The following is a 461373-nucleotide window of genomic DNA, read 5'->3' as shown; positions in this document are numbered from 1 at the left end:
ACAAGTTCAGCAAGACATAAATTAAAGTATGAAAATCGTCACCCTGAACTTGATTCAGGGTCTCTAAGAGATTATGAAAATTATCCATGAAACTATTCCTTCCGAAATATCCTTCGCTGTTAAAAGCTCTATATCCAGAAAGGATTTCAAAAGTCGGGAATAAGAGTGCCATTTATCTCACTTTTGATGACGGTCCTGTACCTGAAGTCACTCCATGGGTACTGGATACATTAAAAAAATATAATGCGAAAGCCAGCTTTTTCTGCATTGGTGATAATGTTCGAAAATATCCGGATATTTTCAACAGACTACTTTCTGATGGTCATGCTATAGGAAATCACACTTACAATCACCTCAACGGCTGGAACACTTCAACTTCGGAGTATATAGAGAATGCTTTGAAGGCAGAGGAGATAATGAACAATACAGGAAAACAACCTCTAAACAATAAACCTGAAACATTAAACCCCGAACTCCAAACTCCAAACTTCAAACTTTTTCGTCCTCCTTACGGCAGAATTAAAAACTCACAGGCCAGGCAGATTAAAAAAGCAGGATTAAAAATTGTAATGTGGGATGTGATAAGCGGGGATTATGACAGGGAGTTTTCCGCAGAAAAATGTTTTCAAAATATTATTAAAAACGCCACCACCGGTAGCACCATAGTTTTACACGACAGCACAAAGGCATGGGACAACCTGAAGATCATCCTTCCGAAAATTTTAGAATATTATAAAGAAAAAGGCCTGGAATTCAGAAGTCTTAAAGATGTTCTTTAAGCAACCCGATCAAAGTATTGGCATCCTGCTCGCCACTATGCCTCCACTTCATCTCACCAGACTTATAGATCATTAACGTAGGAAGACCTTTAACGCGAAGGGCCTCGGCCAGTTGGGAATTCTTATCCACATCAATTTTAATAACTTTCGCCTTGTCTCCCAATGCCGCAGCTACATCTCTTAGAACCGGATGCATAGCCACAGAAGCGTCATTCCACTCTGTGTAAAAGTCCAGAAGAACGGGAATATTTAAGTCTACTAATTCACCAAATTTTGACATAACTCAGGATTTATTTTTAGCTCATGGTTAACACCACTTATGCCAGCTTTATCAAATATAGGAAATTCTTGTAATTATGCGGGTTTCGAACCTTTTTTCAGTTCTATAACACTAATTTCTGGCCAGATTCCCACTCGCCCGGGATAGGCCAAAAAGCCAAATCCACGGTTTACATTAATATACCTTCCGGCTTCCTCATAAATACCAGCCCAGTGTTTATAACGATATTGAACAGGACTCCATTTAAACCAACCCGGGATCTCGATCCCGAATTGCATTCCGTGGGTATGCCCGCTCATAGTTAAATGATATTTTTTAGGATGCTTTTTCACCTCCTGCTCCCAATGCGAAGGGTCATGGCTTAGCAGGATCTTAAAATCATTTTCATCTACGCCTTCCCCTGCTTTTTCGAGGTCACCGGCTTTTTTGAATCCGCCGGCACCCCAGTTCTCTACTCCAACCAACGCTATACGCTGACCACCTTTTTCAATAAATCGATTTTCATTTAGCATAAGGTCCCATCCCATTTCAGCATGGGTTTGTTTCAGCTTGTCAAGATTCTCTGTTTTGGCAGTTGCGCTTTCCCAGTTGTGGTAATCACCATAATCGTGGTTTCCCAGAATAGAAAATACTCCATCTCGTGCCTTAACTTCAGAAAAAAGATCTTTCCAGTCTTCCATTTCTGAAGCCTTATTATTAACAAGATCTCCGGTAAAAACAACCATATCGCTATCCTGTTCTTTCAGTAAATCCACTCCATACTGGATCTTGTTCTTATTATCAAAACTACCGCTATGTACATCACTTATCTGGCTAATTCTATAACCATCAAAAGCATCGGGCAGATCTTCAAAATAAAGCGTGTATTTTAATACACGGAAATTATAACGTCCTTTATACATTCCATATAGCAGACCGGCAAAGGGAATTGCCGCCAATCCTAGAGCGATCGTGCTAATAAATTTTCTTCGGGAAGGCATATCAAAACTTTCAGAAGAACCAAATATTTTCTCAATACCTGCGATAGGGACTCTTACTATATCTTCTCCCAGCATAACTATAGACAAGACGATTTTTCCGACGAAAAAAGCCAGGAAAATACCAATAGCATAACCACGTCCCCCGCCAAAACCATCATTTGGTGAAGGCTGGTTAAACTGATAAAATAAATTACCTATTACTATAGCTGAGATGATGAAGTAGATCACAGCAACCCAGATATTCTTAGTGAATACTCTTAAAGCCTGATAAGCATATAGATCAACGACTAGATAGATCGCTGCGAGAATTAACCAACGCATTATTACAATTTTTTGCGAAGATATTGGGAATCCCGATGTTGCAACAGCTTTTTACTTCATTTTAACTAATAATGAAATAGGCAGGATAAATCATTTACCCTGCCTATTACCCTACAAACTATAAAATTTACTGTGCACTCCAGCCACCATCCAGCACATAAGCCGAACCAGTGATCGCTGAAGAATCTTCCTTAGCTAGAAAAAGAGCTAATTCGGCTATCTTTTTTTCCGGTATAAATTCTTTTACGGCCTGCTTTTTAAGCATGACCTGTTTTATTACTTCTTCTTCGGAAAGACCATGAGCTTTAGCCTGGTCCTTTATTTGCCCTTCTACTAACGGGGTCTTCACATAACCGGGACAAATAGCGTTACAGGTAATATTATCTGCAGCACCCTCAAGCCCAAGTACCTTTGTTAGTCCAATAACTCCATGCTTCGCGGAAACATAAGCCGATTTATATTCGGAAGCCCTAATTCCATGGACAGAAGAAATGTTAATGATCCTGCCAAAACCATTCTTTTTCATAGAAGGCCAGACCGCTCTTGAAGCAACGAAGGCTGAAGTAAGGTTTATAGCAATGATATCATTCCACTTATCCAGAGGAAATTCTTCCACCTTTGATACATATTGAATCCCGGCATTATTGATAAGAATATCAATTTTCCCGAATTCTTTTATAGTCTCAGCGATTAGAATATTAATCGCCTCCTGATCTTTTAAATTAGCGTTTGAAAAATCAGTTTTTACCGAATACTCTTCCCCGATCTTTGCTGCAATCTCGGGTCCATTTTTTTCCAGCCCATGAAACATAATATCATAACCGGATTCAGCAAAAGCGATGGCGATAGATTTTCCTATCCCGCTAGTACTCCCCGTTATCAGTGCAACTTTTTTCATGATCTAAAGAATTTTAAAACTGCTTTATTAAATTGCTCTGGCTGATCCATGGTCACACCATGCCTGGAATTATTAATGATCTCCAGTTTAGCATTTTTCATTTTTGAAGTATAAGATTCTTTTAAGGAGATTGGAGTATAATCCAGGTCTGAAGCAACTACAAGAGTGGGAATTTCAATAGATCTTATCTTGTCCCCAATTCCCCAGTTCATCAATGTGATAAATGAATTATAATAAGCTTCCAGGTCATTACCGCTGCCCCTTTGGTAAAAGGCTTTCCTTAGCTCCGCCTGATCTTCCTCCGGGAACATGCCTTCGGCTACTTTTCTAGCCATGGCTTCCATACCTTGAGATCTCAGCATTTCTGTGCGCTCTTTGATCATCTGGTTTCCCATTTTCCCCAGTGCATTAAAGTCTGGTGCTGTATTTACAATGACCATTCTGGAGATCAGGTCACTATAAGCTGTAGCCATTTCAAAAGCTACCGCTCCACCCATAGAAAACCCTACTACTATACATTTTGAAATGCTTAGTTTATCTAAAAGCAGCTTCATGTCTTCTGCACATAATGAAACTCCATAAGCTTCTTTTGCTTCAGGCTTGGAAGAATTCCCATGCCCACGAAGGTCTGGGGCTATGATCCTGAAATCTTTTGAAAATGCTTCTTTTTGAAGATCCCAATCTGCTTTTGTAGATCCCAATCCATGGAGAAGAAGAACTACTTCTCCTTCTCCCTGATCAAGATACTCCAGGCTAATCCCGTTGTCTAATTCTGCTTTACAGGTCATCTGTCTTACAGGATTTAATTCTTATTTATTTCCTATTGGCAGGTGATATTTTAGCTCTACCATGAATAGTCTTCCTATTTCTGGGGAGGCTACGAACTGTCTAACTTCAGAATCCAGCAAATTAGTTACAGAAACTCCCACAGTCCAGTTATCATTAAAGTGGTAGCCGACATTCAAGTCAAGGTTGAAGAATCCTCCTAGCGGACCATAGTTCCAGGTTCTACCATTCCTGGCATTTTCTATTACATCATCCACTCCATCTCCATTTAGATCCTGAGTTTCAGCGGCGATATTTATCCCGGAAAAGAAATCATATTCCTGCACGTACCTTCCGTAAAGAGACCCGAAGAATTTTGATCCGGTGTAATAATACCCAATCCCAAATTTATTCTTAGGAGTATTTATAGGAAGTTCGCTTTCTAATACTACCCCATCTCTATTTCCATCATTCGCAAGGTCATTTTCATCCAGACTATAATTGAAATATGAGTAGTTGAAAGAAAGTCTGTTCTTATCGTTAAGGAAGTAGTTAATACCAAGATCTGCACCATAAGTATCCACCTGCCCGAAGTTAAGATAGGTAAGTACAAAAGACCCATCTGAACCTGGTACAAGATCTCCAATTGGAGTATTTCCTCTTCTGGCAACAGGAGACGTTGCTGAAATATTGATCAACGGACTCAAGAAATCTTCAGATTGATTATAGTAAGCGTTTGCTTCGAAGAAAGTCTTGTCTCCAAACAGCTTACCTTTATATCCCACTTCCCAGGATTTAATTGTTTCAACTTTTAGTTCAGGAATTTCTGTACCATCTTCCAGGGTAAATCCTTCTCCATTTCCTAACACAAGACCGCCAAAAAGATTTCCGCTAAGGTTAAGAATTGAAGGTGCGGCGATCCCTTTTCCATAAGTAAGTCTGAAACTACCGAAATCAAAGTTCTTTACGATCGCGGCTTTCGGAATAAAGTTTCCTCCATACAGCTCGTGATCATCATATCTACCTACAAAAAGAAGGTCAAGCCCGGCATTCTCGAAAGTATATTCAAGTTGTCCATATACCCCAACCTGGTCTATCTCGATACCACCATCCTGGTCAAGGAGGTAAGTTCCTTTGGAATCTGCATTATCCTTTTGATATTGCGCTCCAAGCACATAAGTGAGGTTCCCGAAATTATTATTGTACTGTGCTTCAGCATTCAGTCTTTTAGACGCATCTTTAAATACCGATCCTCTTGGAAGACTAATTCCACCATCAGGAATTCCATCAATTGGAAACCACTGCTCGGTGAATGATCTTGCTCTGGCTTCTTCTTCGGCAAACCCATTATTAATAAATGAAACATAGTTTTGTGTACGCTGATTGATCGCGTAAGTATCCTCTGTTTTACTCCAGGTATGGTAAAGGTTTCCATAGAAATGTGGAGAAACATATTTTAACTGCAGGTAATCTATAGACCAGTCCTTGATCTGGTTTCTACCGGCATTGGTAACACCAAGGTTCGAGTTGTTACTGTGACCATAAGAAGCGATAAGATCACTGGTCTCATTAAAACTGAAATAAGTAGCTGCACCATATTTTGTAGTTGAAAAGTCTCTATCAAGATCTAATTCGTTATATGCGGTTTCACCAACATATACAGAATCTACATATTCAAATTCTTCTCCCTGCGTTCTTTCACCCCATACTTTGAAAGCGAATTTATCATTTACCTCCATCGCATAACGACCACGAGCAGTGAATTGCTTCTGGTTACCAGCTCCAACAACAAGATCTAAACCCTCTGAAGTTCGTGGATCTTTGGTAAGCGTATTCACCAGTCCGTTATGAGCATTTGGCCCATACAGAGCTGCATTTGGACCAAGAATGATCTCGACTCTTTCAATATCTTCTTTTGTTATAGTTGTAAAAGATCCTAATGGCAAACCTGTAGCTACTAACGACGAAATTCTACCATCTTCCACCTGCAGGTTCTTAGAATTAAAGGCGGAATTAAAACCCCGAATATTGATCCCGGTTCCCTGTACACCTGTTCTTACAAAATCCACCCCTTTTTGCCTGGCTGCTAATTCACCTGGATTAGGGCCAGGGAAATCGGCAATCTGTTGAGCCGAAATCACATTCACTGTTGCAGGTGCTTTGGTTATTTTTTGTGGTCTTCTGTTTGCTGAAACAACTACTTCATCCATTACAGAAGAAGAAGCATTCAAACTAAAATCCATAGTCATGTCCTGTCCAGATTCTATGGTAATATCTCTGGTAAGCGTCTCATACCCCATAAAGAAAACCTCAATGGTATAATCGTCTGGCTCCAGATCTAATTTATAATATCCACTTTCGTTAGTAGAAGCTCCGGTATTGGTTCCTCTTACTACAATATTGGTTCCCAGTAAAGGTTCCCCGGTAGCAGCATCTGTAATGGTACCGCTAATACTTCCCGTCTGAGCATATGCAAATACCCCAAACAGTAAGCTCATAATGGTGAAAAGTCTGATCTTCATAAAAGATAGTTTTTGATTATTTTAAGACGAAATTAACAAGAGAACTCGCCAATAAATGAAATGAAGAAAGATTGTGAAGTATGACCGTGATTTTAATTAAATGAATAATCGATCAAATTTTTCCGAAACTTTAGGAATAAAGGGCGTTCTCATTAAAGTGCGACTTTAGTTTTGAAAAGAACCCTGGAAGAGTGAAAGACAGTCGGTCTATAAACTCACTTAAAGCCCGTACCCCCTCTGAATTCAGGTTAGAAGCCTCAATACTTTGAATCATTTTTTCGAAAAATTTATCTTCAGAATACTGCCCATTTAGATAATTAGCAAGATGGTAATACCAGTGAATTTTCGGGATCAGGTTTTCTTTACCCAATTCCTCTGTTTCTCGCTCTAAGAGGTTATACTTTTTGGTGAGTTTTATTACCTCTACAGGTTTTTCAGCTGTAGTTAAAAGCATGAGATAATTTGAAAAGAACCGGCTCCAGCGATGTTCAAAAACATTCTTACGGTTCTCGTAAAGGAAGTTCTTCGCAAAAGTTTCAGCAATATTGATACGCTTATTTCTTACCAACGTGCGCAGATAATGTGTGGCAAATCCAAGCTTTTGGTGATGATTAAAAGAGCTTTTAAAAAGTTTATAATTTTCTGCCAGCAAATCCAGTGCTTCCTTATTCTTATCTTTTTTCAGAAGAATTGCCACAAGATTGTTCAGATAAAAAAGTTTATCACTGTTATCCTGTTTTACCGATAAATGGGCATAATATTCGGCCTGGTCCAGGTCTTTTAGATTAGAATGCAGGATTACCCGATTCGCGTAATAATTAAAAAGTACACGCCGGGAATACATCAATCCATCCTTAAAACATTCATCTATATAATCGAATACCTCCCGCGCCTTCTCATATTCCTTATAGTTAAAATAAAGAAAGACCAGCCTTATAAATGCGTGATATTTATTGCGTCCGTCTAGCTTATTGTCATATAAATATTCCAGAAGCCTGGACTCCCAATGCTTGGTATTGATCTTTTGAGAGGTATATTGGCGGGTAAGATCTTTGGTAGCATGAAAGATCTCGTCTTTTACCTCCAAAGACCTTTGGTAATATTTCTGGTTTTGCTTCAAAAATGCTTCCGTAATCTCACAATCCTGATACCGGAATCGCACTAATAGGTAATCCTGATATTCCCGAACCAGCTCATAGAATTTCTGAAAGTAAAAGGAAGTATGATCATACACATGGATATATTCCAGCAATTCCTTTTCTTCAGCCGATGTTATGGTATCTGTCAATACCTGTTTTTCTATAAAGCTGAGATATTCCAGATGAGCATCAACATCTGCTCTTTCAAGCTTTTGCGAGATCCATTTTTTGATATAGGTATATTTACGCTTATCAATTTCTTCGTCAAATTCTTCTGAAGTAAAAAAGCGCTCGGCATTTCTACAGACTTTATTCAGGATCTCCTCTTTTTCATCATCCCTAATCCTGTTCTCCTTCTGAAGAAAGGAAGCCTCATGGGGTAAAACCCCTTCAGAAAAATCGGTGAATATTTTAAGTTTAGATTTCATTAGTTCAGAAAATCCCTGATCTCCCCGTTTACTTTTTCAGCCTTTTCAAAATTTACAAAATGTCCGGCTTCATCTATAATTTTGACTTCCAGATCCTGAAATTTCTCTTCAGAAGTTTCGATCAAACTTTCAATACTTTCTGAAGGATGAAAATATTTATTCGGAATCAGCATATCATTCTTTCCGAAGATCATTAGAACAGGAATTTCAATATTCTTGATCTCATGGATCACCGGTTCTTCCAGCATCGCATGAATATTATTCACAACGGTTTCTGCATAAGCGGGAAAATCCTCAGCAGATTTCATTTTGATCCTGTCATCTACCATAGCCTGGGCATCCTCAGGAAAAGAATGAAAATTCATCTTGTAATTCGCTAACACCTGCTCATCTGAGGCATTCACCACCATTGCAGGAGTATAAGCAGTTTTCATGACCGTAGCTTCCTGCTCTGTAAAGGTTTCAATTCCGGCAGGAGCGATAAGGATAAGTTTTTCGTAAGCTTCAGGATATTTTAAAACTGAATGCATAGCTATTTGCCCACCCAAGGAATGACCAATGAGAATAACATTTTCCAGCTCCATTTTTTCCGCCAGAGCATTTAAAATATCGGCATATTCAGCTAAACTATAATTGGTCTTACTGCGGGAAGATTGTCCGTAACCCGGCAGGTCTATAGCTATACAACGATAATCTGTAGCTAGATCTTCAAAATTCTTCTTCCAGGAATCCAGGTTACTAGATAAACCATGCACGAATAATAATGTTTTCTCACCCCTGCCATTATCGGTATAAGCGATAGATTCTGATTTTATATTTATGGTTTTCACAGGCAGATCGTAGGTTACTATTTCACTGATATTATGCTGAGCTGTTAAGCCGGTTATTACTATACTGAACAGACTAAATAATATTCCTTTTTTCATTTTGAATAAGCTTATACATTTTCTTTAATTTTTTCCGGTCAATTTTTCCAATGCCAGATTTGGGAAGGGAATCCAGAAAAACGATATGTCTCGGGATCTTATAAGATGCCAGATAATGTTTAAGCTGCTCCCGAAGTTGCTCGTTATTTAGATCCTTAATATTCCCGACCAGAAAAGCGACCCCAACTTCTCCCCAATTTTCATCATTTATACCTACGATCGCGGCTTCCTTCACAAAATTCTTTTTCAAAAGCACATTTTCTATTTCTAAAGGATAAATATTCTCTCCACCAGAAATGAACATCTGATTCTTTCTGCCAACCATATAAATGAAGCCTTCTGAATCCATTTTTACTATATCGCCAGTATGGAACCAACCATCCTTGAGCTTTTCAAGAGTGTAAGCCGAATTATTCCAATATCCGGGAGTTACAATATTTCCTCTCAGGCATAATTCTCCATGCTCATGAGCCTCTACTTCTGTTCCTTCTTCGTTTATGATCTTATAATCGACATAAAAATTAGGTTTCCCTATAGATCCCTTTTTCCATAAGGCATCATGATGGTGTAGTGAAGTAATGCATGGTCCTGCTTCGGTAAGGCCATAGCCCTGTCTTAAAAGAATACCTTTCTCTGCCCATTTATCGATCAGCGGAATGGAAAGATCCTCCCCTCCAACCACAATATATTTGAGATCTGGAGCTTTGAAGTTTTCAAAAGCCTGATGTTTTGCCATCATTCTAAGCATCGTTGGAATTGCCAGAAACAGGCTTATGGAATTATTTTGAATGTAATTCAGCACCTTTTTAGGCTTAAAGGCTTTTAAGAAATCAACTCTAGCCCCTCGATGCAACATAGGTAACAACAAAACATTCCATCCGGAAGTGTGATACGATGGCAATGCATTTAAAGTGAAATCTGCAGAAGTGATCTCCAGTTGAACCGAAGTATTCAAACTATTCCAGAATAACATTCGGTTAGTATATAAAACCCCTTTTGGTTTTCCGGTAGTTCCGGAAGTATAGAAAATAAAAACAGGTTGTTCTGGCTCGATTTCAACCGGTATAGCTTCTACTTTTAGTTTTAAAGATTCCATTATAATATCTTCAATTTCTACTTCATTGAAGAATATATTATCTTTTGTCGCCTGAACTTTCTTCTGAAAATCTTTTTCAAATATCACTAAAGCAGGTTCCGTATCCTTGATGCAATATTCAAGTTCTGAAACTGAAGCTCGATAGTTCAGCGGAACCAGGATAGCTCCCATTCTTTGAGCTGCAATAAACAATATTAAATACTCCGGGGAGTGTGCTGCCAATACTGCTATACGATCATCCTTTTCGATCGAGTACTCGTTCTTTAAGTGGCTCTCTACCTGAATTGAAAGATCATTCAGCTCTTTATAAGTATAAGCTAAACCTGAATCTACAGACGCCACCGCTTTTTTATCGGGGGTGTATACAGACCATTTTCCAATCCAATCGAAATAATTCATGCTTTCTTTCTACTGATTAAATATAGAGAATTACCAATAATAAAGGATGCCACTACCGCGATCGCGGCAGAGACTCCCGGGTTATTTACTGGCTCTTGCATATACGGAGTTATTCTTCCGTAGTAAATTATAAAATGAAGCGCTACCGCCGAAAAACTTGCGATGAACACGGCATTCTTACTGACCTTTTTAAAATATATTCCGAACAAAACCGGCACAAAAGCAGCCGCAAAATAGGCGTAAACTCCATTCTGAGCGAATATAGCAACGCTAACGTTAGGATCTATGATCTGGTCATAGCTCAAAAAGAAACTTACAATGGCCAGCAAAATGATCACGATCTTATTAAGCCCTACCTGATTGAAGTTTTCTTGCTTACTTAAAGGAGCAATGAGATCTGTAGTGATCGTAGTGGATAATGACTGGATCAAGGCTTCTAAAGTAGAAAGACCCGCAGAAATCAATCCAGCAACGATGATCACTCCTACTCCAGCAGTAAATGTCTTTACTACATAGGCTGAAACCAATTCGTCCATTTTCAGAGCAGTTCCGTCAAAGCTAAGATCAGGAAATGTAATCCTTGCGTATAACCCCACAACTACCACAAGGAAGAAAACGCTCATGCAAACTATTGCGACGGTGAGATATTGATTGATCGCCTTTTCGCTTCTAAGGAAAAGGGTTTTAGTAATAATATGAGGCTGACAAACTATAGCGATACCAATAATGATCTGGCAAACGATTATTTCAAAATAATCTCTAAATAAAAAACTATCTGGATTGGTGGTTTGGGTAAGATTTGGGTCAATTTCATTTAGAAGGTTAACAAAACCATCAAATCCATTAGAAAAATATTCTGAACCTGAAGCTAATAGTATCACGGCAACCACAAACATGATGATCGCCTGTACCGTGTTAGTATAGACCATAGAATTGGCTCCCCCAAACATGGTATATCCAAAAACAAAAGTGATTAATCCCATTAAAACGTAAAATGGTTCTAGATTCAAAGACTTGGAAATTATCTGGGTAAGACCAACACAAATCAGAACTATAAAAGTGATGAGCAATAAAGATAATATTGCAAAGAATATAGTTAGGCCTTTTGAGTCATACCTTTTCCCGATCCATTGCGCCATGGTTAAGGCCTTTACTGTGGAACCATGTTTCTGAAAGGCTTTGGTAAAAAATATGAGAGAGGCGAAAATAGCTATAGGCATCACGATCCCGAAGGAAATTATCCCTGCGAAACCATATAATGCTATAAACCCGGGATTGATTATAAAAGTTGCTGCACTTGTCATAGAAGCAGCCAGACTTAATCCAACCGTCCATGCAGGAAAGCCATTACTCCCTAAAGCAAAATCATCAATATTCTTCGTTTTTAGATTCCCCCTGATCACAAAAAAAAGAATGACCAGAGCATAAACAACTAATAAAATGGTGACGTAAAGACTCCAGGTTTCTGAGGCGAACATATATGATTAATTACAAAACGTGAATTTAGGATTCTGTATTTACGAATTAACATCATTTTAGGAAATATAAAGTACGACTTAAGAGATTTATATATTTTTATAAATATCTCCTCTTTGATAATAAGACTTTCAATAAGTGTGACTTATTAATTTACTAGGATTCAAAAGTCTTTTAATACATTTATGGCAAGGCTAAGATAGTCGGTTATGAAACGTAGAAACTTTATAAAAAATACCGGGATTGCCGGAGTTGCTTTAAGCGCTACTCCATCAATTTTCTCAAAACCCTTATTAATCGAATTGAATATGATCAACAAATATCCGGTTGCCGTCGCAACCTGGAATTTCCAGAATGCAACTAAAATGGCTGGTGCCGAACTTGCCAGAGGCGCTACTGCACTTGATGCGGTAGAAAAAGGTGTAATGGTTGAAGAAGCAAACCTTAAAAATACAACAGTTGGAAATGGCGGTGCACCAGACAGGGATGGGAATGTAACCCTGGACGCCTGTATCATGTCACCAGATGGAAATGCCGGATCTGTAGTTTACCTAAAAGAAATTGAACATCCGGTTTCGGTTGCCCGGAAAGTAATGGAAGAAACTCCACATGTTATGCTTGCTGGAGAAGGTGCGCTACAATTTGCGATTCAGCAGGGATTTAAAAGAAAAAATTTACTCACTGAAGAATCGGAAAAGGCCTGGAAAAAATGGCTGGAACATAAAGAATACAAACCTATCATAAATATTGAAAATCACGATACCATCGGGATGCTTTGTTTAGATTCAAAAGGCGATATTGCTGGAGCCTGTACCACTTCCGGACTTTCTTATAAGATCAATGGCCGGGTTGGAGATTCCCCCATTATTGGTGCCGGATTGTTTCTGGATAATGAAGTAGGCGGTGCTGTAGGTACAGGAATGGGTGAAGCTATCATGAAAAGTGTAGGAAGTTTTCTTATCGTGGAATTAATGAGACAGGGAAAATCTCCCCAGGAAGCTTGTGAAGAAGCAGTTATGAGAACTGTTAGAACAGCTGCAAACTATAAAGATTTCCAGGTAGCATATATCGCTTTGAATAAAAAAGGAGAGATAGGTTTATATTGTATCCATAAGGGATTTAGTTACGCTAAATTTTATGAGGGAGAAAGTACTGATAACCCAAGCAAATCCTATTTAGATTCATAATTATCCAGTGCTACTTTAAGCAAGAGTAATTTTATCTTCGTAGTTTTGAAATAATCTCATTTTTATATTTAAACATTTCCAATGGCCGATCAAAAACGCCTTTTTTTATTAGACGCATACGCTTTAATTTTTCGTGGTTATTACGCTTTTATCAAGAACCCAAGGATCAATTCCAAAGGTTTTAATACTTCCGCGATCATGGGTTTCACCAATTCCCTATTTGATGTAATTCGAAGAGAAAAACCGGATCATTTAGCAGTATGCTTCGATAAAGATGGTAGTAAAGAGCGTACTGAAATGTTTTCAGATTATAAGGCGAATAGAGATGAAACACCAGAACCAATCAGGGAGGCAATTCCTATTATCCAGGATATTCTGAAAGCGATGCATATTCCGGTTGTGGAATGTGCGGGTATGGAAGCCGATGACATCATTGGAACCTTAGCAAAGCAGGCTGAAAAGGAGAATTACAAAGTTTATATGGTTACTCCAGATAAAGATTTTGCCCAGCTGGTTTCTGAAAATATTTTCATGTATCGCCCGGCGAGAATGGGCAACGGAATCGAAATCTGGGGAATTCCTGAAGTTCAGAAAAAATTCGAAGTAGAAAGACCCGAACAGGTGATCGACTTTCTGGGAATGATGGGAGATTCTGTAGATAATATACCTGGACTCCCGGGAGTAGGAGAAAAAACAGCTAAAAAATTCATTAAAAAATATGGCAGCATGGAAGGTCTTCTGGCTAATACAGAGGACCTAAAAGGCAAAATGAAAGAGAAGGTGATCGAGAATGCAGAGTTAGGAAGGCTTTCTAAAAAACTCGCCACTATTTTTATAGACTGTGATGTAAAGTTTCATGCGGAAGATTATGAACTTTCAAGGCCTGACGGAGATAAGGTTCAGGCGATTTTTGAAGATCTCGAATTTAGAAGACTAAAAGATCAATTTATAAAATTATTTAGTGGAGAAGAGGAAGCTCAACCAACACAGGTTTCAAATTCTCCTTCTGCCAGGAGTAATGCCCAGGCAACTGCCGGAGCCGGTCAATTCTCATTATTTGGAGGTGACAGCGAAGAGATCGAAAGGACCTCTTCCCGAACGAATCTTACAGACACACCTCACTTCTATCAGTCATTAAGCACTGAAATGGCCAGGAACCTTTTTGCAGAAAAGCTTCTTAAACAAAAAAGTGTATGTTTTGATACTGAAACGACAAGCCTGAATACACTGGAGGCGGAATTGGTTGGAATTGCTTTTTCCTGGGAAGCTGGCAAAGGTTTTTATATACCATTCCCGGAAGACAGGGAGGAAGCTCAAAAAATCATAGAAGAATTAAGAGAATTCTTCGAAAATGATACGATTGAAAAAATAGGTCAGAACCTTAAATATGATATTGAAGTTCTGGATAAATATAGGATAAAGGTAAAAGGACCGTTATTCGATACTATGATCGCGCATTACCTTATTAACCCCGATATGCGCCATAATATGGATGTACTATCTGAAACTTACCTGAACTATACCCCTCAGCCAATTTCAGAATTGATCGGTAAAAAAGGTAAAAATCAGGGGAGCATGAGAGATGTCCCTCTTGAAAAGCTAACCGAATATGCTGCAGAAGATGCGGATATCACTTTTCAGCTTAAGAATTTATTTGAAAAGGAACTGGACGAGGCTGAAACGAGGAAACTATTCAATGAAATTGAAATTCCACTGGTTAGAGTCCTTGCAGATATGGAACTGGAAGGGATCAATCTCGATGAAGAATACTTAAAGTCTTTATCTGCTGCTTTAGCTTCAGACATAAAAGACCTGGAAGCGAAAATATATGAAGCTGCGGGGGAAGAATTTCTAATAAGTTCTCCAAAGCAATTAGGGATCATTTTGTTTGAAAAAATGGAATTATCCAAGAAACCTAAGAAAACCAAAACAGGACAATATTCAACCAGCGAAGATGTACTTTCAGTCCTGGCAGATGAGCACGATATAGTTCGTCACGTGCTTGATTATCGCGGATTGGTAAAACTTCAGAATACTTATGTTGATGCATTGCCTAACCAGGTAGAAAAAACTACGGGTAGAGTTCATACAGATTACGTACAAACCACCGCTGCGACGGGAAGACTAAGCTCGAATAATCCTAATCTTCAGAATATTCCTATTAGAACAGAACGAGGACGACAGGTTAGAAAAGCTTTTGTTCCAAGAGATGAGAATTACGTCTTACTCGCTGCCGATTATTCGCAGATAGAACTTAGGATCATTGCGGCACTAAGTAATGAGGAAAATATGATCAAGGCTTTCCAGAATGGTGAAGATATCCATGCTTCTACCGCGGCGAAAGTTTTCAATGTGCCTTTAGAAGAAGTGACCCGTGAGCAGAGAAGCAACGCGAAAACGGTAAATTTCGGGATCATATATGGAGTTTCTGCTTTCGGATTAAGCAACCAGACTTCACTTTCCAGAAGTGAATCAAAAGAACTGATCGATACTTATTACAAGACTTATCCCAAACTGAGCAATTTCATTGCAGACCAGGTGGAATTCGCCAGGGAACATGGTTATGTTTCAACAGTTTTAGGCAGAAGAAGATATTTAAAAGATATCAATTCCCGAAATCAGGTAGTTCGCGGTGCCGCAGAACGTAATGCTGTAAATGCACCTATCCAGGGAAGTGCTGCAGACATCATTAAGCTTGCAATGATCAACATTCATAAAAAATTGAAGGACGAAAATTACAAGACCAAAATGTTGCTTCAGGTACATGATGAATTGGTTTTCGACGCCCATAAAGATGAATTGGAAAAGGTCCAGGAAATGATAAAATCTGAAATGGAAAGTGCATATAAACTGGAAGTTCCTCTAGATGTAGATCTTGGAATTGGTGAAAACTGGCTGGAAGCCCATTAATTTGACACTATGAAAAAGGGAATTTTCGTCACACTTATAATTGGTCTACTCGCGGCTTGTGAAGATCAAAAATCCATCAGTTCCTATGACCCGATTGACTGGGAAACCAGGGGTGTAGAAAGTTCTGTGACAGATTCCCTGGAGAAGGGCAGATCCTATCTTTCTGTCTATTCAGCAATCTACAGCCAGACCGAGCATAGAACGCACAATCTTACTACTACCGTGAGCATGAGGAATATCAATGCAGATGATACTATCTATATTGACAAGGCTGAATATTTCAATACTAAAGGAAAGGCGATACGCACCTATTTTGATCACCCAATTTATATCGCTCCTATGGAAACTGTAGAAATCGTGGTTGATGAAACCGATGTTGAAGGAGGAACCGGAGCCAATTTTATTTTTGAATGGTCGGTTAAAGACTCTATTGCTGAACCATTATTTGAGGGCGTGATGATCTCCACTTCGGGACAACAAGGTTTGTCTTTTACCAGTAAAGGAGTCCGCATTGAGTAAGACGAACTCCCTTATATCACTACAATATAAATCTATAAGTCGCCTTTATTAAAAAGGTGTTCTGAGGTTTCTGCCTGAATAACTGGGTATCTACAATTCCGCTAAAGCTATCGCTCACATCCCCAGCTCCATTAACCCCCTGAGACCACACAAAGAAAATTTCAGATCCGGGAATGTATTCCCAACGGGCTACCAGATTCGAACGAAATTGCACATGGACAAAATCTGGATTTCCTAAAGAATAATCCATTATACCATTTTGATTTTCATCTATTAAATAAGAATCGTTTTCGAAGCTAATCTGCTCATCATCATAATAGGTTATTCGCGTATTCAGATCTTTTGCCACAGGATCGTTCACATAATTCAGATTTGAATAATCGGCTTTAAAAATAAATGGTTGGCCGTAATATTGAATAGATAAATTCGGGTTTATACTATAGTTCACTCTTAGTGTGGCACTCAAACTTTCTGCATCGATCTCTCCAAGAATATATCGTGTATTATCACTGAAAGTTCGTTCAGTTATATATTGAGTTTTACTAGGATTTTGCTCATATTCTAAGTCTAAAGAAAGATTTAAGGAATTTAAGGGTTGATATTTTGCTCCAACTACATATCTCCTTAGACCAAAAGCATCCTGTTTTGCCTGGGAATGTACATAACCTGCCTTGAAGCTCAATTTTTTACGTTGATCTGTTCCGGAAAACAAATACCAGAAATTTTCTTCATTATATCTCCATCTTGGCCCACCCCGTAAAAATGAATTTACAAAAATCCTCGGTTTATGTGCGGCTCCTGCTTCACTCCACCAGTTATTCTTATAATTTATAAACCCACCAATTTCATATTGTATCCTGTTATAATTCCCTTCAAAATCAAATGCACTTGTTTGTTCAACACCAATATTTGCTCTTCTAAACCAACTAGTTGATTCATTAAAAAGTCTTCTAATTCCTATATATTGTCGAATATCATCTGCCTGACGTAAAAATCCGATATCATTTGTTTCCAGTTCTGGCGAGATCCATTTTCCGCCGGCGTTATATCGCCATTTACCACCTCCTCCTTTTCCTATCTCAAATCTACCTCCGGTACCGGTAAGCGAAGTTCTGTTTGGATCTACTTCTACATGCTTTGCGCCTTCCCTTTGGAATAAATGAACTATAGATTGCTGGGTATTTAGAATAGCCTCCTTACTACCACGCACATGACTCAATACTGCATTTCCTTCTATATAATAATTTCTGTCTTTCCAATTATGCTTAAAGTCGAGCCCTCCCGAAAATGCTTGAGTATGAAGAAATGAAAGCTCATCTTCAATATTCCTATGCGTTGCTGTAAACATCGTTCCTACATAGCTATTCCTCTCATTGAAATCCTTTTGAACTCTTCCCACAAAATAATTCGTTAGTGGCTCTACTATCGCTTCAGATTCTCCTCCTTCTTCTGAAATGACCTGAGCATACTCCTTACCGGTAACAGATTCCAGCACCCCGATGGTCCAGCCATCTTCGGTTTTACCGCTGAACTTTGCTGCGCCCAGAATTGTCGTATTGTTCGGTTGATCAACATAAGCCACACCAGAACCTGCATAAATCTGTCTTTGCGGAGCCCTTCCAATCCTTCTGGAAAAGAAGAGATTATCCTGAGAATTTGTAAAACTGTAATCGAAGACATTCTTATTTTCTACAAAAAAGGGTCTTCTTTCCTGAAAAAATATCTCAAATCCATCCAGCGCCACTGCTCCAGGATCGGCATCCACCTGGCCGAAATCAGGATTTATAGTTAGGTCTAAAGTAAGATCGTTTGTAATGCCAATTTTCGCATCCAGTCCAGCAGTTAACTCTGCTTCTTTCCCATCTCGAAAAGGATTTCCCGCCTCTCCCTCATAAGTTTTGTATTTAGAGACAGAATACGGCTGGATTTCTAATTGCTTTTGAGGTTTCAGGTCTTTTAGTCCATGAAGCTCCCCAAAAGAGCTTACCCAACCTGCAGGATTTGCCGGAATAGGTTGCCAGGTAGATCGTTCCTCTTTACTGAAGTATCTCCTGGTAGACTGAATACCCCAAACCTGGTCTTTCCCACTACTAAAACGCAGCTGGCTTAATGGAATTCGAAGCTCAGCCGTCCAGCCTTCTTCGTCAATATTCGTTTTCACGTACCAGATGGGATTCCAGCTACTATCCCAATTATTCCCATTGTTAGATACAAATTCATCCCCTTTAACACCACTTACCGATGTTGTAAATGAAAATGCAGTACGATCGTCATTATAACTATCAATATTAAGTTCGATCCAGTCCCCAGGAAAATCATCTCTCCTGCCCATTCTCTGAACAATATTTTCAGGATCGGGTTCATAGCAACGAAACGCTACATAAAGATTCTTATCGTCGTAAACAATCTTCATTTTAGTCTGTTGGCTTGGAGGAGTGCTATTATCCGGTTCCCATTCGATGAAATCTGAAGTCCACTCTACCGTATTCCAGGCAGCATCTTCAATATTTCCGTCAATTTTAATAGGCTTCTGGTCTTTAACCGAAATAGTATTATAGGTTCTCTTGGCAAAACTGACATCTAATTCTGGTTTTGCCTTTGCTGAAGATTGAGAATGTAGCTGGTTTATGGAAATCGAAATAAAACATAATAGCACAATTGATTTGATGAATTTCATTATAATTGACTGATGGTTCTATTAAAAGACGAGAAAGTTTTTACAGTGTTACGCTTTATTGATAAAAAAACCTCACAAACTAACGCTTGTGAGGTTTTCTAACTAACACTAAAACTACAATTAGAAAAGGTACACTATACTTTAGTATACTCTACTTCTAAAATTCTTATTGGTGAAGCCTGTGTATTCCCAGGATCATTCACATATTGACTAGATTCAATTTTCGTTACATCTAATGAAAACTTATTAGTTTCCAGATTAATGAGCTTTTTGTGGGTAAAAGTTGTATTGTTTATTTCTACGTTTAGAATTAAACTATCATTGCTCACTTCCCAATCACCAGCATCCACTCTATCTGTCAAACAGGAAAATTCATCATTGGTAGAACCAGACTCAAAAGTCATTTGGGCATTATTAGATATAAACGTGCCATCTTCATCAAATGTTATACTCATTGTGTTAAAACAGCTGGTTTCATCCAAAAGATTTCTGCTATACACTTCATCATCATTTAAATTGATAGCAGTATCTGCCATCATACCAGAAAGTTCCCAGTAACCAATCATATCATTCTTACTAACTGCAGTTGCATTACTTACTTTAAGGTGAGTGTCCACAGACACTTCTTCTTTACTACAGCTGGCCATTAGAAGAATCAGCAGGCTCAAACTAACGAAAGTATTCCATTTAAACAAGTTAATCGTTTTCATAGGGCATATATATTTAGGGTACAAAATTAAAATACGAGCTTCTGTTTTTAGGACTTTATTAACATTTATATTGTCGTTAATCGGTTTTTAACGTTTCTTACCGAATTGTAAAACGCAGAAAAACTTTCATTATTACTCTTACCTCCTATTAGATTATTTATATAGTTATAATATTTTCATCAAAAATTTTTACAGTTTAGATTTGACTGAAAATCAAGCCCTTCAAAGCAAATAAAATAATCTTTTCGGTATTTGCTATATAGATTTATAATTGTACATTTGCACCCCTGTTTTCCCGATTGAGATTCGGGTAGATGGGATTGGAATGTTTAATAATTAGTAAAATCAATTGGTGTGGACACATTAAGTTACAAAACAGTATCGGCTAACAAAGCCACCAGAACCAAAGAATGGGTTGTGGTAGATGCTGACGGACAAAATTTAGGTCGTCTTGCTTCAAGAGTAGCATACCTACTTAGAGGAAAGCACAAGCCTAATTTCACCCCACATGTTGATTGCGGAGACAATGTTATTGTATTGAATGCGCAGGGAATCAACTTAACTGGAAAAAAATGGGACTCTAAAGAGTACATCCGTCACACGGGTTATCCAGGTGGTCAAAGAAGTCTGACAGCTTCAGAACTTTTCGAGAAAAATCCAGAGAGACTAGTCGAAAAGTCAATTAAAGGGATGCTTCCTAAGAACAAACTTGGAGCAGAACTATTCAGAAATTTAAAGGTTTATGTAGGATCTGAACATGATCACGAAGCTCAAAAACCTAAAACTATTAACTTAAACGACGTTAAGTAATGGAGGTAATTCACAAAATTGGCCGTAGAAAAACAGCTGTGGCCCGTGTATATGTTTCAGAAGGAAAAGGAAACATTACCGTAAACAAGAAAGACCTTAAAGATTACTTCACAACTGGAACACTTTTATATAAAGTAAACCAGCCGTTGATGCTAACCGAAAACGAAGGAAACTTCGACGTTAAAATTAACGTATACGGTGGTGGTATCACTGGACAAGCTGAAGCGATCCGTCTTGCATTATCAAGAGCTATGATGGCGCTAGACGAAGAAAACCATGGCGTACTTAAGCCAGAAGGTCTTCTTACAAGAGATCCACGTATGGTAGAACGTAAGAAATTCGGTCAGAAGAAAGCCCGTAAGAAATTCCAGTTCTCTAAACGTTAATATTATTACCGGAATATTTTCCGGGGAGTTCATAAAAAAATTAATTTTTTGTTGTTATTCTGTTCATGCCGGGCAGAAGTTAGTTTAGCATCTAAACGGTCAGGGCCGTACTTATTAAGTAGCCACCTGGTTGTTGCTATCTCAACAGAACGTAAACTATTACAAAAATGGCAAACAAAGTAGAAGTAAAAGAATTACTTGATGCTGGTGTTCATTTTGGACACTTAACAAGACGCTGGAACCCGAACATGGCCCCATATATCTATATGGAGCGTAACGGAATCCACATCATCAACTTATATAAAAGTGCTGCTAAAATGCAGGAAGCAGGTGATGCTCTTGCAAAGATCGCAGCAAGCGGAAGAAAGATCCTTTTCGTAGCTACAAAGAAACAAGCGAAAGAGATCGTTGCTGAACAAGCTGAAAAGGCTAACATGCCTTATATCACAGAGCGTTGGCCTGGTGGTATGCTTACAAACTTCGTTACTATTCGTAAAGCTGTTAAGAAAATGGCTTCTATTGATAGAATGAAGAAAGACGGAACTTTTAACTCTCTTTCTAAGAAAGAACGTTTACAGGTAGATCGTCTTAGAGCTAAGCTAGAAAAGAACTTAGGTTCTATCTCAGACATGTCAAGACTTCCAGCTGCGCTTTTCGTTGTAGATACTACACGTGAGCACATTGCGATCAAAGAAGCACAAAAACTAAACATTCCAATTTTTGCGATGGTAGATACAAACTCCGATCCACGTGAGGTTGATTATCTAATTCCATCTAACGACGATGCTTCTAAATCTATTAGCAAAGTTGTTTCTTACGTTGCAGATTCTATCGTAGAAGGTCTTTCAGAAAGAAAATCTGATAAACCTGCTAAGAAGAAAGAAGAAAAAGCTTCGAAAGAAGAGAAGTCAGATAAAGCTCCAAAAGCAACAAAGGAGAAAGCTGAAGTTCCTTCTAAAGATGCCGAAGACAAAAAGGCAATGAAAGAAGCTAAGAAAGATGTAAAGCTAGAATCTAAAAGTGAAACTTTAGACAAAGCAAAATCATCTAACGAAGAAGAATAAAAATAACGTTTTCATAAAATCTAAAAGTCGTTTAGTTTCTTTCTTTACAGTGAGTTTCTAAACGACTTTTTTCAATAAAAAACAATATTATGGCTAAGATAACCGCCGCTGAAGTAAATAAATTAAGAAAAGCTACTGGTGCAGGAATGATGGACTGCAAGAAAGCATTAGTTGAAGCTGAAGGTGATTTTGACGCTGCAATCGAATTGCTTCGTAAGAAAGGTCAGAAAGTTGCTGCAAAGAGAGCCGACAGAGATTCTTCTGAAGGTGCTGCAATTGCACAGGTAAATAAAGATAACTCTAGAGGAGTTATTATTTCTCTTAACTGTGAGACTGACTTTGTTGCGAAAAATGATGATTTCATCAAAATGGCTAATGATTTCGCTGAAATCGCACTTAACTATTCTTCTAAAGAAGATTTCTTAAAAGCAGATTACAAAGGGATCACTGTTGAAGACAAACTTACTGAGCAAACAGGTGTTATCGGTGAAAAGATCGAGATAGGTGCTTTCAAAACTCTGGAAGCTCCATTCGTAGGATCTTACATCCACGCTGGAAACAAGATCGCTGTTCTTACAGGCCTTTCTAAGAATGTTGACGGAGCTGACGAAGCTGCGAAAAACGTTTCTATGCAGGCTGCTGCAATGAACCCGGTTGCACTTAATGAAGATGGTGTTGACCAGGCTACGATAGACAAAGAGATCGAGATCGCTAAAGATACTTTGAGAGAAGAAGGAAAGCCAGAAAACATGTTAGACAAGATCGCTCAGGGAAAACTTCAGCGTTTCTTCAAAGACAACACTTTGGTACACCAGGCATACATTAAAGACAACAAGCAAAGCGTTGCACAGTACGTTAAGTCTGTAGACAACGATCTTGAAGTTGTTGCCTTTGAAAGAGTAGCTTTAGGATAATCACTATTGAATATATTTAAAAGAGGTTTTATTCACTTAAAACCTCTTTTTTTATACTCACATTTTTGTATCGTCAAGCTGAACTAGATTCAGCTTCTCATGAGATCCTGAAGCAAGTTCAGGATGACGAGCTAAGTCATTTCGATGAAGCAAAGCGACTGAGAAACCTCATTTTTAATATTCAGCTAATAAGAGATCTCTCCCTCTGGTCGAGATGACCTCACCCAGTTATTATTTATCTTTACAAAATGTCAAACCAACCTTTCAAATTCAAACACTTCAGCATAGACCAGGATAGATGTGCCATGAAAATTGGTACTGACGGAGTTCTTCTTGGAGCATGGTCTTCACTTGATCATAATCCCGATAGTATTCTGGATATAGGTACAGGAACCGGTCTGATATCTTTAATGCTTGCTCAGAGATCTGACGCCCAACTTATAGATGCGCTAGAAATCGAAGAAAATGCCTATGAGCAATCTGTAGAGAATTTTGAGAAGAGTGATTGGGGCGACCGACTTTTCTGTTATCATGCAGCCTTTGATGAATTTGTAGAGGAAATGCAGGATGAAGAAAAATATGATCTTATTATTTCCAATCCGCCTTTCTTTTCTGAAGACTATAAAACAGGAAACGAGAACCGGGACCAGGCAAGATTTGCCGAAGCACTACCATTGACAGAATTAATCGAAGGTGCTTCCCTCCTACTTTCTGAAACTGGTCGCTTAGATATGATCATTCCATTTTCAGAGGAACGCAATGCCCTTAATATTGGAAAAAACCATGGATTATTTCCTTATAAGATCACCAGAGTTAAAGGAACTGACTCTGCGCCTATCAAAAGAAGTCTTATCAGCTTTAGTTTTAGTGAAACTGAACCAGAAATCGATGAATTAGTTTTAGAGATCTCAAGACACAATTATACTGAAGAATTCAAAGCTCTAGTTAAAGATTTTTACCTAAAGTTATAGTTCTTTTTACCAATCTACGTCATGTTGAACTTGATTCAGCATCTCACATTTATCAATATATCTTAAGACCCTGGATCAAGTTCAAAGTGACGTTTTGATTTAAACTTTCAATTCCTGAACCACATCAGGATTAAAAATCAGCCATTTAAAGCCTCCGTAAAAAAGATTGCTTCTCATAAAAGACTTGGTTACATTTGTTGGAAACACTACACAAATGAAACCAGATCAATTTCAGGCTCCTGATTATTATAATATTGACGAGCTTTTATCAGAAGAACATAAAATGGTTCGCGACGCCACCAGAGAATGGGTAAAACGTGAGGTTTCACCTATTATCGAAGATGCGGCGCAAAATGCAAAATTCCCTAAACAACTTATAAACGGTCTTGCCGAAATAGGTGCTTTTGGACCTTATATCCCAGAAGAATATGGTGGGGCTGGATTAGATCAAGTATCATATGGTTTGATCATGCAGGAAATTGAACGTGGCGATAGTGGAATTAGATCTACCGCATCGGTTCAATCTTCCCTGGTGATGTATCCCATCTTTAAATACGGAACTGAAGAACAGAAGAAGAAATTCCTCCCTAAACTAGCTTCAGGTGAATTTATTGGTTGCTTTGGTTTAACCGAACCAGATCATGGCTCTAATCCGGGTGGGATGACCACAAATTTTAAAGACAAAGGAGATCATTATCTATTGAATGGAGCGAAAATGTGGATCTCAAACTCTCCATTTGCAGATATCGCTATCGTATGGGCAAAAAATGAAGAAGGAAGAATCCACGGGTTGATCGTTGAAAGAGGAATGGAAGGTTTCACAACTCCGGAAACGCATAACAAATGGTCACTAAGGGCCAGTGCCACTGGAGAATTGATCTTTGATAATGTAAAAGTACCAAAGGAGAACCTGATGCCGAACAAATCTGGTTTAGGAGCGCCACTTGGCTGTCTTGACTCTGCTCGCTACGGAATCGCATGGGGAGCAATTGGAGCTGCTATGGACTGTTATGATACGGCATTGAGATATGCCAAGGAAAGAGAACAGTTTGGAGTACCAATTGCCTCGAAGCAGCTTCAGCAAAAAAAACTTGCAGAGATGATCACCGAGATCACAAAGGCTCAGTTAATGGCTTGGAGACTGGGAACTTTAAGAGACCAGGGAAAAGCCACTTCGGCACAAATTTCTATGGCTAAAAGAAATAATGTGGAAATGGCTATCAATATCGCCAGAGAAGCGAGACAGATCCTTGGAGGAATGGGAATCACAGGGGAATATAGCATCATGAGACATATGATGAACCTCGAGAGTGTTATTACTTATGAAGGTACGCACGATATTCATCTTCTAATTACCGGAATGGATATTACCGGACACGCAGCTTTTTAATTTCAGTAATTATGAAAAGACTTCACTATCAAATTGAGATTAAATGCCCCCAGGAAAATGTTTTCTCAACTATGCTGAACGAGAAACATTACAGAGAATGGACGGCTATTTTTTCACCAGGTTCACATTACGAAGGTAACTGGGAAGAAGGCAGTGAAATTAAATTTCTTACCATTACTGATAGTGGAGAAAAGGAAGGTATGTTAAGCAAGATCAAAAAAGTTGAAGCAAATAAATATATTAGTATTCAACATTTGGCTATGCTTCAAAAAGGTAAAGAAATACCATTTAAAGGTGGTAGTTTTTACGAGAACTATTATTTTGTAGCTAAAGGAAATTCTACGGTTCTAAAAGTAGAAATGGATACCGAAGACGACTGGTTCGATTATTTCGATAAGACCTGGCCAAAGGCACTACAGAAATTAAAAGAAGTTTGCGAAGAAAATTGTTAGTATTTACAAGAGATCAAAACAAGGGCAACGTTTACAACGCTTGCCCTTTTTAAATTTTTCACAGCACTCTTTCTTCAATGGTTTTGGCTTTTTAGCAGATACGCCGTCTACTCGCAAATAATCTTTAGATTTATTTGAATAGAACACTATAACATTTATGTAATTCATAATATGATGAGCCATATTTTTAATTTAACTCAAAAGGCTGATTTTCTGAGTTAAACAAGCCATAAAAAGCTTCTAAGATTTTCTAAATACTCCTTCACATTTTACCTTTGCAGAAAATTTGAAAAGATTATGATCAAAGAGATAAACGAAAGTTTAGAACCTCTAACCAGCCAGCTAATAAATCATTCTTTATATAAAAAGATCAATACTCCGGAACAGCTTCAAATCTTTATGGAGCATCATGTTTTTGCGGTATGGGATTTTATGTCACTTTTAACTGCACTACAGGAAATTCTAACAAAAACAACCAATCCATGGTTACCTGTTGGAGATCCTGAAACACGATATCTTATAAATGAGATCGTGCTTGCAGAAGAAACAGATATCAACATGCAGGGAAAACGTCAAAGTCATTTTGAAATGTATCTTGACGCCATGGAAACTTCAGGCGCTAGCAAAAAGAAAATAGAGGAATTTTTAATGCAGGTTTCTCATGGTACAGATATCTTTCTGATAATCGCTACGAGCAAATTACCTATCAGCATCAAGCAGTTTCTAAAACATACTTTCGAAGTGGTCTACAGTAGAGAACCTCATAAGATCGCTTCAGCCTTTACTTTTGGGCGTGAGGGGCTAATACCGGATATGTTTTCTTCTATCATTGAAAAAGTGCAACAGAACTTTCCAGAAGATGATCTTAGCCTGTTTAAATACTACTTTGACCGTCATATTGAATTAGACGGTGATGAACATGGACCAATGGCTTTTAAAATGGTAGAAGATCTTTGCGGAAATGATGAAAGAAAATGGGAGGACGTAAAGTTAACTGCTGAAAAGTCTTTGAAAAGCAGACTTGAACTCTGGACTGGAATTGAGAAAGAAATTGAAGCAAAGACTGGAATAGAATATGCTTAGTGGAGAAGATTACTTCGCTTCGCTCTTTAAGACTATATAAAATTAAAAAACCTGAACTCACGTTCAGGTTTTTTAATTTTATTCAGATGCGGCAGCGATTCGAACTTCGAGGCCATCAAGACCATCTGTAATGGGGATCTGACAACTAAGTCTACTATTGTCTTCTACAAAAAAGGCCTGATCTAACATATCTTCTTCTTCATAGCTCTTCTCGGGTAACATATGTTCAAAATTCAGAATATAACACTGGCAGGAAGCGCACATGGCCATTCCCCCACAAATTCCAATAGTACCTTCAGGAGCCAGTTCGTAAGAACGGATCACTTCCATAAGGTTCATGTTCATATCTGTTGGAGCGTCTACAGTGTGAGCCTCTCCTTCACGATCTATAATTGTTATTTTAACGTCAGACATCTTATCAATAATATCAATTCGTCAAGCTGAACTCGATTCGGCTTCTCATAAGATCCTGACCCTTCGCTCAAGGTCCTACAGGATGACGACTTTTTAATTAATACTCTTTACTACTTCTTTTTTAGCCTCTTTCTTACTTCCGTCAAATCCGCTAACACCACTCACGGTAGTATATTTCATCACGTATTTCTTATCTGGATTAATGCGTTGGTAGGCGCTTTGACACATGATCGCAGCTTCATGGAAACCACAAAGGATCAGTTTCAACTTACCTTTGTACGTATTAACATCTCCAATAGCATAGATTCCTGGAATATTGGTTTGATAATCATAAGCATTATCAACCTTAATTGCGTTCTTTTCGATCTCAAGCCCCCAGTTCCCTATAGGTCCAAGCTTAGGTGAAAGTCCGAATAAAGGAATAAAGTGATCTGTTTCCTTCAGCTCTTCTCCTCTAGCTTCGTCTTTATGTCTAATCAAAACAGAATCAAGCTCATCCTCACCTTTCAGATCAACAACTTCAGCATCTGTTATAAGATTGATCTTCCCTATTTTTGACAGCTCTTCAACTTTTTCTACGGAATCTAAAGCTCCTCGGAAATCTTTTCTTCTATGCACCAATGAAACTTCTGAAGCAACATCGGCCAGGAAAATACTCCAGTCTAATGCAGAATCTCCTCCACCGGCAATTACCACTTTCTTATCTCTATAAACTTCAGGATCTCGAATGATATAAGCAACACCTTTATCTTCGTAATTCCTGATAGAAGGGATTGGCGGTTTTCTTGGTTCAAAACTACCCAGACCGCCGGCAATTACTACTACCGGAGCATGATGCTTTGTTCCTTTACTTGTGGTAACTATAAAACTCCCATCTTCCTGCTTATCTATTGTTTCAGCTCTTTCTCCTAAAGTAAAACCAGGCTCAAAAGGCTTGATCTGCTCCATCAGGTTATCTACCAGTTCCCCTGCCAATACCTCCGGAAATCCGGGAATATCGTAAATAGGTTTCTTAGGGTAAATTTCGGAACACTGCCCCCCGGGTTGCGGAAGAGCGTCTATTAGGTGACATTTTAATTTTAGTAATCCGGCTTCAAACACGGCAAATAAGCCTGTAGGACCGGCACCAATGATAAGTATATCGGTTTTAATCATGTTTGAATTCAATTAAAAGGCAGTTACTATCTTTCAATATTTACTACCTGTTCTATTTGAGGCACATATTTCTTAATGGTCATTTCAACACCGCTTTTTAAGGTCATTTGGTTAACCGTGCATCCAACGCACGCACCTTCCAACTGAACTTTAACCAGGCGATCATCCTCTATTGAAACCAAAGAGATATTCCCTCCATCACTTTCCAGAAACGGACGTATCTCTGCCAATGCCTTTTCAACATTAATTTTAACTTCTTCGCTTGTCATCTATTTTTTATTAACAGCGCTACAACCTGCCATGGTCGTAATCTTGATCGCTTCGGTTGGAGGTAAATCTTTATTTCTATTTACGGTTTCCTGTACCATATTTCTGGTGATCTCTTCAAAAGCAGATTCCAGCGGAGTGGCAGTTTGCAATGCTGCAGGTCTACCAATATCTCCAGACTCTCTCAAACTTTGTACCAATGGAATTTCCCCCAGGAATGGAACCTTAAGATCTTCGGAAAGATTTTTTGCTCCTTCCTGCCCAAATATATAATACTTGTTATCTGGCAATTCCTCTGGTGTAAAGTAGGCCATATTCTCAACGATACCAAGCACTGGAACATTAATACTTTCCTGCTGGAACATCGCTACTCCTTTTTTGGCATCTGCTAAAGCAACATTTTGAGGCGTACTTACAATTACAGAACCGGTAATAGGAAGTGACTGCATAATGGAAAGATGAATATCTCCAGTTCCCGGTGGAAGATCTATTAGCATAAAATCTAATTCTCCCCAATCTGCATCAAAGATCATTTGATTCAAGGCTTTAGCGGCCATTGGTCCTCTCCATACTACAGCCTGACTAGGTTTAGTGAAAAATCCGATAGATAGAATTTTAACACCGTAATTCTCAACCGGCTTCATTTTAGATTTCCCGTTTACGGTTACTGAAAGTGGTCTTTCAGCTTCTACATCAAACATCATTGGTGTAGATGGCCCATAAATATCGGCATCAAGAATACCAACTTTAAAGCCCATTTTCGCTAGGGTAACTGCAATATTAGAGGTTACGGTTGATTTCCCTACTCCTCCTTTTCCAGAAGCAACGGCTATAATATTCTTAATTCCGGGTATGGCTTTTCCCTTGATCTCAGGCTGTTTTTTCTCTGGAGCCTGAACTTTAATATTTACTTTGACCTTAGCTTTTTCATAAACCTTTTCATGGATCACTTTCATTACATCCACTTCAGCTCTTTTTTTAATATGAAGTGCGGGTGTACTTAACACAAGATCCACCACTACCTCATCGCTAAAAGTCATTACATTCTGAACAACACCGCTTTCAACCATATTACTTCCATCTCCTGCTACAGATATGGTTTCCAGGGCTTTTAAAATCTCTTTTCTGTCTAATTTCATATATGAATTTTAATCAGATTCTTAAGCTTATATAGACTGATTCTAAATGCAAATATAGTTGGAAAAGCTAAGAATACGAAGAATTTAGCCAATTTAGATCTATGTAATAATAGTCTGAAATTATAGGCTGGAAAGTACTAGATTTCCTGGGGAAGTTCTTTCATGGGATCCCAGAAATGCTTTTTAAAATCAAGGATCTGGAGCTCTTTAATCTGCACACCCTCTTCTTCAAGCAGTTGTTGCATGGCATTTGTGCCTCCAAAATGGTGCTTCCCGGTAAGCACACCATTTCTATTTACAACTCTATGCGCAGGTACATCTTCCAGGTTATGAGAAGAATTCATCGCCCAACCTACCATTCTGGCACTTCTTGCTGCACCCAGGTATTTTGCAATAGCTCCATATGAAGTAACTTTACCTTCAGGAATCTTCCGGCATACTTCATACACTCTCTCAAAAAATCCGGAATTATCGCTCAATTTTAGGTATTTAAAATTCTAACTACAGCCACAACAATTAAAACCAGCATTAATCCAGCCATGAAGTAATTGGAGTATTTTGCAAAGGATTCTGCTTTCTTTTCGATCTTATCAAATAACTCTACATAAAGATAAAGAGAAGTAAAACTACCTATACTGGCTGCTAGAGCAAAAGAAATATTAAGTGACCAGTCATAATCCATTCCGCCACTTAGATCCATAGCTCCTGCGATGGCAACAAAATAAGGTATTGGGAATACGTTTAGAGCTGCAATAAGCATCCCTTTGAATAAACTTTGAGCTTTCGCCTTTTGTTTGTTATGCTTCACCCCTTTTTTATGTCTTGCTTTAATAAAAAAGTAAATGGCCAGAATACAAAAAACTACCAGACCACCACGAAGAATCATCTTTCGCACAAAAGGATGATCAAAAATATATTTAGCTAATAATACTGCAATAAATGCCTGGATTAAGATTACGATTCCCGCGCCTATAGCTACGTAAAGACCGCTTTTTTTTCCTTTTTCCACACAGGTTTTAGCCACGGTCATATTCACCAAACCAGGTGGAACCACTCCAATAAATGCTGCTAAATATGTGATCAGGAAAAGCTTTGTTTCTTCCAATACCCCCTTATTTTATCTTGAATTGAATATATGTAATTGGTTTTCCTTTTTCAAGATACTGTTTTTCATAGAAAGTTTGTATACCTGTTACTTCCTTTGGAGAATATTCATTTTTATAAATATCGTGATGCGCATATAGAACCTCATGTCCTTCCCCATGCAAAAGGCCCAGCGTATAACCATGCATGAATTCAGAATCTGTTTTCAAGTGCATGAAACCATCTTCCTTTAGAATACTTTTGTATCGCTGAAGAAATTCTGTATTCGTCAACCTATGCTTGGTTCTTTTGTATTTTATCTGCGGGTCTGGAAAAGTGATCCAGATCTCACTAACCTCGTTCACTGCAAAAACGTATTCAATAAGCTCAATTTGAGTTCGAATAAAAGCTACATTTTCAAGATCTTCTTCAATCGCCGTTTTAGCTCCACGCCAGAATCTCGCTCCTTTTATATCTATCCCTATAAAGTTCTTACCCGGATTTTGCCTGGCGAGCTCTACAGTATATTCACCTTTTCCGCAGCCTAATTCCAGAACAATAGGATTATCGTTCTTAAAAAATTCCTGACTCCACTTTCCTTTTAATTCGAATAAATTATCTGTAAGCTCCTCTCTTGAAGGCTGAATTACATTTTCAAATTTCTCGTTTTCTTTAAAGCGCCTGAGTTTGTTCTTACTTCCCACTAAATTTTAATATTTTGGCAAAATTAAAGAAATTCAACCACCTGCCGATATAATATATTTGTAATATGCGAAATAAGAGGATTTTGGTGGCTGTTCTTAACTGGGGACTTGGTCATGCCACCAGGTGTATCCCAATTATCAATGAATTAAAAGCTGTTGGTTTCGAGGTGATTATAGCATCAGACGGGCAGGCACTTCAACTTCTTAAAAGAGAATTTCCAGGTTCTACCTTCGAGGAACTCCCCTCCTATAATATAGAATACACCAAAAATGGTTCTCTACTCAAATGGAAACTACTTCTGGAAACACCAAAGTTCATTAAAACTATCAAAGCTGAAAATGATCTAACCAGTGACCTGGTTAAGAAGTATGATCTAAGCGGAATAATTTCAGATAACCGCTGGGGAGTTAGAAGCGACCTTATTAAAAAGAATGTTTTTATAACACACCAGATAAATGTTCTAAGCGGAAGCACTACCGTTTTAAGTAGTTATATTCAGCAGAACTACATCGAAAAATTCGATGAATGCTGGATACCCGATACTCAGGGAGAAACCAATCTAAGCGGAATCCTGGGGCATAAAAAAAACTTTCCACGCAATGTGAAATACATTGGAGTTTTAAGCCGATTTAAAAAAAAGAAGGTTGCATTAATTTATGATTTCCTGGTACTTTTAAGTGGCCCTGAACCTCAACGCACAATATTAGAATCTATTCTTCTTAAGGAATTTAAAAACACTGAATTCAGGATTCTTTTTATTCGAGGCGTTATTTCGCAGGAGAATTTGGAAAATTCAAATTCCAATATTAAGGTCCAGAACTATTCCTTTGGTGAATCATTAGAAGAATCTATAAACTGCAGCAGGTATATTATTTCCAGATCTGGCTACACTACTTTGATGGATCTATCTAAACTGGAAAAGAAAGCTTTTTTTATTCCTACTCCAGGTCAGGAAGAACAGAAATATCTAGCAAAAAGGATGGAGAAACTAGGTTTAGCACCTTATTGCAGGCAGGAGGATTTCACTATTTCGAAATTAGGCAGGATCGCAAATTATGCCGGTTTAAGTGATTTCGGGGATCACCCGCTCCTCAGGGATCGCCTTGCTTTTTTCCATAGTAAATGAGAATTCACTCCCTACGCCAAAAACACTTTCTACATAGATCTTTTCATCGTGCGCCTCTAAGATATGCTTCACAATAGAAAGTCCTAATCCAGAACCTCCTTCTTTACGCGAACCACTTTTATCTACCCTATAGAAACGTTCAAATAATCGCGGAATATTCTCGTGCTCAATTCCCTCACCATTATCTGTCACCCTTACGATCACTTTATTTTTGATGAGATTTTCAATACTTATTTCTGTAGTACCACCTTTTTTACCATACTTTATAGAGTTTACAATAAGATTGGTAAGCACCTGTTGAATCCTTTCCTTATCTGCCCTTACGTAAACCGGATCATCATAATCAATATCAAAAGTCAGGGTGATCTCCTTCTTTGCCGCTTTCATTTCTAAAAGATCGAACGAAGCCTGGATAAGTTCAACAATATCAAATGTTTCATACCTTAAATGAAGATCACCGGTTTCAAGCTTGGTGATCATATCAAGGTCTTTTACTATATAAATCAGTCTTTCTACCCCCTTATTTGCGCGAGCAAGATATTTTTTCCGAATTGCCTTATCCTTATGCGCGCCATCAAGTAGCGTAAGAATATACCCCTGAACAGTGAACAAAGGAGTTTTTAATTCATGAGATACATTTCCCATAAACTCCTTTCTATATACCTCCCTAACTTTTAAGGTTTCGATCTCCAGCTTTTTGTCCTCAGCAAATTTCTTGACCTCCCGGGTAAGACTGGACATATCTGTAGTGATTTGAGTAGGACTTAAGGTTTTTGAATCAAGTAAGGATACATTATCATACACCTTTTTAATCCTTCGGTATATAAACCGTTCCACTCTGTATTGAATAATCAAAAAGGTAAAAAGGTAACATAGGGTCGCAAAAATTAATAAGGCGATCCAGATAGACCTTAGACCAAAATACATAAAACCGCCCAGAAGGATAGTGAGAAAAACACTTATATAAAGCGCTGTTCTTAATGCAAACCTATATGAACGTTTAAATTTTTGAGACATTAAACTACAAACTTATAGCCCACACCTTTGATGGTTTTGATCTTATCGTCACCAATTTTCTCACGGAGTTTTCTAATATGCACATCTATGGTTCTACCTCCTACCACTATATCATTTCCCCATACATTATCAAGAATATCTTCTCTCTTAAATACTTTTCCAGGTTTAGAAGCCAAAAGAGAAAGCAACTCAAATTCTTTTCGTGGCAGGGCCATTTCATTGCCCTTCTGGGTGATCTTATATTCCTCGCGATTAATAATAATATCACCAAGCTTAACAACATGAGAAGAATTATCCTCTTCACGGTAACGTCTTAATAATGCCTTCACCTTACTAACCAAAACTTTTGGTTTAATTGGCTTGGTAATATAGTCGTCTGCTCCTGCATCAAAGCCAGCCATTTGAGAGTAATCTTCCCCTCTGGCAGTTAAGAAAGTAATGATAGCCCCTTCCAGGTCTGGTAACTTTCTTATTTGCTCACAGGCTTCAATCCCATCCATTTCTGGCATCATAACATCCAGGATTATTAGATGCGGTTTATTCTTTTTTGCAAGCTTCACTCCATCAGCTCCATTATCTGCAGTTATCACATTATAGCCTTCAGAAGTGAGATTGTAGCCCACAATTTCCAGGATATCCGGCTCGTCGTCTACCAGTAATATTGTAATGTCTTTTTTCTTCATAATTAGTTTTAGCTGTGGTTAAGAGCCCATAAAATTAACCAATAATTTGAACTATTAAGGCCTTAACACATTAGTAACGTTAAACTAACCCTTTAATGACGAACGATTAATTCTGAGGTAACATACTTCAAGGGTTCTTGCTGTTAATTTGCAGCGAGATTTATTAGCAAAAAACAACATGAAACGATTTCTATTATTATCATTAATTTTTATTGCAACTTCCATTCAGGCTCAGGATACAACCACCGGAGCAATTGGCGGAAAACTATCAGATAAAGAAATGAATGGCGAACCCCTACCTTTCGCCAATGTTTTATTAAAAAATTCTTCTAAGGGAACTACTTCAGATTATGACGGAATATACTTATTAGACAAATTAGAACCAGGAACCTATACTGTAGTGTTCAGCTTTGTTGGATATGAAACTTTAGAAGTTCCAGATATTGTAGTTGAAGCTGGAAAAGTGACTGAGATAAATACAGATCTTGGATCCAGCGCAGCAGCGCTAGACGAAGTAGTGATCACCACTGTATCCAGAAGAGATTCTGAGGTTGCCCTCCTTATAGAACAGAAAAATTCAGTAGATATAAAAGAGAGCATCGGAGCTCAGGAATTAGCCAAATTAGGAGTATCCGATGCTGCCACAGCAACGACAAAAATTTCTGGTGTAACCAGTAGTGAGGCTTCCGGAGATATTTTCGTAAGAGGATTAGGAGATCGTTATTTATACACTACCATGAACGGGCTTCCAATCCCTTCAGACGATGTAGAAAGAAAGAATATAGATCTTGGTTTATTTCCAACCAGGGTTATCCAGAACATCTCAATTAGTAAGAACTATTCTCCAGAGAACTCTGCAGATCAGGCTTCTGGTAATATCGATATAACTTCCAGAGAACTAAGAGGGAACAGTGAATTGGATCTAGGAGTTAGATTTGGAACTAATACTAATGCAGCTGGTGAATTCAGCAATTTTAAAGTTTCTCCAAACCAGGAGGATGTTTATTTCGGATTTTACGATCAGGCCATCCCAACAGAATATTCCCTTAACAACCAGGGGTGGGACCCAGGCAAAGCCGTACTACCAGTAAACCGAAGATACGCTCTTACTGCCGGGAAAGAATTTGGAGATTTTAGAGTTTTATTTACCGCATCAAACTCTGTGAAATTTGAATTTAATCAGGGAACTTTTGCCAATTATCGTAATAACGACTTTGAGGACGGCTTCACAGATGCAACAAATTATAAAAAGACAGATAATAATACCGCCCTTTTAGATCTTGGTTATGAAATAAACGATAGAAACAGGATCAAGGCAACAAGTTTATTCATCAATAAGGTTTCTGATGAAGTTTTTGAAGCCGGTAGAAATGGTGAAGGTGTTGTATTTGAAGAAAGTGACCGTGGAGATGGATTCAACCAGTTTATTCGTGACCAGAATACTAAGCAAACCAGACTTTGGGTAAATCAATTACACGGTTTTCATGAAATGTGGGACAACAAGAATGAAATTGAATGGGCTTTAGGCTACAATACGGTAAATGCAGATGAACCCAATCGTATAAGAAACGAAGTAAATCTCAATCCAAGTGAACCAATTTTACTGGGTGAGACAGGTGACTACCAACAGCGAAAATCTAATCAGCAGATAGATGATCAAGAATTAAATGGATTGATCCAGAATAAATATTATTTCATTAATGACGAAGAAACTGAAAAGAAAGCTTTCCTCGAGATTGGTGGAAATTACAGATATAAAGAAAGAGACTTTTATTCCAGATTTTATGGTGTGGTAGAAAGAAATTTCAATACTGTAAACCCTACCTCTATAGATAACTTCGATGGAATTTTCACTACAGAGAATTTCAATAATCGCTCTCTACAGGTTAAAAATCTTGATCCAGACCTCTATAATGCAACTCTAGAATCTCTAGGAGGTTTTGCATTCTTTAATTATGGAAATGCAAAATGGAATTTGAACATAGGCGCACGATATCAAAATGATGATATAGATGTGATCTTTGATGTAAACAACTATCCTCAAAACCTACCAAATTTTGTTTTTAAATCTTACGATAACATCTACCCTAGTGTAAACTTTAGGTACTCTCCAACTGAGAATTCTAATATCAGGTTAGCAGCAAGTAGAACTATTACGTTACCAGAATTCAAAGAGATCGCTCCTTTTGAATATGTATCTCAAACCGGTCTTGTCACCAGAGGTAATCCAGACCTTGAGGCATCTACCAACACCAATTTTGACCTTAAATACGAGATCTTCCCAAGTTCAGGAGAATTGATCTCGCTAACAGGATTCTACAAAAAAATCAATGATCCTATAAACAAAGCTAGAGAAAGAGGTTCTGCACCAGTGTTCTCATACTTTAATGCAGGTGACGAAGCCAACATCTACGGACTGGAACTTGAAGCCAGAATGGATGTTATAGATAATGAAAACGAAGCAGGTCTGGACCTGGCAGTTTCAGGAAATGTTACCAGAATGTGGCATTCTCAGGATCTAAAAGATGTATTTGATGAAAATGGTGATTTCGTTAGAACATTCAGATACAATGGTAAAGAAGAGATTGGATTACAGGGGGCATCAGACTGGATCTTCAACGCTTCTCTAAATGTTTCAACAGAAACCGAAAATCCATTCACAGCGACTCTTGTTGGTGCTTATGCTTCAGATAAGATCTACGCCCTTGGAAACCCGGAAACACAGGTATTAGAGCAGATAGATATTCAATACAATGATGAGATCATAGAGAAAGGATTTGTTACGCTAGACCTTATTATGTCTAAAGAACTTAATGACCATTGGTCGCTTGAATTTAGAGGGCAGAATTTACTTAACCCAGAAATTGAAAGAGTTCAGGCTGTAAGGCCAATTTCCGGAACCGCAGGAGAATCTAATCAAACTGTTAGATCATACGATCGTGGAGCCGTACTAAGCCTGGGAGTAAACTATAGTTTTTAACCATCAATTTTATTTAACCATAAACCATTATTAAACCTTAGTATTTTAAAATTTAGATTATGAAAAACTTAAAAAAAATTACGCTATTGTCTGCGATTGCATTAGGAATGCTTGCATCATCATGTAGTAGCGACAACTCGATTGAGGTCATCAATCCTACAGATGATTCCGGGCAGGTACCATCTGAAGATCTTGAGCTGAATGGATCTGTAGAAGAAGATAGAACACTAGACCCTTCAGAAACTTATAGCTTAACAGGCATATTAACTGTAGAGGCCGGAGCAACTTTAACCATTCCTGCGGGCACAGAAATTATCGCTGATACAGATACCGATGAAAGTTCAGCTACTAACGTATATATTGTGGTACAAAGAGGCGGACAAATAGATATCCAGGGAACTTCATCTGCCCCGGTAATTATGCGTTCTGCCAGTGGTGAAGCCGGAACCTGGGGTGGATTGATCATCGCCGGTAACGCTCCATCAACTGCAGGTTCTAATATTACTGCTGAGGTTGGAGGTATAGTATACGGAGGTACAGATGCGAATGATGATTCTGGTTCTATCAACTACCTTGTATTATCTGACGCAGGTGCTTCTATCAACCCGGATTCTCAATTCAACGGACTTTCCCTATACGGAGTTGGTTCTGAAACATCTATTCAAAATGTTGCCCTTGTAAATGGTGCCGACGACGGAGTTGAATTTTTTGGAGGTACTGTTTCAGTAACTAACCTTTACCTTGAAAACAACGAAGATGATGCCGTAGACTGGACTGAGGGATGGAGTGGTTCTTTAGATAACGTATATGTATTACATACTATCGAGAACTTCTCAACTGCTATTGAAGCAGATAAGGATAATGGAAACCCGATGATCACCAACTTTACTGCCGTATCTACAACCGGCGGAACTGCATTACAATTCAAATCGGTTTCTGGGGCTACTATTACTGGTCTTTCCCTATCAGGCTATAATACTTCTGTAGATATTACAGATGATTCCAGAACAGACCTATCAGATATCATTTTAAATGGTGCTACAGCAGATCCTGCAATGAATTATTCTGGTGATCCTACCGTAAACGTTTCTATGTTCGACTGGATCTCAAATAGAGAACAAGTATCTGTATTACCTACGACTGTTGGAGGTAATTTGACTCTAGATGCAAATAACCAATACGTAATTAGCGGTACTGTTTCAGTAGAAGATGGTGGTAAACTTACAATCCCTGCCGGAACTCAAATTACTGCCAGAAGTGATAGCGAAACTAATGCGACAAGTATCTATATCGTAGTTCAAAGAGGTGGAATGATCGATATACAGGGAACAGAAAGCAACCCGGTGGTAATGTCTTCTAATTCTGGTGAAGCCGGAAGCTGGGGTGGTCTTGTGATCGCTGGTAATGCGTCTACAGATGCTGGTACGAATGTAACTGCAGAAGTTGGAGGTATTCTTTATGGTGGAACGGCAGATGATGACAATTCAGGATCCATCAGTTACCTTATCCTTAAAGATGCAGGAGCATCAATAAACCCAGATTCTCAGTATAACGGTCTATCTCTTTATGCAGTTGGATCTGGAACTACCATTGAAAATATAGCTATTCTTAATGGTAAAGATGATGGCGTAGAATTCTTTGGAGGTACTGTTTCCGCTTCAAACATATACCTTGAAAATAATCAGGATGATGCAGTAGACTGGACTGAAGGATGGAATGGAACCATTGAAAACACATACGTGAGTCATACCATCGAAAACTTCTCTACTGCTATTGAAGCAGATAAATTGAACGGAATGCCTAAGATCATCAACTTCACCGCGGTTTCTACAACCGGTGGAACTGCTTTACAGTTTAAAGCACAGTCGGGTGCTGAAATAACCGGGCTATCATTGAGTGGATATGAAACAATTATTGATATCACTGATGAGAACAGGACAGATCTTACAGGAATTACAGTTGATGGAAATATAGTAGACCTTAATGCTGTATATAATGCAGATACAACTGTAGATGTAGCTATGTTCAACTGGGTAAACTAAAAACTAAATTCTTTCGTAATAATTTGAATATCAATTATTAGCCAAAATCAAAGGGTTGCAACGTGCAACCCTTTTTTTTATTTTATATTTTTTTATTTAGATAAATTTAATGGCAGGATTTTTGAATTTTTATTTGTAAGTTTGTTTAAACCTCGATCATAAAGAATGAAGCAAAAGTACCTATTTACCCTTTTTCTTTTTAGTTTCCTGATGATTGCCGCTCCGGCAAATGCTCAGGAATCTGATCGTGTTCCAGAACGAACAGAAATTCCTATCGATGGTTTATCAATTTATCCTAACCCCGTTACCGGTGGCAAAGTTTATATTTCTACAACTAAAAATCAGGATAAAGTAATTGAGATTTACAACGTTTTAGGCAAACCAGTTCATAAAACCCGATTAAGAGGCAGAGAAATGGATGTATCTACTTTAACTCCAGGGATTTATATTCTTAAGATTCAAGAAGGAAAAGCCAAGGCTACTAGAAAGTTAGTGGTTAAGTAACTTTCTACCACTCTATTTTTGTTAAGCTTCTATTTCAGAGGCTTTTTTTATTGCTTAATTTTGAGGAAAACTTCTTAAGCTCCCTATGCTAGAAAATAAAATCTTTGAAATCTCAAATGAGCAGGAGTTCAAAACTCTGGCTTTAGAAGTATTTAAATACCAGTTTGATAATAACAGTATTTATAGCAAATTCTGCAGTCTTCTTAATCGAAACCCTGAAAACGTAAACAGCTTAGACGAAATTCCTTATCTCCCGATAGAATTCTTTAAAAGCGAAAAACTAATAACTGGTACAGACGAGTCTCAAATAACCTTTTCCAGTAGCGGAACTACAGGCTCTATTACCAGTAAACATCATGTTACCGATCTTAGGCTATATGAAAAGAGCTTTTTAAAAGCTTTCGAATTATTTTATGATTTACCTGAAGAATATACTTTCCTGGCATTATTACCTTCTTATCTCGAACGAACAGGATCTTCCCTTATCTATATGGTAGATTCCCTGATAAATCATTCTAAGGATAAGAATAGTGGCTTTTATCTAGATAACCTGGATGAACTTTCTAATATGCTAGAAAACCTTGATAAAAACGGTAAAAAAGTATTTCTAATTGGAGTTTCTTTCGCGTTGCTGGACCTGGTTGAAAAAAAGCAGTTCAAGCTAAAAAATACGATCGTTATGGAAACCGGCGGAATGAAAGGTCGACGCAAGGAAATGATTCGGGAAGAACTACATGCCAACTTAAGAGAAGGATTTGGAATTAAGCAAATTCATAGTGAATATGGTATGACAGAGCTTTTATCACAGGCTTACTCTAAAGGCTGCGGAGTTTTCGACTGTCCGCCATGGATGAAGATCCTAATTCGTGATCCTGAAGACGCCTTATCTTTTTTACCCAATGGTAGGACAGGAGGCATAAATGTGATTGATCTGGCTAATATAAATTCTTGCTCCTTTATTGCTACACAGGACCTTGGGAAACAAAAAAATGATCAAGTTGAAATACTGGGAAGATTTGATAATAGTGACGTAAGAGGATGTAATCTTTTATTATTGTAAAAAAAATGATCCTTGTTGTAAAGTATTTGAAAAATTTACGACACAACTAGAGCAGAATGAGAAATGACATATAAGCATTTGCATTCTGCGGCTAAGTGAAAATTTTTCATATTAGATTGGTTAGTTAGTTGCAAAGCCTTCAGATTTACTCTGAAGGCTTTTGTATTCCTAGTACTCACCTATTCAATTAAAAAATTTTTAATTGTAAATGGCGATTAAAAATATTAACACCATAACTAATATGATAATGGTTTAACTAACAATATTTTCGGCTTTAGATTTATTCATGTCTCTATACACTAACTATTTACGTAAAAGTAATCGACATGGTTTGGAACTTATCCTAATTATTCTAAACCTATTTCGCCTGGATAATATAAGTGTTCTTTTTTCCTTTATTAAGAATAACGTATTTCCCGTTAATTAGATCTGATGCCGTAATGGTGTAATCCTCTTTCACTTTTGCCTTATTCACAGATACCGAATTCTCTTTTAAAGCTCTTCTAGCCTCCCCATTAGAATTAAGAAATCCGGTCTTTGCCGCAAGAGCAGCTATCATATCCAATCCAGCATCAATATCACTCATGGCTACCTCGGCTTGCGGAACTCCTTCAAAAATATCTAGAAAAGTTGCTTCATTCAACTTCCTGAAATCATCGGCGGTACTTTTCCCGAACAAAACTTCAGAAGCGGCAACAGCATTTTCATATTCCTCTTCGCTATGCACAGTAGTAGTAACTTCTTTCGCAAGACTTTTCTGTAATACTCTTAAATGCGGTGCTTCTTTATGATCTTCTATTATAGAATCTATTTCAGCCTTATCTAAAAAGGTAAAGATCTTAATATACTTTTCAGCATCTTCATCACTAGTATTCAACCAATACTGGTAAAATTTATATGGTGAGGTTCTTTTTGCATCAAGCCAGATGTTCCCTCCCTCACTTTTTCCAAATTTGCTACCGTCACTTTTTGTAATAAGAGGGCAGGTTATAGCATAAGCTTTACCTCCGCCTTTTCTTCTTACCAGTTCTGTTCCTGTAGTTATATTCCCCCACTGGTCGCTTCCTCCCATTTGTAGGGTACACTCCATAGTATCAAAAAGATGGTAGAAATCATAGCCCTGCACAAGTTGATAGGTGAATTCTGTAAAAGACATCCCCTCCGTTCCTTCTCCAGAGATCCTGTTCTTAACAGAATCTTTAGCCATCATATAATTAACGGTAATATGCTTACCTACATCTCTAATAAATTCCAGAAAACTTATTTCCTTCATCCAATCGTAGTTATTCACCAACACAGCATCATTTTCTTTCCCACTTTTAAAATCCAGGAACTGAGATAACTGGTTTTTCACACATTCCTGATTATGACGTAGCGTTTCCTCATCTAGTAAATTTCTTTCACTAGACTTACCACTAGGATCACCAATCATTCCTGTTGCTCCTCCTACCAAAGCAACCGGCCTATGACCGCTTCTTTGTAAATGCGCCAGGAGCATGATAGGCACTAAATTTCCTATATGAAGAGAATCGGCCGTTGGATCAAAACCAACATATGCAGATCTCATTTTCTCATTTAAATGTTCTTCAGTTCCCGGCATGGTGTCATGCAACATGCCACGCCAACGGAGTTCTTCTACCAGATTTTTTATCATCTTAATTATATTTTGAATTACACCTTAGATGTGATTCCCTATCTAAAATCCAGTCTTATTACAGAATTTTCAATAGTAATTTCTTTAAAATTTAAATGCTCTTTTAAAGCAGCCGTAAAGATACCATAAAGCTTTATTTTTCCTAAGTGGTTTGGTTATATTTACCGCATGATTCTGGTAACCGGAGGAACAGGTTTAGTTGGCGCCCATCTTTTATATGAACTGGCGCAAAATAACGTAAAGCTTAAGGCAGCTGTGCGCCCAACGAGCGATATTAGCTTTGTCAGGAAGGTATTTGGCTACTATGCCACTAGTACCGATGCAGATAATTTATTTAATAAGATCGACTGGATAAGAGCCGATATTAATAATGTACCCGCTCTGGAAGAAGCCTTCACCGGAGTTGAATACGTTTATCATTGTGCCGCACTCATCTCGTTTGATCCTTCAGACGAAAAAGAACTTAGAAAAGTCAATATTGAAGGAACTGCCAATATTGTAAATCAATGCATTAATCATAAAATAAAGAAACTCTGTTATGTAAGCAGTGTAGCGGCCATTGGTTCTTCTATCAAGAATAATGGAATTGATGAAACAGCCAAATGGAATCCTGAAGATGATCATAACGACTATGCAATCTCAAAATATGGGGCAGAAATAGAGGTTTGGAGAGGAACTCAGGAAGGTGTTAATGCGGTTATTGTTAATCCGGGAGTCATAATTGGCCCAGGATTCTGGGATTCTGGCAGTGGTAAGATCTTCAAAAAAATTGATAATGGGTTAAATTATCATTTCCCTAAGGTCACTGGTTTTGTTGGAGTAAAAGATGTTGTAAAAAGCATGATCCAACTGGTAAATTCACCAGTGAAAAATGAAAATTTCATTGTTATTTCTGAAAACTTAAGTTTTGAGAAGGTTCTTAATAGTACTGCAAAGTTTCTAGATAAGCCCAAACCTTCCAGGAAGCTAAAAAAGTGGATGATCGCACTGGGCTGGTTTTTTCAAAAAACAGGTAGTTTATTCGGCTTAAAAAGGGAGATTACGTATGACTCCATAAATGGCTTATTTAAAGAAACTAACTTCAGCAACTCTAAAATTAGAGAATACCTGGATTTTCATTTCACACCGATGGAAACCGTTATCGAGGAAACTGCCTTGATCTACAGGAAAGAAAATTAATCTTTTGACTTAGGATCTCGATTAAGTTTTACCGGCGGAGCGATTAAGCTATCCCTTCGATTCCTTACTTTATCTAACCTCTTTAGTTTTAGTGAATCTATTTTTAAAGAATCAACCTTAAGAGAATCAACCTCTAAAGAATCTTTTATCTTTAACGAATCTTTCCTGGAAAGTTTAATACTGTCTTCGATCTTAATTTCAATATCCCTCAAAGAATCCAGCCTTGTTTTCATTATTTGCAATCTAACTTTTACACTATCGTAGATGCGCTCATAATCGCTATACTGCTCAGCATAATAATTATTACTTTTTTCAAACTGAAGACTGTCAATATTATATTTCTCGTAGATATATTCGTCTGGCTTTATGCCGGTTTCCTCTAATTTCTGTTTATTATAATTTCTGGCGGCATGGAGAAGCGCCATCTCGGTAAGCACGTCTACCATTTTTTCTTCCGAAATTAGATCTTCCGGTTTTTCTGTTGTTTTAAGATCCTGACAGGAAAATGAAACAAATATCAGAAGTAAAAAAACGAGCCTATTTCTCAAATTAACGGTCAAAACTTAATCTTTCAGCGTTTTGGGTAAATGGAGTATGTTTAAAGTTCTTATAAACCAGTCTTCCATTCACAAAAGTGTGTGTGATTCTTGATTTGAAGGTAGTTCCCTCAAATGGCGACCATTGACATTTTGAATAGATATTATCTGGTTGTACAGCCCAAGGTGAATTTAGATCCACTAAAACCAAGTCGGCCTTATACCCTTCACGTATAAATCCTCTCTTTTCTACCTGAAATAAAATAGCAGGATTATGACAGGCTTTTTCTACAATCTTCTCCAGAGTGATTTTTCCCTGGTGATGCATTTGTAGCAATGCAGGTAATGCATGCTGAACTAAAGGCCCTCCACTTGGTGCCTTTGTGTAAACATTTTTCTTCTCTTCTTTAGTGTGCGGCGCATGGTCTGTAGCCAGCACGTCAAGTCTATTATCATTTAGAGCTTCCAACAAAGCCTCCTGATCTTTTTTGGTCTTAACTGCAGGATTCCACTTGATCATGGTTCCTTTTTTCGCATAATCTGAATCATTGAACCAAAGGTGATGAATGCAAACTTCTGCGGTTATCTTTTTATCTTTTAAAGCTTTTTTATTGCTAAACAGGCTTAATTCTTTTGCTGTTGAAACATGAAAAACGTGTAATCTGGCGCCTGTTTTTTTCGCTAAGGCTACAGCCTTAGAAGACGATTTATAACAAGCTTCAGCACTTCTTATTTTTGGATGAAGTTCAATTGGAATATCATCTCCATACCTTTCTATACACTCTTCAAGGTTCTTTTTAATAGTTGCTTCATCTTCACAATGAGCCGCGATCAAAACAGGAGATTTTTTAAAGATCTGCTCAAGTACTTTTTCATCATCAACCAGCATGTTACCAGTAGACGATCCAAGAAACAATTTTAATGCAGCAACGTTCTTAGGATCTATCTTTTCAATCTCACTTAAGTTATCGTTAGTTCCCCCGAACATAAATGAATAATTGGCGTAAGAGGTTTCAGAAGCGATTTCGAACTTCTTCTCCAACTCCTCCACCGTTGTGGTTTGGGGAAGCGTATTTGGCATTTCTATAAAGGAAGTTATTCCTCCTGCCACAGCCGCCCTGGAACCGGTTTCTATAGATTCTTTGTGGGTTAGCCCCGGCTCTCTAAAATGCACCTGATCATCTATAAGACCTGGCAACAAATAAGTGCCCTCGGCATCAAAAATATTTACGTCTGGAGATTTGGCGCTGATGCTTTCTGCAATTTCAACTATAATACCATCCTCAACGAATACATCCCCATCTGTAATCTTACCTTCGTTAACAATTTTCGCGTTCTTTATTAAAACCTTTTTCATTAGACCTTTTTCCTGTTAAACAGACTTTTAAGCTTCATTTTTATTACCCCAAACACGGCTTCAGAAATAATAGAGCCGCTCATTTTAGAAGTTCCGCGGGTTCTATCTGTGAATATTACCGGAACCTCCATAATTTTATATTTTAAAAGATGAGCCTTGAATTTCATCTCTATCTGGAATGCATAACCTATAAACTGAATTCTATCCAGATCTATTGCTTCCAGCACTTCTCTTTTATAACAAACAAATCCTGCTGTTGTATCTTGAATGTCCATTCCTGTTATAAAACGAACATATCTGGATGCAAGCCAGGACATTAAAACCCTATTCATGGGCCAGTTAATCACATTTACTCCGGTAATATACCTGGAGCCTATCGCGACATCTGCTCCATCCCTTTTACAGGTATTATACAGCCTAATTAGATCGTTTGGATTATGGGAGAAATCAGCATCCATTTCAAAAATGTATTCATACTGTTTTATCAGAGCCCATTTAAAACCATGGATATAAGCTGTACCCAATCCTTGTTTACCAAGTCTTTCTTCAAGGAACAGGCGCTCCGGAAATTCTGCTTGCAAAGTTCTAACCCTTGTAGCAGTTCCATCTGGAGAATTATCATCTACAACCAGTATATGAAACTTACGCCTTTGCGAGAACACATTCCTAATAATGCGCTCTATATTTTCTATTTCATTAAAGGTGGGTATAATAATTATCCCATTCACCATTCCAAAATATTTTGCACAAATGTATGCAAATTAAAACTTCAAATCTTTATGTTCAGCCGCTGGAATAAGGGTCAAAATTTTACATTTGTAAAAATTATACTTCATGCAGGCAACTGAGAGAATTTATGAATATCAGGATTGGATCACGTTCCTTTTCCTGGCATGTTTTATTCTCCTGGTCCTGGCGAAAATATTGTTTCCCCAACGTTTTGAAGAATTTATCTCTCTACTGAACTCGGGCAAATTTATAGCCTTTAAAGGAAAAGAGAATAAGGCTTTTCATGCTTTTAACATTTTATTACTTGGGCTCCAGGCGATTTCGGTCTCCATCTTTTTATATATTATATATCGGTATTTTTGGGAAATTGAAACCTCTCCTCTAATTATTTTCATTAGAATATTTACAGCCTACTTTTGCCTAATACTAATAAAGGCAGGAATTGAAAAAATTATAGGTAACATCTTCGAAATCGACGATAAAATGGATTATTATATTTTCCAAAAATTCAGTTATAGAAATTTCATCTCGATATTTCTTTTATTTGCCTCATTATTTTTAATTTACGCTTTCCACCCTACAGCACTGATAATAGGATTAATAGGCGGTTCTGCAATAATTGCTAACGCTATTGGCCTGATTGTCATATACAGAAGAAATCAAAGTGTGCTTAGCGCCAATTGGTTTTATTTTATTTTGTACCTTTGCGCTCTTGAAATAGCCCCTTATTTAATTTTGTATAAGTTAATTACAAACTAAAGAAGAACTAATAAAGTTTAATATATGAAAGTGAAAACAATTTTGGTTTCTCAGCCTGAACCTAAGGTAGAAAATTCACCTTATTTTGAGTTAGAGGAAAAGCAAAAAGTTAAAATTGATTTCATCCCTTTTATTCATGTTGAAGGAGTTCCTTCTAAGGAAGTAAGGCAACAAAAAGTTGATCTTACTAATCATACAGCAATAATTCTTACTAGTCGTAATGCTGTTGATCATTTCTTTAGAATTGCCGAAGAAATGAGATTTAAGGTACCAGATACTTTAAAATATTTTTGTTTAAGTGAAGCCGTAGCCTATTATTTACAAAAATATGTAGTGTATCGTAAAAGGAAGATCTATGTTGGCAAAAGAACTTTTGCTGAACTGGCTCCTCTTATCAAAAAATATAAGAACGAGAAATTCCTTCTACCGTCTTCAGATATGCTGAAGCCAGATGTCCCTAAGACTTTGAACAAACTAGGTGTAGAATGGAAAAAGGCTGTTTTTTACAGAACCGTGGTTAGTGATCTTTCTCACCTGAAAGATGTTACTTATGATATTCTTGTTTTCTTTAGTCCTAGTGGTATTAAATCTCTATTCGAGAACTTCCCGGACTTCAAACAAAATGATACAAGGATTGCTGTATTTGGAAACACCACGATCAAAGCGGCTAAAGAGCATGGTCTGGTTTGCAATATCAAAGCACCAACGCCAGAAACTCCAAGTATGACCATGGCGATCAATAAATACATAACCGAAGTAAACAAAAAGTAATAATCTATTTACTTTTTCTATAAAATAAAAAATCCGGTCACTGACCGGATTTTTTTTCAACTAACAATTTAAAACTACTCGATTGGGGCACCTTTCATAATTTCTTCATTTGCATATTCCTCGAACTTACTGAAGTTCTTTCTGAAGAAATTAGATAATTCTTTTGCCTTACGATCATAAGCTGCAGTATCGTTCCAGGTATTTTTGGGATTTAAAACTTCAGAAGGAACTCCCTCACAAGTTTTCGGCATCTGTAAACCGAAGATCTCATGCTTCTCAAATTCCACATTTTCCAGTTTACCTTCTAATGCAGAGCTTATCATCTCACGTGTATACTTCAATTTCATCCGGCTACCTACACCAAAAGGCCCGCCTGTCCAACCTGTATTTACAAGCCATACATTTACATCTGCAGCCTTCATTTTCTTACTAAGCATTTCTGCATATTCTGTAGGATGAAGCGGCATAAATGGAGCTCCGAAACAAGCTGAAAAACTTGGTACCGGTTCATCTACTCCTGCCTCGGTTCCGGCAACTTTAGCCGTATAACCACTAATAAAGTGGTACGCGGCCTGCCCTGGAGTAAGCTTGCTTATTGGAGGCAATACTCCAAAGGCATCTGCGGTTAAGAAAAATATATTTTTAGGATTCTCCCCGGAAGATGGTTCCTGGATATTATTGATATGGTGTATTGGATAACTTACCCTTGTATTTTGAGTAATACTCGTGTTTTCAAAGTCTACCTCCCCTTTTTCGTTAAGAACTACATTTTCCAGAATAGCTCCAGGCTTGATCGCTCGATAGATATCCGGTTCGTTCTCTTCAGAAAGATTTATAACTTTTGCATAGCATCCACCTTCAAAATTAAAGATCGTATTCTCTGCGGTCCACCCATGCTCATCATCTCCTATAAGTCTCCTTTCAGGATCTGCAGACAAGGTAGTTTTACCTGTTCCAGATAAACCAAAGAATATCGCCGTATCTCCATCTTCACCAACGTTCGCCGAGCAGTGCATTGGTAAAGTGTTCTTATATACAGGTAAAACAAAATTCAAAGCAGAAAAGATTCCTTTCTTGATCTCGCCGGTATAACCGGTTCCACCTATTAAAGCGATCTTTTTACTGAAATTTAAAATGGCAAAATTTTCCTGACGTGTTCCGTCCACTTCTGGATCTGCTTTAAATCCAGGGGCATTTACAATTAACCAATCTTCTTTAAAACCATCAAGTTGATCGTCTTCAGCACGAAGAAACATATTAAAAGCAAAAAGGTTAGACCACGGATATTCATTGATCACGCGAATATTCAAACGATAACTATCGTCTGCACAGGCATAGGCATCCCTTGCGTAGATCTCTTTACCGCCAAGATAGTCTACTACCTTTGCGTATAATTTATCGAACTTTTCCGGATCAAATGGAATATTAATATCCCCCCACCATACTCTATCTTTTGTAACCTCATCTTTTACGATGAACCTATCTTTGGGAGACCTTCCTGTAAACTGACCAGTGTTAACCGCTAAAGCCCCGAACGAGCTTTCAACTCCCTGACCAAGTCTTAAAGTTTCTTCGTGAAGTTCCTGTGGAGATAGTTGATAGTGTACCGTGGCATTTTTGATCCCGTAATCCTCTAACGAAATCGTTTTCGTAATTTGGGTGTTATCGACCATAAAAAAATCAATTCTGTTGTTTGTTTAGGCGTACAAAAGTAAAAATCTTAAGTAGATAAAATGTAAAACAGAATCAATTTATTTCTTTTTTAACTTTATGAAATTCAGGAGTAATATGATCCAGCCAATTATTAAAAGACTTCCACCCAGAGGTGTTAATAATGCTATAGGTTTGAAATTTATACTGAAGATAGTTCCGGTAGACAATAAATAAATAGATCCTGAAAAGAGTAAAATCCCCGAACAAATTAAATAAAAGATCCAGTTGATGTTTTTATGAGAAAGAAAATCATATCCTCCCAGGATCAATAAAAGAAAGGCATGATACATTTGAAAACGAACACCAGTTTCAAAGGAATTCAAAGATTCAGCCGAAATAGCTCCTTTTAAACCGTGTGCTGCAAAGGCACCTAAAATAACTGCTGTTAATCCAAACATCGCACCGGCTATTAAAAATCTTCTGTTCATACTTTCAATTTTATTTAACTCAAAGTTTTAATACATTCGTCAACAACTACACAAAACTAACTTAATTTATGCGAGAAATTTTAATTATTGGAGCAGGAAAATCTACTTCTGTCCTTATTAATTACCTGCTAAAACAGGCCGATAGTGAAGACCTCTTTTTACGAATTGGAGATTTAGATATTGAGAATGCCAGGAAAGCATGCAATAATCACGAGAAATGTGAAGCATTTGAACTAGATGTTTTTAATGCGGAAAGTAGAGAGCCTGCCATCAAAAAAGCTGATATTATCATATCCATGCTCCCGGCGAGATTCCATATAGAAGTTGCAAAGGATTGCCTGAAGTTTGGAAAGAACATGGTTACCGCCTCTTATATAAGTGATGAAATGAAAGCACTTGATGAGGAGGTGAAATCGAAAGGCCTGGTCTTTATGAACGAGATCGGGGTTGATCCTGGGATTGACCACATGAGTGCCATGCAAGTGATAGACCGGATAAGAGATAAAGGCGGAAAAATGCTGCTTTTTGAATCCTTCACCGGTGGACTTGTTGCTCCTGAAAGTGATAATAATCTATGGAATTATAAATTCACCTGGAACCCTAGAAATGTGGTTGTAGCAGGTCAGGGTGGGGTAGCCGAATTCATCCAGGAAGGAAAATATAAATATATTCCCTATCACCGTTTGTTTAGAAGAACCGAATTTCTAGAGATCGAAGGTCACGGAAGATTTGAAGGTTATGCTAATAGGAACTCCCTGAAGTATCAAAGCATCTACGGACTGGAAAATGCTCTTACCTTATATAGAGGGACCATAAGAAAGGTTGGTTTTAGCCGAGCCTGGAACATGTTCGTGCAACTAGGAATGACCGACGATAGTTTTGAAATGAAGAATACAGAAGAAATGAGCTATCGGGATTTCATAAATTCATTCCTCCCTTATTCGCCAAGCGATTCGGTAGAATTAAAGGTAAGGCACAATCTTAAAATAGATCAGGATGATATCATGTGGGATAAACTCATTGAACTCGATTTATTTAACCCAAATAAGAAAATAGGAATTAAAAATGCGACTCCTGCGCAGGCATTGCAAAAGATCCTGATGGACAAATGGTCTCTTTCTCATGATGATAAAGATATGATCGTGATGTACCACAAGTTTGGATATGAATTAAATGGCGATAAATTTCAAATTGATTCTACGATGGTAAGCATTGGGGAAGATCAGTCTAAAACTGCCATGGCCAAAACTGTTGGCTTACCGGTTGCAATGGCAACCATAATGATCCTGAATGGTGAAATTAAAACTCCTGGCGTGCAATTACCTATTAGAAAAGAGGTTTATGAACCCATATTAAGTAAACTGGAAGAACAGGGTATTATATTTAAAGAGAAAGAGACAGAATATCTTGGATATAACCCATTTGGAGAGGTTGGCAATTAAGATTGACAAGCATTTTTGTATTTTAGCTTTACAACCAAAAAAATAATCTATGAAGGTAGTGAATGATAATGTAAAGCTGGACGGAATTGATAAAACCATTCTCAATTTCTTAATGAAAGATGCTAAAAAACCTATTCTTGAAATTGCTAAAAATATAGGTATAACTGGAGCTGCAGTACATCAACGGTTGAGGAAACTGGAGAAATCTGGCTTGATAGAAGGCTCTAAAATGATGCTGGACGCCAGGCTTCTTGGGTATAAAACAATGGCTTTTGTTGGGGTCTACCTAGACAAAGCGGTTAGCAACCCACAGGCTGTAAAGCAACTCAGTGAAATACCCGAAGTAATAGAATGTCATTATACCACAGGAAACTGGTCCATATTCCTGAAGATCCTGTGCCGGGATAATGAACATCTAATGCATGTATTGAATAAGAACATTCAGGCGATAGACGGAGTTTCCAGAACAGAAACTTTTATCTCACTGAATCAGCAAATAGATCGGCAGATCAAGATTTAAACAAAAAAAGCTGCCCTAAACAGGCAGCTTTTTTTTGTTTTTCTTTCTTCGAATTAATCTCTTCCCATATACAGGCTCACAAAATAAAGCAAGGTGGCAAGAGATCCAACGGCAGCTACAACATATGTTCTTGCAGCCCATTTTAATGAATCTTCAGCAGCATCATGCTCTGCATTCGTAAGCATATTTTCAGTTTCTAACCACACTAAAGCTCTTTTACTCGCATCATATTCTACCGGCAAGGTGATAAAGCTGAATAAGGTACCTGCAGCATACATAATTATACCAATAAGAAGAACGGTCTTTCCTACTCCTACTCCAACCATCGTCATAAGAATAAGCCCACCAAAGATCGCCCATTGCGAAAATTTAGACGCAACGCTAACCACCGGCACCAGCTTACTTCTCATTTGCAACCAGCTATAAGCCTTAGCATGTTGCACTGCGTGACCACATTCGTGAGCAGCAACAGCTGCGGCTGCGGCATTTCTCTGTGAGTAAACGCCCTCACTTAAATTCACGGTTTTCTTAGAAGGATTATAATGATCTGAAAGCATTCCCGGAGTCGAGATTACCTTTACATCATTAATCCCATTATCTCTAAGCATTTTTTCAGCGATCTCCTTACCGCTCATTCCATTCTGTAAATGAACTCTAGAGTATTTCTTAAATTTACTTTTAAGCCTGTTACTCACGAACATGCTTACCAGAAAAATTAATCCTGCTATTATATAATATCCCATCATAGGTTTAAAGTTTTATCTTGTTTTTTGAACATCAAATATATCAAAAATCTGGCCACAGAAACTTTTATACTACAACCAATAACAACCTGTCACACGTTAATTTCTATTAAAAGCATCCTAATCCTTTTCAAAATAATGGCTTTATATTTCACAAATTCAGATATTAGCTATATTTGCAACGATTAATAAAAATCAGCTATGCAATACGAAAGAATACTTTTAAAACTATCTGGAGAAGCTTTGATGGGAAACCGCCAATATGGCATTGATCCCGAGAGGTTGGCAGAATATGCGGCAGAAATAAAATCGGTAGTTGACAAAGGTGTTGAACTGGCAATAGTAATTGGTGGAGGAAACATTTTTAGAGGTGTTGCGGGAGCAAGCCGGGGGATGGACAGAGTGCAAGGTGACCATATGGGAATGCTTGCAACCGTGATAAACGGTCTTGCTTTACAGAGCGCCCTTGAAGATGCCGATATTCAAACCAGGCTACAGTCAGCAATTAAGATCAATGAAGTAGCAGAGCCTTTTATACGTCGTAAGGCTATAAGACATCTTGAAAAAGGAAGAGTCGTGATCTTTGGTGGAGGTACTGGTAATCCATATTTCACCACAGATTCTGCAGCAGTTCTTAGAGCGATAGAAATCAAGGCAGACGTGATCCTCAAAGGAACACGTGTTGATGGTATCTATACTTCAGATCCTGAAAAAGACAAAGAAGCAACTAAATTCGATTTCATTACATTTGAAGATGTAATTAAAAAAGGCCTGAAAGTTATGGATACTACAGCTTTCACATTAAGCCAGGAAAACGAATTACCTATAATTGTGTTCGACATGAACAAACCGGGAAACCTTTTAAAGGTAGCAACAGGAGAACGTGTTGGAACAAAAGTGAACTTATAAATCTGAAATTGTAAACTACTATTAAAATGGATGAAGTTGAATTTATTCTAGAAGGAGCAAAAGAAGGAATGGAAAATGCCATTTCGCATCTTAAAAAACAACTTTCAAATATACGTGCCGGAAAAGCCAGTCCAAACATGCTGGGGAGTGTAATGGTTGAATATTATGGAGCACAGACTCCTCTTCAGCAAGTTGCAAATGTGAATACCCCAGATGCTAGAACACTTTCTATCCAGCCATTCGAAAAAAGCCTTATCCACGAAATTGAAAAAGGTATCATGATGGCTAATCTAGGTTTCAACCCTATGAATAATGGTGAAAGCGTGATCATTAACGTACCGCCGCTTACAGAGGAAAGAAGAAAGCAACTTACAAAACAGGCAAAAGCCGAAGCTGAAGATGCTAAGGTTGGGGTAAGAAATGATAGAAAACAGGCGATGCAGGAATTAAAGAAACAGGATATTTCTGAAGATCTTTTAAAGAGTTCTGAAGATGATGTTCAGGAATTAACCAATACCTACATTGAAAGAATTGAAAAGATTCTTGCTGTTAAAGAAACAGAGATCATGACCGTATAATGGTCAACAAACAACATAAGTTTGCCGGCTTGGATCTGAACAAACCTCAGATTTGATCCGGCATTTTTTTTACTTTTTATAGATAAGTCAACCCCAGCTTTATGCGATATACCCTACTAACTTTTTTTTTAATATTAGGTTGTGGTCTATTCGCTCAAACAATTCCAGGTAGGGTTATTAACCGAAACACTAAAGAACCTTTGGCTTATGCCGAAATTCAAACTGAAAATGGTGCGCAGATCCTAACTAATATTGACGGCAGTTTTGAACTCAGGCTAAAAAATGAGGTTGATAGTATTAAGGTTTCTTATGTTGGTTTTAAGACTTTGAATATTCAGGTAAGTAAAGACACCAGGTATTTACAAGTAGGAATGACCCCTGTGTATGAACAATTGGAGACTGTTCTTATATCTGATGGCAGGGATCCTGCAGTAGTTTTAATAGAAAAAGCAATAAAAAATCGTGAGCAGAACGATCCCGAAAAAGTTCTGAATGGCTTTAAATATAGGTCCTATTCAAAATTCATCATAGATAATGAGTTCGGCAATATTGAAATGACTGCAGATTCAACCTCTGCCGCAATGCAAACCATTATCAATGAAGGCAGGGCCTACCTTTCAGAAAAAGTATCAGAACATTATTACACTAAGAGAAAAGGCAGAAAAGAACAGGTTCTGGGCCTACAAACTGCCGGCTTCAAAGAACCGGTATATAATGTCCTGGCAATGCAATTGCATCCATTATCTCTCTATAAACGCAATTACAAGCTTTACAAAACCGAATATGCCGGCCCATTAGCCAATAATGCCTTAAAAAATTACGAGTATAAGATCCTTGATACCACGGCAACTGAAAGACCAGCATTTATGGTTTATTTCAAACCAAAGCGCGAAAGGGTTGTAGCAGGCCTTGAGGGTATATTATACCTAGACACAACCAGCCTTGCGATCCAGAAGGCAAAGGCTCAATTGCTTGGAGCTATAAAATTAGAGGTAGATCATAATTATGAATACTATCCCGACAAAGGTCTTTGGTTTCCTTCCCAACAAACTACTAAAATAAGACCGGGTTCTGGAGGTAAAGAAATTGCCGTATTTGGCGGAACCATTAAGGTGGGCGCTGTTCAGCAAAAGAAAGGTGTCTTAAATACAATTTTTGGAACAGAAGAAATTTCCAGGAATCTTTACCTGAATTCGGTAACACAGATCTACGATACAGATCTTGATTATAATGGAAAAATTGAAAATCCAGGAGCCGAGATTGATGTTGATGAGAATGTCACTACCAAAGACTCTGAATTCTGGCAAAGTAATAGAAAGATAGATTACAGTCAAAGAGATGAAGCCACAAAAAGAAAGGTTGACAGCCTTATCCTGGCTGGTGATGTAGAACGCAAGATCCAAATAAAAAAAGCCATGGCTTCTGGCTCTTACCCTATTAAATTCTGGGATGTAGATCTAAGCAAGGTTTTCAAGTTCAATAATTATGAAGGAATTCGTCTTGGTTTCGGTGGAAGAACCAATGATCGGCTTTCAGATAATTTTAATTTGAATGGATATTCCACTTATGGATTTAAAGATGAAGTTCTTAAATACGGTATTGGCACCCAAATATATTTGAATAAGAAAAATGGGACAAACCTGAATTTTACATTTTCGAGAGATATTCAGGAAACAGCATCTTTCCATTACTTAAAAGGTCAGAATACGTTTTCTATACTCGAACCCAGGTTTGTGAACATCAATTTTTTCTATAATTATAAAAAATACGCTACCAGTCTTGAGCACAGGATCACTCCCAAACTGGAGACCGAATTACAACTCGCCCGGGAAGAGATCTGGCAAATTAAAGAATATAGTTTTCTTAATGCAGGGACCGAATACGAAGATTACGATCTTGCCTCGCTCACTATTTCATTTCTATGGAGACCATTTTCAAGATTTTTAAATACTCCCGAAAGTAATATTCTACTCGAAAAGAATTTCCCGCAATTCACAGGGCAAATTGAACAATCTTTTTCAACGCTGGGAGGTGATTTCAATTTTACCAGAATAGGATTAAAGGCCGAACATGAAATTAACCGATTAGACAGGTCCAGGACAGAATTTATTCTGGAAGGAAATATAGGAATAGGAGACCTTCCGCTTACCCACGCTTTTCATGCTAATCCTAATAACCCGACGAGAGAAGGTGTTTTAAGAAGATTCTCAGTTGCTGGGAGAAACAGTTTCGAGACTATGTTCTTCAACGAGTTTTTTAGTGAAAGGCAGGCCAGTCTGCATATAAGACATCAATTAAGACCCTTTTTGATCTCGGATAGCTTTCAACCGGAACTGGTTTTTATTTCCAGATATGCTATTGGTGATTTTGATAATCAGAGTAAACACCAAAACATATCGTTCAATACCTTAAATCATGGGTATTCTGAAGCTGGATTAGAATTAAATAAGATCTTTGCAGGTTTTGGACTAGGAACCGCCTATAGATATGGAGCATATCACCTGGCTGGATTCAAGGATAATTTTGCTTTTAAATTCACTTTACAACTTCAGCTTTAATAATCGGAAGATTAATCGGTTAATGCGAACTAATTAAACTTGCTTTTTCTAACTTTGCGCCGCTAAAGCAAAGCCATGCATAAGATATTCAGCTTTGGATTTTGGAATTCCATAGCCCGCCTTATACTTAGAAACAGGATCATAATCATTGTCTTGATCGCGATCGCTACTTTCCTGCTTTCCACGCAGTGGAAGAATATGCGTTTTTCGTATACCGAAGCGAACCTAATGCCCGATGATCATCCGGTGAATGTTAGCTATAATGATTTTCTGGATAAATTTGGGGAGGAAGGAAACCTTATATTATTAGGCGTACAGGACTCAGCACTTTTCACTCCGGAAAAGTTTAAGGCATGGAACGAGCTTACTAAAAAAATTACTTCCTATCCAGAAGTAGATCACATTATATCGCCTGCAAGCCTGAAGGAACTCAAAAAATTTGAGGATCCTCAAAGATTTGAAATGGTACCTGTTCTGGAAAGCAAAGATCCAGACAGCACTCAATTAAAAGAATTCGAAAACAAGCTTTTCACAGAATTGCCTTTCTACGAGAATCTTGTTTATAGTTCTCATTCCAACACTATCCAATCTGCAATATATCTCAATAAAGACCTGGTGAACACTAAGGCCAGAAAGATCTTTGTGCTGGAAGAACTAGATCCTTTAATAGAAGAATTTGAAGAAGATCACGGTATAGATGTTCGGGTTTCGGGCATGCCGTATATACGAACCCTGAACGCCCAAAATATCGTTGACGAAATAGGTTTATTCATATTAGCTGCCTTGATCGTTACCTCAATTATCTTCTTTTTCTTTTTTAGATCTATCAGAGCCACTCTAATTTCTATGTTCACGGTATGTATTGGAGTAATGTGGGCTTTTGGAGTTATAGGCTTGTTGCATTATGAGATCACGATCTTAACTGCTTTGATTCCCCCACTTATTATTGTAATTGGAATCCCGAACTGTATTTTCCTGATCAATAAATATCAACAAGAGATCCAGAAACATGGTAACCAGGCGAAATCTTTACAAAGGGTGATCACCAAGGTTGGTAATGCAACTTTAATGACCAACCTAACAACAGCTTCAGGTTTTGCCACTTTTATACTAACAGATAGTCAGCTACTAAGAGAATTTGGAGTTGTAGCTTCCATCAATATAATCGCCATTTTCATTCTAAGTCTATTGATTATCCCGGTGATCTATAGTTACCTAAGACCTCCAAAGGACAGGCATTTAAAACATCTTACAAAACGCTGGATAGGTGGTTTTACGAATTGGACAGAAAATATGGTTAGAAATCATAGGATCGCTATCTATATTTCCTCTATTGTCCTGTTAATAGCAAGTATAATTGGCATCTACACTATTAAAATTTCAGGAAGCATTCTGGAAGATATGCCTAAGAATACTACTTTCTTCAAGGATGTGAAATTCTTCGAAAGTGAGTTTGACGGGGTGATGCCGTTGGAGATACTTATTGATACTAAAAGGCCTCAAGGTGTGATGAAACTTTCCACCTTAAAAAGGATGGATGAACTCGAACAATTTATCCAGGATATTCCTGAATTATCCAAACCACTTTCGGTAAACCGGCTGGCAAAATATTCGAAACAGGCATATTATAACGGAAACCCCAAGTATTATCAACTTCCATCTTCACAGGAGCGAAACTTCATTATGCCATATGCAAAAAGTCTATCATCTAGTGATGGATTAATGCAGTCTTATGTAGATTCTACAGGTCAATTTGCCCGTATAACCACCTTTATGAAGGATGTTGGAACGGAGAAAATGGAAGAGATAGAAAATGATCTTCTTCCTCAGATAAAAAAGATCTTCCCGGAAGACAGATATAATGTATCACTTACCGGTAAAGCATTGCTATTTCAGAAGGGGACAAATTACCTGGTAAGAAACCTTATAATTTCACTTGGCCTGGCTATTTTTTTAATCGCAATATTAATGGCCTGGATGTTTAGAAGTTTTAGGATGATAATCATTTCTTTAGTTCCTAACCTTTTACCGTTACTGGTAACAGCAGGTGTCATGGGATTTATCGGGGTACCAATAAAACCTTCAACAATCCTTGTATTTAGTATAGCTTTTGGAATTTCGGTAGATGACACCATACATTTCCTTGCTAAATACCGTCAGGAATTAAAAGCCAATGACTGGAAAATAAAACGTTCGGTTTATGCGGCATTAAGAGAAACAGGTGTAAGTATGTTCTATACTTCTATTGTACTCTTTTTCGGATTTTCAGTATTTATGATCAGTAGTTTTGGAGGTACCGTAGCACTCGGCGGCTTAGTATCTGCAACCTTACTTTTTGCGATGCTGGCCAACCTGCTTTTATTACCATCATTACTTCTTTCCCTGGAAAGAAGTATTGCTAATAAGGAAGTTTTAAAAGAACCAGCAATGAAGATTATTGAAACCGATGAGGATGAAAATGACTTTAGAACTGAAGACGAAAAGAATTAAAATGTTAATAAAACAGCCTGCTTGCTAAGCTTCAGGCGAAAAACTATCTTTGTTTTTTCTAAATTTCAACTAAATGATACAAGCAAAAATCGCTGAAATACTGGAAAGCGATCAGTTTTTACAGGAACACCATGTCAAAGGATGGGTACGCTCTTTTAGAAGTAATAGATTTATCGCCCTTAATGATGGTTCAACCCTAAAAAACCTTCAGTGTGTTATCGATTTTGAAAATACCGATGAAGACCTAATTAAAAGGATAAATGTAGGCGCAGCCATCTCTGTAAAGGGAACTTTAAAAGAGAGCATGGGTAGCCAGCAACGGGTGGAAATTGAAGTTACCGAGCTGGAAATTCTTGGTGATGCAAATCCTGAAGAGGTAAAATTAACCATACTTTCTCCTAAGAAACACAGCATGGAGAAACTACGGGAACAAGCTCATTTACGTGTGCGCACCAATACTTTTGGCGCAGTTATGCGTGTAAGAAGCAGACTGTCTTTTGCTGTACATAAATATTTTCAGGACAGGAATTTCTTCTATGTGAACACGCCTATAATCACAGGCAGTGATGCTGAAGGCGCCGGAGAAATGTTCAAAGTTACTGCGATGGACCTTAAAAATCCTTCAAAAAATGAGGATGGCAGCATCAATTATAAGGAAGATTTCTTCGGAAAAGAAACTAATTTAACCGTATCAGGACAATTAGAGGCAGAAACTTTTGCTCTTGGTCTTGGACAGGTTTATACTTTTGGACCAACATTTAGAGCTGAAAATTCTAATACTTCACGTCACCTTGCTGAATTCTGGATGATTGAGCCAGAAGTTGCTTTTTGTGACCTTGATGGAAACATGGATCTGGCCGAAGATTTCATTAAATATGTTTTGAAGTATATTCTAAAGCATTGTAAAGAAGATCTGGAATTCCTTGCGGAAAGACAGGAAAATGAAGATAAGCTTAAGCCAAAAGCTGAAAGAAGCGAAATGAATCTTCTTGACAAACTAAATTTTGTTCTAGAGAATAACTTTAAACGAGTTAGCTATACTGAGGCAATTGAGATCCTTAAAAATTGCAAACCTAACAAAAAGAAAAAGTTCAATTATATCATTGAAGAATGGGGTGCAGATCTGCAAAGTGAGCACGAAAGATATCTTGTAGAAAAGCATTTTAAGTGTCCGGTTATATTATTTGATTACCCGGCAGACATCAAAGCTTTCTATATGAGATTGAATGAGGATGGAAAAACCGTAAGAGCTATGGATATTCTTTTCCCTGGAATCGGTGAAATTGTTGGAGGTAGCCAGCGTGAAGAACGTCTTGATGTTCTAAAAGAAAAAATGGCTGAACTCAATATTCCTGAAGAAGAGCTTTGGTGGTACCTGGACACTCGTAAATTCGGCACCTGTGTTCATAGTGGATTTGGATTAGGATTTGAAAGACTTGTACAGTTCACAACAGGTATGGGGAATATCAGAGATGTAATTCCTTTCCCAAGAACTCCGCAGAACGCAGAATTTTAATTCATTGAAAATACAAGAAACGCATATAGTTCCTGCAATCTCTGAAAATATAAGATTGCAGGAATATGCGGTTTCTATTTTCAGCACTATTCAATCCCGCAGCGGATTGAAAAAAGCTATCAAAAAAGGATTAATCCTGATCAATGGTCAAAAAGCACAAACCGGTGACTGGATTAAAGAAGGTCAGAAGATTGAGCTTTTACAACCTGATATTCCAAACAAAAAGATCTTTAAGTTAGACTTTGAAGTCTTATTTGAGGATCAACATATTGCCTTAATTCATAAACCTGCGGGTTTTTCTACAAGCGGGAATTTCTTTAAAACAATTGAAAACGCATTACCTCACAATTTAAATAGGTCTACACAACCTGATGCCCTACCCTTTCCCTTACCAGCGCATAGACTAGACAACCCAACAGCGGGAATATTAATTTGCGCCAAGACAACCTCTTCCTTATTGAGACTTCAGAAAAACCTAGCTGAAAGGAAAATCCAGAAAGTTTATTATGCCTTAGTTCACGGTAAATTATGGAAAGATCTGAGACTGGATTCTGAGATCGAAGAAAAGCCTTCAGCAACTTTAGTAAGTCCTTTAAAATTTTTCAAAATAAACGAGGAATTATATACGCTTGTCGAAGCAAAACCGTTAACAGGAAGAACACATCAAATAAGGATTCATCTAAGTGAATTTAAACATCCTATTGTTGGTGATGAAATTTATGGAATTGAAGAAACCGGATATTTTGCGCATAAGAATCTTTATTTATATTCAGGCGGAGTATCGTTTTCACACCCAGTTACAGAGGAAGCGATAGAAGTAAAATCCAGGTTGCCTAAAAGATTCAGAAACCTAAGTAACTACAGGGTGTATTAACAAAATTTTACCACAAACATAAGCTATGCCAAAGGTGGTATGGCCTGTATTTTCCTTATTTTTGTTAGAGACCCTGATATTTATGCTTAAGCAACAATTAAATTTCAAATTATCCCAGAAGCTATCTCCACAGCAGATTCAGCTTATGAAACTTATTCAATTACCTACCCAGGCATTTGAACAAAGGATCAAGCAGGAAATGGAGGAAAATCCTGCTTTGGAAGATGGGAAGGAAGAAAAAATTGATGAGTATGACGACCTGGGAAATGAAAATTCTGAGGACGATTACGATAACGAAACCATAGAAACTGAGATCGATGTAGATGAATATCTTAGTGATGATGAGATACCAAGTTACAGGCTTAACGCAAATAATTATAGTCCAGACGATGACGACAGGCAGGTTCCATATGCTGCCGGCACTTCCTTTACCCAGCATTTAAAAACTCAGTTGAGTACGATCAGGCTGGAAGAAACAGAGGAAGAGATAGCCGAGTTCCTTGTAGGTAGTGTAGATGAAAGCGGTTACATAAGAAGAAGCGTGCAGGATATTGTGGATGATCTTGCCTTCACTCAAAATATATATACAGACGAAGAAAGTGTTGAAAAAGTCCTTAAAAAGGTTCAGAAACTGGATCCTGCGGGAGTTGGAGCAAGAAGCCTGGAAGAATGCCTGATCATTCAGTTAAATCGAAGAGAGCAAACTAAACAGGTTGAACTCGCTAAGGACATCATGGAACGGTCTTTCGATCATTTCAGCAAGAAACATTATACAAAATTACTTTCCCGCCATGACATCTCTGAGGATGAATTAAGAGATGCCATTGAAGTTATAGAACATCTAAACCCAAAACCGGGTGGTGCGTATTCTGGTAATACCAGGATGGTAGAGCATGTAATTCCAGATTTTACGATTAAGATCGAAGACGGGGAACTGCAATTAGCTCTTAATGGCAGAAACGCTCCGGAAATGCATATTTCCAGGGATTACAACAATATGTTGAAAGGCTATAAAGAGTCGAAGGAAAAAACGAAGGCACAGAAAGATGCTGTAATGTTCATCAAGCAAAAGCTTGATGCCGCAAAATGGTTTATTGAAGCGATCAAACAGCGTCAGCAAACATTAATGGTGACAATGAGCTCTATTATGAACTATCAAAAAGAGTATTTTCTCACTGGAGATGAGCGTAATTTACGCCCAATGATCCTGAAGGATATTGCCGATGAGATTGAAATGGACGTCTCTACAGTGTCTAGAGTTGCCAATTCAAAATATGTAGATACACCCTACGGTACAAAATTGATAAAGGAATTCTTTTCAGAATCCATGACCAATGATCAGGGTGAAGAAGTTTCTACCAGAGAGATCAAGAAGATCCTGGAAATGTCTATAGAAGAAGAGGATAAAAGAAAACCACTCACAGATGAGAAACTGGCTAAGGTATTAAAGGATAAAGGATATCCTATCGCAAGGAGAACAGTGGCAAAGTACAGGGAACAGTTAGATATTCCGGTTGCGCGTTTACGTAAAGAAATTTAATGAAGATACTACTTAGACTTGCCTCTTACCTTCTACACCCATTATGGATGCCTTTTGCAGGAAGTCTTTTCTATTTTATATTTACACCCAGGTTTTTTCCCCGGGAGATCATAGAAGCTAAATTACTGGCGATTGCGATCATCACCATTTTTATACCAATAGTATTTTATTTCTTATTAAAAAACCTTGGAAAGGCCGGAACGATTTTTCTAGATGAGGTTGGGGAAAGAAAATGGCCACTTTTCTTTTTTATACTCTTAACTGCCATGGTTCTAAACCAGGTTCTTAATATTTACAATTATCCAGCTTTATTTTATTATTTCGCAGGAATATTAATTTCTTCAATTATTGCCTATATTCTTTCCTGGTTTAAAATAAAAGTAAGCCTCCATATGGTAGGAATATCAGGATTATTGATGTTTGTCATAGGCTTTTGCGTTTACTTTCATCTCTACTTCATATATAGCATTAGCTTCCTTATAATCGCCACCGGCTTAAGTGCTTCTTCCAGATTGTACTACAAAGCTCACACGAAATGGGAACTATTTCTAGGCCTTATAACCGGTTTAGCACCCCAGGCAATTATGTTTGGCTTATGGTTTACAGAATATAGAATGTCAAACCTATTTTCAGGGTAGAAAGATCTAGATTAGCATCATCTACTTTTGCATCTTTAAAAAATGGGTTCAAGGCATAGTAGAATTGAAAATTGAAGGTGTTATAACCAAAGGTGAAGGTAGCTCCAAGCCTGAAACGATCTAGTTCTTTTAGATCATTAACTATTATTTCCCGATCTGCATCTTTGTATCTACTTCTAAAATGATATATGTAACCTAAACGCACGCCACCGTAAACTCGCCAGAATTTGTAAGTTTCTGGAGAAGAAGTTCTCCATCTAAATTCGATAGGCGCTTCGACAAGTTGAGTTGTAAAGCGGTTAGTACTATAATTAACCTCATTATCAAGACTTTCAAAAATAGTGCTACCGTCTTCATTCTTTCCAATAAACAAATTCTGCCCGTAAGTATTTATAGACCACCCCAGACCGGCACCTAAAGCAATATTTCTTCTTTTATTCAACGGAAAATCCCGAATAAAACCTAGATTTAGACCTCCGGAAAAACTTTCCTGGGAAACATTAGAAGGCCTGTTCGTAATTAAATTGAAATGAAATCCGGCGTAAAACTGGTCCTCTCTGTACAGGCTATCTATAGTAAAAGGAACAGTATCAGGGATCTTATAACGGTCTTCTTCCTCCTGCGCAGGGGAAAGCAACGGCAGACATAAAAAGAGGGATAGAAATAGTTTTTTAAAGGCCATTATGATTTAAAATCTGAAACCTAAATATAAAAAAACATCCTGTCTGATTTAACACAGACAGGATGCTTTATATAATTAAATCGAAAAGATTATTCAATATTTTGCTCAGCATCACCAACCACAGTAGTGTAGTTGATCTTAAGTGCTTCAGCTTTTCTCAATTCTTGTTTAATATCTGAAACAAGACCCATATTTGTCTCTTCGTCCACTTTTAAAGCGGTGGTTAAGTAAGGAATTAATTCCTCTCTTTTAGACTCCCTTTCAGAATATATAAATTGCTGTACTTCTTCAATACTAGCGAATTTATCATTTAACTGAATACGGGCTTCTGTTCCATATTGAGCCTGGTACCTTTTGCTAGGTTTCCCTGCATAGATATACATGATCAAATCTTTCTTATCAAGTTTCTCAACCTGGTCTGCAAACGGTAATTTGTTTTCAATCATCAAAGTATTCTGACGCATTACAGTTGCAACCATAAAGAAAAATAAGAGCATGAAAACGATATCAGGTAAAGATGCCGTACTAATCGCAGGCAAATCTCCAGACTTTTTCTTTTTAAATTTAGACATAGTTAAAGTCGTTTTCGTTTGTTAAAAGCTCTAGCTTGTTGGTTCGGCTTCAGATAACTTCTGTGGGATCATTGCTGTAATCACATCGATCTTTTCCTTTAGTGCATCTTTATCACCATTGTAATTAGGATCGTTGTAATTCTTTTCCATCTGAGTAAAAGTTATCCCGTACATTCTCTGTGCTTCGCGATCTCTAAGCTGATTGTAAGCAGCCACAAGTTCGTTCTGTACAGCGATGTAAGTTCCATATTCTGTCCCACGGTTATTCACCAGGGAAATAATGGCTTTTTGAGGATTTACAGATGATGCTGGATCTTTAGCACCCTGACAAAAGCTACAAGCTTCGTCACCAGTACCTCCACCGTTATCTAGAAATTCTACAGCTGCATCCTGTAGCTCAGAAATATCCATATCTTCATCTTCAACAAGTAACTGGTTATTACTGTTAACCAGAACCGTAAAGATGTTACGTTGTTTAATAACCGGCGGTTCAACGTCCTCAGGTTGCCATGGCGGTAACTTCCTGCTTATCCCGCTATCTGTTTCAATGGTAGTTGTTACCAGGAAAAAGATAAGAAGTAAGAAGGCGATATCTGCCATAGACCCGGCGTTAACTTCCGGTGCTGATCTCTTTGCCATATTATTTAGCCAATTTTTTAATTCCAGAGAATACCATTGCTCCAATAGCTATTGCAGCAAGAATATAGAAGGTATACAAACCTGCACCTACCCAGTGATCACCAGATGCTGAAAGCATGCTACCATCCTTAAGTTCCTTTGCTGTACCGTCACTTAAAACATAAGCAACAACTACGATCACTAAAAATGATCCTATAGCAATAATCGTGTTCTTAATATTACCTCTGAATAAACCTACGATCACAAATATTGCAACTAGTACAACAACTGCAGCTAGCACCAAATAAGCAATCCACATGTAAGGGTCTAAATGACTCCCTTGCAGGTCTGCCGAGGCTTTAATGGCATCGTCTCCGGTGGCGATAATCCTTCCCAGAAGGATCATACCTATCACACCAAGAACAAGTGCCAGATATTTTAATATTTTATGTAAGGTCATAATTTACGTTGTCTTAGATTCGTTTTTTATTCTTGTAAGCTACTAACATATCGATAAGTAGGATAGACGCGTCTTCCATATCGTTAACGATACTGTCTATCTTAGCGATGATATAGTTGTAGAAAATCTGAAGAATAATCGCAACGATCAAACCGAATACTGTAGTAAGAAGTGCTACTTTAATACCTCCTGCCACAAGTGATGGCTGCATATCTCCTGCTGCTTCAATACGGTCAAAAGCCTGAATCATCCCGATTACAGTACCCATGAATCCAAGCATAGGAGCCAATGCGATAAATAAAGAAACCCAAGATACGTTCTTCTCAAGTTGTCCCATTTGAACACCTCCGTAAGCAACAACTGCTTTTTCTGCAGCTTCGATACTTTCGTCAGCTCCGTCTAGACCCTGATAGTAGATAGATGCAACAGGTCCTTTTGTATTTCTACAAACTTCCTTAGCTGCCTCGATACCTCCACTATTAAGAGCATCCTCAACGTTTTGAGCAAGCTTCTTAGTGTTCGTTGTTGAAAGGTTTAAAAAGATAATTCTCTCAATGGCAATAGCCAGTCCAAGAATTAAACACAATAGAACGATCCCCATAAAGGCAGGACCACCTTCGATGAAACGTTTTTTAAGTTCCTGGTGAAAACCAAGTTCTTCTTCTTCCAATTCATCACCGGCCATTGCTTCCTCGTCATCCTGTACAAAGGTCACAATCGTTCCTGGCAAAGTATTCGCGCTGTTAGCCGCCTGTAGATTGTAGGCCCCAAGAACCGTAATCGCGGCGATTACCAAAATAGAAAATAATCTTTTCATTACTGTTTGTCTTAATTTAATTAGTTAAAGGGTTAAAGATATAAATTATTTTTAATAAAACACTTAGCAGAGAGGAAGGGATTCGAACCCTCGATACGCTTGTGACGTATACACACTTTCCAGGCGTGCGCCTTCGACCACTCGGCCACCTCTCTGTTTATTGTTTAGGGGCGGCAAATAACAAAAAAAAAACTTCCCCGTCAAGTACCAATCGTTAATTTTAGGACATTTCACCTCTTAAAGAGGTTTCATAGATAGTCTTGAACACTTTAGGAGAAAGATCCTTACCCAAAAGATACATTAATTTAGAGACTGCAGCCTCTGTTGTTATATCTTTTCCAGAAACTACTCCTATTTTCTTAAGACCCACACTTGTTTCATATTGTCCCATAGTTACACTACCACCTATACACTGAGTAACATTAATTACCCGTAATCCTTTTTTGATCTTCTCTTTCAAAATATCCAGAAACCAATCTGCATTAGGTGCATTCCCACTGCCGTAAGTCTCAAGAATAACTCCCTTGAGGTTTTCTTTAGACAACATATATCTTACCGTGCCTTCTGTTATTCCAGGGAACATTTTTAACACGAGCACCTCATCATCAAATCCTGTATGTAATTTCGTTTTTTGTTTCCTGTTAGGCTTCCAAAGTGACCTGTAATTCACTGAAAGATAAACTCCAGACTCGGCTAATGCTGGATGGTTCATGGATGCAAATGCCTGAAAATGTTCTGCATTCACTTTAGTTGTCCTGTTGGCCCGATATAATTTGTATTCAAAATATAAACCTACTTCAGATATTACTGGTTTTCCATTTTTCTGAAGCCCTGCTATCTGAATACTGGTAATAAGATTTTCCTTGGCATCTGTTCGCAGATCACCAATAGGTAATTGCGAACCAGTAAAAATGATGGGTTTAGTAAGATTTTCGAACATAAAACTCAAGGCAGATGCCGTGTAAGACATGGTATCACTACCATGCAATACTACAAAACCATCGTACTCATCATAATGCTCATTTATAGTCTTCGCAATCTTCTCCCAGTATTCAGGATTCATATTCGAAGAATCTATGGGATCATTGAAACTCAAGGTTTCGATCTCGTGCTCCAGAATTTTTAATTCAGGGATATTCTGTAAAAGCTCATCAAAATTAAAAGCCTTCAGGGCTCCCGTATCATAATCTTTGATCATACCAATGGTACCACCGGTATAGATTAGTAATATCCTGGAATTATTCTTCATTTAAAGACATTTTATTAATCACTGGATTCGCATACATCAATAAATAACTATTTAATGCGAGTGGATTCTTTACATCTACCCTTCTGGTAATGCGTCGATCAAATTGTCTTTTCTCTTTTTCGGTATACTTATCTTCAAATCTGTTTTCATTCTTCAGAAGATCATAGGCGATATAATTTGCCGGCCATAATTTATAATTACGATATATAGCATTATCTATTAAAATGGAAACCTCCTTCAACTGGTCGTTTATAGAAAGTTCTTTTTCTCTAATAGGGTCGAAATCTTCTTTGGTAAGCATCTTGCCGGCACTTATCTGGATTCTCCCCTTCTGCCCCATCGCTCCCTGCATGATGCTATTAAAGTCCTCGTTTGCCGACTTCTTATACTCCTCCTTCATTCTTTTTGCCAGAACTTCAGGCATCTTCAACATGTCTGTAGGATCGAATTCATAAGACATAGCGACAGGTACGATCTTCAAATTGGTGAAATAATCAAGGATATCTATATTTCCTTTAGCCATTCCTACCATTTTGAGCACACCTTGCTGTGTGAAATCGTTCCCGTCTTTGGTTCTACCTTCTCGCTGAGCCATCCAAACTGAACGATCTTCATTAAAAAGTAAATGTTTTATATATTCTGAAAGTTTCATTGAACTTTTCAGCATTTCCCGGGGGCTTTGATTTCTCTGAACCAGGAAATTCCGGTTTAATTTAGACAAAGCCATTAAAAATGGCTTTTGCACAAGATTATCACCAATGGCCGATGCCGTCATGATTAAATCATGATCATGTAGCGTATAATTGATAAGGGAAGTATCAAGTATAATATCCCTGTGATTCGAAATATAAAAATAGGATTCTTTCGAATCTAATTCCTCAAAACCATTATCGCTTAATCCTTCACTGGTTTTTTCAAGCACCTTCTCTACACTTAAATAGATCACCTTACTCTGGAAATCTGCAATGGAATGGCATTCCCCTAAAATTGCCTGAATATCGCTGGATTTCATTTCTGGAAAGGTGAATTGAAGCAATGCTTTCACCATGGGATGTTTAACGTACTCACGCAAGGCATCATTCACCTCTTCATCCTTATAAAACCTTATATCATCAAAATTCTGCACCTATATTCAAATTATTTTGACAAATGAACAAAAATTCTCTTTAACAGCTTTAAATTCCGAAAACTTCCTTGGAGTTTTTTGTAGTGATCTCTGCCACTTCTTCAATCGGTAAATCATATAAAGTCGCAAGCTTTTCTGCAACTTTGAGTATATAAACAGGGTCATTCCTTTTTCCACGATATGGAGCAGGAGCGAGATATGGAGAATCTGTTTCCAGAACGATCTCATCGAGTGGAATTTGATTGATAAACTTATCTACTCCACCATTTTTAAAGGTAACCACACCACCAATTCCTAACTTCATATTATAAGACAAAGCTTGCCTGGCCTGCTCCAGATTCCCGGTGAAACAATGAAATATCCCAAATAACTTATCATCTTTCACCTCCTCCAGAACTTCAAAAATTTCCTCAAAAGCATCCCGGCAATGTATGACTATAGGCAACTCCCGATCTTTAGCAAACTCAATCTGCCTTTTAAATGCCTGTTTCTGTATCCCTAATGTAGATTTATCCCAGTATAGATCTATTCCTATCTCCCCAACGGCATAAAACTTTCTCTTATCAAGCTCCTCTTCTACATGCTTAAGCTCCTCTTCAAAATTTTCCTTGACATGAGTAGGATGTAGCCCCATCATTAAAAAGACATTATCAGGAAAAGCTTTTTCCAGGTCATACATGCTCTGAGTTGTTTCAGAATCTATAGCCGGAATAAAGAACCGTTGAATATTATTATCAATTGCAGTTTGTATTACGGTTTTCCTGTCTTCATCAAAAGCATCACTATATAAATGTGTGTGAGTATCTGTTATTATCATACTTAATCCTTCTTTTCTATATGATCTGATAAATATTTCGCGTCTTTTTTAATGCCCCCTAAAGTCGCAGACCCCCTGGTATGCAACCATGGCAACCCAATAAAATACAACCCTTCGATATTGCTAACCCCACGGTAATGCTCTGGATATCCTTCTTTGGTTAGTTCCAGTCCTTCTATCCAACCAAAATTTGGCCGGTAACCTGTAGCCCAGATAATATTTTTAAGATCTGTGATCTTTTTCTTTTCGGTAAGCACAAGTTCACCCTCAGCATTTTTGGTTTTCCCTACCGGTTCTACATTGTCTCTTTCCAGAATTTCTTTGACCGGAGTTCCAATCACAGGCTGTCTGGATTGTGATATTTTTTGCCCCAACCAGGTATCCCTGCTGAAACTTAAAAAGCCGGATTTCGTGAACCACCACCATAAAGTCTTCCCTAATATTTCCTGCGGAAGCACTTTCACCTCTGTTGTACCAGAAAAATAGACTTTCCGGCCATTCTCTTCTGAAACCTCATCAAGGATCTGGAATCCGCTGTCCCCGGCACCAACAACCATAGTCCCTCCATCCTGAAGCTGACCTGGATTTTTGTAGTAATTACTATGTATCTGGAATATATCCTTATCAATTTTCTTTGAAAATGGCGGAGTATATGGTATATGAAAAGGCCCTGTAGCGATGACAATATTTCTCGCTTTCATTTCTCCTTCAGAACTTTTTAAAATAAAATGATCATCATGATGTGAGATATTTTCCACCAGGGTATTTAACTGAACCGGAAAATCAAATTTTTCAGCGTATTCTTTAAAGTAATTAGCTACTTCAGTTTTGGTAGGATAATGGCCATTTTGCGCGGGAAATTCCATTCCGGGCATATTATTAAATTCAGAGGGCGTAAATAATGTAAGTGAATCCCATCGATTGAGCCAGGAAGCGCCAATCTCAGCCTCTTTATCTACCACAAGAAAATTCTTTCCCTGCTTCCGTAGATAATAAGCCATGGCCAATCCAGCCTGGGCAGCTCCAACTACAATAAAATCAAGCATTACTCCTTTTTTGTGCAAAAGTAAGCTTATTTAAAGGTTTCTGAAAATGAGCCTATTTAGAAGATAAATTCTTTATAATTCCAGAATTGGTATAGAAAAAGGATCAAAAAGGCAAAAGTCACGATAAACTCCATAAAACTCGAAGCCAGGAGCCCAACAAAAGATCCAAAGGCAGCCTTTCCAGCAGTTTTAGAGTCACTTTTATTTAAAATTTCTCCAACAAAGGCACCTACAAACGGAAAAATTAGAATCGCAAAAGGAATTGGAGCAAAGATTCCAACAATTAGTCCAATAGTAGCCCCAATCATACCCTTCCTGCTCCCACCAAACTTTTTTGTTCCCATGGCCGGAATTATAAGATTCAGCACATAGAACAAAATAGCCACGGCCAGGGTGATCCCTAGAAACAGGTAGTTTATTCCAACACCGGGAATAAGGTAAAAGATTAATAAACCTATCCAGCTTAAAGGCACTCCAGGCAATACGGGCAGGAAGCTTCCAAGTATTCCAAGGATCATGAATATACTTGCAACGATCAATAAAATTATCTCCATTTCTCTACTTTATAAAGCGAATATAATCAACTTAATTTCAATTTTAAACTAACTTATTAGTTTAAACTAAATATTTAGTTTATATTAGCAGAAACAAACTCCTTTAAAATGAAACAATTAACCAAAGCTGAAGAAGAGATAATGCAAATCTTATGGGAACTAAAGCAGGCTAATGTGGCCAGCATTATTGATTCTATGCCCAATCCAAAACCTGCCTACAATACTGTTTCTACGATTGTAAGGATACTGGAATCAAAAGGTTTTGTAGATCATAAGCAAAAAGGAAAGGGTTATAACTATTTCCCGGTTCTGGAAAAGGAGACTTACAGTAACCAGAGCATGAAACAATTGATGAATAATTACTTCAATGGTTCTTTTCAAAGTATGGTTTCATTTTTTATCAAAAAGAATGATATGAGCTCTGATGAACTCGAAAGCATTATGAAGGAGATTAATAAAAATGAGAAGTCATGATACATTATATTTTACAGGTATTATTCTTCCAGCTCTTATTCTTGCTGGTTTATGACCTTTTCCTGAAGAAAGAGACTTTTTTTAACTATAATCGGCTATATCTACTAGCCACACCAATCCTGGCGTTTTTGATTCCCTGGCTGAGGCTTGAATTTCTGGTTTCAGCAGTTCCAGAAAACGCAAGGATGATCATACCAGCAGCCTTAACTAAAGAACCAGACCTTTATGTACAAAATCTGCCCCTGGTAATTATTAATGCCGAAGGCGGATGGGAGCCCAATTGGTGGCTGATCACTTACTTGAGTGGAGCATTAATTTCATTGATTCTTTTTACCTATAAATATTTTCATCTTAAAAAACTTTCAAGTTCCGGAATTACTGAATTTGATAGAGAATTAAAGATCATCAGGGTGCCAAACTCCAAGATCGCTTATACTTTCTTTAATACTATATACCTGGGGAACGACCTGAGTGCGGATGAAAAGCAGCAGATCTTATCCCATGAAATAGTTCATGTAAAACAAAAGCATACTTATGATCTGGTATTTTTTGAATTCCTAAAGATCATATTCTGGTTCAATCCATTGATCTACATTTTCCAGTCAAGGATTGCCGGCGTACACGAATATATTGCCGACAATGAAGTAGTGAAAACCATTTCAAGGAAAACCTATTTTGAACAGCTGCTTAACACAGCTTTCAACACGAAAGATATTTCATTCACCAATCAATTTTTTAATCATTCATTAATCAAAAAACGAATCATCATGTTACAAAAAAACAAATCATCAAAACTTTCAAAATTCAAGTTTTTACTGGTAATTCCATTAATGCTGGCGATGTTGACTTATGTATCCTGTTCTGAAGAACTAAAAGAAGATGAAATAGATTCTTCAGTATCTCAATACAGCTACACGCTGGACAAGACTGAAGGTATGACTGCTGAAAAACAAAAAATCCACAATAAATACGAAGAATTCCTTTTCAATCATCCAGATTATGTAGCCTTAGCCACTATAGATTACAATGCTGATAAAATAAGATATTCGGTTCAATTAAGGTCAGAAAAAATTCCGGAAGGATATGAAAAAATGGAGGTATCAAAAAAAGATGGACGCGAATATACTATGTACATGAATCTTTATTCTCCGGAAAAAGATAAGGCTCAAAATATAGCAAAACCTGATAATAGTATGTATGATAATAAATCTAAAGTGCCTTTTGCTTTGATAGACCGAGTTCCAGCATTTCAGGGTTGCGAAGAATGGGAGCATGATGTTCGTAAAAATTGCACTTCTGGAAAGATATCAGAATTTGTATCTAAAAATTTTGATACCTCACTTGGAAAAAAACTCGGCCTTACTGGTTTAAATCGTGTAATAGTACAATTCAGGATTGATGAAACAGGTCATATTCAGGATATTAAAGCCAGAGCTGCAAAACCAGAACTGGAAGAGGAAGCAAAAAGGGTTGTCGCTAGTATTCCACAAATGCAACCAGGTGAACAGAATGGCAAACCGGTAAGCGTTATGTATTCTTTACCTATAGCCTTTAAAGTCGCAGATTAATCTATTGATAATTATATCATGAAAAAAAATTTAAAATTTTATAGCCTAACATTCTTATTTTCATTGCTCTCAATCACAGGATTTAGCCAGGAAAAGGCATATCCATTTGCCGTGGCAGACCAGGCTCCGGCTTATCCGGGTTGTGAAGATCTCGATAAGGATCAATTAAAGGATTGCACTGTCCAAAAGATCACCAATCATGTGAATACCAATTTCAATACTTCTGTAGGTAAAGACCTAAATATTCAGGGACAAACCAGGATAGAAGTTCAATTTAAAATAGCTGAAGATGGCGAGATCACAGAGGTACGATCTCGCTCTTTAGCCGATAATGCCGAAATACGGGAGGCTCTTCAAAATGAGGCAAATCGTGTAGTTTCCAGCCTTCCACAAATGCAACCCGGAAAGATGAAAGATAAAGATGTAGGAATCATGTATTCTTTACCAATCGTATTTGCCATGCCTGAAAAAGAGAAGAAGAAAGACAATTAAAATCAATATAATTAGTGCGATTTAAAATTACCATTATAACCGTTTTAGCCTTTTCCCTTTCTGTCATAGCCCAGGAAAAACCAATAAAAATAGCCGATAGTCTGGCTGCGGTGGGGAAACATAAGGATGCTATAGATCTTTTGAGAAAGGTGAGTCCGAAATCGGATAATATTTACCTGAAACTGGCTAAATTTCAGCAGGTGGAAGGAAAGACCGAGGAAGCTTTGGAGAATTACAGAACGGCTCTTGAAAAGGCTCCGGGACGAGTACTTACGGCTCAGGATTATGGAGAATTATTACTTGAGTCTGGCAAAATTGATCTGGCAGACAGTGTCTTTACCAGTCTTTCTGAAAGTTATCCAGATAATGCTGGTTTTGTCTTTAGGTTAGGACTTGTAAAAGAGAAGAAAAAAGACAGTACGGCAATCAAATATTTTTTCAAAACTCTCAGTAAAGATTTTACTCATCAGGGTGCTTCTTATAAAGCCGCCAAGTATTACCTTAAAAATGGCAAGTCCTATAACGCTATTTCCTTTTGTAATTCAGGCTTAAAAGAAAGGCCTAACAATGCTTCCTTATTGTCTATACTTGGCCAGTCTTACTCAAGATCTCTCCAGTTTGAAAAAGCTATTGAACCTTATGAGAAACTAATTGCACTTGGAGAAGGTTCAGAGTTTATACTTGAAAAATTAGCCAAAGCTTATCGTGTATCGGGCCAGAATGAAAAAGCTATAGAGACTTATAAGAAGATGCTTGAAATCAATGATATGAATGCCGCTGTTCATTCCAATCTGGGAGCAATTTATCTTAAAAAGGATGAAGTTGAAAAAGCCCAGGAGCATTTTATGAAGGCCTTGTTTATAAATAACCAACCGGTAGATTCTGAATATATCAACCTGGGGCTAACCTATAAACGGCAGGAAGATTACCGCAGTGCCTATATAAGTTTTCAGAAAGCGCTAAAAGAAAACCCAGATAATGAAAGAGCCCAAATTGAATTAGCTCTTGCCGCTGATGCACATTTCGATGATAAAAAGGCTGTTCTTAAGCTGTATGAAGAGTTTCTTCAAAAAAATAAGGATCAGGGACGAAAAGATATGATCTCAATTGCCGAATATCGCATAAGTGAAATTAAAAAAGAGATCCACCTTTCAGAATAGAAAAATATGCTAAAGAAACACATTATCCCTTTCCTGGTTTTTTTCGTAATTAATAGCATTAACGCTCAAAATTCAGAGGAAATCTTTACAGTAGACGTTTATATTAATAGCGATATGCAAATATATCTTGAAGATAAGCTTATCGAAAACGATAATATTGAAAAGGAGATGAGCGATCATGCTTTTAAGAACAATGCCTTTTACGATGATCAGGTTTTATACAGGATCTATGCAGACAGGAAACTGAATCTTGGGGTTATTATGAATGTGAACAACCAACTTATAAAGGCATTCCACCCTTCAACAACTAAAACTGAACGCTATTTACTGGACACCCAGGAGCTGGATGTTAATGAATCTACCTGGCAGAATAATATTCAAAAACTGGATCTAAAGGCTATTGATAACTGAAGTTCGATTTTTAATCGAATCAATTTTTCCTAACCTGCTATATTTCACTATTTTTGGAATCCGAAAGTGGATTGCCAATGAAAAAAGTTTTACTTTTTGTATTTACTTTAATGCTAACTTCCTGCAATTTTGAGACTAAAAAGATCTCTTCTGAAGAGGTTCTGGAGCAGGAATCCCGTTTTCTAAACTGGAAAGAAGTTGACGAGTATCCGGCATTTGAACACTGCCAGGATAAGACAGATCTTGCTGCGGCAAAGAATTGTTTTGAGCGACAGGTTGCAACCACTATTTATTCTTTTTTGGCTAGTCAGCAGCCGGTAGTTACAGAGAGTATTAACGACACTCTTTTTATTTATTTAGAGATCACCAAAGATGGTAGACCTCAAATAGATTCTGTGAAGGTAGATACCACCGTAACTAATCAATTACCTGAAATTGAGCAGTGGCTCAGACAAAGCATAGATTCGTTACCTAAGATCTATCCCGCCAGCAAACGCGGAATCCCGGTTTCTACCGTATTCAAAATGCCGGTAGTTGTGAAAGCCGAATAACTTGACTTTAGATTTCAAAAGTAAAAGGTTAGAATTTTTAGTCTTCGCTTTTCCAATTATCAAATCGAACTGAAATTTATCAGAAAAACGTTGTGCTGAACTCGATTCAACATCTCATGAAATAGCTCCTGGATCAAGTTCAGGGTGACAGCTTTCAGTTCACATCAAGTATGACGGAGAAATCTTATTAATCAGTTTTCAATTCTCAATTCTACTACCAATCACTGCATTCCATTTTCTTACTTCCCATTTTTTGATCAATCCGTTTTTTAAATAAGGATCATTTTCTGCAAAGGCTTTCGCTGTTTTATCATCATCCCCGCGAAAAATAAGGATGGCTTCATCTGCAGGGTCATCCATTGCTCCACCCAGGACAAGTTCTCCCTTTTCAGTAGCTTCCTTAGCCATTCCAAGATGTTCTGCACGATATTGACCGCGGTCCTTGAGATAATTATCTGCTAGTTTGTAACTAAGTATGTAATAATTCATATGTATAAAGTTTATCTTTTTATTCATAATTACTCGTCACCCTGAACTTGATTCAGGGTCTCCAATAGATGCTGAATCAAGTTCAGCATGACGTCTAATTAAAAATTTCTATATCTCAATTGTCAATCATCAATTATTTTTTAAACCTTCTCCCCTTCCATTCATAACCTCTAAAAAGAGATAAAATCGCCACATAAACTGTAAAAATAGGATACACTATACTACTCCATAAATAATGACGCATAAGTCTATCGCGATTCATAAACTTAGCCGACTTATAAATAAGGACAAAATCTGCGTTGAATTTAAGCAGGAAGATTAACATTAAAACCTGATAAGGTACTAGATTCAAAAGTGCCAATCCGGTAAAAACAATCAATGAAAAGTTCATCAAGAAGACGATTAACCCCGTAAATTTTGCAAAAACACTGGAATATGAAGAAGTTTTTGCCGCCCAGCGTACTCGCTGATTCAGCAAACTTCTTAAACTTTTTTGATAACCGGTTAAAACTACGGCAGAAGCCGATTTTATAAAATCAACCTTGTAACCTTTCTTCCTTAATTTCTGTAACAAGAAAACATCATCCCCACTGGCGATCTTTCCATAGTCATCAAAACCCGACTCCTTTAGAAATGTATCCTTTTCATAGCACATATTTGCGGCATTACACATAAAGGCTTTTCCAATTCCGAAGGAACCAATAGTAGATGCCTGCAGGCTCATAAAATCCATTTCCTCAAAATTCTGAAAATAAGGCTTTTTATCTCCAACTTCCTGAACAAAGCCAACTGGGGCGGCAATCATTTTTGAAGCCTTTTCCTGTATACTTTCATTAAACAATTGCAGCCATTTAGCAGGCACTATACAATCAGCATCGGTGGTAACGATATAGTCAAATTTTGAAATATCGATCGCGGCCTGTATGGCATCTTTTTTTGGGGAAATAGTTTTCCTGCTATTTTCCAGAAGGTGAATATTCAGTTCAGTGAAATCTAACTTGAATTTTTCAGCAATGGATCTTGAAGCGTCCTTAGATGCATCATTGACCAGGATAATTTCAAATTTATCTCTGGGATAATTCAGACTGGTAAGGGATCTAAAAAGTCGGGGCAGATTTTCAGCTTCATTTCTATAAGGTATGACAATAGAAAAAGTGTTTTTTCCAGCCAGAGCTTTCGATTGAAATTCAGGAACTCTGTTAAATCCAACTATAAAAGCAATGATAAGCCCCAGATAAGAAGCTGCGATCAACCCCAGGAAGATCAGCAAAAGCATAACCGATAAGTTTGATGCTGCCAAGACAGAATTGTTTAGCTTTGTGAAAGTCCCAAATTAGTTAATTTTTGTGAGCAAATCTTCGGAAAAATCGGTTTTGAAAGGTGAAAAGATCATTCTCGGCATAGACCCGGGAACTACTATTATGGGTTTTGGACTCATAAAAGTGGAGAATAAAAAAATGAGCTTTATCCAGATGAATGAACTTCAGCTGAGTAAATACAAGGATCATTATGTAAAGTTGAAACTCATCTTTGAAAGAACCATCGAACTTATAGATAATTATCATCCCGATGAGATCGCTATTGAGGCTCCCTTCTTCGGAAAAAATGTGCAGTCCATGCTAAAACTAGGACGTGCGCAGGGTGTAGCCATGGCTGCCGGACTTTCAAGGGAAGTTCCCATTACTGAATACCTTCCGAAAAAGATAAAAATGGCGATCACTGGAAACGGGAACGCCAGTAAGGAGCAGGTAGCGAAAATGTTGCAGAGTCAGTTAAATATAGGAGAGCTCCCAAAAAACCTGGATGCCACCGACGGACTTGCCGCAGCGGTTTGCCATTTCTATAATTCGGGGAAAACTGAAATTGGAAAAAGCTACACCGGTTGGGATGCTTTCGTGAAGCAAAATCCGAATAAGGTCAAATAACCGTAACAATAAACTGGTTATTGATCAATGCTAATTGATAATTGAATGAGCGGTATCTACATCCATATTCCTTTTTGCAAACAGGCCTGTCATTATTGTGATTTTCATTTTTCCACGTCTACGAAAAAAAAATCTCAACTGGTGGAAATGCTCTGCGAAGAATTAGAATTGAGGAAAGATGAAATTGGTAGAAACATCCAAACTATATATTTTGGGGGAGGAACCCCTTCCCTGCTTAATTCTGAAGAGTTAGACCTCATTTTTAAAACCATTTTCGAATATTTTAAGGTTTCTGAAACTGCAGAAATAACTCTGGAAGCAAATCCCGATGACCTTACTGAAGAAGTCATCAAAATGCTAAATGCTTCTCCCATAAATCGCTTAAGTATTGGTGTACAATCCTTTTTTGAAAAGGATCTGAAGTTAATGAACCGGGCCCATAATTCTGAAGAAGCATTGAGATCGCTTCAATTGGCGAAGCATTATTTTGACAATATTAGCATCGATCTCATTTACGGGATTCCGGGTCAATCGAACGAGCAATGGAAACAAAATCTCCAACAAGCTTTAGAACTCGATATTCCACACATTTCAAGTTATGCACTTACGGTGGAACCAAAAACGGCTCTGGAAAAATTTATCGAAAAAGGCAAAGTAAAGCCGGTGGAAGACGAACAATACCGGGAGCAATTCGATATTCTGATAGAAACACTTACTTCTAAAGGTTTTGAACATTATGAATTTTCCAATTATGGAAAACCAGGCTATCATTCACAAAACAATATAGCCTACTGGTTAGGAAAACCATACCTGGGAATTGGCCCTTCTGCCCATTCGTTTGATGGCAGATCCAGAAAATGGCACATTAGTAATAACTCTCTTTATATTAATTCCATCGAAGCAGGAAAACTACCTCAGCAAACCGAGGAACTTTCTACGACAGACTCTTATAATGAATATGTGATGACCAGGTTACGTACTAAATATGGAGTTAACCTTGAGGATATTCAGGAGAAATTCGGCGAAAAATATAAGCTTCATTTTTTAAAGGAAGCCGATAGGTTCTTACAGGACGGACTGATGGAAAATTCTGATGAAACCTTCCATATTACTCCAAATGGGAAATTCCTTAGTGATGGCATCGCGGCAGATCTATTCTATATAGACAAGTAGCAGCTCGTGTTGAACTCGTTTCAGAGTCTCTGTAGATGCTGAATCAAGTTCAGCATGACGCACGTAGATTTCTCCCTCTGGTCGATATGATTTTACCTTATAATCTTAATTTGTCATTTCGAAGAAGCATTGTGAATGAGAAATCTATTTTTAATGACTATTATCAATTATCAACTAACAATGCTACATTTGTTAAGACCAATCGATCGCACATGTTAGCTACTATCAGCCATAATGGTAAATCTTATTCAATAGATTTCTCGAAACCTCTGGATATTTCCATTAGTCTACGCGGAGACTATAAAAATCCAATGGCATGGTATCTAAAACATCCGGAAATTGAACCGGTAATCGACGGCGGTTTTATAGGAAAAGTGAGCAAAGGATCGTCTGTGAATTTCAATAATATCTGGTTTAATCCGCATGCTCATGCCACACATACTGAATGTGTTGGACATATTACCTCTGAGCTGAACACGATTCAGCAGCACTTGAAAACATTCCTTTTTAAGGCCAGACTTATTTCAATTGAACCTCAGAAAATAGATGAAGACCTGGTATTTACCAAAGAACAGATCTCTAAAAAATTACAGGGCATAGAATCGGAGGCCTTAGTGCTTCGTACCATTCCGAATTATATAGGTAAGATCTCTAAACATCATTCGCATACCAACTGGCCATATATTGAAGAAGATGCGATGATCCTCATTCGGGAAGCAGGAATTAAACATTTCCTAATAGATCAGCCTTCTGTAGATAAGGAAAAGGATGAGGGGAAATTACTGGCTCACAAAGCATTTTGGGACTATCCTAAAAACACCCGTTTTGATGCCACTATTACTGAATTGATCTACGTTCCCAATAAAATAGAGGATGGAGAATACTTTCTAAACCTTCAGCCTGCATCTTTTGAAAATGATGCCGCACCATGCAAACCGGTACTTTATAAAATTCAGTAAAATGAAACTCACATTAAAAATTGAAGATTTGATCATGCTTCTCCTGGGGATCTGGGCTTTTAACCTTCAGGACCTGAGTTGGTGGTGGTTTATCGGTCTGTTCTTTGTGCCCGATTTTGGCATGCTGGGTTACCTGGTTAACACGAAGGTGGGCGCTTTTTTCTATAATATTTTTCATCATAAAGGACTGGCGATTGTCATTGGCTTAATTGGATATTATCTTAAATTGCAGGAACTGGAAGTGGCAGGTATCATCCTGTTCGCTCATTCCAGTTTTGACCGCTTACTGGGATACGGACTGAAATACGAAAAAGGCTTTAAATTTACGCACCTGGGAGAAATAGGAATTTAATATGGAATTACTTTTTATAGGATTGGCCATTGGTGCTGTCGCTGCATATTTCATTTTTGCAGTTTTTAATAAGGAACGCTCAAAATCGAAAACCAATGAACAATCGGTGGTTTTAATGGATAAGATCAAAAGCGTTTGCAAGTTCATAAGCATCGAAGGCGATTTTTCTGAGATCTATCATTATGAGAATATGAAGGAAAAATACCTGAGTCTTGTCCTGGGAAAGAAAAAAGCCATTGTTCTGGTAAATGCCAAGGCTCATATAGGTTTCGACCTTAGTAAGATCCAGATGCAGAGTGATAATGAGCATAAAAAGATCATACTTACAAATTTTCCGCAGCCGGAATTGTTAACCATTGAAACTGATTTTAAATATTACGACAAACGTGAAGGATGGGCGAATCCCTTTACCACTTCAGATCTAACCGATATTAACCGGGATGCAAAAAAGGCGATCGTAGATAAGATCCCTCAAAGCGGACTCATGGATCAGGCGAGAAAGGAAGCTTTAGATACCATTGTTTTGATGGAAAAAATCGTGGAAACCATTGGCTGGAAACTGGATTATACCGCGCTAACTATTGAAGATTCTAAAAACAAGAAAATTGAAAAGTAACGGATGCTGAATCAAGTTCAGCATGACGGAGATTAAAAATTTATCAAAATAGTAGCGTCACCCTGAACTCGTTTCAGGGTCTAAAAATTAAAAAATGAACATCGACACTTTCAGAGATTATTGCCTGAAGAAGAAAGGCGTAACCGAAGGCCTTCCCTTTGGTCCCGATAATCTTGTACTGAAAGTAATGGGAAAAATGTTCTCTATTGTTTCGCTGGATGAAGTTCCCTTAAGAGCGAATCTAAAATGTGATCCTGAAAAAGCCTTAGAGCTTAGAGAAGAATACGAAGAGAATATTCTGCCGGGTTATCATATGAACAAGCAGCACTGGAACACGCTGGTAATGGACGGGCGATTGGATCCTGAATTGATCTTTGAATTGATAGATCATTCTTATGATCTGGTTGTTGATGGTCTTACCAAAAAATTGAAAAAGGAACTTGAAGATTTATAATGACAGAAGCTGAAGAATTTTATTCCTCGCGACAGGCGAAATACACCGATTTAAAAAACAAGATCTCCAAAAAGCTAGTTATCTCAAGTACATTGAGATTGAGTGTCTTTCTGGCTATATGTGCTAGCATATATTTTTTCTTCGGAAATATAAATATCATACTGCCGGTTGCGTTAGTATTGATCGCTGTCTTTCTATTCCTGATCTCCAGGCACAGCGACCTCAAAAAAGAAAAGGATAAGTTAGAAGCGCTGATTGGGATCAATAAACTTGAGTTAAGGATTCTAAAAACAAGAGATTTCTCAGATCTGGCTGATGGGGTAAAATTCGAACCGGAAGATCATGAATTCAGTAGAGATATTGACCTTTTTGGGCGTAAGTCCTTTTTCCAGTTTTTGAACAGGACTGCACTTAAGGAGGGGAAGGCCAGGCTGGCAAAGATCTTATTGGCTAATACCACCGTAGACATTCTTAAAAAACAAGAGGCGGTAAAAGAACTCGCTTCAAAAGCCGACTGGAGGCAAAATTATTCTGCAACCGCAACTTTGGTAAAGACCGAAACCAATTCAAGAAAAATCCTGAACTGGATACGGAATTATAAGAGCTTCGTGCCTAATTATATGAAATGGCTCCCGGCAGTTTTTTCTGTATTATCGGTCGCTGTTCTAATACTTTTCTATTTAGATATCATTGGCGGCTCACAGGTTCTTTTATGGTTCATAATTGGAGTTTTGATCACCGGAGTATTTCTGAAAAGGATCAGTGAGCTATCAAGTATGGTTAGCAAGGCTCAGGATACTTTTCAGCAATATCATCAGTTATTATCCTTTTTAGAAAATGAGGAATTTGAATCAGAATTGATGAAAGAGGTGAAGACTTCGATCACTTCTGGATCCAGAAAAGCTTCAAATATTCTGAAGGAGTTCTCCAAAGCTATCGATGCACTGGACCAGAGAAATAACTTTCTATTCGGAATCTTAGCTAACGGATTTCTACTTTGGGATCTAAGACAGTGTTACCGACTGGAGAAATGGATCGAGAAACACCAGACAGCTGTTGAAAACTGGTTTGAGGCAGTAGAGAGAACTGATGCTTATAACAGTCTCGGGAATTTCGCATTCAATCATTCTAACTATCATTTCCCGGAAATATTAGAAAAGGGCGCTGGAATTACTGCCAAAAATCTCGGGCATCCATTGCTGGATCCTAACAAAAGAATTAATAATGATTTCCGGATAGACGGGGAACAGTTCTTTATAATTACCGGAGCGAATATGGCTGGGAAAAGTACTTTTTTAAGGACGGTCGCTTTGCAAATTGTCATGGCTAATATCGGACTTCCGGTTTGTGCAGATTCCTGCAGTTATTCGCCAACTAAGCTTATCAGTAGTATGCGTACCAATGATTCTTTAGGTGATGATGAGTCTTACTTCTTTTCAGAATTGAAGAGATTGAAATTTATTGTTGATAAAATCCAGACCGAAGATTACTTTATCATTCTTGATGAAATATTGAAAGGAACTAATAGTACAGATAAAGCTATCGGCTCCCGAAAATTTGTGCAACGTTTAGTTGGCACCAATTCTACCGGAATTATCGCTACCCACGATCTTAGTTTATGTGAGATCAGTAAAGAATTACATCAGGTAAAAAACTTCTATTTTGACGCGGAGATCGTAAACGATGAACTTCATTTCGACTATCATTTAAAAGACGGAATTTGCCAGAATATGAATGCTTCTTTTTTACTCCGGAAAATGAACATTGTGGAGGAATGAAAGTGAGATGCTGAATCAAGTTCAGCATGACGAGCTCCGTAGGATTTCTGGTAACTATAACGTCACCCTGAACTTGATTCAGGGTCTATACTTTTTAAAAATGAAAAAAAGTTATACCTATATCCTTTCTAATAAGAATAGAACTGTAATATATATTGGTGTAACCGGGGATTTGAACAAAAGGATTACTGAACATAAAAATGGAAAAGGTTCAGATTTTACCAAAAAATACAACCTCACTGATTTGCTTTATTTTGAAGAATTTACTGATATCAACCAGGCTATCTCAAGAGAAAAACAATTAAAGAATTGGCGTAAAGAATGGAAATGGGATTTAATTAAAGATTTCAATCCGGAATTAAAGGATTTGTTTTTTGAAATATGAGATGCTGAATCAAGTTCAGCATGACGAGCTCCATTATAACTTATATCAAATAAAATGTCACCCTGAACTTGATTCAGGGTCTTTACTTTTTGAAAATGAAAAAAGGTTATACCTATATCCTCTCTAATAAGAATAAAACTGTAAAATATATTGGTGTAACCGGGGATTTGAACAAAAGAATTACTGAACATAAAAATGGAAAAGGTTCAGATTTTACCAAAAAATACAACCTCATTGATTTGCTTTATTTTGAAGAATTTACTGATATCAACCAGGCTATCTCAAGAGAAAAACAATTAAAGAATTGGCGTAAAGAATAGAAATGGAATTTAATCAAAGATTTCAATCCAGAATTAAAGGATTTATTTTTTGAAAGATGAGATGCTGAATCAAGTTCAGCATGACAGGTTCCGTATGATTTCTGGTAACTATAAAGTCACCCTGAACTTGATTCAGGGTCTCTAATTAAGCACCTATATTTGCAGCATGGATTCACTTACCCAGATCGTTTTAGGAGCCGCAGTTGGAGAAGCAGTACTCGGCAGGAAAATTGGTAATAAAGCTACGTTATATGGTGCCATTGCCGGGACAATTCCAGATCTGGATACTTTCGTTGGCAACTTTTTCGATACGATAACCGCGATCGAAATCCATCGTGGATTTTCACATTCCATTGTGTTTGCGATTCTCTTTGCTCCGGTATTTGGCTGGATCATTTCGAAGATCGAGTCAAAGTCGGAAGCCAAATGGAAAAACTGGTCCTGGCTAATGTTCTGGGGACTTTTCACCCATCCCCTGCTCGATGCACATACTACATGGGGAACCCAATTGTTCTGGCCATTTGAACTCAGGCTTGCTTATAAGAATATTTTTGTAATTGATCCTCTGTATACGCTACCATTCCTGGTATTTCTTATCATGGCCATGCGACTTAAACGTACAGATCCTAGAAGGAAGAAGTATAACCAGATAGGACTCATAGTTAGCAGTATCTATCTATTAGTAATAACCCCGGCTTTAAAATTCTATACTTTTCAGAAATTTGAAAATTCCCTGGAAGAACAGAATATCACCTATGAGCGAATGGACACCAGGCCCACTCCACTAAATTCCATATTATGGACGGCAAATATTGAAACAGAAAACGCCTTTTTAATTGGAAATTATTCAGTTTTTGATACGCAGCCAATTGAATTCTACAGCGTTCCTAAAAATTACGACCTGGCTGTAAATCTAAAAGACGATCCAAACCTAAAGCGGCTCCTGCAGATAAGCGAAGGCTGGTATACCTTTTCCTCGAAAAACGGCAGTTTACATTTCAACGATCTAAGATTTGGAAACCTGGATATCGAAGATCCAGATTCAGAATTTATCTTCAGTTATGAATTAGCAAAAGAACATGGTGAGCTAACCGCAACAGAGACCGAAAAGGAAATGACCGATGCGAAAAAACTTCTTCCCAGACTTTGGGCTCGCATTCTGGGTAATTAGTAAATCTGTTCTATAATATTAAACTGGAAACGCGTCTTCCTGAACTTGCTTCAGAATCTTTTTTATATGAGCTTAGATGACGAATTCACAATTTTCACGATTCAAGGTATTTACATTTCTTATATTTAGGAAAAATTCCATTTATGCGATCGTTCCCGGCACTTCTAGCCATCATTATACTTCTTTCCAGTCCGGTTATTGCCCAAAAAGATTCTATTGCTCTCGAAAAGATCATCACGAAATTTGAGGATTATGAGCCTTATAAACGTTCAGATTATCCACTCGGACTTTATTCTGAACAGCATTATAAGAACCAGGCAGATTTTGCTGAAAATCTACTGGGAGAACTGAATGAATTGGATTTAGAGGAACTTTCTGAAACTCAAAAGATCTCTGCTGAATTACTTAAGTATGATCTGAGAAATACGGTTAAAACTTACGAGTTCAAGGAGTATTTGAATCCGTTACTTTCTGATTCCGGATTTCATTTAAGCCTCAATTACCAGATTCGAGACTTGAATAATTATGCGCAAGTGAGAGCTTACCTCAACAAATTGAATGCGGTTCCAACCTATGTTGATCAGCATTTTAAACTATTAAGAAAAGGGCTCAAGGAAGGTATCACTCAGCCTTTGGTGATTTTTAAAGGTTATGAAAATACTTATAACAGCCAGATTGTAGATAATTACAGGGAAAGTTATTTCTACAAGCCTTTTGAAGATCTTCCTTCTACCTTATCTCAAAAACAAAAGGATTCAGTTTTAAATGCTGCGGAAAAAGCAATCACTCAGAATGTGATCCCGGAATTTAAAAGGATCAGAACCTTCTTTGAAACCGAATATTTTCCGAAGACCCGAAAGACCTTAGGAGTCTCAGAAACCCCTAATGGAAGAAAGCATTATGATTATTTACTGGAATATTACACCACTTTAGATCTTAGCGCAGATGAAGTTCATAATATTGGTCTTGATGAAGTACAAAGGATCAATACCGAAATGAAGAAGGTAATGGCCGAAACTGAGTTCGAAGGCACTTTTTCAGAATTCTTTGATTTCCTAAGAACCGATGAGCAGTTTTACGCTCAAACTTCTGAAGAATTGTTGATGTTCGCCAGGGATATTTCCAAAAGGATCGATGCTAAATTACCGGCATATTTCACCAAACTTCCGCGTAAACCATATGGAGTAGCAGAAGTTCCTGCGGCTATTGCACCTAAATATACCACTGGAAGATATATTGGCGCTTCCAATGATACTCAGCCGGGGTATTACTGGGTAAACACCTATAACCTGCCGAGCAGACCTAAATACGTTTTGCCATCTCTTACCGCGCACGAGGCGGTGCCAGGGCATCATCTACAGATCTCTTTGAATAATGAACTCGGAGAAGATTTTCCGAAGTTCAGAAGGAATTTTTACATTTCTGCTTTTGGGGAAGGCTGGGGATTATATTCAGAATTTTTAGCCGAGGAAATGGGCATTTATCGCAATCCTTATGAGATCTTCGGAAAGCTTACCTATGAGCAATGGCGTGCCTGCAGACTTGTAGTTGATACGGGGATCCATGCTAAAGGCTGGACAAGAGATGAAGCAGTGAATTTCATGAAAAAGAACACAGCTCTTTCTATTCATGAGATCAATACCGAGGTAGACCGATATATTTCATGGCCGGGACAGGCGGTTTCCTATAAGATCGGGGAATTAAAAATAAGAGAGCTAAGAAAGAAAGCGGAAGAAGCTTTAGGACCGGATTTCGATATCAGAAAATTTCATGAGGTGATCCTGGAGGAAGGTGTGGTTACTTTGCCAATTCTTGAAGAAAGGGTTATGAATTATATAAATTCAGAATCTTAGACAAAATATCTATAATCTCTGAATCAGCTTAGAGTTTCAACTATCTTTGCAGCCAAATTGAATAACCATGACCTTAGAACAAAGCTTAAGACAACGTAGTGATTCGACCTGTGAGTTATGCGGAAATAATGAAAACCTTAATGTCTTTGCAATTCCAGATTCACCAGAAGAGGTTTTGATAGATAGTATTCTTATTTGTGATATCTGTCATGGTCAGATCGAAGATCCGGAAAAAGTAGAACCTAATCACTGGCGATGCTTGAATGACAGTATGTGGAGTACAGTTCCGGCGGTACAGGTGATGTCATGGAGAATGCTGAACAGATTAAAATCTGAAGGCTGGCCACAGGACCTTCTGGACATGATGTATATGGAAGATGAAGTAAAGGAATGGGCTAAAGCAGGTATTCAGGAAGAATCAGCTGAGAATGTTATAATTCATAAAGACAGTAACGGTGCTGTTATTGAAGCCGGAGATACGGTAGTACTAACCAAAGATTTGAATGTAAAAGGTTCGAGCCTGACCGCAAAAAGAGGCACTGCAGTGAGAAGAGTCTCCCTTGTTCATGACAATGCAGAACAGATCGAAGGAAAAGTTGAAGGACAACAGATCGTGATACTTACCAAATTCGTAAAGAAAATTTAATTACAAAATTTGGTATCATCTTGAATTCATTTTAGGGTCTCAAAATGAAAAGCTGATTAAGTTTAGCTTTACGTTAAAGGATTTCAAGGTCATTTCAAAGAAGTGAAACGACTGAGAAATCTTTTCAATATTAAATTATCAAGCAGATTTCTCCCTTCGGTCGAAATTACTAGCAATAAATAATCCTGAAAGCGATTTTATAGATAAGATCGAAGCAAGTTCAAAATGACAAAAATGTTGAAATTATGAGCGAACAGAATAATTCTAACCCACAACCAAATAACCCATTACATGGTGTAAAGCTAGCTACAATTGTAGAAAAACTCCATGCATATTATGGTTGGGATGGCCTCGCCGACAGGATCAATATCAATTGTTTTAAAAGCAATCCTACCATAAAATCCAGCCTTAAATTTCTACGCAAAACTCCGTGGGCCAGGGAAAAGGTAGAAAGGCTTTATTTAAAGACAGATTTTAACTAGCTAGATTCTTCACTTCGTTCAGAATGACATAGTCCGTCAAGTTGAACTATTTTCAACCTCTACTGATGAGATTCTTTACTTCGTTCAGAATGACATTCGTGTTTAGAGTCATTTCGAAAGAAAAGACTGAAAAATCTCTTTTGAACAGATTTCTCCCTTTGGTCGAAATGACGTTAATCATTTATTCTAGGTACGTCGAGCTGAACTTGTTTCAGCTTCTATTGATAAAATTCTTCACTTCGTTCAGAATGACATATAAAAAAAGCCCGGCAATTGCCGGGCTTTATAATTTCAGAAAAAAGAAATATTACATTTCAGCTGCCTCAACAGTTTCTTCTTTTTTAGCTTTTTCCTTAGCTTCTTTCTTTTCAGTTAGAAAGCTGAAGTTTTCAGAATAATCCATCATTTGCTTTTCGAAAGATTCAGGTTGAGTCACTTTTATAGTAGTGATCTCTCCGTTATCATCCATTTCAGCAACTAGAACAGGATTGATGAATCCGCTGTAAGGGGCAGACTTGAACTGAGCATTTCTGTCCAGAACTTCCTTGTGCATCTTCTGGTCTACCTTTACTCCGTAGTTTTCCACAAGTTCTTTTACAGCTTCATAATCACCTTCAGATTTGATTCTCTGAGTTTCCTTCAAAAGCTCACCGAAAAGTTCTCTTAACTTCTTATAATCCTTGATATCATAGTAAGTTTTACCATCCTTCTCAACTTTTTCTATCACTCCATCTTCCTTACCTTTTTCAAAAACCCAGGCACTCACCCACTGACGGTTTCTCATGTGAGCCTCTTCAACATCATCTCCAAGCTCCAATCTCACCAACTGAGTTACCATACCATTCCTGATATAATCGTTGTAAGCAGCTTTCCCTAGCTCTTCAGCATTGTCTGTAAGTCCAAGCTCTTCAAGTTTTGGATCCATCAGGTAATACAAACCAACAAGATCTGCACGTCCTTCTTCCAAAGTAGAAGCGTAGCTTTTCAAAGTCTCCTTTGTAGTTCCAACACCCTGGTTTAACTGACCAGATGCGTGACCTACAACCTCGTGAAGTGCTGTATGTAATTTATCTGCCTGTTTTCCATATTTTTCTGAAAGAGCGATTTCCTCTTCATCATGAGCAAATTCCTTTAACCTGTCGGTTCCACCTGCATTTTCATATGCATTGATGATATTTCCTAGAGAAACAGATTTACTTCCGTGCTCTTTTCTAATCCAGCTTGAGTTAGGCAAATTCACCCCGATTGGTGTACTCGGAGACGCATCTCCAGATTCCCCAGCAACAATTACTGTTTTATAAGTAACTCCAACTACAGAATCTTTCTTGTGCTCGTCCATGATCGGAGAATTATCCTCGAACCACTGAACGTTCTTTTCAACAACGCTCATTTTCTCAGACATATCAAAATCCTTGATCTGGATAATGCTTTCGTAAGAACCGGTGTAACCTTTTGGATCGTTATATACTTCTATAAAAGAGTTGATATAATCGATGTTTCCTTCAGTAGCTTCAACCCATGCCACGTTATATTCGTCCCATGTTTGAAGATCGCCCGTATTATAATAGTCTATCAAAAGACCTAGGGCATTTGCCTGCTTTTCATTTTCAGCAACTGCTTTAGCTTTCTCCAGCCATTTTACGATCTCATCGATCGCCTCGCCGTAAAGTCCGCCGCTTTTGTATACTTTTTCAACCAGCTTTCCATTCTCCTTAACCAGCTTGGTATTTATTCCGTAAGCAAGAGGTCTTTCAGGATTTGGAGATTTTTTGTTCGCATAGAACGCATCAACCTCTGCAGCTGTAATCCCTTCGCCATACATATTCACCGCCGAACCTTCGATCAAACCATCAGCTTCGTTCAAATTTACTTTCTTGGCATCCTTATCATTAAAGATCACTTCATAAGCCTCTCCAGTAAGATCTGTATTGGTTTCTTTTAATAGCGTATCGAAATATTCTTTACTGAATTCAGGCTTCAACTTAGCGTTTGAATAATGGTGGTGAATTCCGTTTGAAAACCATACTCTTTTAAGGTAAGTTTCAAAAGCAGTCCAGTCTTCAGAAGATTTATCACCTTCATAATTCACATAAATATTCTCTAAAGCTTCACGAATGCTAAGGTTATGACGATAATTCTGATCCCAGATAATATCGCGTCCAGAAAGTCCTGCCTGAGTTAGGTAATAAACAAGTTTTTGCTCTTTAAGGCTAAGATTTTCCCATCCCGGGATCTGATAACGCAGGATCTTAAGATCTGCGAATTCATCAGCTTTAAAATTGAATTCTTCCTGTGAAGTTTCTGCCTGAGCTGAATCTGATCCTTTCTTATCCTGATCACAGGATACGAAAGTAAGAGCCGTAGCTAACAGACAAGTACTTAATATTTTATTCATGTTGTTAAAAAATTTTGAGGCGCTAAGATATAAAAACGGGGAATCAAATTTTAATAAATCTGACTCCCCATTAATAGGAATAACTGATTAAGGTTTTAAGTCAATTCGAAAAAGTGAAACGACTAAGAAATCTCAATACTCTATGAGATTCCTCCCTGTGATCGAAATGACTATTAATCGTATTATAGATAACGATTATTCTTATTATTTCTTCGTCAAGCTGAGCTGGAAACAGCTTCTCTGAAGATTCTGAATCAAGTTCAGGATGACAACAGAAGAAGCAAACTTATTTTTTACTCATTTCAGTAAAATGCTTATAGAACCATGGAATGGTTTCAATCCCTTTCAGATAATTCCAGATTCCGAAGTGCTCATTTGGAGAATGTATCGCATCAGTATCTAAACCGAATCCCATCAGGATGATCTTACTATCCAGCTCTTTTTCAAACAGGGAAACGATCGGGATACTTCCTCCGCTTCTTTGCGGAATCGGGGTTTTTCCGAATGTTTCTTCATAGGCTGCACTCGCCGCCTGATACCCAATAGTGTCTATTGGTGTTACGTAGGGATACCCACCGTGATGCGGCTTCACCTCAACTTTTACCGAATCTGGTGCTAAACTTTCAAAATGTTTTTTGAAAAGTTCAGTGATCTCTTTCCAATCCTGGTTTGGCACGAGACGCATGGAGATCTTAGCGTATGCTTTTGAAGGAAGAACCGTCTTGGCCCCTTCTCCAATATATCCACCCCACATTCCATTAACATCAAGAGTTGGTCTAATTGACCCTCTCTCTAAAGTAGAATATCCTTTTTCACCATGAACATCCCTGATATCGAGTTTCTCTTTATACTCCTCTAGGCTAAATGGAGCTTCAGCCATTTTAGATCTTTCCTCATCGCTAAGGTTTTCAACGTTATCATAAAAACCTGGAATGCTAATATGATTATTCTCGTCAGTCAGTTGAGCGATCATTTCACTCAATATATTCAAAGGATTAGCTACTGCACCACCATAAAGCCCGGAGTGTAAATCACGATTTGCCCCGGTTACCTCAACTTCCACATAAGAAAGTCCGCGAAGACCCGTAGTAATTGAAGGAGTGTCTTTAGAGATCATTCCGGTGTCTGAAATTAGAATAACATCATTCTGAAGCTTTTCCTTATTCTCTTTGATCCACCAATCCAGGTGCTCACTACCTACTTCTTCCTCACCTTCTATCATAAACTTCACATTGCAGGGAAGTTCATCATTCTGGGTCATGTATTCCATTGCTTTCACATGCATATACATCTGGCCTTTATCATCACAAGAACCACGAGCGAAGATTGCCCCTTCCGGGTGAATTTTAGTTTCCTTGATCACCGGTTCAAATGGTGGAGAATCCCAAAGATCTAACGGGTCTGGTGGCTGAACATCGTAATGACCGTAAACCAGAACGGTTGGCAAATTTTTATCAATGATCTTTTCAGCATAGACTACAGGATGACCTGGAGTAGGTGAAACTTCTGCAGTATCACAGCCAGCTTCCAGCAACCTTGCCTTAACTGCATCTGCAGCTTTTAGCATATCCCCTTTGTAAGCGGGATCTGCTGAAATAGAAGGAATCTTAAGAAGATCAACCAATTCATCCAGAAACCTGTCTTTATTCTTATCTAAGTATTCTTTTATTGAATCCATGAATTAATTTTCAAGTTTGCGTAAAGTTACTAAGTTCTATCTGGAAATCTATAATGCAATCATCATGTCTTTTCATAAGCTAAGCCTAAACTTTTTCAGTTTTTCCAAAAATTTTATGATTTGATTACGCACTGTATTTCAGACTATTAAAAACACGGAATTTGAAAGGCTGAATTATTCGGAAAAAAAATTCAATATTTTCTGCCAACACTATTTGAAATTTAAAAACTATAATTATATTTGCACCCGCTTAGGTAATTAAGCAGGGAATCACAACGAGTCCTAAGTGTTGTGAAACTTTAAAATGCGGGCGTGGTGGAATTGGTAGACACGCTAGACTTAGGATCTAGTGCCGCGAGGTGTGGAGGTTCGAGTCCTCTCGCCCGCACAGAGAAAAAGCTTCAGAGAAATCTGGAGCTTTTTTTATTTAAATCTATTCCTCTTGAACCGACTCAAAGTAAATCTGTAACGCTTTAGCCAAAGTTTCTTTTTCGACAGGTTTATTTATAAAGTCATTACTACCTGCTATTAGCGACAATTCTTTATACCCTCTTTTGAAAATGTAGATTAAGCTATTATCATGATTTTTTATAATGGCCAACGCTAACATTTTTCTGAAATATCGATCCCCAGAATGCTAAATTCAGAAGGTCTTTTCAGCATAAAATTTACGATTTTCCCCGGCCCGCAGCCTGTAGCAGCAATTCCTGATCCCGGATTTTTTAGAAAACTCAGAAATTTCTCCAAACCTTTTGCCTACCTCTCAAGTTCCATAAGCCTTGACTGATATTCGACCGCGTATTAATCAAATATCGCCTCAAGACTCTGCAAATTTCCTGAACTCCTTTCTTTCATTTCAACTTTATAAAAGTATAAAACCTGAAATTTTTAAAACCACTAAAATATTGATTTACAATTATTTAAATATATTTTCTATCTTTAAGATCGCTTGTATCAGGTGTTTAAAGATTGCATCGATAAAAAACGAGCATAAACCCTCACTTCTTTAGCTCATTTCTGGCTATAACTTCCCTACAATTTAAACCAACTAATATTAAAAAATATGAAATCTATTATCAGAAATTCAGGACTATTATTAATTATTATCCTTTTCTCAGCAAACATCAATGCGCAAAAGAAAATTGAATTAATGCTTATTGTTAAAACAGATTCGATCACCCAAAATAATATTGCTGAAACCTGCAGATTTGAAGGGCAACCCGCCGATACGAATATTGAGGACTTTGTAACCGAAGTTAGCTTAAACGATGAAGTTAAATGGAAAGCAGATCAGGCAGAAAACAATGATGCTAAAGTTAAACTGGTAAAATTTCAACATGACAGTGGAACGAAATTATTTAATAAAGATTCCATACAAATGAAAAATGGTAGAATAAAAGGTGATATCGTAAATGGAAATGCCAATGAAGAAGAAAAATATTCTCTGGTCATAAGGGTAAAAGATAGTAATAATGACTGGCAGGAATATACTATTGACCCTAAACTGAAACTAACACAATAAACTAGATAGGGTAGGAAATTAATCCTACTTGATCTATCCCTACATAATTATAATCAACAAAAAATTTTAATTATGAAACCACAAAATTTAATCCCAGCTTTCATATCAGGAATTGCTATTGGCTCAGCTCTGATCTATAAATTGTTTCAAAATGATAAAACTATTACGCTGACGGTAGATACCAGGAAAATAAATGATAATAATATAGAGGAGACTACTTTTTTCGGCACATGTAAGACTATTAGAAATAGTGAATATACGACCTGCGTTAAACCTGGTGAAAAAATCAAATGGGAAGTTAAAGCTTTAGACCCAAATGGACCTCGAGTCAAATTTGTAAAGTTTAAACATGATAGTGGCAATGATTTTTTTGGTAATAGCCGGCCGCACCCTAATTCGAATAAGAATGAAATAAATGGTACAATATCATCAAAACCTGGTAGAATAGGTGACATAGAGAAATACTCATTAGAGATTGAGGTCAGATATAATCCAGGTGGTAGCACTAAAACATTTCCAGTAGATCCAAAATTACTTTTAACTCAAAATTGATAACCCTACGACCCTATGAGTAGATGGAGATTGATCTATAGTATCAAATTGGGACTCAGTAAAATACTGATCCTTACATTCTTCTTATTTCTACCTAGCCACCTGTATTCACAGCAGGAGACTAGTATAGAAGATATGGAGAAGGAATATGAAAATTCAGGTGCTAAAAAGAATGACCTATCTATACTCTATGAATTGTCTAATGAAATAACAGAGCCGAACAAAAAGGTTAAGTACTCTCAAGAATTAGTGCGTATAGCTAAAGCAAAAGATTGTACGAAATATGTATTTGCAGGATACTTTCAATTGGGTAACGCTTATCAAGTTAAAGGTGATTATAGTAAGGCTTTAGAAAGTTACTTTAATGCCGCAGAGAATACAGATTCAGATCGAGAACTTGGACAGATAAAATTAGTGACCGGTGATGTGTATTCACTATCAAAAAATTTCGAAAGGTCTGTAAAATATTATGACGAGGCCATCCAGTATTTTAGAGGAGCCCAGGATGCACAGGATTCTACATATCTAGGATCAGGATTATTCAATGCAGGCGATGGATACCTGAAAAACAATCAGCTGGATAAAGCATTTTCTTATATACAGGAGGCTGGACTTATTTTCGATAAACTGGATTTTGTCAAAGGTGCTGCTTATTGTGTTGGAACCTTAGGTTTGATTTACGCAAAACAAGGCGAAAATGAAAAGGCTGAGGAAAATATCCAGGATGCCATTCAGAAATTAGAGAAAGAAGAAGATTATGCCCCGATTTGCGAGTTTTTAACAGCAATGGCAGATATCTATACTGAAAAGAATGATGAAGCCAAAGCCCTCGAGTTCGCATTACTTAGTCGAGAACTCGCCACAGCATATGGTTTTAAGAATGAGATCATAGAATCTAATCTGAAATTATCTGAGATCTACGAAAAAACCGGGGACATACCTGAATCTTATAGATATTACAAAGAATTCATTATTTATCGGGACAGCGTTATAAATGTTGAAACAGCACAAAGTATTGCCGGATTACGTGCAGATTATGAAGTTGATCAGAAACAGGCCGAATTCGACCTTTTAAATGAAAAGCAGAAAAATCAGCAATTAGTATTGATCTCTATTGCGGTTGCATTGTTCCTGCTTGGATTACTTGCTTTCGGATTATACAGGCGAAATAGATTTATAAACAAGACCAGTGCGATTATTGAAAAGGAACGAAATAGATCAGACAGATTACTACTAAATATTTTACCTGAAGAGACCGCAAAAGAATTAAAGAAAAACGGAAAAGTAAAAGCTCAAAAATTTGCTTCTGTAACCGTTCTTTTTGCAGATTTTAAAAGATTTACACTAGTAGCAGAAAAGTTAACTCCAGAAAGACTTATTAAAACTGTTGATTATTATTTTTCACAGTTTGATAGAATTATGGATAAACATGGAGTAGAAAAGATTAAGACCATAGGAGACAGCTATATGGCTGCAAGCGGATTACCCTTTCCTTCTCATGATCATGCCTCTCGCATTCTTAAAGCCGCCTTTGAAATGACCGAATTTGTCCAGGAGACTAAAGATAAAGCTCTGTTTGATGATGCCGATTTTGAAGTGCGTATAGGTCTTAACTCAGGCCCCGTAGTAGCTGGTGTGGTTGGTATTAAAAAGTTCGCTTACGACATCTGGGGCGATACCGTAAATATTGCTGCCCGTATGGAATCACATTCAGAAATAGGAAGGATCAATATTTCTGAAAACACATATGAGCTTATAAAGCACGAATTTCACTGCGAATATCGCGGTGAAGTTGAGGTTAAAAACCAGAGAATATTAAAAATGTATTATGTAAACGCTGTAAAAGAGAACATCGATAAAAAAGCGGTTTAAGTTTTTTTAGAAGCTCATTACAAAGTTGCAAATACAAATAATACTTCAGGATTTAGATCTAATCAATGACTTCCTGGCCTTGTAGCTACTCAGGAACCTTCCCGTAATGGTCCAGCCAGCACCAAGACCTATCAACATTCCTGATAGTAAATGAACTTCTGTTCTATTAAAAAAATAACCAATAAGAATTCCGGTTATGACCATCCCTAATCCTAAGATCCTTACTTTATTCATGATTTCTCATTTAAAAGGTCTTCGCATATTTAACGCGCTGTAGGGATTGCATCTGTGTAGGTTTAGACCCGATTTGGACGCTAAAATTAAGTATTAATTCGCAATTTATCCATGTTTTATTACAATTAATCTATTAAATATAAAGTTTTAACAACTGACCTTCAGTAATTCATGGACCGTTCCTGAATTGAAATACAGGAACAATAAAACGATCTAACGCCGTCACCTATAAATACTAACAGATGAATTTCAAGCGAAATTTTTATGATTGGTCATTATATTTCCAGCTGATCTTTATTGCCATTATTTTGGTTGTTTTCAGCATTTTATCTTTATGAATTAGAAACCCGTTCTTTTCATAAAAACCTAAGGGAGACCTATATGGTTCATCATTGCACTTAACATAATCATTGGTGGAAATCACCCATCCATTTAATTCAGTTCTGTATTTCTTTACCTCTTGGATCAATGTGGTTCCAATTCTTTTTCCTTGAAATTCAGATTTCAAAATTACTGCAAACCAGCGTTCATTTTCACGAATAAAATCAACATACCATCCAGTAATATCTTGATTTTCGTCAAGCACCAGTATGTGATTTTGATCTCGGAGGTTTTTCAGGTAATCTTCAAATTGCTCAAAATTTTCATATTTAAGATCTCGGGGATATTCCCCATTCCACAACTCTAAGATCTGCTGTTTTTCGTTTAGTGAAAGGCATGTTGTTTTCCTGAAATCCACATGAAATTATTTCTTTTTAAAATTCTCCATTTTAGATAGCCTGTACATCAAAATTGCCGCTCTCTTAGCCTGAACACCAACCATATTTATATTTCCGGTTTCATTTATGGTATGATCATCCGCTCCGCTTAAACCAAGTCCGTCAACCGCCATTTCTACATGACCGGCCGTAAAAGAAATATCTGCTGCTCCGGCATTTCTTGGGTTTACCGGGTATACTTCTCCAAAACCAAGATCCTGACTTATTTTATCATAATATTTTAAAAGTTGATTATTCCCTTCGGTACGAGCCAGAGGAGGATAACCACCCTCATCAAAACTTAATTTAGCTTCTGTTTCAGGATAATTTTCAGATACAATTTTCAGCATTGTTTGTTTGGCTCTTTCTAATTGCTCAGGGGAAACTGCCCGTATATCACCTTTTGATATAGCACTCTGAGCAACTACATTTGTTTTTCCCAGTGCAGACCCCCCAGTTCCATCTTCTTTTAAATCTACCGTAGTTCCTCCTAAAATAAAACCAGGATTAAAAGTGAGATTTTCCTCTTTAGAAAGTTCTGTATAGAACTCGTTTAGGATCCTGGAAGTTTCATAAATAGCTCCCACCCCTACTTTCTCACTAAATACTTGCGAAGAATGCGCTGCATTACCTGTCACTTCAAGTTTCCAACCAGCAGAACCTCTTCTGGCAACAACTATGGTTTCAGGATCACCATCTCCATTTTCAAAACCTAGAGCAACATCTGCCCGTTCAGCAGCATCTACAAGGTCTTTCTTGGAAAGCTCTATAGGAGCTCCACTTTTTTCTTCATCCCCGGTCATAACAATTTCAACAGAAATATTTTCTAATACTCCTGCGTCTTTCAGTGCCTGCATGGCAAGAATAATAATTACGTCCCCTCCCTTCATATCTGCCACTCCGGGAGCTTTCATTACCGAATCATTTTCCATCGAAGAATTCTGAAAAGGGCTATCCAACTCAAATACCGTATCCAGATGACCTATTAATAATAGTTTTAAGCCAGGTTTTCCTTTATGGGTAGCTACAAGGTGACCGGCTCTTCCATAAGCCTCTCCGGAAGTTAATCTGGTTTCAAAACCAAGTTTATCCAGTTCAGACTTGAATAACCTTCCCACTTCTTGTACACCTTCAAAATTCATGGTGCCGCTGTTTATATTTACAGCTTTCTCTAGCAGTTCCAGCGCTTCTTTCTCATGCTGGTCTACAGATTGCACGATCTTTTTCTCTTTCTTATCCAGCTGTCCAACAGACAAAAAAGGTATTATGAATGTCACTATTAAGACTATAAATTTTAAGAGATGCTTCATGTACAATCAATTTTAGGAAAAAGTTATATTACATAAATGTACAAAACTGAATAGATAAAATCCTCGAGGAAATATTTCGCTTATGACTTTACAAGATCACTTTCTATAAAAGTCTTTACATGGTGTGCGATATCTTCACCTTTTTCTTCCTGAAGAAAATGCCCGGCATCCTGAATAACAATTGGCCTGTCTCCTTTAGTTCCGGGTATCAGTTTATGGAAAAAATTTTCCAGCCCACTAAAAACAGGATCTTTATCTGAAAATATTACCAGGGCCGGTTTATACCATTCAGATAGAACTTTCCTGGCTTTTATCATCCTGTCTACACCTTCAGCATCAGGTTTTGAAGGAACTAATTGAGGGAAAGCTTTAGCCCCATCTTTGTATTTTTTCTCAGGAAACGGACTATCATAGGCTTTTCTAACCTCTTTAGATATCTTTCCAAAACTTGCAAATTTTACAATCCTCCCGGCAGATAATGCTGGATGATATTTAGCATATAATTGCCATAACCTGAAATACCATGGTAATTTTTTGCCTTTCGGCAGAAAAGTATTCAATACCACCACCCTTTTAAATCTTTCGGGATATTCACCCAGAAGACTTAATCCTAAAAGACCGCCCCAATCCTGGACTATGAGCGTGATATCATTCAACTCTAATTTATCAATGAAATTTTTGAGCGACCGAAAATGAAGATCAAATGTATAATTCTTCCAACCCACGATCTTATCAGACTTTCCAAAGCCAATCATATCTGGTGCAATGAACCGGTAATCTTTTAAAACAGGAATGAATTTTCGGTATAAATAAGACCAGGTTGGTTCTCCATGAAGAGCCAGGATCACTTCACCTTCGCCTTCATCTATATAATGCATTTGCATTTCTTCAAAATCTACATAATTCTCCTGGTATGGGAAATCTGGTATAGATTCAAATCTGGCCGGGTCTGTTTTAAGTATTTCCATCTGTTTCTATTTACATGCCATAAGATTATAGCCAGATAGTTTGGGATCGCTAATCCATGACTGAGAATTGCAATGATAATCAAGTTAGCCAATTTTAGTGAGAAATTGCCAGCCTTCAATTTTTATAGCCTTTCTATTTCCTCCTACTTATTGATCTTTTTACAGTTTTCGCTTTTTACATTCGATCTTCCAGGTAGGATATTTTACAGATCCATCCAAACTTACCCATTGCCCTAACCAATTAAATCCTTCTTCAGAAATTTCGCTAAAAGTGATCTTATATTTTCCTTCATTCCCATTGGGTGATTTCTGTGACCTATATAAAACAATATCTCCATCCTGCATCCCTCCCTGCCAGGATGGTAAATTCGCAGGCTGCTTCCCAGAGGTGAAATAATGAACATTCCAGGTAGAATTCTCAATATCAAATTGCCTGATACTGCCGGAATGAACACCATCTTCTTTCAGGGTTTGATCCTGAATTGCCATACCATTCAATATATATTTAAATTCCCAGGACATTTCTATAGGTTCTGTCCATTCGCCTTCAGCATTTCGCCTAATAGATTTACAATCACAGATACCTATTAGTGGCTGATAATCTTTAATTTCTTCTGGTGCTTCAGGGTTTGGCAGGCCAAAAGGATTTTGATTATTTGGTTCATATTCGGCTTGAGAAAATACAGATGAAGTAATGAATAAGCTCAGGAATAAAATCGTAATGGTTTTCATAATTGGGATGAATTTTAAAACAACAACTATAATAGGTCTGGAAATGAAGTTAGATATTTTATATAAATCAACTCAATTAATGATGTGAATGGCTAAAACAGGGTATTGAACTAATCAGAAGGATAAGCTCCAGGAGATCATAAATATCTCAGGAAGATCGATGTAAACTTAAGAATTTAGCAATTCCTGAAATTTCTCTACAAATAGCCCCACATGATAACCATCCATCAACGCATGATGCACATGAATAGAAACTGGCATCATTCTTTTCCCGTCTACCAGGCTTAATTTTCCGAAAGAGATCTTTGGGCAACTATCTTCTGCAGAAAAACTTCTGGAGTGAGATAATGAAGTGAACTTCACCCAGGGTAGTGCAGAATAATGAACTTCGTTCTGGCGAACTTCCTCTAACATGAGTCCGCTGCCAGATTGGATTCTTTTCATTTCCTTTCCAGCATTTTCAAGGAATACTTTAAAATCTTCATCGTGAATGATATGGGAAAAACCGAAAGTATTGTCGGGCCTGCTAATAGTTGCAGAGGCATTGATCTGGTCGTAGATAAAAACTTTCCCTTCTACTATTCTATATCTAAAATTCTCTATAGAATTCACGGCCTTAGAAGCCAGATGCAGGTAAAATAGAAAAAATGAAATTCCTTCTTTTTTACACTTATTGTAAGCCGTGGTGCAATCTAAGTCCACCGTTAGCCCGAAAAAAGGTTCTTCAAAATTTGAAAAAAATTCAAAATGTTCCTTTCTCTTCCAGGTGGATACGTCTAGCTCTGACTTCATATGATTTAAATATTACAATTAAAAAATAACTGCAAAACTAAAGGAATTTAGTCTTTTTAGGGAGAGCTAAAGCAAAGGCTTTAAACATAATATCTTACCATGTACTTATGTTACTGGAACTGAGATTTCTCAATGATGTTTTTATCATCCCGAAACATTTTCAAAACCCATTCTGAGGGAGTTTGGGCGATTGATGGACCTCCTGCTTCTTTTATAATATCGGCCAATACATGAGGTACATCTTTTTTCCAGATAAGTGCCCTGGTTACACCAATCGCTTTGGTATAATCTTCCTGAATAAAATAATGGAGGTGATACACCCATTTATCGTCCCACCCGGCAGTTACAAGTTTCACCTCAAATTTAGTCCATAATTTTAATGGTTTTCTATAAATGATCTTTTGAGAACCTAAGGTTGGCGCCATACCTCGACCAACAATCACCTTATACAGTTTTGATCGGGCAATAAGCTCCCATCTCATATAATCCATATAAGCAGGGTATTTAGAAGCCGTCATAACCCTTAGCCCATCACAATCAAATAATCTAACCCTGAAAGTCCTGGTAATACTTTCGTCTAAAGCGATAGAAGTTTGAAATTTTCTTAGAGCGAGAATTTTTATTATAGTATACCAATAATGTATCATACCTATAGAAATAGTGCTTCCATATTTTTGAATAAGGGCGAAACCTAATTTGAGTTCAGGATTCTAATTAAATTATATCCTTTCAAAATTTCTGACTTTTTCTACCCCATTTCCATAGGAAGTAGATTTAATGAGAGAAACCTCTCCGTCCTTTTTTAGATCAAAATGCAATTTTTCATACATTCCGTCTGGCAGCCCGGCATATTCAAAATCATTCTTTCCTACATAGGTAAATACTTCTCCGAAAACTTCATTTTTAATCCACAGATCACCATCTTTACTGAAAAACTCACTGATTTCGCCTGAATCAATTCCCCTGTAACTACCTATAATACGATCCAGGGCCTCGATACTTAGTTTTAATTGATCATTCATATTACAATCAAATACGATCTTTGAAACCCCGTCCTCTTTATCTAATTTTAAAATTCTATGTATCGCTCTGGAACCGATTGTAGAAGGATCTTTTGTTATAAAAGGATCTCCTTCAAAATAGATCTGGGTTATAAGACTCTGGTAACCGGGCGCAGAAAACATCATATGAAAATGAGCTGGTCGCACTTCTCCTCCGCCTACGTCATACGGAACAGGCATTTGAGTTGTAAACTTATAATGGCCGTTCTCATCACAATAAGTTGTTCCCCTGTATTTAAATTCTTCTGAATCATTATCGTAGACCTCATCATTAGAACAATGCCAGAGTTCTACTTTAGCATTGCTGTATCCAGTAGCGCAATCTTTGTGTCTAACAGTTCCAGATAATTCAACAATCTCACCTGGCTGCCCTTTAATCACCAGATTGTTGCGAACAGGGCTTTCGGGACGGTAAAATGGCCCCAGAATGTCTGAAGTTGTTTCACAGTCGCCCACATAATTTTCACCATTAAAACTTATAAAACCTGTAGTTGATATTGCAATTATTCCTAGACCGGTAAGTTTTGTAAAATCTCGACGCTTCATAATTTCCTTATTTTCAATTATTAAAAATATAAAATATAAGTAGGTGATTTACTGGCAGATACAAAGCGGAAGCAGCTCCTTAAATTTACAATAAATAATTCACCGGGGCCATCTAAAATAAAAGAAGGAATAATTCATCGTTTTAGTTTAGAGGATATTAAGTATTTTGCAATTAAAATTTATCATCATGAAATTTATAATCGCCATCTTCTTTTCTATGCTGTGCATCAATATCAACGCACAAAAAAATACACCCCAGGACTTTCTTTCTTCTGAATTTCATAAAAGCAGACGGGATGCTTTAAGATCTAAAATGTCTGAAAATTCGGTAGCGGTATTTTTTGCTAATCCGGTAAGGAACAGGGCTAATGATGTGGATTATATTTATCACCAGGATCCAGATTTCTATTACCTCACGGGTTATAAAGAGCCACATGCAGTATTGGTTATTTTTTCTGAAGACCAAACCGGGGAGGAAGGCGATAGCTATGATGAAATATTATATGTGCAGGAAAAGAATCCGCGAGCAGAAATGTGGACAGGATACAGATTAGGGGTTGAAGGCGCTAAAAATGATCTCGGTTTTACCAATGTTTTTAACGGCAAGGAATTTTTAAATAACAATATAGATTTTACCGAATTTGAGAATGTCATGCATAAGCCATTCACAAATGACTATAGAGACACCAGGAATAATGCAGATCTGGCGAATTTAGTGGAAGTTTTTAAAAATCAGGTTTATGCGGAAAAGGTTCCTCAAATAAGTAATGGAGCTTTAAATGTTGAGTTAAAGCAGGAAGTTAGTACTGCTCCAGAAGTGACTATAGACACAAGAAGCCTCAGACAGTATATGGGTGAACTTAGACAGATCAAGACTCCGGAAGAAATGAAATTGCTTAAAAAAGCGGTAAGGATCTCTGCAATGGGGCAGGTAGAAGTGATGAAGGCGATGCACCCGGGAATGTCTGAAACAGAGATCCAGGGTTTACATGAATATGTCTACAAAAAGTACGGCAGTGAATATGAAGGTTATCCTTCTATAGTTGGAGCGGGTAATAATGGATGTGTGCTTCATTATATTGAAAACTCGAAGACCAAGGTTGAAAATGATCTTGTTTTAATGGATCTTGGCGCCGAGTATCACGGCTATACTGCCGATGTTACCAGAACCATTCCGGCAAACGGAAAATTCAACACTGAACAACGAGCGATCTATGATCTGGTTTATGAGGCCCAGGAAGCAGGAATTGCCGCAGCGGTTATTGGAAATAATGGATCTGACACCCACAGGGCTGGACAGGAGATCATTAATGAAGGCCTTTACGAATTGGGAATTATTGCATCTCCTGAAACACGCCATATGTATTTTCCACACGGCACTTCACATCATATTGGTCTCGATGTACATGACCTGAATACCGGTGGGAATTTCGAAGAAAACATGGTTATCACGGTAGAGCCGGGAATCTATATTCCTGAAGGTAGTGATTGTGACGAAAAATGGTGGGGTATTGCCGTAAGGATAGAGGACGACATTCTCATCACTGAAAATGGTCCTGTGAATTTATCTTCCGAAGCACCTCGTAAGGCCGAAGAAATTGAGGAGATGATGAAACAACCTTCAGTTTTTGATGATTTCAGCCTACCGGAATTAGATTAGAATTCTGGCCATTAAAAAGGTTTGTTTATTGGATAGATTATTTTGTGGTTCGGGGCCGGGCATTTAGTCCAAAATCCTTCTCCACCTTTTCATACCACTCATCATCATTTACAGCATTCCAGTCAACCCAATCTTCATCGCTCATTGAAGCACGCCATTCCAGGAAAGGTTGAGCATCTGGACCTACCGGGTGACGTAATTTCCAGGAATCACTTTCGGCGATTTCCAGGATCTTTTCGGCAACCAGATTGGCATGAGTAGGATGCTTTAAAGACTCCTTGAATAAATTGGAAAATCTTTCAGTAATAGGCGACCGGGTGACTGTATAATTCTTCGAAGAAATATCCCTGGCCATATCTGTATCAATGATCCCGGGCTTCACAATAGCTACTCGTATATTATAAGGTTTGATCTCCTGAGCCAAAGCTTCACTTAAGGCTTCTACGGCAAATTTTGAAGCAGCATAACTGCTTAGAGGAGAATTTGAGATATTTCCTGCAACCGATGACACGTTGATGATACAACCAGAACCTTGCTTTCTCATAGAACCAAGAACAGCTTTTACACAACGAATAATTCCGAAGTAATTGGTTTCCATTACCTCTTTAAATTGAGAAATTTCCATTTCCTCAATAGTGCCGTGCCTCTCTATTCCAGCATTATTTACCAGGACATCTATAGTCCCACTTTCTTTTAAAATTTCACGAATACATTGATCAACCGATTCATCTGAATCTACATCCATTTGATGCATGGAAATGGAAAGGGATTCTTCGCTGATCTTTTTTTGAAGTTCATCTGCGGTATCTGGTTTACGCATAGTTGCATAAACTTTATAGCCTTTTCTGGCAAAGCTAAGACTGGTTTGTAATCCTATTCCCCTGTTGGCGCCTGTAATAATAACTGAATTCATAATATTATAATATTAGAAGCAGGAAGTACAGGAATTACGGGCAGGTAATTATTAGCAAGCTTTAATTTACGATATAAAGCTGAACAATAGGATTGGACATTGATATATTTTTGAATTCAATCAGTCCTAAAGTAAATGTCTGGAAGATCAATTATTACCGTTGGCATTGATAGTAAGCTCTTTGTAAATGGGCTGGCCATTTTCAAAAAGACCTTTTATAATCAATAAGATTTCCTCAGGACTCTATAATGGTATTTTCAGAGAATTACTTTTATTTGGTAAGAGATGAAAATTTGGGATCCAGTCTATGGTGCTAGAATATTCCCTGGAAAGTTTTCTAACAACAGAAGAATAACACTATACAAATTATGCTGATAAAGTATTATTTTGATCATTAGAAATTATATATGGTTGAAGATCTGTAAAAAAATTACGGGAAATTAATTTCAATAAGATCACTACTATGAAAATAGATCCAATGCCTTAAATTTTAGCTTGATAGCCTAGCATAGCCTGATTTAAAAAGAAGATCTAGATATTACTCCGGATTTATTTCAGTCAGAACAAATCCCTCTCCTTTATTTTCATTAGGAATGGAGGATGCTTTTAAAAATCCACCGTCGAAGTCTGAATCAAATTTTATGGTGGCAATAGATATCGTGAAATCTCCTGAAACCGAGGTCTCAATATTCAGTATTTCCATCTCTCCAGACTCAATACTCCAGGTTACATCCGTGTTTCTTGAATTATGTTTAAACGCATAATTTAGAATCTCACTCGGCAGAACTTCTGGAGCACCTCCAAGACAAAAATAATTTCTCTCTGGACTCACAAATGCTTCGCCACAATCTGCAACACTTTTAGAATTATCTGCAGGGTCTAAAATAATGGCTTCATCATTACTGGAACATGAGAGTAAAAACATTAGAGCGAATAGAAACGAGACCTTAATTAAATTTTTCATCTTAAAAAGTTGAGTTATATATATAGGTTCGATATTTAAATATAGAATAACGGTTTGAAATAAAAAAATTAAAAGCTGAATGCTTCCAATTACCTAATATTCCAGTTCCTATTTAGGTATTCTTTTTTGCACCAGTCTAATCTGTCCCATATGGTTTGCCTGATGCTCCATTACATGATACCAGGCCCAATGATTATTCATAGAACTATTATCTATTTTAGAGTTTAGCCATTTGTCATCCTTAGTCTTTAACTGGGAAATCGTCTCCTGTCTTACCTCTTCCCATATTGCCAGATAATGTTTTATAGACTGACCTTTAATCTTTTTTCTGGCTTTGTCTCCTAACTCCAGGGCCATCATCCATTCTTTCTCTTCTTCTTTATTGAAACCTCTATTCTCGAAGGTGAAAACCTGATAGTATTTTTCTGTAGCGGCAAGATGCAGGATCATAGCTCCAATACTATTGGCATTATCATCTAGAAGGTAATCTGTGCTCTCAGCATCCGTTTTTTCAACGCTACTGGTGATCCTGCTTCTAAGATCTTCCATCATGGAAACCAAAACCCCAATTTGCGGAGTATAACCTTCTTTTGGCTCTATAATATTCTGGGCATTTGTATTTGGCACATTTACTATGGAAAGTATAAATAAGACTGCAACGATCTTAAAATTTTTCATGATTTTTTACATTGAAGTAATCTGATTTCTAGTAATTTGGAAGATACACCTTATCTATCTCAATACTTTGACTGAAGAATTAGCAATGAAAGAAAAGAATGATTTATATCTAAGCTAAATAATCTCTCTATTCTCTAAGTATCTTCTCCATAGCTTTGCCCCTGGCTAATTCATCTACCAATTTATCCAGGTAACGGATCTTACGCATAAGTTCATCCTCGATTTCTTCAACCCTATAGCCACAGATCACTCCTTTTATCTTGCAAACATTAGGATTGAGCTCCGGTGCCTGCTCAAAAAATGTTTCAAAATCAACTCTAGCTTCAATTTGTTGCTGAAGTGCTTTATCGCTATATCCCGTCAACCAGCAAATAATCGTGTCCACTTCAGCTTTCGTTCTACCCTTTTTCTCAGCCTTAGTTATATAATGCGGATAGACACTCGCAAAAGAAGTAGTAAAGATTCTATGTTTTTTCATTTTATAAAATTAAAAAAATCAATTTAGGCTTATTGGGTTTTTCTTTCAACTTGATTTCCCAATTAATATTGTTGGGGCTCCTCCTGAAGAAATTCTATTAGCATCTGCGGCTACTTCCTGCATGGCAGGAGAAGAAAGTGCTTTTTCTAATTCTTCAGCAGAATTAAATGGCATTGTGAACATTTGGAAATATGGAGGTTTGCCGTTGGGGCCTGATAAGAACTTAGTAATGGTGTAAGGTTTTTGATCCATTGGGATATTCATTTTATCATGAAGCAATTTTTTATGAGTGGAATAATCTGACTCAAATTTTTCCACGTTTTCTGGCTGAGGATAAAGTACTATTAAATTCATATCTGTTAGATTTTACTTTTACATATGCTAGCCGTTTTTCGGTAGTTCCATATTTACCTAAAATTACGTTATATAATTGTAACCATTTTAAGGCTGGAAATTTCTTGCGGACTACCGCATTTAATTATTTTTACAATTGAATGAAGACTTAAGCTGAAAAGCTTTCAAATAAAGCAGAGGTAAATGAAAAGCACCATATTTAAAATCGCAATATTGAGTTTATTTTTTCTTCCTGAATTAAAGGCACAGGAAGCAATACCAGAAACTTATATCAATCCACTGGATTTAGATTATACCTATATGGTCTATAATTCAAGTAAAAATATTTCATATCGCTCTGGCGCCGATCCTGCCGTTGTAGAGTTTCGTGGGGAGTATTATATGTTCGTGACCCGATCTTTTGGTTACTGGCATTCTACAGACCTGGTGAACTGGGAATTCATAAAACCTAAACAATGGTTCTTTGAAGGTAGCAATGCCCCTACCGCATTTAATCATAAAGATTCACTACTATATTTTGCCGGGGATCCTGCAGGATATGGCAGTATACTTTATACAGATGATCCTAAAAGCGGTGAATGGACACCAACGGCATCTATTAGCAACAATATTCAGGATTCAGAATTATTTATCGATGATGACGGAAAAACCTACCTCTACTGGGGATCTTCCAATGTGCATCCTCTCAAAGTGAAAATGCTGAATAAAGATGACCGCATGCTAGAAACAGGTGTTCAAAAAGAACTTATCAATTTAGTAGAAGAAGAACATGGCTGGGAACGGTTCGGCGAAAACAATTTCCATCCAACTTTAAAGGAAGGTTATATGGAAGGTGCTTCCATGACTAAACATAATGGTAAATACTATCTACAATATGCAGCTCCGGGAACCCAATTCAATGTATATGCCGATGGCGCTTATGTTGGAGAATCTCCATTAGGGCCTTTTGAGTATATGCCAAATAATCCTATGAGTTTTAAACCAGGTGGATTTACTAATGGCGCTGGACATGGAATTACCATGAAGCAAACCAATGGACAATACTGGCATTTTGCCACTATGGCCCTGGCTTCTAATTCGCATTGGGAGCGTCGTCTTGCCATGTTCCCAACTTATTTTGATGAGGAAGGACTCATGTATACTAACACCCATTATGGTGATTATCCCCGGTATGCGCCAAGTCATCCCACAAAAGCTGGAGAACATAACGGCTGGATGTTACTGTCTTATAAAGGAAAAACTACGGTATCGTCTTCAAAAATGCAGATCAAAAAAAGCACTTCTACAGATGGTGAGTTTGATATAACCGAGATGCCAGAGAAAACGAATAATGAAGGTGAGATACTGTCGGAAGTTCTTACCGATGAAAGTCCTAAATCTTTCTGGGTAGCTGAAGCAAATGATGACAAGCAATGGGTTGAAATTGAAATGTTATCACCCGGAAATATCTTTGCCCTTCAAATCAATTATCACGATCATGAGTCTGGAATCTATACACGAACTGACGGTTTACGGCACAGGTTTACGGTAGAAGTTTCTCAAGATGGCACCAACTGGAATTCAGTAATAGACAGAAGTAAAAGTTATAAGGACAGTCCTAACGCTTACATAGTTTTAAGTCAGCCTGTGAAAGCTAAATATGTGCGCTATAATAATATAGAGGTACCCGGGAACAATTTCGCTTTATCAGAAATTAGAATCTTTGGTAAAGGTCTGGGGAAAAAGCCCGCTAAAGTTAAAAGCTTTAATGTTGAAAGAGAAGAGGACCGAAGAAATGCAAATTTTTCCTGGGATAAAGTGAAAGGTGCACAAGGCTACAATATTCGCTGGGGTATTGCTCCAGACAAGCTATATCATTCATGGCTGGTATATGATGTTACAGAGCATCTCATGAGAAACCTTGATCGTGATCAGAAGTATTATTTTACCATTGAAGCATTCAATGAAAATGGTATTTCCGAAAGAACCGAGATCATTCCTGTTGAGTAGAGGTATATTTTGTTTTATATCTAAATATTTTACAATTCTATCCGGCAGAAAAACAGGTTCTTTTACTATGCCTTTTAAAGCAGAATGTTCCTGGCCTCATGCCGGTTAGTAGGAGAAGTTAATTATTTTATATTATAAATTTTTCTGAAGTTCCTGTTCGTAAAGTATCATTGATGAAGGAAAAAGAGAAATCCAATAAAAGATCAAAGAAGCCGTGGCCTACAAAAGCAGCCATGGAACAGGTATACTCTATGAAACTCTGGGGAGAGAACCAGACTTCCTTCTATTCGGGCATAGGATCACATCACCCAGAAATTATAGAACCGTATATCGAGGCAGTGTCATACTTTTTAAATTCGTTTGAAGATCCTATCACTGTTTGCGATCTGGGTTGTGGTGATTTTAACGTAGGCAAGGAATTGGTGCAGTACACCAATAAATATATAGCGATAGATATTGTAGCTTCACTTATAGATCATAATACGAAAGAATTCGACCTGGAAAACCTGGAATTCCATTGTCTGGATATCGCAGTTGATGATCTACCAAATGGCGATATAGTTATTTTAAGACAGGTTTTGCAGCATCTATCCAATTCTGAGATTCATGCTGTTTTAAAGAACCTTAAAGATTTCAAATACCTTGTTTTAACCGAGCATTTACCCGCAGGAGAATTTAGGCCTAATAAAGATATTATTTCAGGTCAGGGAACCAGATTGAAAAAACAGAGTGGTTTGGACATTCTGGCTGCTCCATTTGATTTTGAAGTAAAGGAAGAAAGGCAATTATTATCGGTTAATTTAGATAATAATAAAGGAGTTATTGTAACGATGGCTTATAAGATCATGTAGATCTTATCAATTCCTAAATAACACTAACGCGCTCTTATACCATTAGTTAATTATTAATTTTAAATGATTCCAGCTCCTAAGGCGAGCGATACAATTATTAATAAAATGGCCACGGTAACCTGTAAAAACCTTAAAGTCACTTTTTTCAAAAGTATATTTCCAAAGTACGATCCGGCTATTCCTGAAAGGGTCGCAAAAAATACCAGACTTAAATTATCGATGAGTCCAGATCTTAAAAATCCTGTCGCGTACATACTTAACCTGGTAAAATCAACAAATGTTGATACTACAACCGCGGTTCCTATAAACGCTTCTTTTGAAAGTCCGGCCTTGATCAAAAAGGCACTCCGCAATGCGCCCTGATTACCGGAAAGCCCACCAAAAAATCCGCTTAAAGCTCCGCCAATGGGTAATTTGCTTTTTCCAAATTGTAGTTGGTTGAAATATGGAATAAGATCCATAGTTGCGAAAATAATTAGCAGAATTGAGATTAAGAATTTAACCGGAAATACCTCAAACTGGGACCCGAAGGCAGTATAAGAAAATAATGGTTGCGTATCTGTTATATTTATCAATATCCAGGAACCCAGTAAGGCTGCAATCACCGCAGGAATACCAAACCTAATAAGAACTTCTTTATTTGCGTTCTTACCTACGAGGCCCAACTTGTATATGTTATTGAAGAAATGCACTACTCCCGTTAAAGCGATAGCCAGTTCTACGGGAAAGAATAGCATAAAGACCGGGGTCAGGATAGTACCTAATCCAAAACCTGAAAAGAAGGTCAAAATCGCAACTAGAAAGGCTACAATTGAAATAATTACTATTTCCATCTAATCTTAATCCTTATTTTTGATAGCTCTGCTTATGTCTATATATACTTACGGACAATCTTTAATATCCTATTATACATGACTTCAGATAAATTCCAGTTATATCCTTCAAAATTTGTCGTGTTCGTAAACTGAATGATCACCGTATCTATGTCTTTATGATATCTGGCAATACTTTGATAACCCGGGATAAGCCCGGTATGGTTGTATTTGTAAAGAGAAGAATAGATCTCCTGCTCTTCTCCATAAAATAGAGAACCATCGTTCAATGCTCGCAAAAATATCCCTACATCTTCTGCCGTTGCAAGCATAGATCTATAATTGGTTGTTTTAATATCCTCTTTAACACCTACATAATAACCGCTCAATACTCTATCTATATCAACATCATTGAGAGAACCAAAGGTATTCTTCAATCCAAGCGGATCTAAAATTTCATCTTTGATATAATCGAATTTACTACTGCCTGTAACCTTCTCTATAAGGTTTGAAAGCAATAAATAATTGGTATTGGAATATTCATATTCCTCATCTGGATCAAATTCAGCTGGTAGATCCAGGATCCTTTCGAGTGCCTGCTGGCTATTTTCTGGAGGATTCATCCAGAAATTTTCGGTATTCGTAAAATTAGGGATCCCGCTTCTATGTTTAACTAACATCCTTATGGTTATTCTATCGGCATTTTCAATTCTATCCTCTAATTCAGGATAATAAGCAGCGAGTGTATTATCCAGAGACAACTGACCCGAATCTACCAGTTTCGTTACTGCAACCGCGGTATAAAGCTTATCTATACTTGCAATTTTAAATAATGAATTAGGATCAACAGGGCTTTTACTTTCCTTGTTCTGGTATCCAGAAGTATAATATTCAGGCATTTCCCCTTTTGTATCCACGTATACGATGATTCCATCAAAACCATAGTCGGCCGCCTTATTTACCTGCTCCTTAATTGAGTCTGGTAAAGGAGTAAGCCAGGCTTTTACGATTGGCCATGGAACAAAATACAGAGAGACTATAGTTCCAATTATTAATACTGTTCTAAGTATCCAGGTTCTATTTTTCTTAGTCATCGTTTTAAATAAAAGATCAATTATAACTTCATTGATGTGCATCTAAGTCTTACCAATACCGGGAACCTAGTTGAATAGCAGTATCATATGATGTTAACGAAGATAATTCTTTTTCAAGTTTAAGGGAAGACCAGAAAAACTGAAACCCTTCAGTTAGATGAGATCATGATTTGGCTTAATTTCAGCAGATAAGGTTATAATTTTAATCCTTATTGGCTTCTTCTTTCATTTTTTTTCGATGGTTTATACGAGCTACGAGCCCCATGGTGATCCCAAAGGCTAGAAAATGAAATATAAATTTCCAGACTAAGAATTGATCTTTAGCAAAATAGCCATACAATGCCATTGTCAAAGCAAAGATTAGACCAGCGGAAACAAATGTTTTTAGCAATATTTTGTTCTCCTCTTTCATATATTGTTAATGGTTAAAACTTCTGTAATCTGCCCTAATTATTTGAAATTATAGGAGTAAAATAATGATGATAAGGACTCTTCATATCTCACACAAATCTGAATTATTCTCCATTATGCTTCGAAATTTTTTAACAAGGATAGATCATCTTTATAAACCTCATTTAAATATTCGTTATAGGGATCATTCCTTTTATAACTAAAGTATTCCTCTGCTTTGTCTAAATGGAATTTACTTTTCTTCAACTCAGCGTTTTCTAAATAAATCCTGGCTAATCCAATATGAGCTTCTACTGTATACTTTGATTGATTTAAAGCTTTATCAAAATGGTTTTTTGCTTGTTCCCGGTTGCCTAATTCGAGCTCTGAGAGTCCCGTATAAACGAAGGCTTGAATATCTGCCCAGTCTTCTCCCTGATTTTCTATACTCCTTTTGAAATAGAATTTAGATTTCTCATAGTTTTCTAAACCAAAATAGGCTTCTCCTCTAAGAAAGTCAATATCTTCTCCCCAGGGTGTATCTACAACACCTGGAGTTAATGAATCTAACCGATCAAGATCTTCTAAAGCACCTTTAAAATCTCTTAAGAATCGAAGTTTCATATAACCCCTGTAGCCTAAATGCATTTTGGGATCTATTTCAACGGCTTTGTCCAGAAGTCGAAACCCTTTTTCGTAGTATCCTCTTTTATTATACGGAACGGATTGTTCGAAATAAATTCGATCATTTGATGGATCCTGAAATTTTAAAATTTCGAACATTGATTGAGAAAGACAAGCACCTTGAAGATGAGATGCAAAAGTATATCTATCTTCTTTGGACGAAAAAGCCAGCATATATATTATTACAACAGAATATACCGTTAGCAGGGAAGCTAAAATTAGTTTGAGTATTTTAAAAAATCTTTTCATTAGTTAGAAAATATCTACTACCCTATTATCCCTTATTTTAAAATTCAGGACGTAGTAACTATCGTAGGAATTAAATTCGTTTTTAGCTGGATTCCATTTTTTTAAACTAACCAAAGCATATTCTAAAGTTTTTAATTTTTCGGAATCAATTTCAATCTTTTCTAATTTTAGATCTGTTGATTGAATTCGGAATCTACCTATTTCCCCTTCACAGTTCACAATAAATCGAAAAGTTATTAAACCAGAATCTTCAAATTTTAAGTTTTGTAAGTTACTCAGTAATTCGTTTTTGATCGCTTTTTTGCCTCCTTCATAGTCGGTATCCATTGAATAATAATTTGGAATCTTATCTTCATCACAGACTTTAAAATCCCCATCAATCTCAGTGTTAGAGCTTAATTCTCCAATGCTATGTGACATTTGATAATAGACCCATCCCGTTATCACAACTGCTAGCACAGCACTTATTAACAGGAAGATATTTGTTTTACTTTTCAAATTAGTAGTTTTTCATCATCTGAAGTGATCGTACACAATAATTTAGATTATTGCTACCTCCAGAAGTAAGGACGCAGCTTAGCGACTTTAACCTGGAGTGTTGGTGAATTTAATTATTTTCTTACTAACGGTGCCGACTATTTGTGATGAATTGGTGTCGCGATTGGTTTTTTCCTATAATATATAGTGATGCTAATAATGCTAATCAATAAAATTATCAATGATAATATTGATCCTTCGAACCCGAAAGCTCCTCCATTTAATAGTGTTTCTTGAGGCATTTTAAACCTTACCAAAGAATATACATTTTGCCCACTTACATTAAAGCCTAAAAGGACCTGGAAAAAATTCCAGCTAAAGTGTAAAGCTATGGGAAACCATAAATTTTTGGTATGTATATAAGTTATCCCTAATAAGATACCCCCTAAAAATATATTTGTAAGCCCTATAATATCGATATTAGGATTCATCCCATGCGCAACAGCAAATATTAATGCAGAGATAAGCAACGCAACATATTTATTAAAGGAATACATAAGATTTCTCAAGATATAACCACGAAATAAAATTTCTTCAGTTAGAGAAACAAATATGAAAAGGAAAACTGAAAGTATGATCTCATCTAAATCAAATACGATCTTTTGAAATTGAATTTCATTTAAGAATTCCAAAATTCCGAAGGCGAAAATCATGATTATAGTTCCTATTGTAAACCCGATCCAAAGATCAGAACTTCTATTCTTAATCTTTAAGCCTATGCTTATAATTTGTTCCTTATCAATATACTTAACAAAGATCCCTACGATCAAACATGTTCCAAGAAACGTGAATAACTGAATTATAAATCTTTGTTGCGAGTTTCTATCAGTACCTATATTTCCATAATCGTAATCTACCAGAGCGGCACCAATCATTTGAAATACGCCAACTACAAACAAATATGGAATTAGCATTAATAGTATTCTCACCCACCCCCTAATCTTGTATTGTTCACTCATTTAAAAAATTTAATCACCCCAACCTCGAGGACATTGTTAGTTTAGACTTTACTGAATTTAATTGCTAATTTTTCCGGCTATTTCACGGTACCTGATGTTGTAGATCAAGCTAAGATTCCTCAAAAAAGAATTCGTGAATTTCAATAATACCACCTCTGCTAATTTGAACAAGATCATTCGTACTTTTTAAGAAAATCCCCAATGATCTTTCGTTATAGACTAATTTCATTTTTGGTGAGTAATCTGTTACTAGATACATATCACCTTCTAACTTGAAAAATGGAATTTCCATTCCCCTTTTCCCCTTAACTCCGCGATTAACGATTTTACCTTCTTTAAGAACTTCACGGATTTCCGAATCGTTTTTCTGGCCTGAAGAAACTTTAGAGTATGCTACCATCATATTCATCCATTCTTTACTATCAATGAGATGCCAATCAACTTTTTCAAAATTAATCCCATATTCGTTTATCCAACCATAACTTGTAAATCCAAGTAAAATTCTTTTATCTCCATTTAACTCAGGTTTATCCTCTGGGATAAATTCTTGGATCTTAAATGTTATAACTGAAGCAGACGAAATATCCTTCAATTTCTTTCCATCAAAATCTATAGTCTTTAAAGAGAAGCTCTCAAATTCTGGATGGTTAGATAATAGCCATTGTGTGGCTGTTAATTCAGCTTGTTCTTTCATTTGTTCTACAGCAGCAACGCCCGCACCAATTGCTAATAATCCGCCTGCAACTGCAGCAATTGCTTCACCTTCGTTTTGAGATTGAATATTTTTGGGAAGAATTAATGCAAGAAGCAATAGAAAAATTAAAGATTTTCTCATTGAAATTAAGTTTGGTTAGTAGTGGTTGATTTTTTTTAAATATAGGATAATAATCTCCAGGGTTACGGTTTCGAATAAAAATTAACTATGATAGTCTATTAAAGAACGTGGAGTTGTCCGTTTGATATTAGTATGTCAAGACAATCATTTTCTTTTTAACACTGTCATCCATTGTGAAGCATCGTTACTGTAGGACCTTGAGCTCTTGCATTACTTGATTTAACGAACTTACACTTATTAAGGTTTTTTAAAATTACTGTTTTAACTCCTCAGTAAATTTGTTTCTCAGCAATTTTGAACCACATACCAGTGGGCATGGCGGAGGGAGAAAATATTCAAGATGTTTCATTAAATAATATTTCATTTTTAAATCTTGTTCAAGGATTAATTTTTGTCTAAAAAAATCCTTTCTGTTGAGAAAAGAATTGATCATAATAGACAATCCACTTTTTAATTTTTCTCATTATTAATTATTAGGACCATCTCAATAATTGCTAATAAAATCTGTTCCTTTTTTTACTCAATACGACTTGGAGTTGATTATAGTCCTTTTTCAGATATAGTTGCTGCTAGTTTTTTCGAAGAGATGCATATCTATAAATTATTTTAAAATCACTGTTTTTGTAAATATTTTCCTACATTTATAACTAACTGATAAATTTAAATTATGAAAAAATCGTTAACTTATTTACTAATTCTTTGTTTATCCCTTATTATTTCCTGTGCACCGGAAAATCCGCATTTACCGAGTGAAAGTTCGTCATCTGAACAAGGAAATAAATCTTTGATAGATTATCTTTTAAAGATAGGCTATAAAAAAGATGAAATAAAGATTTATGGAAACAGATTTATCGTTCAGGGAGATATGGAATACAACTCTGAAAATGATTATTCTATTAATTCAATAAATAAACAAAATATTAATACTACTCTGGGAGTGAATGGATCATATTTTAACGTTTATATCGAACCTGGTATAGCTGATTTATGGATTAATGCAAGTAAGGAAGCTATAGAGAGATGGAATTCGATCAATTGTAACTTGTATTTAAATTTAGTAACTAGTTCTAGCCTAGCAGATATAATAATAACCGATAATGATATACGGAACATTAGTATCCAATCTAACTACCTTTCAATTGGTTCTAGACCATTTAATGGAGATCCAGGGGAATACGTCACTATAAATAATGATTTTTCGGGAAAAGAAGGATGTTCTAACGGAAGAATACATCAAGGAATTAGAATCGCTGACATTCAACATGAACTGGGACATACATTAGGTTTAGGTCATACAGAAGACGATCCTAATTTATGGAGTTATATCCAAGGGACTTCCTTGAATGACAAAGAAACCTCCCTTATGAGAGCGGGAGCGGCTTGTTTATTAGAAAATTTTTCCGAGGGTGATGTAGAAGCAATTCAAATATTGTTCGGCTGTGAGCCGGACCCTAATATTCCTAACTTGTCAGCATATATAATTGGACCAACAAAAGGAAATAATTCTGGCACATATACCTGGGAGGTAAATGTTTCTGGAGGTATGCCGCCATATACTTTTGAATGGAAAAAAAGTTATACAGGTAGCTCTACTAGTTATACAACTTTTGGAGTTTATACTTCATCGTATACCGCTCACTTACCACTTGATAAAAATTTATACTTAAAGTGCTACGTCACCGATGTACAAGGAACTGTGGTTTCTGATTATTTTGTCACCTTAAATGACGATGCTGGCACCGGGGTTTTTAAACCATAAAATCAAAAAATAGATTTACTAATATTAAAACGAAAGATTATCATGAATCTTTCGTTTTAATATTTTTAGTTTCAACTATTTATTATAGTTATTTAATACAAAAGTATCAAGTAATCTTAGGAAACAGTCTCGATAATTACAAATGGCGAGAGTAGGGATATGAAATTGCCCAATTACACACAGTTTGTAAGCTAATTCACTATCTTCTTAATAAAGGTGCCATCAATTTGCGATGAATCATTTTTGTACAGTTAAGATTTCAAAAAAAAATTAATTATACGATTCACTTTTTTTGGTTTTTCAACTATTAAAGTATGCCCCACATTTTCAATATCAATCCATTGCGATTGATTTATTTCTTCGTCGTATTGTTTTGCAATTTTTGTAATATCAATCGCATCCAGATTACCTGTAATAATTAAAGTTCTAGCTTCTATTGAATTCCATCTAGTTTTAGTAGATAATTTTGACCAATTTTCTTCCCAATGATTCTTTACTGTATTTAGTAATATTTCACCAATATGATTGCGTAACTTTACCTTTACTCTTCCCGTGGATTCGCCCGGACCATCAGTCCAATTTTTTTGAAAATATTCCACAAAAGAAATTTTATCATTATTAATCTTTGCTATTTGCCTCTGATTAAAGTTCTCTTCTGCTTTAGGATCTTGAAAATAGTTCCATCCATTTAGACCTGGAGAAATTAAAATCAATCTGTCTAAGTTTTTAGGATTATTTAAAGCATAATCCAAGGCTATCATAGAGCCCCAAGAGAGACCAATTATATTTATTTTTTCAAGGTTGAGTTGCCTTCTTATTTCGTCAACAATTTGGTATCCATAAACTTCTTCTTTTCCGTTTATGGTTTTGCCGTGACCTAGATCATCATACACTACTGTTTTAAATCCTTTTTTATTTAGAAAATTGATTTGTTTTTTCCAAATTTCATGATTTAGATATCCGCCGTGAATCAATATTACTGGTACTCCACTCCCAGAAACTTCATAATAGATTTGATTATCTTTTACTTGTAGAAAATCTTTTTTAATCAAATGAGAATCTCGTCCTTGACTATACCCAAGAGATATAGTAGTTATAAAAATTATAAATAAATGTAGAGTTTTACGCATAATTTTTCAACTTAATTGCATTCAATGGTTTCGGTTACCGCCAGTTGGCAAAGTAAGGGTAGCGAATTTGTTGGTAATTAATCTTTTTCGTAAGCCACCTTTTTCTTAACTTAAATAGTTTAATACGGTTATTCCACACTCATATGCTTTAGCCTTTTTCAATTTCAATTCATTTTTATAATCAGCTTTCTGAAATATGGGCATTCCGCTGCCCAATATCGAAGGGTTAATGAAAAAATAATATTCATCAATTAAATTTTCTTTTATCAGAGAGGAAACAAATTCGCCACCACCATAAGCTATGATGTCATTTCCAGCTGAGGATTTTAATTCCCGTATCTTATTGGCTAAATCTCCCTTTTCTAAAATCGTATTTTCCCATTCTGTGCTTTCAAGTGTTTTTGTAAAAACTATTTTCTTTGAATTATTAATTTTATCAGCACCTTCCAGGTCTTTGTTAGATTTCCAATGAGGAATGAAACCTTCCGCAAGCTTTCGTCCCAGGATAATGGTATCGGTTGACTCCGTTAATTTTGCAACGAAATCTTTTAGTTGGTCATCCCAATTCCAAATCATCCAGTCCATTTCTCCATTAGGCCCCGAAATGAATCCGTCAATGGATAGTTGAATTTGAAGCTTTAATTTTCTCATTTGCCTATTTTTATCTTTTGTACGATGCTTTTTTCAGCTTGCGTAAAACGGTCCCGGTTATCGCAAGTTTCAAATTTTTACGCGGACTTGTAGAATTAGATATTTGCGTTCCTGATTTTTAAAATTACGCTTTTCTGGCAACACCCGCTATTGACGATGAATAAGTGTAGGCAACTGCCTCTATTCCACTCTAATATTCCCGTTGGTTCTAACATATAATATAATATCATTTTCTGAATTGTTAGAAATGTTATGAACTGCTTTAGAGGTAGCTCCAAAATAACTGCCTGTATTTAAAACTTTTATCTTCTGATCTTGAGGAAGAGTATAATTCAGTTCACCCTGTATGACAACCGAATGTAAAACCGAGCCATCAGTTTTTATTGTTCCATTAAATGATTCTGGAAGTTTTAAAAAGAGCCCTCTTGAACCATTATCATCCCAAAGAAAACTTATTTCAGCTTCACTATTAGGATCTAGCCAATTTGATTCTTTACTATTTAACCAAACTACATTTGAAGTATGAATGTTGATTGGTCGCTCACCGTTGTCATATGCTTCCTCACTAGATTTAACTAAGTAAGGCCCTTTATCTATTTCTACTAACGCAATATTTTCTTCACCTTTAGCAGAAGTGATATGTGATTCTCCTTGCGGTTGTGTCCAGAAACCTACTGGTTTCATCCACATATTTTCTGCCTCTGGGTCGTCATTATGAATACTTCCTTTTATAACAACCGCTCTATAAGTTGCATTATGAATATGAGGTGGTGAAGAAAAGCCGTCAACAAACTTTGCCAGAAATCCAGTTGCAACTTCTCCATTCCTATCTCCCCAAATAGTACCAGCTTGTGGACTTTGGTCTCCTCTTGCAGGATTTAATTTTTCCCATTCAATTTCAGAACTTAAAAGCACCTTATTTGTTGGTTTTTCTATCTGTTCAATACTATTGCTTTCAGTTTCATTTTTTACAGGCCTATCATTTTTACAAGAGGCTAAAAACAGAAATGAAAATATAAGCGTTATGTGTTCTATTCTTAAATTCATAACCTGATTTTTAATTTACAACCACTACTTTTCCAATTGCATTTCTACTCTCTAGTCTTGCGTAAGCCTCTCCTACATTTTCTAATGAAAACTGTTTTTCATCTAATAAAGGATTCAAATCTCCTGCTTCGGCAATTTTTGCCAGGTTGCTTAAAATTTTTCCGTGTTGTTCTCTTCGGAAATTATGTAACATTGGTATAAGCATAAATACTACGTGGAGCGATAGTCCTTTAAAGTGCATTGTAGTTAAATCGAGTTCGCATAAAGAAACTGTAGTTGCAACCTGACCATTAAGAGCTGCTGCTTCAAAAGATTTAAGCATATTTTCTCCACCAACAGTATCAAAAACAACATCGAAGCCTATTCCGTTTGTATGTTCATTGACGTAATCTTCAACTTGTTCCGATTTATAATTTATGGCTTTTGCTCCAAAATTTTCAACAATTTTCATTTGTTTTTCTCCGCTAACTGTAGAAAACACATTGGCTCCAAAATGTTTAGCCAATTGCACTGCAACGTGTCCAACTCCACCAGTTCCTCCGTGCACCAAAACATTCTGTCCGCTTTGAATATTAGCTCGAATTAGACCTTCATAAGCAGTTATACCTACTAAAGGTAAAGAGGCTGCCTCTTTCATGGTAAGGTTTTTTGGTTTTCGGGCAATCAGTTTACTATCAGCAGCAATATATTCAGCTAATGTTCCCTGTAATTCTGCAAGACCACCAGCGCAACCATAAACCTCATCTCCAACCGAAAATCCGGTAACATCTGGACCTACCTCTACAATTGTTCCCGCGAAATCCATTCCTAATATTGCTGGCGTTGCTGGTGCAAATGGTAAATCCTCTCCCATATTTCTAATCATGGTATCTACTGTGTTGATACTTGATGCAGAAATTTTAACCAATACCTGTCCGCTATTAAGCGTTGGATTTTCTACTTCTCTTGATCTAAAGATTGCATTTTCTCCATATTCATTAATTGTCATTGCTTTCATTCTATATTATTTTTAGTTACTATAGTTTTTATAGTTGCAAAAATATGTATAGTGTTCTATCTTTGCAATAACGGTCAAAAAGGATAGTATAAATTATATGGAAAATAGTGAACCAAAAATGCTGAATTTCAGGGGTAAAGAGTACCCTTGCTGCGCAAGCTTAACAATGGGAATAATTGGTGGAAAATGGAAAACGGTGATCTTATATCATTTAATTGAGAAAAAATTACGATATAATGAACTGAGGAAAGAAATGCCAACAGTTACCGAAAGAACCCTGAGCCTACAGTTAAAAGCTTTAGAAGAAGATGGCTTGATTAAAAGAAAGGTCTATACTTCCAAGCCGCCTTTAAAAGTTGAATATTCATTAACTGATTTCGGTAAAACTTTAATTCCTTTAATTCAATCTATCGCCGATTGGGGCGATTCTGTGGTTGAAAAATATTCAAAATAAGCATTCCATTAGCTTACCGCCAACGGTTGCGGTAATTCCCGGTTACGAGAGCGGGGAGGTGGAATTGTTGACTTAGACCCGGTTAGTGGAGAAATTAATTATTTTCTTACTAAAGCTACCGTCTATTTGCGACGACCCTTGTTACACTCAGTGATTTCTTTCTACCAAATGAATATCTATTTTGGTCTAGAGGGCGGTATGTATAATTAAAATCAGCGTTATATAATTTCAATAGACACTTTTAACTTCCAGGTTCTTACTTCATTTTGTGGATTAACTTATATACAATATTGACTTTTGATCTTAATATAACCCCCCGATTAAACGGGAGGTTTAAGGCTTATTAACGTAGTAGACTTTTACTACTTATTTTGACCAGGCAAATTTCTGAAAAGGTTCATCAACAGGGGTATTTGCAATATGGTTTGTATAGTTGCTGATTGTTTTTTGAGCCAATCCTAAAATGATGTCTAAAACTTGCTGTTCTCCATAACCAACATCGTAAAAAGTGTTTAGGTCCTCCTGGGACACCTGTCCACGATTTTTAACTAGTTTTAAAGTCATGTCCTGAAGGGCTTGTAATTTTTCATTTGGCATTGCGGTTCCATTTCTTAAAGCTTCAGTTAAAGACGGATCAACTTTCATCATATGCGCAATCCCGGTATGGGCAGGAACACAGTAATGACATTCGTGTTCTACATTAATGGTTTGCCAGACAACCGTTAATTCTTCTTTGTTAAACGATGACTGCGAAAATAATTTATGTAGGTTTTGGTAGGCCTCTAATAGATTAGGTGAACCTGCTAAAACACCATGTAAACCGGGTATCATTCCGTTCGATTTTAAGGATTCCTCCAGCAGGGATTTACTGTTTTCTGGTGCAGATTCAATGCTGTGAATTTTTAACGTTGTCATAATTGTATTTTTTTATTGTTTAAATAATTATTAAATAACTAAACGAATGGTTAGTTATAGTTTAAAAAAAATGCTTACAAATTTTTGAAGGTCATTTCAATATAATCTTCTATTTCCTTTTCTGTATTAACTCGGGATGCTGCAGCCAAGCCATGTTTCGCCAACAATAAATAGTTCGCTTGTTTTAAAATGACTTCTTCATCTTTATTAGAATTGATACTTAATTTTTCAATAAATAGCTGTTTCAGATCGGTCATAAAAGACGTCATCTGTTCGTTTATAATTTCATCTTCTTTTTCTGAAAACTCATTGTAAGTGTTGGTTACTAAGCAGCCTTTTTCATTTCCATCCACCCTACAGATCTTTACTGAATTGTAGAAAAAGGTTTTAATATCTTCAATACCATTGTTTGAATTTTTGAACTCCTTGAAAATGCTACCTATTTTGCCTTTGTACGTTTTCAGGCTCTCTAAAAATAAACCTTGTTTGTTGCCAAAACTAGAATAGATAGAAAACTTATTAATGCCCATTTCTTTTTCAAGCATTTGCATTGAAGTGTTTGCATAGCCATTTCGCCAGAAAAGACGCATTGCTTTTTCTACAACTACAGTTTCACTATATTTTTTATTCCTGGCCATTCGATCTAATTACAATACAAAACTAAACAATCGGTTAGAATCAATAAAATGTTTTAACCTTTATTGATTAATTTTAATCTAATTTTTTGAATTTGCGTATGGAAGTTTTTGTTATAGATAATTGGCTACGGTCTAGATTATCGCCAGTTGGGAGTAGGAACGCAGATCTATCGGCTTAGTGGTTTATTAATTAGTCTCTAAAATAAATATTTTCAGTGAAGTACCTTTTATTGGCGATGAATTGTCGTTTTACACTGTTTTAGTTCTTCAAAACTGGTTGCTTGACTTCTATCGTTAAAAATGCCACTAAAGTAGAGTCTTTATTATATTTTAATTCTGCCAGAAAATGTTGGTCGCTATTTTCAATAAATCTTTTTCCCATAAAACCAGTGTATTGGAGGAAATGAATATCGTAGGTCTCTGGCTTAGCTCCTTTAACTATTGAATGAATATGTCTATTATCATCTGAGCTTCCATAATCTCCTGGTAGAATTGTCTCTATGTATATCCGTCCACGTTTACTTGTGACCGCGGTTCCTTTTAATCTTGCCGTCGATTCATCTTCTGGATCTGCCGGATCATATTCTCCCAGATCTGAAGTATGATAGAATTTCACTTCCTGATTTAAAAGTGGTTTTTTGTTTTCTTTATCTATATATTTCAAGCAAAGCAAAAGTTTCTCACCTGGCTCATCTTCTTTAGTTATAGTAGATCTACTAATACTTTCTATTTTTTTAAAATCATTTAAATCTAAAGTTTCCTGGTTCGAAACAGTCAAAAAACCAGGATCACTTTTGCATCCAAATGATAATAATATCAGGAAAAACATAAGAATTTTCATCTTCTAAAATTGTGTACAAAGGTCCCGTATATTCGTTAGTAGTGGTAGTGAAGATACAGATGTGTACGATTTAGTTATTGTTTTCTAAAATTACACTTTTTCGACAAAACCTGTTTTTGGCGATTAACCCTTGTTTTATGCAGTTATAAATTTCCGTATTTTCCCTTCAAACCTTTAAGTAATGAATCTGGATTGTAGCTAAAACCATTTTTATAAATCTTGTAGATTCTTCTAATCGCTTTTTCGTCAAACTCCAGATCTCCATCCAGGATTATAAAATCGGCTCTTTTACCAGTTTCTATTGTTCCAATATCTGTCCTTCCTAATTTTACAGCTCCATTTTTAGTCATTATATGTATTACTTCCTGCGTTGTAAAACCAGCTTCTTTTAATAGTATGAAATTTCTCTGGTCCCCGAAGCCTGGTAAAACATGCCGGCCTGCGTCTACACCTGCTGAAAGTATTCCTCCCTTCTTATAGAATCGATACTCAAATTCCATTATTCGCTTTAAACGCTTTTCCCTGGTTTTACTAACCTCTTTATTTGACCTATTACTTACATTTTTGAAGTTATTCCGAAATGATTCCGACATTATTTCTAAACTACGCTCATCGATGAATTTTCTTGAAGGGACACTTGCTTCATAAATGCTCAGAGTTGAAGTTAGAACAGTTCCATTTTCTACTAATAGATCGAGTAGATCTTCAACTTCTACCGAAGCCAGATCTAATTCATCTATATATTCTCTCGAACCAGAACATTTACCAGCTTTTTTTTTACCTCTAAAGTCTGAAACACTATTTAAACCATGTTCAATAGCATCTATACCCATTTCTGACGCTTCTTTAAACGTAATAGAACAAAGATGTCCCGTAACCTTTAATTTGTTCTTGTGAGCTTCGTCGATTACTATTTCAAGGAATTCAGGTTCTATATTTCTATATACTTTAAACCACCTGGCACCTTTATCTTTCCAGAACTTGATTAAATCTCTTAATTGATCTTCATTTTGAGGAATTATCATGTTCATATTTCCACCTATACCAGTAATATAAGGTCCGCTAGGAATAATTTCTGGTCCTGAAATTTCGCCTGTTTCTATCTTTCTTGCTATTTCTATTTCCTTTTCGGGTGAAGCTGCCCCACAGGTTTGAATTGTTGTAACACCAGAGGCTAAATATAATTTAGTTGCAATTTCTCCTAGTAAAGGATTTCCGGGAATATGAAGATGATTATGAACGCCAATTAAACCAGGGATCATGGTTTTTCCTTTGCCGTCTATAATCTTTACATTTTTCGGTATTTTGAATTCCGCAGAATTAAAAACCTTCTTAAATACCCCATCTTCAATTAAAACAGTAGTGTTATTTTGAATTGGTCCTCCAGTTCCATCAATCAGTTTTATATTTTTAATAAAAACTTTCTCTGAATTAGACCCTTGTGCGCATACCAGGACTACGTTTAATAGTAGGGTTAGGATGAAAAATAATTTTCTCAAATATCGATTTTTATAATTCCACACAATGGCCCCCGGCATTAGCAAGTTGACGGAGTTTGGACACGGACTTATCGTGTTAACCATTTTATCTTCTGGTTTCTAAAATTACATTTTTTCGATTAAACCCGTGCTTTGCGCTGAATCATTGTCACCCGCTGGTGCTTAGTCTTCGTAAGCACCAGATGAATATGTAAGTTCGTAACTATGTGTGTATATTTCGAATACGATTCCAAAAGGATCTTCTACATAGCACATTTTAAATGGTTTATCATTAGGGTAATATTCTCTTACTGGCATTCTTTGTTTCCCACCAGCTGAAACAATTCTTTCAATCAAATTTTCAATATTCGGGTCTTGCACACAAAAATGAAATAAACCGGTATTGAAAGGATTAAATTCTGGAGCTTCTTTTATTCCATGCGGAAAAGAAAATAATTCAATTCCAATGCCGTCTGATGTTGACATGTGAGCTATTTCAAATTGTTCCCAATCTTCTCCAAAGACATCTATACACATTTGTCCTATAGCTGTATCCCTTTCTTTTTTAACTACTGAAGGCTCCATAATTGTATACCATCCCATTACTTCTGAGTAAAATTTTACTGCCTCTTTAATATTAGGGACTGTAATTCCAATGTGTGAAAATGATCTTGGGTAAGTTTCTTCTTTTTTCATATCTAATTTATTTTCCAGGCTACAAAATAAAGATATATTTGTCTGTTTAACAATAAGTTACCTAAAAGTTATATAGGCAACTAAAAGGGTTATTTATTGTTAATCAGTTATTTATGTTTTTAAAATGAATAAAATTTATTGTCCTCTTAACTATACGATGAAATTAATTGGAACTAAATGGAAACCTCTTGTCTTGTTCCATTTATTAGAAGGACCTATTCGTTCCGGGAAATTACAGAATAAAATTCCGGATATTTCCAATAAAATGTTTACTCAAACGGTACGAGAATTAGAAAAGGATAATCTTATAAATAGAAAAGTTTTTCCGGTTGTTCCGCCCAAAGTTGAATATGAATTAACTGAAAAAGGTAAATCTTTAGAGTCAATTCTAAAAAGTTTAGACACCTGGGGAAAAGAAATGTCTGCTTTCTAATGCACCTTAATTTTTGCGGCACCTGTGGGTAATGATTCCGTTTATAGCCAGTTGTGGAAGTAGGGAACGCAATCTTGCCGGCTTAGTATTGGTTTACTGGTCAGATTAATTACTTTCTAATTAACACGACCGTCTATTGGGGATGAACAGTTGTTGCCAATAGTTTTATAACGGCATTCTGAATTTAAAACTAGTTTTATTTTTCTCGGATATAACATCTATTGTCCCACTATGTGCTTGTGCTATTTCTGAAGCTATATATAGACCTAATCCAAGTCCATTTTCATTGTTTTCAGTACTGGTTGTGGTGAATGGTTTGAAAATATCTTTTATGATATCTACGGGAATAACATCGGAAGAATTAATCACTTCAAGGATAAACTGCTTTTCAGATGTATGACTATTGACATAAATAGGTGTTGAATCATAACCGTGTTTAACAGCGTTACTAATCAAGTTTGAAAATAACTGACCAATTCTGTTGCTATCGCATTTAACAGGGTGTTTTAAATCTATTGTTGAAATAATTTTATGAGTTAAATCTGTAGTTTTAATCTCTTTTATTATTTGCTGTAGTTCTTTTCTTAACTTGTTATTGTCTGCTTTAATAACTAAAGAAATACCTTCCCCTAATTCCCCTTTAGCAAAGTCTAAAAGATTATCAATTAACTCTTGCATACGTAAAGAAGTAGACTTTATGGTGCTAACATATTTCTTAGCATTTTTATCCAATTCCATTTGCAGTAGAATATCTGCGCAAAGCCTTGTGGTTGTCAATGGATTTCGAAGATCATGACCAAGAATAGCTATAAAAGTTTCTCTTAGTTTTGCATTCTTTTTTTCTTCTAGGAGTATTTGATTTGTCGTATTTAATTCTTCAATTGATTCTAAATGAAAAGAAATTAGTTCCGTGTATAATTGGAATAATTCATGGGTTTGTTGGTTTTCAAGTTTCGCTGGTTCTGGATCTATTGCACATAAGGTACCGAAGAATCTTCCATCTTTACGAAAGATAGGAAATGAAATATAACTTTGAAATCCATATTTTTCGGGTGTATGATGATTACAATACTCTCGATTTTCCGATACATTATCAATCACTACTGGATTTGTATGTTGCCGTATTTCATTGCATATGGTTGTTTGTAACTCTAATTCATCTCCTGGTTTTAAACCAAAATCAATTTCATCCTGCGATATACATGTTACCCATTTTTTATCTGTAACTCTAGCAACGGCGGCAAACCTCATTCCTGTGGTTCGACAAATCACATTTAACATTGAAGGAATAGAAGATATTTGAGAAATAGTATTGATATCTTTCTGAAGATCAATGCTTAAATTGTTGTTCATGTAATAGTTGTTAGTTTTACTTAAAAGTACAAAACTATTTTATAAAATTATTTGCAACTGTCTCGTATATCGACAAGTGGCGCGGAGTTTTAATTTTCTGAATTCTCTTTCCTTATTCGATTTTGAGAGAGTAGAAAGTTTGAAAACACTATTATTATTACTAATAATACTTTTCTCATAATTTCTAATTGTCAATAAGACCAGTTATTTTATTCTTTGTTTTCTACCTATTAAAAAGTAAAGTATTACACCGAGAAAATTGAAAAAGAATATCACTAAAATCCATACAAGTTTATTGTTTCCGGTGAATTCATTACGAAGTATATCGATTAATGCGATCAAAGGAGTTAAGAAAAGGCATAGTATCAGGATTATTTGCGGAGCGCCAATGGCTAATAAGGTCATAATTATTTTCTATTTTTTGTTTACTGAATTCCTCTAAGCATTACTGCCAACGGTCTGCAGACTTAGACCTGGTTTGTTGGTGAATTTAATTATTTTCTTTCTAACGGTACCGTCTATTTGCGATGAATCGTTGTTGGCAAATGTTGGCATTAATTTAAAAACATAAATGGATATACTATCAAAATTAAAACCGCTTTATGCAAACTTGAAAAGATTACAAATTGGAAAATACCTATATACTAAAGAATTTGAACTTTTTACAATAGAGAATAATATTGATAAAATATGGAAAGATTGTAAAAAAGAAGTGATTAATAAAAAAAGAGTAATCATTTCAGGCCATCATAATACGGAAGATGAAGAGGAGGCATTTGGATATTTGATGACTTTATGGTACGAACAAGAATATAATTCATTCGGTGAATTTATTACTAGAATCCTTATTAATTTTTCAATTTGGCATTCTACTAAGTTAGATTTCAAATCAGTGCACCATAACCTAAAACTAATAGGATTAAATGAAAATGTTTTACTAGATTTCACCAAAGAAGTAAGAAAAATAAGAGACTCTAAACCTAATCTTATTGAAGAAAGCCATATCCAAACCAAAAAAACCCCAAAATTAAATTTAGATAATAAAAAAGTTTTTATAGTACATGGTCATGATGACGCTGCTCGAATGGAACTTGCAAAAATCATAAAAAATGATTTATGTCTTGAACCTATTATATTACAAGAAGAACCCAATGTTTCAATTGAAACTATAATATCGAAATTTGAACGTTTAGCGAAAGATTGCTCCTCTGCTTTAATTCTTTTCACTCCTGATGATGAAGCTAATGGTAAATTAAGAGCTAGGCAAAATGTAATTCTTGAATTAGGATATTTTTTAGGTAAATTTCACGATTCGGAAAACAGAAAGATTGCGATAATTAAACAAGGTGATATTGAAATACCTTCTGATATTTCTGGTGTATTATACTTAGAATATCATAAAAATATAAAAGAAATTTTTTACGACCTCAAAAAGCAATTCGAAACTTGGGGAATAAACTAATGCCAACAACGTGTATGATCAATGCTCACATTCTACTTCAAATTAAAAATAGTATATTTAAACAACTGATTTGCTTCAATTGAAAATCTACGGTTTCCAATCGCACAAATCATACACAAACTAGTTATTTGTGTAATAAAAATTCTAATGGAATGTGAATTCGTTTTGACCAGGCATTCTCACTATGATTTTCTCCTGGAAAATATTCTGTAATCCAGTTGTTGTGACAAAATCCATTTTTCTCCAATATAATGTCCACTTTTCTCTGAATATTTGGATATAAACTATCTAAAGATTGATCCCCAGTATCAAAATAGATTTTATGGTTATTACTGTTGGGCAAATTTTGGTCTAGGTAATCTAAAAATGATCGAGGTACAGGATTGTTATAAAGAGTAAAAGTTCCTGTCCAATGTGTAGATAGGCAGGCCGCACCACCAAAAATATTAGGATATTCACAAATCGCATACATAGATATTAACCCTCCCATACTACTACCGGCAATAAAAGTATTATTCAGATCGGATAAAACTGAATATTTCTGATCTATGAAAGGTTTTAATTCTTCAACTATAAATTTCAAATAATTATCAGATTGCGGTTTAAAAAGATCATTTACAGGTACATGTGAATTTTGAAGTTGTTTAGACACGGTATCTCGTTCGGTTTCTGACAAAGATTCATAAGGCTTTTGTGGGAAGTATTCAGAATGTCTAGTACTTCCTCCATTCCAAATTCCCACTATAATAAAATCCTTTATAGAACCTGAATCAATTAATTCAGAAGCTGCTGAATCGACGTCCCACGCTTGTTTGTTCCAGGTGCTCTTAGCATCATACAACATTTGCCCATCATGCATATATAGAACGGCGTATTTGAATTTAGGATTATACGTTTCCGGTAGCCAAACGTCAATATTCCTATTTGAGACGTATTTCGATTCAAAGTTTTGAATTCGTTCAATTTTTCCTTGACTAGCTTTCGGGATAGGGTCTTGTGCATTAATAGTTAAGCTACATATTAAAAGGAGAAAAAAGCTGAATTGTATTTTCATTTTGAATTTATTTCAGCTCTAAGTTAAATAATTTTTGCCAACGGTTCCGTTTATAGCCAGTTGTGGGAATAGGGAACGCAACCTTGCCGGCGTGGAACTGGTTTGTTGGAGAATTTAATTATTGTCTTACTAAGACTGCCGCCTATTGGCGATGAATCGTTGCTACGTGCGGTACTTTTTTCAATTCTCCATTTGAGAACGAATAAATGGAATTTTTGGAGCTAAGAAATAGCCAGTTAGACTTGCAAATAAAATTGGTATAAAGTAGGAAAAACCGGTAAGTGTCGCTAATAAGATTGTTGTACTCATAGGAGTTCTGGTAACACAAGCATTTATTCCTGCCATACAACTAATAATAGCCAAAGTGAGATTAGTACTTGGAAACAATTGATGTATAAGCAATCCCAATGTAGTACCAACAAAAAATAATGGGATTATAAAACCTCCTCTCCAACCTGAAGTTACGGTAATTGAAATGGCAATTATTTTAAATAAAAGGATTAATATTAAAAACGTAACCGAAAAATTTCTAGTTAATAACTCATTGATTTCATGATGCCCAAAATATCTTGTTATTGGTAGGTAATAAGATATTACTCCCAATAAAATTCCACCTATTAATGTTTTGATATAAATAGGAATTGGTTTCTTTTCAAATAGGAATTTAAAAACTTTTGTACAATAAATAAAACACCAACCAATAGCGGTAGCAGCTATGGCAAAGAAAACTGCAAGGGCAAAATCAAATGTTCCCGAATATTCATAATTTGGTAAATCCCAAACAGCACCAAGCCCCAGATGAATGATTAAGGCAAAAATAACATAACTGAAACTACTTGCTACCAACGCAGGAATAATTGCTTTATAATATTCAACTGCATGTTTGTGGTGTAAAATTTCGAGAGAAAATAAACTTCCTCCTAAAGGAGCACCAAATAAAGCAGTAAATCCGGAAGCCATACCAGCTATACTTAGTGATCTCAATTCTTCCCCTTTAAGTCTGAATATTTTTCCTAGCCAAGTTCCTGTAGAACCTGTGACTTGAACCAAAGGTGCTTCAGGACCGAGGCTTCCCCCAGAGCCAACACAAAGTAGAGATGACAAAATCATTGAAGGGTTGTTCTTAGGATCCAGCTTTCCTTTGTTGAATCTAATATTATCTACTATAAGATGTATTTCTCCAGGATCTCCAATAAAATGAATAATAATTCCAGCTAGAAACCCACAAATAGCCATAGTTGGGATAACTAACCATCCTTCAAAATATGCAAGCTGGTGTGTTAATAATTCTAAAATTATCCAATATAAACCTGCAATTAGACCTCCAATTAATCCTAAAATAGCCCATAACCAAAAATTTCTATTAAATACGAATGGATTAAATTTTATAGGCTGATCTAAAATATTTAAATAGGTTATTAACTTTCTTTTAGGCTTGAAACTCACTTTTTTTTTCAAAAATATAAAAACCGTATCATGTTTCTTAGTTTGATGTCACAAAACTAAGTAAGTCAAGGCTTTCTAATATATGGCGAACAACAGTCTCGGTTAAACTCAGTTGGCCGAGTAAGGGAGTAGATTTGCCGGCTTATTATTGGTTTATTGGTCAGATTAATTATTTTCTATTTAACACGACCGTCTATTGGTGATGAACAGTTGTTGTAAATAGTTTTTACTTCCTCAATCACGAATAGCACCTCTTAATTTACCATTCTTGAAAATTGTTTTTTCAATATCGTTTTCTGGATTACTCCACTCTTTCACGAGAGAAACTTCAAATTCTCCTTTTAAGATATTAAGTTCTGAATCGTAATTGGTAATTTTTAATTGTGAGGTTGAATTTGCATCAAATACGTAAATACTAGTGATTACATCTCCCCCTATTGTAGTGTAGTAATTAGTTCGAGAATTTTCCAAGTTGTAAGTTCCTTCTCCTTTAAATTTTAGTTTAATAAAAATATGCTGCTCATTACCGTATCCCAGTAAAGTTAAACTATCATTAGTATCAATATAAATTTCAGGAGTTCCTTCCCAATTCTTATTGTTTATAGAAGCAGTTATATAGTCAGTCTCTTCAATATCATCATCCTTTTCACATGATATAATTCCATAAGATGTGGCTACCAACAGTACTAAAACTTGAATAATTTTTTTCATAATTTGATTGCTTTATATAGAAGATGCGATGTAATCGAAATGGTTGCGTAAAAATTATTTACCACGGTTCTGTATTAGATTAGTTGGGTATTTTAATCACTAACCTTCGCAAATAAATCACAGATAGAAAGTCTGCGAGGACTTTCGGAAATTGGCTAAAACAGGCAATTAATTTTATACGGTATTATACTTTCGTTATTTATTTTCCAGGCTTTGAATTTCAATACTTAAAATGTTTAATTGTTTTTCAATACTGTTGGCAACCCTATTTGCGCGGGAAAGAACTTGTTTGTTTTCAGATTCTATTGCCTTTAAAACCTTAGCAAATGATTCATCGCCAAGCATTTTATCATAATCATCTAAAGATATATTCGCTACCCAGTAATATTTATTATTTAAGTCGAATTCAAAACTAAAATATTCCAGTAATCTGGGTTCGCTAATATTAATGTGAAACATAAACCTTTCGTCTTCATATCGTTTATAATAAGTGAGGAGGTTTTCATAATGCGTAGATATAGAATTTCTTAAATTATCATTGGAGACCATAGATATACCTTTAGATACTAAGAGGTCATATCCGCTGCGGTTAGGTTGATAGTGTGGCATCACTCTTAATAAACTTGCATTATCAGAAAAATCTGAAGTGAGAGTTGATTTATTTTCGATATCATTCTCTAATTTAACGCAAGCTCTATCCATTTCCTGCATCAGCGAAATATCTCCTTGAATTTGAATCAGGTCATCATTTAAGTTGCTCTCAATTTCCTTTAGGATAGTCAATTCAAGTTCCCTGTTTTCACTTTCCCGGGTCCATTGACCAATTTGCAGCGCAATTAAAATTCCAACAACAACAAGAATGATTTCTCCAACCGCATACAGTAAATATTTGCTGATCTTATTTTCAGATAGTAGCAATTGTCGAAATTTTCTGAAGAATTTCATCCTTAGAGATTGGTTTCTCTAATATATGATTTTTATCCAGGAAACTTGATGAAATGAAGCACAACGGCCTAGATCATAACCAGTTGGCGGTATAAGACACACAGCGTTCTCGGTTTAGACCTGGTTTGTTGAGGAATTTAATTATTTTCTTTCTAAGGCTGCCGGCTAGTGGGCGATTAACGGTTGTTTACTGTAGTTTTTTAGTTCAAAAATTCTTACAATACATTTATTTACTGGGGCTTTGTTCCATTTTAACTCAAATTCTATTTTATTGTATTTCAGTTCTCCGAAAAGCTGTTTTATCTCATATAAATTTTGTGAATTCATTTTATCAAAAAGTGAATCGTCAAAGCATTGTTCTACAAGTACAAAATATTTTTCAACCTCAATATTATTCAATAAATTAAATTTCTGAATATCTTTTTTCCAACTATTAAATTGCCCCTTTTCTCCATTATTCCAGCTGTTCTTTCCAAATTTATCTAATTTCCGTACATCATCTTTAGCTTTTGAATATCTAGCCGTTTTTATTTCCATCCAGGATTCGGATTCTGGTTTGGAATTTCTCCAAAAGACTAAATCACATTCAACCTCTGAATTCTTTTCATAATTCCTTTCTGCAGCAACTATATAACCTTGGTTTCTTAAAGAGCAATAAATACTTGATCTAATTTGCTCTTCTTTAAGTAGTCTTTCATTTGCTTTTATACTTATTGATTGCAGGTCAAATTTTAGGTCTTGGAAGATTTGTTCTATGTTCATGTTTGAAAATTACAGCCACCGGTCTAGGTTATCGCCAGTTGACGGAGTAGGGAACGCGGACTTTTCGGTTTAGAACTGGTTTGTTGAGGAATTAAATTATTTTCTTACTAACGGTACCGTCTATTTGCGGTGAATCGTTGTTGTGCTTGCGTTATTTTTACAGTTCATTTTTTAGTTTTTTCTCTATAAGATTTATTGTCTGATCACCTTGCGTTCTAACATTTTTGATATAATCTCTTACTTTAAAAGCGTAGGAAAGTTCAAGATCGACCAATTTTCTGAATTCTGGAGAATTGAATGATTGTAACATTTCAAATTGGTCAAATTTGGATATATAATTCGGATTTTCTGTATCAAATGGTCGTAATTCTGAAGTGTAGCTTGAAAAACGACCTGAATGTACTTGCGCTCGGTCCTTAACTGCATTTAAATAACCATAATAATTTGCAATAGAATTTTTTATAGAATCATTATTAATGAGCTGTATATTTCCTGTATTTATAAGTTCATCATAGGAATTTCTCTCTCCAAAAATATGACCACCTGAAAAAACGCCGCCGTAGGAAACGGTATTTAAAAATTCTAGGGTATCCTTCACTATCATTTCATTTTCACAGAATTTCTTTGCTAATTTTAGACTTTCTATTTTCTTGTCTAACCTATTAATCACCAATGATTCATTCAATTCGTTATTTCTTACTAATTCCTTTTTAAGATTTTTTAAAATTTTATTCTCGTGAATTGCATTAAGTCTGTTTTGGTTCCAATTATTTATTTGAAGTGCGATCAATATTCCCAATACTACAAGTACAATTTCTCCAAAGGCATAAATTATATATTTTTTAAACCTATTTTTTTCAAGTAATTGTTGACGGATCTTTCTAAAGAAATTTATCATGTTGATACTTTCTTTAAAGATATGATTTTTAACAAATAGCTTTATAAAATAATGAAGCACAACGGCCTAGATCATAACCAGTTGGCGGTATAAGACACACAGCGTTGTCGGTTTAGACCTGGTTTGTTAGTAAATTTAATTGTTTTCTTACTAAGGCTGCCGGCTATTTGCGATGAATCGTTGTTGTACGCAGGCTTTTATTTGTTTTCATTATATAGTAGGTTGAATTTGTGTCCGTCTGGGTCAGCAAAAACACAAACAAAAAAACCATTCTCATCATAAAACTCTTTTCGGTCATTATTAGAGTCAAAGTGGATTTTTCCACCTGCGTTTTTGATAAGTTCTACCCACTCGTCATATTCGTTTTTGGTTTCCGCTGACAATGAAAACATTATTTCGTTTCCTTTAGATAAGTCGGACAATTCTCCTTCTAAGCTTTCTTTTAATTTCTCTTTTTTAAAAAAATGAATAACAAAGTCGTTGTCACTAAAAAGAAAGCTTACTAATTCTTTACTGGGTTGTCCATTTAACTCAAACCCTAATTCCTGATAAAATTTCTGTGTTCTGTCAATATCGTCTACACCAAAATTTGCCCAAATCATTTTTGTTCTCATATAGTTCAATTTTTGTGATTTTTTAGCTTGCGTACAACTTTATATCCTCAAAAACCTTATCATTCGTTCATATTTGTTACAGGATGATATGAGGAAAACGCTAATTTATGAAAACTAACCCTTGCACCTAAAATTAACTCTTAAGACTTATCAACGCAGCTTGCTATAAACTTAATCTTTTGAGCAGCTCCCTGGAAGATAGCACCGCTCCTTCCATATAACCGGCATATTCGGTAACGGTTTCAGTATTGCTAAAAAAAAGTTTGCCATTCATATATTCCTTTTTTAACAGAGGATGCCCGTTGTTTTGATGCGGCCTTTGTATATCCTGGCCTCCAGTAGTAATAAATTCATCTGTCCAGATCTTATCATGATAAGAAACAGGCTGCGTAGCCTTCTCTCCCAGGAGCTTATGTAGTTGTTTCAGCACATTTTCCCTGCGTACTTCTTGTGAATACGCGGCGGTACCGGGATTAAGAAAGCCGGTAAATCCAAATTTCGACTTTTCGTAGTTGGTATGATCATACATTTCTGTAACGATACCGGCATGACTAAACAGCATCCCCGAGTAACCTTCATTTCTCCAGAAAGGCTCCTCAAATTCCAGGGCAAACTTGATAGATCCTGCCATCCAGGTTTGCACACCGGGCAATAAGGCTTGCAGATCGGCAGGAAGTCCCGGGCTAAATGCAATTCCCGAAGTTAGTTCCGGGGGCAGGCAAAGGATGACCTTATCTGCTTTAAAAATATCTTTATCAGTATGCAATTCCAGCTCCTCTTGGTTGAGCTTTATGGCCTTCACTTTGGTATCGAGGTGAATATCATTCCCGCTTAACTTTTCCGCCAGTGTATCGGTAAGCATTTGGGTTCCACCGGCAATTCTATAGGATGGAGCTTCAGATTCCGGCACAAAGAACTTTTGAGGTGGCTCAAAAGATTTAGTTTCAAAAAGCGAGATCCCTTCTGAATATTGCGGATATTTCTTTAATCCTAATTCCTTAATAAGATCTATAAGATTGGAATGCATCTCTCCAAACCAAGTGGCGCCCAACTCCAAAGGCGTTCCTTTTTCACCTTTTTCGGTTTGTATACGTCCGCCAAGGCGGGAAGAAGCTTCCAGGATAGTAGCTTTTATACCTTTTTTAGATAATTCGTAAGCCAGGGATAAACCACTTAAACCGCCACCAACTATTAAAAAATTTTCTTTTGCATTCATTCCCTCAACTAATTTTAAGTCTATCTTCAATTATTCAGAAAACAGGCTTTTTTTAATAAGGTTCAATAAATGCCTGGATAGTTTCCGGGGAGATCTCAGGATTAGCACCCTCCTGCCCGGCTACTAAAGCACCCACCGCACAGGCAGTTTCCAGGGCAGTTTGAGGTTCTTCACCCTGAAGTAACCTGGCCAGTAAAGTTCCCAGGAAAGAATCACCGGCACCTACCGTATCTTTTACCCTGATCTTATAACCGGAATTGTAATACAGTTTTTTATCGTGCATCAAAACTGCTCCATGCCTGCCTTTGGTCACACAAATAGTTTTTGCATTAGACTTTACCGCCATAAAAAGCAGGTTCTGCTCCAGCGAATTGTATTTGGAACCCATCATCGCCGCGATCTCAAAAAGCTCGTCATCATTAAATTTAATGAATTCGGCATGTTGTATTAATTCTTTCAGCAGGTCTTCAGAATAATGCGGCGGACGCAGATTAAAATCCAGCACACGGTATTTCGCTTTCGGGATCAATTCAAAAAGAGTCTTCCTGCTCACCTCATCCCGGGCCACCAGGCTCCCAAAGATAAAAGCATCAGCTTCCTTAACAGATTTCAGCATAGCTTCAGAAATAGTGATCTTATCCCAGGCAGAAGGATGGGTGATCTCGTAAGTAGCCGAGCCACTGGCAGAAAGCGTGACCTGCACCGCACCTGTGGGATGGTGACTGTCTTTATGGATACTGGCTATTTTAATATTCCGGGATTGCAGGTAATCCAGCAATTGCTGACCTTTTTCGTCGTCGCCTACCCTGCTTATCATTTCGGTTTCCACTCCCATACTGCTTAGCCTGCTGGCTACATTCAGCGGTGCACCGCCAATACGTTCCTTATCCGGGAACACATCGAACAAAACCTCTCCAAAACATACTGCCTTTATCTTTTTACTCATCTGCTTAATTTATTCATTTTCGTAGCGCCGCTAAATTATCATTTTTTCAGCCTCCACCTATTTTTCCATCATCTTGAACATTCCAGGTTTACGTCCTCCACGTTCAGAATAACCATACCTGGTATAGAAATCCTTGACCCCTTCCGAAGCCATTAGTCCGATAAAAGAATGTTTTTGCGCATTGTCCTTCAGCCAGCTTTCCAGCTCTTGCATGATCATATCCCCAAGCCCGGTCTTCTGGTATTCCGGGAGGACGATCACATCCTGGATATAGAAATATATCGCGCCATCTCCTATGATCCTGCCGGCGCCGGCCATCTCGCCGCCTACCATAAAACAGACCGAAAACAGCGAACCCTCTAATCCTTTCTCTACCGTGGCATCGCTAAGTTCCTCCCAGTTTGTGGAACCTCTTAATAATTGATATTCGGCAACACTGGGATTGCGGTGTTCTATCTTTATATTCATTTATATTCATCTTTTTCTAGCTTAAAATCCTATTCTTATTCCTGGTGCTGTCCCTACATTTTCTCCTTTTCAGCTTCCTGTTGTTGCTTCGCTTTCTTGCCCGGAAATTCCAGCTCATAAGCCTGAAGTTCACTAACGGTAAATTCTTCCAGCCCTGCAAAACTAAACTCATCCCATGGATAATTAGGGAAAAAGATCTCTGTGATCACTGTTTTCCCATTGTCAAAGAACATCTCTATAGACGTCTTATCCAGGATAATGATCGCATTTAAGCTATCTGAATTGGAGATACGCGGTGCGGTAGCATTCTCTGTAGCGAATTTATCTGAAAATCCTGTTTGCCCGGCATGAGACCTGTTCATACTAAATTGTTTCTGGGCATGGTTATAGGAAATGATGTACTCCTCCCCTTCTGAATTCGCCAGCCTGAAATTATAGGTGGCATCCTTGAGATCTGAGATCGTAAATCGTATCTCGGCTCTAGCCAGGTCCAGATCTTCAGAAGTAAGCGCGATAGAATTTCCGTTTACATTGAGCTCCTTTTTTATATGATCTGTACTGCGATATTTCTGAAGTTCTTCTACCGGCTCTGAAGTTACCAGATAGCGGTCCTCATCCTTAACAAGTTTCAGCTCCCTGGCCACGGTCATGGAACTTCTCCACGTGGTGGTAGGCACTTTCTCTCCATAAAGCCAGTTAGACATCCAGCCCAGGAACAATTTTCTACCATCCTCATCAGGGATATTAGACCAGGTAACCCCGGCATAATTATCCCGGCCAAAGTCTATCCAGAATGGATGTTTCTCTTCCAGCGCTTGCATATTCTTATCAGGCGTAAAAGTGGAGCCGTCAAAATCACCCACAAAATACTGGGTCCCCGATCCACCATTATAACCACCGGGATTAAGACTTTGTATCAATACCCATTTGGTCTCATCACTACCTTCCACCTGCATCGGGAATATATCTGGACATTCCCAAACTCCGTCATGCGCACCCGTATTCTCTCCAAATTCTGAAAGTTTCTTCCATTCCTTAAGATCCTGTGAAGTATAAAACAGGGTTTTCTCACGGGTAGCCAGTGCCATTAACCATTGATCGTTTATATCGTCCCATACCACCTTGGGATCTCTAAAATCTATAAGTCCGGGATTAGGGATCACGGGATTGCCTTCAAATTTGGTCCAGGTCATCCCCTCGTCCAGACTATAAGCGATCGCCTGGGTTTGATGATCTTCCTTTCTTTCGGCAGCTTCTGCATCATGATATGTATAGATCGCCACCACCGGAGTCTTTCCTTCCTCGCCAAAACCGGAAGTATAATTTTTTTTCTACCACGGCGCTACCCGAGAAAATATATCCTTTTTCATCTGGATACAACGCGATGTCCTGCTCCTCCCAGGTGACCATATCCTTACTGGTAGCATGCCCCCAGTGCATTGGCCCCCATACATTATCGTCTGGGTAATACTGAAAATACAGATGGTAAGTGCCGTTTAAATAGAACATACCATTAGGATCGTTCATCCAGTTCGCTTTTGGCGTGAAATGAAAATTAGGCCGAAAATCCTCGTTCTTTTGCACCTCAGCTTTGGTAATATCTTCTTCTTTCTTTTTATCCTTTTTACAGGAAAGGCTAGCTGACACACATACAGCTAAGCATATAACACCGATGATTTTTTTCATATTGATCATTTTAAAACTACTTGATAATAGACAATTCCGCACTTAGTTCCTCCAGTGATTTCCCCTTGGTTTCTGGCATCATAAATATTACGAAAATCAGCTGTAATACCATCATAAAGGCGAAAAAAGCAAATACATATCCCGGGCCTATGGTGGTGAATAGATACGGAATGGTTGAAGGGATGATCGCCGCCAGCACCCAGTGCGTGGAAGATCCGAAAGCCTGTCCCGAAGCGCGTAATCTATTCGGGAATATTTCTGAAATAAAGACCCAGATCACCGCTCCCTGTCCTATGGCATGCGAGGCGATAAACAGGAATAGAAAGATAGGCACAGACATTCCACCCCAATTAAAGAAGAAAGCCGCCGCTACAAGTGATAATGAAATTATATAACCAATGGAACCGTAAAGCAGGAGTTGCTTTCTTCCCAGTTTGTCTATAAGAAAAACACCTAATAAGGTGAAAAGCAGGTTTACCACACCAATCCCGATGCTACTTAGTAAAGCGGTGCTTTCCCCAAGGCCGGCCGATTCAAATATCCGTGGCGCATAGTAAAGAAAAGCGTTGATCCCAGAAAGCTGGTTAAAGAAGGCGATCAAAAATGCCAGCATCAAAGGGAATCGATATTTTTTCATAAAGATGCTCTCCCCGAGAATTTCCTGCTCATCAAGCGCTTTTATTTCCTGAACTTTAGCTTTTGTATCTATTCCTGGATTGATGATAGCGAGCACTTTTTCGGCTTCCGCCAACCTGCCTTTAGAAACCAGCCAACGCGGACTCCTCGGAATAAAGAATACAAAAACTATATATAAAAATGCCGGAATAGCTTCCACCCCAACCATCCATCTCCAGGGTTCTGCCCCTGTATTTCGTAATAAGTAATTAGATAAAAATGCGATTAGGATCCCCAGCACGATATTGAACTGGTATAAAGAAACCAGTTTCCCCCGCTGATTCGCCGGGGCGATCTCAGACACAAATGCGGGTGCGGCGATAGTAGAAGCCCCAACTCCCAGCCCGCCCAGGAATCTGAATACTGCAAAGGTGATTGGATCGTTGGCAAAGGCAGAACCAATTGCCGAAACAAAATATAGAACTCCAATAATAAGCAGGGTGTTCTTTCTCCCGAACTTATTGGTGGGAATTCCGCCAAAAATGGCTCCCACCACAGTTCCCCAGAGCGCCATGGCCATAACTATTGAACCATGATAAGCATCTGAAGTTTGCCATAATGCCTGCAGTTGTTTATCTGCACCGGAGATCACCACAGTATCAAACCCAAAAAGAAAACCGGCCAGGGCAGCACTTATAGACCAGATAAGAATTTTGTTCATATTCTTCAGTTTAAATAGCTGGTCGTACGTGAAGTTTAGACCAAAATAATCTGGGTATGATCCCGGATTATTTATTTTCGAGATAGAATTTAAGAATATTTCATTAAAAGAAACACAAAATTAAAAACTATCCGCTGATATGGTGATATTTAAACTGAAATGTGGATCTCACTAAGTCTTCTTCAATAGTATTTTTTCATTGGTAAATTGATTCGCCTGGTTAAGAAATTCGATCATTTTTGGCCAGTTTTCATTTGGTTCAAAATTGTGCTTATATTCTTTAAAGGTTTCAATAATAAGGTTGCTTCCTTCCAGAGTTGCGGTACTTGTAAAGCCGCCGGTCTCATTCTCCACACTGGCATTTAGATTTTCGTATCCGCTAACAGAATAGCCTTCAGGAATTTCAAATACGATCTTACTCCGGTAAACGCGAGGATAATTCATATATATATTCTCCTTACGATCTTTTTCCTTTTCCTTGATCTCTACCTGGCCACCGATGAATTTCCCTATCTCCAGTATATAATTTGGTCCTGCCTTTTTCACAAATGCATTTGGAGCATCAAACTCTTCTTTATACTCGAAATATTGATCCTTCCCAAATCTTCCGGTTTTTTCAATATTGAACTTATAATTTTCAATTTCAGGAAGGTCTAAAGTTGCTGCGGCAGTATTCTCGAATTTCTCGGCTCTCCTTTTTTCGATCTTTTGAGCAAGGGCTTCCATTTCCTTGGCATAACGTTCCCGGTGTTTCTTCTTTTTCACATGCCCCAGGAAATTCTCGGTATCATAGCGTTCATAATCTTCATTTACAAAATCGGCATAATACATTCTCTCGTCCTGTTCAGCCACTTTTTGATGTCCCTTGAACTTATGAATGTTACTAAGATGTACGCCGTTAAAATCTTCATTGATATTTAAAGTTACTTCTGAATAATCTTCGTTATCATGGCTTTTCGAAACCGGGAGCTTTCCTTTCTTTATCTCCTTTAGTCTGCCTTTTTTATCCGGTTGCAAAAGATATACTTCGGTTCCTTCCATCCCTACCGGAAACAGATCTATATCGCCGTGTGAACTAAAAAATGAAGCATAGAGTACCGGCTCTGTATTAACCTTTAAAAAGAACTTTATATTCTCTTTCAGCAATATTTCTGAAAGCGTACCATCATATCGATTAGTTCCCAGAACTACTTCAAAATCTATATCTTCTTTCTTCAAAGCAGCCGCATATGATCTCACAAAAGATTGATCATCATCCAAAATCATAGGTATTCCATAAGGTGAAAAAGGATAATCGGCAATATTAGCTTCATCAACATAAGCCGCTTCCACATATTTAGTGAAAGTCGCATGTCTAAGATAATAATACATAGCTGCTGCCTTTTCACGGTCGGTCATAAAACTATTTTCCTTTAAAAATTCCTTTAAACCTCCATAATACGTACCCGGTTCGAGTCTATCTGAAAAGTAATCGAAAGCCATATCCATATCTACTTTTTCAAGTATGATATCTTCCTGTTCCGGAAGAAAGGCTTTCGCATGTTTTTCATACTTCCTGTTCGTTGCAAAATAAACATGGAACTTATAGGCCGGTTTTTCTGCCATAGGATAGAACCAGCGCGGGAAATCATAGGTAGGCAGATCTTTGGCCACCAGCTGATACTTTCTGAAATTTTTCTTCCCGGTGTCTACTTTTTCCAGTTCCGGTGCACCATTCAAAGAATTGAACTTGACGAAAAAATCATTTTCAGTTTCCAGGTAGAACTTATAATCTACAACGGGATATTCATCTGCCAGCACAACTTCTACCGCATCGAAATTAATGGAAGAATACCAGGTATAAGGTTTCTCGTGATATGAATAGTAATCAAGGATGTCCCCGACTTCCAGGTTAGAAATTGCTAACTTCTGAACGCCGTCTGTCACCACCAGCTCACCTTCCACATCTACTTCTCTTTCAGTCCCATCAGGTTTGATAATCTTAAGACCTACAAAACCACCTTCATCAAGATTCCATAGAGACCAGCCCTGCCTGGATCTAAGTTCAGTATTAAAAGTAAATTCTGAATATTGCTCAACAGCCGCCTTGTCCAGTAACTTGATACGTTCCCGGGTAGACCTGCCATAAGTGACATTCTTTAGAAATTTATGGTAGTCATGATTTACATTTTTGTAAAGGATCACCGCCGATTCATTTTTCCATTTATCCGGAACTTCGGTGACATTTTTGTAAGCATCATTCGCTCCCCAGAAAAACTCCCTTACTTCTTCTGCATCCTTTTTTTGGGCAAAGATGGCATTAGACAATACCAGAACGAAAACGGTTAGTAGCCTTGTATTCATAGTTATTAGCCTTTGGTTAAGATTATTTGTTCGCTATATACATTGTTCAGTTTTTCAATGAATCCGTTCCATTCAGCAAAATCTTTGGTTTCTACCTTCGCATTTTCGATCCTGAAATCCTTTTTATAAACTATTGCTCCTTCTTCCTGTTCAAACTTTACCGATAATTGAAAATCATCATTCTTTAGTGAAATGCTCTCCGGAATATGACTCACTTTGTAGCCATCGGGTATTTTCAGTTTAAAAGTGGAATGCAGATCTTTTTTAAAATTGAAAATAAAATCGGTCTCCCTTTCTTTCATATGATAATTCGCCAGTTCCTTATCTATATCCAGATCTATATAGATCTCATTATCAAATTCTGAAACGGCATTTTGTACCGTGATCTCATAATTCACATTTAAATCCAGATCCCGGTCTTCCAGGTTAGAAGTTTCAATAGAAGTGACATTGATGTTTCCATTTCCGTTAGATAAATAGTATTCCAGAAATTCATCTTTACGGTCATTCTTCAAAGAATGGAAATAGGACAGAAGGCTAGACCTGCTCTCTCCCTGGAAATTTTTACTCACTTCGCCTTGCAGACTTCCGCCGATAAGTTCTAGGTCATACTGAATTTCTTCAGCATTAAAATCTGCCTGCGATACCGGAATGTTTTCAAGGATAAATTGGTCGCCATTCTCTATTAGAACCTGCTTTCCCTGAATTCTATCAGCAAACTCTCCCATAGAATTGAAGTGCTCTGTACCATCTAGAAAAAGCGGTTTATCATTAAGATAGACCGTACAGATCATGTGATTATCTACAGAAAGATTTGGGGTGGAATAATCATAAGCGATACGCTTTGTACCAATCCAGGTCAACCTGGCATCAAAACCTGCTATTTGCAGCATTTGCTTGGTTAGATTCGCCATCCCTTTACAGTCTCCATAGCGCTTATTGTATACGTTTGAAGCTTCATCTGGTTTAAAACCGGCAATCCCATCTTCAAACGCGATATACCGGATATTATCCTGGATCCAGTAATAAATACTCCTGATCTTATCTTCGTCTGTAGCCGCATCCCGGGTTAATTGCTGAACCTTATCTATGATATCTGAATTATCATTTTCCAGTTCATCTACCAGTGATTTGTACCAGTTATATAGATCCTGTGTCGTCTTGAAAATTTTTTTCTCTTCACCATTATCTGTATATGACTGCGGCAGGATCATTATATGCGGATAGATATGACTTGGCCCAGGAGCATTTTCATCCTCGTGGTGCGCCTTTGCCATTTTCATTACGTATGTATGAATTTTAGTCCCGTTCTTACCTTCAATTACGGTTTTACTAATATCGTAGTTCTCAAAGTTCAATTCCCGAAGTTCAAGGTAAAGCCAGGAAGGGATCTCGATCTCGATCTTTCTTTGGGCCGCCGGATACTCTTCGATAAAATACATATTGGTGAAATACTTAATATCCCTGATCTCCTTTTCGATCTCTATATCGTAGGTAAATGCATTTACCGGAAAATCAAGATAAACGTGCTTAACCCGTACATCATTATGAAAAAGCTCATCACTTGTATAAGCCTCGTCTTTTATACGGTAATCTGTTCTTTTCTGATTCTTGCTCTCCACTTCGAATTTGGTGATCTCTGATTCCCCATCATAAAAGCTGGCATGATGAATATCTGCACGACTATCAAGGTTCAAAAGATAAATAGTGGTCTCCTGATTAACCGTTACCTTATCATTTCCCCTATCCAGATCAAAACTGATCCTGTCATAATTTTCAACATATGCGACTGATTCATCGGGAAAAAGTTCACTCAATTCTTTGGCAAGCTGTACATCTTCGGCAGGAGGGGTCTTATGTTTTTGAGCATAAATATCCCTGCTCCAAATGAGAGAAAGAGCGAAGAAGCTCCAAAAAAAGTATTTCATAGAAATGCTGGTTAGACAGCTAAAATATTTTATTATTTTCTAAAAATGAACGATTTAGTTTAAAATTTTTAGTTTTTATTAAGAATTATTCAATGGATTAAGAGTCTGGGTTAAAATTTCTTTCATTCTTATTAGCACCCTTGGTTGGGGAATTTGTTGTAATGCTAGTAAAACGAATTATTATGATTAACAATCTTAAAAATAGCTCATTAGTATGGTAGGTTGGCTTTAAAGGCTTGAAGGATAAATTATTTTAAAATAGACTTATCTATGAATCCATAATCTATCGTAAATAATATGGTTGATAAATTTAGTATAGGGCATGAATGCTTTTATCGGAAAATAATAATTATTTCCAAATTCCTGATTACTAGAATAAATCCTGATAATAAATGAATTTTCAATTATTAAAATTTAAAATATAGTCCTTCAGGATAGTTCACTGTTACCCATAAAATTTTTGAAGTCCCTCAAATTTTCGCGATCCTTAAGTTCCTTCATAGAAACGCATATATTATAAAGGCCAGAAAATTGGCACTAATATCATTATGATCACCAAAAGAATGATCGTTAGAGGAACACCCGCTTTTATAAAATCCATGAATTTATACTTCCCAGGCCCGTAAACCAGAATACAGGAAGGTTCAAAAGGGGTAATAAGGGAAACTGAGGCACCCAGCATAATGGCGATGGCAAAACTGCGGGGGTCTGCCTGTAATATTTCCGCAGCATCCATAGCCACCGGTAAGATTACCAGTGCTGCTGCAGCGTTAGACATGGGTTGAGTTAGCAGGATCACCAGGATAACGAAACCTGTGAGCACCCAGGTAGTTCCCAAACCGCCAAGTATACCTATGATACTATTAGCCAGGAATTCTGAAGCGCCGGAGTTATGCATGGCCGTACCAAATGCACTCATCCCTCCAATAAGAATAAGCAGTTTCCAGTTCATGGTCTCATAAGCCCGCTCTACACTCAATGCTCCCACGATCACCGTAACCAGCGCAGCCGTAAGAAAAGCGATAGAAAGCGGAACCCATTCCAGAGAACCCGCGATGATCGCCAGCAGAAAAATACCTGCCGCAAAGATCCCTTTTCTCTCCTTGAACATATTCACCCTGAAATCTCCCATCACCGAAAATTCTGTAGAATTCCTTATCGCATTGGTTGCCTCCTCGGTTCCCTGTACCAACAGAACGTCCCCTATTTTTAGATTAAGACTTCCAATTTTTTGAGATACCATGCCATTAAATCTATGGATAGCCAGAACGACGAGATCATAATTCTGCCGGAAACGTGTATCCTGAAGGCTTCGATTTAAAAGAGGTGATCCCGGGGTAATAAGCACTTCCATCAACCTTATCTTGTCGCTTTGTATTTCTTTGTTGGTAATGGTATCTGCATGCACCTCCAACCCGGTATATTCCTTGACCTTAATAAGGTCGTCTACTTTACATTCTACCAATAAAAGATCCTTTGCCTGCAGCTTGGTTAGATTACCTGGAATTATCTCTTCCTTATTCCTGATGATCTTAATGATCTTTACGTTCCATTTTGCGAGTTGAGATTTAAAGGCATATTCCCCGATAAGATTCGATTTTTCTGAAATTATAACTTCAGAGAGGTATTGTTTGATCTTATACTCTTCAATAAAAGCACCTTCTGCACGATCTGGAAGCAATCTTTTCCAGAAGATGAGCATAAAAATGATCCCAATTACAGATAGGATCAAACCAATCCAGAAGATCTCAAAAAAATGCAGAGGTTCTAAACCCACACTGGCAATATATCCGCTTACCGCGACATTTGTAGAAGTCCCAATAAGCGTGCAGGTGCCTCCCAGGATAGATGAATAGGCCACCGGGATAAGAACCTTGGAAGGACTTATCTTTAACTTTCTACTCATCCCTACCACAGGACCCGTAACCAGGGCAGTAACCGTAGTGTTATTCATGAATGCTGAAAATGAACCCGTAATGAGCATAGTATAGGCGATAAAAAGTGATCTACTCTTTATACCTTTTATAAGTTTCGAACCCAGTTTATCCAGTAAACCTGTTTCAGATAAAGCGCCAGATATTACAAATATGGAGGCCAGTATGATCATAAAATCACTACTAAAACCCGCAAAAGCTTCAGACGGAGTAAGAATTCCGGAGATACTAAGCACCACTAATAAACCTATGGTGATGATATCTACAGAAATTTTTTCGCTAGCAAAAAGAACTATGGCTATTACCAGCAAGCCTAAAACAAGCGCTATTTCCATAATTCATATAATCTTAGAAGTAAAATAAATATATACAATATACATTAATGAGATTCTTTTTTTTAAAAGATAAATAGTATCTTCATAAGCAACCTTAGATCAAACACTTACATAGATTAATTTCAAATAAAGGCAGTTGGTATTCTTAATGAATACTCATTACGCTATATTGGATGAAAAGGTTAATTCTTATTGCGGTTCTGCTGCTTCCCATTCATATTTTCTCACAGTCCTGGCTAACCCGCGAGGACACATACTGGTTTGCCGGTACAGGTGTAGACCTGCGTAATGCTACCATTGGCGGTACCGTGAATGATGCTTCTTATGACGGGACTTTTAGTATTGGATATAGAAATGTTGGGTTTAGTATCCTTGCCTATTATGAAACCTTTCAGGCGATAGAATATGAGTCTATGGGGATAAATCCCGGATTTGTACTTAGACCGGGTAAAAGATTAATTCCCGCCGGGGATATTTCACTTTCCTTCATCAGGAGACCGTGGAAAACTTATCCTTCGCTGGCATTCAATGCAAGATTAGAATATCATTTCGACCGGTTCTTTGTTTATTTGCGCGGGGAAAACCGCTGGCGCACAGATTATGATTTTTACCAGATATCTGTCTATGGAGGCATCTGCATAAAATTCGGATTTGATTAAATTTTCTTCAATTTCTCAACCTTCTCTTTGTATTAAATTTAACTAGAAGCAAACAATTTTTCTATAATTTTGATCCTTTGCCAAGCTCTTTATTATGGAATTATTTTTACAGCCCGATACCTGGGTCGCCTTGTTGACTTTAACATTTCTGGAAATAGTCCTGGGAATAGACAACATTATTTTTATTTCCCTGGTGGCCGGGAGAGTTCCTGAAGAAAATCAGAAAAGAGCACGTCTGGGAGGATTGACCATTGCATTGGTCATGAGAGTTCTATTATTGCTTAGTATCGCCTGGATCATTGGCCTGAAAGAACCTATTATCACTTTGCTGGATTTTGAGCTTAGCTGGCGGGATATTATTCTTATCGCCGGTGGTGTCTTTCTCCTGGTAAAAAGTACTTTGGAAATTCATCATAAAGTTGAAGGTCAGGAAGGTGATGCTGAAAATGGCAAAAAGTCTAAAACTATTAGTTTTACAAAGGCAATTATTCAGATCGTTTTACTGGATCTGGTTTTCTCTTTTGATTCAATTTTAACAGCTGTAGGACTTACAGATGAGATCATTCTAATGATTATCGCTGTGGTAATTGCAATAATTGTCATGATGATCTTTGCTAAACCAGTAGGAGAATTCGTGAACAAGCATCCTACCATACAGATCCTGGCCCTTTCATTTTTGATACTTATAGGCGTTATGCTTATCGTTGAAGGCGCACATTATCATGTACCAAAAGGATATATCTATTTCGCGGTATTCTTCTCTTTAGCTATAGAAATGCTGAATATGAGGTACCGGAAGAAAAATTGATCAATCTAATATCTCATAGTGAATTGGTTTAAAACTTCCTCCGTTGCTATCTTCAGCGGAACAGGCCGTTAGACCAACGATAAGATCCATTTTCGCTTTAAAAATTACATGATCTCCTGCTTTGCTCATTGGTGGATCTACACTTAATTTTCCGTCTGGCTGGAATTGTACATTCATGAATATATTGAAGGCCGTTGGGATATCGTCTGGCTCTATATCGAATTTCGCCAGATTCGTATACAGGTTTTCAAAACAACTGGGATGGTAATCTGAATTCCCGTACATGATCTTAAAGGTTTCCGGACTACATGGTGCCAGCAGAAAATCATTCCTGCCATTGGTATCTTCCAGAATCTCCATCATTTTGTTACTGCGGTTGCTCCATAGATGATCACCCCTGGTAATAAGAATATTCTCTTCAAAATCCAGGGTCTTCCCGCTGGAGATCTTTTCCCGGGTATCTTCGGCATTGAAAAGTACCATATCACTCACCTGTTCGCCCTGAGGATCTATTACTTTTAACTTCTGCCCATTCTTTAATTTGAAGGCAGCTCCGCTCTGCTTTTCTATAACGTTCATCTACTATCTATTCTTAAATTTTATGTTCCTTTTTAATATCATGTGCCAGCTTCTGCTTTATACAATCCCCTGAATTTTCAAGTTTATCTGTAACTGTTTTCACATCCTGTTCCGGATGCTCCTGATGCAGCTTGGCCACACCTTCAACCTGAAAAGGTTCCAGCCAGAAGCCGGTAATTAATGGTAAATGCTCATCAACCATTTTTTTCGGGATTTCTTTGTAATAAAGTGGTTCCTGCTGATCCTTTTCAAAATATTTAACCAGTTTCTCTAGCGATATTTCCAGTTCTTCACGAGTTTGCACCCTTACCTTTGCGTTTACATGCACCGCCGAATAATCCCAGGTGCTAATATCTTTTTCCCTGTACCAGGAGGAGGAAACATAACTATGTGCCCCGTGAAAAATAATTAGAGCTTCTGCTCCATCTTTTATTAATTCAGCCTGTTCATTATGGTTCGCTAGATGTGTATAAAGGATCCATTCTTTCTCATCTCCCTTGATTAGAACAGGTAGATGCGTTGCCAGTAATCTTTCACCGTTCATCACTACGGTTGCAAAGGGATTTTCCTCAATAAATGATAAGATGAACTTCTTATCGTCTTTTATATATTTCCTGGGTCTGTACATTCAATTTAATTAGGGTTATGAAAAGGGCATTTCCACTCTTTTTCTACATTTCGCCCACTATATTGTCTTGCTTCACTGCTTGCTCCAAAATCTTGCAGTACAGGATTAATTGATCCCTGTAATTCTTTATCCCGATCTCGAATTCTATTTCGCACAGTTTCATAGCTTCCCATCTCACGCAGTTTTTCAAATTGCCAGTGTAAATTAAAAGCTATAGCAGTGTAGGGGCTTTGCCTGGCCTTTCTTGAAGCTCCGGCATGCATACCTACAATATAAAAAGCTTTCCCGGCGATACTAAAGCTAAAATGTTCACTTTCTGGATCTGGACTCACCTCGGGATCCCACGCTACCTCATCCACTTTATGCAAATTTTCCAGTTGCTTCCACAAAATTTTTTCAAAACCAATTTCGGAATATTCAGGGGAATCTGGAAATACAGCTAAAAAAGTTTTAAAATCATTAGATTCAAAATCGTAGGATGCAATATAATCCTGCAGATCACTGATGATCTTTTTTGCGGTTGCCTCAGAGCCTAGATCATTATATGACTTCAACTCTACCTGATCCATGCTAAATACCGTTTTAGCCATGATGCAGGGATGATCTTCATTTAAAATAAACTTTTCAAAATCTTTCCTGATTTTAGCATTCTTCGTAACGCCCTGCCTGCTTGCCTTTTTGGCGTCTTTAAATTTCACTTTCATAATAATTGATTTTTTCAGTACTTTAGACTTTACTTCTATACTTGTTAAATGGAACTACTTAAGGTTATTTTCGCCGCAATTCTGGGCACTATTCTTATGACGGCTTTCAGTTATATCGTTTCAAGAGTTAGATCCCAGCAGTTCAGAGAACCAAAGCTCTTGAATATGATCCTTCGCAGGTCTACCTACGAAATGAACCCTTCAAATAATTCGATTCTAGGCTGGGTTGTGCATTTCTCCATTGGCGTAATACTTATGACCTTATTTTATATTTTCCATATCACGTTCTCCTTTAATATTTCGCTTACTTCTATTCTTATATATGGAATTTCTGCAGGTATACTTTCTATTATTTGCTGGCACCTAATGTTCATGCTTACTCCTAATTCTCCAGATATCGCCCTTAAAGAATATTATATTCAACTACTCTTCGCACACATGCTATTCGCCCTTGGTGCATTCATTTTAATTTATTAGTTTTTTGTCCTGTATTTCAGCATTAAATACATCATGAATGAATTTAATCCCAGGGAAACCCCATTCGTAGCAATAATGGGCAAGTCATTTTGAGTAATGCCGTAAACCACCCATAAAAAGACACCTATTAATAAAATAGTGAACATAAAAGGTGATACATCTTTCACTTTTTTAGTTTTCCATGATTTAATGATTTGTGGAATTACCGCAATGGTAGTACAAATCCCAGCTATTAAACCTATTATTTGCTCCCATCCAAACTCCATATCACTTAACGATCTACATCTTCCATTAACCAGTTTTCCAGTTCTTCGTTTTCATCTTCGGTATGCATTACAGATATATCTCCCGTAGCTTCAAATATCACTGCCCTTACTTCCTTTAGCCTGATAACGTTCGCTTCCCGCAATTTAGAGCGTAAGTCTTCTTCGCTAACCCTGGCTTTTTTAAGGTTTTCATGAAGAATTTTTCTACCATCCATGAGTAATAATGGCGAGTTATCTACCACTTTCTTTACCACCTTATACCGGCGTAGTAAGGCAACACTAATTTGTAGAATATAAACTGCACCAAGACCAATAATTCCATTCCATAAACTCACGCTTTTAGACAGCACGGTTGTAGCTATCATAGAACCCACAGCTACCGTCATGGCAAAATCAAAACTAGACATCTTTGAGAAACTTCTTTTACCCGCGATTCGGGTGAAAATTATTACCGCTAAATAGATTCCTGTAGCAGTAATAATTATTGCCAATAGATCTAATTCTTTAAACTGAAACCATTTCTCCATTCCTAATGAATTTTAAGATGATTGATTTTAATAGAAATAAACCAATAATTATACTGTTTCATAGTTTTTAGGTTGATTAGAATTCTAATTTACGACTCTGTGTATTTAAATAAATGTTAAGCATTCATAATCCTTTGTCAATATTGCGTTTATAGATTGATTGCGTTAATAAAACAGATCAATTGAATTAATTATATAAATTTGAACATGAGCGATTTTTTAAAAATTGGGCATAGGGGAGCAAAAGGACATCTAGCCGAGAATACCCTGGAAAGTATTCAGAAAGCTTTAGAAATTGGTGTGGATGCTATAGAAGTTGATGTACATAAATGTGCCAGCGGCGAACTGTGGGTTATTCATGATTTCACGTTAGACAGGACTACCGATGGCAGTGGCGAAATAGCAAAAAGAACGGCTGAGGTATTAAGCAAACTTAAAGTGGAAGGTTACTTCAAAATCCCTTTACTCACAGAAGTTCTGGATCTTATTGAAGGTAAGTGCATGATCAATATAGAACTGAAAGGTTTAAATACGGCAGCGCCGGTTAGCAAGATCATCAAACAGAGAATAGAAAGTGGAAAATGGACCTATTCAGATTTCATCGTTTCCAGTTTTCAAAAAAATGAACTATTTGAGACCCGAAGTTTAGATTCCGAAGTCCCTATTGCTGTACTGAGCAAAGCCAGTATACCTGAAGCTATTGAAATTGGTAAAAGACTCAATGCTGTGGCAATCCACCCTTCATTGGGAATTATCACCCGGGACAATACCAAATTAAGCCAGGATAACGGATTTAAGGTAAATGTCTGGACAGTTAATGAACGTGAGGATATTAGGCGAATGATAGATTTTGGTGTAGACGGGATTATTTCTGACTACCCAAACAGACTGCATAATCCTATCCTGAACCTTAAGCCTTAAACTAATTTTCTTCAGCCCATAATATCTACCTATTTTTGCTTTTCAATAAATAAGCAGGATTTGGATTTTTATGATATTATAATAGTTGGTGGCGGCGCTGCAGGATTTTTTACAGCCATTAATGCTGCTGAAAATAATCCAGATCTAAAGATCCTTATTCTTGAACGCGGGAAAGAAGTGCTTACTAAAGTCCGTGTTTCTGGTGGTGGTCGCTGCAATGTCACTCACGCCGAGTTTATTCCTGCGGAACTGGTTAAAAAATATCCTCGAGGAGAGAAGGAACTACGTGGTCCATTTCATAAGTTCATGACCGGTGATACCATTGCCTGGTTCGGAGAGCGAGGCATAGAGTTGAAAACCGAAGAAGACGGGAGAATGTTCCCTGTAACCGATAGCTCCCATACCATCATCGATTGCTTTACCCGGGAATGTAAAAGACTGAATATTAAAGTTCAGACAGGTCATAGTTTAAAGAAATTCAAAAGGCCTGACGATTTATGGGTTTTAGAGACAAATTCAGGAAGCTTCCAGGCCAGGAATTTAATGCTGGCTACCGGCAGCAATACCAAAATATGGAACCTGCTGGAAAAAATGGGACACTCCATAGTGCCGGCAGTACCATCCCTTTTCACTTTCAACATTAAAGATGAAAGGATTAAAGACCTTGCTGGGATCGCTTCAGATGCCGAAGTAAAGATCTTAAATGAAAACCTGGAGAGTTCCGGCCCTTTATTGATCACTCATTGGGGAATGAGCGGCCCGGCAATATTAAAATTATCAGCCTGGGGAGCACGAGAGTTAAATGAACTCAATTATAATTTTAAGATAGGTGTTAACTGGCTACCCGGCTATTCAGAGATGGAGATCCTGGAAGTTTTAAAGGAGATGAAATTCTCAAATTCTAAACAGTTAGTTGCAAAAAGAGCACAATTAGACCTGCCAAAACGACTATGGCAAAGTAATGTTTCAGCGTCAAAAATAAAACCCGATTCTAAATGGGCCGATCTTAATAAAGAACAGTTAATACAATTATCACAACAATTAACTTCCGCAGTTTTTGAAATAAAAGGAAAAAGCACTTTTAAAGAAGAATTTGTAACAGCTGGCGGGATTGATCTCAAAGAAGTGGATTTTAAAACCTTTGAAAGCAAGCTTCATAAGAACCTTTATTTTGCCGGAGAGATCCTGGATATAGATGCGATCACCGGGGGATTTAATTTTCAGAATGCCTGGACGGGTGGCTTCTTAGCAGCAAAAGCTATGAGTTAAGCCTCCAGATCTCAAAATTTAGAGCGATGGCGAATAGAACCCAGACCGCATATGGAACCAGCAGATAAGCTGCAGTATTGCTCACGATCCTGAACCACCTGATTGTAAATAGAATCACGATAAATAAAACCAACAGGTCCAGCAAAGCGATCATAGGCTGTTCCAGGGCGAAAAAAAGCAGGAACCAGAATCCGTTTAGAAAAAGTTGAAATCCAAAATGATATAAAGCGGTTTTAACCCATTTATGGTAAAAACCTTTGCTCCAGACAATTCCTGCAGCAACCCCCATTAATACATACATCAGGATCCAGATAAAACTAAATAGATCTTCTTCAATATGAAACCAGGGCTTTTGGAGGTTTGGATACCAGTTGGCAATACCGGTTTGTGTAGCTACTGTTCCCATAAAACCGAAAATGAGACAGATGACCACTGCAAAAGAACTCCTTATGAATAATTTACTAGTCATAACTGGCCGGTTGAATTCACTAAAATAGGAATTTATTTAGATTGTTTGGGCAGGAATCCTTTCTATAAAAGTTTAACTTTGGCAAAAATTTTCGAGGATGACCCAAAAGGATTTAATCCCTAAACAAGAGCCTAAAAAAATAAAGTCAGGTGAAGTAACCTGGCAGTCACCCAGCAATATAGCTTTAGTTAAATACTGGGGTAAAAAGGAAAATCAAATTCCGGCAAATCCATCTATCAGTTTTACTCTGGGTAATTGCCGGAGTACCACTACCCTGAAATTTACTGAAAAAGAAACATCAGATAATACCTTTGAATTCGACTTCTTTTTTGAAGGACAACCTAAGGAGGATTTTAAGCCTAAGATCCAGAAATTCTTCCAGAGAATCGAGGAATACTGTCCATATTTAAAAGATTATAAATTTGAGATCCATAGCGAGAATTCATTTCCGCATAGTAGCGGGATTGCTTCTTCTGCCAGTGGAATGAGTGCCATTGCCGTTTGTCTTATGGACCTGGAAAGACAATTGTTCCCGGAGATCGAAGAAGAATATTTTATTCAGAAATCTTCATTTCTGGCCAGACTTGGTTCTGGTAGTGCTTCCAGAAGCCTGGAAGGCGGACTGGTAGTTTGGGGAGAACATAAAAATATCGAAGGCTCTTCAGATGAATATGGAGTGAAGTTCCCATACGATGTTCATGAAATATTCAAGACTTACAAGGATACCATTCTGCTGGTTGATAAGGGGGAAAAACAGGTAAGCAGTACTGTTGGGCATGACCTAATGCATGGACATCCATTTGCTGAAAACCGTTTTGCCCAGGCGCATGATAACCTTGATAAATTGATTTCAGTTCTAAAATCTGGCAACACTCAGGATTTCATTAAGATCGTGGAAAGCGAAGCTTTGACGCTACACGCGATGATGATGAGTAGCCTGCCTTATTTTATCCTGATGAAACCAAATACTCTGGAGATCATCAATAAAATATGGGAGTACAGAGAAAAAACTGAAATTCCGGTTTGTTTCACGCTAGATGCAGGTGCAAACGTGCATGTATTATACCCTGAGATTCACGAATCTAAAATTTTAGAATTCATTAATAATGAGTTAGTTGTATATTGTCAAAACGGGCATTATATTTGCGACCAGGTTGGCATTGGAGCTACAAAAATTGACAATTGAAAATGCATAATTGACAATATGAAGGAGAATATAATAAGAACTAAGAGATTCAACTTCTCCGTAAAAATTGTTAAGCTTTACAAATCGATTGTTGCCGAAAAGAAAGAGTTTGTACTTTCGCGCCAATTAATACGTTCCGGAACTTCTATAGGTGCCATGGTCAGGGAGTCTGAGCAGGCTGAGAGCAGAGCAGATTTTATTCATAAACTCTCAATAGCGCTTAAGGAAGCTAATGAAACTGACTATTGGTTAGACCTTTTAAAAGAATCTGACTATATTAGTGATCTGGAATACAATGAAGTGAAAGAAGACATAGGTGAAATTTTAAAATTGCTGACGAAGATTATTAAGACCTCAAAATCCCAATAATTGTCAATTTTCAATTATCCATTGTCAATTTGAAAATACTATGAAAGGACCTCTATTTTATTCGAAAATCCTTCTCTTTGGAGAGTACGGAATCATTAAGGATTCCAAGGGTTTATCTATTCCTTATAACTTCTACAATGGCGCTCTTAAACTGGATGAGGATCTGGGCGAGGTGTCTAAGAAGTCTAATGAAAATCTTAGAAAATTCGCATCATATTTAGAAGCTCTTCAGAAAAATAATCCTGACCTGGTTCAGTTCGATCTTGATGATCTCCGTGAGGACATTACTAAGGGAATGTATTTTGATTCCAGTATCCCGCAAGGTTACGGAGTTGGAAGTAGTGGTGCTTTAGTGGCGGCTATTTACGATAAATACGCAAAAGATAAGATCACTGTTCTAGAAAACTTAACCAGGGATAAACTACTGAAGCTCAAAAAGATCTTTGGCGAAATGGAATCTTTCTTCCATGGAAAATCTTCAGGACTGGATCCATTAAACTCATATTTAAGTATTCCTATCCTTATTAATTCTAAGGAGAATATAGAACCTGCTGGTATTCCTTCTCAAACTGAGAATGGAACCGGAGCAGTTTTTTTACTCGATAGTGGTATCACGGGAGATACAGCGCCTATGGTGAGTATCTTTATGGAAAACATGAAACAGGAACCTTTTAGAAAAATGCTGAAAGATCAGTTCGTAAAACAAACCGATGCCTGCGTTGATGATTTTTTGAAAGGTGATGTGAAATCTTTATTCTCTAACGTGAAGAAACTTTCGCATACCGTTCTGGATAATTTCAAACCAATGATCCCGGCTCAATTCCATAAACTCTGGAAGAAAGGCATCGAAACCAACGATTACTACCTGAAACTTTGTGGTTCTGGTGGCGGTGGTTATATCCTTGGATTTACAGAAGATATAGATAAAGCTCGAAAAGCCCTGAAAGATTATAATTTAGAGGTGGTTTATAACTTCTAAATCAATTTTATGGCGGCTTCAGCTAACAAGCGCTTATTACTGAAGATATTCAGTCTTTTCTCAGTAGTAAGAGGTTATAATATTCTGGTTGTTGTAATTGCCCAGTACCTTACCTCAGCCTTTATATTAGCCCGCACCAAATCCCTCCGGGAAGTTTTTTTTGATCCTAACCTGTTCTTCCTGATCCTTGCATCTTCAAGTGTCATCGCTTCAGGCTATATCATTAATAACTTTTACGACAGCGAAAAAGACCTTATAAACCGACCTAAGAAAACTATGCTGGACAGGATCGTGAGCCAGCGCACTAAATTATCTGTTTATTTTATACTGAATTTCGCATCTATCTTTTTTGCCAGTTACGTAAGCTTTAGGGCAGTAGTTTTCTTTTCAATTTATATATTCGTTATCTGGTTATACTCACACAGGCTTAAGAAGATCCTTTTCCTGGGAAACCTCGTCGCTTCCATTCTTACCATCACTCCGTTCTTCGTAGTCTTCGTGTATTATAAGAATTTTGAAACGGTGATCTTTATTCACGCTACCTTCCTGTATTTAATGATCGTTATGCGAGAATTAGTGAAAGATCTGGAAAACATGCAGGGAGACCTGGTTCAGAATTACCACACTATCCCATTGGTCTATGGTGAAAAATGGAGTAAATTCTTTCTGGCGGTTTGTGCCGTTATAGCCATTATCCCCATTTATCTGCTTATTACAAGATTTGAAACTGGACACATGAATTATTACTTCTATGTCTCCCTCATACTTCTTTTTATATTCATGCTGATGCTTTATTTCAGTAAAGCAAAATGGCAATACCTATTATTGCACAATATCCTGAAACTGATCATTGTGGTAGGTGTTTTTAGTATTCTTCTAATTGACCTTGATGAGGTTCTACAAAGAATTTTCTAGGTAAATCGCTCATTCTAAAACTTTTCTCAAATACTTGGCTTCCTCATTGCGGATAATGTATCTTTGCAAAAAATTTAGCAATGAGCAGGAACGACAGATCTTCAGGCAAAAACAATAGACCATCTGGTAGCAGAGGTAGTAAAACTTCAGGTGGAAAACAAAGCGGAAGACAAGGCGGTGGAACAATGAAAAAGTCACATGCTCGCGGAAATGCGCCAATAAAACCAAAAATGGAGAAAAGTCCATTGTCTAATACCGAAGGAATTCGACTTAATAAATACATCGCCAACTCGGGAGTTTGTTCCCGTCGTGATGCCGATATGTATATAGCTGCCGGTAATGTAACCGTAAACGGTAAATCTATTACCGAAATGGGATACCGCGTAAAGCTGGAGGATGATGTACGTTTTGATGGAAGAAGATTGAATCCGGAAAAACCAGAATATATCCTGTTGAATAAACCAGCTGGATTCTTTGTGACCGGAAATCCTGATAAAGGAGGTAGAACTGTGATGGAATTGATCTCCAAGGTTACTACTTCTAAAGTGAGCCCTGTGGGAAAACTGGATAACCAGGCCAAAGGTTTACTACTTTTTACTAATGACGGTACCCTGGCTAAGAAACTAGCCAAGCCTAAAAATGGTATCAGGCAGATCTACCACGTTACTCTTAACAAGAATTTGAGTAAAGAAGATCTTGAAAATATCTCTAACGGAGTATACCTTGAAGGATCTAAGGTAATTATTACCAATGTTAGCTTTATAGATGACAGGCCTCATAACGAAATAGGAATCGAACTTAAAAGTATCAAGGAACATATTGTAACCCGTATCTTCAAAAGTTTAGGTTACGAAGTAGAAAGCCTGGATAGAGTTGTTTTTGGTGGTCTTACCAAGAAAGATCTTTCTCGCGGAAGATCAAGAAATCTTACTGAGCAAGAGGTGATTAACCTGGGAATGCTCTAATAAAATTTTTATTTTTTCATACTATTTTTTTAATACATTTACCACGTCAAAAAAGCGAGGCGTATCAATCTGTCTCCCTTCGATTTTTATGTAATTGAACAGATTTTCTTTTTTTCAGTCTGAATTAATTTCAGCAATCTATCCAACGGGCCAGCAGAATTTATTCACGGCCCCGGAATCCCCGGAAAACATTCTTAACATTAATTTATTAGTCGATTCTTTTGACCCTATAAATTATTCTCTAATTTTTAGCCTTAAATCTTTTTCAAAAATTGAATACTAAGTACAGCGATCTAATTGACCAAACTTATTACTTCCCACAGGAAGAATTTTCTCTGGAAGGAGCAGAATTAAAATTTCACGATATAGACCTTATGGAATTGGTGAAAAAATATGGGGCTCCGCTCAAATTCACCTATTTACCAAAGATATCTCAGAATATAAATCGAGCCAAGGGCTGGTTTAAATCGGCGATTGATAACCATGATTATAAAGGAACTTATAATTATTGTTATTGTACTAAAAGCTCTCATTTTGAGCATGTACTAAACGAAGCTCTTAAGAATGATATCCATATTGAGACTTCATCTGCCTTCGATATCAATATTGTAGAAAAACTAAAGAAAGCAGGGAAAATTTCTGATGACCGCTGGGTGATCTGTAATGGTTTTAAAAGGGATCAATACATAGAAAACATAAGCCGGTTGTTGAATGGCGGACATAAGAACTGTCTTCCTATCATCGATAATTACGAGGAATTAGACCTTCTTTCAGAAAGAATAAATGACAAATTCCAGGTAGGGATACGTATAGCTTCTGAAGAAGAACCGAAATTTGAATTCTATACCTCCAGGCTGGGGATTGGCTATAAGAATATAGTTCCATTTTACAACAAGCAGATAAAGGAAAACGACCAGGTAGAATTGAAAATGCTTCACTTTTTCATTAATACCGGGATTCGTGACACGGCTTATTACTGGAACGAATTGAATAAATGTTTAAAAGTATATATCGCGCTTAAAAAAGTAGCGCCACACCTGGATAGTCTTAATATTGGCGGAGGTTTCCCTATCAAGAATTCACTGCACTTTGAATATGATTATGCTTACATGGTCGATGAGATCGTTAATCAGATCAAAATGACCTGCGAAGAAGCCGGGGTGGATGTGCCGAATATATTTACTGAATTTGGAAGTTTTACGGTTGGTGAAAGCGGTGGTGCTATCTATGAAGTACTTTACCAAAAACAACAGAATGACCGTGAGAAATGGAATATGATCAATTCATCTTTCATTACAACATTGCCAGACACCTGGGCTATAAGCAAGAAATTTGTGATGCTGGCGGTGAATCGCTGGAATGATGAATACGAAAGAGTATTATTAGGAGGGCTAACTTGCGATAGTGATGATTATTACAACTCTGAACAACATACGAATGCTATATATCTTCCCAAGTTCAAAAAGGAAAAACCTCTTTATATAGGTTTCTTTAATACGGGAGCATACCAGGATACTATTGGTGGATTTGGCGGATTACAACACTGCTTGATCCCGCAGCCAAAACATATCCTGATAGACAGAGACGAAAATGGAGAATTAACCACTCGTTTGTTCAGTGAGCAACAGAATCATGAAGATATGTTGAGTATTCTGGGCTACGACAAAAACAATTAATATCTTATAACTTTAATAATCAACTAACTAATCAATTCAATTAGCCATGAGCAAAAAGAATTATGCCGGGATACCCGAAAAATACGCTCGTATTGACGAAGCGAAAGTGGTATTGATTCCTGTGCCCTATGATGGTACCAGTACCTGGCAAAAAGGCGCTGACAAAGGCCCTGATGCATTTTTAAATGCCTCCGAGAATATGGAGCTTTACGACATTGAGACCCAAACCGAGGTTTACAGAAAAGGTATTTACCTTGCACCTCCGGTTACCGAAGATTCTTCTCCTGAAAAAATGGTCGAAGCGGTTTACAAGACCACCAAGAACTATATTAAACAGGATAAGTTTGTCACTTTATTTGGCGGCGAGCATTCGGTATCTATTGGAAGCATCAGAGCATTTAACGAGTCTTTTGAAGACCTTACTGTAGTGCAGTTAGATGCCCATGCCGATCTTAGACCGGAATATGAAGGCTCTAAATGTAACCACGCATGTGCATTGCATGAAGCTAGCAAAACCACTAACCTTCTACAGGTTGGAATTCGTTCTATGGATATTTCAGAGAAAGACCATATGGATGAAAACCAGGTATATTTTGCTCATGACCTATATGAAGACTGGCAGGAAGATGCTATTGGACAAATGACGCCTAACGTATTTATTACGATAGATCTGGATGCATTTGACCCAAGCATTATGCCTTCTACAGGAACTCCGGAACCAGGAGGATTATTCTGGTATGAAACCCTGGATTTCCTGAAAATGATGTTCAAAAAGAAAAATGTTGTAGGATTCGATATCGTAGAACTTTGCCCGAATAAAGATGAGAAATCTTCAGATTTTCTAGCGGCGAAGCTTTACTATAAGATGTTGAGCTACAAATTCAAATATCAAGATTATAACGAAGAAGACGACGATGAGTAAAGGACAGATATCTCAATTCATTGAGAAGTATTATTTACACTTTAATTCAGCTGCATTAGTAGATGCAGCTAAAGACTACGAAAAACAGCTTCAAGGCGGTTCTAAAATGCTTGTTTCCCTTGCAGGTGCGATGAGTACGGCAGAAATTGGTAAAATTTTCGCTGAAATGATCCGTCAGGATAAAGTTCATATTGTTTCATGTACCGGAGCAAATCTGGAAGAGGACGTGATGAACCTGGTAGCGCATTCACATTACAAAAGAGTTCCCAATTACCGGGATCTTACCGCTCAGGATGAGTGGGATCTCCTGGAAAAGGGCCTTAATCGTGTAACCGACACCTGTATTCCTGAAGAAGAAGCATTCCGTAGAATTCAGGATCATATATTCAAGATCTGGAAAGATGCTGAAGAAGCCGGAGAACGCTATTTCCCACATGAATTCCTTCACAAACTGCTTTTAAGCGGGGTGATGGAAGAGCATTACGAAATAGATCTTAAGGATTCATGGATGTATGCCGCTGCCGAAAAGAACCTACCTATGGTAGTTCCGGGATGGGAAGACAGTACCCTAGGAAACATTTTCGCATCTTACGTTTTAAAAGGCGAATTGAAGGCCAGCACAATGAAGTCTGGGATAGAATACATGACCTTCCTTGCCGACTGGTATACCGATAATTCTCAAAACGGAATCGGGTTTTTCCAGATAGGTGGAGGTATCGCGGGAGATTTCCCAATTTGTGTCGTACCAATGTTATACCAGGATATGGAAAGAACAGATACTCCTTTCTGGAGCTATTTCTGCCAGATATCAGATTCTACAACTAGCTACGGATCATATTCTGGAGCGGTTCCAAATGAAAAGATCACCTGGGGTAAATTGGATATAAATACTCCAAAACATATTATAGAAAGTGATGCAACTATAGTTGCTCCCCTGGTTTTTGCATATTTACTGGATATGTAATTAACAAATAATTACAGGAAATTAAGGCTGTTCAATGTATCATAATGATTAATATTGAACAGCTTTATTATTTATTGAATTTATGCAAGACTGGCCCATTTTCGCAATCGGTTTTTTAGCCCAACTTCTATTTTCGGCTAGATTGATCTCTCAATGGTTCCTATCTGAAAAATCAAAGAAAGTTGAAACTCCGGTTCTATTCTGGAAGCTGAGTTTATTAGCTTCTATCCTTCTTTTTACTTACGGATATTTACGTGAAGACCTCGCCATTATGCTGGGTCAATTTCTAATATACGGTATTTACTGGCGTAATCTCAATTTAATGGGAGAATGGCACAACAGGAATATACTTTTCAAGATCCTTATTATCGTTTTTCCAATTGGAATAACGGCCTATATATGGTTTCTTGGAAGTCTAAGCTGGAGTGATCTATTCAAGACCGAAAATATCTCGGGCTGGCTTATAGGTTTAGGAATACTAGCCCAGATCATTTATACCTCAAGATTCTTTTACCAGTGGTATCATTCTGAAAAAACTCAGGAATCATCATTACCCATGGGATTCTGGATTCTTAGTCTAATTGGTTCTGCCCTATTATTCACTTACGGAATATTCAGACAGGATCCGGTGCTTATAGCAGCACATTTCTTCGGTGCGATCATTTATATGCGAGATATGTACCTATTGAAAAAAACTGATGCTGAAGTAGGTGAAAAGTTTGAAGCTTAACCAATAGCAGTTTTCTTTTTTCTGAATATTCCCAATATTAGAAAATAAAGCACCACCAGATATTCTATCGCGATTAACCAAAAGCTCTCCTGGTACTCAGGATTGGAATAAGCGTAATAACTGAACATGATCACACCTGTCCATATCAACACATATTTAAAATCGGTAAAGACGCTTAGAAGTAACGGGATTGCCAAGTACCATGGATGTACAGTGGTTGAAAGCAGTAAATAAGCTGTCATCGCGAATAACATATTTGTAACTAATTGCTTTGTGTCTCGAAAGTTTCTGAAAAAAGTCAATCCAAGAATAATCAAAATTGTGATAAATGGTAGAACTTTCCCCGCAGTCTCGATGATATTATACCCCTTCACCTCGAAACCAATCCAGCGGACGAGATAGTATATACTTGCATTAAATTCGAATTTCCCAAACCATAAACCTATACTGGCCATAAAATTTGAGAAAACTTCAGCTGAATAAAACGGCAGAAAAGTTAATACCACAGTTAGAAGACAAACAAAGTAGAACAAAAATAATTTCCCGAAGCCGGAAAGCTTTTTGGAATTAGTAAAATACTTAAAAAGCAATGGCAATAACAGCAATGGCAGTAATTTGATGGAAATTGATAAACCAAGAATAATTGCGCTTAAGAACCACTTTCCTTTATGTAATAAATAGAGAGAAAGCACCAGGAAAAACACCATGACCGATTCAAAATGCAGGTTTCCGGTCATTTCAATAATGATAAAAGGATTCAGGATATACAAGAAGATCCTGTGCTCATCCATTCCCATTGACTTTAATAACTTTCTACCAAAAATAAAAGTCCCAATATCTGCCAGGATGATTATCAATCTAAAAACGATCACCGAACCTAAAATACTGGAAGAAGAAATCCATCCTGAAATTGCAAAGATCAGCTGATTTAATGGCGGATAATTTGAAAAATGGCCAGCACTTAAACTTCCCATTCCGTTGATCAATTCTTTAGCTTGAGCAATACTGAAATTTTGGCGCTCGATCAATTCATTCGGAATGTATAGATATGGATTCCAGCCTTCCGCAACAAGTCTCCCATCCCAGATAAATCTGAAATAATCCTGGGAGAGATTAGGTAAGGAAAACAAGAAAACGAGTCGGAATAATACTGCCAGACCTATCAAAAGCTTTAAGTCTGTCTTAAGCATATTTACCAGCTTAAAACTTAGAAAACATAAGGCTGCATAAAGCAATATCAACTTTGGAAAATCTGACCGGTCCAATCCATATCCGAATGAAAAATAGAAAGCGGCAGAGGAAAGTGCCATTAAAATAGGGATCTTGTAAAGCTGCAGAAATCTGACATCCATGGAAGAAAAGTAGGTTTCCAGCTAAAATATAAAAATTTAAGCTCTCAGACTTTTAAAGAATACAAAGCCGAATCCAGTGAATAACATCAAATGAAAAATAAGAAGTCCAAAATCATTTAGCTTAAACGCGCTCCAGATTGCAAAGCCAAAATAAAGGAAGAGCAGGCCTTCAATTATAACATTTTTCGAAAATCTATTGGTTAAATATGTATTTCCCTTCCAGGAATCCTTACCAGAATTGATATTGAACTTCGGCGTTCTGATAAATTCTGACCTTTTACCAAAATGTCCTTCTAAAACCGCCAGAGTATTGTGAACTGAAAATCCCATTGCGATAGAAAAGAATGTGATAAACATTCCTACGAATTTGAAAAAACTCTTGATCCCTTTACCGTGAATTTTAGAATAGGCCACATAATAACAGGCAAAGAAAATAAATGTGCTAATGGCAAATCCTGCCATCACATTGAAATAGCCAGAAAATGTGGGATTGTTATGTTTTATATAAAGAACCGGAACACTCAAAACCGCCAATAAAAGCACGATGAGAAACATACTGGAATTCAATAAATGAAAGAATCCATGGAATTTCGTAGCAATAGAAACCGATCTATCCCTTAATAATTTACCGTAGTTCTTCCTGAAATTCTCTGCCGCTCCTTTATTCCATCTAAATTGCTGACTCCTGGCCGCACTGATCACTACCGGTAATTCCGCCGGAGTTTCTACATTTTCGAGGTATTTAAATTCCCATTTTTTCATCTGGGCACGGTAACTCAGGTCGAGATCTTCAGTCAACGTATCTCCACTCCAGTTCCCGGCATCGAGAATACATTCCTTTCGCCAGATTCCAGCCGTACCATTAAAATTGATAAAGTTCCTACCGAAGTTTCTTCCGGTTTGTTCCAGTATAAAATGAAAATCAAGTGCAAATGCCTGAATTCGGGTTAGCAAAGAATAATCTCTATTCAAATGGCCCCAACGGGTTTGCACCACTCCAATCTTAGGGTTCTTGAAATAAGGCAAGGTCTCCATTAACCAATTCTCGCCCGGAACGAAATCTGAATCAAATACCGCAATGAATTCTCCTTTAGCGATCTTAAGTCCTTCTTTCAGGGCACCTGCTTTAAATCCTGTTCGGTTTTCTCGTTGGATGTGCTGTATATCAAGTCCCGTTTTCTGCAGTTCTTCAATAATTCCAGAGGTCTTTTCAATAGAATGGTCTGTAGAATCATCCAGAACCTGGATCTCCAACTTATCTTTCGGGTAGTTGATCCTGGCGATATTCTTTAGTAGTCTTTCAACTACATAATATTCATTATATAACGGAAGTTGGATAGTAACCTGCGGTAATCCTTCGGTAGAAAAATCGAATTTTTGAACCTCATCAGTGCTCTTAGTAGCCTTTAAATAGTTTATTAGTAAATGAAGCTGGGAAAGGCTGTAGATGAAAATAACGAGTAAGGCAAGGGTGTAGAGTATTATTACCGCGACATCTATCATTTAAAACTATATTTAAAAATCCAACCAAGAATCTTCACGCCCGCAAAGATAGCACCTTTGATCGTTCCAGAAACTTTTGACACGCCTATCCTGTTCTTGTAATGCACAGGAACCTCAGCGTAGCTAAAGTTTTGTCGTAAAGCCTTCAGTTGCATTTCAACCGTCCAGCCATAAGTTTTATCTTCCATCTTGAGCTGAAGCAGTTTTTCATACTTTATCGCTCGAAATGGTCCCAGATCTGTAAACCTGGAATTGAAAAACAGAGTCATTAAGGTTGTAGCCAGTTTATTTCCGAATATCTGCGGAAGGGTCATTGAGCCTTTTTCCCTCCATTTGCTCACCCTGCCGCCAACTACGAAATCTATATTTTCGTGAATTATTGGATTCACGATCTTCGACATTTCTTCAGGATAATCTGAATAATCTCCATCAAGAAAGACAATGATATCGGGTTTGTTCTCTTGCTTTGAAACATAGTCCATGCCTTTTAAACAGGCATAACCATATCCTTTTTGAGATTCTAATAGCACCGTAGCACCGGCGTTTTCGGCATTCAGCTCAGTGTTATCTGTAGAATTATTACTAACCACGATCACCTCATCAACAAATTCCGGAATATCGGCGATCACATGAAAAATGGAATCGGCTTCGTTAAATGCGGGAATAATTACCTTGATAACAGGTGGTACCGGGGTCTGCAAAATTCTTAGTTTAGTAGGAAGTGCAAAAGTACGCTATTTCCTTACAAATTATTTGCTCTTTTGGTTGATCAGGTCTAGAAGATCTATATTATCACCCATTACTGCCTCATCAGAATTTATACGATTATTTTGAGAGCCGTTCTCAAGTTTTAAAACTCCTCTTGGGCAAACTGCGGAACAGATTCCGCATCCCACACAGCTTGATCTAACAATATTCTGACCTTTTTGAGCATAAGCCCTAACATCTATTCCCATCTCGCAATAAGTAGAACAGTTTCCGCAGGAAATACACTGACCGCCATTAGTTGTAATTCTGAATTTTGAAAAAAGTCGTTGCTGCATTCCTAAGATCGCTGCCATAGGACAACCAAATCTACACCAAACCCGATTTCCGAAAATTGGATAGAATCCTGTACCAATAACCCCACTAAAAATAGCTCCAATTAGAAAACCATAGGCCTGTCTTAAGGTTTCAGCATTAAACAGAAATAAATTCTGCCCGCTCATATAATGAAAACCTATTAATGAAAGTACAATCGCTAAATATCCTATAGCACCGTAGCGTGCATCCTTTTCCAGCTCCTCTCTTTTAAAATACCAGATTGCGGCAAAAAGCAAGGTGAGAAAAACACCCACACCAATAAGGAATGTATCTCTGGTTAACCAGTATTTTGAAGCATCATCACCCAGATAAGAATATATAACCGCCGTAGTCATAACCACCACAAATACAACCACACTATGCACCACCCATCTTTCTACCTTCCAGGCAAAAAGACTTTTATCTGATAGATGTCTGTAGGGATCTCCGGCAGTTTCTGCCAGGCCACCGCAACCACAAACCCAGCTGCAATACCAGCGTTTTCCATACTTATAAGTCAGAATAGGAGTGATGATAAATATCGATGCAATTCCAAAAAGTAATAAAGCCAGTCCTATGTTTCCTGCAGAGATAAAATCATCTACCCGATATTGTTCAAAATTGTAATAATTAAGCGGCCAGATATTTTTAAGATCATAGTAAGGTAAACTAAAACCTTTACCATTGAGCCTCGCCATAAATTCAGGAATTAGAAAAGCGAAAGCAGTTTGAAAGAATATTACCGAAACCGTCCTTAATTTTTCGTAGCGATTATGGCGATATTTCCACATGAACTTTATCCCGAATGCAGCAATGGCAATAGTATAAAGTGTTCCGTATACGAACCACTGGCTCGCGGGATTACCACTAAGCAATTTACTAAAAGGATCAAATAGCGCTATTAATCCAACATTATCCCCTTCAGCTCGAAGGCCTATATATTCCGGATAGAAATAAAGTATAACGTAAAATCCGGTGAGTGAAATCCCGGCAAGCCATGCCAGGTAACCCCTGCTCGACATTAATTTAAACCAGACTCCGTCGTTCTTAATTCCGGGATGTTTCCCCGTATAAGCCGCCTTCGCAAACCACACAATTCCGGCAAAAATGGAAAGGAGAGAAATACTTAGCCATAGAATTTTATTCGGAAAATTGATATTTAGCGCTGCAAGTAAGAGAATGAAAAGTCCAGACATTCCCAGGAGCGTTGCCAACTTCTGCTGAACATTGATAGATGCAGGAGCATCTCCGGTTAGTGACATATTATGTTCTATTCTGCTCATAACTATACTTGCTGTAGGTTATTTTTAAAACTTTTAAAGATCTCTTTTTCGTGGCTTTTATAAAATTCAGGATCGAAATTGGCTAATTTCAGATTAGCCAGAATATGATCTATTTTCCGGTTCTCATTCAACCAAAGATCAAAGATCTCCTGCCTCATTCTAATTCCGAATGTATTAATGCCTAGAAACTCATTGGTTTCAGAATTAAAAGAGATTGTGATCGCTTTATCCTCTGTCTTGTGTTTCCAGTGAAAATGTTGCTCATTAGCCTTTGGCTTAGGCCAGACCCACCCATAGGTTTGATATTCTATATCAAAGAATTTGGCTGAATTAAACCAGTTTCCTGGTTCATAAGCAGTTTTGTTTCCAGTTAAGGTCTGAGCAATGGTTTCACCCATGATCCTCCCTGTATACCAAACCGCTTCGACTGGTTTTCTTAATCCGATCGGGTTTCTCTGCTGGGCACAATCTCCCATCGCGTAAACATCAGGGATATTCGTTTCCAGGTACTCATTCACGAGTATACCTCTTTCGGTTTCCAATTCTGAATCTTTCAGAAAATCTATATTCGGCCTTACTCCGGCGCAAAGTCCCACCAACTGGCAATCTATTTGTTCGCCATCTTTGGTAAGCACGGCCTTCACTCTTCCATTATCATCTGAGAGGATCTTATCTAATTCAGCATTATGCCTGAGATCAACCCCATGTGAGGCAATATGTTCAGAGATCATTTTCGCTTCAGGGAACGGTAAAACATTGTTCCAGAAAGCCTGTTCGCGCACCAGGAAAGTCACCTCGATTTTTCTTGTTCTTAGCATTTCTGCAAGCTCTACTCCTATCAAGCCACCACCAATAATGACAGCTTTTTTAGTGTAAGGAGTATTTTCTTCAAGTTCAATGAGATCTTGTTTGGAAACCAACCCCTGAACTCCTTTTAATTCTTCGCCTTCCCAACCAAATTTATTATATACAGAACCGGTTGCTATAACCAGTTTGTCATATTCCAAAGGTTCTCCTGAAGAGAAACGCAATTTTTTCTTATTAAAATCAATAGCTTCAACCCAAGCTTTTTTAAGATCGATTCTATTCTTTTCCCAGAACCAATCTTCATATGGTTCTAAATGATTCCACTTCATATGCCCCATGTAAACATACATCAAAGCGGTACGGGAAAAGAAATAATCAGATTCACCGGAGATAACAGTGATCTTATGGTCAGAATTTTTGCGGATATGCCTGGCGGCAGTGATCCCTGAAATTCCATTCCCAATAATTACAATATGCTCCATTAATTTTTTATAATTTGGCTGAAAGCCAGATGGCAGTTTAGTAAAGTACGCTGAAAATAGCCAGAATCCCAAGTACGTTAAGGATTATATACCATAAATAAATGCTCTATAAATCTTCCATTCTGAAACTCACGATGATCGTAATTCCGATCGTTGTCATACTATGGTCGTGCCAGGCAGAAATACCTATCAGAAAACTTAACGGAATTAGTTTAGTAGCTTCTAGAGACAGTCTAAGAAAGGAACATTTAGAACCGATCATTAAACTAAATGCAAATTCTATAGCGCTAATGCCTTATGCTTTTATAAGAGATAATGAAAATCCTGAGCTCATCTATAATATTGAAAGACAATGGTTCGGGGAACGGGTCAAAGGTATAGAGCATAGCATTCAACTACTGAAGGAGAAAGACCTTCAGATCATGATGAAACCGCATATCTGGCTGCGTAATGGCGATTTTACAGGTGATCTTGAATTCAAGAGAGAAGCTGACTGGAAAAAATTTGAGGATTCATACCGGCAGTATATTCTACTCTATGTGAAAATCGCCGAAAAATATAACCTGGATCTTTTCTGCATCGGGACAGAATTATACAATTTCGTAAAACTAAGGCCAGATTTCTGGAATGATCTAATTGCTGAAATTCGAAAGAAATATAATGGCAAGTTGGTATATGCTGAAAATTGGGATAAAGTAGACCAGACAGAGATCTGGCAGAAACTGGATTATATTGGTGCAGATGCCTATTTCCCTTTACATGATTCAGCTTCCCCAACTAAAGAGGAGATTAATAAGGGATGGATAGATCACAAAGCAATGCTGAAGGAGTTATCTAATAAATACCAGAAGCCAGTACTTTTTACAGAGTATGGCTATAGAAGTAAGGATCATGCATTAAAAGAGCCATGGAATTCAGGCAGGGAAATTTCTAATATTAATCATAATCTACAGGCGAAGGCACTGGAAAGTATCTATGAAGAATTCTGGACCGAGAATTGGTTTGGAGGAGGATTTCTATGGAAATGGCATCAGCCTATAGATTCCGGTGGACTTAAAAATGACCGATTTACTCCTCAAAATAAACCTGCAGAAAATACGGTTAGAGAATATTATAGAAAATTCAGGAATTAACTCTTTTGTAGTAGTGGTTGTAGAGTTCTTTAGCAGATGCTCCTCTTCTTTTTTTCCAATATATCTCCAGAAAAAGGCGCTGCGTATTCCAAACCCCCATTTTATCGTAGAGGCGGGCTGAAGTTGTGATCCAACTTTTAATAACTATAAAATTACCAGTATCATAAAGCCGTTTGATAAACTCATTATCTTCATAAACCCTGTAGTTTTCATCAAAACCTTTCAATTCATTAAAAAGTTCCCTGTTTACAAATAGGGACTGATCTCCTCCGCGACAGGAAATATGGTTAACCTTAGTAAAATACCCCATTAAATTAAGCCACCAGTGATCCTTATCAAATTTCATTTGAAAACATCCTGCTTTATTTCCATTTTGGACCTCTTCAACAATAAGTGAATCAAAATTTTCAGGAGGTATACTATCGGCATGCAGGAAATATAAGATCTCAGAACTGGCAATCTTGGCGCCGGTATTCATTTGTACCGCCCGACCTTTTTCCGAAGAGATATATAATACTTTTGGATGATCTTTAGCGATTACGGCAGTATTATCTGTACTCCCTCCATCCACAACAATTAATTCTGAGATTTTCCCGGAAGACGAAGCTTCCAGATGCATTAAAAGCTTTGGAAGCTGATCTTCTTCATTATATACCGGAATGATTATACTTATCATTGGTATCTTTATTTTGCTTCATTCAAGTTCCAATCATATTCTTTATAAGAAACAGAAGCTCCGGAATTAATTCTGGTTTCAGAATACTGGTTTACATAATCGATTAGCGTTCCATTCTCTTTGAAATCTTTTTTATACCAATCGAAGATCGAAGATAGCTTAACTGAATTTTCAGTGATCTCGTTCTTATCTGAATTGACAAATTCTCTGGTCACTCTTTCCAATTGTTCTTCAACTTTATCAGCCGTATACGCTTCATTCAATAATTTAGGACAAGAAATAGACGCGCAGTTGATCGCGAAATGAATTCTGGGCTCATTCATTTTTCTAAGTACACTATTTTCAATTCCACCTAGTGAGATTTCAGTATCTCCAACCTTTACGAACTCCTTCGTCCACGGACTATCGATATCCTTGATACTTTTAGTTGGATAATTATTCAAAATGAGATCAACTGTATAGGCGTTATAAAGGTTGATATAGTATGCTAACAATTCGTTATTACTCCATTGTTCCGTAGGTTCCTGAGAAGAAAGCATCTTTAAATATTCATCGAGTTTCGCACGATCATTTTTAAAACCTTTATAATCTACCATTCCGCTTTTCCTCACATGCTTTTTCAGCAAATTATCCCAGGTACCGTGATCCAGAATCTGTTCAGCATTTGCTGAACTTCCTTCAGAAACATCTGGAGTTGGCAAACCTTTACTATTAAGGCCTGCGCTGGAAATTAGATTACAGGAAGCGAACATACATACTCCTGATATTAATATGATAAAACTTAAAATCAACTTTTTCATAATCTCTCTTTTTGAATTCTACATCTTAAGATCGCGCTAAGACCGACACAACTAATATTAGCAACAACCCCCACCATCGTAATGGTAAGTTGACTCACTTATATAAATATCATCTCTACCCAGATCGGCCAGAGCTCCGGCGGTTTTATCACAGACCGCAATGGGCTGATTCTTTAATAAAATATGCCCCTTCCCATCATCAAAATGATCCAGATCTCCATAATAAATGGCAGCTTTCCCGGTAAAGATGCACGGTCCGTCTTCTGGCATTGGATCTTTTATCGCTGCAACCTCGATAGATTCTATATAAATAAGCTCATCTGTTGGGTAGTTCTTAGGATCAAGAATCCTATATGGTTTTCTAGCCCTTATTTCAATCGTTCCGAAACCAACATCTGTCAAAGCTTTTACGTAATCTTTAATTGTCAGACTTCCGCTTAGACATAATGCACGTAAACGCTCATCATTTCTCAGCTCATCGTTCATTTCCTGTTCGCAGGTTGGATCACTCATTACCAGACGGCCATGAGGTTTCAAAACACGATACATTTCCTTTAAAGCTTTTGTAAGCTCTTCTGTCTTGAAAATATTGAAGAGACAGTTTTGAGCTGCTACATCTATAGAATTATCTTCAACTGGAAGATCTGTGGCATCTCCTCTTTTAAGATCAACAAATTCAGATTTAAACCAGGGATTCATTTCTTCAGCAACCTTAAAATTCTTTCGGGATGCTTCCAACATTTCATCCACTACATCTACCCCTACAACTCCAGATTTTTGCCTTGAGAAATAAGCGAATTGCAATAATTCCATTCCACCTCCAACACCTACATAAAGTGTCCTGGGATTATTTGTAAGATCACGGGCATGAACGGTGCTTCCGCAACCATAATTCATTTCCTGCATGATCTTAGGGATCTTAAGACCCGGTAATTCCCAAATTGGGTTCGTAGTACAACACAGTCCAACATCTGGTGTTAGCGCTGCATCTCTGTAAACATCTTTTGTAGTTTCTAAATAACTCATCTTATATTTTCTGAAGTAATTCTTTAAATAATTTCACCATGTTAGGTTCTGCCTTTGCAGCATTAGCCAGGATGTCCTGAATATCGACTTTTTCAAGATTTTCAGGATCTCCCTGATCTGTAATTACTGAAATAGCCGCAGTAGGAATACCTAGATGATTAGCCACAATAACTTCCGGAACTGTACTCATTCCCACAGCATCTGCACCAATGATCTTTAAATAACGGTATTCTGCCCTGGTCTCGAGTTGAGGCCCCAGTACAGAAGCATACACTCCCTTATGCAGGGTAATATTAAATTTTTTAGCAGCCTCTTCGAAAATTGAATTCATTTTGGAGTCATATGGCTCACTCATATCAACAAATCGCTCGCCTAGTTGATCTACTCCATGGAAAGCCAAAGGTGATCCCCCCTGGAGATTTATATGATCATCAATAAGCATTAATTCTGCTTTCTTAAAATTAAGATTGATCGCTCCAGATGCATTTGAAACTAGAAGTTTCTTCATACCAAGGCGTTTCATAACCCTTACCGGAAAAGTCACATCAAACAAGCTATAGCCTTCATACAAATGGAATCTACCCTGCATGATAACCACTTTCTTACCCTGTAAGGTTCCATAGATAAGTTTACCTTTATGAAATTCTACAGTCGCTGTAGGGAAATACGGGATATGATTATAACTCGCTTCCTTTTCAATCTCAACCTCATCTAGTAATTTACCTAAACCGGTACCAAGAATGATCCCCACCTCTGGTTCACCAAAACCTTTAGATTGAAGATATTCTACAGCTTCATTAATTCTTTCAGTCATATTTTTATAAATTTCTGAAATGCAGGGTGATCTTTTATATCATCGAGCAGATCTACATCGTTTTTAGTTTCTAATAATTTCACGTCTTCACCTTTCAGATCGTTCAGAGTATCTTTACGAACACTGGAAGTTCCCCAATCTTTATTAACAAAGACATTCGAATTAAGGCTTTTCATTCCAAATAAATAATAACCCCCATCTAAAGCAGGGCCAATCACATATTCATGCTTTTCTAATTCTGAAAATGCCAGTTCTATATCTGAAGTTTCGATATCGTACATATCACTACCTATAATTATGATCTTTTGATATCCTTCTTTAAAACCATCCTGAAATGCATTAAACATTCTTTGTCCAAGATCTTCTCCTAATTGCTTCCTTTTTTGATAGATATCTGAACTCCAAATATCTTTTTCTTTAACAGAATCTGAATAATACACGATCTTTTCAGCATTTACACCTGAAGTAAATTCTACTGAATGGTCCAGCAAAAATTTATATATCCTGAGAGCTCTGTCGTCGCCCAGGTCTTTCGCTAACCTGGTTTTAACTCTTCCCGCGACTGGATTTTTAGTGAAGATGAGTAATAATCTATCTTTATATTCTTTATTCACTTAATATATTTTTTTGCCTTTTTTCAGCCATTTAGACCAGCTTTTTGAAAATGCATGCACTTTGTTTGTAGCCTCGCCTTTCTCATCAACTAAAGGATAATCTTTATTTTTCCATTCGAAAATTCCGCCATACAGATTTTCAACATTTTCAAAACCTGATTTCTCCAATTTTATTCCAATATTCTCAGACCTTATTCCTATAGAACAATAGACTACGATCTTCTTCTCCCTCGAAAAACTATCTAATATTGAAATATCAAAATCATTGAACCCCACTTCTAGCGCTCCTTCAATATGACTAACCTTGAATTCCTCGGGTTCCCGAGCATCTAATATCAACACTTCATTATTGAGTTGATCCATTCTTAGTTCTTCCACTGAGGTATAGGAAATCTTTCCCGAATTGTATTTTTTCAGAAGACTTTCCAGCGAATCCTGAGCATTCATCCCATTTAAAATGAATACTGAAAATAGGATTATTAGATATCGGGCTTTCATGATCAAGCTACACTTCCCTGGCAACTACTACCTGCACCTGCAGTACAACCATAGCAATGCTGAGAAATAATGATATCCCTATCATTAAGGAGATCTTCGTTATATTCACTAATGTGCTGCACTTTGCTATTTACTTTTAAATCGAGCATTTGATTGAAATCACAATCGTATAACCAACCATCCCAACTTATTGAAATTGTATTGGTACACATTACATTCTCAACTGCAGTGGGATTGTAGGCGTCTACCAGGGCATACATATAATCCTCATAATTCTCTGACGCAATAAGATATTCCAGAAAACGACTGATAGGCAGGTTAGTGATCGCAAACAAATTATTAAAATCTATATTGAAATCTTCTTTTAAAGCAACTTTGAAATCATTTTCCATCGCTTCCTGATCTGTAGGTAAAAATGCACCTGAAGGATTGTAAACCAGATCAAGTTTCAGACCTGTTCCTTCCTGGGCATAACCTACAGCATTCAGCATTTGCAAAGCTTTGATAGACTTATCAAAAACTCCGCTTCCACGTTGCTTATCTGTTTTTTCCCTTTTATAGAAAGGAAGGGATGATGCAACGTGCACATTGTGCTTTTTGAAAAATTCTGGCAGATCGTGATACTTCTTATTTGCCAGAATAATGGTGAGATTTGAACGAACTATAAAATCCTTGATCCCAGCTTTGGAAGCTTCTTCTACAAACCACCTGAAATTAGGATTCATTTCTGGAGCTCCACCGGTAAGATCCAGGGTATGAGCGCCTGTGTTTTTAATCACTTCCAGACACTGCTTCATAGTTTCAACCGTCATGATCTCCTTCCTGTCGGGACCGGCATCTACATGGCAATGAGAGCAAACCTGGTTACACATATAACCAAGATTCAACTGAAGAATTTCAAGTTTTTTAGGTTTAAGTGGAAAATTACCGGTTTCAGCAATTTTCTCTTTAAAGGTTGGTAAATCTCCTTTTCGAAAAATACCGTTACTCAGGAATTTTAATTGATTTTCAGGACTGGAAAGGTCATCCTTTCTAGCTTTCAGGGACTTTATTGGCATAAAATATATTCTTGCTTTGTATTAATTAGTACTCGTTAAACGAAAATACTTACATACTCAGCTTTTTGTACTTATTCATCATTTGCACACCATGCACTAATGTCGCACCACTTTCTATAGCAGCTCCGGCATGAACAGCTTCCATCATTTCTTCTTTGGTGATACCTCTTTGCAAACCATCTTTGGTGTACGCGTCTATACAATAAGGACATTTTACTACATGTGAAACAGCCAGGGCAATTAGAGATTTCTCCCGGGCAGATAGTGCACCTTCTTCGAATACCTTTCCGTAATAATCAAAGAATTTAGAACCAAGTTCCTCGCTCCATTCTGTTATTTCACCGAATTTTCGTAAGTCGGCCGGATCATAATAATTTTTAGACATAATTCAATTTTTATACTTATGGTATTTATAATATCTACGATAAATAGGCCGGTATAGTTTTTAAAGATTTACCACTCCGGTTACAGAAAGAATGATAAGCAAAAAAACGATAACGATAAGTATAACAATCCATAATTTGGATCCTGAATTATTGGTCCTTGTTTCGGTTGACTGATTTCTGCCTGTTTCAGATTCTTTGTGATCTGTGGGTACAGGTGAAGATCTATCTTTATCTGCGCTCATAATGAAGTTTTTCTTGAAATTAAGACCTTTAAAAGAGCTATAAAAGGTTTTAACATATAATTCAGAATCTCTAAAAAGTAACAATACTTCAGAGAAATCAGAGAAATCAGAGAAATAAAATTTTAAATAACGTTTTTCGCATTACAATTACCTCAAAGAAAGATATGTTTCCTGTGAATTCTTAATTTTTTCAGGCAAATGATAATTTTACGCCGGCATTATTTCTAAATTATTAGTTAAAAAACGCTTAACTTTATTAAGCGTGAAATGTAAGAAACTTACAAATGAGAATTGTTGTTAAAACCCTACCGGTAAATGAAATCCTGGAGGACATTGCTGAAACACTTGATACAGAATTACAGGACAGAAGCGGGGAGCTAACCGTAGAGATACCTGAATACCTTGGAGAAGGTTATATAAGAGGAGTAAGTTTTGATTCAGGGATGGGGTTTTTGACTTATAATTGTAAGTTTTACGAAGATGTGGAATTTCACTTCTCATTAAACACTGTTCATCCACTTAAATTTATTTTTTGTTCTGAAGGAAACGTTGGTCACTGTTTTCAAAAAAGTGATCAAATACATACGATAGATACTTACCAGAATATTGTTGTGAGTAGTAACGGATATGAGGGGCATATTCTATACTTCAAAAAAGATGTTGCCACACATGTCTCAAGTCTTGAAATTATTAGATCTGTTTTCGCCCATAGATCTAATTATGACTTTAAAGATCTTGATCCAACTTTAAAGGAGTTGTTCAAAGATGCGGTCTCCAAAAAGCAATTTTTCTACCAGGGAAATTATAGCATCAGGGCTGCAGATTTAATGGACGACATCAACACTAAAGAATACACCGGTTTTCTTCGGAACCTATTCCTGGAAGGCAAGGCTTTTGAAATGTTAGTAATTCAAATTGGACAATACGAAGATGATGAGAATGGTGAAAACCTCCCAAAGATCCTTAGAAAGTCTGATATTGAAAAGGTAGATTATGTAGCCAAGAGAATACAGGGAGACCTAAGTACAAACCTCACTGTAGAGTCTCTAGCAAAAGAAGCGGGCACCAATGTAAATAAGCTTCAGGAAGGATTTAAATATGTATACAATCTTACCGTTAACAAATATATGCAGCATGTAAAGCTGGAAGCTGCGAAAGAAATGCTCAAGCTTTCTGAAAAGAATATTTCAGAGATCGTTACTTCCATTGGGCTTAATAACCGAAGTTATTTTTCAAAAATATTCAAGGAAAAATACGGAGTTAGCCCGAAGTACTTCTTACGGACCAAAAAGAACCTTCAAAACGAAGAGGTAGAAGAAGAACAGAATTAAGACTTCTTTACTTTTTCTATATATTTTTCTGCTATTCATTTATGAGTTTTACTTCCTAGGTTCGTTCTGAAGAAATTCCGATATTTATTTTCTAAAGATCATAATAATATGAAGAACCTGGAAATAAACGCTAAACTTCAAATAGCGAAACCTAGAAATGAAGTTTTTGATGCTATCATAGATCCCGAAAAAATGTCTAATTATTTCATTTCTCCGGGAGCTGATAAAATGGAAGAAGGCAAGTCTGTTATCTGGGGTTTTCCAGAATTTCCTGATATGAAAATAGATGTAAAGATCTTAAAGCTAAAGATTCCAGAACTGATTATTTTTGAATGGGAAGGAAGTAAGGATCGCGATCTGGAGGTGAAAATTGAACTTGAGGAAAGACCGAACAATCAAACCCTGGTGAAACTAACCGAAGGTAAAATGGAACCAAATGAAGAAGGAATTACCTGGCTGGGAAGAAATACAGAAGGCTGGGCAAATTTTCTAGCCTGCATGAAAGCTTATCTGGAATTTGGAATCAATCTGCGTGAAGGGGGTTTTGACTTCATGAAAAAACCAGAATAACATCTCAATTACATTAAACTAGAAATAAAAAGAGCCCGACTTTTCAGTCGGGCTCTTTTTATTATCTGTGATGAGATATTACATCATTCCTGGCATTCCGCCTCCCATACCTTGAGGCATTCCACCACCACCAGCGTTATCTTCTGGAAGGTCGATCAATGCACACTCAGTAGTTAGGATCATTCCAGCAACAGAAGCAGCATTTTCAAGAGCTACTCTGGTTACTTTCTTAGGATCTATAATACCTGCTTTCATCATATCTACATAGGTATCGGTCTTAGCATCGTAACCAAAGTCCTTCTTACCTTCAAGAACTTTATTGATCACAACTGAACCTTCTCCTCCTGCATTTTCAACAATTGTTCTTAATGGAGACTCTATTGCTCTGGAAACGATCTGTACTCCAGTTGCTTCATCCGCATTTTCTGTCTTGATCTTGCTTAATACAGCCTGAGCTCGAACTAAAGCAACACCACCACCAGCAACAATACCTTCTTCTACAGCCGCTCTGGTTGCGTGAAGTGCATCATCTACACGGTCTTTCTTTTCTTTCATTTCCACTTCTGAAGCTGCACCAACATAAAGTACGGCTACACCACCTGCAAGTTTTGCAAGACGTTCCTGAAGTTTTTCTCTATCGTAATCTGAAGTTGTAGATTCGATCTGAGCTTTGATCTGGTTTACTCTTTCTTTGATAGCTTTATCTTCACCAGCTCCATTTACAATAGTTGTATTATCCTTGTCAATAGCTACTTTTTCTGCAGTACCTAACATATCTATAGTTGCATTTTCTAAAGAGAATCCTCTTTCTTCAGAAATTACAGTACCACCTGTAAGTATAGCGATATCTTCAAGCATTGCTTTTCTACGGTCACCAAATCCTGGAGCTTTTACAGCTGCAATCTTAAGTGATCCACGAAGTTTGTTTACAACAAGAGTTGCTAGTGCTTCTCCGTCTACATCTTCAGCAATAATTAATAATGGTTTTCCAGACTGAGCTACTGGCTCAAGTACAGGAAGAAGATCTTTCATTGAAGAGATCTTTTTATCGAAAAGAAGAATATACGGATCTTCAAGATCTGCAGTCATCTTTTCTGAATTTGTTACGAAGTAAGGAGAAAGATATCCTCGGTCAAATTGCATCCCTTCAACCACGTCTACGTGAGTTTCAGTTCCTTTTGCTTCTTCAACTGTAATTACTCCTTCTTTTCCTACTTTTCCAAAAGCCTGAGCGATAAGATCACCAATCATGTCATCATTATTCGCTGAAATAGAAGCAACCTGCTTAATTTTCTCTGAAGAATCTCCAACTTCTTTTGTTTGCTTAGCAAGATCTGCCGTTAAAGCTGTAACCGCTTTATCGATACCTCTTTTAAGATCCATTGGATTTGCACCGGCAGCAACATTCTTAAGACCTTCTTTTACGATAGCCTGAGCAAGAACAGTTGCAGTAGTAGTACCATCACCAGCAAGATCATTGGTTTTAGAAGCCACTTCTTTAACCATCTGAGCCCCCATATTTTCAAGAGGATCTTCTAGTTCGATCTCTTTTGCTACAGTAACACCATCTTTAGTTACTGTTGGCGCTCCAAATGATTTGCTAATAATAACATTACGCCCTTTTGGTCCTAAAGTTACTTTTACAGCATTGGCCAATGCATCTACTCCACGTTTAATCCCGTTACGGGCCTGGATGTCAAATTTTATATCTTTTGCCATTTTTATAAATTTTACTTTTCAAGAACTATAATAGCTCTGAAAAAATGTGGTTAATTAATTATTTTATGATGTATTCCCGGCAGGAAGCAGGGAATTTTTTGTTGATTCTAAGCTTATACTATTGCAAGTATATCATCTTCCCGCATGATCAAATAATCTGTACCTTCAAGCTTAAGCTCGGTACCAGCATATTTTCCATAAAGAACCATATCACCTTCCTTAACGGTCATCTTATGATCTTTGGTTCCTGCACCAACAGCCACTACTTTTCCTTTTTGAGGTTTTTCTTTAGCAGTTTCAGGAATAATAATACCAGATGCAGTCTTATTTTCTGCAGCAACAGGTTCAATAACTACCCTGTCTGAAAGCGGTTTAACGTTTAGTCCCATTTTTTATAAATTTTATTATAGGTTAATTAATTTATTAATTGAGTTAGGGATATTTCTAAAATTATGCCACTAGCTTAATCCTGCCAATACCAAATAAAAAATGCCAGCTTGTCATAAGCTGGCATTTTCAAATTATAATATTTTGTGAAATTTACTGCGTGCTGTCAGTTTCTGCCGGTTGTTGCGCCGGAGACTGAGTCGCAGGAGCTTCAGTATTTACAGGTTCATCACTTTCAAAAACTCCAGATGCTGCATCTGCAGGTGCATCCATAATAGTTACGTTAGAAAGTAAGATCAATACCAATAATAATGTAGCAAGTGTCCAGGTACTTTTATCAAGAAAATCTGTTGTTTTCTTAACACCTCCCATTTGCTGACCACCGCCTCCGAAAGATGAAGAAAGCCCTCCTCCTTTAGGATTCTGTACCATGATTACAACTACCAGCAAAAATGCTACGATAATTATTAAAGCTAAAAAAATAGTGAATGTACTCATTCTTATTCGTTATTAGTGTCTTGTAATTTCTCGATTGCCCGAATTTGGTCTGCAAAGAAACCACTTTTTTCGGGATTTTTCAAAATTAATATTTTATATGCCTGTATAGCTTTTTTATAATTTTTCTGCTCCAGATAAACCTTTGCTAAAGTCTCTGTCATCAGGGACTCAGGCGCCGTTGTGCTTTGCTCTGCAAGGTTCGCTTTATTGGCAATTTTCCCGGGCTTTATCTTAGGATTTTTTGAAATAAATTCCTCTATGAGTTCAAATTTACGCGATCGCGTTTCATCTGTCTGCTCTATTTTATTCTCTTCCCTTTCAATAGGCTGAGCTTTGGTAAGTTTCAACCATTCAGAGAAAGAGTGGGATTCTTTCCCGTCGAATTCCAGTGGCTTACCTATTCCAAGTTTATCTTCTTCTGACTCTTCCGGTTTATCAATTTCTGGATCTTCAGTAATTTCCGGTTTGTGCGGTCTTTCAAATAAGGCAGGATCCATTACCCTTTCAGATTCAGACTGCTTCATTTTTATCGCCTCATCGATATCTATACTACGCCTTCCATGAACTTCTTCAGGTTCATAAACCGTGATCTGCTTTAATCTTTCTTCCTGGTCACGAATTTGCTTCGCGATCTGGTTTTGATTGAATTCCTGCGAAGTAATAAATTCAAAAAGTATGCTCCGGTCTGCGGTATAAGCCGCTGTTTTCTTTAAAGCATCATTATAAGTAAACTCCTGGTGCTCTTTAAGACCTTTTAATCTAATTGCCCTCGCCGCCTGGAAATAAGGCGCTTTCGCAAGAATATTTTCGATCTCACGAGTTTGTTCTGAAGTGATCTCTCCCGGATTTTCTAATAGATATGTAAGTTCTTTTACATCCATTACCAGTCGGTTAGTGCCGCGTTGAAAATATCCTGAGTTAACCTTGTATAGATCTCATCCAGCGCCGTTTCCAAATCGGACCCAACAAGTTGAGTTTGCGCCGCATAGTCATAATAAAATGAAAATCTTCGTTCAAAATCTTTTTCTGGTTCCAAAGTATTATAATACCTCACATTCACCGAAATCGTCAATCTATTTTGTGCCGCAGTATTCTGAGCAGTTGCAGACATTGGTGAAATATAATATTCTGTGATCTCACCTTCGAAGATAAGATCTCCGTTAGTATTTGTGAGATTCAAACTGGTCTGGTTCAGAATAAGGTCCTGAAGTGAAAGAGTAAACGTCCTGTCTATACCAGGTTCTACAAGATCGGCATTATTCTGAAAAAAGTTTACCTGAAAAGTTTCTGCCTCCCCGGTATCTGCCCCGGTGAAGGAATAAATTCCGCAAGCCTGAAATAAGAATGTAAAACAAATTAGACTTGAGAATATTAGAAGTTTTTTCATAAAATAAAAACCTGAAATTATAGATTATATTGTTTGATCTTGCGATAAAGTGTTCGCTCACTGATCCCCAACTCCTCGGCCGCAGCCTTTCGTTTCCCGCTGTGCCTTTCTAAAGACTTTTTAATAAGCTCCAGTTCTTTATCCTGAAGAGAAAGTGTTTCTTCCTCTTCAATTTCCTCAGCAAAATAATATTTATCCTTTTCCTCCTGCTGTCTGGCAGAAGAAGAATTATTATCCTGCGGAATTTGAAGCACGTTCAGTTCATCATCATCGTCTATATCTGCCTCATCAATATCATCTCCGCTGTTCCCATAGATTTTCTGAATGAGACCTTCATTATCATCCTGCACCTGCTTACTATCGCCTTCCTGCATTAACTTCAAGGTTAGCTTTTTCAGGTCATTCAGATCGCCTTTCATATCGAAAAGCACTTTATAAAGGATTTCTCTTTCATTGCTGAAATCACCTTCCTGTTTTTTATCTGCGATAACAGCAGGAAGATTGCTACCAACATCTGGCAAATAATGCCTGAGTCCGGCAGCACTTATACTTCGGCTTTGCTCCAGGACCGAGATCTGCTCTGCGATATTTCTTAGCTGACGAATATTACCACCCCATCTATACTTTAACAACAGGTCTACAGCTTCATCCTCTAATTTAATAGTAGGCATTTTATACTTAAGTCCGAAATCTGAAGCGAATTTCCTAAACAACAAATGAATGTCTTCTTTCCGCTCACGAAGCGGTGGGAGGTGTATTTCAACCGTACTTAACCTGTAATAAAGATCTTCTCTGAATTTTTCCTTTTTTATAGATTCAAACATATTAATGTTAGTAGCCGCAACAATTCTAACATTGGTTTTTTGAACCTTGGAGGAACCTACTTTTATAAACTCTCCATTTTCAAGAACCCTTAGCAATCTAACCTGGGTAGTAAGTGGTAGTTCCCCAACTTCATCCAGAAATATGGTTCCACCATCGGCCACCTCAAAATAACCATTCCTGGTTTGAGTCGCACCGGTAAAAGCACCTTTTTCATGCCCAAAAAGCTCACTGTCAATTGTTCCTTCCGGAATCGCTCCACAGTTAACTGCTATATATTTACCATGTTTTCTATGGGAAAGCGCATGGATTATTTTGGGAATACTTTCTTTCCCTACCCCGCTCTCTCCCGTCACTAATACAGAAATATCTGTAGGAGCAACCTGGATCGCTTTTTCAACCGAACGGTTTAGTTTGGGGTCATCGCCTATGATCCCAAATCGTTGTTTTATTGCCTGAACTGATTCCATTTACAAATATTCGGTAATGATTAAACAGTAAGACCTATTTCCTTACCGTGACTTTTTTGATTAATTATTGTCGCTATATCCAATTGGTTCTCCAATTAATGTTGCACTGGTACAATCATTAATTTTCACATTCACAAAATCACCAATTTTATAATTTTCCTTCGGAAATACTGTTACCGTATTACGCTCATTTCTTCCGCTCCAATGCGCATCAGATTTCTTTGATTCTTTTTCTATAAGCACTTCAACTACCGTCCCTACGGCCTGCTTTGTATTTCGCCTGCTATGTTTTTGCTGAAGATCCACGATCTCCTGAAGTCTTCTTTTCTTAACTTTTTCCGGAACATCGTCTTCCAATTTGCGCTCCGCCATAGTTCCAGGCCTTTCAGAATAAGTGAACATATAACCGAAATCATATTTCACATATTCCATTAACGAAAGCGTATCCTGATGATCCTCTTCAGTTTCTGTTGGGAACCCAGCTATAAGATCATGTGAGATCCCACAATTAGGGATCATCTTTTTAATATTGTCTATTAAAGTAAAATATTCTTCCCGTGTATGTAAACGATTCATTTTTTTCAAAATACGATCACTCCCACTCTGCACGGGTAAATGAATATAATTACAGATATTACGATGTTTCGCCATAGCCTCAATCACATCGAGAGTCATATCCTGAGGATTGGAGGTAGAGAAACGAATTCTCATTTTCGGTTGCGCTTCGGCCACAAGTTTTAAAAGGGCCGCGAAATTAGTTGCTGTAGCTTTCTGGATCTCTGTAGCATTCTTGAAGTCTTTTTTGAGTCCGCCACCATACCACAGATAACTATCTACATTTTGCCCAAGAAGGGTAATCTCTTTATATCCTTTTGCGGCCAGATCGTTCACTTCTTCCACGATACTTTGCGGATCACGACTTCTCTCTCTTCCCCTTGTAAAAGGAACCACGCAAAAAGTACACATATTATCACAACCACGGGTAATAGACACGAAAGCTGAGACGCCGTTTGTTTGCAGCCTTACTGGTGAAATATCGCCATAAGTTTCTTCCTTACTAAGAATAACGTTAATAGCATCACGTCCTTCTTCAACTTCACTTATAAGATTTGGCAGATCTTTATATGCATCTGGACCTACAACCAGGTCTACTATTTTTTCTTCTTCGAGAAATTTATCTTTTAAACGCTCGGCCATACAGCCAAGAACTCCAACTTTCATCCCTGGATTTATCCTTTTTACGGCGTTATATTTCTCCAGACGCTTACGTACAGTTTGCTCTGCTTTATCCCTGATCGAACAGGTATTTACAAGCACAAGATCTGCTTCTTCAAGTTTTTGAGTAGTATTGAAACCTTCTTTAGATAAAATTGAAGCTACAATTTCGCTATCACTAAAGTTCATAGCGCAACCATAACTTTCAATAAAAAGCTTTCGGCTATTTGCAGCCTTAGGCTCCATTACTAAAGAATTCCCCTGTTTTTTTTCGTCTATTGTCTTCTCCATAAATCTTTAATAACCGGTAGGTTTTTAGATTGGCAAAGATAGGACTAAAGACAGTTCTGACAAAGTGACAGAAAAAAATTTAATAAATATAAACGCAACCATTATAACTTTTTTGCATCTACTGGGTAACTAACTGGTTTAAAAATGAAAAGGCTACTACTTTTACCTTTCCTAATTTTATTTATCACACTCACATCCTGTGAAGAAAATGATGATTCAAACCTGGTTAGTATTGCAGTTCCAGTTACCCAATCCAAAGCAGATTTTCGGGCTTCAGTAAAGATCGAGGAGCCAAGAAGCATCAAAGAATCCGGGAAAATTTATGCCTGGAAAGATTACATTTTCATCAACGACAAAAACGAAGGGGTTCATATTATAGACAATACAGATCCATTTAACCCTACTAAAATTAAGTTCCTTAAGGTCCCAAGAAATATGGATATCGCGATAAAGGACGAAAAACTATACGCAGATAACGGGATGGACCTGGTAGTATTTAATATAAGTGACATTAATAATATCAGTGAAATTGCCAGGGTAAAGGATGTCTTCCCATCCTACCATGAAATTGCCCCTGAGGGAACAGCATATGTAGATTTTGAGAATTTTGATTATGAAAATGAAGTGATCGTTGGTTATCTAATGGAAACCAGGAGTATTGAACAGGTACAGGTAAGATTCGATAATTTTGTAGCAGCTAATGCTGCCGAAGGAGGCGGAACAGGCACCGGAGGAAGCATGGCAAGATTTAGTATTAAGGATACTTATCTCTATGTGGCTGATGATTCCTCGCTTTCAGTTTTTGATATTTCCAACCCGGCCAGCACTAATAGATTAAGTTCTGATTATGCCGGCTGGCAAATTGAAACCATTTTTAATTATGAGGATCACTTGTACCTGGGAAGCGCCACAGGTATGTATATATACAGCATCGAGGATCCTGCTGCTCCACAACAAGTATCTTTCCTGCAACACGTTTTAGGATGTGACCCGGTTGTTGTGAAAGACAACTATGCTTATGTAACGATTCGGGGCGGAAACATGTGTGGGCAAAATTTCAATCAATTAGACATTGTAGATATCACCGATAAACAAAATCCAAAAATCGCTAGTTCTTATGAAATGAGCAATCCCTACGGATTAGGCATTAAAGATGACTGGCTCTTTCTATGCGACGGGAATGAAGGGCTAAAAGTCTTCGATATACAAAATACTCCCAACCTTAAGCAAATTGATCATTTCGCAAACATTAACACCTATGATGTAATCCCCCTGGATGAGAAATTGCTTATGGTTGGGGACAATACACTTTACCAGTATTCGTATAAGGGTAACGAGGTTAATTTAATAAGTAGTTTTACTTTAAATTGATTTTCCCTTTTTGTTTGGTTTTTTTGAAAATCCCTGCTTTATAGCGGGGATTTTTTTTAGTATTTCTTTTTGGAGATCCTATTCCCTGTGATCGCTCGTTGAGCGTCGCTTTTAAATCTTTTTACTGAATCACTCCTTAACTTTTCATGTTTTGTGTGCCTGCCCTGAACTCTGGCTCTCCACTTTCTCCAGTTTCGAGGATGTATTTGTTCTCTCATAAATTTGATCACCTGTTTTTCAGATAATCCAAACTGAAATTCTATAGCCTCAAAGGTTGTTCTATCTTCCCAGGCCATAGCTATGATCCTGTCTACCAGCCTTTCATTAAATTGAAATTCTTCAGCAATCTTCATTTTGTTTAATTTTTTTACAATATAATTAAACATTTTTGATTTCAGAGCATAAAAAAACCCTTTCCGAGGAAAGGGTTCTTCTCTATAAAAGATCTGTTCTAATTAAGCTTCAAAAGGCTCAATAGATACATAAGATTTATCATCTTTTTTCTTTGTGAATTTCACAAGACCGTCAACTTTAGCATGTAAAGTATGATCTTTTCCTGCATATACATTGTCACCTGGACGATGCGCAGTACCTCTTTGTCTTACGATAATATTTCCTGCAACGGCAGCCTGACCACCAAATATCTTCACACCTAGGCGTTTCGATTCTGACTCTCTACCGTTCTTGGAACTACCAACTCCTTTTTTATGTGCCATTTTATTTCGTTTTTAGTAGTTTAAATTTAGCTTAATGCAGCAATTAAATCTGCTTTCAACATAGAAGAGTAACCTTCAACACCTTTATCTTTAGCCATTTCCTTTAGTTCAACTACAGTGTACTGGCTTAGGTCTTCAGATTTACTATCTGTCTTAGTTCCTTCCTTTTTAGGTTCAGCCTTCTTCGTTGAAGTAGCTTTCTTACCACCTTTAAGGTCGATCCCTTCAATTAGAATTTCAGTTAAGGCTTGTCTATGACCGTTCTTAACACGGTAACCTTTACGTCTTTTCTTCTTGAAAACGATTACTTTATCACCTTTAAGGTGACGGTTGATTTTGGCTCCAACAAGAGCTCCTTCTATAGCCGGGGCGCCAACAGTTACGTTATCTCCATCTGCAGTTAGAAGAACTTTATCAAAAGAGATACTATCTCCTTCTTCTCCTGCTAAACGGTTCACGTAAACCTTCTGGTCTTTTGCAACTTTAAATTGCTGCCCTGCTATCTCTACAATTGCGTACATAGCGTATAATTAATTATTTAAATACATAAAATACAACTCACGTTTTCACGCAAGCGGGTGCAAATATAATCCTAATTAATTAATTGACAAAGTTTTTTGTCTTTACAAAAAGATTTTAGAGGGTATGCTTTTTCGCCTCTTTAGTGTTCCAGGAATCCTTGAATAACTGCATGTAAGCCAATGCAAGAACTATACTGGTAGAAAACCCCATAAGGGCAATTGTAAAAAGTACAATTCCAATATTCGTATTATAGAAAGTAGCCCACATACTAATAAGCTGATCCAGAAAATCTGGATTCAACTCCGTGGCGTACAATCCAAAGAAGATCACGAATATGATCGTAGCATTAATTCCTGTAATAAAAATGAGTGAAAAACCCTTTTGATACTTGAATTTGTTGCCTTTGCTCTTTTTATACTCTTTGAGTGCTAACCAGAGCCCTATAGCCATTATAACACCATTAAATATGCTATAAATGGGGTTTATATGTAATCCAAATATAGAAAGAATGAGAAAATAGGCGGCCAGGCAGGCAGCTATTATAATTCCGTATAGCATTGGTATTTTTAAATTCGCCATAAAACAGATAATATTTGAAGTAAATTTCTTAAAAATGTAGCGGTTTTTACCTTAATAGCATGTTAATTTTAACACATTACGTATTAATGGGAATTTTAACTATCGTTTATGTAACTTTTTAATCGAAGCCGTTACTAATTGCGATAACTGAAAAAACCTTTTAAAACATGATTAATAAATTAAAGCTAATGTCCTGCTTTCTATTCGTTGGAATAGCAGGAATTGCTCAGGAAGTTGAATTTACTGAGTACGAATTAGACAACGGATTGGATGTAATTCTACATCAGGATAACACGGCCCCGGTAGTAACCGTAGGAGTCATGTACCACGTAGGAGCAAAAGATGAAGAAGCAGGAAGATCTGGCTTTGCTCACTTTTTCGAACATCTATTATTTGAAGGTACCGAAAACATTGAAAGAGGTAAATGGTTCGACATAGTTGCTGCCAATGGAGGAAGCAACAATGCCAACACTACCCAGGACAGAACCTATTACTACGAGACTTTCCCATCTAACAACCTTGAATTAGGACTTTGGATGGAGTCTGAAAGAATGCTTCAACCAGTTATTAATAAGATTGGAGTTGACACACAAAATGAAGTTGTAAAAGAAGAAAAGCGCTCAAGAATAGATAACGCTCCTTACGGGAAGATCATTTACTCTACAGGAATCAACAAATATGTTTTTAATAAGCACCCGTACAAAAATTCGGTAATTGGGACCATGGAAGATCTTGATGCTGCAGAACTTGATGAGTTTAAAGCTTTTTTCAAAAAATACTACGGCGCAACTAATGCCACTTTGGTAGTTGCCGGAGATATCGAAGTTGACGAGACCAAAAAAATGATCTCTAAATATTTCGCTGAAATTCCAGCTGGTAATGAAGTAGAGCGCGTAGATATTAAAGAAGAGCCGATCACTGAAACTATTACTGCTACAGAATACGATAGTAATATCCAGATCCCGGCTAAATTATTCGTATACCGCACACCTTCTATGAAAGATAAGGATGCGTATGTATTAGAAATGATCTCTTCTATACTTACTGACGGAAGAAGTTCTAGAATGTACAGAAAAATGGTAGATGAAGATAAAGTTGCTTTACAAGTACTTGCTTTCCCAAGATCTCAGGAGGATTATGGAACCTACGTGATGGGAGCACTTGCTTTAGGAGAAACTCCACTTGATACCCTTGCAACTTCTATGGATGAAGAAATCGCTAAACTTAAGAATGAACTTATTTCTGAAAAAGAATATCAAAAACTTCAGAATAAATTTGAGAACCGTTTTGTAAATTCTAACAGCAGTATCCAGGGAATCGCTTCTTCACTTGCGACTTACAGTGTATTATATGGTGACACAGATCTTATTAACGAGGAGATCGAGATATACAGAGATATCACCAGAGAAGATATCAAGAGAGTAGCTAATGAGTATCTTAATAAAAACCAGAGACTGGAATTAGACTACTTACCTGAAAGTGCTAAGGAATAAACTAAAAAACATATAGAATGAAATTCAATATACTTACATTATTTATAGCCTGTTTTATGACCACTGCGTCATTTGCACAGGTAGATCGATCTAAACAACCTGAACCAGGTCCAGCACCAAAAATTAATTTGGGACAGCCAGATGAATTCGTGCTAGATAACGGTTTAAAGGTATTGGTTGTAGAGAACCATAAACTACCAAGAGTTTCAGCATCTCTTATTATAGACAACGTCCCTCACGCTGAGGCTAAGCCAGCAACCGCAGGATTAGTTTCCGCTCTTATGGGAACCGGTTCTGAGAATATGTCTAAAGATGAATTTAACGAAGAAGTAGACTTTTTAGGTGCAAATATCAATTTTGGAGCTGAAAGTGCTTATGCAAGTTCTTTATCTAAATTCTTCCCACGAGTAATGGAGCTTATGGCTGAAGGAGCTTTAAGACCAAAATTTACTCAGGAAGAATTCGAGTCTGAAAAAACGAAGCAGATCGAAGGGTTAAAATCTAATGAGAAAAATGTTGGAGCTATCGCCAGTCGCGTTAGTTCAGCTTTAGCTTATGGAAAAAATCACCCTTATGGTGAATTCGCGACGGTAGAGAATACTGAAAAGGTAACTCTTCAGGATGTAGAGAAATTCTATAATAATTACTTCAAACCTGCCAATGCATACCTGGTGGTAATTGGAGATGTAAAGACTTCAGAAGTAAAGAAACTAGCAGAAAAGAACTTTGGAAGCTGGGCAAAAGGAGCTCCTACTACAAAGGAACTTCCAGAAGTAACTAACGCATCAGGAACACAGATCAACCTGATCGATATGCCAAATGCGGTACAGAGTGAATTAAGACTTCAGAATACGATCGATCTGAAAATGTCTGACGATGATTATTTCCCTGTTTTGGTTGCTAATCAAATCTTAGGAGGAAGTTTCGGTAGTTACCTTAACATGAACCTTAGAGAAGATAAAGGATATACCTATGGAGCTAGAACCAGTACTGGCGCAGATAAATACGCTTCAAGATTCATTGCTTCTGCAAGTGTAAGAAATGAGGTTACAGATAGCGCTATTGTAGAATCACTTAAAGAGATCAACAGAATTAAAACTGAACTGGTTGAAGCTGAAACTATTGAAAATGCGAAGAGCAAATTCGCTGGTGATTTTGTACTTAGACTGGAAAGCCCTGCAACTCTTGCTAATTACGCTCTAAACATCAAGACAAATGATCTTTCTGATGATTTTTATGAGAATTACCTGAAGAGAATCAACGAGGTTACTGCTGAAGACATTAAACGTGTAGCAAACAAATATTATCAAATTGATAATATGAGAATTGTAGTTGCTGGTAAAGCTTCTGATATTGCTGAAAACCTTGAAAAGGTTAAATTCAACGGAAAAACTATCCCGGTAAAATATTACAATAAGCTTGGAGATGAAATCGAAAAACCAGTGGCTAAGGAAATAGATCCTTCTGTAACTGCAGAGACTGTATTTTCTAAATACATTGAGGCAATTGGTGGTAAAGATGCTGTAAATAATGTTGAAAGCATGGTTATGCTTGCGCAGGCTGAAATTCAGGGTATGAAATTAGACCTTGAAATGAAGAGAACTACAGATGGTAAAATGAACCAGTCTATCTCTATGGGTGGAAACGTGATGAACAAGCAGGTATTCAATGGTGAAACTGGGTATGTGATGGCTCAGGGGCAAAAAATGCCTTATAATGAAGAGCAGATCGCTATGGCTAAGACAGACGCCCAGCTTTTCCCTGAACTTAACGCTGCAGATGCTGAAGTTGCAGGTATAGAAAAAGTAAACGGTGAGGATGCTTACGTTGTTGAAATGGATGAGAATAATAAGAGCTTTTACTCTGTTGAGTCTGGATTAAAAATACAGTCAATTAAAACTGTTAGCCAGGCAGGTCAAACAATGACTATCCCAACAGGTTATAGTGATTACAGAGAAGTAGAAGGAATTAAAGTTCCTTACTTAATATCTCAAAGCATGGGACCTCAATCATTTGAGTTTAAAGTTTCTGAGATCCTTATTAACGAAGGTGTATCTGAAGAAGATTTTGCAACGGAGTAATTATTGCGGAAATAAAATATTAAAAGCCCCGGAAACGGGGCTTTTTTTATGTCGTAATTTTCTTTTTTCCAAGCGAAATATTCCGGGATCTATTTACGATAAACACCCCTACCAGAATTACAAAAGCAGAGATCAACTGCCAGAAACTAAAAATTTCGTCATCTAAAATACCCCAGCCAATTGCTACAATAGGTATCAAATAAGTTACTGAAGAAGTAAATACAGGATCTGAAATTTGCACCAGTCTGTTGAAAATTATCTTCGCCACACCAGTATTGATCACACCTAAAATGAAAACATAAAAGATAGACCACTTAAACTCTGAAGAGTAAACTGTCACTTCAAAGAATCCACTACTATAAAGGATTATTAAAGCAGGAATAATTAACACTAAAAAACTTCCAGCCGTTAAACCCAATGCCGACACATGATTTAAATGCGCCTTTAAAATATTTACATTAAAACCGTAACAAATAGTCGCTCCTATTACCAAAAGAGAAAACCAGTAATTCTGGTCGGGATTAATACTTGCACCGCTTAAAATGAGTCCTAGCGTCCCCAGCAGCCCCACAAAAACTCCTATTACCTTATTTCTACTAAGAACTGCTTTGAAAAACCAGAACCCAAATACCATGGTTAACAAGGGAACCGTTGCATTTAATATTGAAGCGATGGCACTATCTATCTCAGTTTCTGCAAAGGCAAAGAAATATACAGGAAAAAAGGAACCTAATAATCCGGAGATGGTGATCCATTTCCATTCCTTAAGATTTAATGCAGACAACTTATTAAAGCCAACTACCATTAAAAACAAAGCTGAAAATAGAATTCTCAACGACCCCACCTGTAAAGGAGTTAAACCAACAAGCCCCTTTTTAATCAATATAAAAGAACTTCCCCAAATTATGGATAGGGTGATCAAATAGATCCATTTTAAATTTTTCAATGCCGGCTTTTTTAATTCAAGCTGCGAAGATATATTTTAGGAATGGTTTTAAAATAAAAAATCCATTCCAATAGGATTGGAATGGATTTTCAAACATTATATACAAACTTCAATTACAATTGCTCAGTAAATGGAGTTGGAAATGCATCAATAACATTATCGCCAGAACGATCTAATGGCACATTTGCTTCATTTAGCATATCTAATCTTCTTAAGTCGATCCAACGATGCCCTTCAGCAAATAAGGAATATCGTCTCTGTTTTAAGACTTCCTGTAATAGACTGGTATCATCAGTGGCTCCCGAGTAATCAGGTAGACCTGCTGCGTTTCTTACAATATTAATTGCTTCAACCGTTTCATCATTATCAACACCTATATTAGCTTCAGCATAAATTAAGATCAACTCCTCATTCCTGATTAAATAAACCGGATCTACATTGCTTTCATAAACTGCCACCTGATAATCGGCAGATAATCCATCAAACGAAGTTCCATCAGGTAACTCAACTACTTTTTCATCTACCCTTGTATCTCCTGCCTCAGCATCATCAACCCAGGAATCATGAGCCATAAATTCCTGACCCGACTGTAAAGGCACATGAAATTGGGCATTCGATATGTCATTTCCACTCAAGCCAAAAACGTGTGCCGGCCCCTCATAAAGATCTCCATTAAGATCTAAAAAAGAATCTTCTAACAAACTAAGAACCAATTGGTCATTACCTTGATACAGGGCAACTCTGGCAGCGATAGCTCTGTTAAATTCACTAAAGGTAGAAGCAGTGTCAAAACCATCAAATCCTGAACTAAGACTAACAAAATCATCTGATGCATTAGCCAGATCTGAATCTGCCTCATTCAGTAAATTCATAATAGCAGTCAGTGCTTCCTCATAAGAAACATTTGGCCCTAAATTATCCGGATCTGCAACATCAATACGAATTCCATTATCGTATTGTCTATTGGCAACCATTAATAAAGCATATGCCTTTAAAGTTTTCGCATAACCGTAATAACTGTTTTTTTGTTGTTCATCAAATCCTGCAACAGAATTTTCAACAGCTTCAATTAATATATTGGCCGATTTCACAACCTTATACCATGCGGCATATGATCTTGTAGTTAAAAAGCCATTATTATCTAAAGGCCCCTTTAAGAGTTCTCCCGTAAAACGAGGATCAACTCCTGTAAGATCATAATAATCTCTACCTAAAATACTAACAGTATCATAGTGAAATTCTAAATCACTTCGCATAATAGCTTCCAGACCTGTAGCTAGCAGCATTATATCTGCCTCGCTTGAACCCTCTTCAAAACTACTTACCGTAGGTGCATTAGGATTTTCGATGTCTTCTAATTCGCAACCCGAAAAGAGTATTAATGCAAACATGAAGACGATTGATATTGATATTTTTTTCATGATTGTTTTTCTTTTAGAAGTTAACATTTAAATGAAAATTCACAAACTTTGATGTTGGGTATGGTGTCACCTCCACATTGTTTGCCAATACATTATTTCCGAAGTTGGAAACCTCAGGGTCATAACTATTATAATCAAAGATGTTAATTAAGTTTCTTCCAGAAACACCAACTTTAATATTATTAGCATATTTAATAAGTCCATCAGGAAGAGTATAAAATAAACCAATCTCCCTAAGTTTTAAATACCCTGCATCTTCAATTAGAGGTTCTGGGTTTAAAAATGCTTGGCTCGCTCTATAATCTCCATTAGAAAGCTGCCCATTTGGATCTAAACCTGTATCATTATAATCCCAGGTAGTTCCTGCTAGGTCATATAATAAGGTAGTTAGATTGATATTATCGCCACCTTTTTTCCAATGCCATAAGAACGTAAAATCAAAGTTTTTATAACTAATTTCATTATACCAGGACATCTGAAAGTCTGGTTCTGCATTTCCATATACAAAGAAACCATCTCCTTCAGGATCTCTTTGTGCTATTTCTTCTGCCGTATAGGCATCAGCATCGTAAGTCCCTACTATTTGGGTCGCACTTTTCCCTTCCTGAATTAAAAAGGTACCCAAGGCTGCAGCAAATCCGCCATTAGTGAAGGCAGGAACATCTAAACTAGTAACTTCAGATTCGTTTTTCCACCATTTAAGACTTGCATTCCATGAGAAATCATCCTTTTGCATTACTATGGCATTCAAACCTAATTCCACACCCCTATTTTCAAGTTCACCACCATTAACCACTTCGGTAGTAAATCCTGAAGAAGTTGGGAATTGCGATTGAATAAGCAGATCTTCAATAGTTTTATTATAAACAGAAACTGAAAAATCCAGTCTGTTATCAAACAATCCAAAATCTAATCCGTATTCCAGTTCTTTTTGTCTTTCAGGACCAATACTTGAGTTTCCTCTCAAATTAGCCGGACTTAATCCCGATCTACCATCAATAAACTGAGCATTCATCAACGAGAACCGATCGTTAAAATTAGGGAAGCGACCTGCCTCACCATACGCGATTCTTGGTTTTAGTGTGCTTATTGCCTCACTAGACCAAAAATCAAATTGATGCAGATTAATAGCTAAGTTCGCTTTTGGGTAGTAATACATCTCATTTGCATCACCATTATTGGTTGATTTATCACCTCTAATTCCAAAAGTACCAATAATTTGATCCTTGAAATTAATTTCTTCCTGGGCAAAAAATCCTTTATCCCTTTGAGGTCGAATAACTTGTTGAGTTGACACATTAGTTGATTGACCCAGATTGGTTTGAGAACCATTTAGCCCAGTAGCAATAGTTATAACAGTGTTTCTATTGAAATCCTGTAGAAAACTACCTGCTTGAGTTGTAAATGCCAAACCATTATCCATATCATAATTATGCACTAAGAAAGCTGATAAGTTGTAATTTGTATTTACCGTTGTCCCAGAAATAGACACACCTCCTAATGAAGTTGGATCTCTAAAATAGGTTAGTCCACTTGGAAAAATACTTGTAGTCCTCAAGGTATATTGATCAAAACCGCCTTCTAATACTAATTTCAGTCTTTGATTGTCGGTCGTTAATAATTTCACATTAGTCTTGGCACTACCTATGAAACGATTAACTTCCTCCCTGTTCGTAGTTAAAGCTACGGTCTCCAGCACGTTGGACCCAGCGCCTCCCTGAGGATAAATTCCGTCAACTGGTGATAAATCTTCCCATGGATACGTAAAGGCTAAAGCATAACCTACAGTTCTATTAGCATTACCGTTATTGAAAAAACCTCTGTCTGATTGTGAGTTTATATAATTGCTAGTTATGTATAAATCCAGCCAATCGTTGAATCTCTGACCAATATTTAATCTTACAGAACTTTTCTCATAACCAGTATTATCTACTAGTCCAGGCTCATTTCTATGAGTCGCTCCGAAAAAGTAATCTGTTTTATCGTTTGCTCCAGACGTTGAAAAACGAGTTGTGGAAGAAACAACTGTATTATCAAAAAGTTCCGCTTCATAATCCCTTAAGGTTGGATTATTAGGTCCCCCAAGAGCAGTTATTTGTTCCTGAGTATAATCTCTTAGACCAAGCAGTTGAGTTGGGCTTCTTAATCCTACAACCTGAGAGAACGAAACTTTAGGTTTTCCTAATTTTCCTCTTTTAGTAGTTATAAGCACTACCCCGCCGGCAGCTCGAGATCCATAAATTGCAGCAGCCGAAGCTCCTTTTAGAATCTCCACGCTTTCGATATCCTGTGGGTCGATATCTGCGATACGGTTAGAAGCATCATCTTGATTGGTTGAAGGGTTCCCTCCACCAGCTGCCTCACTAACTATATTGTTACCCAGACCAATAGAAGAGTTATCTACATAAACACCGTCAACGATAAATAATGGTTGCTGATCTCCAAAAATAGATGTCACACCTCTTAAACGCATAGATATACCACCTCCGGGAGCACCAGAATTGGCTTTAATTTCCGCACCGTTAAATTTACCCGAAAGTGCACCATCCAGTCCAGACTGAACCGTAACTCCGGTTAATTCTTCAGCGGAAACCGAGGCTACAGCATTGGCTGCATTCGCACGTTTTGTAGAAGATGCTAATCCTGTAACAACCACTTCATCTAATGCAGCGGCAGATTCAACAAATTGAACAGTCATTGGAGAATTTGTTGTAACATTTATCTCCTGAGTTTCGAATCCTAGATACGAGAATACCAAGGTTGTAGGGAGTGATTGTACGGTAATTGAAAAATTACCTTCGAAATCACTGGTAGTTCCATTACTAGTTCCTTTCTCAACTACATTAACAAATGGAACAACCTCTCCGGTTGCTTCATTTATTGTTTTTCCTTCCAGGACTTCTTGTGACAGGAGTAATGAAGGGCAAAGTAGAAAGAAAATCACTTTGAAGTAACTCAAAGAAAATTGCCTCATAATTGCTAAATTTTTAGTTTGTTTAACAATTATAAGGTTTTTTGTCAATTAAATAACATTGTACTTGAATATATTACAAACAGGAGGTTGTTAATAATTCCATTTTAAACTCTCCATTAAGTGACGAATATCCTTTTTAAGATATTCAGCTGCAGGAACAATGGAGTCAAAATTTGGAAGGCTTTGAAAATAGACCGATCCAGTGAGAAAATGGTCGGTACTATCGGTTAAATAGAACTGAGCTTGAGAAGCAGCATCTCCATCAACTTCATAAAACATTCCATACGTTTTATTAAAGTCATTGGTGTACACATCCCCTTCAATTACATCAGCCTTTATAGTGTGCTGTAATGGCAATTTTTGAGCATCTGTAAGCAACGAATCCAGATTGTTCTTCACCGGCTGATAGGTTATAAAAATAGATCCTTTCATTTGATCATAATCCAGCTGAATCCAGCAGGGAATACGGTTCCTAGATGGAGAAACCTGTGCAATAGAATTTTTTTCAAATGTATATGGACATCCTATATCTATTCTATTATATTCAGCTTCGGGATATTCTAAAGATAGAAATCCTTTAGGTTTTGGTTTAGGATCATCCTTACAGGAAATACATAAAAACGAAATTGCTAAAATGGCCAAAATCAATCTCATACAGCCTCTATACTCAGTTTAATTTGCTTGATTCGCTTATCGTCTATCACCTCGATCTTAAAGGAATAATTCAGAAAGGTTATTACATCATTCTTCTTAGGGAAACCTCCGGAAATTTCAAGTAAAAAACCTGCCATAGTATCTGCTTCTCCTTTTTGATCTTCAAAGACCGTATGATCTTCAATCTTAGCAATTTTATAAAAGTCTTTTAGAGGGGTTTTTCCTTCAAAAACAAAATTATTCTCATCTAGTTTAGAATAGATAAGGTCCTCATCATCAAACTCATCACTTATATCACCAACAATTTCTTCAATAATATCTTCCAGGGAAATAAGACCACTTGTACCACCATACTCATCAACAACGATCGCAAGGTGATTTTTCTTGTCCTTAAATTCATTTAAAAGATCATCCAGTTTTTTGTTTTCGGGCACAAAATATGGTTCACGTAAAAGACTGGTCCAATCAAAGTTTTTTGCATTCAAATATGGCAAAAGATCTTTTATGTAAAGTATACCTATTACATTATCCACATTTTCACGGAAAACCGGAATCCTAGAATAACCGTTTTCAATTATTTCAGGAAAAATATCTGTAAACGAACTTTCTTCGTTCAGGGCGAAAATATCCATACGTGGTCGCATCACCTGTTTGGTATCTGTATTCCCGAAACTAACGATTCCCTGCAATATTTTTTGCTCTTCCCTGGTTGTATCTTCTTCGCTGGTTAACTCCAAAGCCTGAGAAAGATGATCTATAGATATGAACGATCTTTGCTTACCGAATTTCTCATGGAAATATAGGGTAACCACACGCATGGGAGTGCTTAACGGTGAAAATAGAGTATCCAGAACATTGATAGGATAGGCCATAAAATTAGAGAACTGAACCTTATTTCTGCTTGCATAAACTTTCGGCAGTATCTCTCCGAACAAAAGAATAAGAAAGGTCACCAGACCAACTTCAAATAGAAAACGAAGATCCACACCATAGAATTCGGTATTAACCCCGGCGAACAGATCATCGGCGAGATTATCAAACAAGAGAACAATGGCAATATTAATGAAGTTGTTTGCTACAAGTATCGTAGCTAAAAGCTTCTTAGGCTTTTCAAGTAGATTGATAACAATATTCTGCGTCTTAGACCTTTTCCCGTCTTCGGTAATAAAATTAGCCGGGGTTAGGGAAAAGAATGCTACTTCTGCACCTGAGATCAAGGCAGAACATAACAAAAGCACAAATAAAAATATCAAGCTTATAAGATGGGTAAGTCCCATTGTGGTCCACAACAAAAGCAAACTGGGAGGCTCCGAATCCAAAGGCAAAAATTTTAATTAAACTTAGAATGGTAAATCGTCTTCCTCTTCTTCCTGAGAGTAAGACTCATTCTTATTTGCAAAGTTATCACTTTTAGGTTTAGCCGGCTGACTTCCTGACATTTGAGAATTGCTTCCTGAAGGTTCTGCTGAGGATTCATTCTTTGGAGTTAAGAAAGTGAATTCTGTACAATGAATTTCTGTTGAATATTTCTCAACGCCCTGGTCATCCTGCCATTTACGAGTTTTAATACGCCCTTCGATGTAAACCTTATCTCCTTTTTTCAGATATTTTTCGCAAATCTCGGCAGCTTTATTTCTAACTACAACGTTATGCCATTCGGTATTCGTAACACGTTCACCGGTAGTTCTATTGGTATAACTTTCGTTAGTAGCAAGTGGGAAGCGGCCTATAGAGCCACCACCTTCAAAATAATGCATTTTTACGTCATCTCCTGTATGCCCTATTAACATTACTTTGTTTAATGTACCTGTCATCACTTTACTTTTTTATAACCGAAAAACGGTTTTATTGGATTAAAATTTATTCTAAAATACTAAAAATTTTCAGCTGAATATTCAAAAACAGGCAAAGATATAAACAAGAACCTATTTATAATCATCAGGGAGATATTCATTCAAAAAATTTCCTATCAACACCGGGACCGGATAATCCAGCACCTTATCCAGGCTTACTGTATTTTTAGGAGCTTCATTAGAATTTACCAGCCAGAAACGAGTAAATAGATGTTGATGAGATAATTTATGAATCACAGGATCTTCATTATATAATTCCACAGAATAATTTTCACCCTCAATGAATTCAATAAAAGACTCATATTGTTTTAGTTCATTCTCGCCAATAAGTTTTTCAGATTCTATTAATGGAAATTGATACAGACCATTCCATATACCCTTGCCAGAACGTTGCTCTAGAATAGTTTCATTATTTTCAAGATCAAAGACCAGGTAATTAAAATATCGCTTTTTAACCTTGGTCTTTTTCAGCTTTACAGGCAATTCTTTAATAGAACTGTCTTTAAGGGCGAGACATTTGTCATTAAAAGGGCAGGTTTCACAATATGGATTTTGAGGTTTGCAATGCAAGGCTCCAAACTCCATAATAGCCTGATTAAAAGTAGCCGGGTCTTTCTTATCTAATAATTCTGTAGCCAGGCTTTTAAACTCCTTTATTCCTACCGTACTATTAATAGGAGTATCAATTCCATATATCCTGGACAGCACTCTATATACATTTCCATCTACAACTGCCACCGGCTCATTATAACAAATTGAAGCGATAGCGCTGGCCGTGTAATCGCCAACACCTTTCAGTTTTAAAAGACTCTTATAAGTATCTGGAAACTTCCCGTTAAGTTCATTGGCAACATATTTTGAGGTTTCATGAAGGTTCCTGGCCCGGGAATAATATCCTAATCCCTGCCAGAGCTTCATAACTTCGTCTGTTGATGCATTAGCCAGGTCAAAAACAGTTGGATAGGCTTCAATAAACTTATAATAATAAGGCAAACCCTGCTCTATTCGCGTTTGCTGAAGCATTATTTCGCTAAGCCAGATGTGGTACGGTTCGTGAGTCTTTCTCCATGGCAGATCACGTTTATTTTGCAAGTACCAATGTATCAGAATGTTGGAAAAAACCATAGTAAATAAAGAATGTTGACAATAATAGGAGTTTATTCCGTTATTATTAGTGAATTAGGTTTGAAATATTGCAGATTTAATTCTTATATTTGCCCCCTTGAAAAATTGAAACCCCATTAATAACTTTAAATAGCACGAAAATGACGAAAGCAGATATCGTAGCAAACATTTCAGAAAAACTAGGAATGGAAAAAGGAGACGTACAGGCTACAATCGAATCTTTTATGGATGAAGTGAAAACTTCTCTTGAGAGTGGAGATAACGTATACCTTAGAGGTTTTGGAAGTTTTGTTGTAAAGACTAGAGCTGAGAAAACCGGTAGAAACATTTCTAAGAATACTACAATTAAGATTCCTGCACACAACATTCCGGCATTTAAGCCTGCGAAAATTTTTGTTGAAGGTGTTAAAACGAATGTTGAGGTAAAATAATTGATTCCTTCCGCATTGCGGGGGCTCAAAAGAACTTTATATTAATTTTAAATGATATTGCACTATGCCAAGTGGTAAGAAAAGAAAAAGACATAAGGTGGCTACGCACAAGCGTAAGAAAAGAAGAAGAGCTAATCGCCACAAGAAAAAGTAGTGTGACAACTACTTTTTTTATTTAATCGTTCTTTGAAATCGAAACCCCCGACAGAATTCCTATGTCGTTGTGGTTTCTTCAGGATTCAAAACCTGTGAAAAAATAATGTTTAATCCATCTATGTTTGTTCTATAACAGATATGGATAAAAAATCTGGAAGTGTGGACAAAGAATTAATTATCCGGTCCGAACCTTCTGCTGTAGATTTTGCCTTATTAAAAGATGGAAAACTTGTTGAACTCAACAAGGAAGAAGACAGTAATAAATTTAATGTTGGGGATATTTATATTGCCAAGATTAGAAAAGCTGTACCTGGGTTAAATGCCGCATTTGTAAATGTTGGCTATGAGAAAGATGGTTTTTTACACTATCATGATCTGGGACCTCAGGTCTCTTCTTTATTGAAGTTCATAAAACGTGTAAGCACAGGTAAATTAAAAGATTATTCTTTAAAGAATTTTACTTTTGAAAAGGATATAGACAAAAACGGCTCTATTGCCGATGTCTTAAAATCAAATCAGTCGCTACTGGTTCAAATAGTCAAAGAACCAATCTCTACAAAAGGCCCAAGAATAAGCTCTGAGCTTTCATTACCCGGCCGTTATATTGTATTAGTACCTTTTTCAAACCGAATTTCAGTTTCTCAGAAAATTGAAAGCAAAGACGAAAAGGAACGCCTAAAGAGACTGGTAAAAAGCATTAAGCCCAAAGGTTTTGGGGTTATTGTTAGAACCGTAGCCGAAGGCAAAAAAGTAGCAGAACTGGACAGAGATCTCCAAAATTTAGTAGGTCGCTGGACAGCAATGTGTAAAAAATTGTATAAACCGCATCATCCTTCTAAAGTACTGGGAGAATTGAACAGGGCCTCGTCCCTGCTAAGAGACATTTTTAATGACTCCTTTACTTCTATTTGCGTAGATGATGAAACGCTTTATACACAAATTAAAGATTATGTGAGCGAAATTGCTCCAGAAAAAGAATCAATCGTAAAATTGCATCAATCCAACCAACCCATTTTCGAAAAGTTTGGTATCGAAAGACAAATTAAAACTTCCTTTGGGCGCACCGTATCCATGAGTAAAGGCGCCTACCTGGTCATAGAACATACAGAAGCTATGCACGTCGTAGATGTGAATAGTGGTAACCGTTCCAACAAATCCAAAAACCAGGAAGATACCGCATTAGAAGTGAACATGATTAGCGCTACCGAGATCGCCCGCCAGTTACGACTACGTGACATGGGAGGGATTATCGTAGTAGACTTCATAGACATGAATAAAGCCGAAAACAGAAAAACGCTTTATGATCACCTTCGTAATGAAATGAGTGATGACAGGGCAAAACACAAGATATTGCCCCCAAGTAAATTTGGATTAGTACAAATTACGAGACAGCGCGTAAGGCCCGAAATGAACATCAAAACCCGCGAGGAAAACCCGAACGGTGATGGTGAAATTGAAGCACCAATTAGTTTGGTGAACAAGATCAAAGTAGACCTTGAAAAACTGATCAAGAAAGAACATAAAAAGATCACGCTTAGCGCACATCCATTTATTGCAGCCTTTTTAACTAAAGGCTTTCCATCTCCCCGATCTAAGTGGTTTGTTGACCACAAACGTTGGGTGAAAATTTTACCTCGCGATGCTTACACGTATTTAGAGTACCACTTTCACGATAAAGACGGGAAAGTGATCAAATAACAAAAAACGCCTTTCAAGCAATTGGGAGGCGTTTTTTTTATGCCTTGTTTCAAGCTTGGTTCAATCAATTTACTCTTTTGAGATAAAAAAGTAACGCTATAAGCTTTAACTCCCAACTTTTAGTAATTAAGCAACAAAGCTTTAGTACAGCTTTAACTTAACCGACTGTTTTTCAGGATTAGATTTATACTTTATTAACCAATAAATATAAAATCATGAAAGATTTAAAAGATTTGTTCGAACATCAATTAAAGGATCTTTACAGCGCTGAAAGTCAGCTTATCAAAGCCCTGCCAAAAATGGCCAAAAATGCGCATGACAAGAAGCTCAAAGATGCTTTCGAATCTCATTTAGCAGAAACTAAAGAGCAAAAAGAACGTATAGCTGAAATATGTAAAGAACTCGGAATTAAACCAACCGGGGAAACCTGCAAGGCAATGAAAGGCCTTATTGAGGAAGCGGAGGACTTGTTAAAAGAAGATGCTTCAGAAGAAGTGAGAGACGCAGGGTTGATTGCAGATGCCCAAAGAGTGGAACATTATGAGATTGCTGGCTATGGTACGGTAGTTCGTTATGCAAAAGAACTGGGCCACAAGGATATTGCCGCAAAGCTACAGAAAACCCTTGATGAAGAATATGATGCAGACAATAAACTGGACAAACTTGCTGAAGGTCGCCTGAATAAGAAGGCCAAAAAATAGCAATTATTAAGTAGTGAACTAAAAAAGCCTTCCCTTCAGGAAGGCTTTTTTTATGAAATAAAACAACCTCAACCACTAAAAATAATCTGAATAAAACTCAATAATCTATATTTGAAGTATGAGAAAATATTCAATTTTCATAAGTATAATTACCCTAATTTTTGGTTTTACCTTTTATGGAGAACCGGTTTCAATTCAAATTTTCAATACAGAATATGTTATGGCCGCTGAAGTATTGTGTTTCGCGGTCTGGTTAATTCTAACTCTACTAATTCAGGCTATTAATTTAAAAAGATACTTCTCACGTAATGAAGCATGATCAAAAGTCCTATACCGTACAAGAAGCTTTGCAAAAACTTATGCATTATTGCGCCTATCGGGATAGATCACAAAAAGAAGTGGAAGATAAACTTGATGAACTAAGAATGATCCCTGAAGCAAAAGAAAAGATCATTATTTCCCTTATGCAGGAAAATTTTCTGAACGAAGAAAGATTTGCCAGAAGTTTTGTGAGAGGAAAATTCAGGATCAAAAAATGGGGTCGTATAAAGATCACCCAGGAACTTAAAAAGAAAGAGATTTCAGCGCCGATCATTAAACTGGGACTTTCTGAAATAAAAGAATCAGACTATAGAAAGACACTGTACGAACTTGCCGAAAAGAAGGTGGAGAAAATTACTGAACCCAATGCCTATAAAAAGAAAAAGAAACTGGCAGATCATCTTTTAAGAAGAGGATACGAGTCTACACTAGTTTTTGATTGCGTTAACGAAATTATAGACTAATATCATTCTTTTTATGTGTACGCTTAATAGCCTGTTCATTTTTATAATCTATCCACTTCTGCCCCCTAAGCTTACGCATATAATTATCGAAATATCTCATAAATATAAGATTATAAACAGCTTTAGAAAAGTTGGTTAAAGTACGTGGAGTCGCCCTAAGACTCATTGAAAATCCTGCCGTTAAATACGTCATATGATGCCAGTAACCTTCAGGCATATATAAGGTGTCACCGTGATTGAGTTCTGTGATATACCCCTCTGCTTTTATAAGAGCAGGAAACTTCTCATAATCTGGATCATTAAAGTTAATATCCTCCCTGGCTATTAAAGCATGAGGTACTTTATACAAGTGTTTACTTTCTGAAGGCGGGAAAAGGATACATTGTTTTTTGCCCTGGAAATGAAAATGCAGAATATTCGCATAATCTATGTCATAATGCATAAAGACGCTGGAGTTCTGGCCACCAAAAAATAACATTGGTAATTGTCTCAGAAACCTCAAGCCAATATCGGGAAACTTAAAATCTTTCTGAAGACGAGGCACTTCTTTCATTAGATGATATAAGAAGATGCGGTAATTTGTAGGACCAGATTTTAAATGATCTATATACTCAGACATTTTCATTTCAGCATGCGCCTCGTTGAATTTATACTTCGAAGAAATAGGACGATCATCATATAACGGTACCGTTTTGTCGCCTGCAAGTTGCTTAATATAATCGAAGTTCCATTTTTTATAAGCCGGCCAATCTTCTATTAATTCCTCTATTACCACTGGCTTTTGAGGCTGAACATAATCGCGCAGAAAATCTGATTTCGATATTCGTTGAATTCTAGGTATCTGCTTTAATTTCATTTGCTCGTGCTTCATTCCTTTATACCTGCGTTTTTATGAGTTCTCCTAATGGCAATTCGATTCTTATAATCTATCCAATCCTGACCTTTCATTTTACGCATAATATTGTCATAATTACGCATAAATAGAAGATTATTCAAAACCTCAGCGATCTGCTTTGGGGACTTAGGAAGCGATCTTAAAGTTAAAGACAGGCTTGGTGTCTCATATTTAATAAAGTGCCACCAGTGGCTTGGTATGTACAGGGCATCACCATGCTTTAACCTCGCCTCGTAACCTTTTGCCTTCGCCAGAGCAGGATATTTCTCAAAATCTGGATTATCCATATCTATAATCTCCATACTTACGATAGAGTAAGGAACCTTATAAAGGTAACCAGATTGATCTGGAGGATAAAGGATCACCTTTTTTTCACCAACAAAATTGAAATGAAAATTATTTGCAAGATCCATATCATAATGCATCACTACCTTAGAACCTTCACCACCAACAAAAAGAACTGGTAGCTTTTTAAAGAATTTTACTCCTAGGTCTGGATATTGAAAATCATCAACTAATTCGGGACAATTCTGAAGTAAATTAAAGAAGAACATCCGCAGATCTGAAGGTCCTTTTTCAAGAATATCAATGTATTCTTTGAACGGAATCTTCATTGCAGGTCCGTGAGAATTCTGCCTTCCTGTTGCAGGTTTACCATCATACACAGGAACTACAACGTCTCCGGTTTTGTCCCTGAAATATTCAAAATTCCATTTTTCCTTCGCCGGCCAGTCTTCAGTAAGGTCCTCAATAATAACCGGGCGTTTTGGAACAAAATATTCCCTAAGAAAATCTTCTTTAGAAAGATCTCTTCTTCTGGGAATATTTTGAAGATCGAGTTCCAATTATCGTAAGTTAAATGCTATGCCTTAGTTTTTGCTTTCTGCTGAGCCTCAAGATTTCTATCAATTTTATGTGCAGGGCGAGTCCATTTTGGTTTTTCTCCCTGTGCCTGATATTTAGAATTTTCAGCATCTACACTTTCCGGCTGAGATTTCTTCTCGAATGCTTTCTGAGGATTTAGCCCAAGCATTTTGAACATTTCCATATCCTCATTCACGTCTGGATTTGGAGTAGTCAACAATTTATCGCCCGCAAAGATAGAATTGGCACCGGCAAAGAAACACATTGCCTGTCCTTCTCTACTCATCTGAGTTCTTCCTGCCGAAAGTCTAACCTGGGTTTCTGGCATCACGATCCTGGTAGTTGCAACCATTCTTATCATATCCCAGATAGGCACCGGTTTTTGCTCTTCTAGTGGAGTTCCTTCAACAGGAACTAAAGCATTGATCGGCACAGATTCCGGCTGAGGATTTAAAGTAGAAAGAGCCACTAGCATTCCTGCACGATCGGCTTCACTTTCTCCCATTCCTATAATTCCACCGCTACAAACCGTAACGTTGGTTTTTCTAACATTCCCGATAGTGTCCAGTCTATCCTGGTAACCACGGGTAGAAATAACTTCTTTATAATATTCTTCTGAAGAATCCAGGTTATGATTATATGCATAAAGACCAGCCTCCGCCAATCTTTGTGCCTGATTTTCGGTGAGCATACCAAGCGTACAACAAACTTCCATATCCAGTTTATTGATGCTTCTTACCATTTCAAGGACATTATCAAATTCTTCCCCATCCTTCACATTTCTCCATGCAGCACCCATACATACTCGAGAACTACCAGAAGCTTTTGCTCTAAGTGCCTGTGCTTTCACCTGATTCACGCTCATAAGATCATTCCCTTCCAGATCTGTATGATAACGGGCTGCCTGGGGGCAGTATCCGCAATCTTCAGGGCAACCACCGGTCTTTATAGAGAGTAGGGTTGAAACCTGAACGGTATTAGGATCGTGATGTTGACGGTGAATTGTAGCCGCTTCGTAAAGCAACTCCATAAAAGGCTTATTATATATTTCGAGGATCTCTTCTTTAGTCCAGTCGTGTTTTAGTGCCATGTAATTAGATTTGTATTCAAAAATAAAGAAAACTGAGGTTTAATAAGGAATGCTTCCTTAAGTTTTATAAAGGGGAAGCTAACAATTTTTATTTTCTTCCTATCAGGATCGAAACAGCATTTCCCCCAAAGCCTACAGAGTTGACTAATATTTTTTCTAGTTTATCTGGTTTCTGTTGAAATTCTGAAAACGGCACTGGTAAGAATTGTTGATGCTGAAGCATTAGAACGGCCATTTGCAGACTCAGTATTCCGGAAGCTGCGAAGCTATGCCCGGTTTTCCATTTATTACTGGTCATCGCTGGTAATCTATCTGTAAATACTTTTTTTATCGCATTCACTTCGGCCAGATCACCTCCAATAGTTCCGGGAGCATGCATCACAACCGCATCGATCTCATTTACATTTAGATCTCCAATAGCCATTTTCATGGATTTTTGCAGACATTTTCCATTTTTTGAAAGGGAAGCGCCATGCTTCAATTTTTCATTTGCATAACCTACACCCTCTATGCTAGCCAATGAATTATTTTCTTCTGAAGAACTCAGAGTGACCATTCCGGCTCCTTCACTTAAGATCATCGAGTTTCTGGACTTCTCCATATCCAGCGCTCTACAGGGAAATTCGTTATCTTCTGTAGCATAGATCTTCATTGCTTTCATCTGGGCTAGTGTAAATCCTGTAAGTGGCGCTTCACTCCCACCGGCAAGAAAACTTTTAGCCATTCCGCTTTCCAGCCAGGCAATAGCATTCAATACTGAATGCATCCCGGTGGAACAGGTAACTGAATGAGAAAACTCCGGACCATTGAGCTGAAGATCCTGAGCAACCCAGGAAGAAATATTTCCTAAAGTGGTAGATGGTGAGGTATAAGTAGAAGACCTTCCGGTTTCAATATATTCTGAATGATATTTTTCGAATAGACCGGTCGCACCTCTACTGCTACCAATATTAATTCCCGCATCCAGATCTGAAATTTCGAGATCCTTAAAAGCAGATCTGGCCGCAAGAATTGCATATAATACCGAATTATCCAGATAACGGTATTTGGAATCACTCTCTCTTAAATCCTCTACATCCTTTTGTTGAACTTCAGACAGGCTTCCAACCCAGGAAGCATCTCCTCCAGCTCCTTTTAAATGAAAAAAATGTTGATTGTTTAGGTAGTTTTTCCAGATCTCATCAGAAGTTTTTCCCAGTGGAGAAAACGAACCTATAGAACTTATGGAAATCTGTTTTTTCAAAAGCTTAATTTTTGAGCAAAAATAAGGCTCAATTGCCTACTGGCTAAATTTCGAAGGCTAAATTCTGCTCTTCTCAGGCTTGAAATAAAGGTTTTTAGTCGAAGGCATCGTCTTCTTACCACTTGCGACTTTTTCAATATCATTTTGCACTTCAGGTGAAAGCAGCTCGAACAACGGCTGATCTAATTTTGATATTTCAGGAAAAAGCGGTTCCAGAACATTATCCCACTGCTGGTAATATTTTAAAATATCATCAGGAAAAACCACTTTTCGGCCTACGCCTTCATCTTCTGGCACAAAAGACTCAGTGAGATTTAAATATCCATAATCATCGGTAAGTTCTTCGCCAATCTGAATGTTCTTTATAGCAATTTCAAAATTATAAGCTGTAGAAAGGCAGTTAGCCTTAAAACTATGATTAATATATTTAGCCACATCCCAGCATAGAATATATTCCCCCGCACTATTTCGAAAACTATACTTTTCCAGAAGCTCTCTGGTCATAGGCTTAAAGTTCTCAGGTTCTTCTGGAGAAAAAACTATATCCAGTTCATCCTGAACCCAGGTGATAGTTCCTTTTGTTATCACTTTGGTAGCAACAACTCCAAAGCCTTTTTTATCATTTATCCACTCTAATTTAGTATCAGGATGTATCATAATATTTCAGATTAACCTATCTAAATTAGATAAAAATTGAATCCGAATTTTATAATTTTTGACCGATAATAAATTTTCTAAAACACTACAAGTGATTCCTCTATCACTGCATATACTTTCTTGAGCTCTTCATCTGAAATGACATACGGTGGCACTATATAAATAGTATTTCCAAGAGGTCGAAGAAAAACTCCCTTATCCATGAAGAACTGAAACAATTTATTTCTTAGATCCCCATAGCGATCGGTCTTTATATCCAGTTCAAAGGCCATGATCACTCCTTTAGATCGGGTGTTTTTAACCCGGGGATGATGGGTAAGTTTTTGTACAAAGTCGGCATTACACCCTGATATTCGCTGAATATTCTCCTGTATATCTTTAGAAGTCAATAATTCCACTGCCGCTAACGCAGCTGAACATGCTAATGGATTTGCCGTATAAGTATGCCCGTGAAATAGTCCTTTGGCGATATCTTCGGAATAGAAAGCATCATAAATTTTTTGCGTACAGGAAGTAAGCCCCATAGGAAGTAAGCCAGCGGTTAGCGCCTTAGACATACAAATCACATCTGGCTTTTCTTCAATATAATCTGAAGCAAAATATTTACCCGTTTTACCAAACCCGGTCATTACCTCATCTGCCACTCTTACAATATCATGTTCCCTACATACTTTTAGAATCTCGTTCAGACCTTCAGCATCATGGAACTTCATGGCTGCAGCTCCCTGGATCAAAGGTTCGTAAATAAATCCGGCGATATTATGACTGGCTATGATCTGCTTAAGCTTATCAATTACTTTCTGGTTATTATCTCCGGTGGGGACAGGAATTCTTTCTACTCTTATAAAATGATCTTCGAAAGCTCCATTGTAAACCGACAATCCGGAAACCGACATTGCTCCAAAAGTATCTCCGTGGAAACCTTCTTCAAATGCCAGCATTACCTTCCGGTCATTCCCAAGATTATGATGGTATTGTAAAGCCATTTTGATCCCGATCTCAGTTGATGTAGATCCATTATCATTAAAAAATAATTTCTGCTGACCTTCAGGAAGGATTTTAATTAATGCTTCAGATAACTCAATAGCAGGTTTGTGGGTAAATCCGCTAAAAACTACCTGGTCCAGGTTTTGCATCTGCTTTGCCACTTTTGATGTGATATAAGGATTACAATGCCCATATACCGCAGTATACCAGGAAGAGATAGCATCTATATAATCATTGCCTTTATCATCTGTAAGCACACTATCTTTTGCTTTGACTACAGGTAGCATTTCCCCGGAAACCTTGTGCTGGGTTAACGGATGCCATAAATGCTTTTTATCCCTATCGGCTAAATTCTCCTGCTCCAACTTTATATCTCGCATAATTTTTCTCTAAATTTTTCGGCATATTCCAATACTACATTTTCATCAAAATATGGTTCTTCGTCTACCCTTCCAATCACCTGAACCTTGCCTATTTTCTTTATAATATTTTCAGTAGTTGGGTGTTCTTCGCCGCTAAAAATAATCCCGATCCTTTCAATCCCACGACTTTTAAGAGCTTCAATACTTAACAGCGTATGATTAATGCTTCCAAGATAATGCCTGGAAACCAGCACAACGATATCTTCTTTTGAAATTAGATCTATGATTGTCTCCTTATCATTCAAGGGGACCAGTAAACCTCCTGCACCTTCTACCACCAGGTCCTTTTTTACATGGGGAGCTTTAATTTTCTTAACCTGCAATTTAATACCATCGATCTCTGCCGAAGCGTGCGGACTCATTGGAGTATTAAGGGCATAAGCATTCTCGTGAAAAATGGTTTTATCATTCCTTACCAGCTTCTGAACTTTATGAGTGTCAGAATTTTCAAGATCACCTGCCTGGATCGGTTTCCAGTAATCTGCTTCCAAAGCTTCGGTAACTATAGCTGAAATAATGGTTTTTCCAACTTCAGTCCCTATTCCGGTAATAAAATATCTTTTCGGCATTATTTATTATTTGCTACAAAATTACCCAAGACTTTTAAGACCTCCGAAATTTCGTGCTTTGAATTATAACTATGCAGGCAGAATCTTAATCTTTCGCTTCCAGAAGGAACCGTTGGAGCAAGAATCGCCTTTACTACAAAACCATTATCCGCTAAATCTGAGGCAGCCAGTTTAACCCGTGTATTCCCAGAAATAATACAGGCATGAATTGCCGAGTCACTTTCAATAAATATATCCTGAAGATTATATTTCTGAACCTCCAACTTAAAATACTTTATGTTCTCCTTTAAATTTTTCAGAGAATCTTTGTCACTATCTAGAAACCGATACGCTGCACTGATAGCAGCTACAGAATGAGGGCTGAGCGCTGTGGTATATATAAAGCTTCTGCAAAAATTGACCAGATATTCCTTCAATTTATTGCTACATAAAATTGCCGCTCCATGACAGCCCATAGCTTTCCCGAAGGTATGGATCCTGGCAAAAACTTTACTCTCGAGTATTAATTCCTGAACCAAACCCTGTCCTTTTTCTCCAATAACGCCAGTGGCATGTGCTTCGTCAATTATTAATCTGGCATCATATTCCTCAGCCAATTCAGCAATTTTAATAAGATCTGGCATATCACCATCCATAGAAAAAACAGATTCGGTAACTATATAAATTACAGAGCCGGGCTTTTTCGAAGAAAATCGTATTAATTTACTCTCAAGATCTTCCAGATCATTATGGCGAAATTTGAAATTATTAGCGAGGCTCATTTTCAGTCCGTCCCTAATAGAAGCATGAGAATATTCATCATATATAATAATATCGCCTTTTTGCGGCACTGCTGAAAAGAAACCAATATTGGCATCATAACCAGAATTGAAGATCAAGGCAGCCTGAGAGTTATGAAAACTGGAAAGTTGATTTTCTAAAATTTTGAAAAGCGAATGATTTCCCGATAAAAGCCTTGATCCTGTTGAGCCATTTAGCCCGCCAGATTGCTGACTTATTTTTAAGGCATTATCTGTGATCAATCTGGATCTTGAAAATCCGATGTAGTCATTAGAAAAAAAATCTACCCCATTAGCAGATGGTAATAATTTCCTAAAAGAATTATCTTCTATTCTCTTCTGAAGTCTTTTCTCTAATTTTAAGGGTAATTTTTGCATTGTACAAAAGTAATCATTCACTAAAATTAATTTATGGATTGGTCATTATTCGCATTAAGAGTTGGACTTGCTACAGTTGCTGGTTTAATAATTGGTATGGAAAGGGAAATTCAGGGTAAGGAGGCAGGACTTAAAACCAATGCCCTTGTTTCACTAGGTGCCGCAATGTTTATTTTAATGTCTATGGAATTTGAAGGTGATGAATATGTAGATATTACGCGTGTACTCGGTCAAATCGTAGTGGGAATTGGATTTATTGGAGCAGGGACCATTCTGCAAAAAGGCAGGAAGGTAAAAGGACTCACTACAGCAGCTACGGTCTGGTGCAGCGCGGCTACCGGATGTCTTGCAGGTTTCGGGATGTATATAGAATTAGCTATTGTGAGTGGGATTATCCTTACTATAAACCTCGTTTTTGGTTATATAGAACATAGAATGTTGAAAAAGAAAGAGAAAGAGGAGAATACAGACTAGACTATTTGTCTTTCATTTTCGTGTGATCTACATTATCTTCTGGAGTATCATCAACAACACTTTTAAGAACATGCGTGTTCTTTTGATATTTTCCCCGTAGATCGTCCATTACAGATTTATCCCAGAGTTTTACCCCTATAAAATAGGAAGCTCTACCAATTAAATGTGCACTAACCGGGGCGGTTAGGAAAAGGAACAGAATAATTATAAATGCCTGTGAAGTCACATCGGCATTACTAAAATAGACCGTGGAAGACATTAAAACGAGTCCCACTCCAAGCGTTGCCGCTTTTGTAGTTACCGATATTCGTAAGTAGGTGTCTGGCATACGAACCAGCCCTATCGCTGCGAAAAGAACGAAAAGCGCTCCAAATGTTGCTATTACTCCTATTACTATATCTATCATTTTCTTTTTCTTTTTTCAAGATAATAAGATAAAGCTACCGTACTTAAGAAGGCGATAAGCGCCAGGATCAATGCCGTATCCATTAAGGTGGACTGGTTGTAAATAATACTATAGACTGCGATGACTCCAATCCCTGTTGTGATCAAAAGATCCAGGGAAACGATCTTATCTGCAATACTAGGCCCTTTGATAAACCTCCAGAGAATAAGCACTGCAGAAATTACCAGTACAGGCAAAATGATATAATGTAAATATTCAAATAACGTCATGATAGCACCTCCAAAATTCTTCGTTCAAATCCATCCTTTATACCTCGGATAAATTTCTCTTTGTCCTTAATATACATTGCGTGTACAAAAAGCACTTTCTTATCATTAGATACATCCAGGCTTAAAGTTCCCGGGGTTAGAGAGATCATATTAGCCAGAACGGTAATACCAATATCAGATTTCACATCTAGTGGCACCATTACGATCCCTGGGGTCATATTCAATTTTGGAGTAATTACCTCATAGGCAACCTCCAAATTGGCTTTTATCAACTCATATAAAAAGAAAAGAAGTAAAATTATCACCTTCGGAACGATCAGGAAGTATTTACTTCGTTTACGCTTTACCGAGATAAGCCATAGAATATGAAAGTTCAGGAAAAATCCGAAAATATAATTCTCAATTGAAAAATCCCCCGTCAGGGCTACCCAGACGAAAGTCAGCAATATGTTTGAGAGAAATTGATTCTTCATCATCCCTTAATTCTTCGATTTTAATACAGCGTCTATATATCCCTGACTATTAACCAGCTCATCTGCTATTCTTGCAGATAGGAGTTGAATGTGTTCAGCTCCAAAACCTATATACAAAGATACAATACTCAACAGAGCTACCGGAACAATGAACTGCAGCCTTTTTGCATTGGTCATTTTAGAAAAATAGCCGAAATTGCTTCTTAATGGCAATTCTTTGCCTTCCTTCCAGAAAACTTCTGCCCATAATTTAGCTATAATAACCAGAGTTATAAAACTGGCAAAAATTATTGCGCCTACTGTAATGTAGGAACCACCCGCGAACCCGGCTTTTATAAGATTTATTTTGGGCCAGAATCCCGATAAAGGTGGAATACCAACTAATGAAAATAATGGTATAAATAGTAATAAACTGATCTTTGGCCAATTTGCATAAATACCTCCCAGATCACGCATGCTATTGGTTCCCTTTATCCTGTAAACTACCCCGCTTACCATAAACAGGTTAGTTTTCACTATAATATCATGGATAAGATAGAAAATAGCCCCGGCGATAGCTACTTCAGTAAACATTCCAATACCAGCGATCATGTATCCAATATGACAGATGATAAGGTAAGAGAAAACCTTTCTCATATTATTCTGAACCAATGCTCCTATCCCTCCACTTACGAGAGTTAGAATTGCAATGATCATTATTATATTATTCAGAAACGGATCATTCACAAAAATTAAGGTGAACACCCTTATCAAGGCATATACTCCAACCTTGGTTAATAAACCTCCAAATATTGCCGAAACTGCAAATGGCGGAGTATGATAAGATGCAGGCAACCAGAAATAAAGTGGAAATACTCCCGCTTTGATACCAAACCCAATAAGGAAAAGTAGTGCGGTAATTTGCACCAGTCCACGGTTCTCCACTAACGCGATCTGACCGGCAAGATCTGCCATATTCAGACTCCCTGTGATCCCGTATAGCACCGCAATAGCGGTGAGAAAGATCATGGAGGCAAGGATGTTCAGCGTAAAATATTTTACAGCTCCCTCCAATTGTGCCTTTTCACCACCAATGGTGATCAATACAAATGAACTTATAATGATAATTTCAAACCATACGTAAAGATTAAAAATATCTCCGGTTAAGAAAGCTCCATTAAGTCCTAATAACAGGAAATGAAAAATTGGAAAATACCCGAACCTTAAACGATCTTTCAACACAGAACCTGCGGAAAATATTGATACAGCCAGCCCTGAAATTGCCGTTAAAAGCACAAGTGTAGCTGAAAGCATATCTGCTACAAAAGTGATCCCAAAAGGGGCTTCCCAGTTTCCTGCCTGGACGGTTTGAGTTCCATTCTGCCAGACATAAGAAAACACCCAGATAGCAAGTAGTACACCAAGTACACTTCCTATAATGCTAAATACCTTCTGAAATCTAATTCTTGCCCATCCAAACATCAAAATGATGCTAATGGCCATTTGAAGAAAAAGAGGATATAATATTAGTTGTTGTGTCATGAATCTTCGTCGGTTGCGTTCATTTCATCCAGATCATCAGTTCTAACTACAGTATGTGCTCTTTTTACAAGAACAATAGCGAAAGACTGAAGACCGAAACTTATAACGATTGCTGTAAGTATCAAAGCCTGCGGAACCGGATCTGCAAAGGCTTCTGTAAAGACTTTGGCATCCCCCGGAATGATTGGCGGAGCTCCCTTAGTAATTCTTCCCAACAGGAAGATCAAAAGGTTAGCGCCATTTCCAAGCAAAATAATTCCAATGATAAGTTTCACCATACTTCGACGAAGCATCATATAAATGCCCGTTCCGTATAAAATTCCCACCATTACTGCTAAAAGGATCTCCATATCAGGCCGATTCTGAAATTGTGAAAATTATAGTTAAGGTCACTCCATTAACCACCAGGTAAACTCCTATATCAAAAAATAATGCCGAACCTACACTCCCTAAAATCGCAACAGGATCATGCGACCATAAACCCGTCATAAAGGGTAAGTCGAATAAGGCCACGGGAGCAAATCCACTTAAAAAAGCAATTGCCAATCCCATAGGGAGTAAAAATCCAGGGTGCATTATTAAAAGTTCCTTGGTTTTAGGAAGTCCGTTTGCGAAGGAATGCAGAATAAATGCTATAGAAGCAATTAGACCACCTACAAAACCACCGCCAGGCAAATAATGCCCTCGAAGCAAGATAAAAATAGAAAACACCAACAATACCGGTAAAAGGTAATTAGAAGCTGTTTTTAAAATTATGGTTGTTCGCATGCTCTAATTTTTATTATTCTCTGTATTCTGACCCGTATCTGCATATCTTCTCCTGTCTTTCATCTTCAATCGAAGCTTCATTAACCCAAAGACTCCAACCGCTGCAATAGACAAAACAGAAATTTCCATCAAGGTATCAACTCCCCTGAAATCTACCAGGATCACATTCACTACATTCTTACCATGAGCTTCAATATAAGAATTGGCGGCATAGAAATCTCCAACCTCTTTACTCACTGGTTCAGAAAGAACCTCCAGGGCAAGAGTAGTGATAATCAAACCAAAAATAGTAGACAGGATCCCGTCTCTAAGCCTGGTCTTATAATCTGATAATTTTAAATATTTTGGAAGTTTATACAATACGAGTACAAAAAGTATCACCGTAAGGGTATCGATAGAAAACTGGGTCATGGCCAGATCTGGCGCACTATAAAAGACAAAGATCAAACAAATTGACAGGCCAACAACTCCCATTGCTGCAACAGCTGCCAGTCTTGAATCTGTAAAAACGGTATAGAAAATCCCTGCTATTAGAATCAGGGTGGTTGTGATTTCGTAGACCGTAATTTTAGATAGGGAATTATAATCTATAGTAAATCTTGTACTACCAATCATTATGTATCCCACAAGTACCACCAGAAATAGAATGATGATAGATATATAATTTCTTAGATATCCATTCTGAAAGAAATTTGTCCAGAAGTTTGAAATTGACATAAATATCTTGTTGAACTTAGTCAGGATATTTTCTGGAGCTATAAAATCGAATCTTGCGATTCCATTTTCTAATCCTTTAGAAGGCTTAATTATAAAATAAAGCGCCGTACCAACGCCAATAGTAATCAAACTTAGAATGAACACAGTATTGAAACCATGCCATAGCGCTAAGTGTATATTAGAAGCGTCTGCACCCATGGCCTCAACTACAGGCTTAATTAAAGGTGCTTCAATAATAAATGGTGCAATACCAAATACGATCCCTAAAATAGCCAGCAATAAAGGAGGCGCCCATAACACGAACCCAGGCTTTTTGGTATTTGAAAGTTCTTCAGGTAATTTCCCCGTAAATGGCTTTATTCCTGCCACGAAACCTGCGTAAAGAAGTAAGATCTTGGTGACAACGATCGCTATCATTAAGAAGATGACCAGTGACTCATAATGCAAGGAAGCTTCATAGGTCAATTCCTTTCCAACGAAACCTATGGTTGGCGGAATCCCCGCACTGGAGATCGCAGCTAAAATTCCGGCTATTCCAACCGGAAGCATAATTTTATTAAGGCCCGATAGCCTGGTAACATCCCGGGTATGTGTTTGATGATCTATTATTCCTGTAACCAGGAATAAGGTTGCCTTATAAAATGCATGAACAATTATAAATACAGCTGCTGCCAGAAAGGCTTCCTGCGTACCAAGCCCGGTTAGGAACACCAGTATCCCTAATGCAGATATCGTGGAATAAGCAAGTATCCCTTTAAGATCTGTTCTGAAGATCGTATGGATTGCCGAATAAACCATAGTGATTCCTCCTACGACAATTAGGGTTGTATTCCATATATTTTCACCACCCAAAACAGGTGTAAAACGCATTAATAAATATATCCCGGCCTTTACCATGGTTGCAGAATGCAGGTAAGTAGATACCGGTGTAGGTGCTTTCATAGCGCCTGGTAACCAGAAATGAAATGGGAATTGTGCCGACTTGGTAAACGCTGCTCCAAAAATGAAAATCACGGCAAGAAAGTAGAATTCATTTTCTCTTATAGCCTCACTCATGCTTAACATTTCTGAGATACTATAAGTGCCAGTCATGTTATTAAGCAGAAGTGCTCCTGCTAAAAGAAACAAACCACCTATCCCGGTAATTCCTAATGCGGTAAGTGCCGATTTTCTAGAGGCTGGATTTGTATTATTAAATCCAATAAGAAAAAAGGAAGTTATACTGGTTAACTCCCAGAACACGAACAAAGTGATCATATTATCAGAGAGAACCAAACCAAGCATCGCTCCCATAAAGGATGCCAGATAACCATAGAATCTATCCAGGTACTCATGTCCTTTCAGGTAAGATGAAGTATATGCAAAGACCAGAAATCCAATTCCGGTGATCATTAATGAAAACAATAACGAGAGTCCGTCGAGTTTAAACCCAAGATCAACGTTAAAAGAAGGAATCCACTCGTAAGATCTCATGATAACTTCTCCTCCCGCAATAGCCGGAATAAACTGGAAGAAGTAAACAAATAACCCTAATGGAATTAAAGATGCAAGAATTGACAGCTTACCTTTAAAAAATTTCCCCGTGAAAACGAGAAAAATGGAGAATAAAAAACCTGTAAGAATTGCGGTAAGCATACTTAATGAAATCTGTTTCCCGCAAATATAATAGTTATTATTGAAGATTTCCTTTTAGAGAAACAGTTAGTGCAAATAGAAACCAGCTATTCCGTAGTTGCAAATAATTAATAGATTTAAGCAATATATTCGGAACAAATTTCTTAAAAAGAATAAATTTTCGTTTTTCAGAACCTGCTCACCAGAAAATTTTCAAAATATAAATTATCGTTTTTCAATAATTAATCTATATTTGTTATCGAAAAACAATAATTAAATGAAACCACCTATACTTTTAAAAACAATTTTAGACATATGTTTCTTTATCTTATTGATTAGCTTAATAGCCACGATATTTATTTTACTTTCACACCTATTTGTAAACTCAGAGGGTATACCCATTTATTTAAATGACCATATAATCGGCGATATAACAATGCCGAAAATAATTTTGCTAACACTGGCAATTTTTCAAGCAGGTGTTTTTTTATTTTCAGTATATACTTTAAGGAAAGTAGTAAGAAATTTTTTTAAGAAAGATTTATTTACTCCATTACAAATAACAGGATTAAATTTAGCGGGAAGATTAATTGTATTAGCTAGTATTCTTGATGCAATTGTAAGTTTTTCATCAACTCTTATCCTGGAATCAAATCTGAAACTTCATTTTGGGATCGAATCAACTTTTGGTTCATTTTGGTTACAATTAGCTATGGGACTTTTTCTAATTCTATTGTCGAAATCTTTTGAAAAAGCCAAAAACTATAAGGAAGAAAATGAATTAACAGTATAACCATGCCCATCCTTATAAACCTCGACAGGATCCTGGAAGAACGGAATATGAAAAGCAATGAACTGGCAGACATAGTAGGTATTACCACGGCTAATCTTTCCATTCTTAAAACGGGAAAAGCAAAAGCGGTACGTTTCTCCACATTGGAAGCTATTTGCGAAGCCCTGGATTGCCAGCCTGGTGATATTCTTGAATACAAACCTTAACAAATTCTGCACTTTACCAGTGTCATTAAATTTTTACTTTAGACCAAATATCAAAAATCAACTATGAGAACTCTTTTTTTAGCCTTCCTAATAATTGGATTTATTGGAAACGCTCAAACTAATATTTATAATATTTCATTTGAAAATGCCGTGCAACATGAAGCTAAGATTGAAATATCATTTCCGGAAGTAAAAACCAATACCCTTAATATCAGAATGAGCAGAACCTCTCCTGGTAGATATGCGTTGCATGAATTTGTGAAAAATGTCTACGGATTTAAAGCTACCAATAGCAAAGGGGAGGAATTGAAAATTAAACGAAAGGACCCTTACTCCTGGCAGGTAAGTGATCATGACGGAATCGTGAACATTGAATACATATTATTTGCGAATCGTGGCGACGGCACATATTCTCAGATCGATGAAACTCATGCGCATTTAAATATTCCGGCAACCTTCATGTATGCCGAAGAATTTAAGCACAGACCAATTGAAGTAAATTTTAAGGTTAGAGAAGACCTTAATTGGAAAATTGCAACTCAGCTAAAAAAAAAATCAGGAACCACCTATACTGCACCCGATCTATATTACTTTATGGACAGCCCTACCGAGATAAGTGATTTTCAAAAGAGATCATTTGAATTAGATGGCCAGACCATAGAATTTGTTTTGCACCATCAAGGTAGCGAAGATCAATTTGGTAAATATTTTGAGGACGTAAAAGAAATCGTAGAACAGGAAAAAGCCGTTTATGGAGAATTGCCAGATTTCGATTATGAAAAATATACTTTCCTGGCCTGTTATATGCCGAATGTTTCTGGTGACGGCATGGAACACAGGAACAGTACTATTTTAACCGATACAGATGCTCTGGCAGAAGGAGGTATGAAAGGAAATATAGGAACCGTAGCACATGAATTTTTTCACGCCTGGAATGTGGAACGTATTAGACCAGACGAACTGGAACCTTTTGATTTTTCAGAAGCTAATATGACCGGCTCTTTATGGTTTGCTGAAGGTTTCACAAGCTATTATACCGGATTGATCTTATGCAGAGCCGGGATTAAAACCCCTGAGGAATACATAAAGGGGCTTTCAGGAACTTTCAACTATGTATGGAACTCTCCAGCGCACAAGTATTTTAATCCTATTGAAATGAGCTACCAGGCGCCTTTTGTGGATGCTGCCACCTCTGTAGATCCAACAAATCGCGAAAACACATTTATCTCCTATTATTCATACGGAAGTATTCTAGGTCTTGCCCTGGATCTTTCACTTAGAAAGAAAGATCTTAACCTGGATGATTTCATGAAGTTGATGTGGGAGAAATATGGTAAATCTGAAGTTGCTTATAAAATTTCAGATATTGAAAACACATTAGAGAAATATGCCGGTGCTGAATTCACTTCAGAATTTTTCAATAAATACATTTATGATAGTCAGATGCCAGATTATGACGAATTATTTTCTGAATTTGGTGTGCAATTGAAAAGAGAGGGAGGGAATTATTTTGGAGCTGCCACTACTGAAACTGATAAAGGCTTGAGAATTTCTGGAAATACTCTTAAGGGAAGTCCTGCATATAAAGCTGGTTTAACTTCCGGAGATATTATTTTAAGTATTGAAGGAACCGAAATAAAAACAAATGAAGAACTCAAAAAACTAGTTCAGAATTCAGATTCAGAGATTGTAAAAGTAAATTTCGAAAGATTTAGCGAAATAAAAACTACTGAGGTGAAACTAGCAAAAGACCCAACTTACTTTATCAGTATTGATCAGGAAGCTTCTAAAAAAGCTCGCAAGAAACGTAAAGAGTGGTTAGAAGCGAAATAACATTGCAAAAAGATGGGAATCCTGAACATTGTTTAAATAATACATTCTACCGCTCTGTATTAGATAAGTAAATAATGATGAATATCTAATATTCATTTTATAATAAATTCGGTCCTTCTGTTTTTAGCTTTTTCTAAGTTACTATCGTTTGAAGCTATAGGCACGTTTTCTCCCTTACCTTCAGTAGACAGCCTATCAGGTTCAACTCCAAACTCATGAACTAAGGCATCTTTTACTGAAGCAGCCCGACGTGCTGAGAGATCTAGATTATGCTCTTTACTACCATCACTATCGGTATGTCCAACGATCATTAATTTTTTACCCGGTTCTGCTTTAATTGCTTCGGCAATTTTCTTAAGTATTCCAAATGCCTCAGGCTTTAATTGATCTGAATCTACATCAAAAGTTATTGCTGTGGTAGAATAGCTCCCTGTTTTAAAAAGTTTCTCTCTGGGTTCAGGTAAACCTTCTGCAACCCGCAAATTACTTATTAATATTGCTTGATTGTCTGCTAATCCATAAGTATAAAACAATATACTACCAAACCTCTCTGTATCACTGAGAGCGCGAGGGGAATCTACAAATTTCTCACCGTTAATATACACCCGATACCTTTGCCCCTTCACAGAAATACCGATGTGCATACCGTCTTGAAAAGCCTGCCTTATATCTTTATTTACATTTCCCCGTGCCACCTCACCGCCATTTTCATGATAGAAAGATTTATAGGTCTGCTCCTTAACCCACTTCGGAAATGGAGAGGCATAAAAAGATACGTATCCACTTCCATATTTAAGAGGTTTTTCCCCATCACCCAAATACACATAAAAACCTGCTGTTTGTGAAGTATTATCTTCTTTTATATTAAAAGTCCTGGTATCAAACTCTACCGTAAAATCCCTAGAAAGATCTTTAGGCAAATCGGGTTCATACCATGTATAATTGTACAGCTTTAACCATTTTTGTTTTGGGTTATCACTCAAGGTTACAAGCTCCCCAGAGCCGTTGGTATTCCACAATTGAGGAAAGTCGCCTATGGGATCATCTCCAAAATCATCGGAAAGGATAATCTCCTCACCCGGAACCCAGTCCGATTTCGTATACATCTTTATTTCCTCTTCCCTGGTTGCTGGCACACTAACTTCGGCAGGACCGCCTGTGGTCTTAATTTCATTAGGATTAGAATTTTGATCACCCTTATTACCTAAAAGCGTATCCATAGCTTTGCTTGTTTCTTCCTCTGTCTTTTTTTCTAGTTTTTTGTTTACGGTATTTTCTACTTTTTTACTCAATTTTTTTAAAATCTGAGCATCTGCATCTGGAACCATAAAACAGGATACTAAAAAAAATACAATTATTTGACTATACATTTTTGCCCCCATAATAATACCCTTTACTAAATACAATACAACTAACTGACTTTTAACCCTTTAAGATATTAAAATTTATTGAAACAAACTACTTTTTACTCTTTTACGCTTCAGAAGGCCTTTTGAAAAATTTTTAATAAAAAAAGGCCTTTCGATTGAAAGGCCTTTTTTAAAATATATGTTCTGAAAGTTAATCGGCTAAAACAATAGCTTTATTATCTTTCATTTCAAGAACTCCTCCTTTAATAGTGTAATAAAGAACATCTGGCTCTGAAGTTTCATTTCTAAAACCTGACTGATCTTTTCTCTTTATTTCATTTTCACTTCCGGCAGTAAGACTAATCTTAACTTCACCTTCAGTTAAAGTAGAAACAATAGGAGCGTGATTACTCAACATCTGGAATTCACCATCATGTCCCGGTACTTTTACCGCATCAACCTTTGCTCTAAACACTACAGCTTCTGGAGTTACAATTTCTAAATACATCTAACTTATTTTAGTTTTCAGCAAGCATTTTTTCTCCGGCCTCAATCGCTTCTTCAATACTACCCTTAAGGTTGAAGGCAGCTTCTGGCAGGTGATCTAATTCACCGTCCATAATCATGTTGAAACCTTTGATAGTCTCCTTAATATCTACAAGCACTCCTTTAAGACCAGTAAACTGCTCTGCTACGTGGAATGGCTGAGAAAGGAAACGCTGAACACGTCTTGCACGAGATACCGCAAGTTTATCTTCTTCAGAAAGTTCTTCCATACCTAGAATGGCAATAATATCCTGAAGTTCTTTATATCTCTGTAATAACTCTTTTACTCTCTGTGCACAATCGTAGTGCTCATTTCCTAGAACATCTGGAGTAAGAATCCTTGAACTTGACTCCAAAGGATCTACTGCAGGATAAATACCTAGCTCAGCAATCTTACGAGAAAGTACTGTTGTTGCATCCAGGTGGGCAAACGTTGTTGCCGGCGCCGGATCTGTAAGGTCATCTGCAGGGACGTAAACCGCCTGTACAGATGTAATAGATCCATTCTTAGTAGAAGTAATTCGCTCCTGCATTGCACCCATCTCTGTTGCTAGCGTTGGCTGATATCCTACCGCTGATGGCATACGTCCAAGAAGTGCTGACACCTCTGAACCTGCCTGTGTAAAACGGAAAATATTATCTACGAAGAAAAGAACATCTTTCCCCTGACCTTCTCCAGCTCCATCACGGAAGTATTCCGCAATAGTAAGACCAGAAAGAGCCACACGAGCACGAGCTCCAGGAGGTTCGTTCATCTGTCCGAATACGAAGGTAGCCTTAGACTCCTTCATAACTTCTTTATCTACTTTTTTAAGATCCCATCCGCCATTCTCCATAGAATGCATGAAATCATCACCGTATTTTATAATTCCAGATTCCAACATCTCTCTAAGAAGGTCATTCCCCTCACGAGTACGCTCACCAACTCCTGCAAAAACAGAAAGTCCTCCGTGACCTTTAGCAATGTTGTTAATCAACTCCTGGATAAGTACTGTTTTTCCAACACCAGCTCCTCCAAAAAGTCCAATTTTACCACCTTTAGAATAAGGTTCAATAAGGTCGATTACTTTAATTCCTGTGAACAGAACTTCAGTAGACACAGATAAGTCCTCAAATTTAGGAGCTTCACGGTGAATTGGAAGTCCATCTTTACCAGCTTTTGGAAGATCTCCTAAACCATCGATCGCATCTCCAATTACATTGAAAAGACGTCCGTAAACATCTTTACCAATTGGCATTTGAATAGGATTTCCGGTAGCAAGTACTTCAACTCCACGGCTAAGACCGTCTGTTGAGTCCATGGAAACAGTTCTTACGGTTTGCTCACCAATATGTGACTGCACCTCAAGAACTAAAAGAGAACCATCCTTTCTGGTAATTTCCAAAGAATCGTAGATCTTTGGCAGTTCAGCGTTTTCTGAGTCGAACACAACGTCAACTACAGGGCCAATAATCTGGGCAACTTTACCTGTGACTTTAGACATTTATCTAATTCTTTAATTTTTAATAGTAAAATTCAAAAACCTATTTCGCTGATTTAAAAAATCATAAAAATGAAACAGGTCATTTTCAGGCTGCAAAGATAAATTTTTCTAGCAAAAAACATATTGAAAATTTGAGAAGTTTTGAATGTTTAGCAAATCAGCTAAAAAGCTGATTTAAAAGCATCAATTACTTTTAAATAAAAAACCCTTCTGCATAAAATGAGAAGGGTTTTTAAATATTATGATTTCAAATTTTATTCTACCGTAACAGATTTCGCCAGGTTTCTTGGCTGATCTACATTCTTACCTAACATTACAGCAATATGATAGGAAAGTAATTGTAAAGGGATCGTAGTTAATAAAGGTGTCAGTGACTCCATAGTCTCCGGAACTTCGATCACATAATCTGCAAGTTCTCTTACCTCTTCATCTCCCTCTGTAACCACTCCAATGATCTTACCTTTTCTAGACTTGATCTCCTGGATGTTACTTACCACTTTCTCATAATGTCCCTTCTTAGTAGCGATCACTACGACTGGCATTTGCTCATCAATAAGTGCAATTGGCCCGTGCTTCATCTCTGCAGCAGGATAACCTTCAGCATGGATATAAGAGATCTCTTTAAGCTTTAAAGCTCCTTCAAGAGCAACCGGGAAATTATAACCTCTACCTAAATAAAGACAATTTGGTGCATCTTTATATTTGAAAGCAACTTCCTGAATAAGTTTATCAGATTCAAGCGCCTTTTTAATCTTCTCTGGAATTCTTTCCAGTTCCTGTAAATGGAATTGGAAATCACTGTGAGAAATAGTGCCTTTGAACTTACCAAGCTTAAGAGCCATTAATGTAAGAACAGTGATCTGGGTAGTAAAAGCTTTTGTAGACGCAACTCCAATTTCTGGTCCTGCATGAGTATAAGCTCCCGCGTCAGTTTCTCTAGAAATAGAAGAACCAACCACATTACAAACTCCAAAAGTAAAAGCTCCTTTTTCTTTTGCAAGTTTAATCGCCGCCATGGTATCTGCCGTTTCACCACTTTGAGAAATAGCAATTACCACATCATTTTCAGAGATCACCGGATTTCGATATCTAAATTCTGAAGCATATTCAACCTCCACCGGAATCCTGGCGATGTCTTCAAAAATATATTCAGCAACGAGACCAGCATGCCAGGAAGTTCCGCAAGCAACGATAATGATTCGCTTTGCATTCGCAATACGCTCCATATTATCATCGATTCCAGCCATCCTAATAATACCTTGATCTACAAGCATTCTACCTCTATAGGTATCACTTATAGCACTTGGCTGCTCATGAATTTCTTTTAACATGAAATGCTCGTAGCCACCTTTTTCGATCTGCTCAAGGTTCATTTGTAGCTCCTGTATATATGGATCTACTAAAGTATCATCCTTGATCTTTCTGATCTTAACATCTTTATGTCTTCTAATAACTGCCATTTCACCGTCTTCAAGGTAAATAGCGTTATTTGTAAATTCAATAAAAGGGGATGCATCTGAAGCCACAAAAAATTCGTCGTCACCAACTCCAATAGCCAGCGGACTACCTAAACGAGCAACAACTAATTCGTCTGGTTTCGTTTTATTAAAAACAGCAATAGCATATGCCCCAATAGTCTGGTTCAATGCGATCTGTACAGCTTTTCCAAGCTTTACATTCTCTTTTAGAATAACATCTTCTATAAGATTTACAAGTACCTCGGTATCTGTATCACTTTTAAAAGTATACCCTCTTTTTTTCAACTCTTTTTTAAGAGCATCATAGTTTTCAATGATCCCGTTATGAATAATAACCAGGTCCCCTGAATTTGAATAATGAGGATGCGAATTCACATCATTAGGTTCACCATGGGTTGCCCATCTTGTATGACCAATACCAACAGTTCCATCTGTAGAAATTTCACTTTCTAAACGAGCTTTTAAATCTGCGACCTTTCCTTTGGTCTTGCTCATTTTTAATTCCTTCCCGTCATAAAGCGCAATACCTGCACTATCATAACCTCTATATTCTAATCTTTGGAGCCCCTTAAGGACTATTGGGTAAGCTTCCCTGTGACCTATGTATCCAACAATTCCACACATAATTCTCTCTAATTAAAGTTGGTATAGTAAATTTTTAATTTTAATCTTTTATCATCATCGTTAGACAGGTTCCCGTGCAATACTGTTCCCGTAGGAGTTAAGCTATTTACAGAAGGGATCTGGTCTATCAATTCTGGCATTTCCCTGGTGGCAGACATTAAAGAACCACCAAGAGACCCTTGAGCCCCTCTGGAAACAGCAGAGTTAATATTTGGAACAATTACCAGTCCAAGTTTTACATTTTCAGCATCATTATTAATGATCCTACTCACATGGTTAGTGATTCTAATATTGTAATATTTACCGCTCTCATCTTCAGCTACCACTTCAGAAAAGTTAGTAATCGAAGCATCAGGATTAGCAACACTATAGGTAATATCTAATGCATAATCTGCCAGAAAAGTATTATTGGTAAGATCATATAGATACAAACGTCTTGGCTCATCTCCGCCATTCACCAGACTTTCATTTACATAGAAAGTAAGGTCTGCTTCATTAATTAATAACTCTTCACTTCTTAGAGCCTCCAATTCCTCTGCATCTGTAAATAACTCTATAACCGCCATACTACCTTCTTCAGCTCTAATATAAAGATTTTCGGCTCCGGTTTCTGAAGTTTGTGCGTTTATGGCCTGGGTAACATCCTCAGGAAATTCACCTTCAAATGTGTTAAATCTATTCCCGGTCATATTAAGAGCAAAACTACCTCTAACCTGTTCTGTTTCGTCCCCATCTTCTGAATCTTTTTTATAGTACAGACTAATCTGTGGGGTTCTACCCTGCTCTGCAAAATTCAATAGAATCTGGCTGCCACCCGAACCGTTAGATTCTGCCTTGATCAATAAACTTCTTAGATAATTTTTGAAATTATTATTATTTAAAAGTTCTGTTGATCCTTCTTTAGCAATAATTTTATTCTGAAAATAATCCACCGGTAGATGAACTCTTAATGCTGGAGCATTTACAATCGTATCATTTACACCGTCAACATTCACTTCATAAGAAGTAAAAGAAGCAGAAGAAGGCTTAAAGTCTTCTTTAACTATAAGAGCCTCACCAAGAATATTCTGCTCAACATTACTCTGTTGATCTGAATAGTATTTCTGGCTCTGTTCAAATCCAGCATCTGGATCCAGGTCATTTAAAAAATATGAGGTCTCGTAAACAGATAGCTTAAAAGACTCATTACCATAAATGGAATCTAATGCATATAGAATTTCCCCATCTACAGAATTCTGGATTTCGGTTGAAAAATATGGTATGGTCATGACCACACTATCCAACTGCACATTCTCACCAAATTCCGGGTCTTCAGAAGATAAAGTCAACTGAGTAATTATACTCGCAGCACTTTCTCCGTAAACCGGGTTATTATTAACTCCAAGGATAGAATTTGAAAGGTTATTTGTTTGAATAGAATTAACCACCTGAGAATAGGCATTAACCTCTATTTCTCTCAATTCTACATTTGATGGATTATTTATTATTTCTCCTCCAACTTCAGTGAATTCTTCATCACATCCTATAAAACCGAAAATAACAGCCGTGATAGCCGTTATCTGGAACAATCTGTTTAATTTCATTTAATACTTTTACTTACTATTCAGACAATACTTTTGTGTCATAAAACTCCTGATAGGCGTGAGAGAAATTTTCCTTTTCAGTAAACGGAAGGACTGGCTTATTTAATTTACCAACGTAAGTCTTCAATTCTTCAGGCACATTATCACCACCCATGACTATTGCATCAGAATTGTCTACGGCGGTTTTAATTAAGTTGACAAAATTTGGAGTTTTAAGATGCTTAACATTCGCATTCTCCAAACCGTCAAATAATATTTTCTCACGCAACTCTTCATCTAACGCTCCATCAAAACTTTGATTGTAAACAGAGGTTACAATTTTTGAATCTCTAAATAATGGTTCGTTTCCATAATAGTTTCTTAGGTATAGCGGCAATAAAGACGCCAACCAACCGTGAACATGGATGATATCTGGTGACCAGTTAAGTTTTTTAACTGTTTCTATCACTCCTTTCGCAAAGAAAATAGCGCGCTCATCGTTATCAGAAAAGAGATTTCCATCTTCATCTGTTAAAGTTGCCTTTCTTTTAAAATAATCTTCGTTATCTATAAAATAGACCTGCATTCTCTCTTTTGGAATAGAGGCCACCTTAATAATTAGCGGCATATCCAGGTCATTAATAACTAGATTCATCCCTGAAAGTCTAATGACTTCATGCAATTGATGCCTTCTTTCATTGATATTACCGAATCTGGGCATGAAAATTCTAATTTGGCCACCAAGGTTATTCACCATTTTTGCAGCTTCAAAAGAGGTTGATGAAATATCGGTTTCAGGTAAGTAGGGTATAACTTCAGACGAGACGTATAACACTCTCTTATCTTTCATAAATTCTTTGCTTTAGTTACGTTTCCGAATAAAAAACACGCAAAATTACAAAAATTTATGCAGATTGCCAGAGAAATATTAAGTTTGCACGCTGTTAATTTTATACCAAAATGCAGGTTTTTAGGGAGAAAGATCCACTTATACAGGCCATTCAGAAGATAAAATCTGAAGGAAAAAGCGTTGGACTCGTTCCAACCATGGGCGCATTACATGAGGGTCATCTTTCTCTTGTGAGTAATGCCCTGAAAGAATCTGATCAGGTTGTGGTTAGTATTTTCGTAAATCCCACGCAATTCAATAACCAGGAAGATCTGGATAAATATCCCCGCAACCTGGAAAAAGACCTTGAATTACTGAAAACCAAAATTGGAGACATCTGGATTTTTACTCCTACTGCAAATGAACTTTACGGAGAAACTATACTTTCTGAAAATTTTGATTTCGAAGGTTTAGAATCTGTAATGGAAGGAAAATTCAGAAACGGTCATTTTGACGGTGTTGGAACGGTTGTAAAACGTTTATTCCAAATTATTACTCCAGATAAAGCCTTCTTTGGGGAGAAAGATTTTCAGCAATTGCAAATCGTTAGAAAGCTTACCGAAAAGACAGGCTTACCTGTAGAGATCATTGGCTGTCCTATTTTAAGAGAAGATTCTGGTCTTGCAAGGTCTTCAAGAAACGAACGTCTAAGTAGCCAAAATCGGGAAAAGGCAGCTTTTATTTACGAGACTCTAAAAGATGTCAAACAGCTATTTGGCACAGAAAGTGCAGATTATGTAAACGAATGGGTAGAAAATAAGTTTAAAGACCACCCGACTTTGGATTTGGAATATTTTGAAATTGCCGATTCCAATACCTTAAAAAAGATTACAAAAAAAGAAAAAGGAAATAATTACAGAGCATTTATCGCAGTCTATGCAGATGAGATCAGGCTAATTGATAATATCGCTCTGGACAATTAAATTAAACAATGCAGATTCACGTAGTAAAGTCAAAAATCCACCGTGTAAAAGTAACCGGCGCAGATTTAAACTATATTGGAAGTATAACAATTGATGAAGACCTTATGGAGGCGGCCAATATCATTGAAGGAGAGAAGGTTCAGATAGTAAACAATAACAATGGTGAGCGTCTTGAAACATATGTTATTCCCGGCCCTAGAAACTCTGGTGAAATAACCCTAAACGGGGCTGCAGCCAGAAAAGTTGCAAAAGGAGACATCCTGATCATTATTTCCTACGGAATTATGGAACTGGAAGAAGCCAAAAACTTCAAACCATCACTAGTATTTCCAGATGAGGAAACCAACTTATTGAATTAATCTTCATTGAAGAAAAAACTCATTAAAATATTGAAAATTTTTATCCCCTTATTTCTGGGGATTTTTTTGATCTGGTATTCTTTAAAGAGTTCTACTCCACAGGAACGAGAACAGTTATGGCAAAGCATATTAGACGCCAATAAATTCTGGATACTGGTCTCATTCTTACTTGGAACCATTTCCCATTTTTCCCGTGCGTATAGATGGAAATATATGCTGGAGCCTATGGGCTACAAATCATCACAGGCCAACCGATTTATGGCAGTAATGGCCGCTTATCTGGCCAATTTTGGAATTCCCAGGTCTGGTGAAGTTCTAAGAGCAGTTACTTTATCTACCTACGAAGATGTACCATTCGAGAAAGGATTCGGCACAATTATATCTGAAAGAGTTGCAGATCTACTCATCCTGATGCTTATCATAGGAGTAGCCCTTATCTTTCAAACTAACGAACTTCTCGCCTATTTGCAAGACCAGAATATAAATCCGTTAAATACCTTTTTTATATTTCTGGGGCTTGTAGGAATAATCATACTAGGACTCAATATAGTACGAAGATCTACCTGGCTGCCATTTCAGAAATTAAAAAACCTGGCTAAGGGATTACTCGAGGGTATGAAAAGTATCCTGAAAATGAAGCAAAAATGGGCTTTTATATTTCATACCGTTTTTATCTGGACTCTCTATCTATTAATGTTTTTTGTGATCCAGCTCAGTATACCTGAAACCGCTAACACCCCTGTTGGTATCATCATGGCCGCTTTTGTTGTGGGATCCTTTGCAGTTTCAGCCACAAATGGAGGAATAGGTGTTTATCCACTTGCTGTTGGAGGAGTTTTGATGTTTTTCGGAATTCAGGAACATGCAGCCGAAGCTTTTGGATGGATCTCATGGGCCACACAAACAGCTGTAGTTCTTCTATTTGGAGGAATGTCCTTTATTTTTCTACCACTTTTAAACAATAGGAAATAATAATTATATTGTAGGTCCGAATCAATACTACACCTATGAAACGATTATTACTTTTGCTAATGGCAATTCTATTGCCGTTGGCCAATTTTGCGCAGATCAAATACGAAAGTATTACTTCTCAAAAGCTTGGGGAAACCAGGCAAATAAAGATCCAGTTACCCAGAAATTACGAAGAGAATCTAGATAAAAGATATCCTGTTGTTGTTGTCCTGGATGGAGATTATCTATTTGAACCCGTTGCCGGGATGGTAGATTATTACTCATACTGGGAAGATGCCCCAGAGATGATCGTGGTTGGAATTAACCAGGATGGGGTAAGAATGCAGGACACCTACTATTCTGAAAACAATTTCCTGCCTGAAGGAAAAGGAGCTAAATTCTTTGAATTTATAGGAATGGAACTACTGGCCAATCTGGATCAAAAATACAGAACAGCTAATTTTAAAATTATTGTTGGTCATGATTTCACCTCAAATTTCATCAATTATTATCTGTTGAAACAGAATCCAATATTTCAGGGTTATATTAATCTTAGCCCAGATCTAGCACCCGAAATGGCTAATCGAGTAACTAATGCCTTAAATACGGCAGAATCTAGAAAATGGTTTTATATGGCTACTGCCAGCGATGATGTACCAAATCTTAAAGAAGATATTCTTGGATTTGATAATAGTCTTAAGAACCTGGAAAATGAACTGGTTGAGTATAATTTTGACAATTTTGAAGGGGCTACGCATTATTCTTTAGTGGGAAAAGCTATCCCTTCTGCCCTTGAAAGTATGTTTGAAATTTACCGCCCAATTTCAACTAAAGATTATAATGAAAAATTGCTTCAAACTTCAGTTTCACCGTCAGAGTTTTTAGCTGAAAAATATAATTCTATCGAAGAGCTTTATAGCATTAAGAAAAAAATAAGCCTGAATGATTTTATGGCCGTTTATAAGGCGATAGAAAAGACCCGCAACTGGGAAGAATATAAAGACCTTTACAAAATGGCTTTCGAGCACTACCCGGGTACTATGCTGGGAACATTTTTTGAAGCGCGGTATGAGGAAGAAACCGGGAATCCTAAAAGAGCCATGAGGATCTATCAAAATGCATACGGGCAGGAGAAAATTGCATTCCTGGATGCAGATTTTATGCTCGAAAAAGCCGATGCGATTAAAAAAGATTTCGGTTATTAGCATAAAATCGATCAGTTAAATGGCCAAGGTTAAGACTACTTATTTTTGTCAGAAATGTGGAGCTCAATATTCCAAATGGCAGGGGAAATGTAACTCCTGTGGAGACTGGAATACAATTGTTGAAGAACTGGTTCAAAAGGCAGATCCAAAAGACTGGAAAACCTCAGCTAAAAAGGAAGCCAAGAAAGCCGCCAGGCCTTTACTTATCGCTGAAATAGAGAACACTCCTCAAAACCGGATGAATACCGGAAATAATGAATTAGACCGGGTACTTGGTGGTGGTATTGTCCCAGGCTCTTTGACTTTACTTGGAGGTGAACCCGGGATTGGGAAAAGCACACTACTACTACAAATTTCACTCGGATTAAAATACCGGGTACTTTACGTTTCCGGAGAGGAAAGTCAGCAGCAAATTAAAATGCGGGCTGAAAGGATAAATCCCAATCCGGCAAACTGTTTCATTTTAACTGAAACAAAAACTCAGAATATCTTTCGACAAGTAGAAGAAATTACTCCAGAAGTTGTAATCATAGATTCCATACAAACACTTCACAGCGATTATATTGAGAGTTCACCCGGCAGTATTTCCCAGATCAGGGAATGCACCGCTGAACTTATAAAATTCGCCAAGGAAAGTAATACACCCGTGATCCTCATTGGCCATATTACCAAAGAAGGAAGTATCGCCGGCCCTAAAGTTCTGGAGCATATGGTAGATACCGTGCTACAATTCGAGGGCGATAGAAATCATGTTTATAGAATTCTAAGAGCACATAAGAATCGCTTTGGTTCTACTCATGAACTTGGTATATATGAAATGCAGGGCAGCGGCCTGAGAGAAGTAACCAATCCCTCTGAGATCCTAATTTCAAAGAATGACGAAGATCTTAGCGGAACGGCAATTGCCTCCACCCTGGAAGGCATGCGACCTTTAATGATAGAAATCCAGGCATTGGTAAGCACTGCTGTTTACGGCACACCTCAACGCTCCACCACAGGTTACAATGCAAAAAGGCTGAATATGCTCTTAGCTGTACTTGAAAAAAGAGCAGGATTCAGACTTGGAGCAAAGGATGTTTTTCTGAACGTTACCGGCGGAATTAGCGTGGATGATCCAGCTATAGATCTGGCCGTAATTGCAGCTATATTATCATCGAATGAAGATATCGCGTTGCAAAAAGACACTTGTTTTGCCGCTGAAGTTGGTCTGGCTGGTGAGATTAGACCTGTAACCAGGATCGAGCAACGAATTCTGGAAGCTGAGAAACTTGGTTTTGCCTCTATCATGGTTTCAAAGCAAAGCAAGATCCCTAAAGGCAATTTCCAGATAAGAATCGTAAAAGTTGCCAAGATAGAAGATGTAGTATCGCATCTTTTTGGCTAGAACTGGCATAATTGCTGATACAAATAACTCAACTCGAGTAACATGCAATTATCTAAATTTTCCTTTGTACTTTTTCTCCTGATCCTTTCTTCCTGTACGCAAATGGAGAAGGCAGAGCAACTCATTACTGGACTTTCTGAAAAGGAAAAGTACCAGAAAAACAATGAAATTTCAGATGAGCTTTTTCAAATATGGGAGGACCGTGTTAAGGTAGCATTACGAGATAGCTTGGAAATTGAGTTGCCCTATACCGAATCTGGAGAATTAAAACCCAGGAACTTTGCGGTATATTCCTATCAAACCTATCTTATTCCAGGTGAAGTTATAGAAGCCGAATTTATTACTGACAGTTCCTTTACGCTGGTTTTTTCAGAATTATACAAAAAGGTAAAAGACCAGAATAAAAGTTTTGAAAGAGTAAAATCTGGAGAGGGAGAAACGAAAAAATTAAGATTTGAGGTTCAGGAAAAAGGGCTTTACAAATTGATCTTTCAGCCAGAAATCGAAGCAAATACTCCCTTTCATATTCAGATTAAAAAATCTCCTACCTATCTATTCCCGGTATCTAATGGAAAGAATGCTGATATTGGTAGTTACTGGGGAGATATTCGCGATGGTGGTCGCAGGGATCATAAGGGAATAGATATTTTTGCCGATCGAGGTACCCCGGTAGTCGCAGCGACTTCTGGACGAATTGGATTTACCGGAGAAAAAGGACTGGGAGGCAAACAGGTTTGGCTTAGGGATAGAAAACGTAGACAATCGCTGTATTACGCCCATCTGGATAGCATTATTCCTGGACTTAATAAAGTAGAACAAGGAGACACTTTAGGATTTGTTGGAAACTCCGGAAATGCCAGAACGACTCCTCCGCATTTACATTTTGGAATCTATAAAAGTAACCAGGGCGCTTTAGATCCCATTGGTTTTGTTTACTTAACTGAAGATGCTCAGGATATTTCAGCGAATAATAGTGAGTTTGCCACCAGATTAAAGGTGAATACAGCCAAAGCTAATTTTAGAAATAAACCCGCTTCCAGTAATTCTAGGGTCGTTAAAACAGGACAGGAAGGTGAACTCCTTTTTGTTCAGGGGAAAACAACCGACTGGTTCCACGTTCGCGATAGCCTGGACCGTTCCATGTACATTCACGAAAGCCTGGTTAGGTCTGCTTATTAAGGAGCTGGATTTGGAATAGAATTATGGATCTTATCGATCCCTTCTAATATCTCTTCAGAAAGAACAACATCTATACTACTAATATTTTCTTCTAACTGCTCGATACTTGTTGCTCCAATAATATTACTGGTCACAAATGGCTGCTGATTCACAAATGCCAGTGCTAAATGAGTTAAACTCAGCCCATGCTCATCGGCTAAATTCTTATACGCTCTGGTAGCTTTAATAGCTTCTTCATTAGAATATCTTTTATACTGCGGAAATAGACTTAACCTGGTATTCTCTTTTATTCCATCAAGGTGCTTTCCACTTAAAGTCCCCATTCCCAATGGAGAGTATGGATAAAGACCTACGTTTTCACGATGGTAAATTTCGGTAAGCCCGATTTCATCTTTCCTGTTCAATAAATTATATGGGTTCTGTACGGTAGAAACCCTTGGAAGATCATGCTTTCTGCTTTCTTCCAGAAAACGCATCAAACCATAAGGTGTTTCATTTGAAAGACCAATCTGTTTGATCTTACCCTGCTTTACATATTCATTTAAACTCTCCAGAACCTCTCTGAAATTCTCCTCCCATGCTTCATCTTCAGCATGATCATATCCTCTTTTCCCGAAGAAGTTAGTATTTCTCTCTGGCCAGTGTAATTGATAAAGATCTATATGATCTGTTTGTAGTCTTTTCAGGCTTTTATGTAACGCGTCTTCAATTGCTTCTTTATGAAACCCAAGTTCTGGCCTAATATGAGAAACCATCTCTGAAGGACCCGCTACTTTCGAGGCGATCACCACATCTTCTCTTCTCCCGGTTTTTTTGAGCCAGGTACCAATTATACTTTCAGTACTTCCCTGCGTCTTAGGATCTGCAGGAATAGAATACATCTCTGCCGTATCAATGAAATTTACTCCATTATCCAGAGCAAAATCAATTTGTTCGTGACCTTCGGCTTCAGTATTCTGCTGTCCCCAGGTCATAGAACCCAGGCAGATCTTACTAACTTTTATATCTGTATTCGGGAGAGTAGTATATTTCATAGTAAATTATGCATTGAGGCCGCAATTTAGGATAATTAGGTAAAGCATAAAACCCGAAGACCATCAATATTTCTTATAAAGAAGGTGGGTTACCTCAATATGAAAATATCATTTTTCGGTAAGTTTTATATAACTTACCTTTATGTTTATCAGCGAATTGCTGGAGGAATTTCAGAAGTTTTAATCATTACAGATGAAGAAAATAGCCATTTTAGGTCCCATTCCCCGGGACACCATTTTAACCCATAAGAATGAAACAATACAGAAATATGGCTGTGCAACCCATCCCGCGATCGCCCTGGCTAAGTTGATGCAGGGAAATGGTGAGGTAAAGGTTATTTCTCATGTACATAAAAAAGATCATGCTGAAATATCAGAACTATTCGCTCCTTACAAGAATGTAGATTTACGCGGACTAGATTGCAATAGTGATCGAGGAACCGTAATCGAATTAAAATTTCTGGACCAGAACAATCGACTGGAGAAGCAAACAGCATTTATGAATCCAATTTTACCGGAGGATGTAAAGCCATTTCTTGATTCAGATGCTTTTGTATTTGTACCTATTACAGACTTCGAGATATCCCTTAGCACTTTAAAATACATTAAAGAAAATAGTGCAGGAATTGTAATATTTGATGCTCACGGCCCTACAACTGCAATGAATATAAATGGTAGCAGAGAACGAAAATACTGGATAGATATCGATGAATGGCTACCCTATATCGACGTTCTTAAAATGAATCTTGAAGAGTCTATGTGCTGCTGGTTCAAAAATGAATATGACATAGATGAAATGGGGCATTATGATGAAGAAAATACAGAACACCTGGACGATTTTGGAGCTTATGTACTGGAAAAAGGAGTGGACGTATTATATGTGACCCTCGACTCTCGCGGATGTGTAGCATATTCAATGAAAGATGGTAAAATAAATAAAGAGTTCATCCCATCTGTTCCGGTAGATGAAGTGATAGACACAACAGGTTGTGGTGATTCTTTCGCGGGTGGCCTGGCCTATGGATTTGCCTATCATAATGACGAAATAATTGCCGCCAGATATGCTAACACTCTAGGTGCGATGAGAACACAGGGCAAGACCTACGAGGTTTTTAAAGACCTTGAACACACTAAAGCCATTATTAAAAAACACTATTCCTGATCTTTCTGAAACATTTAGTTTGTTTCATTCAGTAATTTAGTGATCTCATCAAGCTTTGGCGTAAGTATAACTTCGATCCTTCTGTTCTTAGCTTTACCTGCTTCTGAATCGTTTGAAGCCACAGGTGCGAATTCACCTTTTCCAGCCGCGGTTAGATTCTGAGGATCGATGTTCGAGTTTTCTCTTAAGATATGTACGATAGAAGTTGCTCTCTTAGTAGAAAGATCCCAGTTATCTTTTAACTGACCACTGCCACCATAAGGCACATTATCTGTATGTCCTTCAATTAGAACAGCTATATCTGGATTCTGAGCTAAAACAGATCCTAGTTGCTGTACTGCCTTTTTACCTTCAGAATTAACGGCCCAACTACCAGACTCAAAAAGCAATTTATTTTCCATGGAAACATACACTTTACCTCCTCTTTGTTCCACGGTAAGTCCTTTCCCTTCAAAATTGGTAAGGGCATTGGAAACTGCATTTTTGAGAGCATTCATTTTCGCATCTTTCGCCGCAATAACGCTTTCCAGCTCATCTATTCTTTGGGATCTTACTGCAAGGTCCTTTTCCAGTTTTTCCAACCTGTTCTTTTCCTGGATCAAAGCCGCTTCTTTTTCATCTAGTTGAGCTAATAGCTCGCGATTTTGTCTTGAATTTTCAGCAATTGCGGCAGAACTATTCTTTTCCAGGGCATCATAAGAATCCTCCAGACTCGAATAATTCTTCTGTAAAGCAGTTAGCTTTTGCATTAAATCATTCTTCTCTGTAGTAGCAGTTTCAAAATCAGATTTCAGCCTGTTCAGTTCGTCATCAAGATCTTTATTCGAGCTTCTTAAACTCTCAAGATCTTCATTCATAGAACGATTATCTCTAAGAAGATCTGCGTTCCTGCTTTCCAGTTCTCCGTATTTTTTGGAGGAAACGCAAGAGGTTAATGAAATCATTAATGCTAAAAAACCTAGGACTTTAATTTTCATAAGTAATATTATTCTATTTCTACAAGAACGGGACAATGATCACTATGGTATGCTTCGGGCAAAATAACTGCCCTTTTCATGCGATCTTTTAAAGGCTCAGACACCAGATTATAATCTATACGCCATCCTTTATTGTTATTTCGGGCATTTGCCCTGTAACTCCACCAGGAATAATTATCTGGCTCGTCGTTAAAATGTCTAAAGGAATCTATAAAACCACTTTTCATAAAACCATCTATCCAGGCTCTTTCCTCCGGAAGAAATCCTGAAGTATTCTTTAATCTCATTGGATCATGAATATCTATAGCCTCATGACAAATATTATAATCGCCGCAGATAATTAAATTCGGGAATTGCTGTTTCAATTGATCTATATACAACTGAAAATCGTCCATGAATTTGAACTTATGCTCCAATCTGGCAATATTGGTTCCTGAAGGCAGATAAAGACTCATCACAGAGAAATCCTCAAAATCGGCACGGATGCTTCTACCTTCAAAATCCATATAATCAACCCCGGTACCATAGGCTACATTCTTGGGCTCGGTCTTACTGAGAATAGCCACTCCGCTATATCCTTTTTTCGTCGCCGGATACCAGTAATGATAAGGGTACCCTGCTTTTTCAAAATCTGAAAGATCCAATTGCTCCGGTTGAGCTTTAATTTCCTGCAGGCATACTACATCTGGATTTGCCTGCTGGATCCAGTCTAAAAAACCTTTTCGAATGGCTGCTCTTATACCGTTTACATTATAGGATATTATAGTCATGAAAATTCAATTTTCCTCAAAAATAAAGGAATATGAAGTAAATACAAGCAGAGTTGAAAAATTGTCTTGAAATAGACCTTACTTAACTATAAACCTTTCAACCTTCCCGAAATCACGGGTTCCAACTCTTAAAAGATACACTCCGGGAGCTGCATAAGACATATCGATCTCATAGACATAAGCATCTCCACGTTCGTTCACGATCTGGTTTTCAATTAATTTCTGACCAAGAACATTATGCACCGTAATTCGTAAAGGTTCATCATAATTAGTTTCCATGATAGCCCTGTAAATATTATTTCCATAAGATACAACTACCAGGTCAGCTTCATTGAGGATTAGATCCTCAGGATCTAATGTATCATCAATGATATTTACTGAATAATCATGGGTTGTTCCATATTGCATTACAGAACAGGGATCATTCAGATCTCCCGAAAAACTTGTATCACCAGCTCTGATCCTTAACAAGTGCTGCCCTAACTTAGCGTTTGAAGGGATAGTGAAATCATATGAAAATGCCCTGTCTTCTTCGGGAATAACTTCAGAAGTTATAAGTCTCTCTTCATCCTCAAAAACTGCGTTATCATTAAAATCTATCCACAGTGAAAACTTTTCTACGTCATCCTCGGCAAAATTGGTCTTTACCGTTACCGTGTATTCTCCAACAGACCTGTCCAGATCTGTTGAACCTTTAGAAAAGTCTATATATCCTGTAGTACAGGGAATTCTTTCATTCAGAAAATCTCCTAATTCAAAGTAAAATATTCCATCCCCGGCAGAACAATCAGATCCATCAGGGATACAATTAAGGTTCACTATAGATTCGGTTATAGAATCATTGGTGGGATCAAAATCTTCGGAAAGGTTTGTAGTAGCTGTGATAGAGTACCTTCCGGAACCTTCGAAGTTTGCGGTTTGATTAAAGGTGTAAACAGCTATTTCTCCAACCGGAAGAACCTGGTTGTAGGTTTCGTTCACGAAGGTATTATTACCAATCTGATAACTTACCGGTATATCCTGTTGTGGTTCTCCCCCAAAATTTTCAATGGTTATAGTGATAGTTTCATTAGCCGTAAGATCTTCTGAAGTTTCAGGTGAATCTATGGAAACCACTCCCACATCACGAGGAGGTAAGTTTCTAACCTGGGTGTCTATACTATCATTGTTATTATTAGAATCGTTCACAAGATTCGTTGAAAAGGTAATAGTATAGGTCTCTCCAACATTAGAAAGATCGGCGGTTTCATCGAAAGTAAAGGTGGCAAAAGATTCCGGACCTATAGATTCTGTAAAAATCTCTGTAACCTGCGGACCTCCATTGATACTGTAACTAACTTCAAAATTAGACTGAGGATTCAATCCATAATTTCTAATCCTGACACTTATTTGTTCAGCAGAAGTCAAGGTTGCATCCTGAGGAGAAATAAGCGAAACAGCTCCAATATCATTTGGGTCTGTTGCAGAAAAACTAAAAACCCCTACTTTGTTTACCCGGTCTGTTCCCCTGAAATATTCCGCATTATGCCAGAATGTGATCCCATCAACCGGATCTATACTTAAATGTGCATAATCACCATATCTACCTTCGGGTCTTGGCTGTGGGCTATCGCCTTCTACAATAGATTGCTCTTCAACAGTCATAGTTCCTAAAGGATCGTTTGCAAATCTACCCGTATATCTAATAGAAGGAAAGACAGGTTTACTAGGATCGTCGTTAACGACAGTAAATCCCATTCCTATATTGCCTCTTTGATCAATCCCGATACTGCCGCTAAACCTGTCACTACCATCGGGAGCATAAGTACCTTCCTGATAAACGGTCCATGGTTGCCCATCAGCTTGCTGTCTAAGTTCATACCACCTGATTCCGGCATGTTTAGCCGGAGAAGGCTCTACATCAACTACAAAATTCATCACAACCGAATTATATCCTGAAAACCTTCTGTATTGCGTCATATACATCATAGCTCCCTGTAACGCATCAATATCTACAGCTTCTCCAGGTTGCGGTAGGTTTTGAAAACTACCCCCATCAAAAGTGGCGTCAAATGGAGATATACCGTTAGTGATCTCCTGACTTTCTGCTATTGTAGAATTTCCTAAACTGTTCCAGTCTACATTAATTAACCAGAGTTTTAAATGATCCTGATTAACGCCGGCCCATTCATCATCCTGTAAATATATGATCGGGGCATTTCCCGGCGGAGGCAGATTCCTGCCAACTACACTAAACCCTGCGGGACTATAAAATCCATTATTTCTTATTCCAGGGAGAGAAAAACCGAGAATACGAACATCATCTGATCCCTGAAGCATCCTATCTCGCTCCAGAACGAATACAACTTCTTCTCCCTGCGGCGCTCGTGCATTTTTATTCGTAGTTATATAATAACCATCGTTCCAGACAGAGATCTTCGGGTAATCTGGTAAATCTTCCAGATCAAAACGATAAGTATACCAGCCACTATTCACTGGGTCTGGTCCCTGGGCTACAGCAAATAATAATGCTGGAGGTGTAGATCCATTTTCCGTACTAAATTGCATTAAAACGAACCTGTCTGCAGATTCATCATAAAACACTATAGGATCCCCATCAGTTTCATTTGTAAAAGTCCCGCCAATACTGGCTAGAGAAGATTCTGGAACAACAACATTTCCGCTTTTATCCCAAATTGCAAATTCAGAATTCCAGGCATTTACGTAATAATCTCTTCCCACGGCCCCGGTAGGATCTGAAGGAGTAGATCGCGTTACTGCTCCGTCAAAGGTTAATACTGGAGCTTTAACAGGGATATCCCCCATTTTACTTTGTAAGGCAGCATCAGTAGTCTTAGGCAAACCTTTACCTGGCACTACTTTATTAATTCCTCTATTTCGTGGATTATATAGTTTTGGTTTTTTTGAAGAAGGGATCAAATTATCTTTCGTCAAAGCTCCAGATTTCACAACTTTTGCAGAATCTATAAAAGCTGGACCTACGATCTCATTAGTTTGAGCAACAGAATTAAGATGAAAAATCAACAATAATATCAGAAGGGTAGAAATCTTTTTCATCATTTGGGAGTATTCTTCAATAATTCTTTAAAAATAGGCATTAAGATAATAACTGAAATAAAAAAGGCAATCAATAAATTGATTGCCTCTCTTAAAATATTCATAAAAACCTGTAAATCAATTAGAAAAATCTCTCATCCAGGTTTTAAAATCTGTTTCTTTCCTTATCAATGCGTCCAATTCTGTAATCGGAATTCTCTTTTGTTCCATTGTATCTCTGAATCTTACCGTCACCGAATTATCATCCAAGGAATCATGATCTACTGTGATACATAATGGAGTTCCAGCAGCATCCTGCCTACGGTATCTTCTACCAATAGCATCTTTTTCATCATACTGTACCGTAAAGTCCCACTTAAGATCATCTACTATTTTTTGAGCCATCTCGGGAAGTCCATCTTTTTTAACTAGAGGCAGAATTGCCGCTTTTGTAGGAGCAAGTACTGCCGGTAATTTTAATACCGTTCTAGTATTACCATCTTCCAGTTGTTCTTCTTTTAATGAAGCTGAAAGTACAGCCAGGAACATTCTATCAAGACCAATTGAAGTTTCAATTACAAAAGGCACATAATTTTCCTTCAATTCCGGGTCGTAAAAACGAAGTTTTTTACCTGAATGCTCTTCATGAGCTTTAAGGTCGAAATCTGTTCTGGAATGGATTCCTTCCAGTTCTTTAAATCCGAATGGAAAATCAAATTCTATATCTGCGGCAGCATTTGCATAATGAGCAAGTTTCTCATGGTCGTGGAAACGATAATTTTCTTCACCAAGACCTAAGGATCTATGCCAGTTTAATCTTGTTTCTTTCCATTTTTCATACCACTCAAGCTCTTCACCAGGACGTACAAAAAATTGCATTTCCATTTGCTCAAATTCACGCATTCTAAATATGAACTGTCTTGCAACGATCTCATTCCTGAACGCTTTACCAATCTGGGCAATTCCAAATGGGATCTTCATTCTTCCCGTTTTTTGAACATTCAGAAAATTCACGAATATCCCCTGAGCAGTTTCAGGACGTAAATATAGATCTGTTGCAGTATCTGCAGAAGCACCTAATTTAGTACCAAACATAAGGTTGAATTGTCTAACCTCGGTCCAGTTCTTAGAACCCGTATCAGGATCTGCGATCTCTAATTCCTCGATTAATTTTTTTACATCGGCAAGATCTTCATTGGTGAGTGAACGAGCTAAACGCTCCAGGATCTCTTTTCTATCTCCAAGATATCTTTTTACACGTGGATTGGTCTCCTTATACATTTCAGCATCGAAATCCTCTCCAAACCTCTTTTTCGCTTTCGCGATTTCTTTTTCAGCTTTCTGAAGTAATTTTTCGGCATAATCTTCTACCAGAACATCTGCCCTGTAACGCTTTTTAGAATCTTTGTTATCTATCAAAGGATCGTTAAAAGCATCTACGTGCCCGGAAGCCTTCCAGGTTTTAGGATGCATTAAAATTGCAGCATCAATACCAACGATATTCTGATGCAGTTGCGTCATGCTTCTCCACCAGTATTCCTTGATGTTTTTCTTTAGTTCGGCTCCATTCTGCCCGTAATCATAAACAGCACTTAAACCATCATAGATTTCACTGGATGCGAAAATGTACCCATACTCCTTGGCATGGGATATTACGTTTTTAAAAAGATCTTCTTGTTTTGCCATGGCGCAAAAATAAAAAAACCGCCCTGAATAATATCCAAGGCGGTCTCTAATTTATTAATTAAGATTATTTAAGGGTAAAACTTCCGGTTCCTAAAAGCATCGCATCGTTGTAGACATACACTTTATAGTTCCCTTCCAGTAATCTATCCTCCATAGTTTTAGCCAGGATACATACGTCAAGCTCTTCATTTTCATAAAAAACTTTAGATGCAGCACTGTAAACCATCGTTCCTCCTTCATGTTGAACTACGATCTCATCTCCTACTAATTCATTTTCCGGATTGTAAACCTGAACATACATATTCTTTTCACCAGCTTCTGAAAGGTCATTAGCAGTAATAGTAAAACAGGTTCTTATCTGGTCTACTCTACGATTGTTATCGTTTTCAACTAGTTTCCCGCTATTTCTAACAATTACTCCTTCTCCTGAAAGACTCGTGATCTTCAGTTTTGAAGCCTTATCAACCTTGGTAGAAAGACTTTGATTCGTAGTTTTTAAAGAATCAGAAAATTTTGTTCTTTCCTGTAGCGCAACACTGGTACTATCTAAAGAAGTAGACAACATCTGATTTTCTGTACTCAAACTATCCACTACTCTAAAAAGACGATCCTTCTCGGCCTTTAGATTACCAATTTCTCTTCTATATCTAGAAATAAGGACAAGATTAGCTTCATTATCTTTAACTGAATCCAGTAGTCGAGAAATACGGTCCCTGGCGTTTACAAGGTCCTGATCCATAATTTCGTTTTCCTCAATAGCATCATCATACTTTACAATTAGCTCATTAAGTTCATCTTCTATTACAGACTTCTCTTTTTGAAGAATCTCTTTATTTTCCTTTTCCTCATTGTAGAATTTTATAGTATAAATGCTAAGCGCAACCAGGGCTACAGCAAGAATACCGGTTAAAATCTTTAATGCGGTATTGTTCTTTTTTTCTGTCATCATAAGTTTAATTTAGTTCGTAAATTTAGACGTTTAACCAAGTATGGTACAAGCCATTAACAAATGTTTCACGATTTCGTTAATCTTCTTTATCCCAACGTTTGTCACATTTGCGAGACAGAGTTGCTTAAGAATGAACAAATTCTTTGCACCTCCTGTCTCCATGACCTACCGGTTACACGTTACCACCTTGATAACGAGAACCCTGTTAAAAAAGTATTTTATGGCCGGGTAAAGATAGAAAAAGCTACGGCATTACTGCATTTTAGAAAGAAATCTGGAGTTCAGCATCTAATACATGACCTAAAATATAGAGGCCACCGTGAAATTGGTACTTACCTGGGTAATTGGCTGGGAGAAGAATTGGTAGAATCAAAAGAATATAGGGATATAGATATTGTGATCCCTGTGCCATTACATAAATCCAGGCTCAGGGAAAGAGGTTATAACCAGGTCGAAGATTTTGGGAAAGTGATCGCTACTTACCTGAATGCAGATTATAGAGATGATATTCTTTTAAAGATAAGCTCTTCAAAAACCCAGACTCTAAAAGACAGATTTTCGAGATGGGGAAAACTTGAGGAAAATCTTTCTATTCAAAATTTCAGTGAAATTGAAAATAAACACATTCTTATAGTAGACGACCTGGTTACTACAGGTTCCACCTTAGAAGCCTGCGCACATAAACTGTTGGAGATTCCAGGGATCAAACTAAGTATCGCCACAATGGCAATTACCGACTAAGCTTTGCGTTGTAATTCAAAATAATTGTTTCTTTGCTAAAAGATTTCAGTTTTCATTTATGAGAAAAAGGATACCCGGATTCGTTATAGTTTTGATCTTGCTTTTTACAATGGTGCAATGCGCCAAAAAAGGAATGCCTGAAGGGGGACCTATAGATGAAGAACCACCAAAGTTCATTAAGGCCAATCCTGAGAATTATTCTACGCAATTCGATGCTGATGAGATACGCATCTATTTTGATGAATACATCAAACTGGAAAAACCTCAGCAACAAATTATAATTTCTCCACCTATGGATCCAAAACCCAGTATTATGCCTTTGGGATCTGCCAGGAAGGATATCAAGATCGAGATCTTTGATACTTTAGAAGAGAATACTACCTACGCGATTAATTTTGGTAGAAGTATCGTAGACAACAATGAAGCTAATCCTTACGATTATTTTAAGTATGTATTCTCTACGGGTGATTATATAGATTCTCTTAAAGTTTCGGGAACCGTGAAAGACGCGAAGTTAAAGGCTCCTAAATCTCCAGTTTCTGTGATGCTTTATGAGATGGATTCTACCTATACAGATTCTATAGTTTTTAAAGAAACACCTAGATATGTTACTTATTCACAGGATAGCACCTTTACATTTTCTCTGGAAAATTTAAAAGCCGGAACCTATAAGATGGTTGGAATATTAGATAATAATGACAACTATCTCTACAACCCTAAAAGTGAAAAAATTGGATTTATTGCTGAAAATGTTAGTATCCCAACAGACAGTACTTATGAAATTATTGTTTTTAAAGAGGAGCTGGAATTTACACCAAAACGCCCTACCCATTTTAAAGGAAATCAAATTCTATTTGGATATGAAGGTTCTCCAAACCTGGATAGCTTAGAAATAAATTTACTTTCCCCGAAGCCTGAAGGTTTTGTTTCCAGGATAATTAAAGATGCTGAAAAAGATAGCCTCTATTATTGGTTTAATGTGAAGCCTGAACTAGATAGTCTTAATTTTGAGATCGTAACTCCAAAAACCAGAGATACACTATTGGCGAGACTAACTACTCTGGACAGGGATTCCTTAAAGATCTCTACTGAAACTGGTAGCATCAGCAAGGATTTTAAGTTTAAGGGGAACACTCCAATCGTGGATTTTCAAGAAGAATTCATCTCGATCATGGATAAGGATTCTGCTAATGTTGATTTTTCGACAGAATTCCATCCATTGAAAAATGAAATTGTTATAAAATTCGACAAAACTCCTGAAAACACATATAACGTTCGTGCCTTGCCGGGAGCGATCACAGATCTTTTTGAAGAGACCAACGACACCATTAGTCAAAATTTAAGAACCAAGTCATTATCTGAATATGGAACTGTAATACTCAATGTTCAGAATATAGAATCTTTCCCAGTGATACTTCAATTAACAAGTACGAAAGGAGAAGTGATAGATGAACAATATTCTGAAGGAACTAACAACTTCACCTTTAGATACCTTACACCCGGTAAGTTTTTAATCAGGGTGATCTCAGACAGAAATGGCAATGGGAAGTGGGATACCGGAAATTTCCTGAAAAAGCGTCAGCCGGAGCAAATAAGATATTTTTCAGATACTCTGGATATTCGTGCCAATTGGGACTGGAACGAAACTATTCGTCTGAAAGATTAAACGTATCGCGGTCCTGAAGAAATTTTAGCTTACTTCTAACTTCCTTAAGATAATTTTTATTAAGACTGATCTCTTCGGTAAAAACCTCTTCCCTATGTAAAGGAGTAATCTCCTTACCTAGTGGATCATAAATTGCCGAATGACCATTATAAATATACCCGTCGCCATCTTCTCCGGTCCGGTTAAGGCCAACGCAATAACTCATATTTTCAATAGCTCTTGCTTTTAACAGGGCATCCCATGCGTCCACCCTTTTCTTAGGCCAGTTAGCCACGTATATCAACAGATCATAGTCTACGGTATTTCTGGAAAAAACCGGGAATCTAAGATCATAGCATATTAAAGGACAAATTTTCCAGCCTTTATAATCTATAATAAGTCTGGCTTTTCCCGCAGTATAGGTTTCATCTTCTTTAGCCAGGGTAAACGTATGGCGTTTGTCGTATAATTTATAAGTGCCATCGGGAAAAACAAAGAAAAGGCGGTTGTAATAATTGCCATTTTCAGAGATTATGACGCTGCCGGTAATTGCAGCTGATTTTTTCCTGGCCATTTCTCTCATCCATGATAAAGTCTCAGCATCAGTATTTTCAGCAAGTTCAGCCGCATTCATACTAAATCCCGTAGTAAACATCTCTGGCAGAATAATTAATTCTACATCATTAGATATTTTCTCGATTGCTTCAGAAAAAAGTTTTCTGTTTGCATTTATATCTTCCCATTTAAGGTCTGCCTGAATAAAGGCAATATTTAAATTTTCACTCATATTCAAAAATATCAAATTTGAGGGAGCAATGCCAAATACGTGTTAAATGATTGGACATAAGCAGTCGAATAAATAGTTTTATTGAGTAAAAATGAAACAGATTATGAGCGTAACTAATTTTCTTCAGAAAGATTCCTATATGTCTAATACCAGTCGCAGCCTACTTTCCGGCTTTGTTGGTGGTTTAGCCGGTTCGGCAGTAAAGAGCCTTATAGAACAATTTTTACCAGTAAGAAAGATTGAACAACGATCCGCTCAGATCAAGATCGTAGATGAACTTTCAACTAAGATCACTGGTACTCCGGTTAGTATACAGAATGAAGCTCTGGCAGAGCAACTGGTGAATATCCCCATTGGGGGTTCCCTTGGCGCCGCATATGGTTATGGCAAAAAGGACCGCAACGGTTTAAGACCTATGGACGGGGTTATATTTGGTGCTACTACCTGGGCTTCGACTCACGAAACTTCTTTGCCTATTCTAGGATTGGAACCAAAACCAACCGATATCCCTATTAGAATGCAAATGAATGAATTATTTGCTCACGTAGCGTTTGGTATTACTACAGAGCTGGTAAGACATTATTTAGAGAAGCAGCTTAGAGAATAATTATTTTTCCAGTTGTTTCAACATTCTCTTAATTCTATCTTCTATTTTTTCTGAAGATAATTTTTCTCTCAACCTATCTGTAATGATCGGAAACGAGAAAGGAGTAGGTTTTTCACATTTTCGCCACATAATTTTTTGACTCGCTATCCTTTCCAGTGACATTCTTAACCTTCCTTCTTCTAGCTGATGCTCAAAAGTCTCTCTAAAGGCCTGTTGATAAAGCAAATTATCTTCTTCATAATCTCTAAAAACACTAAATAACAATTGGGAGTTAGATTGCAGATGTTTACTTTTTACAAGTTTATTGGGATATCCGGTAAAGACAAGGCCGGCGATCACAGCAATGTCCCGAAACTTTCTTCTGGCCATTTCTGTAGCATTTAGACTTTTATAAAGGTCGTCCATCAAATATTCAGCACTAAAAAGATCATTATCCAGTACCTGCTGCATATCTATTTCCTGATCTGAGAGCAATTCAAAGCCATAGTCATTAAAGGCAATAGAAAAACTGATAGGCGACAATAAACTAATGCGGTATGCCAGCAAACTACCCAGGGCCTCATGCACAAAACGACCTTCAAAAGGATAAAATATGGCATGATAACCTTCACGTGTTTTGAATGTCTCGATTAGAAATTCATCATTTTTTGGAATAATAGAGTCCTGCTTCTGTCTTTGAAAAACAGGCTGAAGTGCTTCAAATTCCCGGTTAGTTCTTTCTCCATCTTTCAGGTTAGACGCCAGATACATTTCTTCGCGAAGCAACTCACTCATCTGGGCAGAAAAAGTCATTCTCCCTCCCATCCAGCTTGGCACTTTAGAGGTTTTCCTGGAGGATTTCCTAACCAGAACCTGCATATTTTTGATCCTGACTAATTCAAGGTTTCGGCCGGCAAAAGTAAATATATCTCCGGGCTTCAATTTAGAAATAAACCATTCTTCTATTGTACCAATATAACCGCCCTTCATGTACTTAACGCTTAGCATTGCATCACTTACAATGGTTCCTATTTGCAAGCGATGACGCATTGCAACTCCTCGATTATTGATCTTGAATTTTCCATCTTCCTCGATCTCTACCTTTTTATACTCGTCATAAGCCTGCAGACTCTGGCTTCCTTTGGTAATGAAATTGAGTATCCATCGCCACTGGTCTTCTGTAATTCCCTGGAAACAGAATGTTGAGGCGATCTCTGGATATATTTCTTTTGGATAAAATCCGTTTGAAACCGCGAGGCTGTTTAAATACTGAACCAGTACATCAAAGCTCATTAAATACGGAATTCGGTCTTCTACAGCCTTTTTCTCGACTGCCTTCTGCAATGCAGATGCCTCTATAAGCTCAATAGCATGTGTAGGCAGAAAATAAATAAGGCTCACTTTTCCCGGTTGATGCCCACTTCGGCCTGCACGCTGAAGAAATCTTGCCACCCCCTTAGGTCCACCAATCTGTACAATAGTTTCAACCGGGGCAAAATCCACTCCAAGATCCAGACTGGAAGTACAGACGACTGCCTTAAGACTTTCATTTCTAATCGCCTGCTCTACCCAAAGGCGGGTTTCTTTATTTATACTCCCGTGATGCATAGCAACTTCACCGGCAAATTCGGGATATTTTGCCATTAATTTCTGAAACCAGAGTTCACATTGAGATCTGGTATTTGTGAAAAGTAGAGTAGTTCTGCTATTATTAATGATTGGCACCACCTCATCGATAAGATGCAACCCCAAATGTCCCCGCCAGGGAAACTTTTCCATTGTTCTGGGGATTATAGACATCACTTCAATCTTCTTTTTAAGATTGGCTTTGATCATCACCGAATTCTTGTGGGCTTCAGAATCTGGTCCCAGCAGGACTTCCCTGGCCTGTTCTAAATTCCCTATGGTAGCCGATATTCCCCAAATACGAAGATCTTTTGAGATGGTCTTTAATCTTGATAAACCAAGTTCCACCTGAACTCCTCTTTTAGAACCCAGTAGTTCATGCCATTCATCAATAACTATGGCCTGAAGATCTTTAAAGGTCTTATCGTAATTTTTTGAAGAAAGTAATAGATGTAAGCTTTCCGGAGTTGTGATTAAAAGATCTGGCATCGATTTTTTCTGGGCTGCTCGTTCTTTCTGGGAAGTATCTCCGGTTCTAATTCCTACCGTAAATTGGGTTCCCATTTCTTCAGCAAACCTGCTTGCGGCCTGTTCTATTTCAACTGAAAGTGCCCGCAAGGGAGTGATCCATATGGCTTTTAAACCTTTCTTATGTCTGGTCTTGTAATCAGGATTCTTCCTGATGTAGTCTAAAACAATTGGCACCCACAGCGCATAGGTTTTCCCACTGCCGGTAGGAGCATTTAAAAGACCATTCTTTTTCTGAAGATAAGCGGTCCAGGTATCTTTCTGAAATTTAAAAGGTTTCCACCCTATCCCAGAAAACCAGCCTTCAGCAAGCTTTAATAGTTCTGCCCTTTTCAATAGGAAAAAATTGAATTATGAGTGCTCATAAATAACTAACGCTCTAATTTAAAATTATCAAGATTGATATCGTCCATCCCAACATTATCAAAAGGATACTCCAACTGATTCTGGATATTATAAAGAGAAATAAGTATAAACTGAGTAACCAGTACAATTAAATATGCAATCCAGTCTGCCTCGCGCATACCTAGATTATAAATAATAGTAGGCGCATAGATCACCGGAAACAAATAGATAAATACTTCGCAATAGGCCATAAGGCTTATAGGCGTCCTGTGAGAATGTATACTGTGCAGGTTTTCTATAGATTCATGCATATCCCGGGCATATTTAAAAACACGATCCTTGATCTTATTTGGAACAAGATTATCTTTTTCAAGGACAAATTTGTAAACCTTATGTGAAATTTCATCCAGAGTCTGAATATCATTATTCTTTCTGGCGAGGTGATCTAAAGTCTTCTGATTGATCTCCAGCAGGATACCTCTGGCCTCATTCTTTTTGTCAGTAGTAAGTTCATTACTACTAAGCAAAAGGTATCTCACCGTTTTAATTGAACTTAAGAATTTACTTAAATGTTCTAATGCTTTTTCTCTTCTTCTGAAAGAACCTCGAATTGTAAATACCAGCGGAAAAATGATGGCAATACTCAGCAGAGTAAGATCTACATTAAAACTGATCCCGAATTTTAAAGCAAAGAATGTTGTAACTGCTGAAAGGATCAACGTTACAAAGGTTCTAAAATTAATAATGGAAAAATACTTTCTAATAGCTTGATTTTTAATATTTTAGATAAATATATCAATATTATGGATAAGCGCGCTATCCTTTTATTCCTAATCCCTACTTTATTTATTCACCTCATGTGCTCTCAGGATAATCATGAAAATTTCCCTGTGAGTCTTTCTGAATTATTCCTGGAGGAAGAAATAATGAATATATCGCTTAGCTACTCCAATAAAGATATTAAAAAAGAAACCAATGATTCTACCTATATACACACCTATCTAAAATTTGAAGTTGATGAGCTACAATGGGATTCCCTGGAGGTAAGGTTGAGAAAACGGGGGAATTTTCGACTTAAGAATTGTTCCTATGCTCCCTTAAAAGTTAAGATAAAAAAGAAAGAGGCTAATAAAACCCCATTTGAGGGTCATAAAAACCTGAAGTTAGTTCTCCCATGTTTGATACAGCGGGACATGAACGATAATGTACTAAAAGAATACCTCGCATATAAACTGTATGAGGTGATTTCTCCTTATCATTTCAAGACTAAACTGGTGGAATTGAATTATGAGGAACTCAGAGGTAATAAAACCAAAATCCATGAATTCAAAGCCTTCTTTATTGAAGACGACAAACATGTTGCAGAAAGGATCGGCGGCAAAGTTTTAAAATCAAACATCCATCCGCTAAACCATTTGGCCCGGGAATCGGTTCGAAATTCATTTTTCCAGTTCATGATAGGAAATACAGATTTTTCCAATGCCTACCAGCATAATTCCAAACTTATATTCCGGGAGGGTGAGATCATTCCTGTTCCATATGATTTTGATATGGCAGGAATAGTAAATACCAGCTATGCTACAGTTTCACAGATAAATAATGAAATGCTTAGTATAGATAAGGTAACCCAGAGAATGTATCGCGGATTCCAGAGGGAGCCAAAGCTTTTTCATGAGGTTAGATTAGAATTTCTGAATCATCGCCCAGCATTGCTCAAAGTTATTCAGGACTGTGAGTTGCTATTCGAAGATGATAAGGAATATTTTTCCATGTTACTTTTTATAGAAGGTTTCTTCGAAATCCTAATGAATGAGGAGAAGTTCGAAAACGAGATCCTGGCGATGGCCCGAAGAAAATAATTAAGGGATGAGGGCTTTCAGATCTTCCAGTGTATTTGCCTCTTCTATCTTCTTATCTGTACGCCATCTCAATATCCTGGGAAATCTTGTTGCCACACCACTTTTATGCCTTTTGGATTCAGCAATTCCTTCAAAAGCGATCTCAAACACGTGATGTGGCGTGACGCTGCGCACAGGGCCAAAACGTTCTAAAGTATTCTTCTTTATCCAGGCATCAAGGCTTCTAAATTCTTTATCTGTAAGTCCCGAATATGCCTTTGCAAAAGTTACCAGCTCTCCTTTTTCTTCATCCCATAATCCAAAAGTATAATCGGTAAACAGGTTACTTCTCCTTCCGTGACCACGCATGGCATAAGTAAGCACGGCGTCGATAGTAAGTGGATCGACCTTCCATTTCCACCAGTCACCTTTTTTTCTACCTACTAGGTAAGGTGAATCCAGTCTCTTTAGCATAAGGCCTTCAGATTTCACTTCCCGTGAATTCTCCCGTTCCTTTGCTGCTTCATCCCAGCTCTTAAAACGAATGTTTTCTGAAAGGTGAAGCGGTAATTCTTCTGATCTCACATCATTATAGAGTTTTTCAAGGATCTTGCGTCTTTCCCCAAATGCGGTATCCCGAATATCCTCATTTTCCCATTCCAGGATATCATAAGCTTTTAAGATCACCGGAGTTTTTTCCAGAAGTTTTTTTGAAACATTCTTTCGGCCTATTCGGGTTAGGAGATCCTTAAAAGTTCCTATTTCTCCTTCTGGAAATGGTAAGATTTCACCATCTATCACGGTGCCATTTGGTATAGCTTCAACAAACGCTTCAAATTCCGGGTATTTATCGGTTACCAGTTCTTCACCTCGACTCCACACAAATAATTCATCATTTCTAATAATCACCTGTGAGCGTATCCCATCCCACTTATGCTCGGCACTCCAATTTGAAACATCTCCAAGGTCATGGGGTTCATTCTCTATAGCATAAGCCAGGTAAAAAGGATAAGGTTTAGAAAGAAAATCTTCCTCATTTTCTTCCAGAATAAGTTTATTGAAAGTGATCTTAGAAGGCTCCCAGTTTCCCATTAATTTGTAGGCCAGAATATCTTCATCTATATCTGTGGCCCTGGAAAGTGCCCTGGTCATGAGTTTCTGACTTACGCCAATTCTAAAACTTCCGGTGATCAATTTCGTGAAAACGAAGCGTTCGTAATAATTCAGGTTTAACCAGTTATCAAAAAGATATTCTTTCTTTTCTTCCTCAGGCTTCTTTTTGAGATCGATGATCTCCTGTAAAAATTGATTAAGACTTTTTTCACTAGAAGAATCAGCAGGTGGAATTACTAAAGCAATAGTTTCCGCCAGATCCCCTACTATGTGATAGGATTCCTCAAAAAGCCAAAGCGGAATTTTGGCCAATTCAGACGCCCATTCCCTCATGAGAGTTGTATTAACCGGTCTTGGCGGTCTTCGGTGACTTAAGATGGCAATAGTCCAAACCTTATCTTTTGGAGGGGCGTTTCGAAAATAGCTTGTTAATGCCTCTACTTTTAAAGTGGTCTTGTTGGTGCTATCCAGAGTTTTTATGAGATCGGCAAATGCTTTCATTCTGAATCCTTTTCTTTATCAGCTTCCATCTGGCCTGTTTCTCCTTCGTACTGGGTCTCTTCAGTTCTGGCATCATAACCCTGTTCCCTTAAGAATCTGGAAAAAATATCTGTGTATCCGTGGGTGCATATTACTTTCTCGCATCCTGTTTCTTTAATCGAAGTAAGTAGTCCCTGCCAGTCACAGTGATCGCTTAACACAAAACCTTTATCTATCGCCCTTCTTCTTCGTGCACCTCTAAAGGTCATCCAACCGCTTGCCGAAGCAGTTACATATGGCACCATTTTCCTTATCCATGTGGTCCCATGGGAGCTTCCAGGAGCTAGTACTATATTTCCCCTGATCTCCTCTTTTTTTGTTTCCCTGGTAATCCTGGTAGTTTCAGGAAACTCGATCTGATCCCTTAAAACTTCGGTCATATTCTCTATTGCGCCATGTGTATAAATTTTACCAATAGATGGATCTAAATGTTTCAGTAAACGCTGAGCTTTCCCCAGGGAATAACCAAAAAGGACAGACGTTCTTCCGTCATCCTGATTCTGTTGCCACCAGTTATTGATATCTTCAAAAACCTGTTTTTGGGGCGTCCATTTAAAAGCAGGTAAACCAAAGGTACATTCAGTAATAAAAGTGTCACATCTTACCGGTTCATATGGAACCGCCACGCCATCATCTTCAGTTTTATAATCCCCGGTGAAGACCCAAACTTCACCCTTATATTCAACTCTTATTTGAGAGGAACCTATGATATGACCGGCTGGATGCAAAGAAAACTGAACTCCGTTAATGGTGAAATTTTCATTCCATTCCACCCCGGAAACTACGATATCCCCAAGTCTGTGCTTTATTATAGGCACATTACTGTGGTGAGTGATATATTTCTTATGCCCCCAACGGGAATGATCTGCATGACCATGAGAAATTATGGCTTTATCTACCGGTTTCCATGGATCCAGATATACATCTGCCGCAGCACAATAGATCCCGTTTTCATTAAAGGCCAGTAATGGTGTTCTCATAATATGATTGAAGAACATGAAATTTAAATAATAGAAACTTCAGCAGAAAGAGATTAAGAAAAGATTAGCGATTGACTAAAATTAATTTACGCTTGCTTTGGTATTAAAAACTGCGTGTTTAACTATATTTGTAGTATAAAATCAATACAATAATGTCCTTTTCAGATTTATTTGGCTCGGGAGAGCACCTACGAAATCTTAGTCATTTCGCTTCTATTGTAAACCTTGCAGCAGTTGATGGAGACATCAACAAAGATGAAGAGCTTCTGCTAAAACGTTTCGCAAGAAAATTAGATATTAGTGAAGATGAATATGCTAAGGTTCTGGAAAACCCTAAGTCTTTTCCGCTATCATCATATAATAGTATCGAAAGGAGACTGGAACGACTTCATGACCTGTTTAGAATCATCTTTGCAGATCACATCATTGATGAAGAAGAGACAGAACTTATTAAAAAATATGCTATTGGTCTTGGGTTTTCAAGCCAGGCTTCTGAAGGTATTATAGAAAGATCTATCCAGATCTTTAGCGGTCAGTTAAGTTTTGATGATTACCGCTACTTACTTGAAAAAGAAAATGACTGAGACTGATCTTTAGTCTCGGCTTTCACCATAAATTCTTCAGCTTTTTCTACCATTTTTTTGCTTCCGCAGAAGAATGGTGCTCGCTGATGCAACTCTATTGGCTTTATATCCAGTATACGCTTAAATCCGTCGCTGGCTTTTCCTCCTGCCTGTTCGGTTAAAAATGCCATCGGGTTACATTCGTAAAGCAACCTTAATTTACCATTGCTGGCTTTCGAACTTTTGGGATACATAAAGATCCCGCCTTTTATCATATTCCTGTGAATATCAGAAACCATAGACCCAATATATCTTGAAGTATAAGGACGCTTATCTCCATCTTCCTGCTGGCAATATTTAATATAATCTTTCACTCCCTGCGGGAAATGTATATAATTTCCTTCGTTTATAGAATAGATATGTCCTTCTTCGGGAAATTGCATATCTGGATGCGACAAGTACCATGATCCCAGTGCCGGGTTCAGGGTAAACCCATTCACTCCAAATCCTGTAGTATAAACCAGCATGGTAGAAGTTCCATAAATAATATATCCGGCAGCTACCTGTTTATTTCCCGGTTGCAGAAAATCTTCTAATTGCACGGGCGTTCCCACCGGGGTAATTCTTTCGTAGATCGAAAAGATAGTTCCTACAGAGACATTTACATCTATATTAGAGCTACCATCCAAAGGATCCATAAGCACCACATATTTATTCTGATTATCGCCTTTATGACCTTTGATCTGGATAAAATCATCATTTTCTTCGGAAGCGATCCCGCAAACGATCTCTCTATTGGTTAAGGTCTGGATAAACTTATTATTAGCGTAAACATCCAGTTTTTGCTGATCTTCTCCCTGAATATTCGTTTCGCCGTAAGCTCCTATAATATCAACCAGTCCGGCTTTATTAACCTCATGATTCACTACCTTGGCGGCTAGCCTCAGGGAGTTTATCAATCTTGAAAGCTCTCCCGAAGATCCAGGAAAATGTGCTTGATTTTCAATAATAAATTCTCCGAGAGTTTGATTTGGCTTAGGCATGGATTCAATTTCTTTTGAAGCGGCTAAAATATTAAAATTTAGACTTACTACAACGTTTTCGCTGACAATAGTACTATTGTTTAAATTTGTGAAAAAGTATTTATATGGAAATTAACATTAGAGATGCCAGGAAAGAAGATATGAGCGATGTTCTAAAACTCATCCATGAATTGGCTGTTTTTGAAAAAGAGCCCGACGCTGTAATTATAGATGAAGATGACCTTATTCGCGATGGATTTGGAGAAAACCCTGCTTTCCAATGTTTCGTGGCAGAGGCAAATGGGAAAATAGAAGGTATGGCCCTGGTATATTTTAGATATTCTACCTGGAAAGGAAAAACGGTTCATTTAGAAGATCTTATAGTTAGAGAGGAATTCCGTGGAAAAGGTCTCGGCTCTGCCCTCTATACTGAAGTCATAAAGTATGCAGCTCAGGAAAAAGTAAAACGTACAGAATGGGTGGTTTTAAACTGGAATAAGGATGCCGCCGATTTCTACCGCAGAAGTGGCGCCGATGTCATGGAAGACTGGGATACCGTGCAAATGGATGAGATGGCCATGCACCTGTTTCTTGAAAAGAAAGGTATCCTTTAAGACCGCTTTAGTAGCCTTATGAAATGCAATCCTTATTTTTGTTAAAAATCTGAATTATAAATTGAGCCATAAAAATCTCCTTAAGCAGAAGGAAAGGATGATTGGCGAATTGCATTTGACCTTTATATTAACTAAATAGAAACAAATGAAATATACAATACGAGAAGCCAGAAAAGATGATATGAATGAGGTTCTGGAACTTATAAAAGAGCTGGCAGAACATGAAGATCATCTTGATGATGTAGAGGTTACCGTTCAGGATCTTGAAAAAGAAGGTTTTGAGCACGGTAATTTTAAATGCTTTGTAGCCGATGTAGAAGGTAAGATCGAAGGTATGGCTTTGGTATACTTCAGATTCTCTACCTGGAAAGGAAGAACTGTTCATTTAGAAGATCTAATTGTTCGTGAAAGTATGCGCGGTACTGGTCTTGGAGGAGCACTTTATAAGCAAGTTGTAAAATATGGTCACGATAATGGAGTTAAACGTATAGAGTGGGTAGTTTCTGAAGGCAACAAAAACGCCATAGAATTCTACGAAAACACGGGAGCTGAAATTAAAGAAAGCTGGAAAACCGTACATATGGAAGAAGGCGGAATCCAGGAAAACGTAAAAAAATAGTGATCAAAGTATACAAGTTTGGTGGAGCATCGGTGAAGGATGCCGAAGGAGTAAAAAATCTTATCAAAGTACTTAAGGAAGTAGGAAGTGAGAACAGGTTAATCGTGGTTTCTGCCATGGGCAAGACCACAAATGCTCTGGAAGTGGTAGTTAAGGATTATCTTGAAACTACCAGAATTCCTTCAAGTCTTGAAGAGGTTAAAGCCTATCATCGTAATATAATGAACGAGCTTTTTCCAGATGTTGAAGCTCCGGTCTTCTTTAAGACCGAAGCACTTTTCACTGAGCTTGAAAATTTTCTACAGCATAATAAATCTACTCAGTATGATTTTGTTTACGATCAGATCGTAAGCTATGGTGAATTGGTATCAACTACCATCGTTAGTGAATATCTGAATTATCAGAATATAGATTCTACCTGGCTGGATGCGCGAAATTTTATAAAAACCGACAGCACATATAGAGACGCCCAGGTGAACTGGAATAAAACCCAGGAACTTATCAAGGTAAATATAGATCCAAATAAACTGAATGTTATACAGGGCTTCATTTCATCAGACCCAAATAATTTTACGACTACTCTTGGGCGTGAAGGATCAGATTATTCTGCGGCGATCATGGCTTACTGTCTCAATGCTGAAAATGTAACAATCTGGAAGGATGTTCCAGGAGTCCTAAATGCCGATCCGCGATTTTTCAACAATGCCGAATTGCTAAACCAGATCTCTTATGAAGAAGCTATTGAACTGGCTTTTTATGGAGCTTCGGTAATACACCCAAAAACACTTCAGCCTTTACAGCGTAAGGAAATCCCGCTATTTGTAAGATCTTTCATAAATCCTTCAGGAGAAGGTACAGCCGTGAGTAAGGGAAAAACCATATTTCCGGAGATTCCCTGTTTTATTGTGAAAAAAGACCAGGTTTTGATATCTCTTTCTTCGCTGGATTTCTCTTTCATGGTAGAAGAGAACATTTCAGAAATATTCAGGCTTTTCCACCTGTACCAAATGAAGGTTGATCTTATTCAGAATTCTGCGATTAGTTTCAGGGTATGTGTTGATAATAAATTTAATCAGCTGGAGAAACTTATTCAGCATTTAAAGGCAAGGTTCAAAGTAAATTATAAAACCGGCGTTTCCTTATACACGATAAGACATTTTAATACCGAAGCGATTAACAGCCTGGAAAAGGATAAGAATGTGCTTCTAAAACAACTTACCCAAAACACAGTTCAGTTAGTTGCCGAAAACTAACATTTGATTTCTTATTTTTGATTGAACCAAATCAATCAACCATGGGAATCGTAAGTGCCAAAGAAGTAGCCAACGTTATGAACCTGGGTAAATTTGGTTTCCTGGGAACAGGAGTTGGCTGGCTGATACTAAAAACAACGAAACTCTCCAGGATCAATAGAGAGTACGACAAGCATAAAGATCTTAAAGGCACCGATTTTATTGAATCTATTCTGAATGAATTTGAAATAGACTTCGAAATTCCCGAAAAAGACCTCAAAAGGATTCCAAAAGAAGGCCCGTTTATCACCATTTCCAATCATCCATTGGGAGGAATTGACGGGATGATCCTTATGAAGCTGGTTCTGGAAAGCAGGCCAGATTATAAAGTGATCGCTAATTTTCTTTTGCACCGTCTGGATCCTTTAAAACCATATATACTTCCGGTAAATCCATTCGAAGATCATAAGGAGGCGAAATCCAGTTTAACGGGGATGAAAAATGCCATTTCTCATCTTAAGAATGGCCACGCTCTGGGCATATTCCCGGCTGGCGAGGTTTCTACCAACAGAGACAAAAAAGTGATCGTTGATAAACCCTGGGAACTTTCAGCAATGAAACTGATCCAGAAATCTAAAGTTCCGGTGGTGCCAATATATTTTCACGCCAAGAACAGCCTTTTCTTTTATAGACTGGCATCTTTTAGTGATGTCTTAAGAACGGCGAAGCTACCCAGTGAAATGCTAACGCAGAGAAAGAGGAAGATTAAAGTTAGGATTGGAAATACGATCTCTGTAGAAGATCAACAAGAACATTCAAATTTAGAAGCCTACACGGCGTTCTTGCGTAGGAAAACCTATATGCTGGCCAATGTTTTTGAAAAGAAAAAACTTCTCGGCAATCTCCCAAAAACCTTGAAAATACCACGTTCTCCTAAAAATATTGCTGAGGAAACAAATTCTGAACTCATGCAAATGGAGGTGGAGAATTGCCGGAAAATGGATAAACGCCTACTTCAGAGCAAGAATTACGAGGTATTTCTTGCCAAAAGAGAAGTGATCCCAAATATTCTGAACGAAATTGGCAGATTACGGGAGATCACCTTTCGCGAGGTTGGCGAAGGCACCAATAAGAGTATAGATCTGGACAGCTGCGATGAATATTATCACCACCTGTTCCTTTGGGATAAGGAGGCTAATAAGATCGCTGGAGCTTATAGAATGGGCATGGGTAGTGAGATCTTTGCCAGTCATGGCATCGATGGATTTTACCTTCAGGATCTTTTTAGATTCGAGCCTGAATTATATAAAATGATGAGCCAGTCTATAGAAATGGGTCGGGCATTCATCATTAAGGAATATCAGCAAAAACCAATGCCGCTTTTCCTGTTATGGAAAGGAATTGTTCATTGCACCTTGAGGTTTCCGGAACATAAATATTTAATTGGAGGGGTTACCATTAGTGACAAGTTCAGCAACTTTTCAAAATCACTGATGATAGAATTCATGAAGTCTAATTATTACGATCCTTATGTCGCGCAATACGTAAGACCTAAAAAAGAATTCAAGGTGAAACTTGAAGATGCAGATAAAGACCTGGTTTTCGATGAAAGCGAAGCCGACCTCAATAAATTTGATAAGATCATCGATGAACTTGAAACCGAAAACCTGAGATTACCGGTACTTATTAAAAAATATATTAAACAGAATGCAAAAGTAGTGGCCTTCAATGTAGACCCACTTTTCAATGATGCGGTAGACGGACTAATGTATATTAGAATTGCCGATCTACCGGAAAGTACAGTGAAGCCGGTTATGGAAGAATTCCAGAAGGAATTGGAAGAAAGAGCTGCCGCCAACGGTAAATAGAGTTTTTCATTGTTAACATACTGTTATTCCTTCCTTTTGGCTGGTCAGATTCTTGATTCCTCCTTATCTTGTTGGCAATTAAAATTTTGAAGAAAAACCATGGAAAATATACTAATAGCCGGTGCTACCGGAGACACAGGAAAAAGAGTCATTGAAATTTTAAATAATTCTGAAAGCTTTAGTCCTCTTGCACTTATAAGAAAAGAAGAGCAAAGACAGCAGTTTGAAGACATGGAGGTTGAAGCAGTTTTAGGTGATCTTGAAGGTGATGTGAGCCATACCATGAAAGGTATAGACAAGGTGATCTTCGCGGCAGGTTCTGGAGGGGATACTTCAGACGAAAAAACTGATGCTATAGATCGCGATGGAGCAAAAAAACTTATTGATGCTGCTATTGCTGCAAAGGTTAAAAAATTCGTGATGTTAAGTTCTATGGGGGCAGATGATCCTTCGAAAAATGAGGATTTGAGACATTACCTGGAAGCGAAAAAAGAGGCCGATGACTATCTTAGAGAAAGCGGAATTCCCTATACAATTGTTCGTCCAGGAGCATTAACAGATGATCTCGGATTGGCTAAGGTTGAAGTTGCCAAAGGCTCTCTTAATAAAAGAGGAGAGATCTCTAGAGATGATGTTGCTTTTATATTAGTAATGTCACTTGCCGATCCATTGGTGAAAAATGTAACTTTTGAAGCTATTGAAGGTGAAGAGTCTATCAAATCTGCTTTAATAGAACTTAGTGATCTGGGATAAGACCACCGGAATAAAAATATTAGACCCTGCAATGATCATTGCAGGGTCTCTTTTTTTGAAAAGATTTTGTGAAATCTTTGTCATCCTGAACTTGATTCAGGATCTTAATAAAAGAGAAGCTGAAACGAGTTCAGCTTGACGAAGATGATTTTAACCGGACTTCTCAATTTCATGAAATTTGTTGAAAAGGCTCGAACGCATTCAGCCAGACAACTTTATTTTTGATCTAGAAAAACTTTATCTACTGGTTCCCAGAGTTCAATTTTATTCCCTTCGGGATCCATGATCCAGCCAAACTTGCCGTAATCATAAGTCTCCATTTCACCAATAACCTCTACTCCTTCGTCTTTTAAAGTCTTGAGTAATTCTTCCAGGTTTTCAACCCTGAAGTTCATCATGAATTGCTTTTCTGAAGGTTTATAATAATCAGTGTCCTCATTCATCGGGCTCCATTGGGTTGAGCAGTCATTCCCTTCTTTATTTTTCCACCAGAAAGTACAGCCGTATTGATCTGTATCCAGTCCAAGATGCTGATTATACCAGCTTTTTACGTGATCAGGATTTTTTGCTTTAAAGAAAAAACCACCTAAACCTGTTACTCTTTTTTTCATGATCTATTATTTTTCATCTCCCTCACCAAAGTCAGCAATAATCTTATCGGCTATCACTGTTGCCAGCCCTTCATGCGACTCTACCGTCCAACCTGCAACATGAGGGCTCAGTAAAGTATGTGGCATAAACATTAATTCTCTAAGTGCTTCAGGGATTGAATCTGCCGCGCTTATAGAAACATTTTTCTTATTAGCGAACAGGCTTTCAAAACTGGCTTTCTCATATTCCAGCACATCTAGCCCAGCTCCAAGGATTTTTTCTTCTTTAAGGGCTTCCACAAGGTCCCCGGTCACAACATTTTTTCCTCTTGCAGTATTTATGAACCAGAATGGCTTTTTAAATTTACCAATAAATTCTTTATTGATCATCTGGTTTGTCTCTTCTGTCCATGGAGTGTGTAGACTTACTACATCAGCCTTTTCGAAAAATTCTTCATAATCTACCTGTCTCGCATTTTCATCACCTACACCGTCCTGGATATCATAAAAAATAACATCCACATCAAAACCACGTAGTTTTCTGGCAAATGCTTTCCCCATATTTCCATAACCTATAAGGCCTACGGTTTTACCATCAAGTTCAACTCCACGATTTTCTTCACGATGCCAAAGGCCCTCTCTAACCTCCCTATCGGCTTTATTTAACCGATTGAACAATGACAGTAACATCCCCAGGGAGTGCTCTCCTACGGCGTTCCTGTTGCCTTCTGGTGCAGAGTATAGTTTTATTCCTCTTTCCTGAGCATATTCAACATCTATACTTTCCAGTCCAGCACCCACTCGAGCGATGAACTTTAAATTTGGTGCAGCATCAATGAATTCACGATCTATTTTATATCGGCTTCTTATTACAATCCCATCATATAAATGCTGATTTTGCAAAGTTTCTTCTCTAGATTGGTCGTAACCTTCAATATTATGGTGTCCTGCCTCTTCCAGTTTTTTCATCAACGTGGGATGATTGGTATCGGCATGCAGAATAATCATTGTTTTTTCTTTTTCAGATTAATAATTCAAATAGCATATTCCGCTCTTTCAGTTTGATATGAAAAACGGACGTACAAAGATAAAGAATGATATAAGCACCCGAAAGAATTGGAGTGCCTTTCTAGAATCCAAGGATGGTTTTGGCCAGATAGAAGAATATGAAAATTCCGAATATATCGTTACTGGTAGTGATAAAAGGACCAGTTGCAATTGCCGGATCAATTCCCTGTTTATCCAGAATGATAGGCACGAAAGTTCCAATAAGGGCAGCGATAATTATTACGGTTATTAAAGCCAGCGCTATAGTAAAACTTACAATTTGTGGTTGCCCTACGATTAGTCCGAAAAGAATGACAAGAATTCCTAATACCACTCCATTGATCAGCGTAAGACCTATTTCTTTCAGAAGCCTATTAAAAAGACTACCTCGAAGATTATCATTAGCCAGACCCTGCACGATGATCGCACTGGATTGTACTCCAACATTTCCTGCCATCGCAGCGATCAAAGGTGTAAAAAAGAAGAGTTCCACATAGTTAGCAAGTGCTTCCTCAAAACCTTTCATTACATAAACCGCTCCCAGACCACCAAAAAGACCAAGGATCAACCATGGTAAACGCGCCCGGGTAAGTCTCCAGATACTATCATCTGCCTCTACATCTTCAGAAATACCTGCAGCCATCTGGTAATCTTTCTCGGCTTCTTCCTTTATAAAATCTACAATATCATCGATGGTAATACGTCCTACCAGGCGGTTCATCTCATCAACAACAGGAATGGCTTCAAGGTCATATTTTTGCATTATACGCGCAACCTCATCACCTTCGGTATGTACGTTCACATAATCCACGCTGGGAATGTAAATATCACTGATGTTAGCGTCACTGGATGCGGTTAAAAGGTCCTTTAAAGACAATCTTCCTTTAAGTTTATTTTTATCGTCTACTACATAAATGGAATGAACGCGGGTAACATTTTCAGCCTGTTTACGCATATCAGCCATACAGCCCGTAACACTCCAGTTCTCACTTACTTTCACCAGCTCTTTTGCCATAAGACCACCGGCAGAGTTCTCATCGTAGCGCAATAGCTCCACGATATCATCTGCATGTTGCTCATCGGTAATTTCAGAAATTACATCCTGTTGTAATTCAAGGGAAAGTTCAGAGATGATATCTGCCGCATCATCGGTGTCCATCTCGTTAAGCTCGTCGGCAATTTCTTTGGGTGAAAGAGAATCAAGGATTCGCTCCCTTCGATCCTCCTCAAGCTCCATAAGAGCCTCTGCCGTTTGCTCGCTATTTAGAAGCTTAACTATATAAGTTGCTTCTGCAACATCAAGTTCGGTTAGAATTTCGGCAATATCAGCATAGTGCACTTCTTCGAGGTGCAGCAAAATCTCCTCATCTTTCCTTTCTTCGATGAGGTATTTGATCTTATCAATTAATTCTTCACTTACCTGAAATTGCATGCGGCTCAATTTTTTGTGTCAGTTCAATAAACTGCTGGAAACCGAGTTGTTCCGGCCGAAGGCCAAATATAGCATCTTCCCTTAAATTATCGGGAAGATTAAAGATTTTTAAGCTATTACGAAGTGTTTTTCTACGCTGGTTAAATGCAGTTTTAACCACTCTAAAAAATAGCTTTTCATCGCAAGGTAATGTGTAATTCTCTTTTCTGGTTAATCTTAGTACACCACTATCCACTTTTGGTGGCGGATTAAATACTGAAGGTGGCACCGTAAACAGATATTCTGCTTCATAAAAAGCCTGGGTTAGCACACTTAATATTCCATAAGTTTTATTGCCTTCTTTTTCACAGATCCTTTTAGCTACTTCTTTCTGGAACATGCCTGAAAATTCCGGGATCTGTTCTCTCAACTCAAGCACTTTGAAAACGATCTGAGTAGAAATATTATATGGAAAATTCCCAATTATCGCATATTGCTCATCCCGGAATATTTCGGAAAGGTCAAACTTAAGAAAGTCTTTCTCGTGAATCCTTCCTCGCAAATGCAAATAATTACTTTCAAGGAATTCAACACTTTCGGTATCTATTTCAATAACATGAACTTCTGTTTCCTTTTCTAGTAAATATTTAGTCAATACGCCCATTCCCGGACCTATTTCCAGAACTTTTTCATATCCCTTATAGCTTAGGGTATCGGCGATCTTGGAAGCGATATTTTCATCGGTTAGAAAATGCTGCCCAAGATGTTTTTTTGCCCTTACGCCCTGATCATCATTGGCTGAAGGTTTATTGAATGATGGCTTATATTTTTTCATTTTAATTGAATGAGGTAGAGCATTAAATATCTAATTGCTCTGGTGAAGTTCCTGAAAAAGGCTCGTTTTAAACTTTGGTAGATCCTGAGGTAAACTTTACTGTTCGCTTATCACTTCAAGCTCTGTCCTGAAAGCTACAAATTTACCTTCGAATGGTTTGGACCTGGAGCGCATTTCATCTGCATTTTCAGAATAATAGCTTTCCAGCATTTCCTTACTTTCTGTAGTATATTGAACCGAATATGTGATCCCGCCCATTGGCTCCTGGACCATTACCTTCGTCATCAAAGCTTTTTGAAATTTTTTTGTATTCAGCATATCTGGAATATGCTCTTCTTTCATCCATTTTATCCATTTATCATGAATATCTTCCTGAACGTTTATGGTGACGTTGTATATGATCATTTCTAGAATTTAAATTTTGGAATTATTCTATGGTATCCCCGCGAAGCAATCGGTACTTTTTCCTGGCTTCCACAAAATAGATACTGTCTGCAAAGTTAAAGATAATTTGCTCGTAAAAGCCTTTTGCTTTCTCAGGATCCTGCAGCTCGTTCGCATATAGCTCTGCGAGGAAATAATGTGCGTTGTCTGCCAGGATATCGTCTCCGAAGGAATCAATAATAGCCAGATAATTATATTCTGCCTTCTCGAAATTCTTTTCCTCCTCAAATAATTTAGCCTGACTCAATAAAGCTTCATCCTCTATCTTTTCACCTTTATGATTTACTAAAATTGAATCTAAAGCCTGGATAGCTTCCGGGTTTCTTTTCTGAAAAGATAACAGGTCTGCTTTAGCATATTTTCTTAGAGCTGCCTGGGTAGAATCTTCCAATGAGTTATCACTAATTAGCAAACTTAACTCCATCGCATCATTAGCTATTAATTGGGAAGTTGAAGATTTCAAAATATCCAGTTGCGTTTTAGCCCATTGAAAATCACCTTTATAATAACTGGTTTTTGCCACTTTGAATCTGGCGTCCTGGGCCATTACATCATTCTTCACCAGGTTCTGGATCTGGGAATAATAAATTAAAGCCTCGTTGAATTTTTCCTGAACTACCAGAATATCTGCTAGTGCCATTTTGAGCCTTGCGGTTTCAAAATCAGACTTAGCCGTCTCTGCAGTATTTTTTAAAAGCTCTATAGCCTCTTCTTTTTTATCTAACTGAAAAGCCAGGAAATTCGCATAATCTATCTTAAGGTTTAATGTACCATCAATTTGTGGGTTCTCTACAAGTAAAGTCCTGAATTCATTTTCAATTTCCGGATAATCCTCGGGGTTGGCATTATCCAGCTTGATACTTATCAAAAAATGCCTGGCCTGAAGATTAAAAACCGGTGAAGGAGATTCTTCTATGGCGTAGGAGATGATCTCCCTGGCCGAATCAAAATCTTTTGCCTCCCGCGCAAGTACCGCTAAATTTAAAATGCCCTGCAGGTTATTATCTCCGCGCTTAAAAATTGCCCGTTCCTGAGCAAAGGCCTTGCTAAAGTCTTTTTGCTGAATAAACAGCCAGCTTAGCATTTCATTGTAAAGCAGGATTGGGTTCTCCTGTAATTTTTTCAATAATAACTTTCTAAGAATAACATTGGCTTCAGCCTGTGGATCTTCGGTGATATAACGGTTAAATTCCCGGTTCGCCAAACCATAGAACTTCATATCGTCTTCTATAAGATCCAGGTAATTACTAAACATTTCCTCAATCTTACCTTGTTCACCATAAATACGGGCGAGCTGAAGATTAAAATTGCGATCGCCATTCATCTCCATAGCCCTTTCATAGGCGCTAGCGGCATAATCCAGAAGATTATATTGTTCAAAGCCACGGGCGATTGCATAGGCATAATTAGGTCTTCCTTCTATACTTTGCAGCGCCTCTTCATAAAATTGCTTAGCTTTTTCAGATTGCTCCTGAAGTTCAAAATTATGGCCCAGTTCAATGAGAATAGATGGATTATTGGCAGACCGATTTATACGTTCCATCAACAAACTTTCAGCAACCTCAAAATTTTCCAGCTGCTGATGGGAAGAAATCAAACCATTAAAGAAAATAGGGTTTGCTGGATTTTGCTGATAAAGTTTTTCGTAAACCTTTAAAGCCTTCTCATATTCTCCCTGGTCAAAAAAATTCCGCGCCAATTGTTCGCTTTGAGCAAAGACTCCGCAACCGGCTATAAACCATAAAGCTATAAACAAAAAACAGCGCATATGTAAATATAAACATTTGCGCTGTTTTATAATATGTTAGGAAAATTAATCTATTATATCGAAACCACAGTAAGGTACGAGTACCTCAGGAACCTTAATTCCATTTTCGGTCTGATAATTCTCCAGAATCCCGGCCAGTACCCTGGGTAGTGCAAGTGCACTTCCGTTGAGTGTATGTGCCAGTTCTTTTTTATTCTCTTTATTCTTGAATCTCAATTTTAACCTGTTAGCCTGGAAATTCTCAAAGTTCGATACTGAACTTATTTCTAACCAGCGGTCTTGAGCTGTTGAAAATACTTCAAAATCGAAAGTTAAAGCTGATGTGAAACCAAGGTCTCCACCACATAACCTAAGAATTCTATAAGGCAACTTCAAGTCCTTTAGAAGACCTTTTACATGCTCTACCATTGTATCCAGTGCAGCATAAGAATTCTCTGGAGTTTCCAGCCTTACGATCTCCACTTTGTCAAATTGATGCAAGCGGTTTAATCCGCGAACATGAGCTCCATAAGATCCCGCTTCACGTCTGAAACAAGGCGTATAACCCGTACAAAGTACAGGAAAATCCTTCTCGTTCATCAAATTATCACGGAACATATTGGTTACCGGAACCTCAGCAGTCGGGATAAGGTATAGATCATCTTCAGTAACATGATACATCTGCCCTTCTTTATCTGGCAGCTGACCTGTTCCAAAACCTGAAGTTTCATTCACTAATAATGGTAATTGATATTCGGTATAACCAGCTTCAGTAGCTCTATCAAGAAACCAGGTGATCAATGCACGTTGTAATCTGGCTCCCTTTCCTTTATAAACAGGAAATCCTGCCCCGGTGATCTTATTCCCCAGTTCAAAATCTATAATATCGTATTTCTTCGCAAGTTCCCAGTGTGGCATTGAACCTTCTGCCAATACCGGAATATCTCCTTCCTTATAAACCTCTTCGTTGTCATCTTCACTCATTCCAGCAGGAACAGATTCATGAGGAATATTCGGGATGGTATAAAGTAAATTCTGAAGATCGGCTACGGTTGCCGTAAGTTTTTCAGAAAGCTCTTTTGACTCTTCCTTTAAACGGCCAGTTTTCTCCTTAAGGATATTTGCCTTTTCATGCTCCCCATTCTTGAACAAAAGACCTATCTCCTTTGACATTTTGTTGGAACTGGCCAGAATATCATCAAGGTTAGCCTGGGTAGACCTTCTGGTCTCATCCAGTGTTAAAACCTGTTGGAAAATATCTGAAGCATCAAAATTCCTTTTTTTAAGGGCTTTGATGTACTCTTCTTTGTGTTCTGCAATCTTTGAAACCTGTAACATGAGGCGGTTTTATTTAATTTGCCGTTAAACTTTTACGAGCTGCAAATGTAACAAAAGAAGGTAAGACTAACCTCCTGGCAATGGTATCTTATCTATTTTTCTACTTCTGAAGGTAGTATCCAGTCGTGATGTTTAAAATGCTGCCATTCTTCTGCTGCCAGATCAACTTTAGGATCTATTAAAGGCTTATAAGGCCCACCATTCACACTTATTTTACCTTCAGCATAAACCTCAATCTTTTTACCCTGCCTGGCATAATCTTCTTCCAGGCGCTGTGCGAATTGCCAGATAAGATCTGGTTTAGAGGTAATTGCCCTCATTTGCTTTCGGGAGAGATATTCCTTCTTATCTACAAAAATGGTATCTGTAGTTCCTTTTTCAACAACCTTAAAGGCTACACGTCCACTTTTCCCTCTAAGCATCATTCGCCAGCTAAGACGGTGACCTTCTTCTGTCCAGAGCACATCATCCTGAAAAAACCAGTGCCTTAAAGGTAAGCCTATCTGAATAACGAACCAGACAGACATCGCAGCGATTAAAAAATTCCGGTAAGACGGTATAATAATTTCTCCGGCATTATAATGTTCCTTTTTATTCCGCAGAAATAACTTGTTGATCTTTTCTGGAGGGAAAAAGAAGATGCAAAACGCCAGGGACATATATGGAAAAATACCAATATGGAATATAAAACTGTTGAATAGATGAAAGAATATGGCCGCCAGGAATATTGGTAGTCTTGTTCTTTTCCACAGCAATAACGGAATGATCAAAAGGTCGAATGCCAGCCCGAAATAAGCAATCGCATAACGTATCCAACTTTGCTGTAGAAACTCTCCAACAAGCCAGTAATCTGCTTTAGATTTCATCAATAGAGCGGGAAAACTACCATCTAGCCAATCTGGATAAAATTTGGCTACTGAAGCGTAGGTATAAACGATCCAGAGTTGCAAAACAATAAACACCCAAACCCACCGCGGCATTGAAATAGAGCTAATAGCAGGTTTAATTTTTGCATCCAGTGAAAACCACCTGTTAGCAGGTAGAAAACACATTACAAAACACAATAACATCAACAGGTAATAGTGATTATTATAGGATGATTTTTGCATTAGGTAAACCGAAGCCCACATGATGGTATAAAAGATCATGGACATCCTGTACTTGAACCCGAGCATTACAAAAATCCCGAATACTCCCATTACCCCGTAATACCAGAGCATCCCATTCCCGGGGAGTGGCTGCAGGAACTCAAATCCAATAAAATTAAAGGTGAAATCTGGTTCAATAAGGGTTCTTCTTATCCAACCGGTAAATATAGCTCCAAATGCCTCGATAGCGATCAACAAACCAAAAAGCGCACGAAATACTACAAGTGCAGAGTTATCGACTTGTTTGAAAAGCCAACTGTTAAGCATAGTTATCTTTTATGTATTGTTTTGAAAAGGCCCGGTCCTGCTTCATGGCAACTTTTAGATCTTCTACCGAATCGAATTTCTTTTCGTCCCTGATCCTTACCAGCATTTCTATTTCAAGGTTCTTCCCATACAGGTCTTTATTTAGCTGAAAAAAATTGGCTTCTATAGTTTTTTCCTTTCCGCCAACCGTTGGATTAGTGCCAATGTTCATCATGCCATAAACTTTTTCACCATCAATTATGGAGCTTACCACGTAAACGCCATTTTTAGGAATAAGCTTATAATCTTCTTCGATCTCGATATTTGCCGTTGGAAATCCTAGATCTTTTCCTATTCCGCGGCCTTTTACGATGGTTCCTTTTAAAGTAAAAGGATGCTGAAGGTACATATTGGCGCGTTCTACACGACCATCTAAAAGTGCGTTTCTAATTTTTGTAGAACTTACTGCTACCTGTTCTACGTCCTGCTGACTTATTTCTTCCACATCGAAACCAAAGTCCTTTCCAAATTGCTTCAGGTCATTGATATCTGCAGTTCTATTTCGGCCGAACCTGTGATCGTAGCCAATAATGATCTTTTTGGCTTTTAGTTTATTAACCAGGATATCACGAACAAATTCCAGCGCAGTCAACCTTGAAAACTGATGTGTAAAAGGGTGAACTACCAAATGGTCTATTCCCGTCTCTTCTAACAAGTGTTTTCTCTCCTCTATAGTATTTATAAGCTGTATACCACTTTCCTGTTGTAACACCATTCTTGGGTGAGGAAAAAAAGTAAGCACTACCGAGTCCAGGTTATTCGCATGGGCAGAATTCACCAAACGCTCTATGATCTTGCGATGTCCCACATGTACCCCATCAAAAGTACCAATGGTTACCACAGTTTGACGTTCACTTATAAATGAGTTCGCTCCTCTATATTCTTTCAAATCCTGCTATTTGCCGTTAAATGTATTCATTGTATTGGAAACTCCAGCGGTACCAAAAGATTGTATCAATTCTGCCGAAGTTTTCAGTCTTTCAGGTAATTTCTTTAACTCCTGCTCATCCCATTCTCCAAGGACATAATCCACCTGATTCCCTTTAGAGAACTCATCACTAATTCCGAATCTAAAACGGTTATATTTTGTAGTATTAAGCTGAGTCTGTATATCTTTTAATCCGTTGTGGCCTCCATCGCTACCTTTAGTCTTTAATCTTAAAGTTCCGAAGGGCAGATTCAGGTCATCGGTGACTACCAGTAAATTATCCAGGGAGATCTTTTCTTTCTGCATCCAGTAATTCACTGCTTTTCCGCTCAAATTCATATAAGTACTTGGCTTAAGCATAATAAAGGTGCGGCCTTTGAATTTGAAAGTTGCCACATCCCCCAGCTTCTGGGTTTCAAAAGTCACTTCTTTCTCACGGGCAAGTTCATCCAGGACCTTAAATCCTATATTATGCCTCGTGTTTTCATATTTAGGGCCAATATTCCCCAGGCCAACGATCAAAAATTTCTTCATGGGATCTGTTTTCTCCGCAGTCTGTGTTTTTCCTAAAATCCTTCCGAAGAATGAAAGCATCCAATTAGTTTTGGTAAAGATAAAATTTATCAGATACTTTTTAAATCAGAAAAATTAAAAGCGGATGTAAATTTGATTTAAATAAAAAAGCATCCCGAAAAGGAATGCTTTTTAATATATATTGAAAGTTTAAGACTAGTTGTCTTCCCCTTCTTTAACTGCTGCTACATCATCAGTTTCAGTAGCTGGTACTTCATCTGCTGCTACTTCATCTTCATCATCCTCATCAAGAGCAACAATGTTACGAGAAGTTCTAACCTGGCAGATTACAGTGTTATCTGGATGCTGGATCACATAATCCTTGCTATCTACTCCAGTTACATAAAGCTTCTGACCAATTTTAAGTTTAGTCACATCAGCAATGATATAATCTGGAAGATCACCTGGCAATCCTCTTACTTTAAGACGACGAAGGTTGTAACGAAGTACACCACCGTTCTTAACCCCTTTTGCAACACCTTCAGTGTGAATTGGGATTTCCATTGTAATAGGTTTGTCACCGAATATCTGATAGAAATCCATGTGAAGGATAGCGTCACTTACAGGGTGAAATTGAATATCCTGTAGGATAGCGTCGTAAGACTCACCACTTTTCAATTTGATTTTTACTGTGTGTACATCTGGAGTATACACTAAATCTTTAAATGCGATTTCCTCTGCTGCAAAGTGTAGTGGATCACCTTCTACCCCGTACAATACGCAAGGAACCTGTCCAGCATTACGTAGTGCTTTCGTTGCCTTCTTGCCTACGCTTTCTCTTTTAGATCCGTTGATCGTAATTGATTTCATTTGTTTATTTTAAATTATTATTAGCAAATGTCGTCTGGTCGTTATGACTGCCTTCATTTGCGCAAAAATTTCAGGATGCAAAAGTAAGCCTTTTTATTAATCTATAAAACCCTGTAGCTGAAAAAGTTCTGCGGAATAAGTCTTTTGATAATATTCGTTTTTGAAATTTGGAAGCTTACTGGTATTTATCTGAAGATCAGTTTTATCTGAATTCAATTCAAGAGGCACTTCGACAGGTTCAGGGTGTCAATTCTTAATTTCTATTAAATAAGCACTTCGACAGGCTCAGTGCAACAATTCAAAATAAGTTTTTTAACCTTCACGTCATCCTGAACTCGTTTCAGGATCTCATCAAGCATTTCAATAAAATTGACACCTCTACTGCTTCCATGCTACAATTCAAAACACGCCTTTAACCTTCTCGTCATCCTGAACTCGTTTCAGGATCTTATCAAGCAGTTCAATAAAATTGGCAAATCGACAGGCTCAGGGTGTCAATTCTCAATATTTCTATTAAATAAGCACTCCGACAGGCTCCGTGCGACCTTCCAAAAACTAGCTATAGCAACAGTTTTCACAAAACCTTATTAAACATTGGCCCTAAAATCTGTACATTGAAGTGATTATTAAAAAATTGAATTGAGAAGCCACTGAAAATGTAAAATAACATGGACAACTCCACTCCTACCAAACGTATCGCCGCCATAGATCTTGGAACCAATTCCTTCCATGCTGTCCTGGTTGATATCTATCCTGATGGAAGTTTTAGAACCATAGACAAATTAAAAGAAATGGTGATCCTGGCTGAAAAAGGAATGGATAATCATCTTAGTGAAGACGCCATGCAGCGAGGACTGGATGCTTTGAAAAGAATCAAATTCCTTTGTGACTCCCAGCAGGTGGAAAAGATCCTTGCGTTTGCTACCTCAGCAATTAGAGAGGCAAAAAATGGCGGTGATTTCACACAACGCATGATAGACGAAGTGGGCATTAAGGCACGGGCGATACCAGGCAAAATGGAGGCTGAACTCATTGGATATGCCATAAGACACAGTATTGCATTAGATAAGGAGATGGTTCTAATGGTAGATATTGGAGGAGGTAGCGTTGAATTCATCGTAGGAAACAATGAAGAATTCCTTTATCACAACAGCTTGAAACTGGGTGTAGCAAGAATGTCGGCTAAATTTGTGAAAAATGATCCCATCACCAAAAAAGAGATCAAGACTTTAAAAAAACATTATGAAGAGACACTTGTAGAAGTTGCCGAGGTGATCAAAAAACATAAGGTAACTACAATGATAGGCTCATCAGGGACTATGGAGAATATTGGCGCGATGGTGGCGAACCGAACTTCCTTAACCGCAGATATGACCCTGAACGAACTGGTGTTTAATGCTTCAGATTTCAAATCTCTTTATAAAGAATTTATTAAACTGGACCGGGATGAACGTAAAAATATAAGTGAGCTTGATGAGAAGCGTATAGATATTATAAATCCAGGAATAGTACTCGTTAAATACCTCCTCAAAAAATTCAATATTGAAAATATCAAGATCTCTGAAGCTGCTTTAAGGGATGGGATGATCCTTAATTTTTTAAAAGAAGAACGACCTAAGCTGGAGCTGGTAGCTAACTTCCCCGACCCTCGTAAACGAAGTATTTTTGAATTACTTAGAAAATGTAACTGGCCTGAAGCTCATTCCAGGCATGTTGCCGAAATGGCGCTTAAGCTTTTCGATGAATTCAGGGATGAATTAAAACTTGAAGAGAGCGATAGAGAATTGCTTGAATATGCAAGCCTTATGCACGATATAGGTTATTATATATCCTATAGAAAACATCACAAACATGCATTGTACATTATTCGGCATTCAGACCTTAGAGGATTTACCGAGGATGAGATAGATATTATGGCTAACGTTGCCCGCTACCACCGCCGTTCAACTCCGAATAAAAGGCACTCCTTTTACATGAAAATGGACAAAGCGTTGCGCAAAAAAGTAAAAAAACTATCGGGTATCCTAAGAGTTGCTGATGGTTTGGATAGAAGCCATTATCAAAATGTCCAGAACCTGGAAATAGTTAATCAGAAAGATAAAGTGAATTTTTACCTCACTACGATGGGCGATCCCGAATTAGAGATCTGGGGAGCAGAAAGAAAGTCTGAGTTATTTGAAAAAGTTACTGGCAAGAAACTGGAAATTTACGCGGTGAATTCTTCAGAAGTTGAGAGTACTGACCCTTCTAAATACAAGAAGGCAAAAGCTAAACCAGATTGATATATCTCGGCAATAATCATCCTGGACTTTTTCAGGATCTCTTAAATAGCAAATCATCCTTTCGACAAGCTTAGGCTTGCATTTTAATAAGCAGCATAAAAAAAGTCACTGCGACCAGAACCATTTATTCTACTTACAGTGACTTTATATAATTATAAAAATAAATTACATTATAAATTTCGAGCTGATAGACTCATTGTCCTGAACGCTTTTCATAACATCAGCGAAAAGTTCAGCACAGCTAACAACTTTTATCTTTCTACTTTCCTGTCTTAACGGGATAGAATCTGTAACTATCAATTCCTGAAGTTTAGAATTTTCGATACGATCATAAGCTTCGCCAGAAAGTACCGGATGCGTACAAATTGCTCGAACACTCAGCGCGCCACGCTCCATCATCACATCGGCAGCTTTGGTAAGGGTTCCAGCGGTATCCACCATATCATCTACCAGTACCACATTCTTTCCGGTTACATCACCAATCAACTCCATATGAGAGATCACATTGGCTTTTGCTCTTTGCTTGTAACAGATCACCACATCACTTTCAAGGGCTTTAGAATAAGCATAAGCTCTTTTAGAACCACCCATATCTGGAGACGCAATAGTAAGATTATCTAAACCTAATTTCTTTAAATATGGCAGGAATACCGTGCTTGCATACAAATGATCTACAGGTTTTTCAAAGAATCCCTGGATCTGGTCTGCATGAAGATCCATCGTGATAATTCTGGTGGCTCCGGCAGTTTCAAGGATACTGGCGATCATTTTTGCAGCGATAGGTACACGCGGCTTGTCTTTACGATCCTGTCTTGCCCAGCCAAAATATGGCATCACGGCAGTAATGTGTCTGGCTGAGGCTCTTTTTGCTGCATCTAACATCAAAAGCATTTCCATTAAGTGGTCTGCTCCCGGATGGGTTGAACCAATAATGAATACGCGGGATCCACGAACCGATTCTTCGAATGAAGGCTGAAATTCACCATCGCTATAAGTAGAGGTGATCACATTTCCCAGTTTAGAACCGTAGTGTTTTGCTATTTTCTCTGCCAGTTCGCGGCTTTGTGTACAGTTGAAGATCTTAGCTTCTGTTGCAGGCATGTTGTGTGTTGTTTGTGTTGTGTTAAATCAAGTTGCATGCAAATTTATAAATTAATTCGGGCTGCAACACAATAAAAGCAGGCTTATAGAAAGAAAATTCGATTAATAAGCAAAATCCATTCAAAATCCTTTTTCCTTATTTTACCTTGTTAATTCCGGCTCGTAAATGTTAATTTCATCGTAAGTGTATTTATACAGGCTATCAAATTCAGTAAATTTCTTTTTAAAAACTTTCGTGATTAAAAACCCTCCAATCGGTGAATTTTCCGGGGAATTAAAACCTTATGGAAAACAGCTTCCTGTTGAGAACAGGCGTTTAAAAGTTGCGATTACCATTCCCGCGAAAAACGAGGCAGATACTATTTGGTCTACCTTGCACTCTCTCGCCTCTCAAGTTTCGAATAATGGCCTTATTGATCCGGAAGAATATGAAATCATGGTGTTATGCAATCATTGCAGGGACAACACACTGGAGCGCTGTTTACTTTTCCAGGAATTACATCCTGATTTTCCTTTATACATTTTTGAAACACAGGACCCGGTCATAAATTGCGTGGGGGCAGCGCGAAGACTTATTATGGATCTTGCCTCGAAACGGCTAAAAGGTAACGGATTTATTGTAATGACAGATGCGGATACTATTGCCGATAAATACTGGCTCGACGCTTATTTAAATATCATGCCTTCCCCTACAGATCTGGTTTGCGGGATAATTGAACCAGATCTAAAGGATCTTAATAAAGAGGCAAAACATCAATTATTTCAAACCCGGAAATATCTGGACCTGGTTACCCGGCTGGAGAGTGACATTTTCCCTCAGGATCACGATCCCTGGCCGCGGCATTCTCACAATTCAGGTCCCAATATGGCTATTAGGAATTCGGTATATATAAAGTTGGGTGGGATGCCACCTATTGCCTGTTTAGAAGATATTGCTCTATATCAAAAGGTAATTAGCAATGGTTATAAGGTTAAACATTGTTCGGCTCCTATTGTTACCACTTCCTGCCGTAGCTCTTCCAGAGTTCCGGGCGGATTCGGGACTCAAATAAAAAACTGGTCCAACTCCCTTCAGGAATCGGTAGAAGGCCTGGAGAAATTAACCGAACGTTTTAAAGCCTATTCAGAAATTAGAAGTTATTATGAAAAACCTTCAAATGGGTTATTAAACTCTTTTTGTAAACGCCTGCATTTTCAACCCTCGGCCATGCGATCTTTATTGAGAAATCATTCAAGAAGCAGCTCACTTATAATATACCTGGAACAGGTATTAAAATATCATACACCATGGAATATTGCTCATCCCAATATCTCATTAGATAAGGCAATCGAACAAGTCTCGAATCATTTTTCCAACTTTTCCCAAACCATTAGTTCGTACAGCTCTTCCCGCTGAGAACTGATGAAATTAAAAGAACCGTCATGCTTTTCTGTGAAAATCTCATGAACCTGCCGACCGGTTAAGGGATATTGACGAACGTATGCGGTCCAGTGGACCATTACCAGGATTCCTCCAGGTAGCAGTGATCTTTGAATATTTTTATAAAGAGATCGCAATTTCGATTTCTCAAAATAATATCCCACTTCAGAGAGGACAATGATATCATACCCGGTTCCTGGCAAACCCTGGCTCACATCCCATTTTAAAAATTCGCATTGCGCAAGGTACTTACACCTGTTTTTCGCACTGTCCAATGCTGCATCGTTTAGGTCTAAAGCAAGTAAGCTTTTACATTCAGGAGCGAACATGGAAGTAAATACCCCGTTAGAGCAACCAATTTCAAGAGCCTTAGTATATTCCTTTTCTGGAATTGCAGCCAGAGTGGTTTTATATTTTCTCTTCTCGTATGGGCTGGTTTCAAAATCCCAGGGATCCTCATCTTCTGAATATAGTTCATCAAAATATGATTCCGGAATGGCTGGTTTTGGTTCTGAAGGGAAAAGAAAATACTCAAAATCACCAAGAAATGGTTCTAGCAACTCCCTGGTTAATATAAAACCATCGGGATCGTCGCTGATCATTTCAGTAGTCTGGCTTTCATGTGCATTTATAGCCATTTCTTTTTTATGTTTTACTTCTCCAACTGCCAGCCTGAAGGGCAGCATCTCCTTCTTTCGCGGCCAGTCTTCTTCCTTCCCTTTATTTAATAACCAAACAGGGTACTCAGCAACGATCAATTCCTGATCTTTTATAGAATCCTTTACCAATCTTGTGGTAGCTAGATGATCTATGTGATGATCTCTTCGCCAGGGCACAAACAGGGTGTCAATATTTTTCTGCCGGAAAATTTCTGAAAGTTGCGTAGAAACTGGATTATCTTCATCTGAATAATCTGCCAGTTTTCCATCGCCGGCATTGAGAAAAATCAAATATTCCCGGGATACTCCCAGGGTCTCACAGGCCTTTATTGCCTCTTTACGTCTTAGGGAACCCAGTTTTTCGGGAGGGAAAGCCCTGGAATTAGGATGCGAAGCTTCTCCATTGGTCATAAATAACACCCAAACGGTAGCCTGCTGATCTCTTAAATGGGCTATTAATGCACCACAGCCTAAACTTTCATCATCAGGATGCGGAGCTACTATCATTACGGTTCCCAGATCACGAGAAAGACCGGGGGTATTTAGGAGCGGGGCATCATATAAATCATTCTTTGTAAGTCTCATATGCTATAATGCTCAAAAGTATAAGAACCCACATTTTGCAGAGCCAGATCTGGACCAGGCTGTTTGAGATACACTTTTAGATCCCGGTAGACCTGCTCAAGTGGATGATCTTCCATAAAACCCTGTACACCTACAGAGCGTTCGGCCAGATGAAGAACAGATTCTGAGATCTCTAAAATGGAACTTCTCATCATATTTGCAAAATTCAAAATTTCGCAAGCACTATAATCTTCAAAATTTTCATACAACTTTTGAGCATGTTCGAGCCATAATTTACCCGATTGAATTTTTACCGCCATGATACCCATCCGTTGTTGCTGGTAAGGGTCCTGGGTCCTGTTTAGTTTCTTTAAATGTTCGATTACCGCCAGAATTACCGCCTCTGCACCACCAAGCTGTACCGCGGCGAAGCGCATAGCACCCCCAGAAAACCATGGTTCCTGTTCGTAAGATCCTGGATTTCCCAGAAGCTTACCCAGAGAAACTTTCAGGCCTGTAAAATCAATGCGGCAGCTAACCGAATTCTTCATCCCCATTGGTTTCCATAAAGACCAGTCTTCATTAAGCTGAGGATATTCCTTAAGGTGAATTATAAGAAGTTGTTTTCCACCCCTCATTGTAGCAGTGATCAAAGCATAATCTATCTCGAGACCACCGGAACAAAAGGTTTTAGCCCCCTGTAAATGAACTGAATTATTCTTTTTTTCAGCTTTAACAGCTTGTGAACTCATCTCAGTATTCCAGACGCTGAAAAGTTTTCCTTTTTTCGCTTCCCCGAAATAAAAATCCTTTTGAACCGCACTTCCGAAATCTTCAATCAGTTTGAGCCCGTTAATATGACCTTCGTAGATTCGGCCTACAGAAAGACTGGCTTTGCCAGTTTCGAATAGTGCTTTAAAAACTGGAAAATTATCCTGGGGCCTGAACTTCTTTGGCAGACTTAGTTGCAATAATTGCTGCTTATCCAATAATTGGAAAACATCTGTAGGAAAATATCGGGAATCATCTGGCAGTTCCCTACAGCAGGCTTGGATTTCTGAAAAGTTCGGCATTGATTGATTTTAGTACTAAAGATAGGAGGACGGCTTTTTTCTCCTGTTAAATTCATACTAAAAATACTCGAAGAGATTAGATGACTTCAAATTTCAGGGATAAAGGAGAAACTTTAAACTGACGTTGTCATTTTAAATGCACTCCTGGCACTTCTATTTTACAGAATAATTATGGGGTACTATAAAAGCTTGGAACAAGATCTCTTACTCAGGTATTTATAACCCCGGCTTTTATAATTTCCGCTTCACTATTCAGCAAAACCAAAAATCAGAGAAGCTTCGAAAACAACTAAAATTCTATCTAATTAAAGAAACCCTAAATTCATGAAAACAGGATATTGCTATCCTAGTTTAAGACAGACATTCTCAATTAATTAAAAATCATACCTTTATAAGAACCAAATGGTTCTTGAATGAAAAATGAAAAAGACATAGCTTTAGAATTCAATGAATTCTCCAAGAATTATACAGAGGATATGATTCGTTGTGTTCCGCATTATATGGATCTGGTATCCAGTTTTACCAAAAATCTGCCTGAAGATTTCAAGCCTGAAAATATTCTTGATCTAGGCTGTGGGAACGGCAATATTACAGCTCAATTTATTCCTTATTTTCCCGATTCAAATTATACTTTGGTAGATGCTTCTAAAGAAATGTTAGATCTATGCCAGAAGCAACTCCATGACTATAATGTGAAATACTGTAACACCTATTTCAAGGATTTCCATTTTGAAGAAGGTCATTATGACCTTATCGTCGCAGGTTTTTCTTTACATCATTGCAGTAATAAAGAAAGGCAGGCACTTTTTAAAAAGATATATTCAGCTTTGAAAAAAGGGGGTATATTTTCATATTGTGACCTTATGATCAGTAAAACTAATTCTGATCATCCGTCATTGCTGAAGGAATGGGGCGGTTATGTAAATTCCAATTTTCCGGATGGTGAGAAATGGGCGTGGGTCATGGAACATTATAAAGACTATGATAATCCTACAGATTATTCGCTTCAACTTGAATGGTTAAAGCAAGCTGGATTTACCAATATACAAACTCCATTTAAAGATGGATACTGGATATACCTACAAATTCAAAAATAATAGGTTTAAGAATGACGCCTAGAAAATTCTCAATAATTGCTGGAATAGGCTACCTCATCATTTTTTTTGCGGCCATATTTGCCAATTTCTTTGTGCTGGAAGCAATTTTAAAGGATCCACTTAATACTATTCAGCAGGATCATTTGATGGTTAGGCTGGGGATAATAGCCTTTTTGATTACCGTAGTATTTGACGTGGTAGTAGCCTGGGCACTATTTAAACTATATAAAACCCACTCATTGTCTTTATTGAGCACTTTGTTCAGGATGATGCATGCAGCTATCATGGGAGTTGCTATTTATACCTTACCAATCGCATTAAAGCTGAATACTTCAGAACAAATCCTAATGCAGGTAGAGCAGTTCAATAGCATTTGGCTTATAGGTCTTTTCTTTTTCGGAATTCACCTCATGCTTTTAGGAAGGATAATGGGCCATCCAAAAATTATAAAGGCCTTACTAATTCTCGCCGGAATAATGTACATAGTTGATACCGGAGCACAATTTTTACTACCTAGTTATGAGTCTTACTCAACAATATTTTTGGCGCTGGTAGCAATACCAAGTATCTTTGGAGAAATGTCCTTCGCCATATGGCTACTTTTAAAAGGTGGCCGTTAAACATAAGTTGAAAGTGAGTATAAAATTAATTAATTTCCTAAACCCTTAGTGAAATTCACTTTACTTTATAAATGATAGATCATACCCAAAGTATTCCACTTCAATAAACCTTGAATTACTTACTATGCAGGTAAAACTACTTCCAACCCATTATAAAAACATCGCATTCATAACAGGAATATTATCACTGTTAATTCTAATATTCAACATGTTTTATCAGGAACTATTTGAATCTAATAACCTGTTTTTTAAATGGATTTTTAAAAATATATTTTTAATTAGTTTATTGGTTTTTTCGTTTACCCAGGAGAAAATAGAAACCGATGAAATTAGCCTGCTTAGATTCGAAAGATTAAAACAAGCTGTGATCTTTGGAGGAGTCATACTTGTATTTGATTCAATTTCAGAACTAATTTTTTATCATGGCCATATAGACATGAAAAGCGGTTATGAGATTATGGTGATGGTCCTGTTATTTTATCTTATTACTTTTCATTCTTACAAAACTAAACTGACAAGCAAATAACTATGTATGAAATGACTCAAGTTGACTGGATTGGCTCTATTGGGGTATTTATGATACTTCTGGCTTATGTTTTAAACGCATTTGGAAAATTAGAGCATAATAATCTTAGCTTTATTTTGCTGAATCTTATAGGCTCTGCTCTCGCCTGTACCGCCTCTGTCCTTATGAATTATATGCCTTTTATAATCCTGGAAGCCGTCTGGGCGCTGGTTTCATTTGTTTCACTTATTAATTATTTCAGGAAAAGAAATTCTTAGGTTATTAACCAACCATATCATAAATACCGAAAATTCTATTTCATTTTTTTAGCCCCTAGCGTTATACATTGATTTTTTTTATTAGATTTAACTAATTAACCATCTGTCATATAGTGAATTAAATCAAATGAACTGGTGACTTTCTACTAACCAATAATTGACTAAATCATGAAGAAAATTCTATTATTCCTAGGGTTCGTATTATCCTTCAATTTCAATTACGCACAGGACAAGTTAATCCTTAAAAACGGTGAAGTGGTCACCGGGAGGGTTACAGCCATAAATAAATCTGTTGTAAGAATAGATTCAGATGACGCTGGGAGAGTTAAAAGATATACAGATAAGGATATAGAAAAGGCCGTTATAATAATAGAGGGGAAAGAAACTGAATTCTACTATAAATCTGTTCCATTTCTTGGAGAGGTATTACTTGGAGAAGTTATTTCCGGAAAATTAAGTCTATACTTAACAGAATACTATCAATCTGGGGGAGATAACATAAGAGGTAATTATATAGCAGGAGGTCAAAGATCTATGTATTACCTGAAGAAAGAAGGTGAAGATCGTTTTTTCGATCTCAACTACCAGGGAGTACTGTTTAATAAATTCCAAAACCGGGTTTCGAAATATCTTCAAGACTGCTCGGGATTATCAAAAAGTATTAAAGCTGGTGAACTCACTTTGAATGATATTCATGAAATAGTTGAAACTTATAATGAGTGTGGTGAAAGCTAGTTAGATTCGGCATGCTAACATTTCTTCAATTAAATGAAAGTCCATGAAGTACTTTTTTAGTTTCTGCGTGTTTATAACTTTCTTTTCCTCAAAGGCTCAGGAAATAGTTGGATATACTATTACCAATAAGGATGAAAAGATCAATTTCTATAAAAACCTGCAAGAAAAATCAAAGTTAGCATATAATCACGTTATAGCGGGAGATATAAGTTTCACAGGGGAGTATTTATACTATGTAGATAAGAATAATGAGTTTCAAAGAATAGCTCAGAAAAAAATAAAGGAATTAAGTCATGATTCTATTCGATACTTAACTCTGCCGATCAACTGGAGTTCAAAAAGAGTACATGAGGTTATTGCAGAAAACAATTCCTACTTATTAACTCAGTATTATTTTTCAGGTTTCTATTATTTCTACGTATTCGATAAATCGGATATGAAATATGTCGAAAACAAAATTCCTCATAGCTATTCGAAAAGAAAAGATCAGGAGAATTTCAAAAGATACATTAAGCCCTACTTTTCAGATTGCCCTCAATTAATCGATAAGATTAGATACAATATGGAGCATATAGTTTATGAAGGCTACATAGGCAATCGAGGTGTAAAAGAGGTTGAAAATTATTTATTTAGAACTATTTCAGATTTTAAATGCGAATAGGTTTTCCTGAGTTCAAAAGGACCGTAGCGTTATGGGGGGTATTTCCACCTGTCCTATTTTTAAAAGCATACGAGGAAAATTGAAATAATATAGAAGATTTAAATATTGTTGAGCAGATCAATTCTACTGATAGCCATATATTTATAAGAAAAAAATGTTTGGATTATTTAAAAAGAAATCAGAAACAGAAAAGCTTCAATTAAAATATAAAAAACTTCTGGAAGAAGCTCATAGACTATCCACGACCAACCGCAGTGCGAGTGATGAGAAAATGTTCCAGGCAAATGAAGTTCTTAAAGAAATCGAGAGAATTAAGGAGCAGAAGGCTGAATAGTATCTTGGTCTGGCCTCTAACGAAGCTGGCTTTTTGTCCTTTGCTTTATTCTATTTAATCAGGTCTTTACCTAAAAATAATTAACTTCCCCTCGCAAGTTAAAGTGGGTTAATGACAGAAAATATAAAGCTCGGGCTTAGGGAGAACTGGTTACAGTTTAGCATACTGGTGATAGTAAATGCCTTTGTTGGAGGTATGGTAGGGTTGGAAAGAACCATATTTCCTGAATTTGCCGAAGCTGAATTTGGTGTTGCTTCTACTACTGCGATCCTGTCTTTTATTGTTGCTTTTGGGATCACTAAAGCGCTGACTAATTATTTCACCGGAAAACTGGCCAACAGGTTTGGTCGTAAAAATTTACTGGTGCTCGGCTGGTTATTCGCCATTCCTATTCCTTTTATTCTAATGAATGCCACTAACTGGAATTGGGTTGTTTTTGCAAATATTTTGCTGGGAATCAACCAGGGGCTAACCTGGAGCAGTACGGTAGTAATGAAAATCGACCTTGTTGGAGAAAAGAACAGGGGAACAGCGATGGGTATCAATGAATTCGCAGGTTATTTTGCCGTTGGCGTAGTGGCTTTAATAACCGGGTTTATTGCTCAGAAATATGGCATTACTCCTTATCCCTTTTACCTGGGAATTGCCATTTCTATCATTGGTCTTCTACTTTCAATCTTCTTTGTCAAAGACACCAGGGTCTTCGTTAGCAAAGAACAGGAATCTTCCAAAACTGAAGAATTCAAGAACGTATTTGTTGAAACCACATTTAAAGACAAAACTTTGAGTTCGGTTACACAGGCCGGACTGGTGAACAATCTAAATGACGGGATGATCTGGGGTCTATTGCCCATACTTTTACTTTCTTTTAATTACGACGCTAAGAATATTGGAATAATCGCCGCTATATATCCTGCTGTTTGGGGTATTGGTCAATTATTCACCGGCAGAATGGCCGATTTCTATTCTAAAAAGAAAATGCTTTTCATAGGTATGCTTCTTCAAGGTTTTGCTATTATGCTTATTCCCTTTTTTACTGAATTTTACCAGTTGGCAAGTATTTCCACAATTTTAGGATTAGGTACCGCCCTGGTCTACCCTACCTTTTTATCTGCGATCGCAGATGCTACTCATCCACAACAACGGGCTGAAAGTATTGGTGTTTTCAGGCTATGGAGAGATCTTGGCTATGCGATTGGCGCTATTCTCTCAGGAATCATTGCTGATGTTTTTGGGATCGAATATGCAGTATTAAGTATAGGTGCTATTACCATCTTATCATCCCTCGTGATTCAATTCAGAATGCCATCCTTACAGAACAGGTAGATTTAGATCTTTGAATGATCGTTATTTTAGAACAGTAGTCTTAACAGGGGTACTGATTCAGAATCTTTCAAACCGGGAAGGTTGATGCACCTTTGGGCCGCCTTCGGCAGGTCCCGGTAAATTCTGATTACCAAAATAAAATGTATAATAAGAATTCCGGGGAAGAATTAGAAAACATATTAATTCAATTTAATTAACTTCAAAACCTCAACTCAAATCGGTTCAAAAGATTCAATATGAAAATCAACTTAAATTTTTCCAGGTTTCTGTTCATTGTATGTTCATGCGCATATTTTTTATTACTGGCCTGTTCTAGTGAAAAAGAAATACCTGCGGAAGGTTTTATAGATGTTAATGGAGGAAAGGTTTGGTACCGGATAGATGGTAAGGTGGATAAAACCCCAATATTAATACTGCACGGCGGCCCGGGCTCCTCAAGCATTGGACAGGAACCCCTGAAACAATTGAGCGATCAATGGCCTGTAGTATTTTATGATCAGTTAGGCAGTGGAAGGTCTGATAGATTTAAGGACACTTCTCTGATAACGGTAGAGCGATATGTAGAGGAGGTTGAACAGGTTAGAAAAGAACTAAATCTTGAAAAAATATACCTATATGGCCAATCCTGGGGAACTGCACTAAGCCTGGAGTATTATTTAAAATACCCGCAACATATTGAAGGGGTCATTTTTAGCAGCCCTTACTTTAGTACAAAACGATGGATCAAAGATGCCAAGGAGCTTGTAAAAACTTTACCAGATTCTGTTCAAACGATCATTAAAACCAATGAGCAGAATAAGACATTCGATAATCAGGAATATAAGGATGCGGTTAGTCTTTTTTACAGTAAATTTTTAAGGCGTAAGGAAAGATCTCAGGAAGCAAAGGATACAGCTTCAAAGTATTTTGGAACCAAAGTTTACGAATATATGTGGGGACCAAGCGAATTTACAGCTACTGGAACCTTGTTGCATTACGACCGAATTGACAAACTTTCTGAAGTTAAAGTTCCGGTGCTATTTATTACCGGAGAGTATGACGAAGCCAGACCTTCTACTGTAAAATATTATCAAAGCCTTGTTCCAGATGCGCGTTATCAGGAAATAAGTAATTCTGGCCATGCTACCTTGAATGACAATCCTGAAGAGGCTTTAAAAGCGGTGGAAAAGTTCCTGCAAGAGATTGAGTAAAATAGTGGGAAATTTATTTATCTCAATAGTTTAAATTTCAGGAGGGATGAGCAAATACTAACATAAAACTCCTGTAAAAGATCATTCAATATAATCTTAGGAAAATGGAATACATGGATCATAAGCCGGACTCCTATAATCCATTTTTAAAGGCAGCAAGAAAGGGTTTAAGATTCTAGAACGAATTAAATTAGATATAAATACCTGATACAAGTAAATGTGATCAACGAAAAATATTTTGAAACTTTCCCTCAATTAGAAACCGAAAGGCTCATTCTGAGAAAACAAGTATTAGCCGATGCTAAAAACCTTCAGGCAATACGATCAGATGAAAGAGTGATGAATTTTATGGATTCTGAAAGACATACAACTTTGCAACATTCTGAAGAATTCATTTCAGAAAACATGAAAGTTCATAAGGATAAAAAAGGGATCTTCTGGACATTAACTGATAGATCTACCAATGAATTCATAGGTGATTTTTTATTCCGGAAAATTGATTCTAAAAATTCTAGAGCTGAAATTGGATATACCTTAAAACCAGAATTCTGGGGAAAAGGACTAATGATGGAGGCGATGATAGAAATATTAAGGTTCGGTTTCACTCGTTTGCAACTGCACAGTTTCGAGGCAAATATAAACCCAGAGAACACTAGTTCTAAAGGTCTTCTTCTAAAGATGGGTTTTATTAAAGAAGCTTATTTTAAGGAGAACTTCTATTATGATGGAAAATTTCTGGATAGTGAGATCTATTCTTTGCTTCAGAAAAATTTTAAATATAATTAAGTCAAATAAAAAAGGTGACCCATTACAGGCCACCTTTAAACTATATAGCTATAAAACGCTTATTTAAGATCGAATCTATCCAGATTCATCACTTTATCCCATGCTGCTACAAAGTCTTTAACAAACTTATCATTAGCATCATTCGTTCCATAAGCTTCAGATAACGCTCTTAATTCTGAATTTGATCCAAAAATAAGATCTACGCGGGTACCTGTCCATTTATTTTCTCCAGATCTACGGTCACTGCCCTGGAACTCGCTTTCAGCTTCCGAAGTCGGTTTCCAGGTGGTCATCATGTTCAGGATATTGGTGAAATAATCATTTGTCAAGGTTTCAAGACGATCGGTGAAAACTCCTTTTTTAGAGCCATCATAATTCGCACCCAGAACTCTTAATCCGCCCACAAGCACCGTCATTTCTGGTGCTGAAAGTGTTAGCAATTGAGCTCTATCCACGAGCAACTCTTCCGCAGAGGCTGAAACATTATCTCTGTTTCTAAAATAATTTCTAAAACCATCGGCATTAGGCTCTAATGGTTCAAATGCCTCTACATCTGTCTGTTCCTGGGTTGCATCTGCTCTTCCTGGTGTAAAAGGCACGGTAATATCATGACCACCTTTTCTGGCTGCCTTTTCAACTCCGGCACAACCACCAAGAACTATAAGATCTGCCAGTGAAACTTTTTTATTTCCAGACTGGGCATTATTAAAATCATCCTGAATAGATTCATAAGTTTCGATCACCTTTTTCAACTGAGAAGGATTATTCACTTCCCAGTTCCTCTGTGGTGCAAGTCTAATTCTAGCTCCATTGGCTCCCCCTCTCTTATCTGACCCGCGGAAGGTAGAAGCAGAAGCCCAGGCAGTAGAAACCAGTTCAGAAATAGAAAGACCAGAATCCAAGATCTTACCTTTTAAAGCAGAAATATCATCATTATTGATCAATTCGTGATCTACAGAAGGTATTGGATCCTGCCAGATCAATTCTTCACTAGGCACCTCAGGTCCAAGATACCTTTCTATAGGTCCCATATCACGGTGAGTTAACTTATACCATGCACGTGCAAAGGCATCAGCAAATTCATCTGGATTTTCAAAAAAGGTTCTTGAAATTTTCTCATAATCTGGATCCATTCTTAGAGAAAGATCAGTAGTTAACATAAATGGCGCATGTTTCTTTTCAGGATTATGGGCATCTGGTACAGTACCTGCTCCTGCTCCATCCTTTGGTCTCCACTGGTAAGCACCTCCAGGTCCTTTGATGCATTCCCATTCGAACCCAAATAGGTTCTCAAAGAATTTATTACTCCATTTTGTTGGAGTATCTGTCCAGGCTCCTTCTATACCACTAGTAATAGTATGTTCACCCATACCGCTTTCAAAGGAATTTTTCCATCCCAGACCCATTTCCTCAATACTGGCTCCAGCAGGTTCATGTCCCACGAACTCCTCGGCATCTGCCGCACCATGTGTTTTCCCAAAAGTGTGACCTCCGGCAATAAGGGCTACAGTTTCGTAATCGTTCATGGCCATTCTACCAAAAGTTTCCCTGATATCTTTTGCAGCCGCAACCGGATCTGGATTCCCATTAGGTCCTTCAGGATTTACATAAATAAGTCCCATATGCGTTGCTCCTAAAGGATTTTCAAGATCATCATCTTCAGAATATCTTTCTTTATTTCCAAGCCATTCTCCTTCTGAACCCCAGTATATATCTTCTTCAGGCTCCCAGATGTCTTCTCTACCTCCTGCAAAACCAAAAGTTTCTAAACCCATAGATTCAAGAGCGCAATTACCTGCCAGGATCATAAGATCTGCCCAGGAAATTTTGTTGCCATACTTTTGTTTTACCGGCCATAATAGAAGCCTGGCTTTGTCCAGGTTGGCATTATCTGGCCAGCTATTAAGAGGTGCGAAACGTTGAGACCCTGAACCGGCACCACCACGACCATCACCAATTCTATAGGTACCTGCACTATGCCAGGCCATTCGTATAAAGAAAGGACCATAATGTCCATAATCTGCAGGCCACCAATCCTGAGAATCTTTCATTAATTCAAAAAGGTCCTGTTTTACGGCTTTAAGATCCAGTTTCTTAAATTCTTCGGCATAATTAAAATCTTTATCCATAGGATTAGAAAGTGAAGAATGCTGACGAAGGATCCTAAGATTTAACTGGTTAGGCCACCAGTCACGGTTTGAAGTCCCGGAACCGGCAGTATAGTTCAAAGCACCCCCCATAAAAGGGCACTTGCTTGATTCATTTACTTCCCAGACTTTGTGGTTATCCGGGCTATTTGAATGATTGTTGTCTGACATTTTTAGGAAAGTTTTAATTATTTAACATTCTAAATTTAAAATAATTTTTTCTTATAACTTTTAATTCTACATAGTTAAAAACTATGCAGCTTAAGGAAAATTTATTGTAGAAGTTTAATCTGACCTTTAAATTCCATATCCACATATTCCTGAACAATTTAAAATTTTTGTTCCTGCTTTAAAATCTGATTATAGCATTCATAAAGGGAAAGTATCCATAGAATTTTATTTCCAGAAGTAAAATTCCTACATTCACAACCGTTCAAAATAGGATAAAAAGATACTCTACTCCTTAGCCGGACTTTGATCCTATTAAGTTATATCTGGAAGCCTTGTGTAAGAGCGAAGCTATACCAGACGGCAAAATTATACCTCAACATATAATTAATGTGTATTCGTTTTACAAAGGAAAAACAACTAGACCTACAAATTCAATATTCCAGCAGATCTAATGAGGTTCTTTTAAAAAAATTAAGAAACTCATATGAGCTGGATAAACTTATTGATGAAGAAAAATCAGATTATAAAAATATAATCAATGTCCAGTCCTGGGTTTATTCCAGGTGGGATCACGACAGTGAAAATATTGCGAAGAAGAATGATGTTTTCTATATTCTGGAACAGGCGGCTAAAGGTAAAAGATTTAGATGTGCAGAGTACAGTACGGTAAGCAAGGCATGTCTCCAGGCTCTGGGTTTTACCGTTCGAGAACTTTGGTTAAGATCACGGGATGAAGAATTGGTTAAAAGAAACTCCTGTCATGTAATGAATGAAATATATCTGAAAGACCTGAAGAAATGGTTTTTCATGGATCCTTGTTTTGATATCATGATCAAGAAGAACGGAATTCCTCTTAATGCCGTTGAGCTTCTGCAATCCCTTTTAAATGGTGAAGAATTAGAAGTGATAAACCCTTCGAACGAGATCACCTGTGAAGAATATCTCGAAAAAATAGGACCCTTTTTATTTTATTTTTCTACCAGCCTTAATAAGGAAAAACCTGGTATTCTGGATTTAATTAACGGCTCCAGAGATGAACTTATTCTAGTACCTGTACAAGAAGAAACCTCTGCATTTTTTAAGAAGAACATTAATAAAAGGAATAGTATCACTACAAATTCTATCGCAGATTTTTATCCTGAAATCTAAATTTAAAGCTAAACCACACCCAGGTAAACTCTAGCTATACCTATCCAGAATAAAGCATCAAATAGGTTTTGTATAGAATATTATGAAGGCTTTAAGTTCTTAGGTTAAACCTATCACAAACCACTTTTCAAATTAATGAATGAACGTTCATTTTTATAGTTTTGCGCCAGCAAAGTATAGAAATGAATATTACCTCAAAATCTGAACATAAGCGAAAGGCATTAATAGATGCTACCATAGAATTGGTGAATAACAATGGTTTTCATGCTACACCAATGTCCAAGATCGCCAAAATGGCTGGCGTATCTGCAGGTACTATATATCTTTATTTCGAGAATAAGCAGGACCTGGTTAACCAGGTTTATATCGAAGTAAAATCTGCCTTTACCAATTTTGCATTTAAGAATTATAATGAGAAAATGCCAGTTGAAGAAGGTTTTAAGATCATTTGGAAAAATATCGCAAAATTTAAATTACAGGAGTTCGAAGAAGCATATTTTCTTTCTCAGTGTGATAACACCCCTATAATTGACGAACCAGGGAGGCAGGAAGGCTTAAGACATTTGCAGCCACTTCTGGATCTATGGGAAAGAGGTATAAATGAAGGAACTATAAAAGAGGTTTCCCCCTATTCGCTATATGCATTCAGTATTTATCCTGTAGCCTTCCTTATGAACATGCAGCAAAGAGGAGTCTATAAATTAACTCCAGAACATATTGAAGAAGCTTATGAAATGGCGTGGAACAGTATCAAAAAATAAAAAATCGAATATGAAAGAGACTAAAAAAATTCTATTAGACAGTAGACCTGAAGGAACACCAGATTCCTCGAATTTTAAATTTGAAACTGAATCTGTACCCGAAATTAAAGACGGAGAATTATTTCTAAAGACAGAATATGTTTCTGTAGATCCATACTTAAGAGGTAGAATGAGTGATGCTAAATCATACATTCCTCCTTTTGAGGTTAATAAACCCATCACATCTGTAATGATCGCTGAAGTACTGGAATCTAATCGTGATAAATTTTCTAAAGGAGATCATGTAACCGGAATGATGGCCTGGAAAGAATTACAGGTTTCTGACGGAAAAGGATTCAGGAAAGTTGATCCGGAAAAAGCGCCATTATCGGCCTACCTGGGGATTCTGGGAATGACTGGCTTAACGGCATACCTGGGACTTACAGAAATTGGTAAACCTAAAGAAGGTGAAACTATGGTTGTCTCTGGAGCAGCCGGAGCCGTTGGTAGCACAGTGGGACAAATAGGAAAGATACTTGGTTTAAGAGTTGTTGGTATCGCCGGAACCGATGAGAAGGTAGAAATGATAAAAAGTGAATTCGGTTTTGACGCGGGGATCAATTATAACACTACCGAAAATATGACCGAGGCTATTAAAAAAGCCTGTCCTGATGGTGTAGATGTATATTTTGATAATGTTGGAGGTGAAATTTCAGACGCTGTATTATTCAATATCAATAAATTCTCAAGAACGGTAGTTTGCGGAGCTATTTCAGTTTATAACGAAACTTCCTTACCAAAAAGCGTAAGTGTTCAGCCTTTCCTTATTAAGAACAGTTCATTGATGCAGGGTTTTGTTATTTCAGATTTTGAAGACAAACATCCTGAAGGCGTTCAGCAACTCGCAAAATGGCTACAGGAAGGTAAATTGAAATACACCGAAACCATAAGAGAAGGTTTTGACCATATTCCGCAGGCATTTTTAGACCTTTTTGAAGGTAAGAATAAAGGAAAGATGGTAGTAAAAGTATAATTAATAATACCGGGCAAATTTGATGGGCCCATTTTAATTTAAAAAATGAAATATTTAATAATTCTGGCTATAGGCTTAAGTACAATTACGGCTTCCAGCCAGGAAAACAAGGAAATTAAAAATTCTAAAAACGAAAAAGACATGAAAGTACTATTTGTATTGACTTCCCACGACGAACTGGGAAACACAGGAGAAAAAACAGGATTTTGGGTAGAAGAATTTGCAAGTCCATATTATACTTTATTGGATAAAGGCGCAAAAGTAACAGTCGCGACTCCAAAAGGTGGGAAAGCACCAATAGACCCAAATAGTGATACTGAAGATAACCAGACTGAAGACACGAAGCGTTTTCACAAAGATGAAGCTGCACAAAAAGTGATCAATAATACGGTAAAGCTGGACGAAATCGATTCTAATGATTTTGATGCAGTCTTCTATCCAGGTGGTCACGGCCCGCTATGGGATCTTGCCAATGATGAAACTTCTATAAAACTGATAGAAAATTTTAATCAACAGGAAAAACCTATCGCTTTTGTATGCCATGCTCCTGCTGCTCTTAAAGACGTGAAGGGGACAGATGGAGAACCCCTGGTAAAAGGTAAAAAAGTTACTGGTTTTACCAATACCGAAGAAGAAGCTGTCGAGTTGACTGAAGTAGTTCCATTTTTAGTTGAGGATATGCTGAAGAAAAACGGAGGCGTTTATTCTAAAGGAGATGACTGGGCAGAATATGTACTGGTAGACGGGAACCTTATTACTGGGCAGAATCCGGCTTCATCTGGATTGGTAGCTGAAAAGCTTTACGATAAACTGAAATAGGTTTAAAATCTTGAAATTGAAAGAGCCTGCAAAAATTTGCGGGCTTTTTTATGGAAAATATCCTTCAAAAATATCTAATTTCGAAGCCTGTTTAATGAACGATCCTGAATGAATAAACTGAATAAAATAATTGAAAAATTAGGCCTTGAACCTCATCCTGAAGGCGGTTATTTTAGAGAAACATACCGTAGTATAGGAGAGATAAATGAAGAGAGCCTTGGAAAAGAATTCAGCTCTTCCAGAAATTTTAGTACCTGTATCTATTTTCTGCTAACCTCAGATAGTTTTTCAGCATTTCATAGGATCAAGCAGGATGAGATCTGGCATTTTTACGATGGCTCTCCTATAAAACTGCATACGATTTCAGAAAGAGGCAAGCACAGGGAATATGTAATAGGCAAAAATATTTTGAATGGTGAGCAACCACAATTGGTAGTGAACGCCGGCGATTGGTTTGCCGCCGAAGTTATTAATAAAGATGAATTTTCACTAGTTGGCTGTACGGTTGCCCCTGGATTTAGTTTTGAAGATTTTGAACTTCCTAGCAGAGAAGAACTTATCTCAATTTTTCCCGAGCATGAAAATTTGATCACAGAATTCACCCGCAAGTAATGGATAACAATATCGAAAATAACTCCACTGTAGAAACCGGTTCTAAAAACCAGGTTGTAGAAAATCTGCCAAAACTTTACTCTAAGCGTTTAATACTGGTATTTTCCGGGCTATTTTCAGTCTTATTCGGAACCGTAATTCTGCTTAGTAATCTAAAGAAAAGGGGAGAGAAAAAGGGAATGATCCAGGTTGGGATATTTGCATTGATCTATGTGACCGGAATGGTGATTACGATACAGACCATGAATGCGAATACAAATCTCGCCTTACCCATGAATATTGCTGGAGCACTTATTCTGAATGAATACTTCTGGAACAGATATATTGGCAAAGAAACCGAATATGAAAAGAAAAGCTGGATCAAACCTGCCATTATTTCTATGTGTATTAGCGTTCCGGCGTTTTTAGCCCTGGTTTATTTAACTTGATCTACGCGTTTGCAACAATCAGTATAATAAAGCGTATTTATTATAAACAATATTAATGCATAGAATATTACCGCTTTTAACTGGAATCTTTTTTCTTATAAATCTTAATAGTAAGGCCCAGAATCAATTCCCTCTCGATTTTAATAAAAATGACCAGGCATTCTCATCAGCAAAACTGGATACATTAACCAATTTTCTTGAGAGATCAGGATCTTCTTCTCTTATTATTCTGCATAAAGGTCAGGTAGCATATGAGTGGGGAGAAACCCAGAAAAAACATACGATCCACTCTATTAGAAAAGCCCTTTTAAATTCTCTGTACGGCATATATGTTAATAATGGAACTATTGATACCACATTAACCCTGGCAGAGTTAGAAATAGATGATATTGAGCCTTCGCTTACAAAATCTGAAAAATCTGCTACTATCGCCGATCTTCTAAGATCAAGATCTGGCGTTTATCATAATGCCGCTGCAGTATCAGCAGGGATGTTAGAAAATATGCCTCAAAGGGGAGCGCATCAACCTAATGAAGCCTACTATTATAACAATTGGGACTTTAATACATTAGGCCATATTCTGGAAAAGTTAACCGGTGAAAGTGTATATGACCTCTTTTATAACGACATCGCAAAGCCACTCGGCATGGATTTTAAAAACAACTACATCAAGGCAATAGATCCTGCAGAAGATTGGGAAATACCAGAAGTAGATGGTTTTTATCAATATGAGACCAGTAAATCCAGATTTCCGGCCTTTCACTTCAGGTTATCTGCCAGAGACCTCGCATTATTTGGTCAGCTGTATCTAAACGATGGCAATTGGGCAGGAAAGCAGATCATTCCGGAAGAATGGATCGAGGTTTCCACTAAGCCATTTTCAATAACAGATAAAAATTACGGCATTGGCTACGGAATGCTTTGGAGTGTACTGATCCCGAATGAAAACCGAAAAACCAAATCATACTTTCATACAGGGGTGGGGGTACATATGCTGGCTGTCTATCCCAGCTCTGACATGGTTTTGGTGCATCGGGTGGATACCGAAAAAGAATATAGTTTCCATAAAGGTCATTTTTACAAAATGATCTCTCTGGTTTGGGATTCAAAGCTATAGTTCCATATTGAACGATTTACTCCACTTTCAAATACCAGAGGCGATTCAGATAATTTTTAATAATTTAGTTTCGGTCACACGGGAATTCACCAAATCCCGAAACTAATATGTTAAGATTCTTCCGGAAGATCAGGCAGCGATTGGTTACTGAAAATAAATTCAGCAAATATCTTTTATATGCCCTTGGTGAAATAGCCCTGGTAGTTATTGGCATTCTTATCGCTCTGGCAATTAATAACTGGAATGAGAACCGCATTCTGGAAAACAAGCAACGATATTACCTGGAAGGGCTTAAAAATGAATTTGAACAGAATAAGATAAGGCTGCAAAACCTAATCGAGGTGAACAGGTTGAGTTATCAGAATTCAAAGCGAATTGTTGCGGTTATAGACAAATCTAAAGATATAGAAGAAAGGGAATTGTCTGAAATACTTTATAATTCCTTTTCTTATGGGATTGCATACAGCCCGAATAACTCCCTGTTAAATGAATTAATTAACTCCGGTAGTCTGGAAGGCATTTCAAATCCCGAGTTAAGAAAACATCTCACGGGATGGGAATCTTTTGTTCAAAGTGTTCATATTCAGGAAATATCTCTGGGTGATCAACGTGAAGAAATACTTGAACTTTTTAAAACCAATGAGGCGAGTATTCGAACTATTTTAGACCACCTAAAAGTTACTACCGGGGAAATGGGGCTTGCTCCTGCAAAAGAAATGCATAGCAATCTCGATATTATAGCATCCAGAGAATTCGAGAATAATCTACTTATCTTTATACTTACCGGAATCGCTACAGAAAATGCGCACTACAAACCCCTACTGCATGAAATTGAAACTATTCTGAAGCTGATCGAAAATGAATTGAAGAATTGATATTCTATGCACATTCCCCACATTTAGTCCTATGAATTTAAAAACTTATGTAATTTGGTTCTAATGGATACATTGGAGAAACAAATTCTGGAAACCTGGTACATCAACCATAGAACCAATCTAAAGTTGCTGAATTCTATCACTGAAGACTCCCTGGAATTCACAACTTCAAAAAGAGGTGGTGGTACCGTTGGTCATCAACTTGCTCATATGTATAATGTGAGATTCTGGAAACTGGAAAGATTCGATAAAAACCTAATTGTAGATCTGGCTACCGTAAAAGCTACAGATATAAAAAGCATTCCCATGCTTATAGATTGCCATGAAATTACCGCAAACCTTATCGCGACAATTTTAAAGAAAGGAATAGAAAATGACGGACAGGTAAAAGGTTTTAAACGAGGATTAGTGCCATTGCTAGGATACTTTATTCATCATGAAGCTCACCACAGGGGCAACATATTATTAACCCTTAAATTATGTGGTTTCAAACTGCCAACAGATTTAAAATACGGTCTCTGGGAATGGAATAAGATATAGATCAAATTTTTACTAATTTTAGATGAGGGGTAACATCAATCAAACCTTATACTATGAATATATTAAAGAAAATTCTAATCGTCCTGGTGGTGATCATCGCCATCCCGTTAATCCTGGCCCTATTCATTCCAAAGAGCTATGAAGTTGAAAGAGATATAATTATAGACCAGCCAAAACAGGAAGTTTTCAACTATGTGAAATACCTGAAAAACCAGGATAATTACAGCAAATGGGCTAGCATGGATCCAGACATGGAGAAAACTTATAGTGGCACAGATGGTACTGTTGGTTTTGTTTCAGCCTGGAATAGTGAGAATGAAGAAGTGGGAAAAGGAAAACAGGAGATCGTTAAGCTTGAAGATGGAGAAAGGATAGATTTTGAACTACGCTTTTATGAACCCTTTGAATCTACCGAACCTGCATTTATGACTACAGAGGCTGTTGCTAATGATAAAACAAAAGTGACCTGGGGATTTTCTGGTCACATGGATTATCCTATGAACCTTATGTTACTATTCATGGATTTTGAGGAAATTATTGGAGATGATCTTGAAACTGGCCTGAAAAATTTGAAATCTGAACTCGAGAAATAAATATTGTGAAATCTGGATTTATAGAAATATCACCCGTTCTTCCTAGTCTTGATATTGATAGGGATGTGGCCTGGTATCTTAAATATGTGGGTTTTGAATTATTGCATAAAGATGATATGTACGCAGTATTAAGAAGGGAAAATCTATGTATCCACCTCCAGTGGCATGCAGATACTAAAGATGATCCCCATCTTGGCGGATCTGTGATCAAGATATTCGTAAAAGATATTGAACCTCTATTTTCAGAATTCGTTGATAGAGGAACTGTTTCTAAAGATAAATTGAGAATCCAAACCCCCTGGAATACCAGTGAGTTCGGATTTTATGATCTAAATAAAAATGCGGTATTTATTGTTCAGGATCTTTGATCTGGAATCACTGATCATCTAATTGAACAGAATCAGTATCTGCTCCAAGTTTTTTGAGAATATCATTCACCTCTTCGGTCATTTCTGGAGGACCACATACATAAAACCTCTGGCTTAGATCGGTTATATGATCCTTTAAAAACTCTTCATTTATATAGCCCCTGGTATGATCAGTATCGTCCTGACCTGTAATAACGTAAGTGGTATTATTAAGCAATTTATCCAGTTCAGCCTTCAGGATAATATCTTTATCTGTTTTGTTAGAATAAATAAGTTTCAAGCCTTCAGTTTTATTCTTCTGGTGGAGATCACGAAGCATAGCGATATAAGGAGTAATTCCGGCACCACCTGCAATTATATAACCAGCACCTTTATATTCTATAGCTCCCCAGGTATCCCTGATGATCATTTCGTCACCAGGTTTTAATTTATCAAGCTGTTCTGTAACCCCATCATGATCTGGATAAATTTTGATGGTAAATTCCAGGTAATCGTCTTCATTTAAACTTGTAAAGGTAAAAGGTCGTTTTTCATCCTTCCAGCCTTCTTTATTGATAGAGACCTCTGTAGCATGACCGGGAGTGAATTTATACCCTTCAGGTTTATCTAATTTGAATTGTTTAACATCGTGAGTTACCTGGTCTATAGATCTTATCTTTACTTTCTCTTCCATAATTTTTCTTTTGAAGTTAATTTATTCCCTTCAGAAATTGAATTATATAGAGCGTAACAGACTAATATTTAACCGTTTTTATAATAATTTAAGGAAGTTTAATATTTGCTTCAACCGGATGATTGATCTCTTCCATTATTTCTGAAAATATCCTGAAAGATCTAAGTCTGTCCTCCTGATGATAAATATGAGATGCTACAATAACTTCATCCACACCGGTTTGCTTTAGAAAATCTTCAGTTTTTTCTTTAACCGTTTGCTTATCGCCTACAAATGAATATTTCAACATACGTTCAAAAGCAGGGTTTTCTCGCAACTCTTTCAATTCAGGACTCATTTCCTGAGGTTTTTGAAGGTAATCAAGGTTACCCGTCATCACGCCCAGCATCATTTTTAAAGAACTGGTAGAGATCTTTTCAGCTTCATCAAAATCATCTGCGGCAACCACATTGATCCCTGCAATACTATATGGCTTATCCAAATACGCTGATGGCTGGAATTCCTTGTAATATATTTCCATCGCCTGGAATAACTGGGAGGGCGCAAAATGACTGGCGAATACATATGGCAATCCTTTTTCTGCCGCTACATGAGCACTATCTGTACTTGAACCCAAAACATACATAGGGATTTTTACCCCTTCCGCTACTGTTGCCCTTACCTTGGTATTCTTGTTTTCATTTTTAAAATATCGCTGAATCTCATCGATTTCATGAGGAAATTTAAAAACAGAATTCATTCTGTCACTCCTAATAGCATGAGCCGTAACCTGGTCTGTACCCGGTGCTCTACCCAGTCCCATATCTATTCTTCCCGGGTATAAGGATCCCAGGGTTCCAAACTGTTCTGCAACAATCAAACGAGAGTGATTTGGCAGCATGATCCCTCCAGAACCAATCCTGATGGCGGAAGTTTTTGAAGCAATATGGCTCATTAATACGGTCGTTGCAGAACTGGCAATACTCACCATATTGTGATGTTCTGCCAGCCAGAACCTTTTATAACCCAGCGATTCAGCTAAATTTGCCAGCTCTACACTATTTTCAAAAACTTCTGTATGTGGAATATCCTGTCCTACAACTGCAAGCTCCAGAACCGAATAATTTATATTTTTATAATTAGGCATATCTCTAAATTTAAAAAGCCGGCATTGCTGCAGGCTCTTCATTGGTCTAATTTTTAAAAAATCCTTACGCTTTTATAGCAAAGGATCTATTCTCTAAATAGGAAATGAACTCGCGGTAATATTTAATCATTCTGATCCTCTAAAGCTACATCCAGGGTGAATGTGAATTTAGAACCCTCACCTTTGGTACTTTCTACCGCGATCTTACCATTATGCCTTTTCATGATCTCATTCGCCAGATACAGTCCAATTCCAAAGCCAGAATATGTATCCTCGTTCTTGAAGTCTATTCTATAAAATCTTTTAAATATTTTCTTCAGATTTTGTTTATCGATCCCTATTCCTGAATCTTTTACGCTAACGGCAACCTTATTTTTACCGCTTTTACTAACTACAACTTCAATATCCTGATTTACCGGAGAATATTTTATGGCATTCGTCACCAAATTGATCAAAACCTGGCCAATTCTATCCCTGTCTGCCAAAATATCACAGTGAAATTCTTCAGTGATCTCAATATTGTACTCAGTATTGGTATAATTAATATCCTGGATAGTTTCTGCAACAAGATCATTAATACTGAATTTCTCCTTTTGTAAAACCAGCTTATTCTTTTCGATGCGCGAAAGATCAAGCATCTCTGAAATTAGTCTTGTTAATCTAACCACCTGCTGATCTATTCTTTCCAGTGATTTTTCGAAAGGAATAGAAGAAAGAGGCATATCGTCTTTCTTTTTGAGTAAACTTAAAAGCAACTGAACATAACCTTTTATTGAAGTTACAGGAGTTTTTAATTCATGACTTACGAGTTTAAGGAAATCTTCTTTACGCTTTTCTTCCTCTTTGATCTTCTGAATTTCGGTAGCAGTACAGATCCAGATCTGTATCTTCCCATTATCATCAAAGATTGCTTCAGCTCTATTCAGGTGCCATTTATACTTACCTTTTTTATTCAGGTACCTTACTTCCATTTCAAAGTCGTTGCCTGTTTGCAACGAATAGCGCCAGGTTTTTTCAAACTCATCCTTTTCTGCAGGATGAATAAAATTGTTAATTCCCTTTTGCTCAAATTCCAGTTTGGAAAGCCCCGTATAATCTAACCAACCCTGGTTAAAATAGATCACTTTACCATTGGCATCTACATTTGATACCTTCTCTGGCATAAGATCTGCCATCTGGCGGAACTTGGATTCACTGTCTCTTAGCATTTCCTTTGACCTCACCATTTCAGATACATCGATGGCCATATTCAGAATTCCGTAGACTTCACCTTTTTCATCCCTGAGCGCTTTGTAGGTAAAATTAAAATAACCTGAACGCAGTTTGTTATCAATTACAAGGTCTACCGGATCTTCTTTTCCCCAATAAGTTTTTCCGGTTGTATAAACTTCCTGAAGAAGGTCATGAAACGGCTGGCCTTCAAGCTCTGGTAATGCTTCATGCAGTGTGGTTCCAATCACAGACCTGTCCTTACCCCAAAGATTGATCATGGCAGCATTGGCCATTTCAATTTTCATCTCTTTACCGGTATAAAGTGCAGTTGCCACATTCGCCTCTTCAATAATAGATCTAATTCTATGTTCCTTATCTTTTAATAATTGCTCCTTGACCTTCTCTTCATTAACATCTACCACCGTGCCTATCATACCTTCATACTGCCCTTCCGAATTATATTTAGGGCTACCTGAATCCAGCACCCACCTGTATTCACCTTGCTTATTCTTTAATCTAAAACTATCATGAAAATCCTTTCTTTCTAAATTAGCATTCATGAAATTTTGTTCCACTTTTGGACGATCATCCGGATGAATAGCGTCTAACCAACCAAAATCCTTTGAACTCTCAACGGTTTGGCCTGTAAATATGTACCAATTCTTATTCAGGTATTGATTTTGACCGTCGGGACCAGTAATCCAGATTATTGCAGGCACTGTATCTATAAGATATCTCAATTCGTTTTCACTCTCCTCAAGTTTTCTTTTAACCTCTACCTTTTCGGTAATATCTACTGCATGAACAAAGATCCCGTTAACTTTTCCAGATCTCTCCAAAATAGGCTGGTAAACAAAGTCCAGGAAAGCGTTCTTAAGCTCCTTTTCTCCTGCATCAATCTTAACCGGAATTTCATTTCCAATGAAGGCCTTACCAGTATTATAAACTTCATCCAGCATCTCGTAAAAGCCCTGTCCCTCTATCTCAGGAAGCGCTTCTTTTACAGTTTTCCCCAATATATCTCTATGGCCTACAATCTGAAAATAGTTCTCATTCGCTCTTTCAAAAACGTGCTCTGGCCCTCGAAGAATGCAGATCATGGCCGGAGCCTGTGAGAATATTTCATCAAAATCTAAATGATCATCACCATCCTCGTGTAAAGAAAATGAAACCAGAATATAGCCTGACCCCTTTAATTTTCTTGTATTAAGCTTAAAACTTTTAAAACCGTATACCGGGTGAATTACAGAAAAGACCGAATCCTCAACGGGCTTTTGAAGTGGTAATGCATTTTCCAGAATTGCTCTGAGATCTTTGAAAATTCCCTCTTCAACTTCAAATTCTGAGATAAAAGCTTCTTTATTCGTAACGTGGAATACGTCAAATAATTTAGAATTACCATCTATGAAATTTAGCTTCGTGTCCAACACTAATAGAGGTTCACGTACGGTTTCTAATATAGATTCAAGGAAATCTCTGGATACATCCCTGGAATTCTCAATATTTTCTGATTTATCAGAATTATTTACCATGCCATCGTTTACTGAAAAGTTTAACTGAAGATTTATTGGGCTAAATATAATCTAATTATTAGCTAATTGTGAAATGTAAAATTTGGCTTATACCTATAATTAAGGTTAAAGGAAACCTCTAATAATAAAAACCCCGTCAATATATAATTAACAGGGTTTAAAGTACTCGAGGCGGGAATCGAACCCGCACTCCCGAAAGAACTGGATTTTGAATCCAGCGCGTCTACCAATTCCGCCACTCGAGCTTGTGGACGGCAAAAATATAAAAATTTTAGATTGTAAGAATGAATACTGCTTATTTTATTTGGTGAATAAGAAGCAGATTGTAACATCCCGAAAAATAAATTTAAAATTCTTTATCAAATTGATTTTTGTATTCATTTTTAGAATACATTCGCCGGCTTTTAATTTAATAAATATGAAAAAAATGATTCTTAGCGCTCTTGCGCTAGTACTTGCTATCACAGTAACTTCTTGTAAAAACGAGAATGCTGAGGATAACACTGAAGCTGTTGAAGAAACTGCTGAAATTTCTGAATCTAACCTGGAACTAAATACTGAAAAAGTAGAAGATTCAGTAAAAATTGAGACGGAAGTAGTGGTAGATTCTCTAAAGACTTCAGAAGTTGAAGTAGATGCAGAGGCAACTGATATGCAGTAGATAACAAAAAATGATTGTTGAAGCCCCATTTCTGGGGCTTATTTATTTTATAGGGAAAACTAAAATGTTTTCGGCCTTAATACAATGTTTGACGAGTTCTCACTATTTTAATACAAAAAGGTATTTTGGTAAAATACCAGGTTAAAAAAAGCGGCCCTGTGGACCGCTTTTAAGGCTAGCAAAATAATGGTTACTCTTCAGTAGACAATAAATTACCGTCTGCATCATAATATTCGGTTTTCAGGACCACTTCATTTTCATCTCTATATTCAATCTTGTAAGAACCATCATCTTCATTAATAGTTGTCCAGATAGAGGTGCCATCTTCTGCCCATTCCACAATTTCATATAGAAATCCCTGATAATAAGTTTCTGCTCTTTTTGGATCTCCGTTTGGATAGAATTCTACGTAATCGCTTACATAATCACCTGCTGAAATCACCTGTCTCTCCATTCTCTCGTTGGAGTCATAAAAAATTTCCCAGGTTTGAATTCGGCCGTTTAAAGCGACAGATTCACTTTCTTTAAACTCCAGTATATTTCCATTGGTATACGTATAATACCAAGTATAAGTTTCAAAATTATCTGTTTTAGAATCAATGGTTTCACTAGCTATTTCTCCAAACTCTGTAAATGTATATTCAACTTTTCGCTGTATAGTCGATTCATCATTTCCACTTTCCGAAGAATACCTGGTGTTCACCCTGGTATTTCCATTTTCTAACTTATCATAAACCTGTCTATACCAGAAATCATCATTTTCACTATAAAAAAGAGCCTCTGAGATACTTTTTTCTTCGTCCAGAATAAACTTTAGATTTTGATTAAATGATCCATCAGCATTGGTTCTGTAAAAACCAGCTACAGTATTATCTTCATTATAATTAACTTCTACATTCACCGTATTTCCAGCCTCACCAAAATTATAATATGTTTGATCATATTCTGCTGGCAGTCCATTTTCCATAATCTCGGTATATGTAATCTCATACAATTTCCTTTCCGGATATTTTTCATACATCGTTGATGAAACTAAATCTCCATCAGAATCAGTTTCATGGATCCAGTATACGCTTGTGGTGGGATATGGTTTCCAGCTTTCTAAAGTGGGAATGAATTTTTTGAATACATCCACTCCAGCTTCATAAGTTTCCCCGGTGGTCTCTGCCAGGTGAACCGTAGCTTCTTCCGGATAGATCACTTTAAGTTCAGATCCTGTCTCCCGGTTTACCTCTGCCACGATCTCTCCAAGGATTCTTTCTATAGGCTGGGTAAAATCTATGGCATCGATGGTAATTGCAGATGAAGTTTCAGCACTAATGCTTATTCCATTTGAAGGATCGTTATCTGAATCTAAAGTTTGTAGAAATGCGGCTATATTTTTTACTTCCGGAGAATCTATGCTTGCATTTTCAGTAGAAGCAATAGAAATTGGAGTCATCTCTTCACTTGCGGGACCACTACCAATGGCTATATCCCCAACATAAAAGGTTACTGTTTCTCCTTCCAGGTATTCAAATTCCCCATCGGCATCGGTGATTCCACTTTTGGTTTCAGTTTCATATTTTAAGCCTCCAACTTCAGAGTCTCTAAATACACCTGTTTGGGTTTCTGCCACAGGATCTGTTCCGGGTCCGTCATCATTTGTATCGACGGGGTCATCTTCAGAACAACTAAATAATACAAGAGATAAAAAAAACAGCATTAAGTTTTTCCAGGTTTTCATTTGATTAAATTTTAAAACACTCTTATAAGAGTATTTGAACAGTTAACAATTAGGTTTAGCATGGAACATCCTTTTAAATCACATTTATAAAAAGTGATCTCACAGGAATAATTCAGCATGTTTAAAACTAAAATTTATTGAAACTGAAATAAATACCCATTAAAGGGTAATTTTAAAGTGAAGACTTATTTAAAAATCATATTTGCGCTCCAGGGCATACCTTAGGAGTTCTCCCGCTCCCTGAAGTTTTAACTTGCGAATCATATTTTTGCGATGTGTTTCTACCGTAGTTTTACCAATAAATAAAGTATCGGCAATTTCCTGATTCGTCTTTCCCTGCCCCACGAGTTTGAGAATTTCCTGCTGGCGTTTGGTTAACACAGGTTTCGTTACGGCAGTATTATTTCTATCATCTGTATTGATATTAGGGTCATAATAAGGTTCTCCCCCATGCACTTTCCTTATCGCGAACAACAATTCCTTTAAACTGGCATTTTTAAGAATATAACCATGGGCACCTGCATTCAGCATTTGTTTTACCGCATTATCCTGATCGAACATGGTAAAGGCGATTATTTTAATTTCCGGATGGTCTTTTTTTAGCAGCTTTGTAGCCTCTATCCCATCCATTACTGGCATTCGTATGTCTGTGATAACAAAATTGGGTCTTTTATGATTCACCAGTTCTATCAATTCTTTCCCGTTCCCTGCGAAACCAAGAAATTCAATATCTTCTTCATATTCGAAGAAGATCTTAATTCCATCGATCAAGGCAGTATGATCCTCGGCAATAACTAATCTAATCATGATATAGGCATGTTTATTACTACAGAAGTACCTTTCCCGGGAATACTTTCCACATCTACGGTACCACCGCGGTGCTCCACTCTTTTCTGAATAGAATAGATTCCCATTCCTTCTTTTGGCTTTAATTCTTCCTCCACAAATCCTTTTCCGTTATCCTCTACAAGAATATTAATAGCATCTCCATAATGCGTGAGGTGGATCGTCGCTTCTGAAGCCTCTGCATGTTTGATAACATTGGTGATCAATTCCTGAATGATTCTGAAAATAAGGATCTCCAGGGAGTTCTCCAGGCGCTCATCCATGCCGCTGTCCTCCACCTCAATTATCAGTTTATTGGATGCTGAAACCTTACTGGCAAAGTTCTTTACCGCAGGCAGCAATCCTTCCTGTGCGGGAACCCCGGCATTCTTCGTATGCGCAATATTTCGCACTTGCTGGTAGGCCTCATCTAAAAGCTCATCGGTTTGTTGCATGATCCTGTCCTCTTCTTCCTTCAGCCTGTCTTTCCTTATCTTCATATTCTGAAAATGAAGCTTTAAAGTAGCCAGTAAACTACCCAGATTATCATGAAGATCGTTCGCAATTCGTTGCCTTTCCTTTTCCTGACCTTCGATCATGGCGTCTATCCCTGCCAACTCCTGTTGTTTTAAAACTTTATCCAGCTTTTGCTTCTGAACTTCATAATCCTTTTCTGCGATCTTCTTTTTAGAGCGCATATTTTTATAGGCTAAAAATCCAATTACAAGCACCAGTAAAAGAACAGCCAGAGCAGCCATCAACCATATCCTGTTTTGCTTCAGTCTCAGATTCTCATTCTCCTTTTTCTCGACCTCATACTTGGTTTGTATATCCAGCATCGCCTTATTCTGTTCACTTTGCTGAATACTGTCACTATAGATATTCCTTAACTTCAGATACTTATAGGCATTAGAAAAATCTCCTTTCAATTCATATGCGGTGGCCATGTGATCATAAAGCAAGCGCTTATTTTCCTTTTCGTATTCTTTGGGCGCAATCGCTTCTGCTTTCTTATAGTAAAAGATGGCAGAATCAAATTCTTTTTGCTGCTTATATACTGAAGCCTTGTTATTATAGATATAGGAGATATAATCTGTAAGATCACGCTTCTTATATTCTGTCAATGCAATCTCATAATGATGCATGGCCGAATCTTTTTCTTTGGTCATCTCACCATAGGCTACTCCCAGATTATGATGGATTTTGGCATTCATAAGCGAATCCCCGGTTTTCTTATTTTCCCGGATCGCATTCCTATAATACTGAATAGTTTTTTCCACATCAGTATTAATAAAAATACTTCCCAGTTGCATATAAGCTTTGGCTAGTAAAGCCGGATCGTCCTGTTGCCGGGCATAATTTAAATACTCGTCCATATACGGCTGAGGATCCAGATCCTTATTCTTACTGGATGTAAGTATGGGGATGATTTGGAGATTGATGCTAGCAACTTTATCCAGACTATCTAAAGCCCGGAATTTTTTCCTTGCGATCAAAAAATGTTCAAAACCACTATCTGCGTTATTCTCTAAATTTTCAAGTTTAGCAAAGAGGTAGTAATATTCGGCATTCTGGGCCAGGTTAAGTTTTGCCGAGTCGATCTGCTTTAAAACCTGGCTAGCTTCTTTAGTCTCCCGAATACCTAAAAGACTGTCTACCGCTTCCAGTTTCTGGTTTTGAGCATAGGAACAAGCAGCAAGTAAGAAACCTGCTGCTATAATAATTCTATGTATTAGTTTGGGTTGCAAATTAACCTCCAGTTCCAACTAAAATTCCACCACCAGCGGTCTCAGGCACAAAACCTTCTTCAGTTTTAGCCTTAACTGCAGACAGGATATATTCAATCCCCATAACTTTAGGAATTCCGGTTACATTACTCAGATCAACAGTAATATTTTGCGTTTCTTCTTTAATAGAAGAGGACCAATTCTCGTTTACAGTAGATCCGGCTATTCCTTTGAAATATATTTCTATTTTTTCTTTCTCTGTAAATTCTGCGTTTAAGAATTCGAACTTTTCGGGAAAGTGAATTTTGAACTTTACTTCAGATAATTTTCCTCCATTGGTTTTAAAATGAAGTTTTTTGCTATCTACTCCAAATTGAACTCTTTCGTATTCCTTATCCATTTAATTAAAATTTTTGGTTGGTTAATGTTTTTTAAAATAAGCTCTAATTTCGAAAAAATTATCTAATTATAACTTTCAAGTACTGACGTACAGTAAAATGCAGTTTAAAAAATATATTCCCCATATTAATTCAGCTGATAAAACTAAAATATTTAACCTCCAGATGAAATACCCATTCGAGGGGTTTTTGTGATTGTATTAATATGTTGTAATTTCGGGTCTTTCCTATTTAAAAGTTATTTATGTCGCAATTTTGGCTCTACTTCAGGCTTGGACTAGATCACGTACTCGACTGGCAGGCATATGATCATGTTTTATTTTTAATTGTGCTTGTAGCCTCTTACGGCTTTAGCACCTGGAAACGAGTTTTATGGTTGGTCACACTTTTTACATTGGGACACACCCTTGCCTTATTCCTTTCAGTATATGAAATCGTTAGAGTAGATTCAGATTATGTGGAATTCTTAATTCCCGTAACCATTCTCGCAACGGCGATTTTTGATATTGCCACTGCTGGAAAAAAGGTGAGAAATACAAATTACAACGTATTATATTTTACCACAATTTTCTTCGGACTTATTCACGGTCTGGGCTTTTCATCCTACTTTAAAATGATCGCCGCAGGAGCTGAAAGCAAATTTCTACCGCTCATAGAATTCGCTTTGGGAATAGAAGCTGCACAGGTTATTGTAGTTTTAGCGGTTATGATCATAGGTTTCCTATTTCAGAATGTCCTAAACGTTTCAAAACGGGACTGGATCCTGGTTACCGCATCTATCGTTATTGGGATTATACTACCAATTCTGCATAAAAGTTTTCTGGCCCTCTAGATATTGGAATTTTCAGCAGTGATTTTACCAATAATCTTTTAATTTGCAGTCTATTATTAATTATAGACCTATTAGTCTTTTTCAATTTCCATGAATAAGAAAAAACAACAAAAATTCGACAAGGCTTATTTGAGAATTGCCAATGAATGGAGTAAATTATCCCATTGTAATAGAAAACAGGTTGGCGCGTTAATTGTTAAAGATAGAATGATCATATCTGATGGATATAACGGAACGCCATCTGGATTTGAAAATTTTTGTGAGGATGATGAAGGTTATACCAAATGGTATGTATTGCATGCTGAAGCCAATGCGATCTTAAAGGTTGCTGGTTCTACACAATCATGTAAGGACGCCACGCTATATATAACCATGTCGCCCTGTAAGGAATGTAGTAAGTTGATACACCAATCTGGTATTAGCAGGCTGGTTTATCATATTGATTATAAGGATAACTCCGGACTGGAATTTCTTGAAAAAGCTGGAGTTGAACTTCAGCAAATATCTGAACTCGAAGATTGAAAGGAAAAAATAAAATATACACTCCGCTATTATTAAGCATTGCTTGTGCCATAGGCCTTATTCTTGGCGCGAGGCTAAATTTTGACCCTTCAGACGAGCTATTTACAGCTAATCCCAAGAAGCAAAAACTAAACCGCCTCATAGATTATATCGACTATGAATATGTAGACGATGTGAATACAGATAGTATCGTGGATGTTACGGTAAACAAGATCCTGGAAAACCTTGACCCGCACTCGGTTTATATCCCCAAAGATGAATATGCAAGAGTGACCGAGAACATGAAAGGTGATTTTGTGGGAATTGGAGTTAGTTTTTATAATATCCAGGACACCATAGTTGTAATAAATGCCATGGAAGGCGGCCCCAGTGAAAAGTTGGGCATCCGGGGTGGTGATCGCATACTTTATGCAAATGGCAAAAAGCTGTTTAATCTGGATATAAGTGAAGATTCCGTTACCACACAGCTAAAAGGCAAAGAGAATACAAGGGTTACAATCAAAGTTTTACGTAAAGGAATTGAAGACCTGCTTACATTTAAAATTAAGAGAGGAAAAGTACCTTTAAAGAGTGTTAACGCATCTTATATGCTTACAGAGAAGCTCGGATATATTAAAATTGACCGGTTTTCTGAAACGACCTATAACGAATTTAGTGAAGCCATTAAGGAATTAAAAGGGAAAGGGGCCAAAGAAATAGCCCTGGACCTAAGGGATAATCCAGGTGGATACCTTTCTGAAGCCATAAATATAGCAGACGAATTTATAAAGGATGATAAGTTGATCCTTTTCACCAAGAATAAAAGCGGAGCTATTGAAGAAACCTATGCCCAAAGAAAAGGCAGCTTCGAAAATGGTAAAGTATATGTGCTTATCAACGAAAATTCTGCTTCAGCAAGTGAGGTGGTCGCCGGGGCCTTACAGGACAATGATGTGGGGACCATTATTGGTCGGCGTTCTTACGGCAAAGGCCTGGTTCAGCGTGAAATGGAACTTGGGGATGGGAGTGCTGTAAGGTTAACCATTGCCCGGTATTACACGCCCACGGGTAGATCCATTCAGAAACCATATAATAACGGAAATGAATCCTATTTCAATGATTACATGCGACGTTATAAAAACGGTGAATTGAACAATGAAGACAGTATCGAGGTAAATGATTCTTTAAAATATAAAACCCCCGGAGGCAAGATCGTTTTCGGTGGAGGAGGGATCATCCCAGACATATTCGTTGCCAAGGATACAGATTCAGAAAAAGAGAAACTTAATTTCCTCCTAAGAAGCGGTTACTTACGCCGTTTTGTTTTTTCTATCCTTGAAGAGAACAGGGAGTATTACAACTCTATAACTAAGGAAAAATTTAGAAAAGAGATCAAGATCACCGATAAAATGATCACAGATTTTGACAGATATTTACGACAATTAAATATCGGGATGAAATCTACCAGTGATTCTCATAAACCTCTTCTTAGAAAGTATTTAAAAGCCGAAATCGCCCAACAATTATTTGGGACGAATGTATTTGAACGGTATTTAAATGAAGATGACCGAATAATCGAGAAAGTGATCGAGTTGTCCAGGGAAAAATAATATTTTGGCATTTCGATGCAAAAATTTCTTGTCTATCTATCAGAAATCTGGCCCCTAGCGCCTCTTTTCCTGTTTATAATAGCAGTAATATTTAGATTGATGGATAATAGCGCTTATCTATTCCTGAAGAAAGAAATTTTGATCAATTCATCGAATGTCTCCAGAAGCGTTCTAAAGAATCAGATAAAGGCTGCAGAAGATCCGGAATTCACAATACAGCTAAAAAAAGCCCTGTTATATAGAAATCTACAGCAAAGCTTTATGATATCTGCAATAGTTAGCCTACCCGTAACGATCATTTTTTACTTCCTAAGGTAATTTATCATGCACCTTAGTGTGCGCTCCATCATTCCATTCAGTAAGTATATCTGTAGCCACAGCTGCACCGCTACCAGTTGCAATACTATATTGGCTACGCCAGCCAGCAAGAGTTCCGGCAACATATAATCCTGGTTTCACCAGGTGATCTTCATTCTTTAATTGCAGCCTGTTCTTCGAGATTTTGGCCTTTTTATGTGGTATTAGATAATCTTCCAGTCCGCTTATCCTAAATGGACTCGTATAACCAATAGCAACCACGATCGATTTAGAAATATACTCGTTCCTATTGGTAATTATCTTGAATCTATCTTCAACCTCCCTAATCTCCTTAACCTTTTCTCCGGGAATTTGTTCCATTTCAGGATATAGATTCTTGAGATGATTAGCTCCCTCTTTTAGAAGATCGCTTCCCTTTGTTCCGGGAGGAATTCCGAAGACATTATTTAATAATGCTGAATTTAAATGCGAGGCCTTTTGATGCAGGATGATCCCGGCTTTTTTATCTTTAGCGAATGGCTTTTCTAAAGCAGACCCTATTACCAGGGCACAGGAAAGACCTGCTGCCCCACCTCCTATGATCAACACATCGAATTCCGGAGAATTATGCATGCTTCCTTGAGATCGTTCTTGACACAAGAAGTATGACCATTAATACAATTACACAAAGGCTTGCTGCAATTACTATTAAGGCATTTGCGCTATCCCCTTCCATTAAATTCTGAAAATCCAGCTTACCGGCGCTAATCCCAATAAATACTACTGCTAAGAAAATAATGGTATAAATAAAATACTTCATTAAAATAAGTTCTGAATATTTGCGGCGAAAAGTTTAACTGCAATAGCTAGTAGAATTACTCCAAAAACTTTTCTAATTACATTGATTCCCTGTGATCCAAGGATCTTCTCGATCTTAGAAGAAGACTTTAGAACCAGGTATACAAATATAATATTGATAATAATAGCAACAATGATATTTACCGTTTCATATTCAGCCTGCAGAGAAACCAGGGAGGTCATTGTACCGGCTCCAGCGATCAATGGAAATGCCAAAGGAACTACAGAAGCTGTCTCTGGCGCATCATCTTTATAAAGGCTAATTCCTAAAATCATTTCTAAAGCAAGGAAGAATAGTATAAATGAACCGGCGACGGCAAATGAATTAACATCTATCCCAATAAGATTCAGAATCTCTTTCCCCAGGAATAGAAATACGATCATGATAATCCCCGCAACAAATGAGGCCTTTTCGCTCTGAATGTGTCCTACTTTCTTTCTTAGATCGATAATAATTGGAATATTTCCAATAATATCGATAACCGCAAAAAGCACCATCCCCGCTGTAAATATCTGCTTGACATCTAATACTTTAAACATAACTTCCTTCTTTCAAAATTGGCGGCAAAAGTACTTCAAGTTATCTGATTAACAATCGGGTGGACAGGTTAAATTTATGTAAAGTTTTTTAGCCAATTTCTTCGACATAAACCATAGAAAATTATCTTTGCGCCATGTTTCAATTAGGTAAGACTTTAGTATCAGAAGAGATCATCAAGAATGATTTTGTGTGTAATCTTTCAGCCTGTAAAGGTGCCTGCTGTATAGATGGTGAAGCAGGAGCTCCTGTTGAGCCCGAGGAAAGAGCAATTATGGAAGAGATCTACCCTAAAGTAAAGCCATATTTACGTAAAGAAGGAATAAAAGCAATTGAAGAACAGGGTGTTTATATTACCCGTGAGAATGGCGAAATTGAAACACCGCTTATCAATGGAGCAGATTGCGCCTATGTGACTTTTGATGATAGGGGAACTGCTTTATGTGGAATTGAAGAAGCTTATAACCAGGGTGATATCAACTGGAAGAAACCAGTGTCCTGCCATTTATACCCGGTTAGAGTTGATGAATATTCAGCATTTTCAGCAGTTAATTATCATCGCTGGGAAATTTGTGATGATGCATGCAGTCTGGGAGCCGAATTACAGGTGCCTATTTATAAGTTTGTGAAGGATGCTTTAATAAGAAAGTTTGGAGAAGACTGGTATGAAGAACTGGAGGTTATTGCTGAAACTGTTCAGAAAAAAACCAAATCAACGAACTAATTTTCAGTAGCTTACCTTAATTTTCATTCAATATTTTCACTATATTTAGGTTTATTCTGAAAATAAAAAGAATATTCATTCTTTTTATCCCCCCGAAATTTTTAATTACATGATAATTAAGGCGGTAAATTCGTCGTATTTATCAAATCAATGATATTAACAGAGTTAAATATCTATCTATACCCAACAAATTATTATAGGTGGACCAACCAAAAAATTAATTCTGTTTTCTAGAAAACCGGTAATTTTTACCGGTTTTCATTCGTTAAAACCTCATATTTCAAGGCCTTTTTCAGAGTTCTTTCATACTTATACACTTGATTTATAACCTCAAACAATCTTTTTGGTTATAAAATTATTAACAAATTATAACAATTTGTTTTACAGGTGTTTACTATCCTTATTTAACAAGAAAGTATGAAAAACTTGGGAAGACAAGTGTTGAAAACTTTGTTGAAAACGTTTCTCTTATATTCTTTCATTATCTGTCTCATTTTTAAATATTTGTTAAACACTTTTCAATTATAACCACAAAGAATTAAAATTTTAACAATTATGGCCCAGAACGAACCCATTTTGCAGGAGAACAAAGATCGCTTTGTCATCTTCCCGATCAAACATCATGACATTTGGGATTGGTATAAAAAAATGGAGGCTTGTTTCTGGACCGCTGAAGAAATTGATCTTCACCAGGATTTAACCGATTGGACCAATAAGTTAAATTCAGACGAAAGATATTTTATAAAACATATTCTGGCATTCTTTGCAGCTTCAGATGGGATTGTAAATGAAAACCTTGCCGAGAACTTCGTAAATGAAGTTCAATATTCCGAAGCTAAATTCTTCTATGGTTTCCAGATCATGATGGAAAATATTCATTCTGAGACCTATTCTCTTTTGATAGATACTTATGTAAAAGATGATAAAGAAAAAGACAAGTTATTCAGAGCTATAGAGGTTTTCCCGGCAATCAAGAAAAAAGCAGATTGGGCTTTACAGTGGATAGATTCAGATTCTTTTGCTGAAAGACTGATCGCTTTCGCTGCCGTAGAAGGTATATTTTTCTCAGGAGCCTTTTGTTCTATTTTCTGGTTGAAAAAGCGTGGTTTAATGCCCGGGCTTACTTTTTCTAATGAGCTTATCTCAAGAGATGAAGGAATGCATTGTGATTTCGCAGTACACCTGCACAACCATCACCTGGTTAACAAAGTGCCAAAAGAAAAAATAAGAAAGATCATCATCGATGCTCTAAATATAGAACGTGAGTTCGTAACCGAATCACTTCCTGTTAGTTTGATTGGTATGAATGCCAAGTTAATGACTCAATACCTGGAGTTCGTAACCGACAGGCTACTTGTAGAACTGGAATGTGAAAAAGAATTCAATGTTTCAAATCCATTCGACTTTATGGATATGATCAACCTGCAGGGTAAAACCAATTTCTTCGAAAAACGAGTAAGTGAATACCAGAAGGCAGGAGTAATGAACAAAGACAAAGAATCAGACGAGATCAGCTTTGATGCTGATTTCTAAAGAGCAACTGCGCCAAGCCCCCCAATTTGGCGCAAGTTGATCTTTGTTTTCACCCGAAATTATATTTTTATTAATCCGGATTAACCACCGGCCTGGAATGCTAATACTCTTTCCCAAGATACTTTAGCCCAACTAACTAAAATTGTAGCGTATGTATGTAGTTAAAAGAGACGGGAGAAGGGAACCCGTCATGTTCGACAAAATCACTTCCAGAGTTAAAAAACTGTGTTATGGTCTCAACGAATTAGTAGATCCTGTTAAGGTCGCGATGCGTGTGATTGAAGGTCTTTACGACAACGTAACCACCAGTGAACTTGATAATCTTGCTGCAGAGATCGCAGCAACAATGACTACAGCACATCCAGACTATGCTAAACTTGCCGCCAGGATCTCTGTTTCCAACCTGCATAAAAATACCAAGAAGACCTTCTCTGAGGTTATGACAGATCTCTTTGAGTATGTGAATCCTCGTACCGATGAGAAAGCTCCACTCCTTTCTGAAGAGGTTTACAAGGTGATCATGGAAAACAAGGAAAAACTGGATTCTACGATCATCTATAACCGCGATTTCGGTTATGATTACTTTGGATTCAAAACACTGGAGAGATCTTATCTTCTTAAATTGAATGGAGAGATCGCCGAAAGACCTCAGCATATGTTAATGCGGGTTTCTATCGGGATTCATATTGATGATCTAGATGCAGCCATAGAAACCTATGAGCTGATGTCTAAAAAATACTTCACCCACGCTACTCCAACACTTTTTAACTCGGGTACTCCTAAACCCCAAATGTCGTCATGTTTCCTGCTTACTATGAAAGATGATAGCATAGACGGAATTTACGATACGCTTAAACAAACTGCCAAGATCTCTCAATCTGCCGGGGGAATTGGACTCTCTATCCACAATGTAAGAGCCACAGGTTCTTATATTTCCGGTACTAATGGTACTTCAAACGGGATTGTACCAATGTTAAGAGTTTTCAATGACACTGCACGTTACGTAGACCAGGGTGGCGGAAAGAGAAAAGGGTCTTTCGCCATGTATGTGGAACCGTGGCATGCTGATATTTTCGACTTCCTTGACCTCAAAAAGAATCATGGAAAGGAAGAAATGAGAGCTCGGGACCTATTCTATGCCATGTGGATGCCAGATCTATTCATGAAAAGGGTTCAGGAAAATGGAAAGTGGACTTTAATGTGTCCGCATGAATGTCCAGGATTGTATGACACTTACGGCGAAGAATTCGAAAAGCTTTATGAAAAATATGAAGCTGAAGGAAAAGGCCGAAGAACTATAAAAGCGCGTGAGGTATGGGAAAAAATCATGGAATCTCAGATTGAAACCGGAACTCCTTACATGCTTTACAAGGATGCAGCAAATAGGAAATCTAATCAGAAGAACCTTGGTACCATTCGCTCTTCAAACCTATGTACTGAAATTTTAGAATATACCAGTAAAGATGAAGTAGCGGTTTGTAACCTTGCTTCTATTGCTCTACCTATGTTTATTAAGGGTAACGAATTTGATCATAAAGAGCTTTTTAAGATCACGAAGAGAGTTATCAAAAACCTTAACAAGGTTATAGACAGGAATTACTATCCCGTAAAGGAGGCTGAAAATTCAAACATGCGCCACCGTCCGGTTGGACTTGGGGTGCAGGGTCTTGCTGATACGTTTATAAAACTTAGAATGCCTTTCACTTCAGACGAGGCTAAGAAACTGAACCAGGAGATCTTCGAAACTTTATATTTCGCTGCTGTTACCGCCTCTATGGAACTGGCGAAAGAAGAAGGACCATACTCAACATTTGAAGGATCACCAATAAGCCAGGGAGAATTTCAGTATAACTTATGGGGAATAAAAGATGAAGAATTAAGCGGAAGATGGGAATGGACAAAATTGCGCAAGCAGGTTATGAAGAACGGAGTTAGAAATTCTCTTTTACTAGCACCTATGCCTACCGCATCTACTTCTCAGATCCTTGGAAACAACGAAGCTTTTGAACCTTACACTTCTAACATATATACCAGGAGAGTATTATCTGGAGAATTTATTGTAGTGAACAAGCATTTACTGGAAGACCTGGTTTCCAGAGACCTGTGGACTGAAGATGTGAAGAACGCGATCATGAGAAATAATGGGTCGGTTCAGGATATAGATGTTATTCCTGAGGACCTTAAAGAACTATACAAGACCGTTTGGGAAATGAGCATGAAAGATATCATCGACATGTCCAGACACAGAGGATATTTTATAGATCAGTCTCAATCGCTTAACCTGTTCATGGAAAATGCGAATTACAGCAAGCTTACTTCGATGCACTTCTATGCATGGAAAAGCGGACTTAAAACAGGTATGTATTATCTGCGAACTAAATCTGCAGTAGACGCCATTAAGTTTACCCTGGAGAAAGAAAAGAAGAAAGAACCCGTTGCAGTAACTACTGATGCTCCTGCTAAAGCGGCTGAAAAACTTAAAGCACAATCACAACCTGTTATTTCTGCACAAACTGAAGAGGAAGGAGCTCTATCTCCCGAGGAGTTAAGAGCGATCATCGCTCAGTCTAAAGAAGCTGAGGGTGACGACTGTTTAATGTGCGGTTCTTAAAAATTTGGCTAATACAAATTTGAATTAAGAAGGGGAAGTAGTTATTACTTCCCTTTTTTAATATTTTTGGGCCACAACAAAGACATTTATATGAATTGGGAGCAACTCTTATCTCTTAAACGATTTGGAGACACACATAAAAGACTAAGAAAAGAACAGAATGAAACCCGTCTGGGTTTTGAAGTGGATTACGACAGGATCATCTTTTCTTCTGCCTTTAGAAGTTTACAGGATAAGACTCAGGTGATACCGCTTTCCAAGACAGATTTCGTACATACCAGGCTAACACACAGTCTTGAAGTTTCGGTTGTGGGAAGATCTTTAGGCAGACTCGCCGGCCAGAAACTAATTGAAAAACATCCTCATTTAAGAGATACTTTTGGTTATAGAATGAACGATTTCGGAGCAATTGTAGCCGCGGCTGCGCTTGCTCATGATATTGGAAATCCACCTTTTGGACATTCAGGAGAGAAAGCTATTGGCGAATATTTTAGCCATGGGAACGGGAACCGATTCAAGGATCAGCTTTCAGAAAAAGAATTTCAGGACCTGGTGAAATTTGAAGGTAATGCAAATGGTTTCAAGATACTTACTGAAAACAGACCGGGAATTACCGGAGGTCTAAGATTATCATATTCCACTCTGGGAGCCTTTACTAAATACCCTAAAGAATCTTTACCACACAAACCAACGAATAAAATTGAAGATAAGAAATTCGGATTTTTCCAAAGTGAAAGAGCTGTTTTTGAGGAAGTAGCCGAAGAACTGGGTCTTAAAAAGACCAGGGACGGAAAGGATATTGGCTATTCTAGGCACCCACTGGCGTTTCTGGTTGAAGCAGCAGATGATATTTGCTATACGATCATCGATTTTGAAGACGGGATAAATCTTGGGCTTATAGATGAAGATTATGCCCTTGAATACCTTATAAAACTGGTTAAGGATAACATTAATACTGGCAAGTATAATCAACTAAAAAGTACTGCAGACAGGTTAGCATATTTGCGTTCACTTGCCATAAATACATTGATCGTTGAAGCGGCTGATATTTTTATTCAGAATGAAGAAGCCATTTTAAACGGTGAATTTCATGAATCTCTATTCGATATGAGCAAATATGAGGCTCAGATCAAGGATATCATTAAGATTAGTATTGAAAAGATCTATCAGAGTGAAGAGGTGATAAGCAAAGAAATTGCGGGATACAGAATGCTTTCTTACCTCCTGGATGTTTACACTAAAGCTATACTTCCTGAAAGGAATGCTGAAAGCTCTAATTTTACTAAACTGGTTTTAAAATCGGTTCCGGAATTGGATCCAGTAATGGAAAGTGAATCGGTTTATGAGAAACTAATAGGGATTTGTTCCTATACAGCTTCACTTACCGATGGAATGACGGTAGCATCTTTTAAAAAATATAAGGGACAAAGCCTTTAAGTTCAGAAATCATATACGATACCTACACCCAGCATTTGTTTAAGCTGAATACGCGGACCGGAAGTTTCTAGCTTCCCGTCTCCGTTGGTATCTTCCTTGAATTTTACATCATCATCATAGCGAATATGGGTGCCAACGTTAGCTTTTACAAAGTCGTTTACCTGCATGTTCACTGATAATTGCCAGTCTACATCTACATTCCCGAATTTATTCAAATAGTCTGAATAAAGACTTACCTGATTGTTTACGTCGATATTCTCCCAGACCTCTTTACTGAAGCCACTGGTGACCAGGAACCCGAATTCTGTCCTAACGTTCTCTCCTTCCTTTAGAATATTTCCCAGTTCATCTGTGACCGCAGGTTCCACCCCGAACATACCTTCATTGGCCAGTCTCTGGTCCAGTACAAAGGTAGATTTGAAAGTTATGGGAGATAGATATACTGTTAGATCTTCCTCTGGATGCGAAAATTCTGTTCCGGCACCAAGAAAGGTATAACCTGGGGCCATAAACCTGGAAATGGCAACTTCGGTATCTGGATACTTATAACCATTGGAGAACTGAGAATTAAAACTAAATTTTCCCGAATAATACCAGTTTGATGTACTATCCTGCCTGAAGCCGAAGGATGAATTCAGTCTTAATTCATCTTCTGTCTTTCTGATCTCACGTCCTTCCTGGGCATTGATACCATACCGCAGCGAAGCCGAATTTTTCCAGATCGTATAATCTTTTTCGAAGTTCCTTTGAAAGTTGGCGTAAAAAAGTGCTGAAACAGAGTTATTACCACCAGAATTCCAGTTCACGAAAGCCACCTCACTAAGATTCACTCCAAAAGTGTTCTTCTCGGTCCAGTAGATCATCATGGAATCTGTATTTGTAGTGTCTTTTGATATGGTTGAAGTAGTATCCCTTACTGTAATAAATTTATTATCAGAGGCTAGAGTTTTTAGTGATGTAAGGCAGAAAAGGAATAGTAGGATTCGGAACTTCATTTATTGACTTGGGTTTTCGGAATTGCGAAAATAAAAAATCTATATCATAGATTTTATTTTTTCTTGTATTCCTTCAACGTGAATTCCGCAAATTTCTTGTAATTGATCTACACTTCCTTGTTCAATAAATTCATCGGGGACACCTAATATTTCGATATCTCCCTTATAACCAAGGCTTGCCGCGTATTCTAAAATTACACTCCCAAAACCACCTTTTTTCACTCCGTCCTCTACAGTAATGATTTTTGAGTATTTCTTGAAGATGCCTTTAAGCAATTCTTCATCCATTGGTTTTACGAATTTCATATCGTAATGGGCGACTTTTCCAGGCGAAAGTAATTGCTTGATTGCGGTATCTACATTACAGGCCATATTACCAATACTTAGAACAGCCAGATCACTACCCTCTTTTATACATTCTCCCTTACCAATCTTTACTTTCTCAAAAGGCAGCTTCCATTCATTTAAAACTCCCCTACCTCTTGGATATCTAATTATTAGTGGTGCATCCAGGCCTAATTGAGCGGTATATAATAAGTTTCTAAGCTCTACTTCATTTGCTGGTGCAGCGATCATAAGATTGGGAATACACCTGGCATAAGCAATATCAAAGACTCCGTGATGCGTGGCTCCATCTTCTCCTACCAGTCCTGCACGGTCCAGGCAAAAGATCACCGGTAATTTTTGTAAAGCCACATCATGTATCAACTGATCATAGGCTCTTTGCAGAAAGGTAGAATAAATAGCACAATAGACCACAAATCCCTGTGTCGCCATCCCTGCGGAAAGAGTGACGGCATGTTGCTCTGCGATACCCACGTCAAATGCTCTTTCTGGGAAAGTTTTCATCATGTACTTTAATGAACTCCCTGTAGGCATAGCCGGAGTGATCCCGATGATCTTTTCATTTTTTTCTGCCAGTTCTACGAGACTAAGCCCAAATACATCCTGATACTTCAGAGGCAATCCATCAGTGTCATATTTCAGAAGCTCACCCGTATTCGGTTCAAACTTCCCGGGAGCATGATACTTAACCTGATCCTCTTCAGCCTTTTTAAGGCCTTTCCCCTTCTTTGTGATCACATGTAGAAACTTGGGTCCTTTGATAGCTTTCATTTCCTCCAGCACCTTTAAAAGGCCTTTTAGGTCATGACCATCTACCGGCCCGAAGTATTTAAAGTTGAGCGCTTCAATAATATTATCCCGGGATGGTCTATAACCAACTCTGGCTTTGGTAAGATACTCCTTCAATGCTCCAACACTTGGGTCTATCCCAATCGCATTATCATTAAGAATTACTAAGAGATTCGCTTTGGTTACTCCGGCATGATTTAATCCTTCAAAGGCCATCCCGCTGGCTATGGAAGCATCCCCGATCACGGCTATATGCTGTTTTTCGGTTTCTCCCTTTAAATTTGAAGCAATTGCCATTCCCAATGCTGCCGAGATAGAGGTAGAAGAATGCCCCACCCCAAAAGTATCGTATTCACTTTCTTCTCGCTTAGGAAATCCGCTTAATCCATTAAGCTGCCTGTTGGTTTCAAAATTATCACGCCTGCCGGTTAAGATCTTATGACCATATGCCTGGTGTCCAACATCCCAAACCAGGAGGTCTTTGGGAGTATTAAAAATATAATGCAAGGCAATGGTTAGTTCCACCACTCCAAGACTAGCTCCAAGATGTCCTTCTTTGGTAGCAACAATATCAATAATGAATCTACGAAGTTCCTGAGCAAGCTGAGCTAGTTCTTCTTCCTTCAGATCCCTAAGATCTAAAGGAGTATTTATATTTTCTAGAATTCCGGCCATACCCCGCAAAGTTACATTATGCAACTGAATTGCACAGGGCTTGCTATAATTCAACCTTCAAAATTTATATCTTTCAGGAAAAATTTAATGATGCTGTCTCCATTCAACGATGAATATTTTATGAAAAAGGCTTTGGAAGAAGCTGAAACGGCCTATGAAAAAGGAGAGATCCCGGTTGGAGTTGTTGTAGTTATAAATGACAGGATAATCGCACGCGGGCACAACCTGACGGAAACTTTAAATGATGTAACCGCTCACGCCGAAATGCAGGCGATCACTGCCGCAGCAAATTTTCTTGGCGGGAAGTACCTTCAGAATTGCACCATGTATATTACCCTGGAACCATGCCAGATGTGTGCAGGAGCTTTATACTGGAGTCAGATCTCAAAAATTGTATTCGCTGCAGAAGATCTCCAGCGAGGTTACAGAAAATTTGGGGTTCAATTACATCCTAAAACCGAAGTAAAAAGCGGAATTTTAGCAAAAGAAGCCAGCGATATTTTAAAAAGATTTTTTATTGAAAAGCGGAATTTGAATTAATATCCTATCATTTACCGAGAGTTACCTCATCATGCAATTTGGGATCCAGCCCGGATGGCATTCCATTTAATTTCTGGCCATTCACGAACATTTCTCCATTAATAACCTCAAAATTGTATTTATCCTTAGAAGCATGTTGCGGCATTGGAGGTCTACCTGTTCTCGGAAAAAATTGCACTCCAACAGCTTTCCCTGTTTTTAAATCAATTTTTAAAGCTACATCCTGGGGGATACCATCAGAAGATGACCAGGGTTGAATATGAGCGATCAAAATATTCTTATTTTCATAGCCAACATTGAAAGGATGAAAAGCATAAACAGCATCAGGATATTCCAAATCAGCTTTGCTTTCTATCATTCTTTTTAGATCGGCATCTTTAAAAGTATATTTCAAATTTCTACCAAATTCACTATAAACTTCGAGTTTCCCATTACTATTTCGAGTTGGAGAATTCAATTGAGCCATGCCCAAAGCAAGGTGGGTTCCATCTGGAGAAACAGATAAAGCATCCAGCCTCCAATTTCCAATGGAGATGTCAACATTTGTTTGTTGCACTGTTTGCGGTGGATTCCCCTTATTAGCAAAGGCTGATTTAACCTTGGCATCTTTTTTATAATAAATGTAAGTACTACCGCAAGAGGAAAGAAAGAAAATTAGAACGAAGAAAAATTTAGTATATCGTAGTTCCATACCCTAAGATTTAAGGGTTTAATATACACTTTTTCAGTGATTTATGTTTTAATCACATATTAGAAGTCAATAAACAAAAAAAGCGAAACCTTAGCTAATCATCCACATAGGCTAGCTAACCCAATAATTTTCCAGGTTTCGCCTGTACTTTTACAAATCTTCAGGAAGCTCAGTTACCTTGATATGATCTATATAGAATTTATCTGGTAAGGCCTGATCATTTATTTCGGCACCACCAAGATTTCCACCAACTGCCATATTTATAAGGAAATAGAAATCCTTTCTGAAAGGATAATGTTTATCATCATATTTCTCTGGAGTAAATCTGTACAACTGCTCATCATCTACAAAAAATTCAATATAATTCTTAGTCCATACAGCTTTATAGGTATGAAAACCTTCTTCGATATCTTTAATCTTAGTCTTCTTTGTATTTATTGTATTGCCATGACTGGCAGGGGTGTGCAGAGAGGTGAAAACTGTTCCAGTTTCTCTACCTATATACTCCAAAATATCTATTTCACCACTAGCAGGCCATCCAACCTCGCTAATATTTGCACCTAACATCCATATAGCAGGCCAGAGACCTTTACCCGTAGCAATTTTTGCCCTTACTTCTATCACTCCATAGGTAAATTCAACGTTGTTTTTGGAATTGATCTTTCCCGAATAATATTCACCGTCTTTCTTAACTGCTGTGATCACGAGGTTGCCATCTTTCACCTCTACATACTTGCGGTCGTAAATCTGTTCTTCATTATTTCCCCAGCCGCAAAGGTTTGGACAACCGTCACCTTCTTCATAATTCCAGACGCTCATATCCAGTTTATCACCATTGAAGTTCTCTTCAAAAATGATTTTTTCCTGTGACTGTCCAGAAAGGAAGGCTCCAATTAAAAAGCTTCCCGTGATTATTATTTCGGAATATTTTCTCATTACTTGTTATAATTAAATTTAACTGTCTTAAGCTCTTCAGAATTTCCACCAACCATTAACTTAAATTCTCCTGGTTCAGCTTCCCATTTTTCAGAAGCACCGTAAAATTTAAGCATTTCTTCGCTAATGATAAATTCAATTGTTTTTGTTTCACCGGGAGCCAATTCTACCATTTTAAAACCTTTTAATTCTTTGATTGGTCTGGCTACACTTGCAACAAGATCATGAAGATAAAGCTGAACGACTTCCTTTCCTTTTACATCACCAGAATTAGTAACCGGTACGCTTAAGGTAAGAGATCCACCTTCAGATAGTTCTTCTGAAGATAATGATACATCACCATAATTGAAAGTAGTATAACTTAGCCCAAAACCAAAAGGATATAATGGCCCGTTGGTGATATCTGTATAGTGAGAATAGGTCACATGCAGATCGTTGGCAGGCCTACCTGTATTCATTCTATTATAATACAGTGGCTCCTGACCAACAGCTCTAGGGAATGAAACCGGTAATTTACCTGAGGGATTATATTTTCCTAAAAGCACATCGGCGATTGCATTACCACTTTCAGTTCCTAATTGCCACACTTCCACAATTGCAGGAATATTCTCAGCAGCCCAGGTAATTTCCATAGGCCTACCGTTCATCAGTACTAAAACAATATTCTTATTTACCTTCTGAACCTCTTTAAGTAATTCAAGTTGTAAACCTGCAAGACCTATATTTGCCTGGCTACGTCCTTCTCCAGATTGAAATGCGTCCTCACCAAGAACCATGATCACCAATTCGGCATCTTTGGCTTTGGCCACAGCATCTGGAATTCCAGATCTGTCAGTTTTATTGATCTCCAGGGGCATCAAAAAACTGCGTTCTCCCTGGCCAAGCGCAACCCCTTTGGCATAAGTGATTTTCGAATTAAATTCTGTATTTTTCAATCCTTCTAATACTGAAACTGCTGAATTCGTTTCTCCCTGTGCCCTCCAGTTTCCTATGGGCGTATCTTTATCATCTGCCAGTGGACCTATAACTGCTATTTTCTTAACTGAAGATTTTATAGGCAAGAGATCATTCTCATTCTTTAATAGAACGATAGATTTTTTTGCAATATCGCGAGCAGTCTTTCTATGCTCATCATAAGGCACTTCATTTTCCAGGTTAGCATTCATGTATTTATAAGGATCCTCAAATAAGCCCATTTTGAACTTAACGCGAAGAATCCTTTTTACAGCTTCATTAATCAACCCTTCATCTATCTTACCTTCTTTAACCAGCTGTTCTAATCCAGCTTCATAAGCACCACCTTCCATATCCATATCGCTACCAGCGATAACGGCAATTTCAGCAGCATGAATCTTATCACGGGCAAATCCGTGGGGGATCATTTCTGAAATAGAACCCCAGTCTGAAACTATGAATCCCTGCCAGTCCCATTTACCTTTTAAAAGATCTCTTTGCAGACTTTTACTTCCGGTAGCGGGTATACCGTCAATAGTATTGAAAGAATTCATAAAAGTAGCTACTCCCGCATCTGCAGCAGCTTTAAATGGTGGTAACACCACATTATGAAGCTCATATTTACCGATGTTCACGGCATTGTAATCTCTACCACCTTCAGCAAGTCCATAACCTGCAAAATGTTTCGCAGTTGCAGCGATAGTCTTTGGATCTGAAAGGTCATCTCCCTGGTAACCATTAATTTTAGCTACAGCGATTTTAGACGTCAGGTAGGTATCTTCCCCAGATCCTTCCATGATCCTACCCCAACGGGCATCTCTGGAAATATCTATCATAGGTGAAAAGGTCCAGTTCACTCCCTGTGCTACAGATTCTAATGCAGCAATTCTGGCCGATTCCTGAGCAGCCTCAAGGTCCCAGCTTGCGGTCTCCCCAAGTGGCACCGGGAAAATAGTTTTATATCCATGGATCACATCATAACCAAAGATCAAAGGAATTTTGATCCTTGAGTTCTCCATATTCATTCTCTGCGCTTTTTCTGTAGCTTCGACAGAAAGCACATTTAGCATTGAACCAACCAGTCCTTTTTTAAGGCGGTCTTCTTTTTCCTTATTTCCAACTTCAGAAGCAGGCCCTGTAAGGTCCCAACTACCGTTATATTGAATCATTTGTCCAACTTTCTCTTCGAGGGTCATCAGGTTTAATACCGAATCAACTTTAGTCTCAACGTCTTTCACAGTACTCTGGATACCAGAATTCTGTGCAGTAGACCCCAGTGTCCCTAGAATAAAGGAAGAAATGATCAAGAAATATTTTCTCATGAAGGTAAATTATTATGAATCAAAAATTTACTTGAGTTTGTGCTCAATATTATTTTGCATTCCTGTTTTTGTTCTAAATATTATTTTTGCTAATCTGAAATGACCTCGTATTAGTTTACGCCATCTTGTTTACTTATCAAGACCCAGTCAATATAAACCTCAGCTTTTCCATCTTTTATAAGGTCCAGTGTTGATTCGGGAATTCCATTATATGGTTTTTCAACTCCATTGGTTTTATACGGATAAGCACCACCAAGAGCTAAGTTGAGAATAAGATATTTAGGATTATCAAAAGACCATTTCCCGTAATGTTCTACCATAGGTTTTGTAGCCCGATAGATCAATCTTCCATCAACTTTAAAATTAATTCCTTCTGGCGTCCAGTCAACTGAATATACATGCCAGTCTGTTACATCTTCCCCTTCCGGAAAGAAATATTTATTGACCAATGGGGTTTCCCCGGAAAATCCCGGACCATGTAGAGCCACACCTATCCAATCTGTCTCTCCCACATATTCCATGATGTCGATCTCACCGGTTTCAGGCCAATTACCACCACCCAGAGCCCAGAACGCTGGCCAGAATCCTGAACCTTCCGGAAGTTTCATCCTGGCAGCGGCTGTACCATAGGTAAACATTACTTTATCACGGGTATTAATTCTTCCAGAAATAAAATCGAAATTATTATCTCTAAAAGTTATATAGTTTGGGCTATAATGGGCTTTGAGTACCAGAGCATTTTCAGCTCCTTTTGCATCGGCGCCTTTTACATTAAAAATAGTTGCAGTGGAATCTACATAGATCTGCTGCTCATTATTCACCCAAAAGTCGGTCCCAACGACATTCCATTTCTCCCTGTCGAGAGAATTTCCAGAGAAATCATCAAAGAAGAGGGTGTCTGTTTCTGCTGTGGCAGCTATGTCCTGGGCATATGAATATCCGCTGAAAAGAATAGCCAGTATTACGAAGGTATTTAAATCTTTGAGTCTCATATAAATTAGTTTAAAAGAATAATTATCCCGAAAACCCCAGTGTTTCAGGGGTTCCAAAAAAAGGAACACTATTAAATTCTTCCTGATTAATTAAAAGAATCCCGGAGCAATTACCCTGAGGGATTAAGCTTAGATATACAACATCTATTGAAATACTTTTACGTAGTCAATTTCATAAATAGCCTCTGTAAAGTCGGCTGGAACGTCACCTCCCAAATTTCCTCCCATCGCTATATTCAACAATAAATAATGTGGATTATCATAAGGTTTTTCTGAGGAATTGGGCAGTTGGAAAATTAATTCCCCGTCTACATAAGTCTTTATACTACTGCTAGTCCATTCCATTGAATAAATGTGAAATTCACTCGAGGTATTTTGAACAGTTCTGGTACCTCCTGTATTCTTATATTCTCCAGTATTTCCATCTCCCCAATGGAAATGTGAAATAACCTCATTCTTATCCCAGCCTGTCTGTTCCATAATATCAATTTCTCCACAACCGGGCCATTGTCCGCTACCATACTGACCTTCAAAATAACTACCTGTTTCATTACAATTTGCACCCAATGTCCAGATTGCAGGCCAGGTACCAGCCGCCGCTGGCAGTTTAGCTCTTACCTCAACCCGCCCAAAAGTAAAGGCAAATTTTGAGTTTAAGCGCGCAGATGTATAGGATTTAGTTGAACCATTATAGGTGTATTGTTCTTTAATGGCTTTAATTTTTAAGGTCCCATCGCTCACATAGGAGTTCTCAGTTCGAGCTGTGTAATGCTGTAACTCGCCATTGAACCAGCTACCATTATTTGGTGGTATGACCTGATGATGCCATTTTAGTTCATCCAAACTTCCTTCATCCTCAAATTCATCGAAGAACACAAGTGTATTGAACTTTTGGTCAGATTTAAATACAGTGAAATCTACTGTTTCATTCACAAACTCCCCGGATGCTGAATAGGCCCATACTACAACATTTGAATCATATGTTCCTTCTTCAGAAAAAGTGTATTCCATATTTCCTGAGTTGCTTTCCTGAACCTCACCGCTATTAAATCTAAATGCATAACTCACCGCATTTGTAGCCGTCGCCGTTACCTGAACCACTCCAGATCCATCTCCATTAGGCTGTTGATCATTTGCACCCACCAGAGTTACATTTACCTGTAAATTTGAAACCTGTTTATCGGTTCCTGAATCGTCTGAACTACAGGAGTTAAGGAATAGTAGCACGGAAAAAGCAAAGTAGAAGAAGGTCGAACTTCTAAAATTATATGACATATTATTCTTTTCATTTTCATTAATCAATCTTCAAATAATTATACGCGCCTGCAATTAATATTTTTTTACAATATTCAAGATCTAAAATCACCATTATCCTGGTAGCAAACTACCAGGATCTGATGATCAAAAATTTATAATATTCGAAAATCTCATTACTGCTTATCCCTATTTCTGGAAATACAGATTATCGATATAAAATGCACCGCTGTTATCTGGCTGAACATCAAATTTTATTTGATGAATATCATTTACTGAAAGTCCCTGATCTGTGAAATCTGATAATGGAATTTCAATTGTCGTCCAAGTATTTGGAGTAACACTAAGACTCACTGATTTTTCTCCCGATCCCTGGCTAATTAGGAAAAAAGAAATAGAAGTATAATCTCCCGACCATACATCGATTTTTACAGAGTTGTAAGCTGTAAGATCAAATGCCTCTCCAAATTGAATCCCCTGGTAATTAACATTCCCATATTTAATAGTTTCACTTCCTTCCAGAGTAATCATTTCAAATGTTGTTGATTGACCCCAATCTGGATAATAGTTAATGTCTGTCGGGTCTGTATATTCATCACTGAAGATAGAAATCACATCACCAGAACCTGCAGTAGGAGCTGGTGCGGCCGTTGTTGGTTCTGCTGGAGCAGATGTCTCTGTTCCTTTAGAGAAATAAAGGTTATCTATATAAAAGCTACCTCCGTTATCTGGCTGAACATCAAATTTTATTTGAATAATATCACTAATATCAAGTCCCTGGTCTGTAAAGTCAACTAATGGAATTTCAATAGTGTTCCACTGGTTTGGAGTAACATTCATACTAATAGATTTCTCACCAGATCCAGAACTAATTAAGAAGATTGGAATGGAAGTATAATCACCTGACCAAACATCTATTTTCAATGAAGAAAAAGAAGTCAGGTCTAAAGCTTCACCAAAATCTATCCCTTCGTAATTAGCGTTCCCATATTTTATCACTTCGTTGCCACTGAAATCTAAAACTTCGAATGTTGTAGATTGCCCCCAGTCTGGATAGTAGTTTATACCGGCTGGATCTGTATAGGAATCACTAAATATTGACTGTACATTTCCAGCATCCGCGGTTGGTGTTGGAGCCGCAGATTGTGGCTCTGTTACGGCAGCTGCTTCACTTGTGAAATACAGGTTATCTAAATAAAATGCACCTCCAACTTCTGGCTGAACATCAAATTTTATTTGAATAATATCACTAATGTCAAGACCCTGGCTTGTAAAGTCTGCTAATGAAATCTCAATAGTATTCCACTGGTTTGGTGTTACATTCATATTTACAGAATTCTCACCGGAACCAGCGCTAATTAGGAAAATTAGTATAGAGGTATAATCTCCAGACCATACATCTATTCTTAAAGTAGAATAAGAAGTAAGATCTAAAGCTTCACCGAAATCTATTCCTTCGTAATTAGCATTTCCATATTTTATCACCTCATTACCATCAAAATCTAAAACCTCGAATGTAGTAGACTGTCCCCAGTCTGGATAGTAGTTTATACCGGCTGGATCTGTATAGGAATCACTAAATATTGACTGTACATTGGCTGCATCAGCCGTAGGTGTTGGCGCAGCTTCAGATGGAGCTGTTGCAGATCCCCCATCACCTTCTACATAAATCAAATCATCTACATAAAAAGTACCAGAAGCACTTCCTGCAAGGTCAAGGAATAATGAAATTTGATCATATTGCCCATCAGGAACAATAGCCTCACCTCCTGGATCACTGTCGCTTTGATAACTAGTTGTTGCATCTGTGGCGAAATCGAAATTTAGGGTTTCCCAGCCTGTTCCACCATGATCTGCAGAAACTTCGTTAGATCTTTCATCGTTAACACCTGTTTCTAATTTTAATAATACGGTGTAAGCAACTTCAGAATATACTTTTACACTTAAAGTTTTATTATCGCCAGACAGGTCTAGTGCTTCACTTAGGTTAAAAGTTGCCCCTTCATAAGCAGCACCTGTTTTAGTTATTGCCCCAACCTGTGAATCAATATCATTAGTTCCAGAAAGGTTTGGATTAGTCACGATTTCGAAAGCTGTACCTTCTGCACCAAACGGTACTACATCATAATTTACCAACGGGTCATCAAAGGTAACAGGTAATTTCATAGGATCCTCTGCAGGACCCGCTTCACCTAGATTTATATCATCAAAATAATGTACTGTTGTTGCATCTTTATCTCCATTGAAATTAAAGAAAAGTACCATTCTGTCAAATTTGTCTGAATCACCTGCAGCGAATGTAAATGAAAGCTCTTCCCATCCTTCAGCTACCGTAGTGGTTGTAGAAACTTCCTTATTAAGGGATGAATCTGCACTATCTTCTAGTTTCAGAAGAATAGTCTGCCCAGCGGCCGGTGAGTTTACCTTCACTTTAATAGTTTGTTCTTCAGAGAAATCAATTTTATTTGCCACATCAAAGAATATTCCGGCCCAGCCTTCTACTCCAGCAGTCTGGGTAACCATAATTACCTTATCTGAGGTATTAATTCCTTCTATAAAAGGATTGTCGGAGGGCTCAACAGTTATAGTCCCAGCGTCGGTTCCTCCAAAAGTTCCGAATTCAGGATACAGACATTCGAAGTCTATTCCTTCTGATAGTTCAGGGACACCTTCTAATTGCACACATCCTTCAACAGGTTCGGGTGCAACATAGGCCGATGGAGGTGGTATATCATCCTCCATTTCACAGGATGCCAATATTGCAATTACCCCTAAAAATAGAAGGATACGAACCGTAGAAAAATCAAGGTTCTGTATTTTCTGTATTATTTTATTCCTTTTCATTTCTTAAAATTTTAATTACCTAATATTTTCAATCCTTAGTTGTAACCTTCATTTTGAGGATAGTTTGGCCCCAAGAGATCGATTTGCTGCTGAGGAATAGGCCAGTTTTTCATATACTCTCTCAGTATATTCTTAGGATTTCCTTCAGGATAAGATTCATTCATATTGTCATTATTCATATGATCCAGAAGGAAATCGTATAATTTCCCTGTACGTTTTAAGGTATACCAACGTTGACCTTCGAAAGCTAATTCTCTAGCTCTTTCATCTAGAACAGCCTGTAAATCTATCTGCGATACCTCGGCTGTATTAGCTCTTGTTCTTACAGCATTCAGATACTCTAATCCTTTAGTTGTATTTCCTAACATCATATGCGCTTCAGCTCCTATGAGATAGGTTTCAGCAAGTCTATAAACCATCACGTTTTTAAAATGATTTCTATCTGTAGGCTCCACAGTCGCATCCAGAAACTTAATTACTCCAGGATTTTGTCTACCATAATAAAGCATAAATTCATTCTGATCTGTTTCGCTGTTCACATATAAGTCTAAAGGTTCCCCGATTTCTTTTCCAGCTGGAAGTGTGGCTTCATCATTATATTCGTATTCAAAAATATAGTATGTACCATCTCTTCTTTCGTCATTGGGATCTTCATTAAGAAGGTCTATTGCATAATCGTTCAAAGAAAGAAATCCAACACCATTTCCACCGTTTTCTACAGATTGAACCAGACCTGGGGCAGCGGCATAATTGGAAACCGTGCTCCAGTTCATAATATGTGGACCACCTCCTCCAATAGTTTGCAATTCAAAGTTTACCGCAAATAAAGTTTCAGAATGATTAATATCATCAGCAAAAACCTGCTCGGTAGCCACCAGGCTATGATTTCCACTATTAATAACCGCATCTGCTTGTGCTGCCGCTTCAGTATAATCTTCTTCCCACATGGCCACCTTGGCACGTACATGCCTCGCAGCTCCCTGACTCCAACGTCCAAATTCCGCGGGATTATAATCAAGGTTTTCAATGGCAAAATCAAGATCTGACCTCAATAATGCAAAGATCTCCTCTTCAGAAGATTTATCCTGAGGAACATCAAAGGCATTTTCAGGAGTAGTTGGTTCTGTGGTGATAAATATATTATTGAAAAGTCTATATAAGATAAAATAAGAATTAGCGCGCATAGCTTTTGCCTCTCCTAATATTTGATTTCTTCTATCTTCATCGACATTGGTTAGATTCTCAGCCCCTTTAATAATAGCGTTAGATCTGTCTATTATTCTATAATAAGTCTCCCAGTAAGGGTTATATATTAATGCGGTACCGGCGTCTCCCAGGCTTGCACCCCATAATAGCCTGCTAAAAAGGGAAATTTCCCCGGTGACACCAACAGAAAGATCATTCTTTCCTTGCAATACCAATGGGATTGCACCATTAAAATTATTATTCTCGTAAATGCCTCTGTTCAATGAATAAAGCCCTACAACTGCTGACTCTAATCCCTCTGGAGAGGAATACAGAAAATCTACCGAAGTATCAGACAATAACTTGTCTTCAAGGAAATCATCCTGACAAGACGTACATACAGCTATTGTTATGAGTATTAAAAGAAATCTTTTAGATACCAAATAACCTTTTATATTTTTCATCTCTTGCTATTTATTTGGTTTAAACTGACCCACTTAAGAACAAATATTTCTATTATAAATCTTTAATGAGCTATTTAAAACTAGTTACTTAAAATGTGATATTTGTTCCTATGGTGATATTTCTGGTCTCAGGAAAAGAAGTACCGCCATCACTAAATAAATCCTGCTCAGGACTATAAGATCTAAAATCGGTAAAGGTGAATAAATTGTTTCCTGTTGCATAAATTTTCACTTTATCCAGCCCAATCTGTGAAAGAGCACTATTAGGTAAATTATACCCTATTGTCAAAGTTCTCAGCCTAACATATGATGCGTCACGTACAGCGAAAGGAAAAAGATGCAGGTGTGTATCAGGTTTTGGCCTTGGGTATTCAGTAGAAGGGAATTCTGGAGTGTAGTATTTGGTTCTTATCCCATTAATTGCTCCTTTCCAAAGCTCTCCATTTGCCAGTACAGAATTTAGTCTCGTTGCACCCTCTACAATATAAACATCGGCAAAGAGTTCGAAATTCTTATAATTAAATGTATTAGTTATGGAACCATACCAGTCTGGATCTGTATTAGTAAATACGTTATCCCTGTCATCTATTTGACCATTTCCATCCTGATCCACAACCCTAACATCTCCTGGTTGAGCCAGAGGATTTCCTGAGCCGGCTATATCATCACCTTCCTGGTATATCCCGTCATATTTAGGTAACCAGATGTTGTTAATAGACTGGCCAATAGACAGGCGTCTACCAGAACTATCTGTAATGTCTATAGGATTTCCCTCATCGTCGGTTTCACCGGTAAGGGAAATAATTTCATTCTGATTTGTAGAGAAGATAAGACCCATGGTCCATCTGAAATTCTCTGTGTTAACGAAGTTAGTATTTAGAGATGCTTCAAAACCTTGATTCTGCAATTCCCCAACATTAAAACGAATAACATTAAAACCAGTTGTTCCTGCTATAGATCTATCTAATAAAAGATCTGTTGTATTAGCCTTGTAATATTCTACAGTACCAGTAAACAAATTATTGAATAATCTAAAATCGACACCAGCGTTGAACGTAGTAGTGGTCTCCCATTTTAAATCTGGATTAGGCAAACGAGAAGATGCAGTAGCACCACCCACAGTTTGACCTCCAAAAACATAAGGTCTGTCTTCTGCAACACCTAGAGATTCTAAAGGATTAATCCCTTGATTTCCTGTTGCCCCGTAACTAACCCTAAACTTAAGTTCATTAATAGCGTCTATCTCTTTCAAGAAAGGTTCCTGGTGCGCTTTCCAGGCAAACGAAACAGCCGGAAAATATCCCCATTTATTATTTTCTGCAAAAACCGAAGCCCCATCTGCCCTGGCAGTCGCTTCAAGCAGGTACCTATCTAAGTAACTATAACGCACACGACCTAAGAAAGATAAAAGCCTTCTTCGTGAAACATTTCTAGGATTAGCTAATATTGTCGTAGCATTACCATTGTATTGTAAGGCATCATTTGTAAATCCAGATTTGTCAACCTGAGTATATTCATTTTGTTGCTCATCAAAAGCCTGAACTGCAGTAATATCTAAATTATGATCTTCATTTAATTCCGGATTATAATTCACGATATTTTCAATCAAAACCTGCTGAAACCAACTATTTATCAATACGCCTATTCCATCAAATCCCTCATCACCTGCCGAGTGCAGTGAAGATCTATAAATACCTCTATCAGTATTCCTGTTTCTAATAAATGTGTTAAGCGTATAGCTTAAAGAAGGAGTAAAAGCATAAGATAGATTAAGATTAAGGTCTGTTAAATTAATCTTACTCTCATCTACAGATTCTCTTTGATCCCACAATGGATTCACTGCGGTAACAGAATTACCAAGGTAGAATTTCACCAAATCTCCATTTTCATCAAATGGTTTTGCTAATGGGGTAATGGTAGTAAAGTTTAAACCTCCAGTCTCCTGGTCTTGTGCTGCTTTTTGATAATTGAAGATACCTTTGAAAGTAAGTTTATCGGTTAACTGATGCTCCAGGTTTAGTTTAAAAGTTCCTCTATCATATCCAGAGTTTGGAATGATACCATCCTGAGTAAAATAATTTACACTTGAAAAAATCTTGGTTTTCTCTGTACCAGTAGAAAAGCTCAGTGCGTGAGATTGAATCATAGCATCCTGAAGAACCAAATCCTCCCAATTCACATACTCCTGATTTTCTATGGTCTCTAATTCAAATTGACTGAAAATATTTTCATCTCTAAGATAATCCCCGGTAAATCTATTTCTATTGGCTTCTCTTCTTAAATCAACAAATTGGGATCCATCGTAGAGATTGAAATTTTTGGTTAGAGACTGCACCGTGGTATAAGCATTATAATTTATTCTGGTTATACCTTCAGCTCCTTTTTTAGTAGTGACCAAAATTACTCCGTTAGAAGCCCTGGAACCATAAATGGCAGTTGAAGCAGCATCTTTAAGTATCTCTATATTTGCAATATCATCTGGGGCTACATCATTTAAACTGTCAAATGGTAATCCATCTACTATAATAAGTGGGGAATTCCCATTGGGTGCAACAGAAACATTTCCACGAATAGTGATATCAGATCCTCCTCCAGGTCTTGCACTTCCAAGATTTACCTGCACACCAGCTGCTCTACCTCTTAACATTTCAGAGACATTCGTGGTTGGTATAGCTGTAGCTTCATCAACCTCCACACTACTTACAGAACCTACAACATTACTTTTTCTTTGAGTTCCGTAACCCACTACTACAACTTCATCCAAGGCTTCAGAATCAGTTAATAATTGCACGTTAATTGTATTCTCATTAGATACAGTAATTTCCTGAGCAACAAAACCTAAATAACTGAACTGAAGAATATCTCCTGTAGAGATATTATCTACGCTATAGTTTCCATCAAAATCTGTAGTAGTTCCTCGCGATTCTCCTTTTACAATTACATTTACTCCTAGTAAAGGTATGTTGTTTTCATCGGTAACATTTCCGCTGACCGAAAACGATTGCGCGTATGCACCTAAAGACCCGCATAGAAATACAATCAAAAGACAGGTAAATTTCTTCATGTGTTTATTTATTAAAATTGAAATCTCAATATATTAACATTCTGTTATGAAAAGGTGCATAGCTACCTTTACAAAATATCTACAATTGATAATTTAATAATCTTTTGGTTTAAATATTATTATAATCCTAATCCAAACGGGCTTATAGAAGGAATTAATAATTATCATGTTAAGTTCCTAAATACGAGGAATATATGATTTTGTATAGGTAATGTAGAGTTATTTAAAACCTATGTAAAGGTTAAAGGGCGAGGATATATTCAGTTAAATTCGTTTCGCGATCTAAATTCATCTTTTTACGCAAACGATATCGTTTAATTTCAACACTTTTTACAGAAATATTCAATAATGGAGCAATCTCTTTTGAAGAAAGATTAAGTCTTAAATAGGCACACAATTTTAGATCATTAGAAGTTAGCTCTGGATGCTGTGCTTTTATTTTCTTGAAGAAGTCTTTATCGGCATTGCTAAATGCTTTTTTGAAGAATTTCCAGTTATCCTCTTCACTAATATCTTTATCTATTGTTTTAATAACAGATTTCACATTGGTGGAACCCTCAGAGGTCTTCAGTTTATCTTTGATACTGGTTAGGAATTCATTTTTCTTGATCAAACTCATGGTCGAAACTGCCAGTTCCCTGTTCTTATTGGCCATATCCTGCTCTAGCTTCTCGTTTTTTAATTTAAAGATCTCCTGCTCTGCTTCCAGGTTTTTCATTTTTAAAGCACGTTCGTTTTCTGCGACACTTTTCTTATGATGCCTCTTATTCAGAACATGAATAAAGTATAAGATCAATAAAAAGATTATAAAATAACCAATGACAGCTATCGTACTAAGATAATATGGGCGATCAATTTCAAATTCGTAGGTAACGCTTTCGGTTACGTTATCACCAACTTTTGCTTTTACTTCAAAAATATATTCGCCAAAATTCAGATTTTTAAAATTAACCTCGGGAGAATTACTCCACTCACTCCATTTAGGACTTAGGCCCAGTAGCCGGTAACTATATACCGCATCAAGGTACTTGTTATGAACTGGTGCACTAAAATGAAAAAAGATATTGTTAGTTTTATAATCGAAATCTCCAATTTCATCTAGCCTCACACTATTTGGAGAGGCATCCAACTCCCCTACGTAAATTTCATCGAGGTTGATTGATGTATTAAGTTCATTCTCCTCCTTATCATTGAACCTTAAATATCCATTAGCTATACCCAGCAAATAGTCTGAATCGTTAAGATCTGATATATTTTCATATCCTACAGCTATATTCCTGAAGTCCTGATCTATAAAAATAAAATTAAGGTCGTAATCCTTACTAAGTTGGGCATTTTTAATATAAAAAATACCATCATTGGCGAATCCCCAAATTTTGTTCTCTCCATCCTCACTTATTATTCTTCCTGAAATCCTATTAAGATCTGATATCAAAGAATTAATTGGATTCTCTTTTAAAAATTTATCCTGGTTTTTATTATACTGATAAACATTTTCCCTGGAGCTATAGTAAATGCTATCATTAAATTTGAATAGGCTAGAGGTGATCCCAGATTCCTCTGAGAATTTGTAGTTTTCAATATTCAGAATAGAATTCAATGAATCATTCAAATGCATTTTAAAAACACCCTTGTGCTCATTGCTTATCCAGATGTTAGATCTTTCATCAATTTCAATGAATTTTGATGAATGAGGAAAATCAGGAAGCATTGGTAAGGCCTCTAAATTGTCACCTGTTTTCTTAAGAAAGCTTAAGCCATTATAATGACCCTGAATTAATATATCATCATCTAATTTTTTTACAACCCATGTACCTAATCTATCACAGATCTTAACCGCATTATCCTCTTTAATAAGGAAGGTTCCGCTATCCTGTCCGCAAAGAATTTGCCCCGCCACTTCATCCACGAACCAAACCTGCCCGTTTGTTCCATCTATTAATTTGAATTTACTTTCCCCTTTTTTTCTAAGGTATAAGCCCTGGTTAGTCCCTAAATATAAAGCTCCATTTTTTTCAAAAGAGCTATAAACAGAACCTATTTCTCCACGATTATCCTGAAACGATCTAAAGGAAGAATCCAGGTCTATACTACTTATTCCGTAATCGAGACCGGCCCAAAGATTATTCTCTGTATCGATGAACATATCCAGAACTGTGTTATTAAGTAGTACATTTTCCTGGTTAAAGACATTAACGATAAAACCATCAGAATCTATTTCTACAACCCCCTTACCAACGGTCCCAAGTACTATATCACCATTTGGTAGATTTATTGCGTCTAGAATGTTAGGGTTTCCCAGTTCTTCGTTTACTGGTTTGTGTACACCCTTAAGAATATTACCATTCCAGCTAAAAAATTCAGTTTTACCTGAAATTATTGATAAATCCTCATCATCAAAGAATAGGTGCATTATGGTTGAATCCCCCAATTGATCATAAGGAATAACCAATTGAGGTGCACCATTGTTTATTTTATAAAGTCCTTCATTAACGAGCTGGTAAAAAAGTTCATTTTCAACCTTGAATATACCTGAAACAGGTCTTTCCAAAGGATTCTGCATTTTAGTAATCACATTCTCATTGGGATCATAAAAATAAATTCCGCCGAAACTTCTAAATATCACCAGATCATCCAGATATTCTATATCCCAGAACTGCTCTCCATCGCTAATTTTCCCATTAAATAGAGACACCAGACTCGTATAAGTTAGTGCGCCAAATTCATCTTTTTCCCAGTACCCAGCTTCCATATAAGCCCCGGTATAAATACGATCGCGCACTACCTTTAAAGATCTCACAATAGTATTATTAGGTACCGGATAAAGATTCCAGTTTTCCCCGTTATATTCTAAAAGCCCGGTGCTATTTGCAAAGTATAAATTCTTATTATCAGCCTGAGCGATCATCCAGTTTTGATTCCCTGCTGAATATTGATTGGGGCCAAAATTAACCACAGGAGGTAACTCCTGTCCTAAGACACTGAAAATTGAAAAAAGGAGTGATAAAATTGTGAGTTTCTTACCCAAGGGGACATAATTATACGGCGAAAGTTAACTATCAAAGCCCTAAACAGAAAATTTTATTCTGATTAAAGCCATGCATTTATTAGTAAAACTTTTAGGCTTGGATGTTAAAGTATTATAAAGACCTATGTCATCCTAAGAATATTGAATTTTTTTGGAGGTTAGTTATATTAATCTATCTATTTCCTAAATTCAATCTAACAACCCTGCCTCATATGAGCATTATAAAACGATTAGAAAAATTTAATAATTCCTGGAACTTTACATTTTTAACTCTTTCTATTTTGCTTACAACCTTCTCAGGGTTAGCACAGGAAGTAAAAAATGAGAAAAAAGAGAAAGTGCATTCAGTATATATCACTTCAAATACTGCACTTAGAAGTGATGAATCAAATAATTTAATTTTCAAAGAGATCGTGGAATCTTCAAAGAAAGAAGAAGACTCTGCTACCCTTGTTATTGTAGGTAACCTGGTTCCCAAAAAAGGATTCCCTGATAAAGATAAGGGTCGTGAAAAGGTAGAACAGGATCTGAAAGAAAAAATACTGGAGAAGATCAATGATTTTAAAGGAAATATCGTTTTTACCCCAGGATATAATGAATGGCAGGATGATGCTCCAGATAACATAGATGATCTTGAATCTTTTCTACAGGACAATTCCAGAGGGAAATTCTGGCCAAATGATGGTTGTCCTATGGAAAGCGAGAGTTTAGGTGACGATATCCAGCTCATAATGATAGATTCACAATGGTATATTGAAAACTGGGATGACCATCCTTATATAAACAATGATTGCGAAATTAAAACCCGGGCACAATTTAGAGAAGAGTTTAATGATGAACTGGAAGACAATCAAAAGAAAACAGTTCTTGTAGCAGTGCATCACCCGGTAATGACCCAAACCAAGTTGAATTTCTGGCAGAAAATGGTGGGTACAGATGAACAGACCGTTAGAAATCCTCAGTTAAAAGAATTAATGGGGACTCTGGAAACACTTGCGAGACAATATAACGATGTGATTTTCATTTCAGGTAAAGATAGAAACCTGCAATATGTACAGGATGATAATATTGAGCAGGTAATCGTAGGAGTAACCGAAAAACCAGTTAAGGCAAAGCCTGAAGAAGATAATGGGGATTTCGCAGCCTATGACCTTGGTTATGCGAAGATGAATATTAATAAATTGGGAAGTTCTAATGTTGAACTTTATAAAGTACTTCCTACGGGTTCAGAAAAGATCTTCACTAAAAGAATTTCCCGCGAACGTCCAACACTGGACGAGGTGGAATGGCCGGAAACCCGAATTGGTCAAACTAAAATGGCTTCAGTATATACAGAGGAAGAAACAGATAAAGATGGTTTTCATGTAAGTCTATGGGGTGAACATTATCGCCCATTATATAGTAGAAAATTTGAATTCCCGGTGCTTTACCTTGACACAGTTGCCAGTCAACTGGAGGTGCTGGGTGCCGGTGGTGGTCACCAGTCCCGATCTTTGGGTTTTAAAGATGCTCAGGATCATGAATACACGATGAGAGCAATAAGGAAAAGTGCACTTCAATTTCTGCAGACTACCGTAGTTACCACGCATTATGTAGAAGAATACCTTGAGAATACTATCGCAGAAAGATATGTACAGGATTTTTATACCACTGCATTTCCTTACGGAACGTTCCCCGCTGGAGAATTTATGGACGAATTAGGAATTTTCCACCCTAATTCCAATTTATATTATGTGCCCAAGCAAGAGGCCCTGGGAGTTTATAACGAAGAGTATGGTGACGAACTATATATGTTTGAAGCGCATGTTGGTGGAGAAAACAAGGATCTGGAGATCTTTGGAAATGCCGACGATATCCTGAATTCTGCAGATCTTTTTATAGAGATGAAAGAAACAAAAGATGTATATGTAGATGAAGACATGTTCATAAGGGCAAGGTTACTGGATATGCTCCTGGGAGACTGGGACAGACATGAAGGCCAGTATGAATGGGCAGAATTAGAAGATGAAGACGGTAAAAAGAGATATTTGCCAATTGCAAAAGATCGTGACCAGGTTTTTCCAAAAACAGATGGCTTTGCGCTATCTATGTTAAGATTAGCCTTCCCTCCTTTCAGAGCTATGGAGGAATATAGCGATGAGGTAAAAAAACCAAAATGGTTCAACGTGGCAGGTTATCCTTTAGATAAAGCCTTTATTAGAAATGCTGAATGGGAAGACTGGAAAGTACAGGTAGAATATATTCAGAATAAACTCTCAGATGATGTAATAGAAGAAGGTTTCGCTGTACTACCACAAGGAATACAGAAAGATGAGTATGTTGATGATATTAAGGCAACCATGAAGGCTCGTAGAGGAAATCTGGAAAAGATAGCTCGTGACTATTATAAGCACCTGGCAGAATTTGATATGTTCACAGGAACTAATGATGACGATAAATTTTTGATCACCAGAAAACCTAATGGGATTACTACCGTAGAATTAATGGATAAAGACGGCGAACTCCTTGCTGAAAAAACTTACAATTCTGATATGACCAGGGAGGTATGGATCTATGGCCTGGATGGTGATGATGAATTTCGTATTGAAGGCAGTGGCTCAAAGCTTTTAAAATTAAAAGTAATTGGTGGTGAGGAGAATGATATTTATGATTTTCAGAATACAAAACGAGCAAAGCTTTACGATTTTAAAAGCAAGCCGAACACTATAAAAACTCCGGGCGCGAATAAAATGCTGGTAGATTCTTATGATATCAACAACTACGCTCCTAAGAAAAAGAAAATAAGACAGTTCACTGTTTTTCCAAGTGTTGACTTTAACTCAGATGTTGGTTTTAAACTTGGAGCAAAAAACACTTATACCACTTATGGCCTGGTTAAAAATCCATTTACAACCAGACAAAGTGTAACTCTGAATTACTTTTTTAGAACCAAAGGTTTTGAAGCTGAATATGATGGAGAGTTTGCTCATATTTTCTATAACTGGAACTTTGGAATAAACGCCTATTATTCCAGTCCGAACTTTACTATGAATTACTTCGGTACCGGGAATGACACAGAATTTGATCGAGATGATACCGATAAGGAATATAACCGGGTTCAGATGCAGCAGTGGAGATTTGCTCCTTCTTTAATCTGGAGAAATGGAACGCAAACTTTATTCTCTATCAAACCTATGATAGAATCTGTCGATGTTAGTAGTAATGACGGACTCTTCGTAGGTGATGTTTTTGACCCTCTAGACCCTGTTTTCGATAGTCAGTTATATGCAGGGGGAGAATTGAGATATAACTATACCAATAAAGACCGAAGTGCATTTCCTTCTCGAGGTGTAGAACTTGATGTTTTAGCTGGCTATAAGACCAATATCGATGATAATGACAACGAACTTGGGTATGTAAGACCTATGCTGGCGTTAGATTATCCTTTACACGAAAGCGGATTTGCCGTAATAGCCACTAAAATTGGTGGACAGGCGAATTTTGGTGATAACTATGAATTCTATCATGGTGCCCTGCTAGGTGGTGGAAATACAAATAGCCTTAGAGGATATAGAAACGATAGATTTAATGGTAAATATGCCTTCTATCAGAATATAGATCTAAGAAGCGGTATAACTCAATTTAGAACTAATTTTATTCCTTTAAGGATAGGTGCGAGTGCCGGATTTGACTATGGTCGTGTGTGGGTAGCAGATGATAATAGCAATGACTGGCATACCAATGTTGGTGGATCTATCTTTATTAACGCATTTAAAGCCTTTACCGGTAATATTGGATACTATGTTGGGGATGAAGGCGGAAGACTGAATTTCACTTTTAATTTCGATTTTTAGAAATATAAAATTATCGAAATAAAAACCGCGCTGATGAAATATCAGCGCGGTTTTTTTATGTCTATCTTTTTAGTAATACAGCTAATCTCCGGTCAACAATTTAGACAGTTCTAGTATAGAATTAGTTTCGAGAGTTGGTTTTTCTGCCAATGGAAAAATAAATTTCCCGGGTCTTTCAATAAAGGCAGTTTTTAAACCTGCTCTTTGCGCTCCAGCGATATCCCATCCATGAGCAGCTACCATCATAGAACTTTCTGCTTTTGAATTGGTTTTCCTTAAAGCATACTTATAAGCTTTAGGATGCGGTTTATATTTTTTAATCTCATCAACACTTAGAATCTGGTCGAAATAGGTAGTTAAACCGGCAAATTTCAGTTGTTCGTTCAATACTGAAGGCTTCCCATTGCTAAACGCTATTATTCTATATCCTGCCTTCTTTAATTGATCCAAACCCTTCTCCACATCTGGATAAGCCTTTAATTTACTTATTGGGCTTAGGATATCCTGTAGGTCAGATTCAGATAGATCAAGATCGGCCTTTTGAACATTCATCTTTAGGACCGCTAAAGCAATTTCACTAAAATCATGATAGGTGCCAGTTATACTCTCCACCAGTGAATAATGTAATAGCTGGGAAAACCACACCTCAGCAGCACCCTTTCCCAAAGCAGAATTTATACTATTCTTTAATGGACTTAGGTCCAGCAATGTTTCATTTACATCGAAGATGATAAATTCAATATTCTTAATCATAACTATAAAGTAAAAAAGCCGGTAGGATTACCGGCTTCCAATAATTTATTATTTATACTTACATATCCTGATATGTGAATTTTTGTCCCCCAACAGAAACCTCTATCATCGCTCCGCCTTTAGGCATGGTCACTACGGCCATACCTTCTTCAAAGTTCACACTACGTGATTCTCCTTTAGTGATTGCAACGGCAGAAACTCCTCCTGTAAATTCCATTTCGCTAGATTTAAATTCCTCCAGGTCCTGTTTAGATTGAAAAAATATCGCCTCTCTAAAGGCTTCTCCTCCAATTTGAAGACCAACATCTATCTGTCTTAATTTAGCCCAACCAATTTGCTTTCCGCCTTGATATACAACACCGTTACCGGCAGCGCCTCCCGCAATAAAGGCTCCTTTACCAACATTTGGAAATATCACATACCCATAGGACTCTTCTGCCATTTTTGCCACGTCAGGATTATTAGCTTTTAATTCATCCAGGGCATAACGGGCATCAACAACCAGGGTCTCCTTGTCTTTATCCTTGATAAATCTTTTATCTTTTTTAGTTTGTGCCTCCAGTCCATAGCTGAATAATAGAAAAAACAACACTCCATAAATCTTTAAATTTCTCATAGCTCCGGTTTTAATATTGAACCATAAATTTAATAATAATGTAATAATATTCCATGGATAATCAGGTGGTGAAAGGCGCTGCATATCTCGATCATGTTGTACAAAATTGTATAGGCTGGAATATAACTAATACAGTGTATTACAATTAATTGTAACGGCTTTGTTATTTAGTCGTCCTATTTATATAACCATACTTAGAAAACATGAAAATATACACATCTAATTCCTTTAGAACCCTCTATTTATTACTGATACTACCGGCATTCATTTTCCTGGGATTCTCTCAGAATTCCGTAAAAGCTGAGAAAATAGACGAACTAATTAGTAAATATGAAGAGTATAAACAATTTAACGGTTCCCTTCTGGTAGCTGAAAAAGGCGAAGTAATCCTGAAAAAAGGCTATGGATTGGCTAATATGGAATGGAATATTCCGAATGGCACAGATACAAAACATCGGGTTGGATCTATTACTAAACAATTCACCTCCATGTTGATCATGCAACTAGTGGAAGAAAATAAACTGGAACTGGATAAACCAATTACTACCTATTTGAAGGATTACCCGAAGGAGACGGGAGACCAGATTAGTATTCATCATTTATTATCACATACTTCGGGAATACCAAATATGACCTCATTCCCTGGATTCTTTGAAGATATGAGCCGAGACCCATATTCGGTTAGAGAGCTTACCGGGGTATTTGCAGATTCAAGCCTTGTCTTTAAACCTGGAGAAAAATTCGCATATAGCAATTCAGGATATATTTTACTTGGAGCTATTATAGAAGAGGCTACCGGGAAACCTTATGAAGAAGTACTTCATGAAAGAATTCTGGATCCTTTAAACATGAAAGATACTGGTTACGATAACTTTGAAAAGATCATTAAGAACAGATCTACCGGTTACGAGCAGCGAGGCAGTAAATTCACGAATTCCAAATACCTGGATATGTCTATTCCTTATGCTGCGGGGTCTATTTACAGCACCGTAGAAGACCTTTATAAATGGCATAAAGCTTTGCTGAATAATGATCTTATTTCCCAGGAATCGAAGGATATCATGTTCACTGCACATAAAAAATTAGGTTCACAGGCTTCAGCTTATGGATGGTTTGTGGGAGATCAGAAATTTGGACAGGTGAACGATTCAGTTTTTACAACGGTACATAGTGGAGGTATTAACGGATATAATGCTTTGATCACAAGAATTCCAGAAGATGATGCCTTGATCGTCCTTCTAAACAATACTGGTGGTAAACCATTAAATGATATGACCGAAGCTATTGGCAGAATTCTATATGATGAAGATTATAAGATGCCTAAAAGGTCTTTAGTGGTGGCAATGATGGAAGAGTTTTATGATAATGGACTTGCTGCAGCAAACGAATTTTATGCTAAGAATAAAGATTCTGAAGAATTTGAACTTAATGAAGGTGAGATGAACTCATTTGGTTACGAACTTTTGAGAAACCAGAAAACAGATGCTGCTATCAAAATTTTCAAATTAAATGTTATAGCATTTCCAGAATCGGGAAATGTATATGATAGCCTTGCGGAAGCCTATTTAGAGAAAGGGGATAAGAAATTAGCGTTAAAAAATTATCAGAGATCTGTGGAAATAGATCCTTCAATTACCAATGCTGTACAGATCATTAAAAACCTTCAGGAAGGCACAGAATAAATCTTTTAATTAGTTAAAAAAACAACGCCTGTAAATTAGAATTCAGAATTTACAGGCGTTTGTTTTCAAGCAACTCGCTCTAGTAAGGTGCAGGCGGATTGGCTTTAAGCATTAATGGTATATTTCCACTGGTATCGTTAAAAGATGTTGAGGAGTAGGTCCTCGCCGTTAGAAAAAATACAAATAAAGCAATGGCAGTAATCAGAAAGAATTTAAACAGGAAACTAATAATGTTAATATCAGTCACTGTTTGATCGATCAGTTTAATTTGGCGCAAAAAAAGTCTCATATAGTGCGATTTAGCAGTAATTAAATTACTGTAGGTTGTAAATCCAGCTATTTCAAGTAGGGCGTGCCTGGGTTATTTGCAATTTAAGGAGAGATTAGCCTCAATAACCTGATGACTGTAAATAGTTTTTAACCAGGATATTAACAATTTAACATCTTAGTATATATTGAGATTTTCCAGTTAAAAATTATCCTTATTTAAAAATATTCATAAGGTTATATGAATAGCCTTAGCAGTGCTCAAACTTATCCAACTTCATTATAATTAAATATCTTTCTAATAATATATTTCAGAAAGTCCCAGGTTTTAAAACTTTACATTTGAAAGACGTTATTTAATACAAAATTTTATCCTTTTCTATTCTGAATTATCACACAACTCCCTCTAATGATTAATTTTAGATCACCTAAATGGGCTTTAATAATTGGATTCTGGCTTATTTCCTGTCAGTCCATATACGCCCAGGACACTAGCGAAACCACGCCACATAAGGGTGCCAACCAGAAAATTGGAGATGTGATTTTATTTGCCATGCCTGTAGTAACTTTAGGCACTAGCTTTATAATTGGTGATGAAAAAGGAGCATGGCAGTTCACTAAAGGTCTTATTTTAACTGAAGCGGTTACTTACGGATTAAAATTCGGTATCAATAAACCCCGGCCAGATAATAGTGACGATAACGCATTTCCTTCAGGACACACTTCAACCGTTTTTCATAGTGCCGGTTTCGTACACAGGAGGTATGGTTTTAAATATAGTATTCCTGCCTACGCCCTTGCGGGTTTTACCGCCGCCAGCAGAATTGATTCAGATAAACACGATATTCTGGATATAATTGCAGGTGCAGCAATTGGTTTAGGCAGCAATCTTTTGTTCACCAAAGAATATCAACAGGAGCCTATGCAGCTTACCTTCAGCAGTGGAAACGGAAGTTATTTGATAGGATATACGTACAATTTCTAAAGTAAAGCTCCCATAAAATACCAAGGTTTTAAGTAGCCTCACCAGAGTTATATACCTCGACTGAGTTTTTCTTTTAACTGTAGACGAACTGCGAATTTTAAGTTGCTGATATTTAATTTTCAGCACAAAATGGCTCATTATCCAAAAACTTAAATAAGGGTAGAAGGTTTAATCTAGGATTCTTTACAAACCAATCTGACACTGAATTTTTCTAATGGAAGTTTCGTTCTGGCTCTACTCTATTTACAATATTATAATATCTAATGACTTAATATTGGGTGTCTAACTGGAGAAACAAAGGAGGATGATTACTATACTTAATTATAGAATTTGTTTTCTCTTCTTACACATCTAAATAATGCATCCTAATTTTCCTTATTCTCTTCAATAAACCTCTCTGCTATGTCCACCATTTCCGAATTTCCGCAGATAAAAGGTGCTCTTTCATGAAGTTCAGAAGGTATGATTTCCATTATCCGATTTTCCCCGTCACTGGCTTTTCCCCCCGCCTGTTCGGCTAAAAATGCCATGGGATTACATTCATATAACAATCTAAGCTTTCCTTTTGGTGCTGTACTACCCTGCGGATAAAGATAAAGGCCACCCTGTAACATATTACGATGGAAATCGGCCACCAGGGATCCGGTATATCTGGCGGTATATGGTCTCATACTTTCATTGTCCAATTCCTGCATCCACTTAATAAGCTTTTTAATTCCTTTGGGGAAATGAATGTAATTCCCCTCATTTACGGAATAAATACAGCCTTCTTTCGGAAATTTAATAGTAGGATGTGAAAGAAAAAAAGAACCAATGCCGGGATCAAACGTAAAACCATTTACCCCGTTTCCAGTAGTATAAACCAGGATCGTTGATGTGCCGTATATTATATAACCTGCAGCCACCTGATTTTTTCCCGGTTGTAGAAAATCTTCTTTAGTTACCTTAGTTCCAACAGGTGAAATTCTTCGATAAATACTAAAGATCGTACCCACCGTAATGTCGACATCAATATTTGAAGAGCCATCCAGCGGATCCATTAATACTATGTATTTGGCTTCTTTATGAATTTCATCTTCAAATGCGATAAAATCTTCAAGTTCCTCAGAGGCAATCCCACAAATCTCTCCCCTGTTTTTGAGCGTACTAACAAATACATCATTAGCCAGTAGGTCAAGCCTTGCCTGGCTTTCTCCCTGCACATTTTCCCGGCCAATCTTTCCCAGTATCTGGGCCAGTCCAGCTTTATTAATAGATTCATTGACCATTTTACCTGCCAGTTTTATAGAGCTAAGCAATGCGCTCAATTCGCCTTTAGCATAGGGAAAATCTTTTTGGTTTTCTATAATGAACTCTCCCAGGGTCTGGTGTCTTTCCATCTCTCTTCTATTTTAGGAATAATGGCTTTAAATGCCTTTCATACAGGTTATAGGTAACATTATCTTCAATTTTAATACGATGCTTTTCAAGTAAACGAAAATAGGCCTCCTTATTTTCTGCGGCTACCTTGTAAGCACAATGCAATAATTGACGAAAATGAGGATTGTAATGTTTTGAGTCCTCTTCATGCCTTAGCATATTGGCGTATTGAAAACCGGATTCAAGACTTTCGGGCTGTGGCAACATCTTCTTATTAATTGAAAGTACTGACGTATAATCACGAGTTAGTTCATCATATCTTTCTAAAGCCTCTGTATATATGAGCATAGCAAATTCAAAGCCTTCTCCTTCACTTTCAGCCAGGCCAATTAATTCCTCCAGCCAGGTGGTACCAGCCGTCTTTAGGTGCAGCCCCATATTATGCTTTTTAATCAGTTTTTGCATTACCGGATAAATTGAAAATTTATCACTACCACTGTGAATGCTTAATTTTAAATTCGGCGGAAGGCCAAACTCCTTTATGACAAATTTCAATACCAGCAGATCCTCTTCAAATTCCTTTTCAAATTGCTGCAAATCTCCTCTATAATCTACGCCTTTGTTAAATTCTCCTGTGAATTTTGGAGCAATGGTATTTACCGGAACTTTATAATACGCCAGTGCTGCCAGGATAAAAAATAGCTCTACCGGAGATTGTGGATTTTCAACCTCATCAATGGAAACTTCAGTGGAAAACTCCTCTGATTTTTCCGAAGCAATATGCCGGTAAACTTCTCCTGCTTTTTTCATTGCCAGCAGAAAATTATCCAGCATTTCCTGAAGTTGCATTTTTGATATTTCTATTCTATGTTCAATTCCGGGAATCTGAAACTCTCCAAGGTATTTCTCAAAGAATTCTAAAAATTCTCTTTCGTCCTTTTCTTCAGCTTTTTCACCTATATAATCGGCAACATCTATGGTGAAAAAATCACTATGCTTAAGGTAAGGATCTACATTTTGTAACCCAATATGATCTGCATCAACAAGATAATCTCCTTTATAGTTCAGCTCTTGAACAGCATTATTGGCTTCTTTTCTTACGCTCTCCGGCTTTGTTCCCACCGTTTCATGCTCCCGGTTAGATTTATTCCAAACCGGGATAACCTCAATCCCTTTTTCCTGCATTTTAAGCACCGCCTTTAACTGCGCTTTCCCTTCTTCTCCAAAACGATCTCCTACTCCAAAGGAATATTTTCCTAATCTTGCCATATCATATTTTTTTATACTCCGCTAAACGCTCCAAAACCTCCATCTACTGGTACTACAATACCGGTAACAAAAGAAGATTCTTCTCCTGCCAGCCAATTCGCTACTCCTTGCAATTCTTCGGGTTCTCCAAAGCGTTTCATTGGAGTCTGGCTTACAATTGTTTGACCCCGATCTGTCAAATTTCCTGCTTTATCTAACAAAAGATCCCGGTTTTGCTCTCCTATAAAAAAACCCGGCGCAATGGCATTTACCCTAATCCCATCTCCATATTTTTGTGCCATTTCCACAGCCAGCCATTTCGTAAAGTTATCTACGGCCGCTTTGGCAGCAGCATATCCCATCACCCGTGTTAAGGCACGTTGAGCGGCAAGGGAGGAAATATTGATAATACTACCTTTTTTATTGTCTACCATTGCTTTGGAAAAAATCAAAGTAGGCAGTACGGTTCCTTTAAAGTTTAAATGGTTCACCTTATCAAAATCATCCAACTCAAGATCAAAAATACTCTGATCTGGAGAAATGGTGGCGCCTTTCATATTGCCCCCGGCAGCATTTACCAGAATATCAACTTTACCGAATTCTGTCTCTATTTTATCTTTAGCTGAAATTAATTTCTTCTTATCCAGTACATCGGCAACCAGCGAAATTGCTTCCCCACCAAACTTTTTAATCTCCTCTACTCTTTCCTGCACGGTATCTTCACTTCTTCCCAGGATGCCAACTTTCGCTCCTTGTTTTGCCAAACCTATAGCAATTGCTCCCCCTAAAACTCCATTTCCACCTGTAACTACGGCAACTCTATTCTCTAATCTCTTCATTTTATCTCTTTTACTAATTTTCCAGTGATTTTATAATTCCGAATTCCAGTCCACGTAATTCTGCAAGACCTCTCAACCTGCCTACTGCAGAATACCCGGGATAAAAAGGTTTCTCCTGATCGTCCAGCATCTCATGCCCATGATCTGGTCTCATTGGAATTGGTTGTCTATTATTTTTCTTCTGAAGCTCATAAAATGTTCTCACCAGCTTATACATTTCTGCGCTGCCTTCAAGGTGATTAGCCTCATAAAATCTCGAATTTTCACCTCGCTGAACAGATCGTAAATGCACGAAATGAATCATGTCATAATAAGCTTCAATCATTTCCGGTAAATCATTATTTTCTGAAGCGCCCAGACTTCCACTGCAGAAAGTAAGACCGTTAGCTTTCTGCGGCACTTTATTAAAGATATAATCCAGATCTGAAGCTTTGCTAACCACCCGTGGCAGTCCAAGTACGGGCCATGGCGGATCATCTGGATGAATGGCCATTACCACCCCGGCTTCTTCAGCTACAGGAATTACTTCCGCTAAAAATTCAACCAGGTGCTCCCGCAACTGTGCTGCTGAAATTCCTTCGTAATCCTTCAGGCCATTCCTTAACTTTTCAAGTGTAAAACCTTCTTTATCACCAGGCAATGCCATCAGCAGGCTTTGTTTCAGAACATCCAGTTCCTCCTGCTTCATTTCAGCATATTTTGTCCTGGCTTTTTTTACCATTTCAACATCATAATCTGCTTCAGCATTATCCCTTTTCAGAATAAATAAATCGAAAATTATAAGATCTTCCAGATTATGAAGAAGTGCGGTACTGCCGTCTTCCAGCTGATATCTAACATTGGTCCTCAACCAGTCCAGCACGGGCATAAAATTGTAACATACGCGAGAAATCCCGCATTTGCCAAGGTTTATAAGGCTTTGCTTATAGTTTTCAATATATTTTCCCCTGTCGCTCCTGGCTTGCTTAATATGTTCATGTACAGGAAGGCTCTCCACTACGTTCCAGTGTAGTGGGAAAGGGTGTTCTTTATTGCTTTCCTCGAGCAGTTTCTTTCGTTTTTCAATCTCTTCCACCGTCCAGATTTCCCCTACAGGAATATGATGTAAAGCAGTAACCACTCCATTTGCTCCAGCCTGCTTTATAGTTTCAAGTTTCACGGGATCCTGAGGGCCGTACCACCTCCAGCTTTGTTCAAAAACCATAGAATTTGTTTAATTATATAATAAGTTACATCATTTTCTTCTCTGTCAAAACTGAAGAAAGAGAAATTTAGCAACGCTGCTATTCCTTCCCGGAAACTGAAGTAGGAACAGTAGCTTCTTCTCCAATAATTACCTCTTCCAAAATGACATTTTTGGTGTTGGTTATGGAAGTGGCATTCTTCGTCCTGTTCACTTTAATGTTGGTGAGTTTCACATTCTCCACCTTGCTCTGCTCAAAACCCTGAATTACCACAGCGGTCCCTGTAGCCTCTTCACAAGTGACGTTGCTGATAAAAACATCTGAAATTTTTGAATTAAAACCTTCTCCTTCCCCATGATAGTTGGCGGTAATGTAGAAGCAATCTTCGACTTTTTGAAGCTCAATATCATTAATGTAAATATTCCTTATAAAACCACCTCTATCCGGATTGGTCTTGAAGTAGATCCCCCTTTTGAGATAACCAGAGGCTTTGTTGTTTTCCACATAAACATTCTGAACCCCGGCAGACATTTCACTGCCAATTACAACTCCGTGCAGTCCTTTTAGTAAATTGTTTCTTATAACAATGTTTTCTGAAGGTGTAGCCGAATTGGCACGACCCTCATGATCTCGTCCGGCCTTGATGGCGATGTTGTCATCTCCGTTATCAAACTCGACCTCTTCAATAAGAATATCGCTGGCATATTCTGCATCTATCCCATCATTATTAAAGTTATGAGCGTCAAATTTCAATCTTCTTATAGTAGCACTTTTGGACCTAAGGAGATGGACGCACCAAAAAGGGGAATCTTCTATGGTAACGTCTTCGAGTAGAATATTCTGAGAATTCACAAACTGGATCAATTGCGGGCGAAGGTAATGCCCTTCCCCGAAGATCCTTTCCTCTATTGGCACTCCGGAATGGTTCATTTCCCTGCTTAGCTGCTTGTCCTTATCCTCAAGTTGCTTCCAGGCTGCCCAGGCTCCTCCACCTTCTCCATCTATAGTACCCTTTCCGGTAATGGCGATATTTTCAAGTTCGTTCCCGTAGATAAGCGGACTGTAATTGTACAGCATGGTTCCTTCCCAACTGGTAAGGACCAGAGGATAATTTTTAGGATCATCTCCAAACCTGATCTTTGCACCTTCTTCGAGATGAAGATTTACACCGCTCACAAAATGAATTGGACCATTAACAGTATACACTCCTTTTGGAACTATAAGTTTTCCCCCTTTTCGTTTCTGGAGGTGGCTCATCGCCTGGTCAAAAGCTTTTTTATTATTTGAAACAGCATCTCCTTTAGCTCCAAATTTTAGGATTGAGACCTCGTAATCGGGTATTTCTGGCAGCTGGATCCTATCCACGATTTCTTCAATAGCTGCCTTTCTTTGGGGCTCAGATAACTGGGCATGGACGTTCACTCCCAATAAGACGAAGCATAGTAGTAGTATAAACTTTTTCATAATTTCTTTATTTTAGAAAGTCTTCCCGCACCGGACTAAAAACATCCACCAGCATTCCTGCCTCCAGGCATTCAGCGCCGTGTGTGGCATTGGGAGGCACGAAGAATCCATCGCCTGTTTCGAGGATTTCAGATTTTCCATCAATCGTAATCTTGAATTTTCCTGAAGCAACGAAAGTTCCCTGGGAGTGAAAATGGTCATGCTCGTAACCAACTGCTCCTGTTTCAAATTTAACCCTGACCATCATCAACTGTGTATTGTAACCGGTAATTTGCCGCGAGATTTCCGCTGCTGCAGGCTCCCATTCAGTTTCTGCTTCTTTAAAAAAGTTGCTTCCGTTAATCATTTTTGAGAGGTATGTTTAGCTTCCCATTTAGGATATTTTTCTTTTAAAAGATCTTCAGCGTAATTATCTATATAACTGTAATTGGTGCGGCGTTCGTGCTCTATTTCGTCAAGATTATATTTTACCACTCCGTCACGACCAATGAACATTGGCCTGTTTGTTCCAATTTCAGTAAACCTTCCCCAGAGCGGTCCCCCTTCCGGATCTTCGACTAATATGCGATCCCGGCCTTCAGGCAGGTGCTCTCCCTTGATCCATTCCACTCTTTTTCCCATTACCTTGGCATCATCAAACCACCGCATGGCACTTTGAATAGACCGTTTTATTTCTCCGGAAGGATCTTCGATCTCCATTAAAAACCGTACGATTTCAGCACTTTCCTTTCCGCTTAAAGAAGCTAGTTCATAAGATCTTGCCTTTGCCGGTTTGAGGGTTTTCCTGTCATGCTGCGCACCCCAGGCTGTTAACTTTCCGTCTACCTCTACCTGGGTGGCGAGAATAATCTCCAGGCCTTTTTCAACCGCCTTAGCAGCTTTTTCCTTTCTGGTAGTATCCACAAAAGAATAAGACTTATCATACATTGCAATATCCCTTAACAACCTCATCACCCCAATCATAGCACCATCATTGTAAGTAATGTGTTCGTAATAGCCTTTCTTTATAGGATAGAACTGAGGCCAGCCTCCATTGCTGTATTGTGCCTCAAGAAGAAAATCTATACCTTTTAAAAACGCCCTTTTATATTCCTCTTTTTTCGTAGCCTTGTAAACTTTTGCCACATACCTCAACTGAGTATGAGTTGCGCCATTATCTATAGTGGTGCCCATTTCTTTAACCTGCATCGCCTTGAGGCTGTCTTTTTCGTTTTCACTCAATTCATTGGACATATCGATGTTCTTATACCAGCCTCCATTGTCATGCTGATAAAGCAACACATTATCTGTAATCCTTTGTGCTTCCTTACTACCATACCACTTACTGTCCTGTCTTAAGGCCTTTCTCCACGGAACTTTTTCTGAATATTCTACCGAACCAACCGGAACTTCTTTCAGAATTTTTTGAGATAAAACCGTCTTCTTTATATACTTTTTCAAATCCAGATCCTGTGCCGCAATCTCCTGAAGTGCAAGACTAGCGACGAGCGTAGCACCCTTTTTTGAGAGATGCGTATCATCGGTTACTCCTCTGGGTTCATAAGGATCTTCCCCTGGCTCCAGGTGAAGGTGCAATTGTTTGGAATCTTGAGGACCGTAGGAGATCTCCAGTTGTTCTGTTGACATCTGCATATCTATAAAAGTCACATCCAGGTCTTTTGATGCCATTCTTGCCACCAGGGGATACTGCCCATGCGTATCTACCAGCACGCCATCTTCATTGAAGTTGCGGCGAGCAATGGAGCTAAAAAGGATAGGGGTAGCTCCTTTGTCCCTTGTCTCTCTTACAAATTTTTCCAGGTTACTTCTGTACTGAGTAAAAGGATTGGTATACCTGGCGGGATCATTTACTTTCTGGTCATTATGACCAAACTGGATAAAAACAAAATCTCCGGGTTTCAGTTGTTCCTTTACTTTTTCCCAGCGTCCTTCAGCTATAAAACTTCTTGTGCTTCTACCGTTCACCGCATGATTTTCAATTGTTATTTCTGAACTCATTAATTCTGGTAGCATCTGTCCCCAGCCATGTTCTGGATTTTTTTCAGGATCCTTTTTATCTGACATTGTGGAATCTCCGATCAGGTATAGCGTAGGTTTTTCCTGTGCCGAGATAGAAAGCGAAAAAAGGGTAAAAACGTAGATCAGTATATTTTTCATATCATTTATTTTCATTTATTGCTTTAGAAGCCCAGAACCAGTCTTTACTGTTACTGAAAATATTTTCAAGGGTATATTGTCTCGCTTCCTCCTCGTTCAACTGATGTGACCATTCCACTCTTGTTTCAGAAGAAGCTCCCGCTCCGGTGCTCTTATATTCGGCGTAATAAGTAGTTTCTTCTTTATAAGGGAACATTTCGTCTCCTTCCCATGGATTCCAGCCTTCAGGAACAATATGTGGTCCCATTTCTGTATTAAGAAAAACCGTTTTGGCGTAAGGTCTCCAAGGGCGTCCCAGGTAAACTTCATCAACATTTTCAGCAGCAGTAAGTTTACAATTGATAAAGACATATCCAAAATCCTGGCTCTGAGGTGTAGCGGCTGCGGTCACATAAGAGTTTTTCAAACTATGAATAGTGCAATTTTTAAAAACTACCGTCGCCTCCCCGAAAATAAAATCTGTAGTTCCCTCTATATAACAATCAAGATATAATTGTCGGCTTCCAGCAGTTGCGGTATAAATAGTATCCTGACAACCCAGAATATTACAGTTTTTAATTAAAAAACGATCTCCTTCGACATGTAAAGCTACCGCCTGACCTTCGCCACAGGAAGCATTCTTTATAGTAAGGTTTTCAATTTTGATATCATCCCCCCGTACCACAACCGTATAGGAAGTGAAAGTGGAAAATTTCTTACCGGTCACTGGATTTACCTTTCCAGAATAATCATTATTGGTAATTACAGTATTTTCTTTGCTTTCCCCAATCAAACTAAGCTGATGTTTCCAGGAAGGGATCTCCAGTTTCTCATGGTAAATACCATTATTAATATGAATTTTCACTTCCCCGGGACCCAAATCGCGGGTAGAATTGATCGCCTCCTGGATTGTTAAAAAATCTCCCGAACCATCCTTTGCAACGGTAATTTCTCGATACGTTTCTTTCGGCGAAGAAGAATTTTTAAAAATCTTATCCAGAAAATGAAGGCTTAGACTTAAAGTTCGCTCGAACCAGGGATGCATTAACCAGAAGGAATGCGGGGAATTCTCCAAGGTATGGACTTCTTGATAAATATTATATTCAGATAAAGTCCTGGTCATATCGTCCCTTCCTGCATGAAACCGAGGATAGGAGCTATTAATGAAAATGGTAGGCGGTGTATTTTCATCTACATATGTTAACGGTGAAGCTTCCTCCCATACATCTCCTTGGTCATCTTTTGAACCTCCAAGCCAGGTCGCGGCCATCCAGCCTTCTTCAGTTTCAGGGTGAATAAAAGAGACTATTCCATCAACATTGATGATCGCCTGTACCTCATCTGAAATTTCATTATTTCCGGTGTCATATATTTCTGAATCCGGGGTAACTCCCAAAAGAGTTGCAAGTTGTGCTCCGGCTGAAGCACCCAGAACGGCAATTTTATCTTTATCTATCTTGAATTCTTTCGCGTTCTCACGCATCCATTTTATTGCATCTTTCAAATCTAAAACTCCAGCGGGATACTCAGCCTCGGTTCCGAGAAGATAAGCAGCTGTTACAGCGGTATAACCGTTCATTGCAAGATGTTGCGCCATCACGCGTTGGTTTTCCTTGCTCCCGGTAAGCCATCCACCGCCATGTATCAGAAGAACCGCAGGATACTCTCTATTTTCTCCGTTATTTTGAATATAAACATCAGCCTTTATTTCTTTGCCATCTACGGTTTTATAAACCAGGTTCTCCCGGGCATTTATTTTTTTAGAAATAAGAGGTTTTATAGGCGTGATAAAAGGATAATCCTTTTTCAGCTTTTCATAGGTGGACTCAATAGAATAGGGTCGGATCTCCTGCTTTTCCTGTGCTGTAAGAAGCAGGCAGACCAACAGATTCAGAAAAAATAATATCGATCTCAATTTCATACCAGGTTTCAGTATTTATTCTATTCTTTTAATTCAACCTCTTTCATTCCGTCAAATACCAACTGAGCTACCGCTTTAGCTCCTGCCGGCTGAAAATGGGTATTATCCTCTTGTCCTTCAGGATAGGCTTCATATTTACCCGCAGGCAGATTCATAAAATAGTTACTACTTACATATTCTTTCCCCTTCCTAAAAAAGTGATCCATAGACCTTTGATTCAGATCGATGAGCATGACATCCATTTCTTTCGCCACATCCTTCGCAGCCTGATAATATTCACCATGAACATTCTTTAAGAGACTATCTTCCCAGGGATAATTTCGGGCAACCGGAGTAAGAATTATTGGGTGCGCTCCTTTTTGGCGCGCCTGACTTACAAATAATCTTAGAAATTCCTTATAGCCTTGAATATTCACATAACGTTCTGTTTTGCTTTCAGAGGCGTCGTTATGTCCGAATTGGATCAGAACCAGATCATCCTCTTTCAGATCCTTAAATACAGAGCGCCAACGTCCCTCCTGAAAAAAAGTTCTGGTACTTCTTCCCCCACGGGCCCTGTTATCAACTATAACAGAATCTGATTCTATAAGCCGGGGAATTTTGTCCAGACTATCTGAAACCATAAACTGCTGAAATACCTGTCCCCAACCCATTAAAGGATATCGGGTCTTCATATAATCCTTCCCGGGATCATAATCTCCAGAATAATCAGCCATGGTAGAATCACCTATTAGGTAGATCATTCCAGGTTCCTTCTTAGATATAAAATCTACTGAGCCAAGAATTATAATTAATAATAAAGCGGTTATGCTTCTCATATTTTATTATTCAGATTTTATAGCTTCTAATGCGCCTATCTCCGGAGCACTTCCATTATAATCCAGTCCATTTTTAATTCCTGCATCTACTAATTCGCTTGATAGTTTTGGTCTCATAAAACTGATCTCAGGAAGGCTACCATCTCTTTTCCTGGGAGCAGATAGTTCTGAGATATCTACAGACTGAAAATCATTTTTAGTTATTTCAAAATCCATCTGCCAGCTATTATTTTCAACCTTTTCAGTTTCCGCATTATATTTTCCAAATTTCCCTAAGACTAGCGTATTGATGATTACGATCTTTTCAAGTCCATTCTTTTCAGAAAAAGCCAGATTTCGGCCATTCCCGGTAGCTGAACAGTTAATGACCGAAACTGTTCCGCGATTGCTGTTATGATCAAAACCGTCATTTAGATTGTTTACAGCAAAACAGCGTGTGTAAGAAGCATTATGCTTTCTATCCTTATCATCACTTCCCCCGGTTTTAAACCCATTCCCATCACCTTTTCCTGCGGAACCATCCTTTAAATATCCATTATTAAAAGCCCAGCAATTTTCATAGATTGTATTCACATTGTTGGCTTCTCTTAAATAACCGTCCCAGCCATCATCGAGATTATTCCAGGCACGGCATCCAATAAATCTATTTCCTGATCCAACATCCATCTTAACTGCAAAGCCGTCAGCATTCTCAAGTTTTGAATCTGCATTGAAAAAGGAATCACAGTTTAGAATAGTATTATTGGAAGCTCCGTCATCCAGTTGAAGTCCGGTATCTGAACATTCTGAAAAGCTACAGAATTCAATAATATTATTATTGCCGCGAATATGAAGACCATTATCACCTGCCTTGTAGAACTGAAGCCCTTTAATATGCCAGTTATCAGCTTTTAAAACAATTCCCTGGTTGGAAGAGTTTTCTTCCATTTCTGAAAAGTCAAGGAGGGGTCTCTCTTCGGAGGTATCACCGATGAGATAAATTTTACTGGAAGCCTCCCCTGAATCATTGATATATATTCGTTCAGAAAATTTATAGGTTCCAGCATGTACAAAAATGGAGTCTCCTGGCTTTGGTTCATCCAAAGCCAATCTTAATTCTTCAGCATTAGAAACATTTATTATTCGATTTTCAATTCCTGAATTTTCCGCCTCGTTTACTTCGCTGGTATTCTTAAGATTTAGGCAGGAAACCGAAATTATCGCTGCAAGTATGTATATGAATATTTTCATGAGTTTTTAATTACTTGCTTATTCTAAAATATTCCACATCAGCATACCCTCCACGTTTGGCTTCCCGTGTGCTTACGCTAAGCAGGCCTACTTTAGCGCCGATCCATTTTCCAGGCTGAGCTTTAAATGACTTTCCGATCTTACTGAAGTCTTTCCCGTTCTTACTATAGCTAAACTGGCAGATCGCACCTGGAGAACTTACCTCAACACGAAAAACAACTTCATTGGAGTCAATGCGTTTTTCAACAATAGTCACCTCTTCTTTTCCATCGATCGCGTCGATCGCCTGAGTCTGCTTTATAATAAAACCATCAGTATCGTGGGTAAGTGTAAGTGTCGCATAATCTATTCCCATGATAATTAGCCCTGTTCTTTTGCCTTCTGAAGCTTCCTCAGGAAAGAGACTGATTTTGGTAGTGGCTGTAAAATCTGGCGCAGGGAATTTCTGAAGTAAAAGATTTGGAGTCATCCAGAGATTCTTATAATTCTCCTGGGTTTTAATTGAAAACAACCTTAGATAATTTTCTCCCGGAAGTTTGGCGTGCCACACCACTTCTGGGTTTGCATGCCATTGCCATTGGAGGCCAAGGCTGTCTCCTTCAAATTGGGTACTTTCTACGGGAGTAACAATCGGATATTCTTTACCTACATTAGGTTTCTTATGAGATTTCACCGGTTCGCCAATTCCATTTCCATCATTATCCTCACCCATGACAGGCCAGTCATTTTCCCAGTTCATAGGTTGTAAATGAACGATCCTACCATAAGCTTCAACATCCTGAAAATGATAAAACCAATCTTCACCTTCCGTAGTTTCTACCCAAGCACCCTGGTGCGGGCCATTTATATCTGTACTACCCTGTTCCAGAACCACTTTTTCTTCATAAGGGCCGTAAATATTCTTGGATCTCAAGATCAGCTGCCAGCCAGTTGAAACACCCCCGGCCGGAGCAAAAATGTAATAATAACCGTTACGCTTATAAAATTTCGTGCCTTCAACGGTAGGATGCTCCTCATGACCATCAAAAACATGTCTCCCAGCGTCCAGCACTCTGGTGCCTTCAGTATTCATTTTATTAACCGTGACCAGGCTCTTAACTCCGGCACGGCTTCCGGCATAGGCGTGAACCAGATAGGCTTTACCGTCATCATCCCAAAGCGGGGATGGATCTATAAGCCCCTTTCCTTCCATGACCAATACCGGCTCCTCCCAATTTCCATAAGGATCATTGGTTTTCACCATGTAGATGCCATGATCTGGATCACCCCAGTAGATATAAAGTTCATCGTTATGAGATCGAATGCTTGGAGCCCACACCCCGTTTCCATGTTGTGGTACTGCAAAGGTTTCTTCAGGCACCTGCACAGGAAGAGCGTGGTTAATCAGCTTCCAGTTGATCATATCCTTTGAATGCAGCACAGGCAAGCCGGGGGCAGCATTAAAACTTGAGGCGGTCATATAATAATCGTCTCCAACCCTTATCACATCGGGGTCTGAATAATCTGCGTGCAAAACCGGATTGGTATAGGTGCCATCATTATTATCGGCTACCCAGACTTCAGATCTATAATTATTTTGATCTTGGGCAGATAGGTTAATAGTTAGTAATAATATGAAGCTGCTTAAATACCGCAATTCTTTATTTTTAGATTATTTATCTAACTGTAAACTTGCCAGGATAAAAGGCCCGGTTCCTTTAGGATCGTTGCTTCTTATTTCTTCATTTATGTAGTATTCATAAGAAGCATCCCGGTAAGGATCGCCACCAAGGCCGGCAACTGCACACACCTGGTTTAGATTTACCACGCCGTTATCTTCCACGGTGATGAGATTATTTAAAATTCCCTCATAGGCTTTTTTAGCCACCTCCATATATTCTTCAGGCAGGTATCCTTTTTTCGCTGCTTTGGCGAAAGTATAGGTAAACATAGAAGTACCGGAAGCTTCCAGGTAATTTCCTTCCCTTTCTCCCTGGTCAAGCACCTGATACCATAAACCAGATTCCTGGTCCTGATATTTTACCAATGCTTCAGCAAACTGATTTAAATAATTAATGATCTTTTCACGACCTTCATGATCTTCCGGAAGATAATCCAAAACGTCTACCATCGCCATTCCATACCAGCCCATCGCCCTGGACCAGAAATTTGGAGAGGTGCCGGTTTCCTTATCGGCCCATTTTTGTTGTTTACTGGAATCCCAGCCGTGATATAACAAACCGGTATTTTGATCATAGGCGTATTCCTGTATAAGATCAAATTGATGGATTATATCATCATAGGCCTCTTCTGCTTCTTCACCTTCACTATACATCTTAGTGTAGTGGGCATAGAAAGGATGTGCCATATAAAGTCCGTCAAGCCACATCTGCTCGGTATAACGTTTTTTATGCCAGAATCCTCCTTCTTTAGTTCTTGGCTGAGTATCTATCTGGCTTCGTAATAATTTCAATGCTTCAAGAAAACGCTCTTCTTTAGTTTCAGGATAAAGATATAGCAGGGTATTTCCAGAATTAAGCATATCAAGATTCTGATCACTCAGCTTATAGGTCCTTATATCACCTTCATCGGTAACCATCGTATCTGCATATTCATAGATATACTGGTAATATCTTTCATCACCTGTTTCTTCAAACACTTCTTTTGCTGCCTTTAAAACAAGTCCATTAGTATAGCTCCATTTAGGTTCTTCCCTAAAGTCAAGTTTGGAAGCTTCCGGAAATCGATGGATTTCTGATAACAGCATTCTTTCAGACCATTTTAAGTCTTCCGGAACTAATTTTTCCTGGTCTGCAGAAGCAATTTCCGCACTTTGTTTTTCTCCATTTTCCTTACAGCTTAAAAAGGTTCCGGCTATAAAAAGGAAAATCACACAGAAATGAAGTCGATCTTTCAAAATTCTCATTGAAATTATTTTAAAGTATTATTTTGGTTTAAGTCCTGGAGCAACTTATCTATATGAGAGATAAAATCTTGCTTATTAGTAATCCCTCCCTTTTCCTGCTCCCAGGCACCAAGAAAATAGTAGGTGATCGTTTGGGTAGTAGGTTTAAAGATCACCAGATGATCGTCTGTCCCTTCAAGTTGTTTATCCAGTTGCTCGGTATTATAAAATAGGGCCATCCCCAGTTTATCAGTATCGTTTACCAGAGTCTGAGCGCCATAGGTTGCTATATAGCCCCACTTTCCATTCTCACTTTGTTTCTTGATAAGTTCCGGACCATGTTTTACGATACCGGTAGTAAGTCCTTCGATCTCCTTAGAAGGGGTAAGTTCAGCTTTAGTATATCTGCCTTCCGGAAATATGGAGAGTTTTGCATCCAGGTCTATAGTAGCATTCCCGGTAGTCCAGTTGTGATATGAAATCTCTACTGAAGAACTGTTTTCAGAATTTTCTACAGCCGCCTTCGTTTTATCTACATTCCTGAAATGAGCAACGGTATCGTTCATATATCTTCCATAACCACCAATACCCATCGATTTTCCGGCTTTCAGAATATCGAGTCCCCATGCAGCTTCTTCATGATAAGAATCAAAGCCGTCCTGTCCAACATAAGGCAAAACGAGCGTATCTACCTTTTTTCCGAAGATATCGATAGCATTTCGCCAATCCAGGTAAATCCTGTAACCAACATGCTTATTTTCCCACCCCGGACCTTCATATCGTATATACCATGAATGATCTGTATGCTCTTTAGGAACCTCTAAACTATCCACATTTTCAAATTCACCGTTCATATACTCACGGCCTTCCCATGAGCCTCCTTTTTTTACCGAAATTTCAGCATAAGTCTTCTGTAAGGTTTCCACTTCGCTTATCTCTTCATTCTCTACAGCAACTTCTTTCTCTTCTTTTCCTTCTTTACAGGAAATGATAGCCAGAGCCATTAATACAGGAATAAAATATTTCTTCATAATAATTTAAATAAAATGGAACGCTTAATATTCTTTACCGTTTATAGTGGTATTTACAAAGATTACAGGTTCACAATTCTCAATGCTCAAAGGAACTTCCGTGCTTTTAATAGTTACATTTTTAAGCCTGACATTCTGAACGGGTGATTGCTCCCTTCCTTTTATAAGTAAACCATATTCACCTCCATTTTCTACCGTCACGTTTTCAAGAAAAATATTCCTGATCTCTGGAATGTGATCCCCTTCCTGATTGTCATAAATAGCGTAGTAGGTATTTATTTTTAATACCGCTTCCTTAACCTGTCCTACCTGAACATCTTTAACATAAACTCCATCAACAAAACCTCCACGAATGGTATTGGTTTTAATTCTTATAGCACGATCAAGATTTGGACTGTCCATCGTACAGTTTCTCACAAAAACATTTCTAACCCCGGCAGAGATCTCGCTTCCCATTACTACTCCTCCATGGCCATCTGCCATTTCACAATTCTCAATCACGATATTCTCACTGGGTATATTCACGCGACGCCCATCGTTGTTACGACCTGATTTAATTGCGATACAATCATCACCCGTATCAAAAACGGAATTTTTGATATGAACATTTTTAGAATATTCGGGATCACAACCGTCATTATTAGGACCATGACTACGTACAGTCACTCCATCAACCGTTATATTGTTGCTTTTTATAGGATGGATGATCCAGAATGGAGCATTGGTAAAAGTCACCCCTTCAATGAGTATATTTTCGCATTCGAATGGTTCAAAAAAGGTTGGCCGTAGCTGATGTCCCTCTCCAAATTTTCTATTCTCCACAGCAACTCCATCTGCAACCATTTTTCTTAAACTTGGTAGATTCTTGTCATCGTGCTGTTTTGGCTGTCCTTCCTGATATCCATACACATCTTTTCCAGCCCATGGCCACCAGTTCTCATTATCTGCCTGGCCGTTAAACACACCTTTACCTGTTACCGCAATATTCTTCTGACCATAAGCGTAGATCAAAGGTGAATAATTCATTAATTCCATACCTTCATAGGAAGTATGCACCATTGGCAGGTATGCTGATGTATTTGTGGTAAAAAGAATCTCAGCACCCTCTTCCAGATGAAAATTTACATTAGATTTCAAGTGTATAGGTCCTGTTAAGTATTTACCTTCAGGAACCAGAACTTTCCCTCCTCCCTGTTCATTACAAGCTGCAATGGCTTTTTTAAAAGCCTCGGTATTATCAGTTACCCCATCGCGTTTAGCTCCAAAATCAGTAACATTGAAGGTTCGGTCAGGAAATTCAGGAACTGTAATATTTTTAATAATATCGTCGGCCTTTTTCCAGGCTTCATCAGAATTGAAATCCTGAGCTCCGGCTTTACAGGAAGCCAGCATAAATATCAATCCGAAAACTACTGCGTTGATGATAAAATTAATTACTGAATCTTTTTTCATATTTATTTTTGTAATCGATTGCACTAAAATAGTAAAGCTACACCAGTTTACATAATTTTTTCATTGAAAAATTATTAACCTGTTATAGATTGATAGTTTTTACTACGAAAAAAGTATTAATAACACCTTTAGACAATTAAATATGTAGTTATTTACCTAATCTTCCAGTTGAATCCCATTTATCATTACCGGCCAGCACCTTATGCATGGTAATTTTCTCTATCTCCATCGGAATTATTTGCTTTGCCCATAGGGGACTGAATACAGTTATATCGGACTTCAGGTTTGAACAAAGAAGATATTTCAGTATTGATAAAAACGGTCTATGCATAGGCCAGCATCGGCCTGCCTAAATAAAAATGACTCGAACTCAGATCTTTTTCCGAGACCAGCCTAAGCTAAAAACGGTAGCATTCCTATTAAGAATTCTTGTAGAAAAAGTTTCTCTTTATAAAATTCAATCTTTGTTTAAACATGGGTTTCATTTTTTCAGAAATCCGGAATAGCATTAATAGGCCACTTGGCGTTTTTAAAAATGCTCACCATATTAATAAAATAAACAGGTCTTTTTTAAAAAATAAGGATATTTCGATTTTTTTTGTAATCGATTACTTAATTAAATGAAATTTCACTAATTTTCCTAAATTATTGGATTTTTTAATCCTTATGTAAGTGAGTAAATATTTTATTAAAGGATTAAAAGTCATATTTTTGCACCTTCAATTCAGAACATATACTCAATCTATTCCCAGTCCTAATCCAGCCTAAATGAAAAATAAAGAAAAAGTCACCATCTATGATATTTCAAAAAGGTTAAATATCAGTGCTGCTACTGTTTCACGGGCTTTAAATAATAATCCTAAAATCAGCGAAAAGACCAGGAAACTTGTTGCCAAGACGGCCGCTGAAATGAATTATAAACAAAACCGACTGGCTCAGGCCCTTAAAAAAGGAAGGACGAATAACGTTGGAGTAATAGTCCCTTATATTAATCGTAGTTTTTTCTCATCAGTAATCCGCGGAATTGAAGAAGAACTAACCCCACACGGCTACCATATAATTATCTGCCAGTCTCACGAAGAAGTGGCGAATGAAGCTGAACAAATCAATGCTCTATTAAATACCCAGATCGACGGTATTTTCATGTCTGTTTCTAAGACAACCCAAACTACGGAACATATTAAAAAGATACAGGAAGAAGGTACCCCGCTGGTCTTCTTTGATAGAAAGATAGATGTTCCCGGAGTTAGTTCGGTAGTACTGGACGATTATAAAGCGGGATATATGGCTACTGATCATTTGATAAAAGAAGGTTGCAGAAGAATTGCCCATCTTTCGGGAGATATTAATCTAGAAATTTATAAAAACAGGTTTGAAGGCTTTAAGGCAGCGCTGAAGGATAATGAAATTGAATTTAATCCTGCCTACGTTATCCAAACCAGTAGTAAAATTGAATCTGGAATTCAGGCCGTAGAAGAGCTATGGGAGCTGGAGCAAAAACCCGATGCGATCTTTTCTGCTGGTGATTATGCGGCACTTGGCGCCATACAGGAACTAAAATCCCGGAAAATAAATATTCCCAAAGATGTTTGCGTGGTTGGCTTCAGTAATGAGCCATTTACCAAATATATGGAACTACCCATTACGTCAATGGATCAAACACCACAAATGATGGGTAAAATTGCAGCACAGGTTTTTCTTGAACAGGTGAAAGAAGACAAAACCATTAGCGTAGAAAAAAGAGTAGTTCTACCTCCGGAACTATTCATCCGGAATTCTTCAAATAGAAAATTAATTAACCTGGAGAACGCGGTCTAAGATCAGAGCTGCTTAATTTCAACTTCCAGCCCTTTTCGTTCTGCAGAAAGATAGGCAGAGTAAATGGTACTTATCACATCTGCAGCCAGCGTGCTGTCACTTTCAGGAGCCTCTCCATTTGCTATAGAATTGTAGAAAGCTTCCATCTCGGCCTGATACCCATTAAACCATGCCTCGTCTGGAGAAATATTGGACCAGCCCTGTTTGGTCCCGGTCTTTTCAACCACATAAATATCCTTAAAGTTTTCTTCCTCCGGATTATAGGTTTGCATAGCGTTATTTGAAGTAAGATTACATATAGTGCGGTGGTTATGTGCGTGAACTTCCAGATAATTCTTAACTCCACCATGAAGTAATTCACTGGCAGTAATATCGGCAACTGTTCCATCTTCAAAAACTACATGTGTGAATGCATAATCTTCTACATCTGTATAAGAATCCCTTAAATGCGGATTATTTTTGTAATTATCCATGCGGGTAATAGCATGAACTCTGCAACTAACAGATTTTGGCCTGATAGGCTTCCCATTTTTGCTACGCCCTTCTACGTGTTTAAGATAAATTGCCCCTGAAAGCGGATGACATCCTTTTCCCATTAGCGAACCTCCGCCGGAGAGCCTCCATTTTCCATAATCCAGGGAATGCGATCCTGAATGAGATTGCTGCGCCTGAATCCAAAGGATCTGTGATTTCGTTTTTTCTATTACCTCTTTTTCCTTTTGAATAGCCGGAGCGTAGATCCAATTCTCGGCATATAGGATTCCGGCTTTACTCTTATCTTCAGCCTGTAGGATATTCTTTAAACTCTGGAGGCTCTTTTTTAAGCCTGATTCCCTGGAGAAAGTATCACCTGAAAAATTTTTTTCGTCCTCACCAAAATACCCCGTAAGAGGTTTTTCAACGATCGCATATTTATCGCGTTCAAGAATTTTGACACATAAATCTTCGTGAGTAACAGGCGGAGTACATAGATGAAGTACTTCAGCCTGGTCAATCAACTTTTCTACTGAAGAAAAAGCAGGTAGGTTATTTTCATCACAAAACGCATTGAGATTTTCAGGATTCCTGGAAAAAGCACCTATAATTTCCAATTTAACCCCGTAAACTCGCTTCAGCGCCTCATAATGAAACCTTGCGGCAAATCCTGAACCTATAATCCCAACCTTTATCGCTTGCATTAAATAAATTTATAATGATACTCCTCTTTTCCAGGGGATAAAATCATTCTGATTTAACTGGTCTGCTTTAGACTTAATCTCTCCACTAGCCACTTGAATAATATATTCAAAAAGTTCTTCTCCCATTTCAGGGATCGTTTTCTCCCCTCTTATAACCGCTCCTGAGTCTACATCGATGATATCTGGCATTCTGCGAGCAAGAGTTGAGTTAGATGACATCTTAATAACCGGTGCAATAGGGTTTCCTGTTGGTGTGCCCAGCCCCGTAGTGAATACCACCACGTTTGCTCCCGAACCTACCATCCCAGTGGTACTTTCCACGTCATTTCCCGGGGTACATAATAAATTGAGTCCGGGTTTTGTAACATATTCTCCATAATCCAGCACGGCTGCTATAGGTGATGTACCACCTTTTTTAGCAGCACCAGCCGATTTCATGGCATCGGTAATTAATCCATCTTTAATATTCCCGGGAGAAGGATTCATATCGAAACCTGAACCTGCCGCTTCAGCCGCATTTTCATAAGACTTCATCAATTTCATGAATTTGTCGGCCGTTTCTTCATCTGTACATCGGTTCACCAGTTCCTGTTCCACTCCGCAAAGTTCGGGGAATTCAGATAGTATTGGCGAGCCTCCCAAAGCAGACAACAAATCTGAAGTATATCCCAAAGCAGGATTTGCAGAAATTCCAGAGAAACCATCAGAGCCTCCGCACTCCAATCCTAATTTTAGTTTAGAAAGTGGCGCAGGTTCCCTTTTAATTTCATTCGCCTTTTTAATCCCTTCAAAAGAATCGCGAATTATGGTATTCAGCATTTCATCTACGGTTCCCATTTGTTGTTGCTCATAGATAAGAACCGGTTTCTCTATTTCAGAATTTATCTCATCAAGGGCATTTTTGAAAATATCTATCTGCAGGTTTTGACAACCAAGACTAAGAACGGTGGCTCCCGCAACATTCGGATTATTTACGTAGCCGGCCAGAAGTTTAGATAGCATTACAGAATCCTGCCTGATACCTCCACAGCCACCCTGATGGGTGATGAATTTCACCTCTATATTATCGAAAACTCCGGCTTCTTCCTCTTCAAATTCTACATTGGCATCCTCATCTTTTCCACTAATAAGATTTCGAAGTAACTGGCGCTGTTTTGGAGATTTATGAAAAGAAAATTCTTTTTCAAAGATATCTTTCAGCAATTCAACATTTCTGTTTTCACAAAAAACAAGTGGGAAGAATAACCATACATTGGCTGTTCCTACCTGTCCGTCTGGACGATGATATCCCATAAAAGTACGGTCTTTCCATTTAGAAATATCAGGAGCCTGCCATTGGGTAATTTCAGATTTCTGGAATGTCTGGCTGGCTTCGTGTTTAACATTGTCAACTGTGAGAACTCCGCCTCTCTTGATTTCTTCCGTTGCTTTCCCCACGAGCACTCCGTACATATAAATCTTATCTTCCGCGGCAAGATCTACCATACTAATTTTATGCTTGGCCTTGACGTCTGAAAGTATAATTATCATTTCCCCTTCAAACTCGACTTTATCACCCTGAAAAAGATCTACCAGGGCAATGGCGACATTATCACTTTCATGTACTTTAATAAGTTTACTCTTCATCACTACAATTTTTTAAGCCTGGGTATATTTTTCAGTAAAGACCTTAAAACCATTTTCAATTCCTTTATTGTCTATTACCTCCAGGGCATATGCTATCTTTTCCTTTAATTCGGGAATCTCGTTAAGATCTAAATCCCAGAAATCGGTTTTTCCCAAAACCCTACCCGCTATCTCATTATAACTATGCAATTCCCATATTTCTCTCATCGCTGTAACAGACTTTTCATCATCTTTTACAGGAAGACTTTGTCCCTTCCATTTTCCATCATAGAACCTAATCAAACAAGCAAAGGCAAAGGTAAGTCTTAAGGGCAATCGATTGAATTTTTTCACAAAACCTAAAAGACTAGGCAGTACTCTAACCTTAAATTTAGAAATACTATTCAGGGCTATGCTAGAGAGCTGATGTTTGATAAATGGATTTCTAAACCTGTCGAAAACCTCTTCAGCAAAAGAGTTCAATTCTTTAGAAGAAAGGGATAAGGTAGGATTGATCTCCTCGAACACTGCTTTTTTAATAAAATCACCAGTAAATTCATGATCTACCGTTTCTTTTACGGTTTCATTACCGAATAAAATTGAGAATGGTACCATGGTGGTATGAGCTCCATTCAATATACGGACTTTTCGCGTACGATACGGTTGAAGGTCCTCAACAATAAGCACATTTTCATCGATCTTATCGAACGGAATTTTAGCTTTAAGCGCTGCTCCTCCTTCAATAACCCAAAGCAAAAATACTTCCGCAGAAACGATCAATGTATCTTCCAACTCCAGCTGGCTCTGGTAACTATCGATATCTTCCTTTGGGTATCCAGGAACAATACGGTCTACGAGGGTATTATGAAAACTATTATGCTCATGGATCCAGTTAACAAATTCTTTATCCAGATTCCAACTTTCAGCATAGCGTAAAATAATCTTCTTTAGATTATCGGCGTTATGGTTGATAAGTTCACATGGAATAATGGTAAGACCTTTATCTGGAGCTGCATTGAAATGTTGAAACCTTTTATAAAGTAGCGCAGTTACCTTGGCAGGAAAACTTTGATGAGGATATTCCTGAAATTTGTCATTTTCATTATAAGCTATTCCGGCTTCAGTAGTATTGGAAATTAAAAACTCCAATTCTTCTTCCTTTGCAAGTTCAAGATATTCATCATAATCCTTATACGGATCATAGCCTTTCTGAATGCAGGTTATCAATTCATTCTCCTGGATTTCCTTACCTTGCTTTATGCCTTTCATAAAAAGGTTATAAATTCCATCCTGCTCATTAAGAACGATTATCATTCCACCCGGTAAGGGCTGTATCACTGCAACCCCGGCATTAAAATCGGCTTCATTATTAAGTTTATTGACCAGGTAATCTACGAAGGCTCTCAAAAAGTTACCTTCCCCGTACTGAACTATTTTAATGGGAAGCTTTTCAGTAATTCCCGCATTATCTCTGTTTAGTCTCTTTGCTTTAATATTTTCCATTTTCAGAATATTAAATTTTAATCAAATAATTCTGGTAACCAAAGACTGATCGCCGGAATAAAAGTCACCATTAACAATACTATTGCCATGACCACATATAGTGGCAGCAAGGGTTTTATAACTTTTTGAATAGTGGTTTTGGCTACTCCTACTCCAATAAAAAGTACGGAGCCAACAGGTGGTGTACAAAGTCCAACACATAAATTCATCACCATGATGATCCCGAAATGAACAGGATCTACTCCTAAATTCTCCATTACCGGTAAAAATATTGGGGTAAAAATCAGAACTGCCGGGGTCATATCCATAAAGGTCCCCACGAATAACAATAAAAGGTTTATGATAAGCAGAATCACATATTTATTATCGCTTAGGGCCAGTAGAGCCTCACTCACCGTTTGAGGGATATTTTCATAAGACATTACCCAAGACATACTCATAGAAGTAGCAATAAGTAACATAACGATGGCGGTAGTGCTAATAGAGCTAAGGAAAACTTTATGGAGCATACTTCTATTAAGCTCCCCATATATCATTGAAAGCACAAGGCAGTATAACACGGCAATTCCAGAAGCTTCTGTGGCGGTAAATATTCCAGAAACTATCCCTCCAATAACCACAACTAACAATAATAAACTTGGCAAAGCCTTTAAAAAAGTCGAAATAATGAGTCCGAAACTGCTGGCATTCCCCGCCGGATATTTCTTTTTCTTTATCCATACAGCTGCTACCAGCATCAAGGCCAGTCCCATTAATATACCCGGTAGATATCCTGCCAGGAATAACGAAGCGATAGAAACACCTCCACTTGCCAGGGAATATACAATGAGTACATTCGAAGGTGGAATTACCAGTCCGGTAGTTGAAGAGGTTACATTAATAGCTGCGCCAAATTCGCGGGAATAATTTTCCTTTTCCATTGGTGGCCCAAGAATTCCACCTATCGCCGACGCCGCTGCTACTGCAGAACCAGATATTGCTCCAAAAAGCATTGCCGCGATAACATTTACATATACCAGCCCCCCGGGCAGAGAACCTATTAATGCCTTAGCAAAATTTATTAACCGGTTGGCTATACCTCCCTGGTTCATTATCTGGCCGGCCAGGATAAAGAAGGGGATAGCAAGTAAGGAAAAACTATCCAGGCCTGTAGCCATCCTTTGAGAAACCGTTGTAAAGGCAGCTAGTGAATCTATGCTTGCCAGCATCGTGAACAAACAGGATAATCCTATAGACCAGGCTACCGGTACACCGATAGCAAGTAGAACCACGAACGAAATTACCAGAATTAAAATTTCAGATATCATACTAAATATTTTTCCGGGTTCATAATTTCATTGATCTTGTAGATAATCACCAGAATTCCGCTAAAAGGAACTACCAGATAAACTATGTATAAAGGAATTTCCAAAGCTGCAGAACTCTGCCCCAATTCATAATTAACATACACCAGATTGCCACCACCAATAATAAGGACAGTGATACCAAAGAATATTATTAGTACATTTATTATGATCCTAAGCTTCCTCTTATTCTTTTTTTCTAATTTTTCTTCCAGTAAATTTATAGCAAGATGTTCCTGCTGGCCGGCAGCATATGCCGCTCCAAGGATACCTATCCATATTAGTAAATACCTGGCCAGTTCCTCTGTTATTGAACTTGGAGATTGCATTACGTACCTGGAAAATACCTGCCACAAAACTGCGACAACCATAATAGTCATTAGAAAAACCAGAATAGTACCTAATGTCTTATCCAATCTTTTTTTCATTGTACAGCTTGTATTTCTTCAATAATATTTTTCATTTTCGGGTCCAGTCCAAATTCGTCATACATGGGTTTTACCATACTTCTGAATTCCTCTTTATCGGCATTGATCACTGTTACTCCGGCTTCCTTGATCTTCTCTAGAGCTTCCAATTCAGCTTCACGCCATAATTTCTTTTGGTATTCTGAGGATTCCATAGCGGCTTCTTTAAGCCATTGCTTTTCTTCCGCAGAAAGTTTATTCCAGACAGGTGTCCCTATCACTAATTCATCTGGCAGCGCAGTATGTTCGTCTACCAGAAAATATTTACAAACCTCGTAATGCCTGGATAAATGAAAACTGGGCAGATTATTCTCTGCCCCATCTACGATTCCCTGTTGAAGTGCTGTATATAATTCACCCCAGGCGATAGGAGTTGGCGATCCTCCAAGGTTCTTAACCATGTTAATAGCAGTCTGACTTTCCATTACCCTGATCTTAAGCCCTTCCAGGTCCTTTGGTGTCTTAATTGGTTCCTTGGTATAAAAACTACGGCTTCCGGCATCATAAAAGGTGAGCCCTTTTAATCTTTTATCTAAACTGGAATTAAGGAACATTTCTCCTATTTCTCCTTCCAGAACATTGAATCTATGCTCGCGGTCCCGGAATAAAAACGGAAGTCCGAATACTTTAAGTCCAGGCGCAAAATTTTCCATTACTCCGGTAGAAACCTTGGTCATTCCAAGGCTACCAATCTGGAGTAGCTCGAGACATTCTCTTTCTGAACCCAGCTGCTGATTAGGATAAATATCTATTTGCATTCTACCTCCAGATTTCTCCTTTACCCGTTCCCCCATAAAGATCATCGCTTTATGCACCGGGTGACTGATATCCAGCCCATGCCCCAGCTTTATAACCCGGGTATCACTATATCTTTCACAACCAAGTGTTGCGAAAATGAAAAGAAGCATAAGAAATGTTCTTTTAAGTATATCCTGTTTTCTCACGCTCATTTCCTCAAACTTTGTACGATCTCAATTGAAGATTTTACCTTCTTTGAAATAGCTTCATAATCATACTCACCATTTTCTTTCCTTACAAAAAGCTTTGAGCCGATCCCAACACAGTGAACTCCCGCATCAAACCATTCTGCCAGATTTTCTATAGTAGGACTCACACCTCCTGTGGGCATAATACTACTCCATGGAAAAGGACCTTTTACAGCTTTCACAAAAGAAGGCCCTCCAACCTGACTTCCTGGAAATATCTTTACCACCTCAGCACCTAGTTCTTCGGCATACGAAATTTCAGAAACCGAACCGCAACCCGGCATCCAGGCTATCTTTCTACGATTACAGGTTTTAGCCATTTCAGGATTTACAATTGGAGAGACAATAAAATTCGCTCCCAGCTGTATATATATTGAAGTTGTACCTGGATCTATCACAGAGCCTACTCCTAATATCATTTCCTTAAAATTCTTCTGAACATAGATGTTTAATTCATCAAAAACTTTATGTGCAAAATCACCCCGGTTAGTAAATTCAAAAACCCTGGCGCCACCTTGATAACAGGCTTCAACTAATTTTTTGCAAACCTCAAGATCGCCGTCATAAAAAACAGGTACAATTCCCATTTCTTTCATAGTTTGAGCAACCTCAATTCTAGTATATTTTGCCATTCTTATATTTCTTTTCAGGATTATCTCCTGTGATTTGTATACTTATCTTTTAATCCTGCCACCGGTCCTGCCTTCCATTACTTCTAAAACTTCTTCTACACTTACCAGGTTAGCATCTCCCAGAATTGTGTGTTTTAAAGCACAGGCTGCATTGGCAAAATCAAGCGTTTTTTGATCATCATAATTCTTAAGTCCATAAAGAATACCGGCGGCATATGCGTCACCTGTTCCTATTCTGTCCACCACTGAAGTGATTTCAAGTTCGATGGTTGATATGTATACTTTTCCAGTCCAGGCCTGTCCATAAATTTTCTGCCAGGAAGCGCTTAATCCTGTTCTAACTTTATCAAAAACTTTTTCAATTGAAGGACATTCCTCCATTAGTTTTTTACTCGCCTTAATAAAATCTTCCTTATTAAAAGAAAAATTAGTCCCAAGGATCTCATTGATCTCGTTCACTCCACCTATGAAAATTGTAGAGGAAGAGACCAGCTCCTTTAAAATCTTATAGCCATCTTTTCCATATTTCCATAAATTACTTCGATAAGCCGGATCTGCCGTCACTACAATTCCATTTTTCCTGGCTACTTTTAAACCTTCCTTTAAGGTTGCATAAGCACCTTCTGAAATTGCCGGGGTGATCCCGGTCCAGTGAAAATGAGTACAATCCTTTAATATTTCTTCCCAATTCACCTGCTCTGGTAAAATATTAGCAAATGCTCCGTGAAGCCTGTTATAGGCGATTTTACTGGAACGGGCGGAAGAACCAACTTCAAGAAAATACAGTCCAAGAGGATGCTCTACCTTATTAACCGCAGAAACCTCGATCCCAACCTGACGCATAGCAGCAATGGCTGCATCGCCCACCAAGTCATTAGAAACATTGGTAATATGCTGGGTTTTTAAACCAAATTGAGCAAGTGAAGCTGCCACGTTCATTTCGGTACCACCAAAGAAAAAATCCATTTGATGTGCCTGTTGAAGTTTTCTATGTTCAGAAGGTGAAAGCCTCATAAGCACTTCTCCAAAAGTGACGATCTTTGCTGTATTCGTTTTCTCCTGCTCCATTAAAAGTTAAAATATTCTTCAGCGTTATGATAAGAAATATTGGAGATGGTTTTCCCTACAAGCTCCATGTCATCTGGAAGCTCACCGCTTTCCATTTCTTCCCCAAACAAATTACACAATACTCTTCTAAAGTATTCATGACGTGGAAATGAGAGAAAACTTCTTGAATCGGTAAGCATTCCAATAAAACAACTAACCAGTCCCATATTAGACAAGGCATTCAATTGTTTGATGATACCATCCTTTTGATCCAGAAACCACCAGCCCGAACCAAATTGAACTTTCCCTTTAATACTTCCGTCATTGAAATTCCCTATCATGGTTGCAAAGATCTCATTATCTGAAGGGTTTAGATTGTAAAGGATCGTTTTGGTGAGTTTATCCTTGCCGTCCAATGCATCCAGGAATGCAGAAAGATTCTCTGCCTGGCTATAATCTGCGATAGAATCCCAGCCAGTATCAGGACCAAGCTCCTTTAGCATTCTTTTATTATTGTTCCTTAGGGCTCCAAGGTGAAATTGCTGTACCCAGCCAAACTCATGATAGGTTTCACAAAGGAAAAGTAGAATTGAAGTATGAAACTTTTCCGCTTCAAGATCTGTCAAAGATTTACCGTTCAGTTTCTTTTCAAAAATTCCATTTATCTCCTCAGCAGAAAAATCTTCAAAGGAGATATAATTCAAGCCGTGATCACAAAGTCTACATCCATTTTTATGGAAATATTCTATTCGGCTACGAAGTGCATTTTTCAGATCATCATAAGAAGATATTTGAATATCTGATGCCTTACCCAGATCTTTTATATATTCTGAATAATTTTCATTCGCAATAAGAATAGATTTGTCTGGTCTAAAAGCAGTGCTAACCTTAATACTGAAATCACTATTAGCAAGCTGTTGATGATACTCCAATGTATCTACCGGATCTTCAGTAGTGCACAAAGTTTTTACATTCATCTTTTTCAGCAGACCCCGACATGAATTTTCTGGTAATTGTAACTGCCGATTCACTTCATCATATATACGTTCTGCAGAATCTTCGTTCAACAATTCATCTATTCCGAAATATCGCTTTAACTCGAGATGTGTCCAGTGATATAAAGGATTTCTAAGTGTATGGGGAACAGTTTTAGCCCAGGCAAGAAACTTTTCCTTATCTGAAGCATCACCGGTAATAAACTTTTCATCTACCCCCATGGTACGCATGGCACGCCATTTATAATGATCGCCATTCAGCCAGACCTGCGTAATATTTTCAAAATGTCTATCCTCGGCAATATCCTTCGGCGGTAAATGATTATGATAATCTATGATTGGCTGTTTGGCAGCATATTTCTCATATAGCTCCTCCGAATATTTGTTTTGAAGCAGAAAATTATCTTTTATAAATGTCTTATTTTCCATGTTCTAATTTTTCTCATTAATCCATTCAGTCAATAAAATTGACTAATTAGCGTCCCATCCATCCACCATCAACGGTAAGGATAGCACCACTCATGTAGTCACTTGCTTTTGAAGCAAGGAAAATGATAGGGCCTTTAAAATCCTCAGGTTTTCCCCAACGTCCGGCAGGTATCCTGGCTAGAATAGATTCACTCCTATCAGGATCATTTCTCAAAGCTTCGGTATTATCTGTAGCGATATAGCCCGGTGCAATCGCATTTACCTGCACTCCCTTTCCAGCCCATTCATTAGACAGTGCCATTGTAAGCTGACCAATAGCTCCTTTGGATGCGGCATATCCCGGTACGGTAATACCTCCCTGAAAGGTTAGCAAGGATGCAGTAAAGATCACTTTTCCGCTACCTCGTTTGATCATTTCCTTTCCAAATTCTCTAGACAGAATGAATTGTGCACTTTGATTCACCTCTATCACCTTATCCCAGTATTCATCGGAATGTTCTGCAGCCGGTGCTCTTAAAATTGTTCCAGCATTATTAACAAGAATGTCAATGGCAAGGTTCTCTGACTTTACCTTTTTTATGAATTCATGTAATGATTCCCGTTTGGAAAAATCACATTGATATCCTTTAAATTTTCTTCCTTTGGCGACTACGGCATTTTCAATATCTGACCCCGAAGTTTCCAGGCTTGCCGAAACTCCAATAATATCGGCTCCAGCCTCGGCCAGAGCTTCGGCCATTGCAAAACCAATTCCCCTTTTGCAACCCGTAACCAGTGCTGTCTTACCTTCTAGATTGAATAGTTCCATCTTTAATTATTTCAATTCGTCAACAGAAACTTTATCCATATCTCCATAATCCAGGTTCTCACCTGCCATCCCCCAGATAAAAGTATAATTTGAAGTTCCGGCTCCAGCATGGATAGACCACTCCGGAGAGATTACCGCCTGATGATTTTGAAGGAAAATATGCCTGGTTTCATCTGGCTGACCCATAAAATGACTTACTGTTTGCCCTTCCTCAAGATCGAAATAGAAATATACTTCCATTCTTCTTTCGTGAGTATGCGGTGGCATGGTGTTCCAGATATTACCTTCCTGAAGTTCGGTCATTCCCATTTGTAACTGACAGGTTTCAATTACCGAATTCACCAGCAGTTTATTGATCACTCTTTTATTCGAATATTTTGAATCTCCAAGTTCAACGACTTCAGCCTCTTTTTTAGTTACTTTTTTAGTTGGATAAGATTTATGGGCAGGAGCTGAATTTATATAGAAATAAGGTTGTTCATCTGTTGCTTCAAAGATCACTTCTTTATTCCCTCTACCTACGTAAAGGGCTTCCCTGTGACCTAACTCATATACTTTACCATCTACAGTAACTTTCCCATTACCTCCTACATTTATAATCCCTAATTCACGACGATCCAGAAAGTTTTCAGCTTTCAGCTCATCAATGGCTTCCAGCTTGAGAGGTTTAGAAACTGGAAAAGCTCCTCCGGCAATGTACCTGTCATACATGGTATAAGTAAGCGAGATCTGATCCTTAACGAAAAGTTCCGGGATCAAAAAATGCTCTCTTAAATCTTTCGTAGTATATTTTTTAACATCATTAGGATGATGCGCATATCTAAATTCTGATCGAGTCATATTTTTAATTTTAAATTCAAATGCAATCGATTACACGAATATAATGAAAAATTTCCTTTTTTAAAGTTTTGACAATTTTTTCCTCAAAAAAAAGCAGGATTCTCAAACTTAAAGCTTGTTAAATATGTTCTGTACTGAATTTGGTACTATTCATTTTTTGACTTAAGCTAGATAGAATCGTTCTTTACAAACCCAATTTCAGCATTTTCAGAAGCGAAGATTTAAGAAAAAAAAGATGCGACTTATTGCCGCACCTTTTAATTAAACTAACTCAAAAAACACCTTAGACCTTCAAAAAAGTTTAAAATTCAAATGCTCCGAGGTCTGGCGCAGAACCGTTGAAAGGCAAGCCTAGATCCACTCCTGCATCGATAAGATCACTATCTGCTTCAAGGTGGAAAAAACTAACATCTGGAAGACTTCCATCTTCTTTTCTAGGTCCTGTTAATTCAGCATAATCTATACTTACATAATCATCTACTGAACTTTCTACTCCTTCTGTATCCCAGCTATTATTAGTAACATCCAGGCTTGTAGCATTTACACTTCCCACTTCACCTAACACATTGCTATTCTTAATTATCAGGGATTCAAGTGGATTTGTACTTCCAAAACCATAATTGGTTCCATTGTCATAAGCAGAACAGTTATAAAGTGTTACCTCTCCCCTGTTACTGTTATGATCAAAGCCATCAAATCTATTACCTACAGCTACTGTTCTAATGTAGATAGCGTTATGCTTAAGATCCTTATTATCGCTTCCTCCGGTCTTAAAGCCATTACCGTCTCCTCCACTTGCAGTGCCGTCCATTAAATAACCATTTTGAATTGACCAGCAATCTTCGTGAGTAGTAGTTACATTATCTCCTCCTCTCAGATAACCATCCCAACCGTCATCCAGATTATTCCAGGCTCTACAGCCAATAAATTTATTACCAGTTCCTACATCCAGTTTGGCTGCAAAACCATCGGCATTCTCCAGAGTAGAATCAGCATTAAAGTATGAATCACAGTTAAGAATGGTGTTATTGGCAGCTCCGCTAGACAATTGAAGTCCTGTGTCTGAACATTCAGAAAAAGTACTGAATTCTACCAGGTTATTATTTCCTGTTATGAGCATTCCATTATCACCGGCCTTGAATACATCTATTCCTTTGATGTGCCAGTAACTAGCCTTCAATTCAATTCCACGGTTCGAAGAATTCTCCTCCATCGCAGAAAAATCAAATTTCGGCCTGGTATCATCTTCAGGATGTGCTAATAATGAAATCATAGCGTTCGCACTACCACTGGTATTTATTTCTATGGTAGAATCAAATGTATATTCACCACCACGTATATAAATATTCTCACCAGGAATAGCTGCAGCGATCGCATCTAAAATTTCCTGAGAGGAACTCACGACCTCTCCTACTATTGAGGAAATATTCTCACCGGTTCGAAATGAATAGGTATTACTAATTGCTGTGTTCTTTCCATCGGTAGTTTCAACGTGCCAGTAGTATACACTATTTGCTTCTACTTCAATTTCCAGAGATGTTTCGGTTAAACCGATCCATTCTTCAGGAGGTTCCTGATTTCCATCTACGGTATCTGCGAATAAAGTATAGGTCAATGCATCACCATCTGTATCTGTGGCGGTAGCATCCCATTCCAGGCTAATCCTACCATCAACTGAAGATATCGTAGCTCCAGATTCAGGTGAAACTAAGGTTGCTGGAAATGGTACATTATTAGACCCCGGTACGCCAGCTACATAGAACCTGTTAGATTCAGAAGCTGTAGTTTCTTCTCCTTCATTTTTTGCAACAACCATCCAGGAATAAGCATTACCTCTTTCCAGCCTTACCATGATCTCAGTTGTATTAAGATTAGGTCTTTGTTTAACCTCCTGGGTGGCCAGATTAGTGATCACCAGGTCATAATTTTCGGCACCACCCGCCTCATTCCATTCAAAAAATACTTCAGCCATATTGGCTACAACTTCTCCCACTTCACATTCAGTGTTATCTGCCGGAAGCACTAGATTTGCCATTCCTGGGGCTTCAGGGGTTGTGATCTGCGCATCATCATCATCTGAACAGGATAAGGTTGTACCCATTACCAGAATTAGAAGCAGTTTTTTATAGGGTATATTTATAAGGTTTTTCATGATTTAATAACTTTTATAGTTTTACTTACCGTAGCGGACTTCAATACAAGAAAGTATATTCCATTCCTGAAATTTGTAAGATCAAGGTGAATCACCCTGTCTGAAGGAACTTGCATTTCTTTTGAAATAAATTGCTGCCCGTTAAGATTTACCAGGGATACATCCATATTCGTATCTGTTCCATTGATGTACACCCTAAGATCTCCCTGAGTAGGATTCGGGAACAGCACCACTTCTTCAGACATTAAGACTTCCTCATATACAGTTCCCTGACATTCAGAGTCTGTGAATACTGTAAATTTATTCCTTCCCTTTTCCAGGTCCAGTACAACTCTTGATTGAGATGTCGTGGTAATTTTACCGTTATGTTCTATTTTATACTCACTACTACCATCCAGAGAAAAGGTTACGGTATTATTTGAATAATTTACAGAAGAATAAGCCGCTAAAGGAGTAGGACCTTCTACAGTTACATTAAAACATTGTTCATAGCCATCCTCTCCATCTATAGTTATACATACATCATAGTTACCTGCAGCCAGGTTCTCTATATTGGCAGAAAAACCATTTGAAGATGATAAACTTGCAGATCCACTACCCGTACCGGATACCGCTACATTGTAGGTATAATTAGTGTCCTGAGCGTTTACGCTGATGTAGCCATCACTATTCCCATTACAGCTTACCTCATGTACGGCAAGGCTAAAATTGTCTGCCGCCAGGTCAAAAACTTCGCATCCAAAAACATTAACAACTGCTCCTTCCGGAGAATTTGGACAATCGTCCTCATAATTAATCACTCCATCTCCATCATCATCTTCACATACATCTCCAAACCCATTACTATCAGAATCTACCTGATCTGGATTCGGTGTATACATACAATTATCATCTGCATTCAGAATTCCGTCTTCATCGATATCACCGAAAGGACCTTCGGGATCGGCTTCAAAAACAATATCCTGAGAGGTTTCTCCGGTAATTTCCAATTGATTATCAGGAATAAAATAACCATCAACTCCACCACTAATAGTATAATTAATGTTCGGCTCAAGATTAACAGTATAGGTGCCCGCATCTGTATCAACTACTGGTTTCGGCACATAAAGAGCTTCAGAAGTATTTGGAACAAATGTTAGATCTAAATCTCCAATCTTATCGCCCAGACCAATAATTGATCCGGTAACCGAATAAATTTCCACCTTTTCTATAGTTAAATCATAAGTGGTTGTACCTTCAGTAACCTCTACTGAAGTACCATTAGAAATTACGTAACCATCAGCTCCTTCTAAAGAAATATTATATTCGAAGCCTGTGGGTAGTTCAACATTATACGATCCATCAGTTGGACTAACGTTCCAGGTTTTTCCTTCTTTAATTGAAAAAACAACGGAATAATCTTCAGGTATTCCCGGAGCATCCGTTAAATCAATATCTCCAGAAAGGTTGACATAAGAAGCTGGTTGCCTGACGATCCTGAAGTAACTCGGCTTATCCACTACATCGTAGATATGATAAGTACCACCTGCTTTAGCCACAAAGTTAATTTCTGAAAGTTCACCGCTAGTTTTCACGGAATCATTCTGTAACTCAGGATCTGCAACATATTCAAAATGAATCTCCCCATTACCATCCTGACCAGAAACCCAAAGGCTCAACTTATCATCTTCACTCAGCTCAATACTGAAAAATCTGTTGGTAGCGCCTCTGGAGTTTATATAAATTCTCCCCTTGAACTCCTCGTAATCATCAATATCATCATCGTAACGCGTGAGTTCTGTATTGGTAGTTCGTAACCTGTCACTTCCTCCTCCGGTAAAGCTAAGATCGCCAACTGTGAAATCTGGCAAATTATTATCTGCGCTTCCAGGAGTAATAGATTCATCATACCAGGAATTGATTTTAGCTACATTCAGCATATTATTATATTCAGACTCGTCCAGTTGGGTCGCTCCAAAATCCCAAACATCGGCCAGGCCTTCTACATAAATCAAGTCTTTAGTTATGCTAATATCAAAGCTAGAAGTACCTTCTGTAACTTCCAGGCTGGTATTGCTACTGATTGAATAATTCTCAGCTCCTTCTAAAGAAACCTCGTATTGATAGCCTACAGGAAGGACTACGCTATAGGATCCCCCATTGGTAAAAGGAAGTTTCCATGTCTTCCCAAGTTCATTTGTGAAAACTACACTATAATCTGAAGGAAGGCCATCAGCATCCGCCACATCCACGCTACCTGTTACCGTTGTATAACTGGCACCTTTACGTGTTATTCTAAAATAACTTGGTTTATCGGTATCATCATAGATGCGATAAGTACCTGTAGCTTTTGCCATAAATTTAACTTCTGAAAGCTCCTGGCCCACCGCAACTACATCATTTTGAAGATCTGGATCTGCTACATATTCAAAATGAATTTTACCATTTCCATTTTGGGATAGTGCCCAAAGGTTGATTTCATCATCTTCATTTAGCTCCAGACTAAAATACCTCCCGGTAGCTCCCGAAGAATTGATATAGATCCTCCCTTTAAATTCTTCATATTCGTCAATATCATCATCGTAACGAGTAAGTGCTGTATTGGTAGTTCGTAAACGATCACTTCCACCCCCGGTAAAGCTAAGGTCCCCAGCTATAAAGTCTGGTAAATTAATGTCTGAAGTTCCTGGGACTATAGATTCATCATACCAGGAATTGATAGTTTCTATTGATAATTGATTATTGAACTGAGTTTCATCCAGCTGTGTGGCACCAAAGTCCCAGACATCTGTTAATCCATTTCCAGATGCTCCATCCTTTTGAATTAGCAGATTTAAAGAAGTGTTTTCTGTAATTTCAATATTGGTACTACCGGTGATTGAAAAACCATCGGCTCCTTCAAGAGAAATATCATAAGTATAACCCGCTGGCACATCTACAGTAAATGTTCCTTCAGAAAGGGAAGAACTCCAGGTGTCGCCACTTTCATTAGTAAAAACTAAACTAAAATCTCCAGGAATACCTGTCGCTGCGCTAACATCTACACTCCCTGTAACCTTAGCAAAGGCAACACTTTTTCGTGTAACTCGAAAATAACTTGGTTTCCCTGTATCATCATAGATATTAAAAGTTCCGGAAGCTTCAGCCGTAAATTTTAGTTCTGTAATTTCTTTCCCTACGGCAATTACATCATTCTGATCTTCTGAATCGGCAGTATTTTCAAAATGAATATTACTGTCGCCTTCCTGGGAATTAGCCCAGATTGTTACTTCATCACCTTCCGCCAATTCCAGACTGAGAAATCTACCGGTTGCTCCTGATGAATTGATATATACTCTCCCTTTGAATTCTTCATGATCGTCTATATTCTCATCATAACGGGTTAGGTTCGTATTAGTGGTTCGTAGGCTGTCACTTCCGCCTCCGGTAAAGCTAAGATCTCCAGCCGTGAAATCTGGCAAATTAATGCCAGAGGTTCCTGGGGTGATAGATGCATCATACCAGGAATTAATAGTTTCTACTGATAATTGATTATTGAACTGAGTTTCATCCAACTGGGTGGCACCAAAATCCCAAACATCGGTAAGATCATTGTCTGGTACAGAAATCGACGCATTACTTTCACGTACAATTCTAAAATAACTCGGTTTTCCAGTATCGTCATAAATATTATAGGTTCCGGAAGCTTCAGCCGTAAATTTTAGTTCTGTAATTTCTTTCCCTACGGCAATTACATCTTTCTGATCTTCTGAATCGGCAGTATTTTCAAAATGAATATTACTGTCGCCTTCCTGGGAATTAGCCCAGATTGTTACTTCATCACCTTCCGCCAATTCCAGACTGAGAAATCTACCGGTTGCTCCCGAGGAATTGATATATACTCTCCCTTTGAATTCTTCATGATTATCTATATTCTCATCATAACGGGTTAGGTTCGTATTAGAAGTTCGCAGGCGGTCACTCCCGCCTCCGGTAAAGCTAAGATCTCCAGCCGTGAAATCTGGCAAATTAATGCCTGAGGTTCCCGGGGCTATGGATGCATCATACCAGGAATTAATAGTTTCTACTGATAATTGATTATTGAACTGAGTTTCATCCAACTGTGTGGCACCAAAATCCCAAACATCGGGTAGATTTGAAGGTTCCTGTGAATACCCCGTTAAAATCCCTAAAAAAAGGAAGAGGTAAAAAATGTGTAATCGTTTCATCATTCCATAAAAGATTTAAATTTAAAATGTACCATACGCTGGCATCAGAATTGTTTACGGCTTTAATTGTAAGCACGTTGACTTAATTCTAGACCTGAGTCTTTGAAATCAAATCAGAGTTCGAATTAAATTTTTTAGCAGCTTTTCTCAGCTTATGCAAATAAAAAAAGGGTGTGCATCTTTAAGATGCATACCCTTTTCAATATTTCTATTTATCTAACATATTATCTCCAGCGCGGATCCCCCACATTATTGTCTATTAATGTTTGGTTTGTCACCGTGAAATCTCCGGTTGATGGGTCTACAAATCCCGGATCCAGATTAAATGGATTACTTCCATCAAAAATGTACTGGCCATCATCCAGGAATCCAGGGGCATTCCAGTAATTATTATCACTGAAACTTGGAGATTCATCTATTCCTTCTCTATCGGCATAACCTTCAGATTCTGTTTCGGCAATGATTGTATTTCTAACAGTCACATCATTTGAAACGAAACGTACATATAGTATCCTTCTACTGTCGTCATCAGAGACTGCATATAAAGTACAGCTATCTATAAGTATGTTTGAAGTTACACCGGTATCATTAGAGGTCCCACTAGCATCCATTCTTATGAAATCCCTTCCAGGAGCACAGTTATAGAATGTACTTGTGGTAAGATTCAGGTTGAGTACATCAGAGTTTCTGAAATCTATGAAATCACCTCCAGATGTGAAGATATTATAGATTATAGAGTTCTCAACCGTCAGATTCTGTAAGATCGCATCTGTTTCATTACCAGCAATAAAGGAACGACCATAATCATGGATCACCGAACCACTGATCAATAAAGAATTATAATTTCCTGGGCCTGTATACCTTACAACATCCTGTAAATCTGATGAGCCTTCTCCAAGACCCTGCAAATTAAGGTCTATCAGTTCAACATCATCTGCTCCCGCAACCAATTCGAAGTTTAACTGAAGTAGTGGTTTATCAAAGCTCCTAAGGCCTCTAATGGTTAAAGATTTATCCAGGGTTATCGTTCCCGTTTGTGCGGTATAATCACCTGGTTCAAGCACTAAAATATCCCCTGCAACCGCATCTGCGATCATTTGCAATAAATCATCCTCAGGGGTGACCAGTTTACCATCTCCTATATCAATCCCGGTAGTAAAGGTTTTTACACCTCTAATATTACTTCCATTTAAGAGGGTCGCTGTGTATTCAGTTTCTGAAGTAAGACCTGTTATGGAAGCTATTCCGCTTGCCCTATCTTCATCTGTAATAGTATATGTAATATCACCAGGACTTAAAGTAATTTCAGTGACCTCGCTACCTGGCACCCATCTCAGGATGGCCTCACCAGACTTGATATCACCGTCTTCGCCTTCAATAAAGATCTGTTCAGTTAAGGTTCGGGCAGTGGTAGTAGCCCAGGAGGAATCATCCAGCCCCCGGTCACTAATTGCCTTTACCCTAACAGAATATAGAGTTTCACTCTGTAAAGGTACCAGGACCGGTAACTCATTAGGATTTACCTCTAGGGTTCTTACAATATTATTGAATTGCAATGAATCTTTAGCAAACTCAACTATATAACTATTGACATTTTCCTCTACCGTCCAGTTCAATTCTACATTGACCTGATTCCTAACAAAGGATGTTAGATTTACCGGTGCAAATTCTCTGTCTACAGGTAGCTCCTCGATAAGATCTTTATCATAATCGCAAGCTGCAAAAGTAGCCGTTAGCAGAATAGCTGCCAGTAAACTTTTTAAGATATCTCCTACTTTCATAATTTATAAATTAAATCTGTTTTTTTAGATTCTAGTAACCGTAATCGTTTACCAACTGTCCATTACTAGCATCAATGAAAACCTGCCAGATAGGCCAGAACTGCCTGTTATCAGGGTCCACGCCGGGCTTATAAATGGTGTTTATTATTTCATCCAAGGGTTGATCCCAGGAGAATGCAGAATACTCTGGTCCGGGGTTAGAAGTTTCACCTCTTTCCAGACCATAAATATCTAATGTGTATCCATCTTCTTCATATTTAAAGTAAAGCGTGGTAGGCACATTTGCATAGTCTCCAGTTCTGTTGTTCAAATCTGCCAATTCCTGTTTTTCTTCATTTAATTTCTCGCTAAGAAGATTCCATCGAATGAGATCCATTTTACGATCCATTTCGCCAGTATATTCAAATTTATATTCTTCTACGATTGCCTCAAACATTTGTTCCTTGGAAGAAAGCGCATCAACATAAGCATCGACTTTCTCGTTATGTAGATCTGAAGGAAATGCTCGTCTACGAATCTCTTTAAGATATGGAGCTGCTGCTGCCGGACCTTCAAGTTCATTTGCTGCTTCAGCTGCGGTAAGAAGAATTTCGGCATACCTCATGTAGATCAGATTTCCACCATCATCATTTGTAGAAGTCACATATCGATTCATCCATTCGTATCTATATTTACCGAAATACCAGGTATCAATTCCAACAAGTTCCTGCTGTGCAATTCCTTCTATAGCCGCACCCCATTCATAAGGTACAGCAGTAACATCTCTACGGGTATCTTCTTCATCAAAATCATAAAAGACAGTAGGCGAAGGTCCAGCGGTACCTCCTCTAGGCTGACCGGTAAACTGGTCTACACTACGGTGACGTATAGCAAAAGAAAATAAGACACGGCCACGACCATCTGCAAACGGGATTTCCCATAGAGATTCACCACCGGCACTAATATTTTCCTCGTTATAATTTCTCCAGAAACCTTCAAATGAAGGTTCAAGAGAAGCAGTCCCACTATTAATTACATCTCTGGTTTCATCCAGTGCCAGCTTATACATATTTTGAACCGACAGTTCAGGGTCATTACTTCTTCTTACTCCATCGGGATATTGCTGAAAACCACTGGCTACCATTGCCAATCTAGCTCTAAACCCTTTTACAAATGCTTTATTCACACGTTCAACCGTAGAAGTTGCAGGGCTTGCATTTGGCCAGGCTACTAAGGTTGAAGCTTCCCCTAAATCTGCAATAAGCTTTTTATATATAGAATCTCTACTAGTTTTAGGCAAATACAGTGTCTCAGAAGTAATAGGTTCAAAACGAGCCGGCACATCACCCCATGTTTTCATAAGATCGGCATAATACACTGCTCTATAGGTTAGAGCTGCTCCTAAAAGTTGCCCAAATTCAGTACCCGGCTCAGGATTACCATAATTCCTCAGACCGCGTATCACAATATTTGCTCGCTCAATTCCCTGATACATCATCGCCCAGGCATTATTATCTGTATTCATTCTGGAATTACCCGGTTTAGCGTCATAATACACCAGGTCTGCATCTGAACCTTCATCCCCTGCACTATAATTATATTCTACATCTGTATTAAATCCGTAATACGGAATGAATCTACCTCGGTAAGAATTCGTTTGTCCCATTGGCTCCAGGATTCCATCTACTGCTCCCTTTGCTAAACCAACCGTCGAGAAAATAGTCGATTCATCCAGGCTTGATTTTGCCGGCGCTTCTAAAAAGTCATTATCTAAAAAATCTTCCTCACATGATACAATAAAGCATGTCACGAGAATTACCGAACAGATTTTTATTATGTTTTTCATTATCATCTAATTTTAAAAATTAAGGTTTAAACCGAATACTACTTGTCTATTTCTCGGAAATGGCGAGTAATCAACTCCCGGTGTAAGCGGGGTATTTCTCCTGGTAGAAACTTCAGGATCAAGACCGGAATAATCAGTTAAAATAAATACATTATTCGCCGTCGCGTAAAATCTCAGGGTCGTAATGTTATATTTAGAAACCAGTGAATTTGGCAGGGTATATCCTAAGGTAAGTGTGTTCAACCTCAGGAAGGAGCCATCTTCTACTGCCCAATCACTAAATACGTAATTACGCATATATGGAGACCACATAGTAGTGTTTGCATTGGCAGCTGCAAGCGCATCAGGATCGGTTATAAGCTCACCGGTTTCAGGGTTAAGGTTTGTCCACCTTGTGCCATCTGCCATAGCCGTAGTTAGGTTTCTATACTGGCTGTTTTCATTAGCAGTTGTAAATTGAACCTTATTTGCGTTATAAACATCATTTCCCACGCTAAAATTAAAAGCTGCTGAAAAATCAAATCCGTATGCATACGCATCTATAGCAAAACCTCCTGTAAAATCTGGGTTTGCATCGCCAATAAGTGAATTATCATTTATATCTACAACTCCATCGCCAGTGATATCCTTCAATTTTAATGACCCAGGCATTACCTCGCCAACAACATCACTATTATCTACCACATCAGGCTTCAACGTATAGGTGTCTGTTGCAGGATCAAAGTCAAAATCTGAAACTTCATAACGACCGTCATTTCTGTAACCATACATAGCTCCTACAGGTTGGCCAACCCAAACGGCATAATCACTACCAATTTGTGAAGAAGCCCAGCCAGAGTATTCCTGGTAATCTTCTAATGTACCTAAGGAATTAATCTTGTTCTTGTTTGCAGACATATTAAAGGCGAAACTTAATCCGTAGTCTTCTTTCGTAATCGCGTTTATATTCAAAGAACCTTCTACACCAGTGTTCTGGATCTCTCCAAGATTTCTATATTGAAAATCATAGCCAGATCCAGGAGTACGAAATGCAAGTAACAGGTCTGTAGTTATATTTTTATAGGCCTCAATACTTCCTCTTAACACTCCATCGAACATTTCAAAGTCAAGACCAGCATTTTGAGTTACCGTAGTTTCCCATTTAAGATTTGGATTAGCCAGTACTCGTGAAGCCGACCAATAATTTGGAATTTCATTTAAATAGGTAGTGGTATTAGATTGAAAACTTTGCACGGTTTGACCTGCCGGAATATTATTATTACCAGCCTCTCCATAACTTAACCTCAACTTAAGAGCATTCAACCATTCTACATCATTTAAAAAGGCTTCCTCATTTATCTTCCAAGCTACTGCAGCCGATGGGAAATACCCCCAACGATTATCACCAAGGAATTTACTTGAACCATCTGCCCTGTAAGTAGCAGTAAGTAAATATTTGCTTTTATAATCATAGTTAACACGACCAAAGAATGATAAAAGCTTATCATCCGGGCGATAAAAATTATCAACAGATTGAGGAGTACCCTGTGTTGTTAATCTTCTTGTAGTTTCAAAATCGAAGTCATTAGGAAACCCCTGAATTTCTGAAGTTTCTTCATTATCCTTAGTGATGATCATTTCTTCACCTAATAATACTTTAAGATTATGGTCTTCATTAAGGAAGTTGCCGAAATCATAATTAATAGTATTAGCATTCCTGAAACTCTCACGTTTTCTATCGCTATAAACCAAAGATGGTAAGCCCTGGTTTTCTGCAGACGGTCTATTGTTTGAGTAATAGGTAGAGCGACCATAATACCTGTAATCCTGTTCTATGCGGTAATCCAATCCAAAATCTGATTGGAATCTCAAATTATCAATTATATCCCAACCAAAACTTCCTAACATATTATAATTCCTTCTAAGCTGCTGTCTTTGGTTATCATCTGTAGCCACAAATGGATTTATTAAATAACTTGCGACAGCCCCTTCAGTATCTGCCCTGGTTGTGGTAAGACCTGAGATTGGAATAGGAGAATATTGAACACTATACTTCAAGCGTGAATCTGCAGAAGAAATCTCATTTTGCTCATTAGCTCCTCCTCCGTTGATCTCTGTGTCTGAAAACCTAACTGTAAAGGATAAATCTACTTTTTCCCCTGCCTGACTTTTTAAAGCAAGAGATAGGTTATCCCTTTTAAAATCCGAACCAATCATGATAGTATTAACATCATAATGAGCATAATTAAAGTTGAAGCTGGCTTTCTCAGAACCTCCTCTAATGGCTAAATCATGGCTCTGAACTTCACCCATATTGCCGTAAACTTGTTTTTGCCAGTTATTTCCCTCCTTACCTTCATATAAATCATAATCCTGCCACAAGCCAAAATATCTTTCATAGGAGTCAATATTTTCGGAATCTCTAAGTAAAGCATACTCATATTGCCACTTAACAAAGTCTTCCGGACTTAAAACATCCAGCGTATTAGCAATTTTTTGAAATCCGTAGAAAGTGTTTAAATTCACACTTACTTTACCACTTCTTCCTTCTTTGGTGGTAATGATGATTACACCATTAGCCCCTCTGGAACCGTAAATAGCGGTAGAGGAGGCATCTTTTAAAACGGAAATACTGGCAATATCTGTTGGGCTAATATCACTCATGCTTCCAACCGGGAATCCATCTACAATAATAAGAGGTGAACTATCTTGAGTTAAGGATCCGTTCCCTCGAATTCTAATATTAACCTGGGCATCTGGAGAACCTTCAGTTGAAAGTACCTGTACACCAGGAAGCCTACCGGTTAAGGCCTCAGCAACGCTTGCTCTTCCCTGTTCGGCTAATTCATTTCCGGAAATAGATACTACAGAACCCGTTAAATCTGATTTTCTGGTTGTACCATATCCCACAACAACAACCTCATCCAAGGCATTTGAATCTACAAGAAGGTCGATATTAACAGTGCTTCTGCCATCCACACTAGTCTCGAGTGTTTGAAAACCAACATAACTAAATACTAATACAGCATCTTGACCAGATACCTGAATGGAATACTCACCATCAAAATTAGTAACCGCTCCATTAGAAGTACCTTTCTCTAATATAGTAACTCCGGCTAACGGCATTTTAGAATCTGCGGCAACCACAGTACCATTAATTTCAGTATCCTGAGCAAAGACCATATTTGTACCAAGAAGTACACATACCAATAGAAAGGTATGTAACTTATATTTTATCCTATTTTCCGGAAAACCCGAAAAGAACGAAATCGTTTTAGTAAAAACTTGTTCCATAAAAATTAGTTAGTTAAAATTAATAGTTAGTGCTCTTTCACTCCTTTTATAACCTTATCGAGTATTGGTTAAAAAACACTTGGTTTAAATGTTAAAAATTAGTTATTAAAACAGCACAAAATCCCAATTATGGGATGCTATGGCTGAATAACTTCTATTATTCTTAATATTTTAATAATGCAATCGATTACGTAAATATATTTATTAATTACTAATTACAAAATTTTTACGGCTAATTTTTGAATTTTTCTGATTCAAGAGCTGCCTAATTATAGAATAAATAGGTTTTATGGCTGTATTTTTTAGGATTTCAAAATATATTGACTAGAATCATTGACATATTTCCCAACTATCCCCTATAATGTAATCGATAACATTATTGTTATTATATTGGATTCCTAAAGAATACCCTTTATGAAAAATCACATAACTTTAAAGGAACTGGCCAAGCAATTAGACCTGTCTGTAAGTACCGTTTCTAAAGCTCTTAATGACAGCCCCGAGATAAGTTCTTTAACGAAGAAGAGAGTTAAAGAACTTGCAGACATCCACGAATATTTTCCAAATAGCTTTGCCCAGGGGCTAAAATTCAAAAAGACCAGAACTTTGGGAGTAATAGTTCCGGCTATTCTATCCAATTTCTTTTCTATGGTCCTGGATGGTATAGAAGAGAAAGCTTCTCAACTTGGTTATAAAGTCATTATATGTATTTCTAAGGAATCTATACAAAAAGAGAAACAAGCGGTTGAAATGCTCATAAGGTCCCAGGTAGATGGAATATTGATATCTCCTTCCAAAGAAACCCAAGCGACTTTAAAAACTGATCACCTTAACCTTCCTAAAAAATTTGATATTCCCATTGTAATGTTCGATAGGCTCATTGAAGGTATTGAAGCCGATAAAATATCAATTAATGACACTCTTGAAGCTGAGCTTGCGACGATGGAACTCATCAATTCCGGTTGCAAGCAGGTTTGTTACTTCTCCGGAATTTCGAATACAAGTGTAAATGAAAATAGAATCGAGGGCTATACAAAAGTGGTTACTCAAAATGATTTCGAACCAAAGATCCTTGAGGTAAATTGTGACAACTTTCCAGTAGCAGAGTTAAAAAAACTGCTGAAGAATAAACAACTGGACGGTATAATAACTTCAGATGAGCTTACTACAATCCTCACAGCAAGAAATATTCTGGGTTGTGGCTATACAATTCCGCATGAAGTTTCTCTAATTGGTTTTACAAATGGAAAAATGGGGGAAACTTTTATCCCGTCATTAACTAGTATAGATCAAAAAGCTAAAGAACAAGGTGAACTTGCGGTGAGTACCATGGTAGATAGAATAGAAGGTATACTGCCACCTGAACCAGTATCTTTTATTCTTAAAGCGCAAATAATACAGCGCGACTCAACTAGAAAATTTGGAATAAAAGATGACGCCTTTGTATAAACTTATAAACTTCCTGATACACCTAACTTTCGGTGTCTTGTCAATTATGGATTTCTAATTGAAACATATTCTAGGCTGTTATACTTTGCTATTATACGATCAGATAATATCAAAAAAAATAAGCCCTCAATAATGAGATGATTAACAGGCTTTTGGTTTGAGGTATGCCCTTCCTAGTAGCCTCACCAGGAATCGAACCTGGATCTAAAGTTTAGGAAACTTCTATTCTATCCATTGAACTATGAGGCCGGTTGCCACAAAAATAAGCGGTTTCAGCTAGAAAATAAAAATGCATCCCTAAATATTCAATTTTCTAAAATTTATTTAAAATATTATATTAAAGGTATCTATAAATCATGATTAATGCGGTTAGCAATTACACTATTTACCAGTTTCTTTTTACTGTTTCAAACCAGTTGCAGCTCAGGAAGAACTCATAACGAAGAGAAATATTATGGCATCATCAAGCCGGCCGGAATTACAACTTACCAATATGGAACCCACAGACTAGAAGCGCAAAGTGACTTTTACGCACTTAAAAGCGATACTGTGAACCTGGAAGAATATGAAGATCAGGAAGTAGAAATTACGGCTTCTCGCATAGAAGGCTACCCGGTAGATGGTGGCCCGGTTTATCTTCTAGTAACAAAAGTTAAAAATTAACTGAATACCAGAGCAGACTTGTCTTTAAGGCAGCATAATTTTAGATTTGCCCTAAAAATCTTTGCTTTGAAAAAATTTACCTTACTATTACTTTTCTCTTTATTTTTCAATTTTAATGCGCTGGCCCAGGTCGATGGTGATCAATTGGGTGGGTGGTATATGTATTTCTGGAACACAGATCTTGGCGAATCAAGATTTGGACTCCAGGGTGATGTGCAATATCGAAACTGGGATGTTATTGGTGACCTTGAACAATTATTGTTAAGGGCTGGCGTTACTTACCGCGCTAATGAAAACATCCTGCTAACTCTGGGTTATGGAAATATAACCACGGGAGCCTTTGGCGACTCCAATGATACTTCCTCTGAAAGCAGGATCTACCAGGAAGCTCTGTTTCCGCATAAAATTTCTGAAAGAATTTACCTTAAACATAGATTTAGATATGAACAGCGCTGGGTAGAAGACCAGGATTTCAGGACGAGATATCGTTACAACCTGTTCATTAATATTCCCTTTAATCAGCCTAACTTAAACAAAGATGCCATTTACCTGGCTCTGTATAACGAAGTTTTCATCAATGGTCAGCGGGATATTGGGAATGGACGTAATGTAGAAATTTTTGACCGCAATAGATTTTATTCCGCGTTGGGTTATGCTTTAAAAGACAATCTGAAAATCCAGGCTGGGTATATGTTGCAAAGCACTAATTCTGTAGATAAAGGCCAGCTGCAATTAAGCCTGCATCATTCTTTCTAAAGTCTGCTGTAGAATCTATATCTTTAAGCATTCACGCAAGCCGGAAATTATGAACAGACTATTACTATTTTTTTGTTTTCTTAGCATAACCTCACTTTCTTCACAGAATATTAATGCTGAAAAAGATGCGTTTGCTCATACCTATTCTATCGTAGCCAGGGATACCGTTACCGGTGAAATGGCAGTTGGAGTGCAGAGTCACTGGTTTTCGGTTGGTTCTATAGTTTCCTGGGGTAAAGCTGGTGTAGGAGTTGTGGCCACCCAATCTTTTGTAAATCCTGCTTACGGACCTGAAGGCCTGGAATTAATGGCCAGCGGAGTTTCTGCGGAACAGGCTTTAACCCAATTGGTTGAAAAGGATGAAGGTAGAGCATTCAGGCAGATCGCATTTTTGGACGCTAACGGAAATGTTTCCGGATTCACCGGAAAGAATTGCGTAGAAGCAGCTGAAGATCTTCAGGGAAAGAACTTCTCGGTTCAGGCTAATATGATGATCAACGATAAGGTTGTTCCAGCCATGGCTGAAGCATTCGTTCAATATTCAGATTATCCACTGGCAGAAAGAGTTGTTGAAGCTTTAAAAGCTGCCCAGGAAGCAGGAGGCGATATACGCGGTAAACAATCTGCTGCACTTATCGTGGTTGGTCCTGAAAGAACAGATAAAAGCTGGGAAGACAAAAAGATAGATCTTAGAGTTGATGATCATGAAAATCCTATTCAGGAATTATCAAGACTATTAAAGGTCGCCAGAGCCTATGAGCATATGAACAAAGGTGATCTTGCTGTAGAAGCCGGAGATATGGAAAAAGCGCTTAAAGAATATGGCACTGCCGAAAAAATGTTCCCGGAAAACCTCGAGATGAAATTCTGGAAAGCAGTTGCCCTAGCTAACAGCGGTAGAATAGAGGACGCTAAACCGATCTTTAATATTGTTTTTGAAGCAGATAAGAACTGGAAAGAGATGATCACCAGGTTACCACCTTCCGGAATTCTAACAATTTCAGAAGCAGAGCTAAAAGAAATTACCGAATAATTTAAATATCTTTATATCATAAAATACTTAGTTATGAAAAGAATACATCACTTACCCGTTATAATGATCTGTCTTTTATCTGTGTTGATCTATTCCTGCAAGGATGAAGAAAAAAACGAGCAAAAAGAAGAGGCAGTTACCGAGACATCTTCTTCTGAAAAGATGAAGGAAGAAATGGCGAAAAGTTCTGATACAAAATACAATCCTGCTCACGGTGAAGAAGGACATAGATGTGATCTTCCGGTTGGTGCACCACTAGACCAGGCAACAACATCGTCTACAAATAATACAGATATGACCACTTCACCCGTAAGACTTCAAAGTGCTACGCCAAAGATCAATCCTGCACATGGAGAACCTGGTCATGATTGCAGTGTTCCTGTTGGATCTGAACTAAACTAAAAATATCTATTTCCAGATTGTTCCATTAGAAATTATTTGGCTTATGTTGGGACCTATTGTGTATGAGTACTACTAATTTCTATGCTAATCTCGAAATTCGGGATACTTCTTTAAGTGCTCTTCTAGGTGCAGAGAAAAATTTTAAGGAATTACCAGAGGACTGGTATATTCTGGTTGCTGATATTCGCAATTCTACCCAGGCGGTTAAAAACGGTAATCATAATCACGTTAATCTTGTCGCTACGGGATGCGTTATTGCTGTTTTAAACCTGGCAGAAATGCATAATCTAAACGTTCCTTTTTTCTTCGGAGGAGATGGGGCTACTTTTCTAATTCCTGAAGTGATCCTCGCACAATCCCTTTCAGTATTACAAAAGCATAATCTAAATTCTGAAAAGAACTTTGGTTTTAGTCTGGCCATTGGCAGTTATAGTATAGCTAGTGTGTATAAAGACAATATAGACCTGAAGATAGCAAGAGTGAAAGTGAACCAGGTAATGAATATCCCGGTAGTTCTGGGAAATGGTCTTCAATATGCTGAAGAAAAGATCAAAAATAATCCTAACACACAGGAGATATCTCCAGATTCTACGCCTCTTGATCTCGAGGGGATGGAATGTAAATGGGATCGCATTAAACCCCCATACAAAGATCAGGAAGTAGTTAGTTTGATCATTTCGGGATGCGAAGAAGCAGATTTTTCCAGAGTATATTCCAAAGTGATGAAAGCTATAGATGAGATCTACGGCTCCATTGGAAAAAGAAAACCTATTTCAATCAAAAGGCTTAAGATAAAAGCCGGACTCCAAAGGATCAAAGATGAAATGAAGGCAAAACTGGGAACCTGGAACTTCGCAGTTTTCATAAAAAGCTTTCTGATCGCAAATTTTGGAGAGATCTATCTGAAAAAGACAAATGCCGGTAAAAGCTATATGCTGAAATTAGTTGAACTCTCTGATAATTTAACCCTGGATGGGAGAATAAATACGGTGATCACAGGAAATAGTTCCCAGAGAAAAAGGCTTATAAAGTACCTGGATAAACTTGAAAATCTTGGCCTTATTAAATACGGCCACCATGTAAGTAAGGAAAGCATCATGTCCTGTTATGTAAAGGATATGAGCTCAGATCAACACATTCATTTTATTGATGGTGGTGATGGCGGATATACAAAGGCAGCTAACCAGCTGAAGTTGAAATTTCAGGATTAACTGCCTTTATTAAATTTTAGTCTTCAAGCATACCTGCTCTCTCAGCATCTCTGGCTTCTGGCCAGCTCATCTGCTCTCCTGTTCTTTTACTTACAGGTAATTTAATCTTTTCTCTAGAGGTCCTTTCTGGATCTTCACTGGCCATATAGGCCAAAACTGCCGTTAAGATCACATTATTCTTAACATCATCAAAAACGATCTTATCATAAGTATCTCTGTTCGTATGCCAGGTATAATTCCAGTAATCCCAGCTTAAAGAACTTAAATTGAATGCAGGTGCACCAGCAGCAACAAAAGATGCATAATCTGATCCTCCTCTACCTGGAGTACCCGGGAAATTTGTTTCGATATGTTTGGTCACATCCTCTGGGACTTCATACAACCAGCTTCCTATGTAATCATAAGAATTAAGAAATCCGTTTCCAGAAATATTTACAACTCTACCTGTTCCGTTATCCTGGTTGAATAATGCCTGAACGTTCTCTACAATTTCCGGGTGATCCTTTACAAAAGCGCGTGAACCGTTAAGTCCCTGCTCTTCACTCCCCCAATGTCCAACCAGAATAGTTCTTTTTGGATTAGGATAGAATTTCTTCAGTATTCGCATTGCTTCCATCATTACGATAGTACCGGTACCATTATCTGTTGCTCCGGTAGCTCCATCCCAACTGTCAAAATGCGCGGAAAGAATCACATATTCTTCTGGCTTTTCAGTTCCCTTGATCTCTGCTATAGTATTAAAGGTTGGTACTTCTCCAAGTTCTGAAGATTCCGCAACTACTTTTATGGTTGGTTTATTACCGTATTCCGCTAGTCTGTATAGAAGTCCATAGTCTTCCAGGGAAACATCTATAGTAGGAACTTCTTCTGTAGAAGCCGAAAAGATCTTGTTTACTCCAAAACCTCTGGACCAGTAAGAACTAATAATTCCTTCTGCTCCAGCATCTTCCAGAGCTTTTGGTAATTCTCTTCTGGAAAGTCCCGTTTTTCTTAGTCTTTCATCCCATAATTTATCCAGAGAATCTCTGTCTTTTTTCATTTTCTCAAAAGATTCTTTTGTAGCCCATTCTTCCCAGTTATCATCTGGTCTTCCTGTTGGCTGTGGCATAGAGATCATCACAAATTTGCCTTTCACAGATTTCAGTTTTTCAACAAAATCAAGAGAATCGCTTGCTTCCGGAAGGATCATAACCTCAGCAGTCACTCCTTTCTTACCTGTAGAAGGGCTCCAGGCAAGTTGTCTGGCCTCAAGACTTTGTACTCGAGGTGAAATTAGGTCTACATGAGTAATTCCTCTTTCCCAGCCTTTCCATTTTCCCCATTCTTCATTTCTGGCAGATATATCCCAGCTATTGTATTTTTTTACAGCCCAGTCATTGGCATTTTTCATTTGTGGAGTTCCAACAAGACGCGGACCTACTACATCCATAAGTTCATGTGCCAGTACTTCTAATTGAGAATTTTCGTTTACCTCTGTCACGATCTTACTAACCATTTCCTGTTTAGTTTGTGCAGAGAACTGTATTACCGAAAAGAAAAGAAGAATTCCAGTAACAGTAATTTTTTTAATCATAAATAAATGTTTTGGTGGTAAATATTTGGTTTACAATATCGGCTTTTTATAAAACCTTTGAAATTAGACCCTGGGAAGTGCCTAAGGTTTAAACCACATTCAAAATTTAGTTATATTGGCAATCCTTAATTTAGATTGAAACGATTTATTTATGTTCAGAAGTTTTTCTACCGCGTTCCTGATTTTTGCAGGAACCTTATTCTCTTTTTCCCAGACTTCAGATCTAAGCGTACAAAAGATCATGCAAGATCCCAGCTGGATGGGAACTTTCCCCCAAAATGTTCGTTGGGGTATTCATAATGAGAATATTTATTTTGATTATAATCCTGAAAAAAACACTTCAGATTCCCTTTATAGAATTGAAATTGATAACCCAGAGAAGATCCTGAAGGTTACGGCTTCAGAAAAGCAACAGCTAATTCCTGAAAGTGGTGATTTCAATTCTACCGCATCCAGGAAGATCTATATTAAAGATGGAGACCTGTATTTATATGACCTTAAATCACGAACCAGCAAGGAACTTCTGGATCTTTCTTTTGCAATTAATTCTCCCGAATTTTTAAAAAATGAAGATCAACTGGTTTTTCATGCGGAAGACAATGCATTTGTTTATGATCTGAAAACAGGAAGCATCAAACAACTTACACATTTTAAAAAAGGTTCTTCCAAAGAGGACAAGGAAGATAAAATTTCAGAAAAAGATGAGTGGTTGCAGAATGAAAATATCGAGCTTCTACAGGTAGTTAGAGAAAGAAAAGAAGAAAAAGAAAATTCTAAAGCTTACCGGGAATCTATTGCTGAAGATGAATTCGAATTCTATTTAAAAGGTAAAGACCTGGGAAATCTCCAGGTATCGCCTGATGCAAAGTACGCTGGATTCAGCTTAATAGAAAGGGAAAGAGGAAAAAGCACAGACGTTCCAGATTATGTAGATGAGAGTGCTTATACCGAAAATTTATCTGCGCGCAGTAAAGTTGGTGACATGGAATATACCGCAGAACTCGGCATCTATAATTTTGAAAAAGATACTGTAATTATAGTAGACCTTTCGAACTTATCCGGGATTAGTGATTTACCAGATTATACCGAAGACTACCCCGATCGTGAGTGGAAAGAAGAACCTAGAAAGGTTATTCCTTCCCAGGTCAAATTTTCAGAAAATGGCGAAAAAGCAGTAGTAAATATAAGATCTACAGATAATAAAGACAGGTGGATAGGCCTAATAGATCTTAAAACCGGAGAAATTAAATCCATAGAAAGACAAAGTGATAACGCCTGGCTTGCAGGTCCCGGAATTGGCTATACCTACTACGGATATGAGGAAATGGGATGGCTGCCAGACAACAAGCACATCTATTTTCAAAGTGAGGAAACAGGATATTCCAACTTGTATATCCTCAATGTTGAAACCGGAAAGAAAACTAATCTTACCCCGGGTGATTATGAGGTCTTTGACCCTATCATATCAAAGGATGAAAAAAACTGGTATTTCACTTCTTCTAAAACCCATCCCGGCGAAAGACATTTCTATAAAATGCCATTAATGGGTGGAAAAATGGAGCAACTTACTTCGATGACCGGAAAAAATGAGGTTAAATTATCACCAGATGAAAAACATCTGGCTATTACTTATTCTTATATGAATTCGCCTGAAGAACTTTATTTAAAACCAAATAAGGCCAGTGCTGAAGCTAAGAAATTAACCAGCGGACAATCAAGCGAATTTTCAGCATACCACTGGAGAGAGCCTGAACTTATAAAGTTTGAAGCTCGTGACGGAGCCATGGTTCCTGCGAGGCTTTATGTGCCTGAAGGGAATGTGAAAAATAATGCTGCGGTTGTATTTGTACATGGTGCAGGATATTTACAAAATGCCCATAAATGGTGGTCCAGTTACTTCAGGGAATATATGTTCCATAACCTGCTTACCGACCTTGGTTATACCGTAATTGACATAGATTACAGAGGTAGTGCGGGCTACGGTAGAGATTGGAGAACCGGAATCTATCGACATATGGGAGGCAAAGATCTTACCGACCAGGTTGACGGAGTAAAATATCTTTTAGAAAATCATGATATCGACCCGGAAAAAGTTGGGATCTATGGAGGTAGTTATGGTGGCTTTATCACCCTAATGGCCATGTTTACCGAAGCCGATATTTTTAAAGCCGGTGCCGCTCTTAGATCTGTTACAGACTGGGCACATTACAACCACGGTTATACTTCAAATATCCTTAATGAACCATCAAAAGATCCAATCGCCTATCGACGTTCCTCTCCGATTTATTTTGCTGAAGGACTTAAAGGAGATCTATTGATCGCCCACGGAATGGTAGACACCAATGTACATTATCAGGATGTGGTAAGGCTCGCCCAGAGACTTATCGAACTAGGAAAAGAAGATTGGGAAATGGCCGTTTACCCGGTTGAAGGTCATGGTTTCGTGGAACCAAGCAGCTGGACCGATGAGTACAGGAGAATACTCGAATTATTTAATGAAAGTTTATTAGAGAAATGATAGATATAGATTTTGTAAGAAAGCAATTCCCTGCATTAAAGCAAGATTTTGTCTTTATGGATAATGCCGGTGGCTCACAGGTATTGGGCAAAGTAGTAGAGTATATCAGCGACTATCTTGTAAATCATAATGTGCAGCTTGGTGCTTCTTATAAGGTTTCTGCTGAAGCTGGCAAGAAGCTGAAACATGCAACTTCCAGAATTACTGAACTTTTAAACGCTTCCAGAGATGAGGAAATTGTTATTGGTTCTTCTACTACAATGCTCCTAAGAATTCTGAGTCTTACCATTAGTCAGCAATGGAAGAAGGGCGATGAGATCATTGTAACTGATACAGAGCACGAGGCTAATGTTTCCCCTTGGATGGATCTTAAAGAAAAAGGCTTTGAGGTAAAAACCTGGAAAGTGAATACGGAAACTCTCGAGCTGGATATCCAGGATCTGAAGAAATTAATGACCGAAAAGACCAGGCTCGTTGCAGTTACTCACGCTTCCAATGTCCTGGGAACTATCAATCCTGTTAAACAGATCGCTAAAGAAGTACATGCTGCAGACGCTTTAATTTGTGTTGATGGTGTAGCTTACGCCCCGCATAGAAAAGTAGATATCCAGGAGCTGGATGCCGATTTTTACACTTTTAGCTGGTACAAAACCTACGGACCTCATTTGGCGGTTATGTATGGTAAATATGATGAACTGGCAAAACTGGAAAGTCTCAATCATTATTTTATAGGAAAGGATACTATACCCTATAAATTACAACCTGGTAATATGAATTTTGAACTCACTTATGGTACGATTGGGATCATAGAGTATTACGAAGAAATGTACAGGCACCATTTTGAAAATAACACTGTAGATTTTTCAGAAAGACTGAATAAAACATTTCAAATCATTGCCAAACATGAAGAAGATCTAGCTTCACTGGTACTAAATTACCTTAATGGCATTCCAGAGATCAGGATCATTGGAAATACTTCTGCAGATGCTTCGCTCAGAGTACCTACAATATCTTTTATTCATGAGACTTTAAAAAGCGATGAGATCGTGGAACAGGTAGATGAGCACAGAATAGGAATAAGATTCGGTGATTTTTATGCCAAGAAATTAATTGAAACGCTAGGCATTGAAGACAGGAATGGTGTAGTACGCGTAAGCCTCGTGCACTACAACACGAAAGAGGAAGTAAACAAATTGATAAAGGTTTTCAGAAATATTTTCTAGAAAATTAGCTACCGGTAATAATAACGGTTAAGGCGATTAAGAGGTATTTTAACACCTAAATACACAGCTACTCTCCTGGCATTATCACTTACAACCTCTATTATTTCAGTTTGTGCCCCAAGCTCAAATGTGATATGATTTCTTATACGATAAGAAGTCGATAACTTTACAGGTAAAGTGATCACTTTAATATCTTCTTCAGCCACTCTTGAACCATAATCTGGTGATTCCTGGATAAATGCTGCACCAATCCCTGCTCCAAAATACCAGTTTTGTATATGCCTGAAGGGATCAAAATTGGCATAAGGCATAAATGTTATAGAATTATAATATTCTCCGGCGAGCTCTGCTGAAGTTGTTCTCTGGAAATAAAGTTCTGTACCCAAACCAAGTTTAGGTTTGAAATAGTAGATAAAATAAACACCTACTGCGTAGCTAGGCTCAAATCCTGAAAAACCCTTATCATCACCTTCTCCTCCCACAAAAACACTATTGGAAGCATACAAAGTGGTATGCTCATAATTAACCATAGGGCCAATTTCATAATCCTTATATCGTTGCCCGAATGCATTAATAGCAAAAAGGAAAATAAGAGAGAACAGTAAATTTTTAGCCATAGTTAGAATTCCTTTTCAGGTAGGAAAAGTAGGGAATTAATAAATCGAATTTAAAAAATAAGCCTGAATCTGTCAAACTGAATTTATTTCATTCAAAATAAACAATTATGAATTACAATATTAAAAGTTTAAACAATTCATAAAGTTTTAAATTATAGCGAAATGAGTTAATTAAAACCTCAATACTTTTAAGTTTTTATTAAGATATTAATATTTTCGAGGACATTTTAAAAAAGACAAACAATGAAATTAAGAAATTACTTAAGTTATTTAGCAATTGCATCAGTAACTCTTGGGTTAACCTCCTGTGAAAAGGATGAAACTCCTCTAGAAAATTCAACAGTAGAAAGTTCAGAAATTAGCACAAAAACAAAAGGATTTGATAATCTTTTTAAGCAATCATCCAATTTGAAAATTGAGACGAATACTGTTCAGGATTTAAATTTTGTAATTCCAGCATTCGATGCTGTGGAACCATCTGCATGTTCAACTACTGCATTTAATGATGTTACTTCATCTGCATACAATGAACTTGTTGGTTCTATCCTTCAAATATGGGATGGACAAAACTATACTCCAGTAATAGACCTTATTTACGCAGATTACTTTACTATCAACAATTATGCGGCACAATTAGGAATCAACGTAGATTACTTCGGAAAAGATGGTGAATACACAAAATATGTAAATAACGAAAAAAGAAGTCTGGAGAAATTCTGGCAAACTCCTGATATGTTCAGAGTACATGGTCAACACACTGAAACACTTGATAATCTAGCCGTAATCGAATTCATGTACACTAATTACAGTGATTTAGGACTTATTGCTGATGACCCTATATTAGATGAAAACGACGAGATCATACAGGAAGGTGCTACAATTGAAGAGCTACTAAGTATTGCTGAGAAATTTAATACCGAAAGCAATCAAATTCCTGAGAACGTCGTATATGCATCAGATGCTTTTGCAACATTTGGAGGAACGATCGTTCTAGGTGATGGAATCATTGAATTATTATCGAGAACAGGATTAGAAGATAAGATCGTGATCTCCAGTATCCTTTCTCATGAATGGGCCCATCAATTGCAATTCACTAATTTCGGAGCATGGGAATATCCCGTTGCAGCATTTTCAAACACTCCGGAATCTACGAGAATAACAGAATTAGAGGCAGATTTCTTAACCGGATTCTATCTTACACATAAAAGAGGTGGAACTTATAACTGGAAACGTGTAAAAGAAGCTCTGACTAACTTTTACTTTATTGGTGATTGTGGGTTTGACAGCAATGGTCACCACGGTACTCCGGTACAACGATTGAAATCTGCAAAAGCTGGATACGATTATGCTCAGTCTATTCAGGAAAAAGGATTTTTACCTGATGCTACGGAAGTTCATGCGGAGTTCCTGCAGAATTTCGAAAACATTCTATAATTCCTGATATTAAGAATTATTAAAAAGCCCTGCGATCGCAGGGCTTTTTTTATTTTATAACTTCTTCAAGTCTTTGATTTCAGATTTATCTGCTTCCATAATACTAATGGCGTAACCACCGCCCGGAGCCGATTTTTGAGATAATTCAGACTTACTGTTAACTCTGTATTTCTTGATCTCATAGGCCTGCGGATTCGTTTTATAATGCGCATCTGCAGCATCTGAATATACCGTGGCTATATACTTCTTTCCCTTTTCCAGGAAATCAAATTTTATCTTCGAAGTCCTAACTTCATTTCCGTTCACATTTCCAACAAACCAGTTTCCACTACCTTTTTCCTTTCTGGCAACGGTAATGTAATCTCCCGGCTCAGCTTCAAGATAAATACTTTCATCCCAATCAAGCGCTACATCCTTAATAAACTGAAAAGCATCAGGGAATCTATTATAATTCTCAGGAAGATCGGCTGCCATTTGCAATGGACTGTACATGGTTACATACAATGCCAACTGGTTTGCTATCGTACTATTCACGTGAGAATTATTGTCTGGATTCAGTTTGCTGATATCCATTTCAAATATTCCCGGTGTATAATCCATTGGTCCACCAATCAACCTGGTAAATGGTAGAACGGTTACATGATTTGGCTTGGATCCTCCGAACGCTTGAAATTCTGTACCCCTTGCAGATTCATTTCCTATAAGGTTTGGGTAAGTTCTTCTTAATCCTGTAGGACGAACCGCTTCATGAGCATTCACCATCACTTTATAATCTGCTGCCTTTTTCACCGCATAAAGAAAATGGTTCACCGCCCATTGCCCATAATGATATTCACCTCTGGGGATGATATCTCCAACGTATCCGCTTTTTACGGCAGGATAGTCATATTTATTCATGAATTGATATGCCGTATCCATATGACGCTCATAATTTCTAATTGCGCCTGAAGTTTCATGATGCATGATCATTTTCACACCTTTACTTTGTGCATAATCATGAATAGCCTCTACATCAAAATCTGGATAAGGAGTTACAAAATCGAAAACATAATCTTTAGATTTTCCAAACCAGTCTTCCCAGCCTTCATTCCATCCTTCAACCAGAACGCCATCAAAACCATGTTCCGCAGCAAAATCTATATATTCCTTTACATGATCTGTATTTGCAGCATGCTTTCCGTTAGGCTTGGTTTTAGAAAAATCTGTTTCTCCTAACTTCACAGATGGTAACTCATCTGTATAATTCCAACTGCTTTTACCAGTGATCATTTCCCACCAAACTCCAATATACTTCATGGGCTTTATCCATGAAGTATCTTCAATCTTATTGGGTTCATTCAGGTTCAGGTTCATATTAGAAGACAGGATATCCCTGGCATCATCACTTACCATTACTGTTCTCCATGGAGAAACAGCCGGTGCCTGAATGTAACCTTTATTACCAACAGCATCTGGAGTTAACCATGATTCAAAGATCAAATTCTCGTCGTCCAGGTTCAAATTCATCAAAGAGTAATCTATTAAGGCTGCTTCATGAAGGTTGATATACAGGTCATCTTCAGTCTTCATCATTAGCGAGGTCTGCACCCCGGTTTTTGAAAACTGTTCCTGGGAAGCATTATCTGTAAGGGCTACATCAAATTTACCTCTGATCTCTGAAAGTTTTGACTCGGTATAATCATATTCCTGAGAATCATAATCTCCCGGAATCCAGAAAGCAGTATGATCTCCAGTCATTGCAAATTGTGTACGTTCTTCTTCGATCACAAAGTAGACCAGCTTGTCTTGCTGCGGAAATTCATATCTAAAACCAAGACCATCATTAAAAAGTCTGAATCTTATCACCAGTTTTCTTTCCGTAGAAGGCTGATTAAGGCTAACCACAAGTTCATTGTAGTGATTTCTAATTTCTTTTGTTTCTCCCCAAACCGGTGTCCAGGTATTATCAAAAGTAGATTCATCTGTAGATTCGATTGCAAAACCTGAAAGTAGATCTTCCCTGTCCTTTAATGAGAGGCCCAGTTTACTAGTTTTAATCACTTCCTTTCCTTTGTAAGAAAGGGCATAAACAGGAATACTGTCTTCCTGAACTTCAAATTGCATTTCCAGGTTTCCATTTGGAGACTGAAGGCTTTGCGCAATACTATAATTAACTGCGAATAAACAAAAAGTAACGTAGAGTAAAATTTTCTTCATGGTTGGTTTAAAAGTAAAAACCCGGTTAATCCAGGCCCTGATTATAGATATTTATTATAAAATTATCCGATAGCTTGTTTCAGGTCTAAGATAAGATCTTCCTCATCTTCCACGCCCACACTTAGCCTGATTAGAGAATCTACAACTCCTGTTTTCTCTCTATCCTCCTTAGGAATAGAGGCATGCGTCATAGTTGCCGGGTGCCCTGCAAGGGATTCTACCCCTCCAAGAGATTCGGCAAGCGTAAACACCTTCAGTTTTTCAACTAATCTGGTAGCACTTTCCAGGGTGTTCTCTTTAGTAGAAAAGGAGATCATCCCTCCAAAACCTGACATTTGTCTTTTTGCGATATTATGATTTGGATGATCTTCAAATCCAGGCCAGTACACTTTATCGATTTTTGGGTTCGATTTCAAAAATTTAGCAACAGCTTCACCATTTTCACAATGACGTTGCATTCTAAGATGAAGGGTTTTTATGCCACGTAATACCAGGAAACTATCTTGTGGCCCACAAATGGCGCCACTAGCTTTTTGAATGAAATATAATTTTTCTGCCAGTTCTTTATCATTAACCACAAGGCATCCCATTACAACATCACTATGCCCGCCAAGATATTTGGTCGCGCTATGCATAATAATATCTGCACCAAGATCCAGTGGTTGCTGAAGATACGGAGTCGCAAAGGTATTGTCTACCGCAAGTAAAAGATCATGTCTTTTAGCAATACTAGAAACCGCCTCAATATCAATGATATTCATCATAGGATTGGTTGGAGTCTCTATCCAGATAAGTTTTGTCTTCTCATTGATATAATTTTCAATTGCTGACGCATCCTGCATCCCGATAAAGTGAAATTTTATACCCAGATCTTCAAAGATCCTGGTAAACAATCTGTAGGATCCGCCATAGAGATCATTTGTAGTGATGATCTCGTCACCTGGTTTAAAAAGCTTCAATACTGCATCTATCGCCGCGAGTCCGGAACCAAAAGCCAGTCCAAACTCTCCATTTTCGATACTAGCCACAGACTTTTCCAAAGCTGACCTGGTTGGGTTACCACTTCTGGAGTATTCAAATCCTTTATGACCTCCCGGAGTGCTCTGGGAATAAGTACTTGTTTGATAGATTGGAGGCATTACAGAACCATATGCAGGGTCTGTATTCTCCTGGCCACCATGTATTGTTTTAGTATTGAATTTCACTTCCGTAAAAATTTGAAAAACAAATGTAGTGAGCCCGTTGGGCAATCACAAAATTGCCTTTACCTTTATGCTGTTATTTAACACCTAATTATTGTGAGAAGAATTTTGTTTGCCTTTATCGCTGTATTCCTTGTTATTTCCTGCGCAGACGAGAAAAAGGAAAATGAAGAAAACGAAATTAAGGCCCTTTCCTTTTCTTCCAGGACCATTGAAAAAAGACTGAATGATTGCCTTCCTGAAAATGGAGAATGTACTTTCATAAGTCTGACCTATCCAGTTGCTGAAGATGGAAACGGGGAAGCTGAAAAGATAAATAATGAGATCGAAGATATTATAGTTCGCACTATAGATTTTCAGGATGAAGGACACTCTGAAAAGCCGGAAGAATTAGCTGAGAATTTCATCAGGGATTACAAGGAAACCGCCAATGATTTTCCGGAATATGAACTACCCTGGGAAGCAACGGTTATAGGAAAGATCAATTATAGATCACCTTCTATAGTTTCTATTAAATTCAATACAGATATGTTCACGGGTGGAGCCCATGGATACCGCAGCACGAACTATCTTAATTTTGATCCTGAAACCGGTAAAGCTCTTAAAGAATCTGACCTTTTCAATTCAGATTTTATAGATTATGTAGAGAAGGATTTCAGGCAAAAAAAGAATATTCCCGTGGATACAAATATCAATAGTACCGGGATGTTCTTTAAAAATGATGAATTCCACCTACCTGCTAATATTGGGATCAAGAAAGATGAAATCATCTTGCATTATAATGCTTACGAAATAGCTCCTTATTCCGCAGGAAATTTTATTCTAACGTATCCCAAGTCCGAAATCGAACAATACCTGAAGATCAACGAAGAAAAACCTCAGATCTAGTAAAAATAAATCTTTCGAATTGAAATATGCCGGTTATGAAAAAAGTGTATCATCTGTCTACCTGCGACACCTGTAAAAGAATAATTGAAGAACTTGATCTTCCTGAAACTTTTATTTTTCAGGATATAAAAACTGAAGAGATCACTCCTGAACAACTTGAGGAAATGCACGCTCTAACCGGAAGTTACGAAGCCTTATTTAGCAAGAGAGCAAGACTATATAAAGAAAGGGATCTTAAGAATAAAGATCTGAATGAAGCAGATTATAAAAACCTGATCCTGGAACATTACACTTTTTTAAAGCGTCCGGTCATCATTAAGGAAGATGAAATATTTGTAGGAAATTCAAAGAAAACAATAGCTACGGCTAAAGAATCAATTCATGGATAATAGCCGATTAATGGCTATCCTGGCCGCCTTTGCTGCAAGTGCGATCTATGGTGTAAACCATACTATTGCCAAAGGTCTTATGCCTTTATATATTGAACCTTTCGGATTCATTTTATTAAGAGTTACAGGAGCTGCTATTCTATTCTGGATCATTAGTCTTTTCGCCCCTAAAGAAAAGATAGCAACCTCAGACTGGCCAAGAATTTTAGGCTGTGCGGTCTTTGGAATGGTGATCAACATGCTATTCTTTTTTAAAGGCCTAAGTCTTTCCACACCAATAAATAGTTCGGTAATTATTACATTATCCCCTGTAATAGTTCTTATTCTTGGGTCTATACTTATTAAAGAACGCATAACTCTACTTAAAACCCTTGGGATCATCATTGGAATGGGCGGAGCTCTGGTACTGGTTCTTTTTAGCAAAGGAGAGAATTTCAACGCACCTAATATTCCCCTGGGAAATATTCTATTTATCGTAAATGCCTTTTCTTACGGTCTATACCTCATCCTGGTAAAACCTTTAACTAAGAAATATCATGCGATCACTTTAATGAAATGGCTTTTCCTTATAGCGATCTTTATCAATCTCCCGGTTACATATACAGAATTCATGGCGGTAGACTGGCCTAATTTGCCTTTTGACGCCGTCTGGAAAATGGGATTTGTGGTTCTCGGCACTACTTTTATGACCTATTTGCTGAATATATATGCGCTAAAACAATTGTCGCCATCAACTATAAGCGCATTTATTTACCTCCAGCCATTGATCGCCATCACATTTGCAATTTCAGTGGGAGCAGATAAGCTTACCTTGATCAAAGGGTTGGCTGCAGTATTAGTATTTATAGGGGTTTATATGGTTAGTATCAAAAAGACAACTGTAAAATCTTAGTACTTACTAAAGTTCAAAATCGTCATTGGTCCAAGAAAATCCAGCTATTGTAAGAATAATTACTAGTAAGCCTACAACTGAAATTTCGATATTGGCAGGGTGAAAGCTGAATAATTTTTGCCTGAAATTTATTGATATCATCTCTATTGATCTGGTAGCCTAGAAATTATATATGATTTATTCCTGAAGATCCTTTATAGGATTCATCAGGGGCAAGAAACTAACTAATAATCTATTTCGGAAATGATACGTGGAAGCTCCTTTTCAATATCTGAATTTTCAATGCCTTTTTTTGTACGGAAGTAATCTATCAATTCAGAATCTTTAAGATCATAAATTTCATTCATTCCTTTAAGGATCGTAGTTAGATACGTAATATCTGGAGCATTTAATTCATCCTCTAAACAGACCTCACTGGTAAAGGAAACTACCGGCTTTCCCTGGATTTCTCCCAGGTAAAGCAATAGTCCATATCTCCCATCGGTAAAACAATTATAACTTCCTTCTTTCTTGAGCTTATCAAAATCAATGAAAATCTCACCTTCAAACTTAAGCTCCTGTCTTACCAGATCTATAAACTGGCCGGAATTTATAAGGTAGGTTCTACCAAAAGTCCTTGCTGTAGCGTCTTTTTCAGGCTTCAGAAAACAAATACCTCCACCATTCCAGGTTGGGGACTCCTTAGCAAAATACATTTCATGATCTATCGTGATCTTTCTACTTTGCTTAGGCTTAGACTTATCTGTGCACCCAATAAAGTGTTTAAGAGCGCCCGGTGGCGTACCCCCATTTATATAACAGAGAAACCGTTCTTCCCGGATATTAGAACCATAACAAGCATACCATACTTCATCAATTCCTTCAGCCATAAAATTTTAGAGATCTTTTAATTCTTCTGGAGAAAGGTTTTCAGGTCTTTTTCCATATTTGCGGGTATCTTCTTTAGTAAGGATCCTGAAGTCCCTGGTTTTGGGAGTGTGATCTAATTGATCAAAAAGTTCCTTAGGTAAAGTGGTTAACTTTCGCTCCTCAAGATCTATCCATGAACCCATCATTTCACATGAAGCGCAGTTATTCCCTTTATGATCGTAGATCTTATGAATAAATTCAAAGTACATTCCATCTTTAGATAGTCCGCTTAATTCCAGAGTTACAGTAACAGGCTCCCCGGCAAAAATTTCTTTAAAATAATAGATATGCTCATAAAAAACGATGGGCCCAAGATTGTAATGAGAAAGCTGTTTCTGCCCGAATCCATTTTCAGTTAAAAAACCCATTCTGGTATGGCTCATAAAATTGATGAAAGCTGAATTTGCCAGGTGCCTGTTAGCATCCAGATCGCTCCATCTTATTTCGAATTTCTTTGTATACATATCTTCAATTTATTCAAAACTACCAATAATTCTTATGCGTGCATACCTTATTTTACCTAAGTTTATATTAAAATTAAAAAGATGCCGGTCCTTACAGGAAATTATGTTCCCCCGGGAATTTTTAAAAATGCCGATGCCTCCACTATCTATGCCGCTACCTTAAGAAAGGTAGATATTTCTGAATATAAAAGAGAGCGGATAGAACTTAGCGATGGTGATTTTTTAGACCTGGATTGGAGTTATTCCAGCGATGAAAATTCTGATAAATTGGTTATCCTTTTACATGGTCTGGCTGGAAAAACAGATCGTCCTTATATGAAAGGAATGGCTCGTGTATTCAATTTTAAGAAGTGGGATGCTTTAGCCATGAATTTTAGAGGATGCAGCGAAGAGTTAAACCGACTTTTTAAAAGTTATCACGCCGGTGCCAGTGACGATCTTGCCGAACTTTTTGCGCATGTTCTCGCCTTAAACAAGTATAAGAAGATAGCTCTTGTTGGTTTTAGCCTGGGCGGAAATATGTTAATGAAATACCTTGGAGAAAACCGAACCAGACCAACAGAGATCATTGGGGCTGTTGGGGTTTCAGTTCCATGTGATCTGGCGGGTTCATTGGGTGCAATTAATAAGATGCGGAATTTTGTATATTCCAAAAGGTTCGAATTAAATCTAAAACAACATCTTAATTTAAGAGCAGAAAAATTCCCCGAACAACTTAAAAAAAGTGATATTTCTAATTGCAACTCACTCAGGGATATTGATGATTTATATACTTCAAGGGCTCATGGATATAAAAATGCGGCCGACTATTATGAAAAAACCAGCGCTCTTCAATTCCTTGAGGGCATAGAGGTACCTACATTCATGATAAATGCTGAAAATGACAGTTTCCTTTCTGAAAAATGTTATCCATATAAGATGGCTGAAAATTCAGAATACCTGCATCTTGAAGTCCCGCCATATGGAGGTCATGTAGGATTCGTGACTAAAACCAGTACTTATTATCATGAAAAAAGAGCTCTGGATTTCATGGAATCCCTTTTGTAATTTAGGTTTATAGGGACTCGATTCAATTGGAGATGCTATAGAATTGATTATCTTTGCGCAAGCATTTAAAATTCAGGCATGATTCAATCTATGACAGGCTTCGGGAAAAGCGTTACTCAAATTCCCAATAAAAAAATCACCGTAGAGCTTAAGTCTCTAAACAGTAAGAATTTTGACCTGAATGCGCGCATTCCTTCCCAGTACAGGGAAAAGGAGTTAGACCTTCGGAATATTATTTCAAATTCTCTTGGCCGTGGTAAAGTAGATCTTTCTATCTACGTAGAATATACTGGTGAACAAACTTCTACAAATGTAAATACCGAAGTAGTAAAAAACTACATGGACCAACTTAGGGATATAGTGAATGCCAGTGAGGTTGAACTATTGAAAATGGCCGTAAAAATGCCCGATTCCCTAAAAACGGAAAGAGATGAGATAGATGATGAAGAATTCAAAGCAATTGAAGGTGCAGTAAAAGATGCTCTTACCGAAATCAACAGCTTTAGATCTGATGAAGGTGAAGCTCTCGAAAAAGATCTTTCATTAAGGATCGCCAATATAAATAATCTACTTGCTGAAGTTATTAAAATAGACCCAGATCGTGTTGATGCCGTAAGGGAAAGACTTAGAAAAGGTATCGAAGAGATCAAAGAACAGGCAGATGAAAACCGCTTTGAGCAGGAGATCGTTTATTATATTGAAAAATTCGATATTACTGAAGAGAAGGTAAGACTGGATAACCATCTTGAGTATTTTCAGAAAACACTGGATTCTAAAGACTCAAACGGAAGAAAACTAGCCTTTATTTCTCAGGAAATTGGTCGTGAAATAAATACTATAGGTAGTAAATCCAACTACGCACCGATGCAGCAGCTAGTGGTGCAAATGAAGGATGAACTGGAAAAGATTAAAGAACAAATTCTAAACGTACTCTAAATGAGCGAAGGGAAACTTATCGTATTTTCTGCTCCTTCGGGATCTGGTAAAACAACGATAGTACGTCACTTATTAAGGCATCAGGAATTAAAGCTGGACTTTTCTATTTCAGCCACTTCCCGTGAACCCAGAGGAAATGAGGTAGATGGGAAAGACTACTATTTTCTATCATTAAAGGACTTTAAGCAAAAGATCAAGAATGACGATTTCCTGGAATGGGAAGAAGTTTATCGTGATAATTTCTACGGCACCTTAAAAAGCGAAGTTGAACGTATCTGGAAAGAAGGGAAACATGTGATCTTTGATATTGATGTCGTGGGAGGCCTGGATATTAAAAAGATCTATCCAGAGAATACCCTGGCTGTATTCGTAAAACCGCCGAGTATCGAAGAATTAAAGATCCGTCTTAAGAAGCGAAAGACCGAGAGTGACGATAAGATAAATATGAGAGTTGCAAAAGCATCAATTGAACTGGCAACGGCACCTCAATTTGACTTCATCATTGAAAATAATCATTTAGGCACTGCTTTAAAAGAAGCTTACAGCCTGGTTTCTAATTATGTTGGAGCTGAAAAACCAGAGGAATGAATAGAAAGGTAGGCTTGTTTTTTGGAACCTTTAACCCTATTCATACCGGCCACCTGATCATTGCCAATCATATGGCTGAATATTCAGATCTGGAAGAGGTCTGGCTGGTAGTTACTCCTCATAATCCGCTTAAGAAAAAAAGCAGTTTATTAGATAATCATCAAAGACTCGAAATGGTTTATAAAGCCTGCGAGACCTATGAAAAGTTAAAACCAAGCAATATAGAATTTGGCCTTCCACAGCCAAATTATACGGTAAATACACTTGCTCATCTTCAGGAAAAATTCCCTACAAACGATTTCTGTTTAATAATGGGTGAAGACAACCTGAAAAGCTTTCATAAATGGAAGAATAATGAAGTAATACTGGAAAATCACGAGATATATGTATATCCCAGAATTGCTGAAGGAATAGCAGATCCAACTTTACTACACAATCCTAAGATTACAAAGGTGGATGCTCCAATTGTGGAGATCTCGTCAACTTTTATTCGTAAATCTATAAAGGAGTCCAGGAACGTGAGACCGTTACTGGATCAAAAAGTCTGGGAATATATCGACCTGATGAATTTCTATAAATAATAAGTGAAAGACTGTTTAAAAATCTATTTTGAATCTTCAATTTAGCTGATTGATCCTACTTTTTTCATTGTGGAACTACAAGCTATAGAACGTCGTCTGCTCTCAGTTTAACATTCTCAAAATTTTCAAACAGTCTTTTGTTATTTATCTTTTATCGCCAAGTGGCGGTATTCTTAATACCTGTCCAGGATAAATCTTATCTGGATCCTGTAACATTGGCTTGTTCGCTTCGAAAATCAATGGATATTGATTAGGGTCTCCATAATGTTCTTTGGAGATCTTACTAAGAGTATCTCCTCTTTCTACTGTATGGAATACAGCTTCTGGCTCTGTATTTTCAACATCCATCCTGTCATCTACCTGAGAAATACCTTCAGAGTTTCCAACAACCAGAATGATTTTTTCTCGTGTGGCCTGATCTAACGCTCTTCCAGATACTACGGCCATATCATTTTCAATATGAATTTTTAGATTTTCAGCTTTTAAATTCAAGTCTGCAATTGTTTCCTCCAGTTTCCTTGCAGCCTTATCATTTACTTTTGTTTCATCCATTGTACCAACTTCGGTTGTATTAGGTTTATCGATTCCAAAAATCTTCTTACCTGCATCTTTAATAAATGAAAATATACCCATTATATTGATTTATAGTTAGTTATTAAATGTACAAAAGTGAACTAAGTTTTGAAGCCTGCGTACTCCTAAAGTTTTCCAAAAAAAATTAATCTCAAATTAAAAAAACCGCTTCTAACGAAACGGTTTTTTCAACTAAATAACCAACCAAAAAAACTAATGTTCTACAAATAAAAGATTGCAAGTAGAACAATTAGATAACGGAAGAGTTCTACCTAGATTGTATATTTCTACAGTTAGCTTTGTTAAAGTTTAGAGATCAATTTATTGTGAAATTCGCAATGAAAATTCCTAAAAACAGCAAAAACCTTTATATCCCTGTAAAATTGATTATTTTTGGGACAGAGAATGTAATTATATGAATAAAGCTCCTAGTTTTGGCGTTATTGGTGGTGGTAGCTGGGCTACTGCAATAGTGAAAATGTTATGTGAGAACCTCGAGGAGGTTAACTGGTATATGCGCAGTGTTTATGCCCTTGAGCACATCAAAAAACAGGATCACAACCCCAATTATCTTAGTTCGGTAGAATTTGATAATGAACAGCTAAATCTTAGTAATGATATTAATGAGGTCGTTGCAGCTTCAGAATATATAATTTTTGCCATTCCTTCTGCCTTCCTTAAAAGAGAACTAGATAACCTTAAGGTATCATTAAGCGATAAGGTTGTTTTTTCAGCAATTAAGGGTATAGTCCCTGAGACCAGTCTTATTGTAGGAGAACATTTCAATGAATTTTTTGATGTTCCTATGGACAATATTGGCGTTTTAACCGGGCCTTGTCATGCTGAAGAGGTTGCGCTGGAAAGATTGTCTTACCTAACGGTTGCCTGCCAGGACGAAAAAAAGGCTGAAATAGTTGCCGGATACCTGGGAAGCGATTATATAACATGTAAAATTAGTGATGATGTAATTGGAACAGAATATGCCGCTGTCCTCAAAAATATTTATGCCATTGCTGCTGGAATTGCACATGGCCTGGGTTACGGAGATAATTTTCAGAGTGTTCTTATGAGCAATGCCATAAGGGAAATGAAGAAATTTATCAAGAAGGTGCATAAGATGAAACGGAATATTAATGACTCCGCCTATCTTGGTGATCTATTAGTAACTGGATATTCAGTATTTAGCCGAAACCGTATGTTTGGTAATATGATTGGTAAGGGTTATACCGTTAAAAGCGCTCAAATGGAGATGAGTATGATCGCTGAAGGCTATTATGCTACAGAAAGCGCCTATAAAATTAACAAGGAGAAAAAAGCGAAAACGCCAATTATCAATGCTGTTTATGCCATCCTCTATGAAGGCAAGAACCCTAAAAAAGTCTTCGAAAAGTTAGTAGACAAATTAGATTAAAATAGGTTTTTTCCTACGTCCTTCAGGCTAAAATACTGACTAACATACATTTCAGCGATTTTATGTAAAAGTTATAGATTTTAATATTACTTTTACAGCAACAAATCTAATAACCAACTTTATGAAAACTAAATTCTTAAGCCTGGCCTTAATTGGCGCATTGGCCTTCACTTCATGTCAGTCTGATATTAATTCTGAAGATCCTCAGGAAGTAAATGATATTCAGGAATCTTTGAAGGAGAAAAAGCATGACGTAAATAAATGGCATGATGAGCCATTTTTTATTGATGGAGGTCTGAAATTGCATGAACCTGGTTTTTTTCAGGGAGCTTTAGCCAATTGTGATACTTACGCACATTATGAAGGTGGAAAAAATTTAACTGTATTACAAAATTCTCCGCAGTCATATCATGGTGAAGTAGATGTAACTTCTATCGCCATCAATGATCAATTGAATATTTGCGGTACTCTATCTGTAAATAAGAATGTAGTGGTAAATTACGGAGGGATATTTAACCTTGGTGGAGAAATGATCGCTGAAGGTGATGTGAAAGTTAATCACAATGGTCATCTTGTAATAGAAGGGAAGGTCGTTATCAAAGGAGATCTAGTTCTTAATGACGGCGCTTTAGTAAGGTTTCTTGGAACAGAGAGTGCTATCGAGGTACTAGGAAAAACAAAAATCAATAAAAACGTTACTTTCGAAGGAGAGTTCAACGATGTTTCCAATAAAATAAAATAAGCACAGTAAGACTTCAATAAAAAAAAGCCGTTCAATGAACGGCTTTTTTAATGCGAAGAATTCTCTTACCAGATGTTTCTTACATTTTAACGAAAAAGCGTACCATTCAACTAGTTTATCTTTTCTATCTCGGTTTAATTACTATTTTTATCTGCCCAAATACCTAAACTATTTATAGTTATGAACAAAAAATTACTTGGAATAAGCCTTATTTCGGCTTTATTCTTTATTTCGTGTCAAAAGGACAATGAAACTTCATCCAAAAATCCCGAACAACAATCTCATTTTATTGTTTCTAACGATGCCTCTGAATTAAAAGGAGCGATCAGCTTTAAAGAAACCGGGGTTATCGGTATTGCTCGAATAAACACTACCAGAAACTCTGAGTCGGAATGGATATTCGGTATAGAACAGATAGCCTCCCTGGAATCTCCAATATTAAATGGGGAGGCACTACGCGCTACGCACGTAGACGTTAAAGGTAATTATGCTTACGTTTCTTATAATAAAGAAGGATCTAATTACCTTGGTGCTATTGATATTGTAGATGTTAGCGATAAGTATAATCCGGTTCTGGTTAGCAGAATGAAATCTGACATTGCCGATATCAATTCCCTATATATAGACAATAACGACAACATAATTTTTACCGGAGCCTCTATAAACGGTGAAGGGCCAAACCACACCTTATTAGGATATGTATCAACCCAAAACGGAAATTTTTCTTCAGATTTCAACCTTGACTACGGACTTGCCGGTCACACTGGAGTTCATGTACTGGATTTTGAAGGAAGAACAATTTTAATCAGCGGGAATTCAGGAATAGTAGGAAGTTTTACTCTTCCCGGTACCAATTCCGTTTTTGATCCCCAAGCTGAAATTAATCTTGGCGATCTTAGATCTGCTGCCTGTAACAATGATAAACTCGCCGTATTAAGCGGAGAAGAAGGCCTGTTGGATTTCAGTTTGAATAACGAGTTCATTGAAAACAACTCTATTGAGACTTCAGCTCTTACCCCGGAATCTAAAAGAACTATAGCATGGTATGGAAAAAACATATTAGTGTCTGAAGGGACAGATGGAGCTGGAATTTACAATTTCGAATCCAGCACTAAAGCTATGAGCTTACCATTAAGAGTGCATCCCGATGCTTCCAGCGTTAGTGCTGAAAACAAAGTGACTAACGCAGTTTCTACTGATGGTAACTTTATTTACATGGCCAATGGAGGTGCAGGACTGGATATTCTTAAACTTAATAATGAGCTTGTTCCAGTAGCCGAAGGGATCGCTGAAATTGACGGAAGTGCAAACTTTGTCCAGGCAAAAGGAGAATATATCTACTTAGCTTCAGGTTCAGGGTTGAAGATCCTGAAAATTATAGCTCCTGAAACAGACATTGAAACTGGAGATTTCCTTCCATGTTCAGAATTTGATCGTTATACAGGTGATAAAAACCTCAACATTTCTTCCAACTCTGAAGCTTCATATTCTGGAGTTATGAACCTGAAACATCTAAATGTGAACGGGACACTGAACTTTTGTGGGGATATGTTAATTGAAAAAAGTGCAAATTTAAGCAGTGCCTCTACCCTGAATATGTTGGGTTCATTTAAACTCGGAAACGCAAAGTCTTCAGAAAATCTCGTTATAAATTCCAATAGCCGCCTTAAAATTGAGGGTCTGATAGAAATACATGGGGATCTTAATATTGCTAGTGACGGTGTACTTGAGTTTGTTGGAGAAAACTCGAAGATTTACGTATCTGGTAGAGTAAAAATAAATAGTGGAGGAAAAGTGATTGGCGATTTTGAAGATTTAAATAATAAATTCGATTAGTTTACGAATAAATCAACTTGAATTTAAAAAGCCTCTGAAATTTCCAGAGGCTTTCTTAATTCTATAGAATGATTCCTATATCGCTAAAATTCCTTTTTCAGGAATGATTGGAATTTCAGTACCTAAGGTTTCATTTATAGTATAGGGTTTAAAAAGAAAAGTCTTTTCCATCATTTTATTATTGGCAAAGTAAGTCACTTTAAACTCATTATTCAGCTTCAATACATCATCCTGCAGATATTCAATCTTAGCGAAATTCTTGGATGGAAGTACCTCAATCTTATGTCTCATCAACGAGGTTTCCTTCTTCTTATCAAAGCCTTTAGAAACGATTAAAACCATATCAATTTCCTCTTCAGAATCATTGATTAGGTAAACATTCCACTCCATTGCCTGAAATTCTTCATTCAGGACTTTCACTGCAGCTACATGCACATCCTTAACCTCCGGTATTTCAATATCTTTTTTCAAAATGTATCTTTAGCTTTCTTTTTGATCTTTAGCCAGAGCAGCCACAAAAGTATCACAGCCACCGCTAATAAAATAAGGCCTAAGGTGATCTTGATAAGAGCAATTACAAAAGTTACGTAGATTATTATACCTATAATTACTACCGCAAGAATTAAAAGGCCATATTTAGTCATTATAGTGCCGACTTAAATTGCTCAAGGAATCTTATATCGTTCTCATAGAACATACGAATGTCTTCTATTTGATATAACAGCATCGCTATTCTTTCAATTCCCATCCCGAAGGCAAATCCAGAGTATTCCTGAGGATCTATATTGCAATTTCTGAGCACGTTTGGGTCTACCATTCCGCAGCCCATGATCTCAAGCCAACCGGTACCTTTAGTGATCCTGTAGTCTGTTTCAGTTTCAAGACCCCAGTATACATCCACCTCTGCACTAGGTTCGGTAAAAGGGAAATATGAAGGTCTTAATCTAATCTTCGATTTTCCGAATAATTGTTCAGTGAAGTATAAAATCGTTTGTTTCATATCTGCAAACGAAACATCCTTGTCTATATATAAACCTTCAACCTGGTGAAAGATACAGTGTGACCTTGCTGAAATAGCTTCATTCCTGAAAACTCTTCCCGGAGAGATGGTTCTAATTGGTGGTTTATTCTCCTCCATATATCTCACCTGAACAGATGATGTATGAGTTCTCAATAAAATATCTGGATCTGTTTGAATAAAGAATGTATCCTGCATATCCCGGGCCGGGTGATATTCAGGTAAATTAAGCGCCGTAAAGTTATGCCAGTCATCTTCCATCTCAGGACCTTCAGAAACATTGAAACCAATATTTGAAAAGATCTCTGTGATTTGATTTTTTACGATAGAAATTGGATGACGAGAACCTATTTCAACCGGTTCTGCTGGTCTGGAAAGATCACCATACACCCCTTTTTCTTCCTGACTATTCTCCAACTCCTCTTTTAAAGCATTCACTTTATCCTGAGCAGCGTTTTTAAATTCGTTAATAGCCTGGCCGAACTCTTTCTTTTCTTCATTTGGCACATTTCTGAACTCGGTAAAAAACTCATTCAGAATACCTTTTTTTCCAAGATATTTAATTCGGAAAGCTTCGATTTCGTCCTTTGTCTTGGCATTAAAGCTTTCGACATCAGCGATATGTCCTTTTATTTTATCGATCATAGGTGATTTCGTTTCGGAAGCGCAAATTTAATAAAATTTAAACCTAAACACCTCCTTTTAGGGGCTTATTAAGATTTACCTATTTCTTCTGAAAAGCCGGTACGGGTAATTTATCCTTATAGATATATTTTATCAGGAAAAACACAGATAATGCGCCAAATACATGCCATAGCCAATGGGTTCCCATAGGTATAATATAGATAAACCTATCCAGAACCCGGAAACTAATTGCAAATCCAAAGCTAAGAAACGCCAGAAGTATATACCCCCAATTATGAAGTTTCGTGGTGTAGAAATAAGTGATGATAGGTAGCAATAATCCGGCTGCCGTGGCAATATAGCCAATAGAAGTCTGGCTTGCCTCAGGCCAGGGAATAAGGCGTATTCCGAAAACTAAAAACAGAATGATAAGGATCAAAATAAAGCGTTTCCTTCGGTTCATTTTCAGCTTTATAGTATAGTACACAGAAACTGCTAAACATAAGATCACAATAGGTAACCAGTCCATATACATCCAAATATCATGGCTACGAGTAGCATGATATACAGTACCACCTATAAATCCCATAAAAAGTACAGGCAGACTCCAGGCTAAAAACCTATGATTTTTATAATCCTTATATACCTTCAAGGAAAAGTATATAATGATCAATAAAAACAGGATATTACTATACGTGTTATACGGCTCCACAGGTAATCTACCGGATAAAGTCTCCTGGTAAACAGGACCGCTATCCCGAGGAAATGAAAGTATAACAGGCCACAAATTCATTTAAGAAATATATTCCTTTTCCATAAAATATTGCACTATTGCCTCTTTCATTAACACAGATTGTTCACCGGCTTTAAGTGTAGGCAATTGCTCCTTCACTTTGAAGTGCGGCCAGCCATCTTCATCAAAAAAATCGAATTCATAATAGCCATAAGGCTCCAGCAAAGTACAAATTGCAATATGCATCAAATCCAGTTTATGATCCTTCTTATATCGTCGATGGGGTTGTCCCAATTCCTGAACTCCAATCAGGTAAATTATAGCATCCAGCTCCAGGATATCACCATCTGCAAATTGATCAGAAAGTTTCTTCTGAATTCTATCCCATCTATCTTTTAATTGTTCATCTCTTGCCATGTCACAAAGATACCATCTAGATTTAATAATTATTATATTTGATTTATGAATACTGTGGATATTATTTTAAGTCTCGTTCTTCTATATGGTTTGGTTCGCGGCTTTTTTAGAGGTTTGCTAGCAGAAGTCGCCTCCCTAATTGGGATCATTGCCGGAATTTATGGAGCAATACACCTCTCACATTTCCTGGGAGATTTTCTTTCAACCCAGTTAGAATGGAGAACTCAATACATTAATCTAATAAGCTTTGCCATCACTTTTGTGATCATCGTAGTTTTGGTTTCATTAGCAGGTAAAATTCTAACGAAAGTTGCCGCCTTTGCAGCTTTGGGTATTGTAAATAAATTACTGGGTGGAGTATTCGGGCTAATTAAATCTGCTTTTGTAGCAAGTGTGATCATTATGTTCTTTAAAGCTACAAACGAACATATCGAGATAGTAGAAGACCAGAGCCTCGAAGAATCTATTTTATATGATCCTGTAGAAAGTATTGCTCCAATACTTCTTCCTTCCATCATAAAACAGGTTAAAGAAAGAGACCTTTTAAATAGTAATGACGAAGAGCAAGTCTCTTTAATATAAAAGGTCCGGAACATTATATGCTCCAGACCTTAAATCTCTTTTTCATAGCCTATTCCGGCTCATTTAATGAATTACAGTAGAGTAACCTTCCCGGTAGAGATAGAATAAACTCCTCCCACGATCTTAATTTCTCCATTTTCTTCCATTTCCTTAAGAATAGGACTCTTTTCCCTGATCCTGTTCATGGTAAGCTTTACGTTGTTCTCTACAACTCCAGCAACGAAAGCATCATTTTTTGAATTTCTGTCTCCTTCGGTTTCAGTAGCTTTTACGGCTGGTTTGATATTGCTTAAAAGGTGAGTGATATTACCCAACTCCACATCATCACAGGCTGCTTTAACTGCTCCACAAGCCTCGTGACCTAACACAAGCACAAGTTTGCTTCCAGCAACTTTACAGGAATATTCCATACTTCCAAGAATATCGGTATTCTCAAAATTACCAGCTACTCTGGCTGTAAAAATATCCCCCACTCCCTGATCAAAAATTGTTTCTACAGGAACACGAGAATCTATACATCCAAGAACTACGGCTTGTGGCCATTGCCCTCCGCTTGTCTTGTCAATTTGAGCTGCATAATCCCTTTCATGCATTTTATTTTCAGTAAATCTCTTATTTCCATCCATCAGGTCGTTAAGAACTGCATCTGGAGATAGTTGAGTTTGTTTGTTTTTATCTATAATTTCGGTTATCATAATTTTATTTTTTAATTAATAAATTCTGCTAAAGCTAAAATTAAGCTGGTTTTTTCTCTAATTCAAAAAATTGCTGGTAACTGTCTGGATTCTTAATTGTTCCTCTTTCAGAAATCACCTCTATATCGATATTCTTCTCTGCGGCTTTTATCTTAAAATCATCCAGAATTTCGATAATATCATTATCCAGGTACCTGCTTTTTCTAACATCCATGATCAAATAAGAATCGCTTTCAAGTTTATTAAGCTCCTTGATAATTGCTCCTTTATTGATAAATGTTACCTCTTCAGCAAGCGTCATTTTTATGGTTTTATTTCCATTATTCTGGTTTTCGATATGAAGGAAGTGTGAATTCTGGTATGACTTGATTAAGATCACTACGATCCCAACACCAAGACCAAGACCAATTCCTATAAGCAAATCACCAAAAACAATACCTACAATGGTAATTATGAATGGTACGAACTGCTTCCATCCCTTGATGTACATTTCTTTGAACAAAGATGGCTTGGCAAGTTTATATCCTACCAAGAATAGGATTGCTGCCAATACAGAAAGCGGAATGTAGTTAAGGATATTTGGAATTATCACCACAGATATTAATAGCAGGAATCCGTGTAGGATCGCAGCCATTTTTGTTTGTCCTCCAGATTGAATATTCGCTGAACTTCTTACGATCACCTGAGTAATTGGTAATCCACCAATTAATCCAGACATCACGTTACCGGTTCCCTGAGCGAATAACTCCCTATTGGTTGGAGTAGTTCTTTTGTGAGGGTCCAGTTTATCTGTTGCCTCAACACAAAGAAGTGTTTCTAAACTGGCTACCAGGGCAATTGTAAAACCTGTGATCCAGATTTGTAAGGTACCTATCATTTCAAAAGATGGAACCGTAAACTGACCAATAAACGAATCGAAACTATCTGGTACCGGAACATTTACCAGGTGATTCTGAGATATTGCCAGGGTTTCTGAATCCCTTGTTACCAGGTAATAAATAATACCTGCTGCAACAGCTACTAGCGGCCCCTGAACTAATTTAAAGAATTTACCTTTTTTAGATAAAACAGCCTCCCATAAGATAAGGATGGTCATACCAATAATCGCAATAAGAGTTGCTCCCGGGCTGATGTTATTGAACATATTAAAAATTTCAGAAAAGGTGTTTTCACCATCTACCTGAAAAAATGCCCAATCTCCCTGAGGATCATTACTATATCCAAAAAAGTGCGGAATTTGTTTCAGGATAATGATGATACCAATACCCGTAAGCATTCCTTTAATTACACTATTAGGAAAATAATACCCAATAATTCCGGCTTTTAGAAAGCCAAAACCAATTTGAATAACCCCACCAATAACAACGGCAAGTAACAGGTTTTCATAACCCAGATTAGTAATAGCGGCTAGTACGATAGCAGCTAATCCGGCTGCTGGTCCACTTACCCCTAGACTGGAACCACTAATAGATCCAACTACAATACCACCTATTATACCGGCAATTAAACCCGAAAATAGTGGCGCCCCACTGGCTAAAGCAATTCCAAGACATAATGGAATAGCTACAAAAAATACGACAATACTTGCCGGGAAATCTTTATTAAGTTGTTTGAACATAATACAATACTATTAATACAGGATTCTATATTTTTTTAGAACCTGTTATTAGATTTGAAAAAATAAATGAGTGGTCTATCTGAGATTTACAGATAAACACAGAAGATTAGCGAGTAATCTTAAAAGCGTATTGTTTATGCTTTTTTTGGTGGTGGAGAAGTAACAGACAGGAATACATTATACAGATTCTCTTTATAATAATGTCCGTCTAATTTTCTTAATTGGAGAAAATGGATACTCTCATAATTAGAATCCAATTCTTCAATATTATATTCAAAAGTGATTTGATTCTTTGAAGAACTTTCTTCTTCATTGACACTATAAGCAATAGAAATGTCAACTGTTCTATCTACTAAAGCGATCACACTTGGAGTAAACAGAAAGCTGATAAATACAAAAGAAAGTATATATGCAAAATTCTTCACGGCGGCAAAAATAAGATAAAAGAGGGAAATCTCAATAGACTTATGATACCAAATAGTTAAACTATTATCAAATTTCCTTATAGCTTCTTGATAGCCGAGTTTTTCACCCATCCTTGAGCTCCGTTGGCAAGCTCTATTCTAGCCCATTCCTGGTAGTCCTCTAAAACCTTAGCCTTAGTCCCCTCATGCAGTTCGAAACTTGCATCACCGCGAAGATTTGGTTCATCCCGAACTTCTACCTCCTCACCAAAAATAATAGCGTATTGATTTTCCTGAATATAGGATTGTTGCTGAAAAGCGAAGATTACTGACAGACCACAAAGTAGAACTGCAAGCATTGCGCCTGTAAATAGAACTCTCTTATATAAAGAGGTATAAGTAAAATAATACAAAAGAAACAGAGCCACGAAAAGAATGGAAAAGATGATAGCAATAACAGCCCATGTAGAATAACTATAAGTAGAAATTAGCCCGTTAAACCACTGGTTTATTCCGGTTTGCTCAACTTCCTCTATATCGTCTATCGCCATATTGCGAGCAAATTCTATATTATTTTTTATATCCTCATCTGTTGGAGCCAGCTGTAAAGCCTTTTCATAATAATATATGCTGGGGGCTACATTATTCATTTTATAATGTGCATTCCCCAGATTATAATATAACTCTGCGGAAGTTTCTCCATTATCCAGTATCTCTTCATAGAAATTAACGGCATTCTGATAATCTCCACTCTGATATGCAGAATTCGCCTCCTCAAACAGGTCTTCGTTCTGGGAAAACCCAGCAAAACTAAAGAGTAGAAAACAAAGGTATATCAACTTTCTCATCCTTATAATTGTTTGTCAAGAGTTGAAATTACACTTGCGGCCTTTTCATAATCATGTTGCATGGCATCTGAAGATGCAGGAGTATATCTTGCGAATTCACAGCTTTCCAGCAATGAGATAAAGTCTGAATTGGTTTGGTCGTCCACACCCTTTTCTCTCAGCAAAGCATCAATTCTTTCTTTACTCATTTCACTGGTTTGTATATTGAGCTTTGCCTTTAGATAATTATGCATAGACCGCTCCAGCGATAAATAGAATTCCTTCTGATCTCCAAGATTTCTTTTAGCTTCAGAAAGATATTTTCTGGCCAGTTTATCTGCTTTTCTAATTCTGTTCCCTCTAACATCATTGGCTCTTTGTTCTCTTTTCTTTCCGAATAAGATAAATAATGGAATTGCAGCTAATGGAAGTATAAGGGCTCCCCAAAATGCCGCTGACCCAAGAAAATCGTCCCTATTTAAAGACTTCAGCTTTGTATTTAGTTTGATAAATCTAAACTGCCTACCATCTACTGCCAGGGTTTGTTTATTCACACCAGACATACTTGAAGGTTCATTGCCTGCTAACGGACCGTTATTTACATTAATAAGAATTTCTTCTGAAGTCTGGGTTTTATAAGTTTCGCTTGTGGGATCGAAATACGAAAAAGTTAATGCCGGTATTGGGTATTTACCTTTACGTGTTGGAACTACAGTATAGGTTTGAGTAATACTCCCCTGCATTCCCTGAAGGTTTGTATTTACATTCTCAACTCTTTCTGGATCATACATCTCTAGAGAAGCAGGCGCTGTAAGCTCTGGAAGATCAAATAATTTTAAATTTCCATTTCCACGAACCTCAACTTTAGCCTGTAAACTTTCACCTGCATTCAACTCATTCTTACTGGTAGTTACATTGAAATTGAATTTCCCGACGGCTCCGGTAAAATCGACCGGTTTCCCAGCAGGCAATGGCTTAACATTGACCTTCTTATTATTTGCAGCAACGGTTTTATTAACCGTTTTGTAGATCCTGCTACCAAAGATGTCTCTTCTTTCACTAGGCACATCAACAGCTATAGAAAGCGTTAGCGGCTCTATATTTAATTCTCCAGTCTTCTGCGGATAAAGGATCGTCTTTCTTAGTATGACATAGCGATAAGGCTCCCCATCGTATTCTCCATTCTCCACCCTTAATTGCTGAATATCTATACTCTGGCTCCAGAAATCATTGTATTTAGGACTGTCAAGTTCACGCCAGTTACTTACGCTAACCCGTGGACTCACGTAAAGTTTGTAAACTACGGTTAGTGCTTCATTTAGATAGGGGTTCGCTTTGGAAACCTCTGCTACCAGATGCAAGTTATCTTCCGCGATCATTTCAGAATTATCTCCATCTGTAGGCTTATCTACTGCTGAAGTAATTTCAACTTTTAGGGGAGAAGTTTTATAAGTCTTATCATCAATAATGATCTCTGCCTGACCTATAGTTAGCCTACCAATTTTCTTAGGCTGTAGATAAAAACTATAGGTTTTAGAATATTCCATTTTCCCATTTAGAATACTCGTACTAATCTTTTGATTAGGCCCTCCCACAACGGTAAAACCATCAAATGAAGGTGGATTAAAGTTATCGCCATCTTCATTCATTTCAAAATCTACTCTAAGCCGCTCATTAATTCCCAGCTTTTCTCTGCTAACCTTCGCTTCAAACCTCACCTGGGCCTGAATGATGCCGGTAGCACACAATAAAAAACTTAAAATTAAATACTTCAATTTCATCCTTTTCTCACTATAAGCACAATTCTTTGTCTAATTTTCATCAAAAATGTTACCAATCTTTGTCAGATTTCACTTTGACACCTTTCGCTTTTTCAGCATTTATTTTATCCTGAACTTTCTTTTCTTCATTATTCATTGCCTCTAGCAAACTCTGTATCTGTTGTGGTGATAATTGTCCCTGTGTAGGCCTTTGTTGCTGTTGCTTTTCCTTATCACCTTCCTTCGGGTCTTTCTTCTGCTCGTCTCCCTTGTCCTTCTGCTTATCCTCGTTCTGGTCTCCCTCCTGCTTATCTTTCTCGTTCTCTCCTTCGTCTTGAGGTTTTTGATCTTCCTTCTCATCCTCCCCACCTTCACCATCCTGGTTCTGGTCTTTATTCTCCTTATCCTGATTCTCGTCTTTGTTATCCTCGTCCTGTTTGTTCTGATCTTTATTCCCGTCCTGGTTTTGCTGCTCTTTTTCAAGCATTTTCTTCGCTAACGCAAGATTATACCTGGTTTCTTCATCTGTTGGATCATTACGTAATGCATTCTTGAATGCATCTACAGCGCCCTGATAATTCTTCTTTTGCATATTCGCATTCCCCAGGTTATGATAAATACGATGTTTTTCCTCTTTTGTTACAGCAATTTCTAATGCTGCTTTAAGCCTTTCTTCCGCATTCAGGGTTTTCTCCTTCGTATAATACAGGTTTCCCATATTATATTTCGCGGTAGTATTTGAGGGATCTTTTGCAATGGCCTTACGGTAAGAAGCTTCTGCGCTGACAAAATCATTTTCAGATAAAGATTCCTGTGCCTCAGCGATATACTTATTAGATTCCCTGGTGAGCTTTTCAGGTTTTTCCTGGGCATTGATTCCTAGCACGCTAAAAAGTGCAAGTATGCCAAGTGTAATTAAATTATAATTTTTATTCTGATCCATCTTTTCCTTCTTTCTTCTTACGTTCATTGAAAAGGTTCAGTTTGCGTATCCATGCAGTGCTTCGCTCAAGTACAAAGATATCAAGAAATAATAGTGCCAAAGCTATACCCAGAAATAACTGAAAATGAGATTTAAAGTCGGCAAACTGTTTTGCCTCAAATTCGGTCTTTTCGATATTCTGTAATTCTTCGGTCACACGATCTGTAACATTGCTGGTCACATTTCCTTCTATATAGCTGCCTTCGGCTGAATTTGCGATAGCCTTCAGGGTTTCAGGATTTAACTTTGTAATGACCGTTTCTCCCTGATTATCCTTTTTATAATTCTGAACTACTCCATTTCTTTTAATTGGGATAGGCCCACCTTTTTCGGTCCCAACTCCTATAGTATAAATGCGAATTCCCTGTTCTGAAGCCTGCTCAGTAATTTCTTCGACATTCCCTTCATGATCTTCCCCGTCACTAATGATAAAAAGCACCCTATTGGTCTGTTGCTCATCATCGTAATAGGTGGTAGCAAGCTCGATAGCGTCACTAATTGCTGTACCCTGAGAGGAGATCATATCTGTATTTAAGGCCTGAAGGAACATTTTTGCCGCAGAATAATCTGTAGTTATGGGTAACTGAGGATAGGCTCCACCTGCATAAGCTATAAGCCCTACGCGATCGCTTCCCAGATTGTTCAGGATCTGGCTAACGAGTTGCTTGGACTTTTCAATCCTGCTTGGAGCAATATCTTCGGCATCCATACTTTTAGATACATCTATAGCAAAAACGATATCTACACCTTCTCTTTTAACCGTCTTAAGCTTTGTACCCATTTTAGGGTTTACCAGGGCTACCACTAAACTTGCCAGGGCAAGAAGAAAAATCACCAGTTTTATTACTGGTTTAGAGCGCGAGCGATTAGGTGCCAGATGTGATAAAAGTGAATTACTGGCGAATTTTTTTCTAGTTCTATTCTGCCAGAAAATAAATATCAGGAACATCAGGATGATCACCGGGATCACCAGCAATAACCAAAACCATATTTCTTCCTCGAATACGAACATCTTATATAAAACTTCTAAATACTGTGAGTCTCAGTAATATTTCAAATAGTAAAAGTCCGGCGGCTAATAGCACCAATGGCCTGAACTTTTCATCATAATTATAATAGCGGAACTCTTCTATTTCTGTTTTCTCCAAAGAATCTATCTCCTCATAGATCTCTTCCAGCTTCTCATTATCTGTAGCCCGGAAGTATTTACCATCAGTTGAAGCAGCAATATCTTTCAACAGATCTTCATCGATATCTACCTGCACCCTTCCGAATATAATCCTACCGGTTCTTTGATCAACGCTTACTGGAGAAAGAGCCATTCCATTGCTTCCCACCCCGATGGTATAAACCTTGATCCCGAATTCAACAGCAAGTTCACTTGCGGTTTTAGGGTCTATAAATCCGGAATTATTTACTCCATCAGTAAGTAAAATGATCACCTTACTTTCTGCTTTGCTGTCTTTAAGCCTATTAACAGCCGTAGCCAGACCAGAACCTATAGCGGTTCCGTTTTCTAATACATCATTATACTCAATATCTTCCAGTGCCTTTAAAACGATCGCCTTATCACTGGTAATTGGAGTTTTTGTAAAGCTTTCTCCGGCATAAGCGACAAGTCCTATTCTATCTCCAGGCCTATCTTTCACGAATTCTTCAGCTACAGATTTCAAGGCATCCAGTCTATTTGGTTGCAGATCTCTCGCAAGCATACTTGCTGAAACATCTATGGCCATCACTATATCTATCCCCTGTGAACTACTGGTTTCAGTAGAAATATCAACTGTACGAGGTCTAGCCATCGCAACAATAATAAAGGATAGTGCTAAAAGACGTAGGAGAAAAAGGACAGGTCTTAGTTTTGGCAAAAATCCAGATTTCACTTTAAAGCCCCTGGTGGTAGATATTTTTAATTCTGCAGTTTGCTTATTCCTCTTCCAGAAATACCAGGCTATTGCCAGCGGAAGCAATAAGAATAACCAGAAAAATTCCGGGTTCTCAAATGTGAAATTTGCAAACATTATTCGTTCAGATTATTTATTTCTACCGAGTTAATTATACGCTGAGTGATCTCTTTAGCATACTGATCATTTTCGTTATAAATAACCATTATTTGCTCAAAACCGCCCTTTTCAGCAAAATTCAGGATCTCATATTCGTTAGGAATAGACTCACCAGTAACTGGGTTTTCTGCTTCTAAAGTTCCAAATATCTTAGTTCCTTCAGTTCCGTTAACCGTAGTGAAATCTTCCTGTTTCATGATAATATTTCGAGCTCCCTGAGCTTCTAGATTCGTGTAAATACCATCAATAGCCTTTTGCGCATCGAACTTTACTTCTCCCTGGAATTTGATCGTACTAAGTGTAACGTAGAAATTACTTAGCAGACTTCCATACATAAAAGTTTCGGAGCCCACCATCATTTGTTCTACATCCTGAGGCATTTCTATCTCTCCGCGTACAAGTACTTCAGGCGTTGTGACCGCTACCGAAGGATTTCCATATTCACTACTTATCCATTCACCTTCCAACAATTCTTTGGTAGGGTGGCCTAAATAAGTATCTACAACATAGGTATATCCTTTTGTAGCGATCAATGCAGTTACTCCCATGATAATTATAAGCACTCCCGCTGCGATACCAATAATAATACGGCGTTTCTTTCTTTTCCTGGCCTGCTCCTGGCGAAAAGCTTCATCCTGAAGCAACTCTTCTTCGGTAGGCTCAGGAACAGAAGCTCTTAGATCATCAATAATATGCTGAGTTTTTGAGCGGTCTTCTTTGGCTGTTATCACATCTGGTTTAGACCTCGCAAACTTAGCCAAATCAGCACGCTTAAGAATCTTTTCAAAATCCCTGATCGTCTCATTAGTTAGATTTAATTTGCCCTGACTCTTTTGTTCCTCCAGGTATAGTATAAGCTCTCCAGTAGTTCTTTCCAGTCCGTGATCATAGATCTTACGATCAAGATATTTACGTACCGCAAAACTTAACTGAGAATAATATTCCTTGATCTCTCTTTTTTCAAGGTAATGTGCGTTATCCAGTTTTTGAAGTTCAGCCATTGCCTCTTCATAGGGAGGCAATTCAAATTCTTCAGCATCTTTCTTTTTCTTCCTTATAATTAAAAAAGCTACCAGGCCAGCAATTAATAATATGCCTATCAACCACCACAACCATTCTGGAATACTAAATCCAGGCGGTACTTCTACCGAAGGTTTTATAGGGTAAAGTTTTTGTTTGGTGGTATCTACCACCACATCATTCACCTCTACAGGTATTGAATCTGTGTAGAAAGAACTGCTTTCAATAAGAACCTCCTGGCGGGGAATTACATATTTCCCGGAATCGAACTGCGTAAGGAAATATTCTTTAAGTAATTTATAATTACCCTTTTCTCTAAGGGTGTCTACCTCCAAAGATTCCACTATTTCCAGTGGAGAAAATGTATTTCCCTCTGGAAAGACAACCAGATCTTCGGGATTGGACTGTACCTCTATTTGATATTTTATCTGCTCCCCGATTTTTATGGTCGTAGAATCAATTCTGGCCGAAACTTGTTGAGCCGAAACGGAGTCTACTAATAGAAATGAGCATATTAAAAACAGAAATCCCAGCCCACCTGAGATATTTAAATTTGAATATGTGTGTTTAATATTTCTGAACATTTTTCTTTTAAGCCCTCCTTTTAAAATAGCCTAATAATTTTTTTACATAGCTTTCATCAGTCCGGTTATTGATGGTTCCAGCTCCACTAATAGAGAAACTTTGATGAAAGTAATTAAGGCGATCCTGGTAATATTTTGAATAAGACCTGCGAACCGCTTTTGATCCTGTATCAACCGTAATATATTCACCGGTTTCTTCATCCTGCATTTGTACTATCCCCAGATTTGGAATAGTCTCTTCCATTTTATCGAAAACCCTGATCCCGGTCAAATCATGCTTCCCCGCAACAATTTTCAGGGTATGTTGATAATCATCTGCCATGAAATCTGAAAGCAAAAAGACGATCGCTTTCTTTTTCATCACATTAGAAAGATATTTCAAGGCTCCAACGATATCTGTCTTTGTACCTTCAGGTTTAAACTCAAGGAGTTCACGGATTATTCGAAGTACATGTGATCTCCCTTTTTTAGGAGGTATGTATAATTCTATGCGATCTGTAAATAACATCAGACCTATCTTATCATTATTCTTTGTAGCTGAAAATGCCAGGGTGGCGGCGATCTCTGTAATGACCTCTTTCTTAAACTGTTCCTGGGTACCAAACATTTCAGAGCCAGAAACATCTACCATCAACATCATGGTTAATTCCCGTTCCTCCTCAAAAACCTTAACAAAGGGTTCGTTGTATCGCGCGGTTACATTCCAGTCTATACTTCGTACATCATCCCCGAATTGATACTGCCTCACTTCACTAAAGGTCATCCCTCGACCTTTAAAAGTAGAATGATATTCACCCCCAAAGACATGATCGCTCAGTCTGCGGGTCTTAATTTCAATCTTTCTAACTTTTTTAAGAAGTTCCTTTGTATCCATTTCTTTCAATAAACAATTTTCGATAACCAATTAGATAATGGCAGGTCGATTTAGTTGATAATTGTGAATTGCTATGGTACTTCTATTTCGTTAACGATCTTATTAATAAGATCTTCTGAAGTTATATTTTCAGCTTCGGCTTCATAAGTAATACCTATTCTATGACGAAGTACATCATGTACAACTGCACGAACATCTTCTGGCACCACGTAACCTCTTCGCTTAATAAATGCGTAACATTTTGAAGCGATAGCCAGGTTTATACTTCCACGAGGGGAAGCTCCAAAACTAATTAATGGTTTAATATCCTCAAGATTATATTTTTCTGGCGTACGGGTAGCAAATACGATATCCAGTATATATTTCTCGATCTTCTCGTCCATATATACATCCCTTACCGCACTTTGAGCTCTAAGAATCTGCTCAATGTCTACAACCTGATTTACCTTTTCAAATCCTCCCTTAAGATTAGCTCTGATAATTAGCTGCTCTTCTGCCATTTGAGGATAGTTGATCACCGTTTTAAGCATGAATCTATCCACTTGAGCCTCTGGCAAAGGATATGTTCCTTCCTGCTCTACCGGGTTTTGTGTGGCCATTACCAGGAAAGGTTTATCCAAGATAAAAGTTTCATCACCAATGGTCACCTGCTTTTCCTGCATAGCCTCAAGTAGTGCAGATTGCACTTTAGCCGGAGCACGGTTTATCTCATCTGCAAGTACAAAATTGGCGAAAATAGGTCCCTTTTTGATACTGAAATCATTAACCTTCATATTATAGATCATGGTACCAACAACGTCTGCCGGCAAAAGGTCTGGTGTAAACTGAATTCGGCTAAAACTCCCATGTACTGCCTGGGAAAGTGTATTAATCGCTAATGTTTTTGCCAACCCGGGAACACCTTCAAGCAGAATGTGACCCTGACCCAGCAAACCAATTAGTAAGCGCTCTACCATGTGTTTCTGCCCTACGATCACCTTATTAATTTCCCTGGTGAGCAGGTCTACAAAAGCACTTTCCTTTTCAATTTTCTCGTTAATACTGGCGATATCAACAGATGAATCGTTTTCCATCATGATTTTCAGATTTTGATGTCGTGAATATACGTACTTGTTGTAAGCGTCGCAAATTGAAAATTTATTGGATTTAGAGTCGTTAAAAAAAGGTTAAAAATAAAAGGGCAGCATTTTTGAGTGCTGCCCTTTAAAAGATATATAGATCAAATTCATACTAGAGAGTTAACTCTCCAAGATCTGTAGTTTCATTTGGTTTTACCTCAACAGTTCCAATTGCGAAAGTGCTTAAGTTAGCATCTGCTTCTGGAATTGCTTCTAAACTATATACTCCGGCTGGAACACCGTTTAATGCAAAATTACCTTCAGCATCTGTATACGCAGAGATGGTTGTAGATTCTCCAGTTAATACTACAAGAGTTTGAACAGACATGTCTATATCTGCGGGTACAACTACTTTACCTACTACCATTCCGGCATCAGCTTCAGCAGAAAGTCTAATAACTGGTTTTAGGTTATAGCCACCGTTTCCTGTTTCAACAACAGATTTATCTACATCAAAATCTAAAAGAAAAGCATAGTTCTCACCAGCTTCGAAATTCTGATTCAGTTGTAACTTAAGACCAGATTGTTGAGCACTCGGAGTATTTAATGGTTTCTCAACTCCATCAACGATCACAGAATTCTCTGAACCAAGGATCAAACGCATCTGGCTAACATATCCAGCAGGAACTTCTGTATCTGCCAGTAACTGAGAAACTCCTCCGGTTAATTCTAGAAGATCATAAACACCAGTTTGTACATCACCAACACTTACCCATCCATCTCCGTCAACATCTGCCTCTGCTTCAGCTTCATTATCAGATTCCACATGGATCTCAATATCCTGAACATCGACAAAAACAGCCTCATAGTCACCAGGTGCATCGGTCATTCTAACTGTAAGATTTGCACTTCCTTCTCCAGAAGGATTAGAATCATCATCTTCGCTACAACTTGTTAATCCCAGGGAAATGAAAGTTGCGATCATCAAACTCTTTAAGGTTACATTTTTTAAATATCTCATATGTAGATTTTATTAGGTTTGATAGCCTAAGGGCAAGCTTTGTGCAATATTTCTCGCAAGCTTTTACATTTAACTAAATTTAACGGACCTTAACCATGCTTTAATAGACCATTGATATATTACAACTATTACTTCCTTACATTAGAAATTAAAAATTAGAAAATGAAAACTGCCTTAATAACCGGTGCTACCAGTGGTATTGGTAAGTCTACTGCAATAAGATTTGCCCTGGAAGGGATAAGACTGATTCTATGCGGGAGAAGAACCGACCGTCTGGAACAATTAAAAAATGAGCTATCTGTAGAAAGTTCGGTACACATCCTCAGTTTTGATGTGAGGAACAGGGAAGAAGTATTTAAAACTATTGAATCTCTTCCGGAAGAATTCAGAAATATAGATATCCTGGTAAACAACGCCGGAAATGCGCATGGTCTGGATCCTATACAAACCGGAAGCATGGACGACTGGGATGCGATGCTGGATATTAATGTAAAAGGTTTGCTGTACGTAAGTAAAGCTATCATTCCCGGAATGATAGAAAGACAATCTGGCCATATTATCAATATTGGTTCTACGGCGGGAAAAGAAGTATATCCCAATGGGAATGTTTACTGTGCCAGCAAACATGCCGTGGACGCTATTAACCAGGGAATGAGAATTGACCTTAATGGTAACGGAATTCGTGTTGGAGCCGTAAATCCAGGTCTTACTCAAACAGAATTCAGCGACGTACGTTTTAAAGGAGATTCAGATAAAGCCGAAAAGGTTTATCAGGGATTTAAAGCATTACAACCAGAAGATATTGCAGATATTATTCATTTTGTAGTAACCAGACCTTATCATGTAAATATTGCAGATTTAACAGTAATGCCAACGGCCCAGGCGTCCAGTACCATGGTCGACAGGAAATAGAGATCTTTATTTTTTAACAAAAATCATACAGTGCTGCCAGGGGAGATTATCAATATTTAATTTAAACCCGGCAGCATACATTTCCTGTACTTTTTGTTTTATGGTCATTTTATGTAATTCATTCAAAACAAAACCAAGCATAATGAACATAAAATCAGCTTGCAAAGTAAAATCGAAATTATTTCCGCGGTAAATTTTATATTTAGATCGTAAGATCAAACGATTATTACTTAAATTAGGTTGAAACCTACTCTGGTGCTTTCAGAATAACTTTAGATTTAAATGTCCTGATAACCTGAATCATGATCAATAAACGCCTGCTTATCAAAAACCTGCTTGCTCACAATGATGAGAACAGCTTTTATGATAAAAAGCGTCAGCTAAACATTGGTGAAAAGGAAGGCAAGGCAAAATTCCTGAAACATATTTGTGCGCTCTCAAATTCAAACCCCGAAAACAATTCTTATATAGTTATTGGAGTTGAAGATGAAGACAGTAAAATTGTAGGTATAGACTTTTATGACGATAGTAAGATCCAGAATCTTATTAATGCTTACCTAAGCAATCCACCGATCATTTCATACGAGAATATTCCTTTTCCTCATTTACCAGATAATCTAGTCGTAGGCCTGGTAACCATTAGGCCTAATCATGGTAAAATATGCTCTTTCAGGAAGAATATCTGGAAATACTATGGCGGATCTGTTTTTCTTCGGGATGGCAGTATAAGTATGCCAAAAGTTTTTGATATTGAAATTAAAGACGCTAATTCTACAATCGTTTCTTCTATAGAAAACCATTCTCATAATAATATTGAATATACCCTGGACGGAGTTTTCGATTTTATGAAAAAGAGAAAGGATTATAATCCATCATACAAGGTTTTTAAAGAATATTTCGTGGTTTGCTGGGCTGGCAAGGAGAAAAAAATAAAAAATGAGACTTACTTTTCCCGGGTAGATATAGAATTGATCAATGAGCAGGTGAAATTATTCTATTCAGATCTTGATGAGGTAAGTATTGTTCAGGATAATAATCAATTTAAGATCATTGAATATGTGCATTTGGGACTGCATGATCAGTTTCAATATTATCCCCTGGAAGAAGTCGTTATAAGGTTCAGGGATAACGGCAGTTATGACATCAACGGGGAATTACTATTTGTTCCGCCGAAATTCGATAAAAAAACCCTTTATCATATCTACAATACTAACCAGGCTCTGATCAAAAAATTAAAAAAAGGAATTGAGCTCAATTCAGTAGAAAAGAAAGACATTAAAAATCTACCATCTACATATTTATTATGCTATTTGAATAATTTTACCGAAGCTTTAACGAAACTGGAGGAAGCCAAACCTTATCTTAAGGCCTACAGCAAGGAAGTATACCATTCATACAAGGAAAGTATGCGAATATTAAGAAAGGTAAAATATAATTAATATGTCAAGAACACTGGTACTGGGGGATTTACACGGCGGTTTAAAAGCACTTATTCAGCTTTTAGAAAAAATAGATCTGTCAACCTCAGACGAATTGATCTTCCTGGGAGATTATGTAGATGGTTGGAGTGATTCTGCAAATACGGTTTCTTATTTAATAGAACTTGCCAAACAGAATTCATGCATCTTTATTAGAGGAAATCATGATGATCTGGCTCATAAGTGGCTTAAAACAGGAGAAATGAATGAAAAATGGCTGGAGCATGGTGGCCAGTCAAGTTTAAATGCATATCGAAATTTTACAGAGGAGGATAAGAAAAAACACAAAAAATTCTTCAGTGAAATGGTTAATTACTACCAGGATCAGGATGACAGACTTTTTGTGCATGCAGGATTCACAAATCTACATGGACCAGAATTCGAGTATCACGAAACCGCCTTTTACTGGGATCGTACTTTATGGGAAATGGCTCTGGCTATAAACGAGGAAATTAAACTGGATGACTTTCGATATCCTAAGCGGTTAAAACATTTTAAGGAAATATATATAGGACACACTCCAGTAACACGAATCGGTGAAACCACACCCGTTAAAAAAGCAAATATCTGGAATGTTGACACCGGGGCAGCCTTTAAAGGACCAGTTTCTGCAATAGATATAGATTCAAAAGAGATATACCAAAGTGATCCCGTGCACTCATTTTACCCTAATGAACAGGGCAGAAATTAGGCTTTTTTTATTACGTCCTCTAAAAGACTATTCCTATATTTGAAGATTAATCTTATCTATTACTGTTAAATAACAGTTTTTTAGACTCAGGATTTACTGCATGTTTATTGCGGGATTTGTAAAATATAGGCTTTAAAAGAATGATGCCCTATAGATTGTTAGATTTAAGAGATAAAAAATGGCCTTAGACAATATACGATTAGAAGTAATGAACACGGTGGAGAAATCTGTTCAGGGATTTATAGAAAAATATCTTATCCCGGTTGAAGAAATATGGCAACCTACAGACCTCCTACCGAATCTTCAGAATGAATCTGGATTTGATGAAGTACACCAGATAAGAGAAGAAGCCAAAGAACTTGGTTATGATTTTTGGGTGGTTTTAGTTGCAGATATGGTAACAGAAGAAGCCCTGCCAACCTACGAATCGTGGCTTATGGACATGGAAGGTGTAGAGCAACACGGTAAATCAAAAGGCGAACATAATGCCTGGGCAAAATGGGTACGCCACTGGACTGGTGAAGAAAATCGTCACGGAGATACATTAAATAAGTACTTATACCTTTCTGGTAGGGTAGATATGAAAGAGGTTGAAAAAACTACTCAACATCTTATTAATGATGGGTTTGATATTGGAACCGGAAGAGATCCCTACAGAAATTTCGTTTACACTAGCTTCCAGGAATTAGCAACTAATATTTCTCACAAACGTGTGGGACAGTTAGCTAAGAAGAAGGGAAACAAGATGCTTGGTAAAATGTGTAATATCATCGCAGGAGATGAAATGAGACACTACATGGCATATAGAGAGTTTGTGAAGACGATCTTTGAACATGACCCGAGTGAAATGATGCTTGCCTTCCAGGATATGATGAAGAAAAAGATCGTAATGCCTGCCCAGTTTATTAGAGAATCTGGCCAGGGAATAGCAGAAGCTTTTGAGAATTTCTCTAATGCTGCCCAAAGATTAGGTGTATATACTACCTACGATTATATCGACATTCTTAGGAAACTTAACGATTACTGGGAGATTGATAAAATGCGATCTCTTACAGATGATGCTGAAAAAGCACGTGATTACCTAATGGCACTTCCTGATAGAATGCATAGAATTGCCGATAGAATTGCGGTTCCTCAGGATCAGCATAAATTTAAATGGGTAGAAGCCAACGGAATGGTTTAATAAAATATTCTATATTCGAAAAATAAATACAAAACCCTGTTTACTTTTAACAGGGTTTTTTTAATCGAAAAACTTAAAATCACTGATGAAAAAAATAATAGTTGCCCTGATCTTTATAACCACATTTAATATGGGATATTCTCAAAGTGGAGTAAAAAACAACGAAATCAAATTAAATATTGCCAATACCATCGCCATAGCATCTGTAGAATTTGGCTATGAAAGGTTTATTGATAACCATCAGTCTTTAGAAGGAGTAATTCTTATTAATGACCGCATGAATTATCATTCTGAAAATGGTTCAAGAAAATTTGATACCAATAGTTTCAAATTGGGATACAACTATTATTTCGGGGAAGAATATGCAGCCTCCGGTCTTTTTATAAACCCATTTCTAAAATATCGCACCGGTGAGTTTACAAAGGATGGTGATGACGTAGATGAACCTGCATTTGTGGGAAGTACAGTTACAGACATGAATTCTTTTATTATTGGTCTTGGAGCGGGCTATAAATGGAATTTTAATGACACTTTTGTATTAGGTCCATTTTTAAACATTGGCAGGAACTTTAGTGATGAAGTGAAAGATCGATTTTCAGCGATAGAATTCAATGCAGGTTTTAATATTGGCTACAGGTTTTAATACATACAAGTTATCACATAAAAAAACCGCTCAGAATCTGAGCGGTTTTTTTTATTCTATTTTTTAAGACTTATGCAGATTTAGCATCTTTCCACACCTGGTAAGTTGCAAGATCCTTTTCCATGAGATTTAAACAGAACCCTACAACTGCAGCGTCATCTAAATATCCCAATACCGGAATAAAATCCGGGATCAGGTCAATTGGAGACAGAACATAAAGTAATGCTGCTCCAGCCGCCGCAACGATATTAAATGGAATTTCCCTGTATTCCCCGCTAGCATAATCCTTGACAAGGGAAAACAGAAGCATCGCGTCATCTAAATAACGTTTCAATTTACCTTTGCTTTCAAATTTATCCAGGATCTTTTCCTCTTTATTGATCACTTTTTCAACATCATCTTTTTCGAACTTTTCTGTTCTTTTAGAAAGTTCTTCACCTGCCTGTTCTCTGGAAATTTCGCTCATTGTAATTGTAATTTATTCTTTGCCGAAAATAAAGAATGTATGTTCTGAAGACAAATCTCACCCAACTATTTAAGTTCGATTTAACTTTGTACACGTATGAAAATCAGAAATTAAAAGAGCCCCGAAATTATCGGGGCTCTTAATAACACTCAATTGAACTAAACTATAGATCAAACTTTATTCCCTGTGCTAGGGGTAATTCGGTTGTATAGTTAATCGTATTTGTTTGTCTTCTCATATAAACTTTCCAGGCATCAGAACCACTTTCACGGCCTCCGCCTGTTTCCTTTTCACCTCCAAAAGCACCACCAATCTCGGCTCCAGAAGTACCAATATTTACATTGGCGATTCCACAATCTGAACCTTCCGCAGAAAGGAATCTTTCAGCCTCTCTAAGATTATTGGTCATAATTGCCGAAGAAAGACCTTGTTTTACTCCATTCTGAAGTTTTAAGGCATCACTTACATCTCCTGAATACTTCATAAGATATAAAACCGGTGCAAACGTCTCATGCTGAACGATCGCAAAGTGGTTTTCAGCTTCGGCAATAGCAGGTTTTACATAGCACCCGCTTTCATAACCTTCACCTTCAAGTACTCCACCTTCAACTAGTATCTTTCCGCCTTCTTCAACTACTTTATCTAAAGCAGCCTGGTAGTTCTTAACCGCATCTTTATCAATAAGAGGACCTACATGATTATTCTCATCCAGAGGATTCCCTATTCTAATTTGCTTGTATGCGCTTACCACGGCTTCCTTTACTTTATCATAAACATCTTCGTGAACTATAAGTCTTCTGGTTGAAGTACAACGCTGACCGCAAGTACCAACGGCTCCAAATACAGCTCCAATCACCGTGTTTTTGATATTAGCATCTGGAGTCACTATAATGGCATTGTTTCCTCCTAATTCCAGCAATGATTTTCCTAAACGAGCAGCAACTGCCTGAGCTACGATCTTACCCATTTTAATTGAACCAGTAGCCGATATCAAAGGTACTCGGTCATCCTTGGTCATCATTTCACCTACTTTATAGTCTCCGGTAATTAAACAGGAAATACCTGCAGGCACGTTATTTTCTTTAAACACCCTGGCCGCGATATTCTGGCAGGCTACTGAAGTTAAAGGGGTCTTTTCTGAACCTTTCCAGATACATGCATCTCCACAAACCCAGGCCAGGGCAGTATTCCATGACCAAACGGCTACTGGGAAGTTAAATGCTGAAATGATCCCAACAACTCCCAGTGGGTGATATTGTTCGTACATTCTATGTCCAGGACGCTCACTATGCATGGTTAGTCCATAAAGCTGTCTGGATAATCCAACTGCGAAATCACAGATATCTATCATTTCCTGAACCTCACCAAGACCTTCCTGGTATGATTTTCCCATTTCATAAGAAACCAGCTTTCCTAGTGGTTCTTTCAGTCTTCTAAGTTCATCGTTAAACTGGCGCACAACTTCTCCTCTCTGTGGAGCAGTCCATGTTCTCCATTCCTTAAAGCCGGCATCGGCAGTTGTGATCACCTTTTCATAATCTTCTTTTGTAGTCGCCTTAACCTTCCCGATCAAAGCGCCATCTACAGGTGAATATGATTCAATAATATCTCCGTTACTAAACCAGTCGGTACCGGTCGATGTTCCGTTATTGATGTCGTTTAATCCTAAATCTTCCAGGGCTTGTTTAATCCCGAATTCTTCAGCAATTTTGCTCATTAATTTGCGTTTTTATCGATTAATTTGTGTAGTTGTTGCGAAAATAGGAAAAATAAACCGCTATTCCACGTCAGATGTGAATCTAGAATCGGCCTCCATTACTTCCCCGCAATTATCGCATGTTCTCAATTCCTTGCTGTTATAGAAATGCCTGAAATGCTGCAGAAAATCGGTTTCGATGTCCTGAAGCGGGAAATACACTTCATATAACTTATGGTTGCAATTATCACAAAACCACATCAAGCCATCCTTACCATCTTCACCTATCCTTTTACGTTCTATAACCAGTCCAATAGAACCCTCGCTCCTTTCTGGTGAATGTGGAACTTTAGCCGGATGCAGATACATATCTCCGGGTCCCAATTTCATAGTTGTTTTCTCCCCGTTATCCTGTATATGAACCTGGATATTACCTTCCAGCTGATAAAAAAGTTCTTCGGTCTCATTATAATGATAATCTTTACGGGCATTTGGACCAGCAACGACCATCACAATATAATCCCCAGATTCTTTGTATAGATTTCGGTTTCCTACCGGCGGCTTCAGGCTTTCACGATTCTGCTCTATCCATTTATTTAAATTAAAAGGTCCGTCTACTGGCATATGTTCTAATTTTTACTAAAATTAAACATTCCAGTTCAGAAAATGTTTATAATACAGTTAATTTGGGCGCCTGCCCTACACCGCGCTATCCGCTCCAAGTCCTCGTCACGCCTTTCAGGGTGCCTCCGGGCTTTATGCTCCTATCGCTGGCGCAAATCCAACGAAAATTGTCGGTTTATAAGGTATATGCCTCAATTTTTTAGTAATTTCAATCCAATTCATTCCTGAAATATGAAAAATCTACTTGTCCTATTTGGTCTACTGCTATTTATAAGTTGTAATGAGAATAAAACCCAGAATTCAGCAGAAAAAACGTCTCAAACTACTAAACAAAAGGATTCGACCCCGAATTTTGGAATTGTGATCCATGGTGGTGCGGGAACTATCTTAAAGGAAAACATGAGCGACTCACTGGAGCAGGCCTATAAATTGAAACTGGAGGAAGCTATACGAACTGGTCATGAAATACTTGCCAATGGTGGAACAGCACTGGAAGCGGTGCAAAGAACAATTAATGTAATGGAGAACAGTCCTCTTTTTAATTCGGCAAAAGGAGCTGTTTTTACTAATGAAGGCAGGAATGAACTTGATGCTTCAATTATGGATGGAAAAACTCTGAATGCGGGAGCAGTTGCTGGAGTGACCAATATTAAAAACCCTATTAACCTGGCTTATGAGGTGATGGTGAATTCAGAACATGTGCTACTTTCAGGAAAAGGTGCTGAGCAGTTTGCAAAAGAACAAGGACTTGAGGTCGTAGATCCTGAATATTTTTATACTGAAAAGCGATTCAGAGCAATGGAAAAAGCTCGGCAAAGAGAAAATAATTCCAAGAAAACTGCATTTTTCGATCCTTTGATAAAAGACGAAAAATTCGGCACTGTTGGATGTGTAGCTCTGGATAAAAATGGCAATCTCGCCGCAGGAACTTCAACCGGTGGTATGTCTAACAAAAAATATAATCGAATTGGAGATTCCCCAATTATTGGTGCAGGTACCTACGCGAATAATAAAACCAGTGCAATTTCCAGTACCGGTTGGGGTGAATTCTTTATAAGAGGGGTTGTTGCTTATGATATTTCTGCAATGATGGAATATAAAAATATGAGCTTAAAGGAGGCAGCTTCTGAAGTTATTCAAAATAAGCTCCCTGCACTGGGTGGCAATGGTGGAATCATCGCTATAGACAATGAAGGCAATTTTGCGATGGAGTTTAATACTGCAGGAATGTACAGAGCAGCCATGAACAAAAATTCAGAGCTTACCATCGGGCTTTATGAAGAAAATGAATAGAACATCTACTTTCTAAAATCCATTTGGTCAAACCGCTTTAGAACAGAAATAACTATTAAAAAAGGCCTGAAAGACTATCCCCAGTAAACGAGTATGGTGAGGCTCAACAATGTTATTAATTAAATCTAACCTGAATATCCATTAGAATAAATAGGAATAAACCATTTCTATCCTCAAATCGATCTAAAGCAAGTTTAACTATAATTTAAGGTTTTTTTAGTTCGGTTAATTCCGAACCAACCTTATTTTTGTAGCCTCATTCTAAAAAATGAATTAAATGGACTGTTGCTCACCAGAGAAACAAAAATTAATTGAGGAATTAGGGCTTCATTTTGAAAAGAATCAGAATTTGGCGCCTCTGGCTGCCCGTATTTACGCGATCATGATTCTTTCACCGAATGAAGGACACACCTTCGATGAGATAAAGCAGATCACAGATGCCAGTAAAAGTTCGGTTTCTACCCAGCTAAATCTGCTTATGCAGACCAAAAAAGTGGACTATTTTACTAAAACAGGTGATCGTAAGAGATATTTCAGGGCGAGCAAAACCTATTTAAAGAATACCCTTAAAGAATATCTGGAAAATATTTCTGAAGAGATCAAAATGGTAGATAAGATCATCAAATTCAACTCTACCTATAATTCAGAAAAATTTGAGAAAGACGGGCATATCCCGAAGATGTTTAGAAATTATCTGTTTGCTCAAAAGGAAAATCTGGAAAATTCAATTCAGAAAGTATCTGAACATGAAAATACACAACCTTAAAAGATTGCTATGAAGAAGAAAAAAATCTTTTTAATTGGAATTGCTATTGTAGGCTTTGCGGCGCTTTCGTCCTGCGGTAATACTGATTCAAAAGCGGAAGCAGCTGGAAGTTTGGCCCCACCCCCTTCTTATCCGGTTATTGAAGTATCAAGGAAAACTGTAACTGCCTTCAATTCTTATCCCGCGACCATAGAGGGTTCTGTAAATAGTGCAGTTCGCGCTAAGGTTTCAGGCTATATTACAGATGTTTTAGTAGAAGAAGGAGAAAATGTGAAGAAAGGACAATTATTGTTCAAACTAGAAACCAAATCTCTTAACCAGGATGCCCAGGCCGCAAAGGCAAATGTAAATGCCGCCCAGGTTGAGGTAGACAAACTAAAACCACTGGTTGAGAAAGAAATTATTAGCCAGGTTCAAATTGAAACAGCAAAGGCTAAGCTGGAACAGGCTAAAAGTACATATAACAGTATTGCTGCGAATATTGGCTATGCCAATATAAAAAGTCCTGTAGACGGTGTGGTTGGAAAGATCAATTTTAGAAACGGATCTTTAGTGAGTCCGCAGGATCAAATGCCTATCACAAATGTTTCTTCGATAGAAAATGTGTATGCTATCTTTTCCATGAACGAGAAGGATTTTCTGGATTTTATGAGCGATGCTGAAGGAAAAACCACTTCAGAAAAGATCGGAAATACTCCGGGGATCCAGCTTATTATGGCCAATTCTAGAGAATATGAAAACAAGGGTAAGATAGAAACGATTTCGGGAAATATTGATGAACAGACAGGAACGGTTTCATTCAGGGCAAAATTCAAGAATAACGGATTGCTTAGAAATGGTAGTAGCGGAACCGTTAAAATTCCAAAAACTTATGAAAATGCGATTGTAGTGCCCAGCCTTTCCACTTACGAAAGACAAGGACAAACCTTTGTATACAAAATTAAAGCCGACACGCTTACTTCCAGTTCCATCGATATTCTAAGTGAAATAAAGAATCTCTATGTAGTAAAAGAGGAAGATGGAGTTGAAGCTGGTGAATTGATACTGGCTAAAGGAACAGGAAAGGTTAGGCCTGGAATGAAAATAAGTCCGAATAAAGTAAGCATGGATAGTATCCTAGATTCTTTTGACCAGGTTTTCAAATAAGAGATTATGCTAAAGACATTTATAGACCGGCCGGTACTTTCTACTGTAATTTCGATTATTATCGTGATCCTGGGAATTTTAGGATTATCTCAACTTCCGGTGACACAATATCCAGATATTGCTCCTCCAACGGTTCAGGTTAATGCATCATATCCCGGGGCGAATGCGGAAACCATCGTAGAGAGTGTGATCATTCCTATCGAAGAACAAATAAACGGTGTAGAGGGAATGAAATATATCACCTCTACAGCTAGTAATAATGGAACCGCAAACATTCAGGTATTCTTTGAACAGGGTTACGACCCCGATATTGCCGCAGTGAACGTACAGAACAGGGTGGCCAGGGCGAATGCGGTTCTGCCTTCTGAAGTTATCCGCTCTGGGGTTATCACGACCAAGGCACAGAATTCGGCCTTATTATATGCCGGGATCTATTCTACCAATCCAGATTTTGACGATACCTTTCTTCAGAATTACCTTAATATCAATGTAAAACCGGAATTACAAAGGATTAACGGGGTTGGTGATGTCACCGTTTTTGGAGGAAAGGATTATGCCATGAGGATCTGGCTTGACCCGGCTAAAATGGCAAATTACGGACTTGTACCCGCAGATGTGACTGCTGCTATAGGTGAACAGAGTCTTGAAGCGGCTTCCGGTTCGTTAGGACAGAATGCCGGTGAATCTTTTGAATATGTACTTACCTATGGAGGTAGATATAAAACGGTTGAAGAATACGCCGATGTTATAATCAAAGCCCAGGAAAATGGAGACCTATTAAGATTAAAAGACGTAGGAACGGTTGAACTTGGAGCACAATCTTATTCTTCCTTATCAAAATCTAAGGGATATCCAGCCCTGAGTTTCGGAATTTTTCAAACACCGGGTTCTAATGCCCAGGAGATTATTGAAGAAATCTACGATAAACTGGATGAAATGAAAACGGAATTTCCGGAAGGCGTGGATTACATTGTTAACTACGATACCAATAAATTCCTTACCGCATCGATCTCAAAAGTACAGACCACCCTTATTGAAGCCTTTCTACTTGTTTTCCTGGTAGTATTTATATTCCTACAGGATCTTAAATCTACTTTGATCCCGGCGATTGCTGTTCCGGTTTCGATCATTGGTACCTTCTTTTTCCTGAACCTTTTGGGATACTCAATCAACCTGCTTACACTTTTTGCCCTGGTTCTGGCGATTGGTATCGTGGTGGATGATGCAATTGTGGTTGTAGAAGCCGTTCATGCAAAACTCGAAGGCGGAGAAAAGAATCCAAAAAAGGCATCAGTATCAGCCATGAATGAAATTGCAGGAGCAATCGTTTCCATCACACTGGTTATGGCTGCTGTATTTATCCCAATTACCTTTATTCAGGGTCCCTCAGGTGTATTCTATGAACAATTCGGGGTTACGCTGATAATTGCTATACTTATTTCAGCCGTAAATGCCTTAACACTGAGCCCGGCATTATGCGCCATTTTCTTAAAACCGAAGAAGGAAAAGGAGGAGAAGAAGAAAAATCTATTACAAAAGTTTTATTCGGCTTTTGATGCAGCTTTCGAAGCAACTAAAGCTAAATACGTTAGGTCACTTGGTTTTCTAACCAAATATAAATGGATAAGTTTCGGGATTCTGGCCATTGCAGTAGCAGCTATTTTCCTTATTAATAAAACCATTCCATCAGGATTCGTACCTACAGAAGATCGTGGGGTGATCTTTGTAAACGGTGAACTACCTCCGGGATCATCCTTAGACAGATCTTTTGAAACCACACAGGATCTTTATGAGCAAATGACTTCCGTAGAAGGGATCAGGACCGCCACAGTGATCGCAGGTAGGAACTTTTTCTCGGGAGCAGGTAGTTCAAACTTTATGGGCTTTATTATCCTGGAAGACTGGGAAAACAGAGAAACCGAGGAGACCAATATTGATAATATCATTGCGGAACTTAATAAAAAGTCAGGCAGCATCAGTGATGCAAAGATCATTTACTTTACACCACCTTCAGTTCCTGGATTTGGTAGTGCAGATGGGTTTGAAATGCAGCTTCTGGATCGGGAAGCAGGTAGTTTAGAAGATCTTGATGAGACAGCGAACAATTTCGTGAACAATCTCATTCAGCAACCGGAAGTGGCCTATGCCTCTAATCCATTCAGCACAAATTATCCACAATTACGTATAGACATTAATACGGCTAAGGCTAAACAGGCCGGGGTTGGAGTGAATGATATTCTATCTGTTTTACAGGGATATGTTGGAGGAATCTACACGGCTAACTTTAGTCGCTTCGGAAAACAATACCGAGTATTCGTACAATCCTTACCAGACGATAGAATTTCAAAGGAAAGTCTGAACAGTATGTACGTTAGAACATCCAATGGTGAAATGTCGCCGGTATCGCAATATGTAAGCCTTAACAGGATTTATGGGCCACAAACAATTAGTAGGTTTAACCTTTTTAATGCCGTGGCTATTAATGGTACTGCGACTAAAGGTTACAGCTCGGGAGGAACCATCGACGCTATCAATAGGACCGCTGAAGATGTACTTCCAAATGGATATGATGTAGCTTTTTCCGGATTAACCCGTGAGGAAATTGCTTCCGCGGGACAGGCCGGAATTATTTTTATGCTGAGCATTGTTTTCGTGTATTTTCTTCTGGCTGCACAATATGAAAGCTATTTATTACCATTTTCGGTAATATTATCGCTGCCAATAGGAGTTGCGGGTGCTTACCTGGCAACCTGGCTAACCGATAATCAGAATAACATCTATTTCCAGATCGCCCTGATCATGCTAATAGGATTACTGGCAAAAAATGCCATCTTGATAGTTGAATTCGCCCGGCAAAGACGATACGAAGGCTTATCAATTACCGAAGCCGCCATTGATGGAGCCAAAGTCAGGCTAAGACCGATTTTAATGACCTCTTTTGCCTTTATCCTGGGACTAATGCCACTTGTCCTTGCCAGCGGAGTTGGTGCAGAAGGTAATAGGTCTATAGGTACAGGAGCTGCCGGAGGATTATTGATTGGAACTGTTTTCGGGGTATTTGTGATTCCGGTGCTATTCATAATCTTTCAGTGGTTACAGGAAAAAATTGAAAAAAAACCGGAAGCCGTTCAAAACGATTAATTAATTCAGGAAATTGAAGAAAATGAAGTTATTATCAAATCTGAAAATATTGGTTGCGGGTTTCGCGATTATCAGCCTTCAATCCTGCTTTGTTGCCAAAGACTATGAGCAGCCTAAGGTTGTAAAAGAAGAGAATTACAGGACAGATAATATTGAACAGGATACTTTGAATATGGCAAATGTTTCCTGGAGAGAAATGTTTACCGATCCGGTTTTACAGGAATATATAGAGTCCGGCCTGGAGAATAATATTGATATAAGGATCGCCCTGCAACAGATCATTGCTGCAGATGCTTACGTAAAACAGGGTAAAGCAGGATACCTGCCTACGCTGAATGGCGATGCCACTTTTACACATCAGGAATTATCTGAAAACAGTCAGTTTGGTTCCTTGTTCAGTTCAGTAAATCAGTACCAGTTAAGTGCAGATCTTTCCTGGGAAGCCGATATCTGGGGAAAGATCAGAAGTCAGAAACGAGCTTTCGACGCCAGTTATTTACAAACTATTGCCGCTCACCAGGCCGTTAAGACCAGGCTTATTGCTTCCATAGCATCTACTTATTATCAATTGCTTGCTTTAGATGAACAGATAAGAATTACTGAAGAAACAGTGAACACCCGGGAGAAAAGCCTTGATGCAACTAAAGCATTGAAAGAAGCAGGTAATCTTACGGAAGTTGGGGTAAAGCAGACCGAGGCGCAATATTATACAGCTAAAGGAATTCTGATAGATCTTAAGAACGAAGAAAGGCTACTGGAGAATACTTTATCTATTCTAATGGGCCAGGCGCCAATGCAAATTGAACGTACAAATCTTGACGAGCAGGAGATCACCACAGAATTAAATACAGGAGTTCCTGTTCAGCTATTGCGAAACAGGCCGGACGTTATTGCTGCGGAATATGAACTGATGAATGCCTTTGAACTTACCAATGTTGCCAGAGGTAACTTTTATCCATCGCTTACTCTTTCGGCCACTGGTGGACTTCAGGCGCTGGAAGCGGAAGATCTATTTAGCGTAAATTCTTTGTTTGCTACAGTAATTGGTGGACTGGCTCAACCAATTCTGAACGGACGTAGAATAAGAACCGAATTTGAAGTTTCTGAAGCACAGCAGGAACAGGCAAGACTGGAGTTTAGAAGAACGATCCTGACCGCAAGTAAGGAAGTTTCAGATGCACTATATTCATATGATGCTGCTACCCAGAAAATAGAAGTGAAACAGAAAGAATTTGAAGCTTATAATCTTGCTACCAACTATTCAGAAGAATTATTGCTTAACGGGCTAGCTAATTACCTGGAAGTATTAACGGCTAGGGAGAATGCTTTGAATTCCAGTTTAGACCTATCTAATGCCAGATTTAATCAATTAAAAGCAGTGGTTGATCTTTATGAAGCCCTGGGCGGCGGTTGGAAATAATTCAAGATTTTATATTGTTAGTTGTTGGTTGAATGTGACCTCTGACTTTTGGGTTAGAGATCATTTTTTTAACCCCTCCTTAAATATAAACCTTGCACCTAATTGTTATCTTTATTTCTAAATATTGAACTTATGAAAAGTAGTTTTAGTGATATTATTAAGAGTGAAACCCCTGTCTTGATAGACTTTCATGCAGATTGGTGTGGGCCATGTAAAATGTTGGGGCCAATTCTTAAGGAGGTGAAAGAAGAACTTGGCGATAAGGTGAAAATCGTAAAAATAGACGTGGATAAAAATCAGCCCTTAGCAACGAAATATCAGGTGAGAGGAGTTCCTACAATGATATTGTTTAAGAACGGTGAGCAACTATGGCGACAATCTGGAGTCTTATCTAAAGAAGAGATCAAGCAAAAGATCACCTCAGCCTGATCAAAGATCTTTTAAAGGCGGAACTTTGAATTCTTCCATATTCCATCCAGCTAAGTCTGCCCCAGCCACATAGGCACTTTCCAGGAATTCCAGCAAAACTTTTTTTGGATTATCAAATTCCTTTAAATCAGAGTAAGTTAGGATAGCCATTGGAACACCATTGTTCATTACCCAATTCGCATCCTGAGGTTCCAGGGATTGTTCTTCAAGATCCTCAGGGGAAGGATAGGTATATGAATAAAATGCGGGTTCCTGAACCTTATCATCACCAGCCCAGAATCCAAAACTTATACATTCATGGCTATAAGCATCCTTGTCTGAAATTCTTGCATCCTTAGACATTGGCGGTGCTTGTTTTCCTGAAAAACGCGTGACAGCAAGATCCATGGAATGCCAGTATAAATGCACCGGACAGGTTTTACCATAAAATCTACCGCTGAATTCTTTAAATACTGAATCCACCCATAAAAAAGTCTTCCAGTAAGTAGTTGCGTATTTTTTACTATAATGATGTATCTCCTCAATTTCTGAAAACCTTTTGTCAATATTAAGATCATAGGGTTTTCCGTTGATCTTCACATCGATATCCAGTTCCTTTAAAATACTAATTAGATAATTATAGAAATCTCCAACACTTAAATTTTTCTCCAGACGGAACGACCGAATTTCCCCGGTGCTTTTGAAGATATCGAGTTTGTTTTCGAGTATATTCAAGGTAAGTGAAAAGGATTCATAATCATTATCTATCGGGATTGGTCCCGTAGTAAAACCTTTTTCATTTACATAAAGAGTTATATACCACCAATGATTTTTTCTTGGAACAAAGCACATCCTGATCTTCCCCATGATCTGAAAGTAAAGGTGCAAAGTGAGCTTTTTCTTTTCATTGCCCACATACTTCAAATCTGGTAAAACATTGGCCGATATCATATTGTTCTATTTTAGTTTTCCTCCTTTGGCAACCCACCATGGGTGAACTTCAACCTTTAATCTGCCGGCCTTCACCATTGGGTCTAAATTAGCAAGACTATCTGCCTCCTTCTGGGTTGCAGTATTAAAAACTACAATTCCACGCAGGTCCCCATCATCTCCCATTGGCCCGGTTAGGCTGGTATACCCTTCCTCATATAGCCAGGTGAGATGCTCCATATGTTTCTTTTGCAATTCAGCAACTTCAGTTGAATCCTGACTTCGTGTAGCTCCAGATTTTAAAAATACCATATAATATTGTTGCATTAAATAGGTGGTATCCCCAGCTTTATAACTAAAAGTTTGATAGCCTTTCTTTTTTAGATCTTCTTCTATAGTAGCAACATCTGGAGACTCCACAGAATCTTTCTTAATTTCAGATACATCTGAAGTTTCTGCTGATTTCTTTTTATCAGAATCGCCACAGCTTATCATCAAGCCGCAAGCAAGAATAAATAATACTCGTTTCATTAATTCCAGTTTTTATATGGTTTCGTAATTAATTTTGAATTATAGTAATCTAAAATCCCGGTGACTTCCTTACCCAGCCAATCTGGTCTTTTAAATTCTTCTTCTTCATCCTGCAGTTCAACCTCAGCCAGCACCAAACCCTGATTATCTCCGAGAAATTCATCAACTTCGTACATATGATCTCCAACATTCACATGATACCGGTATTTTTCGATCTTCCCTGGCTCACATAGCTCTAAGAGTTCCTGGGCTTCATCCAACGGAATTTCTTTTTCCCATTCATATCTACTCAATCCATTTTTAGAAGACTTCCCTTTAATGGTCATATAGCCCCTATCGTCTGATATTCGTATCCTGATGGTTCTTTCAGGATGAGTATTTAAATATGCCTGTATAAACAATGTTTTTTTTGACGCTTCTTCCTTAAAATCATTGGAGTTTACCAAAAACTTTCTTTCAATTTCAGTCATAATTCCCTGTTTCTTTAGTCGCTATGGTTTTGATCTCATCGTTCTGGATCTTTCCGCTTTTATATTCATTATTAGCCAGAAATACCATGGCATCTACGATCGTTTCGGGATGTATAGATCGGTATTTTTTTAGCTTTCCAACCAACAAATGATCTCCAAAATTCATGATCTTTTTCCAGATAAATTCGAATGGTCGGTTTTCATCTCTATTCCCACCAATTAAGGAAGGTCTTAGAATATATGTGTTCTTAATTTTTTGATCCATTACCGCACCTTCCATTTCTCCCTTGATCCTGTTATAAAAAATACGGCTATCTTCATCGGCTCCCATGGCAGAGATCACCTGGAAAGTTTCAATTTTATTATGCTTTGAAAGTTTTGCTGCCGTCGCCGGAATCCCGAAATCTACCATCCTGTACGTATCATTATCAGGAGTTTTCTTCTGGGTACTGCCAATACAACAAAAAACTTCATCTGCCTTAAATAATTCACCAAATTGTTCAAGCTCAAATAGATCTATCAGGTATTCTTCAATTTTCTCATGTTTCCGTCTAACATGATTCCTGGAAAAGACCTTGACCTTACGATATCGATCGTCATCCACAAGCCGGTTTAGTAGAATACTTCCTGTTAATCCTGTGGCTCCCAGTATTATTGCTGATTTTTGCTCCATATTTTGTTAAGTACTCCTTCAAAGGTAAGTGTTATGTTTCTAAATTGATTCTATATGAATTGAGTTCTTATTCTATGATCTACCAATAAAATCTAAAACTGACTATTTCCCGCAACTCTAAGAGACCAATGGAAGTTTCATTAAATTTACCACGTGGAAAGACTTCGCAAAATTATCCATATAGACATGGATGCCTTTTATGCTTCGGTAGAACAGCTGGATAATCCAGACCTAAGAGGAAAGCCGGTAGCCGTTGGTGGTAGTTCTCAACGAGGAGTTGTGAGTACCGCCAGTTATGAGGCCAGAAAATATGGAATTCGCAGCGCTATGAGCAGTGTGATTGCGAAACGTAATTGTCCCGATCTTATATTTGTAAAGCCACGTTTTGAAAGGTATAAAGAGATATCTCAGCAAATTAGAGAAGTTTTTTTTGAATACACAGACCTCGTTGAACCCCTTTCACTCGATGAAGCTTATTTAGATGTTACCGAAAATAAAAAGGGACTACCCAGTGCCACTCTCATTGCTAAACGAATTAGAAACAGGATAAAAGAAAAGACTGGTTTAAACGCTTCCGCAGGAATTTCTATAAATAAGTTCATCGCAAAGGTAGCCAGTGATGTAAATAAACCAAATGGGCAAAAAACTGTACCACCCGAAGAAGTCCTCGAATTTCTGGAGGAACTGGATATTAGAAAGTTTTACGGAGTGGGCAAAGTTACCGCTGAAAAGATGTACCGTTTAGGTATTTTCAATGGAAAAGATCTTAAAGCAAAGACCGAAGAATATCTCTCAGAGCACTTCGGAAAAAGTGGTTCCCATTTCTATAATGTAGTTCGCGGAATCCATAACAGTGAAGTAAAGCCTCACCGAATTAGAAAATCTCTTGGTGCCGAAAGGACTTTCAATGAAAATATTTCATCTGAAATTTTTATGCTGGAGCGCCTGGAAAACATTGCTGAAGAAATAGAGCGACGCCTGGAAAAAAGTAAAGTAGCCGGGAAAACGATCACGCTAAAGATAAAATACAGTGATTTTACCCTTCAAACCCGAAGTAAAACGATCAACTACTATATATCGAATAAAGAATTGATCCTGGAGATCGCTAAAGATCTATTATACCAGGAGAAAATGAAAGATTCAGTAAGATTACTTGGGATTAGTTTATCAAATTTAAATACAGATAAGGGAGATGCTAAAGAAATAGATAAAGAGATCTCTGTACAGTTAAAATTCAGGTTTTAAATATCCTGGTTCGGGAAGATCACGTAAATACTTCAGTTATTATCATTATTAAAAAAACCGGAAACCTATCTTTCAATAAATTTCCGGTTCTAAGTTATAATAAGTAAGTTCTATTATATTTCTGAAACTCTTAATGTATTCACCATACCTTTTTCGGTGATTGGCATCGCCGCAAGGTTGATTGTAAAATCACCTACTTCAACGAATTTGTATTTTTTGGCTATATCATTTATATCATCTATGGTCTCATCTGTACTTACAAATTTATCATAGTAAAATGCTTTTACTCCCCAAAGCAAACTCAATTGGTTCAGTATTCTTCGATTAGATGTAAATACGAGGATATGCGCTTCCGGTCTCCATGCAGAGATCTGAAATGCCGTATATCCACTATTGGTCAATGTACAAATAGCTTTCGCCTTTATCTCATTGGCCATATGCGCAGCATGATAACAAACCGCTTTTGTGATATATCTTTTTGTTCTTACATGAGGCGGCTCATGTGGCACCTTAATCAATGGCGAGTTTTCCACGCTGTGAAGTATCTGAGCCATTTTCTGAATAACCTGCACCGGATACTGCCCAACTGAAGTTTCTCCACTTAACATCACCGCATCTGCGCCATCCATAACAGAGTTTGCCACATCGTTCACCTCAGCTCTTGTTGGAGTAAGGCTCGTGATCATGGTTTCCATCATTTGAGTAGCGATGATCACGGGAATCCTTGCTTTTTTAGCAGTTAACACCAGTTTTTTCTGGATCAACGGAACTTCCTGAGCTGGAATTTCAACTCCAAGATCTCCACGAGCAACCATAAGCCCGTCACAATATGCTACGATCTTATCAATATTAGCAACTCCTTCAGGCTTCTCAATTTTCGCGATGATCGGGATCTTATATTCTGTATGTTCTTTTATAAGATTCTGAAGTTCGATAAGATCTTCAGCATGTCTCACGAAAGAAAGCGCCATCCAGTCAACTCCTATTTCACAGGCAAAAATGGCATCCTTAACATCTTTTTCTGTAAGGGCTGGCAAAGAGATATTTGTATTTGGCAGATTTACCCCCTTCTTAGATTTAAGAGGACCGCCCTGGATAACTTTGGTTTTTACTTCATTCTTCTTATTTGTGCTAACCACTTCAAAGATAAGCTTACCATCATCTAATAGAATTCTTTCCCCTGCCTTTACGTCTCTTGGAAAAGAATCATAATTCATGTAAACTCTTTCTGCAGTTCCTTTAAATTCTTCTCCCGTTGCAAAAACGATCTGGTCTCCTTCATTTACAACTACTTCTTCCTTCATCACACCTACCCTAAGCTTAGGGCCCTGAAGGTCACCAAGAATCGCCGCATTAAAACCTTCCTCTTCGTTTAATTCACGGATCATCTTAATCCTTACCTTTACATCTTCATAATCTGCATGGGAAAAATTAATACGAAAAACATTTACACCTTCCTGCAGCATTTTTCTTAATACATCTTTACTACTGGTTGCAGGGCCCAGTGTAGCGACTATTTTTGTTTTCTTGTTGGTAGGCATTATTCGAAAATTAGATTTTGTTTGGATTTTAAATTATCTACATCAATTGCATAAGCTGCCTGTACACCTGGAATTTGCCCGATCTTACTAAGCATTCTCGTAAATTCCTTAGGATGAATCTCTTCGCTCATTCTAAGAAAATAGTCCACTTTATTATATTCAGGAATAAGATTTACTTCCTGCGGACTTAATTCTTCCTCCTCAAAAAGGGATCCTGAACTTAGGATCTTCTTGGGTTTACCCTTGAATTTATTAGAAACAAGGTCTATACTATAGGAAGAATTCGGGTCTTTTTGAGAATATAATTCATAAAGAGCGGCATACTCTGCATGATTAAAGTCTATATCTCTTCGCTCTCTTTCAAGTTTAATTTTAAGATGCTTATTTATAAAATACGCCATCTTATATCCCTCTAATGAAGAATAAATGGCGATCAAATAAAAATATTCATCTTCAACTTCCAGAAGCATTTTATGCGATTGCATAAACATTTACTTTAAGGTTAAAGATACTATTTGATTAATAAAATGAAGATTATAAGGCCTTAAAATTCATAATTTTTTACGAAAACGTTATAGTTTACAGTAATTCGTTAAAAATTACTCGATTTTATTTTGAAGGGCATAGTAGGCTCTCTTAGAAGCTTTTTCTTCAGCTTTCTTTTTTGAAGTGGCTCTGGCTTTAGCCACAACCCGTTGATTAATCCTCAACTTTACAGCGAAATGTTTTAGCTCGTCGTTACCAGTATCTTCATATACCTCGAAATCGAATTCCTTTTTTTCTTTCTGGCACCATTCTATCAACAAACTCTTGTAGCTTATCACTTTTCCTTCCAGCTGCTCAATATCC

433 protein-coding genes, 4 tRNA genes and 1 pseudogene (1 of these 438 running past the window's edge) are annotated in these 461373 nt (G+C 37.7%); 174 read left to right on the top strand and 264 right to left on the bottom strand.

From position 1 onward, the window contains the following. Nucleotides 1–86: 86 nt before the first annotated feature. The gene (locus tag G530_RS0104540; protein WP_026933403.1) at nucleotides 87–779 is read left to right on the top strand and encodes a polysaccharide deacetylase family protein; all 693 of its coding nucleotides are present in this window, start codon (nucleotides 87–89) and stop codon (nucleotides 777–779) included. On the opposite strand, the gene G530_RS0104535 is transcribed toward G530_RS0104540, so the two are convergent. The 9 genes from G530_RS0104535 to G530_RS0104495 all read right to left on the bottom strand — a co-directional run bounded on the left by G530_RS0104535 (nucleotide 763) and on the right by G530_RS0104495 (nucleotide 12011). Then, on the bottom strand, nucleotides 763–1059 hold the full coding sequence (locus G530_RS0104535; protein WP_011708070.1) for a thioredoxin family protein: 297 nt from the start codon (nucleotides 1057–1059) through the stop codon (nucleotides 763–765). The two genes, G530_RS0104540 and G530_RS0104535, sit on opposite strands and share 17 nt — an antisense overlap. A gap of 74 nt (nucleotides 1060–1133) precedes the next feature. Then, nucleotides 1134–2360, bottom strand: coding sequence for a metallophosphoesterase (locus G530_RS0104530; RefSeq protein ID WP_026933402.1), 1227 nt, complete (start codon nucleotides 2358–2360; stop codon nucleotides 1134–1136). Nucleotides 2361–2487: 127 nt separating this feature from the next. After that, entirely contained in the window at nucleotides 2488–3258 is a 771-nt protein-coding gene (locus tag G530_RS0104525; RefSeq protein ID WP_026933401.1) for a 3-hydroxybutyrate dehydrogenase, read from the bottom strand. After that, nucleotides 3255–4046, bottom strand: a complete 792-nt coding sequence (locus G530_RS0104520; protein ID WP_026933400.1) for an alpha/beta fold hydrolase — start codon at nucleotides 4044–4046, stop codon at nucleotides 3255–3257. The genes G530_RS0104525 and G530_RS0104520 overlap by 4 nt, the downstream gene beginning before the upstream one ends. 21 nt (nucleotides 4047–4067) lie before the next feature. Then, nucleotides 4068–6545 (bottom strand): TonB-dependent receptor, encoded by a 2478-nt coding sequence (locus tag G530_RS0104515; protein ID WP_026933399.1) that lies wholly within the window; start codon nucleotides 6543–6545, stop codon nucleotides 4068–4070. 130 nt (nucleotides 6546–6675) lie between these two features. Then, complete coding sequence (locus G530_RS0104510; RefSeq protein WP_026933398.1) at nucleotides 6676–8112, bottom strand: hypothetical protein; 1437 nt, start codon at nucleotides 8110–8112, stop codon at nucleotides 6676–6678. Next, nucleotides 8112–9038, bottom strand: coding sequence for an alpha/beta fold hydrolase (locus G530_RS0104505; protein WP_051199679.1), 927 nt, complete (start codon nucleotides 9036–9038; stop codon nucleotides 8112–8114). The genes G530_RS0104510 and G530_RS0104505 overlap by 1 nt, the downstream gene beginning before the upstream one ends. Further along, the gene (locus tag G530_RS0104500; RefSeq protein ID WP_026933396.1) at nucleotides 9016–10533 is read right to left on the bottom strand and encodes a class I adenylate-forming enzyme family protein; all 1518 of its coding nucleotides are present in this window, start codon (nucleotides 10531–10533) and stop codon (nucleotides 9016–9018) included. Before G530_RS0104500 ends, G530_RS0104505 begins: the two co-directional genes overlap by 23 nt. Beyond that, nucleotides 10530–12011: a sodium:solute symporter family transporter gene (locus tag G530_RS0104495; protein WP_026933395.1), complete on the bottom strand. Its 1482-nt coding sequence runs from the start codon at nucleotides 12009–12011 to the stop codon at nucleotides 10530–10532. The genes G530_RS0104500 and G530_RS0104495 overlap by 4 nt, the downstream gene beginning before the upstream one ends. Nucleotides 12012–12218: 207 nt before the next feature. Here G530_RS0104495 and G530_RS0104490 point away from each other — a divergent pair, with 207 nt between their 5' ends. The 3 genes from G530_RS0104490 to G530_RS0104480 all read left to right on the top strand — a co-directional run bounded on the left by G530_RS0104490 (nucleotide 12219) and on the right by G530_RS0104480 (nucleotide 16625). Then, complete coding sequence (locus tag G530_RS0104490) at nucleotides 12219–13196, top strand: isoaspartyl peptidase/L-asparaginase family protein (RefSeq protein ID WP_026933394.1); 978 nt, start codon at nucleotides 12219–12221, stop codon at nucleotides 13194–13196. Between the two features lie 81 nt (nucleotides 13197–13277). After that, the gene (gene polA, locus G530_RS0104485; RefSeq protein WP_026933393.1) at nucleotides 13278–16106 is read left to right on the top strand and encodes a DNA polymerase I; all 2829 of its coding nucleotides are present in this window, start codon (nucleotides 13278–13280) and stop codon (nucleotides 16104–16106) included. 9 nt (nucleotides 16107–16115) lie between these two features. Next, nucleotides 16116–16625 carry a DUF3124 domain-containing protein gene (locus tag G530_RS0104480; RefSeq protein ID WP_026933392.1) on the top strand — a complete coding sequence of 170 codons (510 nt, stop codon included), beginning with the start codon at nucleotides 16116–16118 and terminating at the stop codon, nucleotides 16623–16625. 19 nt (nucleotides 16626–16644) lie between these two features. Here G530_RS0104480 and G530_RS0104475 read toward each other — a convergent pair whose 3' ends face one another. Continuing rightward, nucleotides 16645–19302, bottom strand: coding sequence for a DUF5916 domain-containing protein (locus G530_RS0104475; RefSeq protein WP_035715773.1), 2658 nt, complete (start codon nucleotides 19300–19302; stop codon nucleotides 16645–16647). Between the two features lie 134 nt (nucleotides 19303–19436). Then, complete coding sequence (locus tag G530_RS0104470) at nucleotides 19437–20012, bottom strand: DUF5004 domain-containing protein (RefSeq protein WP_026933390.1); 576 nt, start codon at nucleotides 20010–20012, stop codon at nucleotides 19437–19439. A 354-nt stretch (nucleotides 20013–20366) separates the two neighbouring features. Here G530_RS0104470 and rplM point away from each other — a divergent pair, with 354 nt between their 5' ends. The 8 genes from rplM (at nucleotide 20367) to G530_RS0104430 (ending at nucleotide 27082) form a co-directional block, all read left to right on the top strand. After that, nucleotides 20367–20822, top strand: a complete 456-nt coding sequence (gene rplM / locus G530_RS0104465; protein WP_026933389.1) for a 50S ribosomal protein L13 — start codon at nucleotides 20367–20369, stop codon at nucleotides 20820–20822. Further along, entirely contained in the window at nucleotides 20822–21208 is a 387-nt protein-coding gene (gene rpsI, locus G530_RS0104460) for a 30S ribosomal protein S9 (protein ID WP_026933388.1), read from the top strand. The genes rplM and rpsI overlap by 1 nt, the downstream gene beginning before the upstream one ends. Before the next feature lie 167 nt (nucleotides 21209–21375). Further along, on the top strand, nucleotides 21376–22272 hold the full coding sequence (rpsB, locus tag G530_RS0104455) for a 30S ribosomal protein S2 (protein ID WP_026933387.1): 897 nt from the start codon (nucleotides 21376–21378) through the stop codon (nucleotides 22270–22272). 89 nt (nucleotides 22273–22361) lie between these two features. Then, a complete protein-coding gene (tsf, locus tag G530_RS0104450; protein ID WP_026933386.1) occupies nucleotides 22362–23186 on the top strand; it encodes a translation elongation factor Ts in 825 nt (274 codons plus the stop codon). Between the two features lie 248 nt (nucleotides 23187–23434). Beyond that, nucleotides 23435–24157, top strand: a complete 723-nt coding sequence (locus G530_RS0104445; RefSeq protein ID WP_026933385.1) for a tRNA1(Val) (adenine(37)-N6)-methyltransferase — start codon at nucleotides 23435–23437, stop codon at nucleotides 24155–24157. Between the two features lie 214 nt (nucleotides 24158–24371). Further along, the gene (locus G530_RS0104440) at nucleotides 24372–25547 is read left to right on the top strand and encodes an acyl-CoA dehydrogenase family protein (protein ID WP_026933384.1); all 1176 of its coding nucleotides are present in this window, start codon (nucleotides 24372–24374) and stop codon (nucleotides 25545–25547) included. Nucleotides 25548–25558: 11 nt separating this feature from the next. Next, the gene (locus G530_RS0104435; RefSeq protein WP_026933383.1) at nucleotides 25559–25999 is read left to right on the top strand and encodes an SRPBCC domain-containing protein; all 441 of its coding nucleotides are present in this window, start codon (nucleotides 25559–25561) and stop codon (nucleotides 25997–25999) included. A 297-nt stretch (nucleotides 26000–26296) separates the two neighbouring features. Then, nucleotides 26297–27082, top strand: a complete 786-nt coding sequence (locus tag G530_RS0104430; protein WP_026933382.1) for a DUF3050 domain-containing protein — start codon at nucleotides 26297–26299, stop codon at nucleotides 27080–27082. Between the two features lie 78 nt (nucleotides 27083–27160). Here G530_RS0104430 and G530_RS0104425 read toward each other — a convergent pair whose 3' ends face one another. The 7 genes from G530_RS0104425 to trmB form a co-directional block, all read right to left on the bottom strand. Then, entirely contained in the window at nucleotides 27161–27496 is a 336-nt protein-coding gene (locus G530_RS0104425; RefSeq protein WP_026933381.1) for a 2Fe-2S iron-sulfur cluster-binding protein, read from the bottom strand. A 93-nt stretch (nucleotides 27497–27589) separates the two neighbouring features. Continuing rightward, nucleotides 27590–28651 carry an NAD(P)/FAD-dependent oxidoreductase gene (locus tag G530_RS0104420; RefSeq protein ID WP_026933380.1) on the bottom strand — a complete coding sequence of 354 codons (1062 nt, stop codon included), beginning with the start codon at nucleotides 28649–28651 and terminating at the stop codon, nucleotides 27590–27592. Between the two features lie 26 nt (nucleotides 28652–28677). Beyond that, on the bottom strand, nucleotides 28678–28920 hold the full coding sequence (locus tag G530_RS0104415; protein WP_026933379.1) for a NifU family protein: 243 nt from the start codon (nucleotides 28918–28920) through the stop codon (nucleotides 28678–28680). Then, nucleotides 28921–30057 carry an Mrp/NBP35 family ATP-binding protein gene (locus G530_RS0104410; protein WP_026933378.1) on the bottom strand — a complete coding sequence of 379 codons (1137 nt, stop codon included), beginning with the start codon at nucleotides 30055–30057 and terminating at the stop codon, nucleotides 28921–28923. A gap of 137 nt (nucleotides 30058–30194) precedes the next feature. Beyond that, entirely contained in the window at nucleotides 30195–30536 is a 342-nt protein-coding gene (locus tag G530_RS0104405) for an MGMT family protein (protein WP_026933377.1), read from the bottom strand. 2 nt (nucleotides 30537–30538) lie between these two features. Continuing rightward, on the bottom strand, nucleotides 30539–31162 hold the full coding sequence (locus G530_RS0104400; protein WP_026933376.1) for a LysE family translocator: 624 nt from the start codon (nucleotides 31160–31162) through the stop codon (nucleotides 30539–30541). Between the two features lie 7 nt (nucleotides 31163–31169). Then, the gene (trmB, locus tag G530_RS0104395) at nucleotides 31170–31844 is read right to left on the bottom strand and encodes a tRNA (guanosine(46)-N7)-methyltransferase TrmB (protein ID WP_026933375.1); all 675 of its coding nucleotides are present in this window, start codon (nucleotides 31842–31844) and stop codon (nucleotides 31170–31172) included. A gap of 65 nt (nucleotides 31845–31909) precedes the next feature. Here trmB and G530_RS0104390 point away from each other — a divergent pair, with 65 nt between their 5' ends. After that, nucleotides 31910–32971: a glycosyltransferase gene (locus G530_RS0104390; protein WP_026933374.1), complete on the top strand. Its 1062-nt coding sequence runs from the start codon at nucleotides 31910–31912 to the stop codon at nucleotides 32969–32971. Here G530_RS0104390 and G530_RS0104385 read toward each other — a convergent pair. Together G530_RS0104385 and G530_RS0104380 are read right to left on the bottom strand one after the other, a co-directional pair. Beyond that, entirely contained in the window at nucleotides 32909–33988 is a 1080-nt protein-coding gene (locus G530_RS0104385; RefSeq protein ID WP_026933373.1) for a sensor histidine kinase, read from the bottom strand. The two genes, G530_RS0104390 and G530_RS0104385, sit on opposite strands and share 63 nt — an antisense overlap. Beyond that, complete coding sequence (locus G530_RS0104380) at nucleotides 33988–34671, bottom strand: response regulator transcription factor (protein ID WP_026933372.1); 684 nt, start codon at nucleotides 34669–34671, stop codon at nucleotides 33988–33990. Before G530_RS0104380 ends, G530_RS0104385 begins: the two co-directional genes overlap by 1 nt. A 178-nt stretch (nucleotides 34672–34849) precedes the next feature. Here G530_RS0104380 and G530_RS0104375 point away from each other — a divergent pair, with 178 nt between their 5' ends. The 4 genes from G530_RS0104375 (at nucleotide 34850) to G530_RS0104360 (ending at nucleotide 41257) form a co-directional block, all read left to right on the top strand. Further along, nucleotides 34850–37651 (top strand): TonB-dependent receptor, encoded by a 2802-nt coding sequence (locus tag G530_RS0104375; RefSeq protein ID WP_026933371.1) that lies wholly within the window; start codon nucleotides 34850–34852, stop codon nucleotides 37649–37651. Nucleotides 37652–37710: 59 nt separating this feature from the next. Beyond that, on the top strand, nucleotides 37711–39693 hold the full coding sequence (locus tag G530_RS0104370; protein WP_026933370.1) for a hypothetical protein: 1983 nt from the start codon (nucleotides 37711–37713) through the stop codon (nucleotides 39691–39693). 165 nt (nucleotides 39694–39858) lie between these two features. Then, nucleotides 39859–40197: a T9SS type A sorting domain-containing protein gene (locus tag G530_RS0104365; RefSeq protein WP_026933369.1), complete on the top strand. Its 339-nt coding sequence runs from the start codon at nucleotides 39859–39861 to the stop codon at nucleotides 40195–40197. A gap of 85 nt (nucleotides 40198–40282) precedes the next feature. After that, nucleotides 40283–41257: a LuxE/PaaK family acyltransferase gene (locus G530_RS0104360; RefSeq protein ID WP_026933368.1), complete on the top strand. Its 975-nt coding sequence runs from the start codon at nucleotides 40283–40285 to the stop codon at nucleotides 41255–41257. 358 nt (nucleotides 41258–41615) lie between these two features. Here the strand turns inward: G530_RS0104360 and tyrS are convergent, their stop codons facing one another. Continuing rightward, entirely contained in the window at nucleotides 41616–42911 is a 1296-nt protein-coding gene (gene tyrS / locus G530_RS0104355) for a tyrosine--tRNA ligase (protein ID WP_026933367.1), read from the bottom strand. A 168-nt stretch (nucleotides 42912–43079) separates the two neighbouring features. On the opposite strand from tyrS, the gene G530_RS0104350 reads away from it, so the two are divergent. Further along, nucleotides 43080–44090, top strand: a complete 1011-nt coding sequence (locus G530_RS0104350) for an NAD-dependent epimerase/dehydratase family protein (RefSeq protein ID WP_026933366.1) — start codon at nucleotides 43080–43082, stop codon at nucleotides 44088–44090. On the opposite strand, the gene G530_RS16540 is transcribed toward G530_RS0104350, so the two are convergent. The 3 genes from G530_RS16540 to G530_RS0104335 are packed head-to-tail and all read right to left on the bottom strand — an operon-like array spanning nucleotide 44087 to nucleotide 46714. Continuing rightward, nucleotides 44087–44638, bottom strand: a complete 552-nt coding sequence (locus G530_RS16540) for a DUF4296 domain-containing protein (protein ID WP_084519399.1) — start codon at nucleotides 44636–44638, stop codon at nucleotides 44087–44089. The two genes, G530_RS0104350 and G530_RS16540, sit on opposite strands and share 4 nt — an antisense overlap. Nucleotide 44639: 1 nt before the next feature. Then, nucleotides 44640–45983, bottom strand: coding sequence for a dihydroorotase (locus G530_RS0104340; RefSeq protein ID WP_026933365.1), 1344 nt, complete (start codon nucleotides 45981–45983; stop codon nucleotides 44640–44642). Then, nucleotides 45983–46714 carry a polyprenol monophosphomannose synthase gene (locus G530_RS0104335; RefSeq protein WP_026933364.1) on the bottom strand — a complete coding sequence of 244 codons (732 nt, stop codon included), beginning with the start codon at nucleotides 46712–46714 and terminating at the stop codon, nucleotides 45983–45985. The genes G530_RS0104340 and G530_RS0104335 overlap by 1 nt, the downstream gene beginning before the upstream one ends. Before the next feature lie 103 nt (nucleotides 46715–46817). On the opposite strand from G530_RS0104335, the gene G530_RS0104330 reads away from it, so the two are divergent. Both G530_RS0104330 and G530_RS0104325 read left to right on the top strand, forming a co-directional pair. Next, entirely contained in the window at nucleotides 46818–47471 is a 654-nt protein-coding gene (locus G530_RS0104330; protein ID WP_026933363.1) for a DUF4271 domain-containing protein, read from the top strand. A 24-nt stretch (nucleotides 47472–47495) separates the two neighbouring features. Next, nucleotides 47496–48242, top strand: coding sequence for a uroporphyrinogen-III synthase (locus G530_RS0104325; protein ID WP_026933362.1), 747 nt, complete (start codon nucleotides 47496–47498; stop codon nucleotides 48240–48242). Between the two features lie 74 nt (nucleotides 48243–48316). Here G530_RS0104325 and pckA read toward each other — a convergent pair whose 3' ends face one another. Together pckA and G530_RS0104315 are read right to left on the bottom strand one after the other, a co-directional pair. Further along, on the bottom strand, nucleotides 48317–49915 hold the full coding sequence (pckA, locus tag G530_RS0104320) for a phosphoenolpyruvate carboxykinase (ATP) (protein ID WP_026933361.1): 1599 nt from the start codon (nucleotides 49913–49915) through the stop codon (nucleotides 48317–48319). 78 nt (nucleotides 49916–49993) lie between these two features. After that, the gene (locus G530_RS0104315; protein WP_026933360.1) at nucleotides 49994–50383 is read right to left on the bottom strand and encodes a DUF423 domain-containing protein; all 390 of its coding nucleotides are present in this window, start codon (nucleotides 50381–50383) and stop codon (nucleotides 49994–49996) included. A 68-nt stretch (nucleotides 50384–50451) separates the two neighbouring features. On the opposite strand from G530_RS0104315, the gene G530_RS0104310 reads away from it, so the two are divergent. Continuing rightward, a complete protein-coding gene (locus G530_RS0104310) occupies nucleotides 50452–51825 on the top strand; it encodes a saccharopine dehydrogenase family protein (RefSeq protein WP_026933359.1) in 1374 nt (457 codons plus the stop codon). 49 nt (nucleotides 51826–51874) lie between these two features. Next, the gene (locus G530_RS0104305; protein ID WP_026933358.1) at nucleotides 51875–52345 is read left to right on the top strand and encodes an Lrp/AsnC ligand binding domain-containing protein; all 471 of its coding nucleotides are present in this window, start codon (nucleotides 51875–51877) and stop codon (nucleotides 52343–52345) included. Between the two features lie 53 nt (nucleotides 52346–52398). On the opposite strand, the gene G530_RS0104300 is transcribed toward G530_RS0104305, so the two are convergent. Continuing rightward, nucleotides 52399–53091 (bottom strand): zinc metallopeptidase, encoded by a 693-nt coding sequence (locus G530_RS0104300; protein ID WP_026933357.1) that lies wholly within the window; start codon nucleotides 53089–53091, stop codon nucleotides 52399–52401. Nucleotides 53092–53289: 198 nt separating this feature from the next. Between G530_RS0104300 and pyrH the strand changes: the two genes are divergently transcribed. The 8 genes from pyrH (at nucleotide 53290) to G530_RS0104260 (ending at nucleotide 64191) form a co-directional block, all read left to right on the top strand. Continuing rightward, nucleotides 53290–53997, top strand: coding sequence for a UMP kinase (gene pyrH, locus G530_RS0104295; RefSeq protein ID WP_026933356.1), 708 nt, complete (start codon nucleotides 53290–53292; stop codon nucleotides 53995–53997). Nucleotides 53998–54023: 26 nt separating this feature from the next. Further along, nucleotides 54024–54575 (top strand): ribosome recycling factor, encoded by a 552-nt coding sequence (gene frr, locus G530_RS0104290; protein WP_026933355.1) that lies wholly within the window; start codon nucleotides 54024–54026, stop codon nucleotides 54573–54575. A 101-nt stretch (nucleotides 54576–54676) separates the two neighbouring features. Then, nucleotides 54677–57133, top strand: a complete 2457-nt coding sequence (locus G530_RS0104285; protein ID WP_026933354.1) for a DUF5686 family protein — start codon at nucleotides 54677–54679, stop codon at nucleotides 57131–57133. Between the two features lie 75 nt (nucleotides 57134–57208). Continuing rightward, nucleotides 57209–59623: an efflux RND transporter permease subunit gene (locus tag G530_RS0104280; RefSeq protein ID WP_026933353.1), complete on the top strand. Its 2415-nt coding sequence runs from the start codon at nucleotides 57209–57211 to the stop codon at nucleotides 59621–59623. A 73-nt stretch (nucleotides 59624–59696) separates the two neighbouring features. Beyond that, nucleotides 59697–61139, top strand: coding sequence for an asparagine--tRNA ligase (asnS, locus tag G530_RS0104275; RefSeq protein WP_026933352.1), 1443 nt, complete (start codon nucleotides 59697–59699; stop codon nucleotides 61137–61139). Nucleotides 61140–61143: 4 nt separating this feature from the next. After that, the gene (locus G530_RS0104270; protein WP_026933351.1) at nucleotides 61144–62013 is read left to right on the top strand and encodes an RluA family pseudouridine synthase; all 870 of its coding nucleotides are present in this window, start codon (nucleotides 61144–61146) and stop codon (nucleotides 62011–62013) included. 82 nt (nucleotides 62014–62095) lie between these two features. Continuing rightward, nucleotides 62096–63553 (top strand): RNA polymerase factor sigma-54, encoded by a 1458-nt coding sequence (rpoN, locus tag G530_RS0104265; RefSeq protein ID WP_026933350.1) that lies wholly within the window; start codon nucleotides 62096–62098, stop codon nucleotides 63551–63553. Beyond that, nucleotides 63553–64191 (top strand): membrane protein, encoded by a 639-nt coding sequence (locus G530_RS0104260; protein ID WP_026933349.1) that lies wholly within the window; start codon nucleotides 63553–63555, stop codon nucleotides 64189–64191. Before rpoN ends, G530_RS0104260 begins: the two co-directional genes overlap by 1 nt. On the opposite strand, the gene G530_RS0104255 is transcribed toward G530_RS0104260, so the two are convergent. The 11 genes from G530_RS0104255 to G530_RS0104205 form a co-directional block, all read right to left on the bottom strand. Beyond that, on the bottom strand, nucleotides 64154–64873 hold the full coding sequence (locus G530_RS0104255) for a porin family protein (protein ID WP_026933348.1): 720 nt from the start codon (nucleotides 64871–64873) through the stop codon (nucleotides 64154–64156). The genes G530_RS0104260 and G530_RS0104255 overlap by 38 nt on opposite strands. Nucleotides 64874–64962: 89 nt before the next feature. Further along, on the bottom strand, nucleotides 64963–65445 hold the full coding sequence (locus tag G530_RS0104250; RefSeq protein ID WP_026933347.1) for an ExbD/TolR family protein: 483 nt from the start codon (nucleotides 65443–65445) through the stop codon (nucleotides 64963–64965). Nucleotides 65446–65475: 30 nt separating this feature from the next. Then, complete coding sequence (locus G530_RS0104245) at nucleotides 65476–66084, bottom strand: ExbD/TolR family protein (protein WP_026933346.1); 609 nt, start codon at nucleotides 66082–66084, stop codon at nucleotides 65476–65478. A 1-nt stretch (nucleotide 66085) separates the two neighbouring features. After that, on the bottom strand, nucleotides 66086–66523 hold the full coding sequence (locus G530_RS0104240; RefSeq protein ID WP_026933345.1) for a hypothetical protein: 438 nt from the start codon (nucleotides 66521–66523) through the stop codon (nucleotides 66086–66088). Between the two features lie 13 nt (nucleotides 66524–66536). Next, the gene (locus tag G530_RS0104235; protein ID WP_026933344.1) at nucleotides 66537–67340 is read right to left on the bottom strand and encodes a MotA/TolQ/ExbB proton channel family protein; all 804 of its coding nucleotides are present in this window, start codon (nucleotides 67338–67340) and stop codon (nucleotides 66537–66539) included. Nucleotides 67341–67407: 67 nt separating this feature from the next. After that, a tRNA-Ser gene (locus G530_RS0104230) sits at nucleotides 67408–67495 on the bottom strand. A 65-nt stretch (nucleotides 67496–67560) separates the two neighbouring features. Further along, nucleotides 67561–68589, bottom strand: coding sequence for an asparaginase (locus G530_RS0104225; RefSeq protein WP_026933343.1), 1029 nt, complete (start codon nucleotides 68587–68589; stop codon nucleotides 67561–67563). Further along, nucleotides 68579–69715, bottom strand: a complete 1137-nt coding sequence (locus G530_RS0104220) for a 1-acyl-sn-glycerol-3-phosphate acyltransferase (RefSeq protein ID WP_026933342.1) — start codon at nucleotides 69713–69715, stop codon at nucleotides 68579–68581. The genes G530_RS0104225 and G530_RS0104220 overlap by 11 nt, the downstream gene beginning before the upstream one ends. A gap of 49 nt (nucleotides 69716–69764) precedes the next feature. Then, the gene (locus G530_RS0104215) at nucleotides 69765–70532 is read right to left on the bottom strand and encodes a TatD family hydrolase (protein ID WP_026933341.1); all 768 of its coding nucleotides are present in this window, start codon (nucleotides 70530–70532) and stop codon (nucleotides 69765–69767) included. A gap of 2 nt (nucleotides 70533–70534) precedes the next feature. Then, a complete protein-coding gene (locus G530_RS0104210; protein WP_026933340.1) occupies nucleotides 70535–71578 on the bottom strand; it encodes a flavin-containing monooxygenase in 1044 nt (347 codons plus the stop codon). A 56-nt stretch (nucleotides 71579–71634) separates the two neighbouring features. After that, complete coding sequence (locus G530_RS0104205) at nucleotides 71635–72132, bottom strand: DUF456 domain-containing protein (protein ID WP_026933339.1); 498 nt, start codon at nucleotides 72130–72132, stop codon at nucleotides 71635–71637. 108 nt (nucleotides 72133–72240) lie between these two features. Between G530_RS0104205 and G530_RS0104200 the strand changes: the two genes are divergently transcribed. From G530_RS0104200 to G530_RS0104175, 6 genes are all read left to right on the top strand, one after another. Further along, nucleotides 72241–72606 carry a BlaI/MecI/CopY family transcriptional regulator gene (locus G530_RS0104200; protein ID WP_026933338.1) on the top strand — a complete coding sequence of 122 codons (366 nt, stop codon included), beginning with the start codon at nucleotides 72241–72243 and terminating at the stop codon, nucleotides 72604–72606. Continuing rightward, nucleotides 72603–74174 (top strand): M56 family metallopeptidase, encoded by a 1572-nt coding sequence (locus tag G530_RS17800; protein ID WP_026933337.1) that lies wholly within the window; start codon nucleotides 72603–72605, stop codon nucleotides 74172–74174. The genes G530_RS0104200 and G530_RS17800 overlap by 4 nt, the downstream gene beginning before the upstream one ends. 18 nt (nucleotides 74175–74192) lie before the next feature. Further along, nucleotides 74193–74666 carry an energy transducer TonB gene (locus G530_RS0104190; protein ID WP_026933336.1) on the top strand — a complete coding sequence of 158 codons (474 nt, stop codon included), beginning with the start codon at nucleotides 74193–74195 and terminating at the stop codon, nucleotides 74664–74666. 14 nt (nucleotides 74667–74680) lie between these two features. Beyond that, nucleotides 74681–75826 carry a tetratricopeptide repeat protein gene (locus G530_RS0104185; protein WP_051199675.1) on the top strand — a complete coding sequence of 382 codons (1146 nt, stop codon included), beginning with the start codon at nucleotides 74681–74683 and terminating at the stop codon, nucleotides 75824–75826. Between the two features lie 6 nt (nucleotides 75827–75832). Continuing rightward, nucleotides 75833–76237, top strand: a complete 405-nt coding sequence (locus G530_RS0104180) for a hypothetical protein (RefSeq protein ID WP_026933334.1) — start codon at nucleotides 75833–75835, stop codon at nucleotides 76235–76237. Nucleotides 76238–76314: 77 nt separating this feature from the next. Continuing rightward, nucleotides 76315–76788 (top strand): hypothetical protein, encoded by a 474-nt coding sequence (locus G530_RS0104175; RefSeq protein WP_026933333.1) that lies wholly within the window; start codon nucleotides 76315–76317, stop codon nucleotides 76786–76788. Nucleotides 76789–76986: 198 nt separating this feature from the next. Here G530_RS0104175 and G530_RS0104170 read toward each other — a convergent pair whose 3' ends face one another. After that, complete coding sequence (locus G530_RS0104170; RefSeq protein WP_026933332.1) at nucleotides 76987–77277, bottom strand: YciI-like protein; 291 nt, start codon at nucleotides 77275–77277, stop codon at nucleotides 76987–76989. A gap of 133 nt (nucleotides 77278–77410) precedes the next feature. Continuing rightward, on the bottom strand, nucleotides 77411–78577 hold the full coding sequence (locus G530_RS0104165; protein WP_240472125.1) for a glycosyltransferase family 2 protein: 1167 nt from the start codon (nucleotides 78575–78577) through the stop codon (nucleotides 77411–77413). A 73-nt stretch (nucleotides 78578–78650) separates the two neighbouring features. On the opposite strand from G530_RS0104165, the gene ruvC reads away from it, so the two are divergent. The 13 genes from ruvC (at nucleotide 78651) to G530_RS0104100 (ending at nucleotide 89391) form a co-directional block, all read left to right on the top strand. Next, nucleotides 78651–79202: a crossover junction endodeoxyribonuclease RuvC gene (gene ruvC / locus G530_RS0104160; RefSeq protein ID WP_026933330.1), complete on the top strand. Its 552-nt coding sequence runs from the start codon at nucleotides 78651–78653 to the stop codon at nucleotides 79200–79202. Between the two features lie 45 nt (nucleotides 79203–79247). After that, nucleotides 79248–80375 carry a radical SAM family heme chaperone HemW gene (gene hemW / locus G530_RS0104155; protein WP_026933329.1) on the top strand — a complete coding sequence of 376 codons (1128 nt, stop codon included), beginning with the start codon at nucleotides 79248–79250 and terminating at the stop codon, nucleotides 80373–80375. Nucleotides 80376–80587: 212 nt separating this feature from the next. Further along, nucleotides 80588–81334 carry a cyclase family protein gene (locus G530_RS0104150; RefSeq protein ID WP_026933328.1) on the top strand — a complete coding sequence of 249 codons (747 nt, stop codon included), beginning with the start codon at nucleotides 80588–80590 and terminating at the stop codon, nucleotides 81332–81334. A 1-nt stretch (nucleotide 81335) separates the two neighbouring features. Beyond that, a complete protein-coding gene (locus G530_RS0104145) occupies nucleotides 81336–81686 on the top strand; it encodes a DUF4260 domain-containing protein (RefSeq protein ID WP_026933327.1) in 351 nt (116 codons plus the stop codon). A gap of 1 nt (nucleotide 81687) precedes the next feature. Further along, nucleotides 81688–82302: a DUF4230 domain-containing protein gene (locus G530_RS0104140; RefSeq protein ID WP_026933326.1), complete on the top strand. Its 615-nt coding sequence runs from the start codon at nucleotides 81688–81690 to the stop codon at nucleotides 82300–82302. 94 nt (nucleotides 82303–82396) lie between these two features. Next, nucleotides 82397–82756 carry an MmcQ/YjbR family DNA-binding protein gene (locus G530_RS0104135; protein ID WP_026933325.1) on the top strand — a complete coding sequence of 120 codons (360 nt, stop codon included), beginning with the start codon at nucleotides 82397–82399 and terminating at the stop codon, nucleotides 82754–82756. After that, nucleotides 82756–84534 (top strand): MutS-related protein, encoded by a 1779-nt coding sequence (locus tag G530_RS0104130; RefSeq protein WP_026933324.1) that lies wholly within the window; start codon nucleotides 82756–82758, stop codon nucleotides 84532–84534. Before G530_RS0104135 ends, G530_RS0104130 begins: the two co-directional genes overlap by 1 nt. A gap of 7 nt (nucleotides 84535–84541) precedes the next feature. Continuing rightward, nucleotides 84542–84919 carry a GIY-YIG nuclease family protein gene (locus tag G530_RS0104125; protein ID WP_340139843.1) on the top strand — a complete coding sequence of 126 codons (378 nt, stop codon included), beginning with the start codon at nucleotides 84542–84544 and terminating at the stop codon, nucleotides 84917–84919. Between the two features lie 95 nt (nucleotides 84920–85014). Beyond that, the gene (locus G530_RS16535; RefSeq protein ID WP_026933322.1) at nucleotides 85015–85239 is read left to right on the top strand and encodes a GIY-YIG nuclease family protein; all 225 of its coding nucleotides are present in this window, start codon (nucleotides 85015–85017) and stop codon (nucleotides 85237–85239) included. Nucleotides 85240–85405: 166 nt separating this feature from the next. Next, nucleotides 85406–86410: a metal-dependent hydrolase gene (locus G530_RS0104115; RefSeq protein WP_026933321.1), complete on the top strand. Its 1005-nt coding sequence runs from the start codon at nucleotides 85406–85408 to the stop codon at nucleotides 86408–86410. A 143-nt stretch (nucleotides 86411–86553) separates the two neighbouring features. Continuing rightward, entirely contained in the window at nucleotides 86554–88263 is a 1710-nt protein-coding gene (locus tag G530_RS0104110) for a DUF885 domain-containing protein (RefSeq protein ID WP_026933320.1), read from the top strand. A gap of 67 nt (nucleotides 88264–88330) precedes the next feature. Continuing rightward, complete coding sequence (locus G530_RS0104105) at nucleotides 88331–88909, top strand: PhnA domain-containing protein (protein WP_026933319.1); 579 nt, start codon at nucleotides 88331–88333, stop codon at nucleotides 88907–88909. A gap of 245 nt (nucleotides 88910–89154) precedes the next feature. Next, complete coding sequence (locus G530_RS0104100) at nucleotides 89155–89391, top strand: VF530 family protein (protein ID WP_026933318.1); 237 nt, start codon at nucleotides 89155–89157, stop codon at nucleotides 89389–89391. Between the two features lie 307 nt (nucleotides 89392–89698). Here G530_RS0104100 and G530_RS16530 read toward each other — a convergent pair whose 3' ends face one another. Next, a complete protein-coding gene (locus tag G530_RS16530) occupies nucleotides 89699–91786 on the bottom strand; it encodes a dipeptidyl-peptidase 3 family protein (RefSeq protein WP_035715761.1) in 2088 nt (695 codons plus the stop codon). A 286-nt stretch (nucleotides 91787–92072) separates the two neighbouring features. Continuing rightward, nucleotides 92073–93464, bottom strand: a complete 1392-nt coding sequence (locus tag G530_RS0104090; RefSeq protein ID WP_026933317.1) for a dipeptidase — start codon at nucleotides 93462–93464, stop codon at nucleotides 92073–92075. A 306-nt stretch (nucleotides 93465–93770) separates the two neighbouring features. Between G530_RS0104090 and G530_RS0104085 the strand changes: the two genes are divergently transcribed. The 4 genes from G530_RS0104085 to G530_RS0104060 all read left to right on the top strand — a co-directional run bounded on the left by G530_RS0104085 (nucleotide 93771) and on the right by G530_RS0104060 (nucleotide 97410). Next, nucleotides 93771–93852, top strand: a tRNA-Leu gene (locus tag G530_RS0104085). A 675-nt stretch (nucleotides 93853–94527) separates the two neighbouring features. Next, on the top strand, nucleotides 94528–94986 hold the full coding sequence (locus tag G530_RS0104070; RefSeq protein WP_026933316.1) for a hypothetical protein: 459 nt from the start codon (nucleotides 94528–94530) through the stop codon (nucleotides 94984–94986). Between the two features lie 72 nt (nucleotides 94987–95058). Beyond that, on the top strand, nucleotides 95059–95538 hold the full coding sequence (locus G530_RS0104065) for a hypothetical protein (protein WP_026933315.1): 480 nt from the start codon (nucleotides 95059–95061) through the stop codon (nucleotides 95536–95538). Between the two features lie 15 nt (nucleotides 95539–95553). Further along, a complete protein-coding gene (locus G530_RS0104060) occupies nucleotides 95554–97410 on the top strand; it encodes an adenylate/guanylate cyclase domain-containing protein (RefSeq protein ID WP_156888589.1) in 1857 nt (618 codons plus the stop codon). Between the two features lie 45 nt (nucleotides 97411–97455). Here G530_RS0104060 and G530_RS16525 read toward each other — a convergent pair whose 3' ends face one another. The 8 genes from G530_RS16525 to G530_RS0104020 form a co-directional block, all read right to left on the bottom strand. Further along, nucleotides 97456–97644 carry a hypothetical protein gene (locus G530_RS16525; RefSeq protein WP_035715758.1) on the bottom strand — a complete coding sequence of 63 codons (189 nt, stop codon included), beginning with the start codon at nucleotides 97642–97644 and terminating at the stop codon, nucleotides 97456–97458. Nucleotides 97645–97906: 262 nt separating this feature from the next. Then, nucleotides 97907–98383 (bottom strand): GNAT family N-acetyltransferase, encoded by a 477-nt coding sequence (locus G530_RS0104050; protein ID WP_026933313.1) that lies wholly within the window; start codon nucleotides 98381–98383, stop codon nucleotides 97907–97909. Nucleotides 98384–98389: 6 nt separating this feature from the next. Then, nucleotides 98390–99712, bottom strand: coding sequence for a M20/M25/M40 family metallo-hydrolase (locus tag G530_RS0104045; protein WP_026933312.1), 1323 nt, complete (start codon nucleotides 99710–99712; stop codon nucleotides 98390–98392). Nucleotides 99713–99792: 80 nt separating this feature from the next. Further along, complete coding sequence (locus G530_RS0104040; protein WP_026933311.1) at nucleotides 99793–100680, bottom strand: haloalkane dehalogenase; 888 nt, start codon at nucleotides 100678–100680, stop codon at nucleotides 99793–99795. A gap of 159 nt (nucleotides 100681–100839) precedes the next feature. Then, the gene (locus tag G530_RS0104035; RefSeq protein ID WP_026933310.1) at nucleotides 100840–101412 is read right to left on the bottom strand and encodes a hypothetical protein; all 573 of its coding nucleotides are present in this window, start codon (nucleotides 101410–101412) and stop codon (nucleotides 100840–100842) included. 168 nt (nucleotides 101413–101580) lie between these two features. Beyond that, entirely contained in the window at nucleotides 101581–102204 is a 624-nt protein-coding gene (locus tag G530_RS0104030; protein ID WP_026933309.1) for a chloramphenicol acetyltransferase, read from the bottom strand. Between the two features lie 110 nt (nucleotides 102205–102314). Then, complete coding sequence (locus tag G530_RS0104025) at nucleotides 102315–102851, bottom strand: acyl-CoA thioesterase (protein WP_026933308.1); 537 nt, start codon at nucleotides 102849–102851, stop codon at nucleotides 102315–102317. Nucleotides 102852–102923: 72 nt separating this feature from the next. Further along, nucleotides 102924–103811 (bottom strand): dioxygenase family protein, encoded by an 888-nt coding sequence (locus G530_RS0104020; protein ID WP_026933307.1) that lies wholly within the window; start codon nucleotides 103809–103811, stop codon nucleotides 102924–102926. A 187-nt stretch (nucleotides 103812–103998) separates the two neighbouring features. On the opposite strand from G530_RS0104020, the gene G530_RS0104015 reads away from it, so the two are divergent. After that, nucleotides 103999–105471 (top strand): aminopeptidase P N-terminal domain-containing protein, encoded by a 1473-nt coding sequence (locus G530_RS0104015; RefSeq protein ID WP_026933306.1) that lies wholly within the window; start codon nucleotides 103999–104001, stop codon nucleotides 105469–105471. Nucleotides 105472–105508: 37 nt separating this feature from the next. Here the strand turns inward: G530_RS0104015 and G530_RS0104010 are convergent, their stop codons facing one another. From G530_RS0104010 to G530_RS0103985, 5 genes are all read right to left on the bottom strand, one after another. After that, a complete protein-coding gene (locus G530_RS0104010) occupies nucleotides 105509–106384 on the bottom strand; it encodes an SDR family oxidoreductase (RefSeq protein ID WP_026933305.1) in 876 nt (291 codons plus the stop codon). Between the two features lie 538 nt (nucleotides 106385–106922). Further along, the gene (locus tag G530_RS17235; protein WP_051199673.1) at nucleotides 106923–107309 is read right to left on the bottom strand and encodes a hypothetical protein; all 387 of its coding nucleotides are present in this window, start codon (nucleotides 107307–107309) and stop codon (nucleotides 106923–106925) included. A gap of 147 nt (nucleotides 107310–107456) precedes the next feature. Beyond that, entirely contained in the window at nucleotides 107457–108026 is a 570-nt protein-coding gene (locus G530_RS0103995; protein WP_026933304.1) for a DinB family protein, read from the bottom strand. 127 nt (nucleotides 108027–108153) lie between these two features. Beyond that, complete coding sequence (locus tag G530_RS0103990) at nucleotides 108154–108504, bottom strand: DUF2200 domain-containing protein (RefSeq protein WP_026933303.1); 351 nt, start codon at nucleotides 108502–108504, stop codon at nucleotides 108154–108156. Between the two features lie 45 nt (nucleotides 108505–108549). Next, nucleotides 108550–108858: an EthD family reductase gene (locus G530_RS0103985; RefSeq protein WP_026933302.1), complete on the bottom strand. Its 309-nt coding sequence runs from the start codon at nucleotides 108856–108858 to the stop codon at nucleotides 108550–108552. Between the two features lie 213 nt (nucleotides 108859–109071). Here G530_RS0103985 and G530_RS0103980 point away from each other — a divergent pair, with 213 nt between their 5' ends. Then, nucleotides 109072–110847: a family 43 glycosylhydrolase gene (locus G530_RS0103980; protein ID WP_240472124.1), complete on the top strand. Its 1776-nt coding sequence runs from the start codon at nucleotides 109072–109074 to the stop codon at nucleotides 110845–110847. 173 nt (nucleotides 110848–111020) lie between these two features. Continuing rightward, complete coding sequence (locus tag G530_RS0103975) at nucleotides 111021–111698, top strand: class I SAM-dependent methyltransferase (protein ID WP_026933300.1); 678 nt, start codon at nucleotides 111021–111023, stop codon at nucleotides 111696–111698. Nucleotides 111699–111757: 59 nt separating this feature from the next. Here the strand turns inward: G530_RS0103975 and G530_RS0103970 are convergent, their stop codons facing one another. The 7 genes from G530_RS0103970 to G530_RS0103940 all read right to left on the bottom strand — a co-directional run bounded on the left by G530_RS0103970 (nucleotide 111758) and on the right by G530_RS0103940 (nucleotide 117258). Further along, the gene (locus G530_RS0103970; RefSeq protein WP_026933299.1) at nucleotides 111758–112531 is read right to left on the bottom strand and encodes a sulfite exporter TauE/SafE family protein; all 774 of its coding nucleotides are present in this window, start codon (nucleotides 112529–112531) and stop codon (nucleotides 111758–111760) included. A gap of 38 nt (nucleotides 112532–112569) precedes the next feature. Next, complete coding sequence (locus G530_RS0103965; RefSeq protein ID WP_026933298.1) at nucleotides 112570–113604, bottom strand: serine hydrolase domain-containing protein; 1035 nt, start codon at nucleotides 113602–113604, stop codon at nucleotides 112570–112572. A gap of 202 nt (nucleotides 113605–113806) precedes the next feature. Next, nucleotides 113807–114016: a hypothetical protein gene (locus G530_RS0103960; protein WP_026933297.1), complete on the bottom strand. Its 210-nt coding sequence runs from the start codon at nucleotides 114014–114016 to the stop codon at nucleotides 113807–113809. A gap of 113 nt (nucleotides 114017–114129) precedes the next feature. Then, a complete protein-coding gene (locus G530_RS0103955; RefSeq protein ID WP_026933296.1) occupies nucleotides 114130–114927 on the bottom strand; it encodes a tetratricopeptide repeat protein in 798 nt (265 codons plus the stop codon). Between the two features lie 3 nt (nucleotides 114928–114930). Then, complete coding sequence (locus tag G530_RS0103950; protein WP_026933295.1) at nucleotides 114931–115425, bottom strand: hypothetical protein; 495 nt, start codon at nucleotides 115423–115425, stop codon at nucleotides 114931–114933. 137 nt (nucleotides 115426–115562) lie between these two features. Further along, nucleotides 115563–116423, bottom strand: a complete 861-nt coding sequence (locus tag G530_RS0103945; protein WP_026933294.1) for a CPBP family intramembrane glutamic endopeptidase — start codon at nucleotides 116421–116423, stop codon at nucleotides 115563–115565. A gap of 109 nt (nucleotides 116424–116532) precedes the next feature. Beyond that, a complete protein-coding gene (locus G530_RS0103940; protein ID WP_026933293.1) occupies nucleotides 116533–117258 on the bottom strand; it encodes a hypothetical protein in 726 nt (241 codons plus the stop codon). Between the two features lie 667 nt (nucleotides 117259–117925). Between G530_RS0103940 and G530_RS0103930 the strand changes: the two genes are divergently transcribed. After that, nucleotides 117926–119017 (top strand): zinc metalloprotease, encoded by a 1092-nt coding sequence (locus G530_RS0103930; RefSeq protein WP_026933291.1) that lies wholly within the window; start codon nucleotides 117926–117928, stop codon nucleotides 119015–119017. Nucleotides 119018–119268: 251 nt separating this feature from the next. Here the strand turns inward: G530_RS0103930 and G530_RS0103925 are convergent, their stop codons facing one another. The 4 genes from G530_RS0103925 to G530_RS0103910 all read right to left on the bottom strand — a co-directional run bounded on the left by G530_RS0103925 (nucleotide 119269) and on the right by G530_RS0103910 (nucleotide 122842). Next, complete coding sequence (locus G530_RS0103925) at nucleotides 119269–120147, bottom strand: alpha/beta fold hydrolase (RefSeq protein ID WP_026933290.1); 879 nt, start codon at nucleotides 120145–120147, stop codon at nucleotides 119269–119271. 105 nt (nucleotides 120148–120252) lie between these two features. Further along, the gene (locus tag G530_RS0103920) at nucleotides 120253–120798 is read right to left on the bottom strand and encodes a dihydrofolate reductase family protein (protein ID WP_026933289.1); all 546 of its coding nucleotides are present in this window, start codon (nucleotides 120796–120798) and stop codon (nucleotides 120253–120255) included. Nucleotides 120799–120978: 180 nt separating this feature from the next. Continuing rightward, nucleotides 120979–121845, bottom strand: coding sequence for a DUF4437 domain-containing protein (locus G530_RS0103915; protein WP_035715754.1), 867 nt, complete (start codon nucleotides 121843–121845; stop codon nucleotides 120979–120981). 10 nt (nucleotides 121846–121855) lie between these two features. Next, nucleotides 121856–122842, bottom strand: coding sequence for a zinc-dependent alcohol dehydrogenase family protein (locus G530_RS0103910; protein WP_026933287.1), 987 nt, complete (start codon nucleotides 122840–122842; stop codon nucleotides 121856–121858). A 118-nt stretch (nucleotides 122843–122960) separates the two neighbouring features. Here G530_RS0103910 and G530_RS0103905 point away from each other — a divergent pair, with 118 nt between their 5' ends. After that, nucleotides 122961–123296, top strand: coding sequence for a winged helix-turn-helix transcriptional regulator (locus tag G530_RS0103905; protein ID WP_026933286.1), 336 nt, complete (start codon nucleotides 122961–122963; stop codon nucleotides 123294–123296). 366 nt (nucleotides 123297–123662) lie between these two features. Here G530_RS0103905 and G530_RS0103900 read toward each other — a convergent pair whose 3' ends face one another. The 5 genes from G530_RS0103900 to G530_RS0103880 form a co-directional block, all read right to left on the bottom strand. After that, a complete protein-coding gene (locus G530_RS0103900; protein ID WP_026933285.1) occupies nucleotides 123663–124211 on the bottom strand; it encodes a carboxymuconolactone decarboxylase family protein in 549 nt (182 codons plus the stop codon). Between the two features lie 74 nt (nucleotides 124212–124285). Continuing rightward, entirely contained in the window at nucleotides 124286–124849 is a 564-nt protein-coding gene (locus tag G530_RS0103895; protein WP_026933284.1) for a TetR/AcrR family transcriptional regulator, read from the bottom strand. A gap of 259 nt (nucleotides 124850–125108) precedes the next feature. Then, a complete protein-coding gene (locus G530_RS0103890) occupies nucleotides 125109–125690 on the bottom strand; it encodes a dioxygenase family protein (RefSeq protein WP_026933283.1) in 582 nt (193 codons plus the stop codon). Between the two features lie 143 nt (nucleotides 125691–125833). After that, complete coding sequence (locus tag G530_RS0103885) at nucleotides 125834–127189, bottom strand: amidohydrolase family protein (protein ID WP_026933282.1); 1356 nt, start codon at nucleotides 127187–127189, stop codon at nucleotides 125834–125836. Between the two features lie 162 nt (nucleotides 127190–127351). After that, on the bottom strand, nucleotides 127352–127864 hold the full coding sequence (locus G530_RS0103880) for a lactoylglutathione lyase family protein (protein ID WP_026933281.1): 513 nt from the start codon (nucleotides 127862–127864) through the stop codon (nucleotides 127352–127354). A gap of 124 nt (nucleotides 127865–127988) precedes the next feature. Between G530_RS0103880 and G530_RS0103875 the strand changes: the two genes are divergently transcribed. Continuing rightward, a complete protein-coding gene (locus tag G530_RS0103875; protein WP_026933280.1) occupies nucleotides 127989–128297 on the top strand; it encodes a winged helix-turn-helix transcriptional regulator in 309 nt (102 codons plus the stop codon). 165 nt (nucleotides 128298–128462) lie between these two features. On the opposite strand, the gene G530_RS0103870 is transcribed toward G530_RS0103875, so the two are convergent. Beyond that, nucleotides 128463–129650, bottom strand: a complete 1188-nt coding sequence (locus tag G530_RS0103870) for a GAF domain-containing sensor histidine kinase (protein ID WP_026933279.1) — start codon at nucleotides 129648–129650, stop codon at nucleotides 128463–128465. Between the two features lie 204 nt (nucleotides 129651–129854). Next, nucleotides 129855–130055, bottom strand: a complete 201-nt coding sequence (locus G530_RS17440) for a PLDc N-terminal domain-containing protein (RefSeq protein WP_084519382.1) — start codon at nucleotides 130053–130055, stop codon at nucleotides 129855–129857. Between the two features lie 166 nt (nucleotides 130056–130221). Between G530_RS17440 and G530_RS17230 the strand changes: the two genes are divergently transcribed. After that, complete coding sequence (locus G530_RS17230; protein WP_051199670.1) at nucleotides 130222–131112, top strand: TIR domain-containing protein; 891 nt, start codon at nucleotides 130222–130224, stop codon at nucleotides 131110–131112. Nucleotides 131113–131236: 124 nt separating this feature from the next. Here G530_RS17230 and G530_RS0103855 read toward each other — a convergent pair whose 3' ends face one another. The 16 genes from G530_RS0103855 to G530_RS0103785 form a co-directional block, all read right to left on the bottom strand. Beyond that, on the bottom strand, nucleotides 131237–132166 hold the full coding sequence (locus G530_RS0103855; RefSeq protein ID WP_026933278.1) for an alpha/beta hydrolase: 930 nt from the start codon (nucleotides 132164–132166) through the stop codon (nucleotides 131237–131239). A 180-nt stretch (nucleotides 132167–132346) separates the two neighbouring features. Further along, nucleotides 132347–133624, bottom strand: a complete 1278-nt coding sequence (locus G530_RS0103850; protein ID WP_422678744.1) for a chloride channel protein — start codon at nucleotides 133622–133624, stop codon at nucleotides 132347–132349. 222 nt (nucleotides 133625–133846) lie between these two features. Beyond that, nucleotides 133847–134323, bottom strand: a complete 477-nt coding sequence (locus G530_RS0103845; protein ID WP_026933276.1) for a DUF6252 domain-containing protein — start codon at nucleotides 134321–134323, stop codon at nucleotides 133847–133849. A 195-nt stretch (nucleotides 134324–134518) separates the two neighbouring features. Continuing rightward, complete coding sequence (locus tag G530_RS0103840) at nucleotides 134519–135268, bottom strand: DUF6090 family protein (protein WP_026933275.1); 750 nt, start codon at nucleotides 135266–135268, stop codon at nucleotides 134519–134521. A 165-nt stretch (nucleotides 135269–135433) separates the two neighbouring features. Continuing rightward, complete coding sequence (locus tag G530_RS0103835) at nucleotides 135434–136030, bottom strand: hypothetical protein (RefSeq protein ID WP_026933274.1); 597 nt, start codon at nucleotides 136028–136030, stop codon at nucleotides 135434–135436. Between the two features lie 157 nt (nucleotides 136031–136187). Further along, complete coding sequence (locus G530_RS17225; protein ID WP_026933273.1) at nucleotides 136188–136928, bottom strand: DUF6090 family protein; 741 nt, start codon at nucleotides 136926–136928, stop codon at nucleotides 136188–136190. 197 nt (nucleotides 136929–137125) lie between these two features. Next, the gene (locus G530_RS0103825) at nucleotides 137126–137542 is read right to left on the bottom strand and encodes a VOC family protein (RefSeq protein WP_026933272.1); all 417 of its coding nucleotides are present in this window, start codon (nucleotides 137540–137542) and stop codon (nucleotides 137126–137128) included. Nucleotides 137543–137705: 163 nt separating this feature from the next. Next, entirely contained in the window at nucleotides 137706–138758 is a 1053-nt protein-coding gene (locus G530_RS0103820; RefSeq protein WP_026933271.1) for a flavin monoamine oxidase family protein, read from the bottom strand. A 52-nt stretch (nucleotides 138759–138810) separates the two neighbouring features. Then, nucleotides 138811–139704 carry a carbohydrate kinase family protein gene (locus G530_RS0103815; RefSeq protein WP_026933270.1) on the bottom strand — a complete coding sequence of 298 codons (894 nt, stop codon included), beginning with the start codon at nucleotides 139702–139704 and terminating at the stop codon, nucleotides 138811–138813. 57 nt (nucleotides 139705–139761) lie between these two features. Continuing rightward, nucleotides 139762–140172 carry a GNAT family N-acetyltransferase gene (locus tag G530_RS0103810; RefSeq protein WP_026933269.1) on the bottom strand — a complete coding sequence of 137 codons (411 nt, stop codon included), beginning with the start codon at nucleotides 140170–140172 and terminating at the stop codon, nucleotides 139762–139764. Between the two features lie 53 nt (nucleotides 140173–140225). Beyond that, the gene (locus tag G530_RS17875; RefSeq protein WP_276202544.1) at nucleotides 140226–141455 is read right to left on the bottom strand and encodes a glycoside hydrolase family 32 protein; all 1230 of its coding nucleotides are present in this window, start codon (nucleotides 141453–141455) and stop codon (nucleotides 140226–140228) included. Continuing rightward, entirely contained in the window at nucleotides 141433–141858 is a 426-nt protein-coding gene (locus G530_RS17870; protein ID WP_276202543.1) for a glycoside hydrolase family 32 protein, read from the bottom strand. The genes G530_RS17875 and G530_RS17870 overlap by 23 nt, the downstream gene beginning before the upstream one ends. A gap of 16 nt (nucleotides 141859–141874) precedes the next feature. Then, complete coding sequence (locus tag G530_RS0103800) at nucleotides 141875–143194, bottom strand: sugar porter family MFS transporter (protein ID WP_026933268.1); 1320 nt, start codon at nucleotides 143192–143194, stop codon at nucleotides 141875–141877. Between the two features lie 171 nt (nucleotides 143195–143365). Beyond that, nucleotides 143366–145537, bottom strand: coding sequence for a hypothetical protein (locus G530_RS0103795; RefSeq protein WP_026933267.1), 2172 nt, complete (start codon nucleotides 145535–145537; stop codon nucleotides 143366–143368). 5 nt (nucleotides 145538–145542) lie between these two features. Further along, nucleotides 145543–147465, bottom strand: coding sequence for a transglutaminase-like domain-containing protein (locus G530_RS0103790; RefSeq protein ID WP_026933266.1), 1923 nt, complete (start codon nucleotides 147463–147465; stop codon nucleotides 145543–145545). Between the two features lie 514 nt (nucleotides 147466–147979). Further along, a complete protein-coding gene (locus tag G530_RS0103785) occupies nucleotides 147980–149734 on the bottom strand; it encodes an SLC13 family permease (RefSeq protein ID WP_026933265.1) in 1755 nt (584 codons plus the stop codon). Between the two features lie 173 nt (nucleotides 149735–149907). On the opposite strand from G530_RS0103785, the gene G530_RS0103780 reads away from it, so the two are divergent. Together G530_RS0103780 and G530_RS0103775 are read left to right on the top strand one after the other, a co-directional pair. Continuing rightward, nucleotides 149908–150393: a hypothetical protein gene (locus G530_RS0103780; protein ID WP_026933264.1), complete on the top strand. Its 486-nt coding sequence runs from the start codon at nucleotides 149908–149910 to the stop codon at nucleotides 150391–150393. Between the two features lie 94 nt (nucleotides 150394–150487). Then, nucleotides 150488–151201 (top strand): TerC family protein, encoded by a 714-nt coding sequence (locus G530_RS0103775; RefSeq protein ID WP_026933263.1) that lies wholly within the window; start codon nucleotides 150488–150490, stop codon nucleotides 151199–151201. On the opposite strand, the gene G530_RS0103770 is transcribed toward G530_RS0103775, so the two are convergent. Genes G530_RS0103770 through gntA form a run of 3 tightly spaced genes read right to left on the bottom strand, consistent with a single transcriptional unit; the run spans nucleotide 151202 to nucleotide 153112 of the window. Continuing rightward, nucleotides 151202–151780 carry a DUF1989 domain-containing protein gene (locus G530_RS0103770; protein WP_026933262.1) on the bottom strand — a complete coding sequence of 193 codons (579 nt, stop codon included), beginning with the start codon at nucleotides 151778–151780 and terminating at the stop codon, nucleotides 151202–151204. 13 nt (nucleotides 151781–151793) lie between these two features. After that, nucleotides 151794–152408: an FMN-binding negative transcriptional regulator gene (locus G530_RS0103765; protein ID WP_026933261.1), complete on the bottom strand. Its 615-nt coding sequence runs from the start codon at nucleotides 152406–152408 to the stop codon at nucleotides 151794–151796. Nucleotides 152409–152413: 5 nt separating this feature from the next. Continuing rightward, nucleotides 152414–153112: a guanitoxin biosynthesis heme-dependent pre-guanitoxin N-hydroxylase GntA gene (gene gntA / locus G530_RS0103760; RefSeq protein WP_035715751.1), complete on the bottom strand. Its 699-nt coding sequence runs from the start codon at nucleotides 153110–153112 to the stop codon at nucleotides 152414–152416. Between the two features lie 48 nt (nucleotides 153113–153160). Between gntA and G530_RS0103755 the strand changes: the two genes are divergently transcribed. Next, on the top strand, nucleotides 153161–153589 hold the full coding sequence (locus G530_RS0103755; RefSeq protein WP_026933259.1) for a hypothetical protein: 429 nt from the start codon (nucleotides 153161–153163) through the stop codon (nucleotides 153587–153589). Here G530_RS0103755 and G530_RS0103750 read toward each other — a convergent pair. After that, a complete protein-coding gene (locus tag G530_RS0103750) occupies nucleotides 153586–153855 on the bottom strand; it encodes a SemiSWEET family sugar transporter (protein ID WP_026933258.1) in 270 nt (89 codons plus the stop codon). The genes G530_RS0103755 and G530_RS0103750 overlap by 4 nt on opposite strands. A gap of 5 nt (nucleotides 153856–153860) precedes the next feature. After that, nucleotides 153861–154382: a DUF421 domain-containing protein gene (locus tag G530_RS0103745; RefSeq protein WP_026933257.1), complete on the bottom strand. Its 522-nt coding sequence runs from the start codon at nucleotides 154380–154382 to the stop codon at nucleotides 153861–153863. 207 nt (nucleotides 154383–154589) lie between these two features. Between G530_RS0103745 and G530_RS0103740 the strand changes: the two genes are divergently transcribed. After that, nucleotides 154590–155303 carry a glycerophosphodiester phosphodiesterase gene (locus G530_RS0103740; protein WP_026933256.1) on the top strand — a complete coding sequence of 238 codons (714 nt, stop codon included), beginning with the start codon at nucleotides 154590–154592 and terminating at the stop codon, nucleotides 155301–155303. Between the two features lie 60 nt (nucleotides 155304–155363). Further along, on the top strand, nucleotides 155364–156572 hold the full coding sequence (locus G530_RS0103735; RefSeq protein WP_035715747.1) for a BaiN/RdsA family NAD(P)/FAD-dependent oxidoreductase: 1209 nt from the start codon (nucleotides 155364–155366) through the stop codon (nucleotides 156570–156572). Here the strand turns inward: G530_RS0103735 and G530_RS0103730 are convergent. After that, entirely contained in the window at nucleotides 156562–157041 is a 480-nt protein-coding gene (locus tag G530_RS0103730) for a TspO/MBR family protein (protein WP_026933254.1), read from the bottom strand. The genes G530_RS0103735 and G530_RS0103730 overlap by 11 nt on opposite strands. Before the next feature lie 97 nt (nucleotides 157042–157138). On the opposite strand from G530_RS0103730, the gene G530_RS0103725 reads away from it, so the two are divergent. The 9 genes from G530_RS0103725 to G530_RS0103680 all read left to right on the top strand — a co-directional run bounded on the left by G530_RS0103725 (nucleotide 157139) and on the right by G530_RS0103680 (nucleotide 165747). Continuing rightward, nucleotides 157139–158227 (top strand): diphosphomevalonate decarboxylase, encoded by a 1089-nt coding sequence (locus tag G530_RS0103725; protein WP_026933253.1) that lies wholly within the window; start codon nucleotides 157139–157141, stop codon nucleotides 158225–158227. A gap of 18 nt (nucleotides 158228–158245) precedes the next feature. Next, nucleotides 158246–158596 (top strand): four helix bundle protein, encoded by a 351-nt coding sequence (locus tag G530_RS0103720; RefSeq protein ID WP_026933252.1) that lies wholly within the window; start codon nucleotides 158246–158248, stop codon nucleotides 158594–158596. A gap of 40 nt (nucleotides 158597–158636) precedes the next feature. Then, nucleotides 158637–159575 carry a mevalonate kinase family protein gene (locus G530_RS0103715; protein WP_026933251.1) on the top strand — a complete coding sequence of 313 codons (939 nt, stop codon included), beginning with the start codon at nucleotides 158637–158639 and terminating at the stop codon, nucleotides 159573–159575. 9 nt (nucleotides 159576–159584) lie between these two features. After that, nucleotides 159585–160490: a geranylgeranylglycerol-phosphate geranylgeranyltransferase gene (locus G530_RS0103710; protein ID WP_026933250.1), complete on the top strand. Its 906-nt coding sequence runs from the start codon at nucleotides 159585–159587 to the stop codon at nucleotides 160488–160490. A gap of 80 nt (nucleotides 160491–160570) precedes the next feature. After that, entirely contained in the window at nucleotides 160571–161455 is an 885-nt protein-coding gene (locus G530_RS0103705; RefSeq protein WP_026933249.1) for a pseudouridine synthase, read from the top strand. Nucleotides 161456–161727: 272 nt separating this feature from the next. Next, a complete protein-coding gene (locus G530_RS0103695; RefSeq protein ID WP_026933247.1) occupies nucleotides 161728–163131 on the top strand; it encodes an arginine decarboxylase in 1404 nt (467 codons plus the stop codon). A gap of 46 nt (nucleotides 163132–163177) precedes the next feature. After that, nucleotides 163178–164053 (top strand): agmatinase, encoded by an 876-nt coding sequence (speB, locus tag G530_RS0103690; RefSeq protein WP_026933246.1) that lies wholly within the window; start codon nucleotides 163178–163180, stop codon nucleotides 164051–164053. Further along, nucleotides 164046–165017, top strand: coding sequence for a deoxyhypusine synthase family protein (locus G530_RS0103685; RefSeq protein ID WP_026933245.1), 972 nt, complete (start codon nucleotides 164046–164048; stop codon nucleotides 165015–165017). The genes speB and G530_RS0103685 overlap by 8 nt, the downstream gene beginning before the upstream one ends. A gap of 82 nt (nucleotides 165018–165099) precedes the next feature. Beyond that, the gene (locus G530_RS0103680; RefSeq protein ID WP_026933244.1) at nucleotides 165100–165747 is read left to right on the top strand and encodes a lipid-A-disaccharide synthase N-terminal domain-containing protein; all 648 of its coding nucleotides are present in this window, start codon (nucleotides 165100–165102) and stop codon (nucleotides 165745–165747) included. Here the strand turns inward: G530_RS0103680 and G530_RS0103675 are convergent. From G530_RS0103675 to G530_RS0103655, 5 genes are read right to left on the bottom strand one after another with little or no spacing between them, the layout of a single operon-like run. Continuing rightward, on the bottom strand, nucleotides 165744–167099 hold the full coding sequence (locus tag G530_RS0103675; RefSeq protein ID WP_026933243.1) for an MptA/MptB family glycosyltransferase: 1356 nt from the start codon (nucleotides 167097–167099) through the stop codon (nucleotides 165744–165746). The genes G530_RS0103680 and G530_RS0103675 overlap by 4 nt on opposite strands. A 36-nt stretch (nucleotides 167100–167135) precedes the next feature. Further along, nucleotides 167136–168602 carry a cellulose synthase family protein gene (locus G530_RS0103670; protein WP_035715744.1) on the bottom strand — a complete coding sequence of 489 codons (1467 nt, stop codon included), beginning with the start codon at nucleotides 168600–168602 and terminating at the stop codon, nucleotides 167136–167138. Continuing rightward, complete coding sequence (locus G530_RS0103665; protein WP_026933241.1) at nucleotides 168599–169303, bottom strand: glycosyltransferase family 2 protein; 705 nt, start codon at nucleotides 169301–169303, stop codon at nucleotides 168599–168601. The genes G530_RS0103670 and G530_RS0103665 overlap by 4 nt, the downstream gene beginning before the upstream one ends. A 48-nt stretch (nucleotides 169304–169351) precedes the next feature. After that, nucleotides 169352–170947 (bottom strand): 4Fe-4S binding protein, encoded by a 1596-nt coding sequence (locus G530_RS0103660; RefSeq protein ID WP_026933240.1) that lies wholly within the window; start codon nucleotides 170945–170947, stop codon nucleotides 169352–169354. Nucleotides 170948–170949: 2 nt separating this feature from the next. Beyond that, nucleotides 170950–172236, bottom strand: coding sequence for an NAD(P)/FAD-dependent oxidoreductase (locus G530_RS0103655; protein ID WP_026933239.1), 1287 nt, complete (start codon nucleotides 172234–172236; stop codon nucleotides 170950–170952). Nucleotides 172237–172370: 134 nt separating this feature from the next. Here G530_RS0103655 and G530_RS0103650 point away from each other — a divergent pair, with 134 nt between their 5' ends. Next, the gene (locus G530_RS0103650; RefSeq protein WP_240472123.1) at nucleotides 172371–173369 is read left to right on the top strand and encodes a glycoside hydrolase family 113; all 999 of its coding nucleotides are present in this window, start codon (nucleotides 172371–172373) and stop codon (nucleotides 173367–173369) included. On the opposite strand, the gene G530_RS0103645 is transcribed toward G530_RS0103650, so the two are convergent. The 9 genes from G530_RS0103645 to G530_RS0103605 are packed head-to-tail and all read right to left on the bottom strand — an operon-like array spanning nucleotide 173359 to nucleotide 179483. Continuing rightward, a complete protein-coding gene (locus G530_RS0103645) occupies nucleotides 173359–174045 on the bottom strand; it encodes a TIGR04283 family arsenosugar biosynthesis glycosyltransferase (RefSeq protein WP_026933237.1) in 687 nt (228 codons plus the stop codon). The genes G530_RS0103650 and G530_RS0103645 overlap by 11 nt on opposite strands. Before the next feature lie 8 nt (nucleotides 174046–174053). Continuing rightward, complete coding sequence (locus tag G530_RS0103640) at nucleotides 174054–174845, bottom strand: DUF547 domain-containing protein (protein WP_026933236.1); 792 nt, start codon at nucleotides 174843–174845, stop codon at nucleotides 174054–174056. Nucleotides 174846–174902: 57 nt separating this feature from the next. Further along, on the bottom strand, nucleotides 174903–175871 hold the full coding sequence (gene arsM / locus G530_RS0103635) for an arsenosugar biosynthesis arsenite methyltransferase ArsM (protein ID WP_026933235.1): 969 nt from the start codon (nucleotides 175869–175871) through the stop codon (nucleotides 174903–174905). Nucleotide 175872: 1 nt separating this feature from the next. Beyond that, nucleotides 175873–176685 (bottom strand): purine-nucleoside phosphorylase, encoded by an 813-nt coding sequence (locus tag G530_RS0103630; RefSeq protein WP_026933234.1) that lies wholly within the window; start codon nucleotides 176683–176685, stop codon nucleotides 175873–175875. Next, nucleotides 176682–177299, bottom strand: coding sequence for a TIGR04282 family arsenosugar biosynthesis glycosyltransferase (locus G530_RS0103625; RefSeq protein WP_026933233.1), 618 nt, complete (start codon nucleotides 177297–177299; stop codon nucleotides 176682–176684). Before G530_RS0103625 ends, G530_RS0103630 begins: the two co-directional genes overlap by 4 nt. After that, on the bottom strand, nucleotides 177300–177797 hold the full coding sequence (locus G530_RS0103620; protein ID WP_026933232.1) for a rhodanese-like domain-containing protein: 498 nt from the start codon (nucleotides 177795–177797) through the stop codon (nucleotides 177300–177302). It abuts the gene before it with no gap. A gap of 2 nt (nucleotides 177798–177799) precedes the next feature. Then, complete coding sequence (gene arsS / locus G530_RS0103615; RefSeq protein ID WP_026933231.1) at nucleotides 177800–178855, bottom strand: arsenosugar biosynthesis radical SAM (seleno)protein ArsS; 1056 nt, start codon at nucleotides 178853–178855, stop codon at nucleotides 177800–177802. Nucleotides 178856–178904: 49 nt separating this feature from the next. Continuing rightward, nucleotides 178905–179240: an arsenosugar biosynthesis-associated peroxidase-like protein gene (locus tag G530_RS0103610; RefSeq protein ID WP_026933230.1), complete on the bottom strand. Its 336-nt coding sequence runs from the start codon at nucleotides 179238–179240 to the stop codon at nucleotides 178905–178907. Between the two features lie 60 nt (nucleotides 179241–179300). Next, nucleotides 179301–179483 (bottom strand): hypothetical protein, encoded by a 183-nt coding sequence (locus G530_RS0103605; RefSeq protein ID WP_156888588.1) that lies wholly within the window; start codon nucleotides 179481–179483, stop codon nucleotides 179301–179303. 284 nt (nucleotides 179484–179767) lie between these two features. Between G530_RS0103605 and G530_RS0103600 the strand changes: the two genes are divergently transcribed. Then, complete coding sequence (locus G530_RS0103600; RefSeq protein ID WP_026933228.1) at nucleotides 179768–180814, top strand: helix-turn-helix domain-containing protein; 1047 nt, start codon at nucleotides 179768–179770, stop codon at nucleotides 180812–180814. 108 nt (nucleotides 180815–180922) lie between these two features. Continuing rightward, nucleotides 180923–181384 (top strand): SRPBCC domain-containing protein, encoded by a 462-nt coding sequence (locus tag G530_RS0103595; RefSeq protein ID WP_026933227.1) that lies wholly within the window; start codon nucleotides 180923–180925, stop codon nucleotides 181382–181384. A gap of 78 nt (nucleotides 181385–181462) precedes the next feature. Here G530_RS0103595 and groL read toward each other — a convergent pair whose 3' ends face one another. The 7 genes from groL to miaB form a co-directional block, all read right to left on the bottom strand. Beyond that, nucleotides 181463–183103 (bottom strand): chaperonin GroEL, encoded by a 1641-nt coding sequence (gene groL, locus G530_RS0103590; protein ID WP_026933226.1) that lies wholly within the window; start codon nucleotides 183101–183103, stop codon nucleotides 181463–181465. Between the two features lie 113 nt (nucleotides 183104–183216). Beyond that, nucleotides 183217–183492 carry a co-chaperone GroES gene (locus G530_RS0103585; protein ID WP_026933225.1) on the bottom strand — a complete coding sequence of 92 codons (276 nt, stop codon included), beginning with the start codon at nucleotides 183490–183492 and terminating at the stop codon, nucleotides 183217–183219. Nucleotides 183493–183643: 151 nt separating this feature from the next. Beyond that, a complete protein-coding gene (gene secG, locus G530_RS0103580) occupies nucleotides 183644–183988 on the bottom strand; it encodes a preprotein translocase subunit SecG (protein WP_026933224.1) in 345 nt (114 codons plus the stop codon). Between the two features lie 2 nt (nucleotides 183989–183990). Beyond that, entirely contained in the window at nucleotides 183991–184869 is an 879-nt protein-coding gene (locus G530_RS0103575; RefSeq protein ID WP_026933223.1) for a hypothetical protein, read from the bottom strand. Continuing rightward, nucleotides 184869–185375: an LptE family protein gene (locus G530_RS0103570; RefSeq protein WP_026933222.1), complete on the bottom strand. Its 507-nt coding sequence runs from the start codon at nucleotides 185373–185375 to the stop codon at nucleotides 184869–184871. Before G530_RS0103570 ends, G530_RS0103575 begins: the two co-directional genes overlap by 1 nt. A gap of 17 nt (nucleotides 185376–185392) precedes the next feature. Further along, the gene (locus G530_RS0103565) at nucleotides 185393–186667 is read right to left on the bottom strand and encodes a sigma 54-interacting transcriptional regulator (RefSeq protein ID WP_026933221.1); all 1275 of its coding nucleotides are present in this window, start codon (nucleotides 186665–186667) and stop codon (nucleotides 185393–185395) included. Nucleotides 186668–186727: 60 nt separating this feature from the next. Beyond that, nucleotides 186728–188173 carry a tRNA (N6-isopentenyl adenosine(37)-C2)-methylthiotransferase MiaB gene (miaB, locus tag G530_RS0103560; protein ID WP_026933220.1) on the bottom strand — a complete coding sequence of 482 codons (1446 nt, stop codon included), beginning with the start codon at nucleotides 188171–188173 and terminating at the stop codon, nucleotides 186728–186730. Between the two features lie 144 nt (nucleotides 188174–188317). Here miaB and G530_RS0103555 point away from each other — a divergent pair, with 144 nt between their 5' ends. Then, nucleotides 188318–189544, top strand: coding sequence for an LVIVD repeat-containing protein (locus G530_RS0103555; RefSeq protein ID WP_026933219.1), 1227 nt, complete (start codon nucleotides 188318–188320; stop codon nucleotides 189542–189544). Between the two features lie 56 nt (nucleotides 189545–189600). On the opposite strand, the gene G530_RS0103550 is transcribed toward G530_RS0103555, so the two are convergent. The 4 genes from G530_RS0103550 to G530_RS0103535 all read right to left on the bottom strand — a co-directional run bounded on the left by G530_RS0103550 (nucleotide 189601) and on the right by G530_RS0103535 (nucleotide 191361). Next, the gene (locus G530_RS0103550; protein ID WP_026933218.1) at nucleotides 189601–189897 is read right to left on the bottom strand and encodes a TIGR03643 family protein; all 297 of its coding nucleotides are present in this window, start codon (nucleotides 189895–189897) and stop codon (nucleotides 189601–189603) included. Nucleotides 189898–189999: 102 nt separating this feature from the next. Next, nucleotides 190000–190260, bottom strand: coding sequence for a 50S ribosomal protein L27 (gene rpmA, locus G530_RS0103545; protein ID WP_026913974.1), 261 nt, complete (start codon nucleotides 190258–190260; stop codon nucleotides 190000–190002). A 26-nt stretch (nucleotides 190261–190286) separates the two neighbouring features. Continuing rightward, nucleotides 190287–190781, bottom strand: coding sequence for a 50S ribosomal protein L21 (gene rplU, locus G530_RS0103540; RefSeq protein WP_026933217.1), 495 nt, complete (start codon nucleotides 190779–190781; stop codon nucleotides 190287–190289). A gap of 115 nt (nucleotides 190782–190896) precedes the next feature. Next, nucleotides 190897–191361, bottom strand: coding sequence for a DUF4199 domain-containing protein (locus tag G530_RS0103535; RefSeq protein WP_026933216.1), 465 nt, complete (start codon nucleotides 191359–191361; stop codon nucleotides 190897–190899). 167 nt (nucleotides 191362–191528) lie between these two features. Here G530_RS0103535 and G530_RS0103530 point away from each other — a divergent pair, with 167 nt between their 5' ends. Both G530_RS0103530 and G530_RS0103525 read left to right on the top strand, forming a co-directional pair. After that, a complete protein-coding gene (locus G530_RS0103530; RefSeq protein WP_035715739.1) occupies nucleotides 191529–192854 on the top strand; it encodes a M16 family metallopeptidase in 1326 nt (441 codons plus the stop codon). A gap of 17 nt (nucleotides 192855–192871) precedes the next feature. Further along, nucleotides 192872–194935, top strand: a complete 2064-nt coding sequence (locus G530_RS0103525) for a M16 family metallopeptidase (protein ID WP_026933214.1) — start codon at nucleotides 192872–192874, stop codon at nucleotides 194933–194935. 46 nt (nucleotides 194936–194981) lie between these two features. Here G530_RS0103525 and G530_RS0103520 read toward each other — a convergent pair whose 3' ends face one another. The 7 genes from G530_RS0103520 to mutY all read right to left on the bottom strand — a co-directional run bounded on the left by G530_RS0103520 (nucleotide 194982) and on the right by mutY (nucleotide 203908). Beyond that, nucleotides 194982–195881, bottom strand: coding sequence for a DMT family transporter (locus tag G530_RS0103520; RefSeq protein ID WP_026933213.1), 900 nt, complete (start codon nucleotides 195879–195881; stop codon nucleotides 194982–194984). A gap of 113 nt (nucleotides 195882–195994) precedes the next feature. Continuing rightward, entirely contained in the window at nucleotides 195995–197302 is a 1308-nt protein-coding gene (locus G530_RS0103515) for a RagB/SusD family nutrient uptake outer membrane protein (RefSeq protein ID WP_035715849.1), read from the bottom strand. 13 nt (nucleotides 197303–197315) lie between these two features. Then, nucleotides 197316–200276 (bottom strand): SusC/RagA family TonB-linked outer membrane protein, encoded by a 2961-nt coding sequence (locus tag G530_RS0103510; RefSeq protein ID WP_026933211.1) that lies wholly within the window; start codon nucleotides 200274–200276, stop codon nucleotides 197316–197318. 90 nt (nucleotides 200277–200366) lie between these two features. Continuing rightward, nucleotides 200367–200930 carry a gliding motility lipoprotein GldD gene (gene gldD, locus G530_RS0103505; RefSeq protein WP_026933210.1) on the bottom strand — a complete coding sequence of 188 codons (564 nt, stop codon included), beginning with the start codon at nucleotides 200928–200930 and terminating at the stop codon, nucleotides 200367–200369. Continuing rightward, nucleotides 200927–202249, bottom strand: a complete 1323-nt coding sequence (locus G530_RS0103500) for a gliding motility-associated protein GldE (protein ID WP_026933209.1) — start codon at nucleotides 202247–202249, stop codon at nucleotides 200927–200929. The genes gldD and G530_RS0103500 overlap by 4 nt, the downstream gene beginning before the upstream one ends. A gap of 21 nt (nucleotides 202250–202270) precedes the next feature. Then, on the bottom strand, nucleotides 202271–202744 hold the full coding sequence (locus G530_RS0103495; protein WP_026933208.1) for a single-stranded DNA-binding protein: 474 nt from the start codon (nucleotides 202742–202744) through the stop codon (nucleotides 202271–202273). 111 nt (nucleotides 202745–202855) lie between these two features. Next, nucleotides 202856–203908: an A/G-specific adenine glycosylase gene (mutY, locus tag G530_RS0103490; RefSeq protein WP_026933207.1), complete on the bottom strand. Its 1053-nt coding sequence runs from the start codon at nucleotides 203906–203908 to the stop codon at nucleotides 202856–202858. 140 nt (nucleotides 203909–204048) lie between these two features. Between mutY and G530_RS0103485 the strand changes: the two genes are divergently transcribed. The 4 genes from G530_RS0103485 (at nucleotide 204049) to G530_RS0103465 (ending at nucleotide 207679) form a co-directional block, all read left to right on the top strand. Next, on the top strand, nucleotides 204049–204339 hold the full coding sequence (locus G530_RS0103485) for an HU family DNA-binding protein (protein WP_026933206.1): 291 nt from the start codon (nucleotides 204049–204051) through the stop codon (nucleotides 204337–204339). A gap of 315 nt (nucleotides 204340–204654) precedes the next feature. Then, nucleotides 204655–206193, top strand: a complete 1539-nt coding sequence (locus G530_RS0103480; RefSeq protein WP_026933205.1) for an Rne/Rng family ribonuclease — start codon at nucleotides 204655–204657, stop codon at nucleotides 206191–206193. A 215-nt stretch (nucleotides 206194–206408) separates the two neighbouring features. Beyond that, nucleotides 206409–206894 carry a YciE/YciF ferroxidase family protein gene (locus G530_RS0103475; protein WP_026933204.1) on the top strand — a complete coding sequence of 162 codons (486 nt, stop codon included), beginning with the start codon at nucleotides 206409–206411 and terminating at the stop codon, nucleotides 206892–206894. Nucleotides 206895–207202: 308 nt separating this feature from the next. Next, entirely contained in the window at nucleotides 207203–207679 is a 477-nt protein-coding gene (locus tag G530_RS0103465) for a regulatory protein RecX (RefSeq protein ID WP_026933202.1), read from the top strand. On the opposite strand, the gene G530_RS0103460 is transcribed toward G530_RS0103465, so the two are convergent. The 8 genes from G530_RS0103460 to G530_RS0103425 all read right to left on the bottom strand — a co-directional run bounded on the left by G530_RS0103460 (nucleotide 207669) and on the right by G530_RS0103425 (nucleotide 215563). Continuing rightward, nucleotides 207669–208550 carry a cupin-like domain-containing protein gene (locus G530_RS0103460; RefSeq protein ID WP_026933201.1) on the bottom strand — a complete coding sequence of 294 codons (882 nt, stop codon included), beginning with the start codon at nucleotides 208548–208550 and terminating at the stop codon, nucleotides 207669–207671. The two genes, G530_RS0103465 and G530_RS0103460, sit on opposite strands and share 11 nt — an antisense overlap. After that, entirely contained in the window at nucleotides 208547–209419 is an 873-nt protein-coding gene (locus G530_RS0103455; RefSeq protein ID WP_026933200.1) for a cupin-like domain-containing protein, read from the bottom strand. The genes G530_RS0103460 and G530_RS0103455 overlap by 4 nt, the downstream gene beginning before the upstream one ends. A gap of 17 nt (nucleotides 209420–209436) precedes the next feature. Beyond that, nucleotides 209437–210528: a biotin synthase BioB gene (gene bioB / locus G530_RS0103450; protein ID WP_026933199.1), complete on the bottom strand. Its 1092-nt coding sequence runs from the start codon at nucleotides 210526–210528 to the stop codon at nucleotides 209437–209439. Between the two features lie 88 nt (nucleotides 210529–210616). Beyond that, complete coding sequence (locus tag G530_RS0103445; protein ID WP_026933198.1) at nucleotides 210617–211771, bottom strand: beta-ketoacyl synthase N-terminal-like domain-containing protein; 1155 nt, start codon at nucleotides 211769–211771, stop codon at nucleotides 210617–210619. 57 nt (nucleotides 211772–211828) lie between these two features. Beyond that, complete coding sequence (locus tag G530_RS0103440; RefSeq protein WP_026933197.1) at nucleotides 211829–212428, bottom strand: SET domain-containing protein; 600 nt, start codon at nucleotides 212426–212428, stop codon at nucleotides 211829–211831. A gap of 77 nt (nucleotides 212429–212505) precedes the next feature. Continuing rightward, nucleotides 212506–213795: an adenosylmethionine--8-amino-7-oxononanoate transaminase gene (gene bioA / locus G530_RS0103435; RefSeq protein WP_026933196.1), complete on the bottom strand. Its 1290-nt coding sequence runs from the start codon at nucleotides 213793–213795 to the stop codon at nucleotides 212506–212508. Further along, a complete protein-coding gene (gene bioD / locus G530_RS0103430; RefSeq protein ID WP_026933195.1) occupies nucleotides 213783–214406 on the bottom strand; it encodes a dethiobiotin synthase in 624 nt (207 codons plus the stop codon). The genes bioA and bioD overlap by 13 nt, the downstream gene beginning before the upstream one ends. Further along, the gene (locus G530_RS0103425; RefSeq protein ID WP_026933194.1) at nucleotides 214406–215563 is read right to left on the bottom strand and encodes an aminotransferase class I/II-fold pyridoxal phosphate-dependent enzyme; all 1158 of its coding nucleotides are present in this window, start codon (nucleotides 215561–215563) and stop codon (nucleotides 214406–214408) included. Before G530_RS0103425 ends, bioD begins: the two co-directional genes overlap by 1 nt. A 33-nt stretch (nucleotides 215564–215596) precedes the next feature. Between G530_RS0103425 and G530_RS0103420 the strand changes: the two genes are divergently transcribed. Beyond that, complete coding sequence (locus G530_RS0103420; RefSeq protein ID WP_026933193.1) at nucleotides 215597–216037, top strand: MgtC/SapB family protein; 441 nt, start codon at nucleotides 215597–215599, stop codon at nucleotides 216035–216037. 1 nt (nucleotide 216038) lies between these two features. Here the strand turns inward: G530_RS0103420 and mnhG are convergent, their stop codons facing one another. From mnhG to G530_RS0103385, 7 genes are read right to left on the bottom strand one after another with little or no spacing between them, the layout of a single operon-like run. Continuing rightward, entirely contained in the window at nucleotides 216039–216443 is a 405-nt protein-coding gene (gene mnhG / locus G530_RS0103415) for a monovalent cation/H(+) antiporter subunit G (protein WP_026933192.1), read from the bottom strand. Beyond that, on the bottom strand, nucleotides 216440–216712 hold the full coding sequence (locus G530_RS0103410; protein ID WP_026933191.1) for a cation:proton antiporter: 273 nt from the start codon (nucleotides 216710–216712) through the stop codon (nucleotides 216440–216442). Before G530_RS0103410 ends, mnhG begins: the two co-directional genes overlap by 4 nt. Next, nucleotides 216709–217185: a Na+/H+ antiporter subunit E gene (locus G530_RS0103405; protein WP_084519398.1), complete on the bottom strand. Its 477-nt coding sequence runs from the start codon at nucleotides 217183–217185 to the stop codon at nucleotides 216709–216711. Before G530_RS0103405 ends, G530_RS0103410 begins: the two co-directional genes overlap by 4 nt. A 6-nt stretch (nucleotides 217186–217191) precedes the next feature. After that, the gene (locus G530_RS0103400; protein ID WP_026933189.1) at nucleotides 217192–218706 is read right to left on the bottom strand and encodes a proton-conducting transporter transmembrane domain-containing protein; all 1515 of its coding nucleotides are present in this window, start codon (nucleotides 218704–218706) and stop codon (nucleotides 217192–217194) included. After that, nucleotides 218703–219056: a Na+/H+ antiporter subunit C gene (locus G530_RS0103395; RefSeq protein WP_026933188.1), complete on the bottom strand. Its 354-nt coding sequence runs from the start codon at nucleotides 219054–219056 to the stop codon at nucleotides 218703–218705. The genes G530_RS0103400 and G530_RS0103395 overlap by 4 nt, the downstream gene beginning before the upstream one ends. A gap of 1 nt (nucleotide 219057) precedes the next feature. Continuing rightward, nucleotides 219058–219474, bottom strand: a complete 417-nt coding sequence (locus G530_RS0103390; protein WP_026933187.1) for a Na+/H+ antiporter subunit B — start codon at nucleotides 219472–219474, stop codon at nucleotides 219058–219060. A gap of 3 nt (nucleotides 219475–219477) precedes the next feature. Further along, nucleotides 219478–221826, bottom strand: a complete 2349-nt coding sequence (locus G530_RS0103385; protein WP_026933186.1) for a putative monovalent cation/H+ antiporter subunit A — start codon at nucleotides 221824–221826, stop codon at nucleotides 219478–219480. A gap of 256 nt (nucleotides 221827–222082) precedes the next feature. Between G530_RS0103385 and G530_RS0103375 the strand changes: the two genes are divergently transcribed. The 3 genes from G530_RS0103375 (at nucleotide 222083) to G530_RS0103365 (ending at nucleotide 224637) form a co-directional block, all read left to right on the top strand. Beyond that, on the top strand, nucleotides 222083–222598 hold the full coding sequence (locus G530_RS0103375) for a DUF2975 domain-containing protein (protein WP_084519380.1): 516 nt from the start codon (nucleotides 222083–222085) through the stop codon (nucleotides 222596–222598). A 2-nt stretch (nucleotides 222599–222600) separates the two neighbouring features. After that, complete coding sequence (locus tag G530_RS0103370; protein WP_026933184.1) at nucleotides 222601–222804, top strand: helix-turn-helix domain-containing protein; 204 nt, start codon at nucleotides 222601–222603, stop codon at nucleotides 222802–222804. 63 nt (nucleotides 222805–222867) lie between these two features. Next, complete coding sequence (locus G530_RS0103365; protein WP_026933183.1) at nucleotides 222868–224637, top strand: M61 family metallopeptidase; 1770 nt, start codon at nucleotides 222868–222870, stop codon at nucleotides 224635–224637. Between the two features lie 92 nt (nucleotides 224638–224729). Here G530_RS0103365 and G530_RS0103360 read toward each other — a convergent pair whose 3' ends face one another. From G530_RS0103360 to G530_RS0103335, 6 genes are all read right to left on the bottom strand, one after another. After that, entirely contained in the window at nucleotides 224730–225929 is a 1200-nt protein-coding gene (locus G530_RS0103360) for an OmpA family protein (RefSeq protein ID WP_169514030.1), read from the bottom strand. 268 nt (nucleotides 225930–226197) lie between these two features. Then, a complete protein-coding gene (locus G530_RS0103355; protein ID WP_026933181.1) occupies nucleotides 226198–226494 on the bottom strand; it encodes a F0F1 ATP synthase subunit delta/epsilon in 297 nt (98 codons plus the stop codon). A 10-nt stretch (nucleotides 226495–226504) separates the two neighbouring features. Further along, entirely contained in the window at nucleotides 226505–228016 is a 1512-nt protein-coding gene (atpD, locus tag G530_RS0103350; protein WP_026933180.1) for a F0F1 ATP synthase subunit beta, read from the bottom strand. 254 nt (nucleotides 228017–228270) lie between these two features. Next, nucleotides 228271–230118: a glutamine--fructose-6-phosphate transaminase (isomerizing) gene (glmS, locus tag G530_RS0103345; RefSeq protein ID WP_026933179.1), complete on the bottom strand. Its 1848-nt coding sequence runs from the start codon at nucleotides 230116–230118 to the stop codon at nucleotides 228271–228273. An 8-nt stretch (nucleotides 230119–230126) separates the two neighbouring features. Next, nucleotides 230127–231701 (bottom strand): BamH family beta-barrel-assembly machinery protein, encoded by a 1575-nt coding sequence (locus G530_RS0103340; RefSeq protein WP_026933178.1) that lies wholly within the window; start codon nucleotides 231699–231701, stop codon nucleotides 230127–230129. A 16-nt stretch (nucleotides 231702–231717) separates the two neighbouring features. After that, on the bottom strand, nucleotides 231718–232530 hold the full coding sequence (locus G530_RS0103335; protein ID WP_026933177.1) for a glycogen/starch synthase: 813 nt from the start codon (nucleotides 232528–232530) through the stop codon (nucleotides 231718–231720). Nucleotides 232531–232640: 110 nt separating this feature from the next. Between G530_RS0103335 and panC the strand changes: the two genes are divergently transcribed. Genes panC through G530_RS0103305 form a run of 6 tightly spaced genes read left to right on the top strand, consistent with a single transcriptional unit; the run spans nucleotide 232641 to nucleotide 238570 of the window. After that, a complete protein-coding gene (gene panC / locus G530_RS0103330; protein ID WP_026933176.1) occupies nucleotides 232641–233492 on the top strand; it encodes a pantoate--beta-alanine ligase in 852 nt (283 codons plus the stop codon). Between the two features lie 8 nt (nucleotides 233493–233500). Beyond that, on the top strand, nucleotides 233501–233851 hold the full coding sequence (panD, locus tag G530_RS0103325; RefSeq protein ID WP_026933175.1) for an aspartate 1-decarboxylase: 351 nt from the start codon (nucleotides 233501–233503) through the stop codon (nucleotides 233849–233851). A 30-nt stretch (nucleotides 233852–233881) separates the two neighbouring features. Next, complete coding sequence (locus G530_RS0103320; protein WP_340139842.1) at nucleotides 233882–234823, top strand: lysylphosphatidylglycerol synthase transmembrane domain-containing protein; 942 nt, start codon at nucleotides 233882–233884, stop codon at nucleotides 234821–234823. Between the two features lie 35 nt (nucleotides 234824–234858). Beyond that, nucleotides 234859–236007, top strand: coding sequence for an alpha/beta hydrolase (locus G530_RS0103315; protein WP_026933173.1), 1149 nt, complete (start codon nucleotides 234859–234861; stop codon nucleotides 236005–236007). A 19-nt stretch (nucleotides 236008–236026) separates the two neighbouring features. Then, on the top strand, nucleotides 236027–237391 hold the full coding sequence (gene radA, locus G530_RS0103310; RefSeq protein ID WP_026933172.1) for a DNA repair protein RadA: 1365 nt from the start codon (nucleotides 236027–236029) through the stop codon (nucleotides 237389–237391). Nucleotides 237392–237433: 42 nt separating this feature from the next. Continuing rightward, nucleotides 237434–238570 (top strand): M23 family metallopeptidase, encoded by a 1137-nt coding sequence (locus G530_RS0103305; RefSeq protein ID WP_026933171.1) that lies wholly within the window; start codon nucleotides 237434–237436, stop codon nucleotides 238568–238570. Here the strand turns inward: G530_RS0103305 and G530_RS0103300 are convergent. Beyond that, the gene (locus G530_RS0103300) at nucleotides 238567–239604 is read right to left on the bottom strand and encodes an NADP(H)-dependent aldo-keto reductase (RefSeq protein ID WP_026933170.1); all 1038 of its coding nucleotides are present in this window, start codon (nucleotides 239602–239604) and stop codon (nucleotides 238567–238569) included. The two genes, G530_RS0103305 and G530_RS0103300, sit on opposite strands and share 4 nt — an antisense overlap. Nucleotides 239605–239797: 193 nt before the next feature. Between G530_RS0103300 and G530_RS0103295 the strand changes: the two genes are divergently transcribed. After that, nucleotides 239798–240766, top strand: coding sequence for a carbohydrate kinase family protein (locus tag G530_RS0103295; protein ID WP_026933169.1), 969 nt, complete (start codon nucleotides 239798–239800; stop codon nucleotides 240764–240766). A gap of 14 nt (nucleotides 240767–240780) precedes the next feature. On the opposite strand, the gene G530_RS0103290 is transcribed toward G530_RS0103295, so the two are convergent. From G530_RS0103290 to G530_RS0103265, 5 genes are all read right to left on the bottom strand, one after another. After that, the gene (locus G530_RS0103290) at nucleotides 240781–241743 is read right to left on the bottom strand and encodes an OmpA/MotB family protein (protein ID WP_026933168.1); all 963 of its coding nucleotides are present in this window, start codon (nucleotides 241741–241743) and stop codon (nucleotides 240781–240783) included. 8 nt (nucleotides 241744–241751) lie between these two features. After that, complete coding sequence (locus G530_RS0103285) at nucleotides 241752–242513, bottom strand: exodeoxyribonuclease III (RefSeq protein ID WP_026933167.1); 762 nt, start codon at nucleotides 242511–242513, stop codon at nucleotides 241752–241754. Nucleotides 242514–242591: 78 nt separating this feature from the next. After that, nucleotides 242592–245573 (bottom strand): T9SS type A sorting domain-containing protein, encoded by a 2982-nt coding sequence (locus G530_RS0103280; protein ID WP_026933166.1) that lies wholly within the window; start codon nucleotides 245571–245573, stop codon nucleotides 242592–242594. A gap of 114 nt (nucleotides 245574–245687) precedes the next feature. Next, nucleotides 245688–247235 (bottom strand): glycine--tRNA ligase, encoded by a 1548-nt coding sequence (locus tag G530_RS0103270; RefSeq protein ID WP_026933165.1) that lies wholly within the window; start codon nucleotides 247233–247235, stop codon nucleotides 245688–245690. 64 nt (nucleotides 247236–247299) lie between these two features. Further along, complete coding sequence (locus tag G530_RS0103265; RefSeq protein WP_084519376.1) at nucleotides 247300–248184, bottom strand: hypothetical protein; 885 nt, start codon at nucleotides 248182–248184, stop codon at nucleotides 247300–247302. Between the two features lie 60 nt (nucleotides 248185–248244). Between G530_RS0103265 and G530_RS0103260 the strand changes: the two genes are divergently transcribed. Both G530_RS0103260 and G530_RS0103255 read left to right on the top strand, forming a co-directional pair. Beyond that, complete coding sequence (locus G530_RS0103260) at nucleotides 248245–248925, top strand: ComF family protein (protein WP_026933163.1); 681 nt, start codon at nucleotides 248245–248247, stop codon at nucleotides 248923–248925. A gap of 58 nt (nucleotides 248926–248983) precedes the next feature. Next, a complete protein-coding gene (locus G530_RS0103255; RefSeq protein ID WP_026933162.1) occupies nucleotides 248984–250591 on the top strand; it encodes an Ig-like domain-containing domain in 1608 nt (535 codons plus the stop codon). Here G530_RS0103255 and G530_RS0103250 read toward each other — a convergent pair. Further along, the gene (locus tag G530_RS0103250; RefSeq protein ID WP_026933161.1) at nucleotides 250572–251357 is read right to left on the bottom strand and encodes an amidohydrolase; all 786 of its coding nucleotides are present in this window, start codon (nucleotides 251355–251357) and stop codon (nucleotides 250572–250574) included. The genes G530_RS0103255 and G530_RS0103250 overlap by 20 nt on opposite strands. A gap of 103 nt (nucleotides 251358–251460) precedes the next feature. Here G530_RS0103250 and G530_RS0103245 point away from each other — a divergent pair, with 103 nt between their 5' ends. Then, complete coding sequence (locus G530_RS0103245; protein WP_026933160.1) at nucleotides 251461–251964, top strand: DUF1440 domain-containing protein; 504 nt, start codon at nucleotides 251461–251463, stop codon at nucleotides 251962–251964. Here G530_RS0103245 and G530_RS0103240 read toward each other — a convergent pair whose 3' ends face one another. Beyond that, a complete protein-coding gene (locus G530_RS0103240) occupies nucleotides 251965–254433 on the bottom strand; it encodes a ligase-associated DNA damage response DEXH box helicase (RefSeq protein ID WP_026933159.1) in 2469 nt (822 codons plus the stop codon). A 35-nt stretch (nucleotides 254434–254468) separates the two neighbouring features. Next, complete coding sequence (locus G530_RS0103235) at nucleotides 254469–255161, bottom strand: hypothetical protein (RefSeq protein WP_026933158.1); 693 nt, start codon at nucleotides 255159–255161, stop codon at nucleotides 254469–254471. 84 nt (nucleotides 255162–255245) lie between these two features. Between G530_RS0103235 and G530_RS0103230 the strand changes: the two genes are divergently transcribed. After that, entirely contained in the window at nucleotides 255246–256301 is a 1056-nt protein-coding gene (locus G530_RS0103230; RefSeq protein WP_026933157.1) for a hypothetical protein, read from the top strand. Here the strand turns inward: G530_RS0103230 and G530_RS0103225 are convergent, their stop codons facing one another. Both G530_RS0103225 and G530_RS0103220 read right to left on the bottom strand, forming a co-directional pair. Further along, nucleotides 256302–257894: an ATP-dependent DNA ligase gene (locus tag G530_RS0103225; protein WP_026933156.1), complete on the bottom strand. Its 1593-nt coding sequence runs from the start codon at nucleotides 257892–257894 to the stop codon at nucleotides 256302–256304. Next, complete coding sequence (locus G530_RS0103220) at nucleotides 257891–258913, bottom strand: ligase-associated DNA damage response exonuclease (RefSeq protein WP_026933155.1); 1023 nt, start codon at nucleotides 258911–258913, stop codon at nucleotides 257891–257893. The genes G530_RS0103225 and G530_RS0103220 overlap by 4 nt, the downstream gene beginning before the upstream one ends. 152 nt (nucleotides 258914–259065) lie before the next feature. Here G530_RS0103220 and G530_RS0103215 point away from each other — a divergent pair, with 152 nt between their 5' ends. Further along, complete coding sequence (locus G530_RS0103215) at nucleotides 259066–259497, top strand: TerB family tellurite resistance protein (protein WP_026933154.1); 432 nt, start codon at nucleotides 259066–259068, stop codon at nucleotides 259495–259497. Here G530_RS0103215 and fbp (G530_RS0103210) read toward each other — a convergent pair. After that, entirely contained in the window at nucleotides 259470–260519 is a 1050-nt protein-coding gene (fbp, locus tag G530_RS0103210; RefSeq protein WP_026933153.1) for a class 1 fructose-bisphosphatase, read from the bottom strand. The genes G530_RS0103215 and fbp (G530_RS0103210) overlap by 28 nt on opposite strands. A 104-nt stretch (nucleotides 260520–260623) precedes the next feature. Between fbp (G530_RS0103210) and G530_RS0103205 the strand changes: the two genes are divergently transcribed. The 5 genes from G530_RS0103205 to G530_RS0103185 all read left to right on the top strand — a co-directional run bounded on the left by G530_RS0103205 (nucleotide 260624) and on the right by G530_RS0103185 (nucleotide 265584). Next, a complete protein-coding gene (locus tag G530_RS0103205) occupies nucleotides 260624–261112 on the top strand; it encodes a GNAT family N-acetyltransferase (RefSeq protein WP_026933152.1) in 489 nt (162 codons plus the stop codon). Between the two features lie 145 nt (nucleotides 261113–261257). Next, nucleotides 261258–261731, top strand: a complete 474-nt coding sequence (locus G530_RS0103200; RefSeq protein WP_026933151.1) for a GNAT family N-acetyltransferase — start codon at nucleotides 261258–261260, stop codon at nucleotides 261729–261731. Between the two features lie 2 nt (nucleotides 261732–261733). Next, nucleotides 261734–262984 carry an aspartate kinase gene (locus tag G530_RS0103195; RefSeq protein WP_026933150.1) on the top strand — a complete coding sequence of 417 codons (1251 nt, stop codon included), beginning with the start codon at nucleotides 261734–261736 and terminating at the stop codon, nucleotides 262982–262984. Nucleotides 262985–263025: 41 nt separating this feature from the next. Beyond that, entirely contained in the window at nucleotides 263026–264831 is a 1806-nt protein-coding gene (locus tag G530_RS0103190) for a GNAT family N-acyltransferase (protein ID WP_026933149.1), read from the top strand. A gap of 99 nt (nucleotides 264832–264930) precedes the next feature. Further along, nucleotides 264931–265584: an SDR family oxidoreductase gene (locus G530_RS0103185; RefSeq protein WP_026933148.1), complete on the top strand. Its 654-nt coding sequence runs from the start codon at nucleotides 264931–264933 to the stop codon at nucleotides 265582–265584. A gap of 215 nt (nucleotides 265585–265799) precedes the next feature. On the opposite strand, the gene G530_RS0103175 is transcribed toward G530_RS0103185, so the two are convergent. The 11 genes from G530_RS0103175 to G530_RS0103125 all read right to left on the bottom strand — a co-directional run bounded on the left by G530_RS0103175 (nucleotide 265800) and on the right by G530_RS0103125 (nucleotide 276761). Continuing rightward, nucleotides 265800–266195 carry a VOC family protein gene (locus G530_RS0103175; RefSeq protein WP_026933147.1) on the bottom strand — a complete coding sequence of 132 codons (396 nt, stop codon included), beginning with the start codon at nucleotides 266193–266195 and terminating at the stop codon, nucleotides 265800–265802. Nucleotides 266196–266201: 6 nt separating this feature from the next. Next, nucleotides 266202–267182 carry a 2-hydroxyacid dehydrogenase gene (locus G530_RS0103170; RefSeq protein WP_026933146.1) on the bottom strand — a complete coding sequence of 327 codons (981 nt, stop codon included), beginning with the start codon at nucleotides 267180–267182 and terminating at the stop codon, nucleotides 266202–266204. Between the two features lie 121 nt (nucleotides 267183–267303). Continuing rightward, a complete protein-coding gene (mgtE, locus tag G530_RS0103165) occupies nucleotides 267304–268653 on the bottom strand; it encodes a magnesium transporter (protein WP_026933145.1) in 1350 nt (449 codons plus the stop codon). Continuing rightward, entirely contained in the window at nucleotides 268634–269467 is an 834-nt protein-coding gene (gene rsmA, locus G530_RS0103160) for a 16S rRNA (adenine(1518)-N(6)/adenine(1519)-N(6))-dimethyltransferase RsmA (protein WP_026933144.1), read from the bottom strand. The genes mgtE and rsmA overlap by 20 nt, the downstream gene beginning before the upstream one ends. A 96-nt stretch (nucleotides 269468–269563) precedes the next feature. Further along, nucleotides 269564–269872 carry a DUF4286 family protein gene (locus G530_RS0103155; protein ID WP_026933143.1) on the bottom strand — a complete coding sequence of 103 codons (309 nt, stop codon included), beginning with the start codon at nucleotides 269870–269872 and terminating at the stop codon, nucleotides 269564–269566. Between the two features lie 22 nt (nucleotides 269873–269894). Further along, entirely contained in the window at nucleotides 269895–271679 is a 1785-nt protein-coding gene (locus G530_RS0103150; RefSeq protein WP_026933142.1) for a tetratricopeptide repeat protein, read from the bottom strand. A gap of 45 nt (nucleotides 271680–271724) precedes the next feature. Further along, nucleotides 271725–272996, bottom strand: a complete 1272-nt coding sequence (serS, locus tag G530_RS0103145) for a serine--tRNA ligase (protein WP_026933141.1) — start codon at nucleotides 272994–272996, stop codon at nucleotides 271725–271727. A 92-nt stretch (nucleotides 272997–273088) separates the two neighbouring features. Then, nucleotides 273089–274411, bottom strand: coding sequence for an HTTM domain-containing protein (locus G530_RS0103140; RefSeq protein ID WP_026933140.1), 1323 nt, complete (start codon nucleotides 274409–274411; stop codon nucleotides 273089–273091). Then, complete coding sequence (locus G530_RS0103135) at nucleotides 274404–275339, bottom strand: bifunctional riboflavin kinase/FAD synthetase (RefSeq protein ID WP_026933139.1); 936 nt, start codon at nucleotides 275337–275339, stop codon at nucleotides 274404–274406. Before G530_RS0103135 ends, G530_RS0103140 begins: the two co-directional genes overlap by 8 nt. 6 nt (nucleotides 275340–275345) lie before the next feature. After that, nucleotides 275346–275972: an aminoacyl-tRNA hydrolase gene (gene pth / locus G530_RS0103130; RefSeq protein WP_026933138.1), complete on the bottom strand. Its 627-nt coding sequence runs from the start codon at nucleotides 275970–275972 to the stop codon at nucleotides 275346–275348. 135 nt (nucleotides 275973–276107) lie between these two features. Next, on the bottom strand, nucleotides 276108–276761 hold the full coding sequence (locus tag G530_RS0103125; protein WP_026933137.1) for a 50S ribosomal protein L25/general stress protein Ctc: 654 nt from the start codon (nucleotides 276759–276761) through the stop codon (nucleotides 276108–276110). Nucleotides 276762–277429: 668 nt separating this feature from the next. On the opposite strand from G530_RS0103125, the gene G530_RS16505 reads away from it, so the two are divergent. Continuing rightward, complete coding sequence (locus tag G530_RS16505) at nucleotides 277430–279043, top strand: Ppx/GppA phosphatase family protein (RefSeq protein ID WP_051199668.1); 1614 nt, start codon at nucleotides 277430–277432, stop codon at nucleotides 279041–279043. A 165-nt stretch (nucleotides 279044–279208) separates the two neighbouring features. Here G530_RS16505 and G530_RS0103110 read toward each other — a convergent pair whose 3' ends face one another. After that, the gene (locus G530_RS0103110) at nucleotides 279209–280144 is read right to left on the bottom strand and encodes a ribose-phosphate pyrophosphokinase (protein WP_026933136.1); all 936 of its coding nucleotides are present in this window, start codon (nucleotides 280142–280144) and stop codon (nucleotides 279209–279211) included. 235 nt (nucleotides 280145–280379) lie between these two features. Here G530_RS0103110 and G530_RS0103105 point away from each other — a divergent pair, with 235 nt between their 5' ends. Further along, on the top strand, nucleotides 280380–281540 hold the full coding sequence (locus G530_RS0103105; RefSeq protein WP_026933135.1) for a glycosyltransferase family 2 protein: 1161 nt from the start codon (nucleotides 280380–280382) through the stop codon (nucleotides 281538–281540). On the opposite strand, the gene G530_RS0103100 is transcribed toward G530_RS0103105, so the two are convergent. Then, entirely contained in the window at nucleotides 281489–282808 is a 1320-nt protein-coding gene (locus G530_RS0103100) for a bifunctional PIG-L family deacetylase/class I SAM-dependent methyltransferase (protein ID WP_026933134.1), read from the bottom strand. The genes G530_RS0103105 and G530_RS0103100 overlap by 52 nt on opposite strands. Then, complete coding sequence (locus G530_RS16500) at nucleotides 282805–283860, bottom strand: acyl-CoA dehydrogenase family protein (RefSeq protein WP_051199666.1); 1056 nt, start codon at nucleotides 283858–283860, stop codon at nucleotides 282805–282807. Before G530_RS16500 ends, G530_RS0103100 begins: the two co-directional genes overlap by 4 nt. Nucleotides 283861–284273: 413 nt before the next feature. Here G530_RS16500 and G530_RS0103090 point away from each other — a divergent pair, with 413 nt between their 5' ends. The 10 genes from G530_RS0103090 (at nucleotide 284274) to G530_RS0103045 (ending at nucleotide 291392) form a co-directional block, all read left to right on the top strand. Next, entirely contained in the window at nucleotides 284274–284957 is a 684-nt protein-coding gene (locus G530_RS0103090) for a class I SAM-dependent methyltransferase (RefSeq protein WP_026933133.1), read from the top strand. Nucleotides 284958–284968: 11 nt separating this feature from the next. After that, nucleotides 284969–285577: a DUF4386 domain-containing protein gene (locus G530_RS0103085; protein ID WP_035715730.1), complete on the top strand. Its 609-nt coding sequence runs from the start codon at nucleotides 284969–284971 to the stop codon at nucleotides 285575–285577. 124 nt (nucleotides 285578–285701) lie between these two features. Then, nucleotides 285702–286103 (top strand): hypothetical protein, encoded by a 402-nt coding sequence (locus G530_RS0103080; protein WP_026933131.1) that lies wholly within the window; start codon nucleotides 285702–285704, stop codon nucleotides 286101–286103. An 11-nt stretch (nucleotides 286104–286114) separates the two neighbouring features. Then, nucleotides 286115–286360: a CBU_0592 family membrane protein gene (locus G530_RS0103075; RefSeq protein WP_026933130.1), complete on the top strand. Its 246-nt coding sequence runs from the start codon at nucleotides 286115–286117 to the stop codon at nucleotides 286358–286360. A 168-nt stretch (nucleotides 286361–286528) separates the two neighbouring features. Continuing rightward, nucleotides 286529–287095, top strand: coding sequence for a hypothetical protein (locus G530_RS0103070; protein WP_026933129.1), 567 nt, complete (start codon nucleotides 286529–286531; stop codon nucleotides 287093–287095). A gap of 43 nt (nucleotides 287096–287138) precedes the next feature. After that, a complete protein-coding gene (locus G530_RS0103065) occupies nucleotides 287139–287756 on the top strand; it encodes a hypothetical protein (RefSeq protein WP_035715726.1) in 618 nt (205 codons plus the stop codon). A gap of 154 nt (nucleotides 287757–287910) precedes the next feature. After that, nucleotides 287911–288090: a Lacal_2735 family protein gene (locus G530_RS0103060; protein ID WP_026933127.1), complete on the top strand. Its 180-nt coding sequence runs from the start codon at nucleotides 287911–287913 to the stop codon at nucleotides 288088–288090. Nucleotides 288091–288201: 111 nt separating this feature from the next. Further along, nucleotides 288202–289416 (top strand): MFS transporter, encoded by a 1215-nt coding sequence (locus tag G530_RS0103055; RefSeq protein ID WP_026933126.1) that lies wholly within the window; start codon nucleotides 288202–288204, stop codon nucleotides 289414–289416. A gap of 236 nt (nucleotides 289417–289652) precedes the next feature. Further along, the gene (locus G530_RS0103050; protein ID WP_026933125.1) at nucleotides 289653–290606 is read left to right on the top strand and encodes a proline iminopeptidase-family hydrolase; all 954 of its coding nucleotides are present in this window, start codon (nucleotides 289653–289655) and stop codon (nucleotides 290604–290606) included. A gap of 219 nt (nucleotides 290607–290825) precedes the next feature. Then, complete coding sequence (locus G530_RS0103045; protein ID WP_026933124.1) at nucleotides 290826–291392, top strand: GNAT family N-acetyltransferase; 567 nt, start codon at nucleotides 290826–290828, stop codon at nucleotides 291390–291392. A 59-nt stretch (nucleotides 291393–291451) separates the two neighbouring features. Here the strand turns inward: G530_RS0103045 and katG are convergent, their stop codons facing one another. Then, complete coding sequence (gene katG / locus G530_RS0103040; RefSeq protein WP_026933123.1) at nucleotides 291452–293710, bottom strand: catalase/peroxidase HPI; 2259 nt, start codon at nucleotides 293708–293710, stop codon at nucleotides 291452–291454. A gap of 387 nt (nucleotides 293711–294097) precedes the next feature. Between katG and G530_RS0103035 the strand changes: the two genes are divergently transcribed. The 11 genes from G530_RS0103035 to G530_RS0102980 all read left to right on the top strand — a co-directional run bounded on the left by G530_RS0103035 (nucleotide 294098) and on the right by G530_RS0102980 (nucleotide 301984). Beyond that, entirely contained in the window at nucleotides 294098–294859 is a 762-nt protein-coding gene (locus G530_RS0103035; RefSeq protein ID WP_026933122.1) for a transglutaminase-like domain-containing protein, read from the top strand. Between the two features lie 182 nt (nucleotides 294860–295041). Then, the gene (locus G530_RS0103030) at nucleotides 295042–295620 is read left to right on the top strand and encodes a TetR/AcrR family transcriptional regulator (RefSeq protein ID WP_026933121.1); all 579 of its coding nucleotides are present in this window, start codon (nucleotides 295042–295044) and stop codon (nucleotides 295618–295620) included. A gap of 10 nt (nucleotides 295621–295630) precedes the next feature. Next, nucleotides 295631–296632: an NADP-dependent oxidoreductase gene (locus G530_RS0103025; protein WP_026933120.1), complete on the top strand. Its 1002-nt coding sequence runs from the start codon at nucleotides 295631–295633 to the stop codon at nucleotides 296630–296632. Between the two features lie 45 nt (nucleotides 296633–296677). After that, a complete protein-coding gene (locus tag G530_RS0103020) occupies nucleotides 296678–297451 on the top strand; it encodes a type 1 glutamine amidotransferase domain-containing protein (RefSeq protein WP_026933119.1) in 774 nt (257 codons plus the stop codon). A 108-nt stretch (nucleotides 297452–297559) separates the two neighbouring features. Then, the gene (locus G530_RS0103010) at nucleotides 297560–298063 is read left to right on the top strand and encodes a cupin domain-containing protein (protein ID WP_026933118.1); all 504 of its coding nucleotides are present in this window, start codon (nucleotides 297560–297562) and stop codon (nucleotides 298061–298063) included. Then, on the top strand, nucleotides 298063–298491 hold the full coding sequence (locus G530_RS16495) for a hypothetical protein (RefSeq protein ID WP_035715723.1): 429 nt from the start codon (nucleotides 298063–298065) through the stop codon (nucleotides 298489–298491). The genes G530_RS0103010 and G530_RS16495 overlap by 1 nt, the downstream gene beginning before the upstream one ends. Nucleotides 298492–298546: 55 nt before the next feature. Next, complete coding sequence (locus tag G530_RS0103000) at nucleotides 298547–299608, top strand: serine hydrolase domain-containing protein (RefSeq protein ID WP_026933117.1); 1062 nt, start codon at nucleotides 298547–298549, stop codon at nucleotides 299606–299608. Nucleotides 299609–299715: 107 nt separating this feature from the next. Beyond that, entirely contained in the window at nucleotides 299716–300483 is a 768-nt protein-coding gene (locus G530_RS0102995) for a DUF6090 family protein (RefSeq protein ID WP_026933116.1), read from the top strand. A 63-nt stretch (nucleotides 300484–300546) separates the two neighbouring features. Then, complete coding sequence (locus tag G530_RS0102990) at nucleotides 300547–301023, top strand: DinB family protein (protein WP_026933115.1); 477 nt, start codon at nucleotides 300547–300549, stop codon at nucleotides 301021–301023. A 53-nt stretch (nucleotides 301024–301076) separates the two neighbouring features. After that, nucleotides 301077–301616 carry an SRPBCC family protein gene (locus tag G530_RS0102985; protein ID WP_026933114.1) on the top strand — a complete coding sequence of 180 codons (540 nt, stop codon included), beginning with the start codon at nucleotides 301077–301079 and terminating at the stop codon, nucleotides 301614–301616. A 5-nt stretch (nucleotides 301617–301621) separates the two neighbouring features. Next, entirely contained in the window at nucleotides 301622–301984 is a 363-nt protein-coding gene (locus tag G530_RS0102980) for a glyoxalase/bleomycin resistance/extradiol dioxygenase family protein (protein ID WP_026933113.1), read from the top strand. A 7-nt stretch (nucleotides 301985–301991) separates the two neighbouring features. Here G530_RS0102980 and G530_RS0102975 read toward each other — a convergent pair whose 3' ends face one another. From G530_RS0102975 to G530_RS0102960, 4 genes are all read right to left on the bottom strand, one after another. Further along, complete coding sequence (locus tag G530_RS0102975; protein WP_026933112.1) at nucleotides 301992–302657, bottom strand: FAD-binding oxidoreductase; 666 nt, start codon at nucleotides 302655–302657, stop codon at nucleotides 301992–301994. Between the two features lie 88 nt (nucleotides 302658–302745). After that, nucleotides 302746–303783: an LLM class flavin-dependent oxidoreductase gene (locus G530_RS0102970; protein WP_026933111.1), complete on the bottom strand. Its 1038-nt coding sequence runs from the start codon at nucleotides 303781–303783 to the stop codon at nucleotides 302746–302748. Nucleotides 303784–303905: 122 nt separating this feature from the next. Then, nucleotides 303906–306527: a PAS domain S-box protein gene (locus tag G530_RS16490; RefSeq protein ID WP_026933110.1), complete on the bottom strand. Its 2622-nt coding sequence runs from the start codon at nucleotides 306525–306527 to the stop codon at nucleotides 303906–303908. Between the two features lie 163 nt (nucleotides 306528–306690). Beyond that, nucleotides 306691–306772: transfer RNA gene (locus G530_RS0102960), tRNA-Leu, on the bottom strand. Between the two features lie 173 nt (nucleotides 306773–306945). On the opposite strand from G530_RS0102960, the gene G530_RS17435 reads away from it, so the two are divergent. Next, nucleotides 306946–307188 (top strand): hypothetical protein, encoded by a 243-nt coding sequence (locus tag G530_RS17435; RefSeq protein ID WP_156888586.1) that lies wholly within the window; start codon nucleotides 306946–306948, stop codon nucleotides 307186–307188. A gap of 190 nt (nucleotides 307189–307378) precedes the next feature. Here G530_RS17435 and G530_RS0102950 read toward each other — a convergent pair whose 3' ends face one another. The 4 genes from G530_RS0102950 to G530_RS0102935 all read right to left on the bottom strand — a co-directional run bounded on the left by G530_RS0102950 (nucleotide 307379) and on the right by G530_RS0102935 (nucleotide 311866). Next, entirely contained in the window at nucleotides 307379–308914 is a 1536-nt protein-coding gene (locus tag G530_RS0102950) for a hypothetical protein (protein ID WP_026933108.1), read from the bottom strand. Nucleotides 308915–309103: 189 nt separating this feature from the next. Further along, nucleotides 309104–309721 (bottom strand): response regulator, encoded by a 618-nt coding sequence (locus G530_RS0102945; RefSeq protein ID WP_026933107.1) that lies wholly within the window; start codon nucleotides 309719–309721, stop codon nucleotides 309104–309106. Continuing rightward, nucleotides 309718–311487 carry a tetratricopeptide repeat-containing sensor histidine kinase gene (locus G530_RS0102940; protein ID WP_156888585.1) on the bottom strand — a complete coding sequence of 590 codons (1770 nt, stop codon included), beginning with the start codon at nucleotides 311485–311487 and terminating at the stop codon, nucleotides 309718–309720. The genes G530_RS0102945 and G530_RS0102940 overlap by 4 nt, the downstream gene beginning before the upstream one ends. Before the next feature lies 1 nt (nucleotide 311488). Then, entirely contained in the window at nucleotides 311489–311866 is a 378-nt protein-coding gene (locus G530_RS0102935; RefSeq protein WP_026933105.1) for a hypothetical protein, read from the bottom strand. Nucleotides 311867–312108: 242 nt separating this feature from the next. On the opposite strand from G530_RS0102935, the gene G530_RS0102930 reads away from it, so the two are divergent. The 4 genes from G530_RS0102930 to G530_RS17735 all read left to right on the top strand — a co-directional run bounded on the left by G530_RS0102930 (nucleotide 312109) and on the right by G530_RS17735 (nucleotide 315125). After that, entirely contained in the window at nucleotides 312109–312696 is a 588-nt protein-coding gene (locus G530_RS0102930) for a HupE/UreJ family protein (RefSeq protein ID WP_026933104.1), read from the top strand. Between the two features lie 90 nt (nucleotides 312697–312786). After that, nucleotides 312787–313218 carry a deoxycytidylate deaminase gene (locus tag G530_RS0102925; RefSeq protein ID WP_026933103.1) on the top strand — a complete coding sequence of 144 codons (432 nt, stop codon included), beginning with the start codon at nucleotides 312787–312789 and terminating at the stop codon, nucleotides 313216–313218. Continuing rightward, nucleotides 313215–314807 (top strand): S41 family peptidase, encoded by a 1593-nt coding sequence (locus tag G530_RS0102920; protein ID WP_026933102.1) that lies wholly within the window; start codon nucleotides 313215–313217, stop codon nucleotides 314805–314807. The genes G530_RS0102925 and G530_RS0102920 overlap by 4 nt, the downstream gene beginning before the upstream one ends. Before the next feature lie 99 nt (nucleotides 314808–314906). Beyond that, nucleotides 314907–315125 (top strand): hypothetical protein, encoded by a 219-nt coding sequence (locus G530_RS17735; protein WP_240472122.1) that lies wholly within the window; start codon nucleotides 314907–314909, stop codon nucleotides 315123–315125. On the opposite strand, the gene G530_RS0102910 is transcribed toward G530_RS17735, so the two are convergent. From G530_RS0102910 to G530_RS0102900, 3 genes are read right to left on the bottom strand one after another with little or no spacing between them, the layout of a single operon-like run. Beyond that, nucleotides 315117–315737, bottom strand: coding sequence for an FAD-dependent oxidoreductase (locus G530_RS0102910; protein WP_026933100.1), 621 nt, complete (start codon nucleotides 315735–315737; stop codon nucleotides 315117–315119). The genes G530_RS17735 and G530_RS0102910 overlap by 9 nt on opposite strands. Continuing rightward, a complete protein-coding gene (locus tag G530_RS0102905; RefSeq protein WP_026933099.1) occupies nucleotides 315730–315924 on the bottom strand; it encodes a hypothetical protein in 195 nt (64 codons plus the stop codon). Before G530_RS0102905 ends, G530_RS0102910 begins: the two co-directional genes overlap by 8 nt. After that, entirely contained in the window at nucleotides 315924–316502 is a 579-nt protein-coding gene (locus G530_RS0102900) for a MarC family protein (protein WP_026933098.1), read from the bottom strand. The genes G530_RS0102905 and G530_RS0102900 overlap by 1 nt, the downstream gene beginning before the upstream one ends. 134 nt (nucleotides 316503–316636) lie before the next feature. Here G530_RS0102900 and G530_RS0102895 point away from each other — a divergent pair, with 134 nt between their 5' ends. The 4 genes from G530_RS0102895 to dgt all read left to right on the top strand — a co-directional run bounded on the left by G530_RS0102895 (nucleotide 316637) and on the right by dgt (nucleotide 322805). Further along, entirely contained in the window at nucleotides 316637–317224 is a 588-nt protein-coding gene (locus tag G530_RS0102895; protein ID WP_026933097.1) for a DUF3109 family protein, read from the top strand. A 555-nt stretch (nucleotides 317225–317779) separates the two neighbouring features. Continuing rightward, nucleotides 317780–318757, top strand: a complete 978-nt coding sequence (locus G530_RS0102890) for a ribonucleotide-diphosphate reductase subunit beta (RefSeq protein WP_026933096.1) — start codon at nucleotides 317780–317782, stop codon at nucleotides 318755–318757. Between the two features lie 151 nt (nucleotides 318758–318908). Then, the gene (locus G530_RS0102885; protein ID WP_026933095.1) at nucleotides 318909–321368 is read left to right on the top strand and encodes a ribonucleoside-diphosphate reductase subunit alpha; all 2460 of its coding nucleotides are present in this window, start codon (nucleotides 318909–318911) and stop codon (nucleotides 321366–321368) included. A gap of 90 nt (nucleotides 321369–321458) precedes the next feature. Then, nucleotides 321459–322805, top strand: coding sequence for a dGTP triphosphohydrolase (gene dgt / locus G530_RS0102880; RefSeq protein WP_026933094.1), 1347 nt, complete (start codon nucleotides 321459–321461; stop codon nucleotides 322803–322805). A gap of 2 nt (nucleotides 322806–322807) precedes the next feature. On the opposite strand, the gene G530_RS0102875 is transcribed toward dgt, so the two are convergent. Together G530_RS0102875 and G530_RS0102870 are read right to left on the bottom strand one after the other, a co-directional pair. Then, on the bottom strand, nucleotides 322808–323800 hold the full coding sequence (locus G530_RS0102875; RefSeq protein WP_026933093.1) for a DUF3078 domain-containing protein: 993 nt from the start codon (nucleotides 323798–323800) through the stop codon (nucleotides 322808–322810). Nucleotides 323801–323839: 39 nt separating this feature from the next. Beyond that, nucleotides 323840–325609, bottom strand: coding sequence for a 1-deoxy-D-xylulose-5-phosphate synthase (locus tag G530_RS0102870; RefSeq protein ID WP_026933092.1), 1770 nt, complete (start codon nucleotides 325607–325609; stop codon nucleotides 323840–323842). 90 nt (nucleotides 325610–325699) lie between these two features. On the opposite strand from G530_RS0102870, the gene G530_RS0102865 reads away from it, so the two are divergent. Next, complete coding sequence (locus G530_RS0102865) at nucleotides 325700–326149, top strand: nucleoside deaminase (protein WP_026933091.1); 450 nt, start codon at nucleotides 325700–325702, stop codon at nucleotides 326147–326149. Between the two features lie 7 nt (nucleotides 326150–326156). Here G530_RS0102865 and G530_RS0102860 read toward each other — a convergent pair whose 3' ends face one another. The 9 genes from G530_RS0102860 to G530_RS0102820 form a co-directional block, all read right to left on the bottom strand. Next, nucleotides 326157–326840, bottom strand: coding sequence for a hypothetical protein (locus G530_RS0102860; protein ID WP_026933090.1), 684 nt, complete (start codon nucleotides 326838–326840; stop codon nucleotides 326157–326159). Nucleotides 326841–326990: 150 nt separating this feature from the next. Then, a complete protein-coding gene (locus G530_RS0102855; RefSeq protein WP_026933089.1) occupies nucleotides 326991–327776 on the bottom strand; it encodes a glycoside hydrolase family 16 protein in 786 nt (261 codons plus the stop codon). Beyond that, nucleotides 327776–330052: a beta-glucosidase BglX gene (gene bglX / locus G530_RS0102850; protein ID WP_026933088.1), complete on the bottom strand. Its 2277-nt coding sequence runs from the start codon at nucleotides 330050–330052 to the stop codon at nucleotides 327776–327778. The genes G530_RS0102855 and bglX overlap by 1 nt, the downstream gene beginning before the upstream one ends. Nucleotides 330053–330162: 110 nt before the next feature. Next, nucleotides 330163–331044: a glycoside hydrolase family 16 protein gene (locus G530_RS0102845; protein WP_026933087.1), complete on the bottom strand. Its 882-nt coding sequence runs from the start codon at nucleotides 331042–331044 to the stop codon at nucleotides 330163–330165. A 144-nt stretch (nucleotides 331045–331188) separates the two neighbouring features. Continuing rightward, entirely contained in the window at nucleotides 331189–332319 is a 1131-nt protein-coding gene (locus tag G530_RS0102840) for a glycoside hydrolase family 16 protein (RefSeq protein ID WP_026933086.1), read from the bottom strand. Between the two features lie 168 nt (nucleotides 332320–332487). Further along, a complete protein-coding gene (locus tag G530_RS0102835; protein WP_026933085.1) occupies nucleotides 332488–335142 on the bottom strand; it encodes a hypothetical protein in 2655 nt (884 codons plus the stop codon). 35 nt (nucleotides 335143–335177) lie between these two features. Beyond that, on the bottom strand, nucleotides 335178–336791 hold the full coding sequence (locus G530_RS0102830; RefSeq protein WP_026933084.1) for a RagB/SusD family nutrient uptake outer membrane protein: 1614 nt from the start codon (nucleotides 336789–336791) through the stop codon (nucleotides 335178–335180). An 88-nt stretch (nucleotides 336792–336879) separates the two neighbouring features. Further along, complete coding sequence (locus G530_RS0102825; protein WP_026933083.1) at nucleotides 336880–339855, bottom strand: SusC/RagA family TonB-linked outer membrane protein; 2976 nt, start codon at nucleotides 339853–339855, stop codon at nucleotides 336880–336882. Between the two features lie 241 nt (nucleotides 339856–340096). Beyond that, a complete protein-coding gene (locus G530_RS0102820; protein WP_026933082.1) occupies nucleotides 340097–342883 on the bottom strand; it encodes a triple tyrosine motif-containing protein in 2787 nt (928 codons plus the stop codon). A 212-nt stretch (nucleotides 342884–343095) separates the two neighbouring features. On the opposite strand from G530_RS0102820, the gene G530_RS0102815 reads away from it, so the two are divergent. Next, nucleotides 343096–346716 (top strand): bifunctional metallophosphoesterase/BamA family protein, encoded by a 3621-nt coding sequence (locus G530_RS0102815; protein ID WP_026933081.1) that lies wholly within the window; start codon nucleotides 343096–343098, stop codon nucleotides 346714–346716. Nucleotides 346717–346797: 81 nt separating this feature from the next. Here the strand turns inward: G530_RS0102815 and G530_RS0102810 are convergent, their stop codons facing one another. Together G530_RS0102810 and G530_RS0102805 are read right to left on the bottom strand one after the other, a co-directional pair. After that, a complete protein-coding gene (locus G530_RS0102810) occupies nucleotides 346798–347469 on the bottom strand; it encodes a haloacid dehalogenase type II (protein ID WP_026933080.1) in 672 nt (223 codons plus the stop codon). Nucleotides 347470–347527: 58 nt separating this feature from the next. Beyond that, the gene (locus G530_RS0102805) at nucleotides 347528–348085 is read right to left on the bottom strand and encodes a lipid-binding SYLF domain-containing protein (protein WP_026933079.1); all 558 of its coding nucleotides are present in this window, start codon (nucleotides 348083–348085) and stop codon (nucleotides 347528–347530) included. Nucleotides 348086–348288: 203 nt separating this feature from the next. On the opposite strand from G530_RS0102805, the gene G530_RS0102800 reads away from it, so the two are divergent. Together G530_RS0102800 and G530_RS0102790 are read left to right on the top strand one after the other, a co-directional pair. Continuing rightward, the gene (locus G530_RS0102800) at nucleotides 348289–349767 is read left to right on the top strand and encodes a serine hydrolase domain-containing protein (protein ID WP_026933078.1); all 1479 of its coding nucleotides are present in this window, start codon (nucleotides 348289–348291) and stop codon (nucleotides 349765–349767) included. Between the two features lie 676 nt (nucleotides 349768–350443). Continuing rightward, the gene (locus tag G530_RS0102790) at nucleotides 350444–351019 is read left to right on the top strand and encodes a phosphatase PAP2 family protein (RefSeq protein ID WP_026933076.1); all 576 of its coding nucleotides are present in this window, start codon (nucleotides 350444–350446) and stop codon (nucleotides 351017–351019) included. 365 nt (nucleotides 351020–351384) lie between these two features. Here G530_RS0102790 and fbp (G530_RS0102785) read toward each other — a convergent pair whose 3' ends face one another. From fbp (G530_RS0102785) to G530_RS0102710, 14 genes are all read right to left on the bottom strand, one after another. After that, complete coding sequence (gene fbp / locus G530_RS0102785; RefSeq protein WP_026933075.1) at nucleotides 351385–352398, bottom strand: class 1 fructose-bisphosphatase; 1014 nt, start codon at nucleotides 352396–352398, stop codon at nucleotides 351385–351387. Between the two features lie 7 nt (nucleotides 352399–352405). Next, nucleotides 352406–353647, bottom strand: coding sequence for a tagaturonate epimerase family protein (locus G530_RS0102780; protein WP_026933074.1), 1242 nt, complete (start codon nucleotides 353645–353647; stop codon nucleotides 352406–352408). An 11-nt stretch (nucleotides 353648–353658) separates the two neighbouring features. Further along, entirely contained in the window at nucleotides 353659–354465 is an 807-nt protein-coding gene (locus G530_RS0102775; RefSeq protein WP_026933073.1) for an SDR family oxidoreductase, read from the bottom strand. A 13-nt stretch (nucleotides 354466–354478) separates the two neighbouring features. Continuing rightward, a complete protein-coding gene (gene uxuA, locus G530_RS0102770; protein ID WP_026933072.1) occupies nucleotides 354479–355669 on the bottom strand; it encodes a mannonate dehydratase in 1191 nt (396 codons plus the stop codon). Between the two features lie 79 nt (nucleotides 355670–355748). After that, complete coding sequence (locus G530_RS0102765; protein WP_026933071.1) at nucleotides 355749–357113, bottom strand: glycoside hydrolase family 28 protein; 1365 nt, start codon at nucleotides 357111–357113, stop codon at nucleotides 355749–355751. Between the two features lie 7 nt (nucleotides 357114–357120). Then, nucleotides 357121–357459 (bottom strand): cupin domain-containing protein, encoded by a 339-nt coding sequence (locus G530_RS0102760; RefSeq protein ID WP_026933070.1) that lies wholly within the window; start codon nucleotides 357457–357459, stop codon nucleotides 357121–357123. Continuing rightward, nucleotides 357456–359270: a pectate lyase gene (gene pelA / locus G530_RS17910; protein ID WP_084519392.1), complete on the bottom strand. Its 1815-nt coding sequence runs from the start codon at nucleotides 359268–359270 to the stop codon at nucleotides 357456–357458. The genes G530_RS0102760 and pelA overlap by 4 nt, the downstream gene beginning before the upstream one ends. A gap of 1 nt (nucleotide 359271) precedes the next feature. After that, entirely contained in the window at nucleotides 359272–361170 is a 1899-nt protein-coding gene (locus tag G530_RS17780; protein WP_084519372.1) for a pectinesterase family protein, read from the bottom strand. Nucleotides 361171–361190: 20 nt separating this feature from the next. Then, nucleotides 361191–361988 carry a rhamnogalacturonan acetylesterase gene (locus G530_RS0102735; protein ID WP_026933069.1) on the bottom strand — a complete coding sequence of 266 codons (798 nt, stop codon included), beginning with the start codon at nucleotides 361986–361988 and terminating at the stop codon, nucleotides 361191–361193. A gap of 6 nt (nucleotides 361989–361994) precedes the next feature. Continuing rightward, nucleotides 361995–363218, bottom strand: a complete 1224-nt coding sequence (locus tag G530_RS16470) for a right-handed parallel beta-helix repeat-containing protein (protein ID WP_051199664.1) — start codon at nucleotides 363216–363218, stop codon at nucleotides 361995–361997. Nucleotides 363219–363228: 10 nt separating this feature from the next. After that, nucleotides 363229–364854, bottom strand: a complete 1626-nt coding sequence (locus G530_RS0102725; RefSeq protein WP_026933068.1) for a glycoside hydrolase family 43 protein — start codon at nucleotides 364852–364854, stop codon at nucleotides 363229–363231. Between the two features lie 15 nt (nucleotides 364855–364869). Further along, nucleotides 364870–366123 carry a glycoside hydrolase family 88/105 protein gene (locus G530_RS0102720; protein ID WP_026933067.1) on the bottom strand — a complete coding sequence of 418 codons (1254 nt, stop codon included), beginning with the start codon at nucleotides 366121–366123 and terminating at the stop codon, nucleotides 364870–364872. A gap of 5 nt (nucleotides 366124–366128) precedes the next feature. Then, a complete protein-coding gene (locus G530_RS0102715) occupies nucleotides 366129–367133 on the bottom strand; it encodes a DUF4861 family protein (RefSeq protein ID WP_026933066.1) in 1005 nt (334 codons plus the stop codon). A 24-nt stretch (nucleotides 367134–367157) separates the two neighbouring features. Beyond that, nucleotides 367158–368585: a glycosyl hydrolase family 28 protein gene (locus G530_RS0102710; RefSeq protein ID WP_026933065.1), complete on the bottom strand. Its 1428-nt coding sequence runs from the start codon at nucleotides 368583–368585 to the stop codon at nucleotides 367158–367160. 768 nt (nucleotides 368586–369353) lie between these two features. On the opposite strand from G530_RS0102710, the gene G530_RS0102695 reads away from it, so the two are divergent. Next, nucleotides 369354–370403, top strand: a complete 1050-nt coding sequence (locus G530_RS0102695; protein ID WP_026933063.1) for a LacI family DNA-binding transcriptional regulator — start codon at nucleotides 369354–369356, stop codon at nucleotides 370401–370403. Between the two features lie 2 nt (nucleotides 370404–370405). Here G530_RS0102695 and G530_RS0102690 read toward each other — a convergent pair whose 3' ends face one another. From G530_RS0102690 to G530_RS0102615, 16 genes are all read right to left on the bottom strand, one after another. Further along, complete coding sequence (locus tag G530_RS0102690) at nucleotides 370406–371581, bottom strand: Gfo/Idh/MocA family protein (protein WP_026933062.1); 1176 nt, start codon at nucleotides 371579–371581, stop codon at nucleotides 370406–370408. Nucleotides 371582–371590: 9 nt separating this feature from the next. Beyond that, nucleotides 371591–373207 carry a UxaA family hydrolase gene (locus G530_RS0102685; protein ID WP_026933061.1) on the bottom strand — a complete coding sequence of 539 codons (1617 nt, stop codon included), beginning with the start codon at nucleotides 373205–373207 and terminating at the stop codon, nucleotides 371591–371593. 12 nt (nucleotides 373208–373219) lie between these two features. Then, entirely contained in the window at nucleotides 373220–374689 is a 1470-nt protein-coding gene (locus tag G530_RS0102680; protein WP_026933060.1) for a tagaturonate reductase, read from the bottom strand. A 17-nt stretch (nucleotides 374690–374706) separates the two neighbouring features. Continuing rightward, a complete protein-coding gene (locus tag G530_RS0102675) occupies nucleotides 374707–375996 on the bottom strand; it encodes a TRAP transporter large permease (protein WP_026933059.1) in 1290 nt (429 codons plus the stop codon). Further along, a complete protein-coding gene (locus G530_RS0102670) occupies nucleotides 375993–376460 on the bottom strand; it encodes a TRAP transporter small permease (protein WP_026933058.1) in 468 nt (155 codons plus the stop codon). The genes G530_RS0102675 and G530_RS0102670 overlap by 4 nt, the downstream gene beginning before the upstream one ends. Continuing rightward, nucleotides 376457–377449 (bottom strand): TRAP transporter substrate-binding protein, encoded by a 993-nt coding sequence (locus tag G530_RS0102665; protein ID WP_422678743.1) that lies wholly within the window; start codon nucleotides 377447–377449, stop codon nucleotides 376457–376459. The genes G530_RS0102670 and G530_RS0102665 overlap by 4 nt, the downstream gene beginning before the upstream one ends. After that, a complete protein-coding gene (locus G530_RS0102660) occupies nucleotides 377446–378117 on the bottom strand; it encodes a bifunctional 4-hydroxy-2-oxoglutarate aldolase/2-dehydro-3-deoxy-phosphogluconate aldolase (RefSeq protein ID WP_026933056.1) in 672 nt (223 codons plus the stop codon). The genes G530_RS0102665 and G530_RS0102660 overlap by 4 nt, the downstream gene beginning before the upstream one ends. Before the next feature lie 42 nt (nucleotides 378118–378159). Next, nucleotides 378160–379185 (bottom strand): sugar kinase, encoded by a 1026-nt coding sequence (locus G530_RS0102655; protein WP_026933055.1) that lies wholly within the window; start codon nucleotides 379183–379185, stop codon nucleotides 378160–378162. After that, the gene (gene uxaC, locus G530_RS0102650; protein WP_026933054.1) at nucleotides 379185–380588 is read right to left on the bottom strand and encodes a glucuronate isomerase; all 1404 of its coding nucleotides are present in this window, start codon (nucleotides 380586–380588) and stop codon (nucleotides 379185–379187) included. The genes G530_RS0102655 and uxaC overlap by 1 nt, the downstream gene beginning before the upstream one ends. Before the next feature lie 46 nt (nucleotides 380589–380634). Then, entirely contained in the window at nucleotides 380635–381396 is a 762-nt protein-coding gene (locus G530_RS0102645; protein WP_026933053.1) for an SDR family NAD(P)-dependent oxidoreductase, read from the bottom strand. Nucleotides 381397–381402: 6 nt separating this feature from the next. Further along, a complete protein-coding gene (kduI, locus tag G530_RS0102640) occupies nucleotides 381403–382236 on the bottom strand; it encodes a 5-dehydro-4-deoxy-D-glucuronate isomerase (protein WP_026933052.1) in 834 nt (277 codons plus the stop codon). 301 nt (nucleotides 382237–382537) lie between these two features. Beyond that, complete coding sequence (locus G530_RS17220; protein WP_051199662.1) at nucleotides 382538–384388, bottom strand: right-handed parallel beta-helix repeat-containing protein; 1851 nt, start codon at nucleotides 384386–384388, stop codon at nucleotides 382538–382540. Further along, nucleotides 384385–388578, bottom strand: a complete 4194-nt coding sequence (locus G530_RS17680; protein ID WP_169514029.1) for a thrombospondin type 3 repeat-containing protein — start codon at nucleotides 388576–388578, stop codon at nucleotides 384385–384387. The genes G530_RS17220 and G530_RS17680 overlap by 4 nt, the downstream gene beginning before the upstream one ends. 221 nt (nucleotides 388579–388799) lie before the next feature. Further along, the gene (locus G530_RS0102625; RefSeq protein WP_035715711.1) at nucleotides 388800–390356 is read right to left on the bottom strand and encodes a DUF4957 domain-containing protein; all 1557 of its coding nucleotides are present in this window, start codon (nucleotides 390354–390356) and stop codon (nucleotides 388800–388802) included. A gap of 31 nt (nucleotides 390357–390387) precedes the next feature. Further along, nucleotides 390388–392181, bottom strand: coding sequence for a RagB/SusD family nutrient uptake outer membrane protein (locus G530_RS0102620; RefSeq protein ID WP_026933048.1), 1794 nt, complete (start codon nucleotides 392179–392181; stop codon nucleotides 390388–390390). A 12-nt stretch (nucleotides 392182–392193) separates the two neighbouring features. Further along, nucleotides 392194–395454: a SusC/RagA family TonB-linked outer membrane protein gene (locus G530_RS0102615; RefSeq protein ID WP_084519370.1), complete on the bottom strand. Its 3261-nt coding sequence runs from the start codon at nucleotides 395452–395454 to the stop codon at nucleotides 392194–392196. A 414-nt stretch (nucleotides 395455–395868) separates the two neighbouring features. Between G530_RS0102615 and G530_RS0102610 the strand changes: the two genes are divergently transcribed. Further along, nucleotides 395869–396903, top strand: coding sequence for a LacI family DNA-binding transcriptional regulator (locus G530_RS0102610; RefSeq protein ID WP_026933046.1), 1035 nt, complete (start codon nucleotides 395869–395871; stop codon nucleotides 396901–396903). Between the two features lie 177 nt (nucleotides 396904–397080). On the opposite strand, the gene G530_RS0102605 is transcribed toward G530_RS0102610, so the two are convergent. Next, a tRNA-Arg gene (locus G530_RS0102605) sits at nucleotides 397081–397152 on the bottom strand. A gap of 114 nt (nucleotides 397153–397266) precedes the next feature. Between G530_RS0102605 and G530_RS0102600 the strand changes: the two genes are divergently transcribed. The 5 genes from G530_RS0102600 to G530_RS0102580 all read left to right on the top strand — a co-directional run bounded on the left by G530_RS0102600 (nucleotide 397267) and on the right by G530_RS0102580 (nucleotide 400968). Beyond that, nucleotides 397267–397566, top strand: a complete 300-nt coding sequence (locus G530_RS0102600) for a hypothetical protein (RefSeq protein WP_026933045.1) — start codon at nucleotides 397267–397269, stop codon at nucleotides 397564–397566. A 66-nt stretch (nucleotides 397567–397632) separates the two neighbouring features. Beyond that, nucleotides 397633–398322 carry a DUF2490 domain-containing protein gene (locus G530_RS0102595; RefSeq protein ID WP_026933044.1) on the top strand — a complete coding sequence of 230 codons (690 nt, stop codon included), beginning with the start codon at nucleotides 397633–397635 and terminating at the stop codon, nucleotides 398320–398322. 49 nt (nucleotides 398323–398371) lie between these two features. After that, a complete protein-coding gene (locus tag G530_RS0102590) occupies nucleotides 398372–399355 on the top strand; it encodes a DUF1028 domain-containing protein (RefSeq protein WP_026933043.1) in 984 nt (327 codons plus the stop codon). A 33-nt stretch (nucleotides 399356–399388) separates the two neighbouring features. Then, nucleotides 399389–399757, top strand: coding sequence for a hypothetical protein (locus G530_RS0102585; RefSeq protein ID WP_026933042.1), 369 nt, complete (start codon nucleotides 399389–399391; stop codon nucleotides 399755–399757). 62 nt (nucleotides 399758–399819) lie between these two features. Continuing rightward, nucleotides 399820–400968 carry a DUF3095 family protein gene (locus G530_RS0102580; RefSeq protein WP_035715708.1) on the top strand — a complete coding sequence of 383 codons (1149 nt, stop codon included), beginning with the start codon at nucleotides 399820–399822 and terminating at the stop codon, nucleotides 400966–400968. Nucleotides 400969–400984: 16 nt separating this feature from the next. Here G530_RS0102580 and G530_RS0102575 read toward each other — a convergent pair whose 3' ends face one another. Further along, nucleotides 400985–402541, bottom strand: coding sequence for a M20/M25/M40 family metallo-hydrolase (locus G530_RS0102575; protein ID WP_026933040.1), 1557 nt, complete (start codon nucleotides 402539–402541; stop codon nucleotides 400985–400987). Between the two features lie 151 nt (nucleotides 402542–402692). On the opposite strand from G530_RS0102575, the gene G530_RS0102570 reads away from it, so the two are divergent. Further along, nucleotides 402693–405059: a S9 family peptidase gene (locus tag G530_RS0102570; RefSeq protein ID WP_026933039.1), complete on the top strand. Its 2367-nt coding sequence runs from the start codon at nucleotides 402693–402695 to the stop codon at nucleotides 405057–405059. Then, nucleotides 405056–406282 carry a cysteine desulfurase-like protein gene (locus tag G530_RS0102565; RefSeq protein WP_035715706.1) on the top strand — a complete coding sequence of 409 codons (1227 nt, stop codon included), beginning with the start codon at nucleotides 405056–405058 and terminating at the stop codon, nucleotides 406280–406282. The genes G530_RS0102570 and G530_RS0102565 overlap by 4 nt, the downstream gene beginning before the upstream one ends. A gap of 8 nt (nucleotides 406283–406290) precedes the next feature. On the opposite strand, the gene G530_RS0102560 is transcribed toward G530_RS0102565, so the two are convergent. Beyond that, a complete protein-coding gene (locus G530_RS0102560) occupies nucleotides 406291–406899 on the bottom strand; it encodes a hypothetical protein (RefSeq protein ID WP_026933037.1) in 609 nt (202 codons plus the stop codon). A 243-nt stretch (nucleotides 406900–407142) separates the two neighbouring features. Here G530_RS0102560 and G530_RS0102555 point away from each other — a divergent pair, with 243 nt between their 5' ends. After that, entirely contained in the window at nucleotides 407143–408333 is a 1191-nt protein-coding gene (locus tag G530_RS0102555; RefSeq protein ID WP_026933036.1) for a hypothetical protein, read from the top strand. Nucleotides 408334–408387: 54 nt separating this feature from the next. Here the strand turns inward: G530_RS0102555 and G530_RS0102550 are convergent, their stop codons facing one another. Together G530_RS0102550 and G530_RS0102545 are read right to left on the bottom strand one after the other, a co-directional pair. After that, entirely contained in the window at nucleotides 408388–410529 is a 2142-nt protein-coding gene (locus G530_RS0102550; protein WP_026933035.1) for a glycoside hydrolase family 97 protein, read from the bottom strand. A 62-nt stretch (nucleotides 410530–410591) separates the two neighbouring features. Then, nucleotides 410592–411734 carry a cystathionine gamma-synthase gene (locus G530_RS0102545; protein ID WP_026933034.1) on the bottom strand — a complete coding sequence of 381 codons (1143 nt, stop codon included), beginning with the start codon at nucleotides 411732–411734 and terminating at the stop codon, nucleotides 410592–410594. A gap of 93 nt (nucleotides 411735–411827) precedes the next feature. On the opposite strand from G530_RS0102545, the gene G530_RS0102540 reads away from it, so the two are divergent. The 3 genes from G530_RS0102540 to G530_RS0102530 are packed head-to-tail and all read left to right on the top strand — an operon-like array spanning nucleotide 411828 to nucleotide 413900. Next, nucleotides 411828–412619, top strand: coding sequence for a DUF3298 and DUF4163 domain-containing protein (locus tag G530_RS0102540; protein WP_084519368.1), 792 nt, complete (start codon nucleotides 411828–411830; stop codon nucleotides 412617–412619). A 35-nt stretch (nucleotides 412620–412654) separates the two neighbouring features. Beyond that, nucleotides 412655–413008 (top strand): arsenate reductase family protein, encoded by a 354-nt coding sequence (locus G530_RS0102535; RefSeq protein WP_026933032.1) that lies wholly within the window; start codon nucleotides 412655–412657, stop codon nucleotides 413006–413008. Further along, entirely contained in the window at nucleotides 413001–413900 is a 900-nt protein-coding gene (locus G530_RS0102530) for a DMT family transporter (protein WP_026933031.1), read from the top strand. Before G530_RS0102535 ends, G530_RS0102530 begins: the two co-directional genes overlap by 8 nt. Nucleotides 413901–414124: 224 nt before the next feature. Here G530_RS0102530 and G530_RS0102525 read toward each other — a convergent pair whose 3' ends face one another. Together G530_RS0102525 and G530_RS0102520 are read right to left on the bottom strand one after the other, a co-directional pair. Beyond that, nucleotides 414125–414769: a hypothetical protein gene (locus G530_RS0102525; RefSeq protein WP_026933030.1), complete on the bottom strand. Its 645-nt coding sequence runs from the start codon at nucleotides 414767–414769 to the stop codon at nucleotides 414125–414127. A 6-nt stretch (nucleotides 414770–414775) separates the two neighbouring features. Next, a complete protein-coding gene (locus G530_RS0102520; RefSeq protein WP_026933029.1) occupies nucleotides 414776–415273 on the bottom strand; it encodes an acyl-CoA thioesterase in 498 nt (165 codons plus the stop codon). Between the two features lie 81 nt (nucleotides 415274–415354). Between G530_RS0102520 and G530_RS0102515 the strand changes: the two genes are divergently transcribed. The 4 genes from G530_RS0102515 to nadD all read left to right on the top strand — a co-directional run bounded on the left by G530_RS0102515 (nucleotide 415355) and on the right by nadD (nucleotide 418425). After that, a complete protein-coding gene (locus G530_RS0102515; protein WP_026933028.1) occupies nucleotides 415355–416320 on the top strand; it encodes a YheT family hydrolase in 966 nt (321 codons plus the stop codon). 78 nt (nucleotides 416321–416398) lie between these two features. Further along, on the top strand, nucleotides 416399–417256 hold the full coding sequence (locus G530_RS0102510) for a YicC/YloC family endoribonuclease (protein WP_026933027.1): 858 nt from the start codon (nucleotides 416399–416401) through the stop codon (nucleotides 417254–417256). Then, nucleotides 417257–417844, top strand: a complete 588-nt coding sequence (gmk, locus tag G530_RS0102505; protein ID WP_026933026.1) for a guanylate kinase — start codon at nucleotides 417257–417259, stop codon at nucleotides 417842–417844. It abuts the gene before it with no gap. Continuing rightward, nucleotides 417841–418425: a nicotinate (nicotinamide) nucleotide adenylyltransferase gene (gene nadD / locus G530_RS0102500; protein ID WP_026933025.1), complete on the top strand. Its 585-nt coding sequence runs from the start codon at nucleotides 417841–417843 to the stop codon at nucleotides 418423–418425. Before gmk ends, nadD begins: the two co-directional genes overlap by 4 nt. A gap of 144 nt (nucleotides 418426–418569) precedes the next feature. Here the strand turns inward: nadD and lysM are convergent, their stop codons facing one another. Then, nucleotides 418570–419058, bottom strand: coding sequence for a peptidoglycan-binding protein LysM (gene lysM / locus G530_RS0102495; protein WP_026933024.1), 489 nt, complete (start codon nucleotides 419056–419058; stop codon nucleotides 418570–418572). Nucleotides 419059–419413: 355 nt separating this feature from the next. On the opposite strand from lysM, the gene G530_RS0102485 reads away from it, so the two are divergent. From G530_RS0102485 to G530_RS0102475, 3 genes are all read left to right on the top strand, one after another. Beyond that, entirely contained in the window at nucleotides 419414–420409 is a 996-nt protein-coding gene (locus tag G530_RS0102485; RefSeq protein WP_026933023.1) for an NAD(P)H-dependent glycerol-3-phosphate dehydrogenase, read from the top strand. Nucleotides 420410–420530: 121 nt separating this feature from the next. Then, nucleotides 420531–421151 (top strand): hypothetical protein, encoded by a 621-nt coding sequence (locus G530_RS0102480; protein WP_026933022.1) that lies wholly within the window; start codon nucleotides 420531–420533, stop codon nucleotides 421149–421151. 180 nt (nucleotides 421152–421331) lie between these two features. Next, nucleotides 421332–422987 (top strand): LVIVD repeat-containing protein, encoded by a 1656-nt coding sequence (locus G530_RS0102475; protein ID WP_026933021.1) that lies wholly within the window; start codon nucleotides 421332–421334, stop codon nucleotides 422985–422987. Nucleotides 422988–423062: 75 nt separating this feature from the next. Here G530_RS0102475 and G530_RS0102470 read toward each other — a convergent pair whose 3' ends face one another. The 5 genes from G530_RS0102470 to G530_RS0102450 all read right to left on the bottom strand — a co-directional run bounded on the left by G530_RS0102470 (nucleotide 423063) and on the right by G530_RS0102450 (nucleotide 425779). Next, nucleotides 423063–423458: a phenylalanyl-tRNA synthetase subunit alpha gene (locus G530_RS0102470; protein ID WP_026933020.1), complete on the bottom strand. Its 396-nt coding sequence runs from the start codon at nucleotides 423456–423458 to the stop codon at nucleotides 423063–423065. Continuing rightward, entirely contained in the window at nucleotides 423455–423631 is a 177-nt protein-coding gene (locus G530_RS17730) for a hypothetical protein (protein WP_205619186.1), read from the bottom strand. The genes G530_RS0102470 and G530_RS17730 overlap by 4 nt, the downstream gene beginning before the upstream one ends. After that, the gene (gene pheS / locus G530_RS0102460) at nucleotides 423631–424650 is read right to left on the bottom strand and encodes a phenylalanine--tRNA ligase subunit alpha (RefSeq protein WP_026933019.1); all 1020 of its coding nucleotides are present in this window, start codon (nucleotides 424648–424650) and stop codon (nucleotides 423631–423633) included. Before pheS ends, G530_RS17730 begins: the two co-directional genes overlap by 1 nt. 79 nt (nucleotides 424651–424729) lie before the next feature. Then, entirely contained in the window at nucleotides 424730–425422 is a 693-nt protein-coding gene (locus tag G530_RS0102455) for a membrane protein (protein ID WP_026933018.1), read from the bottom strand. After that, nucleotides 425423–425779, bottom strand: coding sequence for a hypothetical protein (locus G530_RS0102450; RefSeq protein ID WP_026933017.1), 357 nt, complete (start codon nucleotides 425777–425779; stop codon nucleotides 425423–425425). It abuts the gene before it with no gap. A gap of 45 nt (nucleotides 425780–425824) precedes the next feature. Between G530_RS0102450 and G530_RS0102445 the strand changes: the two genes are divergently transcribed. After that, nucleotides 425825–426361, top strand: coding sequence for a CvpA family protein (locus tag G530_RS0102445; protein WP_026933016.1), 537 nt, complete (start codon nucleotides 425825–425827; stop codon nucleotides 426359–426361). Between the two features lie 71 nt (nucleotides 426362–426432). On the opposite strand, the gene G530_RS0102440 is transcribed toward G530_RS0102445, so the two are convergent. The 12 genes from G530_RS0102440 to G530_RS0102385 form a co-directional block, all read right to left on the bottom strand. Next, entirely contained in the window at nucleotides 426433–427056 is a 624-nt protein-coding gene (locus G530_RS0102440; protein WP_026933015.1) for a carbonic anhydrase family protein, read from the bottom strand. Nucleotides 427057–427096: 40 nt separating this feature from the next. Beyond that, complete coding sequence (locus G530_RS0102435) at nucleotides 427097–428674, bottom strand: SulP family inorganic anion transporter (RefSeq protein ID WP_026933014.1); 1578 nt, start codon at nucleotides 428672–428674, stop codon at nucleotides 427097–427099. A gap of 134 nt (nucleotides 428675–428808) precedes the next feature. Then, entirely contained in the window at nucleotides 428809–429099 is a 291-nt protein-coding gene (locus G530_RS16465; protein ID WP_089661825.1) for a hypothetical protein, read from the bottom strand. Between the two features lie 77 nt (nucleotides 429100–429176). Continuing rightward, nucleotides 429177–429926 (bottom strand): tetratricopeptide repeat protein, encoded by a 750-nt coding sequence (locus G530_RS0102425; RefSeq protein ID WP_026933013.1) that lies wholly within the window; start codon nucleotides 429924–429926, stop codon nucleotides 429177–429179. Between the two features lie 2 nt (nucleotides 429927–429928). Next, nucleotides 429929–431686 carry a BatD family protein gene (locus tag G530_RS0102420; RefSeq protein ID WP_026933012.1) on the bottom strand — a complete coding sequence of 586 codons (1758 nt, stop codon included), beginning with the start codon at nucleotides 431684–431686 and terminating at the stop codon, nucleotides 429929–429931. Nucleotides 431687–431735: 49 nt separating this feature from the next. Further along, complete coding sequence (locus tag G530_RS0102415) at nucleotides 431736–432635, bottom strand: tetratricopeptide repeat protein (protein WP_051199656.1); 900 nt, start codon at nucleotides 432633–432635, stop codon at nucleotides 431736–431738. Then, on the bottom strand, nucleotides 432595–433659 hold the full coding sequence (locus G530_RS0102410; RefSeq protein ID WP_026933010.1) for a vWA domain-containing protein: 1065 nt from the start codon (nucleotides 433657–433659) through the stop codon (nucleotides 432595–432597). Before G530_RS0102410 ends, G530_RS0102415 begins: the two co-directional genes overlap by 41 nt. A gap of 1 nt (nucleotide 433660) precedes the next feature. Continuing rightward, a complete protein-coding gene (locus G530_RS0102405) occupies nucleotides 433661–434668 on the bottom strand; it encodes a vWA domain-containing protein (RefSeq protein ID WP_026933009.1) in 1008 nt (335 codons plus the stop codon). Further along, on the bottom strand, nucleotides 434668–436314 hold the full coding sequence (locus tag G530_RS0102400; protein WP_026933008.1) for a hypothetical protein: 1647 nt from the start codon (nucleotides 436312–436314) through the stop codon (nucleotides 434668–434670). The genes G530_RS0102405 and G530_RS0102400 overlap by 1 nt, the downstream gene beginning before the upstream one ends. Nucleotides 436315–436321: 7 nt before the next feature. Then, nucleotides 436322–437188, bottom strand: a complete 867-nt coding sequence (locus G530_RS0102395; RefSeq protein WP_026933007.1) for a DUF58 domain-containing protein — start codon at nucleotides 437186–437188, stop codon at nucleotides 436322–436324. Between the two features lie 71 nt (nucleotides 437189–437259). Next, nucleotides 437260–438264, bottom strand: coding sequence for an AAA family ATPase (locus G530_RS0102390; protein ID WP_026933006.1), 1005 nt, complete (start codon nucleotides 438262–438264; stop codon nucleotides 437260–437262). A 154-nt stretch (nucleotides 438265–438418) separates the two neighbouring features. Then, on the bottom strand, nucleotides 438419–439267 hold the full coding sequence (locus tag G530_RS0102385; RefSeq protein ID WP_026933005.1) for a DUF4382 domain-containing protein: 849 nt from the start codon (nucleotides 439265–439267) through the stop codon (nucleotides 438419–438421). A gap of 162 nt (nucleotides 439268–439429) precedes the next feature. Here G530_RS0102385 and G530_RS0102380 point away from each other — a divergent pair, with 162 nt between their 5' ends. The 5 genes from G530_RS0102380 (at nucleotide 439430) to G530_RS0102355 (ending at nucleotide 444174) form a co-directional block, all read left to right on the top strand. Then, the gene (locus G530_RS0102380; RefSeq protein WP_026933004.1) at nucleotides 439430–440179 is read left to right on the top strand and encodes an SDR family NAD(P)-dependent oxidoreductase; all 750 of its coding nucleotides are present in this window, start codon (nucleotides 439430–439432) and stop codon (nucleotides 440177–440179) included. Between the two features lie 302 nt (nucleotides 440180–440481). After that, nucleotides 440482–441618 (top strand): ATP-binding protein, encoded by a 1137-nt coding sequence (locus G530_RS0102370; RefSeq protein WP_026933003.1) that lies wholly within the window; start codon nucleotides 440482–440484, stop codon nucleotides 441616–441618. Between the two features lies 1 nt (nucleotide 441619). Further along, nucleotides 441620–442348, top strand: coding sequence for a metallophosphoesterase family protein (locus G530_RS0102365; RefSeq protein WP_026933002.1), 729 nt, complete (start codon nucleotides 441620–441622; stop codon nucleotides 442346–442348). A 178-nt stretch (nucleotides 442349–442526) separates the two neighbouring features. Continuing rightward, nucleotides 442527–443531, top strand: coding sequence for an acyl-ACP desaturase (locus G530_RS0102360; protein ID WP_026933001.1), 1005 nt, complete (start codon nucleotides 442527–442529; stop codon nucleotides 443529–443531). A gap of 85 nt (nucleotides 443532–443616) precedes the next feature. After that, on the top strand, nucleotides 443617–444174 hold the full coding sequence (locus tag G530_RS0102355) for an autotransporter outer membrane beta-barrel domain-containing protein (protein WP_026933000.1): 558 nt from the start codon (nucleotides 443617–443619) through the stop codon (nucleotides 444172–444174). A 142-nt stretch (nucleotides 444175–444316) separates the two neighbouring features. Here G530_RS0102355 and G530_RS17865 read toward each other — a convergent pair. From G530_RS17865 to G530_RS0102340, 3 genes and pseudogenes are all read right to left on the bottom strand, one after another. Next, nucleotides 444317–444484 (bottom strand): annotated as a pseudogene (locus G530_RS17865) (YkvA family protein); the annotation flags it as partial. A 319-nt stretch (nucleotides 444485–444803) separates the two neighbouring features. After that, on the bottom strand, nucleotides 444804–446357 hold the full coding sequence (amaB, locus tag G530_RS0102345; protein ID WP_026932998.1) for an L-piperidine-6-carboxylate dehydrogenase: 1554 nt from the start codon (nucleotides 446355–446357) through the stop codon (nucleotides 444804–444806). A gap of 60 nt (nucleotides 446358–446417) precedes the next feature. Beyond that, nucleotides 446418–446960 (bottom strand): 3-hydroxyanthranilate 3,4-dioxygenase, encoded by a 543-nt coding sequence (locus G530_RS0102340; RefSeq protein ID WP_026932997.1) that lies wholly within the window; start codon nucleotides 446958–446960, stop codon nucleotides 446418–446420. A 231-nt stretch (nucleotides 446961–447191) separates the two neighbouring features. Between G530_RS0102340 and G530_RS0102335 the strand changes: the two genes are divergently transcribed. The 6 genes from G530_RS0102335 (at nucleotide 447192) to trxA (ending at nucleotide 455155) form a co-directional block, all read left to right on the top strand. Beyond that, entirely contained in the window at nucleotides 447192–448253 is a 1062-nt protein-coding gene (locus tag G530_RS0102335; RefSeq protein WP_026932996.1) for an isoaspartyl peptidase/L-asparaginase family protein, read from the top strand. A 277-nt stretch (nucleotides 448254–448530) separates the two neighbouring features. Beyond that, nucleotides 448531–449019 (top strand): GbsR/MarR family transcriptional regulator, encoded by a 489-nt coding sequence (locus tag G530_RS0102330; RefSeq protein ID WP_026932995.1) that lies wholly within the window; start codon nucleotides 448531–448533, stop codon nucleotides 449017–449019. A gap of 9 nt (nucleotides 449020–449028) precedes the next feature. Continuing rightward, entirely contained in the window at nucleotides 449029–450165 is a 1137-nt protein-coding gene (locus G530_RS0102325) for an efflux RND transporter periplasmic adaptor subunit (RefSeq protein ID WP_026932994.1), read from the top strand. A gap of 6 nt (nucleotides 450166–450171) precedes the next feature. Continuing rightward, complete coding sequence (locus tag G530_RS0102320; RefSeq protein WP_026932993.1) at nucleotides 450172–453306, top strand: efflux RND transporter permease subunit; 3135 nt, start codon at nucleotides 450172–450174, stop codon at nucleotides 453304–453306. A 22-nt stretch (nucleotides 453307–453328) separates the two neighbouring features. Continuing rightward, nucleotides 453329–454726 (top strand): efflux transporter outer membrane subunit, encoded by a 1398-nt coding sequence (locus G530_RS0102315; protein ID WP_026932992.1) that lies wholly within the window; start codon nucleotides 453329–453331, stop codon nucleotides 454724–454726. 132 nt (nucleotides 454727–454858) lie between these two features. After that, complete coding sequence (trxA, locus tag G530_RS0102310) at nucleotides 454859–455155, top strand: thioredoxin (protein WP_026932991.1); 297 nt, start codon at nucleotides 454859–454861, stop codon at nucleotides 455153–455155. Here trxA and G530_RS0102305 read toward each other — a convergent pair whose 3' ends face one another. Genes G530_RS0102305 through G530_RS0102290 form a run of 4 tightly spaced genes read right to left on the bottom strand, consistent with a single transcriptional unit; the run spans nucleotide 455156 to nucleotide 457738 of the window. Further along, entirely contained in the window at nucleotides 455156–456085 is a 930-nt protein-coding gene (locus G530_RS0102305) for a DUF5996 family protein (RefSeq protein WP_026932990.1), read from the bottom strand. It lies immediately after the preceding gene. Between the two features lie 6 nt (nucleotides 456086–456091). Then, on the bottom strand, nucleotides 456092–456595 hold the full coding sequence (locus G530_RS0102300; RefSeq protein ID WP_026932989.1) for a YciI family protein: 504 nt from the start codon (nucleotides 456593–456595) through the stop codon (nucleotides 456092–456094). Beyond that, the gene (locus tag G530_RS0102295; RefSeq protein ID WP_026932988.1) at nucleotides 456595–457065 is read right to left on the bottom strand and encodes a CYTH domain-containing protein; all 471 of its coding nucleotides are present in this window, start codon (nucleotides 457063–457065) and stop codon (nucleotides 456595–456597) included. Before G530_RS0102295 ends, G530_RS0102300 begins: the two co-directional genes overlap by 1 nt. Further along, the gene (locus G530_RS0102290) at nucleotides 457058–457738 is read right to left on the bottom strand and encodes an NAD(P)H-binding protein (protein ID WP_026932987.1); all 681 of its coding nucleotides are present in this window, start codon (nucleotides 457736–457738) and stop codon (nucleotides 457058–457060) included. Before G530_RS0102290 ends, G530_RS0102295 begins: the two co-directional genes overlap by 8 nt. A 153-nt stretch (nucleotides 457739–457891) precedes the next feature. On the opposite strand from G530_RS0102290, the gene dinB reads away from it, so the two are divergent. Next, nucleotides 457892–458983 carry a DNA polymerase IV gene (dinB, locus tag G530_RS0102285; RefSeq protein ID WP_026932986.1) on the top strand — a complete coding sequence of 364 codons (1092 nt, stop codon included), beginning with the start codon at nucleotides 457892–457894 and terminating at the stop codon, nucleotides 458981–458983. A 113-nt stretch (nucleotides 458984–459096) separates the two neighbouring features. Here the strand turns inward: dinB and pyk are convergent, their stop codons facing one another. The 3 genes from pyk to rnc all read right to left on the bottom strand — a co-directional run. Then, complete coding sequence (gene pyk, locus G530_RS0102280; protein ID WP_026932985.1) at nucleotides 459097–460524, bottom strand: pyruvate kinase; 1428 nt, start codon at nucleotides 460522–460524, stop codon at nucleotides 459097–459099. Further along, entirely contained in the window at nucleotides 460524–461009 is a 486-nt protein-coding gene (locus tag G530_RS0102275) for an IPExxxVDY family protein (RefSeq protein WP_026932984.1), read from the bottom strand. The genes pyk and G530_RS0102275 overlap by 1 nt, the downstream gene beginning before the upstream one ends. Before the next feature lie 114 nt (nucleotides 461010–461123). Beyond that, on the bottom strand, nucleotides 461124–461373 hold the end of the coding sequence (gene rnc / locus G530_RS0102270) for a ribonuclease III (protein WP_026932983.1). It continues 482 nt past the right edge of the window; only the last 250 of its 732 coding nucleotides appear in the window; the start codon falls outside the window, past its right edge; its stop codon occupies nucleotides 461124–461126.

The sequence above is a fragment of the Christiangramia echinicola DSM 19838 genome, assembly GCF_000423065.1.
GTDB lineage: Bacteria > Bacteroidota > Bacteroidia > Flavobacteriales > Flavobacteriaceae > Christiangramia > Christiangramia echinicola.
This window is presented reverse-complemented; position numbering and strand designations above follow the sequence as displayed.

Coding starts and splice junctions, on each gene's coding strand:
- G530_RS0103585 (WP_026933225.1), bottom strand. CDS start 183,492: ATGGGACTAAACGTTAAACCGCTTTCAGACAGGGTAGTTATTGAACCT.
- G530_RS0103960 (WP_026933297.1), bottom strand. CDS start 114,016: ATGAAAGAGGAGAACAAAATATTGCTAAAAACATTTGTTTCCGCTGGT.
- G530_RS0102865 (WP_026933091.1), top strand. CDS start 325,700: ATGCTGTCTCCATTCAACGATGAATATTTTATGAAAAAGGCTTTGGAA.
- G530_RS0104285 (WP_026933354.1), top strand. CDS start 54,677: ATGCGATATACCCTACTAACTTTTTTTTTAATATTAGGTTGTGGTCTA.
- G530_RS0103670 (WP_035715744.1), bottom strand. CDS start 168,602: ATGATAGATGTCGCGGTAATAATACTCTACACCCTTGCCTTACTCGTT.
- G530_RS16535 (WP_026933322.1), top strand. CDS start 85,015: ATGAAAAAAGGTTATACCTATATCCTCTCTAATAAGAATAAAACTGTA.
- G530_RS0103990 (WP_026933303.1), bottom strand. CDS start 108,504: ATGAAAAAACATAGAATCTTTACTACTTCTTTTGCGAGTGTCTATCCG.
- rpsI (WP_026933388.1), top strand. CDS start 20,822: ATGGAGGTAATTCACAAAATTGGCCGTAGAAAAACAGCTGTGGCCCGT.
- G530_RS0103920 (WP_026933289.1), bottom strand. CDS start 120,798: ATGAGAAAATTAAAGCTTCAAATTCAACTATCCATTGACGGATTCATT.
- G530_RS0104090 (WP_026933317.1), bottom strand. CDS start 93,464: ATGGATTCAATAAAAGAATACTTAGATAAGAATAAAGACAGGTTTCTG.
- G530_RS0104260 (WP_026933349.1), top strand. CDS start 63,553: ATGAAGATACTACTTAGACTTGCCTCTTACCTTCTACACCCATTATGG.
- G530_RS0103640 (WP_026933236.1), bottom strand. CDS start 174,845: ATGAAAAAGTTGATTTTAAGTTTTATCATATTAATATCAGGAGTATGT.
- G530_RS0102675 (WP_026933059.1), bottom strand. CDS start 375,996: ATGATATCTGAAATTTTAATTCTGGTAATTTCGTTCGTGGTTCTACTT.
- G530_RS0103410 (WP_026933191.1), bottom strand. CDS start 216,712: ATGACGTTATTTGAATATTTACATTATATCATTTTGCCTGTACTGGTA.
- G530_RS0103440 (WP_026933197.1), bottom strand. CDS start 212,428: ATGATACATCCTGATACTAAATTAGAGTGGATAAATGATAAAAAAGGC.
- G530_RS0103765 (WP_026933261.1), bottom strand. CDS start 152,408: ATGTACAGACCCAGGAAATATATAAAAGACGATAAGAAGTTCATCTTA.
- G530_RS0103880 (WP_026933281.1), bottom strand. CDS start 127,864: ATGAAAAAAGAAGAAACTTACCCAAGATCATTTTCACACATTGGAATT.
- G530_RS0103685 (WP_026933245.1), top strand. CDS start 164,046: ATGAGTAAAGGACAGATATCTCAATTCATTGAGAAGTATTATTTACAC.
- G530_RS0104385 (WP_026933373.1), bottom strand. CDS start 33,988: ATGTCTCAAAAATTTAAACGTTCATATAGGTTTGCATTAAGAACAGCG.
- G530_RS0103810 (WP_026933269.1), bottom strand. CDS start 140,172: ATGAATATAAAGATAGAACACCGCAATCCCAGTGTTGCCGAATATCAA.
- G530_RS0104515 (WP_026933399.1), bottom strand. CDS start 6,545: ATGAAGATCAGACTTTTCACCATTATGAGCTTACTGTTTGGGGTATTT.
- G530_RS0102305 (WP_026932990.1), bottom strand. CDS start 456,085: ATGATATCGGCCAATGTTTTACCAGATTTGAAGTATGTGGGCAATGAA.
- rplU (WP_026933217.1), bottom strand. CDS start 190,781: ATGTACGCAATTGTAGAGATAGCAGGGCAGCAATTTAAAGTTGCAAAA.
- G530_RS0103515 (WP_035715849.1), bottom strand. CDS start 197,302: ATGAAAAAAATATCAATATCAATCGTCTTCATGTTTGCATTAATACTC.
- G530_RS0103220 (WP_026933155.1), bottom strand. CDS start 258,913: ATGAGAACACCATTACTGGCCTTTAATGAAAACGGGATCTATTGTGCT.
- G530_RS0104315 (WP_026933360.1), bottom strand. CDS start 50,383: ATGAACAGAAGATTTTTAATAGCCGGTGCGATGTTTGGATTAACAGCA.
- G530_RS0102420 (WP_026933012.1), bottom strand. CDS start 431,686: ATGAAATTGAAGTATTTAATTTTAAGTTTTTTATTGTGTGCTACCGGC.
- G530_RS0104250 (WP_026933347.1), bottom strand. CDS start 65,445: ATGTCTAAATTTAAAAAGAAAAAGTCTGGAGATTTGCCTGCGATTAGT.
- G530_RS0102360 (WP_026933001.1), top strand. CDS start 442,527: ATGGCCTTAGACAATATACGATTAGAAGTAATGAACACGGTGGAGAAA.
- radA (WP_026933172.1), top strand. CDS start 236,027: ATGGCCAAGGTTAAGACTACTTATTTTTGTCAGAAATGTGGAGCTCAA.
- G530_RS0104240 (WP_026933345.1), bottom strand. CDS start 66,523: ATGACCTTACATAAAATATTAAAATATCTGGCACTTGTTCTTGGTGTG.
- G530_RS0102645 (WP_026933053.1), bottom strand. CDS start 381,396: ATGGAACTATTCAATCTAGAAGGTAAGACAGCACTGGTTACGGGTTGC.
- G530_RS0103795 (WP_026933267.1), bottom strand. CDS start 145,537: ATGAATACAAGGCTACTAACCGTTTTCGTTCTGGTATTGTCTAATGCC.
- G530_RS0102655 (WP_026933055.1), bottom strand. CDS start 379,185: ATGGAGCAGGAGAAAACGAATACAGCAAAGATCGTCACTTTTGGAGAA.
- G530_RS0103170 (WP_026933146.1), bottom strand. CDS start 267,182: ATGATTATTCTGCATGCCGATACCAATCATCCCACGTTGATGAAAAAA.
- G530_RS0104190 (WP_026933336.1), top strand. CDS start 74,193: ATGAAAAAAAATTTAAAATTTTATAGCCTAACATTCTTATTTTCATTG.
- G530_RS0104330 (WP_026933363.1), top strand. CDS start 46,818: ATGCAGGCAACTGAGAGAATTTATGAATATCAGGATTGGATCACGTTC.
- G530_RS0104115 (WP_026933321.1), top strand. CDS start 85,406: ATGGATTCACTTACCCAGATCGTTTTAGGAGCCGCAGTTGGAGAAGCA.
- G530_RS0102900 (WP_026933098.1), bottom strand. CDS start 316,502: ATGTTTAAAGTATTAGATGTCAAGCAGATATTTACAGCGGGGATGGTG.
- G530_RS0102830 (WP_026933084.1), bottom strand. CDS start 336,791: ATGAAAAATATAAAAGGTTATTTGGTATCTAAAAGATTTCTTTTAATA.
- G530_RS17235 (WP_051199673.1), bottom strand. CDS start 107,309: ATGTTTTTACTCTCATGTTCCAGTAATGATGAAGCCATTATTTTAGAC.
- polA (WP_026933393.1), top strand. CDS start 13,278: ATGGCCGATCAAAAACGCCTTTTTTTATTAGACGCATACGCTTTAATT.
- G530_RS0102340 (WP_026932997.1), bottom strand. CDS start 446,960: ATGCCAGTAGACGGACCTTTTAATTTAAATAAATGGATAGAGCAGAAT.
- G530_RS0103595 (WP_026933227.1), top strand. CDS start 180,923: ATGAAGAACCTGGAAATAAACGCTAAACTTCAAATAGCGAAACCTAGA.
- G530_RS0103660 (WP_026933240.1), bottom strand. CDS start 170,947: ATGAGCAGAATAGAACATAATATGTCACTAACCGGAGATGCTCCTGCA.
- G530_RS0103720 (WP_026933252.1), top strand. CDS start 158,246: ATGAAGGAGAATATAATAAGAACTAAGAGATTCAACTTCTCCGTAAAA.
- G530_RS0102860 (WP_026933090.1), bottom strand. CDS start 326,840: ATGGAACTACGATATACTAAATTTTTCTTCGTTCTAATTTTCTTTCTT.
- G530_RS0104015 (WP_026933306.1), top strand. CDS start 103,999: ATGAAATTTATAATCGCCATCTTCTTTTCTATGCTGTGCATCAATATC.
- G530_RS0103655 (WP_026933239.1), bottom strand. CDS start 172,236: ATGGAGCATATTGTAATTATTGGGAATGGAATTTCAGGGATCACTGCC.
- G530_RS0103745 (WP_026933257.1), bottom strand. CDS start 154,382: ATGGAGAAATGGTTTCAGTTTAAAGAATTAGATCTATTGGCAATAATT.
- G530_RS0103875 (WP_026933280.1), top strand. CDS start 127,989: ATGAATAAAATTTATTGTCCTCTTAACTATACGATGAAATTAATTGGA.
- rpmA (WP_026913974.1), bottom strand. CDS start 190,260: ATGGCACATAAAAAAGGAGTTGGTAGTTCCAAGAACGGTAGAGAGTCA.
- G530_RS0104135 (WP_026933325.1), top strand. CDS start 82,397: ATGAACATCGACACTTTCAGAGATTATTGCCTGAAGAAGAAAGGCGTA.
- G530_RS0103650 (WP_240472123.1), top strand. CDS start 172,371: ATGATCGTAATTCCGATCGTTGTCATACTATGGTCGTGCCAGGCAGAA.
- G530_RS0102555 (WP_026933036.1), top strand. CDS start 407,143: ATGAAATTAAGAAATTACTTAAGTTATTTAGCAATTGCATCAGTAACT.
- G530_RS0102425 (WP_026933013.1), bottom strand. CDS start 429,926: ATGAGAAAGTTGATATACCTTTGTTTTCTACTCTTTAGTTTTGCTGGG.
- G530_RS0104525 (WP_026933401.1), bottom strand. CDS start 3,258: ATGAAAAAAGTTGCACTGATAACGGGGAGTACTAGCGGGATAGGAAAA.
- G530_RS0102925 (WP_026933103.1), top strand. CDS start 312,787: ATGAATAAGAAAAAACAACAAAAATTCGACAAGGCTTATTTGAGAATT.
- G530_RS0102570 (WP_026933039.1), top strand. CDS start 402,693: ATGTTCAGAAGTTTTTCTACCGCGTTCCTGATTTTTGCAGGAACCTTA.
- G530_RS0104145 (WP_026933327.1), top strand. CDS start 81,336: ATGAAACTCACATTAAAAATTGAAGATTTGATCATGCTTCTCCTGGGG.
- G530_RS0102485 (WP_026933023.1), top strand. CDS start 419,414: ATGAATAAAGCTCCTAGTTTTGGCGTTATTGGTGGTGGTAGCTGGGCT.
- G530_RS0103280 (WP_026933166.1), bottom strand. CDS start 245,573: ATGATGAAAAAGATTTCTACCCTTCTGATATTATTGTTGATTTTTCAT.
- G530_RS0103090 (WP_026933133.1), top strand. CDS start 284,274: ATGAAAAATGAAAAAGACATAGCTTTAGAATTCAATGAATTCTCCAAG.
- tsf (WP_026933386.1), top strand. CDS start 22,362: ATGGCTAAGATAACCGCCGCTGAAGTAAATAAATTAAGAAAAGCTACT.
- G530_RS0102875 (WP_026933093.1), bottom strand. CDS start 323,800: ATGAAGTTCCGAATCCTACTATTCCTTTTCTGCCTTACATCACTAAAA.
- G530_RS17220 (WP_051199662.1), bottom strand. CDS start 384,388: ATGAAAAACCTTATAAATATACCCTATAAAAAACTGCTTCTAATTCTG.
- glmS (WP_026933179.1), bottom strand. CDS start 230,118: ATGTGTGGAATTGTTGGATACATAGGTCACAGGGAAGCTTACCCAATA.
- G530_RS0103510 (WP_026933211.1), bottom strand. CDS start 200,276: ATGAGGCAATTTTCTTTGAGTTACTTCAAAGTGATTTTCTTTCTACTT.
- rsmA (WP_026933144.1), bottom strand. CDS start 269,467: ATGAAAAAATATAAGCCATCATTCAATAAACCTTCAGCCAATGATGAT.
- arsS (WP_026933231.1), bottom strand. CDS start 178,855: ATGCCAATAAAGTCCCTGAAAGCTAGAAAGGATGACCTTTCCAGTCCT.
- arsM (WP_026933235.1), bottom strand. CDS start 175,871: ATGAGTTATTTAGAAACTACAAAAGATGTTTACAGAGATGCAGCGCTA.
- uxaC (WP_026933054.1), bottom strand. CDS start 380,588: ATGGAAAATAAGACATTTATAAAAGATAATTTTCTGCTTCAAAACAAA.
- atpD (WP_026933180.1), bottom strand. CDS start 228,016: ATGTCTAAAGTCACAGGTAAAGTTGCCCAGATTATTGGCCCTGTAGTT.
- G530_RS0103715 (WP_026933251.1), top strand. CDS start 158,637: ATGAAAGGACCTCTATTTTATTCGAAAATCCTTCTCTTTGGAGAGTAC.
- G530_RS0102565 (WP_035715706.1), top strand. CDS start 405,056: ATGATAGATATAGATTTTGTAAGAAAGCAATTCCCTGCATTAAAGCAA.
- G530_RS0102275 (WP_026932984.1), bottom strand. CDS start 461,009: ATGCAATCGCATAAAATGCTTCTGGAAGTTGAAGATGAATATTTTTAT.
- G530_RS0102380 (WP_026933004.1), top strand. CDS start 439,430: ATGAAAACTGCCTTAATAACCGGTGCTACCAGTGGTATTGGTAAGTCT.
- G530_RS0103600 (WP_026933228.1), top strand. CDS start 179,768: ATGAGAATTGTTGTTAAAACCCTACCGGTAAATGAAATCCTGGAGGAC.
- G530_RS0103025 (WP_026933120.1), top strand. CDS start 295,631: ATGAAAGAGACTAAAAAAATTCTATTAGACAGTAGACCTGAAGGAACA.
- G530_RS0102405 (WP_026933009.1), bottom strand. CDS start 434,668: ATGTTTGCAAATTTCACATTTGAGAACCCGGAATTTTTCTGGTTATTC.
- G530_RS0103940 (WP_026933293.1), bottom strand. CDS start 117,258: ATGAGAAAATCTTTAATTTTTCTATTGCTTCTTGCATTAATTCTTCCC.
- G530_RS0103570 (WP_026933222.1), bottom strand. CDS start 185,375: ATGAAAAAACTTCTAATATTCTCAAGTCTAATTTGTTTTACATTCTTA.
- G530_RS0103075 (WP_026933130.1), top strand. CDS start 286,115: ATGACTCAAGTTGACTGGATTGGCTCTATTGGGGTATTTATGATACTT.
- G530_RS0102550 (WP_026933035.1), bottom strand. CDS start 410,529: ATGAAGAAAATTTTACTCTACGTTACTTTTTGTTTATTCGCAGTTAAT.
- G530_RS0102455 (WP_026933018.1), bottom strand. CDS start 425,422: ATGAATTTGTGGCCTGTTATACTTTCATTTCCTCGGGATAGCGGTCCT.
- G530_RS0102930 (WP_026933104.1), top strand. CDS start 312,109: ATGTCGCAATTTTGGCTCTACTTCAGGCTTGGACTAGATCACGTACTC.
- G530_RS0104210 (WP_026933340.1), bottom strand. CDS start 71,578: ATGCTTGATTTTATTGTAGTTGGAGCTGCCCAGGCTGGATTGGCCATG.
- G530_RS16490 (WP_026933110.1), bottom strand. CDS start 306,527: ATGGTAAATAATTCTGATAAATCAGAAAATATTGAGAATTCCAGGGAT.
- lysM (WP_026933024.1), bottom strand. CDS start 419,058: ATGGGTATATTTTCATTTATTAAAGATGCAGGTAAGAAGATTTTTGGA.
- G530_RS0102450 (WP_026933017.1), bottom strand. CDS start 425,779: ATGGCAAGAGATGAACAATTAAAAGATAGATGGGATAGAATTCAGAAG.
- G530_RS0103895 (WP_026933284.1), bottom strand. CDS start 124,849: ATGGCCAGGAATAAAAAATATAGTGAAACTGTAGTTGTAGAAAAAGCA.
- miaB (WP_026933220.1), bottom strand. CDS start 188,173: ATGGAGAAGACAATAGACGAAAAAAAACAGGGGAATTCTTTAGTAATG.
- G530_RS0103710 (WP_026933250.1), top strand. CDS start 159,585: ATGGCGGCTTCAGCTAACAAGCGCTTATTACTGAAGATATTCAGTCTT.
- tyrS (WP_026933367.1), bottom strand. CDS start 42,911: ATGATAAAAAATCTGGTAGAAGAACTCCGTTGGCGTGGCATGTTGCAT.
- rpsB (WP_026933387.1), top strand. CDS start 21,376: ATGGCAAACAAAGTAGAAGTAAAAGAATTACTTGATGCTGGTGTTCAT.
- G530_RS0103750 (WP_026933258.1), bottom strand. CDS start 153,855: ATGGAGTTTGGATGGGAGCAAATAATAGGTTTAATAGCTGGGATTTGT.
- G530_RS0103485 (WP_026933206.1), top strand. CDS start 204,049: ATGACGAAAGCAGATATCGTAGCAAACATTTCAGAAAAACTAGGAATG.
- G530_RS0103230 (WP_026933157.1), top strand. CDS start 255,246: ATGGATAAGCGCGCTATCCTTTTATTCCTAATCCCTACTTTATTTATT.
- G530_RS0104065 (WP_026933315.1), top strand. CDS start 95,059: ATGAAACCACAAAATTTAATCCCAGCTTTCATATCAGGAATTGCTATT.
- G530_RS17780 (WP_084519372.1), bottom strand. CDS start 361,170: ATGAAATTGAGATCGATATTATTTTTTCTGAATCTGTTGGTCTGCCTG.
- mnhG (WP_026933192.1), bottom strand. CDS start 216,443: ATGATAGATATAGTAATAGGAGTAATAGCAACATTTGGAGCGCTTTTC.
- G530_RS0102935 (WP_026933105.1), bottom strand. CDS start 311,866: ATGGATAAGGAATACGAAAGAGTTCAATTTGGAGTAGATAGCAAAAAA.
- G530_RS17730 (WP_205619186.1), bottom strand. CDS start 423,631: ATGACTAAATATGGCCTTTTAATTCTTGCGGTAGTAATTATAGGTATA.
- G530_RS0103305 (WP_026933171.1), top strand. CDS start 237,434: ATGCAATTATCTAAATTTTCCTTTGTACTTTTTCTCCTGATCCTTTCT.
- G530_RS0102590 (WP_026933043.1), top strand. CDS start 398,372: ATGAACAGACTATTACTATTTTTTTGTTTTCTTAGCATAACCTCACTT.
- G530_RS0102320 (WP_026932993.1), top strand. CDS start 450,172: ATGCTAAAGACATTTATAGACCGGCCGGTACTTTCTACTGTAATTTCG.
- G530_RS0103815 (WP_026933270.1), bottom strand. CDS start 139,704: ATGAGTAAAAAGATAAAGGCAGTATGTTTTGGAGAGGTTTTGTTCGAT.
- G530_RS0103060 (WP_026933127.1), top strand. CDS start 287,911: ATGTTTGGATTATTTAAAAAGAAATCAGAAACAGAAAAGCTTCAATTA.
- G530_RS0103225 (WP_026933156.1), bottom strand. CDS start 257,894: ATGAAAGCATTTGCCGATCTCATAAAAACTCTGGATAGCACCAACAAG.
- G530_RS0102715 (WP_026933066.1), bottom strand. CDS start 367,133: ATGAAGAAATATTTTATTCCTGTATTAATGGCTCTGGCTATCATTTCC.
- G530_RS0102385 (WP_026933005.1), bottom strand. CDS start 439,267: ATGAGATATTTAAAAAATGTAACCTTAAAGAGTTTGATGATCGCAACT.
- G530_RS0102560 (WP_026933037.1), bottom strand. CDS start 406,899: ATGGCTAAAAATTTACTGTTCTCTCTTATTTTCCTTTTTGCTATTAAT.
- G530_RS0103125 (WP_026933137.1), bottom strand. CDS start 276,761: ATGAAATCAATTACGATCAACGGATCTAAAAGAGAAAGCGTAGGCAAG.
- kduI (WP_026933052.1), bottom strand. CDS start 382,236: ATGACTCGATCAGAATTTAGATATGCGCATCATCCTAATGATGTTAAA.
- G530_RS0102525 (WP_026933030.1), bottom strand. CDS start 414,769: ATGGCTGAAGGAATTGATGAAGTATGGTATGCTTGTTATGGTTCTAAT.
- G530_RS0102600 (WP_026933045.1), top strand. CDS start 397,267: ATGCGGTTAGCAATTACACTATTTACCAGTTTCTTTTTACTGTTTCAA.
- G530_RS0102480 (WP_026933022.1), top strand. CDS start 420,531: ATGAAAACTAAATTCTTAAGCCTGGCCTTAATTGGCGCATTGGCCTTC.
- dgt (WP_026933094.1), top strand. CDS start 321,459: ATGAATTGGGAGCAACTCTTATCTCTTAAACGATTTGGAGACACACAT.
- G530_RS0103955 (WP_026933296.1), bottom strand. CDS start 114,927: ATGAAAAGATTTTTTAAAATACTCAAACTAATTTTAGCTTCCCTGCTA.
- G530_RS0103110 (WP_026933136.1), bottom strand. CDS start 280,144: ATGCCTGCAACAGAAGCTAAGATCTTCAACTGTACACAAAGCCGCGAA.
- pyk (WP_026932985.1), bottom strand. CDS start 460,524: ATGCCTACCAACAAGAAAACAAAAATAGTCGCTACACTGGGCCCTGCA.
- G530_RS0103995 (WP_026933304.1), bottom strand. CDS start 108,026: ATGAAAAATTTTAAGATCGTTGCAGTCTTATTTATACTTTCCATAGTA.
- G530_RS0104335 (WP_026933364.1), bottom strand. CDS start 46,714: ATGGTGAATGGGATAATTATTATACCCACCTTTAATGAAATAGAAAAT.
- G530_RS0103200 (WP_026933151.1), top strand. CDS start 261,258: ATGAAATATACAATACGAGAAGCCAGAAAAGATGATATGAATGAGGTT.
- G530_RS0103770 (WP_026933262.1), bottom strand. CDS start 151,780: ATGAACGTTATAGAAAAGCAGAGCGGAGCTGCCTTCAAATTAAAGAAT.
- G530_RS0103775 (WP_026933263.1), top strand. CDS start 150,488: ATGGAATTATTTTTACAGCCCGATACCTGGGTCGCCTTGTTGACTTTA.
- G530_RS0104180 (WP_026933334.1), top strand. CDS start 75,833: ATGCTAAAGAAACACATTATCCCTTTCCTGGTTTTTTTCGTAATTAAT.
- G530_RS0104350 (WP_026933366.1), top strand. CDS start 43,080: ATGATTCTGGTAACCGGAGGAACAGGTTTAGTTGGCGCCCATCTTTTA.
- G530_RS16525 (WP_035715758.1), bottom strand. CDS start 97,644: ATGAATAAAGTAAGGATCTTAGGATTAGGGATGGTCATAACCGGAATT.
- G530_RS0103675 (WP_026933243.1), bottom strand. CDS start 167,099: ATGGATGTCAGATTTCTGCAGCTTTACAAGATCCCTATTTTAATGGCA.
- gntA (WP_035715751.1), bottom strand. CDS start 153,112: ATGAAAGTGAAATTTAAAGACGCCAAAAAGGCAAGCAGGCAGGGCGTT.
- G530_RS0103835 (WP_026933274.1), bottom strand. CDS start 136,030: ATGAACATAGAACAAATCTTCCAAGACCTAAAATTTGACCTGCAATCA.
- G530_RS0103265 (WP_084519376.1), bottom strand. CDS start 248,184: ATGATGACAGAAAAAAAGAACAATACCGCATTAAAGATTTTAACCGGT.
- G530_RS0103535 (WP_026933216.1), bottom strand. CDS start 191,361: ATGGCGAATTTAAAAATACCAATGCTATACGGAATTATAATAGCTGCC.
- G530_RS0103945 (WP_026933294.1), bottom strand. CDS start 116,423: ATGAGTGAACAATACAAGATTAGGGGGTGGGTGAGAATACTATTAATG.
- G530_RS0102870 (WP_026933092.1), bottom strand. CDS start 325,609: ATGGCCGGAATTCTAGAAAATATAAATACTCCTTTAGATCTTAGGGAT.
- G530_RS17225 (WP_026933273.1), bottom strand. CDS start 136,928: ATGATAAATTTCTTTAGAAAGATCCGTCAACAATTACTTGAAAAAAAT.
- G530_RS0103405 (WP_084519398.1), bottom strand. CDS start 217,185: ATGAAGAATCAATTTCTCTCAAACATATTGCTGACTTTCGTCTGGGTA.
- G530_RS0102995 (WP_026933116.1), top strand. CDS start 299,716: ATGTTAAGATTCTTCCGGAAGATCAGGCAGCGATTGGTTACTGAAAAT.
- G530_RS0102815 (WP_026933081.1), top strand. CDS start 343,096: ATGAGCATTATAAAACGATTAGAAAAATTTAATAATTCCTGGAACTTT.
- G530_RS0103630 (WP_026933234.1), bottom strand. CDS start 176,685: ATGACTGAAAGAATTAATGAAGCTGTAGAATATCTTCAATCTAAAGGT.
- pelA (WP_084519392.1), bottom strand. CDS start 359,270: ATGAAAAATATACTGATCTACGTTTTTACCCTTTTTTCGCTTTCTATC.
- G530_RS0104150 (WP_026933328.1), top strand. CDS start 80,588: ATGTTAGCTACTATCAGCCATAATGGTAAATCTTATTCAATAGATTTC.
- G530_RS0104020 (WP_026933307.1), bottom strand. CDS start 103,811: ATGAAGCGTCGAGATTTTACAAAACTTACCGGTCTAGGAATAATTGCA.
- G530_RS0103900 (WP_026933285.1), bottom strand. CDS start 124,211: ATGACAACGTTAAAAATTCACAGCATTGAATCTGCACCAGAAAACAGT.
- G530_RS0104500 (WP_026933396.1), bottom strand. CDS start 10,533: ATGAATTATTTCGATTGGATTGGAAAATGGTCTGTATACACCCCCGAT.
- G530_RS0104480 (WP_026933392.1), top strand. CDS start 16,116: ATGAAAAAGGGAATTTTCGTCACACTTATAATTGGTCTACTCGCGGCT.
- G530_RS0103255 (WP_026933162.1), top strand. CDS start 248,984: ATGAGAAAAAGGATACCCGGATTCGTTATAGTTTTGATCTTGCTTTTT.
- G530_RS0104440 (WP_026933384.1), top strand. CDS start 24,372: ATGAAACCAGATCAATTTCAGGCTCCTGATTATTATAATATTGACGAG.
- serS (WP_026933141.1), bottom strand. CDS start 272,996: ATGTTACAGGTTTCAAAGATTGCAGAACACAAAGAAGAGTACATCAAA.
- speB (WP_026933246.1), top strand. CDS start 163,178: ATGAGCAAAAAGAATTATGCCGGGATACCCGAAAAATACGCTCGTATT.
- G530_RS0104380 (WP_026933372.1), bottom strand. CDS start 34,671: ATGAAGAAAAAAGACATTACAATATTACTGGTAGACGACGAGCCGGAT.
- G530_RS0102300 (WP_026932989.1), bottom strand. CDS start 456,595: ATGAAACGAGTATTATTTATTCTTGCTTGCGGCTTGATGATAAGCTGT.
- G530_RS0103870 (WP_026933279.1), bottom strand. CDS start 129,650: ATGAACAACAATTTAAGCATTGATCTTCAGAAAGATATCAATACTATT.
- rpoN (WP_026933350.1), top strand. CDS start 62,096: ATGCTTAAGCAACAATTAAATTTCAAATTATCCCAGAAGCTATCTCCA.
- G530_RS0102855 (WP_026933089.1), bottom strand. CDS start 327,776: ATGAGAAAATATTCCGAAATAATAATCACGGGAAGCTTTTTAATTGGA.
- groL (WP_026933226.1), bottom strand. CDS start 183,103: ATGGCAAAAGATATAAAATTTGACATCCAGGCCCGTAACGGGATTAAA.
- G530_RS0104390 (WP_026933374.1), top strand. CDS start 31,910: ATGCGAAATAAGAGGATTTTGGTGGCTGTTCTTAACTGGGGACTTGGT.
- pheS (WP_026933019.1), bottom strand. CDS start 424,650: ATGATCGATAAAATAAAAGGACATATCGCTGATGTCGAAAGCTTTAAT.
- G530_RS0103740 (WP_026933256.1), top strand. CDS start 154,590: ATGAGCGATTTTTTAAAAATTGGGCATAGGGGAGCAAAAGGACATCTA.
- G530_RS0104025 (WP_026933308.1), bottom strand. CDS start 102,851: ATGATACATTATTGGTATACTATAATAAAAATTCTCGCTCTAAGAAAA.
- G530_RS0103050 (WP_026933125.1), top strand. CDS start 289,653: ATGAAAATCAACTTAAATTTTTCCAGGTTTCTGTTCATTGTATGTTCA.
- G530_RS17870 (WP_276202543.1), bottom strand. CDS start 141,858: ATGAAAAAAATCATCGGTGTTATATGCTTAGCTGTATGTGTGTCAGCT.
- G530_RS0102760 (WP_026933070.1), bottom strand. CDS start 357,459: ATGATTAACGGAAGCAACTTTTTTAAAGAAGCAGAAACTGAATGGGAG.
- G530_RS0103000 (WP_026933117.1), top strand. CDS start 298,547: ATGCATAGAATATTACCGCTTTTAACTGGAATCTTTTTTCTTATAAAT.
- G530_RS0102990 (WP_026933115.1), top strand. CDS start 300,547: ATGGATACATTGGAGAAACAAATTCTGGAAACCTGGTACATCAACCAT.
- pyrH (WP_026933356.1), top strand. CDS start 53,290: ATGCAATACGAAAGAATACTTTTAAAACTATCTGGAGAAGCTTTGATG.
- G530_RS0104535 (WP_011708070.1), bottom strand. CDS start 1,059: ATGTCAAAATTTGGTGAATTAGTAGACTTAAATATTCCCGTTCTTCTG.
- G530_RS0102845 (WP_026933087.1), bottom strand. CDS start 331,044: ATGAGACTCAAAGATTTAAATACCTTCGTAATACTGGCTATTCTTTTC.
- G530_RS0103290 (WP_026933168.1), bottom strand. CDS start 241,743: ATGAAAATTAAAGTCCTAGGTTTTTTAGCATTAATGATTTCATTAACC.
- G530_RS0103525 (WP_026933214.1), top strand. CDS start 192,872: ATGAAATTCAATATACTTACATTATTTATAGCCTGTTTTATGACCACT.
- G530_RS0102330 (WP_026932995.1), top strand. CDS start 448,531: ATGGACTGTTGCTCACCAGAGAAACAAAAATTAATTGAGGAATTAGGG.
- G530_RS0103705 (WP_026933249.1), top strand. CDS start 160,571: ATGAGCAGGAACGACAGATCTTCAGGCAAAAACAATAGACCATCTGGT.
- G530_RS0102970 (WP_026933111.1), bottom strand. CDS start 303,783: ATGCCTAATTATAAAAATATAAATTATTCGGTTCTGGAGCTTGCAGTT.
- G530_RS0102780 (WP_026933074.1), bottom strand. CDS start 353,647: ATGGCAAGATTAGGAAAATATTCCTTTGGAGTAGGAGATCGTTTTGGA.
- G530_RS0103930 (WP_026933291.1), top strand. CDS start 117,926: ATGAAAAAATCGTTAACTTATTTACTAATTCTTTGTTTATCCCTTATT.
- G530_RS0102720 (WP_026933067.1), bottom strand. CDS start 366,123: ATGAGAATTTTGAAAGATCGACTTCATTTCTGTGTGATTTTCCTTTTT.
- G530_RS0104410 (WP_026933378.1), bottom strand. CDS start 30,057: ATGAAATTAGACAGAAAAGAGATTTTAAAAGCCCTGGAAACCATATCT.
- G530_RS0104070 (WP_026933316.1), top strand. CDS start 94,528: ATGAAATCTATTATCAGAAATTCAGGACTATTATTAATTATTATCCTT.
- G530_RS16530 (WP_035715761.1), bottom strand. CDS start 91,786: ATGAATAAAATATTAAGTACTTGTCTGTTAGCTACGGCTCTTACTTTC.
- G530_RS0103335 (WP_026933177.1), bottom strand. CDS start 232,530: ATGAAAGATAAGAGAGTGTTATACGTCTCGTCTGAAGTTATACCCTAC.
- G530_RS0104310 (WP_026933359.1), top strand. CDS start 50,452: ATGCGAGAAATTTTAATTATTGGAGCAGGAAAATCTACTTCTGTCCTT.
- G530_RS0103495 (WP_026933208.1), bottom strand. CDS start 202,744: ATGACAGGTACATTAAACAAAGTAATGTTAATAGGGCATACAGGAGAT.
- G530_RS0103085 (WP_035715730.1), top strand. CDS start 284,969: ATGACGCCTAGAAAATTCTCAATAATTGCTGGAATAGGCTACCTCATC.
- G530_RS0102365 (WP_026933002.1), top strand. CDS start 441,620: ATGTCAAGAACACTGGTACTGGGGGATTTACACGGCGGTTTAAAAGCA.
- G530_RS0103910 (WP_026933287.1), bottom strand. CDS start 122,842: ATGAAAGCAATGACAATTAATGAATATGGAGAAAATGCAATCTTTAGA.
- G530_RS0102440 (WP_026933015.1), bottom strand. CDS start 427,056: ATGATAACCGAAATTATAGATAAAAACAAACAAACTCAACTATCTCCA.
- G530_RS0102805 (WP_026933079.1), bottom strand. CDS start 348,085: ATGAGAAATTTAAAGATTTATGGAGTGTTGTTTTTTCTATTATTCAGC.
- G530_RS0104425 (WP_026933381.1), bottom strand. CDS start 27,496: ATGTCTGACGTTAAAATAACAATTATAGATCGTGAAGGAGAGGCTCAC.
- G530_RS0104130 (WP_026933324.1), top strand. CDS start 82,756: ATGACAGAAGCTGAAGAATTTTATTCCTCGCGACAGGCGAAATACACC.
- G530_RS16505 (WP_051199668.1), top strand. CDS start 277,430: ATGGACAACTCCACTCCTACCAAACGTATCGCCGCCATAGATCTTGGA.
- G530_RS0104505 (WP_051199679.1), bottom strand. CDS start 9,038: ATGAAAAAAGGAATATTATTTAGTCTGTTCAGTATAGTAATAACCGGC.
- G530_RS0102575 (WP_026933040.1), bottom strand. CDS start 402,541: ATGATTAAAAAAATTACTGTTACTGGAATTCTTCTTTTCTTTTCGGTA.
- G530_RS0102890 (WP_026933096.1), top strand. CDS start 317,780: ATGGCCCAGAACGAACCCATTTTGCAGGAGAACAAAGATCGCTTTGTC.
- G530_RS0103100 (WP_026933134.1), bottom strand. CDS start 282,808: ATGAGACTTACAAAGAATGATTTATATGATGCCCCGCTCCTAAATACC.
- G530_RS0103800 (WP_026933268.1), bottom strand. CDS start 143,194: ATGAACAAAATTCTTATCTGGTCTATAAGTGCTGCCCTGGCCGGTTTT.
- G530_RS0102325 (WP_026932994.1), top strand. CDS start 449,029: ATGAAGAAGAAAAAAATCTTTTTAATTGGAATTGCTATTGTAGGCTTT.
- bioB (WP_026933199.1), bottom strand. CDS start 210,528: ATGGCACTAAAACACGACTGGACTAAAGAAGAGATCCTCGAAATATAT.
- G530_RS0102710 (WP_026933065.1), bottom strand. CDS start 368,585: ATGAAAAAAGATTCAGTAATTAATTTTATCATCAACGCAGTAGTTTTC.
- G530_RS0102585 (WP_026933042.1), top strand. CDS start 399,389: ATGAAAAGAATACATCACTTACCCGTTATAATGATCTGTCTTTTATCT.
- G530_RS17800 (WP_026933337.1), top strand. CDS start 72,603: ATGATACATTATATTTTACAGGTATTATTCTTCCAGCTCTTATTCTTG.
- G530_RS0103460 (WP_026933201.1), bottom strand. CDS start 208,550: ATGAAGCACGAGCAAATGAAATTAAAGCAGATACCTAGAATTCAACGA.
- G530_RS0103155 (WP_026933143.1), bottom strand. CDS start 269,872: ATGATCATATACAACGTCACCATAAACGTTCAGGAAGATATTCATGAT.
- G530_RS0102905 (WP_026933099.1), bottom strand. CDS start 315,924: ATGAAGTATTTTATTTATACCATTATTTTCTTAGCAGTAGTATTTATT.
- G530_RS0104435 (WP_026933383.1), top strand. CDS start 25,559: ATGAAAAGACTTCACTATCAAATTGAGATTAAATGCCCCCAGGAAAAT.
- G530_RS17680 (WP_169514029.1), bottom strand. CDS start 388,578: ATGATGAAACGATTACACATTTTTTACCTCTTCCTTTTTTTAGGGATT.
- frr (WP_026933355.1), top strand. CDS start 54,024: ATGGATGAAGTTGAATTTATTCTAGAAGGAGCAAAAGAAGGAATGGAA.
- G530_RS0103970 (WP_026933299.1), bottom strand. CDS start 112,531: ATGGAAATAGTAATTATTTCAATTGTAGCCTTTCTAGTTGCGATTTTG.
- G530_RS0103270 (WP_026933165.1), bottom strand. CDS start 247,235: ATGGCAAAACAAGAAGATCTTTTTAAAAACGTAATATCCCATGCCAAG.
- G530_RS0103845 (WP_026933276.1), bottom strand. CDS start 134,323: ATGAAAAAAATTATTCAAGTTTTAGTACTGTTGGTAGCCACATCTTAT.
- G530_RS0104045 (WP_026933312.1), bottom strand. CDS start 99,712: ATGAAGCATCTCTTAAAATTTATAGTCTTAATAGTGACATTCATAATA.
- G530_RS17735 (WP_240472122.1), top strand. CDS start 314,907: ATGGATAATAGCGCTTATCTATTCCTGAAGAAAGAAATTTTGATCAAT.
- G530_RS0104510 (WP_026933398.1), bottom strand. CDS start 8,112: ATGAAATCTAAACTTAAAATATTCACCGATTTTTCTGAAGGGGTTTTA.
- G530_RS0103550 (WP_026933218.1), bottom strand. CDS start 189,897: ATGAAGATTGCTGAAGAATTTCAATTTAATGAAAGGCTGGTAGACAGG.
- pckA (WP_026933361.1), bottom strand. CDS start 49,915: ATGGTCGATAACACCCAAATTACGAAAACGATTTCGTTAGAGGATTAC.
- G530_RS0103205 (WP_026933152.1), top strand. CDS start 260,624: ATGGAAATTAACATTAGAGATGCCAGGAAAGAAGATATGAGCGATGTT.
- G530_RS0104225 (WP_026933343.1), bottom strand. CDS start 68,589: ATGAAGAATAATTCCAGGATATTACTAATCTATACCGGTGGTACCATT.
- G530_RS0102975 (WP_026933112.1), bottom strand. CDS start 302,657: ATGGAAGAGAAAGTAAAGATAAGATCTATAGACCAGGTAACTCACGAT.
- G530_RS0103300 (WP_026933170.1), bottom strand. CDS start 239,604: ATGAAATATACTACTCTCCCGAATACAGATATAAAAGTTAGTAAGATC.
- G530_RS0102410 (WP_026933010.1), bottom strand. CDS start 433,659: ATGTTCGTATTCGAGGAAGAAATATGGTTTTGGTTATTGCTGGTGATC.
- G530_RS0102620 (WP_026933048.1), bottom strand. CDS start 392,181: ATGAAAAACATAATAAAAATCTGTTCGGTAATTCTCGTGACATGCTTT.
- G530_RS0102670 (WP_026933058.1), bottom strand. CDS start 376,460: ATGAAAAAAAGATTGGATAAGACATTAGGTACTATTCTGGTTTTTCTA.
- G530_RS0102395 (WP_026933007.1), bottom strand. CDS start 437,188: ATGGATACAAAGGAACTTCTTAAAAAAGTTAGAAAGATTGAAATTAAG.
- G530_RS0103925 (WP_026933290.1), bottom strand. CDS start 120,147: ATGCGTAAAACTCTACATTTATTTATAATTTTTATAACTACTATATCT.
- G530_RS16470 (WP_051199664.1), bottom strand. CDS start 363,218: ATGAAAATATTCATATACATACTTGCAGCGATAATTTCGGTTTCCTGC.
- G530_RS0103425 (WP_026933194.1), bottom strand. CDS start 215,563: ATGCAAAAATTACCCTTAAAATTAGAGAAAAGACTTCAGAAGAGAATA.
- G530_RS0103965 (WP_026933298.1), bottom strand. CDS start 113,604: ATGACTAAGAAAAATAGAACCTGGATACTTAGAACAGTATTAATAATT.
- G530_RS0103575 (WP_026933223.1), bottom strand. CDS start 184,869: ATGGATGTAAAAGAACTTACATATCTATTAGAAAATCCGGGAGAGATC.
- G530_RS17435 (WP_156888586.1), top strand. CDS start 306,946: ATGAAAAAAATGATTCTTAGCGCTCTTGCGCTAGTACTTGCTATCACA.
- G530_RS0103855 (WP_026933278.1), bottom strand. CDS start 132,166: ATGAAAATACAATTCAGCTTTTTTCTCCTTTTAATATGTAGCTTAACT.
- G530_RS0103065 (WP_035715726.1), top strand. CDS start 287,139: ATGAAGTACTTTTTTAGTTTCTGCGTGTTTATAACTTTCTTTTCCTCA.
- G530_RS0103725 (WP_026933253.1), top strand. CDS start 157,139: ATGACCCAAAAGGATTTAATCCCTAAACAAGAGCCTAAAAAAATAAAG.
- G530_RS0102985 (WP_026933114.1), top strand. CDS start 301,077: ATGAATATATTAAAGAAAATTCTAATCGTCCTGGTGGTGATCATCGCC.
- G530_RS0102680 (WP_026933060.1), bottom strand. CDS start 374,689: ATGGAAAATATTAAAGCAAAGAGACTAAACAGAGATAATGCGGGAATT.
- G530_RS0103820 (WP_026933271.1), bottom strand. CDS start 138,758: ATGAATGCAAAAGAAAATTTTTTAATAGTTGGTGGCGGTTTAAGTGGT.
- G530_RS0103605 (WP_156888588.1), bottom strand. CDS start 179,483: ATGAGCGCAGATAAAGATAGATCTTCACCTGTACCCACAGATCACAAA.
- G530_RS0102790 (WP_026933076.1), top strand. CDS start 350,444: ATGATTAATTTTAGATCACCTAAATGGGCTTTAATAATTGGATTCTGG.
- G530_RS0103355 (WP_026933181.1), bottom strand. CDS start 226,494: ATGTATTTAGAAATTGTAACTCCAGAAGCTGTAGTGTTTAGAGCAAAG.
- G530_RS0104470 (WP_026933390.1), bottom strand. CDS start 20,012: ATGAAAACGATTAACTTGTTTAAATGGAATACTTTCGTTAGTTTGAGC.
- G530_RS0102660 (WP_026933056.1), bottom strand. CDS start 378,117: ATGGCAAAATATACTAGAATTGAGGTTGCTCAAACTATGAAAGAAATG.
- G530_RS0102765 (WP_026933071.1), bottom strand. CDS start 357,113: ATGAAAAAGTTTATACTACTACTATGCTTCGTCTTATTGGGAGTGAAC.
- panC (WP_026933176.1), top strand. CDS start 232,641: ATGCAGGTTTTTAGGGAGAAAGATCCACTTATACAGGCCATTCAGAAG.
- G530_RS0103365 (WP_026933183.1), top strand. CDS start 222,868: ATGAGAACTCTTTTTTTAGCCTTCCTAATAATTGGATTTATTGGAAAC.
- G530_RS0104340 (WP_026933365.1), bottom strand. CDS start 45,983: ATGAAAAAGGTTTTAATAAAGAACGCGAAAATTGTTAACGAAGGTAAG.
- G530_RS0103825 (WP_026933272.1), bottom strand. CDS start 137,542: ATGAGAACAAAAATGATTTGGGCAAATTTTGGTGTAGACGATATTGAC.
- G530_RS16500 (WP_051199666.1), bottom strand. CDS start 283,860: ATGCCGAACTTTTCAGAAATCCAAGCCTGCTGTAGGGAACTGCCAGAT.
- G530_RS0102580 (WP_035715708.1), top strand. CDS start 399,820: ATGAGTACTACTAATTTCTATGCTAATCTCGAAATTCGGGATACTTCT.
- G530_RS0104375 (WP_026933371.1), top strand. CDS start 34,850: ATGAAACGATTTCTATTATTATCATTAATTTTTATTGCAACTTCCATT.
- fbp (WP_026933153.1), bottom strand. CDS start 260,519: ATGCCTAAGCCAAATCAAACTCTCGGAGAATTTATTATTGAAAATCAA.
- G530_RS0104540 (WP_026933403.1), top strand. CDS start 87: ATGAAACTATTCCTTCCGAAATATCCTTCGCTGTTAAAAGCTCTATAT.
- G530_RS0102690 (WP_026933062.1), bottom strand. CDS start 371,581: ATGCAAGCGATAAAGGTTGGGATTATAGGTTCAGGATTTGCCGCAAGG.
- G530_RS0103140 (WP_026933140.1), bottom strand. CDS start 274,411: ATGCTTAACAGTTGGCTTTTCAAACAAGTCGATAACTCTGCACTTGTA.
- G530_RS0103030 (WP_026933121.1), top strand. CDS start 295,042: ATGAATATTACCTCAAAATCTGAACATAAGCGAAAGGCATTAATAGAT.
- amaB (WP_026932998.1), bottom strand. CDS start 446,357: ATGAGCAAAATTGCTGAAGAATTCGGGATTAAACAAGCCCTGGAAGAT.
- G530_RS0102610 (WP_026933046.1), top strand. CDS start 395,869: ATGAAAAATCACATAACTTTAAAGGAACTGGCCAAGCAATTAGACCTG.
- G530_RS0102530 (WP_026933031.1), top strand. CDS start 413,001: ATGGATAATAGCCGATTAATGGCTATCCTGGCCGCCTTTGCTGCAAGT.
- G530_RS0102825 (WP_026933083.1), bottom strand. CDS start 339,855: ATGAAGAAATTTACCTGTCTTTTGATTGTATTTCTATGCGGGTCTTTA.
- pth (WP_026933138.1), bottom strand. CDS start 275,972: ATGCTTTCATTCTTCGGAAGGATTTTAGGAAAAACACAGACTGCGGAG.
- G530_RS0102625 (WP_035715711.1), bottom strand. CDS start 390,356: ATGAAAGTAGGAGATATCTTAAAAAGTTTACTGGCAGCTATTCTGCTA.
- G530_RS17440 (WP_084519382.1), bottom strand. CDS start 130,055: ATGACCTTATTAGCCATTGGCGCTCCGCAAATAATCCTGATACTATGC.
- G530_RS0103890 (WP_026933283.1), bottom strand. CDS start 125,690: ATGAAAATTCTTATGTTTTTCCTGATATTATTATCATTTGGATGCAAA.
- G530_RS0104255 (WP_026933348.1), bottom strand. CDS start 64,873: ATGGCCTTTAAAAAACTATTTCTATCCCTCTTTTTATGTCTGCCGTTG.
- asnS (WP_026933352.1), top strand. CDS start 59,697: ATGATACAAGCAAAAATCGCTGAAATACTGGAAAGCGATCAGTTTTTA.
- G530_RS0103070 (WP_026933129.1), top strand. CDS start 286,529: ATGAAGAAAATTCTATTATTCCTAGGGTTCGTATTATCCTTCAATTTC.
- G530_RS0104100 (WP_026933318.1), top strand. CDS start 89,155: ATGAGCGAACAGAATAATTCTAACCCACAACCAAATAACCCATTACAT.
- G530_RS0102315 (WP_026932992.1), top strand. CDS start 453,329: ATGAAGTTATTATCAAATCTGAAAATATTGGTTGCGGGTTTCGCGATT.
- fbp (WP_026933075.1), bottom strand. CDS start 352,398: ATGGAAAGACACCAGACCCTGGGAGAGTTCATTATAGAAAACCAAAAA.
- G530_RS0103755 (WP_026933259.1), top strand. CDS start 153,161: ATGGAACTACTTAAGGTTATTTTCGCCGCAATTCTGGGCACTATTCTT.
- G530_RS0102735 (WP_026933069.1), bottom strand. CDS start 361,988: ATGAGAAGCATAACCGCTTTATTATTAATTATAATTCTTGGCTCAGTA.
- G530_RS0102615 (WP_084519370.1), bottom strand. CDS start 395,454: ATGGAACAAGTTTTTACTAAAACGATTTCGTTCTTTTCGGGTTTTCCG.
- G530_RS0103465 (WP_026933202.1), top strand. CDS start 207,203: ATGAAGCATGATCAAAAGTCCTATACCGTACAAGAAGCTTTGCAAAAA.
- G530_RS0102810 (WP_026933080.1), bottom strand. CDS start 347,469: ATGATTAAGAATATTGAATTTATCATCTTCGATGTAAATGAAACATTG.
- katG (WP_026933123.1), bottom strand. CDS start 293,710: ATGTCAGACAACAATCATTCAAATAGCCCGGATAACCACAAAGTCTGG.
- G530_RS0104030 (WP_026933309.1), bottom strand. CDS start 102,204: ATGAAGTCAGAGCTAGACGTATCCACCTGGAAGAGAAAGGAACATTTT.
- G530_RS0103395 (WP_026933188.1), bottom strand. CDS start 219,056: ATGGAGATCCTTTTAGCAGTAATGGTGGGAATTTTATACGGAACGGGC.
- gldD (WP_026933210.1), bottom strand. CDS start 200,930: ATGAGATTGATTTTGGCCATTTTAGCAATTTCGTTTTTATGTATTTCC.
- G530_RS0104325 (WP_026933362.1), top strand. CDS start 47,496: ATGAAAGTGAAAACAATTTTGGTTTCTCAGCCTGAACCTAAGGTAGAA.
- G530_RS0104205 (WP_026933339.1), bottom strand. CDS start 72,132: ATGGAGATAATTTTATTGATCGTTGCAAGTATATTCATGATCCTTGGA.
- G530_RS0103150 (WP_026933142.1), bottom strand. CDS start 271,679: ATGCGCTGTTTTTTGTTTATAGCTTTATGGTTTATAGCCGGTTGCGGA.
- G530_RS0103565 (WP_026933221.1), bottom strand. CDS start 186,667: ATGGAATCAGTTCAGGCAATAAAACAACGATTTGGGATCATAGGCGAT.
- G530_RS0103035 (WP_026933122.1), top strand. CDS start 294,098: ATGTGTATTCGTTTTACAAAGGAAAAACAACTAGACCTACAAATTCAA.
- G530_RS0104125 (WP_340139843.1), top strand. CDS start 84,542: ATGCTGAATCAAGTTCAGCATGACGAGCTCCGTAGGATTTCTGGTAAC.
- nadD (WP_026933025.1), top strand. CDS start 417,841: ATGAATAGAAAGGTAGGCTTGTTTTTTGGAACCTTTAACCCTATTCAT.
- G530_RS0104360 (WP_026933368.1), top strand. CDS start 40,283: ATGCTAGAAAATAAAATCTTTGAAATCTCAAATGAGCAGGAGTTCAAA.
- G530_RS0103260 (WP_026933163.1), top strand. CDS start 248,245: ATGTTTCACGATTTCGTTAATCTTCTTTATCCCAACGTTTGTCACATT.
- secG (WP_026933224.1), bottom strand. CDS start 183,988: ATGAGTACATTCACTATTTTTTTAGCTTTAATAATTATCGTAGCATTT.
- G530_RS0102515 (WP_026933028.1), top strand. CDS start 415,355: ATGCCGGTCCTTACAGGAAATTATGTTCCCCCGGGAATTTTTAAAAAT.
- G530_RS0104300 (WP_026933357.1), bottom strand. CDS start 53,091: ATGATGGGATATTATATAATAGCAGGATTAATTTTTCTGGTAAGCATG.
- G530_RS0103285 (WP_026933167.1), bottom strand. CDS start 242,513: ATGACTATAATATCCTATAATGTAAACGGTATAAGAGCAGCCATTCGA.
- trxA (WP_026932991.1), top strand. CDS start 454,859: ATGAAAAGTAGTTTTAGTGATATTATTAAGAGTGAAACCCCTGTCTTG.
- G530_RS0104200 (WP_026933338.1), top strand. CDS start 72,241: ATGAAACAATTAACCAAAGCTGAAGAAGAGATAATGCAAATCTTATGG.
- G530_RS0103080 (WP_026933131.1), top strand. CDS start 285,702: ATGCAGGTAAAACTACTTCCAACCCATTATAAAAACATCGCATTCATA.
- G530_RS0103295 (WP_026933169.1), top strand. CDS start 239,798: ATGAAGAAAATAGCCATTTTAGGTCCCATTCCCCGGGACACCATTTTA.
- G530_RS0104175 (WP_026933333.1), top strand. CDS start 76,315: ATGAAAAAAGTTTTACTTTTTGTATTTACTTTAATGCTAACTTCCTGC.
- G530_RS0104495 (WP_026933395.1), bottom strand. CDS start 12,011: ATGTTCGCCTCAGAAACCTGGAGTCTTTACGTCACCATTTTATTAGTT.
- G530_RS0103175 (WP_026933147.1), bottom strand. CDS start 266,195: ATGAAAAAAAGAGTAACAGGTTTAGGTGGTTTTTTCTTTAAAGCAAAA.
- hemW (WP_026933329.1), top strand. CDS start 79,248: ATGAGCGGTATCTACATCCATATTCCTTTTTGCAAACAGGCCTGTCAT.
- G530_RS0102415 (WP_051199656.1), bottom strand. CDS start 432,635: ATGAACGTAAGAAGAAAGAAGGAAAAGATGGATCAGAATAAAAATTAT.
- G530_RS0103245 (WP_026933160.1), top strand. CDS start 251,461: ATGAGCGTAACTAATTTTCTTCAGAAAGATTCCTATATGTCTAATACC.
- G530_RS0103785 (WP_026933265.1), bottom strand. CDS start 149,734: ATGGAAATAGCGCTTGTTTTAGGCTTGCTGGTAATAGCCATAGTTCTT.
- G530_RS0104280 (WP_026933353.1), top strand. CDS start 57,209: ATGCATAAGATATTCAGCTTTGGATTTTGGAATTCCATAGCCCGCCTT.
- G530_RS0103975 (WP_026933300.1), top strand. CDS start 111,021: ATGAAGGAAAAAGAGAAATCCAATAAAAGATCAAAGAAGCCGTGGCCT.
- G530_RS0104035 (WP_026933310.1), bottom strand. CDS start 101,412: ATGAAAACCATTACGATTTTATTCCTGAGCTTATTCATTACTTCATCT.
- G530_RS0104305 (WP_026933358.1), top strand. CDS start 51,875: ATGAAGGTAGTGAATGATAATGTAAAGCTGGACGGAATTGATAAAACC.
- G530_RS0102950 (WP_026933108.1), bottom strand. CDS start 308,914: ATGAAAACCTGGAAAAACTTAATGCTGTTTTTTTTATCTCTTGTATTA.
- G530_RS0103190 (WP_026933149.1), top strand. CDS start 263,026: ATGGGAATCGTAAGTGCCAAAGAAGTAGCCAACGTTATGAACCTGGGT.
- G530_RS0103385 (WP_026933186.1), bottom strand. CDS start 221,826: ATGCTTACCGCAATTCTTACAGGTTTTTTATTCTCCATTTTTCTCGTT.
- G530_RS0104370 (WP_026933370.1), top strand. CDS start 37,711: ATGAAAAACTTAAAAAAAATTACGCTATTGTCTGCGATTGCATTAGGA.
- G530_RS0103010 (WP_026933118.1), top strand. CDS start 297,560: ATGAATAAACTGAATAAAATAATTGAAAAATTAGGCCTTGAACCTCAT.
- G530_RS0102885 (WP_026933095.1), top strand. CDS start 318,909: ATGTATGTAGTTAAAAGAGACGGGAGAAGGGAACCCGTCATGTTCGAC.
- G530_RS0102520 (WP_026933029.1), bottom strand. CDS start 415,273: ATGTATACAAAGAAATTCGAAATAAGATGGAGCGATCTGGATGCTAAC.
- G530_RS0103840 (WP_026933275.1), bottom strand. CDS start 135,268: ATGAAATTCTTCAGAAAATTTCGACAATTGCTACTATCTGAAAATAAG.
- G530_RS0103215 (WP_026933154.1), top strand. CDS start 259,066: ATGTCCTTTTCAGATTTATTTGGCTCGGGAGAGCACCTACGAAATCTT.
- G530_RS0102840 (WP_026933086.1), bottom strand. CDS start 332,319: ATGTCATATAATTTTAGAAGTTCGACCTTCTTCTACTTTGCTTTTTCC.
- G530_RS0104110 (WP_026933320.1), top strand. CDS start 86,554: ATGCGATCGTTCCCGGCACTTCTAGCCATCATTATACTTCTTTCCAGT.
- G530_RS0103530 (WP_035715739.1), top strand. CDS start 191,529: ATGATTAATAAATTAAAGCTAATGTCCTGCTTTCTATTCGTTGGAATA.
- G530_RS0104245 (WP_026933346.1), bottom strand. CDS start 66,084: ATGGCAAAGAGATCAGCACCGGAAGTTAACGCCGGGTCTATGGCAGAT.
- G530_RS0104430 (WP_026933382.1), top strand. CDS start 26,297: ATGATCAAAGAGATAAACGAAAGTTTAGAACCTCTAACCAGCCAGCTA.
- G530_RS0104060 (WP_156888589.1), top strand. CDS start 95,554: ATGAGTAGATGGAGATTGATCTATAGTATCAAATTGGGACTCAGTAAA.
- G530_RS0104445 (WP_026933385.1), top strand. CDS start 23,435: ATGTCAAACCAACCTTTCAAATTCAAACACTTCAGCATAGACCAGGAT.
- G530_RS0104365 (WP_026933369.1), top strand. CDS start 39,859: ATGAAGCAAAAGTACCTATTTACCCTTTTTCTTTTTAGTTTCCTGATG.
- G530_RS0102400 (WP_026933008.1), bottom strand. CDS start 436,314: ATGTTCAGAAATATTAAACACACATATTCAAATTTAAATATCTCAGGT.
- G530_RS0102910 (WP_026933100.1), bottom strand. CDS start 315,737: ATGCATAATTCTCCGGAATTCGATGTGTTGATCATAGGAGGTGGGGCA.
- G530_RS0103780 (WP_026933264.1), top strand. CDS start 149,908: ATGAAAAGGTTAATTCTTATTGCGGTTCTGCTGCTTCCCATTCATATT.
- G530_RS0103645 (WP_026933237.1), bottom strand. CDS start 174,045: ATGATAAGTATAATCATTCCGGTATATAATGAAGAAGATCAGCTTCCA.
- G530_RS0103375 (WP_084519380.1), top strand. CDS start 222,083: ATGAAACCACCTATACTTTTAAAAACAATTTTAGACATATGTTTCTTT.
- G530_RS0102685 (WP_026933061.1), bottom strand. CDS start 373,207: ATGAAGAGTAAACTTATTAAAGTACATGAAAGTGATAATGTCGCCATT.
- G530_RS0104170 (WP_026933332.1), bottom strand. CDS start 77,277: ATGAATTATTACATACTTAGTTACAAACTAGCAGATAATTATCTCAAG.
- G530_RS0103905 (WP_026933286.1), top strand. CDS start 122,961: ATGCTGAATTTCAGGGGTAAAGAGTACCCTTGCTGCGCAAGCTTAACA.
- G530_RS0103915 (WP_035715754.1), bottom strand. CDS start 121,845: ATGAATTTAAGAATAGAACACATAACGCTTATATTTTCATTTCTGTTT.
- G530_RS0103790 (WP_026933266.1), bottom strand. CDS start 147,465: ATGAAATACTTTTTTTGGAGCTTCTTCGCTCTTTCTCTCATTTGGAGC.
- gmk (WP_026933026.1), top strand. CDS start 417,257: ATGAGCGAAGGGAAACTTATCGTATTTTCTGCTCCTTCGGGATCTGGT.
- G530_RS0102945 (WP_026933107.1), bottom strand. CDS start 309,721: ATGATTAGATTAGTTATTGCCGAGGATCATACTGCCTTGATCGATGGA.
- G530_RS0102355 (WP_026933000.1), top strand. CDS start 443,617: ATGAAAAAAATAATAGTTGCCCTGATCTTTATAACCACATTTAATATG.
- G530_RS0103475 (WP_026933204.1), top strand. CDS start 206,409: ATGAAAGATTTAAAAGATTTGTTCGAACATCAATTAAAGGATCTTTAC.
- G530_RS0103680 (WP_026933244.1), top strand. CDS start 165,100: ATGCAAGACTGGCCCATTTTCGCAATCGGTTTTTTAGCCCAACTTCTA.
- G530_RS0102535 (WP_026933032.1), top strand. CDS start 412,655: ATGAAAAAAGTGTATCATCTGTCTACCTGCGACACCTGTAAAAGAATA.
- G530_RS0103620 (WP_026933232.1), bottom strand. CDS start 177,797: ATGAAAGCCCGATATCTAATAATCCTATTTTCAGTATTCATTTTAAAT.
- G530_RS17230 (WP_051199670.1), top strand. CDS start 130,222: ATGGATATACTATCAAAATTAAAACCGCTTTATGCAAACTTGAAAAGA.
- G530_RS0103370 (WP_026933184.1), top strand. CDS start 222,601: ATGCCCATCCTTATAAACCTCGACAGGATCCTGGAAGAACGGAATATG.
- uxuA (WP_026933072.1), bottom strand. CDS start 355,669: ATGGTTTTTGAACAAAGCTGGAGGTGGTACGGCCCTCAGGATCCCGTG.
- G530_RS0102835 (WP_026933085.1), bottom strand. CDS start 335,142: ATGAAAAGGAATAAAATAATACAGAAAATACAGAACCTTGATTTTTCT.
- G530_RS0102665 (WP_422678743.1), bottom strand. CDS start 377,449: ATGAGCGTGAGAAAACAGGATATACTTAAAAGAACATTTCTTATGCTT.
- G530_RS0103390 (WP_026933187.1), bottom strand. CDS start 219,474: ATGCGAACAACCATAATTTTAAAAACAGCTTCTAATTACCTTTTACCG.
- G530_RS0102895 (WP_026933097.1), top strand. CDS start 316,637: ATGTTTCAATTAGGTAAGACTTTAGTATCAGAAGAGATCATCAAGAAT.
- G530_RS0103340 (WP_026933178.1), bottom strand. CDS start 231,701: ATGAAATTAAACAGATTGTTCCAGATAACGGCTATCACGGCTGTTATT.
- G530_RS0102695 (WP_026933063.1), top strand. CDS start 369,354: ATGAAAAATAAAGAAAAAGTCACCATCTATGATATTTCAAAAAGGTTA.
- G530_RS0102335 (WP_026932996.1), top strand. CDS start 447,192: ATGAAAAATCTACTTGTCCTATTTGGTCTACTGCTATTTATAAGTTGT.
- G530_RS0103730 (WP_026933254.1), bottom strand. CDS start 157,041: ATGACTAGTAAATTATTCATAAGGAGTTCTTTTGCAGTGGTCATCTGT.
- G530_RS0103055 (WP_026933126.1), top strand. CDS start 288,202: ATGACAGAAAATATAAAGCTCGGGCTTAGGGAGAACTGGTTACAGTTT.
- G530_RS0103400 (WP_026933189.1), bottom strand. CDS start 218,706: ATGACACAACAACTAATATTATATCCTCTTTTTCTTCAAATGGCCATT.
- G530_RS0103610 (WP_026933230.1), bottom strand. CDS start 179,240: ATGTCTAAAAATTATTATGATCCGGCCGACTTACGAAAATTCGGTGAA.
- G530_RS0103315 (WP_026933173.1), top strand. CDS start 234,859: ATGAAACGATTATTACTTTTGCTAATGGCAATTCTATTGCCGTTGGCC.
- G530_RS0104105 (WP_026933319.1), top strand. CDS start 88,331: ATGACCTTAGAACAAAGCTTAAGACAACGTAGTGATTCGACCTGTGAG.
- G530_RS0104235 (WP_026933344.1), bottom strand. CDS start 67,340: ATGAAAAGATTATTTTCTATTTTGGTAATCGCCGCGATTACGGTTCTT.
- G530_RS0103185 (WP_026933148.1), top strand. CDS start 264,931: ATGGAAAATATACTAATAGCCGGTGCTACCGGAGACACAGGAAAAAGA.
- panD (WP_026933175.1), top strand. CDS start 233,501: ATGCAGATTCACGTAGTAAAGTCAAAAATCCACCGTGTAAAAGTAACC.
- G530_RS0103420 (WP_026933193.1), top strand. CDS start 215,597: ATGGATTGGTCATTATTCGCATTAAGAGTTGGACTTGCTACAGTTGCT.
- G530_RS0104490 (WP_026933394.1), top strand. CDS start 12,219: ATGAAACGTAGAAACTTTATAAAAAATACCGGGATTGCCGGAGTTGCT.
- G530_RS0104140 (WP_026933326.1), top strand. CDS start 81,688: ATGGAATTACTTTTTATAGGATTGGCCATTGGTGCTGTCGCTGCATAT.
- G530_RS0102290 (WP_026932987.1), bottom strand. CDS start 457,738: ATGGAGCAAAAATCAGCAATAATACTGGGAGCCACAGGATTAACAGGA.
- G530_RS0104010 (WP_026933305.1), bottom strand. CDS start 106,384: ATGAATTCAGTTATTATTACAGGCGCCAACAGGGGAATAGGATTACAA.
- G530_RS0102445 (WP_026933016.1), top strand. CDS start 425,825: ATGAATACTGTGGATATTATTTTAAGTCTCGTTCTTCTATATGGTTTG.
- bioA (WP_026933196.1), bottom strand. CDS start 213,795: ATGCGAGATATAAAGTTGGAGCAGGAGAATTTAGCCGATAGGGATAAA.
- G530_RS0104530 (WP_026933402.1), bottom strand. CDS start 2,360: ATGCGTTGGTTAATTCTCGCAGCGATCTATCTAGTCGTTGATCTATAT.
- G530_RS0103020 (WP_026933119.1), top strand. CDS start 296,678: ATGAAATATTTAATAATTCTGGCTATAGGCTTAAGTACAATTACGGCT.
- G530_RS0102390 (WP_026933006.1), bottom strand. CDS start 438,264: ATGATGGAAAACGATTCATCTGTTGATATCGCCAGTATTAACGAGAAA.
- mgtE (WP_026933145.1), bottom strand. CDS start 268,653: ATGCAATTTCAGGTAAGTGAAGAATTAATTGATAAGATCAAATACCTC.
- G530_RS0104475 (WP_035715773.1), bottom strand. CDS start 19,302: ATGAAATTCATCAAATCAATTGTGCTATTATGTTTTATTTCGATTTCC.
- G530_RS0103555 (WP_026933219.1), top strand. CDS start 188,318: ATGAAAAGGCTACTACTTTTACCTTTCCTAATTTTATTTATCACACTC.
- G530_RS0103985 (WP_026933302.1), bottom strand. CDS start 108,858: ATGAATTTAATAGTACTTTATCCTCAGCCAGAAAACGTGGAAAAATTT.
- G530_RS0102435 (WP_026933014.1), bottom strand. CDS start 428,674: ATGTTCAAACAACTTAATAAAGATTTCCCGGCAAGTATTGTCGTATTT.
- G530_RS0102295 (WP_026932988.1), bottom strand. CDS start 457,065: ATGACTGAAATTGAAAGAAAGTTTTTGGTAAACTCCAATGATTTTAAG.
- G530_RS0102370 (WP_026933003.1), top strand. CDS start 440,482: ATGATCAATAAACGCCTGCTTATCAAAAACCTGCTTGCTCACAATGAT.
- G530_RS0102775 (WP_026933073.1), bottom strand. CDS start 354,465: ATGAAGAGATTAGAGAATAGAGTTGCCGTAGTTACAGGTGGAAATGGA.
- mutY (WP_026933207.1), bottom strand. CDS start 203,908: ATGGTTTTTTCCAACATTCTGATACATTGGTACTTGCAAAATAAACGT.
- bioD (WP_026933195.1), bottom strand. CDS start 214,406: ATGCCGAAAAGATATTTTATTACCGGAATAGGGACTGAAGTTGGAAAA.
- G530_RS0104520 (WP_026933400.1), bottom strand. CDS start 4,046: ATGACCTGTAAAGCAGAATTAGACAACGGGATTAGCCTGGAGTATCTT.
- G530_RS0104415 (WP_026933379.1), bottom strand. CDS start 28,920: ATGACAAGCGAAGAAGTTAAAATTAATGTTGAAAAGGCATTGGCAGAG.
- G530_RS16495 (WP_035715723.1), top strand. CDS start 298,063: ATGGATAACAATATCGAAAATAACTCCACTGTAGAAACCGGTTCTAAA.
- G530_RS0104215 (WP_026933341.1), bottom strand. CDS start 70,532: ATGATAATAACAGATACTCACACACATTTATATAGTGATGCTTTTGAT.
- G530_RS0102510 (WP_026933027.1), top strand. CDS start 416,399: ATGATTCAATCTATGACAGGCTTCGGGAAAAGCGTTACTCAAATTCCC.
- G530_RS0102800 (WP_026933078.1), top strand. CDS start 348,289: ATGAAAATATACACATCTAATTCCTTTAGAACCCTCTATTTATTACTG.
- G530_RS0103250 (WP_026933161.1), bottom strand. CDS start 251,357: ATGAGTGAAAATTTAAATATTGCCTTTATTCAGGCAGACCTTAAATGG.
- G530_RS0104420 (WP_026933380.1), bottom strand. CDS start 28,651: ATGATTAAAACCGATATACTTATCATTGGTGCCGGTCCTACAGGCTTA.
- bglX (WP_026933088.1), bottom strand. CDS start 330,052: ATGAGAAAATATTTCTTGATCATTTCTTCCTTTATTCTAGGGACACTG.
- G530_RS0102475 (WP_026933021.1), top strand. CDS start 421,332: ATGAACAAAAAATTACTTGGAATAAGCCTTATTTCGGCTTTATTCTTT.
- G530_RS0104040 (WP_026933311.1), bottom strand. CDS start 100,680: ATGGAAATACTTAAAACAGACCCGGCCAGATTTGAATCTATACCAGAT.